Consider the following 324,200-nt stretch of genomic DNA (forward strand, 5'->3'; position numbering starts at 1 on the left):
CCCGCGAGATCCAGACCTTCTGGCCGTTGATCACGTACTTGTCGCCGTGCCTGACCGCGGTGGTCTTGATCTTGGTGGTGTCGGTGCCGGTGGTGGGCTCGGTGACGCCCATCGATTGCAGGCGCAACTCGCCACTGGCCAGCTTCGGCAGGTAGAAACTTTTCTGCGCCTCGCTGCCGTGGCGCAACAAGGTGAACATGTTGTACATCTGGCCGTGCACCGTGCCGGAGTTGCCGCCGCAGCGGTTCACTTCTTCAAGGATCACCGAGGCTTCGGCCAAGCCCAGGCCGGAGCCGCCGTACTCTTCGGGAATCATTGCCGACAGCCAGCCGGCGTCGGTCAGGGCTTTGACGAAAGCCTCGGGAAAACCCTTCTCTTCATCTATCTTGCGCCAGTAGGCGGCATCGAATTCAGCGCACAAGGCGCGCACGCCTTCGCGAATGGCCTTGAGTTCTTCGTTGTTATTCGGATTCATCGGGTGACGGCCTTTTTATTGTTAGTCGAAGTGCACTTCAGCCTGCTGGGCCAGGCCGGCGGCGTTGCCGGCCCAGAGCTGGGCGACCCCGGGACTGAGGATCCGTCCGCCGACTTCGAAGGGTTGTGGTGCGATCAGCGGGCGCACGCCGCGATAGGAAAAACGCCGCGGGGTCGCCTGGGGATTGGCCCGGCAGAACGCCCGCAGGTTCAGGGTGGCGATCATCGGACCGTGCACCACCAGGCCGGAATAGCCTTCGGTGCCAGTGACATAGGGGTAGTCGTAGTGGATGCGGTGGCCGTTGAAGGTCACGGCGCTGTAGCGAAACAGCAGGGTCGGCGTCGGCTCCACGGCTTCGCGCCAGCCGCCCTCGATCAGGGCTTCGCCGCTGCTCTGCTTCGGGGGGGTGGGCTCGCGGTAGACGATGTCCTGTTCTTCGCGAATCGCCAGCCGGCCGTCCTGGGAGTATTCATGCCGCACGGTGACAAACAGCAAGGCACCGCTACGCCCCTGTTTTTCCTCGATATGGCTGATGGTCGACAGCCGGGTGGCATCGTGACCGGCACGCAGGTGCTCGAAGAACTCCAGGCGCCCGCCGGCCCACATACGGTTGCGATTGTCCGCCGGCGGCAGGAAGCCGCCACGGGCCGGGTGACCGTCGCCGCCCAACAGGCTCTCGGCCAGCGGTTCCTGGAAGAAACACCATTGCCACAGCGGCGGCAACGCCTCGCCATGGGCCGGAGCCGGTTCGCCGAAGGTCGCGGCAATACGCTTGAGCAGGTTGCGGCTCAATTGGTCGTGGGCTTCTTCGGTCCGTCCTAGCCAGGCACTCAGATCCGTTGCACTCATGGAAGGTTTTCCCCTTGCCGGTTGTTGTCATGAACCGATGATGCAAGGTGCAGCCCGTTCCGAGAATTTGCATTTCTATAAGCCGGCGTTCAGTTATGCTGAACGCCAACGTCCTACCTGCACGCAGCCCCTGACCGGAGTCGCCCCATGCATTTCGACCTGGCGGATCTACGCCTCTTCATTCATATCGCCGAATCGCCGAGCCTGACCCAGGGCGCCCGGCGCGCCTTCCTCTCCCCGGCTGCCGCCAGCGCGCGGATCAAGGCCCTGGAAGCGCAACTCGACACCCGCCTGCTGTACCGCGACAGCCGTGGCGTGGAAGTCACCCCGGCCGGCCAGCGCTTGCTGCAACATGCGCGGCTGATCATGCGTCAGGTCGACTATCTGAAGAGCGAGTTCACCAGCTACGGCGGCGATTCGGCCGGGCATATCCGTATCTTTGCCAACACCACGGCGGTGACCGAGTTTCTCCCGGAGGTGCTGGCCGGTTTTCTCTCCCAGCGTCCCGGGGTCACGGTGGACCTGCAGGAACGGCTGTCGCGGGATATCGTTCGTGGCGTACTCGACGGCACCACCGACATGGGCATCATCGCCGGTCCCGTGGAAGCCAGCGGCCTGCAGGTGATGCACTTCAGCACCGACCGCCTGGTGCTGATCATGCCGGTGGACCATCCATTGGCGGCGCAGCCGTCGGTGACCCTCGGCCAGACCCTGGCGTTCCAGCATATCGGCCTGCATGAAGGCAGCACCTTGCTAAGCTTTCTGCGCGAGCATGTCGAACGGCTCGGCAAGACCCTGTCATTGCGTATCCAGGTCTCCAGCTTCGAAGCCATCTGCCGCATGGTCGAGGCCGGGGTGGGCATCGGTATCATTCCCGAGTCCGCCGCCATGCGGCACAGCCGGACCATGGAACTGGTGACCGTGGCGCTGGACGAGCCCTGGGCGATTCGCGAGCGCAGCATCCTGGTGCGCGAACTCGAAGCCCTGCCCGGGACCATCCGCGCCTTGATCGCCACGCTGATGCCCAGTGCACAAACCTGAACCGCCCGACAGTTTGGGTTGCACAAACCCCTGCTTCGGCGGCATTCTTGATGACATTCGACTGACCGAACTTTTCACCGCAGCCGCACTCAATCAGTGCATGGATCCACGCCCTTCCCGACAGAGACGCTCATGACTTCGAAGCTTGCACAACTCAAGCAATTCACCACCGTGGTCGCGGACACCGGCGACCTCGACGCCATTACCCGCCTGAAGCCGGTCGACGCCACCACCAACCCTTCGCTGCTGCTCAAGGCTGCCGCGCTGCCAGGCTACGCCGACCTGCTCAAGGCCGCCGTGTCCCACGCCAAGGGCGATGTGGGCCTGGCCTGCGACCATTTCGCGGTGTCCGTGGGCAGTGGCATTCTCAAAGTGATTCCAGGGCGGATTTCCACCGAAGTCGACGCACGCCTGTCCTTCGATGAAAGTGCCCTGCTGAGCAAGGCCCACCAATTGGTCGAGCTGTACGACAAGGTCGGCGTAGGCCGTGACCGCGTGCTGATCAAGCTGGCTTCGACCTGGGAAGGCATCCGCGCCGCCGAAAAGCTGGAAAAAGAGGGTATCCAGACCAACCTGACCCTGCTGTTCTCCTTCGCCCAGGCCGCGGCCTGCGCCGATGCCGGGGTGTTCCTGATCTCGCCGTTCGTGGGCCGGATCTACGACTGGTACAAGAAGTCCACCGGCAACGAGTACAGCGGTGCCGACGATCCGGGCGTGCAGTCGGTCACCCGTATCTACAACTACTACAAGTCCAACGACTACAAGACCGTGGTCATGGGTGCCAGCTTCCGCAACCTCAACCAGATCGAACAACTGGCCGGTTGCGACCGCCTGACCATCAGCCCCGACCTGCTGGAAAAACTGGGCCAGGACGAAGGCCAGCTGGAACGTCGACTGGTGCCGGGGGCCGCCGGTGAACCACGCTTGAACCTGAACGAAGCGCAGTTCCGCTGGGCCTCCAACGAAGACGCCATGGCCACCGAGAAACTGGCCGAGGGTATTCGTCAGTTCGCCCGTGACCAGGAAAAGCTCGAAGCCCTGCTGGCTCACTGATACGCCAATGACAACCCGGGCAGTCGGTTACTCCTCTGCCCGGGACAACGCTCTTTTCGAGTCCTCCTGCCACACGGCTAGTCAGCGACTCGCTTGATGCCTTTTCTCTCCTGACCCGGCCCGCCTCACCAGGCGTCAAACGCCTGTGGGGCGAACCGCTGGGCTGCTCGACCCGCACCGTCAGTTGGTGCGTTCGACGCTATCGGACGCCTGCTTGCCGGCCGCCACGGCCTGGGCCTTTTCAGCCTGCTGGTAATAGGCCATGGATGTATCACGGGCCGCGTCCATGCGGGCCATGACTTTATCACCGCCGCCTTCGGCCATCGCCGCGACGGAGGCGGTCATCAGGGTTACGATCAACAACGCTTTAAGGGATTTCATCAGTCACTCTCCAATAGTTTGAGTTCGTCAGCACGGGTTCCGGCTGACTTGGGCTCATCCTATCGATCGGTGCATTTCAGCCTGTTCCCCGCAGGATGAAATTTTTTACAGGAACATCAATTCGAGACGCGCCATCCCCGGAGCTGGATAAGCTCAAGTCAACGCCCTAGAATCGGCAAAGCATTGATTCTGGAAAAGAGACAATATGGATCGTATCGACTGCATGCGCGCCTTCGTCGCCACCGTCGGCGCCAATGGCTTTGCCGCGGCGGCCCGGGCCATGGATGTGCCGCGCTCGAAAGTCAGCAAGCAGATCCAGGCGCTGGAAGAGGCCATTGGCGTGCAACTGCTGCAACGCACCACCCGCAGCCTGCACCTGACCGAAGCCGGCGCGGAATACTACGAGGCGGCTCGCGAGCTGCTGGCGTCCCTGGATGAAACCGAACAACGGGCCCGCGACGGCGTCGGCGAACTGCGCGGCGTGCTGCGGGTCAACGCGCCCATGTCCTTCGGCCTGCGGCGGTTGGGGCCGTTGATCCCACTGTTTCACCAACAGCATCCGAACGTGGAACTGCAACTGGTGCTCAGCGACCAGCAAGTCGACCCGGTGCGCGGCGGCTTCGATGTCACCATCCGCATCGCCAGCCTGCCAGACTCGTCCCTGGTCGCCCGTTTGCTCGCTCCAGCGCCGCGCATCATGGTGGCCTCGCCGGCCTATCTGGCCCGAGCAGGCACACCGCAAACACCCAAGGACCTGACGGCCCACCAATGCCTGAACTACGGCTATCTGCAAAGCGGTGTCAGCCTGCAACTGAGCAATGGCAAGGAAACCCAGCGGGTCAATGTCACCGGCCCCCTGCATGCCAACAATGGCGACCTGCTGGCCCAGGCGGCACAAGCCGGCATGGGCATCGCCCTGCTGCCGGACTTTATCGTCGAGGACGCCCTGGCCGCCGGTACCCTGGTGCCGGTGCTGTGCGAGTGGCAAGCCCCGGCGATCAGCATCAACGCGGTCTATCCCTCGGCGCGCCGGGTGCCGCAGAAGACCCGGGCGTTTATCGAATTCCTGGTCAAGGCACTGGCGGTGGAAGTCACCGCCTGACCCCTAGGCGGTACTGAAGATCGATTGCTTGCCGATGGAAATACCCGACCACAGTTCGTCCAGGTGCTTGAATCCCCACTTCTTGACCGACTCCAGGCTGACAATCGAGTCCTGTTCGCTGACAACGGCAAGATCGATAACACTCTGGGCAATGGGCATTCGCAGCTTCGCGGAGTAGAACACCTTCACCCGGGGCGTCAGCAATGAATGCTCGTGTTGCTCCAGGACGATCCCCAGGCGACCGCTGTGCAACAGCACCAGGGCTCCCACCGGATAGATGCCGATGCAGCGGACGAAGGCATGGAAGATCTGCTCATCGAACTGGCCTTTCCAATCGGCCATTTTTCGAATGGCCTCGGCCGCCGTCCAGGCCTGCTTGCCATGTCGCTCGGAGGTCACCGAGTCGTAGCTGTCACACACCGCGGCCATCCGCGAAAACAGGCTGATCTGCGTGCCGCAGAGTTTGTGCGGATAGCCGCTGCCATCGATTCGCTCGTGATGATGCAGGCAGACATCCACCACCCTCGGGCTGAAATGGTGGGTGTCGAGAATCATCTTCGCGCCGATCTCCGGATGGTGGCGCAGGATATCGAACTCGGCCTCAGTGAGTGGCGAGGTTTTACCGAGCAACTCGGCAGGCACCATCATCTTGCCCACTTCGTGCAGGATGCCCGCCATGCCGGCCTCCTTCACCAGGCCCTCGGGCAGGTTCAGGCGGTAGGCCAGACTCATCATCAGCGCGCACACCGCCACCGAATGCATGTAGGTGTATTCATCGCTGGTCTTGAGCCGGGCCAGGCTGATCAAGGCGTCGGGATGGCGCATCAATGAATCGGAGATTTCCGCGATCAGGTGGGAGATCTGCTCGGGATGAACCGCCCGGCCCATGCGCAGGTCGCCGAACAGGCTCAGTACCGCGGCCTTGGTCCGGGCGCACAGATTCAGCGCATGGACCACCTCGTCGCTCATGGCAATCCGTGGGCGATTGCGTGGCCGCTCCTGCGCCGGAATCGCCAGTGCCTCGAGCTCCGGCGCAGCGGGTTCCCCGACCTCGACATCCAGACCCTTGTCGGTATCTATCCAGAGCGCGGCGAGGCCGGAAGCACGAATCTTTTGCAGATCCGTTTCATCATCCAGCAGAAAGTGACTGCGCCAGAACGGGTGGTCCATCCAGGAGCCACAGAAGGATTGCACATACATGCCGACACGAAGCTCGCTCACCTGTATCTGTCTTAGCATGATGGACATCCTGGTTTCTTGTCACACTCAAGCGCCTCCCCCCAGGGGCCTGGCTACAGTGAAAACCGCGCAATCAGGTGATTCAGGCCCCCGGCCAGTTTGGACAGTTCGCTGCTGGCAATCGACGTCTGGCTGGCGGCCGATGAACTCTGGATGGACAGATCGCGAATGCTCACCAGGTTGCGATCAACCGACCTGGCCACCTGCGCCTGTTGCTCGGACGCCGTGGCGATCAGCAGGTTCTTGTCATTGATATGGGAAATGGACAAGGTCACTTCCTTGATTGCCAGGCCCGTCTCATGGGCCAGCGAGCGGGTCACCCGGGTTTCTTCGCTGCTGTGGTTCATCGATTCAACAGCCTTCTTCGAGTCGACCTGGATGCCCTTGACCATCTGCTCGATTTCCTGGGTCGACTGCTGGGTCCGATGGGCCAGCGCGCGCACCTCATCCGCCACTACCGCAAAGCCACGGCCCTGCTCGCCGGCCCGTGCGGCCTCGATGGCGGCGTTCAACGCCAGCAGGTTGGTCTGTTCGGCGATGGAGCCGATCACGTCAAGCACCTTGGCAATGTGCAGGGCTTGCCCGGCCAGGCCTTCTATATCGCTCTTGGTCTGTTCGACGCGGCTGCTCAAACGCTCGATGGAGTCGATGGTCTCGCCCACACGGTCCTGGACGACCCGCGCCGAGCGCTCCGAAGCCTGGGTCGACTCTGAGGCCGAAACGGCATTCCTGGCCACTTCTTCCACGGCCGCGGTCATCTGGTTGACGGCAGTGGCAGCCTGATCGGTTTCGATGCTCTGCTGTTGAATACCCGCCGTCGACTCGTGGGTAATCGCGCTCATCTGCTCCGCCGCGGAAGCCAGTTGCCGGGATGAGTCGGCGATATGCTCGATGGTGTTCTTCAGACTCGAGCGCATGGCGGCGGCGACGGTCTGCAAGTCGGTGATTTCATCCCGTCCGCTGATCTCCACCTTGCTCTTCAGGTCGCCGTCGGCGATCTTCTGCATCGACAGGCGCAAGGCATTGATCGGCTGCGCGATGCTGCGGGTAAACAGCAGCGCCACGACGCAGGTGACCACCAGGGCCAGGACAATGAATATCAGGGTCAGCAGGAATGCGCTGTCATAGCTGGCATTCGCCACCTGCCCCGAGCGCCCGGCGCCCTCCTCGTTGATGCTCATCAGCGCTTCAATCGACGTCTGCAGTTTTTTCGCCGCTTCGCTGCTGGTGTCACGAATGAAATGGGTCATGGCCTCGAAGGACGCGGTCTGGCTCATGCCCACCAGTTGATCGAGCAGGTCCTGGTAAGTGCGCACATTCACGATCACCTGGTCATAACGCTGTTTTTCCTCGGGGCTGGAAACCATCGATGCGTATTTCTCGGTTTCCTGGCTCAGGGTGGTTTTCAGCGCGGCCAGTTTGTCGAGGGAGCTTTTGCTCTGGCGGTCGTCATCCATGACGAAACGGCGGCCATCGAGTCGATAGAGCAACGCGGCATTCTGAATACGAGCGGCCTGGCGCACACTCGGCAACCAGTTCGCTTGCAACTCCAGGGAGGCATCGTGGATTTCTTTCATACGGTACAGCGAGGTCAGCCCGAGGCTGATCAGCAGCAGACAGATCAGCCCGAAACCGAGCAGGGATCTGGAAGTCAACCTGATGTTCCTTGTTTTCATGAAACTACTCCGAGGCCAGGCTGCTTGAGCGTTCAAATGCGGCGGACGCCATCACTGCACCAGTGTAGTACGTCCCCCGCAAAAGATCGGTCTCAGCGCTCGCGCGGCATCAGGTCCCGATCAACAAGTTTACGAAACTCTATGGACAGGCCTTTGTGCCCATTGCCATCCAGGCTAATCCCCATACTTCCGACATGAGTGATCTGATCTTTCTGGTAAGTCTCACCTGACAATTGATAGACATGCCCTGGCCGAACTTGACAGTGGGCGTATTTTATTTCGAACTGACTTCCTGTTTTTCGACTCATGTCCATAATGATCGGCTGTGCGGGATCAGTGACATCCATCAGTTTGACCACCGTCACCCGATCTGGATCACGAGCTTCCCGGGTTGTCCAATCGCCAGTGCCCTCAAGAACCACCAGCCGGGTAACCGCCGCGGGAGGCGGACTGGTCCTGGGATCCACGCGAATGACGATACCCCTTTGATCCTGATCACCCAGTGTCACCGGGTGGTGTCCCTCATGGGTAAGCGTGTCGCCGAAATACACTCGGCTGAACAGTTCATAGCGGCCCCTGGCCTGTCTTTGGCACAACGCGTATTTGACACTGAACAGCACGCCCTTTTGCCGGCTCGTATCCAGCGTCACCGGTTGATCGGGGTGAGTCAGATCGCGCAAGGTCACTACCGTAACAAGATCAGGGCCGGGTACTTTATGAGTGGCCAGGTCGCTGACGTTGGGGATATCGTTCCTGCCCTCAAGCAGGATAAGCGCGGTGTTGCTGACGGGGGCGTCGGTATTCATAAAACGACTCTCGATAAATAGAAAAACCGGTTGATGACCTCACGGCAAGTCACATCACTTGCGTTCGAGAAATCACTGTAACAACGGTCAATCGAGGAAAAGTCGTAGAGGGATAGTGCACGTTGAACGGAATGTTGAAGAGTGCGCAACAACTGACTTGCGACCCTGGACGGCGCCCGGATCAACAACCCAGATAACCGCGCGACTCGCGGGCGACCTTGCGCCACCCGCGAGCCGACGGACTCAGGCCAGCAGCTTGCGCTCGGTCTTGCCGTACTTGATCGATTTCTCGTCCGGGATCATCAGGCCGGTCTGCTCGTCGCGGCCCTGCAGGATGAACCGCGCATCGGCCTTGCCCAACTGCTCGGCGGCCTTCTGGCTGTCGGCACCGATCTCGCCCTTTTTCATGCGGTTGACGATCACGCCCACGGCGGTGTCCTTGAAGTCACGCAGCATCCAGGCATCGCCGTCGCTGTCACCGGCCACCAGCACCGGGCCATAACCCTTCTTCGCCACCAGGATATTCTTGATGCCGATGGTCTTGCCCGGGCCGTAGTTGAAGTGCCAGTTCGGCAGGTAACTGCTGTCGTACTTGCCGTCGGTCATGGACAGGCGCAGGCCGATCACGTTTTCCGGCGGCACGCCGTAGCCGTAGTTGGGGTTGCCGGCGAACACCCGGACCACATCGTCGATGGACGCGGTGCTGACATACACGTCAATGCCGTTGGCCCGCAGCGTGTGCATCAAACCACGGATTTCCTCGTGGATACGGATACCGTGGAAGTGCGTATCGGCGACCACCCCGGCCTTGCCCGGCAGGCTGCTCGGGCTCTCGTACTTGACCTTGCGCAGGCCATCACCCAGGTCGTGGTTATTGGACGCCTCGGCCATCGCCTGCAACTCGGCGGTGCTCATGTTCTTGTAGAAGTAGATGATCCATTTGTAGCCGATCTCCACCGGATAGCTGTCGCAGATCGCGTCATACATGAAGTAGAGCTTGGTGAAAAAGTCCTTGAACTGGTCGGTGGCGTGGATTTCTTCCAGGCTCTTGCTGCCGGCCAGGCCCTTGTAGTTGGCGTGCAGCCAGCGGTAGTCGGCTTCGACGTCGGCGGCGATGTCTTCCATGTTCACCGGCTTGCCGTCGACCGTGAGGTAATCCTTCATGAACGGACCGTTGGGTACGTCCTGGCGCAGCACGGCGGCAAACTCGTCGGGGCTGAGTTTGTACTGCAAGTTGTTCATCTGGTAGACCAGCAGCGCCTCTTCGCAGTCGTTCATGATGCAGGTGTTGTCCCAGTCGAACACCGCATACGGACGCTTGTCCGGGTGATAGGACGCACTCTTCACGCCATGCTGGTCAATCACCGCCTGCAGGCGCTTCTGGTTCAACGGCGACCAGCGCGCCGGGTCCAACTCGCTGGGCACGGCCTTGGTCGTCGCGGCCTCGGCAAGGCGGCCGCTCAACAACAAGGGACTGACAACGGAAACGGCGGCAAGGGTGTTCAGAAACTGGCGACGCTGCATGGCATAACTCCTGGAATTAGAAGAATGGTCGCAAACGGAGGCGACGGCGAGTGCGTGTTTCAAGGCAAGGGCGCAGGGGAACCGGCCGCCCGGCAATGAGGCTAACGCCAAATACACATAAATACAACAATGCCACAATATTACACATTTATGGCACATCGACACTTTCTCACCGGTGGTGATGGGCCGCCGACTTGACAGCGCTGTCCCGTCTCCCACAATGCGTGCTCGGATACTGATCCCAACAGCAAGGACATGAGGTATGTGGCAAGAAGAGCGTTACCAGCGGATTCGTGCACTGCTGGCAACCTTGCAGCGCGTGACCACCGACCGCATCGTCACGGAACTGAATGTTTCCCGCGAAACAGTGCGGCGTGATCTGGTGGCGCTGGAAGCCCTGGGCGAGCTGAAACGCATCCACGGTGGCGCGATCATGGTCGAGGACGAGGCGCCGATAGCCGAGCGCGCGCATATCAACGTCAAGTTCAAGCGTGACCTGGCCCGTGCCGCGGTGGGTTTGCTCAGCCATGGGCAGACGATCTTTATCGACGCTGGCACCACCACTGAAATTCTTGCCCAGGAACTGGCCAAGCTGGGTGGGCTGACGGTGATTACCAACGCGTTCAACGTCGCGCTGCACCTGCGCGGCAGCGCACCGGGCAGCCTGCACAACGAAGTGATCATCCTCGGCGGTTCCCTCGGTGACCGTTCACCGGCCACGGTGGGCGCAACCACGGTGGCGGAAATCGGTCGCTATCGCGCCGACCTCGCGCTGCTCTCGCCGGTAGGCGTGGACGCCCACCACGGCGCCAGCAACTACGATCACCGCGAAAGCGAGGTGGCGCGGGCCATGGCCGAGCACGCCGAACGGGTGGTGATCCTTGCCGACTACAGCAAGCTCGGCGTACAGAGCCGTATCAGCTTCTGCCCGCCGGAACGCATCGATGTGCTGGTGACCAATCAGCGGGCCAGCGAAGAAGTGGCGTTCGAGGCACTGAAGGCCCGGTTCAAGGAAATCATCCTGGCCTGATGGCCTAGGTTTCGCGCACGTTTGAAAGCGCCAGGCTGCCCAACCAGCGGCCGGCGAGCTTGCCAGCGATGGTGCCCAAACAGGCACCACCGGCCTCGCTGGCAACCTTCTGCTTATCTGGGTCGACGGACTGCCCGGATCTTGCCGCTGTTTCCGCCACCGCAAAAAAATCGATCCTGGCCATCGGACTCAAGCCCCGACACCCCCATGCCAGCCGGCATATCGATCCGCTCCAGCAGCGCGCCCGTCTGCGGATTCACCCGCCGAACATCGCTCTTGTCGTCTTCCCAGGTACCGTGCCAAAGCTCGCCATCAACCCAGGTCACCCCCGTGACGAAACGCTTCGATTCGATAATGCGCAGAACCGCCCCGGTTTCGGGATCGACCTGATGAATCCGACGCCCCCGATGCTGCCCGACCCAGAGCGTTCCCTCGGCCCATGCCAACCCGGAGTCACCGCCATCGCCGGGGGCCGGTATGCTCGAAAGCACCTCGCCGGTCTTCGGATCGATCTTGCGGATGCGCCCCTCGGCAATCTGGAACAGGTACCGGCCATCAAACGCGGTGCCGGCCTGCGCGGCAACATCGATCGAGCGCACCACCGCCCCGGTTTCCGGGTCAAGGGCATTGAGCCTGTCACCCGAGGCAAACCAGACGTGCTGGCCGTCATAGGTCACGCCCGCAACCGAGTCGGCCCCTGGAAAAGGCCCGTATTCACGAAGAATTTCAGCTTGAGAGTTTTTCATGACCTCAGTCTAGTCGCTGCCCAGCGGCCCCGGGAGTAACAAAGTTGACGGGAACCCCGGCACGGACGGGAGCGTCCAGCGGCAGGCCGGCCCACGACCGAAAGCCTGCACCTTGCCTGTCGTCGCCAGGGCTTCGAGCGCCCGCTGCACCGTGCGCGGGCTGCTCCCCAACGCAATCGCCAGGGCCGAACTCGACCACGCTTCACCATCGGCCAAAAGGGCGAGCAGCGAACCGTGCCGCTCCTCGACAGGCGGCGCCAGGATAACCACCTCATGGGCCTGTCGCGGCATAAGCACAAAGCCCTCGCCGGTCGCCCTCACCTGCGCGAACGCGCGAATCTCACCCCGCAGCCGCCCTATTTCGACCCGCAGCCGGACCCGGTGCGATTCATCGGCCTCCTTGCCGCGAAATGCCCGGGCGATCAGCACCTGCCGCGAGACCGCACCCGGCCAGCTCTCGGCGAGGGCACGGAGCAACACGAACAGGACCGGTCGCGTCGTCAGCGATACCTGGGTGTGACCTTCAACCACAGCGTAGCGGCAGGCATCCACCACCAACGCCGCGGAGGCAAACAGCTGCTCTACTTCCTCCAACAGCAGCAAACGCGCCTCACCCCCCGTGATCAGACGTGCCGCAGGTATCTTCAAGACCTGCGAGGCGCTTTCGACTTCAGCCGCCAATGCGCCGATACCCGCCTCATGGGCGGCATTTTCCGCCCGCTGCAACGCAGCGCGTGCCGCCGCCGTGTGCAGGCGCCGGATGGCGATCCCGGCGCAGGCCAACTCGTAAGCGGCCCTCAAGGGCGGCGCCAGCAATCTCGGCTCAAGCGCGTCCAGCAGACGTTCGGCCTGACCAAGATGACCGGTCAACAGCAGGCGCCGGGCTTCGAGATGACGCGCATGCGCGGCATTCAAGCGATCGCCATGCCCCTCGAGGACCGCCCGCGCGTCGGCGAGTGCCTTGACCGGCCAGGCCAGGTCACGGGAGACCAGTGCAATCTCGGCTTCGGCGACAATGCAGCGTGCCCTCGCCACCGCCTCTTGCGACCCGAAGGCACGGACTGCCAGCTTGAGCAGCGCCCTGGCACGCACCAGCTCACCCAACTGCGCCATGGCAATGCCACGCAGCGCAAGCCCGGGCCCGTCGTCGCGCAGGGCCACCCGCTTCAAGGCGCCGAGGACATCCCCGCTGGCAAGCAGCCGCGCCGCCGCCGTGATCATCGCGTCCATGGGCATCCCGTCAAACTTGTCACTCCCACCCTCTTCCGGCCCCGTCCTAGTCTGTTAACGACCAACCACCAACCGCTCGCACGACCGATGGTACGACGAGCACTGGCAAATGGAGAACCATGATGAGCACACAGAAGATTGGCACACGCGAAGAATGGCTGGCGGCGCGACTCGACCTGCTGGCCGATGAAAAAGAACTGACCCGGCGCGGCGACGCCCTGGCCCGGCGACGCCAGGCACTGCCCTGGGTACGGATCGACAAGGCCTACCGCTTCGATACCCCGGCGGGCAACGTCTCACTGCTGGAGCTGTTCAAGGGTCGCTCGCAGCTCCTTGTCTATCACTTCATGTTCGGGCCTGACTACAGCGCCGGCTGCCCATCCTGCTCGTCGATCGCCGATGGTTTCAATGGCATCGTTGTCCATCTCGAACACCATGACGTCGCCTTTACCGCCATCTCGCGGGCACCGCTGGCCAAGCTGCAGGCGTTCAAGCAGCGCATGGGCTGGAGCTTCGACTGGGCCAGCTCGTTCGGCAGCGATTTCAACAGTGACTTCAATGTCTGGTTCAGCGAGGAGCAGCAGCGCGAAGGCGGCATCGTCTACAACTACCTGCGCGAGGCGCCTTTGGCGGGGCCACAGAGAGGCCAGACCGTCAAGGAGTGGCAACTGCAAGGTAGTGAAAGTCCGATTGCCCGGACCGCCGCCGCCACCGGCACCGACATAGCCACCTTCATTCGCGAACGGCCCGGTCTCAGCGCCTTCGTGCTTGAAGAGGGCGAGATCTACCACACCTACTCCAGCTATGCCCGTGGGTTGGACGGTATCTGGGGCATGTACCAGTGGCTCGACCGCGCGCCCAAGGGCCGCAACGAGCAGGGTATCTGGTGGCGCCGCCACGACGAATACGATCAGGAGTAAGCAACATGCTCTTGTCCAGTCGAACAAATGAAGATCGATCGAACGGAGCGCCAGCCGGCAATGCGCTGAGCATTGCCGACTGGATGTGCCTGGCCGCGGCCCCAACCTTCGCCGGCATGGCACTGCTCACGGCCCTCAGCCCGGGCACGCAGATGGCCTGCTCGTCGATGCAGGGAACCTTTGCCCTCGACGGCATGGTGACGATGTACCTGATCATGGGCGCCTTGCATCTACCGCCCTGGCTACGGCTGCTTTCCGGACGCTCCCGTTGATTCAACGACGGCGGACAGAAAGGATTCCGGCATCGGCTGGGACTACAGAATCCTATTGCTGCTTTATTATCATCATATGTTAATGTTATGCACATGACCCCCGTGGAGCAAGCGTCATGATCGCGATACGAGAAGCGTGGAAATCCGGATTGCTGGGGCGCAAGCACTGGCCGCGTAATCTGGTCGCGGGGGTCATCGTGGGAATCGTCGCGCTGCCGCTGTCCATGGCCTTTGCCATCGCCTCGGGGGTCAAGCCCGAACAAGGCATCTATACCGCCATTGTCGGCGGCCTGCTGGTGTCCTTGTTCGGTGGCAGCCGGGTACAGATCGCCGGCCCCACCGGTGCCTTTATCGTGATCCTGGCCAGTATCAGCGCCCGCTACGGCATTGACGGCCTGCAGATAGCGACGCTCATGGCCGGGGCGATCCTGCTGCTGCTCGGGATCACCCGGCTCGGCGCCATTATCAAGTTCATCCCCGACCCGGTGATCGTAGGCTTCACCGCCGGTATCGGCGTGATTATCTGGGTCGGACAATGGAAAGACTTCTTCGGCCTGCCGAAAGTCGCCGCCGGTCATTTTCATGAACAGCTCTGGCACCTGCTTCAAGCGCTGCCGCAGCTTCACCCGGCAACAACCCTGCTGGCATGCCTGAGCCTGCTGCTGGTATTGCTCACGCCCAGGCTCCCCGGTATGAAACGCGTGCCCGGGCCATTGGTCGCGATGGTGGTCGCCACCGTCATGCAGTCGTTTTTCCAGTTTCCCGGGGTGGCCACGATCGGCAGCGCCTTCGGCGGGATCCCCCAGGGGTTGCCGACCTTGAGCCTGCCGGAAGTGACCCTGCCGCGAATCATCGAATTGATCGGCCCGGCGTTCGCCATCGCCATGCTGGGCGCCATCGAGTCGTTACTCTCGGCGGTGGTCGCCGACGGCATGGCCGGCACCCGGCATGACTCCAACCAGGAATTGATCGGCCAGGGCATCGCCAACCTGTTCAGCCCCTTGTTCGGCGGCTTTGCCGCGACCGGCGCCATCGCCCGAACGGCGACCAATATCCGCAACGGCGGCAACAGCCCCCTCGCCGGCCTGGCCCATGCACTGACCCTGGTGTTGCTGATTTCCTTCCTGGCGCCATTGGCTTCGAATATCCCGCTGTGTGCCCTCGCGGCCATCCTGTTTGTCGTGGCCTACAACATGAGCGAGCTGAAGCACTTCAAGCGCATGCTCCAGCGGGCGCCACGGGCCGATATCGCGATATTGCTGATCACCTTCCTGCTGACGGTCTTCAGCGACCTGACCATCGCCGTGAATATCGGCGTCATTCTCGCCATGCTGCAATTCATGCGGCGAATGGCGTCTTCGGTGGAAGTGCAGAAAATGGTCGGCAAGGACCTGGAGGTCGAGCTGCGCCTCAACGGCCAGGTCGAGTTACCGCCCAATGTCCTGGTGTATGGCATCGAGGGGCCGCTGTTCTTCGGGGCGGCGGAGACCTTCGAACGGGTGCTGGCACAAACCCACACCGATCCCGGGACCCTGATCATTCGCCTGAATCACGTGCCCTTCATGGACATCACGGGTTTGCAGACCCTGCTCGAAGTCATCGAGCAGCTACATGGCCGAGACATTGTCGTGAAATTGTGCGAAGCCAACGAGAAAGTCCTCGGCAAGCTGCGCAAGGCCGGGATACTCCAGGCGCTGGGGCCTGGGCACTATCATGCCGACTTCAATTCGGCACTGACCGCAACCCGTGAACCCGGGCAGTAAAGCCTGTCTGCCCGGCGTCGAACGGCCGTGTCATTGCACCTTGCCGGCGGTCTTGCTCTGGGTCGAATAGGAAACACCGTGGGTTTCCAGGTAGTCGCGAATCAACTGGCGGACCACCTGGGACGGCGTCAGGTCCTGGGCAGCGCAAAGCTCCTCAAGGGCCTTTTTCTTGACCGGATCAATGAGTACGGTCAAGCGTGCAGTCTTGCTTTCCATGGAGATACCGACACTCTGAAGCGGCTTATGATAATCAAATTATAATAAGCACGCTCCAGCTTGTCACGTCCTCACCCGGGCGGCCAGCGCACGCCACCTCATCATCTTGCTTAGACGCCGCTATCGACAGGGTTACTCGCTCGCAACAGCCAGCTTGTCCTGGGTGCGGGTAGCGAAATCGCTGGCATCGTGGCGCTCGCGCAACTGCCCGGAGAGCTCCCCGGACACCCGGTTGACCATGCGCCCACGTTGCACGGCGGGACGTGCGTCGATAGCATCGGCCCAACGCTGGACATGCCGGTAATCCTGTACCGAAAGAAATTCCGCCGCCTCGTAGAGCCGACCTTTCACCAGACCACCGTACCAGGGCCAGATCGCCATGTCGGCGATGCTGTACTCGCTGCCCGCGATGTATTCGCTGACCGCCAGTTGCCGGTCGAGCACATCGAGCTGACGCTTGGTTTCCATGGCAAAACGGTCGATCGCATATTCGATCTTGGTCGGCGCATAAGCATAGAAATGCCCAAAACCACCGCCCAGGTACGGCGCGCTGCCCATCTGCCAGAACAGCCAGGACAGGCATTCGGCCCGGGCCGCGGGTTCGGTCGGGAAGAACGCGCCGAACTTCTCGGCGAGGTACTGCAAGATGGCCCCCGACTCGAAGATGCGGATCGGTTTTGCACCGCTGTAATCCATCAGCGCCGGAATCTTCGAGTTCGGATTCACCCTGACAAAACCACTGCCGAACTGCTGGCCTTCACCAATATGGATCAACCAGGCATCGTATTCCGCCCCTGAGTGACCGAGGGCCAGCAGCTCTTCGAGCAGGATGGTGACCTTCTGGCCATTGGGCGTGGCCAGGGAATACAACTGCAGCGGGTGACGTCCGACCGGCAGGTCCTGGTCGTGGGTCGCACCGGCAATCGGCCGGTTGATATTGGCGAATTTCCCGCCATTCTCGGTGTGCCAGGTCCAGACCTTGGGTGGCAGATACTCCGATGGGTTCGTCATGCTCGATAGACTCCTTGGGTTCAATGGGGTGCCGTGGTGCTGCCTGCTGCTGCCTGATTGACTGCAACCTCGGGCTTGCCGTTCAACTGCGCTATATTCCAACCGCCGCCCAGCGCCTTGATCAGGCCGACATTGGCGCTCAACTGCTGGGTCTGCAGTTCCAGCACCGAACGCCGCGCTTCCAGCGAGGCGACCTGCGCCGTCACCACATCCAGGTAAGCCACGGCGCCCTGACGGTAGCGGGCCAGGGACAGGTCTTCGGAATACTGTGCGGCCGCCGCTGCGTCTCGCTGGTCGACCAGGGCGTTGTCGAGCCCGGCGATGGTCGAAAGGTTGTTTTCGACCTGCTCGAAGGCACCGAGCACCACGCTGCGGTACTTGGCCGCCGCTTCATCGGTGGCGGCCTTGGCGATATCCACCTGGGCCTGGCGCGCACCACCGTCGAACAGGGTCGCCACCAGCGAAGGGCCAATCGCCCAGAACAGGTTCGGGGCCGTCAGCAGGTTGGCGAACTCGTCACTCTGATAGCCCCCTTGGGCACTCAGGGTAATCGCCGGGAACCAGGCGGCCTTGGCCACGCCGATACGGGCGTTGGCCGCGGCGATCCGACGTTCGGCGGCAGCGATGTCAGGACGCCGTTGCAAGAGCGTCGAAGGCAGGCCCGTGGGCACACTGGGCAAGGCAATCGGCGCGGTGTTCGAGGCAATGGCATAGGTCGACGCCGACTCCCCCAGCATCGCGGCAATTGCATGCTCGATCAGCGCCCGCTGGACCCGGTTCTGGCTCAACTGCGACTTGACCGAGGACAACTGCGTACGGGCCCGCGCCACATCCAGGCCGGAGACGATCCCAGCACCGTGCAGCCCCTCGGTCAGGCTCAGCGCCTTGGTATAGGCATCGCGGGTTTCGCTCAGCAACTGGTTCTGCCAGTCGAGGCCACGCAGGTGGATGTAGTTGTCCGTCAACTGGGCCTGCAGACTCAAGCGTACCGAGGCCAGGTCGGCCTGTGACGCCTGGGCTTCGCTGACACCGGCCGCGACCGTGTCGCGCACGCGGCCCCAGAGGTCGACTTCATAGTCGACCTCGATACCCAGCGTTGCCGAGTCGTAGACATTCGGCGACGTGGCCGAGCGCAACGGGCGCGTATCCGACTGGCGTATACGCTGGCCATTGCCGATCGCCTCGACCTTGGGAAACAACCCGGAGCGGGTCTGGTCGACGAACGCCCTGGCCTGGACATAATGCGCCAAGGCAGCACTCAGGTCCGGGTTGTTGACCAGCAACTGCTGCTGCATCGCATCCAGTTGCGGGTCCTTGTAGATCCGCCACCAGCCTTCCCGGCTGGCCTGATCGTCGGGCGTGGCCAGCGTCCACGGGCCCTGGGTATGGAACTGCCCGGGCTCCGGGGTCTTCGGCACTTTCAGCTCCGGCGCCAGCGAGCAGGCGCCCAGGCCAAGGCTGGCGATCAGGTACAGGCCCAATGGCCACAGCAGGCTGCGCTTAGCCATGGGGCTTGGCCTCCACCCGCACCGCATCGTTGTCGCCCAGGCCATCGGGCGGCGTGTCGATCACCCGGTCGCCGGCGTCCAGGCCGCTGCCGATTTCCACCGTATCGCCGAAGTCGCGGGCGATGCTGATGGTCTTGAACAGCACATGATCGTTCTTGTCGAGGGTCGCGACCCGCATGCCGTGCTCATCGAACACCAGGGCACTGGCCGGCAGGCGCAGCACATCGGCCTGGACCGGCAGGTCGAACTGCACGCTGGTGTAGCCACCCGGCAACAGGCGACCGCCGGGGTTGTCCACCAGCAGTTGCACCAGGGTGCTGCCGGAAGCCGCCGTCACCGCGTCGGCGGTGGCGATCACCCGGGCGTTGAACGACTCCTTGCGGTACTCGGGCACCGTGAGCCGGGCCGTGGTGCCGATGCGGATCTGCGGCGAGAAGGTCTGCGGCACTTGCACATAGACCCGCAGGCGGCTGACATCCGAAACGGCAAACAACTCCCGCCCGGCGCTGCCACCGGCGCTGATCAGGGCGCCGACATCGGTGGAGCGCGCGGTGACCACGCCGTCGAAGGGTGCCGTCAGGCGCTGGAAGCCCTTGGTCGCGACCAACTGCTCGACACTGGCCTGGGCCGATTTGACGTTGGCCAGTTTCGCCGCCAGGTCGCCGGTGCGCTCATCGACATCCTGGCGCGACACCGAATCGGACGCCAGCATCGCCTGCCAGCGCTTGGCCGTGGTTTGCGCCAGCGTGGCATTGGCCTGGGCCGAGGCCAGGTTGGCACGGGCCTGTAGCAGTTGCTGGTCGAGCTCGGGGGTATCGATCTCGGCGAGCAGTTGCCCGGCCTTGACGTGGGCCCCGATATCGACCTTCCAGGACTTGAGGTAACCGTTGACCCGGGCAAAGATCGAGGCCCGCGAATACGCCTCCATCCGCCCGGGCAGATTGAGGACCGGCCCCTGGGGCTGGACGCCCGGGGTGATCAGGTTGACGCTGGGCAGCGCCTGGGCGTTGGTCCAGGTTTTCAGCTCCCGCGACTCGTTGGCCCGCACGCTGATGCCCAGCACCACGACGGCGACCAGCAACGCCAGTCCCAACACAAGAGCGATCAAACCACGGCGTGAGCGTGCGCGGGGGGTCGGATTGGGTACGGTGGTATCGGTGGACATGTCAGACCCCTTGAGCAGCAATGGCAGGTGATGCGGCGCGCGCATCGCGCCCATGGACAAGACTGAAAATCAGTGGAACCAGGAACAGCGTGGCGATGGTGGCGAAGCCCAGGCCGCCGATCACGGCGCGGCCCAACGGTGCGTTCTGCTCACCGCCCTCCCCCAGGCCCAGGGCCATCGGCGCCATGCCGATAATCATCGCGATGGCGGTCATCAGCACCGGGCGCAGGCGGGTAAAACCGGCTTCCAGGGCGGCCTTGAGCGGATCGCCGTGTTCGGCCAGGCGTTCGCGGCAGAAACTCACCACCAGGATGGCGTTGGCCGTGGCCACGCCCATGCACATGATCGCCCCCGTCAGGGCCGGCACCGACAGCGGCGTGTGGGTCACGAAGAGCATCCAGACAATCCCGGCCAGGGCCGCCGGCAAGGCAGTGATGATCACGAACGGATCGCTCCAGGACTGGAAGTTGACCACGATCAGCAGATAGATCAGCACCACCGCGCCGAGCAAGCCGAACAGCAGGCCGTTGAAGGCCGAGTTCATGGTCTGCACCTGGCCCTGCAACTGTACTTTCGAACCGGTGGGGATGTCGCTGGCATGGGCCGCGATGATCTTCTGGATATCCGCGGACACCCCGCCCAGGTCACGGCCCTGGATCGAGGTCAGGATCTCCACCACCGACTGGATATCCGACTGGGTCACCACCGAGTTGCTATGGCTGCGCTCGATCGACGCCAGGGCGCCGAGGGTCTGGTCCGCGGCGGCGCTGGCATTACCCGTCAACGGCAGGTTATGCAGGGCTGCCAGGCTGTCGAGGCTGTATTGCGGTGTCTGCAGGACGATCGGGTAGGACACGCCGTTGGCCGTGTTGAGCCAGAACGTCGGCGCCACCTGGCTGGAACCGGCGAGGTTGACCACCAGGCTATTGGTGACGTCACGCTCGGTCAGGCCGACCAGTTGCGCCCGGGTCCGGTCGACATCGATCTTGAAGGTCGGCAGTTGCTGCGACTGTTGAAGACGCGCATCCACCACGCCGGGGACCCGGCGGATATCACGCAGCAGGCTACTGGCGTAGGTGAAGTTGGCCGCCAGGTTGTTACCGCTGATCTGCAGGTCGATCGGCGCCGAAGAGCCGAAGTTGAGGATCTGCCCGACAATGTCCGAGGCCGGGAACGAGAACACCGCATTTGGGAACTCACGGGGCAGGGTCTCGCGCAGTTCCTTTATGTACTCGGCGGTTGGTCGATGTCCCTCTTTCAGGCTGATCTGGATATCGCTGTCCTGGGAGCCCACGGTCCCGGTGTTGTTGTAGGCGGTGTTGATACCGCTGATGGGCAAGCCGATATTGTCCACCAGCGCGGCCAGTTGCTCGGGCTCGATTATCGTGCGGACCGACTTCTCGATCTCGGCAATCAGCTGCGCGGAGCTCTCCACCCGTGTGCCCACCGGAGCGCGCACGTGCAGCAGGATCTGCCCGGAGTCGACCTCGGGGAAAAAGTTGCGCCCCAGGAACGGCACCAGGGCGAACGAGGCCACAACAAAGGCCAGCATCGCCACCACGACCGTACGCCGATGCTGCAAGGCACCTTCCAGGGCCCCGTGGTAATACCCGCGAAAGGTCTCGAAAGCCGCCTCGAAGCCGCGCTGGAACTTCACCAGCGGATTGTTCGACGGCGCTACATGGGGCTTCCCGTCATCCCCATGTACATGGGGTTTGAGCAGGTAGTTGGCGAGGGTCGGAACCAGGGTCCGCGAGAGAATGAACGAGGCGATCATGGCGAAGATCACCGCTTCGGCCATCGGCACGAACAGGAAACGCGCAACCCCGTCGAGGAAGAACATCGGTACGAACACGATACAGATACACAGTAGCGAGACAAACGCCGGCGTGACGATCTGCGCGGCGCCATCGAGTATCGCCGTCTCCACCGGCTTGCCGTGCTCCAGGTGCCAGTTGATGTTCTCGATGGTCACCGTGGCATCGTCCACCAGGATCCCCACCGCCAGCGCGAGCCCGCCCAAGGTCATGATGTTGAGGGTCTCGCCGAGCATCGACAGGGTGGCAATCGAGGACAGGATCGCCAGCGGAATCGACACGGCGATAATCACCGTCGAACGCCAGCTGCCGAGGAACAGCAGGATCATCAGGCTGGTCAGTGCCGCGGCAATGATCCCTTCGCGAGCTACACCGCTGATCGCCGCACGGACGAACAGCGACTGGTCGCCGATCAGGTCGATATTCAGGTTCGGCGGCAAGGCCGCCTTGGACTCGGCCAGCTTGTCCTTGATCCCGGCGATCACCCCCAGGGTCGAGGCCGAACCGGTCTTGAGCACCGGGATCAACACCGAGCGGTTGCCGTTTACGTGGACGATATTGGTCTGCGGCGGGTTGCCGTCGCGCACCGTCGCCACGTCACGAATCAATACCGTGGTACCGTCTGCGGTCTTGATCGGCAGGTTTTCCAGGTCGCGGAAGTCCGAAGGCGCGTTGTTCAGTTGCAGCATATATTCGTAGCTGCCGATCTTTTGCGTGCCCACCGGAGTGATCACGTTCTGCGTCGCCAGGGCGGTGGCGACGTCCTGGGCCGAAAGCCCGCGGGCCTGCATCCGCGCTGAATCGAGGTCGATCTGCACCTGGCGGGTCTTGCCGCCGAACGGATAAGGCACGGCGGCACCGGCCACCGAAGTGAGCAACAGGCGCACGGTATTGAGCCCCAGGTCGCCGAGCTTCTGTTCGCTGAGCCCGTTACCCGATAACGCCAGTTGCACGATAGGGACCGTCGAGGCGCTGTAATTGAGAATCAAGGGCGGCACGGTGCCGGGTGGCAGGTTGCGCAGGATCGCCTGGGACACCGAGGTCAGTTGCGCGTTCGCGGTGCTGATATTGACCCCCGGCTGGAAGTACACCTTGACGATGCCGAAACCGTTCAGCGACTGCGCCTCGATATGGCGGATGTCGTTGACCGTGGTGGTCAGGACCCGCTCGAAGGGCGAGGTGATACGGCCGGCCATCTGATCCGGTGGCAACCCGGTGTACTGCCAGATCACGGCAATCACGGGGATGCGGATTTCCGGAAAGATATCGGTCGGCGTACGCCAGGCGGCCAGCGGCCCGACGATCAGGATGAAGATAGCCAACACCAGGAAGGTGTAGGGGCGCCGTAATGCAATGCGCACAAGGCTCAGCATAGGTGTGATCCAGACAGGGGATTGAACACGGAAGAAGGTACGTGATGCAGGCGAGAGGGACGCTGGCCGTAGCGCCCTGCTTCTGCCCTGTCGCCTTTTCCACCCGGGCAAATTGCCCTGACATCCAGGTCATAAAGAGGTATATGCCACGATATAGATCTTAGAGGCATACGCAAGTATATTTCTTGTCAGATAGGCCGTTTTCGACCATGACCTGAAAAAACCTTGTTCTCGAGGCGGTCACAGGCATAATTACTGGCTCGACCTTTGCATTAGAGAGTGATCAGTCCTTGAAATGTGCGCCACCCAGTCTTGACAGCCCCCAGACCAGCAGTTGCGCGAACGGTGCTGTGCGCCGTGCGTCCCGGCGCCTGGGACAAATCTATGACGAAGCGTTCGCAGCCTGCGGCCTGAAAGCTACCCAGTATTCCCTGCTGTCGCATATCGCCCGCGCCGACCGGCCGAAAATGCGTGACCTGGCCCAGTCCCTGGTGATGGACCTTTCTGCACTCGGCCATACCCTCAAGCCGCTGGTGCGCGACGGGTTGGTGGTGTTGCAGGTGGACGAGCTCGACCGGCGCAGCCGGCGCGTGCTGCTGACCGAGGAAGGCCTGCGCAAATACGAAGAAGCCCGGCAGATCTCCCAGCGGATGTCGTGCCGTTTCGAGCAGGCGTTCGGTGCGGAGGAATCCCTGCAACTGCGCAAGACCCTGGACTTTATCGCCTCGGATGACTTCGCCCGCTCATTGCTCGGCAATGACTGAGGTACGGGATCAGCGCTCAGCTCCATCGCGAGCCAGCGGACTCTCGCTCCTGCGGGCATAGAGACACTCCTGCGCGAGAGTCGCGCGCAGTTGCACCGCCTCCTGCTCCAGCCGCTCGCACATGAAATCCACGAACACGCGAATCTTGCGCGACAGCTGACGGCTCGAAGGCCAGACGATGCTCATGCTGTCCGGAGGGATCAGATAGCCATGCAGCAGGCAGCGCAGCGAGCCGTCGGCCAGGGCCTCGCGGGCCAGGAAATCCGGGATGACGCCCAGACCAAAGCCCTTGAGCAGTGCCGCAAGCACCATTTCCATATTGTTGCTGATCATCACCGTGCGGGTCCGTGGCTCCCGCGCGCCCTCCTCGCGCAATAACGGAAAGTCCAGCAGCTTGCCATTCTTGAAGTAGCGAAAACGCACCGCCAGGTGATCGTCCAGTTCAGCCGGGGTCTGCGGCGTGCCATGGCGTTCCAGATAAGCCGGCGCGGCGCACAGCACTGGTTGCACGCCCGGCAACGGTCGGCTCATCAGCCGCGAGTCCGGCAGTTCGCCGCTGCGAATAGCGATGTCCACGCCTTCCTCGATCACATCCACCAGTTTGTCGCTGAAGTCGAGGTCCAGTTCGATATCGGGATATAGCGCCATGAACGCCGTCAGTACCGACTGGAACAGATGATAGCTGGCCGCCGGCATGCTGATGCGCAAGCGCCCACGGGGGATTTCCGTGGACTGCGACAAGGTCGCCTGGGCATCGTCGAGGTCATCGAGGATGCGCCGGCAACGCTCCTGGAACACCCGGCCCTCGTCGGTCAGGCTGAGGCTGCGGGTCGAGCGTTGAAACAGCCGCACGCCCAACTGCTGTTCAAGCCGGGTCACGCCCTTGCCGACGGCCGAAGCCGACAGCCCCAACGCCCTGCCCGCCGCGACGAAACTGCCCAGTTCGGCCGTGCGGATAAAGGCCATCAAGCCACTCAGTCGATCCACCTGCCGCCTCCTATTCGATCCTTTTATTCCGATATGAGCGGAATTTTTACCGCTTTTTGCCAGATTACCCGCTCATTAAAATCCTTGCATGTTCCGACAGCCCGGACAAACCAGCAAATCGCGGCCGTCGTCTCGCTTACCCAGGGCAGATACACCCGCCCGCTACAAGGATCTCTCAAGATGCCCACTCCACTCTTGCTTCAACAGAGGCTGATACTGCTGGCCGTCTGCATCACGGCCATCACCATGCCCTTCAACTTCACCGCGGCGGCCGTGGCCCTGCCCGCCATCAGCCGCACCTTCGGCGGCTCGCCGATGGAACTGAACTGGGTCACCAACGCCTTTATGCTGACCTTCGGCAGTTGCCTGATGCTGGCCGGCGCGCTGGCTGACAACTATGGCCGCAAGAAAGTCTTTATCGGCGGCGTCAGCGCTTTTGCCCTGCTCGCCGCGGCCTTACCCTTCGCCCCTGACCTGGCACTGTTCGACGTCCTGCGCGCAGCCCAGGGACTGGCCGCCGCGGCCGCCTTCTCCAGTGGCATGGCCGCCCTGGCCCAAGTCTTCGAAGGCCCGGGACGCATCCGGGCGTTCAGTTTCGTCGGAACCAGCTTCGGTATCGGCCTGGCCTTCGGTCCCGTGGCCGCCGGCGTGATGATCGAGGCGTTCGGCTGGCAGGTGATCTTCCTGCTGATCACCGTGCTGGCGGCGATTTCACTGATCCTGGCCACGCGCTATATGAACGAGTCGCGCAACCCCGAGGCGGCCGGCATCGATTGGCCCGGTGCGATCACCTTCACCTGGGCGCTGGGGATCTTCACCTTTGCCATCCTCAAGGCGCCGGAAAGCGGTTGGGCCGATCCGCTGGTGCTCGGGTTGTTCGCCGTCGCGCTGCTGTCCTTCGCCGCCTTCGTCATCATCGAACAGCGGGTCGCCCAGCCGATGCTCGACCTGACACTGTTCCGCTTCCCGCGCTTCGTCGGCGTGCAGTTGCTGGCGGCCGCACCGGCCTATTCCTTTGTGGTGCTGCTGATCCTGCTGCCGATCCGTTTCGTCGGCATCGAAGGCATGAGCGAGATCGCCGCCGGCTGGTTGCTGGTGGCGTTGTCGGCACCACTGTTGGTATTGCCGATTGTCGCCGGCTACCTGACCCGCTGGTTGTCGCCCTCGACCTTGTGCGGCAGTGGCTTGCTGGTGTGTGCCGCCGGGCTGTTCTGGCTGGGCCATGTACCGGTGGGCAGCAGTACCACCGCGCTGGCCTGGCCCATGTTCGTCATCGGTGTCGGCATCAGCCTGCCCTGGGGCTTGATGGATGGCATGGCGGTCAGCGTGGTGCCCAAGGAGCGCGCCGGCATGGCCACCGGTATTTTCAGCACCACCCGGGTGGCCGGTGAAGGGGTGGCCATTGCCGTCGTCATGGCGCTGCTGTCGGCCTTCACCGCCAGCCACCTCGGCGGCACGGCGACACCCGATATCGTTGGCGCCGCACAGCATCTGGCCACCGGCGATCTTGCCGGCGCCATGCAATTGCTGCCCGCCGCCGGACGCGCGGCATTGGCCGAGGGCTACAGTGCCGCGTTCAGCACCTTGCTGTGGGTACTGACGGCTATCACCGTGCTGACGGCCGCCGTGGTGTTTCTGTTTCTCGACCGGAGCTCGGTCGAGAATAACAGCGATACCGAACGGGATGACCAGGTGCTGGATCAGGCGGCCTGATCCGACGAGGGCTGTCAACAGTGTCCGAGGCCCCGCAGGTAGGCGCAAAACATGTCGGCCATGGCATCCGCATAGGTTTCGATCTGCGCCGGAGTCCGTGGGCTTTCCGAAAACTGCTTGCCCACCGAACTGAGTGTCACTTTGATCAGATCGCCGGCCACGGCCCGGGTCGCGTCCGAGGCCTCGGGCAGTACCTCGCGCATGAACACTTCGACAGCCTGTTTGCCCGCCGCCCTTACCTCCTGCGCCTCGGGTGCATCGCGATAAAACGGCGCGGCGTCATCCAGTGCCACGCGCACCTCGGCCTCATCGCATTCGGAGCGGATAAAGACGTGAACCAGCAGACGCAACCGTTCCAGCGGCGGATTACGGGTGTCTTCAAGGATGCCGCGCAGCATCTCGCTGGTCTCGCGCCACTCATCGCTTTGCAGGCGGAAGAGGATCGCGGCTTTGTTCGGGAAGTATTGATACACCGAACCGACACTGACCCCGGCCCGCTCAGCCACCCGCGTAGTGGTAAAGCGGCGCATGCCCTCCTTCGCCAAAACCTGAATAGCCGCTTGCAGAATCGAATCGACCAGATCATTGGATCGAGCCTGCTTGGGCTGTTTACGTGAGGAAATCCGCGTACTTGGGCGATCGGTCATGGGCAAGGCTCGCAATGCGAATAGAAAACATGAAGGTTTATTCGCATTATAAACCCTCACCGACCCCACTTGGAAAATCCCATGAAAACCCTGACCCAAGCCCCCCTCGCGCCCCTGCTCGACCGCCTGTTCGCCGAGGCCGATGAAACCTGGCCAACCCTCGTCGCCGCCGGCAATATCTCGGAAGAAGAGCGCGTGCGCCTGATGCGCAGCAAGACCGACTACCTCGAGTTCTATACCCGCCTGAAGGATTTTCCCCTGGCGGTCTCGCGAGAGACCGGGACACTCCTGTATATGCTGGCGCGCAGTTGCACGGCACGGACCATTGTCGAATTCGGCACCTCGTTCGGCCTCTCGACCCTGCACCTCGCCGCCGCCCTGCGGGACAATGGCGGCGGCCGCTTGATCACCAGCGAATTCGAGCCATCCAAGGTGCTACGGGCACGGAACAACCTGGCGCTCGGCGGGCTGCTCGACCTGGTGGATATCCGCGAGGGCGATGCCTTGCAAACCCTCAGTGTCGACCTTCCGGAAAGCATCGACCTGGTCCTGCTCGACGGTGCCAAGGCGCTCTACCCCGAGATCCTCGGCCTGCTGCAGAGCCGCCTGCGGCCTGGCGCGCTTATCATCGCCGACAATGCCGACCATAGCCCCGAGTACCTGGCACGGGTGCGCAATCCTGCCGAGGGTTACCTGTCCACGCCGTTCGCCGAAGACGTCGAACTGTCCATGTGGCAGGGCTGAGCCAATCGGGGGGGGGCTTGCGGAAACGGATAGACCGGCTTGTCTTCCTGTCTCAGGATCGTCATCCGCCTGAACGATTCAGTGGCTATGCTGGTCAAGTTATTTCCTGCCCCATGAAACCCAAGGTGACGACGCCATGACCAAGACGTATAGCTACGCGGCCCAAAATCCCAAGGATTCACTCAAGCCTTTCACCTTCGAACGTCGCGCTCCCGGCGCCGATGATGTGCAGATCGAGATCCTCTACTGCGGCGTCTGCCACTCCGACCTGCACACCGCGCGCAATGAATGGCACAACACCTTGTACCCGTCGGTACCGGGGCATGAAATTGTCGGCCGGGTTACCGCGATCGGTGCCAATGTCAGCAAATTCAAGGTCGGCGACCTGGCCGGTGTCGGCTGCATGGTCGACAGCTGCCAGCACTGTGCATCCTGCGTCGAAGGTGAAGAGCAATATTGCGAGAGCGGCTTCACCGGCACCTACAACGGCCCGGTGTTCGGCGGTGAAAACACCTATGGCGGTTATTCGGACAATATCGTCGTCAAGGAAAAGTTCGTCCTGCGCATTTCCCACGGTGAAGCCAATCTGGCAGCCGTCGCGCCGCTGCTGTGTGCCGGCATCACCACCTATTCGCCGCTGCACCATTGGAAAGTCGGTCCTGGCAAAAAAGTCGGGGTGGTCGGTCTCGGCGGCCTGGGGCACATGGCGGTGAAAATCGCCCATGCCATGGGCGCGCATGTGGTGCTGTTCACCACCTCGCCGAACAAGCGCGAAGACGGCCTGCGCCTGGGCGCCGATGAAGTCGTGGTGTCGAAGAACCCGGATGAAATGGCCGCGTTCGCCAACACCCTGGACTTCATCCTCAACACCGTGGCCGCGCCCCACGACCTGGACGCCTTCCTCGCCCTGCTCAGGCGCGACGGCACCATGACCCTGGTCGGCGCCCCCGACAGTCCGCACCCTTCGCCTTCGGTGTTCAACCTGATCTTCAAGCGCCGCAGCCTCGCCGGTTCCCTGATCGGCGGCATCCAGGAAACCCAGGACATGCTGGACTTCTGCGCCAGGCACGGGCTGGTCTCGGATATCGAGATGATCGATATCCAGGACATCAACGAAGCCTATGGCCGCATGCTCAAGGGCGACGTCAAATACCGTTTCGTGATTGACATCAAGAGCCTGAAGAAAGAAGCCAACGCGGCCTGATCGAGCCCTTCCTCCCGGCACCGCGATGACAGCGCCGGGCGCGCTGTCATCGCCGGCTTCCGAAGCCGACTATCCACTCCTGAACCTGGTGAGGTACTGTAGGACCACGACGCGTGATCCATCGGTGGCTGCAAGAGCGAAAGCGAATGCCGGTGGCTAAGCAAGACAGGGTTGAACCGAAAGGCAAATCCCTAAATTCAAGATGAGATCAGAATGTTCAAGAAAGCTGTTTTTTGCCTGTCCCTCCTGGCAACTGCAAGTTCCGCCTACGCCAACGACGCCATTGCCTACAAAGACGAGTTCGAGAACCAATACAGTCAGTGCATTGAAAACAAGTTGGCCTCGGATTGCTGGAGCAAGGCTTTTTCCGGACACTTTGACAAGTGGCAAACCAAGGAGAAGGATCTCATCTCCAAAAGCCAGAACACACTTTCCGCCTGGCTCGGGAAACATGAAATATACAAAATACACTTGACCCCCAAAGAGACCAAAGGTGAAGTGTTTGAAAACAGAGCCTATCTGATCGAACGCGATGACGGGCAATTAATCGGTATTCATATCGGTTTCAGGCAGGTGCAAGGCCAGTGGTACGTGTCTGAACTCCTGGTCAATGCCGACGACGCCTTTATCAGATCCATACTGGATATGCCCAAGATAAAATAAGGCGGAAAAACAGGCCCCGTATGACGTGCAGCATGGGCAATCCGCACTGCACCTTCTTTCGCCGTGGCCTTCTGGACGATACCGTCGAGGTGGAATGTGACGGTGGAACGGTGCATGGTCCTGACCGGATCGGTTGAACCGATTTGCTCCGGAACCATTGCGAGCCATTTTCTGCAGGCCCAGGTCCCTCTACTGATCATAGGGGCAAACACAATACCTGTGGGAGCAACTGTCTTGAGCGTTTTTTTGAAAGTCATTTCAACGGACGGTCAAGCTCCCCCAGTTCCAGGCCATGCAATTTCTTAAGGAAATAACCGCAGCCATATTAGACGACGTGCTCAGTCCACAATAAACAACTTGGCCCCGTTGGTAGTGGATGAACGATGCCCCTCGTTATTGTTGCCGACCTGATAGCTCATCCCCGCAGCCAGTGTAAACCGACGGCCATCTTCCAGCTCCGTGTCCAACTCACCCTCCAGGCACAGCAGGATATGCCCTCTCCAGCACCAGTGGTCGGCCAGGTATCCGGGACTGTACTCGACCATCCGCACACGGGTAGCGCCAAACTGACAGGTCCGCCAATAGGCGGTGCCTGTCTGGCCCGGATGGGCGACGGGCTCGATAGTCGACCAATCAGTCGTACCGAAGGGGATAGCAGTCAGGTCCATGGAGCCGTTCCTTGCCGAGAAGAGCCTCAAACTCTATCAAGCCACCAGGGCGCCAGATAGATACAGATGAACAGGATCGCAGGCATACGCACCTCGAATACTGACGAGACACGAAACCTGTAAAGGCTCATTCATCATCCCTTCTGGCGACTTTCCGTCCGCGCCCTTTTAGCCGCCACAAAAGCGACGATCTCTTCAACCTCCCGGGGTGTCAGGGTTCTCTTCAAGTACAACTGCGCAACCTCGCACATCCGCTGGACCTCCAGGGCTTCATCGTTATCCGGTGTATTGGCCATCATCCGCTCCTGAGTCCAGCATCCTCGCGATGCCCAAACAGATACCCTGTTTCAACCCAAGGCGCCAGCCCTGGATGGTTGGCGCCCTGCGCTTCCTGGCCGGCCTACACCGTCAAAAACAACGCCGAAGTCCAGACCCTCGACTGATCCCGCTGCCGCGCACAGATAAACAACGGATGCTCACGCCCCGCCTCCAACCGCAACGCCGCCAGCTCGATCCGCCCTTGCACCTCTCGCGGCAACAACGCGTCGGTTGTCCGCTCCAGGGACACCTTCAACTCCGCCCCCGGCAGTTCCTCGATTACCTGCCCCTGGGCCAGCAGTTGCTCACCGGACAACTCCATCAGCACCGTCGGCGCATGCACATAAGGTTGTGGCTCGGAGGGGTCGCCGACCTTGATGTAATTATCGATACGGCTGTGAATCTGCAAGGTCGCCCCCGCCAGTTGCGACAGATCGATCTCGATGCTGTCGGTATCACCATTGGTATCGGTGCGAAACGCCAGTGTCGTTGCATCCTTGCGCCACACGGTCTGTTCGGGATGATCGAGACCCAATGCGCGGAAGCCCTTGATCACCGCGCCAGTGACCCGGATCTCACCCGTCCAGTAGGCACCGCGATAACGGTCCTTGATCCGTGCACCACCCAACCGCAGGCGAATGCCGTGCCCCGAGAAACCCAGTTCCTCATGCAGGTTGCGCGACCAGACCCGCTGCTCGCCGTCGAACAACTCGACCTGCTCCCAACCCGCCTCCCCCAGCAAGCGATAATCCAGGCTCGCATCCGCCCGTGCAGTGAACACCTCACCCATAAAGTGCGCACCCTGGCGCAGGCTGGCGAACGAGCGCTCGCCGGTGGTGGCAAAGGTACGACGGGCACGCAATGCCTTGCCGACGCTGTCACGGTCAAAACTGTCGGCGACCACCCCGGTCAGCCCGCCACGGGAACCGAACACCGCCGTGGCCGGCACACCGCCGCCGCAACGGCCCTGGTGTTCATCGCTGTTGGCGGCAGCCCCCACCCGATATCCACGTTGCAAGGCTTCGGCGTAGACCCAATGGAACTGCCCCCACGCCGAGCCCACTTCAATCAGACGTTCCAGCTCCGGATGATGCCAATCCAGGTTGCAACGACGCCCACCCACGTGCGGCATCATCAGATGGCCTTCGGGGTCCTTGGCATAGGCGGCATACAGCTCGTCCACCGGCCAGGCACCGGGCTTGATGGTCCCGGCAGTAAACTCGTTCCATTCGAAGGAACGAACCAATCGCCCCTGGTTGTCGAAAGGAAACTCCGGCTTTCGACCGTGCAGGAACACCACATTGCGGTCACCGCCGGCGCAGGAATTGCCGCACCATTCGGTCCCGGGATAGCAGACAAAGCGACCCGGCTCATTGAGCTCGTGGATCAACTTGACCGCCTGGTCCCAGCGCTGCTCGGTGATATTGAAGTCGTTGGCGGTATAACCGAGCACATCGAGCCCGGCGACGTCACGGCCATAACTGAGATTGTACAAGGTGTCATTGGTGCCCACGGTGTCGTCGGAATGCACATGCAGGTCCGCATAGAGCGGACGCAATGCCGTACCCGCCGGGTCGACCGTCACAAAGGCCCGGGCCCCGCGCACAAACGCCCCCTGCACCTCCGCTGACAAGCGCCACTCGCCTACCGCGCCGAACTTCAACCCCTCAAGCCGGGCAATCGCCCAACCCTCGGCCGCCAGGCGGAACGGCTGTTGCCGCTGTTCGCCTTCAGGACCGGTCAGGGTCAATAGCCCTTCCAGTGGCAGCTGGCGACAGGTATTGCCCCAGGCATCGTCGACCCGCAGCAGCACGTCGAACGCTTCACCCGCGCTGACCAGCCGCGGCACGATCAGTTGCACGCTTTGCGCCGGTCCCGGGACGATATCCAGCAACGGATCACCCGGCACTTCGGCAAACTTCGAGCTGCCCAGCGGGTCGATAAACAAGCGGAAACGGAAGTCCTTCTCGACGAAACTCTGCACCCGCGTACCCGCGCCGCCCTGGCGTCGGTCACCAAGGCGGATGACGATACGGTCGCCAGGATTGAGGTATCCGTCGACGATATCGATGATCACGGCTTTCTGGAACGGCCGCTCATGGCCCTTCTGGTCAAAGCGCACCTTGAGGTGCTGCACCGTGGCCTGGCTCTGCCCCGGCACCAATTCACCGGCCTGATATTCGGCACTGACGTAGTTGGGACCGGCCGGGTTCGAGGTCTGGAACAACGCCCAGTCGGAGTAGAACTTGAACGCCAGCTTCAACCAGGCACCGTCCGCCAAGCCGCTGCCACCGACCTCGTAGACCAGGGTGATCTCGTCCCATTGGCCGGCCACCAGGGTCTGCCGATCACAGCTGATCGCCCCCAGGAAGGGGCGTTGCTTGTTGCGTTCATACAGGCCTTGCGGGGCAATGTAGTGCCCGGCTTCGCGGGGATCGAACTGGTTACTCACATGACACCTCGTATGGGTTCAGCGAAGGTTTGAAAGGGGCACCGGCGACTTATTGCTCGCGCCATTGCTGGTAATGACGCTCGATGCGCCGGAACACAAAACTCTCCATCAGCCAGGCGGTCAGCCCGATCAGGACAATGCCCAGCAGCACCTGGCTGCTGTTGCCGATCTGGCCACCGGTGGAGACCATCCAGCCGATGCCCCGGGAGGCGCCGATCATTTCCGCCGCCACCAGCGCCCGCCAACCCTGGCTGAAGCCGATGCGCAGGGCCGCCGTGACAAACGGCAGCGAGGCCGGCAGGTAGACATGGGCCAGCAACTGCCAGGGGCTGGCCCCCAGCGTGCGGGCCGCGCGAACTTCCCCGCCGCGAATGCCCTGCACGCCCTCCTGGATCGTCACCGCCATGGGGAACACCGCGGCGATAAAGATCACCAGCACGATGGACACATAACCCAGGCCGAAGATGATCATGATCAGCGGCGCCCAGGCGATCGGCGGGATGGCCATGAACAGGCTGTTGAGTGGTGCGATAAAGTCACGCAAGCGCGAAGACAACCCACCCGCCGCCCCCAGCAGTACGGCGACAATCACCGCCGCGCAGAACCCGCCGAGCTCTTCCAGGACACTGGCTTGCAGGTGCTGCCAGAGCGAGCCGTCGCCCAACCAACGCAGGGCCTCGCGGGCGACGTCCCAGGGTTGCGGCAAAATGTAGGTGGGAAAACGACTGGCCAGGGCCACCCAGATCAACAGCAGGAACGGCAGCGAGGCCCATCCCCAATTCGGTTTTGGCAAGGACATGGGCAGACTCAGCGCGAAGCTTTTTCCAGGTAGGAGGTGTCGACGATCTGCTCGGTCTTGAGCGTGGTGTCGATAAAACCCAGGTCATGGGAGTAGTTCATCAGGCGCTGGATAAACTGGATGTCCGTGGCCTCCAGGTCCGCCGACCACCCCAGCCGGGTACGGGCCTGGGCAACGATGGTTTCCGGGGCGATGGTCTTGCCGTCCGGCCCTTGCACCGCTTCAAGCTTGAATGCCTCGGCGATGATCCGGTTCGACTCGTCAGGATGTTCGTTGAGAAAGGCAATGGCCTTGCGATGCGCGCGCAGCAGTTTGACCACGTCGTCCGGGCGTTCCTGCAAGGTTTTCGGCAGCGCGATCACCACGTACCAGGGGTACTGGGGCAAGGCCTGGTTGACATCGAACAGGACCCGGCTCGAACCCCGCAGCAAGGATTGGCTGACAAAGGGTTCCCAGGAGAACGCCGCATCGACAATGCCACGCTCCAGGGCCGCGTTCATATTGCCGGGGGGCATGTCGATAATATCGAGATCATGGTCAGGGTTGAGCCCGGCTTTTTCCTTGAGCACATAGCCGCGCAGCAGCACGTCCATGCCGCTGCCCTTCTTCACCCCGGCAAGTTTTTTACCCTTGAGCTCGGCCAGGGCGTTGATCGGGCTTTTGCTGTCGACGATCACCGCCGCCTGGCCGTAATTGACCTTGGCCAGGATCCGGCTCTGCAAGCCTCGGGAAAACCACTGGTACACCGGTGGCGTACCGACATAGGCCACGTCCAGCTCACCGGCCGCCAGCGCTTGCTGGATCACCGGACCATCACCCAGCGCCCGGAGATCCACGTTCAGGCCTTCGTCACGGTAGTACCCCTCCTTGTCCGCGATCAATGCCGGGGCGTTGGCCATGGCGAAGACATACCCCACCCGTAGCGGCTTGGCTTCCCCAGCGACGGCCAATGAACTGCCGGCCATGGCGGCAACCGACAATGAAAGGGCAAGCAGCGTACGTTTGATCATTGGATCGACTCGAGTTCAAGGCAGGGAGAGGGAGAGGAAACACGGGCCTCGGACAGCGCCATGACCTGGGAAATACGCTCCATCAGTTCATTGCGGTAATCGAGGAAAGCCGGCAGGCGGCGGGTTTTCAGATTGGAGCGTGGCCGTGGCAGCTGGATCTTCAGTTCGCTGTGAATACCGCCCGGGGCAATATTGAGGACGATGACCCGGTCCGCCAGGAACACCGCTTCGTCGATGTCATGGGTAATGAACAATACGGTCTGGCCCAGTTCGGCCCAGATGCGCAGGGTTTCTTCATTCATGTGGTTACGGCTGATGGCATCCAGTGCGGCGAACGGCTCATCCATCAGCAAGACCTCCGGCTCCAGCGCCAGGGTACGAGCCAGCGAGACCCGTTGCTGCATCCCGCCGGAAAGCTGATGGGGCAAACGTTGCGCGGCCTGCTCCAAGCCGACGAGGCGCAGGTACTGCATGGCCTGTTCGCGCTGCTGCGACTCGCTGCTATCAGCGGCCATGCGCAAGCCGAAACGGACATTTTCCAGGGCTGTCAGCCAGGGAAACAACTGCGGCGACTGAAACACATAACCCAACTCCGAACGCTCCGGACTCACCGTGGCCTGGTTCAAACGGATCTGCCCCGCCTGCGGTCGGACAAACCCCGACAACAGGTTCAGCAAGGTGGTCTTGCCACAGCCGGACGGCCCGAGAATTGCGACAAACTCACCGGGGGCGGCACTGAGACTGAAGGAGGAAAACACCCGATGACCATTGGGGTAGCTGAAGCTGATCTGCTCGACGCTCAATGCATCGGCTGGCTGCGGCGCACGAAGGAGGTTTTCTGGCATGGCAAGTGTCGTCAGGTCGTCTACAATGGGAATACCTGACATAATACGTATTAATACAAGTCATCCCAATAACCGATTTTTATAACCTTAGAAGTGAAGGCTCCGCCGGGCGCCAGGCTTCTCAGATCACGGAACCCCGCAGTGTCCACGCCCATTCTTCGTGACAGCACCACCTCGCTCTACGAACAGATAGCCCATCAGTTGCTGGAGGAGATTCAGCGCGGCGCCTACGAACCCAGTGGCAAGCTGCCCTCGGAGGCCGAGTTGGGCCAGCGCTTTGCGGTGAGCCGGGTGACCATCCGCCTGGCCGTGGGCAAGCTCAGCGACGACGGCGTGGTGGAACGCAAGCAAGGCAAAGGCACCTTCGTCGCGGCCAAGCAGGTTCGCCATGGTCTCGATGCCTTGCGCAGTTTTCATGAGGCGCTGTTGTTGCAAGGCCTCAAGCCGAGCATGCGGGTCCTCGATCATCAGTTGCAGCCGGTGCCCGAGGCGCTGCACGCCCTGTTTGCGGAGACCGACCAGTGCCTGCTGCTGGAGCGCCTGCACTTTGTCGACGACGACCCCATCGCCCTGGGCCGCAGCCATCTGCCGGCCGAACTGGCGAATGTAGTGTGGACGGCTGTCGAGAACCGCCCGATCTATTCGATCCTGGAATCGATCACCGGCGCCCCGGTCACCCGCGCCGATATGGCGATTCGCGCCCAGGAAGCCGACAAGCACCTGGCCAATACCCTGAATGTGAAACGTGGCGCGGCGCTGCTGGTGATGGAGCGCACCTCGTATTTTGCCGATGGCCGCTGCTGTGACCGGACCACCTTTTTTATCCGTCCGGAGCGCTATGCGTTTGTCCTCAGCGGTGTATTCAAATCCAGCCCCGCTTCTTGAAAGCAGAGCCTGGCAATCGACTTCGGTCTCCCCACTCTGCCCTCTCGGACCACCAGGATGCAGTCGCCGATCTCAAGGAATCAGGACTGAGCAAGCGGCTCAGCGCCGATGCGCCAGGGAACGTACCAATCGGTCACCCAGGCTTTGCACGCCCTGCACCAGAATCACCAACACGATCACCGTGGCGACCATCACCTGGTTGTTGAAGCGCTGATAACCATAACGAATCGCCAGATCCCCCAAACCGCCACCGCCGATGACCCCGGCCATGGATGAAAAGCCGATCAGCATCACCAGCGTCAGGGTGATCCCCGCCAGCAAGGCCGGCAGGGCTTCGGGCAACAGTACTTTGAAAATCACATGGCGAATGTCACCGCCCATGGACAGGATCGCTTCGATCCGTCCCTTGTCGACGTCATCCATGGCGTTCTCGACGATACGGGCAAAAAACGGAAAGGCACCGATGGTAATCGGCACCACGGCGGCGGTGCTGCCCAGGGTGGTGCCGACAATCAGCCGGGTCAGTGGAATCAAGGCGATCAACATCACCACGAACGGCAGCGAGCGGCCGAGGTTGACCAGCGCGCTGAGGCTGCTGTTCAAGCGAGGCATGGGGTACAGGCCACGGCGGCGGCTGACAAACAGCAGGACGCCGAGCGGCAAGCCGATCAGCAAGGTGAACAATCCCGCCAACAGCACCATATAAAGCGTTTCGCCCGTGGCATTGAGCAGCAGTTGGAAAATCTCGTTCCAGTCGACGGTTCGATTCATGACGGCTCAGCCCTGCCCCCGCGCTGCTTGAGAAAATCCACCACCTTGGCCAGTTTCAGCGCTGGGACGGCCCTCTTGAACGGCAGGTTGTAGCTCGACAGCAAGGAGCGATCGCGAGACGAATCCCGCTCGGCCGGTAATCTTTCCAGCGGCCCGGACTCCAGCAGCCGCCCCTGATCCAGCACAGCCGCGTGATCGCAGATCGACTTGATCACGTCCAGCTCATGGGTGATCAGCACAATGGTCAGCCCCAACCGGCGATTGATATCGCGCAACAGCTCAAGAATCGATGCCGTGGTTTCCGGGTCGAGGGCGCTGGTGGCTTCATCCGAGAGCAGATAGGCCGGCCGCGCAGCCAGGGCCCGGGCGATGCCTACCCGCTGTTTCTGCCCGCCGGACAGTTGCGAAGGAAACGCCTCGGCCTTGCCCCCCAGGCCGACCAGATCCAGCAGCTCGCGCACCCGCGCCTGGCGAGCGGCCTTGGGGAGACCGGCGATCTCCAGCGGCACGGCGATATTGTCGAAGACATTGCGCGAATGCAGCAGGTTGAATCCCTGGAAGATCATGCCGATGCGCTGGCGCTGTTGGCGCAATGCCTGGTCGGACAGCAGCGTCAGGTCCTGGCCGTCGATCACCACGCGTCCACTGCTGGGACGCTCGAGCAGATTGAGACAACGCAGCAAGGTCGACTTGCCGGCACCGCTACGCCCGACAATCCCGTAGATCGCACCGTCCGGAATGCTCAGGGACACCTGGTCGAGGACCGGCGCCTGTCCTTCGCCGTAGCTTTTGCTCAACTGCTCGACGCTGATCATGGCTGGCGGTCCGCGACCGTCACCGGAATCACAGAGCCCGAGTAAGTGTCGGTGATGAACTCCGCCACCTGGGCTGAGTTGAGGTCCTTGGCCAGCTGTTTGATCCGAGGGTCAGCCTGCAGTTTCGGAGTGGTCACCAGGATATTCGCGTAGGGATTGTTCGCCGCCTTTTCCAGGCCCAGGGCATCCTTGGCCGGGGACAGTCCGGCCTCCAGCGCGTAGTTGCCGTTGATCACCACCAGGTCGACATCATCCAGGGCGCGGGGCAACTGCGGCGACTCGATCTCGAGGATCTTCAACTGTTTCGGGTTCTCGGCAATGTCCTTGGGCGTTGCCTGGTCAATGGCCGGATCATTGAAGCCGGGCTTGAGCTTGATCAGGCCATTGTCTTGCAGCAGGTACAGCGCGCGGCTGAGGTTGGTGACATTGTTGGGCAGCGCGACGGTACCTTTTTGCGGCACCTGGTCAAAACTTTTGTGCCGGTGCGAATAGATCCCCAGCGGCTCGATATGCACGGTCGCCGCCACCACGAACTTCTGCCCCAGGGCCTGCTCCTGGGACTTGAGGTACGGCAGGTGCTGGAAGTAGTTGGCGTCGACATCGCCATGGGCCAGCAGCTCATTGGAGTTCACACCGCTGGGAATCTCGATGATCTTGAGGTTCAACTGCGGGTCGATTTTCTGCACATACGCGAGGATCTGTGCGTGGGGCACCGGGTCCGCCGCCACCCGCAGCGGCTCGGCCGCCAGGGCGCCGAACGAAGAGAACAGGCCCGCCCAGACCGCCAGGGTCAATCCGGTTTTTTTCAACATGCTGATAGTCCTTGATCAAATGATGGGGGTCAGGCGCTCAGCGCCTTGGGGAGCAGTGCATCGGCGTAGAAGCGTTGGGCAACATCGGGGTGGGAACGCAGGCGGCCCTTGAGGTAGTTCCAGCCGACATCGCGTAACAGTGGATTGGCTGGATCGCTGGCCGGCCCCCGCGCTTCGCGCAACAGCGCCGTCGGCAAGGGATACAGCGGCACCACCGCATCCAGTTGCGCGCCGAGGAAAAAGGCAATCGACAGGCGCTCGCTGCCCAGTGGCGGAGACTGCACCCGGTGTACCGTGGCCCGCAGATAACCGTTGGTGGCCAGTTCGAGCAATTCGCCGATATTCACCACCAGGGTATTGTCCCGGGGCAACGCATCAATCCAGCGGCCCTCCTCGACCTCCACTTGCAGACCCGCCTGCTGGTCCTGCAAGAGGAAACTGAGGAAGCCGGAATCCTTGTGGGCACCCACGCCCTGGCGGCTTTCGCCTGGTGCGCGGCCGGGGTAGCGGATCAGCTTGATATGTTCATTGGGCCTGTCGCCATACAGCGGGTCGAAAGCCTGTTCGTGCAATGACAGGGCCTGGGCGAAAGCCCGCAGCAGGCGCAGCGACATGGCGGTCATCGCCTGCTGCCATTCCAGCAGCAACGGCTTGAGTCGCGGCAACTCGACAGGCCACAGGTTCGGGCCTTGCAGGCGTGCCCAACGGGGGGTGTTTTCATCCAGCGCCAGGGCTTCACGCTCGGCACCGACATCGAACTGTTCGCGCAGGTCCGGCTGGCCCCGGGTGATCTCCGAAGCCGCGCGGTTGTACCCGCGAAAGTGTGGCGAATGGATCATGCCGACCGCGTTTTTCGCCGCCTCGGGCAAGGCGAAGAGCTCCCGGGCGTGGACCTGGACCTGCTGCAACAGCGCGCTGTCGATGCCATGTCCGGTCAGGTAAAAGAAGCCCACGTCCCGCGCGGCATGGCGCAGTGCATCGAGAAAGCCCTGACGCTGCTCGCAACTGCCCTCGAGCAAGGACAGGTCCAGCAAAGGCAGCGCGGTGATGTCCAGCGAGTTCGGCATGGTTCACTCCCCTGTGATTTGAAAAGGTATTCATCCCGCAATCAGTCGAACTGACACGCCGATAAACAGCTGCTCAAGGCAGGGGAAAGACAAGGAACCCAGCGATTGATCAGCACTGGGTTAAAGCTATACGATCTTAAAAACCATCAATAAATATCTTTTTTGCATTAGCTTATTGCACGCTAGCCTCGCACCTCCCGCCAAAAAATCTTGTGCATGGCTGTCGCGCCCTTGCCGAGCAAGCCGAGACTGATCACGCTGTTATCGGAGCCGTGGCTAAAACTGATCACTGTCCCGTTGGAAAGAACAGCGACCACCGGACGGGATGAGAGATTGCTTCCCAGACTCCGACCTGCCCAAGGTGTGATACCCGTGGCGAAGTACGAGTTATCCAGCTGCCCGCCGGTCCCCTCATCGACTTGATACTGATAGCTATTCGAACTGCAGGCTGCGCTGGACGGGGCGTTGGAGTTCAGAATCAACGTACCGAAAGCCAACTGCATGTCCGACGTCACCCCCTCCCCGGCGGGTAAATCAAAATACCAGCCCTTTTGCGTTGAGTAGTTAACGGTGTTCTGAGTAATGGTCCGGACCCCACCCGCCGCCACGGTGACCGTCTGCGGAACAAGCACGCTACGGGGCGAACTGCCACCCGTGTAAATCGTCCCATCATCCAGAAAGGCGTAAACGCTTTGAATTTGCGTGGAGCTGAAGTCCGACGTGGCCAGAGACCGACCGGTGCCGACAAAGATCGCCGTCTTGCTGTTCACTTGCCCCACTTCAACACTCTGAGTAATGGGTTGGGTGGCGCCACTGCTGTCCTGCAAAACCGCAATGCGGGCAACGGACCAGTTCGCCGGATTGGCATCCGAGATATTGAACTTGAAGACATTTCCATTCAGATCGCCCGCATAGACAGCCGATGCGGTGATCCCATCCGAGGAATACGCTGAAAGGTGGGCCAGCCCTGCAGGAGCCAGTGAGGTTCCGTAGCCAGTAGAAATGTCACGAATCACGGCACCGGTATCAGGGTTCAGAACGAACATATGGCCCGCATAATCCCCGCTGTTGTTGTAGCCCGATGAAGCCATGACGACATATCCGGCGGCCGTATTGGTAATCAAGGGCTGGCCATAAGAAAGCCCTACGTTATTGGTCACGCTCGACGAAGTGCTGGCGTTGGGAAACTCCCATTTCACCTTCGAGGCCAGGTCCGCCGAACTGGTGGCTGCCGGGTTCGTGACATCAAGAGCGTAATAACCATTCCCTCCCGCGCGAAGCCCTGCCACCAATAAAGTCTTCCATGTCCCTGAAGAATTGACATCACGAACGGTCGGCGTGCCGTCCACAGTGAACATGTGGTTGTAGGTTTTCTGGGACAACTGGTTAAGCTTTGAAAGCACCAGGTTTGGAATATAGGCCCACAGCTCGCTACCGTTGCTGGCATCAATCGCATGCAGCATACCGTCATTACCGCCCTGATAGACGACACTCTTGCGCCCGGCAATCGTCTGACCGAAAGTCGTATAGGTACTGTCAGTCGTTATGCTCCAGGAGCGTTTGTCATTCACCATCACCGGTTCCGCATCCACCAGATCGCCCAGGACATGGGTACGAGTACGGTACAGTGTACCTTCGTTGGAACGATCCCCCTCCAACCAGTTGGCAACCGTGAGATTGTCCGTGGCGTTCGGGGAATTAAGAAGCGCTGTTTGTGTGGAACTCAGTCCCCCGGGAAACACCGCACCACTGCTACCCGTATAAGAAGCAAACTTTCTGCTCGTCCATCCCTGGGCATCCAGTGTTGACTGAAAACTCCACAGTGAGTTGGTAGCCGATGTGTTCCCCGTGGTGAGATCAATCGGTGCAGCCACCAAGTCGCCATACCAAGTGGACGCATTGAAACTGGCGATGTAGGCCGTATTGTCACCTGGCTGGATATTGATGTTGGACACGCTGATCGCGCCCCCCGCTCCCGATTTGTTCAGCAGATCGGCAATGATGCTCTTGATTGAAGCGGTGGCGCTCACACTGTCGGTGGCCAACAGCATCTTGCCACGACCGTTTATCGTTGCATGGTACAGGTCATCAACGGCAGTCGGACTGTGCGACACGTTGGGGTTGGGCCAGGTGGGGGCATAGGTGTATGGACTTTTATCTTGATTGGAGCCCGTCCCGAAAATCGTCCCCTGCGCCCCCAGGGTCATCCCATACATATTCATGTGCAGGTTAGGGTTCTTGTCCGCACTTGGGGATGTCGCATTCGGATCGTAAGGCACCCGGCCCGCTGTAAAGCTGGAACTACCAGCGGTCGTGCTGAAGTAATAAGCCGCCAAATCCGCCAGCGTGCCCGGATAGATAGTGGTATAGGGCGCGGAAGTGAACCACGGACTGGACGAATAAGTGGGAGGCGTCGTGGTCGTGGCGTCAGCAAACCCGTCAGTCACGATCATGACGCTATTGCGCTGGCAAGCGTATTGAATGTAAGTCTTGGTGGTGTCGTTCACATAAAGGCCACCAATCGTTTGCAAGAGTGTACGGGTAGGCGTACCACCAGCACCAAACACGCGATAGATCAACCCAAGCAGGTACTGGTAATTGGTCGCCGGTGTCGTTGAGTTAAGATCAACCATATTGGCCACGTTGCTGGAATCCATCCAGCGGGCGCCCATGCGAAGATTGGTCAATTGAGGCAGTACAGCAGCCATGGCAGAGGACAACATCAGTCGACGCTTGCGGTAATAGGTAAACCAATTGGCAAAGTTTTGCATTTCCGCCGTATAGCTGCGGCCCGACGGGAATATGTTGCCTGACTTGATTTCGTATCGGTGCAGCAGGCTCCCATCTGGAGCAGTTGCACACGTAGGCGTCCCGGTCGTGCACGTCGCATCCTTAACCCAATAGGTGGCCGGATAATAAGGGATCGTAATATCGTAGTACGTCGAGCCCGTATAACCCGAGCTCGTGCCCACCGTCACATTGGTGGTGATGCTGGCACTGCCGTTCTTGATTCCTGAAATCACGGCTCCCGGAATCACCATCCCGGTATAAAACCTGAACGTCCATCCGCTAGTACCGCTGGTTAGCGTATTGGTCAGGTCATAGGTCACAGTGGGCGTTTCCGTAGGGTGGATTCGAGCCGCAGTGGGAGTTGAATTGCTGTAGGTGGTCGTGGTGCCATTATAAAAATCAGGTGCCCACGGGACATAAGTTGTATTGGGATTGTAGTACAGGGGATTGTACTCATAATCTCGCAAGTAGGCGTAACTCGGAATGAAGGGTGCCGCGTAGCCCTCCCCGGCCGCCGCGGTGTCTACGTATTTCCGGGAACTATTGGGAAACAGATACTCATACTTCAGCCAGGTCGTGCTTGTCGCTCCGACAGAGTTATAGTTCGGAGCATAGTAACCACTACTATAAACATCGGAGCTATTCCATCCGGTAAAGCCGGCTTTCCCGGAAGTCGAGTTATACCATAGAGCACCGTCATTACTCGTCAGCAACACTTCGGTGTCCATCGACCCGGAATCGTCAATCCCCAGTATCATATTGGGCTCAACCACATTCAGCATGCCCAATGGAAGTTGAGCAATGTCCGTAGCCGCTGCAAAAGCCGGAGAAACAACCTCGGCCAGAAAAATCATTACAAACAGTCTCGCCAGCTTATGCATGCGCCCCCCATCCTCGATCTCTTTAACAAGACTGACTGCGTTGGTTATCTTGAAATGGTTGTCTGGGTCGTGACCATAGTGCCCTTGGGGCCAGAAGTCTTCACCGTTACCTGGTACAAAACAGGGTACGTCACCAGCGATTTACCATCTTGATTGCCGCCCCGCAGGCTGTAGCTACCGCCATTAGCCGTTGTCGGTTTTTCGACCTGGCACTGCGTTCCCGTGCTGGTGACTACAGTGACCGTACAAAGCCGCTCAATGTAGTAGGTGGAAGAATAATTACTGGACAGCGCCACTGGGGTCAGGCAACTCCAGCCATCTCCACTGGAGCAAGGGAGGGGTAAACCGTTGGCATCTCTATTGGTCAGAATGGTTGGGGAGTAGACATTGGGATCAGCCACTGTCAAATCTGCCTTACCGGCGATATAGGTCTTGACCCTTGTCAATATGCTATCGGAGGCGCTCAAGGCCCCTTCCCGGTAGGAGTAGTTCCCGACACTGGTGACATTCATCGTTACGGAGCGGATCAACCCAACCGAGGCAATCAAAAATATCGTCAGCAACACAAGGGTGAGAATAAGCACCGCACCTTTCTGGTTATTTTTCATCACCACCTCCTTATTGAGCCGTGGCCCAAGCCAAGCTACGCAGTGGTGTTACCGTCGTGTAGGTCTTGTAAAAATAGCACCGCCAATCAGGAATCAGGACTGTGCTGTCTGTGTTGGTCAGGGCCGACACATCTACCGAACCTGAACCATTCGCCGCATTCTGCCAACTATCAAAATTGATGGTCGCATTCGTTGTGCTTGTGCAATTAGCTGCGTTGGCTTGTTTTTCTCGATTCCCTGAACGAACCACTATGCCCGTTCGTATGGCCTTCAAGCTATTGAGCTGACTGGGAAGCTGGTCTTGCCATGTCAGTCCAAGACCACTGTTCACACCGTATTGCGCTCTCAAGAAAACCACCCCGTCGGCGACGATGCTAACCTTACCGGTAATTTTGTTCTTGAATTTCAACATTGCACTTTCCGAGTACCATTCCTGATAGTTGAAAACCTGCTCAGGTACGATATAAAAATCCGCGGCATAAGTGGGCACCCCGGCAATGGCCTGGTTATATTCCGCCGTCGCTGACAAACCTATATTCACCATTCCGGCACTGCCGTTTACAGCATTGGGGGCCGTCGCGCGCCGCAAGGTGCAATCAGCGCCACTCCCCGCGGAACTATAAGCCAGCAGAATATCGTCTCCGGTCGCCACCGAGCCGACAAGAGGCACACCGATATCGTCGTTGGGGTTGGCCAATGACACTGAAACCTTAAGCAGTGAAGCCGCGCTGCCACCGCTGCCATAGGCAAAGATGACATGATTGGAGTTGGGGTCTGTCGTCACATCGAGCTTTATCATATCCAGCTCGATGCCTGAATTCGTATTCGTTGCCGTAGTTGAATAAAGATGGGTGCAGATTTGACCGTAATTGCTGATCAGTCCGGCCCCGGCCATTTCAAGCGCCGTGTTGATGGTCTCGGCAGCCGTAGTCCCGTTACTGTTAGCGGTGTTAGAGGCGATGTTGCTCATTCTCCCCGCGTCATAGGAGATGGCCAGCGAGGTGGCGGCGAGCGACATGATCAAGCCGATCACCATTGCCAGCATTGCTTCAATAAGAGAGAAGCCCTTTTGCCTCATAACGTCTTATCTACCTGGAAAGGAACGCTGTAGGTATTCACAACATTATCCTGGGGCATTTGCCATTGAATCGTAATCAAACAAGTTCCGTCAGCCGCCACGCTCACCGTGGGATCGATGGCCCCCGGCAATTTTTTGACTTCCACAGCCCAAGCGGCAGCCGAACTGGTAGTGCCCGCCCCCGGATAAGCGTAGTTTGCAAGGTTCGAGGCGTCCGACACCATCTGACCGTACAGCACTTTAGCCAGATTGGTGGCCTTTACCCGATCATCCGATTTGGCAGACTCGTTTGACAGTTTCGCTTGCAGGGCGGCATTGCCCAACAAACCAACCGTCATGATCAAGAGTGCGATCAAACACTCAATCAGCGAGAATCCGTGCTGCTTACGAGCAAAAGTTCGAGGCATTTCTGTCACCTTGCGAAGGGTTGCAAACCTTGATAAAACCGCCGCCATATGCCTCAACTTTCAGGCAAGCATTACTTGCCGGGCAGGAAGCGTTTGTAATCGAGATGACATAGGATGCCGAGGCCGCAATCTGCCCAGTAGAAGTGAACGTAATCGCGCCGGCGGGATTTTGGCTGATCGTTGTCCCAGTGCCCGCCCCCGCCAAACTTATGGTTTTAGCATAGTTACTGCCTGCGAGCGTGACTGCTGTAGCAGTGAGGGTGGCGGAAACTGACGTATTACGCTTCAGCGCCTCGGATCGGGCTTCCTGGAGGGCCGAAAAAATCACGTCCGCGGTGGACTTTATGGTGTTGTTGGAAATGACATCGCTCAATGACGGAAGCCCCCAGGCCATCACGATACCCATGATTGCAATGGCAACCATGGTTTCCAACAGCGTCACCCCCGCTTGGCGGTGCATGATCAGCACTCCGACCCGGTAATGATCCAACAGGCACTGTTAGAAGATCCGGTGGTCGCCTTGTTGCCTTGCTCGTCAATGGTGTAATTCGTGCCCGCCACCGACCCTGTTCCGCTGGCCGTATAGGTATAACCCTGCCCACCATTATTGGTGGCACAGGTAATCGTAAAATTAGTCGTATTGACGGGAGGCACGCCACAGACACTACCATTCTGGTAGGTTTGGGTATTTTGATAATAGGATTCCATCTTGACCTGCAAGGCAGCCAAAGCGTTAGCCCCTTCAGATAATTTGCTGCGATTAACATAACTCGAATACGACGGATAGGCGATGGCAGCCAAAATTGCAACAACTGCCACAGTAACCATTAGTTCAACCAATGTAAAACCGCGCTGTTTTTTCATAACCTGGCACCAAATTGTTGTGAATAGCATTTTATCTTATTTACCTCACCCCCTTGACCTCACAGAGGTTAAGCCTTTGTAGGTTCGGCCGCTATGGCCTTTTGACATTTCAGGCTATACCTTTGATAAAAGAGCACTCAAGCGCCTGCACACAAACCCAACGAGCCTACAATGCCTCGATTACTGTTCAGTGATGAGCGCGGGTTAAATCCGGAGAAAATGCGGCAACTCACACACGGTCTATGCCTCACAGCAAAAAACCGGTCATCATGTATCGGCCGGCCTTGGCGAAACTTGCCCAACACTTTCGGAGGCAGGAACCCCCTGCAAAAATTCAATGACCGTCTGACGCCGCCAGCGGCCACCACAACGAAACCCACAACCCTCGCTGCGCCACCTCATCGCAGTACGCCAGGCGGATACGCGCTCCGGTACGCTCGGCAATGGCCTTGACAATGGACAGCCCCAGTCCGGAACCGACTGCTTGGCTGCCCAGGCTGCGATAGAAGGGATCGAACACCCGCTCGCGTTCTTCAACGCCGATACCGGGGCCGCTGTCCTTGACCTGCAATAGCACCCCACCCTGCTCCCGGCTGACCCACAGGTCGACCCGGCCACCGGCGGGCGTATAACGAATGGCGTTGTCCACCAGATTCCTGACCAGCGCCAGCAGGTCGATCTCGCTGAGCGCCAGGTGCACGTCCTCTGCCCCTTCGACACCGATATCGATCTGCTTGAGTTCGGCCAGCGGCAATAAGTCCTCCAGTACCCGACGATAGACCGCGTGCACCGAGACCGGCGCACTGGACGGCATCGCGTTCGACTGGGCGGTGGCCAGCGCCAACAGTTGCTCGATCAGGCTCTTGCCCCGCTCGATGCCCCGCCGCAAGACAAACAGGCGCTCCCGGGCCAGCCCCGACATCTCGGTGGCAGCCAGCCGCTCGGCTTGCAGGGACAGTGCAGTCAGCGGCGAACGCAATTCGTGGGCGGCGTCAGCAACAAAACGCTGTTGGCTTTCCATCGACTGGGCGACCCGGCCGAGCAGGCGATTGATCGCCAGCACAAAGGGCCGGACTTCTGCCGGAACATGATTTTCGTCAATCGCGTGGAGCTCCTGCTCGCCACGCCGATCGATCTCCGCCGCCAGCACCGTGATAGGCCGGAACAACTTGCGCAACAGGTCAGCCACCACCAGCAGCAGCACGGGAAACAGGATCAGAAACGGCAACAGGCCGCGCCAGGCACTTTCACGGGCATCCCTGTCACGGATACCGGTTTCCTGGGCCACCGCGATGCGCTGACCGTTGCCCAAGGTCCTGACCAGCACCCGGAACGGTTCGCCAGCAACCGTCAGCGTCGACAGGCCATCGGCCAGGGTCGCCGGTAGCGGCAGCGGTCCACCGGTCTCGACATTGGCCGGGGCTCGCTTGTCATCGCCCAGATACTGCACGGTCACCCGGGACTCTTCATCGTCGCCGGCAACCACGCCCTCCGGCCGTGGATAGGCCAGCGTCATCTGCTGGCGCTCGAACAGCACGGCCACCTGATGCAGGGTGTTGTCCTGCATTTCGAGGGCCTCGTCGAAAGCCGAGACAAAGGCAAAGACTCCGGCCAGCAGGGCGACGATCAGAATCGCCAGCGACAGCGAGACCGACAGCCTGAGCTGGACCGACTCACTCAGGCGTTTTTTGAAACCATCCATCCCATGCCCCTGACGTTCTTGATCACGTGGCTGCCCAGCTTGCGTCGCAAGCCGTGGATCAGAAACTCCACCGCGTTGCTTTCCACCTCGTTGCCCCAACCATAGATCCGGTCTTCCAGATCGCTGCGCGAGAGAATCGCCCCCGGTCGGATCAGCAGGGCCTGCAACAAGGCAAACTCGCGACTGGAGAGCTGGACCTCGGGGATTGCCACGGTACTGGCTTGTTTCGAGATCAGGTCGAGGGAGACCACGCCGTTGCTCAGTTGCGACAGCGCGGTACCGCCCTTGCGGCGCAGGACGGCGCGCATGCGCGCGAGCAATTCAGCCATGTCGAAAGGTTTGAGCAGATAGTCGTCGGCACCGCCATCCAGGCCCTCCAGGCGATCATCGAGGCTGTCGCGGGCGGTGATGATCAACAGCGGCACGCCGTTACCGCGGGCGCGAATACAACCCAGCACTTCGAGCCCGTCCTTGCCCGGCAGGCCGAGATCGAGCAGCACCAGGTCATAGTGCTGGGTGTCCAGCGCCGTGAGGGCGGTCGTGCCGTTGTTGACCCAGTCGGCGGCGTAACTGGCATCCATCAATGCGCCCTGGATCGCCTCACCGATCATGGGATCGTCTTCGACCAGTAATACCCGCATATCCCTCTCCGCTAAAAAAAGACTCGGCGCTCATCCTGCGTGATGATTGCCGAGCCTGCATTGAAGCACCTGTTCACCCGTGCACGAAGCGATTTATCCGGCCAACAAAATTCGAACCGGGTGACTCAAGATCATTTTTTACCTTGCATGGCGTTGAAGGTTTTCAGCAACTCATCCATCGTCGCCTTGCAGTCGGCCTGTTTCGGGCTGCCGGCACGCAGGGCATCCAGCGAGTTGTCGATGGCCTTGTCGAGCACGTGCCAATCGCTCGCGGCACGCGGCTTGAGGCCGGCTTCGGCGGAGTCCCAGGCCAGCTCCAGGTCCTTGATCCGCGTCTTGGCGCCCGCCAGATCGTTCTTCTCGACCAGGGCGGCGACATCGACGGCAATGTTCTGGAAGGCCGACAGGTCGCCGAGTTTCGAGGCCGGTGCCTGGCTTGCTGCCACAGGTGCGCTGGCCGTGCCCGGTGCCGCGGCAACCTTGGCCGCGTCAGTGGGTTTGGAGCAGCCGGCGGCCAGGCCGAGGACGGCAATCACGGAAAGAACAGCGGCTTTGCGCATAACGGTTTGAACGTTGAACATGACAATTCCTTAGGTGTATTTGAATGGGTTATCGAGTGACGAGCTTGCGGCTGCCGACGCTGAACTGCGCGACGACCACCAGGATCAGGATGACGCTGAGGAAGATCGCGCTGGTCCAGGCGGCGCCCATGCCCAGGCCGCCGTAGGTCTTGGCCTGGGTCAGCAGGTCGCCCAGGGACGCACCGAACGGACGGGTCAGGATGTAGGCGATCCAGAAAGTCAGCACGGCGTTGCCGCCCAGGCGCCAGGCGATCAGGGTCAAGGCGATCAACCCGGCGAAAATCAGCGAACCGAGGGTGAAGCCAAGCCCCAGGGCCTCGGTGGCCAGGTCGCCCGCCGCCGTACCGAGAGCAAAGGTGCAGAGCACTGTCGTCCAGTAGAACCACTCCCGGCGCGGCGTGACGATTTCATTGATCGAAAGGTTGCGTTCGCGGGCATACCAGATGCCGAAATTGATCGCCAGCAACACCGAGAAGATCGCCGTGCTGACATACAGGCTGATGCCCAGCTTGTCCGTGAGCAGGTCGGTGATCTGCGTCCCGACCACACTCACCAGCACCACGCTGAGCCAATAGATCCAAGGGGTGTAGGCACGGGTTCGCAACTGGCCGAACAAGGCGATGGCCAGCAGTACGGCCATGCCGATGCTGGTCAGGCCCTGCCCCAGGCCGGCGTCGACAGCGAGGAAATCGGCCGCGGTTTCGCCTACGGTGGTGGACATGATCTTGATCACCCAGAAGGACAGTGTCACTTCCGGAACCTTGTTCAGCCAGTCGGCTGTGGTCAGCGCTTTCATCTGCGGACGTCTCCTTAACGGCGCCACAATCGGCGCAGGGAGGAGACTACCCAGGTAAACTTAGCTGAGACTGAGGGGGCGGCGCTATCGAACGGTTCCGTCAGGCCTGAGGGAGGAATGAAGAGAGCGGCGCTCTGATCCCATTACATCCCCCTGCGATTATCCCGAAACTCTTAATACGCCCTTAATCATCGAGAAAACTTGACCACTTGGCCGAGCCGACGAAAGCACGAAGCGTCAAAAATAAGTGATTTAATCACCCTTGCGTCAAATTATGTTTTCTATTTGACACATATTGAAATGGTTTTCGGGCGATGCTATAAGTCAGACATACCCCATTTGGATCCATATAACAGAGCACATCCAGCCAACCGGAGCCCGCTTGTCATGCCTAAACTCCGCACAATCAAACATACGTTTGACTTGGTTAGAGAAGTTGAGAACAACATCCCTGGGGCCAGCACAAAAACCTATGTAGATGTCTTGACCTGGGTATTCTATAAACTGGAAATAACACGATTTGCCTATGTCTACCTCGATTCGCACTTAGTTGATAACGGTGATATCTCGATCCATAGCAGCTACCCCGCCGAATGGGTTGAGACCTACCGCAAGCAGGCGCTCTACAAGTCCGACCCGGTGATGGCCAACGCGGCCATCACTTCGCGGCCGTTCTTCTGGACGACGGTAAACGATTGCACTCATGCGCCCAGCAAAGTCTTCGAACAATCCGCGCGCTATGGCATTGATCAAGGCTTCAGCATTCCCCTTCATGAGCCCGGCAGCGCCTTTGGTTCCCTGCACCTGCCCTGTGTTGAGGGCGACCCTGACTTTGATCGTATCGTCCAGTCGAACATGTTCCTGATCAAGGCCATCGGAACCATTGCCCATCAATATCGACCGATTGAGGTGAGCCAGGAAGAGCTTCTCTCGCTGAGTCCCAGGGAAATTGAATTCCTCCACTGGCTGGCCCTCGGCAAGAATTACCAGGAAATCGGCCTGATCATGAATATCACTGAAAGGACGGTGAAATTCTACGCCAAGAAAATCACCGAAAAAATGGGCTGTACCAATGTCAAGCAGGCCATGGTCAAGGCCATTCGGCACAATATCTTTTAACTGTCCACGCTCGAGTCGCCCCCCCTTCATCGCCGCACAGGTCTCGCACTTGCGGGGCCGACTCACGTGTTCTCGTCACGCCAATATTACTTTCGAGGCCAAGTTATACAATGCCATACTGGCAAACAAACCAATGACCAATGAAACAAATCTATTGACCCGATTACCAGATATTATCGATGGCAGATTGCGCCCAAAGACCGCTCCCAGTCCCACCCAAACAATCCCCACGGGAAGAATAACCAGGGAGAAGATCGCCATGAATGAAAGATAACTTTCCAGGTGCATGAAGGTTCCGGCGGGGGCAACGAACGAAGCAAAAAACAGCCCTTTCGGATTGGTCAGTGTCGCCAGGAACAGCGCCGAAACCGAGATGGCAGCGGGCTTGCCTGACGTATCCAGATGCACCGAAAACCACAGCTTCAGCGAAATGTAGAACAGGAAAACCACCGCGAGGATCTTCGTCGCCACCACCACCCAGCCGTAATTGGCGGTCAGCGCATCGATGGATATACCCCAGGCGGAAATCTGGATCAGGTAGGCCATCCATTCGGCAAGAATCAACTTCAGTGAATAACCGCCCAGACCGCGACTGACCCCAGACTGCAGCAGCAGCGAATTGGTCGGCCCTGGCACCAGTAATACCGTGAGCATTGCAATTGCAATGTAATACATGCCCCCCCCGAAAATCCAAAATAGATTTATTTTCCAGTCGACTTATTTTCCAGAGTGGAAAATCCGTTTTCCTATTAACAGCAAAAACACCCTTGCCTTTGTTGCAGCTTGATGAATTCGCGTCCAGACTCTTCAAATAGAAGGCCAACTCGTGAGCATTGTCACAGCGACGGGGACCACCTTCTTATAATCCCCCCACCCATCACAGTTATCGTACAACCTGCCAAACACCGATAAACAGCCGGATCAGCGAAAGTCTCACGACGACAATTAAACAGTACTTTGCCCTCGCCAGCCACCTGCACTTAAGTACAGTTGCCGCGCTTATACAGGATCACTATAAATAAGCACCTCCTCCCTATCCGCGACGTACTTATGATCGGCTATTTCCCTCACTCGTACATTTTCTCCGAGCACTCGTACATTTTCTCCGACGTGCATATCGCTATCGCCAGCTACAGCGAACTGCCGACCCAGGCATTAGAGCAAATACTCAGTATCCGCAAAGCCGCTTTTATCGATCGCCGGAAATGGGATATTGAAAGCTACTCCGGCAGCGATTATGAATTCGATGAATATGACAATGATGATGCGATCTATATTTACTCCCACAAAGGGCCACTGGTGACCGGTTGTGTCAGACTTCGCCCCTCCTGTAAACCGACCCTGATGTGTGGCGCCTTGAGCTTCATGCTCAGTGACGATCTGTCCAGGCCCGACCCGTTTGACTGCTGGGAGGCCACCCGCTTTGCGCTGTTGAGCACCGACACATCGAGCAACGACTTCAGCAAGACCAAAGTTGATTTTCGTACCGCCGCACTGTTCATGGCAATGTTACAGTTTGCCCGTAGCCAAGAGGTCAGCACTTATGAGGTTATTGTAGATGCCATGATGGAAAAAATTCTAAGGCGCTCTGGCTGGGCCCTCCATCGACACAATGTGGCACAAGGCAGCAAGGGTGAGAAAGTCATCTATGGCACCTTGGAGTGTACGCCCAGAATCTATGACAATATGCTCAAGATAAATCATATGCAGTGCCTGACAGGCGATCAGCCGCCGTTGATTGCATTGCCTGCCGTCGATTACGGCGCGACTCATTTAAGCAACGAAACTCGTTATATGACCCAAATAAACTAATACGTACCAATAATCCTCATGGACCGTGGGCGGCGCTTGCCGATGTGCCCAGAATAAAAAAATGGAGAACGGATGAACTTGCAAAGACTTTTCCCGTCAGTCGGCAAAGTGATTGCCAACACCGGCAACCGTAATTTTCCGCGCGTGCTGCATGACCTGATTGCTGCCCAACTGCCCGTCGACGCCACGCACATCACCGAGTTGCGGATCGACACCGCGAATGCCGCACAGTCGATCACCTCGAGTATCGGTGGCGTGGGCATCAGCCCGATCTGCACCGACACCCTGATGAATGCCTCGTCGGTCAAGCAGCCCGCCCAGCCAGGTGACGACACCTGGCCGGCACCTCAAACCGAGCTGGCCTGCTGCCAGCGAGCGTCCACGCAGCACGCTTCCCCCAACCACCTGCACCTGATATGCCGCACGAAAAATCGCTGCTACGCACTGTCGGTCTATCGATCCAATCCGTCCCTGGGGTTTTCCACGCAGGAACGCGCGCTCCTCCAGGATTTCTCCTGCCTGTTGCTGCCCATGATAGGCGAGCATATCGAGGCCCTGTTGCCGACGCCGGTCCGTCAGGAAGCCCTCTCGATCACCCAGGAGCTGGAAAACGGCGGCATGGATGCCTTGCGTCTGCGCTTTATCGAACGCCTGGAGATGTCCGGGTTGAATCTGTCCTCACGGGAAACCGAAGTCTGCGTCGGCCTGCTGGCCGGGCGTACGGCACCGGAACTGGCCGACCAGCTGGCGCTACGGGTCAATACAGTGGAAAGCTATCTCAAGCGTGCCTCCATCAAGATGGGCATCGGCGGTCGTCGTTCGCTGATCCGCTGGATGCATTCGGCGGACGCCAGGACGGGCCTGGAAAACACCCTCGCCCTGCAAAACGCCCTCTGACGTTTTGCTCTCATTCGTGAAAACACCTCGATAGCAGCCTGTTGCATCTATCGAGGTGTGCGAAAGAACCGCTTGACCCCTTCAAGCCCATCATCGACATACGTAAAGATCACCGGCACCACCAACAGGCTGAGCACCGTCGAGGCCAACAGGCCGCCGATCACCACCACCGCCATCGGCTGGCGGAAACTCGACTCCCCTCCCCATCCCAGCGCCGTCGGCAGCATGCCCGCGCCCATTGCGATGGTGGTCATCAGAATCGGCTGTGCCCGTTTGTGGCAGGCATCGATCAACGCCTCATAGCGGCTCATGCCCTGATCACGACGGGCCATGATCGCGTACTCCACCAATAGAATAGAGTTCTTGGTCACGATCCCCATCAGCATCAGCAAGCCGATGACCGAGGCCAGGGAAAAGCTCATCCCACCGATCAACAGCGCCAACAAGGCTCCGCCCAACGACAGGGGCAAGGCCGAGAGGATGGTCAGCGGCTGCATGAAGTCATGGAACAGCAGCACCAGCACCGAATAGACACAGAACACGCCGACGGCCATGGCCAGGCTGAAGTTGCCGAACAACTCGCTCATCAACTGCAACTCGCCCTGCTCCACCAGTTTCACTTGGGCCGGCAGGTGCTGCATCACCGGCAACTGCCTGGCCTGCTCCATCACCTCGCCCAGATTGCGCCCATTGAGTTCAATGGACAGGGTGATATTGCGCAGGCGATCGAGCCGATCGATCTGCGCCGGGCCGCTGCCCATGCTGATCTGCCCCAGGGAAGCCAGCGCGACCTGGCCGTCACGGCCCTTGACCCGTAACTGGGCGATGGTCTCCAGGTCACTGCGCACCTGCGGTTGCATGCGCACCCGGACATCCACCTGGCGCTGGGACAGATTGATCTTGCCCAGGGACGATGAAAAATCGCCGTAGGTGGCCATGCGCAAGGTGTCGGCAATGTCCTGGCTACTGATGCCTTGTTCGGCTGCGCGGACAAAATCCGGACGCATCTGGATTTCCGGGCGCTGCACCGCCGTGCTCGACGTCACGTTGCCGATGCCCTTGAGTTGCCGCAACTGCGGCTCAAGGGCCGTGGCGGTACGTTCGAGCAAGTCGCCGTCATCGCTGGCCAGGACGATTTGCAGGCGTTCGCCACTGCTGTCGCCGCCGACATTGACCCTCACCCCGGGCAACCCCCGCAGGGCGTCGCGCATCTTCGCTTCGACCGCCGACTGTTTGAGCTCGCGCTGGTTGCGCGGTAGCAGGTCGACGGTCAGGACCGACTTGCGATTACCACCGCCGGCGATATCGCCACTGCCCACTGCGGCGAAAACGTGGGCCACTTCGGCGATGGCGCGCAGGCGCGCATCGGCCTGCAGGGTGATCGCCGCCGTCTGCGCCAGGCTGCTGCCCGGCGGCAATTCCAGGCTGATGGTGCTGCGGGCATTGTCCTGGGCCGGCAGAAAGCTGGTGGGCAGCAGCGGAATCAGCGCCAGGGAGCCGAGCAACAGCACGCCGACCAGGGCCATGGTGGCCTTGCGCCGGGTCAGGCTGGCGTGGATCCAGCCCAGGTAACGAGTCATCAAGCGGCTGTCATGCTCGACATGCGGCCCGGCCTTGAGCACATACGCCGCCATCATCGGCGTCAACAAGCGCGCCACCAACAGGGAAAAGATCAACGCCGTGCTGGCGGTCACGCCGAACTGCCGGAACAGCTTGCCGGAAATCCCGCCCATAAAGGCCGTGGGCAGGAACACCGCCACCAGGGTCACGGTGGTTGCCAGCACCGCCAGGCCGATTTCGTCGGAAGCCTCGATCGCCGCCTGCCGTGGACTTTTGCCCATACGCAGGTGCCGCGCGATGTTCTCCACCTCGACGATGGCATCGTCCACCAGGATGCCGATCACCAGGGCCAGGGCCAACAGGGAAATGGTGTTGAGGGTGAAGCCAGCGAAATACATCACGCCGAAGGTCGGGATGATCGACAGCGGCAGTGCCGTGGCAACGACAATGGTGGCCCGCCAGTCCCGCAGAAACCACCAGACCACCAGGACGGCCAGCAACATGCCCTCGTACAACAGCGCCATGGAACCGCGATAGTTGTCCAGCACCGGTGCAACGGTGTTACTCGCCTCTTCGACGTGAATATCCTCGTGTTGCCCGGCAAACCGGCTCATCGCCTGGCGGACATCGGCGGTCACCCCGACGTCGGAAAAGCCCAGGGAGCGGATCACCTGGAAGCCGATCAGCGGCTGGCCGTCGCGATAAGCCCGGGTGCTGCGCTCGGCATGGGTATCACGCACCGTGGCCAACTGCTGCAAGGCGAGCATGCGCCCGTCACTGATGGGAATGCGGATGGCCCCGAGCGCCGCCGGATCGTCGATAGCGCCGAGGATGCGCAAGGCCTGCTGGCCGCTGCCGAGGTCACCCTGGCCGCCGGAATTGTCTTTCTGCATGGCCCGCAGGCGGCCGGCCACGTCGTTCACGCTCAGGCCCAGGCCGGCCATCATCGCCGGGTCGAGGTCGACCTGGACTTCGCGGTCCACGCCACCGACCCGGACGATCTTGGCCACCCCGCGTACCGCCAGCAGTTGCTTGCTCAGTTCATTGTCGACAAACCACGACAAGGCCTCTTCGTCCATCCGCGGTGCGCCGATGACATAGGTCAGCAGCGCCGAGGTATTGGTGGTCAGGCGCGATACCGACGGCGTATCGAGGTTCGCCGGCAACTCCGGCGTGGCGCTGTCCACCGCATTGCGCACCTCATTGAGGGCTTCGTTGCCGTCCTTGTCGATGGCAAAGGTCACGTTGATGCTCACGCTGCCGTCGGCAATCAGCGTGGTGACATGTTGCAACAGCCGTAGCGAGGTCAGTTTGTCCTCGATCTTGCGTGCCACCTCGGTTTCCAGCTGCTCGGGCGCCGCGCCTTCCAGCGAGGCACTGATGACGACTGTGGGCAGATCGGTGTCCGGGAAGTCCTGGATGCCGAGGCGTTCCAGGCCGAACACACCGAACAGGGTAAGCAGCACGAACAGCATGACCGCCGGGACCGGGTAACGAATCGACAACGCGGAAATATTCATCGGGCCAGGGCCTCGCTGCCGACCAGGGTCACACTCGCCCCGTCACTGAGGAATGCGCCGCCACTGCGCACGATCCGCGCCTGTTCCGCCAGGCCGCCGACGATCTCCAGCGCCTGCCCGCGACGGCGCCCGACCTCTACGCCCTGTTGGTTGACATGCATGTCCTGGCCCAGCACAAACACGTAGGAACGCCCATCGCGCAGGACCACGGCGGTGTCCGGAACGGTCAGCGCCGCACGGGTCGGCAGTTCGATACGGCCGCTGGCGTACATGCCGGCCCGCGCCATGGAGCCCCTCGGCAAGGACACATAGACCAGCGCCCGGCTGGTCTTGCTGTCGAGTACCGGCGAGACCAGCCGCACCCGCCCTTCGACCTGCGTGCCACCTGGCAGCGTCACGCGGGCGGGCTGGCCGGCCCGCACTCCCGACAACTGTTGCGCGTCCAGTTCAGCCTGCCATTCAATACGGCCATCACGAATCATCCGGAACAGTTCGGCGCCAGCCGCCACCACGTCGCCGAGCAAGGCCTTGCGGGCGGAGATGATCCCGTCGTCCACCGCGACGATGCGGGTCTGTGTCAGCTTGATGCGGGTGGTGCGCAGGTCGGCGTTCGCCGCCGCCAGATTGGCCTCGGCGGTCTGCACCTTGACCCGATATTCTTCCAGTTGCTGCTCCGACAAGGCCCCGCTCTGCCCGACCAATGCCGCACGCCGCGCATTGGAACGGGCCTCCTGCAACTGCGCAACGGCCTGGGCGACCGCGGCTTTCTGCTTGTTTTCCTCGGCCAGCACGCTGTCATCGGCCAAGGTCGCGAGCACCTGGCCCTGCTTCACCCGGTCACCGATATCGGCGTTCAAGCTGGCGATGCGCAGGCTGCCGGTTTCGGCACTGATCACGGCTTCCTGCCAGGGCGCGAGCGCACCGCTGGCCAGCAACTCCTGCGGCCAGTCTTCGCGGCGCGGCTGAACCGTCTCGACACTCAGGCTGGTGGCCGGCACGACCGCGGCAGCCGGTGCCGAGGCGGCGCGACCAAACAGCAGCCACCCCGAAAGTGCCAGGGCGGCAACCGCCAGCAGCCCATAACCCAGGCTCGACTTCATGCCCCGCCTCGCGTCGGTGCGGCGCCGGCAAGTCCCGCGCGATTATCCTGCCAGCCACCGCCCAGGGCCTTGTACAGCGCGATCCAGTAGCGCACCTGATTCTGCTGCAAGGTGATCAGCTCGATCTGCGCCGACAACGCCGAACGACGGGCCAACTCACGATCCAGCAGGCTGGCGTTGCCGGCGTGCCAGTTACGATCGATGGCCTGGAAATATTCCTGGTAACCGTCGGTGGCGCGCTGCGCATCGACTTCCGAATGCCGCGTGGCATCCAGGCGTACCAGCGATTGCTCGACCTCCATGACCGCCGTGCGCAGGGTCTGTCGATAGGTCGCCAGGGCCGCGTCGTACCCGGCCCGGGCCGAGTCCACCGCAGCCCGGCGCTTGCCACCATCGAACAGGGGCACGCTGAGTTGCGGGCCGAGGCTCCAGTTCCGGCTGTAGGCGCCGCTGGTGTTGCCCACGGCAAACGAGCCGACCAGGCTCAGGCTCGGTAGTCGGTCGGCCTGGGCAGCGCCGATCTGTGCATTCGCCGCGGCCAGCTCGCGTTCGCTGGAGGCCAGGTCCGGGCGCTGGCGCAACAGGTTGGCGGGAATTTCCCGCACGTCCAGCAACGCCGGCTCGGGCAGCCGCGCCGGCGTCTGGGCGAGCACTTCGCGCACCTGTTCTTCGGCGCCGCCGGTCAGGGCCACCAGGCTCTTGAGCAACACATCACACTCGCTTTGCTGATTGGTCAGGGTCGCGCTGCTGGCGGCGGCGCTGGCATCGGTCAGCGCGGCGTCGGCGGCGGAGGTGAAGCCGGCCTGGAACGACAGCCGGGTCAGGCGTGCGGTCTGGTCCTGGGATTGCGCCTGGTCTCGGTAAGCGTTCACCAGCATCTGGCAGCCGCGGTATTGCACGAAGTCATCACCGACCTCGGCGGCCAGCGACACCCGGGCGTCATGCCAGTCATCGACACGGGCCTCAAGCAAGTTGCGCGACGCTTCGTCGGTGCGCCGCAGCTTGCCGAACAGGTCCAGTTCCCAGGCCGCATCAAGGGTGGCACCGGAGGTGGTGCCGCGCTGCTTCAACCCGCTCTGGCGCAGGCCGGCCCGGGCCTTGGTCAGCCCGCCGTTGAGCTGCGGCTGGGCGTCGGCGATGCTGCCGGCCAGGGTTGCGCGGGCCTGGGCGATACGCGCCAGGGCCCGATCAAGGGAAGGGCTGTCCACCTCGGCCAGCTGCAGCAGGGTCGCCAGCGCCGGGTCATTGAACTGCTGCCACCAATCGTGCAACCCCACCACCGTTGCCCCATGGGGCAACGGCGCATGCCACTGGCGAGCCACGGCCACTGCCGGCAAGTGGTAATCCGGCCCCAAGGTACAACCGCCCAACAGCGTCGCGAACAACATCGACAGCAGGCGGTGGGCGGCAGGTTTGGCGATAGGCATAACGCTCTCGAAGACACCTAGGCACAGGCGTCCTGGGAAATAGGAAAACGGGTGATGGCGCAGACGGCTACGAGGGCCGGCGCGGTGTTTTCTTCCCGCGCCATAAAGTCCTTTCGTGGCACGCATTTAACCCCAGCAGCCACGGCCTGTCTGGCGTGGAAAACGGGGACATCCCGGACGCAATAAAGTGGCGATCACCGCAGGGCTCTTACAGAATCGGGCTCAGCTCGAAATGAGCCGCCAATGAATTCGCACCTGTGCCAATGAGTGATCGACTATGGAAGAGTTAAGTAATCTCAAGAAACTGGAGTCGAACGCGCGCACCTATGCAGCGACGTTCCAACGCCTGTTTGTCAGCGGCAGGGGCATGCGGGTCAAGGATGCCAACGGTCAGGAGTACCTCGACTGCCTGTCGAATGCCGGCACCCTCGCGTTGGGTCACAACCCACCGGTGGTGCGTGATGCGGTGATCGAGTTCCTCAACAGCGATCACCTGCAGCAGGCCCTGGACCTGGCCACCCCGGCCAAGCACGCCTTCGTCCAGGAGCTGTTCGCGACCCTGCCGGCCGGCCTGCGTGACCACAGCAAGATCCTCTTCTGCGGCCCCAGCGGCTCGGACGCGGTCGAAGCGGCGATCAAGCTGGCCCGCCATTACACTCAACGCTCCCCACTGATGGCCTTCCATGGCGGCTACCACGGCATGACCGCCGGGGCACTATCGGCCATGGGCAACCTCAATCCCAAGGCGGGCCTGATAGCCCAGGGCACCCACTTCCTGCCGTTCCCCTACCGCTTCCGCTGCCCGTTCGGCACCGATGGCGAACACACCGACCGTCTCTCCATCGACTACATCCGCACCGTGCTCTGTGACCCGGAAAGCGGTGTGTCGAAGCCCGCGGCGGTGGTGGTCGAAGTGGTCCAGGGCGAAGGTGGCTGCATCGCGGCCTCGGCCGAGTGGCTGCGGGCCCTGCGCGAGATCACCCGCGAGCAGGGCATCCTGCTGATCATCGACGAAGTGCAGACCGGACTGGGGCGTACTGGCAGCCTGTTCGCCATCGAACATTCCGGGATCACGCCGGATATCCTGGTGCTGTCCAAGGCCATCGGTGGCGGCTACCCGATGTCGGTGATCGTCTATGCCGAGCACCTGGACACCTGGGGCCCGGGCATGCACGCCGGGACCTTCCGTGGCAACCAGGTGGCCATGGTCGCCGGGGCGACGACCATGCGCTACATCAGGGAGCACGACCTGGTGGGCAATGCCGCGCGGCGCGGCGAGCAGTTGCAAAGCGGGTTGGAGGATATTGCCCGGCACTTCCCCTTTATCGGCGATGTGCGCGGCCGTGGCCTGATGCTCGGGGTGGAAATCGTCAAGCCGGGCACCGGCTCGCGTCCAGGGCTGGGTGATGGCGCACGGGCGCGGGCGATCAAGCTGGAGTGCTTCGACAACGGCATGATGATCGAGACCGGCGGACGCCATAGCGCAGTCCTGCGCTTCCTGCCCCCCCTGAACATTACCGAGTCGGAAGTGGGCCAGGTCCTCGATCGCTTCGAACAGGCTCTCAAGAGCAGCAGCGCGGCACGGGTTACCAGCGTCAGCGCGGTAGGCTGAGCCCATCGGTGCTTGCCCGCGACGCTGAAAGCTTCGCGGGCAGGCACCGCTCCCACACGATCAGCGTCACCCCGAGAGATCAAAAAGGGCCCGTCGTACAAACGACGGGCCCTTCTTCTTAATCCCGCGCCAACGCCTCGATCGGATCAAGCCGCGCGGCATTGCGTGCCGGCACGAAGCCGAAGACGATACCGATCAGCGTCGAACAGATGAACGCGGTGACAATCGAGCTCACCGAGAACACCATCTGCCATTCCTTGACCAGCAGTGAAAACACATAACCGATGCCGAACGACAGGCTGATGCCGATCACCCCGCCGATCAGGCAGACCATCACCGCCTCCACCAGGAACTGCTGGCGGATATCCGACTGACGTGCCCCCACGGCCATGCGAATGCCGATCTCACGGGTCCGTTCGGTCACCGATACCAGCATGATATTCATCACCCCGATGCCCCCTACCGCCAACGAGATCACCGCGATCAACGACAACAGCAAGGCCAGCGACTGGCTGGTCTTCTGTACCGTCTGCATCACGCTGTCGAGGTTGTAGGTGAAGAAGTCCTTGGTCCCGTGACGTTTCTCCATCAGCTTGCTGACGTTGTCCTCGACCACCTTGCTCGGCTGGCCATCCTTCATCCGCACCGTGATGCTGTCCAGGAAGCTCTGGCCCAGCACCCGACCCGCCGCGGTTTCGTAGGGCATCCAGATATTCAGGTTCTTGCTGGTGTTGAAGATGTTCTTCTTGTCCTCGGTCACGCCAATCACCGTACACGGCAGGTTATCCACCAGGATCACCTGGCCCAGCGGGTCCACCGTCGGGCCAAACAGGCGGATACGGGTGTTGTAGTCGATCACCACCACCTGCGCCTGGCGCCTGGCGTCGTCCTTGGTGAACGACACCCCCGAGCCTATCTTGGTGCCGCGCACCTGGAAGTAACTCGGGCTGACCCCACTGACCGTCGCCGTCACATCGAGGTTGCGGTAGCGCACCAACAGGTTGCGGCCGATATTCGGCGAGGCACTGTCGATATAGTACAAGCCGCTCAAGGCCGCGACATCGGACAGCGCCAGGGTCTCGATGGACCCCGCCTTGTTGTCGCCGAAGTCGCTGCCGGGGAAGATCTCGATGGTGTTGCTGCCGATGGCCTGGATGTCCTTGAGCACATAGCGCTTGGCCCCTTCGCCAATGGCCACGATCGACACCACCGAAGTGATGCCGATAATGATCCCGAGCATGGTCAGCAAGGTCCGCATACGGTGCGAGATCAGCGCCACCCAGGCCATCACGAAGGCCTCCTGGAACAGCGCCAGACTGGCCATCAGCCGGTTGCCCTGCTTGGGTTTGGCCGGCAGGCGCTCGGTGGCTTTTTCGTTGACCACCGGGCGATTGGCGTTGACCCGGTCGGCGATGATCTCGCCGTCACGCATCTCGATGATGCGCTCGGCATGGGCCGCGACCTTTTCATCGTGGGTCACCAGGATCACCGTGTGCCCGGCGCTGTTGAGCTCCAGCAGGATCTTCATCACCTCCTTGCCGCTGACGCTGTCCAGGGCCCCGGTGGGTTCGTCGGCGAGGATGATTTCGCCGCCGTTCATCAACGCCCGGGCGATACTGACCCGCTGCTGCTGACCGCCCGACAACTGGCTCGGCCGATGTTCCAGGTGCCCCGCCAGGCCCAGGCGCACCAGCAGTTCCTGGGCGCGGCTGTAGCGCTTGGTCTCGCCGGTGCCGGCATAGACCGCCGGCATTTCGACGTTGTGGGTCGCCCCCAGGTGCGGCAACAGGTGATAGCGCTGGAAAATGAAGCCGAAGTGATCCCGGCGCAACTCCGCCAGCTCATCGTCACTGAGGGTGCTGGTTTCACGCCCGTCGACCTTGTAGCTGCCGCTGTTGGCGTGATCCAGGCAACCGAGCACGTTCATCAGGGTCGACTTGCCGGAGCCCGAGGCGCCGGTAATCGCCACCAGCTCGCCGGCATTGATCGTCAGGTTGATGTCATTGAGCGCGATGAAATCCTTCTCACCGGCGACGAAACGGCGGGTAATGCCCTTGAGTTCCAACAGGGGTCGGCTCATGGTCAGGCTCCCGCTACCACAGGTGTTGCCGACGGCTCGCCGATCACGACTTTGTCACCCTCGGCCAGGCCGCTCTTGATCTCGACCCGCACATTGTTGTTGATGCCGGTCTGCACATTGCGGATCTGCGCCTGGCCCTGATCATCCACCACCCGTACCGGGAAGGTGCCGTCCTGGTTCTTGTCACCCAGTGCCGCCACCGGCACCGTCAATACGGTCTTGGCCTGGTCACGGACGATATGCACCTGGGCGGTCATGGAAATGCGCAGGCGATGATCCGGGTTCGGCACATCGAACAAGGCGTTGTAGAAGACCGCGGTGTTCTGCTTGCTGGCGCCGGTGGCCTGGGCATCGAGGAAGTTCTGCGGCGCCGGCTCAGTGCCGCGCAACTTGGCGTAATAACGCTTGTCGGCGTCACCGAGGATAGTGAAATACACCTCCTGGCCCGGGACGATATGAATCACGTCGGCCTCGGAGACCTGGGCCTTGATGGTCATGGTGTCCAGGTCAGCGAGCTTGAGGATCACCGGCGTCAGCTGGCTGGCGATCACGGTCTGGCCTTCCTGGGTCACGATGCCCACCACATCACCGTTGATCGGCGCGACGATGCGGGTGTAGCCCAGATTGATCCGGGCGGTCTCGACCTGGATCCGTGCGTCCCTGACCTGCGCTTCCAGCGACAGCAGGTTGGCGCCCTTGACCTCGAAGTTCGATTGCGCGGTCTCGAAGTCCTGCTTGGAAATCGCGTCGTCCTCACGCAGCAGCTTGTAGCGCTCGTAGGTCGCCTTGGCATCCTTGAGTTGCGAGGCCGCCGCCTGTTTCTGCGCGATCAGGTTCTCTTCATTGACCTGCGTCTGGCGCAGGGCGTTCTGCAGCACCACCGGATCAATTTCCGCCAGCCACTGGCCCTGGGTGACCTTATCGCCCAGCTTGACCTTCAGCGACTTGAGCTGGCCCGAGACCTGCGCACCGACATCGACCTGCTTGATACCTTGCAGTACCCCGCTGGCCAGCACGGAGTTCTCGATATCCGCGCGTTCGACCTTGGCGGTCAGGTACTCCGGCGGTTTTGCCGGGGCCTGCACGCTGTAGAAAATAATCGCCGCCAGAACCAGCAGCACTACCACGATTACCACTTTGCGAAACTTCAACTTTTTCATAGAAAGCCACGAATGTGTTGAGGGTTGACCCGGCGGCCCCGCCGCCGGGCTTGAAGAGACTGTGTTATTGATGGGTTCGCCACCAGCTCGCCAGATGTTGCACATGCGGCGCCTTGAGGATGGTGAAATGGTTGCCCGGCCCACGCCAGACGGTGAGATCCGGTGCACAACGGCGCCAGCCGGCGACCATCGACTGCTGCTCGCGCTGGTTGCCCGCCGCGTCCAGCACCGGGTCGTCGGCCAGCACCAGGCGAACCGGCCCGGTGTAGATCGACGACGGTTGATAACGGGTACGCAAGGCCGTGCCGAAAGCCCGTGCCGGCCCACGCATCGAGTCCGGCGCCGAACGCTGCGGCAACAACCCGGCCCGCACCATCCCGGCATGCAGCAAGCGCATCTGGCCGGCATCGTCCTGCGCCGCGAAGGCGGCCCGGTCGACCTCCATCGACTTGCCCGCGGCCAGTTGCATGGTCTCGATCAGGCGCTCCAGCACGCCCATCGCCGTATAAGGTTTACCCACCACACCGTTGCCCCCCGGCGACTCGCTGTCGATCAAGGTCAGCGAAGCCACCTCGCGACCCCGCGCCGTCAGGCGCTGGGCCATTTCGAAGACCACCCAGCCACCGAAGGAGTGACCGAGCAGATGCACCGGCCCGGTCGGATGCACGCTGTCGATGGCCAGCAGATAAGCCTCGGCGGCCGTCTCCACCAGGCTGTAGGGCACCGTGCGACCATCCAGCCCGCGCGGTTGCAGGCCATGGATCGGCCAGTGCGGACCAAACGCATCGGTCAGGCAGATAAAGCCCGTGACACTGTCGCCGGCCCCCGGCACGCAGAACACCGGCGTGTGATCGCGGCTCCCGCCCTGGATCGTCAGCAACGGTTGGTGAACACCGCGGGTCGGCGACGGACGACCGGCCAGACCGGCCAGCGCCGTGTTGATCGCCTGCGCCAGACCTTCGATATGCGGCGCCTGCATCAGGCTCTGGTGATCACCCGGCACCTTGATGCTGTGCAACTGGCTCAGCGGCAGCACATCATCCCAACCCAGGTAGCCGCTGTGGGCCGGTGCGTCATGGGCCCGCTCGCTGGCGGTAAACAGATGCACCGGCACGCTGTTGGCGTACACCGTGTAGTGAGCTTGGGCATGACCGTGGGCGACTTCGCGATCCAGGTACTGCCAAAGATCGCTGGCCCCATAGACATCGAGTTCCGGTGGCAGCACGCCCTGCTCACGGCAGCGTTGCAGCAGGCCGTCGAAATCGAAGGACTGCAGTTGCGCACGCAACGCCTCCAACCGCGCCAGGACATCCGCAGACTCCGCGCGCCCCGTCCAGAACCGCTCGCAGTGTTCCAGCAGATGCTGTCGGTGGGCGCTGTCCGGATTCCAGCGGGCCCGGCCCTGATCCACCAGGCGCGGCAGATAAGTGTCGATCAAGCCGACGAACTCCACTTCCTCGTCGAGGCCAACCAACTGGATGGCGATCTCATAGGCCAACACCCCGCCGAACGACCAGCCGGCCAGGCGATAAGGCCCTTGCGGCTGGACCGTGCGCATCAGGTGCAACAGACGGGTCGCCAGGCATTCCATGGTCTGCAACTGCGTCTGCCCGAGGGCCACGCCAGGCAGGCCGTAGACCGGGATATCGCTGTCGATATGCTGACCCAGGGTCGGGAAGTACAGGTCCAGGCCGGTGAACTCGTGAACCAAGAACAACGGCCGTTGGCTACCGGTGGTGCGTACCGGCACCAGTTGCTCATTCGAACGCACTTCACCTGTGCGACTTTCCAGCAACCCGGCCAGCGCCGCGACACTGGCGTGCTGGAACAGCTCGGCCAGCGACACCGGCAACCCGGCCAGTGTCAGCTGGCTGACCAGGCGCACCGCCAGCAGCGAATGACCGCCCAGGGCGAAGAAACTGTCATGCCGCCCGATCCGCTCCAGGTCGAGCACCTCGGCCCAGACCTGCGCCAGACGATGTTCCAGATCGCCGTGCGGCGCCTCGAAGGCGTGGGTGGCGAACTGCTCCGCCTCCGGTGCCGGCAGTGCCCGCACATCGACCTTGCCGTTGAGCGTCAGGGGCAAGGCATCCAGGCGAATGCAGACACCCGGGACCATATATTCCGGCAAGTCGGCGGCCAGTTGCGCACGCAGAGCTTCGGACTCCGGGACTTCGCCGTCGGGTTGCACGGTGTAATAAGCCACCAGGTACTTGTCGCCCGGGCTGTCCTCGCGCGCCACCACCACGGCGTTGCGCACACCGGCACAGTGATGCAGGCAGGTCTCGATTTCCCCCAGCTCCACGCGGAAACCACGGATCTTCACCTGACCATCGTTGCGCGCCAGGTACTCGAGGTTGCCGTCCGACAGCCAGCGCGCCAGGTCACCGGTGCGATAGAGCCGGCCACCGAGATGCTCGGCGAACAGGTCGTCGCTGAAGCGTTCGGCGGTCATTTCCGGGCGATTCAGGTAACCCAGCGCGACCCCGGCACCGCCGATATACATCTCGCCGACCACACCCACCGGCACCGGCTCGCGCCGGGCATTGAGCACATAGATGCGCACGTTGGCGTTGGGCTGGCCGATCGGCAGGCCGAGGGTGCCCGGCAGTATGTCGAACACCTCGTAACGGCTGGCGCAGGTGGTGGCTTCGGTCGGACCGTAACCGTTGAACAGGCGGACCGTGGACGAGTGCTCGCGCACCCGCTGGAACGACGCCGGATCAGCCCGCTCGCCACCGCACATGACCATGCGCAGTCCCGCCAGGGCTTCGGGGATCAACCCGGCATACAGGTTGAACAAGGCCGTGGAAGTGATCAACACCGTCACTTCGCTGCGCTGCAGCAACTGGGCAAAGGCCGTCGGTTCAAGCAGCACCTGATGCTCGACAATCACCGACTGCCCGCCATTGAGCAAGGCACCCCAGATTTCCGGGCTGCTGGCGTCGAACGCCGGGTTGGAGGAGAAGGCCACGCGATCCTCGGGAGAGAAATCGTAGTAGCCATTGTCCTGGACCAGACGCGCCAGGCCGTTGTGACTGACGATCACACCCTTGGGCTGACCGGTGGAACCGGAGGTGTAGATGATGCAGGCCGGGGTGTCTCCCGCCGTGTTGCCCTCAAGTGCCGGTGGCGCCTGGTTGACCGCCAGGGTCAGCGACTCCAGGGTATCCAGGTTCAGGCGTGGCGTGCCTTCGGGGGCCGACAGGTCGCTGCGGGTCAGCAGCACCGTTGCCTCGCTGTCCTCGAGCATGAAGCGCACGCGCTCCTCGGGGGCCAGGCGATCCAGCGCCAGGTAAGCGGCGCCGCACTTGAGGGTCGCCAACAGGCTCGCCAGCAAGTCAATCGAACGATCCAGCAGGATCGCCACCCGGGTACCCGGCACCACGCCCTGCTCGCGCAGGCTGTGGGCCAAGGCATTGGCGCGGGTATCAAGTTCACCGTAGCTCACAGTCAACTCACCCTGACGAGCCGCGATTGCCTGTGGCCGTGCCGCCGCATGGGCCTCGAACAGCTGATGGATCAACTGGCCGTGGGGATAGGCACGTTCGGTCCGGTTGAAGTCGAGCAACAGTTGCCGACGTTCCGCCAGCGGCAGGATCGACAGATCGTGCAACGGCATTTCCGGCGTGCGTTCCAGCGCTTCCACTAGGTTGTCCAGCGCAGCATGCATGTAGCCGCAGATGCGCTGGGCACCGATTTCGGCCACCACTTGCGCGGTCAGCACAAAGGCTTCGCCGAGGTCATCGATACTCAGGGACAGCGGGTAGTTGGTCCACTCATCGCCCCCCAGGCTCTCGATCCCGTTCCACGCCGCCTGGGCTTGGTTGTCGAGCTGCCCGCCACTGTGCCGGTAGTTGAGCAAGGCACTGAACAGCGGTGCCGGAGCGACGACGCCGCTGCAACGTTGGGCCAGGGCCAGGGAAGCGTGCTCGTGACCGAGCAAGGCGCTCAGGCGGGCATGGGTCGCCCGGACACCGGCCCGGGCACCCTGCGCTCCGACCTCGATGCGCAAAGGCAAGGTGTTGATAAACATCCCCAACGCCCGATCCGCCCCCTCGCCGCCTTGCATCCGGCCCATCAGCACGGTGCCGAACACCACGTCCTCGCGACCGCTGAGGCCGCCGACCACCTGGGCCCAGGCCTGGTGATGCAAGCTGGCGGCGCTGACGCCGAGCTGGCGTGCACATTGACGCAAGCGCAGGCTCAAGGTTTCGTCGACCATCAGGTGGGCCTGCTCGATGGCGCTGCCGTCACCCTGCACATCGGCCAGGCCGAACGGCAGGGTCGACTCGTCGACATCGCCGAGCATGTCGCGGAAGAAGGCTTCGTGAGCCGCCTGGCTGACACCCAGACGGGCCTGGGCCACGTAGTTGCGATACGGCACCGCCGCCCCCAGTTGCGCCTGCTGCCCCAGCAGATAGGCCTGCATCTCGTGGCGCACCACGTCCAGCGCGGTGTGGTCGAGGGCCATGTGGTGGAACAGCAGCAAGGCGACCCAACGCTGCTGAGCGGCGTCGTAGGTGCACGCCAGGCGCAGTAATGGCGCCTGACGCACATCGAGCCGGTAGTGCAACGGATCGAAATGCCCACGCAGCTGGCTGGCGATATCACCGGACTCAGGCGCAAAGGTCATTTCTTCCAGCACCATCGGTGCCCGACGCAGCACCACTTGCAACGGCTCGTCCAGGCCTTCCCACAACACGGCGGTGCGCAGGATATCGTGGCGACCGATCACACCCTCGAAGGCGTCGATAAACGCCAACAGCCGCGCGCGGTCTTCCAGGTAGAACAGCGCCTGCTGCACATAGGGATCGCCCTGCTCCGCCGCCAGGTGGTGATAGAGAATCCCCTCCTGCAACGGTGCCAGCGGGTAGATGTCCTGAATATTCACCGCGCCACCCGGTACGCTCGCCACTACCCGGTCGATCTGCACCTGGGTCAGATTGACCAATGGCAGCAGATCCGGAGTGATATGCGTGCAGCCTTCAACGATCAGGTTGGCCGGCACTACGATTTCCGTGCTGCCGCCCACCGCTGCCGCCAGTGCCGACAAGCTCGGCTGGCCGAACAACACCCGTACATCGGCGCTCAGGCCGACCTGGCGCATGCGTTCGATCAACGTCACGGCCAATAGCGAGTGACCGCCGAGTTCGAAGAAGTTGTCGTGCCGCCCTACGCGCCCGACCTTGAGCAATTCCGCCCAGAGTTGCGCCAGTACGCTTTCCACTTCGCCTTGCGGCGCTTCATATTCGCGGCTGATCAGTGCCGTGCCATCCGGGGCCGGCAGGGCCTTGCGGTCCAATTTGCCGTTGGGCGTCAGTGGTAGAGCATCAAGCTGCACATAGGCCGCCGGGACCATGTATTCCGGCAGTGCGCCTTGCAGATGGCCACGCAGGCTTTCGATCTCCAACACGGTTTCAGGCTGCTGCGCGGTGACGTAGGCCACGAGGCGTTTTTCGCCCGGGTTGTCCTCCCGAGCCAGGACTACGCTTTCCTTAACGCCAGGGTAAGCAGCCAGGCGCGCTTCGATCTCGCCCAGTTCGATCCGGAAACCACGGATCTTCACCTGGTCGTCGTTACGGCCCAGGTATTCCACCGTGCCGTCCGGCAGATAGCGACCCAGGTCGCCGGTGCGGTACATACGACCGACATTGAACGGGTCGTCGAGGAAACGCTCGGCGCTCAGTTCGGGGCGGTTCAGGTAACCGCGAGCCACCTGCACACCACCGATATACAACTCGCCTGCCACACCCAGCGGTACTGGCTGACGACTGGCGTCCAGCAGGTAGATCTTCGTATTCGCCACCGGTTTGCCAATAGGTGTGTTGTCCGGGGTTTCGTCCAAAGGACCGGCACAATCCCAAGCCGTGACGTCTACCGCCGCTTCGGTTGGACCGTAGAGGTTGAACAGGCCGACTTCCGGCAACTGCTGCTTGAAGCGTCGCACCAGATGCCCCGGAAGCGCTTCACCGCTGCACATGACTCGCAGCAAACCGCTACCCCCGGCCTCGCCATGAGCGAGGAACAGATCCAGCATCGACGGCACAAAGTGCAAGGTGGTGATCTTCTGCTCACGAATCACTTCACGCAGATAGCCCGGGTCACGATGACCGCCCGGACGCGCCATCACCAGCCGTGCGCCGTTGAACAGCGGCCAGAAGAACTCCCAGACCGACACGTCGAAGCTGAATGGCGTCTTCTGCAACACGCTGTCCGAGGCATCCAGACCGTATTCGTCCTGCATCCACAACAAGCGGTTGACCACGCCACGGTGTTCGTTCATTACGCCTTTCGGCTGGCCGGTCGAACCGGAGGTGTAGATCACATAGGCCAAATGCTCGGGATAAACCTCGGTCCGAAGCGGATTGCTATCTGGTTGTGCGAGGAAACCTTCACGTTCGGCATACTCAGGATCGAGCAACAGCACCGGTACGTTGCTGGCTGGAAGCACTGCACGCAAAGCCTCTTGGGTGAGGACCACCGCCGGAGCACAGTTCTCCAGCATGTAAGTCAGACGATCAATCGGGTAATCCGGGTCCAGCGGCACATACGCAGCGCCGGCTTTGAGAATACCCATCAACCCCGCGACCATTTCCAGGCTACGATCGACACAGATCGCCACCCGATCATCCGGGCCGATGCCCAGGCCGATCAAACGGTGAGCAATGCGGTTGGCCTGACGGTTAAGCGCGTCATAAGTCAGGCTGCCCTTCTCGTCCACAACCGCTACTGCGTCACCACAAGTGGCAACCCGAGCTTCGAACAGGCCATGCAAGGTCAGATCCTGCGGATAGTCGACCGCAGTGGCATTGAAGGCTTCCAGCAACTGCCCACGCTGTTCCTGATCCAGCAACGGAATCTCCGCGACCAGCGCCCGCTCATCGGCCGCCATCCCACGCAACATGGCTTCCAGGTAACCCAGGCAACGCTGCATGGTCGACTCGTCGAACAACGCCGTGGCGTATTCCAAAGTGCCGAACAGACGGTCGCCCACCTCGGTCATATCCAGCAGCACGTCAAACTTGGCCGTGCGACTGGTCACCCCGACACCATGCAGGGTCATATCGCCGAGCGCCAGATCGACGTCCTCGGTGTTCTGCCAGGACAACATCGCCTGGAAAATCGGGCTGTGGGACAGACTGCGCTGCGGACGAACCACTTCCACCACCTGCTCGAACGGCAAGTCCTGGTTGGCCTGGGCGGCCAGGGTCTGGCGCTTGACCTGTTGCAGCAAGGTTTCGACGCTCAGAGCCGCCGAGACCTCGACCCGTACCGCCAGGGTGTTGACGAAGAACCCGATCAGGTCCTCCACCTCGGCGCGCAGACGGTTGGCCGCCGGCGTACCGATCACCACATCATCCTGGCCGGACAGGCGGCTCAACACCGCAGCCCAGGCCGCCATGACCGTCATAAACAAGGTGGTGCCCTGCCGCTGGCTCAACGCCTTGAGACCACGGGTCAAGTCGGCATCGAGGGCCAGGCCCAACAGATGCCCGCTGTAGTCCTGCTGCGCCGGACGCGGCCGGTCGCTTGGCAGTGCCAGCAGGACCGGGGCACCGGTCAGGGCCTGTTGCCAGTATTGTCCTTGCTGTTGCAGCACTTCACCGCTCAGCCAGTTGCGCTGCCAAACCGCATAGTCGGCGTACTGCACCGGCAAGGCCGGCAACGGATCCTCCGCCCCCTGGCGGAAGGCCTCATAGAGCACGCCCAGTTCGCGGGTCAGTACGCCGGCGGACCAGCCGTCGGAGATGATGTGGTGCAAGGTCACCAGCAGCACATGGTCATCATCGGCCATGCGCACCAGACGCCCGCGCACCAGCGGTCCACGCAGCAGGTCGAAGCTCTCGCGAGCCTCTTCGGCGGCGATGGACAGCAGCTCTTCTTCCGCCTCTGCCTGGCCAGCCAGTACGTGCAATTGCAGGTTGAAGCCGATGTCGGCCGGGGCGATACGTTGTTCCGCGTCATGCCCCTGCAGTTGCACAAAGGTGGTACGCAGTGATTCGTGACGGGCAACGATACGATCCAGCGCCCGTTTGAGGGCGATTCGATCCAGGGCACCACGCAAACGCAGCCCGGCTGGAATGTGGTAAGCCGAACTACCGCCATCCAGTTGCGCCAGGAACCACAGGCGCTGCTGGGCAAACGACAATGGCAAGGCCTGGTCACGGGATACTGGCACGATCGGCGGCTGGCTGCTGCCGGCGGCTTGCGCCAGCACCTGGGCCAATGCCGCCAGTTCCGGTTGGGCAAAGATATCCGCCAGGCTCAGCTCGACGCCCAGGCGCTGGCGCACCTGGGAAATCAAGCGCATGGCCAGCAGCGAGTGCCCACCCAGATCAAAGAAGTGGTCATGACGCCCCACCTGTTGCAGATTCAGCAGGCTCTGCCAGATCTGCGCCAGGGCCGTCTCGGTGGCGCCTTGCGGGGCGACATGCTCGCGGCTGGCAAAGGCATCGTCCGCTGGGGCCGGCAAGGCCTTGCGGTCGAGCTTGCGGTTCGGTGTCAACGGCAAGGCGTCGAGGATCACGAAGGCACTTGGCAGCATGTATTCGGCAAGCTGCGGTGCCAGTTCCGCACGCAAACCGGCAACATTCAGGTTCGCTTCAGGCTGGGCGACCACATAGGCCACCAGACGCTTTTCTCCCGGACGGTCTTCGCGAGCAATCACCGCCGCCTCCTTGACCCCGGTGCAACCACCGAGGCGTGCCTCGATTTCCCCCAGTTCGATCCGGAAGCCACGGACCTTGACCTGGAAGTCATTGCGGCCCAGGTACTCGATACGAGCGTCGGCCATATAGCGGGCCAAGTCGCCCGTTTTGTACATCCGGGCATCAGGGCTGGTGCTGAACGGATCAACGAGGAATCGCTCGGCGTTGACCTGTTCGAGGTTCAGGTAACCCCGGGCCACGCCGTCGCCACCGATAAAGATTTCACCGGCCACGCCGTAGGGCACCGGTTGTTGATGGGCATCGAGCAGATAGATACGGGTGTTGGCCATCGGCTTGCCGATGGTCGCGTTGCCACTGCCTTCGCTACCGGCCACCGCATCGTGGGTGACATAAGCGGCGGTGCAGGACACCGTTGCCTCGGTCGGACCGTAGGTATTGATCAAGCGGGTATGTGCCGGGCGGACTTCATCCCAGAGCTTGAGCTTTTGTGCCGACAGGGCGTCGCCGGTGACGTTGATCAAGCGCACGCCTTCCAGACGTTGCGCGGCAACTTGCGGCTGGCTGTGCCATTCGGCGGCCAGGGTGTGCCAGTGAGCGGCGGTCATATGCAGGAAGGTCGGGCGAATACCGTGATTCTCCGAGCCCTCGCTGCCGAAGATCTCGCGGCTTGGCGCCAGGGTGGCCCCGGCCAGCAGTGCCGGGAAGATTTCCTCCACCGACAGGTCGAAGTTCAGGGTGTTCTGTTGCAGCACGGTGTCTGTCGCAGTCAGGCCGAACAGGCGGGCGGCGTCGACGCTGTAGTTGACCAGGCCACGGTGTTCGATCATCACCCCTTTCGGATTACCGGTGGAACCGGAGGTGTAGATCACGTAAGCCAGGTTGCGCGAGCCAAGGGCCGGCACCACGGGGTTGTCGTCACGCTCGCTGAAGCCCTGGCGCTGATCGTCGTCGAGCAGCACCAGCGGCACGGCCAGTGCGGGTAAATGGCTCTGCAATGCACGCTGGGTCAGCAAGGCCGACGGCGTACTGTCCTCGATCATATAGGCCAGGCGCTCGGCCGGATAAGCCGGATCCAGCGGTACATAGGCCGCACCCGCTTTGAGCACACCCAACAAGCCGACCATCATCTCCACACCGCGCTCGACACAGATCGCCACCCGATCGTCCGGGCCGATGCCCAGGCCAATCAGATGATGAGCCAGTCGGTTGGCCTGGCGGTTCAGTTCGCCATAGCTCAGGCGCTGCGCCTGGAACGCCACCGCGATGGCCTCCGGTTGCGCCCGGACCTGATCTTCGAACAGCTGATGAATCGTACTGTCCTGCGGATAAGGTACTTCAGTCGCATTGAGGCCCAGCAGCAAATGCTCACGTTCGCTGGCATCGAGCAACGGCACGCGTTCCAGCACCTGGCTGTCGTCGGCAACCATGGCTTCCAGCAGGCGCTGGAAGTAGCCGAGGTAACGAACCATGGTGCCTTCGTCGAACAGCGCCGTGGCGTATTCCAGCGAACCGAGCAGACGGCCTTGGGCCTCGCCCAGGTCCAGCGAGATATCGAACTTGGCCAGGGTCTGGGTCGAGCCCAGGCCTTCGAGTTGCAGATCGCCCAGGGCGAAGTCGCCACCGCCCATGTCCTGCCAGGTCAACATCGCCTGGAAAACCGGACTGTGAGACAGGCTGCGCACCGGCTTGATCACTTCCACCACTTGTTCGAACGGCAAGTCCTGATGCGCCTGGGCGCCGAGGGTAGCGGTCTTGACCCGCGCCAACAGGGACTCGGTCGTCGGCTGCTCGCTGAGGTCGACACGGATCGCCAGGGTATTGACGAACAGGCCGATCAGCCCTTCGACTTCACTGCGCATGCGGTTGGCCACCGGCGAACCGATCACCACGTCGTCCTGCCCGGCCAGACGGCCCAACAGCGCCGCCCAGGCGCTCATGACGGTCATGTACAAGGTGGTGCCGTGACGCTGGCCGAGGGCCTTGAGGCCACGGGTCAGGTTTTCGTCGAAGGCCACCGGCAGCGCGGCACCGGCATAGTCCTGCTGTGCCGGACGGACCCGATCGGTAGGCAACATCAACAACGCAGGGGCCTCTGCCAGGGCTTGCTGCCAATAACCGCACTGCTTTTGCAACAGCTCGCCACTGAGCCAGCGACGCTGCCAGACGGCGTAGTCGAGGTAATGCAGTGCCAACGGCGCCAACGGATCGTCCCGGCCCTGGCTGAACGCTTCGTAGAGCGCGGCCAGCTCGCGGGTCAGCACGGCAATCGACCAGCCATCGGAGACGATATGGTGCATGGTCAGCAACAGGACATGGTGGTCCTCGGCCATACGGATCAGACGGCCACGAATCAACGGCCCCTGTTCCAGATCGAAGGCTTGCACGGCCTCCTCGCTGGCCAGGACCTGGAGTTTCTCCTCGGCCGCCGCCAGCCCCTGCAAATCGTGCAACTGTAGGCTGAAGCCGGCATCCGCCGAGGCGATCCGTTGCAACGGTTGTTCGTCATCGCCCAGGATAAAGGTGGTGCGCAAGCCTTCGTGGCGCGCAACGATGCGCTCCAGTGCCCGTTGCAGGGCCACGCGGTCGAGGGTGCCACGCAGGCTGAGGCCGGCGGGCATATGGTAGGCCGCGCTGGCGCCTTCCATCTGCGCGAGGAACCACAGGCGCTGCTGGGCGAAGGACAACGGCCAGGCCTGGTCACGGGCCACCGGCACGATCTCCGGCAGCGTGCTGCGCCCGGCCTGGGCGATCACCTGGGCCAGGGCCATCAGTTCGGGATGGGCAAAGAGTTGCGCCAGGCCCACCTCAACCCCCAGTCGCTGGCGGATCTGCGAAATCAGACGCATCGCCAGCAATGAGTGGCCACCCAGTTCAAAGAACTGGTCATGCCGGCCGACCTGGGGCAGGCCCAGCAGTTCTTGCCAGAGTTGCGCCAGGGCGATTTCGATATCGCCTTCGGGTGCTTCGTAGCCACGGCTGATCACCGCTTGCAGATCCGGTGCCGGCAGGGCCTTGCGGTCCAGCTTGCCATTCGGGGTCAGCGGCAGTGCTTCGAGCTGCACGTAGGCCGCCGGGACCATGTACTCCGGCAACTGCTCCTGCAGGTGCAGGCGCAGGCTGTCGATATCCACCGAAGTGTGCTCGGCGGCCAGGGTGTAATAGGCCACCAGGCGCTTGTCGCCCGGGATATCTTCGCGGGCCATGACCACGGCTTCATGGACGGCCGGGTGTCTGGCCAGACGGGCGTCGATCTCGCCCAGTTCAATACGGAAGCCACGGATTTTCACCTGGTCGTCGTTACGGCCCAGGTATTCGATATTGCCGTCCGCCAGATAACGACCGAGGTCGCCGGTGCGGTACATCCGTGCCGCCGGGGCCAGGCTGAACGGGTCCTGGAGGAAACGTTCGGCAGTCAGGTCATCGCGGTTCAGGTAGCCTCGGGCTACGCCAGCGCCACCGATATAGATTTCACCCGGAACACCCAGTGGGACGGGTTGCTGATGTTCATCCAGCAGGTAGAACTGGGTGTTGCCGACCGGTTTGCCGATATGCGGGGCGAAGCCGTCCTGGCGATCCATCGCTACCCAGCTTGAGTAGGTGGTGGTTTCCGACGGGCCGTAGAGGTTGCACAGGCGTTGGACGCCGGTCTGCTCGAAGAGGTTTTCCACCAGGCTGCGTTTAAGGGCTTCACCCGCCACGTTGACCGTGTGCACCGACTCAGGCAATCCGTTGACTTCCAGCAGCGCCTTGAGTGCCGATGGAACGGTGTTGATCAGGCCGATATCGTGTTCGCCCTGTTGCAGCTCCAGGACGTTTTTCACCACCTCGATGCTGCCGCCCGAAGTCAGCGGTGCAAAGCACTCGTAGACCGCCAGGTCGAAGTTCAGCGAGGTCGAGAACAACGTCTTTTCCAACGCCGAACCCGGTCCCTGTAGGAGCCGGCTTGCTGGCGATGAGGCCCGTGAGTCTTGCATCGCCTGATCGGACGTCATCGCCGGCAAGCCAGCTCCCACAGGTTTGGTGTGATTCAGCAGTACCGCGTTATCGTTGACGTCAATCGCCAGCAAGCCGGCTCCCACAGGGTTTGTGTGACTCAGGAGGGTTGTGTGAGTCTGAAGGGCCTCGTGATCGAAAGCCTTGTGAGCCCAGGTCAGGAAGTTCACGGTGTTGCGATGTTCGATCATCACGCCTTTAGGCAGGCCGGTCGAACCCGAGGTGTAGATCAGGTAAGCCAGGTGCGCCGAAGTCAGCCCCGGCACTTGCGGATTCTGGACGGATTCGTCCTGCCAGGTGCCCTGGTCGAGATTGATGACCGGCACCGAAATACCCGCCAACAGCTCATGGGTAGCCGAGTGGGCCAGCACCGCCGCCGGAGCACTGTCCTGCAACATATAGGCAATCCGTTCCGCCGGATAAGCCGGGTCCAGCGGTACATAACCGCCACCCGCCTTGAGGATCGCCAGCAAGCCGACGACCATCTCGACCCCACGTTCAACGCAGATCCCGACCCGCGAATCCGGCTGCACACCCTGCTTGCGCAACGCATGGGCCAAACGGTTGGCCTGTTCGTTAAGCTCGCGATAGCTCAGGCGCTTCCCGCCATGCACCACCGCCAGGGCCTGCGGCGTACGCTCGACCTGTGCTTCGAACAACCCGTGAATGGTCTGTTCAAGCGGATAATCCAGCGCCGTATCGTTGAACCCCACCAGCAACTGCTCGCGCTCGTCATCCGGAAGGATCGACAGGCTGTTCAATACCGCCTGCGGCTTGTGTTCCAGTGCTTCCACCAGGCTCGCCAGGGCAGCCTGCATATAACCGCCGACCCGCTTGGCACCGATCTGCCCCACCGCCTGGGTGGTGAGCATAAAGTCATCGCCCAGGTCATCGACGTTCAGGCACAACGGATAGTTGGTGCGCTCTTCCATGCTCAGGGTCTGGATACCCTGCCAGGCCGACAGCGCTTCGGACGAAGCCACACCGCTGGCACTGTGACGGTAGTTCAGCAGCGTGCTGAACAGCGGCAACGAACTAGGCACGCCACTGCAACGCTGGGCCAGGGACAACGAGGCATGCTCGTGGCCGAGCAGGGTCGACAGCCGCCCGTGGGTCGCCTTGACCCCGGCCAATGCACCCTGGGCGCCGACGCTCAGGCGCAGCGGCAGGGTATTGATAAACATCCCCAGGGCCCGGTCGGTGCCCTCGCCGCCTTGCATGCGGCCCATCAGTACGGTGCCGAAGACCACTTCCTCACGACCCGAGACCCGGCCCACCACCTGGGCCCAGGCCAGGTGCACCAGGCTCGCGGCACTGACCCCCAGTTGCCGCGCGCTGCTGCGCAGGCGCTGGCTCAAACCGCTGTCAAGCACCTGGCGGATTTCGTCGACACCACTGCCGTCGCCTTGTACATCCTGAATGCCATAAGGCAGCGTCGGCTCGTCGATATCGCCGAGCATCTCGCGGAAAAAGGCTTCGTGCTCCTGCTGGCTGACGCCCAGGCGGGCCTGGGCCACATGGTTGCGATACGGCACCGGCACCGGCAATTGCCCGTCCAGACCTTGCAGGTTGGCCTGCATTTCCTGCACCACCACTTCCAGCGCGGTGTGATCCAGGGCCATGTGATGGAACAACAGCATCCCGACCCAGCGCTGGTTGGCCATGTCCGGTGCGTAGGCGATGCGCATCAGCGGCGCCTGGCCAATGTCCAGACGGTAATGGCGCGGGTCGAAACGTTCATGCAGTTGCTCCAGCACGTCACCCGCCGCCGGATCGACCGCCACCTCTTCCACACCCAGTTGCGCGGTGCGCCAGACCACCTGCACCGGCTGGTCCAATCCCTCCCAGACCACGCTGGTACGCAGGATGTCATGGCGATCGACCACGCTCTGCAAGGCCTGGGCGAAACCGCCCAGGCGCTCGCGATTGTCGAAGGCGAACAGCACCTGCAGGACATAGGGGTCACCCTCGTGGGCCGCCAGGTGGTGATAAAGAATCCCTTCCTGCAACGGCGCCAGGGCGTAGATATCCTGCACATTGGCCACACCGCCCGGAACGCTGGCGACAATGCGATCGATGGCCGCCTGGTCCAGATCGGCCAGGGGCAGCATGTCCGGGGTAATACGCTCACAGCCCGGAGCAATCAGGTTGTCCGGTATCCGCACCTCCTGATGCCCGCCCACCGCCGCGGCCAGGGCCGCCAGGGTCGGCTGGCTGAACAGCACCCGCACATCGGCGGCCAAGCCGACCTGGCGCATGCGCTCGATCAGTTTCACCGCCAGCAGCGAATGCCCGCCCAGTTCAAAGAAGTGGTCATGGCGACCGACCTGCTCCAGTTGCAGCAAGGATTGCCAGATCTGCGCGATGGCGATTTCCACTGCACCTTCAGGCGCCGCGTAGTCACGGCGCACCAGGGCTTGCGCATCCGGTGCCGGCAAGGCCTTGCGATTCAGCTTGCCGTTGGTGGTCAGCGGGAAGGCTTCCAGGGCTACGAAGGCACTTGGCACCATATAGTCCGCCAGGGACAGCAACAGCTGCCCACGCAACTCGGCGGCAACCACCTCCTGGCCCGGCGCGGCGATCACATAGGCCACCAGGCGTTTATCCCCCGGCTCGTCTTCACGGGCCAGCACCACCGCCTCGCGGACGCCTTCGCAAGCAGCCAGCGCCGCTTCGATTTCACCCAGTTCGATACGGAAACCACGGATCTTCACCTGGTCGTCATTGCGGCCCAGGTAATCGAGGCTACCATCGGCCATCCAGCGACCCAGGTCGCCGGTCTTGTACAAGCGCGCCAGGGGCTCCTTGCTGAACGGGTTCGCCAGGAAACGCTCGGCGGTCAGTTCGGCACGGTTCAGATAACCCCGGGCCACCCCGGCACCGCCGACATACAGCTCGCCGACCACGCCTACCGGCACCGGCTCGCGGCGGCTGTCGAGCACATACAACTGCAAGTCGGGAATCCGTACGCCGATAGGGCTGACGCCCGCCCGCTGCGCATCCGCCGCCACCAATGGGCAGTAGGTCACATGCACCGTGGTTTCAGTGATGCCGTACATGTTCACCAATTGCGTGCCAGCGTTGGCCACCCGGGCGTACCACGGCTTGAGCATCCCGGTTTCCAGGGCTTCGCCACCGAAAATCACCTGGCGCAGGGAATGGCGCAGATCGCTCTCGCCCTGGGCGTTGAGCAACTGGCGGAAGGCGCTCGGGGTCTGGTTGAGCACCGTTACCCCGGCGTTGCACAGCAGTGCGTAGCAGTCTTCTGGTGAACGGCTGACCAGTTGTGGCACCACCAGCAAACGCCCGCCGTGCAGCAGCGCGCCCCAGATTTCCCAGACCGAGAAGTCGAAGGCGAACGAGTGGAACAAGGCCCAGACATCCTGTTCATTGAACTCGAACCAACTCTGGGTCGCCGAGAACAGCCGCGCGACGTTGCGGTGCTCGACCATCACGCCCTTGGGCAGGCCGGTGGAACCGGAGGTGTAGATCACATAGGCCAGGTGATGCGGGCTGAGCCCGCTGACCCGTGGATTGCTGCTCGACTGGGCCTGCAGCGCCGGGCTGCGCAGATCGACCCGTGGGCCGTCGAAGGTGCCCAGCAGCGCCAGGCCGGCGGCATCGACCAATACCGCCACGGGAGCACTGTCCTGCAACTGGTAGGCGATACGCTCGGCCGGATAGGCCGGGTCGATCGGCACGTAGCCGGCACCCGCCTTGAGGATACCCAACAGCCCGACAATCATCTCCAGGCCGCGTTCGACACAGATCGCCACCCGGTCATCCGGACGCACGCCCAGGGTCAGCAAATGATGGGCGACCTGGTTGGCGCGGGCGTTCAGCTCAGCGTAGGTCAGTGTGCGCCCTTCATACTGCAGGGCCACGGCTTCCGGTTGCGCCACCACCCAGGCTTCGAAGGTGCGGTGGATCAAGGCGTCATCGGAATACAGCGCATGAGGAGTGTTCCAGCTTTCCAGCAATTGCTGGCGTTCGCCCGGCGGCAGGATATTGATCGCGCCCAGGGCCGTGTCCGGCGTCTGCTCCAGGGCCTGCACCAGGTTTTCCAGGGCGCAGTGCATATAGCCGCAGACCCGCTCGGCACCGATCTGCCCTTCGGCCATGACGGTCAGGTTGAAACCTTCACCCAGATCGTCCACCGACAAGGTCAGCGGGTAGTTGGTGCGTTCTTCGCCGTCCAGCGCCTGGATACCTTCCCAGGCGGCCAACGCCTGGTCGGTCACGTTGGTATCGCCGATCTGCCGATAGTTGAGCAAGGAACTGAACAGCGGCGTCGAAGCGGACACGCCGCTGCAGCGTTGCGCCAGTACCAGCGACGCGTGTTCATGGGCCAGCAGCCCGCTGAGTCGGGCATGGGTGGCCTTCAGACCACTGCGCACGCCCTGCTCTCCCAGGGCCACCCGCAGCGGCAAGGTATTGATGAACATGCCCAGGGCCCGATCGGCCCCGGCGCCGCCTTGCAGGCGACCGAGCAAGACGGTGCCGAAGACCACATCGTCCTTGTCCGACACCACGCCCAGTACACGACCCCAGGCCAGGTGATAGAGGCTCGCGGCACTGACCCCGAGCTGACGGGCCTGCAAGCGCAGGCGACGGCTCAGGTCGTCGTCCACACGTTGCCGCACTTCCTCGATCGCATGACCGTCACCCTGCACATCCTGCAGGCCGAACGGCAGCGTCGGTTCCTCGATATCGCCGAGCATGTCGCGGAAGAACGCTTCGTGTTCCTCGCGGCTGACACCCAGCCAGGCCTGGGCCACGTAGTTGCGATACGGCACGGACGGCGGCAGCTCGGCCTGGCGGTCGAGCATATGCGCCTCGATTTCGCCGCAGAGAATGCGCAGCGAGGTGGCGTCGTCCACCAGGTGATGGAACAGCAGCATGCCGACCCAGCGCTTATTCGCCGGGTCCTGGGCATAACCGATGCGCATCATCGGCGCCTGGCGAATATCCAGGCGGGTATGACGTGGATCGAGGCGTTCACGCAGTTGTTCGACCACTTCACCGTTCGCCGGGTCCAGCTCAAGCTGTTCAAGACCCAGGGTCGCTTCGCGCCAGACCACTTGCACCGGCGCATCGAGGCTTTCCCAGAATACCGAGGTACGCAGGATATCGTGTCGCGCCACCACGCCTTGCAGGGCCTGGGCGAAACTGTGCAGGCGTTCGAGACTGTCAAAGGCAAACATCGCATATTGCAGGTACGGGTCACCTTGGGCCGCGGCCAGGTGGTGATACAGAATCCCCTCCTGCAACGGCGCCAGGGCGTAGATATCCTGCACATTGGCCAGGCCACCGGGCACGCCGGCGACCACGCGGTCGATATCGTCCTGGCTCAGGGACACCAGCGGCAGCATGTCCGGGGTGATGTGTTCACAACCTTCGGGGATGAGGTTGGCCGGGACTTCGACCTCGTGCTTGCCACCCACCGCGGCCGCCAGGGCGGACAGGGTCGGCTGGCCGAACAGTACGCGGACATCGGCACTGAGGTTGACCTGGCGCATGCGCTCGATCAGTTTCACCGCCAGCAGCGAGTGGCCGCCCAGTTCGAAGAAGTGGTCATGGCGACCGACCTGATCCAGTTGCAACAGCTCCTGCCAGATCCGCGCAATGGCGATCTCGGTGTCACCTTCAGGGGCCTCGTAGCCACGGCTGGCCACCGCCGAGCGATCCGGGGCCGGCAGGGCCTTGCGGTCGAGTTTGCCGTTGGCGGTCAGCGGGAAGCTTTCCAGGCTGACAAAGGCGCTTGGCAGCATGTATTCGGCCAGGGACTGGCGCAGTTGCTCACGCAGTTGCGCGGCGTCCAGCTCACCCCCCGCAGCGCCGATGACATAAGCCACCAGGCGTTTGTCGCCGGGTTCGTCTTCGCGCACCAGCACCAGCGCATCCCGCACGCCCTCGCAGGCACCAAGCTGCGCTTCGATCTCGCCCAGTTCGATGCGGAAACCGCGAATCTTCACCTGCTCGTCGTTACGACCGAGGTATTCCAGGCTGCCGTCGGCCAGCCAGCGACCCAGGTCACCGGTGCGGTACATGCGGGCATTCGCCTCGCGGCTGAACGGGTTGTCGAGGAAACGCTCGGCACTCAGTTCGGCACGGTTCAGGTAGCCCCGGGCAACCCCGGCGCCACCGACATACAGCTCGCCGACCACGCCCACCGGTACTGGCTCGCGACGGTCATCGAGGACATACAGCTGCAAGTCGGGAATGCGCTTGCCGATCGGGCTGGCGCCCAGGCGCTGGGCGTCTTCGGCCTGCAACGGGTAATAGGTCACGTGCACCGTGGTTTCGGTGATGCCGTACATGTTCACCAGCTGTGTAGCGGCGTTCAGGTCCCGGGCGTACCAGGGCTTGAGCAGTGCCGTATCCAGCGCCTCGCCGCCGAAAATCACCTGGCGCAACGAGTGTGGCCGGCCGTTTTCACCCTGGGCAGCGATCAGTTGGCGGAAGGCGCTCGGGGTCTGGTTGAGTACCGTGACTCCAGCGCTGCACAGTAGCGCGTAGCAATCTTCAGGCGAACGACTGACCAGTTGCGGCACGATCAGCAAACGGCCGCCATGCAGCAGCGCGCCCCAGATCTCCCAGACCGAGAAGTCGAAGGCGAACGAGTGGAACAGTGCCCAGACATCCTGCTCATTGAAGCCGAACCATTCTTCGGTGGCCGAGAACAGCCGCGCAACGTTGCGATGTTCAACCATCACGCCCTTGGGCAGGCCCGTGGAACCGGAGGTGTAGATCACATAGGCCAGATGCGCGGCCGTCAGCCCTGGCACCTGCGGATTACGGACGGATTCGTCCTGCAGATCCGCATCGTCAAGATTGATAACAGGCACCTGGACCGCCGGCAAGGCTTCCTGCACCGAATGCTGACTCAGCAAAGCCACCGGGGCACTGTCGCCGAGGGTATAGGCCAGGCGCTCACGAGGGTAAGCCGGGTCCAGCGGGACATAACCGGCGCCGGCCTTGAGGATACCCAGCAGGCCGACGATCATCGCCGGGCCGCGCTCGACACAGATCGCCACCCGATCATCAGGGCGCACGCCCAAGGCCAGCAGACGATGAGCAACCTGGTTGGCACGGGCGTTGAGTTCGCCGTAGCTCAGGCTTTCATCCTGGTACACCAGCGCCACGGCCTCCGGCCGTTCTTCGGCACGGGCTTCGAACTGCTGATGGATCAATGCCTCGGCGGCATAGTCCTGGCCGGACTGATTCCAGTCTTCGAGCAACTGCTCACGCTCGGCCGGCGGCAATATCGACACTGCGTGCAACGGCGTCTGTGGCGCCTGTTCCAGGGCCTGGACCAACCCGTCCAGGGCCGTCTGCAAGTAACCGCAAACACGTTGCGCGCCAATGGTCGCGGCCACCAGCGTGGTGAAGTAGAAGCCGTCGCCCAGATCATCGACGTTGACGGTCAACGGATAGTTGGTCCGCTCTTCGCCCGCCAGGGCCTGCATGCCTTGCCAGGCGCTCTGGCCTTGCTCGGTCACCACCGTGCTGCTGTGGCGATAGTTGAGCAACGCGCTGAACAGCGGCGCCGGCGCAACCACGCCGCTGCAACGCTGGGCCAGGGCCAGGGAGGCGTGCTCATGTCCGAGCAAGGCGGTCAGCCGCGCATGGGTCGCCTTGACCCCTTCACGGACTTCCCGCTCACCCAGGTCAACCCGCAGCGGCAAGGTATTGATAAACATCCCCAGGGCCCGTTCGGCGCCCTCGCCGGCCTGCATCCGGCCGAACAGCACGGTGCCGAACACCACCTGCTCACGCCCGCTGACCCGACCCAGGACCTGGGCAAACGCCAGGTGTACCAGGCTCGCGGCACTGACCCCGAACTGACGGGCCTGGACCCGCAGGCGCTGGCTCAAACCGGCGTCCAGGGCCAGATGGGCCTGTTCGATGGCATGGCCATCGCCCTGCACATCCTGCAGGCCGAACGGCAGCGTCGGCTCGTCGATATCGCCGAGCATGTCCTTGAAGAACGCCTCGTGGGCCTGCTCGCTGACCCCCAGGCGAGCCTGGGCGACATAGTTGCGATAGGGCACGGAGACGCCCAGTTGATTGGTCTGGCCCAGCAGCCAGGCCTGCATTTCCTGCTTCACCTGGTCCAGCGCGGTGTGGTCGAGGACCATATGGTGGAACAGCAAGGTCGCCAGCCAGCGCTGGTTGGCCGTATCCAGGGCGAAGACCAGGCGCAGCATCGGTGCCTGGCGGACATCCAGGCGTACCTGGCGTGGGTCGAAAAGCCCCTGCAACTGCTCGGCGATATCGCCGACACGGGGATCCAGATGGACCTCCTCGATGCTCAACTCGGCATGGCGCCAGACCACCTGCAACGGCTCGTCGAGGCTTTCCCAGTGCATGGAGGTGCGCAGGATGTCATGCCGGTCGATAACCGCTTGCAGCGCCTGGGCGAAATCGTTCAGGCGGGCGCGGCTGTCAAAGGCGAACTGCGATTGCAGCACATAGGGGTCGCCCTGCTCGGCGCTCAGGTGGTGGTAGAGAATGCCTTCCTGCAACGGTGCCAGCGGGTAGATATCCTGCACGTTCGCCGCACCACCGGGCACCGTGGCCACGACGCGGTCGAGGGTGGCCTGGTCCAGGCTGATCAGCGGCAGCATGTCGGGGGTGATGCGCCGGCAGTCCGCGGCAATCCCGTTGGCCGGAACCGCCAGGTCGCTGACCGCGCCCACCGACGCCGCCAGGGAGGCCAGGGTCGGTTGACCGAACAGCACGCGGACATCCGCCGCCAGGCCGACCTGGCGCATGCGCCCGATCAGGTTGACCGCCAGCAGCGAGTGGCCGCCGAGCTCGAAGAAATGGTCATGCCGACCGACGCGCTCGACCTTGAGCACATCGGCCCAGAGCCGCGCCAGGGTGATTTCGATATCGCCCTGGGGCGCTTCGTAGCCACGGCTGACCAGGGCCGTCAGATCCGGTGCCGGCAGTGCCCGACGCTCGATCTTGCCGTTGGCGGTCAGCGGAAAACTGTCCAGGGCGACATAGGCCGACGGCACCATGTAGTCCGGCAGTTGCGTTTGCAGGTAGGCGCGCAGGGTTTCGATTTCCAGCGTGGCGTCAGCCGAGCTGTAATAGGCCACCAGACGCTTGTCGCCGGGGTGGTCTTCGCGGGCCAGGACCACAGCCTCCTGGATCTCAGGGTGGCTGGCCAGGCGGGTTTCGATTTCCCCCAGTTCGATACGCAGGCCACGGATCTTCACCTGGTCGTCGTTACGCCCCAGGTAGTCGAGATTGCCGTCGACCAGCCAGCGCGCCAGGTCGCCGGTCTTGTACATCCGCGCCTCGGGTTCGCTGCTGAACGGGTCCTTGAGGAAGCGTTCGGCGGTCAGTGCCGCGCGGTTCAGGTAACCACGGGCCACGCTCGCGCCACCGATATAGAGTTCACCGGGCACGCCCAGCGGTACCGGACGCAGTTGTTCGTCGAGCAGATAGACCCGGGTATTGACCACCGGTTTGCCGATATGCAGCGTCGCGGCGTGTTCGTCGATCAGCCCGGAAGTCGCCACCACCGTGGTTTCGGTCGGGCCATAGTTGTTGATCAGGGCGAAGCGCTGGCCCTGGGGGAACTGCCGCAGGCGGTCGCCGCCGATCAGCAGGGTGCGCAGGGTCGGGTGCTGCAACGACTGGCTGAAGGCATATTCGGCAATCGGCGTCGGCAGGAAGCTGACGTCCAGGGGCTGCGCCAGCCACCAGGCCAGCAGGCCGTCGACATCTTCACTGCCGGCAGAAGCCGGCGGCAGGTGCAAGGTAGCGCCGACACACAGTGCCGGCCAGACTTCCCAGGCCATCGCGTCGAAGCCGAAGCCGGCGACACTGGAGGTCTGGCTGCCCGCTTCCAGGGCGAACGCCTGGCAGTGCCAGCTCACCAGATTGGACAGTTGACGGTGCTCGACCATCACGCCCTTCGGCTCACCGGTGGAGCCCGAGGTGTAGATCACATAAGCCAGGCTGGACGGTGTGGCGATATCCGGGTTGCTCCGCGGTTGCGCGTCGACACCCGCGGCGTGGCGGGATTCGGCGTCGAGCAGCAGCACTGGCACGTCCTGCACCGGCAGGCGTTCAAGCAGCTCGGCCTGGGTCAGCAGCACCCGTGGGGCGCTGTCGCGCAGCAGGTAGGCCAGGCGTTCCGCCGGGTGCGACGGATCGATCGGCACATAACCGGCGCCGGACTTGAGGATCGCCACCAGGCCGACCAGCATGTCGAGGCTGCGCCGCGTGCTGATAGCGACGCGGTCATCAGGCTGTACGCCAAGGCCGCGCAGATGATGGGCCAGCTGGTTGGCCTGGCGATTCAGCTCGACATAGCTCAGGCCCTGGCCTTCATGGACCACCGCGAGCGCGTCGGGAGTCGCGAGAACCTGGGCTTCGAACTGCCGGGCAATGGTCAGGCCGGCGGGATAAGGCGCGGTGCTGCGGTTGAAGTCTTCCAGCAGCAGTTGGCGTTCGGCGGCCGGGACGACCGACAGCGCGGACAGCGGCGTCAGCGGCGCCTGCTCCAGGGCGTCGGCCAGATTGACCAGGGCCGTGTGCATATAGTCGCAGATCCGTTGCGCGCCGATCGCCTCCGGAGCCAGGACACTCAGGGCGAAGTCTTCACCCAGGTCATCCACCGACAGGGTCAGCGGGTAGTTGCTGCGCTCCTCGCTGCCGAGGATCTCGATGCCTTGCCAGGCCTGCACGGCCTGTTCGGTAACCTGCTCCGAGGCACTGTGCCGGTAGTTGAGCAGGCCGCTGAACAGTGGTGTCGGTGCGGCCACGCCGCTGCAACGCTGGGCCAGGGCCAGTGACGCATATTCATGGCCGAGCAGCGCGGTCAGCCGCGCGTGGGTCGCCTTGACCCCGGCGCGTACGCCCTCCTCACCCACGGCAACCCGCAACGGCAAGGTGTTGATAAACATCCCCAGCGCCCGCTCGGAACCTTCGCCGCCCTGCATCCGGCCCATCAACACGGTGCCGAAGACCACGTCCGACTTGCCCGACAGCGCCCCCATCACCCGCGCCCAGGCCAGGTGGTGCAGGCTGGCGGCACTCACCCCCAACTGCCGGGCACGGGTCCTCAGGCGCAGGCTCAAGCTCGACGCCAGGACCTGCGAGGCTTCCTCGATCTGCTGGCCTTCGCCCTGCACTTCGCGCAGGCCGAACGGTAGCGTCGGTTCGTCGACATCCCCCAGCATGTCGCGGAAGAACACCTCGTGTTCCTCGCGGCTCAGGCCCAGGCGCGCCTGGGCCACATAGTTGCGATACGGCACCGGGCTGCCGAGCTGCTCGGCCTGCCCCAGCAGATACGCCTGGATTTCATGGCGGACCACTTCCAGGGTCGTATGGTCCAGGGCCATATGATGGAAGCGCAACATCGCCACCCAGCGCTGCCGGGCTTCATCCCGGGCAAACACCAGTTGCATCAGCGGCGCAAGGGTGACGTCCAGGCGCGAATGACGGCTGTCGAAACGCTCCTTGAGCTGGCCGGCGGCGTCACCGGCCCCAGAGTCCAGCTCCACGGCTTCGCATTGCAACCGAGCCTGGCGCCAGACCACCTGGACCGGCTCGTCCAGGCCTTCCCAGAGCACAGAGGTGCGCAGGGTGTCATGGCGGTCGATGACCTGTTGCAGCGCCTGGGCAAAATCGTCCAGCCGCTGACGCTCCTGCACCGTGAACATCATGTGCAGGACATAGGGGTCGCCGTCCACGGCTGACAGATGGTGGTAGAGAATGCCTTCCTGCAACGGCGCCAGCGGATAGATATCCTGCACGTTCGCCACGCCACCCGGCACGCTGGCGACAATACGGTCGATAGCGGCCTGGTCGAGATTGGCCAGCGGCAGCATATCCGGGGTGATACGCTCGCACCCTTCGCCAATCAGGTTGGCCGGCACGCTGATTTCACGGCCCCCGCCCACGGCGGCGGCCAGCGCGGCCAGGGTCGGCTGGCCGAACAGCACCTGGACATCGGCGCTCAGACCCGCTTGGCGCATGCGCCCGATCAGGCTGACCGCCAGCAACGAGTGGCCGCCCAGTTCGAAGAAGTGATCGTGACGCCCCACCTGCTCGACCTTGAGCAAGTCGGCCCAGATCTGCGCCAAGGCGATTTCGGTTTCGCCTTGAGGGGCTTCGTAGCCACGACGGACCAACGCATCGCTGTCCGGGGCCGGCAAGGCCTTGCGGTCGAGCTTGCCGTTGGGGGTCAAAGGCAGCTTCTCCAGAACAACGTAGATACCCGGGACCATGTACTCCGGCAGCTTCTCCCGCAGATGCTGACGCAGGCTGTCGATCTCCACCGAGGTGTACCCGGTGGCCAGGGTGTAATAAGCCACCAGGCGTTTATCGCCCGGGATGTCTTCACGAGCGGTGACCACCGCTTCATGGACCGCCGGGTGTTTGGCCAGACGGGCGTCGATCTCGCCCAGTTCAATACGGAAGCCGCGGATTTTCACCTGGTCGTCGTTACGGCCGAGGTATTCGATATTGCCGTCCGCCAGGTAGCGACCCAGGTCGCCGGTGCGGTACATGCGGGCATTCGGCGTGCTTGCGAACGGGTCCTGGAGGAAGCGTTCGGCGGTGAGGTCGTCGCGGTTCAGGTAACCCCGCGCCACACCGGCGCCACCGATGTAGATTTCACCCGGTACGCCCAATGGGACCGGTTGTTGCTGTTCATCCAGCAAGTAGAACTGGGTGTTGCCGACCGGTTTGCCGATATGCGGGGCGAAACCGTCTTCGCGGTCCATCGACACCCAGCTTGAGTAGGTGGTGGTTTCCGACGGGCCGTAGAGGTTGCAAAGACGTTGGACGCCAGTTTTTTCGAACAGGGATTCAACCAGGCTGCGCTTCAGCGCCTCACCGGCAACGTTGACCGTGTGCACCGACTCCGGCAAGCCATCGACTTCCAGCAACGCCTTGAGCGCCGATGGCACGGTGTTGATCAGGCCGATATCGTGTTCGCCGTGTTGCAGCTCCAGGACGTTTTTCACCACCTCGATGCTGCCGCCGGAGGTCAAGGGCGCGAAGCACTCATAGACCGCCAGGTCGAAGTTCAGCGAGGTCGAGAACAACGTCTTATCCAACGCCGAACCCGATCCCTGTAGGAGCGAGCTTGCTCGCGATGGCGATGTTGGATTCACCGCCGTCATCGCCGGCAAGCCGGCTCCCACAGAGGTTGCGCCCGCATTGAAAGCGGCGTGGGCCCAGGTCAGGAAGTTCACGGTATTGCGGTGTTCGATCATCACGCCTTTAGGCAGACCGGTCGAACCCGAGGTGTAGATCAGGTACGCCAGGTGCGCCGAGGTCAACCCCGGCACCTCTGGATTCTGGACGGATTCGTCCTGCCAGGTGCCCTGATCGAGATTGATCACCGGCACCGAAACGCCTGCCAGCAAGTCACAGGTAGCCGTCTGCGCCAGCACCGCCGCCGGTGCACTGTCCTGCAACATATAGGCAATCCGCTCTACCGGATAAGCCGGGTCCAACGGCACATAACCGCCACCCGCCTTGAGAATCGCCAGCAAGCCGACGACCATCTCGGCCCCGCGATCGACACAGATCCCGACCCGCGAATCCGGCTGCACGCCCTGTTTACGCAGGGCGTGTGCCAAGCGGTTGGCTTGCTCGTTCAGTTCGCGGTAAGTCAGGCGGCGCCCGCCATGCACCACTGCCAGGGCATCCGGCGTACGTTGCACCTGCGCTTCAAACAACCCATGAACGGTCTGCGCCTGCGGATACTCCAGTGCCGTGTCGTTGAATCCCACCAGCAACTGCTCACGCTCGCTGGCCGGCAGGATCGACAGGCCTTGCAACGACGCTTGCGGCGTCTGCTCCAGAGCCTCCACCAAATGCTCCAGCGTCGTGTGCATATAGCCGCAAACCCGCTGCGCACCGATCGACGAGGCCACCAGGGCGGTCAGGTTGAAACCGTCGCCCAGGTCGTCGACGTTCAAGGTCAGCGGGTAGTTGGTGCGCTCTTCGCCACTGAGGGCATGGATACCGTGCCAGGCCTGTACGGCCCGCTCGGAAACACTGCCGACGGCGCTATGCCGGTAGTTGAGCAAGGCGCTGAACAATGGCGTCGGCGCAGCCACACCGCTGCAACGTTGGGCCAAAGCCAGGGACGCATGTTCGTGGCCCAGCAACGCGGTCAACCGCGCGTGGGTCGCCTTGACCCCGGCGCGTACACCCTGCCCGCCCACGGCAACCCGCAGCGGCAAGGTATTGATAAACATCCCCAGTGCCCGGTCGGCACCCTCGCCGCCCTGCATCCGGCCCATCAACACAGTGCCGAACACCACATCCCGGCGCCCCGACACCTTGCCCAGCACCTGGGCCCAGGCCAGGTGCACCAGGCTGGCGACACTCACCCCCAACTGCCGGGCCTGAGCCCGCAGGCGCTGGTCCAACTGCGCATCCAACGCCTGGACCGCTTCCTCGATATCGCTGCCATCGCCCTGTACATCCTGCAGACCGAACGGCAGGGTCGGTTCCTCCACCTCACCGAGCATGTCGCGGAAAAACGCTTCATGATCGGCCGGGCTGACACCCAGGCGCGCCTGGGCCACATAGTTGCGATATGGCACCGGCGCCGACAAGGCCTCGGTCTCACCGAGCAGCCAGGCCTGCATTTCATGCTGCACCACTTCCATCGCCATATGGTCCAGGGCCATATGGTGGAACAGCAGCATCGCGGTGATCCGCTGGTTGAGCGGATCTTCGGCATAGGCCAGACGCATCAGCGGTGCCTCGCTCACGTCCAGGCGGTAGTGACGCGGATCGAAGCGGCTGTGCAGTTGCGCACCGATATCGCCGGCGGCAGGGTCGAGTTCAAGCGCGTCAAGGTGCAGGCGCGCCTGACGCCAGACCACTTGCACAGGTGAATCCAGGCCCTCCCAGACCACCCCGGTACGCAGGATGTCATGGCGGTCGATCACCATCTGCAAGGCCTGGACAAAGGCGCCCAGACGCTCGTGGTTGTCAAAGGCAAACTGGGTCTGCAACACGTAGGGGTCGCCGGCCCGGGCCGCCAGGTGGTGATAGAGAATCCCCTCCTGCAACGGCGCCAGCGGGTAGATATCCTGCACATTGGCAGTCCCGCCCGGCACCGTCGCCACCACCTGGTCGATCTGGGCCTGGGTCAGGTTGGCCAGCGGCAGCAGGTCCGGGGTGATCCGCTGGCAACCGTCGACAATCAGGTTGGCCGGTACGCTGATTTCACGACCGCCACCGACGGCAGCGGCCAGCGCCGCCAGGGTCGGCTGGCTGAACAGCACGCGCACGTCGGCACTCAGGCCCAATTGACGCATGCGCTCGATCAGGCTCACCGCCAGCAGCGAGTGCCCACCGAGTTCGAAGAAGTGGTCATGGCGTCCGACCCGTTCGACTTTCAGCAACTCGGACCAAAGCCGCGCCAGGGTGATTTCCAGCTCGCCCTCGGGGGCCTGGAACTCGCGACTGGCATAGGCGTCGGCGTCCGGTGCCGGCAAGGCCCGGCGATCCAGCTTGCCGTTGGCGGTCAGCGGGAACGACTCGAGGACGACAAAGGCACTGGGTACCGTATATTCGGCCAGGGACGCCGCCAGCTCGCGACGCAGCTCCGGCACCGACAAGCTGCTGTCGGCCTCGGCAATCAGGTAGGCCACCAGACGTTTATGTCCGGGCTCATCCTGACGGGCCAGCACCACGGCTTCCTTGACGCCCGGGCAATCGGCCAGGCGTGCTTCGATCTCGCCCAGCTCGATACGGAAACCACGAATTTTCACCTGGTCGTCGTTACGCCCCAGGTACTCGACAACCCCGTCCGCGGTCCAGCGCGCCAGGTCGCCGGTGCGGTACAGCAGTGCTCCGGCCTCGGCGTTGAACGGGTCGGCGATGAATTGCGTGGCGGTCAGCTCCGGGCGGTTCAAATAGCCCTTGGCCACGCCCTGTCCACCGATATACAGCTCGCCGGCCACGCCCACGGCCACCGGTTGGCGCAAGGCATCGAGGACGTACACCTGGCTGTTGCCGATCGGCCGGCCGATGGGGATACCACCGTTGCCCACCGAAGTAATTTCATAAGTCGTGGAAAAGGTGGTGGCCTCGGTCGGACCGTAGCCGTTGAGCAGATGTCGCGGCGCGCCCTCTTCCAATACCCGGACGATCACCGCCGGGTCCAGCACGTCGCCGCCGACGATCAGGTAGCGCAAGCGGCCAAAGGCTTCCATCAGGCCGTCGGCATATTGATGGAACAGGCCGGCGGTCATCCACAGCACGCTGACCGACCGTGCCAGCAACAGCGCGCGGAACTCGTCCAGGGACAGCAACACCGACTGCTCCACCACAACCACGCAACCGCCATTGAGCAGTGGTGCCCAGACGTCCAGGGTGCTGGCGTCAAAGGACGGGTTGGAAGCGAAGGCTACGCGGTCATCGGCGTTGAAATCGGCATAACCGTTGTTGATCACCAGGCGGCTGACGGCCCGGTGCGGCACCAGTACCCCTTTGGGCGTGCCGGTGGAGCCGGAGGTGTACATGATATAGGCCACCGACTCGGAGGACCCGGCCAGTGTCGGGTTCGGTACATCGGCGTCCAGTTCCAGGGTGTCCAGATCGACCCGCTGGATACCTTCGGGCACCGCGCTGCCGCTCAGGGTCAGGACCTGCCGCGCCGCGCTGTCGTTCAGCATGAAGGCCTGGCGTTCCGCCGGCGCGTTGATATCCAGCGGCACATAGGCCGCGCCACATTTGATAATCGCCAGTTGGCCGACCAGCAGGTCGAAGGAGCGCGCCAGCAGCAACGCCACCCGTTCGCCCGGCTGTACGCCGAGGCCGATCAGGTGACGGGCCAGGCCATTGGCCCGGCTGTTGAGTTGCTGGTAGGTCAGGCTCTGGCCATCCTGGACGGCAGCCACTGCGTCGGGCCGCACCGCCACTTGCAGTTCGAACAGGGCCTGCAGGCTGCTGTGCCGGGGATAGTCGCGCGCCGTGGCATTGAAGTCGTGCAGCACTTGCTGACGCTCGGCCGGCGGAAGGATTTCCAGGTGCTGCAAGGGTGTCTGTGGCTGTTGCTCCAAAGCCTCGACCAACCCACCGAGGGCCGCCAGCATATAGTCGCCGACGCGCTGCGCACCGATCTCCGCCAGGGCCTGGACCGCCAGGCTGAAGCCTTCACCCAGGTCGTCCACCGACAGGGTGATCGGATAGGTGCTCTGTTCTTCACCGCCGAGGCTGTGCAGACCGGCCCAGGCCTGCAGGGTCTCGGCCGAAGCCAGCGACTCGGCGGCACTGTGGCGGTAGTTGAGCAGCGAACTGAACAAGGGCGCCGGCGCGGCCACGCCGCTGCAACGTTGGGCCAGGGCCAGGGAGGCGTGCTCGTGGCCGAGCAAGGCGGTCAGGCGCGCGTGGGTGGTCTTGACCCCTTCACGGACCCCGTGCCCCTCGAGTTTCACCCGCAACGGCAAGGTGTTGATAAACATGCCCAGGGCCCGATCGGCGCCCTCGCCGCCCTGCATCCGGCCCATCAGCACGGTGCCGAAGACCACATCGGACTTGCCCGAAACGGCGCCCACCACCCGCGCCCACGCCAGGTGATGCAGGCTCGCGGCGCTGACCCCCAACTGCCGGGCCTGGGCCCGCAGGCGCAGGCTCAAGGCAGCATCGACCGGCATACGAACTTCTTCGATCAGCGGATCGCTGCCCGGGTTCTCGACCACGCCAAACGGCAGGGTCGGTTCATCGACGTCCGCCAGCATGTCGCGGAAAAAGCCTTCATGGGCATCGGCCCCGGCCCCCAGCCGGACCTGCGCCACATAATTGCGATACGGCACCGCCTCGGGCAAGGCATGGCCTTCGCCGAGCAGGTAGGCCTGCATCTCGTACTGCACCAGCTCCAGCGCGGCATGGTCGATGGCGATGTGATGGAACAGCAGGATCGCCACCCAGCGCGCATTGGCCCGGTCCTCGGCGCAGACCAGGCGCATCAGCGGGGCCTGGCGCAGGTCGAGGCGGTAATGCCGGGAATCGTAGCGTTCGCGCAACTGGGTTTCGATATCCCCGTCGGCGGCTGCCAGTTCAAGCTCATCCACCGCCAGGGTGGCGTCGCGCAGCACCACCTGCACCGGCTCGTCGAGACCCTCCCAGACCATGGCGGTGCGCAGGATATCGTGACGCTCGATCACCGCTTGCAGGGCCTGGGCGAAATCGTCGAGGCGTTCGCGGTTATCGGCGCCGAACAGCGCCCGCAGCACATAGGGGTCACCCTGCCCGGCGGCCAGGTGATGATAGAGAATGCCTTCCTGCAGGGGCGCCAGCGGGTAGATATCCTGGACATTGCCGGCACCACCGGGCACCGCGTCGACGATACGGTCGATCGCCTCCTGGCTGAGGCCGGCCAGCGGCAGCATGTCCGCGGTAATCCGGAAGGCCGGGCTCAACCAGTCCCCACCGTTTCGAGCCACCAGCTTGAGCAGTTCCGCCTTATGCACGCCGAGACTGTCGAGCACGGCGCTGTCAAGGCCCTCATCGTCACCGAGAATCACCAGATCGTCTTCTTCCTGTTGAAGACGGATCGCGTGCGTGGAAAGAACTGCCATCAATTCGCTGAAGTGCATCGAATAACCTGCTGTTTATCATTTCGGAGAGGGTGACAGCCCAAAGGCTCGGTGTCGGAGACAGCGTTTCGCGCGATAAAAGATCGGAGGGGCTTCGAAGCTCGAAGACAACACGGGAGTCCGGGCGCAGGCGTGATCGGGTCCGCAGCAACAAAGGGCTGCGGTCCACTGACACCAGCGAAACATCCCATTCGCCATGCTCCCCACAGGCCTCAAAAATTAGAGCATCCACGGGCGACTGTCTGTCATGGGAAGCCGGGACAAGGCGTGCTGAAAGCACGCCCTGCCGGGGGTTGCACAGGAGGGAGAAAAGAAAGGGGCGACGGCCCGACCGATTGCGAATCGGGCGGGCCGTGCCGGGGCTTCAGATACGGCGTTTGCGATTGAGCATCGGAATCTTCGTCTGCGGTACCTCCAGCCGTTGGGTGGTGCCCACCGAGGCGGCCACCTGGATCAGCGTCGGCTGGCCGAACAACACCCGCACATCGGCTTCCAGATTGGCCTGGCGCATCCGCTCGATCAGGCTCACCGCCAGTAACGAATGGCCGCCCAGCTCGAAGAAGTGGTCGTGGCGCCCCACCCGTTCGACCTTGAGCAAATCGGCCCAGAGTGCCGCCAACCGGACTTCCACGTCACCCACCGGGGCTTCGTAGACACGCGAGGCGTAGGCGCTGCTGTCCGGCACCGGCAGGGCCTTGCGGTCGAGCTTGCCGTTGGGAGTCAGCGGCAAGGCGTCGAGCTGCATATAGGCCGCCGGCAGCATATAGTCCGGCAGCAGTCCTTGCAGATAAGCCCGCAGGGTGCCGCTGTCCGGCACCACACCGACGTTGGCCAGGGTGAAATACGCCACCAGGCGGGTTTCACCCGGCACATCTTCACGGGCCATCACCACCGACTCCTGAACCTCGGGCTGTTTGGCCAGGCGCGCTTCGATCTCGCCCAGTTCGATACGGAAACCACGGATCTTCACCTGGTCGTCGTTACGGCCCAGGTATTCGATATTGCCGTCCGCCAGGTAACGACCCAGGTCGCCGGTGCGGTACATCCGGGCATTTGGCGTGATGGCGAACGGGTCCTGGAGAAAGCGTTCGGCAGTCAGGTCATCACGGTTCAGGTAACCCCGGGCCACGCCGGCGCCGCCGATATAGATTTCACCCGGAACACCCAGCGGAACGGGCTGTTGCTGCTCGTCCAGTAGGTAGAACCGGGTGTTGCCCACCGGTTTGCCGATATGCGGGGCAAAGCCGTCTTCGCGATCCATCGCCACCCAGCTTGAGTAGGTGGTGGTTTCCGAAGGGCCATAGAGGTTGCACAGGCGTTGGACGCCGGTCTTCTCGAACAGCGATTCCACCAGGCTGCGTTTAAGGGCTTCGCCCGCCACGTTGACCGTGTGCACCGATTTCGGCACGCCGCCCACTTCCAGCAGGGCCTTGAGCGCGGATGGAACGGTGTTGATCAAACCAATATCATGTTCGCCGTGTTGCAGTTCCAGGACGTTTTTCACTACGTCGATGCTGCCGCCCGAGGTCAGAGGGGCGAAGCACTCATAGACCGCCAGGTCGAAGTTCAGCGAGGTGGAGAACAATGTCTTGTTCAACGCCGAACCGTCGAAAGCCTTGTGGGCCCAGGTCAGGAAGTTGACGGTATTGCGGTGTTCGATCATCACGCCCTTGGGCAGACCGGTCGAACCCGAGGTGTAGATCAGATAGGCCAGATGCGCCGAAGTCAGCCCCGGCACCTGCGGATTCTGGGCGGACTCATCCTGCCAGGTGTCCTGGTCGAGATTGATCACGGGCGCCGTAACGCCCGCCAGCAAATCACGGGTAGCCGCTTGTGCCAGGATCGCCGCCGGGGCGCTGTCCTGCAACATATAGGCAATCCGCTCCGCCGGATAAGCCGGGTCCAATGGTACATAACCGCCGCCTGCCTTGAGAATCGCCAGCAGCCCGACAACCATCTCAGCCCCACGCTCAACACAGATCCCCACCCGAGAATCCGGCCGCACACCCTGCTTACGTAGGGTATGCGCCAGGCGGTTGGCCTGCTCATTGAGTTCGCGATAGCTCAGACGACGCTCGCCATGCACCACCGCCAGGGTCTCCGGCGTACGCTGCACCTGCGCCTCGAACAACCCATGAATGGTCTGCGCCTGCGGGTAATCCAGCGCGGTGGCGTTGAGCCCGAACAACAACTGCTCACGCTCAGTCGCCGGCAACACCGACAGCCGTCCCAGCGGCACCTCGGCGTTCAGCTCCAGGGCATCCACCACACTCGCCAGCGCGACCTGCATATAACCGCAGACCCGTTGCGCATCGACGCCGGCAGTCGCCTGTACCGTCAGACTGAAGCCCACGTCGTTATCGTCCACCGACAGCGTCAGCGGATAGTTGGTGCGCTCGCCGCCCCCCAGGCTTTCGATACCCTGCCAGGCATCCAGCGCCTGCTGGCTGACCTCACCGGCACCGTGCCGATAGTTGAGCAAGGCGCTGAACAGCGGCGTCGGCGCCGGCACCCCGCTGCAACGCTGGGCCAGGGCCAGGGACGCATGCTCATGGCCCAGCAGCGCCGTCAGCCGGCCATGGGCCGCCTTGAGCGCGGCCCGCGTGCCCAAGGCGCCAAGGTCCAGACGTAGCGGCAAGGTGTTGATAAACATCCCCAGCGCCCGATCCGCGCCCGCGCCGCCCTGCATCCGGCCCAGCAGCACGGTACCGAACACGACTTTCTCGCGTCGGCAGAGGCGGCCCAGCACCAAGCCCCAGGCCAGGTGCACCAGGCTTGCCGCGCTGACACCCGATTGCCGGGCACGGCCACGCAGGCGCTGGGACAGCCCAAGGTCCAGCGTCAGGTGGGCTTCGGCGATCGCCTGTTGGTCACCCCGCACTTCCTGCTGTTCGAACGGCAGGGTCGGCTCGTCGATATCGCCGAGCATCTCGCGGAAGAAGGTTTCGTGGGCCTCCTGGCTGACACCCAGGCGGGCCTGGGCCACATAGTTGCGATACGGCATGGCCGGCGCCAATGGCGTCGCCTGCCCACGCAGGCTGGCCTGCATTTCCTGTTGCACCACGGCTATCGTGGTGTGGTCGATGGCAATGTGATGGAACAGCAGCACGCCCACCCAGCGCTGGTTGAGCGTATCTTCGCTGACCGCCAGGTGCAGCAGCGGCGCCTGTTGCAGATTCAGGCGCAAGTGCGCCGGATCGAAGCGCTGCAGCAGTTGTGCCAGCGGTCCGGCGTCTCCCGGGGTCGACTCAAGGAACTCGACCATCAGCCGGGTCTGGCGCCAGACCACTTGCACCGGTGTCTCCAGCCCTTCCCAGACGATCGAGGTGCGCAACACATCGTGACGATCGATCACGCTTTGCAGCGCCCGGATAAAGTCATCCAGGCGTTGGCGGCTGTCGAAGCTGAACTGCGATTGCAGCACATAGGGATCACCTTCGCCGGCCGACAGGTGATGGAACAGGATGCCCTCCTGCAATGGCGCCAGCGGGTAGATATCCTGCACATTGGCGGCACCGCCAGGCACCGTTTCCACCACCCGGTCGATCTGTGCCTGGGTCAGGCTGACCAGTGGCAACAGGTCCGGGGTGATGTGTTCACAGCGTTCGGGGATCAGGTTGGCCGGCACCACGATTTCCGTGCTGCCGCCCGCCGCCGCGGCCAATGCCGACAGGGTCGGCTGGCCGAACAGTACCCGCACATCGGCGCTCAGGCCGACCTGGCGCATGCGTTCGATCAGCGTCACGGCCAATAGCGAGTGACCGCCGAGTTCGAAGAAGTTGTCGTGCCGCCCTACGCGCTCGACCTTGAGCAGTTCCGCCCAGAGTTGCGCCAGTACGGTTTCGGCTTCCCCTTGTGGAGCCTCGTATTCACGGCTGATCAATGCGCCACCATCTGGCGCCGGCAACGCCTTGCGATTCAGCTTGCCGTTAGGCGTCAGTGGCAGTGCATCGAGCTGCACGTAGGCGGCTGGGACCATGTACTCCGGCAATGCGCCTTGCAGATGGCCACGCAGGCTTTCGATCTCCAACACGGTTTCAGGCTGCTGCGCGGTGACGTAGGCCACGAGGCGTTTTTCGCCCGGGTTGTCCTCCCGAGCCAGGACTACGCTTTCCTTGACCCCAGGATAAGCAGCCAGGCGCGCTTCGATTTCGCCCAGTTCGATCCGGAAACCACGGATCTTCACCTGGTCGTCGTTACGGCCCAGGTATTCCACCGTGCCGTCCGGCAGATAGCGACCGAGGTCGCCGGTGCGGTACATACGACCGACATTGAACGGGTCGTCGAGGAAACGCTCGGCGCTCAGTTCGGGGCGATTCAGGTAACCGCGAGCCACCTGCACACCACCGATATACAACTCGCCTGCCACACCCAGCGGTACTGGCTGACGACTGGCGTCCAGCAGGTAGATCTTCGTATTCGCCACCGGTTTGCCAATAGGCGTGTTGTCCGGGGTTTCGTCCAAAGGACCGGCACAATCCCAAGCCGTCACGTCTACCGCCGCTTCGGTTGGACCGTAGAGGTTGAACAGGCCGACTTCCGGCAACTGCTGCTTGAAGCGCCGCACCAGATGGCCCGGCAAGGCTTCACCGCTGCACATTACCCGCAGCAGGCCACTGTCCCCGGCCTCGCCATGGGCGAGGAACAGATCCAGCATCGACGGCACGAAGTGCAAGGTGGTGATCTTCTGCTCGCGAATCACTTCGCGCAGATAGCCCGGGTCACGATGACCACCCGGACGCGCCATCACCAGCCGTGCGCCGTTGAACAGCGGCCAGAAGAATTCCCAGACCGACACGTCGAAGCTGAATGGCGTCTTCTGCAACACGCTGTCCGAAGCATTCAGGCCGTATTCGTCCTGCATCCACAGCAAGCGGTTGACCACGCCACGGTGTTCGTTCATCACGCCTTTCGGCTGGCCGGTCGAGCCGGAGGTGTAGATCACGTAAGCCAGATGCTCGGGACGGACTTCAGCGCGCAACGGGTTGCTATCTGGTTGTGCGAGGAAACCTTCACGTTCGGCATACTCAGGATCGAGCAACAGCACCGGTACGTTGCTGGCTGGAAGCAGCGCACGCAAAGCCTCTTGGCTGAGGACCACCGCCGGGGCGCAGTTCTCCAGCATGTAAGTCAAACGATCAATCGGGTAATCCGGGTCCAGCGGCACATAAGCGGCGCCAGCTTTGAGAATACCCATCAACCCCGCGACCATTTCCAGGCTACGGTCGACACAGATCGCCACCCGATCATCAGGGCCGATGCCCAGACCGATCAGACGATGAGCGATACGGTTGGCCTGACGGTTGAGTGCGTCATAAGTCAGACTGCCCTTCTCGTCCACAACCGCTACTGCGTCACCACAAGTGGCAACCCGAGCTTCGAACAGGCCATGCAAGGTCAGATCCTGCGGATAGTCGACCGCAGTGGCATTGAAGGCTTCCAACAACTGCCGACGTTCAGCCTCCGGCAGCACCGACAAGTCCTGCAATGGCGCCTGGGGCGTCTGCTCCAGGGCATCGACCAGGCTGTGCAAGGCCCGCTGCATATAGGCGCAGATTCGCTCAGCCGCAATCAGCGGAACAGTCTGGGCGGTCAACAGGAAGTCTTCGCCCTGGTCATCGACGTTGAGGGTCAGCGGATAGTTGGTGCGCTCCTCACCGCCCAGGGCCTGCATGCCGTGCCAGGCCGTCAGCGCCTCGTCCGTCACGACAACGCTGCTGTGACGGTAGTTGAGCAAGGCGCTGAACAACGGCAGCGGCGCGCTGACAGCGCTGCAACGCTGGGCCAGCGCCAGGGACGCATGCTCATGGCCAAGCAACGCGGTCAGTTCGTCGTGGGTGGTCTTGACCCCTTCCCGTGCGCTACGAGCGCCGAGGACCACCCGCAGAGGCAAGGTATTGATAAACATGCCCAAGGCGCGGTCGGCCCCTTCGCCGCCCTGCATCCGGCCCATCAGCACCGTACCGAAGACCACGTCGTCGCGGGCCGAAACCCGGCCCAGTACCTGGGCCCAGGCCAGATGCACCAGGCTGGCGGCACTTACCCCCAGTTGACGGGCCTGGACTCGCAAACGGCGACCCAGCGCAACCCCAACAGGCAGACGGGCTTCATCGATGCCTTGAACATCAGCCAGCTGCAAGCCAAACGGCAGGGTCGGTTCGTCGACAGTACCGAGCCGTTCGCGGAAGAAGCGCTCGTGCTCCTCCTGGCTCACGCCCAGGCGGGCCTGGGCCACATAGTTGCGATACGGAACCGGCGCGCCCAGTTGCGCCTGCTGCCCCAGCAGATAGGCCTGCATCTCGTGCTGCACCACATCCATCGCGGTATGGTCCATCGCCAGGTGATGAAACAGCAGCAAGGCCAGCCAACGCTGGTTTTGCGTATCCCAGGCCTGGATCAGCCGCAGCATCGGTGCCTGGCGAATATCCAGGCGGTAGTCCCGCGAGTCGAAACGCTGATGCAGCTGGCTCGCCACATCAACGCCCTGCGGGTCCGGTTCCAGGCTCTCGCGCACCAGCTGCGCCTGACGCCAGACCACCTGCACCGGCTCGTCGAGGCTTTCCCAGACCAGCGCGGTGCGCAGGATGTCATGGCGCTGGATCACGAACTGCAAGGCGCTGGCGAATTCTTCCAGGCGCTCCAGGTTGTCGAAGGCGAACTGCGATTGCAGCACGTAGGGATCGCCCTGTTCCGCGCTGAGGTGGTGATAGAGGATGCCGGCCTGCAACGGCGCCAGGGCATAGATATCCTGGACGTTGGCAACGCCCCCCGGCACCGTGGCGACGATCCGGTCGATGGCGGCCTGGTCCAGGTTCGCCAGCGGCAACAGTTCGGGGGTGATACGCGAGCAATCGAGGGTAATGCCATTGGCCGGCACGCGAATTTCACGACCACTGCCCACCGCCGCGGCCAGCGCCGCCAGGGTCGGCTGGCTGAACAGCACCCGGACATCGGCGCTCAGGCCGGCCTGGCGCATACGCTCGATCAGCGTCACCGCCAGCAATGAATGCCCGCCCAGTTCGAAGAAGTGGTCATGTCGACCGACCTGCTCGACCTTGAGCAGCTCGGACCATAACTGCGCCAGCAAGGTCTCGGTTGCTCCCTCGGGCGCCTCGTAGCCACGGCTGATCAACGCCCGTTCATCCGGCGCCGGCAGGGCCTTGCGATCCAGCTTGCCGTTGGCCGTCAGCGGCAGGCGCTCAAGGCGCACATAGGCCATGGGCACCATATATTCCGGCAACTGCCCGTGCAAATGCCCGCGCAACGCGTCGATCCGCTCCACCGCCCCGACAAAGGCCGGGGTGAAATAGGCCACCAGGCGCTTGTCGCCCGGGGTCTCTTCGCGGCACAGCACCACGGCTTCCTTGACCTCGGGATGTTCGGCCAGGCGCGCTTCGATCTCGCCCAGTTCGACCCGGAAGCCACGGATCTTCACCTGGTCGTCATTACGCCCCAGGTATTCCAGGTTGCCGTCGGCACGCCAGCGCGCCAGGTCGCCGGTGCGATACAAGCGCGCCTGCGGGTCGCTGTCGAACGGGTCGGCGACAAATTTTTCCCGGGTCAACTCATCCCGGTTCAGGTACCCCTTGGCCACGCCCAGGCCACCGATATACAGCTCACCGATCACCCCCAGCGGCACGGGCTGGGCCTGGGCATCGAGCACATAAAGACGGCCGTTGCCCACCGGCCGGCCAATCGGCAGGCTGCCGCGGTCCGCCCGGGTGATTTCATAGGTTGCGGAAAAGGTCGTGGCTTCGGTCGGGCCGTAGCCATTGAGCAGGTGCTCGGGAGCGGCGTTCTCCAGGACCCGTGCGATAACCGCCGGGTCCAGCACATCGCCGCCGACAATCAGGTAACGCAGGCGCGAGAAGGCGTCGCCCAGGCCCGCGGCGTATTGATGGAACAGGCCGGCGGTCATCCACAGCACCGTGACCGACTGTTCCAGCAGCAGGCGCTGGAAGTTTTCCGGGGAGAGCAAGTCGGCCTGGCCGATCACCACCACGCAACCGCCATTGAGCAGCGGCGCCCAGACGTCGAGGGTGCTGGCGTCGAATGCCGGGTTGGAGGCAAAGGCCACCCGATCCCGGGCATTGAAGTCGGCATAACCGTTGTTGATCACCAGGCGGCTGATGGCCCGATGCGGCACCAGAACACCCTTGGGGGTGCCGGTGGAGCCGGAGGTGTACATGATGTAGGCCACGCTTTCGCTGGACTGCGGCATCGCCAGGTCATCGCCGTCCAGGCGTTCCAGACTCAGATGATCGAGGTCCACACATTGTACCTTGGTGACCAGCGGCACCTCGCGGCGAGTCAGCAGGACCCGGGCCTGGCTGTCCTCGATCATGAAACCCTGGCGCTCGACCGGGGCGTTGATATCCAGCGGCACATAGACCGCGCCGCACTTGAGCACCGCCAGTTGGCTGACCAGCAGCTCATGGGAGCGTTCCAGCAGGATCGCCACGCTGTCGCCCGGTTGTACACCGAGACCGCGCAGATGGCGGGCCAGGCGGTTGGCCCGGGTGTTGAGTTCGGCGTAGGTCAGCGACACGCCATCGTGGATCGCCGCGCAAGCCTCGGGACGCGCCCGCACCTGGGCTTCGAACAGGCCATGGACGGTTTGCGTCCGTGGATAGTCGCGAGCGCTGGCATTGAACCCTACCAGCAGTTGCTCGCGCTCATCGGCGGGCAGGATCGACAGCCGCTCCAGCGGCAAGGCCGGCGTTTCCTCCAGCGCCTCTACCAGACTTTCCAGGGCGCTGAGCATATAGCCGCAGACCCGTTGTGCCCCGGTACCGGCCAAGGTACCGACGTGCAGGGCGAAGTCTTCGCCCAGATCGTCCACCGACAGGGTCAGCGGGTAGTTGGTGCGTTCTTCGCCACCGAGCATCTCGATGCCGTTCCAGGCCGGCAGGTCGCTGCTGCCACTCGCCAGGTGTCGATAGTTCAGCAGCGCGCTGAACAACGGGGTCGGCGCCGCCACGCCGCTGCAACGTTGCGCCAGGGTCAGCGGCGCATGTTCGTGACCGAGCAGAGCGGTAAGGCGTGAGTGGGTGGCCTTGACCCCTTCACGTACACCCAGCCCACCCAGTGCCACCCGCAGCGGCAGGGTATTGATAAACATACCGAGTGCACGGTCGGCGCCCTCGCCGCCTTGCAGGCGACCGAGCAGGACGGTGCCGAACACCACTTCGTCCTTGCTCGAGACCGCACCGAGCACACGGGCCCAGGCCAGGTGGCAAAGGCTCGCGGCACTGACGCCCAATTGCCGGGCCTGGGTCCGCAGGCGGCGGCTGAGGCCGCTGTCCACGGCACAGCGGGCTTCTTCGATATCCTGGCCGTCGCCCTGCACATCCTGCAGGCCGAAGGGCAAGGTCGGTTCGTCGATATCGCCGAGCATTTCACGGAAGAACTGCTCGTGCTCGGCCTGGCTCACACCGAGGCGCGATTGGGCCACATAGTTGCGGTACGGGATCGAGGCCGGCAGTTGCGCCTGGCGATCCTGCATATGGGCTTCGATTTCGCCCACCAACGCCCCCAGGGAGGTGGCGTCGTTGACCAGGTGGTGGTACTGCAACAGGCCGATCCAGCGTTGGTTGGACGGGTCCTGTGCATAGTCGAGCTGCAGCATCGGCGCCCGACGGATATCCAGGCGGGTCTGCGGAGAATCGAGGCGCCCGCGCAGTTGTCCGGCGGTATCACCGGCGAGCGGGTCCGGCGACACTTCGTGCAGCGCCAGGGTCGCCTGGCGCCAGACCACTTGCAGCGGCGTATCGAGGCCTTCCCAGACCACCGCGGTGCGCAGGATATCGTGGCGTGCAATCACTCCTTGCAGGGCCCGGGCGAAGGCGTCGAGCCGGTCGCGGCTGTCGAAGGCGAACAGCGCGTGTTGCAGATACGGGTCGACATGGTCCACGGCCAGGTGATGGTGATAGAGGATGCCTTCCTGCAGCGGCGCCAACGGGTAGATATCCTGCACGTTCGCCGCGCCGCCCGGCACCTTAGCCACAACCCGGTCGATAGCGGCCTGGTCGAGAGTGACCAGCGGCAGCATGTCCGGGGTGAGGTGCGCGCAAGGGGTCGGGATGGCATTGGCCGGGACGACGATTTCACGCCCACCGCCCACGGCAGCAGCCAGGGCCGCAAGAGTCGGCTGGCTGAACAGCACGCGGACATCAGCGCTCAGGCCGGCCTGACGCATGCGTTCGATCAGGCTGACGGCCAGCAACGAATGGCCGCCCAGGTCGAAGAAGTGATCGTGGCGCCCGACCTGCTCGACATTGAGCAGCTGCATCCAGATCCGTGCCAGGATGGTTTCGGTTTCGCCCTGGGGCGCTTCATAACCACGGCGGATCAGCGCATCGCCGTCCGGGGTCGGCAGGGCCTTGCGGTCGAGTTTGCCGTTGGGGGTCAGCGGCATGGCCTCAAGCAGCACGTAGATGGCGGGAACCATGTACTCCGGCAACTGCTCTTGCAGATGGCTGCGCAGAGATTCGATATCGACTGAAGTCTGCCCGGCCGCCAGGGTGTAATAGGCCACCAGGCGCTTGTCGCCCGGAATATCCTCGCGGGCCGTGACCACGGCTTCGTGGACGGTCGGGTGTTTGGCCAGGCGGGCGTCGATCTCGCCCAGTTCGATACGGAAACCGCGGATCTTCACCTGGTCGTCGTTACGACCAAGGTATTCGATATTGCCGTCCGGCAGGTAACGGCCGAGGTCGCCGGTGCGATACATCCGCGCCGAGGCTTCCCGGCTGAACGGGTCGTTGAGGAAACGTTCGGCGGTCAGGTCTTCACGGTTCAGATAACCCCGTGCCACACCGGCGCCGCCGATGTAGATTTCACCCGGAACACCCAGCGGAACGGGCTGTTGCTGTTCATCCAGCAGGTAGAACTGGGTGTTGCCGACGGGTTTGCCGATATGGGGGGCGAAACCGTCCTCGCGATCCATCGACACCCAACTTGAGTAGGTGGTGGTTTCCGACGGGCCGTAAAGGTTGCACAGGCGTTGGACGCCGGTCTTCTCGAACAGCGATTCCACCAGACTGCGTTTCAGCGCTTCGCCGGCGACGTTGACCGTGTGCACCGATTCCGGCAAGCCATCGACTTCCAGCAACGCCTTGAGCGCCGATGGCACTGTGTTGATCAGGCCGATATCGTGCTCGCCCTGTTGCAACTCCAGAACGTTTTTCACCACCTCGATGCTGCCGCCTGAGGTCAAGGGGGCGAAGCATTCGTACACCGCCAGGTCGAAGTTCAGCGAAGTCGAGAACAACGTTTTTTCCAACGCCGGACCGCCGAAAGCGGCATGGGCCCAGGTCAGGAAGTTCACGGTGTTGCGGTGTTCGATCATCACGCCCTTGGGCAGACCAGTCGAACCCGAGGTGTAGATCAAGTACGCCAGATGCGCCGACGTCAGCCCCGGCACCTCAGGATTCTGGACGGATTCTTCCTGCCAAGTGCCCTGATCGAGATTGATGACCGGCACCGAAACACCCGCCAGCAAATCACGGGTTGCGGTCTGCGCCAGTACGGCCGCCGGAGCACTGTCCTGCAACATATAGGCAATCCGCTCCGCCGGGTAAGCCGGGTCCAACGGCACATAACCGCCACCCGCCTTGAGAATCGCCAGCAAGCCGACGACCATCTCCGCCCCGCGCTCGACACAGATCCCGACCCGTGAGTCCGGCTGCACACCCTGTTTACGCAAGGTATGCGCCAGACGGTTGGCTTGCTCGTTAAGCACGCGATAAGTCAGGCGGCGCCCGCCATGCACCACGGCCAAGGCGTCCGGCGTACGCTGCACCTGCGCTTCGAACAAACCATGGACGGTCTGCGCCTGCGGATAATCCAGCAGCGTGTCGTTGAACGACACCAGCAGTTGTTCACGCTCGTCAGCCGGCAGGATCGACAGGCCACTCAGTGGCGCCTCGGGGTTCTGCTCCAGCGCCTGGAGCAGATGCTCCAGTGCCGCCTCCATATAGGCGCAGACCCGCATGGCGCCGACTTCGGCGTTGACCTGCACATTCAGGCTGAAGCCCTCGCCCAGGTCATCGACGTTCAAGGTCAACGGATAGTTGGTACGTTCCTCACCACCAAGGGTCTCGATACCCTGCCAGGCCAGAGCGGCTTCTTCGGAAACACTGCCGACGGCACTGTGACGGTAGTTGAGCAAGGCGCTGAACAATGGTGTCGGCGCGGCCACGCCGCTGCAACGCTGGGCCAGGGCCAGGGACGCATGTTCGTGCCCCAGCAGCGCGGTCAGTCGCGCATGGGTCGCCTTGACCCCGGCACGCGCGCCCTGCCCGCCCACGGCCACCCGCAGCGGCAAGGTATTGATAAACATCCCCAGCGCGCGGTCGGCCCCCTCGCCGCCCTGCATCCGGCCCATCAACACGGTGCCGAAGACCACGTCCTGCTTGCCCGAAACCTTGCCCAATACCTGGGCCCAGGCCAGGTGATGCAAGCTGGCCGCGCTCACGCCCAACTGCCGGGCACGAGCCCGCAGGCGCAGGCTCAGCGCCGGCGACAGCACGCGGGTGGCTTCCTCGATGGAATGACCGTCGCCCTGCACATCCTGCAAACCGAACGGCAGTGTCGGCTCGTCGATATCGCCCAGCATCTCGCGGAAGAACGCTTCGTGTTCCTCCCGACGCCCACCCAGGCGCGCCTGGGCCACATAGTTGCGATACGGCACCGGGCAGCCCAACTGCGCGGCCTGCCCCAGCAGGTGTGCCTGGATTTCATGACGGACCACTTCCAGGGCGGTGTGGTCCAGGGCCATATGATGGAAGCGCAGCATCGCCACCCAGCGCTGCTCGGCTTCATCTTCGGCAAACACCAGTTGCATCAGTGGCGCTCGGGTCACGTCCAGGCGCGAGTGACGGGTGTCGAAACGCTCCTTGAGCTGGCTGGCTACATCACCGGCACGCGGGTCAAGCTCCAGGGCCTCGCGGTGCAGGCGGGCCTGGCGCCAGACCACCTGGACCGGCTCTTCCAGGCCCTGCCAGAGCACGGCGGTGCGCAGGATGTCATGGCGATCGATAACCTGTTGCAACGCCAGGGCGAAAGCGTCCAGGCGCTGGCGGTCCGGCACCGTGAACAGTGCATGGAGGACGTAGGGATCGCCGCTGCCGGCAGACAGATGGTGATAGAGAATGCCTTCCTGCAACGGCGCCAGCGGATAGATATCCTGCACATTCGCCGCGCCACCGGGCACGTTCGCGACAATCTGTTCGATGGCGGCCTGGTCGAGGTTGACCAGGGGCAGCATCTCCGGGGTGATACGCTCGCAGCCTGCCGGAATGGCATTGGCCGGAACGACGATTTCCCGCCCGCCGCCCACGACAGTGGCCAGAGCGGCCAGGGTCGGCTGACTGAAAAGCGCCTGCACATCGACACTGAGCCCGGCCTGGCGCATATGGCCGATCAGGCTGACGGCCAGCAGCGAATGGCCGCCCAGTTCGAAGAAGTGATCATGACGTCCGACCTGCTCGACCTTGAGCAGGTCGCTCCAGATCCGTGCCAGGGTGATTTCGGTTTCGCCTTGGGGCGCTTCGTAGCCACGACGGACCAGCGCATCGCTGTCCGGGGCTGGCAGGGCCTTGCGGTCGAGCTTGCCGTTGGGGGTCAGCGGCAGCTTGTCCAACACAACGTAGATGGCCGGGACCATGTACTCCGGCAGCTTTTCCTGCAGATGACGGCGCAGGCTGTCGATATCGACCGAGGTATGTCCATCGGCCAGGGTGTAATAGGCCACCAGACGCTTGTCGCCCGGAATATCTTCGCGGGCCGTGACCACGGCTTCGTGGACCGCCGGATGTTTGGCCAGGCGGGCATCGATCTCGCCCAGTTCGATACGGAAACCACGGATTTTCACCTGGTCGTCGTTACGGCCGAGGTACTCGATATTGCCGTCCGGCAGATAGCGGCCGAGGTCGCCGGTGCGGTACATCCGGGCATTCGGCGTGGTTGCGAACGGATCCTGGAGGAAGCGTTCGGCGGTCAGGTCGTCGCGGTTCAGGTAACCCCGTGCCACACCGGCGCCGCCAATGTAGATTTCACCCGGAACACCTAACGGGACGGGCTGTTGCTGCTCGTCCAGCAGGTAGAACTGGGTGTTGCCCACCGGTTTGCCGATATGCGGGGCGAAGCCGTCCTGGCGATCCATCGCTACCCAGCTTGAATAGGTGGTGGTTTCCGAAGGGCCATAGAGGTTGCACAGGCGTTGGACGCCGGTCTTCTCGAACAGTGACTCCACCAGGCTGCGTTTAAGGGCCTCGCCGGCGACGTTGACCGTGTGCACCGATTTCGGCAGACCATCGACTTCCAGCAGCGCCTTCAAGGCTGAGGGTACGGTGTTGACCAGACCGATATCGTGTTCGCCCTGTTGCAGCTCCAGAACGTTTTTCACCACCTCGATGCTGCCGCCCGAAGTCAGCGGTGCAAAGCACTCGTAGACCGCCAGGTCGAAGTTCAGCGAGGTGGAGAACAAGGTCTTGTTCAACGCCTCATCACCGAAAGCGGCGTGAGCCCAGGTCAGGAAGTTCACGGTATTGCGGTGTTCGATCATCACGCCTTTGGGCAGACCGGTCGAACCCGAGGTGTAGATCAGGTAAGCCAGATGCGCTGAGGTCAGCCCTGGCACCTGCGGATTCTGGACGGATTCGTCCTGCCAGGTGTCCTGGTCGAGATTGATCACGGGCACCGTAACGCCCGCCAACAATGCCTGGGTAGCCGACTGAGCCAGCACCGCCGCCGGAGCGCTGTCCTGCAACATATAGGCAATCCGCTCCGCCGGATAAGCCGGGTCCAGCGGCACATAACCGCCGCCCGCCTTGAGAATCGCCAGCAACCCGACAACCATCTCGGCCCCACGCCCGACACAGATCCCGACCCGAGAATCCGGCTGCACACCCTGCTTGCGCAACGCATGGGCCAAACGGTTGGCCTGCTCGTTAAGCTCGCGATAGCTCAGGCGCTGTTCGCCATGCACCACCGCCAAAGCATCCGGCGTACGCTCAACCTGCGCCTCGAACAACCCGTGAATGGTCTGTTCCCGCGGATAATCCAGTGCCGTATCGTTGAACCCCACCAGCAACTGTTCGCGCTCATCGGCCGGCAGGATCGAGAGGCTGTTGAGCGCCGAAGTCGAAGCCCGCTCCAGGGCCTGGACCAACTGCTCCAACGCCGTCTGCATATACCCGCAGACCCGCTGCGCACCGATACCGGCAAGCGCCTGCACATTCAGGCTGAAACCTTCGCCCAGGTCATCCAGGGACAGGATCAGCGGATAGTTGGTGCGTTCTTCGCCCCCCAACACCTCGATCCCTTCCCACAGCTGCACCGCCTCCCCCGTCACCGCCTCAGCAGAACTGTGCCGGTAGTTGAGCAAGGTGCTGAACAACGGCGTCGGCGCGGCCACGCCGCTGCAACGCTGGGCCAGGGACAACGAGGCGTGCTCGTGACCGAGCAACGCGGTCAGCCGCGCATGGGTCGCCTTGACCCCGGCCCGCACATCCTGCTCGCCCACGGCAACCCGCAGCGGCAAGGTATTGATAAACATCCCCAGGGCCCGGCGAACCCCTTCGCTGCCGCGCATCCGCCCCAGCAGCACGGTGCCGAACACCACATCGTTGCGCCCGCACAGGCGCCCGAGCACCTGGGCCCAGGCCAGGTGATGCAGGCTCGCCGCACTCACACCCTGCTGCCGGGCCTGGGCCCGCAGGCGCCGGCTCAGCTCGGCGGGCAAGGTCTGGGTCGCTTCTTCGACACCATGACCGTCGCCGCGCACATCCTGAATGCCGAACGGCAGGGTCGGCTCGTCGATATCACCGAGCATCTCGCGGAAAAACGCTTCGTGCTGCTGGCTGCTGACCCCGAGTCGGGCCTGGGCCACATAGTTGCGATACGGCACCGGCTCGCCCAGGGCCTGGGCCTGGCCGTACAGGTGCGCATGGATTTCCTGCTGCACCACTTCCAGGGCCGCGTGGTCGATGGCGATGTGATGGAACAGCAGCATTGCCACCCAGCGCTGGTTGGCCGCATCGTGGGCGAAGGCCAGGCGCAGCAAAGGCGCCTGGCTGATATCGAGACGGTAGTGGCGCGGGTCGAAGCGTTGTCGTAGTTGCTCGCCAGCCGCGCCGGCAGCGGGGTCGATCTCGATTTCAGTGAGGACCAGCCGCGCCTGGCGCCAGACCACCTGCACCGGTTCGTCCAGGCCTTCCCAGACCACGCTGGTGCGCAGGATGTCGTGACGGTCGATCACCTGCTGCAAGGCCGTGGTGAACTCGTCGAAACGAGCCCGGCTGGCAATCGCGAACTGCGCCTGCAGGACGTAGGGATCACCCTGCCCGGCGGCGATATGGTGATAGAGGATGCCTTCCTGCAACGGTGCCAGCGGGTAGATGTCCTGCACATTGCCGACACCACCGGGGACGCTGGCGACGATATGCTCGATGGCCGCCTGGTCGAGCCGGACCAGGGGCAGCATGTCCGGGGTGATGCGCGCGCAGCCGGCAGGGATCGCCTGGGCCGGAATCTCCACTTCCCCGGCCTTGCCGCTGGAATACTCGCCGGCATTGATCAGTTCGATCAACGCCGCCTTGTTCTCGCGCAACATCGCCAGCACGGCGGGCTCGGTGAGGGACTGTCGCCTGCCGCTGACGACCAGTTGGTCGCCCTTGACGGCAAGTTGCACATCTTTCTCTTTCAGTATTGCCAACAGTTCGATCACGCTCACAGAACAATCTCCATTCTTTCCGTCGTTGCCGCGTATTCCGAGAGGGTGGGGTGTTCGAACAGGGTCCTGACATCGGCTTCCAGGCCTTCCTGGCGCATGCGTTCCATCAGGCTCACGGCGAGCAGCGAATGGCCGCCCAGTTCGAAGAAGTGGTCATGCCGACCGACCTGGGCGATACCCAGCAAGGTTTGCCAGATCTCGGCGATCAGGATTTCGGTCTCGCCTTGCGGGGCTTCGTAGCCGCGACTGATCAGCGCGCCGCCGTCCGGAGCCGGCAGGGCCTTGCGGTCGAGCTTGCCGTTGGGGGTCAGCGGTAGTGCGTCGAGTCGTACGTAGGCCACCGGGACCATATAGGCCGGCAGTTGCCCCAGCAGCCAGCCGCGCAGGCTGTCGATGGCCGGCTCGCTATCCGTGGACTGGACGGTGTAATAGGCCACCAGGCGTTTGTCGCCCGGCACGTCCTCGCGGGCCATGACCACGGCTTCCTGCACCGCCGGATGTTTGGCTAGGCGCGCTTCGATCTCGCCCAGTTCGATACGGAAACCACGGATCTTCACCTGGTCGTCGTTACGGCCCAGGTATTCGATATTGCCATCCGCCAGATAACGACCCAGGTCGCCGGTGCGGTACATCCGTGCCGAGGCGTCCTGGCTGAACGGGTCCTGGAGGAAACGTTCGGCGGTGAGGTCGTCGCGATTGAGGTAACCCCGGGCCACACCGGCGCCACCGATGTAGATTTCACCCGGTACACCCAGCGGAACGGGTTGTTGCTGTTCATCCAGCAGGTAGAACCGGGTGTTGCCCACCGGTTTGCCGATATGCGGGGCAAAACCGTCTTCGCGATCCATCGCTACCCAACTTGAATAGGTGGTGGTTTCCGAAGGGCCATAGAGGTTGCACAGGCGTTGGACGCCGGTCTTCTCGAACAGCGATTCCACCAGACTGCGTTTCAGCGCCTCACCTGCAACGTTGACCGTGTGCACCGACTCCGGCAGGCCGTCGACTTCCAGCAAGGCCTTCAGGGCGGACGGCACAGTGTTGATCAGACCGATATCGTGTTCGCCGTGTTGCAGCTCCAGGACGTTTTTCACCACGTTGATACTGCCGCCCGAGGTCAGAGGGGCAAAGCACTCGTAGACCGCCAGGTCGAAGTTCAGCGAAGTCGAGAACAACGTCTTGTTCAACGCCGAACCACCGTCGAAAGCGGCATGGGCCCAGGTCAGGAAGCTCACCGTGTTGCGGTGTTCGATCATCACTCCTTTAGGCAGGCCGGTCGAACCCGAGGTGTAGATCAGGTACGCCAGATGCGCCGAGGTCAGCCCCGACACCTCTGGATTCTGGACGGACTCGTCCTGCCAGGTGCCCTGATCGAGATTGATCACGGGCACCGAAACCCCTGCCAGCAAGTCACGGGTTGCGGCCTGCGCGAGTACGGCTGCCGGAGCACTGTCCTGCAACATATAGGCAATCCGCTCTACCGGATAAGCCGGATCCAGCGGCACATAACCACCGCCCGCCTTGAGGATCGCCAGCAGGCCGACGACCATCTCGACCCCACGTTCAACGCAGATCCCGACCCGCGAATCCGGCTGCACACCCTGCTTGCGCAACGCATGGGCCAAACGGTTGGCCTGTTCGTTAAGCTCGCGATAGCTCAGGCGCTTCCCGCCATGCACCACCGCCAGGGCCTGCGGCGTACGCTCGACCTGTGCTTCGAACAACCCGTGAATGGTCTGTTCCCGCGGATAATCCAGCGCCGTATCGTTGAACCCCACCAGCAACTGCTCGCGCTCGGCGGCCGGCAGAATCGACAGACTGTCGAGCGCCGTGGCCGGTGACTGTTCCAACGCCCCCACCAGACTTTCCAACGCTGTCTGCATATAGCTGCAAACGCGCCCGGCTCCGACGCTGCCGGTGACCAGCACCGTCAGCTTGAAACCGTCGCCCAGATCGTCGACGTTCAAGGTCAACGGATAGTTGGTGCGCTCCTCGCCACTGAGCACCTCGATACCACGCCAGGCCTCAAGGGCCTCGCCCGATTGTTCCGCCGCGGCACTGTGCCGGTAGTTGAGCAGTGCACTGAACAACGGCAACGGCGCGGCCACCCCGCTGCAACGCTGGGCCAGCACCAACGGCGCATGTTCGTGGCCGAGCAGCGCGGTGAGCCGGGCATGGGTCGCCCGGACCCCGTCCCGCGCGCCCTGCCCGCCCAGGTCCACCCGCAGCGGCAAGGTATTGATAAACATCCCCAGCGCCCGGTCGGCACCCTCGCCGCCCTGCATCCGGCCCATCAGCACGGTACCGAACACCACCGTGCGCTTGCTCGACACCTTGCCCAGTACCTGGGCCCAGGCCAGGTGCACCAGGCTGGCGGCGCTCACCCCCAGTTGACGGGCCTGGGCCCGCAGGCGCAGGTCCAGCCGGCTGTCCAGCGCCAGGCTGCTTTCCTCGATATCGCGACCGTCGCCCTGCACATCCAGCAGGCCGAACGGCAGGGTCGGCTCATCGATATCGCCCAACATCTCGCGGAAGAACCCTTCATGGGCCTCGCGGCTCACACCCAGGCGGGCCTGGGCCACATAGTTGCGATACGGCACGGCGGCACCGAGCTGTCCGGCCAGGCCGAGCAGGTGCGCCTGCATATCCTGGCGCACCACATCCATCGCGGTGTGGTCCAGGGCCATATGGTGGAACAACAGCATCGCCACCCAGCGCTGGTTCGGCGCGTCCTCGGCAAAGACCAGGCGCATCAGCGGCGCCTGGGTCAGGTCCAACCGCGAATGACGTGCGTCGAAGCGTTCATGCAACTGCTCGGCGATATCGCCCTCGGCCGGATCGAGTTCGACCTGCTCCAGATACAACCGTGCCTGGCGCCAGACCACCTGCATCGGTGTCTCCAGCCCTTGCCAGAGCACGGCGGTACGCAGGATGTCATGGCGTTCGATAACGCTTTGCAAGGCGTCGATAAAGGCACTCAGGCGCTCGCGACCGGCCATCTCGAACAGGGTCTGCAAGACGTACGGATCGCCCTGCTCGGCCGCCAGGTGGTGATAAAGAATCCCCTCCTGCAAGGGTGCCAGCGGGTAGATATCCTGCACATTGGTCACCCCGCCCGGCACGCTGGCGACAATACGGTCAATGGCGGCCTGGTCGAGATCGGCCAGGGGCAGCAGGTCCGGCGTGATCCGGGTGCAACCGGCCGGGATGGCATTGGCCGGGACCTTGATTTCAGAGCCCCCACCGACGGCCGCCGCCAATGCGGCCAGGGTCGGCTGGCCGAACAGCACGCGCACATCGGCGCTCAAGCCGGCCTGGCGCATCCGTTCGATCAGGCTGACGGCCAGCAGCGAATGCCCGCCCAGTTCGAAGAAGTGATCGTGACGCCCTACCCGCTCGACCTTGAGCACCTCGGCCCAGATCGCCGCCAGGGTGGTTTCGACCACGCCTTCGGGCGCCTCGTAGCCACGGCTGACCAGTGCCTGGGCATCCGGTGCCGGCAGGGCCTTGCGGTCCAGCTTGCCGTTGGGGGTCAGCGGCAGCGCGTCGAGACGCACGTAGGCCGCGGGCACCATATAGTCCGGCAGACAGGCCTGCAGATGACTGCGCAGGCTTTCGATATCCAGCGTCTGCTGCGACTCGCCCAGGGTGAAATAGGCCACCAGGCGTTTCTCACCGTCGTCCTGCCGTGCCAGCAACACCGCTTCCTGTACCGCCGGGTGCGTGACCAGAGCGGCCTCGATTTCACCCAGTTCGATACGGAAACCACGGATCTTCACCTGACCGTCATTGCGGCCGAGGTACTCCAGGTTACCGTCCGCGTTCCAGCGACCGAGGTCACCGGTGCGGTACAGCAGTGCCCCCGCCTGGGCGCTGAACGGATCGGCGACAAACTGCGTGGCGCTCAATTCCGCCCGGTTCAAATACCCCTTGGCCACGCCCTGCCCGCCGATATACAGCTCGCCGGGCACGCCTACCGCCACCGGTTGGCGACGTGCATCAAGCACGTAGACCTGGCTGTTGCCGATCGGTCGACCGATGGGAATACCGCCGCTGCCCACCGAGGTGATCTCGTAGGTCGCGGAAAAGGTCGTGGCTTCGGTCGGGCCATAGCCGTTGAGCAGATGTTGCGGCGCGCCTTGCGCCAGTACCCGGGCGATGACCGCCGGGTCCAGCACATCACCACCGACAATCAGGTAGCGCAAGCGGGCGAGGACCTCCATCAGGCCGTCGGCATATTGATGGAACAGCCCGGCGGTCAGCCACAGCACGCTGACCGATTGCGCCAGCAGCAGCGCCCGGAACTCATCCTGGGACAGCAATACCGAGTGTTCGACCACCACCACGCAACCGCCATTGAGCAGCGGCGCCCAGACATCCAGGGTGCTGGCGTCGAAAGCCGGGTTGGAGGCGAAGGCCACGCGATCCCGTGCATTGAAGTCGGCGTAGCCGTTGTCGATTACCAGGCGGCCGATGGCCCGGTGCGGGACCAGCACACCCTTGGGCGTGCCGGTGGAGCCGGAGGTGTACATGATGTAGGCGACCGACTCGGCGGTTGCCGCTCGGTCCGGGTTGACCGCCGGCTCTGCGTTGACAGACCGGGTGTCGAGGTCAAGACGCCGTACACCCTGGTCCAGGGTTTCAGCGCTGTAGGTCAGCACCAGCACGGCCTGGCTGTCCTGCACCATAAAGGCCTGGCGTTCGCGTGGGGCATTGATATCCAGCGGCACATAGACCGCCGCGCACTTGAGCACCGCCAGTTGGCTGACCACCAGATCGATGGAGCGCGGCAACAACAGCGCCACGCTCTCCCCAGGCTGCACGCCGAGTTCCAGCAGTTCCGCCGCCAGGCGATTGGCCTGCCGGTTCAACTCGCGGTAACTCAGGCTCGTCGCGTCATGCACCACCGCCGCGGCTTCAGGCGTGCGCTGTACCTGGGCCTCGAACAGAGCGTGCACCGTCGTATGCCGTGGCGAATCGGTGGCGGTGGCGTTGAAACCGACCAGCACCTGCTCACGCTCCGCCGGCGGCAGGATCGACAGGCTGTCCAGCGTCGCCGCCGGGGTCTGTTCCAGCGCCTGGACCAGTTGCGCCACCGCCGCCTGCATATAACCGCACAGGCGTTGCGCACCCACCTCGGCCGTCACCAGTACCGACAGCTTGAAGCCATCGCCCAAGTCATCGACGTTCAGGGTCAGCGGATAGTTGGTGCGCTCCTCGGCGCCAAAAGCTTCAATACCACTCCAGGCCGCTTCATGCTCGGCCGTGGGGGCGGCCACCACACTGTGGCGGTAGTTGAGCAACGCGCTGAACAACGGTGCCGGCGCGGCCACGCCGCTGCAACGCTGGGCCAGCACCAACGGCGCATGTTCGTGCCCGAGCAACGCGGTCAGTTGGCCGTGGGTGGCCTTGAGTCCGGCGAGCACCGTCTGCGTACCGATATCGACCCGCAGCGGCAAGGTATTGATAAACATCCCCAACGCCCGGTCAGCACCCTCGCCCGCCTGAAGGCGGCCCAGCAGTACCGTGCCGAACACCACTTGCTCGCGGCCAGAGACACTGCCCAGCACCCGCGCCCAGGCCAGGTGCATCAGGCTCGCGGCACTGACCCCGGCCTGGCGGGCCTGGGCCCGCAGACGCAGGCTCAACTCCGGCGCCAGGGCCAGGCTGGCCTCTTCGATTTCACGTCCGCCGTCCTGCACATCCTGCAGGCCGAACGGCAGAGTCGGCTCGTCGATATCGCCCAGCACACCACGGAAAAACGCCTCGTGCTGCGCCTGGCTGACACCCAGGCGCGCCTGGGCCACATAGTTGCGATACGGCATCGCTTCGCCCAGGGTATGGGCCTCGCCGAGCAAGTGCGCCTGGATCTCATGCTGGACCACGTCCAGCGCGGTGTGGTCGAGGGCCATATGATGGAACAGCAGCATCGCCAGCCAACGGTCAGCGGCCGCATCGTGGGTAAAGACAATGCGGATCAACGGCGCCTGGCGCACATCGAGGCGGTAGTGGCGCGGATTGAAACGCTGGTGCAGTTGCTCAGCCAGCGGACCGGCCGCCGGATCGAGGAACAGCTCGGTGACTTCCAGCGTGGCCCGCCGCAGGACCACCTGCAACGGTTCGTCGAGCCCTTCCCAGAGCACGGCGGTACGGAGGATGTCGTGACGGTCGATCACCCCTTGCAGGGCGTTGCTGAAATCCTCCAGCCGCGCGCGGTCCCGCAGGCCGAACAGCGCTTGCAGAACATAGGGGTCGCCCTGTTCGGCGCTGATATGGTGATAAAGGATGCCCGCCTGCAACGGTGCCAGCGGGTAGATATCCTGCACATTCCGTGCGCCGCCCGGCACGCTCGCCAGCACCTGGTCGATCTGCGCCTGGGTCAGCTTGATCAGCGGCAGCAGGTCCGGGGTGAGGTGTGCGCAGTCATCGGCAATCAGGTTGGCCGGCACCACGATTTCCGTGCCGCCGCCCACCGCCGCCGCCAGCGCGGCCAGGGTCGGCTGGCCGAACAGTACGCGCACATCGGCGCTCAGGCCGACCTGGCGCATGCGCTCGATCAGGCTGACCGCCAGCAACGAATGGCCGCCCAGTTCAAAGAAGTGGTCATGACGCCCGACCCGCTCGACCTTGAGCACATCGGCCCAGATCGATGCCAGCAGGATTTCCACTTCGCCTTGCGGCGCCTGGTAATCGCCACGGGCCAGGGCATCCGACTCCGGCACCGGCAGCGCCTTGCGGTCGACCTTGCCATTCAGGGTCAGCGGCAATGCGTCCAGTTGCACATAGGCGCTGGGCACCATGTACTCCGGCAACAGGCCTTGCAGGTAGCCGCGCAGTGTTTCCACCGTGGCCGGCTCGCCGGTCGTGGTGATATAGGCCGCCAGGCGCTTGTCGCCGGGAACGTCCTCGCGGGCCAGCACGATGCATTCGCGCACCTGCGGATGGGTGCTCAGGCGCGCCTCGATTTCCCCGAGTTCGATCCGGAAACCGCGAATCTTTACCTGGTCGTCGTTACGCCCCAGGCATTCCAGCTGGCCATCGACCAACCAGCGGCCAAGGTCGCCGGTGCGATAGAGCAAGGCGCCGGGCTCGTTGCTGAACGGGTCGGCGATAAATTTCTCGGCGGTCAGGTCGGCGCGGTTGAGGTAACCCTGCGCCACACCCTTGCCACCGATGCAGATTTCACCGCTGACGCCCAGGGGCAGCAATTGCTGGCGGGCATCGAGGACATAGACCTGGGTATTGCCGATAGGACGGCCGATCGGCACGCTCTCGGCATCTTCGGCCACCGCGGTCACGTGATAGGTGGTGGCATAGGTGGTGGTTTCGGTCGGCCCGTAGCAATGCACCAGGCGCAGTTGCGGCGCCAGCACCAACAGGCGGCGGAACGACGCCGGGTCGCTGCGTTCACCACCGCACAGAAGGATCCGCAAACCCTTGATGGCTTCCGGGATCAGTTGCACGTACTGGTTGAACACCGCCGTGGTGACAAACAGCACCGTGGCCCCGGAGCTGATCAGCAGCTCGCCGAAACGCGCCGGTTCGAGCAGCGTGTCATGGTCCACCACCAGCACCTGGCCGCCATTGAGCAAGGCGCCCCAGACATCCATGGTGCTGGCGTCGAACGCCGGGTTGGAGCTGAAGGCGATCCGATCCTGCTCGTTGAAGTCGGCATAACCGTTGTTGATCACCAGCCGCGTGATGGCCCGGTGCGGCACCACCACACCCTTGGGCACCCCGGTGGAGCCGGAGGTGTACATGATGTAGGCCGGGGTTTCGCTCGATTGCGCCAATTGCCGGTCATCCGTCGGCAAGGCGTCCAGCACCATGGTGTCGAGATCGACCCGCGTCGCCGTACCGCTGGCCAGCGCAAAACCGCCCCGGGTCAGCAGGACCGCGGCCTGGCTGTCTTCAAGCATGAACTGCTGGCGCTCCAGCGGCGCCTTGGTGTCCAGCGGCACATAGACCGCCGCGCACTTGAGAATCGCCAACTGGCTGACCAGCAGGTCCAGGGAACGCTCCAGCAGGATCGCCACCCGCGCCCCCGGTTGCACGCCGAGACCGAGCAGATAGGCGGCAAGCTGGTTGGCCCGTCGGTTCAACTGCGCGTAGCTCAGGGCCTGGCCATGGTGCACGGCCGCCGTCGCTTGTGGCCGCAGGCGTACCTGGTCCTCGAACAGGCTGTGCACGGTGCGACTCATCGGGTAATCGGTTGTCGTGGCATTGAAGTCCTGCAGCAATTGCCGACGCTCATCCTCCGGCAGCACCGCCAGGTCGCGCACCGCTGAATCCGGCGCGGATTCCAGGGCCTCGACCAGCTGGGTCAAGGCGGTCTGCATATAACCGCAGACCCGCTGACCGTCGACTCCGGCCGCCACCTGCACGCTCAGCAGGAAGCCTTCGCCCTGGTCGTCCACCGACAAGGCACAGGGGTAATTGGTCCGCTCGCGGACGCCGAGGACCTGGGTGTCTGCCCAATAATCCCCACCACTGGCTTCGAGCGCCGGGCTGTGCCGGTAGTTGAGCAACGCGCTGAACAGCGGCGACGAGGCCGCCACCGCGCTGCAACGCTGGGCCAGCACCAAGGGCGCATGCTCGTGGCCGAGCAGTGCGGTGAGTCGGGCGTGGGTCTGGCGCACCGCCTGGCGTACCGCGCAGGCACCGACGTCGACCCGCAACGGCAAGGTATTGATAAACATCCCGAGTGCACGATCGGCACCCAGGCCGCTTTGCATACGGCCCAACAGCACGGTACCGAAGACCACGTCCTCACGGCCGCTGACGCTGCCCAGCACCCGGGCCCAGGCCAGGTGATGCAGACTGGCGGCACTCACCCCCAGTTGCCGGGCCTGGGTGCGCAGGCGTTGACACAGTTCAGCCGGAAGATCGCGGCGGACCTCCTTGACGCCCTGCCCGTCGCCCTGCACCTGCTGCAGGCCGAACGGCAAGGTCGGCTCGTCGACATCGCCGAGCATTTCGCGGAAGAACGCTTCATGTTGCTCGCGGCTCACCCCCAGGCGGGCCTGGCCCACATAGTTGCGGTACGGCATCGCCGCCGGCAGTTGCCCGGGCGCGCCATGCAGATGGGCGAGCATCTCTTCGCTCATCACATCCAGGGCGGTGTGATCGAGGGCGATATGGTGGAACAGCAGGATCGCCACCCAGCGCTGGTTGGCCGAATCCTGGGCAAAAGCCAGGTGCATCAGCGGCGCCTGGCCAAGGTCCAGGCGGCACTCGCGGGGATCGAAGCGACGCTGCAACTGGCCGAGGATATCGCCCGCGGCCGGGTCCAGCGCGATCTGCTCCAGCGGCAGTTCGACGTGGCGCAGGACCACTTGCTGCGGTTCTTCCAGACCTTGCCAGACCAGCGCCGTGCGCAGGATGTCATGGCGATCGATCACCGCCTGCAAGGCTTCGGCGAAACCGCGCAGCTGTGCCAGGTCCTGCAGGGCGAAAGTTGCTTGCAACAGGTACGGATCGCCCGTTTCAGCAGCGATATGGTGATAAAGAATGCCTTCCTGCAACGGCGCCAGCGGGTAGATATCCTGCACGTTGCCGGTGCCACCGGGCACGCCGGCGACAATGCGGTCGATACTGGCCTGGTCCAGGCTGGTCAGGGTCAGCATGTCCGGGGTGATGCGTTCGCAGCCGGCGGGAATACCGTTGGCCGGCACCACGATCTCGATCCCGCCGCCCACGGCCGCCGCCAGCGCCGCCAGGGTCGGCTGGCCGAACAGCACGCGGACGTCGGCACTCAGGCCGGCCTGGCGCATGCGCTCGATCAACTTGACCGCCAGCAGCGAATGGCCGCCGAGTTCGAAGAAATGGTCCTGGCGACCGACCCGCTCCACACCCAGCACTTCGCACCAGAGCGCGGCCAGGGTGGTTTCGGTGTCGCCGAGCGGCGCCTGGTAGTCGCGGCTGACGAAGGCATCGGCCGAAGGCTCCGGCAGCGCACGACGGTCCAGCTTGCCGTTAGGTGAAACCGGGAGTTTTTCCAGGTGCACATAGGCCGCCGGAATCATGTAGTCCGGCAGCAGCGCCTGCAAATGCAGACGCATCTGGTCGGCTTCGGGCGCCACCTGTCCGGCCTGCACGCTGAAATACGCCACCAGGCGTTTTTCCCCGGGACGGTCTTCACGGGCCAGCACCGCCGTGTCCCGCAGGCCCGGGTATTGGCCGAGGCGCGCTTCGATTTCACCCAGTTCGATACGGAAGCCACGGATCTTGATCTGGTCGTCGTTACGGCCCAGGTAGTCGATCTGGCCGTTGGCCTGCCAGCAACCCAGGTCGCCGGTCTTGTACAGCCGTGCCCCTTCGGCAGTGGCGAACGGATCGCGGATAAAGCGTTCGGCGGTCAGTTCGTCGCGGTTCAGGTAGCCGCGGGCGACACAGGCACCACCGATGTAGAGCTCCCCCGCCACACCCACCGGCACCGGCCGGAATTGCTCGTCGAGCAGGTAGATACGGGTATTGGCCACCGGCCGGCCGATACTCGGCAAGGTCGGCCAGGCCTGCGGATCTCCCGTCAGAGTCAGCGCCGTGACCACGTGGGATTCGGTCGGGCCATAGTGATTGTGCAGGCGCGCGTCATCCAGGCGTTCGAAGAAGCGCCGCATCGGTTCGGTGATTCGCAGTTGTTCACCGGCGGTGATCACGTCCTGCAACGCACACTCGGGTTGCTCGACTTCGGCGACCATGGCTTCGGCCAGGGCTTGCAGGGCGATGCACGGCATATACAGGCGTTCGATGCGCTGCTCGCGGATATGCTGGAACAGGCGACGGAAATCCAGGCGGATATCGCCATGGATCAGCGACAGTTCGCCGCCGGCACACAAGGTACTGAAGACTTCCTGGAAGGCCACGTCGAAGCCCAGGGCGGCAAACTGCAAGGTCCGTTGTCCGGGCCGACCGTGCTCGACGGTCTGGGCGATCTGCCAGTGCATCAGGTTGACCAGCGGCCCGTGGGGCATGGCCACGCCCTTTGGCTGGCCGGTGGAACCCGAGGTGTAGATCAGGTACGCCAGGTGTTGCGCATTCAGCCCCTCGATCTGCGGATTGTGCCGGGGCGCGGTGTCGATACCACTCTCGATCCGCGCTTCGCTTTCCAGCAACAACACCGGCATCAGCGCCTGGGGGAAGCGTTCGCGCAGGCCGCGCTGGGTCAGCAGCACCTTCGGCGCGCTGTCCTCCAGCATATAGGCCAGGCGCTCGGCCGGGTACGACGGATCCAGCGGCACATAACCGGCACCGGCCTTGAGAATGCCCACCAGGCCGGCGATCATTTCCAGGCTGCGTTCCACACAGATCGCCACCCGATCGTCGGCGCCGATGCCCTCGGCGATCAGCCGATGGGCAATCTGGTTGGCCCACTGGTTCAGTTCGCCGTAGCTCAGGCGCTGGCCTTCATAGGTGACGGCCACCGCGTCAGGCCGGGCCGCCGCGTGGGCCTCGAACATCTGGTGCAGCAACAGGTCCGTCGGATAGATGCAATCGAAGGCGTTGAAGTCTTCCTGCAACTGGCGGCGCTCGCTGGCCGGTAACCAGTCGAGGCTGTGCAACGGCGCATCCGGCTGTTGCTCCAGGGCCTCGGTCAGGTGCTCCAGCACGGTATGCATATAACCGGCGATCCGTTCGGCACCGACCCCGGCCACGGCCTGGACGGTCAGGCCAAAGGACTCGCCGAGGTCGTCCACCGACAACGACAACGGATAGTTGGTCCGTTCCTCGCCGCCAAGCACCTCGACCCCGGCCCAGGTCCGGGCCTGGCCGGCGTCCTGCGGTCCCTGGGCACCCACGGCGACATGCCGGTAGTTCATCAGGGCGCTGAACAACGGCGTCGGTGCCGCCACGCCACTGCATCCCTGGGCCAATGACAACGGCGCGTGTTCATGGCCGAGCAAGGCCGCCAGCCGCGCGTGGGTGGTCCGCACCGCCGCCTGGACCCCCTGCTCGCCCGCGGCCACCCGCAGCGGCAAGGTATTGATAAACATGCCCAGGGCCCGTTCGGCGCCCTGGCCACTGTGCAGGCGGCCCATCAGCACGGTGCCGAAGACCACGTCGCGACGCCCGGACAAGCGCGCCACCACCTGGCCCCAGGCCAGATGGTGCAGGCTGGCGTTGCTCACGCCGAGGCGCCGGGCCTGGGCACGCAGGCGCTGGGCCAGATCCGGGTCTACCGACAGCAGCGCTTCCTCGACACCGCTGCCGTCGCCCTGCACATCCTGCAGGCCGAAGGGCAAAGTGGGCTCGTCGACATCACCGAGCATTTCGCGGAAGAACGCCTCGTGCTGCTCGCGACTCACTCCCAGGCGGGCCTGGGCCACATGGTTGCGGTACGGGACCGAAGCTTCCAGTTCGGCGCCGCGGCCCCGGCTGAACGCCTCGATCTCCTTGCCCAGCAGGGCCAGGGAGGTGGCGTCATCGATCAGGTGATGGAACAGCAACACCGCGACCCAGCCGCCGTTGTCGGCGTCTTCGGCATAATGCAGGCGCATCATCGGTGCCTGACGCAAATCCAGGCGAATCCGTCGCGGATCGAAATGTTCTTGTAACTGAGCGGCCACATCACCCTGGTCCGGATGCGGCAGAAAGGCTTCGACCCGCAGCCGCGCCTCGCGCCAGACCACCTGGACCGGCTCATCGAGCTCTTCCCAGGCCACTGCGGTGCGCAGGATATCGTGACGGTCGATCACCGCCTGCAAGGACTCGGCAAAACCCAGCAACTGTTCAAAGGTGTCGACCCGCAGCAGGGCGTGCAACAGGTACGGATCGCCCTCGTCGCTCGAAAGATGGTGATAGAGGATGCCTTCCTGCAGAGGCACCAGCGCGTAGATGTCCTGCACATTGCCGACACCGCCCGGGACACCGGCCACCACGCGGTCGATCTGGGCCTGGGTAAGTTGAGCCAGGGGCAACATGTCCGGCGTGATGTGCTGGCAGCCGGAGGGGATCGCATTGGCCGGCACGACAATCTCGCCGCCCTTGCCGCTGGCGGCCGCCAATGCGGCCAGGGTCGGCTGGCCGAACAGCACACGGACATCGGCGCTCAGGCCGACCTGGCGCATGCGCTCGATGAGTTTCACCGCCAGCAACGAATGCCCGCCCAGTTCGAAGAACTGATCATGCCGACCGATCTGCTCGACACCAAGCAACTCGGCCCACAGCCCGGCCAGGGTGGTTTCCACCGGACCTTCGGGGGCCTGGTATTCGCGTCGGGCATAGGCCTCGGCCGCCGGCACCGGGAGTGCCTTGCGGTCCAGCTTGCCATTGGCGGTCAGCGGGAAGGCTTCAAGGCTGATAAAGGCACTTGGCAGCATGTACTCGGCCAGCACCAGACGCAGTTGATCACGCAGTTGCGCGGCGTCCAGTTCGACGCCGGCCTTGCCGATGACATAGGCCACCAGGCGCTTGTCGCCTGGTTCGTCCTCGCGCACCAGCACCACCGCGTCACGCACGCCCTCACAAGCGCCGAGTTGCGCCTCGATCTCGCCCAGTTCGATACGGAAACCGCGAATCTTCACCTGTTCGTCGTTACGACCCAGGTATTCCAGGCTGCCATCGGCCAGCCAGCGCCCCAGGTCGCCGGAGCGGTACATGCGGGCACCCGGGGTCGCGTCAAACGGATCGTCGAGGAAGCGGGAAGCGTTCAGCTCGTCGCGATTGAGATAACCCCGGGCCACGCCCGCGCCACCGACGTACAGCTCCCCCACCACGCCGGGCGGCAACGGATAGCCGTAGCCGTCGAGCAGATACAGGCGCAGGTCGGGAATACGCTTGCCGATCGGGCTTACGCCCACCCGTTGGGCATCTTCGGCCTGCAGCGGGTAGTAGGTCACATGCACCGTGGTCTCGGTGATGCCATACATGTTTACCAGTTGCGTGGCGCTGTTCAGTTCCCGGGCGTACCAGGGCTTGAGCATCGCCGTGTCCAGAGCTTCACCGCCGAAAATCACCTGGCGCAACACATGCGCCTGCGGGTTCTCGTCCTGGGCAGCGATCAACTGGCGAAAGGCGCTTGGGGTCTGGTTGAGGACTGTTACACCGGCGCTGCAGAGCAGCTTGTAGCAGTCTTCGGGGGAGCGGCTGACCAGTTGCGGCACGATCAGCAAACGACCGCCATGCAGCAGCGCGCCCCAGATTTCCCAGACCGAGAAGTCGAAGGCAAACGAGTGGAACAGCGCCCAGACGTCCGTTTCATTGAAGCCGAACCAGGCGTCGGTGGCCGAGAACAGCCGCGCGACGTTGCGATGTTCAACCATCACGCCCTTGGGCAGGCCGGTGGAGCCGGAGGTGTAGATCACGTAGGCCAGGTGCGTGGGGTTCACCACCACCTGCGGATTACGCATGGACTCGTCCCGCAGATCCGCATCGTCGAGATTGATGACCGGCACCTGCACTGCCGGCAAGGCTTCCTGCACCGCGTGCTGGCTGAGCAAGGCCACCGGGGCGCTGTCACCGAGGGTGTAGGCCAGGCGCTCGCGAGGGTAAGCCGGGTCCAGCGGCACATAACCGGCGCCGGATTTGAGGATCCCCAGCAAGCCGATGATCATCGCCGGACCGCGTTCGACGCAGATCGCCACCCGATCGTCCGGGCGCACACCCAGGGCCAACAGACGATGGGCAACCTGGTTGGCGCGAGCGTTGAGCTCGCCATAGCTCAGGCTTTCACCCTGGTACACCAGCGCCACGGCATCCGGCCGCTCGGCGGCGCGGGCTTCGAACTGCTGGTGAATGGTGCGGTCTTCGGCGAAGTGTTGTGGCTCGGCATTCCAAGCCTGCAACTGCGCGGTTTCGCTGGCATTGAGCAGGGAGAACCCGCAAACCGGTAACTGTGCATCCGCCAGCCCCTGGTCCAGCACATGCTGCAAGCGCTCGGCCATGGACTCGATCTCGCCCGCCTGGAAATACGCCTCGTTGTAGATGTAGTGCAGCCGGGATTCACTATCGTAAGCATTGGTCCGCAGATGGATCGCCAGCGGTGTCTGTTCGTGATTGTTCGAACACTTCACCGCACGGGCGCTCGCCGGTCCGAAGCGCAGCAGGGAGTTGTGTTGCTCGTAGGAGAAGGTCAGGTCGAACAGCTGCGTACGCTCGGTACGGCGCAACTCCAGCAGGCGGTTGAGATCGCTGACCGGGAAACGCTGGTTGCGGTAATCCTGCTTGAGCGCCCGACCGATGCCCTGGACCAGTTCGGCGAACGGCAGATCGGCGCTGAACTGCAAACGCACCGGGCTGAGCTGGGCAAACAGCCCCAGGGTCTTCTTGAAGCTGGCGTTGGAGCGGTTGAGGATCGGCAAGCCGATCACCAGCTCATCGCGCTGCTGGGTCCGAGTGAAGTAGACGTACAGTGCGGTCAGAAGGACGTGGAAACGCGAGGCCTGCAGCTTGCCGGCCAGGTCGTCGATACGATTCTCTAGGCCCCGGGCAAAACCGCGGGCGAAATGGCTGCTGCGGCTCGGGCCTTCAGCCTGGGCCTGGCGATAGCGCGGGAGCAGCAAGCGCTCGGGGATATCGCGGTATTTTTCCAACCAATAGGCCTGGTCGCGAACGAAACGCGGCGACTGGCGATAGTCGCGATCGTCGTCAATGAAATCGACATAGGACGGCGCCGACAGATCAGGCGTGCGCTGATCGTGCAGGGCGTTGTAGATCTGGCAGAGGGAAGCAAAAAGCTCGTCGATGCCCCAACCGTCGAGCACGATATGGTGGGCGTGGATGACAAGGTAGAAGCGCTGCGCTTCGAGCTTGAGCAAATGCAGTCGGAACAGCGGGCCGCCATCGAGCTTGAAGGCCCGTTCGAACTGACGCTGCATCCAGCTCGCGGCAGCCTGGCGCGGGTCCGCCTGTGCTTGCAGGTCCAGCGGTGCCACCCATACCGGCAGTGTCGCGGCGAAGGCCTGCAACGGCACGCCCTGCTCGTCACGCTGCTCGAGCAGGACCATGCGCAGGGCATCGTGTTTATCGATCAACAGGTTCACGGCCTGCTGGAACACCTCGGGGTCGAGGTGCCCGTCAATCTCCAGGTAGCCGCCAATGTTGTACAACGGCGAGTCGCCCTGGGTCATCTGGTCCAGCCAGATATTGCGTTGGGCAGCGGTCAGGGCAAGAGCCATACATTTCTTCTCGCAAAGGGTCAGCCTCGCCACGCGCAAAAGGCGGCGACAACTGGAAATTGAGTCAGGTCCAGGGGCCGGCCGACCTCGCTCAGCTTCGCGAAGGGCCGGTCCTGGAAAAGTTAAACAGCGCTGGAAATCAGGCGCGCTTGCCCTGCACCGAACAATTCACGTCGGAGACGATCTTCCCGTCCACCAACTTGATGATGCGGTCGGCCAACTGGAAGTACTGGTCATCGTGGGTGATGATCAACACCGTCTTGCCGCGACGCTTGAGGTCCGGCAGCAGTTCCTCGTAGAAGAAGCGCTTGAACGGCGGGTCCTGGTCGGCGGCCCATTCGTCGAGCAGGTAGATCGGCCGGTCTTCCATGTAGGCGCAGACCAGCGCCAGGCGTTTCTGCTGACCGTAGGACAGGGCCTTGGTGGTGGAATAACCGAGCCCTTCGATCTTGATCTTGTCTTCCAGGCCGAGGGTCGCCAGGTACTTCTGCGCCAGTTCGGTGCTGGCGTCCTCTTCTTCGTCGGGACCGATCAGCCGGTTGAACAGATGGAAGTCGGAGAACACCGCGGAGAACAGGTCACGGTAGTCGCTGCGTGACGCTTCGTTGATCAGCTTGTCGTCGAGCAGCACCTGCCCGCCCTGTGGGATGTACAGGCCGCAGACAACCTTGGCCAGGGTGCTCTTGCCGCAGCCGTTGCCACCAACGATGTAGATCAGTTCGCCGGCACGCACCGTCAGGTCGATGGGCCCCAGGCCGAACCCGGTGCCGGTGAGCGGGTCCTGATAGTTCATGTGCACGTCGCGCAACTGGATGCTGTCCCAGGACTTCTTGTGATCCAGGCGCAGCACATTGGCGGATTCGCTGGCGAGGGCTTCCGGCTCCGGGTGCGGGTCGTTGATCGAGAAACCGAAATCCGCCAGGCGGCTGCCGGCGATACGGCCCTGGGCCAGCAACGGCATGGCGCCGATCAGCAGCGACAGCGGGCCCATGATGTACAGCACCACCAGCACGCTGGCGGTCATGGTATTGGTATCGATCACCCCGAGCATGGGCGCGACGAACAGCAGGCAACCGATCAGCAGCGACAAGGTCAGCTGGCCGACGTTGTCGGCGGCGGTGTACCAGAGCCGTTCGATAAAGTTGTAACGCGCCACCTGGGTCGAGGACTCCTGGATCGCCGAGCGGCTGAACCAGCGGCGCCGGATGCCGTTGAGCTTGAGTTCCTTGAGACCGAACACCAGGGCGTGGGTGTATTCGTTGAACGAGGTGAACTCGTCACGCACTTTGTGCGAGAAGGAGATACCGCCCAGGAAAAAGAACAGGTACAGCGCCACCCCGACCACCATCAGGCCGACGGTTACCGCGAACACCACCCAGGACAGGTAGGCCAGGTAGGCGATGCCGAACAGCAGCACCGCCAACTCCACCAGCACCGACGGCATGATCACCAGGGTACTGTTGAGTTGCGGAATATCGCTGGTCAGCATCGTCAGAACGTTGGGTGCCCCGCGGCGGTCGATCTCTTCCAGGGGCGTGGCGAGGATCTTGCGGCACAGGGCAATCCGCAGGCGGGTCATGATGCGCATGCTGGCGTAGGCCGGAAACAATGCGGCACCGTTGCGGAACAAGAGCGACACCGCACTCAGGCCGACGAACCAGTACAACGACTGCAACTGGAAGCTTTCCTCATGAATCGCCTCGTTGATCACCTTGATCACCGCGATGGACGCCACCCCGCTGATGATCCCGGTCAACAGGGTCATCAGCGTCAGCCAGGGATGATTGCGCCACAGCAGACGCATGACCGAGCCAGGTTTGGCCTTCTTCTCTTGCTCGTTTTTCATTGGTTGCTGTCCTTGAATGCATTAGCCCGCGCAATGGCCGGTCGTTGAAAGTCCAGGGTCACTCGATTGCGATCACTCAGGTCGGTTGCCAGACGTCATCCCGGGCAGTCATTTCGCCCATGGCGACGACGATCAGACGGGGTTCTTCGTAGGGGTCCCGGGCATGGGCGGCGAGCATGTTGTCGAGCATCACCACATCGCCCTTGCGCCAGTCGAAGCGCACCGCACAGGCCTCGTAGGCTTCGCCGATCAAGGCCATGACCGAGTCCTCGATGTCCGAGCCGTCGCCATAGCTGACCAGTCGTGGCAGGCGGTCGGCGCCGAACATGTCGAGCAGGTCCTCGCGCATTTCCTCGCCCAGGCAGAACGGGTGGTGCAGCTGCACCTGGTTGAAGAAGCAGCGCTCACCGGTGAACGGATGGCTGATCACCGCCGGGCACTGGGTGCGAATCTGCAGGGTGTCGCTGTCGAGCCATTCGAAGTCGGTGCCCTGCTCGCGGCAACGCTGTTCGACGACGCTGCGTTCAGGGGTGCCGAAGAACGATTCCCAGCTCGGCTCGACGCCGGCGGTAAAGGTACGGCTGTACATCAGGCCCTTGCTTTCGAAACGCGCGACCACCTCGGCCGGCAGACGCTGGAGCACCTGGCGAATGTCCGCCAGCGGCGTCGCGCCACCGACCCGTGACGGCTGCTCGCAGAAGAACCATTGCTTGCGCGGCCAGCTTTCCAGGTGCGAACTCTCGTTGTGATAGAGGATCATCTCGCGCTCGGGATAAGGCGTGGAGCGATAGACATTGCGCCCGCCTTCTTTCTTCGGCAGGTCGCCATAAGTGCCGTGCAACCCGGGCGACAGCGCCTCGGCAAAGGCCTCGAAAGCCGCCACCGAGCCCAGCTCGAAACCACGGAACAGCACCGCGCCGTGACGGCACAGCAACGCCTCGATCGCCTCGCGTTGCGCACTCGCCCACAACACCGGATCCAGGCCAGGCGCGGCCGGTTCGATCACCACGGGCAAACTGCTGTCGGCTGCCAGCAGGGACAAACGTACCGATGGATCCCCCGCCCGGTCGGGCCAGGCCGGCGCATCCGCCAGCGGTTCTTCGGTGAAAACAGGCGAAACGTTAGCTTGAAGACTCATGAACAAACTCCTGGACCACAGCCCCTCACATCCACGTTGTACGGGGCAAGATCAACAGGCTCCGCCGCCGCGCAAGGATAAAAACACCGATGGCGGGGGGCTGTCTGTCACCGCAAACCGGGACAGCGGTGACCCGGGCGGCGGATGCGTCGCGATCACCGTCGGCACGCGTTTGTCCCCATTTCCCGCGACAGACGCAGGCCCGCGGTCGGTGCTGAAATGCGGCAACTGCGGATCGTGCCGGCTCTTCGAATGGAGCCTCCAGGCCGCAGGGATGTCTCGAGTGCAACGTCTTTCGCCACGGCGAAAAGACGTTGCACCTGTTATTACACAGGAGCGTTAGTCATGCCGATCAAGAACACTGGCGAATCGGTTAACACCCCGCCAGCCCCTCTCACGCCCGGTGCCTTCCTGCATGAGATATTCAGTGCCCGGGCCCGTGAATTTCCCGAGCGAACGGCGGTGTCCGACGCCACTCGGACATTGAGTTATGCCCAGCTCGAGGCGCTGTCGTCGAAGCTGGCCGCACGTTTGCGTCACGAAGGCGTCAAGGATGGCCTGCGTGTGGGCATGTACCTGCCGCGCAGCGCCGACCTGATCATCAGCCTGCTCGGCATCCTCAAGGCCGGCGGCACCTATGTCCCGGTCGACCCGCAATACCCGGGCAAACGCGTTGAGCACATCGTCCGTGACAGCGGCCTGGGCCTGGTGATCGGCGATGCCGCGAACCTGCCGAAAAGCCCGTCCCTGCGTGTGCTGTCCCTCGAGCAATTGCTGTCCGCGCCCGCGCTGGAACTGAGCGTTGACGGCAGCCGCCGCGACCCGGACCAGGCCAGCGCCTACGTCATCTACACCTCCGGTTCCACCGGTGAGCCCAAGGGCGTACTGGTTTCCCACGGCAACGTCAGCCGCCTGCTGGAAAGCACACAACGGACCTACGGCTTCAACGCCCAGGACGTCTGGTCGATGTTCCACTCCATCGGCTTCGATTTCTCGGTCTGGGAAATCTGGGGCGCCCTGGCCCACGGCGGCCAGGTCAGCGTGGTACCGTATGACGTCTCGCGCTCGCCTGCCGCCCTGCGCCAATGGCTGTCCGACCAGCGCGTGACCGTGCTCAGCCAGACCCCGTCGGCCTTCCGTGGCCTCGACGAGGCCGATCGCGGCGCCACCGCGCCCCTGGCCCTGCGTTATGTGGTCTTCGGTGGCGAAGCGCTGCCGGCCACCGTGCTGCGTCCCTGGGTTGAACGCCATGGCGACCAGAAACCGGCCCTGATCAACATGTACGGGATTACCGAAGCGACGGTGCACAGCACCTTCAAGCGCGTACTCGGCCAGGATCTGGAAAGCAGCGCGATGGTCTCCATCGGCAAACCCCTGGACGGCTGGCAGTTGCATCTGCTCGACGCCAACCAGGTCGCGGTGCCCCAAGGCACGGCCGGCGAGCTGTACATCGAAGGCGCCGGCGTAGCCCAGGGTTACCTGAATCGCAGCGAGCTCAACGCCGAGCGTTTCATCCAGTTGCCCGGCACCTCGATCCGCGCCTACCGCACCGGCGACCTGCTGATCCTCGACAATGACGGTGAGTACCGTTATGCCGGCCGTTGCGACGAACAGCTGAAGATCAGCGGTTTCCGTATCGAGCCGGGCGAGATCGAAGCCTGCCTGCAAACCAGCCCGAGCGTCTCTGCCGCCCATGTCGGCGCCCATGACTACGGCGATGGCGACCTGCGCCTGGTGGCCTATGTGGTCCCGACCCAGGGCCTCGGCGCCTGGACCGAGCAGACCCGCAGCGAAGTGGCCGCCCTGGTGGCAGCCAGCCTGCCGGACTACATGCGTCCCTCGGCCTACCTGGCGCTGACCCAACTGCCAGTGACCGCTCACGGCAAGATCGACAAGAAACAGCTGCCCTCGCCGACCGCCGGCGTCACCCCGTCGCACTCGGTGGACGCCCAGGGTCTCAGCGAACCGGAGCAGCTCGTACTCAAGGTCTGGAGCGAAGACCTGGGCCTGAAGAACATCGGCCTGAATGACGACTTCTTCGATTTCGGCGGCACCTCCCTGGCCTTGATCCGCTCCCTGAGCAAACTCAAAAGCCATTACCAGATCAACATCGATCCCGGTGTCCTGGCCGACGGCGCAACCGCCAAGGTCCTCGCCGACTACATCTCGCGCATCGTTGCACCCGGGCAGTTCGTGCTCAAGGTGTGGGGTGAAGACCTGGGCCTGAAGAACATCGGCCTGAACGATGACTTCTTCGATTTCGGCGGCACCTCCCTGGCCCTGATCCGCTCCCTGAGCAAGCTCAAAAGCCATTACCAGATCAACATCGACCCGGCTGTCCTGGCCGACGGCGCCACCGCCAAAGCGCTGGCCGATTACATCTCCCGCACTCTTGTTCAAGCCCATTGACCGAAAAGGAAAAGCCCGTGAGCAAAAAATTCGCCTTGACCCCGGAAGAGCGTGCCTCGTTCGAAAAGAACGGTTTTATCGGTCCGTTCGACGCCTACTCGCCGGAAGAAATGAAAGAAACCTGGAGACGCACCCGTCTGCGCCTGCTCGACCGTAGCGCCGCGGCCTACCAGGACCTGGACGCCATCTCCGCCGGTACCAACATCGCCAACTACGACCGTCACCTGGATGACGAATTCCTCGCCAACCACATCTGCCGCGCGCAGATCTGCGACCGCGTCGAAAGCATCCTCGGCCCGGATGTGCTGTGCTGGCGCACCGAGTTCTTCCCTAAATACCCGGGTGATGAAGGTACCGACTGGCACCAGGCCGACACCTTTGCCAACGCTTCCGGCAAACCGCAGATCCTCTGGCCGGACGCCGAAGAGTTCGGTGGCACCATCACCGTCTGGACCGCGTTCACCGACGCCAACATCGCCAATGGTTGCCTGCAGTTCATTCCTGGCACCCAGAACAGCATGAACTACGACGAAACCAAGCGCATGAGCTACGACCCCGAAGCCAACAACAGCGAGGTGGTCAAGGACGGCGTACGTCGTGGTTTCTTTGGTTACGACTATCGCCAGTTGCAGATCGACAAGGACTGGAAGCCCGACGAGGCAGCGGCCGTACCGATGCAGATGAAAGCCGGCCAGTTCATTATTTTCTGGTCGACCCTGATGCACGCCTCCTACCCCCACAGCGGCGAAACAGAAGAAATGCGCATGGGCTTCGCCTCGCGTTATGTGCCGTCGCACGTACAGATCTACCCGGACTCGGACCATATCGAAGAGTACGGCGGTCGCATCAGCCTGGAGAAATACGGCGCGGTACAGGTGATCGGTGAAAAGACACCGGAATACAACCGTCTCGTGACCCATACCACCCGCGGCAAGAAATTCGAAGCGGTCTGACCCACAGCAGCCAGGCGACAGTTGGCCTGGCAATGTGCCTACAGGAGTTGAAATCCATGACTATTTCCACCGACGCAGCGATGCGCCTGTGCGAGACCGTGAGGATGCTTAGGCACCTTGCCATCCATTTGCCCGATCCCATGTGCCTGAGTTTTCTCGCCCCGGACAACGGCCTGCTCCCCGAGCAGGCTTCCCCCAGCGTGAGAGCCACGGAACGGGCGATCAACGCCGCCTTTGCGCGGATCGGCGTGCGCACCGTGCAATACCTGCACGGTGGCGAGGCACAGCTGTCGTCCTTCGAGTTTTTTATCAGCCGGAAAATCTGCCAGGCGCTCGACTACCGCTACGACCACTTCGACGATACCGAAGAGGCCAAGGCGTTCGGGCGACTGCTCAAGCATTTCGAATTCAGCGGTGCCGTGCCGGAAGTCGAGACACTGCACCTGACCACCCGCGACAACGTTTCCCTGTCGGTGCATGCGAGCACCAACCGGGAACGTCCGGCGATTGTCCTGGCCCTGCCCTGCGGCATGCCCTTCGATCTTTGCCGCGACTGGTTCAACGTCCTCAGCGAGCGCTTCTTCGTGGTCACCTGGGAGACCCGCGGCCTGTTCGGCTCCTGCGCGTCCTTCGACCAGGTCGCGGTGGACACCGAAGCCCAGGTCGCCGACCTGATCAGCGTGATGAATCACTACCAACTGCCGACGGCGCACCTGATGGGCATCTGTGGCGGTGCGGTGATCGCCCTCAGTGCGGCCGCCGCCCACGACAACCGGGTCACCTCCCTGAGCCTGTGGCACGGCGACTACAACCTGGGCGACAACAACCTGCGCACCACCCATCAGCAGAACTTCGAATGGCTGATGGAAGCGGCGGCCTTTGACCGCCAGGAAGCCACCGACCTGCAGGCGATGTTCCTCGACCAGGCGACGCTGGCCACCACGCCGGAGCCGATCGCCCATGTGGTGCTCTACCCCTACGTCAACCCGGAACTGTTCTATCGTTATGCGCGCCTGAACGATGCCTTGAACAAGACCGAGCTGGCGTCGCGGCTGGCCCGCATCAACGTGCCGACCCTGGTGGTGGCCGGCGACGCGGATGAAACCACGCATATTGGCGGCTCACGCTATATCGCCGCGTCGATCGACGATGCCACCCTGCATGTCGAGCACAACGGCAGCCACCTGGCGTTCTTTGCCTCCACCCAGTACTCGAAACAGACCGCTTTCCACTTCCTCGAAGAAACCCTCCAGCCTGTGGTCGCCTGACCGTCCAGAAGAGTGTCCCAGGACAGCCGGTAGAGACCGCCTTGACCCGCATCGCGCAGAAGCGATGCCTGGGTCAAATGGCCCGCCATGTGGAATTTGTCGATTGAGGTTTCTACCGAGGCGCAATGAGTACGGCCCGCAAGCCGGGCCTCTACAGTTTGTGGTTTTACAACAACCGTACTCTACCTGCGGAGCGGCCCGATCACTCGGCCCGCTCCTGTCGACCTCAGGTATCCATGTGTTTTTCACGATGGAACTCAAGATAGAGCACGGTACGGTGTGCCCGCGAAGCATTGACCGCGAAGTGGTCGAGGGAGCCGTCGAAGATCACCAGGTTGCCATTGGTGCTCTGGTTGAAGCTGCCGTTGACGTTGAGGTAGGCATAGTTCTGGGTGGCCGGCGCGTCGATGGTCAACTGCATGTGCAGCAGGCCTTCTTCCCAGGTGCCGGTGTGTGAGTGCGTACCGAGGAACACATTGGGCTCCATGCGCAGCAAGGCGCACAGCTTGATCCCGGGAATCTGTTTCAACAGCTCGATGGTCCCCGGCATGGCGGCCTGGGCATAGGGGATCGGTGTGTCGTAGGCCACCAGGCCGTACTGGGTCCACTCGGGCATGACGTCCATGTCGTCGCCCCAACCCCAGAGCCAGCCATACTCGCCGCCAGCCTCCATATGGGCGGCCACTTCATCGACGATCTCGGTGATCGACTTGCCAACGCGGTTGATGGTCAGGGTCGGGGCATCGAGGGCGAGAAACTCTTCACGGATCACTTCCCAGTTGTCGGCAAGGTGCTTGAGCTTGGGAAAGCGCTTGGGTTCATAAAACGACGGACGCATAGGTCCTCCTTTATCGATTGTGGTCGGCTCGGATGGCAGTGCGGCGCAGTCCTGTCGAATCCGGGACGTTGCGCGGGAGCTTGCAAAGGTTGACCCAGGGGACCTGGCCTGTCTGTCACGGGAATCCGGTACAACCCACAAGGGCACCCCATCGCACAGGGGTGCCCTACCCGGTTGTCACAGAGCGTCGGCCTGGGCCGTATCGCCGCTGCGCAGGGGCACCGCTTCAGCCGGCGCACCCTCCAGGCGACGCATCGGCCCGTAGATCAGGACCGTCAGGGACAGCAACGCAAAGAATGCCCCTGCCACCACAAACAACATGCCCACGCCACGTCCCGCACCCACCCCGATCCAGTGGCCGATCGACTCGGCATAGGCACCGCCAGGCAGCAACGCCGGCTGGAACCAGTGATCCACCAGCAGACCGCCGACGAAGATCACCAGGCTCGTGGTGGCAATGGTCAACATGCTGATCAGGGCAAACACGCTGGCGCGATTGCCGGTGGGGATCTTGCGCATCCACAACGAGTTCACGCTGGCATCGGCGACACTCGCCGCGGTGATCGCGACAAAGGCCAGGGCACAATAGGCAACGGCATGGGAGACCGCGCCCATGGCAATGACGCAGATCGACAACAGCAGGTCGGCCACCGCCACCAGCACCATCAAGCGCCGCGGGTTGCCCATGGAAATCAGCAACCCGGCGCCCGACAATCCGCCCAGCGCCGCCCAGGTGTAGGCCAGGCCCAGGGTCTGGCTGCCCAGGGTGGACAACAGCAACGGCGTCATCATCAGCGTTGCCAATGACAACAGCGCGTTGCGCAGCATGGTGTAGAACAGCAAGCCGGCCATCACGTGGCTGGCGGCAAAAAACTTCAGCGCCGCGGTGATATTGTTCAGCGAGCCGCGCAAGACCGAGCTCTTGCCGACAGCATCGGCGCGCTCCGGTGCCGGCCGCACATGGGAAAACGCCTTGATCACCAGCAAGGTCCCCGAACAGAAGGTGATCAGGTCCACCGCCAGAATCGGCACAAACCCGGCCCTGGCCATGATCGCCCCGGCCAGCAACGGCGCCACCAGCGCCGAAGCGTTCTTGCTGATGCCCATCAGGCCCGAGGCCCGGGTGAACTTGTCCGGGGAGACGATCGAATTGACCGCCGCCTGATAGGCCGGCTTGCGGAACGCCGAGACGATCGAGGCCATGCAGTTGAAGATATACAGGTGCAGCGGCTCCAGCCGGTCGAACCAGAGCAGGCCCATGACGCCGAACAGCAGCAGCGCCAGGCTGACGTCGCAACAGACAATGATCAGCCGGTGGCTGACCCGGTCGGCCAGCCCGCCGGCCAAGGGCAGGAACACCACCGCCGGCAAGGTCGCCGCCAGCACCACATTGGCAAACGCCACCGCCGAGCCGGTATGGGAGTAGACCCAGACGCCGAGGGCGAACTCCATCAGCGCCGTGCCGACGATCGCCAGGGACTCACCGCACCACAGAAAATAGAAACTTCGCCCCAGGTCGAAGGCCGGCAGACGGCGCTTGCGGCTCATGGGCGCACATCGCGCAGCGTGAACACCGACTTCACCCGCTGCCCCAGTCGCCAGGCCAGGGAGTAGGCCACCGCTCCCAGCACCAGCGGCGCCAGGCGGGAAAATAGATAGGTACGCAGTACCCGCCTGGCGATCGGCGAGCGGATATCGCCACTGACATGCAAGGGCGTCGGAAAGGTCGCGGCCACCGTCGCGCCAAATGCGTCATCCATCGATTGCACCGCATGCCACCAGTACACCGGGATATACAGCGCATCGCCCGGCTCCACCACCGTGCGCAACGCCTGCAGGCCACGGGTGCCGGGGAAACGCCGGGTATCGATGTCGTACAGGTAGCCGGCTTCTTCGACGACCGGCTGCAGCGCCCGCCAACTGGTCTCGTCCGGCGGCAGCAGAAGGACCTCCTTGGCCCCGACGACTTGAGCCATGAAGGTCTCGTCGACGACATGGAAATGCCAGTCGGTGTAGGAATTGCGGTACAGGAAACTGCGATGGGAGGGGTAGTGCCGGGACTTGGACAGCTGCGGCATGAACGGCAGGCCGCCGACATCATTCTTCATCTGCTCGATGGCCGAGCCTTCGGAAAAACGACAACTGTCGGCCACCAGGGGGTCACTCCCCTGGCCCAACTCATCGAGAAACTCGTGAAACGGCATTTCCCGGTAAACCGTGCCCGCATACTCGGTCAACGTCGCCTTGACCTCGGGGTTCGACCAGCCAATGACCTCCGAGACGATCTTTGAGCGCACCACCACCGGGTTGTTGCGCGAATGCGTCTTGAAGTAATCCAGGCGTTGCCATTTCTCGAACGCCGGCCAGTGGCGCACGGCATTTTTCACCAGGCAGGGACGGTTGTGGTTGACGTAGCGACGGGTGAATTCCTCCCGGGAAATCGTCAACGCATCGATCACCTCGACAGGTCCCGCCTGGGGGTGATTGGGAAACCGCGACAGACTCCAGAACTTCGACTCAGGGCGATCCACTTCGGCGATCAATGACATTGTGCGACCCTCGCAAGAACACTCAGGGCCGTTGATATAACAGACTCGCGCGCGCGGTCCCAAACGCGCCGATGGCCCCCGCACGGGGTTGTCCCTGCTTCCCATGACAGACATCGCCCAGTGGATGCTCTAGTTTTTTCCCACGCTTTTCCTTCGTCCCGCCGACAGGCAGTTGTCCTGACTCCTACGCACCACTGCGCTTCGAGCGGAGACGAACCCACTGATTCTGCAAACAGGTGCTCCGAAATGGATTCGTCGACCGACAAGCTGTCCGCGCAAGCCTGCGCGTCCCACGAACTGGCCTCGGTCCAGCAGGGCATCTGGCTCGATCAGATCGCACACCCGGATCTGCCCTACTACAACATCGGCATGTCCCTGGAGATCAAGGGCGAAGTCAACATCCCGTTGTTCGAGAAGGCCATTGAAATGGTCGCCAACCGCAATGACACCCTGCGCCTGAGCTTCAGCCACGAGGGTGGCACCGGCCGCCAGCGGGTCCTGCCCGAGGTCAAGGTCAAGCTGGAAGTCGTGGAGTTCTCCGAGGCCGACGACGATGCCGGACTGGCCATGGCCTACCTGCGCGATGCCTTCCGTCAACCCTTCGAATCGCTGACCGGACAACTCTGGGAAGCGCGCCTGGTGCGTTGCGGGCCGCAGCGCCATTACTGGCTCAACCGCTACCACCACCTGGTGACCGACGGTATCGGCGTGGCCTTGATCGGCCATGCCGTGGGCGCCGCCTACAACGGTCTGCTGGCCGGCAACGAAGAGGTTGCCGAAGGCCATTCCTACCTGTCGTTCCTTGAAGAGGACCGGGCTTACCTGCAGTCCTCGCGCTACGAGCGCGACCGCCAGTTCTGGCAGGACACCTACGCGCAATTGCCACCGTCGCTGCTGCAACGCCGGGCCGACTTCAAGGCCGGCAAAGCCAATGAACTGGCCCCCAGCGAGCAGGTCCAGGCCATGCTGCCGCGTGCCCTGTACAACGCCCTGACGCAGTTCGCCAGCGAACGCAGCCTGTCGGTGGCCCATGTGCTGATCAGCGTCGTCAGCACCTATTTCTGCCGCACCGTGGGCGTCGATGAAATCGTCATCGGCATGCCCGTGCACAACCGCACCACCGCTCGCCAGAAAGCCACCGCCGGGATGTTCTCCTCGGTCAGCCCGATTCGCCTGGCGGTGGATCCCCAGGGCTCGTTGCTGGACCTGATGAACGCCGCCGGCGGGCAACTGCGCCGCTGCTACCGCCACCAGCGCTTCCCCATCGCCGAGCTCAACCGCACCCTGCGCCTGGCGCAGAGCGGACGCCGGCAACTGTTCGACGTTTCGCTGTCGTTCGAAAGCCTGGACGGCGACGATCAGTTCGGTGGCACCTCATCGCGGGTGATCACCATGGACAACGGCTACGAGCAGACGCCGATGGCGATCTTTGTCCGCGACTACCACCCGTTCGAAGACGTCCACCTCGACTTCAACTTCAACACCGCCTACTACAGCCTCGAAGAAGCCCAGCGCTTGCAACAGCGCATGTTCGCGATGCTCGAAGCGGTGCTGGAACAGCATGACACGCCGGTGGCGCACTTCCCCCTGATGGGCGAGGACGAACGTCAGCGCCTGTTGCTCGAATTCAACGCCACCGCCCATGAATATCCCCGCGATGTGCTGATCCACCAGTTGATCGAACAGCAGGCCGCCCAACGTCCGGACGCCTGCGCCGTACGCGGCGATGGCGGACCGTTGCTCAGCTACGCGCAACTCAACCGCCGGGCCAACCAGCTCGCCCATCGCTTGATCGAGCTGGGCGTGGAGCCGGACAGCCGGGTGGCCGTCAGCCTGCGCCGTGGCCCGGAAATGGTCGTCGCGCTGCTGGGGATTCTCAAGGCCGGCGGCGCCTATGTGCCGATCGATCCGGACCTGCCGAGCGCCCGCCAGGCCTACATGCTGGGCGACAGCACCCCGCGCGCGGTGCTCACCACCCATGAATGGCTCGACGGCCTGGCATCCTTGAACGTGCCGGTGCTGGTGCTCGACGATACCAACGACAGCGCGCAACTGGCCGCGCAACCCGCCTACAACCCGGACACCCAGGCCCTCGGCCTGCTGCCGACGCACCTGGCCTACGTGCTCTACACCTCGGGTTCCACCGGCACGCCGAAAGGGGTGATGAACGAACACCTGGGCGTGGTCAACCGCCTGCTCTGGGCCCGCGACGAATATGCCGTCGACGCCAATGACCGGGTACTGCAAAAAACCCCGTTCGGTTTCGACGTGTCGGTCTGGGAGTTCTTCCTGCCGCTGCTCGCCGGTGCCGAACTGGTCATGGCCCGCCCGGGCGGCCACCAGGAGCCGGACTACCTGGCCCAGGTGATGCGCGACAACCGCATCACCTTGCTGCACTTCGTGCCGTCGATGCTCGACCTGTTCCTCGAACACCGCGCGGCCCGTGATTTCCCTACCCTGCGTCGGGTGCTGTGCAGCGGCGAAGCCCTGCCCCGTGGCCTGCAACGGCGCTTCGAACAACAACTGCCGGGGGTCGAGCTGCATAACCTGTATGGCCCGACCGAAGCGGCCATCGACGTTACCGCCTGGCAGTGCCGTCCCACCGATCCGGGCGAAAGCGTGCCGATCGGCCGGCCGATTGCCAATATCCAGATGCATGTGCTGGATGCCTTGGGCCAGGTGCAGCCCCTGGGCGTGGCCGGGGAACTGCATATCGGCGGCATCGGTGTCGCCCGCGGTTACCTGAACCAGCCGGAACTGAGCGCCGAACGTTTTGCTGCCGACCCGTTTTCCAACGATCCCCAGGCACGCCTGTACAAGACCGGCGACCTCGGTCGCTGGCTGGCCAACGGTGCCCTGGAGTACCTGGGCCGCAATGACTTCCAGGTGAAAATTCGCGGCCTGCGTATCGAGATCGGCGAAGTCGAAGCCGCCCTGGCCCTGTGTGCCGGTGTTCGTGAAGTGGTGGTGATTGCCCGCGAGGACGATCCGAGCCAACCGGACAGCAAACGCCTGGTCGCCTATCTGTGCGGCGAACCGGCACCGGCCGAACAACTGCGGGTCGAATTGCTCAAGCACCTGCCCGAGTACATGGTGCCCAGCGCCTTTGTGCACCTGGACAACCTGCCACTCACCTCCAACGGCAAGCTCGACCGCCGCGCCCTGCCCGCCCCTGGCGTGGAATCCCTGGCCAGCAAGGCCTATGAAGCACCGCAAGGCAATACCGAAGTCGCCATCGCCGAACTCTGGAAAAGCCTGCTCGGCCTGGATCAGGTCGGTCGTCACGACGGCTTCCTCGAACTGGGCGGCCACTCGCTGCTCACCGTGCAACTGCAAGCCCGCCTGCACCAGGACCTTGGCGTCGAGATCGACTTGCGCACCCTGTTCGGCCTGACGTCCCTGCGCAGCCTGGCCGAGTGCGTGGACCAGGCGGCCCGGTCGTCGGTCCAGACCATTGAAGCGGTCTCCCGCGACCAGGATCTGCCATTGTCCCTGCCCCAGCAACGGCTGTGGTTCCTCGACCAGCTGGACCATGCCGCCAGTGTCGCCTATCACATGCCGGCGGCCCTGCGCCTGCGTGGCCAGCTCGACCGCAATGCCTTGCAGCGTGCCCTGGACCGCATTGTCGCCCGTCACGAAAGCCTGCGTACCACCTTCGAACGCCACGAAGGTGAAGTCCGCCAGCGCTTCGCCGCCCCTGATATCGGCTTTGCCCTGGGTGAGCACGACCTGCGTCTGCTGCCCGACGCAAGCCGCGAACAGGAGGTCGAGCAACTGACCCGGACCGAGGCCCTCAAGCCTTTCGACCTGAGCCAGGGCCCACTGATTCGCGGGCAGCTGCTGCAACTGGCCGAAGACGAGCATATCCTGCTGGTCACCCAGCACCACATCGTCTCCGATGGCTGGTCGGTGGCCGTACTGATCGGCGAGTTCAACCGCCTGTATGCCGCCTTCAGCCAGGGCCTCGATGACCCATTGCCGCCGCTGGCCCTGCAATACGCCGACTACGCGGTCTGGCAACAACAGCATCTGCAAGGCGAACGCCTGCAAACCCAGACCCGTTTCTGGAGCGAGCACCTCGGCGGCGCACCAGGCCTGCTGGAGCTGCCCACCGATCACCCACGGCCACAGGTGCAAAGTTACCTCGGCGCCACCCTGGCACTGGAACTGCCGACGGGGCTGAGTGCCAGGCTGCGCCTGTTCAGCCAGCAGCAGGGCCTGACCCCGTTCATGACCCTGCTGGCGGCCTGGTCGATCCTGCTGTCACGCCTGAGCAACCAGGCGCAAGTGGTCGTCGGTACCCCGGTGGCCAACCGTCCGCGCCAGGAAACCGAGGCGCTGATCGGCTTCTTCGTCAACACCCTGGCCCTGCGCGTCGACGTCCAGGCCGACAGTCGCGTCGACCAGTTGCTGGCGCAGATCAAGGCCACCACCCTCGACGCCTACAGCCATCAGGACCTGCCGTTCGAACAGGTGGTCGAAGCCCTGCAACCGGAGCGTAGCCTTGGCCACAGTCCATTGTTCCAGGCCATGCTGGTGCTCGGCAACACCCCCCGTGACCAGGCCCTGGCCCTGCCCGGCCTGGCACTGACCCCACTGCCCCAGGTCACCGGCACCACCCAGTTCGACCTGAGTCTGTCGCTCAACGACGACGGTGAAAGCATTCACGGCCAGTTCGAATACGCCACCGATCTGTTCGACGCAAGCACCATCGCCCGCTGGAGCCGTCATCTGCTGCACCTGCTTGACGCCCTGCTCGAGGATGCCTCGCAACCGCTGGCAAGCCTGCCATTGCTGGATCACCAACAGCGCCGCGAACTGCTCGGCAATTTCAACCCGGCCCTGGTGCCGTTCCCTGAAGGCCTGCTGTTGCAGGAAGTTTTCGAACAGCAGGTCAAGGCACGTCCCGAGGCGATTGCCGTGCAGGCCGAAGGTATCGCCCTCAGCTATGCCGAACTCAACGCCCGGGCCAACCGTATCGCCCATCGCCTGATCGCCGCCGGCCTGAACCCGGATGAGCGCGTGGCCCTGCTGGTGGAACGCAGCCCGGAAATGATCGTCGGCATCCTCGCCATCCTCAAGGCCGGCGGCGCCTACGTGCCGCTCGACCCGAACTACCCGCAGGACCGCCTGCAACACATGCTCGACGACAGTTCTCCACGGGTACTGTTGAGCCAGGGCAACCTGGCCGAACAGTTGCCGCCGCTGTCGATCCCCCATCTGCGGCTGGAAGACACCCCGGGCAACGACGCCAACCCGCGGATCAGCGGCCTGACCTCACGGCACCTGGCCTATGTGATGTACACCTCCGGTTCCACCGGCAAGCCGAAAGGGGTCATGCTCGAACACCGTTCGGTGTGCAACCAGATCGGTGCCCTGCAAGAGCGCTACGGCCTCAATCCGCAGGACCGCGTCCTGCAATTCGCCACCATGACCTTCGACATGTCGGTGGAAGAGATCTTCGGCGCGCTGCTGTCCGGCGCCACCCTGGTGCTGCGCAGCGATGCCTGGATCGCCGGCACCGCGGCCTTTGCCGCCCTGTGCGAGCAGTACGCGATCACCGTGGCCAACCTGCCGACGGTGTTCTGGCAACAGGTCAGCCGCGACGCCGATGTGGCGCTGCCGACCTCCCTGCGCCAATTCATGATCGGCGGCGAAGCGGTGGGCAAGCAGGCCGTGGCCCAGTGGTTCGAACGTGAGGGCCATCGCCCGGCACTGTTCAACGCCTATGGTCCGACCGAAGCCACGGTCAACGCCTCGATCCGCCTGATGGAGCGTGACAACGAGGATTTCCGCTCCATCGGCAAGCCGGTGCGCAATACCCAATTGCATGTACTGGATGCCGCCGGCCACCTGGCGCCGCTGGGTGTGGCCGGGGAACTGCATATCGGTGGCGTGGGCGTGGCCCGTGGCTATCTCAACCGTGCCGAACTGAGTGCCGAGCGCTTTATCGCCGACCCGTTCACCACCGACCCCGACGCCCGCCTGTACAAGACCGGCGACCTTGGTCGCTGGCGCGCCGATGGCACCCTGGAATACCTGGGCCGTAACGACGACCAGGTGAAGATTCGTGGTTTCCGTGTCGAACTGGGCGAGATCGAAGCCGTGCTCGCCGCCTGCGCCGGTGTCCGCGAAGCCGTGGTGGTGGCCCGGGAAAGCAAACCCGGCCAGTCCGACAGCAAACGCCTGATCGCCTACCTGTGCGGTGAACCGCTACCGGTTGAACAACTGCGTGCCGCCTTGCTCGAAGCCCTGCCGGATTACATGGTGCCGAGTGCCTATGTGCATCTGGAAGCCATGCCCTTGACGCCCAACGGCAAGCTGGACCGTCTGTCCCTGCCCGCTCCGGGACAGGACGCCTTCGCCAGCCGTGCCTACGAGGCACCGCGCGGCGAGATCGAACAGATTGTCGCGACTGTCTGGCAGGACCTGCTGGGCATCGAGCAGGTCGGCCGTCATGACCGTTTCTTCGAGCTCGGCGGCCACTCGCTGTTGGCCGTCAGCCTGATCGACCGCCTGCGCCAGCACGGTCTCAACGCCAGCGTGCGCACCGTGTTCACCGCCCCCAGCGTGCGGGAAATGGCCCAGGCCATCAGCCGCGACGGCCAGGCCCTGTTCCAGGCCCCGGCCAACCGTATCCCGGCCGATTGCACCCGGTTGACCCCGGAGATGTTGCCGCTGGTGGCACTGAGCGCCGCCCAGTTGGAGCGGATCGTCGCCGCCGTTCCCGGGGGTGCCGCCAATATCCAGGACATCTACCCGCTGGCGCCACTGCAGCAAGGCATCCTCTTCCATCACTTGCTGGGCCACGAGGGCGACGCCTACCTGGTGCGCTCGCTGATCGAGTTTGATGATCGCCAGCGCCTCGATACCTTTATCGAAGCCTTGCAAACAGTGATCGACCGTCATGACATCCTGCGTAGCGCGGTGCACTGGGTCGGCCAGCCCCAAGCGGTGCAAGTGGTCCATCGCCGGGCCCAACTGCCAATCCAGACCCTCACCCTGACACCGGACGAAGACCCGCGCCGCCAGCTGGAGCGCCTGAGCGATCCACGCCACTTGCGCCTGGACCTGCAACAGGCACCGCTGATGCGAGCCTGCATCGCCCGCGATCCGCACTCCGAGCGCTGGCTGCTGGCCCTGCTCGACCACCATATGATCAGCGACCACGTGTCCCTCGGGATCGTGCTCGAGGAAATCCGCGCCCTGATGCTGGGTCAGGCAACCGAGCTGCCGGCCCCGCAACCCTATCGCGAGTTTGTCGCACAGATCCTCGCCACGCCGGCCGAGGTCCACGAAGCCTACTTCAGCCGCCGCCTGGCCACTGTCGATGAGCCGACCGCGCCATTTGGCGTGCTGGATATCCAGGGCGACGGTGCCCGGGTAACGGAAACCAGCGTGCGCCTCGATCCGGCCCTGAGCCGCAAGGTCCGCGCCCGTGCGCAAGCCGCCGGGGTTACGCCGGCAGTGTTGTTCCATATTGCCTGGGCCCAGGTGCTCGGACGCTGCACCGACCGCGACGATGTGGTGTTCGGCACCGTGGTTGCCGGGCGCCTGCAAGGCTCGGCCGGGGCTGATCGCGCCCTCGGGGTGTTTATCAATACCCTGCCGGTGCGGGTGCAACTGGCCCAGCTCGGTGTCGCCGCGCTGGTGGACGAGACTTATCGCGACCTCAGTGAAATGCTGGTCCACGAACAGGCCTCCCTGGCCCTGGCCCAACGTTGCAGCGGGGTGGCCGCAGGCCTGCCGCTGTTCACCAGCCTGTTCAACTATCGTCATTCGAGCGATGGCGGCTCCCTGGCCAACCAGGATCAGGTACTGGCCTGGGAGGGCGTGCGCTTCCTGAGCAACGAAGCGCGCACCAACTACCCGATTGAAGTGGCGGTTGCGGATGAGGGTGTCGATTTCTCCCTGACCGCCCAGGCCATCGAAGGCATCGACCCGCACCGTATCGCCGCCTATCTTGGTCAGGCCGTTGCCGAGCTGGTCGAGGCGCTTGAGCAAGACCCGGCGCGTCTGGCCAGCAGCCTGGACGTCGTGCCCGAAGCCGAGCGGCAACTGCTGCTCAACAGCTTCAACAACACCGCTACCGAGTTCGCGCCGGCAGAGCCGATCCATGCCCTGTTCGAAAGCCAGGTCCGTGCCAATCCCGACGCCGTGGCCCTGGTCTGCGAAGACCGGCAACTGAGCTATCGCCAGCTCAACCGCCGCGCCAACCATCTGGCCCGGCAACTGCTGGCCCTTGGTGTACAACCCGACGAACGCGTGGCCATCTGCGCCGAACGCAGCCTGGACATGATTGTCGGTCTGCTGGGTGTGCTCAAGGCCGGCGGTGCCTATGTACCCATCGACCCGGCGCATCCTGCCGACCGCATGGCCTTCATGTTGCAGGACAGCCAACCACGCGCTCTGCTAACTCAAACAGCCCTCACCCTGCCGGCTGGCGATACGACGCTGTTGCTGCTCGATACCGCCGAGTCGCTACGTGCCGCTGACGATGAGGCTTTCGATGCCAACCCAACGGTCGCGGGCCTGACGCCGGAAAACCTGGCCTATGTCATCTACACCTCCGGCTCCACCGGCCAGTCCAAAGGCGTGATGGTCGAGCACCGCTCGGTGTTCAACTTCTGGAACGTGCTGACCCGCACCACCCACCAGCATTGCCCGACACCAGCTACCGTGGCGCTTAACGCCGGGTTCTTCTTCGACATGTCGATCAAGGGCATCTCGCAGCTGTTCTCCGGCCACAAGCTGGTGATCATCCCGCAACTGATCCGCGCCAGCGGCGGCGAGCTGCTGGACTTCCTTGAACAGCACCGGGTTCATGCCTTCGACTCGACCCCATCGCAGCTCGATACCCTGCTCTCCGCCGGCCTGCTGGAACGCAGCAGCTACCAGCCGATCAGCGTGCTGCTGGGTGGCGAAGCGATCAACGCCAGCACCTGGGAAAAGCTGCGCAACTGCCCGACCATCCGCTTCTACAACATGTACGGCCCGACCGAGTGCACGGTGGACGCCACCATCGACCTGATCCGTGACCTCGGTGAAAAACCGAGCATCGGCCGGCCGATTGCCAACGTCCAGGTGCATGTCCTCGATACCCGTGGCGAACCTGCACCACTGGGCGTGGCCGGGGAAATCCATATCGGCGGTGCCGGTGTGGCCCGCGGATACCTCAACCGCGACGAACTGAGTGCCGAGCGTTTTATCGTCGACCGGTTCTCTCAAGTCGCAAACGCCCGCCTCTACAAAACCGGCGACCTTGGCCGCTGGCTGGCCGACGGCACCCTGGAGTACCTGGGCCGCAACGACTTCCAGGTGAAGATCCGCGGTTTCCGTATCGAACTGGGTGAAATCGAAAATGTGCTGCTGAACTGTGCCGGCGTCACCGAGGCCGTGGTCATCGCCCGGGAAGACCAGCGCCTGGTGGCCTACCTGTGCGGCGAGCCGGCGTCCGCCGAACAGCTGCGCAGCGAGCTGCTCAAACACCTGCCCGAGTACATGGTGCCCAGCGCCTTTGTGCACCTGGACAGACTGCCACTCACCTCCAACGGCAAGCTCGACCGCCGCGCCCTGCCCGCTCCTGGCCTGGAATCCCTGGCCAGCAAGGCCTATGAAGCACCGCAAGGCAATACCGAAGTCGCCATCGCCGAACTCTGGAAAAGCCTGCTCGGCCTGGATCAGGTCGGTCGTCACGACGGTTTCCTCGAACTGGGCGGCCACTCGCTGCTCACCGTGCAACTGCAAGCCCGCCTGCACCAGGACCTTGGCGTCGAGATCGACTTGCGCACCCTGTTCGGCCTGACGTCCCTGCGTAGCCTGGCCGAGTGCGTGGACCAGGCGGCCCGGTCGTCGGTCCAGACCATTGAAGCGGTCTCCCGCGACCAGGATCTGCCATTGTCCCTGGCCCAGCAACGGCTGTGGTTCCTCGACCAGCTGGACCATGCCGCCAGTGTCGCCTATCACATGCCGGCGGCCCTGCGCCTGCGTGGCCAGCTCGACCGCAATGCCTTGCAGCGTGCCCTGGACCGCATCGTCGCCCGGCATGAAAGCCTGCGCACGACCTTCGAACGGCAGGACGGCAAAGTCAGTCAGCGCTTCGCCACTGAAGACATCGGCTTTACCCTGGCCGAGCACGACCTCCGCGCCCTGGCAGGCGAAGCCCGTGAACTGGCGGTCGAACAACTGGGCCAGGCCGAAGTCCACGCTGCCTTCGACCTGAGCCAGGGTCCGCTGGTCCGCGGACGCCTGCTGCAACTGGCCGAAGACGAGCATATCCTGCTGGTCACCCAGCACCATATCGTCTCCGATGGCTGGTCCGTGGCGGTGCTGATCGGCGAGTTCAACCGCCTGTATAGCGCCTTCAGCCAGGGTCTCGACGATCCGCTGCCACCGCTGGCCCTGCAATACGCCGACTATGCCAACTGGCAACAACAGCACCTGCAAGGCGAACGCCTGCAGGCCCAGACCCGTTTCTGGAGCGAAAACCTGAGCGGTGCGCCCGGCCTGCTGGAACTGCCGAGCGATCATCCACGGCCACACGTGCAGAGTTATATCGGTGCGACCTTGCCGCTGGAACTCCCCGTTGCACTGAGTGCCAAGCTGCGCCAGTTCAGCCAGCAACAGGGCCTGACCCCGTTCATGACCCTGCTGGGGGCCTGGTCGATCCTGCTGTCGCGCCTGAGCAACCAGGCGCAAGTCGTGGTCGGTACTCCGGTGGCCAACCGCCCACGCCAGGAAACCGAAGCGCTGATCGGCTTCTTCGTCAACACCCTGGCCCTGCGGGTCGATGTCCAGGCCCACCACCGCGTCGACCAGTTGCTGGCGCAGATCAAGGCCACCACCCTCGACGCCTACAGCCATCAGGACCTGCCGTTCGAGCAGGTGGTCGAAGCCCTGCAACCGGAGCGTAGCCTTGGCCACAGTCCGTTGTTCCAGGCCATGCTGGTGCTCGGCAACACCCCCCGTGACCAGGCCCTGGCCCTGCCCGGCCTGGAACTGACCCCACTACCTCAAGTCACCGGCACCACCCAGTTCGACCTGAGCCTGTCGCTCAACGACGACGGTGAAAGCATCCGTGGCCAGTTCGAATACGCCACCGATCTGTTCGACGAAAGCACCATCGCCCGCTGGAGCCGCCATCTGCTGCACCTGCTCGACGCCCTGCTCGGCGATGCCGGACAACCGCTGGCGAGCCTGCCATGGCTCGACGCAGAACAACGCGAGCAACTGCTGACGACCTTCAATCCAGCGCAAACGCCCCTGGACGAACAACCGCAGCGTCTGCCCCAGCGTGTCTTCGAGGCCCAGGCGGCACTCACCCCGCACGCGGTGGCACTGGTCTGCGCCGGACAAACCCTCGATTACGCCGTGCTCAATGCCCGGGCCAACCGTATCGCCCACCGTCTGATCGCTCTCGGCGTGCGCCCTGACGACACCGTCGGCCTTTGCGCCCGCCGCAGTCCGGAGATGGTTATCGGCCTGCTCGGTATCCTCAAGGCCGGTGCTGCCTACGTGCCACTGGACCCGCAATACCCGGCGCAACGCCTGGCCCATATGCTCGCCGACAGCGCGCCACGGGCCCTGGTGTTCCAGCAAGGGCTGGACGAACTGCCGCTGCCCGCGGGCCTGGCGACCCTTGAACTGAACGACCCGACGCTGCTCGACGTAGCGGATCACAACCCGCAGGTGTCGGCGCTGAACTTCAGCCATCTGGCCTATGTGATCTACACCTCGGGCTCCACCGGCTTGCCCAAGGGCGTGATGGTCGAACATCGCGGCCTGCGCAACCTGCTCGACTGGTACCTCGAGGACCTGGCGCTGCATGCCGGGGACGCAGTGCTGCTGGCCTCCTCCTACAACTTCGACCTGACCCAGAAGAATATCCTTGCGCCGCTGATGGTCGGCGCCGCGCTGCACCTGGCCGAAGAACCGTTCAACCCTGCGGCCATCGTCGCGCAGATCGCCAAGGCCGGCGTCACCCACATCAACCTGTCACCGAGTGCCTTCCACGCCCTGGTGGACGCTGACCCACAACAGGCCCTGGCCTGCCTGAAACGCGTGGTCCTGGGGGGCGAGCCGATCCAGATCGCCATGCTGGAAAAACTCGCCCTGCCACGCCCGGCGGTGATCAACAGCTACGGCCCCACCGAGTGCAGCGACGTGGTCGCCTGGCACACGGCGGACACAGACCTGGCGACCTACCAGGAGCGGTCGATCCCGATTGGCCGGCCGATCCGCAATATGCAACTGCATGTGCTCGACAACCACGGTCAATTGCTGCCCGTGGGGGTCCGCGGCGAGATCCATATCGGCGGCGTCGGCGTTGCCCGCGGCTACCTCAACTTGCCGCAACTGAGCGCCGAGCGTTTTATCAGCGACCCGTTCTCCGCACTGGCCAACGCCCGCCTGTACAAGACCGGCGACGTCGGCCGCTGGCTGCCCGACGGCACCCTGGAATACCTCGGGCGCAATGACGACCAGGTGAAGATCCGTGGCCTGCGGGTCGAACTGGGGGAAATCGAGGCGGCCCTCGCCGCCCTGCCAGGTGTTCGCGAGGCGGCAGTCATTGCCCGCGAGCAGCAGGCCGGACAAGCCGACAGCAAGCGCCTGATCGCCTACCTCTGTGGCGAACCGGCCAGCGCCGAGCAATTGCGCGCCGAATTGCTGACCCGCCTGCCCAGCCATATGGTGCCGAGCGCCTTTGTGGTGCTGGATGTCCTGCCCTTGACCGCCAACGGCAAGCTCGACCGTCGGGCCCTGCCGGAGCCGGGCCAGGACGCCTACGCCAGCCGTACCTACGAGGCCCCTCAGGGCCCCGTGGAACAAGTTATCGCCACGATCTGGGAGCAATTGCTCGGTCTGCAACGTGTCGGTCGCCATGACGGTTTCTTCGAGCTCGGCGGCCACTCGCTGATGGCCGTCAGCCTGATCGAACGCCTGCGCGAACAAGGCCTGAACGCCGATGTGCGGCGGGTCTTCAGCGCCCCGAGCCTGCGCGAGCTGGCCCTGGCCGTGGGCCAGGCCAGTGAAGCGCTGTTCCAGGCACCGGCCAACCGGATCCCGGACGATTGCACACAGCTGACAGCGGATATGTTGCCGCTGGTGACGCTGAACGCCACGCAGCTGGAGCGAATCGTCGCCGCCGTGCCCGGCGGGGCCGCCAATATCCAGGACATCTACCCCCTGGCGCCGCTGCAGGAAGGCATTCTTTTCCATCACTTGCTCGGCCATGAAGGCGATGCCTACCTGGTGCGCTCGATGATCGAGTTCGACGACCGCCAGCACCTGGACGCCTTTATCGGTGCCCTGCAGCAGGTGATCGAGCGGCATGACATCCTGCGCACGGCCGTGCATTGGGACGGCCTGCCCCAGGCGGTGCAAGTGGTGCAACGTCACGCTCGCCTGCCGGTGCACAGTGTCACCCTCGACAGCGACAAGGACCCGCTGGAGCAGTTGCGCAACCTCAACGATCCACGGCAACTGCGCCTGGACCTGCGCCAGGCGCCGCTGATGCGCGCCTGTATCGCCCGCGATCCGCACTCCGAGCGCTGGTTGCTGGCGTTGCTCAACCACCATATGGCCAGCGACCATGTGACCCTGGAAATCGTCCTGGAAGAAATCCACGCGATCCTCCACGGCCAGGGCGACAGCCTGCCGGTGCCACAACCCTATCGCGACTTTATCGCCCAGACCCAGGCCACTCCGGCTGAAGTCCATGAAGCCTACTTCCGCCGCCGCCTGGCCGATGTCGATACACCGACCGCGCCGTTCGACCTGCTGGAAGTCCAGGGCGACGGCAACCACATCGAAGAAGCCGAGGTGCACCTGAGCAGCGAGCTCAGCCGGCGTATCCGGGCCCAGGCCCGCGAACGCGGAATGACCCCGGCGGTGCTGTTCCATGTGGCCTGGGCCCAGGTCCTGGCCCGCTGCACCGGCCGCGACGACGTGGTCTTCGGCACCGTGGTCGCCGGTCGCCTGCAAGGTTCGGCGGGTGCCGAACGGGCCCTCGGAGTCTTTATCAATACCCTGCCGGTGCGGGTGCAACTGGCCACGCAAGGGGCCCATGAGCTGGTCCTGGCGACTCACCGCGACCTCGGCGAGCTGCTTGCCCACGAACAGGCATCCCTGGCCCTGGCCCAACGTTGCAGTGGCGTGGCCAAGGCCCTGCCGCTGTTCACCAGCCTGCTCAACTACCGCCACCAGAGCGATGACAGCCAGTTGCAATGGCCGGGCATGCGCATGCTCGACAGCGCCGAGCGGACCAACTACCCGCTGACCCTGTCGGTCAACGACTACGGCGACGATCTCGGCCTGTTGGTGCAAAGCGTGCGGCCGGTGGACCCGCAACGCCTCTGCGCCCTGATGCAGCGTGCCCTGGAGCAACTGACCCAGGCGCTGATGTACACGCCGAAAATCCCCCTCACGCAACTCGATGTGCTGCCGCCCGCGGAGCGCACCCTGTTGCTCGAAACCTTCAACCAGAATCGCCTGGACTACCCGACGGACGCCTGCATCCAGCAACTGTTCGAAGAGCAGGTGTGCTGGACGCCGGAAGCCATCGCCCTGGTCGATGCCCAGGGCAGCCTCGACTATGCCGGACTCAACGCCCGCGCCAACCACCTGGCCCAACAGCTGATCGCGGCCGGCACCCAGCCAGGTGACCTGATCGCCATCTGTGTCGAACGCGGCGCGGCGATGATCGTCAGCATCCTCGCCATTCTCAAGGCCGGTGCCGCCTATGTGCCGCTGGACCCGACCTACCCGGCCGAACGCCTCGTCGCGATTGTCGAGGATGCCCAACCGCGCTTGCTGCTGGCCGATCCGCTCGGACGCGCGGCGGTGGGCGAACTGACTGGCACGACCCGCTACCTGGCGCTCGAACAGGCCGATACGCCGACGCCGGCAGCCAACCTGGAAAATCCACAGTTCGCCGCCGGCGCCCTGACCTCGGCACACCTGGCCTATGTGATCTACACCTCCGGTTCCACCGGCAAGCCCAAGGGCGTGATGATCGAGCACCGCAACCTGGTGGCCTCGACCCTGGCCCGCTGTGCCGTCTACGCACCGAACGAAGACCGGCGCTTCCTGTTGCTCTCCTCGATTGCCTTCGACAGCTCGGTGGCGGGGATTTTCGGTACCCTGGTCAGCGGCGGCACCTTGTGCATCCCGGATGCCGAAACCGCCCGCGATCCCGAAGCCGTTGCCCGCTTCATCGAGGCAAAGGCGATTACCACCCTGCTCTGCGTGCCGTCCCTGGGCCGCCTGGTGCTGGGCAGCCTGGCCAGCGGCAAGGGTCACGCCAGCCTGCGCGAGATGATTGTCGCCGGCGAAGCCTGCCCGCCGCTGCTGGTGCAGGAGTGCGCCAGCTTCGAACCGGCCATCACCCTGTACAACGAATACGGTCCCACCGAAGGCACGGTCTGGGCCACGGTGCACCGCTGCTCCGGTGATGAACAGGGCACGGTGCCGATCGGCCAGGCCATTCCCAACACCCGCCTGTACCTGCTCGATCCGCAAGGCCAGCCGGTGCCCCTGGGGGTTTCGGGTGAGCTGTATATCGGTGGCGAAGGGATTGCCCGTGGCTACCTGAACCGGCCGCAATTGAACGCCGAACACTTCCTCGCCGACCCGTTCGGCCTCAGCGACGACGCACGGATGTACCGCACCGGCGACCTGGTGCGGATGCGTCCCGACGGGGTGCTCGAGTTCCTCGGCCGTAACGACCAGCAGGTGAAGATCCGCGGCTTCCGTATCGAACCCGGTGAAATCGAAGCGCTGATGCTGACCCTGCCGGGCGTACGCGAGGCGGCGGTGATCGCTCGCGAGGATGTTCCGGGCAGCACCCGTCTGGTGGCCTATCTGAGCGTCGAGCCGCACCTGGCCGGACGCAATGCCAGCCATACGCTGCGGCCTTACCTCAGCTCGCAACTGCCGGACTACATGGTGCCGTCAGCCTTCGTGCTGGTCGAGCAACTGCCGCTAAGTCCCAACGGCAAGCTCGACCGTCGCGCCCTGCCGGTCCCTGCCGCCGAAGACTTCGCCCACCGCGAGTACGAAGCGCCCAACGATGAGACCGAAACCCTGCTGGCGGCGATCTGGGCCGACTTGCTGGGCCTCGAACGCATCGGCCGGCATGACGACTTCTTCGAACTCGGCGGTCATTCGTTGCTGGCCGTGCAGGTCACTCTCCGGGCCCGCGAGACCTTCGGTGTCGAAGTGCCCCTGAGGGGCCTGTTCGAACATCCGTCGCTGCAGGCCCTGGCCGACCTGGTCACCACCCTGCAACTGGCGCAGTACGAGTCGGACGAACTGCTGGACCTGCAACAAGAAATGGCTTCGCTGTCTGAAAGCGAACTGCTCGCTATCGTCTCCAAGGATGCTTGATAAATTGAACTCACATAACGATAGTCTCGACCAGTTGAAACGTGCCGCCATGCTGCGCCTGCTCAAGCAGCGCGGCGCCACGCGGACCGTCGATACCACCTCGGACGACATGGTTGCCGTGGACCGCGACGGTCCGTTGGCGCTATCGTTCGCCCAGCAACGCCTGTGGTTCCTCGATCAGCTGGACCCGACGGCCAGCGCCGCCTACCACATGCCGGCGGCACTGGTGCTGCGCGGCAGCCTTGACCACAACGCACTGAAGGCCGCCCTCGATCAACTGGTGGCCCGCCATGAAAGCCTGCGTACCACCTTCCGCCGTGACGGCGAGCAGCCGGTGCAAATCATCGCGCCGGCCAACTGCGGCTTCAGCCTGGCGGAGCACGATCTGCGCCACCTCTCCGTCGAGCTGGCGGCAGAACAGGCCGCCCGGTTGAGCGAACGCGAAGCCACGACGCCCTTCGACCTGCTGAACGGGCCGCTGATCCGTGGCAGCCTGCTGCGCCTGGCCGACGATGAACACCGCCTGCTGATCACCCAGCACCACATCATCTCCGACGGCTGGTCCATCGGGGTGCTGGTCAAGGAGTTCGCCGCGCTGTACCAGGCCTTCAGCACCGGCCAGGCCGATCCCCTGCCGGCCCTGGCCCTGCAATACGCCGACTACGCGGCCTGGCAACGCCGGCACCTGGAAGGCGAACGCCTGAGCCGGCACGTCGAGTTCTGGCGCAGTCACCTGGCCGGCGCCCCGGCCTTGCTTGCGTTGCCCACCGACCGGCCACGTCCGGCGGTGCAGAGCTACCGTGGCGAGACCCTGAGCTTCGATTTGCCCGTGGCCCTGTCCGCGGCCATCACCCGCTTCGCCCAGTCCCGTGCCGCGACCCCGTTCATGACCCTGATGGCCGCCTGGGCGGTCCTGCTGGGCCGGATCAGTGGCCAGCAGGACGTGGTGATCGGCACCGTGACCGCCAACCGCGACCGCCAGGACGTGCAGGCGTTGATCGGTTTCTTCGTCAACACCCTGGCCCTGCGGGTGCGCCTGGACGCCAACCCGACCCTCGACCAGGTGCTGCAACAGGTCAAGGAACTGCTGCTGGAGTCCGCCAGCCGCCAGGACACCCCGTTCGAGCAAGTGGTCGAGGCCCTCAAGCCACCTCGCAGCGCCAGCTACAGTCCGGTGTTCCAGACCATGCTCTACACCAACGCCGGCGGTGCCGGCGGGCAGTTGCAACTGCCGGGATTGAACCTGGAGTTCCTGCCGTCGCACAAGGACAACACCCAGCACGACCTGTCGTTGCACATCGACGAAGGCGGTTCGAGCCTGTCCTGCAGCCTGTCGTATTCCACCGCCCTGTTCGACGCCAGTACCGTCGAACGCCTGGCGGCGCGCTTCGAACGCCTGCTGCGGTGCTTCACCGAAGCCCCGCAAACCCGACTCGGCGCCCTGGAACTGGACGCGGCCCTGGCGCTGCCCGAGGTCAGCGCGCTGGTGCCGGTCCCGGCACGGCTGCCGCTGTCCTATCACCAGGAACGGGTCTGGTTCGTCGACACCTTCGAAACCGGCTACCTGTACGCGGCCAACCCGGTCTATCACAACGTCGCGCTGCTGCTGGAGATCTTCGGCGAACTGCAGGTCCAGGCCCTGCAAACCGCCCTCGACGGGCTGCTGGCCCGCCACGCCATCCTGCGCTGCCGGGTGCATTCCGACGGTGCCAGCGCCTGGCAGAGCTTTGACGGCCCGGCGAGCCTGGTGCTGGAACAGCTCCAGGGTACTCCGGGCAACCTGACGGCCCTGGCCCTGGCCGAAACCCGCCGTCCCCTGGACATGAACGGCGGCAGCCTGGTGCGTGCCAGCCTGATTCGCGCGGACGAGAAAAACGCCGTGCTGGCCCTGGCCGTGCATCACCTGCTGGCCGATCGCACGTCGATGCAACTGATCAAGCGTGACCTGCTGTCACTCTATGAAGCCGCCTGCGCCGAGCGCGAGGCCAACCTGCCGGCGCTGTCCCTGGGTTACAGCGACTTCGCCGCCTGGCAGCGCCAACTGCCGGCCGCCGTGCGCGAGAACCTGCGGGCCTACTGGGCCTATCAACTGCGTGGCAAGCTGCAAGCCCTGGAGCTGCCACTCAACCGCCCACGGGCGGCGGTCCATGTCTTCAGCGAAGCCACCCATGAGTTCGTTATCGAGGCGGCACTGGTCAAGCGCCTCAGCGAGCTGGCCCGGGACGTCGGCGTCAGCGCCGACAGCCTGGCCCTGAGTGCCTTCACCGCCCTGCTGCGGCGCTATGCCGGGCACGATGAATTGGTGATCGGCACCACCGCATCCTGCCGTGAACCGGCCCTGCAAGACGTGGTCGGCCCGCTCGACAACCTGCTGGTGATCCGCGGCACCTGCGATAGCGATACCACCCTGCAAACCCTGCTGGAACAGACTGCCGGCACCCTGGCCGACGCCCGTCGTCATCGCCACATGCAGTTCGACCAGTTGGTGCTGGCCCTCAATCCAGCCAAGGACATGAGCCGCACCGCGCTGTTCGACGTGCTGTTCAACTTCCAGTCCGTCAGCGACAGTCGCACCCTGATCGCCGGGCTTGCGGTCAACAGCCTGGAAACCAACCTGGGCTACGGCAAGAACGACCTGCACCTGTTGATCAGTGCCGGCGAACAACACTGGAATGGTCACCTGGCCTACAACGCCGACTTCTTCGACCCTGAATTTATCCAGCAACTGATGCGTCACTACGTGCGCCTGTTGCAGGCCTTTGTCGACACCCCGCAACAGCGTGTCGACGACGTCGCCCTGCTGGATGCGGCCGAGCGTCAGCGGCAGGTCCTCGACTTCAACAATACCGAAGCCGCCTGGCCCGACAGCCTGACCCTGCACCAGATCTTCGAGGAACAGGCACGCCTGACCCCGGACAATATCGCCGTCAACCTCGGCGAAGAACGCCTGAGCTATCGCCAACTCAACGAACAGGCCAACCGCCTGGCCCACAGTCTGCGCGACGCGGGCGTGCAACCGCAGGAACTGGTGGCCATTGCCCTGGAGCGCTCGCTGGCGATGATCATCGCCACCCTGGCGGTGCTCAAGGCCGGCGCCGCCTATGTGCCGATCGATCCCGCTTCGCCGGCTGAACGTATCGCCTATGTGTTGCGCGACAGCGGTGCCAGCAAGGCCATCGCCGGCCAGGACATCAGCCCCGCGCTGCTGGCGCTCGGCATTGAAGTCTTCGCGCCCGAATCGATCCATGCGGCGCCCCACAACGCCCGGTATTCGGCCAACCTGCCCAACCTCAACGCCCCGGATCATCTCTGCTATGTGATCTACACCTCGGGATCCACCGGCGAACCCAAGGGTGCGCTGCTGGAACACCGCAACGTCGTGCGGCTGATGCACAACAATCGCTCGGAATTCGCCTTCAATGCCGAGGATGTCTGGTCGCTGTTCCACTCCAACGCCTTCGACTTCTCGGTCTGGGAGATGTACGGCGCCCTGCTCCATGGTGGCCGCCTGACCCTGGTCCCCGAAGCCCTGCGCCGCGATCCGGCGGAGCTGCTGGGTTTCCTCGAACGCGAACAGGTGACGGTGCTCAACCAGACCCCGTCGGCCTTCCTGCAGCTCAGCGGCGCCGCCCTGGCCCGCAGCGATGTGCGCCTGGAACACCTGCGTTATGTGATCTTCGGCGGTGAAAGCCTGGAGCTGGGCAAGCTCGACGCCTTCCATCAAGCCTTCGCCCATGTGGCGCTGGTAAACATGTACGGCATCACCGAAACCTGCGTGCACGTGACCTACAAGGCCATCGCGACGGCAGATATCGCTGCCGGTATCTCCAATGTCGGCCGGCCGATCCCGACCACCGTGGCCTATGTCCTCGACGCCCAGCAGCGCCTGCTGCCCATCGGCGTGGCCGGGGAAATCTGTGTCGGCGGCCTGGGGGTCGGTCGCGGTTACCTGAACCGTGAGCAGCTGACCGCCGAACGTTTTATCGCCGACCCTCTGCGTCCCGGTGAGCGCCTGTATCGCTCCGGGGACCTGGGCAAGTTGCTGGACAACGGCGAGATCATTCACCTGGGTCGGATGGACGCCCAGGTGAAGATTCGCGGTTTCCGTATCGAGCTGGGGGAAATCGAGGCCAAGCTGCTGGCCTGTGACGGCGTGCGCGAAGCCCGGGTCCTGGCTCGCGATGACGTGGGCCAGGGCAAACGCCTGATCGCCTACCTGATCGCCAAGCCGTCGGTCCGCCTGGAAATCGCGGCCTTGCGCAAACAACTGGGCGCCACCCTGCCCGACTATATGATCCCCAGCGCCTTTGTCAGCCTGGCGGCCTACCCGCTGACCGGCAACGGCAAGCTGGACCAGGACGCGCTGCCGGCGCCGGACCTGGATGCCATGTCCGAGCGCGGCTACACCGCACCGCAAGGCGCCACCGAACTGGCCCTGGCGCAGATATTCCAGGAACTGCTGGGCCTGGAACGCGTGGGCCGGCATGACGGCTTCTTCGAACTCGGCGGCCACTCCCTGCTGGCCGCGCAACTGGTTTCCCGGGTACGTCAGCAACTGGGCGGCGAGATGATGCTGCGCCAGCTGTTCAGCCACCCGACCGTGGCCGAACTGGCGCGGGTGGTCGGCGGCCTGCAAGCGACCGGGACCGACAGCATCGAGCCGGTCGAGCGCAGCGCGCCCTTGGCGCTGTCGTTCTCCCAGCAACGCCTGTGGTTCCTCGACCAGCTCGATCCCGGCGCCAGCAGTGCCTATCACATGCCGATGTCGCTGCTGTTGCGCGGCAATCTCGACCACGTCGCACTCAAGGCCGCCCTCGACCGCCTGGTGGCGCGTCACGAAAGCCTGCGCACCACCTTCGAACGCCACGGCGAACAGCCGGTGCAGATTATCGCCCCGGCGGACTGCGGTTTCGCCCTGGCCGAGCAGGACTTGCGCACGCTGTCCTACGAGCAGGCCAGCCTCAGCGCCTCGCGCATTGGCAACAGCGAAGCCACGGCGCCCTTCGACCTGCGCCAGGGTCCGCTGATTCGCGGGCGCCTGCTGCGCCTGGCGGATGACGAACACATCCTGCTGATCACCCAGCACCACATCATCTCCGACGGTTGGTCGGTGGGGGTGCTGGTCAAGGAGTTCGCCGCCCTTTACCAAGCCTTCAACCAGCAGCAGGAAGACCCGCTACCGGCCCTGTCGATCCAGTATGCCGACTACGCCGCGTGGCAGCGCCGCACCTTCACCGGCGAGCGCCTGGCCGAACAGGCCGAGTTCTGGCGTGGACACCTGGGCGGCGCCCCGGCGCTGCTGTCCCTGCCCACCGACCGGCCACGCCCCGCAGTGCAGAGCTACCGTGGCGGCGACGTACCGGTACAGATCGATGCGGCGCTGTACCAACGCCTGGAGCGCTTCTGCCAGGCCCACAACATCACCCTGTTCATGGGCCTGCTCAGTGCCTGGTCGGTGCTGATGGCGCGCCTGGGTAACGAGCGCGACGTGGTGATCGGCGTACCGACCGCCAACCGCGGCCGGACCGAAACCGAAAACCTGATCGGTTTCTTCGTCAACACCCTGGCCCTGCGCGTCGACCTCGGGCAGGACCCGAGCGTGGCGCAACTGCTGGAGCAGGTCCGCCAGACCACCCTGGCGGCCCACGAACACCAGGACATTCCGTTCGAGCAAGTGATCGAGGCCTTGCAGCCGCCACGCTCCCTGAGCCACAACCCGTTGTGCCAGGTCGCCCTGTCGCTGGACAATACCCCGGCTGGCGTCGAACTGAGCCTGCCGGGCCTGAGCCTGGTGCCCGTGGCCCAGGCCCATGAAACCGCGCAATTCGACCTGATGCTGACTCTCGGCAGCAGCAACGGTACCCTGGCCGGGGTGATCGAGTACGCCAGCGACCTGTTCGACCGCGCCACCGTCGAACGCTTCGCCCAGCACTTCCAGATCCTGCTGGAAGCGATGATCGAAGATGTTGCGCAACCGGTACTCGGCCTGCCATTGCTCACCCCCGCGCAACGCCAGGCCTCGCCGGCGCTGCTACCGCCGAAAGCGACATTCGCTGTCGAGCAACTGATTCACCAGCGTTTCGAAACCCAGGCGGCCAATCACCCGCAGCGCACCGCCCTGGTCTTCGGCGAACAGAGCCTGAGCTACCAGGCCCTCAACCGCCGCGCCAACGGCATTGCCCGCGCCCTGCTCGCCCAGGGGGTGCGCCCGGATGATCGGGTGGCGATCCTCTCCCTGCGCGGCGTCGACATGCTCTGCGCAGTGCTGGCCGTGCTCAAGGCCGGTGCCGCCTACGTGCCGCTGGACCCGGCCTACCCGGCCGAACGCCTCGCCTACCTGCTGGACGACAGCGCACCGGTGGCGTTGCTCGCACAGACGGCCTGCCTCGATGCCCTGCTGGCGCATAACGTGCCAGTGCTGAAACTCGACGAGTTGAACCGCGAAGACGCCGCCGCTGACAGCAACCTGGACCTCAACCCGCGGGCCGACGAACTGGGCCTGGCGCCGCAGCACCTGGCCTATGTCATCTACACCTCGGGTTCCACCGGTTTGCCCAAGGGCGTGCTGGTGGAGCACGGCAACGTCGCGCGGCTGTTCGACACCACCGCCGAGTTGTTCGACTTCGACCACAGCGACACCTGGACGCTGTTCCACTCCTTCGCCTTTGACTTCTCGGTCTGGGAAATCTGGGGCGCCCTGAGTTACGGCGGCAAGCTGGTGATCGTGCCGAGTGACGTGGCCCGTTCGCCGGATGACTTCTATGCCCTGGTCTGCCAGCAGCAGGTCAGCGTGCTGAACCAGACCCCGAGTGCCTTCCGCCAGTTTATCGAGGCGCGCGGTCGCAGCGAGGCAGAACACAGCCTGCGCGAAGTCATCTTCGGCGGCGAGGCCCTGGACTTTCGCAGCCTGCGGCCGTGGACCGCGAGTACCCCGCTGTCGCGCACCCGCCTGGTGAACATGTACGGCATCACCGAGATCACCGTGCACGCCACCTACTACCCGGTCAGCCAGGCCGAGATCGACACCGCCGCACCGAGCCTGATCGGCCCGGCGCTGCCGGACCTGTGCCTGCGCATCCTCGATGACTACCAGCAACCGGTGCCGGTGGGCGTCAATGGCGAGATCTATATCGGTGGCGCCGGGGTCGCCCGGCATTACCTGAACCGTGACGCGCTGAACGCCGAACGCTTTATCGCCGACCCTTACTCCGATGTGCCGGGTGCCCGCCTGTATCGCACCGGCGACGTCGCCCGTTACCGCACCGATGGCGGCGTGGTCTACGTCGGCCGCAACGACTCGCAGATCAAGATCCGCGGTTTCCGTATCGAACTGGGTGAAATCGAGGCGCAACTGCTGGCCTGTGCCGAAGTCCGCGAAGCCCTGGTGATCGTCCGTGAGGACCAACCCGGCGACAAACGCCTGGTGGCCTACCTGATCGCCGAAGACGGCAGCGCTCCCGAGTCCTCGGCCCTGCGCAGCCAACTGGCCGGCGTGCTGGCCGAACATATGCTGCCGAGCGCCTTCGTGACCCTCGCGGCCTGGCCGTTGACCACCAACGGCAAGCTCGACCGTACGGCCCTGCCGGCACCGGACCTGTCCGCCGCCGTCAGCCGCCGCTACGAAGCACCGCTGGGGGCGATCGAAACCACCCTGGCCTCTGCCTGGCAGGAATTGCTCGGCGTTGAGCGGGTCGGTCGCCAGGATCACTTCTTCGAACTCGGCGGTCACTCCTTCCTGGTCATCAGCCTGATCGAACGCCTGCGCCAGGCCGGTCTGCAACTGGATGTGCGCACCGTGTTCTCGGCGCCAACCCTGCAGGCCATGGCCACCGTCCTCGCCGGCGGCAGCCGTGCCGAACGGGTGGTCCCGGCCAACCTGATCCCGACCGATTGCACCGCGCTGACCCCGCAGATGCTGCCACTGGTGACGCTGAGCCCGCAGGAGATCGAACAAATCGTCGCCGATGTTCCGGGCGGCGCCGCCAACGTGCAGGACATCTACCCGCTGTCGTCCTTGCAGGAAGGCATCCTCTTCCACCACCTGTTGCAGTCCGAAGGCGACGCCTACCTGATGCGCACCGTGGTGACCTTTACCACTCGCACGCTGCTGGACAACTTCCTCGCCGCCGTGCAGGTGGTGATCAACCGCCATGACATCCTGCGCACCGCCCTGCGCTGGCACGGCCTGCCGCAACCGGTGCAGGTGGTTCATCGCCGGGCCCAACTGCCGGTGATCAACCTGGAGACAGCACCCGGTGAAGACGCCCTGGAGACGTTACGCCAGCGTACCGACACCCATCATCTGCGCCTGGATCTGCAACAGGCACCGCTGATCGCCGCGCATATCACCTACGATGCCCGGCGCGAACAGTGGCTGCTGGCATTGCTCGACCACCACCTGGTCAGCGACAACGTCACCTTGCGCCTGATCATGCTGGAGATCCAGGCGGTGCTGGCCGGCCAGGCCGACAGCCTGCCGCCGTCGCAGCCCTACCGCAATTTCATCGCCCAGGCCGCCAGCGTTTCCCAAGCCGAGCATGAGGCCTACTTCCGCCGCCTGCTGGCCGATGTCGATGCCACCACCGCGCCTTATGGCGTGCTCGATGTTCGCGGCAACGGCGCCGGGATCCAGCGTGCGGTGCAGCACTTGAGCGAAGATCTCAGTGCCCGGGTCTATCGCACCGCGCGCGCCCAGGGCGTACCGACCTCGGTGCTGTTCCATGCGGCCTGGGGCCTGGTGGTCGCGGCCACCAGCGGGCGCGACGACGGGATCTTCGGTACCGTGTTGTCCGGGCGCTCCCAGGGCACCACCGGTGCCGACCATGCGCTGGGAATGTTCATCAACACCCTGCCGATGCGTATTCGCCTGCAACACCACAGCGTGGGCGATATCGTCCAGGACGCCTACCAGCAGCTCAGTGAACTCCTGACCCACGAGCAGGCGCCGTTGGCCCTGGCCCAGCGTTGCAGTGCGGTGGATGCGTCGTTGCCGTTGTTCACGGTGATCCTCAACTGCCGTCACGGCGACCTGGTGAATGCCTCCGGGGAGAACGTCGAGGACATGGGCGAGCATGAAGGTATCCACTTCATCGCCTCTGAAACCCGCACCAACTACCCGATCGAGATTGCCGTAGCGAACGTGGCCAGCGGTTTCTCCCTGACCGCGCAATCCATCAGTGGTATCGACCCGCACCGTATCGCCGCCTATCTTGGCCAGGCCGTTGCCGAGCTGGTCGAGGCGCTTGAGCAAGACCCGGCACGTCTGGCCAGCAGCCTGGACGTCGTGCCCGAAGCCGAGCGGCAACTGCTGCTCAACAGCTTCAACAACACCGCTACCGAGTTCGCGCCGGCAGAGCCGATCCATGCCCTGTTCGAAAGCCAGGTCCGTGCCAATCCCGACGCCGTGGCCCTGGTCTGCGAAGACCGCCAACTGAGCTATCGCCAGCTCAACCGCCGCGCCAACCATCTGGCCCGGCAACTGCTGGCCCTCGGTGTACGGCCGGACGAACGCGTGGCGATCTGCGCCGAACGCAGCCTGGACATGATTGTCGGCCTGCTGGGTGTGCTCAAGGCCGGCGGCGCCTATGTACCCATCGACCCGGCCCACCCTGCCGACCGCATGGCCTTCATGCTGCAGGACAGCCAGCCGCGGGCGCTGTTGACTCAGACAGCGCTCACGCTACCGGCTGGCGATACGCCGCTGTTGCTGCTCGATACCGCCGAGTCGCTACGTGCCACTGACGATGAGGCTTTCGACGCCAACCCGACGGTTCCAGGCCTGACGCCGGAAAACCTGGCCTATGTCATCTACACCTCCGGTTCCACCGGCCAGTCCAAGGGCGTGATGGTCGAGCACCGTTCGGTGTTCAACTTCTGGAACGTGCTGACCCGCACCACCCACCAGCATTGCCCGACGCCAGCTACCGTGGCGCTTAACGCCGGGTTCTTCTTCGACATGTCGATCAAGAGCATCTCGCAGCTGTTCTCCGGCCACAAGCTGGTGATCATCCCGCAACTGATCCGCGCCAGTGGCGGCGAGCTGCTGGACTTCCTTGAACAGCACCGGGTGCATGCCTTCGACTCGACCCCGTCGCAGCTCGATACCCTGCTCTCCGCCGGCCTGCTGGAACGCAGCAGCTACCAGCCGATCAGCGTGCTGCTGGGTGGCGAAGCGATCAATGCCAGCACCTGGGAAAAACTGCGCAACTGCCCGACCATCCACTTCTACAACATGTACGGCCCGACCGAGTGCACGGTGGACGCCACCATCGACCTGATCCGTGATCTCGGTGAAAAACCGAGCATCGGCCGGCCGATTGCCAATGTCCAGGTGCATGTCCTCGATGCCCGTGGCGAACCCGCACCACTGGGCGTGGCCGGGGAAATCCATATCGGCGGTGCCGGTGTGGCCCGCGGATACCTCAACCGCGACGAACTGAGCGCGGAACGTTTTATCGCCGACCGGTTCTCCGACGTCCCGAATGCTCGCCTCTACAAAACCGGCGACCTCGGCCGCTGGCTGGCCGACGGCACCCTGGAGTACCTGGGCCGTAACGACTTCCAGGTGAAGATCCGCGGTTTCCGTATCGAGCTGGGTGAAATCGAAAACGCCCTGCTGGCCGTCCCGGGTCTGCGCGAAGCGATCGTCATCTCCCGCGACGACAGCCAGGGTGATTCGGAGAACCAGCGCCTGGTCGCCTATGTCTGTGGCGAGCCGGTTCCGGCCGAACACCTGCGCAGCGAGCTGCTCAAGCACCTGCCCGAGTACATGGTGCCGAGCGCCTTCGTCCATCTGGACGCCCTGCCGCTGACCGCCAACGGCAAGCTCGACCGCCGCGCCCTGCCCGCCCCCGGCCAGGACGCCCTGGCCAGCAAGGCCTACGAGGCGCCGCAAGGCGATACCGAACTGGCCATCGCCGAGATCTGGAAAGGCTTGCTGCACCTGGATCAGGTCGGGCGCAACGACGGTTTCCTCGAACTGGGCGGCCATTCGCTGCTGGCCGTGCAGTTGCTCTCGCGGCTGCGGCGCAAGCTCGGCGCGCGAATCACCCTGCGCGAGCTGTTCGACGCACCGACCGTGCGGGGCCTGGCCTCACTGGTCAACGCCTCGGCACCGAGCGAAGCGCAATCGATTCCCCTGGCCAACCGCTCGGGCCGCCTGCCGTTGTCGTTCTCCCAGCAACGCCTGTGGTTCCTCGATCACCTGGATCACGCCGCCGGCGCCGCCTACCACTTGCCGACGGCATTGCGCCTGACCGGCACGCTGGACAAGGCCGCCTTGCACGCCACCCTGGATCGCCTGGTGGCACGCCACGAAACCCTGCGCACGCGCTTTGAACTGGTGGACGGCGAACCGCTGCAGAAAATCGCTCCGGCCGATACCCGCTTCCCGCTGGCACAAGAGGACCTGCGCGAATTGCCGAGTGATGAACGCGCGGCGACCCTGGCCCGCCTCGGTCAGGACAGTGCGACACAGTTGTTCGACCTGAGCCAGGGGCCATTGCTGCGTGGTTTGCTGCTGCAAATGGCCGACGAAGAGCACGTGCTGTTGATCACCCTGCATCACATCGTCTCCGACGGCTGGTCCAACAGTGTCCTGGCCCATGAGGTGAGCGTGCTGTACACCGCGTTCAGCCAAGGCCAAAAGGACCCGTTGCCGGCCCTGGCCCTGCAATACGTGGACTACGCCGCCTGGCAGCGCCAGTCCCTCGACGGCCCGGCGCTGCAAGCCCAGGTCGACTTCTGGCGCCAGCATCTGGAAGGTGCGCCGAGCCTGCTGAACCTGCCCCTGGATCGTCCGCGTCCGGCCATCCAGAGTTATGCCGGCGGGATCGTCAACTGCGCCTTCTCGCCGGCCTTGAGCGCCGACCTGCGCGCCTTCAGCCAGGCCCAGGGCAGCACGCTGTTCATGGTCCTGCTGGCCGGCTGGTCGGTGCTGATGAGTCATCTGAGTGGCCAGAACGATGTGGTGGTCGGTACCCCGGTGGCCAACCGTCAACGTCCGGAACTGGAGCCGTTGATCGGTTTCTTCGCCAACACCCTGGCGCTGCGCGTTGCCGGCGGAGCCGACACCCGTGTCGCCGAGCTGCTCGTGCGGATCAAGGACCTGACACTGGCGGCCTATAGCCATCAGGACCTGCCGTTCGAGCAGGTGGTCAGTGCCTTGCAGCCGACCCGCAGCATGAGCCACAGCCCGTTGTTCCAGGTGATGCTGAGCCTGGACAATACGCCGCCGGCACCGCTGCAACTGCCCGGCCTGCAGGTCGAGTCCCTGGACAGCGCGCACCGCACCACTCAGTTCGACCTGTCGTTGTCGCTGGTGGACACCGCCGATCACATCGGCGGCAGCCTGCAATACGCCAGCGACCTGTTCGACACCGCGACGGTGGAGGCCATCGCCGGGCTGTTTGCCAAGGTCCTGGAAAACCTGGTGGCCGGCGCGCAGCAGACGATCGGCCAGGTGCTGGAGAACACCCCGACACTACCGCGTGCGGCCCATGCCGAGGCAGTCCCCGCCGCCGTTGAAGCACAGCCGTCCGAGGCTCTGCCTTACGAAGCGCCCCAGGGCGATACCGAAATCGCCATCGCCAACCTCTGGAAGGACCTGTTCAAGCTGGAGAACGTCAGCCGGCATGACGACTTCTTCAGCCTCGGCGGTATTTCGCTGATGGCGGTGCAAATGGCCTCGCGCTTGCGCAAGGTGCTCGGCAAGCCGATTGCCGTGCGCGATCTGTTCGTCGAACCGACCATCGCCGGTTTCGCCCGGACCCTGGACGGCCAGACGCGCCCCGGTCAGCACAGCAATCTGGTGCCGGTACGCCGTACCGGCTCGCAACGGCCGCTGTTCCTGGTCCACCCCCTGGGCGGCGAAGTGCAATATGTCCGCGACCTGGCCCCGGTGCTTGACCCACAGGTGCCGCTCTACGGCCTGGCCGCCAGTGGCCTGGTCGCCGGCGAAACACCCTTGTTCGAAGTGCCGGCCATGGCCGCGCGTTACCTGGCGGCGATTCGCCAGGTCCAGCCACAAGGGCCTTACCGCCTCGCCGGCTGGTCGGCCGGCGGCCTGATCGCCTATGAAATGGCCCGTCAGCTGCAAGCCGGCGGCGAGCAGTTGGAGTTCCTCGGCATCATCGACGCCTCGGCCCGCCCGGCGCCGGCCGCGCCGGAGTCCTTGAGCGAAGGGCAATTCCTGATGGCCTGGCTGCCCGGGCAGGTCGATCCGGATGTGCGCCGACAACTGACCGAGCTGGCCCAAGAAGAAGCCATCGAGGCGATGCTGGCCCTGTGCATGAGCCACCGGCTGCTGCCGGAGGAGCTGCCCCAGGACGTCGATGCCGGCTTGTTGCGCAGCCACCTCGCGGTGGCCTATGCGACGCGCCTGGCCGTCGGCGCCTATGTCAGCCCGGCCACCCCGCTCAAGGTCACGCTGTTTACCGCCAGCGGGCAGGAACGCAGCGACCCGCTGCTGGGCTGGGGGGCGTTGCTCGGGACCCCGCCAAGCGTCACAGCGCTGCCCGGAACCCACAACACACTGGTCAAGGCCCCTTATGTCAGTGCGCTGGGCCAGGCGATTTCCCAGGCGCTGAAGGCAGGTGAAGTGTCATGAATCTCAGACAGGAGCGCTTTTCATTCTCAAAATGTCAGCGTCAACTAAACAGCGCCGGCTCCGCGGCGTAGGATGTCCCTGTTTTCCACTACAGACTTTTCCTACTTAACTGAGCTTAATTATCACTACTGACTGAATCGTTTTTGTGAAGGGATTCACGGGTGATACCTGAACTTCCAGGTATCAAGGCTAGAAATGGTTTGAGCGTCCCGGGGAGGCGGACGGACTTCGTACTCCCCGACGACAGGATTGCAAGCTACTTCTGATATGCAGGATCAGCATATGAACCAACAGACGAATGCCAAAGATGTAGAGAAAAGCCACATTTACCTGGAGCTGGGGAAACTGGTTTCCAGCGTCGGCAATGAAACATTCCTGACGAACATGCACCAACTGATCAACGCTTCGGTGGCGGTCAGCCGGGTTGAACTGAGCGAATGGACCGTCGACGACGCCCAATCGGCGGTTGTCGATGTCCAGTTGCTGGGCTACGCCGGTCTTGAGTTGAGCCCGCAGATGCAAGCGGTCTGCCCAACCAATGCCAAGCACCGCAACGACCATCCCTTGGTCAAGCGCGTGCTGGAAGTGGAAGACGCCCTGCTGATCCACCTCAATGCCCGGATGAAAAACGAGAAGGACAATAACTGCCTCGGCACATCCCATCAGTGCAGCCTGATTTCGCGCAAGGCCAATCGTTGCTGTGTGATTTCGCTGCACCGCCCACGGGTGGATCGCGACTTCACCCTGCAAGAGCTGTCCTTTCTGAAATACCTCTCCGAGACCTTGTTGCCCCTGACGGAGCGACATGCCCGTGCCCATCGCCAATCCAGCGCAAAAAGCCCGAGTGGGTCCAGCCCACGCAACCTGGTTGCCCTGGAACAGACGCAGTTGCAGCGCGAGTTCAACGAGCGTCTGAGTGCTTGCGAGGTCACGCTCTCGGTGCGGGAAAAAGAGGTCTGCCTGGGGCTGCTGGCCGGCGGCACCGTACCTGAGATCGCAGAAAAACTCTGCGTCAAGAACAGTTCCATCGAAACCTACCTCAAGCGTTCCGCGGCCAAGCTGGGTGTCAGCGGGCGACATGGGTTGGCCAAGTGGATGATAGGAGCATAATGAACAAATCCCTGAGCCCCTGGGTGGCCATGGCCTTTGCCCTGAGCGGCTGCTCGCTGATCCCGGACTACCAGCGCCCCGCCGCGCCAGTCGCCGCACAATACCCGCAGACACCCGCCTACGCCCCGGCTCTCTCCGGGACGATGGCCGCGGACGTGGGCTGGCGTGAGCTGTTCCGCGATCCGACGCTGCAACAACTGATCGAAAGCGCGCTGCTGAACAATCGCGACCTGCGTGTGGCGGCCCTCAATGTCCAGGCCTACCAGGCGCAATACCAGATCCAGCGCGCCGACCTGTTCCCGGCGATCAGCGCCAACGGCAGCGGCACCCGCCAGCGCCTGCCGGCCAGTCTCACGCAAACCGGCAGCGCGGTGACCAGTGGCACCTACTCGGCGACCCTGGGAATCAGCTCCTATGAACTGGACCTGTTCGGACGTATCCGCGCCCTCAGTGACCAGGCCTCGTTGACCTATCTGTCCAGCGAAGAAGCCCGGCGCAGCACCCAGTTGAGCCTGGTGGCCAGTGTCGCCAACGCCTACCTGACCTGGCGCGCCGACCAGGAACTGCTGGCCTTGACCCAGGACACCCTCAGCTCCTACGAGAAGAGCCTGCGCCTGACCGAACGCAGCCAGCAAGTCGGCACCACCTCGTCCCTGGCCCTGGCCCAGTCGCGCACCTCGGTGGAAAGCGCCAGGACCAGCCTGGCGACCTTTCAGCGCCAGGTCGCCCAGGACCTCAACAGCCTGACCTTGCTGGTGGGCACAGCGGTCGCGGACACCCCGTCCAGCCGCCCACTGGCCTCCGACTGGCTCGCCGAAGTACCGGCCGGCCTGCCTTCGGACCTGCTGCAACGGCGTCCGGACATCCTCCAGGCCGAATATCAGTTGCAGTCGGCCAATGCCAGCATCGGGGCCGCCCGCGCGGCGTTTTTCCCGAGCATCACCCTGACCGCCAACGCCGGGACTTCCAGCAATGAACTGTCCGGGCTGTTCAAGGGCGGCTCGGGAGGCTGGCTGTTTCAACCGCAGATCAATATCCCGATTTTCAACGCCGGCAGCCTGCAGGCGAGCCTGGATTACTCGAAGATCCAGAAGGACATCCGCGTCTCGCAGTACGAGAAATCGATCCAGACCGCCTTCCAGGAAGTTTCCGACGGCCTGGCGGCACGCCAGACCTACAAGAACCAATTGAAAGCGCAGAACGATCTGGTGCAGGCCAACCAGGAGTATTACCGCCTGGCGGAACGCCGCTATCGTATCGGCGTCGACAACAGCCTGACCTTTCTCGATGCCCAGCGCTCACTGTTCAGCGCCCAGCAGAGCCTGATCACCGATCGGCTGTCGCAACTGACCGCCGAGGTCAATCTCTACAAGGCCCTCGGTGGGGGTTGGACGCAGCGGACACAAAAAACCTTGTAACCTTGTGAGGTCACTGATGATGGGCACATTCGAACCTGGTTCACATGTACGCCTGCGCTCGGGCGGCAAGATAATGGTGGTCAAGCACGGCTCAACGGCCGCCCATCTCCCGGAGACCCTGCTGGTGTTGTGCGAGTACCGGGCCAAGAATCGGTTGGTGCAGGGTTTCTATTCTGCGCGGGACCTGATTCTGGCGCCCAGGGAAGCGGTGCCCAATCAAGGCTGAACACGGTCCTGTAGGAACAGGGCTTGCCCGCGAAGCTTTTGGCGGCCTCAAGTACGCCTTCGCGGGCAAGCCCTGCTCCTACAAGGTTGTGGCGTTCTCAAGATCTCATTAACTGGCCGGCATCGGTGCAGCGGCGCTCGGCACCACTTTGCGGGTCTGGGCCGCACCGGTGCTGGCAACAAAATCCCCCTGACGCAACAACACCAGCGCAATCAGCGACACCACCCCCGTGCCGACATAGAAGTACCAGGGCGAAGTAATGTCCCCGGTCAACTTGATCAGCCAGGTGGAAATCAGCGGCGCGCTGCCACCGAATACCGCCACCGGAATGTTGTACGCCACCGCGATACCGGTGGAACGGATGCGCGTGGGCAGCAGTTCGCTCATCAGTGCGTAGGTCGACGAGGCATACAGCCCGAACAGGATCGCCACCGCCATCAGCGGCCAGAAAAACGAGGCCGCCGTGGCCGTCGGCGCCGACTTGAACAGCCAGAACATCGCCAGGGTCGCCAGGCTCCCCACCACCAGCAGAAACGGCTTGCGCCCGTAGCGGTCGGTGAACGCCCCGCCGAACGGCATGACAAAGGCCGCCGAGAAGCTGGCGGTAAAGACGTAGAGCAGGGTCGTGCCGCTGTCGAACTTGAGAATGCTCGACATGTAGGTCGAGGCAAAGGTCAGTACCAGGTAGAAGATCGAGCTGTGCAGGGTGATGATAAAGAACACCAGGGCAATCGCCCGTTTCCACTGCCAGACTTCCCGCAGTGGCGCCTTCGAGGTCTGCCCGGCCTGCAGCAAGGCGATAAACTCGGGGCTGTCTTCCAGTTTCAGGCGAATGTACATCGAGATCAGGCCCAGGGGCGCCGCCATCAAAAAGGGAATGCGCCAACCCCAGTCCTGCATCAGCTCTGCGCCCAGGGTCCAGGTCATGCCGTTGGCCACCGCGCCACCGAGCAACAGGCCAAGCACCGCCGTGACCATCAGCCAGCAAGTGGCAAAGCCTCGCCGTCCTGGCCCCGCGTACTCGGAAATAAAACTGGTGATGGTGCCGATCTCGCCGCCGGCGGAAAAACCCTGCACACAACGAATCAGCACCAGCAGGATCGGCGCGGCAATCCCCAAGGTTGCATAGGTCGGCAACAACCCCAGCAGGCAGGTGGAACCGGCCATCATCACCAGCACCGTGATCAGGGTCTTGCGTCGACCGATCTTGTCCGCCAGCGGGCCGAAGAACAGTCCGCCCAACGGGCGGATGAAAAAGCTCAGGGCAAAGGCGGCGAAACTGGCGAGCAGACTGGTGGTGGGGTCGTCGGAGACGAAGAACGACCGGCCGATATAGACGGCGAGAAAGCCGTAGACGCCGTAGTCGTACCATTCGATCAGGTGGCCGGAAGTGGCACCGATAAACGCCCGGCGTCGTTGCCGGGCCGGGTCTGTGTGTTGCATTCCCATGGAAGGGACTCCTGTCTGATGGCTATCCGTAAAAGGGTTGTTCAGGGAACGAGGGTGTCATTGGCGCTGTGCTTCAACCACAGGCGCAGTTCGGTCTTGAGGACCTTGCCATAGCTGTTTCTCGGCAGATCGCTGCGAAAGACATACTTCTTCGGCTTCTTGAACGAGGCCATGCGCTCGACGAACCAGGCATTGAGCGACGACTCGTCAAGCGTCCCGGCGATGCGCGCGACGACGAACGCTACCACCGATTCACCCCAGTGTGCATCCGTTTCGCCGACCACACAGACTTCAAAGACCCCCGGGTGCTGTGCCAGCACTTCCTCGACTTCCCGGGGATAGATGTTGCTGCCGCCGGAAATGATCACATCCTTGGAGCGGTCGGTGAGCGTCAGGTAACCGGCCTCGTCGACAAAGCCCACGTCACCGGTCAGCAGCCAGCCTTCCACCAGGGTCTGGCGCGTTGCGGCCTCGTTGCGCCAGTAACCTTGCATGACGGTGGGCCCGCGCACGGCGATTTCGCCCATCTGACCAACCGGCAGCGGCCGGTGCCCGGGATCGAGGATGCGGATTTCCACGCAGGACTGGGCGCGGCCCACGGACGCGGTCAGCCTCGCCCATTCGGGGTGTTTGCGATCGGCGATCACCTGGCGGGACAAGGCACTGATGGTCATCGGGCTCTCGCCCTGGCCATAGATCTGCACCAGTCGTGGCCCGAAAGTAACGAGGGCCTCCTTCAGGTCCGCCTGGTACATGGGAGCGCCACCATAGACAATCGTCTTGATGCCCTCCCCGCTATAGCCTTGACGGCGGGCCTGCTCGACCATGCGCTTGAGCATGGTGGGCGCCGTGAACAAACTGACATTGCCCAGCCAGTTCGCCAGGCCGAACAGCTCGTCGGCCCTGAAGCCACGGGACTCAGGGACCACATGGCGCGCGCCACGGCGCACGTGGATAAAGTTGTAGAGACCGGCACCGTGGGACATCGGCGCCGCATAGACCACGGCATCCTCGGCACTGACCGGGTCCACATCCAGCGGATAGCACAGCGACATGGCCATAAGGTTGCCATGGCTCAGCATCACGCCCTTGGATCGACCGGTGGTGCCGGAGGTGTAGAACAACCAGGCCAGGTCATCGGCATGACGCAGACAAGGGGTATCCAGCGCCGTCGAAGCCACCGGCTCGAACTCGCCCATGTCTTCCCGATCCAGCTCTCGGCAACCCGGCAGCGGGATATCGGGCGCGAACACCTCGCCACCGTCAGTGAAAATCAGCCGGGCCTGGGCGTTCTCGACGATCCAGCTGACCTCGACAGGGTGCAGCTTGCAGTTGATCGGCACCGCCACGGCGCCGACCCACCAGATGGCGTAGAGCAGCTCGAGGTATTCACAGCAGTTCAGCATGAACAGGGCGACACGATCACCAGGGACGATCCCGTGCTCGTTGACCAGATACGCGGCCCGGTGCCGAACCAGGGCCACAAAGGCCCCATAGTTGGCGACCTGCCTCAGCCCCTCGAACAAGGCGGGTTGCTCCGGACAACGCAAGGCGGTGTCTTCCAGCCAGTTGGCGATATTCATGCTCAGCTCCTGCGTGCCTGAAGAACCGAAGCGTAGTTGGCGACCGCCATGCCACCCATATTGAATACCAGACCGAACTCGGGATTCTGGGCCGCGAGGCCAATCGGTTCGCCGGTCAGTTGCCGAAATGCCAGGGCATGCATCGAGACCCCGGTCGCGCCCACCGGGTGTCCCTTGGCCTTGAGTCCGCCGGACAGGTTCACCGGCAGCCGCCCACCCGGGCGCACGGTGCCGTCATCCAGGGCCCGATGCCCTTCGCCCCGGGGCGCCAGGCCCATGGCTTCGTAGATCAGCAGCTCGGCGATGGTGAAGCAGTCATGGACTTCGGCAAAGCCGAGGTCGCCGAGGGTCACACTGGCGCTGCGCAGGGCCGAGTGGATCGCCCGCTGCGGCCCTTCGAAGGCGAGGATGTCACGGCGGGCGATCGGCAGAAGATCATTGACCTGGGCGGTAGAGCGGATCCGCACCTCGCGGCGGAACTGCTGCGCGCGCCGGGACGAGGCCAGCACAATGGCCGCCGCGCCGTCGCTGATCAGCGAACAATCGGTCAGGCGCAGCGACGGCGCGACATAGGGATTGCTCCGGGAAACGTTGTTGCAGTGTTCGAAATCCATCACCCGATGCATCTGGGCCAGGGGATTGGCCATGGCATTGGCGTGGTTCTTGGACGCGATGGCGGCCATGGACGCCATGGGGCAGTGGTAACGCTGGCGGTACTGCTGCGCGGCAAGGCCGAACAGTTGCGGAAAACTCAAGCCCGCCTCCTCGCTATTGTTCTGGTACCCGGCACCGGCCAGGGCCTTGGTGACCTCGGCCGTGGAGTTGCCGGTCATCTTCTCGGCGCCCACCACCAGCACCAGCTCGGCGGAGCCCGAGAGAATCGCGTTGATCCCCGCCTGGATCGCCGCCGAGCCCGAAGCACAGGCGTTTTCACAGCGGGTGGCGGGTTTGAAGCGCAGCCCCGGGTCGGCTTGCAGCAGCAACGAGCTGGCAAAACCGTCCGGGACCAGGCCCGAATTGAAATGCCCGAGGAATAACGCATCGATCTCCGAAGCCGAGATCGCGGCATCCGTCAGCGCCTGACGGGTCACTTGAACGATCAGATCTTCCAGGGTGGAACCTTCAAGCCGGCCAAAGCGCGAGTGGCCGGCCGCAACAATGGAGACACAATCATGAATCATGGTGATTTTCTTCTTGGCATGGATCAGGCATTGCTTACAATGGCGCATCGCCGGTATCGCTCGCCAGTTAGTACAACTACCTACCTGGGTACGTAGCGATTCCGGGCCGGAAATCGCCAGTATCGGACTTACCTTGAGGCAGGATGCCAATGACCGTCTTCACACAACAACTGAAAGACCTTCAGCGCCTGGCCTTCATGGTCTCGCCCGCAGCGCAATTGATCACCGGCAATCGCCTGATGCTCGATTGCAACGAGGCCTTCCTGGAGTTGTTCGGTTACCCGCGCGAAGAGCTGCTGGGGCAGCTGACCCTGCTGATCTACCCGTCCCAGGCCGACTACAAGACCATCGGCAATCGCAGTCGCAGTTGGCTGCGCCGCAGCAAGAGCGGCTCCTACGCCGACGAACGTTTTATGCAGCACAAGAACGGCGAGGTGTTCTGGGCCAGGTCCCAGGGCTATACCCTGACTCCGGACGATCCGTTCAAGCTGATGGTCTGGCACTTCGAACGCCTGGATCGGGCACACCACGCCACGGTGGACCTCACGCCGCGGGAACGGGAAATATCGATGCATATCGTCAACGGCCTGACCTGCAAGGAAGTAGCCCGCAAGCTGGCGATTTCCCATCGGACCGTGGAAGTCCACCGTGCCCGCCTGATGAAAAAGATGCAGGCCAAGAACAGCGCGGACCTGGTGTCGAAGATCATCTTTGTCGATTGAGGCAAAAGTCCTTCGGATTTTTTTCGAAAGCGGCTCAACCAGTGGTATCAGCCCGGACCAGGCAAAGCGTATCCGGCGTATTGCTCGCGCTAAACCGGGCAGAGACTCCAGATGATGTGAACCTTCCTGGTTGGAGGCTACACGCGCTAGAAGGTGAAATGTCAGGATTCTGGCCAATCACCGTGACCGCCAACTGGCGTGTAATCTTCCGTTTCGTAGGAACGGACGTCGAATTGGTCAACTACTTGGACTACCACTGAACGGAGCTCCTTCATGGGCATGCCCCCATCAGCCCAGATCTTGCTGTAAGACTGGAGCGCGCTGGCATCAGTACTGCACGTCTCTGGCTGAGTATTCAGGCAGACGGTGGAGCATCGAGAACAGCCCACTATCGAACGTTATACCCAGGCGGGCTGATGCAAAGTTGGGGGCAACCTGCGCTCAGATCGTTCCCGGCGTTGCGGGAACGATCTGACAAAACCAGGCCCTAGCGCTTGGCCAGGTCCATGATCATGCGGCTCAGCAGATAGATCCGGGGAGACACGCTTTCCACCTCGGCGTATTCCTCGGGGGTATGGATATTACCGCCGACAATCCCGAAGCCATCCAGCGTCGGCGTGCCCACGCCCGCCGACAGGCTGGCATCCGCCGCCCCGCCGCTGCCCTCGATAGTCAGCTTGCGGCCCAGTTCACCGTAGATCCCCTGGGCGATGGTCACCAGCGCATCCGACTCGGCGGTTTCCGGCATCGGCGGCAAACCGCGCAACAGGCTGGTCTTGACCTCGGTTTCCGGAATCAGCTTGTTGGCCGAAACCCGTGCCAGGTCCTTCTCGATCCGATCGAACTCCTCCGGCAATGCCGCCCGCACATCGGCCTTGGCGGTGGCCTGGTCAGGGATCACATTGATCCGGTCCCCGGCCTTGAGCACGGTGAAGTTGATGGTGGTCTTCTTCTCTTCATCGCCCAGCTTGCTCAGTTGCAGGATCTGGTGGGCTGCTTCCATGGCCGCGTTGCGTCCCAACTCCGGTGCCACGCCGGCGTGCGCGGCCTTGCCCTTGATCTCGACTACCGCGGTGGCGCTGCCCTTGCGCCAGACCACCAGGCCATCGGCCGGACGACCGGGTTCCAGGTTCAGGGTGACGTCGTGGGCCTTGGCGGTGTTCCGGATCAGTTCGGAGGCGATCTCCGAGCCGGTTTCCTCGCTGGCGTCGAGCAGGAAGGTGATTTGCGCGTAGTCCTGGAAGTTCTGGTTCTTCAGCACTTTGAGGGCATAGATCCCGGCGACGATGCCACCCTTGTCATCCATTACGCCAGGGCCGTAGGCGCGACCGTCCTTGATCTGGAATGGACGCTCGCTTGCCGAGCCTTCCTTGAACACCGTGTCCATATGCGCCATCAACAGGATTTTGGCCTTGCCGGAGCCCTTGAAGGTAGCGAGTACGTGGCTGTTACGGGCGTGTGCGTCGGGCACCAGTTCAATGGTCGCGCCGAGTTTTTTCAGCTCATCGACAGCGATATCGCGCACCTGGGTCAGGCCCGGCTCGTAGCCCGAACCCGAATCGATATTTACCAGACGTTCCAGCAACTTCAGGGCTTCGGCCTTGTACTGTTCGGCGTCGGCCTGGATTTGTTTATGGGGTTCGGCGCTCCAGGCCGGTGCGCTGAAACCGCAGGCGAGCGCCAGGCCGAGGGTGGTCGCCAGCAAGGTGCGGGGGAGATTGAACGTCATGAACGGGTCCTTGTTTTTTATTGGAGTGTTGCGTGTTGCTTGTCTACCGGTTGCTTCATCCTCGCTACATCTTGATGCCCGTCAGGGTGTAGCACATTGGCACAGCCCAATAGCCGTCTTCATAGATGTCATAGATCTCTTCCCGGTTGGAGTGCGGGTACTCCGAGAAATGACTGATGCGCAAACCGGCACTGATCGCGCCGGTGATGATTTCAGTCAAGGTATGAGGATGCCAGTAGCTACTGATGCCGTTGGCCTCGGCTTGGCCTTCGTAGACGATGGTTTTGTCTTCAACGATTGGGCCGGTCTGGAAGTAGGAGCTGGAGATTCTCCACGGGTCGGTAGACTCGGGGTCCAGCATCTCCAGAAAGGGATGGGTTTCGTAGATCACCAGCGTGCCGCCCGGCCTGAGCGTCTTCGCTGCGTGGACGAAGAACGCCTTGATGTCTGGCATCCAGTTCAGGACGCCGATGGTGATCAGGGCGATATCGAAACTTTCGTGAAGATCGGCTGGTAACTCATGCACATCGGACTCGACGAATGTCGGTGTATGGGGAGAGCGAGCGGTCAGCTCGCGTGCCTGGTCCAGAAAGGCAGAGGCCTGGTCCAGCCCCACGACGGTTCGGGCGCCCAGGGCAAATAACGAAAGTGATTCGCGGCCATTGTTGCAGCCCAGTTGGATAACATCCTTGCCGGCGATACCGACCTCACGCAAGCGCTCGGTCAGGGTTGCATCCAGGCATGAAAAGTCCGGCATGCCGACTGATTCGAGGAGAGTCGTCCAGGCGCGGCTGGTTCTGTGGTGGTCGGCGGAGGCGTTCCAGGCGTCTCGATTGCTGCTGATGACGCTCTTGGCGGATGACATGTTCTAGTTCCCTTAGAATGATTCTTCGTCTGCAATAAATCTCGACCGGGCTGTCTTGCCTGAGTCTTACGCAATGCTCATTGCGTCTAATACAGAGTTGAACGATCTTCAAAGCGTACGTGAATTGGCGGGTACAAGGAAGGCAGCAAGATTTGCGTTGGCCTTAAACGAAAAAGAGATCAAGCAGCCAAATACTTGATCTCTCTGAGTGGGGAAACGGGAGCAGATTTATTTGCTCACAGCCTCAATCAATCGACAGTTTGTCCACTGCGTGAGGACAGCTGATTGGACGGGGCCGCACCCTCAAGCAAGGCGTCCACCACTGCACGCGCCACCTCCACCGAATGCAGCATGCCCCAGAACAACGCCCGCTCGACGGGGTTGGTATGCAGGCTGATTTCGTCGCCATTGAGCTCCGCCGTTTCGAGCAGATTGGAAACGTAGGTCAGTGCGTCCTGGGCGTTGATGCCTGGTTGGATGGCGAACAGCGTAGGCTTGTACGGGGCTTCGGGGGTGACGGGTTTGGAGCAGGTGAACGCGAGGGTATCGAGCAACCGGGGTGTGCTTGCCGGGGCCGGCTCGGGTTCGTTGGAAAGTTTGCGCAGGTACATCGCCCTGTCGGCGGTACTGAGGGTTTTGCGAACACCCGGCGGATCTGGAGTGATTTTCTTGGTCACGGTAAAGCTCCTCTGTTAAGAAAAGGAACTCGTCACCCCACGCTGCAAAACGAAAGGTGGCAAGCTGTACACAGGTTTGCAGACCGGAACAGAGGACCGGCAGGCCGAAGCCTCCTGCGCACAGCTCGCCATAACGCGAGCACAAAAACCGCTTTCGCGGCGCTGTGCGCCTCTGTAGTTCCGGGCTGCAAAACCCGAGTCGCTGAATTTGCAGCGACAGCCGAACTGTAGCCCTGGGGTTTGGCGCACGCAATATTCTCCCATGCCTGTAGCGCGTGGGAAATATGAGTTTTTTCGGCAGTCCATTTCGCGTATTGATTGAGCGCTACTGAGCCGCGCGCTAAAGCGAAGACCCAAGCCTTACCCCATACTGATGAAAACACGTCGATCAGCAACGGAGGATGTCAGGAAAGCAGGCATCCGAAGAGAGTTAAGTGCCAATCAAATGCGTCCCCTTTTCCGAGGTACATCTGCGAGGCGGGATAAGCGCTTGATTGAATCGCTCCCGCACTGCACGCGGGAGCGACCGGAACCTTACTGAGCCTGGATCAACTTGCTTTCGCTGACACCGGCACGGCCGGTTTTGTCGTCGACAACTTGCAGGTTGTTGCGGGCCTTGATGAAACCTACTTTCACTTCCTGCCAGACAAAATAGTTCTTGCCGGCTTCAGCCGTAAGTTTCAACTCGGAATCGTTTTCTGCCGAAGACACCAACGTCTGCTGGCCCGCCGGGACAGAGAGCATCAGGTAAGACTTGGCAACGGTCTGCCCTACTGGCTTGCCGTTGAGCGCGACGGGCATTTTCACGCCGGCGCCCATGCTTTCGTTGCGATAAACGTAGATGTTGGCTTTGTCGGGGCTGACCTGAAACGTCTTGGCTTGAGCGTCCTGGTTGTCGTCAGCCATTTTTACCGAAGCGCAGCCAGCGGTAAGGGCGGTCAGTGCCAGCAAAGCGGTGAAGGTGAACTGCTTGAACATTGTGTATCTCCATTTTTTGATGAGTCCAACGAACCGTTATCGGCAGCGCTCGACAAAAGGCAATGAGCCATCATTGAAAAAACGGAAATAATTTCATCAGCGTGTGATGCCAGTGCCGCTAAGGAAACTCCGAACAAGCCCCCAAACGTGCTGAAATACAGTCTCATCAGCAGAGTCTGCTCATCGCCTCCTTTACCGCGAAAACGTCCCAACGAGGCATCCAAAACAGCACCGCTGGCGAGACAAACGATTCCCACCAACCGGCAGATGGGAAAGCCCAGCCCGGCTTTTTGCCCACGAGAGCACTGCGACTCAGTTGGGGAAGGCACTCATGAAGATGCCCCAGCATATCGTCCAAAGGCAGCATTGTCCGCCGACGGAACTCAACCACCATCTGTTCTTCACTCGGTGTCAGCTTTGCGCTACGCGGCCGGGCAGGCCCCATTCGCGAGTCCTTGGTTGTTGACCGTGAGCGCCATTTGGCTACGGTCTTTACGTTCAATCTGTAACGGGCTGCAAGCTTGCGATTCGACTCTTGCGACGCTTGGAGCTCGGCTCGAATTCGCGGCGTTGTCCGGGCTGAACCATGAAGACGTCCTTCCATAATGCATCCTCTTGCTCGGTGGTTAAGGATGCACCATGACTCTCCGAGACTGAACACCTAGTTATTGACACCCTTCAAAAATAAATTTGCCGCTTTTAGTTTTCTAGATTACCAGTCAGATACTGAGAAGCTTGGCGTCATACCAGACATCCTCGTACTGTTCCGTGATGAGAAATCTTGATCCAGGTGGGAGGCCCAAGTACGGAAGCAATAGTGGCTCCCAGCTTTCAACATGCGAAACATGTAAAGGAACAAAAAAATCTGAAGCTTCAGAAAATACTTCTCCAGCCCATATATACCAGCCGCACGTTCCTGATTCAGGCTTTATACGCATACCATTCAAAGGACGCAACCTATCCTTAACATTAAGGGATATCCCAATTTTATGATTCGGATCACACTCAAAAAAGTCCATATCCAGTCTCAAGCAAACTGCCTGCTGGCTTTCTTGCATGTTATCCTCACTCCATCATTATGGACTACTTGACCGTACTCAATAGCTCAGCCTGGAGTTTCCCCACTAACTCATCCGTATAATCGTAAGGGCTTTTCTGGGTTATGACAACTCGCCAAAAATCAGAGCCAGACTGAACAATCTCAACTTTAAGCCGAATACGGCCATCTTTAACCATTCGACCATAACCTTGCCAGTATTGACGCCCCGCTCTCTCAAAAAAGCGTCCCCTGTCCGAGAAGCGCATATTGGCAGCCGTATTTTCCTGAAAGGCATGTACATATTCATCCAGGGCATCACCTGTCTGCTGCATAGCAAAAACAATTTGAGCACCGCCGACCCTCTCGGAGAATACATATACTTGCTGACCGTCGCTATTTACTTTTACTGAAAATTCCCACCAAGGCTCAATACTTGCGTTAAGATGGGTCAGTGGATTCTCCCAAGCGTAGTTATTTTTTTGCATGAGGTACTGTACCCACTCACGCTGAGTCGTCGGACTCAGGGAACTTAATACTGAGAAACCTCCTAAAACCCCCATGAAGACGATACCAGAAGCGATTTTACGCACACGACTTAAAGGCCTTGAACGCACCCAAAAATTCAAGGATTCGTCATAACTCGCGCGCCGCCCACTTCCCAGTAGGAACGCCTGATTCGCCATTGTTAATAAATTGAAAATAGGCAGTCCGAAAGCGAGCCCGCTCGCCCACACCAGAGAGTTCCGATGGAGGTATTGAAAAAAACCCAATGGCTTCGCATCTGACGTTTCAATTTTCAGCCTGAACAACGCCTTACAGGGTGTATTCCCGGCGATCCGATACAACAAGGCATCTAATATAAGTGCAACCGGGAGACATAAGACGTAGTGCACCTCAGCGGCCCCTGGTTTATGAGCCCAGTCAAAGATACCAGGAAAATATTTACCGACTAAAAAACCCGACACTACGGCGACGAGCACCAATTCCCAGCACATATCAAAAATACGAGCGAAAAACCGAGGCCAGCGACTCGCGGAAGTATCACTGGTCCTGCCGGGGTCGCTGCTACCTAGTGGAGATGGAGAGACGCCGCACGGCTCCGCCACTTTATCCAGAGGCCGCCAAGGATCCATGCTTTCGTTCCACAGAATGGTTCTGCAACCCCCTTCCATGGTGTGCGACAGCCCCGGGGTATTCGGCGCGACGATATTGAGCATGGGCATGCCATTACCCGCTTGGCCCAGGAAGACAAACTGACGAACATCCATGTCGAGATCTCGATACATCGCAGGCGACAAGGCGCCCTTCAGATAGCGCTATGCCATCACCCGGCGGCGATACTAGGACGCCAATCCAATGGCGTCAATTTGTCCAATATTAAATATCTTCAAAACATTTCAAAGCGTTGCGCTGGCCGGCAAGGCCATTTCGCCAGAATGTAGGGTAATTCATTGATAAGTATCGATTTCAATACCAAACTAGGCCGACCTCTCGCCCACCGCCTGGTCAAGCCGCCGCCATTGCCTGCGTCAAGGAATCCGCGCATGTCCACACTTGAAATCATCGCCGTCCTGGTTAATGTCCTCGGCGTCTGGCTGACCGCCCGGCGTATTCGCTGGTGCTGGCCGGTCGGTGTCGTTGCCGTGCTGCTCTACGCCTGGATCTTCTACGACGCCAAACTGTATTCCGATACATTGCTGCAAGGCATCTTCGCCGTGTTGCAGGGTTATGGCTGGTGGCGCTGGAGCCAGGGTGGGCTGAGCGAGGGCAAGGTCCATGTGGCCCGGTTGTCCTTGCGCGAAGGCTTGCTCGGCCTGCTCTGTGGAGCCGTGGGCGCGGTGCTGCTGGGGGGACTGATGGTCCGCTTTACCGATGCGGCGGTGCCGTGGGTCGACGCCTCGCTCACCGCCTTCAGCCTGGTGGCCAGTGTCTGGGCGGCGCGCAAGTATGTCGCCAGCTGGTGGCTGTGGATCGTGCTGGACGTGATCTACGTCGGCCTGTTCCTGTTCAAGGACCTGCAACTGACGGCCGCGCTGTACGCCGGCTTCGTGGTGCTGGCGATCTATGGCCTGCGGGCCTGGCAGCAGGACCTGAAGTCCCAGGAACAGCCAGGGCCGGTGGACTCGACGAGCGGCGAGCTGATTCGTTAGTGTAGAGCCCCAGCGCCGCACGCCGAGAACCGAATGCCTCCAGGGCCGCCTGCTGCGCGAGCGTTTTTCGCGGGTGCAGTCGCGTTGCGAGCTGGAGATGCATATCGGCACGGTCAACGAGGAACAGGCGCAGTTGCTGCAACTGTCGGTGGGTTCCACCAGCGTCTACCTGGAGCGGCTGAACTTCGGCGAAGCGAACCAGCCGGTGGAGTTCGACCAGGAATTCTGGCGACCCGATGCGTTGTCGATCGTGATGGAGACACGGTATCCGGGGACAGGCGCTTGAATCCCTCTATTACAAAGGCTCAGTGCACTGGACAACAGTTCTCCGGCCTGCCGCTGACGCCCTAAAGTTATTTGTGTCGTCGTCGATACACTCCTGTACATAGAATAATTCTCTTGCCCCAGGAGGTTCCATGACAGGGATATCGTCGATCAATGTTTTGACGCTGAACCCTTCCCAGCTTGTCGGTAATACGCCGGCTGGCGCCCAGCCTGTCGAAACAACCGCGGCTGTTTCCGCACCGGCGTCCACCGTGCTTCTCGGCCAGAACAACGTGGTCGAAATCAATACCTACAATGCCCGTGGAACCTTGCCTAACGCCGCGCAGGCACCTACCTGGGAAAGCAGCCCGCTGGACAAGGTGTCGTTCACGATGGGCGGCAACCTCAGCAATAGCTCCAACTCCAACGCCGCCCGCTTTGCCGGCTTGGGTGCCGCGCTGATGTCACAGTTGGCCGACGGCAAAAAGAACATCTCGCAATCGGTTGTCCAGCAGTCCGACATCAGACCGCTCAACGCCGCCGGGATCGCCGCTGCACAGTCCAAGCTGCACAGCAGCAATGCCGACAGCACGATCAGCCTGACCCTCAAGACCGCCAGCGGTAAAACCGTGACCTTGAGCCTGGCGAACCAGGACGATGGAATGGCCGTGCAGGCCCAGGTGGAAGGCGGCGACCTCACGGCTGAAGAGAGTGCGGCCCTGGCCAAGATGGCCAAAGGTTTCCAGGCGGCAATCGACGGTTTGACCGCCGAGCCGCCTCAATTGAAGCTGGATGCCCTGACCCAGTTCGACTCGAAGGTATTTTCCTCGGTCGACCTGAGCACCAAGCTCAAGATTGACGACAAAAACAACCAGACCCTCGAGTTCCATGCCGACAGCCAGAAACGCTCGGTCAGCATGAGCGGCCCTTCAGGTGATCTGCAACTGTCCGTGGACCTGAAGAGCCAGGCGATTCTCGGCAATCCCATCCAACAGGCCAAGGCCCTGCAGAGCTACCTCAAGCAGATTGATGCCGCAGCCGCCCGAGGTCACGCGGATCGCGACATGATGTCGATGTTCAAGGATGCGTTCTCCTCCCTGAACAGCAACTATCCCGTCACCAGTGCGACCTCCACGCCGGCAGCCGTCGATCCACTCGCCCCCACCAATCTGGATCGCAAGCTGTTGACCGGCCTGGCGGATTTCTCCGCGTCGATGACGCAGGCAAGCCAGGCGAGCAACCCGATGCGTCCCAGCGAGCGGGATACCTTTGCTTATAACCTGTCCCAGACCACTCAACTCAAGGGCAATGATTCGCAGAATCGCTCCATTGAGCAGGACCAGCAATCGAACCTGACCGCCAGCTATCACCAGGCGCTGTCCGCGGGCCAGAAGCTGAAGCTGAGCAGCAACGCGGACTCGCAGAACTACCTGTTCTACCAGATCAGCGACAACGCCAGCAGCCAGACCAATATCGCTTACAAAGACGGTAAGTTGACCAATGCGGCGGTGACCCAGTCGGCCAGCCAATCCACAAATATCTTCAAATACGTGATGGGGCACCTGGTGGATCACACCTCAACCCCCGTCAACACATCGAAAACCCAGAGTTTCATGGCCGTGCTGGAACGGGCGTTGCACCCGGACAAGACGGACAAGACGCCAGAGGGCGCCGCGCGCTTGAAGGAACTCCTGGACGGTCTCCAGGACAAGGTACTGCTGGATTCGTACCCGAAAAAACTCAACAGCTGATCCAGGGGGTCAGCTTGACCCCTGTCACCTGGGCAAGAGGGCGGGTATTTACCCGCCCTCTTGCCGTGGATTTACCCGCGATACTCCTGACCCGTCCTCGGTGGTAAGGTTGGGGCATATAGATGCCGCCCCCCTCAATCCGGATATCCGAATATGAAAAACTTCGCGTTCAAAGCAGCCATGCCCGCTGTGTTGATGCTGGCCGTCCTCAGCGCTTCCTTCTCGGCACCGACGATGGCAGCGAGAAGCTCTGACGCTGTCTCCCAAACGGCCGCCCGTCACGCCAAAAAATACGAAGACCTGGTAGAGAAGCGGATCAACGAACTGCGCGCCAAACTGAAGATCACCGACAAGCAGTCCGCCCAGTGGGACGCCTATGCGAAAACCATGCGTGACAATGCACACGGTACCGACAAGGCCTACCTGGATCAGGCGCAGAAGCTGCCCTCATTAAATGCCGATGAGGCGATGCAGTCCTATGCCAGGCTGGCACAGATGCACGCGGACAATCTGCACAAGCTTGCCACTTCGTTCAGCGCGCTGTACGGCACGCTGTCCGCCGACCAGAAAAAAACCGCCGATAAACTGTTTCGCAGCGAGCGCGGGGAGCGGCACGAAGTCGCGGATAGATTTCATTGATGCGCAAAGAGTCCCAGTGGACACCGAGCATGTTGGCGATCAACCACTCATGTGTGCCGAGCGCTTTGAGCGAGGGTAACGTCGCAATCCAGCCGTTCACGCAAGAACTCGATCAGCGCCCGCACCGGTCGAGAGCCCTGGCGATGCTGCGGATAAACTGCCGATAACGCCAACGGTTCAGGACAGAAGTCAGCCAGTACCGGCACCAGCCGCCCATCCTTCAAGGCCGAATCGACAATGAAGGTCGGCAAATAGGTAATACCCATGCCGGCGATGGCGGCGTCCTTGAGCAACTCACCATTGTTGACCCGCATCCGTCCCGTGACATTGACGATCAATGGCTTGCCCTGCCCTTCGAAACGCCATTGCACCTGGCGGCCATGGCCGTAAGGCAGGCAGTCATGGGCCTGCACATCCTCGGGTTTGACCGGGGTGCCGCGCTCGGCCAGGTAAGCGGGACTGGCGCAATACACCCGCTGGATGGACCCGATACGCCGGGCAATCAGCGTCGAGTCTTCCAGCACCCCGATGCGCAATGCCAGGTCGTAGCCCTCACCGAGTAAATCTACCGGTCGGTCGCTGAGATCCACTTCAACCGTGACGTCGCAATAGCGCTGCAAGAAAGCCGGCAACACCTCGCTCAAATGCGCCATCGCAAACGACAGTGGAGCGCTCAGGCGAACAGTGCCACGGGGCTCTACCGTCTGACCGGCGATGCCCTGCTCCACTTGCTCGACCTCACTGAGCAGGCGCAAAGCCGACTCGTAATAACTCTGCCCCAGGGGCGTCATGTCCAGCCGCCGGGTCGAGCGATTGATCAGTCGCACGCCCAGACGTTCCTCCAGTTGCATCAGACGCCGGCTGACAAACTGCTTGGACAGGCCCAACTGATCCGCCGCTGCGGTGAAGCTGCCGGAGTCCATGACCTGGCAAAAAATACGCATATCTTCGAACGGGTTCATTGTCACTCTCTGGTTGACAGCCAAACACGTTATAGCGACTTTTTCCTTTTCTGACAGCCCATTAATCGGTGATGAGGCCTTGATTGAAAGGCCCGCTGGGTGACTGCAGAAACGTTGATCAAAAAAATGCCCGCACAGTGGCGGGCATTCATTCGAACCAGCAGTGCACCAGAACTTATCTGGAGGTCAGGGCCGAATAGCTGTTCATCAAGTTGCGATAATTCGGAATGCGCGGCGACAACAGGTTCGCCAGGCCTTCCATGTCGTTGCGCCAGTCGCCTTGCAGCTCGCAGGCTACCGAGAACCAGTTCACCAGTTGCGCACCCGCCGCCGTCATCCGTGCCCATGCCGCCTGCTGCACGGTTTCGTTGAAGGTGCCCGACGCGTCGGTGACCACAAACACTTCAAAGCCTTCCGCCAGGGCAGACAAGGTCGGGAACGCCACGCACACGTCGGTCACCACGCCGGCAATGATCAGTTGCTTGCGACCGGTCGCCTTTACCGCCTTGACGAAATCGGCGTTGTCCCAGGCATTGATCTGGCCAGGGCGTGGAATGTACGGCGCATCCGGGAAGAGCTCCTTGAGCTCCGGCACCATCGGGCCGTTCGGGCCGTTTTCAAAGCTGGTGGTCAGGATGGTCGGCAATTTGAAGAACTTGGCCAGGTCTGCCAGCGCCAGTACGTTGTTCTTGAATTCGTTGGGTGAGAAATCCTGCACCAGCGAGATCAGCCCGGTCTGGTGATCGACCAACAGCACAACGGCATCATCTTTGTTCAGACGTTTGTACGGAACGTTGCTCATGTAAAACTCCTTGGTGGATGGATATTGCACAGGGATGCCGACGGCTTTGGCCGGCATTTTTTTTGATCGTCAGAAAGCAAAACACGAGCAGCCGAACGCGCCCCAGAACCCCTGGAAGTCACTGACCGGTGCGTTCGACAGACGCGCCCGCTCATGGCTGTGGGAGTGAACGGCACAGGGTCCGCTGCAATGGTGAACCTGAGCCTGCATCGGCGACGTCGGGCGCCAATGACCAGGAACCTTGGCTACCGGCGACCAGTCCGGCAGCACTGGCACGCTGGCTGGCCCGAGTTTTTCGAAGTCCCCGGCGGCATACACCACCTTGCCGCCGACCACGGTCAGCAGCGACTCGATCCACTTGATGGCCTCTTCTTCGACCTGGAAGAAATCCGCGGTCAGGGCGACAACGTCTGCCAGTTGCCCGACCTTGATCTGGCCTTTCTTGCCCTGCTCGGAAGAGAACCAGGCGCTGCCATGGGTGAAGAGCTCCAGTGCGGTCTGCCGGGAAAGCCCTTCGCGGTGCAATTCCATGCCGCCCACGGTACGCCCGCTGACCATCCAGTACAGTGAGGTCCACGGGTTGTAGCTGGAAACCCGCGTGGCATCGGTGCCCGCGCCGACAGGGACACCCTCGGCCAGCATCCGTTTGATCGGCGGCGTGGCTTCGGCAGCCTTGGCGCCATAACGCTCGACGAAGTATTCGCCCTGGAACGCCATGCGGTCCTGAATCGCAATACCGCCGCCCAACGCCCTCACCCGTTCGATGTTCTGCGGGGTAATGGTTTCAGCGTGATCGAAGAACCAGGGCAAGCCATTGAATGGAATGTCGCGATTGACCTTCTCGAACACATCGAGCATGCGGCTGATGGATTCGTTGTACGTCGCATGCAAACGGAACGGCCAACGTTGCTCCACCAGATGGCGCACAACCGGTTCCAGCTCTTCTTCCATGGTCTGCGGCAGGTCCGGACGCGGTTCGAGGAAGTCTTCGAAGTCGGCGGCGGAGAACACCAGCATCTCCCCGGCACCGTTGTGCCGCAAGTAGTCGTCGCCCTGGTGCAAGGTGACGCTGCCGGTCCAGTTCTTGAAATCGCTCAGTTCTTCCTTGGGCTTTTGGGTGAACAGGTTGTAGGCGATGCGAATGGTCAGTTGCTGGTCCTTGGCCAACTGCTCGATCACCGCGTAGTCATCCGGGTAATTCTGGAAACCACCACCGGCATCGATAGCGCTGGTCAGGCCGAGACGGTTGAGTTCACGCATGAACTGGCGAGTCGAGTTGACCTGATACTCCAGGGGCAGCTTCGGTCCCTTGGCCAGGGTCGAGTAAAGAATCATCGCATTGGGTCGCGCCACCAACATGCCCGTCGGGTCGCCTTTGGCATCGCGGACAATCTCGCCGCCCGGCGGGTTCGGCGTATCACGGGTGTAGCCGGCGACCCGCAGCGCAGCGCGATTGAGCAAGGCGCGGTCGTACAAGTGCAAGACGAATACCGGTGTGTCCGGTGCGGCCTGGTTGAGTTCTTCCAGGGTCGGCATACGCTTTTCGGCAAACTGGAATTCGTTCCAGCCGCCCACCACCCTCACCCATTGCGGCGTCGGCGTACGGTCGGCCTGCTCCTTGAGCATGCGCAGGGCATCGGCCAGGGAAGGCACACCCTCCCAGCGCAGCTCCAGGTTGTAGTTCAAGCCACCACGGATCAGGTGCAGGTGCGAGTCGTTGAGGCCAGGGATGACGCAACGGCCCTTGAGGTCGATGACCTGGGTACTCGAACCGCGCAAGGCCATGGCTTCGGCATCCGTGCCCACCACCACAAAGCGGCCATCGTGGATCGCCACCGCACTGGCGAGGGGCTTGGCACGGTCAACCGTGTGGAATTGACCATTGAACAAAATCAGATCGGCGTTCATCGCGTTTCCTCGGACAAAGTGGAATGAGACGGGGCGGCAGTCAACCAGGGGGCAAACAGTCGGGTCGCCAGGGGCATGAACAGGTACACCACCGAGAGCACGATGGTCAGGGTGATCAGGAAGGTGGAGATCAGGTAATTGGAGAGGAACGCGTCGAGCCGCAGTACCGGTCCCCAGATCAGCGGCACCAGCAGGGTGTGCGGCAGGATCACCATCAATGTCAGCACCGCCTGCTTCCAACGCGGGGGTGGCGAGGTGGCATCCGCCGGCGGTGAAAACCAGAACGCATTGACTGGATGGACCTCGGTCCGATCACCGTCGGCGAGCATCGGGGCGGCTTCGTTGACCAGCTCCAGCCGCTGAGGCGAATCAAGCCAGCGCTGCATCGCCTCGGTGGAGCAGAAGCGCAGCACGCAGGTGAACAGGTCGAGACCGGCACTTCTGCCACGAATCACGTCCACGCCCAAATGCCCCTCGCGCTGCCCGGCAATGCCGACAATACGCCGTAGCCAAGCTTCATAGGGGGCCTCAAAGCCGACCTTGACCCGGTGTTTGACGATCAGTGTCACGACTTCATCAGCCCCCCGCGCCGGGCGACCGACGGGATCGAGGCGATTGGAATCAGGCATGATACGAAGCTCCGGTGAGAGGATCAGGGATGTTCAACGGTTCAGACATGTACTGGCTGATCCGCGAACGTAACCAGCGCTCCGCCGGATCGTTGTCGTGCACGCCACTCCAGGCCATCGACAGTTGCGCCGCCTCGATGGGGAACGGCGGTTCTTCCGCTCTCAAGGCACCGCCTTCAACCAACGCGCAAGCCGCGTAGTCGGGCACCGTGGCGATCATTTCGGTACCGGCGAGCATCGCCCGCAAGCCACTGAACTGCGGAACCCCCAGCACCACGCGCCGGGTACGGCCGACCTTGGCCAGGTCGAGATCGATGTTGCCGCTCAGGTCGCCGGAAAACGACACCATGGCGTGGGGTCGCTGACAGTATTCATCGAGCGTCAGCTGACCGGGGCGATTGTCACCGCGCAACACTTTGCAGGCGATATCACGCAGCCTCTTGCGCTTGGCGTTGGCCGGCAACTCGGTGGTGTAACTGACCCCGACGGAGATTTCCCCGGATGCCAGCAAAGCCGGCATCAACAGATAATTGGCCCGACGCACCACCACAACGACCGCCGGCGCCTCCTCCTGCAACTGCCGGAGCAATGGCGGAAACAAACCGAACTCGGCATCGTCCGAAAGGCCGATGCGAAACACCTCGCAGCTGGTTGCCGGGTCAAACGCCTTGGCCCGGCTGACCGCCCCCGAAATGGTGTCCATCGCCGGTTGCAGCTCTTTGAGGATCGCCAACGCCCGCGCCGTCGGCTCCATCCCACGACCGTTGCGCAGCAGCAGCGGGTCGTCGAACAGATCCCGCAGGCGTCCCAGCGCGGCGCTCACGGCCGGCTGCCCCATGAACAGTTTTTCAGCCACTCGGGTCAGGTTCTTTTCGAACATCAGGGCCTCGAAAATCACCAACAGGTTCATGTCGACGCGACGCAGATCGTTACGGTTCATCAGTACGCGCTCACAAGCAATCAACCCTTGAGGAACGCCAGCAGATCGGCGTTGAGTTGATCCTTGTGGGTGTCGGTCAGACCATGGGGGGCACCGGGATAGACCAACAGCTTCGAGCCTTTGATCAGTTTGGCCGAGGCGATGCCGGCGGCCTCGATCGGCACGATCTGATCAGCGTCGCCATGCACCACCAGGGTCGGCACGTCGAACTTCTTCAGGTCTTCGGTGAAATCGGTCTCCGAGAACGCCTTGATGCAGTCATAGGCATTTTTGTGGCCGGCCATCATGCCTTGCATCCAGAACCAGTCGATCATGCCCTGCGAAGGTTGGGCACCCGGCTTGTTGAAACCAAAGAACGGCCCGCTGGCGACATCCTTGTACAACTGCGAACGGTCGGCCAGGGAGCCCTGGCGCAGGCCGTCGAACACCTCGATCGGCAAACCGCCCGGGTTGGCTTCGGTCTTGAGCATCAGCGGTGGCACCGAAGAAATCAGTCCCGCTTTGGCGACCCGTCCGGTACCGTGACGACCGATGTAGCGCGCCACTTCGCCACCGCCGGTGGAGAAACCGAACAGCACCACGTTATTCAGGTCCAGCAACTCGATCAATTGGGCCAGGTCGTCGGCGTAGGTGTCCATTTCATTGCCAAACCAGGGTTGGCTGGAGCGGCCATGGCCACGACGGTCATGAGCGATAACCCGATACCCCCTGGAGGCCAGGAAGATCATCTGCGCCTCCCAGCTGTCGGCATTCAGCGGCCAGCCGTGGCTGAAGACGATGGGCTGACCGGTACCCCAGTCCTTGTAGTAGATCTCGGTACCGTCACGGGTGGTAAATGTGCTCATGGCGATTGCTCCTCGGGGTTGTCGTTGCAAGAAGGCTGAGCTTTGCGTTGAACTTGAAGGATTGGATTTTTGAACGTAGAACGGGCACAGGACGAGTTAAACGTTGTTAATTTTCCAGAGGAGTAATCTGTTGGCCCTTCCCCCCGCGCAGGCCGTGCTTTTCGGCCCCTACCGGATCTACCCCGGACAACGCCTGGTCATGGAGGGCGATCAGCGCCTGCGCCTGGGGCGGCTCGCCCTGGACATTCTGTTGATCCTGCTGGAGCACGCCGGGAATGTGGTCAGCAAGCAGCAATTGATCGCCCGAGTCTGGCCCAGAAGCGTTGTCGAAGACACCAATCTGCGCGTGCACATCGCCGCACTGCGCAAAGCCCTCGGCGACGGCCAGGCTGGCCAGCGCTACATCATCACGGTCGCTCAGCGTGGCTACAGCTTTGTCGCGCCCGTCTCTCTCGAGACTATCGAGCAAAGCCCCGGGAGCGCCTCGGACGAGCCGAAGGGTCATAACCTGCCGATACGTCGCACCCGCATGATCGGGCGTCACGCCTTGCTGGACAGCCTCGTGACACAACTGCCCGACCTGCGCTTCATCACCCTGGTCGGCCCCGGTGGCATCGGCAAGACCACCGTGGCGCTGCGCGTTGCCGAACAGCTGATCGGTCACTACCGCGACGGCATTCGACTGTTGGACCTGGCCCCTATCCACGACCCGCGGATGATCAGCGCTCATCTGGCAACGCTGCTGGACCTGGCGCTGCATGACGGCGAGCCGATGAACTGCCTGGCGACGTGCCTGCGCGAGCGGCAGATGTTGCTGGTCATCGACAACTGCGAACACCTGGTCGATGCCATCGCGTTGCTTTGCGAAAGCATCCTGCGCGCGGCGCCACAGGTGCATATCCTGGCCACCAGCCGCGAGAGCCTGCGGGCCGAAGGCGAATTCGTGCAACGCCTGGAGTCGCTGGACTGCCCGCCACCCATCGCCACGCTCAACCGCACTCAGGCCTTGGGCTTTTCGGCTTTGCAATTGTTCGTCGAGCGGGCGATGGCCAGCCACGACAGTTTTGAATTGGCCGACCACGAGTTGCCGATGGCGATCGAAGTCTGCCGGCGCCTGGACGGTATTCCCTTGGCGATCGAGCTGGCGGCGGCGCAAGTGGCCAACCTGGGGATCGAGGGATTGCTGACGCAACTGCAAGGCAGTTTTCGCCTGCTGACCCAGGGCTCCCATACGACACTGGGCCGTCATCAGACCTTGCGTGCCACACTGGATTGGAGCTTCGAACTGCTCAATGCCTGCGAGCAGGCCTGTCTGCGCCGGCTGGGCATCTTCAGGGGAGGATTCACCCTGGCATCGGCGGCGGCGGTGATCGTCGGCGAACATATCGCTCCCGACCGGGTTTTTGCCTCGATCACCCAACTGGTGGCCAAGTCCCTGCTGAACGTGGAAGTCGGTGACGAGGAGGTGTTTTATCGCCTGCTGGACACCACCCGCAGCTACGCCCTGGAAAAACTCGACCAGGCCGCCGAGCTGGCGGAGGTCCGCGAGCGTCACGCCGAACGTTGCCTGGCCTTGATGCACCAGGCTCAAGAGGACTGGGAACTGACCCTGTCCGAGCTATGGATCGAACGTTACGCCCGAGGCCTGGAAGACATCCGCGCGACACTCGACTGGGGCTTGAAGGGCGATGGTCCGTCTTTGTTGGCAATCCGTTTGACAGCCGCCTCGACGCCGCTGTGGCAGGAACTGTCGCTACTCAAGGAACACGGAGGGTATGTACGCAAGGCTCTGGCACGGCTGGAGGCGGCCGCGCAACCCTGCCCTCGCTTGACCATGGCCCTCAAGCTCGCCCTCGGCAGCTCCTGCTACCACGCCCAGGGCGGGACCGCCGAAACGGTCGACGCCTTCGTGAGCGCCCACGCCCTGGCCGAAAGCTGCGCCGATGTGGCCGGCCAGCTCCGGGCGGTATCCGGGCATATGGCGGTCAACCTCAGTTGCGGCCACTACCAACAGGCCCTGGAGCAAAGCCGGCAGTTCGACCGCTTGGGTCTGCTCGGCAACGGGACCGCCGCGATGTCCCTCAGCACCCATCGCTTGCGGGTGCTGGCCCTGCACTTTGCCGGGGACCAGCCACAAGCGCGGGAGAATGCCGAGCAAGTCATCCAGCGCATGACCCAGAGCGGCCACCTCAATCGCTTTACCCGCGGCTTTGGCGTGCAATACGACCAGAGCGTCGCCGCCCTGACGATCCTGGCGCGGATCCTCTGGCTGCAAGGCCATCCGGAAAAAGCCTGGCACACGGCTCGCCAGGCCCTGGATATCGCGATCCAGATCAACCACGGCACCTCCATCTGCTACACCCTGGCGCTGTCCGGCTGCCTGATCGCCCACTACAACGGCGACACCGGGACGGCCCGTGAACTGTTGCGCCAGTTGCTGGAGCAGGCACAGAAGCACTCGGTGCTGCTGTTCTACACCTGGGCCCGGCGCTATGCCCAGGTGATCGATAGCGGCGCTGAGTACTCGTCGCCGCCACCCGGCACCGGGCTGATCAAGGACATCATGGTGACCCTGGACACCGGCTTTCTCGATGACGCCTTGCTGGAACGCGCCGAAACCGGCATGGCCGGCTGGAGTACGGCGGAAATCCTTCGAGCCAGGGCCAATACGCTGCTGACAGCCAACCGCACGAACGCGGCCGAGACGGTTCTGCTCAAGGCGCTGGCCGTAGCAAAAGCCCAGGGTGCACTGGCCTGGGAGCTACGTAGCGCCACCTCACTGGCACAGCTTTGGCAGCGCCAGGGTCACTTCCAGCAAGCTCATGAGCTGCTCGCCCCACTCTACGCCCGATTCACCGAAGGCTTTGCCACACCGGACCTAACCAAAGCTCGTCAGTTGCTCGACGAATTGCAACGGCACCGTGCCCCGTGATGCCCAATGTGCCGGGCTGAAGTAGCGGGCGTAGCGCATTTCAAACGCCCGCAGCAGTCCGCCGCGCTCAAGCTTTTCCAGAGCGAAGGCGCGGGTGGTGTTGAGCAACCGGTAACGTGTCACGCCGTTGCGCTGTTCGACCGACAACAGCGATTTGCGCGCCAGGCGTTCCACCACGTCCACCAGACTGGTGGGGCGCAGTACCGCACAGCTGATGGCGCCGACGGCAGCCTCCAGGGTAAAGGCCATTTTGAACACCGCCAGACCCTGCAACACGGTTTGCTCCAGCGGGCTGAGGCGCTGATAACTCCAGTCCAATGCGGACTTGAGGGTCTGATGCCGTGGAACGGCGGTACGCCGGCCTTGGGTCAGCAGTTGCAGGCAGTTGCCCAATTGGGCTTGCAGTCCCACCAGTGCCAGCGCATCGATCTGCGCCGCCGCCAACTCGATGGCCAACGGCAAGCCATCGAGTCGACGGCAGATTTCGCGCACGGCCCGGAGGTCCCGCTCGCGCAAGCAAAAGGCTGGCTGACGGGCTCGGGCCCGACTGACAAACAGCTGCACTGCCGAATAGCCCATGACATCGGCCACACTGTGCAACGCCGATGTGGGCGGAACGACCAGGGGCGGCACGTGCAGCACTGTTTCAGCCAGTGCCCGCAGCGGTTCGCGGCTGGTGACCAGGATCGACAGCCGTGGCGCCGAAACCCGCAATCTCTCGACGACTGCTCGACAGCCTTCGAGCAGATGCTCGCAATTATCGAACACCAGCAAGGCGTGCCATGACCTCAGGGCGTCCACACCGCCGTCCAATTCAAGGGTGTGCGCCAGATACCCGATGATCCGCGCGGGATCATCGATTGCCGCAAGATCAATCATCCAGACACCGTCGCGGTAGTGCTGCAGCAGCAATTCAGCCACACGCAACGCCACGCTGGTCTTGCCGATGCCGGCAGGGCCGGCCAGGGTCATGAAACGGTGGACGGGCAACTGCCGGACCACACTGCCGAGCATCGCGTCTCGACCGATGACGGGGGTCAGCCGCGCAGGCAGGTTGTGCTGGCGCTTGGGAGAAATGTCGATCGCGACCGCCGTACCATGCGCCATCCGCTGCACCGGGGCGATAAAGACGTAACCACGCTGGGGAACGTTGACGATGTAGCGTTGCCCCTCCCGGCCGTCACCGAGGGCCCGACGCAGGGCGGCGATGTGCACCCGCAGATTGATTTCCTCGACCACCGAGGTCGGCCAGACCCGCGCAATAAGCTCCTCCTTGCCGACCACATTGCCGGCGCGCTCGACCAGCACCTGGAGAATGTCCAGCGCCCGCCCGCCCATGCGCAGGGGCCTGTCACCGTCGAGAATCAACCTTTGCCAGGGGTGGAACATATAGGGACCGAAGCGCAGCGGCCCATCGCGGTTTAAGTCTCTGAGGTCGTTCATGCACGCTCACGTGCTGAAAACCTGGTCCGGCCCAAAGGTACTGCATGCTCCGTTGCGCGCGTTGCCCCAGGTTCCCGCACCTCCATGGCTAAAATTCATGGGTATCTTGGCAGGCATGGGTGACGGTACAACCACCACGGGAGGAGCGCTACGGCCATCCCAGTGCGCGGGACGGACAAGAGCGCTCTAGCTGAACTGTTCGCGGTACTGGCTGGGGGTCAGGCCGAGTTTCTCACTGAACAGAAAGCGCATGTGCCGTACGCTGCCGAAGCCGCTTTTGTAGGCCACGGTCTTAAGTGGCAAGTCGCTGGTTTCCAGCAGACGCCTGGCGCAATCGATGCGTGCATTTTGCACAAACGCCATCGGCGTCATGTTCACTTCCCGGGTAAAGATCCGGGCAAAATGCCGCGCACTCATATTCGCCAGCCCGGCCATGCGTTCGACGCTGAAGCTTTCATCGAGGTGTTCGAGCACATGATGCTGAACCCGGGTGACCGGGGTTTCATGGGGTGACACCGCCGCCATCAACGGACTGTACTGCGCCTGTCCGCCCTGGCGCGTCATCGCCACCAGCAATACCTTGGCCACGTCCTGGGCGACTTTCTTGCCGTGGTCCCGGGCGACCACCGCCAAGGCCAGGTCAATGCCGGCAGTGACGCCGCCAGAGGTGATCAGGTTGCGGTCCTGGACGTAAATCTGATCGGTCTCCACCGTCGCCTTGGGGAAAGCCTTGATCAACCGTTCCGTATAGTGCCAATGAGTCGTCACGCGATAGCCATCCAGTAAACCGGCATGCCCCAGCACGAAGGCCCCCGTGCAGATCGAGCCATAACAGATCACCCGCCGGACAGCGTCCTGGAGCCAGGCGAGCAGCGACGGATTTTTTTCGTTATAGGCGCCGGGGCCGCCAGGCACCAGCAACAGGTCATAGCCCCCATCCGCCTGATCGATGTGCGTGTCAGCCTGTACCCGGACACCATTGGAAGCCCGCACCGCCTCGTGCTCAGTGCCAATCAGCGACAGCTGATAGTGGTCGTCCGGCCCCAGATAACGATTGGCGATGGAAAACACCTCCATGGGCCCGGCCATGTCGAGCAGGAGAAAGTCCGGGAACAGCACCATCGCCACTGTTTTCATGGGTTTTAACTCATTGATATAAAAAGAATAGAAGCTTCACGCCGACATAGGACAGTATGACCGGATATGGCAAGAACGGCGGCCGAGAATACGTGATTTCCCGCACAAAACTGTCAACCTGAAAGAGACAATGTTTCAACTTCCATCTACTTATTGCTCCCATCGGTAAACATTAACCTTCTCCTCACTCGGACGAATTCTCGTCCCTACGGGAGATCTCATCATGCTGACCCTTCGCAAAGCCTCTGAGCGTGGCGCCGCCAATCACGGCTGGTTGAAGTCGTTCCATACCTTTTCCTTCGCCAATTACCGCAACCCGCGGGAGCAGGGTTTTTCCGACCTGCTGGTGATCAACGACGACCGGGTGGCCGCCGGCAAGGGTTTCGGTCAACACCCGCACCGGGACATGGAGATTTTCTCCTATGTGCTCGAAGGCGCCCTGGAACACAAGGACACCCTGGGCACCGGTTCGGTGATCCGCCCCGGCGACGTGCAACTGATGAGCGCCGGCAGTGGCGTGGCCCATAGCGAGTACAACCACTCGGCCAACCGGCCGGTGCACTTCCTGCAAATCTGGATCGTGCCGGACGTCGTCGGCGCCAAACCGCGTTATCAGCAAGAGCACTTCAGTACTCAGAAAAAACGCGGTCGGCTGCAATTGATCATCTCGCCTGACGGGGCCAACGGCTCACTGAGCGTGCGTCAGGATGCGCGGGTTTATGCCGCGCTGATTGACGGCAAGGAAAGCGCCACCCTGGAGTTGGCCGCCGATCGCTATGCCTACGTGCATGTGGCCCGGGGCAATGTCGAACTCAACGGCGTGCAACTGCAGGAGGGCGATGGCGTGCGGGTTCGGGATGAACAGGTGCTGACCTTGAGCAATGGCGCGGATGCCGAAGTGCTGGTGTTCGACCTGCGCCCTCAAGAACTGCCGCAAATGCCATGAGTGCAGTGGGCCCGGGCCTGTGCCCGGGCTTCACCCATGTTGCCCATCATTCACAATCCTTGGCTTGCCCACTCCCTCACGGCCTGGGCAAACAATCTGAGCGCCATGGGCGGATGTCGATTGGCCGGGTAATACAGGCAGAGCCCAGGGTAGTAAGGGCTCCATTCCGGCAACAGCTGAATCAGGCGCCCGGCCTCCACGTGCTCCGTCACTTGCGCCTCGGGCACCCAGGCCACACCGATACCCGCCAGGGCCGCCTCGACCATCAGGTTGAGGTTGTCCATGGTCATCGGACCGTCCACGTCGATGTTCGCGCTCCTGCCCAGATGCTCCAGGTCCCAGCGAAATAACGCTCCACTGGCAAAACGGAAACGGATGCAACGGTGTTGCTTGAGGTCATGGGGCGCCTTGGGCGCCTCGTGGTGCTCAAGGTAGTCGGGCGATGCGACGGCCACAAAACGAATATCCGGGCCAAATCGCACCGCGATCATGTCCCGGGGCACGTCGTCGTGAAGACGGATACCCGCATCAAAACCATCGGCGACAATGTCCACTAGACGGCCGTCGGCAATGCACTCGATATGGATCTGAGGGTTGGCGGCGAGAAAGCCCGGGATGACGTGGCGGATCAGTGGCCGAAAAGAGGATTCCGACGCACTGAGACGAATCGAGCCTGACGGTGTATTACGCGCCGAGGTGACTTCGTTCACCGCACTTTCCAGATCCCCTAGCAACGGCCTGACTCTCTGGAACAACTGATCCCCCGCTTCGGTCAGGGCGACGGATCGTGTTGTGCGGTTGAACAGGCGCAGCTCCAGGCGCGCCTCCAGGCCACGCATCGAATGACTGAGCGCCGACGGCGAAACCCCCAATAGTCGCGCCGCACCACTGAAACTGCGTTGCTCGGCAATGGCAACGAACGCCGTCAACTCCGGTAATCCTGCACGAATCATTGATGAATCCCCCTCAATAGCACATGAAACCTCAGCCTAATTGTTGATATTTATACAGCAATTTAAGCTGCCTTCATTCATCCCATCGTTATGAAGGAGATAGAGCATGCGCAAACGTCAATTAGGTAACAGCGGCCTGGAAGTCTCGGCCATGGGCCTGGGCTGCATGAGCTTGAGCTACGGCTATGGGCCGGCGCAGGAAACGGCGGCGGCGATCAAGCTGATTCGCCACGCATTCGACCAGGGCGTGAACTTCTTCGACAGTGCCGAAGCCTATGGCCCCTATGCCAATGAGACCTTGCTGGGTGAGGCGCTGGCGCCCATTCGCGACCAGGTGGTGATTGCCACCAAATTCGGCTTCAAGGACGGCCTGGTCTCGGAAGGCCTGGACAGCCGCCCGCAGACGATTCGCGCGGTAACGGAAGCCGCGCTCAAGCGCCTGCGTACTGACCGCATCGACCTGCTCTATCAACACCGGGTCGATCCGAACGTTCCGATTGAAGAGGTGGCCGGGACCGTCAAGCAGTTGATCGAAGAAGGCAAGGTCAAGCACTTCGGCCTGTCCGAAGCGGGCGTGCAAGCAATTCGCCGGGCCCATGCGGTTCAACCGGTCACCGCGTTACAGAGCGAGTACTCTCTGTGGTGGCGCGAGCAGGAAGCGGAAATCTTGCCGACCCTCGAAGAGCTGGGCATCGGCTTCGTGCCTTTCAGCCCCTTGGGCAAGGGTTTCCTGACGGGTGCGATCGACGAGCGAACCACCTTCGCCGCCGGTGATTTCCGCAACCTGGTCCCGCGGTTCTCTGAAGAAAATCGCAAGGCAAACGCTCATCTGGTCGAAGTGCTCGGCCAGATCGCCGATGGCAAAGGCGCCAGCCGCGCTCAGATCGCCATCGCCTGGCTGCTGGCGCAAAAGCCCTGGATCGTACCGATACCCGGCACCACCAAACTGCATCGCCTGGAGGAAAACATCGGCGCGGCCGAGATCATCCTGACGCCTACGGACCTGAGTGCCATCGAATCGGCCATGGCGCAGATTACCGTCGTGGGCGAGCGCTATCCCGCGCACTTGCAACAACGCGTCAATCGCTGAGTCCGCGCCCACAAGAAAATTCACTTGACTTAACGGTCATTAAATCAGCAATTAGTCTTCTGCCGGGTACTAGCGCCTTGGGCCCGGCGCTACCCTCCTCTCGCAGTTTGCGCATAAATCGTCGCTCAAGGAGGCAAAGGGCGCAGGCTTGATCTATTCATAAACTGACTAATGGATTAACTAGAGAGCCCATGAAAGAGCAACCCCGGCGGCAGGCGATTTCTCACACCTGGCAGATGCTTGCTCCTGCCGGTGTACTTTGCATCGCCCTGCTCACGGGCTGCGCCGTGGGCCCGGACTTTACCCGGCCCAGTGTCGCTAAAAATGCCGGTTATTCGCAGGAGAAACTGGCGACGACCACCGCCTCGGCGGACGTGGCAGACGGAGGTGCCGCGCAAAAGCTGGTCGAGGGCATGGATATTCCCGGCCAATGGTGGACGCTTTTTCGCTCGCCGACATTGAACGCGCTGGTGGAAGAGGCGCTGAAGGCCAATTCGGACGTGGCCGCCGCTCAAGCAGCCCTCCGCCAGGCCAATGAACTGGCTTATGCCGAGCAGTCTTCACTGTTTCCCTCCCTGAGTGGCAGTGCATCCAAGACACGGCAGCTGCCATCGACCGCCAATACCTTTGGTTCGCCCGCGCGGATTCTCACCGTCAATTCAGCATCGCTGAGCGTCTCTTACGACCCGGACGTATTCGGGGGCGGCCGACGCCAGATAGAATCCTCCACGGCGCAGGCCGAGTATGAGCGCTACCAACTGGAGGCGACTTACCTCACGCTGACCTCCAATGTCGTCAACACCGCCGTGACCCTGGCTTCCCTGCGCGATCAGGTGACGGCCACCCAGGCAATCATTCGCCTGCAGAGCGATCAGCTCGATCTCCTGCAGTCGCAGCGGCGGCTGGGGGCGATCGCCAATACCGATGTGCTCACGCAGCAGGCGGCACTGGCCCAAACCCGCGCGACCTTGCCGCCCTTGCAAAAGCAGCTCGCCCAGACCCGTAATCAGTTGATGGCCTATCTCGGCCGCTTTCCCAATCAGGATCAGGGGGAGAGTTTCGACCTGGCCTCCCTCCATCTGCCCGAGCAGTTGCCGCTCAGCCTGCCCTCGACCATCGTCGAGCAGCGACCCGATGTGCGCTCCGCCGAAGCGCAACTGCACCAAGCCAGCGCCAATATCGGCGTGGCCGTTGCCAATCAACTGCCGCAATTCAGCATCAGCGGAACACTGGGCTCCAGTGCGCTGGGTGGCACCCGGCTGTTTTCGTCGGGCACGGGATTCTGGAGTCTCGCAGGCTCAGTCAGCCAAACGATCTTTGACGCGGGCACACTGGAGCATCGCAAGCAGGCCGCTGTGGCCGCCTACGATGAATCGGCGGCACGTTATCGCAGCACCGTGATCGCCGCCTTCCAGGATGTCGCCAACGCACTCCGGGCACTGCAAGCGGACGCCGATACGCTCAACCAGCAGGTGCAAGCCGAACAGGCTGCCCACCAAAGCCTGGATCTGGCACAGGCGCAGTTCCGCCTTGGCGCCGTGGGTTACCTGAATCTGCTGACGGCGCAACAGAACTATCAGAACGCGGTACTCACCCGCGTCAAGGTGCAGAGCACCCGCTACAGCGACACCACCGCCCTCTTCCAGGCACTGGGCGGCGGATGGTGGAACCGAACCGATGTGGCCCCTGCCTCCCTGGGCAGCCCCGACCGTTTTTGAAACAGCGAGAAAAAACCATGGCTGACGCCAACACTGCCGCTGCTCCATCGCCCCAGCCGACTGAACCTGGCGGTGCACGCAAACGCCGGCTACTCAAGCCCATGCTCATCATGATCGCGGTGGTGCTGGTCATTGTCGCCATCATCGCGGGGGTGAAATTCACCCAGATCTCGAAGCTGATCGCCCAATCCAAGATCCCGCTACCCCCTGCCGTGGTGACGGTCATGCGCGCCGAGTTCGCCGATTGGCAGCCGAGCGTTTCCAGCGTGGGGTCGATCAAGGCGGTACGGGGTGTCGATGTCACCACCGAGGTCGGCGGTATCGTGCGCACCCTCGGCTTCAAACCGGGCCAGGAGGTGGCGGCCGGCGACCTGCTCGTCCAGTTGAATGCGGATTCGGACATCGCCCAGCTTCACTCCCTCGAAGCCACCGCCAGCCTGGCCGGCACGGTCCTCAAACGCGACAAGGCACAACTGGCGGTGAGCGCCGTGTCCCAGGCGCAGGTCGAGGCGGACGAGGCTGACTTGAAAGCCAAGATGGCGGCTGCAGAACAGCAGCGGGCGTTGGTGGCGAAGAAAACCATCCGTGCGCCCTTTGCCGGCAAGATCGGGATCACCAGTGTCAATCCCGGTCAATTTCTCAACCCCGGCGACAAGATCGCCACCCTGCAAACCTTCAACCCCATCTATATCGACTTCAACGTACCGCAAGCCCAAGTGGGGGCGATTGCCCTCGGCCTGCCCGTCGCGGTCACGGCGGGCGGCCTGCCCAAGCAGACCTTCGCCGGCAAGGTCACGGCCATCGACACCAGGTTCGATCCGACCACACGCAATGTCGTCGTTGAAGCCACCGTCGATAATCCGAAGCAAAGCCTGGTGCCCGGCATGTTTGCCCAAGCCGTCGTGCAGTCCGGAGAGAAGCAGCGCTACCTCACCGTGCCACAGACCGCCGTCACTTATAACCCTTACGGTACGACGGTGTTCACCGCGGTGCAGAAGAACGACCAGGGCAACGATGTGCTCACGGCGCAGCAGACGTTTATCCAGACAGGGCCGACCCGCGGTGACCAGGTGGCCATTCTGTCCGGCGTGAAGGAAGGCGACCAGGTGATCACCAGTGGCCAGATGAAGCTCAAGAATGGCTCACCGGTGAAGGTCGATACCCAAGGCGCGCCCTTGAACGACGCGGCCCCCAAGCCGCAAGAACAATAGGTCGCGCGCCCCATGAAGCTTACCGATATCTTCATCAAGCGACCGGTCTGGGCCGTTGTCATCTCGCTGTTCATCCTGATACTGGGGTTGCGCTCGATCTTCGGGCTGCCGGTCAACCAGTGGCCACGCACTGAAAACACCGTGGTCACCATCACCACCAGCTACTACGGTGCGGATGCCGCCACCGTGGCCGGCTTTATCACCCAACCCCTGGAGTCGGCCATCGCCCAGGCCCAGGGCATCGATTACCTGGCCTCCTCGAGCATTACCGGGATCTCGACCATTACCGCGACCCTGCGGCTCAACTACGAGGCCAGCAAGGCACTCACGGAGATCAACACCCAGGTCAACTCGGTGAAGAACCAGCTACCGGCCCAGGCCCAGGAGCCGGTGCTCACGGTGGCGGTCGGACAGACCACGGACGCCATGTACCTGGGTTTCTACAGCGATGTACTGCCCACCAACAACATCACCGACTACCTGTTGCGGGTCGTCAAGCCGAAGCTCGACTCCCTCGAAGGCGTGCAGACGGCCGAGATCCTGGGCGGGCGCCAATTCGCCATGCGCGCCTGGCTCGACCCGGGCAAGCTGGCCGCCCACAACGTGTCGGCGCAGGACGTTTCCGTCGCCCTGGCCAACAACAACTACCTGTCGGCCCTGGGTTCGACAAAAGGCCAGATGATCACGGTCGACCTGACCGCCGGCACCGACCTGCATACCGTGGATGAATTCAAACAGCTGGTCATCAAGCAGAACGGCGATGCGCTCGTGCACCTGGAAGATGTAGCCACGGTGACCCTGGGGGCGGAGAGCTACGACACCAGCGTCGCGTTCTCCGGCAAGCGCTCGGTGTTCATCGGGATCAAAGTGGCACCGAATGCCAACATCCTGACGGTCGCCGCCAGCGTCAGGAAGGCTTTCCCCGACCTGCAATCGCAACTGCCGAGCGGCGTCCGGGGCGAGATCGTCTACGACTCCACCGAGTTCATCAATACCTCGATCTATGAGGTGGTGAAGACCCTCGTCGAGGCGATGATCATCGTCTCGATCGTCATCTATCTGTTCCTCGGTTCGTTTCGCGCGGTGATTGTTCCGCTGGTGGCAATACCGCTGTCGCTGATCGGGACCTTCTTCATCATGTTCCTGCTGGGGTACTCGATCAATCTGCTGACCCTGCTCGCCCTGGTATTGGCCATCGGCCTTGTGGTCGATGATGCGATCATTGTGGTGGAGAACGTCGACCGGCATATCAAGGAAGAAGGCAAAGGCGTAATGGAAGCGGCCATGATCGCGGCCGGGGAACTCGGCGGTCCGATTGTCGCCATGACGGTGGTGTTGATTGCCGCGTACGTCCCCATCGGGCTGCGCACGGGGCTCACCGGCGCGCTGTTCAAGGAGTTCTGTTTCTCCCTGGCGGGCGCCGTGACCGTGTCGGCCGTGGTGGCGCTGACCCTCTCGCCGATGATGACTTCACGGTTATTCAAACCGGGACAGGAAGAGGGTCGCTTTGCCCGCCTGCTGGATCGCTATTTCGACCGGCTACGCCACCGCTATCACCGGGTCCTGTCGGCCGGGCTGGACAGCTGGCCGGTGCTGGTCACCTTTGGCTTTATCCTGTTCCTGCTGGTGGCCGCCAGCGGCATGACCGCCAAGAGCGAGCTGTCGCCGACCGAGGACCAGGGGCTGGTGTTCATGCAGATCAAAGGGGCACCGACGGCCTCTCCCCAGCAGATGGAGCGGCTGGCTGACCAGGTCTTCCAGATCGCGAAAACCGAACCCGAGTACGCGCAGATGTTCCAGCTCACCGGGGTGCCCGCGCTCAATCAGGGGCTCGGCGGCGTGCTGCTCAAGCCCTGGGGAGAGCGTGGTCGCTCGCAAGCGGAATTGGTGCTGGACCTGCAACAGAAGTGGAACCAGGTGGCCGGCGCCAAGATGGCGGCCTTTCCGCTGCCGTCGTTACCGGGTGCCCAGGGTTTGCCGGTGCAGTTTGTGATCACCACCACGGAGTCCGTCGAGAACTTGAATGAAGTCGCCCAGGCGGTCATGGCAGAGGCCCAGAAGCAGCAGCTGTTCTGGTTCTCGGACCTGGACCTGAAGATCGACAAGCCACAAGCCAAGCTGATCGTCGACCGTGACAAGATCGCCGCCCTGGGGATGACCCAGGCCGATGTCGGCGCGGCACTCTCGGCGGCGCTGGGTGGGAATTACGTGAACTATTTCTCCACCGCCGGGCGCTCGTACAAAGTCATTCCACAGGTCCTGCAGGTCGACCGTCTCAACCCCGATCAGATCCTCGATTACTACATTCGCACGCCCTCCGGCGCCATGATCCAGGCGCGCACGGTGGCGCATATCGAGACCACCACGGAAGCGGAGTCCATCAACCACTTCCAGCAGCTCAACTCGGCCACCCTTTCAGGCGTGAGTGGTGTGGCCCAGGGTGAACTGCTGGCGAAACTGGACAGCATCCTGCACAACGTCGCGCCATCGGGCTACACCTCCGATGCGTCGGGTGAGTCGCGTCAGTTCATGCAGGAATCGGGCGGATTCGTCGGCCTCCTGCTGTTCTCCATTCTGATCGTCTACCTGGCGCTGGCCTTCCAGTTCGAGAGCTACCGCGACCCCGTGGTGATCCTGTTTTCGGTGCCACCGGCGCTCTTCGGCGCGCTGGCCTTTATCACCATGGGCTTCGCCTCGATCAACGTGTACACACAGGTGGGCCTGGTGACCCTGCTCGGGCTGATCACCAAGCATGGGATTCTGATCGTGCAGTTTGCCAACGAACTGCAGCGCGCCGGTCGCAGCAAGCGCGAGGCCATCGAAGAAGCCGCGGCGGTGCGCTTGCGACCGATCCTGATGACCACCGCGGCCATGGTGCTGGGCGTGGTGCCGCTGGTCTGGGCCTCCGGGGCCGGTGCGGCCGGGCGCCACGATATGGGCCTGGTGATCTTCGCCGGCCTCTCGATCGGTACCCTGCTGACGCTGTTCATGGTGCCGGCGATGTACATGTTCATTGGCACCACCCACCATCAGGAGGCACCCGAACAACCGCTGTCTACACCGCTGGCCTAGCGGTCGCCACGCTCACGCCAGGCGTGCGCGAAGAAACTCGATGAAACGCTGGGTCTTGGCCGGCAGCAAGCGGGTCTCGGTGACGGCATAAACCGTCACCGGCTTGCCCTGCCACTCAGGCATGACACGACGCAGTTGGCCGTTACGCAGTTCATCGGCAATGATTTCCTCGTTCATCAGCACGATGCCCTGGTCGAGCGTAGCCAGCCGCCGCAGCATCCCGACGCTGTTGACCATGAAGCGCCCTCCTACCCCTACCGAGAGGGTTTGTACGCCATCAGTCAGCGTCCAGGCCCCGGCCTTCTGAATATTCAGGCACTGATGCCGTTCGAGATCATTGGGTGTGCCGGGCACGCCCGACACTTCGAGATAACGCGGCGAGGCGTACAGATAGGACACCAGGGAGGCCAGGGGTCGTGCGATCAGCTGCGAGTCTTGCGATTCGCCAATCCGAATGGCGACATCGAAGGGCTCGCTCACCAGGTCGACGCGCCGGGAGGTCAGATCCAGATCGAAGGTGATCCCCGGATAGAGGCCGGCAAACTCGGCGATCAGGGGCGCCAGGTAAGTGACCGCAAAGTCCACGGGGAATGAGACCCGCAGCACCCCGCTGGGTTGCGCAAGCATCTCGCCAAGCTGTTCATGGGCCAACCGGGCCTCATCGACAATGCGCTTGCAGCGCTCGAAGTAGATCTGCCCGGCTTCAGTCACCTCGACCTTGCGCGTGGTCCGATGCAGGAGCCGCAAGCCGATCGCCTTCTCCAGGGCACTGATACGCCGGGACAGGGTCGAGTTCGGCATGCCCAGCACCTCGGCCGCCCCGCGAAATCCTTTGGCTTTGACGACCTCGACAAACAACGCCATATCGTTCAGAAGTTCCACGCCAATTGCTCCATATATGGATCAATCAAATCCAGAATGCCGTATTTATCCCAAAAATAATAAAGCTGATGATGCGTCTCCAGCAACACACACTTTCGAGGATCGCACCATGAGCTCACTCTTCAGCCCCATACACGTCGCCAACGCCACCTTTTCAAACCGCCTGGTCATGGCGCCCATGACCCGCAGCCGCGCGGAGTTCGATGGCACCCCGGGGGAACTGGCGGCCGAATATTATGCCCAGCGCGCCAGCGTCGGCCTGATCGTTACCGAGGGTACACAGCCGTCCGACGATGGTCAGGGTTACCTCACCACACCGGGTATCTATAGCGATGCCCATGTGGCCGGCTGGAAGAAAGTCACCGACGCGGTACACACCCACGGTGGGCATATTTTTATCCAGTTGATGCATGCCGGTCGCATGTCCCACCCCGATAACACGCCCCATCATCGCCAGGGCGTGGCACCGTCCGCCATCGCACCCAATACGCCCATGTTCACTGTCAAAGGCATGCAGGACATCCCGGTGCCACGGGCATTGAGCACCGAGGAGGTACGTCAGACCGTCGCTGATTTCCGCTTCGCCGCGCGCCGGGCCATTGAAGCCGGGGCCGACGGTGTCGAAATTCACGGCGCCAACGCCTACCTGGTCCAACAGTTCCTGGCCCCCAGCGCCAACACCCGAACCGATGAATACGGTGGCTCAATCGAGAACCGCGCGCGTTTTGCCATTGAGGTCGTGACCGCCATCGCCGAGGAAATCGGTGCCGATAAAACCGCCCTCCGCCTCTCGCCCGGCATCACGATGTGGGGTATCGATGAAGGTGAGGAAGGTCCGAACCTCTACCGCTACCTGGTGACCGAACTGAACAAGCTCGGCCTTGCTTACCTCCATATCCTGCATAAAGGCGACGACTCGCTTCTGGCGGACATCCGCAAGGCCTGGGACAACACCCTGATCGTCAACCGCCCTGGCCGCCCGCGGGAACAGATTGGCGCCGACCTGGCTGCCGGACTTGCGGACATGGAGGCCTACGGTCAGATGGTTCTGGCCAACCCGGACTTTGTCGAGCGCTTGAAGGCTGATGCGCCGCTGAATAACGCGGACAACACCACCTTCTTCGGCGGCAGCCAGAAGGGATACACCGACTACCTGGCCTTGAGTGTTTGAAGGCAATGAGAGGAAACAGCCAGGGCATTCTGCTGCCCTGGCTAACCCCACTAGGCTGGAGATTGCGAACGCACCGCCGGTTTTTTCAGCATCACCGGGATCGACAGGGCAATCAACGCGGCGATCACGCAGAGCAACCCGGCGATAAAAAACGCCGGCGTGTAGGTGGCCAGCAAGGTCCGCGTCAGCCCGGCGCCATAGGCGGCAAAGGCCGCACCCAGTTGATGGCCGGCAAACACCCAGCCGAAGACGATATTGGCCCGCTCGCCGCCGAACTTCTGCGCCACCAGCTTGACCGTGGGCGGTACGGTGGCGATCCAGTCCAGGCCATAAAGCACGGCGAAAAACGACAGGCCGAACACGGTGAAGTCGGTAAACGGCAGGAGCATCAGCGAAATGCCGCGCAAGCCGTAATACCAGAACAACAGCCAGCGGTTATCGAAACGATCCGACAACCAGCCCGAGCCCACGGTGCCGAAAAAGTCGAAGATCCCCATCATCGCCAGGATACCCGCCGCAGTGGTGGCAACCAGGCCGAAGTCGCCGCACATGCTGATGAAGTGGGTCTGGATCAGCCCGTTGGTGCTGGCCCCGCAGACGAAGAACGTCAGGAACAGCACCCAGAATGTCCAACTGCCCGACACGTCGCGCAGCACCTTCAGCGGGCTGATCAGCATCTGCAGCAAGCTGCCCCGGTGGGCGGGTGCCGGCAGGACCTCTTTCTCCCCATACAGCGGCAAATCCAGGTCCACCGGACGATCACGCAGCAGGGCCAGCACTGCCAGCACGACCACCGCCATGGCGCAGCAAATGAAGCTCAGCGCCAAGCGCCAGCCATAGTGTTCCGTCAAGGACGCCATCAGTGGCATGAACAGCAGTTGGCCGGTAGCGGAGCTGGCCGACAGCAACCCGACCACCAGGCCGCGACGATGGGAAAACCAGCGGGTCGCCACCGTGGCCCCAAGCACCATGGCGGTGAGTCCCGTGCCGACGCCGACCACCACGCCCCATAACAGCACCAGTTGCCAGAAGCTGTTCATGAACATCGACCCGATCATGCCGCCCAGCACGATCACCAGCGCCACCAGCACCACCCGGCGCAGGCCGAAGTAGTTCATGAACGCTGCCGCGAAAGGCCCCATCAGCCCGTACAGCATGAAACGAATCGCCAGGGCCCCGGAGATCTGCGCACTGCTCCAACCAAATTCATGCTCCAGGGGCACGATAAACACCCCCGGCGCCCCCATGGCGCCGGCCATCACCAGCATGGTCAGGAAAGTGACGGCGGCCACCACCCAGCCATAGTGAACCTGACGCCGCGCCAGGCGGTTTGCGACCAATGTAGACAGCATGGAGTGTTCCTTAGGCTTGCGGGACGTGCCGCATCTCGTCGGGGGAAGGACAGAATAGATTGGTTACAACCTTTATTTAATAGATGTTTTACATCATGTATTTTGAACTGACAAGGCCCTCGCCTCAATGACAGGGAGGATCGGCATTCTGTTTTTCTGATCTTACGCGAGGCGAACACGCCCCGGCGCTGCAGGAAACAGCGCCGGCTCGATGTCCCGCACAAAGTCATGGGTCACTACAATTGGACTTTATGAGCACGCAGCTGACTGGCCCTCTCGACCATGCTCACTATCGTCTTGAAGAGCTCGTCGGTAGCCTGCCAGGCTTCGATTTCTCCGGTCGCCGCCGCATGCGACAGCGCCTCGGCCGCCCCCAGCATCGCTCGAAGACTGGCATGGGAAATTTCACCGCCGCCGGCGTAAGGAAGCAGAACACTTCGGCACTTTGCCAAGAAAATCGCTTCGTATTGCCTTTTGATTTTTTCGAGCTCTGGTGACCCCACCAGCGCGGCAATAACACCAGGGATTTCGTTGCCCTGGGTCAGGACACAATCGACGTACGACGTTGCAATAACGCGCGCGGCATCGGAAAGCTCGGGCTTGAGCTGCTGAAGAGCCGCGTCCATCAGTGATGTTTGTTTCGCATCAAAATCCTGGTAGAGCGCCGCCAACAGCCCCGCCCGGGTTTGGAAATGGTCGTACACAACCGGTTTGGTCACCCCTGCGCGCTCGGCCAGCCGTCCCAGCGACAGTTCCTCGGTGCCTTCATTGCGCACCAACTGCCAAGCCACCTCCAGCAACTGACGCAGCCGATCCTCCCGCAGCATACGTACCCGGGGCGACGAGCGCCCCTGTGCTTCCCCTTCAGCGCTTGACATCACTATATACCAATAGTAGGTTTAAAAACTTACCAAAAGTATATAAGCCCCTACTCCGAACCTCAACCTCCAGGAGGTAGATTCAAATGCATGCACTCATCGTCGTCGCCCACCATGACCGGGACTCCCTCACCCATGGGATAGCAGCTAGAGTTGGGGAAGGTCTGTCAACGACCAATCAAGGCAGCACCTATGCCATCGCCGACCTCCACGCTGAAGGCTTTGATCCGCGTTTCACTGCGGGGGACTTGGCGGTTCACCATAACGAGGCACTACCGCCCTCTGATATTCGCGTTGAACAGCAACGGATTGACCGGGCGGATGCGCTGGTCCTTGTCTACCCCGTTTACTGGTGGTCGATGCCAGCCCTGCTCAAGGGGTGGATTGATCGGGTGTTCTCGAATGGCTGGGCGTTTGAGTTTCGCCCCAACGCCCCGCTGATCAAGAAACTCGGTCACCTTTCCATTCACCTGCTGGGGGTTGGCGGAGCAGACCCGGACACCTATGACAGGCATGGCTATGCGACCGCGATGAAGACGCAAATTGATCATGGCATCTTCAACTACTGCGGTGCCAAGGTCATGACCTCGGAGCTGATGCTTGAGTCCGAGACAGAAAATCCCATGGTGCATCTGGCCTCTGCGTTCAGCATCGGCCGCCAGCTATTTGATGTGAAAACCTGAATCACACGCCTGCGAACCCCGTATCCGATGATGGGACACTCCGTTCAAGAACGAACCACCGAGCCCGAAACCGGCAGCTGATCCAGCAGCTTGAGCCCGGTGGTTTTCACGAACGTCTCATAGTCCATCGGCTTTTCGATACGGGTTTCCGCGTTCGGCAGTACATAGGCCCAGGCGCGCCTGGACGATACGTCGTAGACCAGCTTGAACAAGCGGGTGGGCACCCAGACCTGGTCATCGCCAATGGTCCCATGGCCCTCGTCGAAGATCGGACCGGTAAAGACAAACACATTGCCCTCGGCACGCGCCGCGAACTTTCTGACATCGGCCTCGACCTTGCTCCAGATCTTGCGGTTATTGGTCGGGTCCTGCGGGACCATGTTCGACAGCGCAAAGGACTGCGCCATGGCATTCGCATTCGGCGCATCGGCCGCCGGCGCCTGATGGCCACGGTCCACGGCCGGATGTTGGGCCCGGTAGTCGCTCAGTTCCGCTCGCGCGCCCTTGGGGATGCGCGGGTCCGGGTAGAACTGGTTGGTACGCTCCTCCCCCTTTGCATCCTGTAGCTGGGCAGCGCTCAGGCGTTCCACCACCACAAGCGGGGTCTTGCTGGTTTGCGAGTAGAGCACCGCAAAGCTGTCGGAACACAGGGCCATGGGTTTCATGGTGGCCGGCACACTGGCGGTGCTGATCGGCTTGGCACCCGGGAACAAGTCGGCACAGCCGTCAAATGAAGCCTGTTGCTGTTGGCTCGAATACAGGTCGATCGCCGCGCCCTGGCTGATGGAACCCGAACGGTGCCCTTGTTTCTCGTGTTGGTTGGGTGGATCGATAAGATCCAGCAGGTTGCGCGCTTGTGCGGCGCTGGCAGAAAACAACACAAGGGCGGACAGCCCCACTGCGATACGGCGTAGGTTCATGCTTGGATTCTTTGGATTGGAGTGCGGGGATACAGATGACAAAGCCCTCTGGACGAGGGCTTGGAGAGGCGTTTTACGCGTTATGAGCGGAAATTGCCAGCCGCCCAAGCCTAAGGCACCGAGCTATCGGAAGGGTGGGAGGCACCCGACGTAATGTATCAATGCGCTCCTGACACGATCCGCAGCCTTTGATCCTCCAGATCGAACAGGTTCCATCGCGCCCCTTCGTCCGATTCGACCAGCAGACGGTTCAATGGCCCGAGAAACTTCGTGAACTCCTCATCGGTGCAGGTGGGCGGGAAGACCGATAAAACCCGTGGATCGTAATACCGAAACATCAGCAGCTTTTTGTCTTCGGTTCGCACGCGAAGAAATTTCTTCAGATGTAAACGTATGGCGGACATCGGCAATCCTGCCGGGGCAAAGATGAATATCCCCCAAGCGCGGCCCCAACCTCGATCCAGCAGTTCCCGGGAGGCAGGCGACGTGGACGTCAGTTGGGATTCGGGTTGAGCGGGAGGTGGCAAGACAGGTGCTAGCGTATCCGTTTCCACACTGGGCTTTTTTGCCGGACGGCGAACCGCGGGCCTTGCGGCCGGCGCATCAATCCGACCCGCGGCCTCCGACGCCGGTACCCGGGTGCGCGCCATGGGGACGTAGGGATAAACGTAGGCACACAAATGCCCATTCTGGAGGTTGCGAGAGAATTGTCTCAGCACCTCCGCGTCGGGTAAGCGATGGCTATGCGCCAACTGGCTGGAGAGCAAGGAGCGCAGACGATGCATCTCTCCGGCACCCTGGAAATATCGGCGAACAAAACGCTCCACCTGCCACGTCTCACCCAGGTCCATTCTGACCGCTCGCTGGTCGTAGGTTCGGTTACCCGTCCTCGTATCGAACGGGTCATGAGCAAACCCGGCCCTGTCGGCAATCTCGATGCGATCCAGTCCGTCAAAAAAACATAACCGCATAGGCTGAAGGCCCTTAAACGGGATAAGGCGTCATTTGTAGCATAAGTGGCCAGGCAGGCGGTCCCGAAAATCCCTGTGTGCTCGACGATTCCCGGGCAGCTTCCTGACATCCGGGAAGGAGGCCAGACCGCACAAAACCGATAGCAGAACAGTCCTGCTTTTGTGTAGGACGTCACTGCATGCCTCCCGGCGAGTGGATCCGACAGGCCTCGAGAAAATCTTCGAAGCCCTTATAAGACGCGGGATAGAGCGGTTTTATAGAAACAAAAATGACCGCCCATCCTGGGACAATGCAAACTTAAAGATACTAATAACAATGATTATCATTGGTTTTCGTGTTTTAACTCGCTATCCTTCGCGTGCTTTCACTCAAGACCGTGCACAAGGAGTCAGACTTGAAAAATGGATACAGCAAGAAACCGCAAGCCCTGCTGAGTCGCTGGAGCGAAGCGCTCGGCACCCCTCTTTTCCAAGCCAACCACATCACTCTCGACGCGCTGGTCAACACCCTTGCACCTGCCGCCGAGCGCAGTTTCCAGCGCTTGATCCAGGCGCTGTTCCGCGAAGGTCTGCTGGACGCCGGCGCGCTCGAATACGACGAGCCCCCTCGATGCTGGTTGACCCTCGCCGACCGCACCCGCCTGTGCTTCGACCATCTGCGCCCTGGACGCATGAGCAGTTGGGACCTGCGGGGCGACATCACGGCGTACGGCGATGATCATCCCCCGCACAAGATCCAGTTTCCCTCGGAGCTGCTGAGCCTGCTCAACCATGGCCTCGAGTCGCCTGCCGACGCCGAGGTGCTGCGCCGCCTCAACGAAGAACTCGACGACAGTTTCGCCAACGACACCCTGTGCCTGGCCTTCCACGAGCGCTGGACACTCCAGTTGCATGAATCCATGGACCCGGCGCACAGCGACAATCTGCTGGGCTGGCTCAAGGATGAGCCGAGCATCGCCAACCCCACTTCCCTGCTGGAACAGTGGGGCACGCTGGGCCATCCCTGGCACCCCAACTACAAGACCAAACTGGGCTTGAGCACAGACCAGGTCATCGACTTCTCACCGGAATTCGAAGCCCGTTTCCCGGTGATGCTCTGCGCATTGCACCACCAGTTTGCCCATGTCGAATCACTGGCTGGCACCATGGATTACTGGCAGTGGTGGCAAGCCCACTTCCCCCAGGCCGCGCAACAGTTGACCGCTGAATTGACCCGCCAGGGCCTTGAAGCCGGCGACTACCTGCCGCTACCGGCCCATCCCTGGCAGGCACGCCAGGAGTTGCCGCAGACCTTCGCCAACGAAATCGGTGACCGCCTGCTGGTCCTGACCGATATCGTCGCGTTCACCGCCCACCCGACCATGTCGTTCCGCACCGTATTGCCTGAAGGCCGCCGTGACGCGCCGATGGTCAAGCTGCCGGTGTCACTGCGACTGACCAGCGTGCAGCGCACCGTTTCACCACGCTCGGCGCGCATGGGCCCGCGCATCAGCCACCTGATGCAAAGCATCCTGGCGCGCGAGCCCGGGATCCGGAACATTCTCGGTATCGTTCCCGAACGCATCGGTGTGCATTTCAAGCCACAACCGGTTGACGACGAACGTTCCCGCCACCTGGCCGTACTGTACCGGGACAACCCGCTGAGCCAGTTGCAACCAGGCGAAATGGCCATTCCGGTCGGCAGTCTGTTTGCCATCGACCAGCACGGCCAACCGCTGTTGAGGCAGTGGGTGCGCCTGGCCAAGGGCACGGACGATAGCGCCGCCATGCAATCGTTCTTCCACGACTACGCGTCGATTGCGGTCCCTGCCCTGCTCGGCATGTACCTGCGCTACGGCGTGGCGTTCGAGGCCCACCAGCAAAACAGCTTCATGATCATGGCCGCGGACGGACAGTTGAGCCGCCTGTTGCTGCGTGACTTCGGCGATATCCGGATCGACCGCAAGACCTTGCACGCACAGGGCCTGGACATCGAACTGCATGATCCGAAGATGACCCTGTATGACGATGCCGGCTTCGTGCGCGACAAGCTGCTGCATACGGTCTTCATGTGTCATCTGGGCGAACTGGTGCTGCTCAGCGCCCGCCACTTCGACATCCCCCAGGCCCTGCTCTGGAGTGAACTGGCAACCCAGGTCCGCCAGTGCTTCGACGACTTGCGCGAGCAGGTCGAACCGCAGCGCTGGGCGACCGAGCGCCAGGCCCTGCTGGAACAGGACTGGCCCGCCAAGTCGTTTATGCGCATGCGCCTGCTCGAGAGTCACGCCGATATCGTCGGGCGCCTGCGCAACCCGCTGAGCGTCAACGCCGATGGCAGCTAACGACACGGCGCTGCGGTTGCTGGTCGGGATTCAACTGGTGTCCATGGGGGCCATGGAAATGAGCGGCCCCTTCTGGCCCCTGCAGATCCAGAAGCTGCTCGGTGCCGCCGGTGCCCAGTACACCGGCCTGCTGTCTTCGCTGGTGTACGCCGGGCCGATGATGGCGGCGATGATCCTGACCCCGATGTGGGGGCGACTGGGCGACCGCACCGGGCACAAGCCGATGATCATTCGGGCGCTGCTGGCGTTGGCGGTGTGCCAGGCGCTGGCCGCGATCACCTTCGATCCCTGGCTGCTGGTGGGCATCCGGGTGGTTCAAGGTGCCCTGGCCGGGTTTATCGCGGCGGCCCAGGCCTACGCATTGGCCTGCTGCGGCGCCGGCGGGCGGGGGCAGATTCTCGCCCGCCTGCAATCGGCCACGGCGGTCGGCTCGCTGGCCGGGCCGGTGCTGGGCGGCTGGTTGATGGATATCTCGGGGTTCGCCTTGCTGTGCTACAGCGCTACCGCGATTTGCCTGTTGTGTGCGGCGATCAGTCTGTTTTTACCCAGTGACACACAGCGTGCGCCGGCCAAGCAAAAACCGGCGCACGCAGCGCTGCCCAAGGGTTGGCTGGGGGCCATGCTCGGGGTCATCGTGCTGATCCAGGCCGCCAAGATGATGCCGCAACCGTTCTATGCCTTGTACGTGGCGGACGTCCTGCACGCGCCTGGATGGTTGATCGGCGCCAGCTATGCCGCCAGTGCCGCCACCCTGGCCTTGTCCGCGCCGCTGTGGGGACGACTGTTCGACCGCCATCAGCCCGCGCACACCTTGCGGGTCATCGAATGGGTTGCCTGGGCCTGTGCCCTGACCCTGGCCTTTACCGCCGTGGCCAGCGAATGGATGGGCTTTCTCGCCAGCCGGCTGCTGTGGGGCGTGTGGCAAGGCGCGCTGCTGCCCGTCGCCTACACCTTGATCGCCAACACCGTTGCCCCCAGCCAGCAAGGCTTTGCCCTGGGCCTGGGCAACAGCGCCGCCAAAGCCGGCGCGTTGTGCGGGGTTTTGCTGGGGGGCATCGGCATGGGAATCGTCGGCGTGGCCCACAGCTTCTGGCTCGTCGCCCTCACCTACGCCATTGCCGCCCTGGGTATCCGCGCCATCCGATCATTTTCACGAACGCCGGAAACCGGCGTTTTATCGACCCACACTTCTGCGAATCAAACAAAGAAAGAGCCATGAAAAAAATACAACTTTCCATCCTCCTGCCCTTTATCGGCTCGCTGAGCACACCGGCCTGGGCCGATCAGAGCGAACCCGCCCAGGCGGCACCCGGTACCCTGCAACTGCAGGAAATGGTGGTGTCCGCCACCCGCAGCGAAACCAGCATTGCCTCGATTCCAGGCTCCGTGCAGGTGATCAACGAAGAGCAGATCCGCCAGCAGACCGGTGCCGGTCGGCGGGTCGCGGATATCCTCGGGCAACTGGTGCCGGGCATCTCCCCTTCCACCGGTGGCATGAGCAACTTTGGCCAGACCCTGCGCGGACGCAACACGCTGATCCTGATCGACGGGGTCTCCCAGAACGCGACACGGGACAACTACCGCCAGCTCAACAGCATCGCCCCGGAAAGCATCGAGCGCATCGAAGTGGTGTCCGGCGCCAGCAGCGTCTACGGCGCGGGCGCGTCGGGCGGCATCATCAACATCATCACCAAGCGCAACAAGGGTGAGGAACTGGCGTTCAGCAGCAAGATCGGCATGACCACCGGCAACAACCTCAACAACAAGGGCTTCTCCTACGAAGCCTTCCAGAGCGCCACGGGGCACAAGGACGCGCTGGACTGGTACGTGTCGGCCAACACCGTGCAACGCAACGACCAGTTCGACGGCAACGGCAACCGCATTCCCCAGGACACGTCCCAGGGCAGCAACATGGACACCAGCACCTACGACCTGCAAGGTCGTTTCGGCTACGCGCTGGATGCCGACAAGAAGATCAGCCTGTCGCTGCAGGACTACAAGGACCAACAGGACACCGACTACACCAAGGACCCGCGCATCACCAACAATGCCGTCGCGGTAAAAGGCCTGAAGCTGGATGACCAGCCCTACACCCATAACCAGGCGGTCAACCTCAACTACACCGACAAGGATTTCCACGGTCAGGGCCTGCAGGTCGAAAGCTACTGGCGGCGTGCCGATGCGCTGTTTTTCCCGGACCTGTCACGGGGCCTGGCCGGAGTCTCCGACAACAACAGCATCCAGGATGTCTACGGCCTGCGGGCGGCGATCGAAAGCAAGATGCCGGACATCGGCCCGGCCACCGGCACACTGGTCTGGGGCGCCGACTATGATCACGAAACCTCGCGCCAACGCGGCGATCAGTACCGGGTCAATGGGCTGACCTACACCAAGACCGGTACCACCTTTGAAATGGGCCCGGACACCGTGACCGCCACCAAGGCCATTTTCGGCCAGCTGTCCTACGACGTCGGCGACTGGACCTTGCGTGGCGGGGTGCGTCGCGAATGGATCGAAAGCGAGATCGCCGACAGCATCGCCTATGGCGAAATCGTCCAGACCGGCAATCGCGCAACGCTGCCCGGCGGCACCCTGAATTACAACGACACGCTGTACAACCTCGGGGCGGTCTATCACCTCAACGAAAACCAGGACCTGTTCGCCAACTTCAGCCAGGGCTTTTCCCTACCGGATATCCAGCGCTTCCTGCGTGACGTCAGCAGTACCTACAACATCCATGACCTCAACGCCCAGGCCATCAAGGTCAACAGCTATGAACTGGGCTGGCGTGGCAACTGGGACAAGTGGCAGGCCAGCGTCACCGCGTACGAAAACACCTCGGACGTCACCCAGTTCTATGATGCCAACAACCGCGTGCTGCGTCTGATCAACCAGAAGGAACGCGTGCGCGGCGTGGAAACCAGCCTGAGCTACAACGTGACGGATCAATGGTCGGTGGGCGGCACTTACGCTTACGCCAAGGGCGAGACCGATCAGAACGGCAAATGGATCGACCTGCCGGCCACACGCATTTCCCCGGCCAAGACCACCGCCTTCGTCGGTTATGAGCACGGCGACTACAACCTGCGCCTGCAAGGCATGCGCCTGTCGGACTACGACGCGGCCTTCAAGGACAACAACGGTCGCGATATCAAGGGCTACACGTTGTTCGACCTGCTGGGTTCGGTAGCGTTGCCGGTGGGTCGCCTGGAAGGTGGTGTCTACAACCTGGCGAACCGCAACTACCAGAACATGTTCGCCCAGGCCAATGCCCGCGCGCCTTATCCGAATGCTGAAGGCCGGACCTTGAGCGTGAGTTACGCGGTCGATTGGTAAAACCCGCCCGTGAAGGCGTCAGTCCTCAACCTTTGCAGGGGGCTGACGCCTCGCCTGCCCATAAGTCATTCTTCATATTCAGGGGGGAGCATTCCCCGCCCTGGAACTGCCCTCTAGTGACGGCTGGCGCCGTAGCGGATGATCACCCGGGTAATCGCCTCGATAATCAGCGGGTCCGCCTCCGGCGCACTGAATAAACGGAACTCGGCATCGGGCAGCGGCGGCAAGCCATGCTCGGCGCCGAGGACTGCCAATCCCTGGGACACTTGGCTGAGGGTCATCGGCGCGATGGCAAAGCCTGCCAGGGCCGCAGCCTGCAACGCGGCATAGCTGGTGCAGAGCATGGCCGTGCGCTGGGTGATGCCGGCCTGGGCCAGGCGCGTCAACGCGGCCTCCCGGTAAGGACAGGGCTCCGGGAACAGGGCCAGGGGCAAGGGTGTCGGCAAGGTGCCTAAAGGTTGTGCGGACCAGGCCCAGACCAGGGGTTCCTGCCATAACGCCAGGCCGGGCTCGCTGGACTCACACAACGAACCGACCACCAGATCCAGTTCGCCCTGCTTCATCAGGGTCAGCAACGAGCCGGGAATACTGACCTGCACCTTGAGCTGCATGCCCGGATAGTCGGCGGCGAAGGCCTGCAACTCCCGCAACAGACGGGCATCGGCGAACTCTTCCGAAACACCGATGCGCAAACTCCCTTGAAACGCCGAACGGGTCAGCTCGGCCCAGGCATCCCGATTGAGCGCCAGAATACCCCGGGCATAGGCCATCAACCGTTCGCCATCGGCCGTCAGTTGTTGGGAGCGGGTGGTGCGGGTGAGCAGCGGCTTGCCCACCTGCTCTTCCAGGCGCCGCAAATGACCGCTGACGGCCGACTGGGTCAGGTGCAGGCGGGCCGCGGCGCGACTGAAGCCGCCTTCATCCACCACCGCGACGAAGGTCTTGAGCAACAAGGCATCGAACATATGCTGATACGTGATCAATAAGTCTGTAAAACACGATTTATATTTCAAGTAGCGCTATGTTGCAATGCTCGGGTCTTCTCTCCCCTTCCCTGAGGCCCGCCATGACCGTCCTTCTGCATATCGAATGCTCCCCGCGCAAACAGCGCTCCGCCTCCCTGGAAATCGCCCGCCAGTTCATTGCTCGCTATCAGCGCAACGCGCCGGATACCCAAGTCGTCACCCTGGACCTGTGGAACCTGGACCTACCGGAGTTTGACGGGCCGGTGATGGATGCCAAATATGCCGGCCTGAGCGGCACCCCATTGACCGAGGAACAGGACGCCGCCTGGACGACCCTGAAAGATCTAGCGGCTCACTTGCATCAGGCTGACGTACTGGTGTTCTCCGTTCCGCTGTGGAATTTCGCAGTACCCTACAAGCTCAAGCACTTTATCGACGTGGTTTCGCAGAAAGACGTACTGTTTGAATTCAGCCCGGAACACGGCCTGCGGGGTTTGCTGCATAACAAGACGGCCGTGAACGTGTATGCGCGCGGCATGGACTTTTCCGAACCTGCCACGCAACCGATGGACTTCCAGAAACCTTATATGGAAGCCTGGTTGGGCTTTATTGGTGTGACCGACGTGCATTCGCTCTATGTAGAGAAAACCATTCTCGGGCCTGACGTCGACCTGGCCTCTCGCCAGAACACCACCGAACAGGCCCTGGCGCTGGCCGATCGCCTGGCCTGATCGAGCTCTACGGATGAGCGAAAAGCCTGTCTTCCCGCTCATTTCTTTTATCAGGCCAACCGCAATCGGCGTTGATGGGACAAACCCGCCTGCAAGGCAAACGCAACTATTACCGTAGAGGGTGCGGAAAAACTGCTCAGGGCACTGCCGGAAAACATTAATGCAAGCCCCAGGGCAGTCGAGCCAAACCAGGCCGTCAAGCCCACTGGATTGAATGTCGCAACGCGTTCCAGCGCCGCGATATCACTGCGGCCGTAGAGAATCTGCGCCAATGCCACGCCGACCCAGGCCACCACGAAAATGCCCTGATAGGCCAATGCCTTGAGCAAGTAGGCAAATACGTCGGCAAGCATCAAGCCATAAACGATCACCCCGACCGCCAGCGCCCACATCAGGTACGAACCGCGGATGCCAAAACGCCCAAAGAATGCCTGCATGTTCAGTGTCGCCAAGTAGTAATTGGCCGTGTTGATCCGGGTTTGCGTGGCCCAGACAAACAACAGCCCCCACAGGCCCATCAACTGCAGGATCGCCATCACCACCGAGACTTCGTTCAGTGCCCCTTCATGGGGAATGCTGCTGACCAGGTAAATGCCCGCCGCGCCGTTGAGCAGAAAGGTCACCCCATAGAACGGCATGCCGAAGTTCCAGCGACCGTGATACTGCGCATCCTCAGGCTTGCCGAAACGGGCGTAATCGAAGGTGAACAGCATCAAGACCCAGACGCCCATATAGGCGCCGAAGCAATCCCACCAGCCGAACGCATTGGGCGTTGCCGGGCCGAAATCCAGCCATTGCGGCTGATAGCCATAACGACCGATCGACAAGCCCACCGCCACCAGCAAGCCGCCCAGATACACCGGCAGCAACACACCGTTGAGCTTGTCCAACCAGTGCTGCACGCTGCCCAGAATCATCGGCACGCTGTACAACACCACCAACAATGCGGCCAGCGGATAGACCAGTTCCGGGTACAGATGATGGAGGGCCACGGCAATAACCGAACCTTCAAACACTGCGTAATAGATGGCGGTTGAAAAGAAGATCAACGTTGCCAGACAGGCCCCCGTACTGCCGAACAGTAACCGTGAAAACAACGCCACCGACAGACCGCTGCGGATCGCGAAGCGACTGAGCACGCTGTTGACCAGTCCATAGCTGATCACCGACAGGACCATGCCAATCAGCGCGTTGCGAGCGCCGTAAGACAACGCCAGCGAAGCGCCCACCACTATGTAGAACATCGCACTGCACACGGCCCACCAGGCCATGGTCAGGGACAGTCGCCCCATGCGCGCTGTCGGCGGAACAGGGTGATTGGCCGGGTCTTGCCCGGTTTGACTCGATTGCGATAAAGCAGCCATCTGCGTGAACTCCAGGACCAGTCAAGGATTGAAGCGCGGGCAGCCGCCACCACACCCACGTGTGGTATTGGCTTACCGTTTGGCATTACCCGCGCGATGCGGCGGGCAGAATCAGGAAGGGAACAGCTTGCTCAGGCAACTGAGCTTTTTCTTATAGGATCGTCGCGCTTCCAGCGCCTCCTCCAGGGTGACCGCTGTGAAGCGGGCCTTCTGGTTCGGTTGCATCTGGCCAATCAAATCGAGGTCGGCACTGATCACCGTGCCGATCATCGCGTAGCCACCACCGGACACCGCGTCGCGGTGCAGGACGATGGGTTCTAGCCCGGCAGGCACCTGGATCGAGCCGATCGGATAGCAACTGTCGACGATGTTCGACGGGTCGGAGCCGGCCCCGAACGGTTGCTCACGGGGTTGAAAACCCAGGGCGCTGCCGCCCTTGAAGCGATAACCGATGCGGTCGGCTTCCGAGCCTACCGTCCACGGCTCGGCGAAAAAGCTCTTCGCCGCGGAGTCGGTCAGGCGTTCGTAGTACAGACCCGGCACGACGCGCAGGGTGATTTCGCCCCCCAACGACTGCCGTAACGCCATGGGCAAACTGGTTCCGGCGCGGCCCTTGCCACCGGCCATGCCGACGGGCAGCTCATCGCCGGCCACCAGCCTGCGCCCTTCAAAACCACCGAGCGCGCCCAGCGCATAGGTAGATCGACTGCCGAGGACCAGCGGTACGTCAATGCCGCCGGCCACGGCCAGATAAGTGCGAGCGCCAACCCTGGGGAAGTCAAAGCGCAGTACCTGGCCGGCCTTCACCGTGAACGCGGTGTCTTGATGCCTCTCCACGCCGTCGACCCGCGGCGTCATGTGCGCACCGCACACCGCCACCAGGGCGTCTTGCTGAAACTCCAGTTCCGGACCCAGCAGCGTGCATTCCAGCGCGGCGGCACCTGCCGGGTTACCGACCAATTGGTTGGCGGCACTCAGGGCGTATTGATCCAGCGCACCGGAAGGCGGAATGCCCAGGTGGTAATAACCTTCACGGCCCAGATCCTGGACGGACGTGGCAAGACCGGGTTTGAGTACCTTGATCATGCCAGCACCTCCTGCAACGACTTGGCATAGCCCACGGGATCGGCCAGAAAGGCGTCCAACGAGAACTCCAGCGGACGAATTCGCAGATCGAAACGCCCGGCCTCCACTTCGTCCACCGCCTGGTCATACGCCTCGCGGCTCATCGGTTTGAACTGCACGATGTCACCGGGGCGGAAAAACACCATGTGCTCTTTCAGGTAGGCCAGCTTCTGCTGAGGGTCATAGATCGGTGCCGGCGTGACCCCAAACATTTGATAACCACCGGCGCCGCGTACCGAGTAAATGCAGCCAAAGCAACCGCCGTGCCCCAGGGTCAATTTCGGGGTGTCGGTGCGTGGGCGCAGGTATTTGGGCACCTGCAACTGACGCTCACGCTCAACCATCTGGAACATGAACGGCAGCCCCGCGACGAAACCGACCATCGAGACAAACCAGGGTGCACCGCTGTGGGCCGCGATGAACGCGTCGACGTCCGCCAGGCCGTTGATCCGCGCGGCGTACTCCAGGTCGGTGACACTCGGGTCCTGATGACGGTCGCGAAAGCGCATCAACGTTTCGTGTGTCCAGGGGTCGTTGTAGAGCACCGGAATCTCGATGATGCGTGTGTGCAGGGTGCGCTCGGCGACCGCGCCCGCCTCGGCCCTCTTTACGGCTTCGAGCAAGGTATGAGGGGCAATGCGGTCCGGGTCAAACCGGATCTGGAATGAGGCATTGGCCAGGCACACATCGAGCACACCCTCGAGCGCCAGACGCTCCACCGCACGAGTGACCGCCATGCCCTTGAAGAATGCTTCAAGAGACATGCTGTCGCTGACTTCGGCAAACAGATGCTCGTCAGCGCCAAAGCTGTAGCGGATCGGATGACTCATGCTTCACCTCCACTGCGGCGCTCGGCCAGCCAGGCTTCCAGGGTGCCGGTGTGAAAGTCGGCACGGTGCAACCACGGTTGCTCCAACAGCTCGCCGTGCAGCGACAAGGTGCTGGCCATACCGGCGAGTGTGGTCTGCTGCACCGCTGTTCGGGCCCGGGCCAACGCCTCGGCGCGATCAGCGCCATGCACGATCAGCTTGGCCAGCAGCGAGTCATAGTACGGTGGAACGCGATACCCCTGATACAGATGAGTGTCGACACGAACGCCTTCACCGTGCGGCCAGACGAGTGCCTCGACCAGACCCGGGCTGGGAAAGAAATCCCGCGCGGGGTCTTCAGCGTTCAAGCGCATTTGCAGCGCGGCACCGTTGAGCCGGATATCGCTCTGCTTGAAGCCCAAGGGCTCACCGCCGGCAATGCGCAACATGGCCTGCACCAGATCGATACCGGTGATCAGTTCGCTGACCGGGTGCTCAACCTGGATTCGCGTGTTCATCTCGATAAAGAAGAACTCACCCGTCGCGTCGTCATACAGGTACTCCAACGTCCCGGCGCCCTTGTAGCCCAGGGACTCCGTCAGGCGCACGGCACTGGCGCAGAGCGTCTCGCGTTGTTGCTGGCTGAGTACCGGCGATGGCGCTTCTTCAAAGATCTTCTGGCGCCGACGTTGCAGCGAGCACTCACGTTCAAACAAGTGCACGGCGTGCTGACCGTCGCCCAACACCTGCACCTCGATGTGCCGGGCCTTGCTGATGAAGCGCTCCAGATACACCGCGCCATTGCCAAACGCCGCCTGGGCTTCGCGCTGGGAACGGGGAAATTCCTCGCTCAGTTGCCGGGGGTTTTCCGCCAGGCGAATACCCCGTCCGCCGCCACCGGCCGAGGCTTTGATCAGCAGCGGGAAACCGACTGATTCTGCCGCCTCCAGTGCCGATTCGACATCGAACAGCTCGCCGGGCGAGCCTGGGACCACCGGTACCCCGGCTTCTTGAGCCGTGCGCCGCGCCTCAGCCTTGTCGCCCATGCGCCGGATGGTGTCCGGGCTGGGTCCAACGAAAATAGCGCCGGCTCCAAGGACGGCCTCGGCAAAGTCCGCGTTCTCCGAGAGAAAGCCGTAGCCTGGATGTACCGCGTTGGCACCCGTGGCGTGCAAGGCGCCCAGCAATGACGCGACATTCAGGTAACTTTTATCAGCGCGGGCCGGGCCGAGAACGTGCACCTCGTCGGCCATGCGCGCCGCCTGGGAATCGATGTCCGCTTCGCTGCAGGCGGCAACGGTGGGGATGCCCAACGCCTGGGCGGCACGGATAATCCGCACGGCAATCTCGCCACGGTTGGCGATCAGCAGTTTACGAATGCCTTTAGTCATGATCGCCCCCTCACTCGCCGTCGAGTGTTGCGATGACCTGACCCGGCTCCACCGGATCGCCGTCTTCCACCAGAAATGCGCCAAGGCGACCCGCCGTCCCGGCGGTCAGTTCGGAAAACTGCTTCATGACCTCGATCAAGCCAATCACCGTATCGGCGCTGACCTGCGCGCCCTCCTCGACGAAATTCGCCGACTCCGGGGTGGCTTTGCGATAGAAGGTCCCGGGCAATGGGGTAATTACAGAGTGTTCGGCCATGTCTGTTCCTCTTGGAATAGTTGTAGAAAGGCAGGCAAAAATGAAAGGCTGTTCAAACCCTGGCGTCTCGGCGCCGGGTGTTTCGTAAAAGGTCAGCGCGGTGCGCGAACGTTGATCCCGACGCTATCGAGCGCCTTGCGAGTGGTTTCAACCAATGCCAGTGCACCCGGCGTATCGCTGTGCAAACAGATGGAATCGAACTCGATCGCCAGGTCCTCTCCCTCGACCGTGCGCACCACGCCTTCCTGGCAGGCACGCACCACCCGGGCGGCGACCTGGGCCGGATCGTAGGCACGCACGTTGCGGGTAAAGACGATGGAACCGCTGAGGTCGTACTCCCGGTCGGCGTAGAACTCGCGAATCACCGGTTGACCCAATTCGTTGGCGACGCGCCAGATCACCGAGCCGGGCATGCAATACAGCAGCAACTCAGGCTCCAGGCGCTGGAGGTTTTCCACCAGCAGACGAGCCGCCTCCTCGTCCCGGGCCAGGTGCATGTAAAGCGCGCCGTGGGGTTTGATGTGTTGCAGCGCTACGCCTTGAACCCAAGCCAGTTCACGCAGGGCACCCAACTGATAAAGCATGTCGTCGACCAGTTCCTGGGCCGGGGCGTTGATGTGCCGACGGCCGAAACCCACCAGGTCGCGGAACCCCGGATGTGCGCCGATGCCCACGCCCAGGCGCTTGGCCTGCTCGACGGTACGGCGCATGGTGCTGGGGTCGCCGGCATGAAAACCGGTCGCGATGTTGGCCGAGCTGATAAAGCCCATCAGTTCATGGTCGACGCCATCGCCGATGGTCCATGGGCCAAAACCTTCGCCCATGTCCGAGTTGAAATCTACTGCCTGCATGCCGCTTGCTCCTGACACTTGTGACTTCATGCAGGCCACGTTAGATTCCAGGCACCCCCTTGGGAAGATCTATTAACAGATAGGGTATCTTCTGAAAAACAGATACGCCATCGTTCGGAGTGCTCATGTCACTGACCCTGCGCCAGATCCGCTATTTCGTCGCCACCGCCGAGATCGGGCAAATATCCCAAGCAGCGATTCATTTGAATATTTCCCAGTCGGCCGTCACGACGGCGATCAAGGAACTGGAAGCCATGCTCGGCACGCTGTTGTTCCAGCGTTCGGCCCAGGGCATGAGCCTGACCGATGCCGGGCGGCACTTTCTCAACCGGGCCTACGTGATTTTGCGCAGCGTCGACGACGCCCTCAACAGTCCGCTGCCCGACATTCGCGCCAGTGGGTTGTTACGGGTGGCCGCCAGCTATACCGTGATCGGCTACTTCCTGCCGCACCATCTGCAACGGCTTGAACACTGGCATCCGGACGTGGCCATCGAGGTCCACGAACAAGAACGGCAAGCCATCGAACAGGGCCTGCTGGAAGGTCGATTCGACATGGCCGTGGTGCTCACTGCAAACCTCACTCACCCGGATATCGTTTCGGAAATTCTCTTCAACTCGGAACGTCGACTTTGGCTGCCCAGCCATCACCCACTGTGCGAACGCGCGGCCGTCAGCCTCGCCGATGTCGCGAAAGAGCCCTATATCCTGTTGACCGTCGATGAAGCCGAGCAAAGCGCCATGCGCTATTGGGAACACGCGCACCAACAACCCAACGTGCGGGTGCGTACCAGCTCGGTGGAAGCCGTACGCAGCATGGTTGCCAATGGCAGCGGCGTGGCAATCCTCTCGGACCTGGTCCACCGGCCCTGGTCCCTGGAAGGCAAACGCATCGAAACCCTGACGGTCACCGACAAGGTCACCCCGATGAGCGTCGGCCTGGCGTGGCATCGCGAACGTGATTTCAGCCCGGCGATGCACGCATTCCGTAATTATTTCCACGATGCGTTTCTGGCGCCGCAACAACTTTCTGCACGACGTTGAACATAACGAAAACCGTGGCGCGTAGAGTCGACTCGGGATACGGGCTCGGGAGTACGTAAGGCGTCAACACCTGAGGGTGTCGATCACTATTACCTGCCACGTAATTGAGCAGCATGAATGCGACCTATAGATTCATTCAACGCGACTCAACCATGACTCGCGTCATGAAACTTGGAGAAACAAACATGCTCAATTTCAAGATTTATACAGTCGAGTCTGCTCCACAACAATCGAAACCCGCTCTGGAGACCTTGCAACAAGCCTTTGGTTTTATCCCGAATATTGCAGGCGCAATGGCCGGTTCTCCGACGCTGATCAACAGTTTCATTAGCGTTTTTCAAAACGCACACCGTGGAGGTTTCACGGAAGATCAACTCCAAACGTTGCTGCTGACGAATGCCGTGACAAACGCCTCATCGTGGCCCGTTGCTTTTCACACTTTCCTTGCCTTGAAGGAAGGCCTGGACCCTGCCGACGTGGAAGCGATACGTGCTGGGCGTCCTCCCAGGAATACGAAACATGCCGCACTGTCCAACTTAGCGAAGAGCCTTATCGAAGCGCGCGGTCATGTCAGCGAACAAACGTTACACGCTTTTCTTGACGCGGGGTTCAACAACGAACAGGTTCTGGAAGTGATCAATGTGGTTGCTGCATCGGCCATCACCAATTACGTCGCAAGCGTAACCCATCCACCGTTGGAGGAATCGTTCCAGGCCCATGCCTGGAACCAGTGAATATCGACGCTTGCCTGGGTGGATGAGCTTATAATTCAGCGACGCCGTTGATAGTCCCCATGGGTATTTTTATAGTTAGGCACACCCCAGATGACCCCATCGAACCGAAAAGAAAAATCACCGCCCAGCCAACTCGGAGAGTTGCTACGTCAATGGCGGGGAGCCCGGGGTAAAAGCCAGCTTGATCTATCGTTGGATACTGGGGTGTCACAACGTCATATCAGCTTTATTGAAAGTGGTCGCAGCGTTCCCGGGCGAAAAACCTTGATGGACCTTGCGCAGGTATTGGATGTTCCGTTACGCGAGCGAAACGGACTGCTCCTGGCAGCGGGCTATGCGCCGATCTACTCCGAAGCCGCCTGGGATTCGGGGGAAATGCAACACGTCAACAAAGCACTGGAACGTATATTGAGGCATCACAATCCCTACCCTGCGATAGTGATGGATCGATACTGGAATGTCTTTATGGCAAACGAGTCGTCTCTGCGTTTTTTCAATAATTTTATTGATATGAATGCTCGCAGAGGCCCTCGCAACATCTTGCATCTTATGTTTGATCCGGAGGGTATGCGCCCCTTCATCATCGGATGGGAGCGCGTGGCGAAAAGCCTGCTTCAACGGGTTTTACGCGAATCGGTCGGTCGTGTGATAGATGATAATACGAAAGAACTGCTTGCCTCATTACTCGCTTACCCGAAGGTTGAGACCGAATGGCAAAAGCCTTTGCTCGGTACGGACGCAAACGATATTTTACCAGTCATACCATTGAGCTTTGTGAAAGACGGTGTGATTTTCAACTACTTCTCGATGGTGTCCACCGTGGGCACCCCTCAAACCGTCGCGGCTCAGGAGTTGCGGGTCGAGTGCCTGTTTCCGGCCGATGACATAACAGAGCGTCATCATGATTCACTCATGGCTCTGGCCCCTAGCCCTCCCGCAAGCGTGTGAGGTCACGGATACCGGTCCTGCACGCCTTTGCTCGGTAATATTCGGCATCACTTCTTGCTTGATAAAGCAGATAACACCCGCTAAGGCACCTCCATCCAAGTACAACTTTCCGATACTTATCTCTTAAATCAACCACTTATACAGTGAAAACGCCTGTAGTCCGCTTTTTATACTTCCCATCCCGCTGATCTCGCAGGTGTTGCCCTGCAAGACCGGTCGCCCAAAAAGTCGACCCGGTTGAGCGAGTACGGGCTATCCGTCGGTACTTCCAACGCTCGGTGGTTTATATCCAATAACAAGATGAGGTTGTATTTCTATGCGCGCAGACAACCATCTGCCCAACGGGGGGACTGCTCAAGGCGGTCCGCTCAAACGTGAACTGGGTGAACGACATATTCGTTTGATGGCCCTCGGCGCCTGTATCGGTGTCGGGCTATTCCTCGGTTCGGCCAAGGCCATTCAAATGGCCGGTCCGGCCATCATGCTGTCCTATATCATCGGCGGCCTGGCGATCCTGGTGATCATGCGCGCCCTGGGCGAAATGGCGGTACATAACCCCGTCGCCGGCTCGTTCAGCCGTTACGCACAAGATTACCTGGGCCCGTTGGCGGGATTTCTCACCGGCTGGAACTACTGGTTCCTGTGGCTGGTGACCTGCGTGGCGGAAATCACCGCGGTGGCGGTGTACATGGGCGTCTGGTTCCCCGATGTGCCGCGCTGGACCTGGGCCCTCGCCGCCCTGGTCAGCATGGGCACGGTCAACCTGATCGCAGTGAAAGCCTTCGGTGAGTTCGAGTTCTGGTTCGCCCTGATCAAGATCGTCACCATCATTGCAATGGTGGTGGGCGGGATCGGTGTGATCGCTTTCGGTTTCGGTAACGATGGCGTGGCACTGGGGATTTCCAATCTGTGGAACCATGGCGGCTTTATGCCGAACGGCGTCACCGGCGTGCTGATGTCGTTGCAAATGGTGATGTTCGCCTACCTGGGCGTGGAAATGATCGGCCTGACCGCCGGAGAAGCGCGCAACCCGGAGAAAACCATTCCCCAGGCGATCGGCTCGGTGTTCTGGCGCATCCTGCTGTTCTACGTGGGGGCCTTGTTCGTCATCCTGTCGATCTACCCCTGGGGCGAAATCGGTACCCAGGGCAGCCCCTTTGTCATGACCTTCGAGCGGCTGGGCATCAAGACCGCTGCCGGCATCATCAACTTCGTGGTGATCACCGCGGCGCTCTCCTCCTGCAACGGCGGGATCTTCAGCACCGGGCGCATGCTCTACAGCCTGGCACAGAACGGCCAGGCGCCAAAAACCTTCGGCAAAACCGCCGGCAACGGTGTGCCGCGCAATGCGCTGCTGTTGTCCATCGCGGCGTTGTTGCTGGGTGTACTGCTGAACTACCTGGTGCCGGAAAAGGTCTTCGTCTGGGTCACCTCGATTGCCACCTTTGGTGCGATCTGGACCTGGGCGATGATCCTGCTGGCCCAGCTCAGGTTTCGCAAAGGCCTGAGCGCAGCAGAACGTGCGGGCCTGAAATACCGCATGTGGCTGTACCCGATCAGCTCCTACCTGGCGTTGGCGTTCCTGGTGCTGGTGGTGGGCCTGATGGCCTATTTCCCGGACACCCGCGTGGCACTCTACATAGGACCGGCGTTCCTGGTGCTGCTGACGGTGCTGTTCCATGTATTCAGGTTGCAACCAGCCAATTCCCCCCGAGGTGCGGTGCGCTTGGCCCCTTGATGGTGTAACGCGCTTGGCCAAAGGATCGCACTGCTGCAGCCCCAAGAGCAGCAGTGCGCGCTGGCGGCTCCCCATTGAATGCTGACGCATACCTCGTTTTTTTCGGCTTCCTGGCCCACCTGTACTAGCCTCTTGGACAGCTCAAGCATTTTCCTGGAAACGAGGAAGCCCGTATGCGCCTTAGAAATCTCAATGTAGCCCCGCGCTCAGCGCTGTTTTTCGCCTTGATCATTGCCTTGGTTTTTATCCTCGGCGCAGTCGCGGTAGTGCAGATGGGCGGCCTGCGGGACTCGGAAAAAGATGTCGAAATCAATTGGATGCCCAGCGTCCGACAAACGGCATTGATGAGCCTTGGGGTGATGCGCCTGAGACTCGAAGTCCAGCGCAGCATTGCTGACCCCGAAGGTATTCAAAAGACGGCTGAAGCCTTCCCGGGCTTCCGAAAGGCTTTCATGGAGGCGGTGGCCAATTATGAGCCTCTGGTTGCGAGCGACCAGGAGCGCGCGCTTTATCTGAAGGTAAAGGCATCCGCCGAGGCGTACTCCAGGCAGTTGGACAGTCTCGAACCACTGATGAAACGCGCTGACTTGCCTGCGATAGCCAGCCTGAATGCGACAAGCATCCGGCCTATCACCACCTTGATGGAGGGGCAGATCAAAGACCTGACCGACATCAATAACGAGGGCGCGGCACTGGCGGGTCGAAATGCAGCCCATCTCTACTCCACGGGACTTTGGCTGGTTGTCGGTCTGATTGCAGGTGTAGTGATTCTGACTGTCGGGTTGGCAATAGTTCTGACCAGGAGCATCACCTCCCCCATCAGCGATGCCTTGTCCGTCGCCGAGCGTATCGCCAGTAGCGACCTGTCAAAGGAAGTACGGGTGAGCGGGACCGATGAAGCCGGACGACTGTTGAAGGCACTGGCGCAGATGCAGAAAAACCTTCGCAATACCATTGTGCAGATCTCCGAGTCCTCCACCCAACTGGCCTCCGCGGCCGAGGAAATGACAGCGGTCACCGAGGAGTCCAGCCGAGGCCTTGTTTCACAGAACGACGAAGTCAATCAAGCCGCTACGGCCGTCACCGAGATGAGTGCTGCGGTTGATGAGGTCGCGCGTAACGCGGAGTCAGCCTCCGAAGAGTCCAGGCGCACCCAGGGCTTTACCGAGGTTGGCCTGAAGCGGGTGGCTCAGACATTGAAATCCATTCAAAAGCTGAGCGGTAATGTTGAAAACACCAGCGAGCAGATTCAAGGTCTGTCAAATCAGGCCCAGGGTATCAATAAAGTCGTCGAGGTGATTCGGGCGATCGCGGAGCAGACCAACCTTCTGGCGTTGAACGCCGCCATTGAAGCCGCACGAGCCGGTGAACAAGGCCGTGGTTTTGCGGTGGTTGCCGACGAGGTCAGGGCTTTGGCCCACCGAACCCAGCAATCGACCCAAGAGATCGAGCAGATGATTGCGGCGATTCAGAACGATTCGGAGCACGCCGTGGAAGCCATGAATACCAGCAAAGCATTGGCAACCGAATCCCTTGGCGTGGCTCAAGAAGCCAGTAGCTCCCTGGATCAGATTGCCAGCGCCATGATTCAGATCAATGAACGTAATCTTCTGATCGCGACCGCTTCTGAAGAGCAGGCCCACGTGGCCCGTGAGGTCGATCGCAACCTGGTCAGTATCCGCGAGCTTGCCGCACAGAGCTCCGCAGGCGCCAGCCAAACGGCCAGTGCCTGCAATGAGATGTCAAAACTGGCGGTCAATCTCAATCAGTTGGTGAATCGCTTCGTGGTGTGAAAGGCGGACCACTCAGGATTTGGCACCCAGTTCCGCGGAAATCCGTGCGGCGGCGCTTTTGATCTGCGGGATCAACTCGGCCATTTTCTCCAGTGGCATATAGGGCACCGTACTGGCGATACTGATACCGGCAACGATTTTCCGGCTGGCATCCCGTATAGGCGCGGCCACACAACGGATCGACGGTTCGTTGTCTTCCAGGTCGAAGGCATAGCCCCCCGCCACATACTCCTGCATGCGCGCACGGAACTGCTCCCAGGTCTGTTCCACATGCTGGGGCCACAGGGCGTTCTTGCCGCCCACCGGCAGGCTGATCTGATACAGGCGCTGCCATTCTTCCGGCGAGCAATCGAGCATCAGCGCCTTGCCGATCCCGGTCCGCGCCAGCGGCATGCGATGGCCGACCCGCGAACGCATTTCCGGGCCATTGCGCCCCGGATTCTTGTGCAGATACAGCACGTCATCGTCTTCACGAATGGCCAGGTGGATGGTGTCGCCGGTCAGCGCCGACAATTCATCCAGGAATGGCGTAGCCAGGGTCACCAGCGGCAGGGCTTCGCGGGCCTGGAAACCCAGCTCGATCAGCTTCGGGCCCAACAGATAGCCGACTTGCGGCACCACCCGCAGATAGCGCTCGTCCACCAGGCAACTGGCCAGGCGATGGGTGGTGCTGCGCGTGGTCCCAATCAGCCGGGCAATCTCCTTGAGATCCCGGGCGCCGTTGGCCACCGCCTGCACCACGCCCAAGCCCCGGAGCAGCGTCTGGGTGCCGGTGGGTGCAGAGTCCTTGGCGTTTTTCAGGGTGTCGTCCAGCATATGCAGCCTTATAAAAGGGTCTACGAAAACGAAGGCCATTATGGCCGCTCACTGGCCCGCCTGCATGTCACTTTTCAGGCCTTCCGCTCACTGCGCCGAGAAGCGGATCACGGTGGTCTGGCGATAGACCTCCCCCGCCTCGATCCAGGCCCGGGGAAAACCGGGTTGGTTGATGCCATCGGGACAGTTCTGGGTCTCCAGGGCAAAACCGGCCCAACGCGGATAAGGCTTGCCCGCCTTGCCCTGGGCGCTGCCGTCGAAGGCATTGCAGGTATAGAACTGCACCCCGGGCTCGGTGGTGTGCAACTGCAACCTGCGACCGCTTTGGGGATCGTGGATATCGACAGCCAATCGGCTCAGATCACCCTCGGCATCCAGCCTCCAGTGATGATTGAAACCCTGCTGCGCCGCACCGCTGATGCGCAATTGCGGATGGTCATCGGTGATGTGCCGGCCAATCGGCGTGGCCTGGCGAAAGTCCATCGGCGTACCGGCCACAGGCGCCATCTCACCGCGGGGTATCAGTTGCTCCGTTACCGGCAGGTAATGGCTGGCATGGAGCGTCGCCACCTGCGAGAGGATATCGCCGTTACCCGCGCCGGCCAGGTTGAAGTAGGCATGCTGGGTCAGGTTGACCGCCGTCGGTGCATCGCTGACCGCCTGATACTCGATGCGCAGCTGGTTGTCATCGTCGAGGCTGTAGGTGACCTGGGTCCGCAGGTTGCCGGGAAAACCCATTTCGCCGTCGACGGACAGGTAACTGAGCTTCACACCCACCCAATCGCTGCCCTGGACGGGCTGCGCCTCCCAGACCTTCTTGTCGAAACCTTCGGGGCCGCCATGCAAGGCATTGGCGCCGTCATTGAGCGGTACCTGATAAATCCGCCCCGACAACTCGAACCGACCTCCCGCCAGCCGATTGGCGTAACGCCCGATCAGCGCGCCCAGGTACAAACGATGATGCCGCTGATAGCCCGCGATATCGTCGAAGCCCAGCACCACATCCTCGTAGCGGCCGTTTCTGTCCGCCACCAGCAGCGCCTGGAGAATGCCGCCGTAGGTCAGCACACTGGCCTGCATGCCGTGACGGTTGCCCAGCTGGTACTTGTGCACCGGCGTACCGTCCTCCAGATGACCGAAGAGACTTTCCCGGCAGCTCAATTCCGGCACTGGCGTACTGTTCATCCCCGCGCCCTCAGCGTTGCTTGAGGCGGTCGATGATCACCGCCCCGAGAAGAATCGAACCGCGAATGACGTACTGGTAGAAGGTGTCGATATTCTTCAGGTTCATCGCGTTCTCGATGATCGCCAGAATCAGCACGCCGGCAATCACATGGCGGATCAGCCCGATCCCGCCGCTCAGGGAAACCCCGCCGAGCACACAGGCGGATATCACCGTCAGCTCGAAACCCTGGCCGATCATCGGCTGGCCCGAGGTCATGCGCGAGGCCAGGATCACCCCGGCCAGCGCGCCGATCAGCCCATGCACGGCGAAGATGATGATCTTGGTCCGGTCCACGTTCACGCCGGCCAGCAGCGCGGCTTCCGGGTTACCGCCGATGGCCATGGTGTTGCGACCATAGGTGGTGTAGTTGAGCAACCAGCCGAAAAAGATGAAGCACAGCACGGTGATCAAAATCGGCACCGGCACACCGAACAGCTGGCCGTTGCCGAAGACGAAGAAGCCTTCGTCCATCACCCCGACGGCCTTGCCATTGGAGAAGATATAGGCCAGCCCGCGCACGATCTGCATGGTTGCCAGGGTGGTGATCAGTGCGTTGACCCGCAGCTTGGCGATCACGATCCCGTTGATCAGGCCCACGCACAGCCCCATGGCCAGCGCCGCCGAGACCCCGAAAAACACGCTGTCGGTATCACGAATGACAATCCCGGCCACCACCCCCGCACAGGCGATCACCGAACCGACCGACAGGTCGAAGTGCCCCGAGGCCAGGCAGAACAACATGGTGCAGGCGGCAATCCCCGTGGTGGAAATCGCCAGGCCCAGGCCGCGCATGTTCAGGGAGGACATGAAGTTATCGATAAACAGCGCGCAGAGCACAAAGATCCCGATGGCTGCGAGCAGCATCACCCAATCATCGAAGAACTTGCGCTGATTGAAGCCGAGCCAGAATGCGTGTGTATTTTTGACCTGTGACATAGACACCTCAATAGGTTTTCAGTCCCGCGAACGCGGGAGGGCCAGTTGCAACAGACTGGCTTCGTCGGCTTCGCTGCGTAACCGTTCACCGGTAATCGCGCCTTCGCTCATGACCAGGATGCGGTCGGAAATGCCCATGACCTCCATCAGGTCGCTGGACACCACGATCACCGCAATACCCTGCTCGGCGAGGTTGTAGATGATCTTGTAGATCTCGGCCTTGGCACCGATATCGATGCCGCGAGTCGGCTCATCGAGCAGCAGCACTTTCATCGGCATCGACAGCCAGCGCCCCAGGATCGCCTTCTGCTGGTTGCCACCGGACAGGTAGAGGATCGGTTGGCTGGCCGAAGGCGTACGGATATTCAGCGCGGCGATTTGCTGTTGGGCATTGTCCCGCTCCCAAGCGCCGCGGATCAGCCAGCCGAAGCCGGCGTGATGAGTCCGGGCGCTGATATTGATGTTCTCCGCCACACTGGCACGGGGCACGATGCCTTCCTTCTTGCGATCCTCCGGACACAGCAGCACCCCCGCCGCAATGGCATCACGCGGCGATTTGAACGCCACCGTCTGCTCATCCAGCACCAGTCGTCCAGCCTTGCTGCGGGACAGGCCGGCCAACAGCCGCAAGAGTTCGGTGCGCCCGGCGCCGACCAGGCCGAACAGCCCGAGTATCTCGCCCTTGTTCACGCTGAAACTCGCCGGTTCCAATACGCCCGGCCCGAGCAGGCCTTCGACCCGCAAGGCCTGGCCACCTTGCGGGCGAGGACGGTAGTCGTAGATGTCCTTGATATCGCGCCCGACCATGCTGCTGACCAGCCGGTCGATGCTCAGCTGTTGCATATCCTCGAAGGTGCAGACAAAACGGCCGTCCTTGAACACCGTCACCGCATCGCAGATGCGGAACACCTCTTCCATGCGATGGGAGACATACAGAATCACCCGCCCCTCATCCCGCAGCCGGGCAATAATCAGCATCAGCCGCTCGATCTCCCGCGCCGACAGGCTGCTGGTGGGTTCATCGAAGGCAATCACATGGGCATTACGCGACATGGCCTTGGCAATCTCGATCATTTGCCGCTGGCCCAGGGACAGGCTGCCCAACCGCGCATTGGGATCGATCTCGTCGGCCAGGCCCTTGAGCAGCTGGCGGGCGCTGCGCACCATTTCCCGGCGATTGACCATGCCCAGGCGCGAGGGCATGTGTCCCAGCAACAGGTTTTCGGCCACGGTCATTTCCGGCACCAGATGCAGTTCCTGGTGGATCACCGCGACGCCATGGGCAATGCTGTCGGCCGCCGACCTGAAACTCATGACCTGCTCGCCGATCTGCAGGTTGCCATTGTTGGGCGAATAGAACCCGCCGAGGATCTTCAACAGGGTCGACTTGCCCGCGCCGTTCTCGCCCATCAGCGCATGCACGCTGCCGGGCCGCGCCTCGAAACTGATCTGCGCCAGCGCCCGTACCCCGGGAAACTCCTTGCCGATGCCGTTGAAGCGCAGGCTCGCGGCCGCCTTCGAGTGTTCCAACATAACCTATCTCCCGCACCGGGCCGCGCACTGCGCAACCCACAGGGTGGACGTCAGGTGCAAGGTCCAGCCCTTGCGCCGAAGGCGTGTCATTTCCACAGCCCGATCTTGGTCAGCTCTTGCTGGAAGTTGGCGCGGGTAATCAAGGTCACGGTATCCAGGGCGGTGTACTTGGCCGGTTCCTTACCGGTGCTGACCCAGGTAAACATCTGGCTGGCGGTTTCATAACCCGAGGTATCGGGACTCAACAGCATCGAACCGTAGAAGCCGCTGTCGGCCTTCTTCAGCTCGCCGATGGCATCGGTGCCGTTGATGCCGACACCGATCACATTGGCCGCCTTGAAACCGGCGCTTTCGGTGGCCCGCACGCCGCCCAGCACGGCACTGTCGTTCATGCCGCCGACGATCAGGTTCTTCGCCGTGCCCGGCAGCTTGACCAGGGCCGAGTTGGTGGAGTCCATGCTGCCAGGGACATCGAGGGTTTTCTGCGCCGTGAAGAGGATATGGTCCGCCGGCAGGCCCGCGGCCTTGAGTGCGTCGACCGAACCGTCGGTGCGCTTCTTGCCGGTATCCAGTTCGTCGAAGGTGTTGATCACCGCGTAAGTGGCGCTCCAGTCCCAGCCGCGTTTTTTCGCTTCATCGGCCATCGCCGTGCCTTGCTTCTGGCCGATCTTGAACGCCGCCAGGCCGACATAAGGAACGTCTTCCATGGGCTTGCCGTGGGCATCGACAAAGCGGTCATCTACGGCCAGGACCTTGAGGTCGTTAATCTTGGCCTTGGCCATGATCGCCGGGCCCAGCGAGGTGTCCGGCGGGCAGATGACAAACCCCTTGGCGCCGCTGGCGGCCAGGGTGTCGATGGCCGCCAGGGTCTTCTCGCCATCGGGCACGGCGATCTTGATCACCGTGAAACCCTTGTCCTTGCCAGCCTTTTCGGCAAAGGCCCATTCGGTCTGGAACCAGGGCTCCTCGGCCTGTTTGACCAGAAAGCCGATCTTCACCTCTTCGGCCGAGACCCAACCGCTGAAACTGCTGGCGGCGACCAGCGCCGCGGCGCAGGTCAGAGAGCGGATGTTGCGCTGAATAAACATAAGTAACCCTCTTGTTGTTATTGGTTCGTTACGTACGGAAAGACTGCCCGGCCCAACGGCCGGCTGGGCGTTACTCGTGGTACAGCACTGAACGGCCGCCATCGATCATCAGGCAGGTGGCGTTGATAAACGGTGCCTCGTCGGTCGCCAGGAACAGCGCCGTCATGGCCACCTCGACCGGCTGGCCGATACGTCGTGGCGGGTGCAGGTCGAAGGCCCGTTGCCGTTCGGCGTGGGGGTCGTCGAAGCCGTTCCAGTAGTCGACATTGAGCTGGGTCTCGATATAGCCCGGGGCAATGGCGTTGACCCGAATGCCCTTGGGCGCGTACTCGATACCCAGCGCCCGTGTCAGCCCGAGCAGGCCATGCTTGGCCACCGGGTAGGGAAAGCAGCCCGGAATGATGTGGCTGGAATGGGTCGAGGCGATATTGATGATGTTGCCGATACCCTGCTCGATCATGTGCGGCAATACCGTGCGGCAACCGAACCAGGCGCCGTCCAGGTCGATGGCGAAGCAGCGGCGCCAATCCTCGTCGCTCATCTCCAGCGGGTCGCGAAACACATTCACGCCGGCACAGTTGACCAGTACATCAACGCGCCCGAACTTTTCAATGGCCAGGTCCACCAGGGAACGCCATTGTTCCTTGGAGGTAATGTCCACGGCCTGGGCATGGACCTGGGCGCCACGTTCACGCCAGCGGGCCGCCACACGCTCGACTTTCTCACCCTGGATATCGCCGATCACCAGCCGCGCCTGTTGTGCCTGGAAGCAGGCGACAATCGCCTCGCCGATCCCTTGGGCCGCCCCGGTCACCACCACCACTTTGTCTTTCAATCGGTCGCCGTAGGTGGGCTCCGGAACCTCGGGTAAAGACAGCGCTTCAGCCATTTCAAATACTCCTGTCAGTCAGATGTTCAGCCGGAAAAACGCTGGCAGGCCAAGCCTTTCACGCCAACGTCGGCCATCAATAACGCGCCGTCCAGAGCCCCATCTTTCCCTTCCCTGCTGCTCGCCGGCCGGGCGCTGGTGACGTAAAGCGTGGACAGATCGGGCCCGCCGAAAACACAGCTGGTGGGGTACTCGACGGGTAACTCAATGACCCGGTCGAGCGTGCCGTCGGGGGCATAGCGAATCAGGCAATGACCGCCCCAGCGGGCATTCCAGACATAGCCCTGGCTGTCCATGGCCGAACCGTCCGGCACACCACGGCTGGATGGTTGGCCCCAGGGGCTGCGCGCGCCCAGCAAACCATCGACCTCGATGGCATAACGATAGAGTTGGCCATCAAGGCTATCGGCGCAGTAGAGCTGCGTGCCCGTGGCGTCCCAGAGCAAGGTGTTGACGATGCCCTGCCCCTCCAGCAAAGGAGTGACGCGAGCATCCGGATCGACCCGGAACAAGCCGCCTGAACGCCGAGTGATCGGCAAGTCGCTGCCATCGGCGGCCAGGTTGTTTTGCATGCTGCCCAGCCACAGTCTTCCCTGCGCATCGCAACGGGCCTCGTTCGCACGGTTGCCGCTCACCGGGTCGGCCACGCAGAACAGGCTCAGGACCGGCTGCTGCGACGGCGAGTCGAGATCAAGGCGATAAACGCCACTGGCCAGGGTCACCAAGGCATCACCGCGCTCGCACGGGATGAATGCCGACACGGCTTCGGGCAACTGCCACTGCTGGTAGTGCCCGCCACTCAGGCGGCAGGCCAGCCGAGCGGCGATATCCACCCAGTACAGGGCCTGGGTCGGACCGTCCCAGAACGGGCCTTCCGACAACATGAAGCGCTGTTCGCTCACCGCTTGCCATTGCATGACTAATCCTCCTGTCTGATCCATGGCCTTACCACTCGGCAAAGCTGCCGTCGGCATGGCGCCAGATCGGGTTGCGCCAGCGGTGGCCGATGGCCGCACGTTCGATGACGTACTCCTCGTTGATCTCGATACCCAGGCCCGGGCCGTTGGGGATCTTTACGAAGCCCTTGTCGTAATCGAACACCCGCGGATCCTTGACGTAGTCCAGCAGGTCGTTGCTTTCGTTGTAATGGATGCCCAGGCTCTGTTCCTGGATAAACGCGTTGTAGCAAACCGCGTCCAGCTGCAGGCACGCCGCCAGCGCGATCGGACCCAGCGGGCAATGCAGCGCCAGGGCCACGTCATAGGCTTCGGCCATATTGGCGATCTTGCGGGTTTCGGTGATGCCGCCGGCATGGGAAGCATCCGGCTGGATGATGTCGACATAACCTTCGCTGAGCACCCGCTTGAAATCCCAACGGGAAAACAGGCGCTCACCCAGGGCAATTGGCGTGCTGGTCAGCGGCGCCAGTTCTTTGAGGGCTTCGTAGTTTTCGCTGAGCACCGGCTCTTCGATAAACATCAGCTTGTAGGCGTCGAGCTCCTTCATCAGCACCTTGGCCATGGGTTTGTGGACCCGGCCATGGAAGTCCACGCCGATACCGACATTCGGCCCCACCGCATCGCGCACGGCGGCGACGTTGGCCAGCGCCAGGTCGACTTTTTCGAAACTGTCGACGAACTGCAGTTCTTCAGTACCGTTCATTTTGACGGCGGTGAAACCCCGCTCGACGGCCTCCCGGGCAGCCCGGGCGGTGTCGGCCGGACGGTCGCCACCGATCCACGAATACACCCGGATCTTGTCGCGAACCTGCCCGCCCAGCAGATCGCTGACCGAGACCCCGAGCGCCTTGCCCTTGATGTCCCAGAGCGCCTGGTCGATCCCGGCCAGGGCGCTCATATGCACCGCGCCACCCCGGTAGAAACCGCCGCGATAGAGCACGGTCCAGATATCTTCGATATTGCGCGGGTCCTTGCCGATCAGATAGTCCGACAGCTCATCCACGGCCGCCGCGACGGTATGGGCGCGGCCTTCGACCACGGGCTCGCCCCAGCCGGTCACGCCCTCGTCGGTTTCGACCTTGAGGAACAGCCAGCGTGGTGGAACGATAAAGGTGGTCAGTCTGGTGATTTTCATCGTGTTGTCTCTCTTGTTCAGAGGCAGCGCCCACGGCGCCGGAAAGTCTTAACGCAATGCGTTCCAGGCCTGCACATAAGCCTTGGCGCGGACAGCCACTTCGTCAGGTGTCAGGCCCGGCTTGAACAGCCCGGAACCGAGGCCGAAACCGCTGACGCCCGCCTCGACAAACACCCGCATATTGTCCGGTGTGATCCCGCCGACCGGGATCAGCAAGGTTCCTGCCGGCAACACCGCCAGCCAGGCCTTGACCACCGCCGGGCCCATTTGCTCGGACGGGAACATCTTCAGGACATCGGCGCCTTCGGCCAGCGCGGCAAAGGCTTCGGTCGGCGTGGCGACACCCGGCGACAGGTACAGGCCCGCCGCCTTGGCCGCGCGCAAGACCTTGGGGTCACTGTGGGGCATGACGATCACCTGGCCGCCGGCCGCCTTCACTTGCCCGACCTGTTCCGGGGTCAGCACCGTACCGGCGCCGATCAGGCAATCGGCAGGCAACAGGCTGCGCAGGATGCGAATACTTTCGTAGGGTTCAGGCGAATTGAGGGGCACTTCAATAACGCGAAAACCGGCCTGGTAAAGCACCTCGCCGATGGCCGCCGCCTCTTGCGGACGCAGGCCGCGAAGGATCGCGATCAGCCCGTTTTTCGCCAGTGCTTGCTTGAGCATGTCAGACCTCCTGGTAGTTGAACGCGGACGCTCAGCCGAGCAGCCCGGCTGCTTCGGCCAGGTGCCATAAACCGCGCTCGGTGGCCTGTTTGGCCAGGCTCACCGGGGCAAAGCCGCAGGCATCGAGCGCCCGGCTGTAGCGGGCACAAAGTTGGGAATTGCCGATAAGAATGATCGCGGGCAAGTGGCTGCTGTCGCGTCGGCGACGCTGTACGTCGGCGAGGGCCACGAGTTCATGACCGATCAACAAACCCGACAGGTAGTCGACTTGCTCGGTGGCACTCAGCTCGCCGGTCAGGCCAAGGCTGCGGGCACTGAACAAGGTCGAAAGCGGGCCGATCTCGCCGTCAGTGGACAATGCCACCTGTACGCCGCGATCAAACGCCAGGCCATCAAAGGTCGCACCGCGTTGTTGAGTACGACCCAGAATGCTGTGTTCGCCGAGGATGGCGAACAGTTCGCCGGTCATGAAGGTGTCGAAATGCACGATGCAACCCTCGGCCACTTCGACCCATTTCGAATGGCTGCCGGGCAAGCCGATCAGCAGATTGTCGCCAGCACCCGTCGGCAGGCTTTGCAGGACACCGAGGACCTGGGTCTCTTCGCCGCGCATCACATTCGGCAGCGGTGAGCGCTGGATGACGCCGGGCACGATATGCACCTCGACGCCGCGCAGGCTGCGCAGGGTTTGCAAGGACGTACCGAGGTTGGCGACATTCGCCGGGGTGTCGCAGTAAGCGGCTTCGCGCCAGCCCTGGGCGCTGCCGACCATGCCACAGGCGATCACTGGCAGCTCGGGCTGCGCCTCCAGCCAGTCACCGCAGGCATCGTCGAACGCCAATTCGAAACCATCGGTGCACATCTGGCCGGCGATCATCCGCGGCCCACTGGGCAACTGCATGATCCCCGACGACAGCGAGCGCTGTTCGAGCACCTGGCCGTCAGCAGCGAGTTTGTAAGCCCGAAGGGAGGTGGTCCCCCAATCGAGCGCGATCAATTGCGCCTGCATCGCTTCACCTGAATTTATTTTTGGACAGTGAGTGCGTAGAGCTGATGCGGCGACTATAGACCCTGGCTTAAACAAATCTCAATATATATTTATTCATCCCATATATAGGGATATTTGTTTTTAATTGAACGAACTTGACCAACCACTGCTTGGTGCCGTGGCTGGTCAGCTTTCCGAGGGTTTATGAGTGATCGCAGGATTGCGCGCTGGGCTGGAAATATGGCGTTTCGTAGATGAGCGTCGTCACCAGGACTCACGCTCGACGAGCGGGCATGCAACCCTGTGAGTCGAAGGGTCGTCCCGGCCTTGAATCACATGCTCGGCGGCACGGCGCCCCATCTCGTAGTACGGTAGTTGCACGGTACTCAGCGGCGGATAGAACAACTCGGCCACCCCGATCATGTTGTCGTAGCCAAGGACCGCCACATCCTCTGGAATACGCAGGCCACGGCTGAGCAGGTATTGATAGGCGACCAGCGCAATCCGGTCGTTACCACAGATAAGCAGGTCAAACGCCGGCTTGCTATCCGGGCCGCGCAATTGCAGCTCCAGCGCGACCATTGTTTCCTGATAGGCATCATCGGTCGACAGGTTGTATTGGGGAATATCGTCGACCGACAGGCGGACCTCGGCGAGGGCGCGAACCAACCCGCGCTGACGCCACTCCCAGGCCAGGCTGCTTTGCGGCAGGCTGATGCACAGCGGACGCCGGTAGCCTCGCTTCAATGCGTTTTTTACCGCCAGATACTGACCCTCTTCATCGTCCGGTATGTAGCACGCAACGCCAGCTTGCGAACTGATGCAGTTGCTCAGTACCAGAGGCAGGCTGCGCAATACCTGGGGGATTTCGACCGTGCGTAACTGCATGGCGCTGAAGATGATTCCGTCGGGCTGATGCGACAGCATCAGATCGATGGTTTGCTGGTTCGGCGGCGCTTCGAACACGTTGAGGATGAAAACGTTCCAGCCGTTTTCCCGTGCCGTGCGCTCCATTGAAAGGAGCATTTCCACGGCGAAGGGCGTTGTCGCGGTATCAAGCGCGAAGACGCCAATGGTCTTGCCACTGGAGTGACCACCACGGATCTTGCGAGCTGAAAGGCTGGGCACATAACCCAGGGTCTCAATCGCTTGACGAACCTTCGCCAGGGTTTCCTGGTTCAGTTTTTCCGGGGTGTTGAGTGCCCTGGAAACGGTCATGAAGGAAACCCCCGCCAGCCGTGCGACATCTTTAACTGAAGCCATTCGCGGGTGCCATTGCTTGTCTGGCCGGGCATCATGTCATGCTTGGTAAATGCATAACAACACCATGACCGGCGGCCGGCGGCACCCATGGCACATCCGCTGTCATCAGAGCCGCAGATCGGCGAGATCCCAGACAGCAGTTTCCCCGAACCGCCCTGCCCCATTGACCGCGAATGCACTGACGGCGAGGCTGTCGGGCCGTGGGTAAATCCGACTGGTCAGGCTATAGGTGCCATCGTCGACGAACACCTCGATGGACGAGCGATCAAGAAAGACCCGCAGGGCGATCTGCTGCTGCCCTGGCGCCACCGGTACGCTACGAACACCGCTTACGCCGGCGCCCGAGCATTGCCTGTCGAGCACCAAACGTCGGGCCATGGCATCGAAGTACAGCAATGTGCGTTCTTGCTGGTCTTCACTGCAGCGCAGCGCCAGGCCAAAGCGCTCGGCGGTGCTACCCGCGAGGTCCAGTTCGAGTTCAAACTCCAGCAGTGCACCGCGAACATCCAGTGAGCAATAGCGTGATTCGATCACGCCGATCTGCAGCGTTCGCCTGGCTTGCCGTAGCGCTTTCAGTTCTCGGGCCGGGCGCATGCGCAACCGTTCACCGTCGCGACTCAACTCGCGCGGCAACGAAAGCGCGCCGCACCAGTGTTGCGCCTGGCTCGGCATCGGGCTGTCCCACATATCCATCCACGCCCAAAGCAAACGTCGCCCGTCTGGCGCCAGCAGTGTCTGTGCGGCATAAAAATCGTGACCGTGGTCAAGCTCGTACAGCTTGCCGCACTCGCTCAAATGCCCGCGGTCATCCAATTGGCCCAGCCGATAGCTGTTCTGGAACTTGTTCCAGTTATCGTAGCCGTCGGGTTTCAAACCTTGCGGCGAATAGAGAAAGACGTCGCACCCGCCGAGCTCGAACAGATCCGGACACTCCCACATGTAGCCGTCCGACTCGCAAACACCTTTCAGGGCGCAGCCCAGGTATTGCCAGTGGTGCAGGTCTTCGGAGCGATAAAGCAGCAACTGCGGGTCGTCTCCCTGGCGCGCCCCCAGGGCCATCCACCATTGCTCGCCTTGCCGCCAGACCTTGGGGTCACGGAAATGCATGATGTCCGGATCCGGTGCCGTCTCGATCACCGGCCCGTGTTTCGTGAACGAGAGGCCATCTGTGCTGCTGGCCAGGCATTGGACCTGGCGGATGTTCCGGTCATCCCCCGAAACACCCAACCAGGTGTGCCCGGTGTAGACCAGATAAAGCCTGTCATCCATGACCACCGCCGATCCTGAAAAACACCCGTCCCGATCGTAGCTATCACTGGGCGCCAAGGCGATGGGCAAATGCTCCCAATGCACCAGGTCGCGGCTCTTGGCATGCCCCCAGTACATCGGGCCCCAGTGCGCAGAGTATGGGTGGTGCTGGTAGAACACATGGTATTCACCGCGAAAATGGACCAGCCCGTTCGGATCATTCATCCATCCCGCCGGAGGCGACAGGTGATAGCCGAGGCGATAGTCATCGCCGCGTTCGGGTATTGTTCTTTCGATGGCGCGATGCGCTTCATCCAGCAGTGCAGCGTGCATGGTGTGATCCTTACTAGGGTTCGTAACGAGTGGCGGATTGAACAATGGCCGGAAGCTCCAGCGGTTCGGTAACCTTGGCGGGAGAAGAGGTGCCGGCTGGATCGGTGCGCAACAAGGTCCATGACAGCAGCAGGCACCCGCCGACCAGGCCAGCCATCAGCACGTAAACACTCGAGAAACCGACATGGTCGTAGCCGTAGCCCACCAGAGGCGAAAGCAGCATCGCGGTCAATTGCTGGGCGAACTGGAAGCCCACCAGATAGATCGAGGCGGACAGGCGCGAATCGAAGTTGAGCGATATGTACTTGAATACCGAAACCAGGAGGATGGGCACTTCCAACGCATGCAACATCTTGCAGGCGGCGACGGTCCAAGCCTGCATGGCCAGCCCGGAGCCCAGAATCCGGACGAACATGATGCTGCCCGCCAGAATCAGTCCGTACTTGGCGCCTGTACGGCTGACCACCCATGGCGCGAACAACATCAATACGGCCTCAAGCAGCACCTGCGATGAATTCAGGTAGCCATAAGCACGGGTGCCCTCCTCCGGGGTCGGGAAGAAAGAGGAGAAATACACCGGAAACTGTTGTTCGTAGATCATGTAGATCCCGCACACACCGGTCAGGTACAAGCTGAATGCCCAAAAACGCGGTAGCCTCAGCAACTTCCAGAGATCGTGCACGCGCACGGGCATCGCTGCCCCCTTTCCGGCTACGCCGGGTTGACTGAAGCGGCTCAAATCCAGCCTGGAGAGGATCAACAAGAACGCAACGCCGGCAGCGCTGCTCAGGTAAAACGCGATATCCGGGTCAATGTTGAAGACCACGCCAACCACACCCGTCGCGCTGGCCCAGCCCAGCGAACCCCACATTCTGGTGGTCCCGAACTCAAGGCCCGCGTGACGCGACAATCGCTCCGTGTAGGACTCGATCACGCCCACGCCCGCGAGCATGGCCAAGGCCAGAAAAGCCGCTCCGACCAAAGCCCCCAACACCACGTTCTGAGCCAGCAGGTGGGCATATACGTAAATCGCAAACGGGGCCGCCGCGCAGAGCAGGATGCCAATCCACACCAGCAGTTTTTTCGACAGGCCAAGCCGATCCTGCAGCGCGCCATAGAACGGCTGAATCAGCAGCGCCGCAATGGCGTTGGCCGCGAAAACAAAGCCGATTTCCGTGCCATTCAGGCCGATGACTCGATGCAGCCAGATCGAGAACAGCGAGTAGCTGGATGACCACGAGAAGAAGAAGAAATACAGCAAACCACTGATGAGCCAGTACTCACGTTTCATTGAGATCGACATGGAACAGTCCTCTTGTTTTTATTTTAGTTAACGTTAACATCGCAACACATTACGCGTCCTGGACGGGCTCGTTGTCAAGTGGGTTGAGTGCAACTGCCGGTGATATCGCGATACGCAAACTGGGTAAAAGCCGCGCTGCCGGCGACTCCAGGAACACTTGCGATCTCTCGCAAATGCCTACTCGACCAGGGACAAGGACTCGTTTGAAAGGTGTGTAGTGCCCCAATACAAAAACAAGAGGGTCAGCATGCGTAATACGCCGCTTCTGGGTATCTTTGCCCTGCTTTTTTCAACCACCAACCTGCTTGCCGAACCAGCCTTGACCGTTGAGGAGCGTCTCGCTCAGTTGGAAGCCAGGACCGCCACCGCCGAGAAGCGGGCAGCGACGGCTGAAACCGACGTTGCCCAATTGCACAGGGAGGTCGAGCGCCTCAAGAGTCAGCTCGCCGTCAATGCCGCGTCACCCACGACAACGCAATTACCTCCAGGCGAGAGAGTCGCCGGGATTGAAACACGCCAGCAGTCCATGGAGCAGCGCACCTCGCCCCTCGCCTCTTCGGTTGATTCGATCCAGGACGTCGCGCAAGGTTTCTCCTTTAGCGCGTATGCCCGTTCCGGGATGATGACCGATGGCGGTGGCGCCGGTCGGGGCGGCCCCAACATCACCCCCGCCGGATCGATTGGTGGGTCGGTTGGGCGCCTTGGCAATGAGGTGGACACCTACGCAGAGGCGAAATTCTCGAAGCAAAGCCAAGCCGATAACGGCACGCGCTCCAAGTACCTGTTTGAGATCGCGGACGGTGTGGAAACCCCCAACGATTGGACCGCGGCGCAAAGCTCGCTCAATGTGCGCCAGTCCTATGCCGAGCTCAGCCATCTGGCGTCATTCCAGAACACCCCCATGCTGCGCGACGCGACCTTATGGGCCGGCAAGCGCTTTGATCGAGACAATTACGACATCCATTGGCTTGACCGGGGCATTGTGTTCCTGGCCGGGACCGGTGGCGGGATCTACGACGTCCGCCTTGCCGATAACTGGCGCATCAATGCCTCCCTGATGAGCCGTTCCTACGGTGATTTCGGTACAGAGGAAAACAAGGACATCCGGAGCTATGTCGCGACCCTCAACCAATTTTTCGATGATGGTCGCTGGCAGCTCATGCTCAATGGTATTACTTCAAGCCAGAACGACGCCAGGCTGATGGACGGCGGCACCCGGCTGAATGCGGCGGGGTTCAGCCCTGCCGAAAGCGGCTCCCATGGCCTGTTCGCCTACCATCGACCAGACTTTTTCGGTCGTGAAGGCTATTTCAAAGCCGCGTTGCTGTACGGCAAAGGACTGGGAGCGGAGGTCAACAACATTGGCGCCGATGGCGACTTGCTTGAGCAGGCCCAGACGTTGCGGCTGGCACTCTATGGTCATACTCGCCTGAATGACGATTGGCGCATCGCACCGACCCTGATTGCCGAACATAGCCAGGATCGCTATGTCCCCGGCGACGACTATCGCTACTTGACGCTCAACGTGCGATTGGCCAATGAACTGAGCCGCAACTTCGAAATGCAATATGAGCTGAGCTGGCAGACCATGGACCTGGATGCGCGGGGCTATGCCGGCCGCCATACAGCCGACGGCGACTATTGGAAACTCACCTTGGCGCCCACCTTCAAGCTGCAAACCGGCGACTTCTTCACCCGCCCTGAATTGCGCCTGTTCGCCACCTATATGAACTGGTCGAGGAACCTCGATAACTTCAGCTCAACCGATGATTTCGGCCAGAAGGGCTTCAGGTCTGGAGGCGTCTGGCAACTGGGGGTGCAAATGGAAACCTGGTTCTAGCGGACGAGCTTCGGCTACATGATGGCGCCTGAACTGATCGAACTGTTGCAGGCCAGGGTGAGCCGCTTTCTACCCGTCTGATGGTCAGCTGGCTGAACCAGCTGCTACGATCTGCGACAGACGGCCCAGCCACCGGAGAATGAAAAGTCTATCGGCCGGGAGCTTGATGACAGCGTGTCGGCTGGATGCAGCCTGTTCTCTGATCGATTTTATTGGCCGTACGTAAACGCCGGGGTCCCCACACGCAGGATCCGCAACGCTTTGCCGAGGACTGCACGGCTCATCCTGTACTTGCCGGCTGCAAGGTTTATCAAGATATTCAGGCCGGGGCCACCGCCGAATCCCGGCAGCGCTTGTCGAGTAATTTAAGCGACCCGCGCGTGGCCGCCATCGTTTCATTGGACCTCGGCCTGTCCCGAGGCTTCACCGATAAAAGCCTTGCAGACCTGCACCGACCAGTACTGGTGATTGCCGCTGGTTGGCCCTCGGAAGAACTGCCGGCAAGGTTGGAGTCAGCGGACTTGGCCAGGCGCCTGCCTCAAGCGTCAGTGCGCTACCTGGAAATCAGCGACGCCACCCACTTCAGCTTCATGGCCCCCTGCAAACCGGACGCTGTGCAACTGATTGAGCAAAACGACCCCGGTGACGGGATCATCTGCCGGGATGGTGATGGGGGCCGCCCGCGGGCGCTGATCCAGCAGCAAGTGCTTGGTGTGATCAGCGAGTTCCTGGCGCAATCGCTCTAGGTGTCTGGTCCCAGGGTGAGAGGGTGCGGATTGAGTGACTTGGGCTGGTTATGCGACTCGTATTCTCTATGATGAGTCACCCGCCATAGCGAGAGTGTTAGTTATGCCAGTTTCTTCAAATCGAAAATCCCCTGTCATTTTATGCCCTGCGTCCAGCAGCGACCTGGAAGATCTGGTAGCTATCCGGATTGAAGCCATGCGCGAAAGCCTTGAGCGGGTTGGACGATTTGATCCTGAGCGTGCGCGAGAACGGTTTCTCGATGGTTTCGACGCGAACAGTACACGCCGTGTGGAGGTGTGTGGTGATCTGGTCGGTTTTGTAGTCATCAAAGACCATCAGCGCGAGCTTCTGCTTGACCACTTGTACGTGATACCTGGCGCTCAAGGGACGGGAATAGGCTCTGAAGTGCTCACCCAAATTTTCAGAGAAGCTGATGAGAACGGGCGTTCAATTAAGGTGGGGGCCCTCAAAGAAAGCGCCTCAAATCGCTTTTACATTCGTCATGGCTTTGAGTTCGTCGAAAGTGGTGAGTTTGATAATTATTATGTCCGCGCCAGCAGGCATGCTGTCAGCTAGAGCGGCTAGACGGATCTCGGTAAGCCAATGGCAAACACACCTAAGTGAGCGATCCGTCTTCAACCTCTAAAAATCATCGACTTTTTGAAATTACACCCTTCATATATTGATTTAAATCGCGAAAATCCTGAACCTTCCAAGCGAATGGCGATAGTTTTACACCATTCTCTCGCAACGTTTTTGGAATCAAGTCTCCATTTGGACGAAGTATTATCGATGACACAATAACGCCCGGATAATCATTTAGTCGTTTTTTGAAAACGGATGTTGTGAGGTCAGGTGCAGGAGGATTGCTTTTATTAGCCAATGGTCCTGTTCCCTTGAGATCTGCTCCGTGGCACATGGCACATCTCTGTGAATAGAGATTTTTTCCATTGGCGTTATCCGCAAAAGACAGTGATGCTTGAATGAGCGATAAAATGCCCAGCGACGCGATGAATAATATTTTCACTTTCATTTTCCATATAGCCCTGTTGTATCAATCAGATCACAACCCGCCACTCACAAACTGGTTACGTCCGAACGCCTTGGCGTTATAGAGAGCCTGATCTGCCACCTCAATCAACCCTTGCAAATGGTCCAGTTGAGACCCCGTGGCTGTGGCAATCCCAATGCTCACACTCAGCCGTCCGAATGGGCTGGTGTTGTGCGCAATGTTTTCTTGCTTCAAACGGTCGAGGATAAGTTGCGCCACCACCGCGGCACCGTCACTGTCGGTGTCAGGCATGATGATGCCCATCTCCTCTCCGCCATAACGTGCCACCAGATCTGACGGTCGCCTTACGCACGCCTCGAAGATTCTGCCAACCGTCTGCAGGCATGCGTCTCCTGCCACATGCCCGAACGAGTCGTTAAAGCGCTTGAAGTAGTCGATATCGATCATCATCAATGCCAGCGTCGTACCCTCACGCTGTGCTCGCCGAGCCTCCATGGCGAGGCTCTCATCAAAGCAGCGCCGATTTGCCAAACCGGTCAGGGCATCCTTCATCGCGAGCAACTCAAGCTGCCGATTCGATGAGAGCAACTGTTGCTGAGCTCCACGCAACTGATCTTCCGCCTGGGTTCGCCGACGGATATCCAGGATCAAGAACCAGCCGATAACACCGGTGAGCCCCAACAACCCCGTCACCACCACCGCCGACAGCAGTGCCTCCGTTCGCCACGCGGCGAGGGCTTCGCGCTTGCCTAGTGCCACAGTCGTTATCAGCGGCAGCCGGTCACTCTTTCGGAAAGCGTAGAGCCGCTCCACGCCGTCCAGACTGGAGGTAAACGACGCAGTGCCGACTGATCGATCGACAAGATACTTTGCATAGATGGGCGACTTGGAAAAGTTGCGTCCCATGTCCTGCTCACGGAAAGGATAGCGAACCAGCAACGTACCGTCGGTATAGGACAAGCCGATAGCGCCCTCCTGCCCTAGGTCGATCGTTCCAAACAACCGCAGGAAGTTTTCGATCCCCAAGGTGACCGCCACTACCCCGGCAAAGGCACCGTGAGGATTATTGAAACGGCGGCTGACGGTGATCACCCATTCCTGATTAGATCGGCTCTGGATTGGCGGACCGATAAAGATCTCACGGGATGGATCGTCACGGTGATGAATGAAATAGGCACGATCAGTACTGTTCGCCCCGACTGGAATCGGCCGGTTGGAGGACATCAACCAGCGCCCCTGATTATCGTAGATCGCAATACTACTGAGCTGTGGCATCAGCGGCTCCTGGCGGCTGACCAATGCACTCAGCCGTTGAATCTGCGCAGGCCCGCTACCTTCGGTTTCCAGCCGTTCGACCAGCCCGAGCAAAAGCAGCGAGCTTTGGCGGACGATGCCTTCGGAATAAGTAGCAAGCGCCTGGGTAAGGTTCAAGCCATGGACGTTCACTTCTTCCAGCGCTCGATCTCGAGAGGCCAACACCTTCCAGACCGTCAGTGATGCCAGGGAGCAACCGATAACCAACAGCAAAAGCACAACCAGATGGGTATCACGCTTCACATTACAACCTTATGGAAAGTCCGGTTTTCCGTTTCAGCGACTATTGGACCAAGGCAATAGCGGCAGCCATTCGTCCTTTTCTTGAACAAGGATACAAGTAGTCGTGGATCGCTGCAGCAACAGAGTGATGAGGGAGGAAGATGCAGACTGCCGAGCTGATCAGCAGGAAAAGCAAACCGATCAGTTGCATCCCCCTGGCGAGCGCATCCTCGCTTCAAGGTGAGTCTTCCCACTCGAAAAGCATTCAAGAACTTAAAGAGGTCGCCGACACAGGAAGTTGCTACTTGCGCCTCGAAAAAGGCGAATCCAATGAACGGCTTCCCATGGACGCCTTCTCATGGAATCGATGACCCTCCTTACAAAGAGATGAACACCATATGGAAGGGTTAAAAGCCTTTTTCATCGACACGTCAATCGATATGCCCTATGTGCACGGTTCCCACAATTCGGGCCTGGTGCTGCTCTCGATTCTGGTGTCGATCTTTTCGGCGACGATGTCGTTGCAAACCGCACAGATCGCGCGCAAAGCTGAAAACGCCTGGTATCGGCACGTCGCCATCAGCACTGGCGCAATCGCCTTGGGTGGCGGCATCTGGACCATGCACTTCATCGGCATGCTGTCATTCGACCTCCACACCCACGTCAACTACGCCACCGCCCTGACCCTGCTCTCCCTGCTACCCGCCTGCGTGGCGTCCTGGTTCGCCTTGCTGATGCTGACAAGGCGTGAAGTGACGCTGCCGCACCTGGTCATGAGCGGCACCCTGGTGGGTTTGGGCATTGGCACGATGCATTACATCGGGATGGCCGCGATGCAAACATCGTTGCAGATGCGCTATGACCCCCTCACCTTTGCCCTCTCTATCTTGCTGGCCATCAGCCTCGCGGTGTTTGCGCTGTGGGTGAGTTACGGGCTGCAACACACCGCGCTCAACTCAATCAGGCGGTTACTGATCAGTGGCACCTTCATGGGCTCGGCGATCGCCGGCATGCACTACACCGGCATGGCCGCCGTACGCTTCATCGGCACCCCGGACAACGCCACCGCCAGCGTACTGATCAACGCGACCTTCGCCTCGTTTGCGCTTTCCACCTTCACCGTCACGGTGACTGTGCTGGTATTTGCGCTCAATGGACTGATGCACTCACGCAAGCTGTACCAGACGATGGAGGAAAACAATCTCAAGATCGAGGACAGCAAGTCACGCATGCGTGCCATCCTCGACACCGCCGTCGACGGCATCATCACCATCGACAGCCATGGATTGATCCAGAGCTTCAACCACTCGGCGGAACGGCTGTTCGGCTGGACGGCCGAGGAAGTCTTCGGCCGTAACATCAAGATGCTGATGCCCGAACCCGACCAGTCTCGGCATGACAGTTACCTCCACAATTACCAGACATCCGGCACACCGAAGATCATCGGAATAGGTCGAGAAGTCATGGGCTTGCGCAAAGACGGTAGCCTGATGCCGATGCGTCTGGCCGTCGGCCGTGTTGATCTGCCCAACGAGTTGCTGTTCGTCGGTTTCGTGACCGACATCACCGAACGCCATACACTGGAGGCATCGCTGCGCGAGACCGCTGAACGGGCCGAACGCGCGGCCACGGCCAAAAGTACCTTTCTGGCCAATATGAGCCACGAAATCCGCACGCCGATGAACTCCATCATCGGCTTCACCGAGCTCCTGTTGCAGGGGGATCTGACATCGATCCAACGCAACCATCTGAACACCGTACGGCAATCATCAAGATCCCTGCTCGGGTTGATCAACGACATCCTCGACACCTCGAAGATGGAACATGGCAGCTTGGCACTTGAGGCCATAGATTTCTCGCTCAAAGGTCTGGCACTGCAGATCGAGTCCTCCCTGCGACTGGGGGCACACGCCAAGCACCTGACCCTCTCCACGCACTACCCGAGCGACATGAATGAATATTTCCGCGGCGATCCGCTGCGCATCCTGCAGATACTGACCAACCTGGTCGGCAATGCCATCAAGTTCACTGAACACGGTCGCGTCGATATCTCGTTCAGCCATGAGCCCGACGGTGTGCATGTGAAGGTCAAGGACACGGGCATCGGTATGACGCCCCAGCAGGCCGAGTCGATATTTGCACCGTTTACGCAGGCCGATGCTTCCATCAGCCGTCGTTTCGGTGGCACGGGGTTAGGCACCACGATCGCGCGCCAGTTGGTCGAGCAGATGAGCGGCCGCATCGAGGTCGAAAGCGCGCTCGGATGCGGTAGCACCTTCCACGTGCTGCTGCCCCTGCCCATCGGACAAAAACCGGCGGCCCTTAAACCCACGACCTACCATCAGGCACTGCCGCCCCTGAAGATCCTGATCGCCGACGACGTCGCCCAAAACCTGGAGCTCCTGACACTGACACTGGGCGCCGGCGGACACACCATCGTGATGGCTCATGATGGGGATGAGGCGGTAGAGAAATTCAGGACTGAACACTTCGACCTGGTGCTGATGGATGTCCATATGCCTCGCACCGACGGCCTGCAAGCCACTCGGCTGATCCGCCAGTACGAACGCACCCACTCTCGCCCTCACACCCCCGTCATTGCGCTTACCGCCAGCGTGATGGCCGAGGACCGGAAAACCGCACGCCAGGCCGGAATGGACGGCTTTGCCGTAAAGCCACTGGACGCGCCACGGTTATTCGATGAGATCGCGCAGGTGCTGAACCTCGAACGTCGCCCCTCGTCCTCCCGCGAGCAGGGTCGAACCGCACCGCCATCCCTGCTGATCGATTGGATAGCCGGCACCTCGCTATGGGGCAGTAAAACGAGATTGGCCAAAGCGCTTGAGCAGTTCCTGAGCGCAACGGCGGTCAACCATCCACTCCCGGATGAAGCAGAGCGCTCAGTTGATTGGGAGGCGACACTGCTCAGTCTCCATAGCATTCACGGCGCAGCGGGTAATCTTGCCCTACCGGCCGTGACTGAGTTGGCCAGCACACTGGAGGACATGGTCAGGACAGGATGGCGCGAGGAAGCACGACCGCAAATCACCCAACTGCGCCTCTTGCTGCAGTCAGCCGCCAAGGAGCTACAGGCCAGTGAGGCACTCGTCGTCGATAACAAAGTACCTCAACCGCCCATGCTGGAGCCCGAACTCCTCGCCCACATGCAGACTCTGCTGACATGCTTTGAGCACAGTGAATTGAACGATGCGGTACTGGAGAAGGTGTGCACGGGCCTGGAAAGTCTCGGCGAACGTGCGCAAGTCCAAGCTTTGCGGACTGCGGTTGATACCTTTGAGTTAGACCACGCTCACACGCTGCTGCTGCAGCTCGTCACCACCCATGCCACGGAACCCCAAGCGTGAGCCGGCTATGAAGCGAATGACAGACCAACGCCCGACCTTGCTGCTGGTCGATGATGAGGCAATCAATCTTCAGGTCCTGCGCCACACGCTGCAGGATGACTACCGACTACTCTTCGCCAAAGACGGGTACAAGGCCCTGGAACTTGTGCGCACTGATCGCCCGGACCTGATTTTACTCGACATCATGATGCCAGGCCTTTCAGGCTACGACGTCTGCACAGCGCTCAAGCAAGATCCCTGCACGAGCGCCATCCCCGTGATCTTCGTCACCGCGCTGAGCGAGGTCGACAACGAGACACGCGGCCTGGAACTGGGCGCGGTCGATTACATAGGCAAGCCCTACCATCCCGGTATCGTCAAAGCCCGCGTGCGCACCCACTTGTCGCTCGTGCAGGCACAGGAGCTGCGCGATACACGCTTGCAGATCATCCAGCGCCTGGGCACGGCGGCCGAGTTCAAGGACAACGAGACCGGCCTGCACGTCATACGCATGAGCCACTTTGCGCAGACGCTGGCCCTGGCCGCGGGCTATAGCCGCTACGCAGCGGATGATTTACTGCATGCCGCGCCGATGCACGACGTCGGCAAGATCGGTATCCCCGACGCCATCCTGCAAAAGCCTGGCAAGCTCACGGACGATGAATGGCAGATCATGCGCCAGCACACCGTGATCGGCGCCAAAATTATCGGTGACCACCCTTCAGGGCTGCTGCATACGGCGCAAATCATCGCGCTGAGCCATCACGAAAAATGGGACGGCAGCGGCTACCCCAATGGACTCGCCGGTGAAGACATCCCCCATGTCGCCCGTGTGGTCGCCATAGCCGATGTGTTCGATGCCCTCACGAGTGAGCGGCCCTATAAACGCGCCTGGTCTGTCGAGGACGCCGTAGGACTGATACGCCAGCAATGCAACCAGCATTTCGACCCTGAATTGGTAGGGATATTTCTGGACTGCCTGCCTGAAATCCTCAAGATACGCGAACGCTGGGCCGATGCTGAATCCTGAGCGCTTGCGCCTGGCTTCCCGCTCAGTTGAATCCGAGTGTCACGAAGGGCTGCCTGGTCCATAACGTCATGAGCAAGGATGATAGGGAAATATTAATGAGCACCTCATCACGAGTATCCCTCACCCCACAAGGGGCGGAGTTTTCACGGATCATCTTTGGCATGTGGCGTTTGAGCGAGTGGTCGCTGTCCGTCCATGAGCGCCGGCAACTGATTGAAGCCGCGCTCGAACTCGGAGTGACAAGCTTCGATCACGCGGACATCTACGGCAACTATCAGTCTGAAGCCTTGTTTGGCGAAGTGCTCGCCGCCGCCCCGCATTTGCGCGAACAGATGCAACTGGTCAGCAAGTGCGGAATCAAGTTGCTCTCGTCTCGGCGGCCGGAGCATCGACTCAAGACCTATGACACCGGTTTCGAGCACATTGTCGCCTCGGCCGAGCACTCACTGCGCGCCCTGCATACCGAGTACCTGGATGTGCTGCTGATCCACCGTCCCGATCCGTTGATGGATGCGGATGAGGTTGCACGGGCCTTCAACGCGTTGCATCAGGAAGGAAAAGTACGGGATTTCGGTGTCTCGAACTTTACCCCCTCCCAGTTCGCCCTGCTCCAGGACAGAATGGTCGCCAACGGTCTGTCACTGGTGACCAACCAGGTCGAATGTTCGCTGCTGCAACTGGCCCCTCTCTATGATGGGACCTTCGACCAGGCTCAACAGCTCAGGTGCGCGCCCATGCTCTGGTCGCCGCTCGGTGGCGGGCGTATTTTTACCGATTCGGACCCCGTGGCCAGCCGAGTCAGGGAGACCCTGACACACCTGGGAGAGCAACTGGGTGCGCCTGCTACAACGGTCCTGATGGCTTGGCTGCTTGCACTGCCCAGCCGGCCACTGCTCATCTCGGGCTCGAGACGCATCGAGGTGCTACGTGAGTCGGTAGATGCCTGCCAGCTAACGCTGACGAAAGATCACTGGTTCGAGCTTCTGAGCTCGGCACAGGGCCATGAGGTGCCGTAGATGGGCGATAACCGCACAGGTTTTCTCTGACTCAAACGGCTCTCCCAAACCCGGCACCAGAGCCGAACCTCCCTGCCCATCACGCTTTGCGGCCGACGTGTGCCCTCTCGTCGGCTTTTCGGCCTTCGCTCAGGCTCAACATCGATGCGCCACCCCGTTGACGAAATTAACCATTTGGTACATTTTCACGACGCCTGCTTGGCTGCCTCTGCCGATGCGTGAAAAAAACAATGGAGGTCATTGCAATGACTCATGTAATCCTGGTGCTCAATGGCCCGAACCTGAACATGCTGGGCACTCGTGAGCCGGCCACTTACGGCTACGAAACACTGGCTGATGTCGCCGATCTGTGTGAACGCACGGCCGCCTCTCACGGTCTGCAAATCGAATTTCGCCAAACCAATCATGAAGGTGAACTCATCGACTGGATTCATCAGTCCCGAGGTCGCTGTGGAGGCATCGTGATCAACCCGGCAGCCTGGACCCATACCTCCGTGGCGATCCGCGACGCCTTGATCGCCGCAGAGTTACCGGTGATCGAAGTGCACCTGTCCAACGTGCACAAACGTGAAGAGTTCCGCCATCACTCATTTGTCTCGGCCATTGCTGTCGGCGTGATTTGCGGAATGGGAACCCACGGCTACCGTCTCGCCCTTGAACATTTCGCCCACCTATTGAAAGTCTGATCGCCATGAACCTGAACAAGAAATCCGTACTGGCCGGCCTGATTGGTGCTGGTATCCAAGCCTCGCGTACACCGGCCATGCACGAACAGGAAGGTGATGCCCAGGGCATTCGCTATGTGTATCGGCTGATCGATCTGGATGCCTTGAAACTCGACGTCAACGGGCTGCCCGAACTGCTCAAGAGCGCTGAACGGATGGGTTACACCGGGCTCAATATCACCTATCCCTGCAAGCAGGCCATCCTCCCCTTGCTCGATGAGCTTTCTGACGAGGCTCGCGGTATTGGCGCGGTCAACACGGTGGTGTTCAGGGAGGGCAAGCGCATCGGCCACAACACCGATTGCCTTGGGTTTGCCGAAGGGTTTCGCCGTGGTCTTGCCCAGGCCGCGCGTCACCGCGTGATACAGATGGGGGCCGGCGGCGCCGGTGCGGCGGTGGCACATGCGTTGCTGTCCGAAGGGGTCGGGCAACTGGCGATATTTGAAGTTGATCCGAGTCGCGCCCAGGCTCTGGTTGATAACCTGAACGCACACTTCGGAGCTGGACGGGCAATTGTCGGGCGGGATCTAGCAGCAGCCCTTGCGGCGGCCGATGGCGTGGTCAATACCACCCCGGTGGGCATGGCAAAACTGCCTGGCACGCCACTGCCGGTGACACTTCTGCACGCCGGGTTATGGGTGGCCGAGATCGTCTACTTCCCACTCGAAACCGAGCTGCTCAAACAGGCTCGCGCCTTGGGTTGCCGCACGCTGGATGGCGGCAGCATGGCCGTGTTCCAGGCAGTCAAGGCCTTCGAGCTGTTCACTGAGTGCCCGGCCGACGCCGAGCGCATGCAGGCGCACTTTAACAGCATGAACAGCTGAGCCCGAAAAACCGAGGCGGTGCGTCTATCAATCGCGCCGCCGCGGGTCTTCGCGCGGGAGCGTGAATATCAGATGCCGGCCTGCAAGTAGTGCAGCACCGACTCGCAAATCATCGCCTTGTGCCGATGCTTGATCTGTTCCTCGGAGAGATCGATCTGGAATATCTCACTGAAGGTATGCCGGTTGGAGACTCGATAAAAACAGAAGGAACTGATCAGCATATGCAAATCGATGGCCTCTACGCCCCGACGAAAAACCCCTTGGGCTTCACCGCGCAGTAACGTTTCCTTGATTGTCTCCAGGACGTGATGGCTCATCGAGCGAATCGCCGGGGACTGCTTGACGTTGGCACCGTTGTGGATGTTTTCGATGCCGACGATGCGTACGAAATCGACATTGCGGTCATGGTGATCGAACGTGAACTCCACAAGGCGCTGGATGGCTTGCAGTGGTTCCAGCTCGGCCAGTTGCAGCTGACTTTCTGTTCGCCTGATGTCGCCGTAGAGCTTCTCGAGGACTTCAACGTAGAGCTGTTCCTTGCTACCGAAGTAGTAATAGATCATGCGCTTCGATGTTTTCGTGCGCTCGGCGATGGCGTCGACCCGCGCACCGGACAAACCCAGGCTGACAAACTCGACAATGGCTGCCTGGAGGATGTCCTTGCGGGTTTGTTCCGGGTTGTTTTTTCGGCCTTTGTGCCGTGCTTCGAGGGGTTGAGGTGCACCGGCATCGGCGAAATTCGTCATTCTGGGCTCACGACCGCGTTGGAGTCGCCCGATTATGGGCTGAGCGTCTCCCGGAAGGAAGTCTCATTCAGAGCCTGGCCTGGCGCACGGCACCTCTACGGGACTTGGCCATCGCGGCCAGTCGCACCGCTACGTTGGCCGCGCCATAGCCGACATAACCATTCTTGCGTTGCAGGATCTCAAAGAAAAAGCGGTCGCCGAACGGCTCCGTGTAGACGTGGAACAACTCGCCACCCTGGGCATCGCGGTCATAGAGCACGTTGAAATAGGCCAGCTCGCTGAGGAACTCATCGTCGAAGTCGAAGCGCGCCGCCAAGTCGTCATAGTAATTGAGCGGGATATCCAACAGCGGCACCTGAGCCGCCTTGGCGCGGCTGACTTCAGCAAAGATATCCTCGCAGGAAAATGCGATGTGGTGCACCCCTGAGCCCTGATAACTGGACAGTGCATGGGAGATCGCCGTGTTACGATTTTCCGAGATGTTCAGCGGCAAGCGCACGGTGCTGCATTGGCTGCGCAACGCCCGGCTTTTGACCAGGCCGTAGGGATCGGGCAACACCACTTCGTCGTCGGCCTCGAAGTCCAGCAAGCTTTTATAGAACAGTACCCAACTGTCGAGACTGTCCGCAGGCAACGCCATCGCCATGTGATCGATGCGCTGCAAGCCTCCTCCCGGCATCGCTTGTGGCTCCAACTTGAAATCGCTGTCGTAGATCGACTTGCCCGCCTCGGTCGGTTCAACCAGATAGATCAGGCTGCCATCCGGCGCACGTACGGAAGGAATCTCGCGTTCGTTGGGACCGACCAGGCCACGGTATGGCTGCCCCTTGTACATCTGCGCGCGTTCCAATGCCGCACTGCCGTTCTCGACCCGTAGCGCCATGGCACATAGCGAAGGACCGTGCGCCTCGAAAAAGTTATGGGCGAACGAATAGGGTTCGGCGTTGAGCACGATCTTGATATCGCCTTGACCCAGCAGGCTGACCGCTTTCGAGCGATGCTGACCGAGACGGGCAAAGCCGAGGTTCTCCAGCCAAGTGGACAGCCGTGCACCCTGGGCTTCATCTACCGCGAACTCGAGGAACTCAACGCCGTCATAGCGGCTTGCCGAAGGTGGGTTGAAGAGTATGTCGGTGTTGATCGGCGCGACGTCTTTTTCCAACAGCCTGCGGGTTTTTTCTTCCAGGTACAGCAGCGAGCGCAGGCCATCCGCCGCGTTGGCTCGAGGCGGCGCGGCACGGAAGCCATCGTTGAAGATTTCCAGCGACAACGGCCCGGTGTAACCGCTACGCAGGATTGGCGCGAGGAATCCGGCCAGATCAAACTCCCCCTGGCCGGGGAAGCAGCGGAAATGTCGGCTCCACTCCAGCACATCCATGGCCAACAGCGGCGCATCAGCCATCTGCACGAAGAAAATCTTGTCGCCGGGAATCTGCGCAATGGCGCTGGGGTCGCCCTTGAGTGACAAGGTGTGGAAGCTGTCGAGCAGCACGCCAAGCGCCGGATGATCGACCTGGCGTACCAGGTTCCACACCTGCTGCCAGGTGTTGACATGACGCCCCCACGCCAGCGCTTCGTAGCCAATCCGCAGGTTTCGAGCGCCGGCGCGCTCGGCGAGCAGGCTCAGGTCATCCAGAAGAATACGTTCATCGCCCAGCGAATCCGTAGCGGTGTTACTGCACACCAGAACCAGGTCGGTGCCCAGCTCCTGCATCAAGTCGAACTTTCGCTCGACGCGGTCGATATTGCGCTGCAAGCGATCACGACGGCAGCCTTCGAAGTCGCGAAACGGTTGAAACAAGGTGATAGCGATACCCAGATCAGCACACATCTGCCGGATGTTGCGCGGACTGCCATCATCGTAAAGGAGATCATTTTCGAAGATTTCCACACCGTCAAAACCCGCGGCCGCAATGGCTTCGAGTTTCTCCGGCAAGGTACCGCTCAAGGAAACGGTGGCAATCGAACGCTGCATGCTGCGGGCTCCTGGATGAATGCGGCTGCTACGGGCCGCCCTGTTAAAGCACCGGATTGATCAGCCTGTTCGGGGCCATGCTGGGTGCTGCAGCGAATTATTCGCTTGAGAAATTAGCACGACAATCACAAATGTACTAACCAGTTAGTTTTGTGTTCGATTATCGAACAGAAGCCGCCTTTGCCAATTGACGCTGTTTCGCTCGCTGCTCAAAACTAGCTGCACATTCATAGGACGAGCCCGCAACACCGTTAGCCAATGCCTTGGGAATTTAATCGTCCCCGGTCGTGTCACCCGCCAGCTCATAACAATTTCAAGAATAGGGCCTTAGCCATGTTTCAAACCGAAGTAACTTCCCGCACAACTGCGGCGCCCCCGGGTATCGGTGAAAAAATCCGCGATGCCATGGCCGTTGGCAAAACCCGCTGGGGCATGCTCGCCCTGGTATTTTTCGCCACCACACTGAACTACATAGACCGCGCCGCCCTTGGCATTATGCAGCCGCTCCTCGCCAAGGAAATGAGCTGGACGGCGATGGATTACGCCAACATCAACTTCTGGTTCCAGGTCGGTTATGCCATCGGCTTTGTGCTGCAAGGCCGCTTCATCGATCGGGTCGGGGTCAAGCGTGCGTTCTTCCTGGCCGTGTTGCTGTGGAGCTTCACCACGGGCGCCCATGGCCTGGCGACCTCTGCCGTCGGCTTCATGGTCTGCCGTTTCGTTCTCGGCCTGACCGAAGCCGCCAACTACCCGTCCTGCATGAAGACCACGCGACTGTGGTTCCCAGCCGGTGAGCGCGCTGTCGCGACCGGCATATTCAATGCCGGGACCAACGTTGGCGCGATGATGACCCCTGCCCTGCTGCCCTTGATCCTGTCCGTATGGGGCTGGCAAGCGGCGTTCATCTGCATGGGCCTGCTGGGCTTGATCTGGGTGGTGTGGTGGAGCTTGAAGTACCACAACCCCGAAGATCACCCCACCGTGCGCCAAAGCGAGCTGGATTACATCAATAAGGACGTCGAGCCGGCGTCGGCCAAAGTCCCCTTCTCACGCATCCTGCGTATGCGCGGCACCTGGGCGTTTGCCTTGGCCTATGCGCTCACGGCACCGGTGTTCTGGTTCTACCTGTACTGGCTGCCGCCGTTCCTCAATCAGCAATACAACCTGGGTATCAGCGTTACCCAGATGGGTATTCCGCTCATGCTGATCTGGTTGACGGCCGACTTCGGCAGTATCGGCGGCGGGATCCTTTCTTCCTGGCTGATCGGTCGCGGCATGCGTGCGACCACATCGCGACTGCTATCGATGTTGATATTCGCGATCACCATCATCGGCGTGATTTTCGCCGCCAATGCCAGCGGCTTGTGGATTGCGGTACTGGCCATTGCCCTGGCCGTCGGCGCACACCAGGCCTGGACTGCGAATATCTGGAGCCTGGTGATGGATTACACGCCCAAGGACCTGATCAGTACCGTGTTCGGTTTCGGCGGCATGTGCGCTGCGATTGGCGGCATGTTCATGACCCAGATCGTCGGCGCGGTACTGACCGCGACAAACAACAACTACAGCGTGCTGCTCATGATGATCCCGGCGATGTACTTCATCGCCCTGATCTGGATGTACTTCATGTCCCCGCGCGATGTTGAAGTCATCAAGGACTGATCACCCTTGATTGTTGGTAAAAGAGGCCGCCCTCCAGGCCTCTTTTCTTGAAGCATTCCCCGCAAGAAATGTTCAAAAGCACTAACCAGCCCCGAATTCGATGCCCTCATATAACTATAAGAAGGTCCCTTGCCATGCCCGAAATTCGTCATCTCATCAGCGCACTTCCAGCCGCTGTCGCCGCCAGCGTCCTTGTTCCAGTCACCACCCAGGCAGCCGGATTTATCGACGATGCCAACGTCAATCTGAATATTCGGAACTTCTTCATCAATCGTGATTTCGTCAACCCCGCCAACGCGCAACGCACTGCCCAGGAGTGGACCCAGAGCTTCATCCTCGACGCCCGCTCCGGCTTCACCCAAGGCACGGTCGGCTTTGGTGTCGATGTGCTGGGGCTGTATTCAATGAAGCTCGATGGCAGCAAGGGCACGGGGGGCACGCAGTTGCTGCCCATCCACAGTGACGGCTCTCCGGCAGATGATTTCGGACGTACTGGAGTGGCCGTCAAGGCGCGCTTTTCCAAGACGGAGTTGAAGGTCGGTGAATGGATGCCCGTACTGCCCATCCTGCGCTCCGATGACGGCCGCTCGCTGCCGCAAACCTTTCGCGGGGGACAGATCACGTCCAGGGAAATCGACGGCCTGACGCTTTATGGCGGCCAGTTCCGTGGCAACAGCCCACGCAACGATGGCCTCATGGAGGACATGTCGCTATTCAACGTGCCGAAGGTGACGTCCGACCGCTTCAACTTTGGTGGTGCCGAATACACCTTCAACGACAATCGCACCCAAGTCGGCGTGTGGCATGCCCAATTGGAAGATATCTACCAGCAACAGTATTTCAACCTGACTCACCGTCAGCCGATGGGCGACTGGATACTGGGCGCCAACCTCGGTTTCTTCACCGGAAAGGACGATGGCAGCCATCTGACAGGTCATCTTGATAACAAAACCTGGTCAGGGATGTTTTCGGCAAGGTACGCAGCCAACACCTTTTACCTCGGTCTGCAAAAGGTCAACGGCGACAACTGGATGCGGGTCAATGGCACCAGCGGCGGCACACTGGCCAACGACAGCTATAACTCCAGCTTCGACAACGCCGGCGAGCACTCCTGGCAACTGCGCCATGACTACGACTTCGCCGCCCTCGGCATCCCCGGCCTGACGATAATGAACCGCTACATCCGTGGCGACAACGTGCACACCACCAGTACCAGCAACGGCCGGGAGTGGGTGCGGGAGTCGGAGCTGGCTTACGTCATTCAGTCAGGCACCCTCAAAAACCTGTCGCTGAGGCTACGTAACTCAAACATGCGTCGAGACTACAGCACCAACGAGTTCGACGAGAATCGGTTGATTATCAGCTACCCGCTGTCGCTGCTGTAACAAGACGAAAAAAGCAGGGCGCCGGTCAACTGCGCGCCCTGCCGAGTTGCAGCCTGTGGCGCAGTTCCCTGATATCACCTCACGCAATATTGCCCCTCTATCCAAATGGTTACGGATAACGTCCATCTCGATACTCCTGCCCGACCTCCCGCAGCACATCCACACACCACTGGGCCGCCAATGGCATCGGCAGCGCCGGATTGCTGCACAGCCCCACCGAACCACCGGGCTCGCGAATCCCCAGCTCCAGCTCCACCAACTCACCTCGACTCAGGTCTTGCCGTACAGCGTCGAATGGCGCCACCCAGATCGCCTGGCTGCACTGCACGTAACGTCGGCTCAAGGTTAATGACAGGGTTTCCAGTCTCTGGCTTGGCGGGCTGATGCCATGCTGCACAAACAGACTGTCGGCAAACTTGCGAATCGTCGTCCCCGCCAATGGCAATACCAATGGGTAGTCTTCAAGATTTTTAGGCGCCCGCGAATCGGCCAATAGCGGATGGCCGTTACGCACCACCAAGGTCATGGACTCGCTGTACAGATGTTCGAATGCCAGCCCAAGAATCTGCGGACTCTCGGTCATGCGGCCGACCACCAGGTCCAACTCACCGACCCGCAGTTGGGACAGCAGGTACGCACTCGGCCCAGTGACCACACTGACGACCAGCGCAGGATGTCGAGCGTGCAAACGGCAGACGACTTCCGGTACCAGCAAGCTTTCCACGGTGGAGAGTACGCCGAGCCTCGCGGTGACAGGTTCATGCTCGCCGGAACGCAAGCTGTTCACCCCCTCGCGTAGCGCTTGTACACTCGGCCCCGCATAACGCAGAAAAGCCACCCCGGCTTCAGTCAACACCGCACCGCTTTTACTGCGCGCGAACAGAGTTGTGGCCAGCAGGGTTTCCAGCTCTTTGAGGGTTTTGGAAAGCGCCGGCTGGCTGATCGCCAGTTTGTCCGAGGCGCGCGTCAGACTGCCTTGGCGGGCCACTTCGAGAAAACACAGCAGATGGCGGAATTTGATGCGGGTATCGATGTTCACTATGGACCTTGCCTGTCGGGTGAATGGATGAAACTGTTCGACCTGGAGGTGGATGACCGTCGCCAGTACTATCTGTGCCGATGCTCAGGTAGCTAACTGTCGAGGGATGGCGCCAACCTTTATGACTGGATCAAACGTTTGAAACAATAGCCCTGTATTCATATAGAGATGGGCAACCTTGACCTCTATACTTGTCATCGGTGTAAACCGTTGCCCCTCAACAGCATCGCTCACTCCCCCCTTCCCGGCGCAGCACTCTTGAGGTGTATCGATGGACGTTGAACGCGCTCCCCGTACCAATATTTTCCGGGTTCTGTGGGGGCGCCTGAAAGAGCACCCGCTGTCGAAGCTGGGCCCCGGGCTCATCACCGGCGTGGCCGACGACGATCCCAGCGGTATCGCCACCTACTCACAGGCGGGCGCCCAATTCGGCTTGAACATGCTGTGGACGATGCCGCTGACCTTTCCCCTGATGGCCGCCGTTCAATCGATGTGCGCCAACCTCGGCCGAGTCACCGGCAAGGGACTCGCGGCCAACATCAAGACGGCCTTTCCACCCATTGTGCTACAGAGTGTCGTTCTGCTCCTGCTCATCGCCAATACCCTGAACATTGCTGCCGACGTGGCCGCCATGGGAGAGGTGGCGGAACTGGTCAGTGGCATCAACCGACACCTCATGACCGCGCTCTTCGTCTTCGGGACACTGGCACTGCAGATGTTCGTCCCTTACCACCGCTACGTGTTTTTCCTGAAGTGGCTGACGCTTTCGCTGCTGGCTTACGCCGCCGTACTGTTTACCGTGCATATCCCGTGGGAGCAGGTCGCCCTGCGTACCGTCTGGCCCCACTTCACCCCGGACGCGACCGCTGCCGCGGTGGTCGTCGCGATGTTCGGCACGACCATCAGCCCTTATCTGTTTTTCTGGCAGACCTCTGAAGAAGTCGAGGACATGCAGAACCCACCCCTGAATGCACCGCTCAATCAAGACCCGCGCGAAGCGCGCAAGGAGTTGCAACGTATCCGCTGGGACACCTGGAGTGGCATGCTCTACTCCAACATCACCGCCTACTTCATCATTCTCGCGACGGCCGTAACCCTGAACGTGGCTGGCGTGACCGACATCAACACCGCGGCACAAGCCGCCAGCGCCCTGCGGCCACTGGCCGGTGACTTCGCCTACCTGCTCTTCGCCCTCGGCATACTCGGCGTTGGCATGATCGGCGTACCGGTGCTCGCGGGCTCTGGCGCCTACGCCCTTTCCGAAGCGTTGGGCTGGAATGAAGGCCTCGAACGTAAAGTACGCGACGCCCGGGGGTTCTACGGCATCATCGCCATCAGCGTACTTGCCGCGCTGGCCATCCAGTACTCGCCCATCAGCCCCATGAAAGCGCTGTTCTGGAGTGCCGTGATCAACGGGGTCGTGGCGGTGCCGCTGATGGTGGTCATCATCATGCTGGTGTCGAAGAAATCGGTGATGGGAGACTTCACGGCAAGCCGGCCGTTGATTGTCCTGGGCTGGGTGGCGACGGCCGTGATGGGGGTGGCGGCGGTGGCGATGTTTGTTCTGGGGTAGGACTCAAGGGGTCAGGGCCTTTATTGATTGTGTGCTTCAGGTGCTCCGACGGGATGTTGCCGAGACGGAGCACCTAGGCACTACCCACCGTTTGTCATCGCGGGCAAGTCGCGTACCCACGGGTTATCCATCCCCTGTGGGAGCGTGGCTTGCCCGCGATGACGTTTTGATCGCCCCACAACAACATCAGAGTTACGCATCTAAATTATAAATTTAATGCCTATTTTTTATAATTAACTTATAACTAATCAGACTTTTACAGCCGCTTAATATACAAATATTGTTACAACCATCACCGACCCCTGACCAGGTGGAGGCCCACGGAACTGCGCGTTTTTTCCGGCCGACATCACTCCACGGTCAACCGCCGCACCCAAACCTGAAACCGACTCAAACCGCCGCTGCCATGGCTTTCGGATCATGGCCCCGGCAACGCTTTGCCCAAAAAACATAACGACACCAACGTCACTTCTACACACCAGGGGTTCACCATGCACGACATCTTCACTTCAAACCGTCTGACGCTGGCCATATCGTTGGCTCTGTTCGGATTGTCGGCCCACGCCGACGAAGACACCAAGGAGGGAGCCCTCCCCGTTGTCACGGTCACGGCCGAACACCACGCCGAGGACTTGCAAAAGACCCCGCTGGCGATCTCCGCATTCGACGAAAAAGCCCTTGAGGACAAGCAGATCAAAAGCATCCGCGACCTTTCCGGGCAAGTACCGAACCTGAGCCTGAGCCGTCAGTCGATTTCCTACAGTGCGCAGACCTACGGCATTCGCGGCATCGGCGAGACCGATCCGATCCAGGAGTCCGCCGTCGCGGTCTACGCCGATGACCTGTATATCCCACGGGCGATTTCCTCGATGCTCGACTTCAACGACGTCGAACGCGTCGAAGTCTTGCGCGGCCCCCAGGGCACGCTCTATGGACGTAACAGCAGCGCGGGAGCGATCCGGGTGATCACCCGCGACCCGACCCAGGAAACCCGGGGTTTCTTCGAACTCGGCGCCGGCAACTACGACGCGCAGAACACCCGCCTGCTGATCAGCGGCCCGTTGGTGGACAACGCCTTGTTCGGGAGTTTTTCGGCGATTCGCCTGAGCCGGGACGGCACCGTTTCCGACCCGACCCGCGGCAAGGACGTGAACAACATCGATATCCAGTCCTACCGCGGCAAGCTGCGCTTCAATCCCATCGATTCGCCGTGGGACGTGCAACTGACCCTGGCCGGCACCTTCGACCGTGGCGACACCACCAGCTACACCCCCTTTGATGCCAACGGCCACTTCGACAAATTCACCAGCTACAGCAGCCTCGATCCGAAGAACCGTCTCGATCAGGGCAGTTCGGTACTGCGCGCCATCTATACGATCGATGACCACTTGAACTTCAAGTCGGTGACCGCCTACTCCGCGTTCAACCAACCCGTGGACTATGACAACTCGGGACAGGCCGCGCTGATTCAGCAGAACCTGATCACCTATAACCAGAACTATGGCACCCAGGAATTCCAGCTCAACGGCGACTACGACGATTTCAGCTTCAGCACCGGCCTGTACCTGTACCGTGAAAAATTCGAAGCCGACCGTGACAGCCTGACCTACTCGATTGCGCGCAACCAGGTGATCGGCCAGGGCCAATACAGCACCACAGACACCGAAAGCTACGCCTTGTACGGCCAGGGCAGTTACAAGATCACGCCCCGGCTGTCGCTGATCGCCGGGCTACGCTCTACCCATGAGCACAAGAACTTCGACTACACCAACTACGCCATCAATACCAACCGGCAGATCACCGGCACCAACTTCACCGCCAATGTGAGCCAGTCCTGGCAATCCACCAGCCCGAAACTCGGCTTCGAATACGCCTGGACCGCGCATCTGAACCAGTACGCCTACGTCGCCAAAGGTTTCAAGGCCGGTGGCTATGACAACCGCGCACCGACCCTGGCCGCCGCCGAACAGGCCTTCTCCCCGGAAGACGTCACCACCTGGGAAACCGGCTTCAAGGGTGACTTCTTCGACCAACGCCTGCGGGCCAACGTCGCCCTGTTCTACAACGACTACAAGGACCTGCAGACCAACGCCTACGACCCGGCGCTGGGCGTGAGCCTGCGGACCAACGTCGGTCGGGCCCACACCTACGGCGTCGAGCTGGAAACCCTGACCGCACTGAGCAGCGACCTGCAACTGACCGCCAACCTCGGCTACCTGCAAAGCAAGTACGACGACTTCGCAAATGCCAGCGGCGCCGGCGTCAATGCCGACGGCAAGCAGTTGGTGTACTCGCCACGCTGGAACGCCAGCGTCGGCCTCAACTACACCATCCCGATCGGGCTGCCCGGCACCTTGCAGGCCGGCACCGACGCGCAATTCCAGACCAAGTCCTACGCCAATGCGCTGAACGATGATATCCAGGAAATCCCGACACAAACCTTCTGGAACGCCCACACCAGCTATGTCAGCGGCGACGGTCACTGGACCACCACGCTGTCAGTGAAGAACCTGCTCGACCGGGCCTACCCGCAAGCGGTCGGTTATGTGCCCTCCAGCGGTGCTCGCTACTACTCGATCAACGACCCGCGAACCCTGTTGTTGTCGGTGCGCTACGATCTCTGAGCGCTGATCACACCCTGGTGATCAGCGCTTTCCACTGAATGACAGGACGAGCAATCAGGCCGTCCTGGCCGCTATCGCCTCGACTTCCACCAGGGCGCCGGGCAATGGCAAGGCCACCACTTGCAAGGCCGTACGTGCCGGTTTGTTGGGCTGCTCGCGGGTGCCGAAAAACTGCGTATACCCGGCTTGCAGTCCGGCAAAATCGAGCTTGCCGCCCGCCTCCTCGGCGCCTACCAGGAACACTCGCAACTGCACGATATCCCCCAGGTCCAGATCTTGTTGCTGGAGGATCTTGCGCAGCTTGTTGAACACTGAAACGGTCTGCACCTCGGTATTGCCATAGGCCGCCGGAGTACCCGCCGAGGCTTGCGGGTCAGCGAGGTCCGGCAAGGTGCCACTGACGAACACCAGGCCGGCGGAGGCCGGCACGGTCACGGTTTGCGAGATAGGGAAATCGCCGACGCTGGTACGTTGAATGCTGCTGCTCATCTTGTTTCTCCTTCAATGAATGCTTATGACGCGGCCAGGGCCGCTGCCTGTCGCTGCTGGATGATTCGCTCGGCCAACTGCCCGACCACATGGCGCGCCGAATTGGCGGCCGACTCCTGCCAGATGCCAACACCGCTTTGCACCAGGCCGTCGCCGGCGAAATACACCCGGCCATGGGGTTCTTCCAGCAGGGCACTGGCCTCGGCGGGAAAGTGTTCGCGTTGCAGCCATGGGCCTTCGCTGTAGGGGATCTGCTCCCAGGACACCGCCAGAGGGTGACGCAGTTGCCGGGAGTACCCCGGGTGCAGCAGCTCGACCGCCTCCCGGGAGGTCGCGTATTGCGCCTCAAGGGGCTGCTCGCCGAAGGCATCGGCACCAGGACCTGTGACATAGCCGGCCACCAACAGTCCCTCGCGGGTATTCAGGTCGTTGCTGGGGTACCACAGCACCCGCGCCGGGTGTTCGATCCAGGACAACCCGCCGTAGGTGCGGTAATCGGTTTCCCAGAAGCGCGGGGATTGCCAGGCCACCTTGGTTGCCTGATCACTGCGGGTGCTGAGCAGCGCCGCCTTCACCGGATCGCTGAAGTCGGTGTCCAGTCTGGCCAGCAGCGGCAGCGGCAAGGTCGACACCAGATAGTCGGCACGCACCACCTGTTCGCGGCCACTGTGCTGATCGTGATAGGTCACCGCCACACCGTCCTCGAGCTGACGAATACGGCGCACCTGGGCACCCAGTTGCACCTGTTCGGTCAGGCGCTGATAGAAGGCATCGGTGATGCGATCCATCCCGCCCACCGGCTGGAACATGGTGGCCGAGAACTCGGGAAACTCAGTGTGCAGCAACGCGCCCCAGAGCTCCGGATGCAGCAGTCGCTCCAGGGCCACCGGGGTCGGGCGAGCGGGCAATGCCCCGGGATGCCGGGGCGATTCGAGGTGGCCGGAGCGAATGCTGCCTTCGAAAGCCAGCGCCTGTGACAAGTCACCATAGACCTGCAGGAACGCCAGCAGGCGGCTACGTTCCTCGGCGCTCAACACATCGTCCAGGGCATCACGGCGCACCGCTGTGGCCAATAACCCCGACAGATGCCCACGGGCATCGTTGACCGCCTGGCCGACGGTGAACGCCGGCTGTTGCAGGTCCGGGCGCACCTGAGCGCCATGGCTGCTGTTGACCAATACTTCCAGCGGCACGCCCAGTTCACTGCAGTAATCGAGCAAGGTCCGATGTTGACTGGGGATCCGCGCCGGGCCTGCGTTGAAATACAGGCCCGGGTCAAAGGCCACGGTCTGCGTGCGCCCATCCTTGTAGTCGACCCGATCACCGTTGCGCAGGCTCCAGGTACGGCCCCCCACACGGTCACGGGCTTCCAGCACTTGCACCTTGAACCCGGCCCGGGTCAGTTCCAGGGCAGTCACCAGCCCGGCAATCCCGGCGCCGAGCACCAGCACACGGGTGCCCTGCCCCAGGTCCTTTTGCAGCTTCAAGGGTTGCGGCCGCCGGTGCGACGAAGGCCCCAATCCCAATACGGCAAGCGCATCCTTGAGCGCTTTCTCGCCCCCCACGGCAGCGATGCTGGAAAGCGCTTCACGTCGAGTCAGTCCCATATTCATTACTCCCCCTGAAGGCTTCAATCCGGCAAGCCGGGTGGGTTGATCAGTGACTTGTCGATGCGCTCCACATCCAGGCCCCAACGCTGGAGCACCTGTTCGTATTGACCGCCGGCAATCGCGCCTTCCAGGGCGGTGTGGATCGGCTGGACCAGTCCATTGTCCTTGCGGGTGGTCACGGCGATATCGGCCCGCAGTGGCCAGCCACCGTTGACGATGCCCACCAGCTTGATGCCGCCGGTGATCGCCGCCGAATAGGCAAACACCGAATTGGGGCCAAAAAGGGCGTCGCTGCGTCCCGACTGCACCGCCAGCTGCGCCGCGGCTTGATCATCGAAGTACTGCAACAGCGCCGGTGCGATACCGGCCTTTTCGTTGGCCTCGTTCCAGGCCAGCAGGACTTTTTCCTGATTGGTGCCGGAGCCGACGATGATCTTCAGCCCGGCGATGTCCCGGGCCTCCTTGAGGGAGGTGATCTTGCTGGTGGTCTTGACGTAGAAACCCAGGACGTCCTGGCGATAGGTCGCGAAGTCGAAGCGCTTCTTGCGGGCCTCGGTCACGGTCACGTTGCTGATCACCGCGTCGTATTTACCCGAGCTGACGCCCAGGGGCCAATCCTCCCAACTGGTCTGCACTACGTTCAATTGCAGACCCAGGCTGTCGGCCACCAACTGTGCGGTGTCGGCCTCGCTGCCGATCGTGGTTTTATCGTCATTGGCCAGCAGCGCCAGGGGCGGCCCGGCCACCCCCGACACGGCCACGGTAAACTTGCCGGGCTGGGCGAACTTGAAGCCCGGGGGGATTTGCGCGATGGCCGCCTCGTTGCGCGGGGCATGGATGCGCTGGCGGTCGGGACTCAGATCAACCTTTTGCACAGTCGGCACACTGGCGCTTTCAGCGGCCAATACCGGCAGGGCGAGGCTGACGGCAAGCGCCAATAAGGTCACACGGGCAGTCTTTACCAACATGGGCAGTTACTCCTTTAACACGGGAAAATTCACAGCACCTTGCCGAGGAAGGCGACGGTGCGTGGATGACGGGGCTGGCGAAAGATCTGTTCCGGCGGCCCTTGTTCGATCAATTGGCCATCGCAGAGAAACACCACGTGATCCGCCACTTCCCGGGCAAATCCAATCTCGTGGGTGACGATGACCAGGGTGACGCCCAACCGGGTCAGCCCCTTGATCACGTCCAGCACCTCACCCACCAATTCCGGGTCGAGGGCTGAGGTCGGTTCATCGAACAGCAGGACCTTGGGATCCAGGGCCAGGGCCCGGGCGATGGCGACCCGCTGTTGCTGACCGCCGGAAAGCTGGCGCGGATAAGCATCGGCTTTATCCGCCAGGCCAACCCGGGCCAGCAGTTCCCCGGCCTTGGCCCGGGCCTGGGCCTTGCTCCAGCGTTTGTGGGCCAGCGGTGCTTCGGCGATGTTTTCCCAGGCCGTGAGATGCGGGAACAGGTTGAAGTTCTGGAACACGAAGCCGACCTCGACCCGACGCTTGAGAACCTCCCGCTCCTTGAGTTCGTAGAGCAGGTCGCCCTTGCGTCGATAGCCGACGTATTCACCGTCGATGGTGATGTGGCCGCTGTCGATTTTCTCCAAGTGGTTGATGGTGCGCAGCAGCGTTGATTTGCCGGAGCCGGAAGGCCCCAGGATCACCGTGACCTGGCCCGGCTCGATGCTCAGGTCGATGTCCTTGAGCACCTGCTGATTGCCGAAGCGCTTGCCTACGCCCTGGATCTGGATGCGCCCGGCGGGCACCTGGATGGCGGCCTCAGCCATGGGATTGCTCCTTGAGCCAGTGGCGCACCCGCTGCAATGGCGTCGGCGGCAAGACCCGCGCCGTGCCGCGGGCAAAGTACCGCTCGACGTAGTACTGGGCACTGGTGAGTACGGTAGTGATGATCAGGTACCAGACCGTGGCGACGATCAACAACGGGATCACCGCCTGGGTGCGGTTGTAGATCACCTGCACGGTGTAGAACAGCTCCGGCAGGGCCAGCACGTAAACGATGGAAGTGCCCTTGACCAGGCCGATGATTTCGTTGAAACCCGAAGGCAGGATCGAACGCAGCGCCTGGGGCAGGATGATCCGGAAAACCCGCCGCGACGCCGGCAATCCCAGCGCCGCCGCGGCTTCATGCTGGCCGGCGTCCACACCGATCAGGCCGCCGCGAATGATCTCCGCCGCATAGGCGCCCTGCATCAGGCTCAAGCCCAGTACCGCTACGGTGAATTGGCTGAGCACATCGACCGTCGACCACTGGGCAAACACCAGGTCGGTAAATGGCACGCCCAGCACAATGTGGTCGTACAGATAGGCGAAGTTGTACAGGATGATCAGCACCAGCAACGCCGGCATCGAGCGGAAAAACCAGATATACCCCCAGGCCAGCGCCGCCAGCAACGGCGAGCCGGACAGGCGTGCCAGCGCCAGCGCGGTGCCGAGGAGGATGCTGAACACCGTGCTCAACAGGGTCAGCAACAGCGTCTGCGCCAGGCCTCGCAGCACCGATGCCGAGAAGAACCATTGGCCAAACACCCCCCATTCCCAGCGAGGATTGGTGGCCAGGGAATGCCCGATGGCAAACAGCACCAGCACGGCGAACACCGATCCGGCCCAGCGCCAGGGATGACGGGACGGCACCACCCGCAAGGCCTTGATTGCAGTCGGTGCACGGCTCCTGCGAACCGGGTAGGCATTCACCTCATCGATGAGGTCAAAGGGTTTGGCAACAATGGGCATGATCTATTCCTCGCACGCAATAACACATCAGGGTGTTTTTCCAGGGGGACCGAACAGCGTCGGCGGCGGTAGCCTTAAAAGGCGTAGGTCAGGCGGGTGTAGTAGTAGCCGCCGGTAAAACCGAAGGGTGAGTAAGTGCCGTAGCTGCTGACCATGGTGCTGCTGGGCACCCCCTGTTTCTTGGGGTAGGTGTCAAACAGGTTCTTGGCCCCGATGGCGATGTTCAGCGCTTTGCTGAGGTTGTAGCCCAGGTCCAGATCGGCAATCCATTTGGCGCCATACACCCGATCCAGGGAGCGGTCGTTGGCGTCATTGACCTCCTTGTAGGAGCCGTAACGGGTCAAAGCCAGGTTGAGGTTGAAGCGGTCGACGCTCCAGTCGCCCCCCAGAATGAGTTTGGTCTTGGGTTGGATGTCGGTGATCAGGTTGCGCGCCTGGCGATCCATCAGTTCATAGGGCGTGCCGAGGATCGAGGTGGAGGCCTTGTAGTCGAGGATCCGGGTCTGGTTCCAGTTGAACGCCGCGGTCCACTTCAGGGAACCGAACCGACCCAGGTCCTGGCTGTAATTGCCGACCAGGTCCACGCCCTTGGTGCGGGTGTCGGCACCATTGATGAAGTACTGCCCGCCGGAGGTCGAGTTGATGCCGTTGTTGAGCAGCACCTGGGTGACTTCACTCCCGAGCAAGGTATTGGTCAGGGTGATGCGGTCGCGCAGGTTGATCACATAGGCATCGGCCGTCAGGCTCAGGCGATCGCTGGGTGTCAGGGTGAACCCGAGGCTGAAGTTGGTGGATCGCTCGGGCTTGAGGTTTTCGGCACCCAAGGCCCTGGCGGCGGCCGAGCCCACCGGCAGCACGCCATAATTGATCGACTGATAGACACCATCCACCACACCGTAGGTGGTCGAGCGGGCACTGAACAAACTGTTGGCCAGGGACGGCGCACGGAAGCCATTGCTCACGGTCGCGCGCACGGCGAACTGCGGGGTGAAATCATAACGTGTGGTCAGCTTGCCGCTGCGGGTCGCGCCTACCCCTTCGTTGTAATGCTCATAGCGCAGCGCCGTGCCCACGTACCAATCCGGAACCGGGTTGAAGCCCACATCGACGTAGCCGGCGAGGCTGTTGCGCGACGCACTGCCGGCTTCGTCCGGGGAGATGCCGTTGGTGACCTGGGCTCCGGAAGAGGCGCAGTTGCCAGGTGCAACGCAGTAACCACCGTCGGCATAGGAAGCCCAGTCCCCGGCCTTCACCTCGTAGCCGTCGCGTCGATGCTCAAAGCCGTAGGACAGGTCCAGTGGCTTTTGCAGGCCGATATCGAAGCCGCGCTTGAAATCCAGGTTGGTGGTCAGTTCGGTGGAAATCCAGGTGCCGGACTTGAAGCTGTTGGGTGTCGCCTCACCCAGGGAGGGGTTCTGGTTGTCCCAGGTCCCCTGCTCCGCCGCGTTGCGCCCATAGGTGGTGGACAGGTCCCAGTCCCACTGGCCGACTTTGCCCTTGCCACCGAACGCCGCCTGGAAATCGTCTTCATCGATGTACCAGGTCGGCACATACCCCGCCGGATAACCATTGGGGCCGGTGGTAATCGTGTTGGTGATGGTCGGCAAGCGGAAGTTCTGCCCCTGCTCGGCCTTGCGGTGCGAATAGGTGGTGAAGGAATACAGACTGAACCGGTCGTCAATCGGCAACTCGGCGTTGTAACCCAGGGTCTGCAGATTGATCTTGGGTGTGCCGTACCCACCATAGGTGGACTTGCCCGCCAGACCATAGGCCTGCTCGTAGCTATAGCCATTGGCGCTGGCCTTGTTGTCATCGTTCTGGCTGCGTACATCCAGGGCCAACTGCACGATGCCGCCGTCACCTATCTCGAAGCCCTTGTTGAGGCTTTGCTGGACGGTCTGCTTCTTGCCGTCATAGCCGATGCCGGCATTGGTCACCGAGGTGCCGCTGGTGTCGGCCTTGAGGATGACGTTGATGACCCCGGCAATGGCGTCGGAGCCGTACTGGGCGGCGGCGCCATCGCGCAGCACTTCGACATGATCGATGGCACTGATGGGGATGAAATCCAGGTCCGCCGGCGCCGCACCGGTGTTGATACCGTTGATGTTCAAGGTCGCGCTGGTGTGGCGGCGCTTGCCGTTGACCAGTACCAACACTTCAGCGGCGCTCAAGCCCCGCAGGTTGGGCGCGCGAGCCATGCCACTGGCGTCCCAGCCGGTTTTTTCCGGCAGGGTCAAGGATGGAATCAGCGCACTCAAGGCTTCCATCAAGCCGGGCTTGCCGGTGCTCTGCAATTGCTTGGCGCTGACCACATCGATCGGCACCGGACTGCTGGTCACCGTGCGCTGTTCGCCCCCCCGGTTACCGGTGACCACCACGGTGGACAAGGTCCGATCATCCTGATTCGAGGCCTCCTGGGCCTGGATTCCTCCTGACAGCAACATGCTCCCCATGGCCACGACTGCCGGACTGAGCCGCAAGGCTGAAGTCGACTCCCGGGCATGTTGTATGACTCGTTTCATATCCACTCCAACGGGTCGCCATCATTGGCGATGCATCCAAATCGCGAAGTCGGGTATTCACGCTGTCGTCAGGACAGCGCGGCATACGCGTTTTTCCGATGGGTGCCGAGCGCCCATTACAAGCGCTGGAAAACCTGCGCGATGGGGCGTGGCACTCGGGAGACCAAGCTATGCGCCGGGAGGAAAACCAGGAGGGGGCCGCAGTATTGCGTAGCGTCTGTCAGGGACAAGACGGGAGGAAAAAATCACATCACAGGATTGAATGAGCAACATACGTCGAACTCCCTTCCAACGACTCTGCTCCAGGGATCAGCGGCAGATCACCCTGTCATGCCACGCAGGTTCGGAGGTGGGTCCGAGCTGCGCTCTGCGGCATGGTACGCAGAATCTCGATCACGATTGGTACCATCCGAGGTTAGGGGTAGGTTGTAGGGGCCAAACATAACGGAATCAATATCAAAAATATAATTCTATTTAGCTATAAACTAATATTATTAATATTAATATAAAATAAACATCTTAATTCTAAAAAATGATATTTTAAGGGTCAGAAGACCGGCCAGGAAGACGCCGATCATTGGCTGATGAACGAACGCTAGTTACCGTTGGACGTGGTCGTACACCGTAAATGCCGAGCACACTGAATTCACCGTTCCGCCCCCGACGATAGCTTCCCTTCGGCGCAGTAGGACACCTATCATTTTCACGGGCAACGAACTCCACCGACGCTAGCTATCCGGTGAGCCGAATCACAGCCGCTAGATGGGCTTGATCGACACCAACTCGAAATACCGGAACTTCTTCTTTTTGGCCTCGGCCTTGGCCTCCTGCTCAGCGATGAAGGTGCTCAGGGTATTGGCATCATAGGTCAGCACCTCGACGTCACCACCGAACTGCTTGGTCGCACGCAGCGTGACTCGCAGCTTTGGCGAGAGTGCTTTCGCAACACCTCGAGGCTTGGGGGTTGGCGCAGAAGCGGGTACGAACACGGGTTCAGGTTCAGGCGTTGGTAAAGGATCGCTGCTTGGGCTGGAGGGGCCAAATAGCGCCAGGCGCATCTCCTCCTCGCTCAGCTCATTACTCATTATGGGCGTCTCATGGTCATTTACTTAGGAAGCTAATGGATTTTATCAGTCTTGGCCGCGATGCGCTGCAATCGGTGTAAAACAGAACTCACTGACTTCATGACAGTACCATTGTCCGCATGGGGCTATGGTCATCAATGGTACTCAAGTCAAAGTCTATGCCTGGTACGACAACGAATGGGGCTATGCCAATCGTACCGTCGAACTGGCCAGGATGGTTGGGCTGGCTTAAACCCATCCCCCATCCACGATAAAGTTCTGCGCGGAACACATCGCCGACACATCCGACGCCAAGAACAACGCCATATTGGCGATATGCTCAGGCTCGACACTGCCCGGCAGGCACTGGCTGCGGGCGATCAGCTCCCTGGCCGCGTCATCCACCCACATCGTCAGTTGTTTTTCGGTCATCACCCAGCCCGGCACGAGGGTATTCACACGGATACGACTGGGCCCCAGTTCACGGGCCAGGGCTCGGGTCATGCCATGGGCGGCAGCCTTGCTGGCGGCGTACACCGGGTATCCACTGGAAGCCATCATCCAGCCCACGGAGCCCAGGTTGATAATCGAACCGCTCCCGATTTCCTTCATCATCGGTACCACGGCCTTGGCGGCAAAAAAGGCGTGCTTGAGGTTGACGGAGATCAGCCTGTCGAAGGTGTTCGAATCAACTTCATCCAGGGTGTGGCGAACGTCATTGGCGGCATTGCTCACCAGCACATTGATCGGCCCCAGGGTCTGGGCGAAACGGCCTATGGCGGCTTTGTAGGCGATCTCGTCGGTGATATCGCAATGACCGAACTCGACGCTGTGACCCTCGGCACGCAACAGCGCCTCCAGGCGTTCGCCCTGAGCTTGTGCCCGGTCGACGAAAGCGACGTTGGCACCCTGGCGCGCAAAGGCACGGACCATGGATTCACCAATGCCCGAAGCGCCACCGGAAATCAGCACGGTTTTATCTTGCAGATCCGGGTATGACGCTGGGCGGCCAGGTGGGTGTTGGGTATTCATGTGACGGTCACTCCGATCTTATTTAGTCTTATTTTATATTGCAAATATCGAGGTATTGTCTATAAATAAACCGTCTTTTCCGCTTTAAAAAGACAATAGTCTAACTATTTAATCAAAAACAATAAAAGGTAGCTCAGTCATGCGGCAATCCAGACACCTGCTTTCCGGCATCGGCCTCTCGCTGGTGATGACCAGCCTCTGTGCCCAGGCGAACGGCCTCTCCAGCGAACATAACCCCTTCGGCAAAACCAACGACGGCACCGCCGTCGAGCAATACGTGTTGCGCAACAGCCATGGCGTGCAAGCCACGGTCATCACCTACGGCGGCGTGCTGCAGTCATTGAAGGTGCCGGACAAGCACGGCAAGTTCGACGACGTGGTGTTGGGCTTTGACACTGTCCAGGGCTATCAGGGCGGCACGGCGTTCTTCGGCGCCACCATCGGCCGCTTTGGCAATCGCCTGGCGGGCGGCACCTTCGAATTGGACGGCAAGCGCTACCAGGTGCCGCTCAACGACGGCCCGAACTCGCTGCATGGCGGCGCCCAAGGCTTCGACAAACACGTGTGGAAAGCCAAGCCCGTCAAGAACAAGGATTCGGTCGGTGTCACCCTGACCTACCTGTCCAAAGACGGTGAAATGGGCTTTCCCGGCAACCTGACCACCGAGGTCACTTACAGTCTCAACGACAAGAACGAGCTGCACATCGACTACAAAGCCAGCACCGACAAACCCACGGTGCTGAACCTCACCAACCACAGCTACTTCAACCTTGCCGGTGCAGGTAACGGCGATGTGCTCAAACAGCTCGCCACCCTGCACGCCAGCCACTACACGCCGGTCAACAGCACCTTGATTCCCACCGGCGAACTGGCCCCTGTCGCGGGCACGCCCATGGACTTCCTGAAACCCACCGCCATTGGCGAACACATCAAGGACGATCACGCCCAGCTCAAATTCGCCGAACCGAAACAGGGTGGCTTCGACTTCAACTGGGTACTGGACACCCAGGGTGACGTCGGCAAACTGGCCGCCGACGTGCACGACCCGGCGTCCGGACGCCGTTTGCAGCTCTACACCAGCGAGCCCGGTGTGCAGTTCTACACCAGCAATTTCCTCGATGGTTCGGTCAAGGGCAAGGCGGGCAAGACCTACAACCATTGGGGTGCGTTTACCCTGGAAACCCAGCACTTTCCCGATGCGCCCAACCAGCCGAACTTCGCTTCAGCACGCTTGGACCCGGGTCAGACTTATACCCAGAAGACGGTGCTGAAGTTCTCCGCCGACTGAGCCTGTACCCGCACCTGCACCTGAACCTGAACCTGTAGGAGCTGTCGAGCTTTAGCGAGGCTGCGAAAGTGGTGGGTCAGCCAAATCCATGTTGACTGTACTGCCGCTTTCGCAGCCTCGCTGAAGCTCGACAGCTCCTACATTGGAGATTGGAGCGTTACCAACCGCTAAGCATCATCGCTCTCAACGTTGTTTCATACGGTCGATCACCACGGCCATCAGCAGGATCGAACCACGGATCACATATTGGTAGAAGGTGTCGATGTTCTTCAGGTTCATCGCATTCTCGATGATCGCCAGAATCAGCACCCCGGCAATCACGTGACGGATCATGCCGATACCGCCGCTCAACGACACCCCACCCAGCACACAGGCAGAGATCACCGTCAGTTCAAAACCCTGGCCGATCATCGGCTGGCCGGAAGTCATGCGCGAGGCCAGGACCACCCCCGCCAGGGCGCCGATCAGACCATGCACGGCAAAGATGATGATCTTGGTGCGATCGACATTGACCCCGGCCAGCAACGCAGCTTCCGGGTTGCCGCCGATAGCCATGGTGTTGCGGCCATAGGTGGTGTAGTTGAGCAACCAGCCGAAGAACAGGAAGCAGACCAGGGTGATCAGGATCGGCACCGGTACGCCCAGCAGTTGGCCGTTGCCGAAGATAAAGAACTGATCCTGGGACACCCCGACCGCCTTGCCATCGGCAAAGATATAAGCCAGGCCGCGCACGATCTGCATGGTCGCCAAGGTGGTGATCAGGGCGTTGACCCGTAGCTTGGCGATCACGATGCCATTGATCAGTCCGACGATCAGGCCCATCAGCAGCGCCGCGCCGACGCCGAGCAGCACGCTGTCGGTGTCGCGCATCACGATGGCCGCCACCACGCCGGCGCAGGCAATCACCGAGCCCACGGACAAATCGAAATGCCCGGACGCCAGGCAATACAGCATGGTGCAGGCGGCAATCCCGGTGGTGGAAATCGCCAGCCCCAAGCCGCGCATGTTCAGCGGCGAGAGGAAGTTGTCGATAAGCAAGGCGCAGAGCAGGAAGATCCCCACCGCCGCCAGCAACATCGCCCAATTGTCGAGCAGGCTGCGCAGGTCCAGGGGTTTGCGCGCCATCGGCAGCGCTTGGTCTTGGCTGGTCATAGTTACCTCTCAGTTCGCCTGGCCGTCGGCGCGTTGGCGCGGCAAAGCCAGTTGCAGCAGGTTGGATTCAGTGGCGTGTTCGCGGCGTTGCTCGCCACGCAGCGCGCCTTCGCACAGCACCAGGATGCGGTCGGAAATGCCCATGACTTCCATCAGGTCGCTGGACACCACGATCACCGCGATACCGCTGGCGGCCAGGTTATGGATGATCTGGTAGATCTCGGCCTTGGCCCCGATATCGATGCCCCGGGTCGGCTCATCGAGCAGCAGTACTTTCATCGGCATCGACAGCCAGCGGCCCAAAATGGCCTTCTGCTGGTTGCCACCGGACAGGTACATGATCTTCTGCTCAGCGTTGGGGGTTTTGACTTTCAGCGCCTTGATCTGCTTGTCGGCGTTGCTCTTCTCCCAGTTGTCGCGCAACAACCAGCCGAAGCCCGAATGCGCGCCACGGGCACTGATATTGATGTTTTCAGCCACGCTCGACAGCGCAATGATGCCCTCCTTCTTGCGATCTTCAGGGCACAGCAGCACGCCACCGGCAATGGCATTGCGCGGTGAACGCAACAGCAGCTTTTGCCCATACAGTTCCAGATGCCCGGCGCTACTGCGCGCCAACCCGCTGAGCAAACGCAGCAGCTCGGTACGTCCCGCGCCGACCAGCCCGAACAGGCCGAGAATCTCGCCTTTGTGCACCTGGAAGCTGACCGGCTCGCGCAAGCCCGGTCCCAGCAGGCCGTCGACCTTGAGGGCCACCGCGCCGTGCTCCCGTGGACGGTAGTCGTAGATGTCCTCGATATCGCGACCGACCATGCAGGTGACAAGTTGATCGTGGGTCAGCGTGCCCATGTCCTCGAACGTGCGCACGTAGCGCCCGTCCTTGAACACCGTCACCGCATCGCAGATGCGGAACACCTCTTCCATGCGATGGGACACGTACAGCACCACTTTGCCCTCGTCCCGCAGGCGCCCGATGATCGCCATCAAACGATCGATTTCCCGTGCGGACAGGCTGCTGGTGGGCTCGTCGAACGCAATCACGTGGGCGCCACGGGACAGTGCCTTGGCGATTTCCACCAATTGGCGCTGGCCCAGGGACAGACGACCGAGCTTCTCCTGGGGGTCGATCTCATCGGCCAGGCCCTTGAGACAGACAAGCGCCTGCTGACGCAGCAGACGGCGGTTGACCACACCGAAACGCGCAGGCAGATGCCCGAGGAACAGGTTTTCCGCGACGGTCATTTCCGGCACCAGGTGCAATTCCTGGTGGATCACCGCGACGCCGCTGGCAATGCTGTCGGCGGCGCATTTGAACGCCATGGTCCGCTCGCCGATGCGCAGGGTGCCGCTGTTGGGGATGTAGGCGCCGCCGAGGATCTTGAGCAGCGTCGACTTGCCCGCGCCGTTCTCGCCCATCAGGGCATGTACCTGACCCGGATGGGCGGTAAAGCTGATGTCATCGAGCGCCTTGACCCCGGGAAAGGTCTTGCCGATGCCGCTGAAGCACAGGCTGGCACCAACAGTGTGTCGTTCGTTCAGTTGCGCGTGCATAACCACCTCATCACAGCCATCAGACGGCCCGGCTACCAGGGCCGCCAAGGAAAGCGAACCGCCTTATTTCCACAGGCCGATCTTTTCCAGTTCCGGCTTGAAGTTGTCACGGGTGATCAGCGTCACTTCATCCATCGCGGTGTATTTCGGCGGTTCCTTGCCGGCAGTGACCCACTCGTACATCATCTGCGCGGTTTTATAGCCCTCGATGTGCGGGCTAGGCAGCATCGATCCGAAGAAACCGCTGTTGGCTTTCTTCAATTCGCCGATGGCGTCGGTGCCGTTGATGCCGATACCGATCACGTTGGCCGCGGCAAACCCGGCACTTTCAGTGGCGCGTACGCCGCCGAGCACGGTGTTGTCGTTCATGCCGCCGATGATCAGGTTTTTCGCGCCACGGGGCAGCTTGACCAGGGCCGAGTTGGTGGCGTCCATGCTGCCGGGGACGTCCAGGGTCTTGAGGGCCGCAGTCAGGACATGGTCTTTGGGAATGCCGGCTTCTTCCAGGGATTTCATCGAGCCGTCGGTGCGCTTCTTACCGGTGTCGAGTTCGTTATAGGTGGTGATCACCGCGTAGGTGTCTTTCCAGTCCCAGCCGCGTTTTTTCGCTTCGGCGGCCATGGCGGCGCCCTGCTTCTGTCCCACTTCGAACGCGGCCATGCCCAGGTACGGCACGTCCTCCATGAAACCGCCCTTGGCGTCGACGAAGCGATCATCCACGGCGATCACTTTCATACCGTTGGCCTTGGCCTTGGCCACGATGGCCGGGCCGAGGGACACGTCCGGTGGGCAGATGACAAAACCCTTGGCGCCGTTGGCGGCCAGGCTGTCGATGGCCGACAGGGTTTTCTCGCCATCCGGCACGGCGATTTTGATCACCGTGAAGCCCAGGTCCTTGCCGGCTTTTTCGGCGAACGCCCACTCGGTCTGGAACCAGGGTTCTTCGGGCTGTTTGACCAGGAAGCCGATCTTCACTTCTTCAGCGGCCAGCAACAGCCCGCTCAAGCTCATGGCCGAGACCGCCACGGCGGCGCAGCACAGGGAACGGATACCACGACGACTATTCATACGATGACTCCTTGTTGTTTTTTTGAGAGTACGTAGTACAGCGGTGAAGCCGGACCTTATCCGGAAAATCGGTGCGCGCGTTACAGCGGGTCGCGCGATGGCATGCCGTCCACCAGCCGCTGAATGCGCAACGGGTTGGCGTTTTTCAACGCGTCGGGCAGCAGGTCATCGGGGTAATTCTGGAAACACACCGGGCGCAGGAAACGGTCGATGGCCAGGGTCCCGACCGAGGTGCCCCGCGCATCGGACGTCGCCGGATATGGACCGCCGTGGACCATCGAATCGCAGACCTCGACACCGGTCGGGTAGCCGTTGAGCAAGATCCGGCCGACTTTCTGTTCCAGCAAGGGCGTCAGCTCGGCGAACTGTTCAAGGTCAGCCGCCTCGCCAATGATCGTCGCCGTGAGTTGGCCGTGCAGGCCGCCCAGGGCAGCGCTGAGTTGCGCCTGGTCGGCGACTTCGACGAACACGGTGGTCGGGCCGAAGACTTCTTCCTGCAGCACCTCATCACCGTCGATCAGTAACTGGACATCAGCCTTGAACAGCTGTGGCCGCGCCTGATTACCCGCTTGAGCGCTACCGGCCAAGTGTTGGATGCCCGGGTGCGCCAGCAGTTTTTCCAAGCCCTTGCCATAACTGCTCAAGGTGCCGGCATTGAGCATGGTTTGCGCCGGTTGATCGGCCATCAGCCGTGCGACCTGCTGGGTGAACGCGGCGAACGCCGGCGAGGCAATACCGATCAACAGGCCGGGGTTGGTACAGAACTGACCGCAGCCCTGCACCACCGAAGCGGTCAGGTCGCGGGCGACCGTTTCCGCTCGCACATGCAGCGCCTGGGGCAAAACGATGACCGGGTTGATACTCGACATCTCGGCAAACACCGGGATCGGTTGTGGACGTGCCGCCGCCATGTCGCACAAGGCGCGTCCGCCCTTGAGCGAGCCGGTGAAGCCCACCGCCTGGATCGCCGGGTGCTTGACCAGCGCTTCACCGACCCAGTCACCGAAGATCATATTGAACACACCCTCCGGCATACCGGTGGCCTGTGCCGCACGAATGATTGCATCGGCGACCTGCTCGGCCGTCGCCATATGACCGCCATGGGCCTTGAACACCACCGGACATCCCGCCGCCAGTGCCGCAGCGGTGTCACCGCCCGCCGTGGAAAACGCCAGGGGGAAGTTGCTGGCGCCAAACACCGCCACCGGCCCCAGACCGATGCGATATTGGCGCAGGTCCGGACGCGGCAAAGGTTGGCGATCAGGCAATGCACTGTCGATGCGCGCAGCGTAGAAATCACCGCGACGCAGCACCGTGGCAAACAGGCGCATCTGCCCGCTGGTACGACCGCGCTCGCCTTTGATACGGGCGGCGGGCAACGCGGTTTCGCGGCAGACCAGCTCGACGAAATCATCCCCCAGCGCGTCCAGCTCGTCGGCCACCGCCTCCAGGAATTTCGCGCGACGCTGCGCACTCAAGGCGCGGTAAGCCGGGTAAGCCGCCGCGGCAGCCTTGGCGGCGGCATCGACTTCTTGCGCGGTTGCCTGGTAGAAATCATGGGGCAAGACCGCACCGCTGCTGGCATCGACACTGTGCAACTTGATGGTGCCGTTGGCGCTGCGCTGGCCGCCGATATAGTTGTGGCCTGAAAACCGGGTCATGGTGATTTCCTTAAAGAGTGACGACGTTACCGGGCTCGAACACCGCGTCGACGTTGCCGACAGCATTGATCAACGGCGCGCCGAATTCGGCCTGGCTGATCTCGAACACATCGCCTGGCTGGGTACGTATACCGTCGGCGAATGACAGGGTCGCGGTGCCGAAGAAGTGGATATGCACATCGCCGGGCGTGAGGAACTGGCTGTACTTGAAATGGTGGTATTCGAGGTTTTCCAGGCTATGGCACATGTTGGCCTCGCCACTGAGGAATTCGTTTTCCCAGATCACCACACCGTTGCGCAGGATACGGCTGCTGCCGGCCAGGTGCCGGGGCAACTCCCCCACCCGCAGCTCCGGACCATAGCTGCAACTGCGCAACTTGGAGTGGGCCAGGTACAGGTAATTCTTGCGCTCCATTACGTGATCGGAGAATTCGTTGCCCACCGCAAACCCCAGGCGATAAGGCTTGCGATCAGGGCCGATAACATACAGGCCGCTGATCTCCGGCTCCTCGCCGGCGTCTTCGGCAAACGGCGGCACCGGGAACGACTGGCCGGGACGCACCACGATGCTGCCATCGCCCTTGTAGAACCATTCCGGTTGTACGCCCGCCTGTCCGGACGCCGGCTTACCGCCCTCCACGCCCCATTTGAAAATGCGCATGGTGTCGGTCATCGCACTGTCATCACCGGCCTGCTGATGCATCTTGTCCCGCGCCGAGGCACTGCCCAGGTGAGTCAATCCGGTGCCACTGACCAACATATGGGCCGGGTCCGGGTGATCCAACGGAGGCAGGACTTTCAGGTCAGCCAACAGCGCGGCGTAGTCATGGCTGTCACCCAAGCCGAGGCTTTGCACCTGCTGCTGCAAATTGACGCCCGCCTCGATGGCGGCCAGCGCCAGCTCGCGCACGCTGTGCGCGCTTCGTACTTCGCGCAAGGTGCTGCCTTCAACCACGCCTACCCGACGCTCACCGTTACGCAATTCGAACTGAACCAAACGCATGTGTCTTCTCCTGATAGTCGATTAAGTACGCGTGGCGCTGCGGGCGCTGGCAGCGAACGAGTCGGCCGGCAGCAGGTGCTTGCGCTCCAGCGCGCGGTAGACCACGCCGGTCAGCAGCAGCCCGAACACCATCACCCCGGAAAGGAAATACAACCCGGAGGCCAGGTTGCCGGTGTACTCCTTGAGCGCACCGATCACGAATGGGCCGATATAGCCGCCCAGGTTGCCCACCGAGTTGATCAACGCAATGCCCGCCGCCGCGCTGGCACCGGCGAAAAACCGCCCCGGTAGCGTCCAGAACACCGCCGTGCAGGAAAACAGCGCGAACGCCACCAGGCACAGCGCCGCCAGTTGCAGCACCGGCACATTCAGCCAGGCGCTGAGGAACAGGCCGGCCGCACCCAACACGTAAAGCACCGCCAGGTGACCGTAACGATCATTCAAGCGATCGGAACTGCGGGGAATGATCAACAGCCCGATGATGCCGAAGATATAGGGCACCGCTGAAACGAAACCAGTGGTCAGGTCACTGCCGCCAAACTGCTTGATCAAGGTCGGCAGCCACAGGCCCAGGCCGTAAATGCTCAGCGTCACCGGCAGGTAAAACAACGCCAGCAGCAACAGGCGGTGGTCTTTCAGGGCGTGCAGCGGGTTGCCGTGGCGGGTCTGGCCATAGGCCTGCAAGTCCTTGTTCAGCTCGCCGGCCAACCAGGTCTTTTCGTCCTCGCTCATCCATTTGACCTGCTTCGGGCCGTCCGGCAGATAGCGCAACACCGGCCAGGTCAGCAGAAGCGCCGGTGTGCCGATGACGATGAACAGCCACTGCCAGCCGTGCAGGCCAAGAAGGCCGTCCATCCCCAACAGGCCGCCTGAGACAGGCCCGGTGATCATCATTGCGATGGGTTGGGACAGGATAAACAGCCCGAGGATCTTGCCGCGATGGCGTACCGGGAACCACTGGGTGATGTAGTAGAGCACCCCCGGGAAAAACCCGGCTTCCGCCGCGCCGAGCAAAAAGCGCATCAGATGGAAACTGTACGGCCCTTGGACGAACGCCGTGCCGAGGGTGATGGCGCCCCAGGTCACCATGATCCGCGCGAACCAGCGCCGTGCGCCGAAGCGGTCAAGCATCAGGTTGCTCGGAATTTCAAACAGAAAGTAGCCAATAAAGAACAGACCGGCCCCCAGGCCATACGCCGCGTCACCGATGCCAACGTCGGCGCCCATGTGCAACTTGGCGAAACCCACGGCCGAGCGATCCACATAGGCGATCAGGTACAGCAGGATCAGGAAGGGGATCAGTTTCAGCGTGATACGACGTATAAGCCGCGGTTCCTGGCTCATGGATCGATCTCCGATTGTTATTTTTATAGAAGCTCGGGGAACGCCTCTCGCGGAAATCCGCCAGGGTCGCACCTCATCTGAAAACGACTATATAGTAGTACTATTTACTAAACAATGCTTCCAAACAGAAGATTTTGCGCCTATTGTTAACTACATAAAGAACATATAGTCATACAATAAGAGAAGTCGTCATGTCTGATAAAAAGCCCGCCCTACGCTCCGCCCAGTGGTTTGGTACCGCCGATAAAAACGGCTTCATGTACCGCAGTTGGATGAAGAATCAGGGCATTGCCGACCATCAGTTCCACGGCAAGCCGATCATCGGGATCTGCAACACCTGGTCGGAACTGACCCCTTGCAACGCGCATTTCCGTCAGATTGCCGAGCACGTCAAACGTGGGGTGATCGAGGCCGGCGGCTTTCCCGTGGAGTTCCCGGTGTTCTCCAACGGAGAATCGAACCTGCGCCCCACCGCCATGCTCACCCGCAACCTGGCGAGCATGGATGTGGAGGAAGCCATTCGCGGCAACCCCATCGACGGCGTGGTGCTGCTGACCGGCTGTGACAAGACCACTCCGGCGCTGCTGATGGGCGCGGCCAGTTGCGACGTCCCCGCCATCGTGGTCACCGGCGGGCCGATGCTGAACGGCAAGCACAAGGGCCAGGACATCGGCTCGGGCACCGTGGTCTGGCAGCTCAGCGAACAGGTCAAGGCCGGCACCATTACCCTGGATGACTTCCTCGCGGCCGAAGGCGGCATGTCGCGCTCGGCGGGCACCTGCAACACCATGGGCACCGCGTCGACCATGGCCTGCATGGCTGAAGCACTGGGCACTTCCCTGCCCCACAACGCGGCGATTCCGGCGGTGGATGCGCGCCGTTATGTGCTGGCGCATATGTCCGGCATGCGCGCGGTGGAGATGGTGCGCGAGGACTTGAAGCTGTCGAAAATCCTCACCAGGGAAGCCTTTGAAAACGCGATCCGCGTGAATGCGGCCATCGGCGGCTCGACCAACGCCGTGATTCACTTGAAAGCCATCGCCGGACGCATCGGCGTCGAGCTCGACCTGGACGACTGGACCCGCATGGGTCGCGGCATACCGACCATCGTCGACCTGCAACCGTCGGGGCGTTTCCTGATGGAGGAGTTCTACTATGCCGGCGGCCTGCCGGCGGTGCTGCGCCGCCTCGGTGAAGCCAACCTGATCCCGCACCCCAACGCCCTGACCGTCAACGGCAGGTCCCTTGGCGACAACACCAAAGACGCGCCGATCTACGGCCGGGACGAAGTGATCCGCACCCTCGCCAACCCGATCCGCGCAGACGGCGGCATCTGCGTACTGCGCGGCAATCTGGCGCCGCTAGGTGCCGTGCTCAAGCCTTCGGCGGCCAGCCCGGAACTGATGCAGCATCGTGGCCGCGCGGTGGTGTTCGAGAACTTCGACATGTACAAGGCGCGGATCAACGACCCGGAACTGGACGTCGATGCCCACTCGATCCTGGTGATGAAGAACTGCGGGCCCAAGGGTTATCCGGGCATGGCGGAAGTCGGCAACATGGGCTTGCCGGCCAAGCTGCTGGCCCAAGGGGTGACCGACATGGTGCGTATTTCCGATGCGCGCATGAGCGGCACGGCCTATGGCACGGTGGTCTTGCACGTGGCACCGGAAGCCGCGGCCGGCGGGCCCTTGGCCACGGTACGCGAAGGCGACTGGATCGAGCTCGACTGTGCCAACGGCCGTCTGCACCTGGATATCCCGGACGCCGAGCTGGCCGCGCGCATGGCGGACCTGAAGCCGCCACAGCCGTTGCTCGTCGGCGGCTATCGCCAGCTGTATATCGATCATGTGCTGCAGGCGGACCAGGGTTGCGACTTCGATTTCCTGGTGGGTTGCCGTGGGGCGGAAGTCCCGCGTCATTCCCACTAATTGCAATGGTATGATGCAGGGTATTTAGCCAGAGCAACCTCCTCGTTATGGATCAGCAGTCGCCCAAGCCGCGTAAGAGCATGCACGCCCAAATCGTTCAGGATTTGGGCATGCACATCGTTTCCGGACGCTTCAAGCCGGAAGAAAGACTGCCCATGGAAGCCACGCTCTGCGAAGAGTACAAAGTCAGCCGCTCGGTGTTGCGTGAGGCGACCCGCGTACTCAGCGCCAAGGGCCTGGTGTATTCCAAGCCACGGGTGGGGGCGGTGGTACGGCCTCGCGTGAAATGGCACTTGCTCGACCCCGACGTGCTGTCCTGGCTGATGCAGTCCACGCCCCATAGCGAGTTTTTCAACACCCTGGCGGGTGTACGCCGCATTCTCGAACCGGAAATTGCCGCCATGGCCGCGTCCACCGCGACCGACGAAGACATCACCACCATCGAAAATGCCTACCGGGGCATGGAGACGGCGCAGACCCACGACGCGCTGCTGCAGGCCGACCTGGACTTCCACCGGGCCATTGCCGACGCCACGCGCAACGACTTGCTCGCCTATATGTGCAACATGCTGTCGTTGCCGCTGCGCGAGTCCATCAGCATCACCAACCGCCGCCCCGATATCCAGCGCCTCAGCCTGCCCCGGCACAAGGCGATCCTCACCGCGATCAAGAACCGTGACGCCCTCGGCGCCCGGCATGCGTCGCTGGTGCAACTGGACGATACGCGCGTGGCACTGGATACGGTGATGAATGTGCTGACGCCGCTATAGTCCTGCTTGTGTGAGGCACATCTCCCTGCGGCTCCCCACCGATGCGGGGCAAGCTTGGCTGCAACTCCCTGGGGCTGCCGGTACCAGCCTCGGCACCACGAAAGAAGCACAGACTAAAATCAAAACGCGAAGGGTACGAGTGGGCGAAAAATCCCAACTATAACTATAACAACGCACGTGCCAGCGCCCTCCGTCATCAACGGCCAAGTTACTGACGCCCAATGAAAAGCCGCCGCTTTGCGCGTGACGATACTGACTGGCCCATCGAAATCGGTCAGTCAATCGAAAAACCACTTGCGCATGACATCGGATGCCTCTCCTCCCTAACGGGGTATGCAGGGTGCCATCAGATGCATCTCAGTAAAAACAACAAGGAGAGAGCCGCATGAAGTTCAGTCCTGTCAATAACAGCAACCCGAGCCGCCGACGCGTTCTACGCGATGCCTTCGCCCTGGCTTTGGCGGCTTCGCCATTGGCAAACCTCGCCAAGGCAGCCGACGAAACACCGGAAGAAGTGACCTTTGCCGCCGGCCCACGGCCGCTGGTGCAATACCCGCAAAAACGGCTGTTGACCCTGGTGACCACCCGCCCGCCACACCTTGAGACGCCATTCCCCATCTTCAATGACGGGCCCATCACACCCAATGACGCTTTTTTCGTGCGCTACCACCTGGCCAATATCCCTACCAGCATTGATCCGCAGACTTACCGTTTGACGATCAAGGGCTCGGTCGACACACCGCTCTCACTTTCCCTTGCAGAACTCAAGACCCTGGTGGAACCGGTGGAAGTAGTGGCCGTCAATCAGTGTTCGGGGAACAGTCGTGGCTTCTCGATGCCGCGTGTGTTTGGGGCTCAGTTGGGTAATCAATGGGTAATGCCCGCTGGGTGGGCGTACCGCTCAAGGCAGTATTGGAAAAGGCCGGTGTCAAAGCAGACGCCAGGCAAGTGACATTCCGTGGACTTGATAAGCCTGTGCTGACGAGCACACCGGAATTCATCAAGGCACTGGATATCAGCCATGCCATGGACGGCGAACCCATGATCGCCTGGTCGATGAACGGTACCGACCTGCCATTTCTCAACGGTTACCCGATACGTCTGGTGGTGCCGGGCTATTTCGGCACGTACTGGGTCAAGCACCTGAGTGAGATCGAAGTCGTCGACCACACCTACGACGGTTTTTTCATGGCCAAGGGTTACCGCGTTCCGGACAACGATTGTTTCTGCATCGCCCCCGGCACCACCGCGGCGCAAACAGTGCCGATTTCCAAGTTACCGGTACGTAGCTTCATCACCAGTCTCAAACACGGCGATGTGCTGCCGCTGAAAAAGACTGTGGAAATCAAGGGCATTGCGTTCGACAGCGGTGTTGGGATCAACAAGGTCGAAGTGTCGATCGACGGCGGAAAAAAATGGCGCGAGGCCAAACTTGGGAAGGATCTTGGCCGTTACTCCTTCCGTGAGTGGACGCTGCCGATCACCTTTAGCAGCAAGGGCGCCACACAGTTGATGGTGCGAGCCAGCAATCGGGCGGGTGAAACGCAGCCACTGCGAGCCGACTGGAACCCGGGGGGCTATCGTCGCCACGTCGCAGAAACCAGCCATGTGACCGTTGCCTGAGGAGCCCCGCATGAAACCCATGACCACCTTACTGTGTGCCGCTCAGGTTTGTTTGGCCGCCATGGCTAGCGCAGCGCCACTCGCGATCACCTTGCCGCCCGAAACGGCCGTGCTCAAACCCAGCGCCCTGCCCGGCTACCCGTTGGCTCAGCAGAAGTGCTCCACCTGCCATTCCGCTGATTACATCAACTTCCAGCCTCCTGGCCTCAGCCTGGCACAGTGGACTGGCGAAGCCAGCAAGATGCAGCACGTGTACGGTGCTCCGATCAGCGATCTGGACGTGAATATGATCGGCGCCTATCTTGCGGTCACCTATGGTAGTGCCGATGCGAACGACGCCGATGTGCAGGCCGCTTCAACGCCATCGGCGAGCCAGACCCCAGCCGCGCCTGCAGCCAAAGTCGACGCCATGGCCCTGCTCCAGAGCAACTCCTGCCTGTCTTGTCACGCGGTTGATCACAAGGTCGTGGGCCCGGCGTATCAGGATGTGGCGGCCAAGTATGCCAATGACCCACAGGCACTGGCCAAGGTAATCTCCAGCATTGAGCACGGCGGCACCGGTAAATGGGGGAATATCCCGATGCCACCTTTCGCACAGTTGAGCCCGAGCGACCTGCAAACCCTGGCGACTTTCATATTGCATCAGTGAGTTCATTCCCGGCTCGACCAGGCCCCTCACGTACACTACTTCGCCCTCTTCGAGGCTATAAGCCCCCCTCTTATGAAGTACGACGTCGACGGCGGATCAGCCAGAAAACCAGTGCGAGAAAGACAACAACACCCACCGCGATGGCCCCCTGTGCCAAAGCCGCCAAATGGGACTTCGCCCCCCCGGCACGTTGTTGCGCGACCTGCCCCATGCTCACACTGACATCAGGGTTGCCGTAGTGTTTGCTCAGGTAATTGGCCAGCGTCGCGATCTGCGGGTCAGTCAACACCCTGGCGAAACCAGGCATCCTGACATCCGACCCATCGCCTTTACGATGAACCCCGTCGAGGATGACCATCACCAGGTTTTGCGTATTGCTGCGCCCGACCGTCGTGTTATGCGACAAGGAAGGCAAGCCGCCGTCGAAACTGCCCTGGGCCTGGGCCTGGTGGCAAGTAGCGCAATAACCATCGTAAATTTGTGCACCCGTCATCTTGTTCGGGTCTGCAGGCAAGGCAACGCCACGCAGGCTGCTCAATTCATCGGTTTTCTGACCCAGGGCATAGACCGGCTTACTGTCCGCAGCCTCACGCTGCCCAGGCACACTCTTGATATAGACCGCGATAGCTTTCAGATCGGAGTCGGTGAGGTGCTGCAGGCTATTGTCGACCGCTTCGGCCATCGGCCCAGCCGCTTGCCCCTTACCCAGGCTCTCGCCAGTCTTCAGGTATTTGACCAGCTCATCGGTATCCCACCCCCCCACGCCGCTATTGGGATCAGATGTAATGTTGGGCGCGTGCCACGTCCCGACTTCACCGCCGGCCAGCGGCTTAGAGGTAACCTCGGCCATCATCAGGTTGCGTGGCGAATGGCAGGCGCTGCAGTGGGTCAGGCCTTGAGTCAGGTAGGCGCCTCTATTCCATTCAGTACTTTGCGCAGGGTCGGTCTTGTAGGGCTGGCTATCGAGGAACAGTAGATTCCAGCCAGCCATCGATAAGCGAATGTTGAACGGAAATGGCAACTGGGTCGGCTTGACGGGCGTGTCAACGGCAACGATATCGCTCATGAAATAGGCGTACATCGCCTTGATATCGTCATCGCTGATCTTGGCGTAGGAGGTATAAGGCATGGCCGGGTACAGATGCTTGCCATCGGCGCGAATGCCCTTGCGCAACGCATCACTGAATTGCTCCAGTGTGTAGTTGCCGATCCCGGCGGCTTTTGATGGGGTGATGTTGGTGGCGATGATCTCACCGATGGGTGTTGGCAACTTCAACCCACCGGCAAACGGCTTGCCTCCAGGCGCGCTGTGGCAGGCTACACAATCGCCAGCAGTCGAAAGGTACTTGCCGCGCTGTATCAGCTCGTTATCAGGTGTCGAAGCGCCGGCTTGCAGGGTGACCATGCTGGTGGCCATGATAACCAGGTGGCTAATGAGGCATTTTTTCCAATTCATTGAAGGTCAGCCTCGCACTTGTTCGATCGATGAACCCAAGGGCGAAACGCGAGCGATGATGCGATCGGGCAGTATGTGATGTGCGGTACGTAGTGCCAGGGCGACACCCGTCAATGTCGAGTTCATGGTCGCTGCTGTCGGCATGACGCCGGTGCTGCAAATAAACAGGTTTTCATGATCGTGGGTCCGGCCGAAGCTATCGCACACGGACGTTTTCGGGTCTTCCCCCATGCGCATGGTGCCGGTGATGTGCTGGTTATTGGCGAAATTGCCCTCAGCGCTGTAGCGCACATTGGTACCGCCCATGAGTTCGACGATGCGCGCGAAATCCCTGTGCGAGGCCTGCGCGCCACGCCGGGTATAATCATCGATGGCGTAATGCGCCTGTGGTTTTGGAATGCCCAATGCATCTTTCTGCGAGCTGAGGGTGATGCGATTTTCCGGGTTGGGCAACACTTCCAGAACGTCCTTGAGGCTCATTTCGAACGCGGCACGGTGACGCAGTTGCTTCTCGAATTCCGGACCGTAGACACCGCTGGCGAGCAATGAATCGGTTGCGCCGTTGACTCGCGAAATATTGGTGAAGTCCAGGCGGTAAGGCGCGTGCTCTTTGCGAAAGGCTCCGTCGCGCATCGTGTTGATCGAGCTGGGGCTTTGTGGCCCGCGGCCCAACCACAACGCCTCATCGGCATCAAAGGTGACCGAGGTGCTGGGATGGTCCATCAGATTGCGCCCAACCATGCCAGAACTATTGGCCAGACCATTGGGGTATTTGTCGCTGGCAGACAGCAGCAAAAGCTTGGGACTCTCGATGCCATTGGCGGCGAGGATGAAGGTCTTTCCAGTGACCCGATGGGACTTTTTATCCGGGTCGAAATAGTGGGCCGCGACAATGCGCCCCTTATCGTCGTGCTCGATACGGTAGACCACTGCATTGATCTGCAATCTGACACCTGCATCCACCGCTGATTGAATCGCGATACCACCGTGGTATTGCGCATCAATCGGGCAAATCGGCTGGCAACTGTTATTGCCACAACAGGCGGGTCGCCCGGCGTAGCTGCGACTGTTACGCGCGGTTGTATTCCCTACCACTGCGTAAGTCGGGGCAAGCCGCTCACGGATGCGGCGCATGGCGTAAGGCTCGGTGACGGGGTCCATTGGAAATGGCTTGCTGCGCGGCGAGCCGGTATTTTCCGCGCCCGAAACGCCCCAGATTTCTTCCGCTTCCTGATAGAAAGGATCAAGCTCCTCATACGTCAGCGGCCAGTCGACACCCACGCCATACAAGCTGTGGATGCGCATATCGCCCGGTACCAAACGCCAGGCCTGAGCAGCCCAGTGCCAAGTGGTGCCCCCGACGCCACGAATGTATTCCGCCGGATACGGATAGGGCCCGGCCTGCACCAGATAGCCGTTATCGACGGGTTTATAGACTGGGTGTGGTGCCCATTCCGAGCAGGTATAAGGTGACATCCAATCACTCTTGCGCGTGGAATTGCGGAACGCCGCGACAATCCGTCCGCGCTCGATCGGCCCACCTGCTTCGAGAATCAGAACAGATACGCCCTGTTTCACCAGTTTCAACGCCGCCAGCGATCCACAGATTCCCGAGCCGATAACAACAATATCAGCCGATAGCTGGTCAGACATTTTGCACCTCTTCATTGGGGTTTTTTGCCCAGCTGCCATAAGGACCATAGGCATAGGTCGGCGGCTTGAGCACATCGGCGACAATTATGGCGTTCAGGGCATTTTCGTAGGCAAGACAGCGCGCATGCTCACCACTGCCCACGACGCCCATAAACCAGGCAGTGGCGATTTTTCGCGGAACAGGTGCCAATGGCGACCTTTCGTCATCAAGCATTTTTTGCAATGCCAGCGGGTCGCTCTTGCGTTCGTTGACCAGCGCCAGCAGGTCCATGACAGCGCTGGCGAAGTTTGGATCGTCGGCAAGCAGTGCCCGGTACAGGTTTTTCGCCAGCTCACTGTCGAGGGTCTGGCGCCCGGCAATGATCGCCGACATGGCGACAAACGCACCTTGGTCGGCGCTGTCTACAGGTTCGGCCAACGCCCACGGAATCAACGAGGCGGTGTAGGCAGTCACCAGGCTCTTGAGCAATGTCCGCCGAGTGGGCCTCATCGCGTTGGAGCGTTTAGTCGTGTTCAGGCTACTCATGTCTTTATCCTGCGATAACAGGTCATTGACGGGGCATAAGCGCCCCAATTCGGTTGGGGATGCGACCTTTTAGAAAACGGTGTTGACGGTCAACCCGGCAACGAAGGCATTGTCCACCTCGTACACGCCGCCTGGGTTGGCCAGGTATTGCAGATTAGGCCGCACCATGAGCCAGTTCGTCAGTTTGAAGTCGTAGTGAATTTCGGCCGCATATTCCGCATGCTGGATTGGCCGATAGGCCGGGTTAGCATAGTCGATGAGATTGTTGGCCTGATCATACAAACGTTGGTTCTTTGTCAGTGCCGGATTGACATGCAGCTCACTGAGGCCAAAAGCGAGAGAATCCTGAGGGCGTGCATCAAACGGCCCCGCATAAATAGCCCCCACCTGAGCCTGCCAGTCAAGCGTGCTAGTGTCCTTGTCGTACCCCGAGTAGTGCGCGAACAGACTCAAACCACGTTTGGCATCACCGTCGACCGTCGTGACTTGCTGGCGTGCGTAGGCGTACCAGCCATAACGACCATCATGTACATCAGCAGGATAACCAGAGAGTTGCTTGTCGACACCGTTGTCATCCTTGAGCACATCGTTTGCATCGGCTGAGTTCCAATACCCACCAACCATATACTTGCCTGCCATCCCTTCCGCGCCCAGCGAAGGTGTCCAGCCCAGTTCCCCGACATAGGTCGTGCCTTGCCGACCCGAGGTGTTCAACTTAAAGCCATTGTTGCTATCCAGCAGCGTTGGGTTGTACTCGTACGCACCCACTTGGGCATACACCTGAGGCGTTACATTGACCTTGATCCGTCCACCCCACTGACCGACCGGCGAGTTGAACCACACAGTAGATGCGTGACCGACCAACCCACCACACATCGAGTTGTTTTGGAACACACAGCCAGTCGAGTCAAAATCACTGCCTATCGGCAAGCGACCGGCCTTGATATCGAGCACATCGTCGAAGAACTTCTGCTGATAGGCCAAAACCGTGATCCGCCATGTCTGGCCGCGTCCGTAGTTTTCTTGCACGGAGGAGCCAATCGTGCCGGTACGTGAGTCTGCCAAACGATCATTGGTCAGGTCCCGACCACTGCGTTCAGTGACCTGCAGTTGCAGATTCGCGGCGGGCAAACCCAGGATTTTCTGTAGATCAAGGGCGCCTCCGATATTGAACTGGTCGGTATAACGTGCCGTATGATCGTGATCGTAGCCACCACTGAGGTTGGCGGCGCTTTCTGACTGATAACTGAGTTGGACGTCGTAGCCCTTATCAAGTAGCGCGGTGCGAAGACCACCCCAGTCGCCGGTCATCCATTGGGAGGCTGAAGAAAACATTTCTTCATCGGCATAAGCGCTAGCACTGAAGCAGCCAATCAAAAAGCAACTACCAACAATAATTTTATGGTGCATTTATCAGCTTTCCTGAAGGTGGGGAGTCGCTAAAACAGTTAGACGCACCAGCACGCCCCACGATATTCGCAAGCTATGTTCGAAGATGTTCGACGACAATTTATTAGATCTCTATCTAAGCCGTTATCAAATTAAACGTTGATAGCAGAGCCTTCCGCTCTGAATGGCACGCACTGAAACCTGACTGACGCAGCAAAAGTAATCCACAGACAGCAATAGATCAAATAAATGACAGTTATTTGACGTATAATCCTGACAAATAAATTGAAGCAGCCATTGCGCAAAGCCGCCGGTGACAGTTGCTTCTTTGATGCTGCGTAGGAGTGTGTATGGATTTGTCCCAGGTCGATTTGAATCTGCTGGTCTCTCTGGAGATACTGCTGCAGGAACGCAACGTGACCCGCGCAGCCCAACGACTGGACGTCAGCCAACCCGCCATGTCCGCGCAATTGGGGCGACTGCGGACGTTGTTCAACGATCCCTTGCTGTTACCCGCTGAAAGTGGTCGAGGCATGACCCCCACCGCCTTGGCATTAACCTTGGCTATCCCCTTGAGCGCGGCACTCAAGGGACTGGAGAAAGTCATCAATTTTCAACCGGACTTCAACCCCTGCAAGGACAGCCGCGAATTCAACATCGCCATGAGTGACGATGCAATATTGGCAGTGGGCATAAAGCTTGTCGCGCGCCTGCAAGCGCTCGGTCCGCACAAATTACGACTGAACATCCATAGACCACAGCCTGACCATATCGCAACCGAGCTTGAACGCGGAGAAGTGGATTTGCTTATAGACCTGGATCGGATGATCCCCAGCAGCATGAAGGCCCGTACCCTGTATGAAGGAGGCTTTGTCATGGCCCAGCGTCCGGGCCATCCACGTGGTACCGCTGTTCTGGATCTGGATACCTATTGCAATCTCGACCACTTGCTGGTTTCCAGCGCATCAGGCAACGCCCAAGGCTATATGGATGAATACCTGGCCAATCAGGCGCGCCAGCGCAGGGTAGTCATGAAGCTACCGCAACTCTCACTGATCCCTAATCTGCTACGCAGCAGTGACTATGTCTGTACATTGCCGGCCATTCACTTCATTCAATTCGGCGGTGATTTAGAGCTCTACGATCTGCCTTTCGTCGGCCCCGGTTTTAGCCTGCAATTGGCTTGGCATCCGCGCAATCATTTTGATCCCGCGGTGATATGGATGCGTGACTTTATCCAGCAGGTTGCAGAGCGGCTCCAAGCTTAGGTTGATCTCCATCGAGTGTCTTATTTAATTTTCTGGCGACTTGCTCTGCGCCCTGCACTCGCTTATTGATGGGTACACTTCGCAGACCAGGCGCGGGAGTCTTCCTTACTGAAGTCATGTACTCGGTGCACGGATATCCATTCCCCGATGCGTTGCGGTAATCCCCCTGCCTGAGCCTACGCGCAGACAGGAGGAGACCTCCAGGATTAAAAGTCGGGGCTGAGATCAATCCCTTGACCGCTCCTGGCTACTTTTCGATAACCCTCTCTCAGAACGGCACCCCCAGTTTCAACCAGTAGGCATCGCCTTGCGCACGATTTCGCACGTCGGATTCCTGCTCCCATTTTGCGGTCAGGAACCAGCCTTTTTTGCTGGCGTATTTAATTGAAGGTCCAATGGCAAGTGCGTGCCCTTTGTTGCCTTCGATGGTTTCACCGTATTGCCGGTCATCCGTGGTCTGCTGATAGACGTAGCCGCCCAAACCGACTACCCAACCGTTGCCCAGACCCCAACCCACCGAGTAGTCCACATGAAACTCTTGACCTGATGTGTAATCGGTCGCGTTATTTTTCATATTGAAGTCATACATGATTTTCGCATCAGCATTCAAACCCACAGGGTCGATATACGAAAAGGCCAAGACCGGTTGGAAGTCCCAGTAGTTACGACCGATATTGGCCAGGTCACGGCGATCATATTCACCGGTCGGGGCAATCACATCGAGGGCGACGATGGCGTGCAGTTTATCGGTCAGCCGATAGCCCAGCCCCGACCCAAACGTCATATCGCCCAACCCTTGCTTGCGTTGCGACTGCCCATTGAAGTCAACCTTGAGGTCAACCAACGGCATGACGGCATGGAACGCCAGGGAGCCGCCCAGTATTTGCCGGTCGGTCACCCAGATAAAACGCGGATCAATCGAACTGGCCTGTACTCGGAAATCCACTGGCAGTTCTTCCCCGTTGTTGCCGCGCAGTGAGTCCGCATCGTAGTGGCTGGCATAAGCCATTCCGTAAAACCCTGGCGGCGGCAGGGCCCCGGTCAGGTAGTTTTCAGCCCCCATGGGGTAGCTGGACCCTCCCCCTTCAGTCGCCTGCACGTTGCACGCAAGTCCCGCCGCCAGCAGGCTCAGGCTTGCGCAGTAAAAAAGACCCCGTGTGTTGATACGTGTTGTTCTCTTCATGACTTACGACCTTTCTCTTTTTTATAATTGAATCCGGCACTGCTATCCCCCCCGGAAAACGGGCACGGCAAAGCAGTAACCAGTAGGGTTGACCAGGTTAAAAAAGGCGAACGGGGGCTCTGCCGCGTGCCGTAGGCTGCGCAGTAGAAGCGTTCAACGCTTCAGTCAGACAGTAGTTTTTTGCGTCGCACGGACAGCCAGAACGTTGCTAGTGCAGCAATCACGATGCCTGGCGCAGAGGCCAACATCACGCCGGCGGTACCGGTGCCCAGTGCGAGCATCTGGCCCGCGACCAAGGGGCCGCTCATTGCCCCCAAACGCCCCACCGCCACGGCACTGCCCACGCCGGTGGCACGTACTTCAGTGCGATAGAATTGAGGTGCAAGGGCATAAAGCACGCCCTGCCCGCCCGTGGCGAAAAAGCCGGCGACAAAACCTGCCATCAGCATGCTTTCAATCTGGCTAGACACGCCCAGAGCGGTCAGCGAAGCGAGGATCCCAAGGTAAATCAGCGCTGCTAATGCCCAGGCTGGCAGACGATCCATCAAGACGCCGAGTAGCAAGGTGCCGACCGCAGCCCCCATCTGCAGGGAAAACATCACCCAACTGGCCTGCTTGCCGGTGAAGCCTTGACCGACCAGCAAACTCGGCAGCCAGTTAATCAGGATGTAGACCACCATGAGGGTGAAGAAGTAGCTGACCCACAGCAGCAATGTCACCGTCACCGAACCGTCGCCAAACAGTCCCTGCAAGACGCTCACCCGCGCGGCGTTCCCCGGTTGCTCGGCCTGGCTTTGACGTAGGCGGAACACTGCTGATTCAGGCAAATACAGCCCGAGCAATGGCACGATTACCAGTGGCACCAGACCGCCGACATAGAACACCACCTGCCAGCCGCCCGAGAACCCGGCGATGCCAATGGTCGCAGCGAGCGCCGCGCCCAGCGGTACACCACAGTACATCATGCTGACCGCGCGGCCACGCAAGCGTGGACCGGCGACCTCGGAGGTCAGTGCAATCAGGTTCGGTAGCGCGGCGCCCAGGCCTACACCGGTCAGGCAACGGGCAGCCAACAGACTGCTGAAGTCCCAGGCGCAAACCGTCGCCAGAGAGAACAGTCCGAACAGGGCGACAGACCCCATCAGCACGCGCTTGCGGCCGACGCGATCGGCCAGCCAGCCGCCGACAAAGGCCCCCGGTAGCAACCCAAGGATGCCAGCGCTGAAGACCCAGCCCATGTGCATCTTTTCCAGGCTGAAAGCCGCCGCCATGCCCTGGGCGGCGATGCCAGAGGCTTGCAGGTCCAAACCTTCCATCAACGCCACCAGAAAGCACAAGGCAATGGTCAATACCAGTTCAAGCTGGCGCTTCGTGAGAACCTTATTCATGGCAGGGAACCCTCTGCACGTTACACCGCAGAGAGGGAGTGGAAACGCTGTAAAAGCACGGTGTCAGAAAACGTCTCATACATTTATTACCCGTTTTATTGTTATAGAGGGTATGGGTTGGCTGACCCACCACGTGGGCGGGCCAGCCAGTTTTTCTCAGCGGTTAAGCAAGTCCAACGCCACATCAACGATCATGTCTTCCTGACCACCAACCATCCGCCGTTTCCCCAGTTCGACCAGTATGTCGAGGGTCTTCAGGCCGTATCTGGCAGCAGCGATTTCCGCGTGGCGCAGGAAGCTTGAGTAGACCCCGGCATAACCCAGCGCCAGGGTCTCGCGGTCGACGCGCACTGGACGGTCCTGCAACGGGCGGACGATGTCGTCGGCGGCGTCCATTAGGGTGTAGAGGTCGGTGCCGTGGTTCCAGCCCAGACGTTCGGCGGCGGCGATGAACACTTCCAGCGGCGCGTTACCGGCACCGGCGCCCATGCCGGCAAGGCTGGCGTCAATCCGGTCGCAACCTTCCTCGACCGCGGTAATGGAGTTGGCCACGCCCAGCGACAGGTTGTGATGCGCGTGCATACCGGTTTCGGTTTCGGGCTTGAGCACTGCCTTGAACGCACGGAAGCGGTCGCGAATGTCCTGCATGTTCATGGCACCGCCAGAGTCGGCCATGTACACGCAGGTCGCGCCGTAGCTCTCCATCAACTGGGCCTGCACGGCCAACTGCGCGGCCGGGATCATATGGCTCATCATCAGGAAGCCGACGGTGTCCATGCCCAGTTCACGGGCATATTCGATGTGCTGTTTGGACACGTCCGCTTCGGTGCAATGGGTGGCGATGCGCACCACACGGGCACCGGCGTTGTAGGCGGCTTTCAGGTCATGCACGGTGCCGATGCCAGGCAGTAACAGAGTGGTGATCTTTGCGTGGCTGATGACATCGGCGGCGGCTTCGATCCACTCCAGGTCGGTGTGGGCAGCAAAGCCGTAGTTGAAGCTGGAGCCTTGCAGGCCGTCGCCATGGGCCACTTCGATGCTGTCGACCTTGGCCTTGTCCAGAGCCCGCGCGATGTCCTGGACGTTCTGGATCGAGTACTGATGACGAACCGCATGGCTACCATCGCGCAGGGTGACATCGGAGATGTACAGTTTTTTACCGGGATAGAAACTCATGGTGATTCTCCTTAGGCGTTCAACATCGACTGCGCCATGCGCTCGGCGGTGACCAAGGCAGCGGAGGTCATGATGTCGAGGTTGCCTGCATAGGCTGGCAGGTAGTGGGCGGCGCCTTCGACTTCGAGAAAGATTGAGGTCTTCAGCCCGGAGAACGTGCCCAGGCCAGGAATTTTCAGCGCTGCCGACTCAGGGATGACGTCGAACTGCACCTTCTGTTTAAGGCGATAGCCCGGCACATAAGCGTGCACCGCGGCCGCCATCTCTTCGATGGAGGCCTCGATCTCAGCCTGGTCGGCGGCTTCGGACAGCACAAACACCGTGTCGCGCATCATCAATGGTGGTTCGGCCGGGTTCATCACGATGATCGCCTTACCCTTGCTCGCGTCGCCGATCACTTCGATGGCTTTCGAGGTGGTTTCGGTGAACTCATCGATGTTGGCGCGGGTGCCAGGACCCGCCGATTTGCTGGCGATGGAAGCGACGATCTCAGCGTAATGCACCTTGGCCACCCGCGACACGGCGGCGACCATCGGAATGGTCGCCTGGCCACCGCAGGTGACCATGTTGACGTTCAACGAGTGGAGGTTTTGCTCCAAGTTGACCACCGGTACGCAGTACGGACCGATGGCCGCCGGGGTCAGATCGATCAGGCGGATCCCCGGTTTGATCGAACGCAGGAACGCGTCGTTCTTCACATGGGCGCCGGCCGAGGTGGCATCGAAAACGAAATCGATGTCCTTGAACACGTCCATGCGAGTCAGCCCTTGCACCCCTTCATGGGTTATGGCCACGCCCATGCGCTGGGCGCGGGCCAAGCCATCGGAGGTCGGGTCGATGCCGACCATGACCGCCATTTCCAGGTGCTTGGCGTTGCGCAGGATTTTGATCATCAAATCGGTGCCGATATTGCCGGAACCGATGATGGCGACTTTCAGTTTTTTCATAATGTGTACCTCATATGCACGTAAGTCGCCGATCACGCGGCACTGAACTCGACAGCGACCTGACCGATGCCTTCAATCACCGCCTCGAAACGGTCGCCGGCACCGACAGATACCATGGGGCCAAGGGCGCCAGTCAGGATGATGTCGCCTGCCTTGAGCGGCTCCCCCAGACGCGCCATGGTGCGGGCCAACCAGACCGCCGCATTGAGTGGATGACCCAAGCATTCGGCACCACTGCCACTGGATACTTCTTCACCGTTGCGGGTCATGCGCATGCTCGCCAAACGCAGGTCGAGCCCCTCCAGGCGCCGAGACGGACCACCCAGCACGAAACACCCACTGGAGGCGTTGTCGGCGACGGTATCGACGAAGCGAATGTTCCAGCCCTGCACTCGGCTGCCAACAATTTCCAGCGCTGGAAGTACCCACCCTGTGGCCGCCAGTACATCGGCAAAGCTGGTGTCTATACGGGGCAGATCATGTTCGAGGATCAAGGCAATTTCGGCCTCGATCTTCGGCTGCAATACGCTGTTCACCGGCACAACCTGGTTGTCGCCGTAGCACATGTCGGCAAACAAGGTGCCAAAGTCCGGCTGATCCACGCCCAACTGCCGCTGGACCTTCGGGTTGGTCAGGCCGATCTTGCGGCCAACCACACGACGCCCGTTGGCAACGGCATGGGCGACGTTGAGGCGTTGGATGGTGTAAGCAGCGTCGCCGTTGCCTTCACCAATCTGTTCACGCAGCGGCTCAATCGCTTCACCGCATGCCTCGGCCTGGCGCAAGGCGCGGGCCATTTGTTCAAGAGACTCTTGGGTCACACTCATCACTCACCTGGGGGGTTGCACACGGCTCCCGCATAGACCTGCGCCCTGTCAGCAAGGCGTGGAAAATCATTGCGCAACGGGTTCAGTGGCTCAGGAAATCCAGCACCATGCGGTTGAACGCGTCGGCGTGCTCCCACTGCGCCCAATGCCCGCAGCGGCTGAACACATGCAGTTGCGCGTTCGGCAATCCGGCAATCAGACGCAGCCCCGTGTCCATAGGTACGAAGCGGTCGTCACGGCCCCAAATGACCAGAGTCTGCGCAGAGATTTCGCCGAGGCGCGGACTGAAGTCGGGGAATTGCTTGGGATTGGCTTTCAAGCTCGCGACGAAGTTCTCCAGGTGATCGCGCCTCGACAACATGTTGTCGAGGCGGGTCTGGAAAAGCTCCTCGGTCAAGCTACCGGCGTCATAGATAAAGACATTCATCATCTTTTTCAGGTTTTCAATGGTCGGTTCGCGATACAGACCTTGCAGCAGCTTGATGCCCTCTGTCGGCATGGGTGTGAACGCACTTGGGCCGCCCGTGCCACCGCCCATCAGCACCAGCTTGCCGACGCGCTGCGGATTGGTCAGGGCAAAGGCGACCGCGCTGTGCCCTCCCATCGAGTTGCCAAGGATATGGACGCGCTCCAGGCCGAGCACGTCGAGCAACCCCTTCAGGGCGCGGGCGTTAAGATCAGAACGTGAGCCTGAGCAGACAATCGGGTCGCTCTTGCTCCAGCCTGGGCAGTCCATCAGGATCACGCGATAACCGGCTTCAGTCAGCGATTCGATGTTGCGATTGAAGTTTGCCCAGCCGCTAGCGCCTGGTCCGGAACCGTGCAGCATCACGACCGTCTCGGTGCCCTGTCCGGCATCGTTGTAATGCAGCTGAAGGTCAAGTTCGCCTTCTGTGATGCGGGCGAACTTGCTCGTGGCGGCCTCGGTCAGTAGGTGAGTCGTTGCGGTCATCTCATGCTTCCTTTAATCCAGGTTATAGAGCACTGCGGTCAGGCTTTGGACATACGCAGCGAGCCGTTGTGTGTACTCAAGACTCAGCTCGACGGCTGGGCACTGAGCGCACCAAAGCCGGCGATCCACTCGGGTATCGGGCGGTAATAGCGGTCGCTGGCCTGGTACGGGCCATACGCCGAGAGCGCGGCGAAAGCTGCCACCCAGGTTTTCACTTCATGGGCGGATTTGCCGGCAAGTGCCGATAGCTCGGCATTACCCAGGACATCGAGCTCGCTCAGGCGACCGTCGGCCAGAATGTCGAGAAACCACTGATCCCACTCCGGATTGAGTGGATGCAGCGAGCTCTGGTCCTCAGTGAAGCGCTGGGCCGCGAGGACGACCCGCTGCTGACGTGCTTCACGTTCATCGGCAGGCAGGTTGCGACCGCTGCCCATCATCCGGTCGGCCATGCGCGCGTCCACCTTGGCCAGTTCCGGTACGGGCGGCTGGTGCGACAAACCACCGGAGCCGAGAAACAGGACCCGTTTGTTCAGCGTTCTGGCAAAGCCGCCGATGGCCTCGCCGAGCATACGGGCGCGCTGGAAGGTCGGCAGCGGGACGGCCACGGAGTTGATGAACACAGGAATCACCGGGCATTGATCGAGACCACCCAGCAGCAATTCAAGCGGCTGGGCAAAGCCGTGGTCGACCTGCATGCAATAAGAAATGGCAACATCGACGCCCGCCTCGAGCACTGCTGCAGCACAGCTCTCAGCCAGCTTTTTCGGCACTGCGAGCCTACCGGCCGCTGTGCCGAAGTCACCGATGGCCTGCGCCGCCATGCCAATGCAGAACGACGGCATCACGTCATAGAAAAATCCGTTGTAATGGTCTGGCGCGAACAAAATGACCAACTCAGGATCGAATGTGGCGATTCGTGCACGGGCGTCATCGACATTACAACCGACCTCGGCCAATACCGCAGGCGCCGGGTCGACAAAGCCCACTAGCGGGCTGTGAGACATGCAGTGAAGGTAGGCACTCATCTCAAGCCACCTTGTTCGCGGAGCAGACTTCGGGCACTTGCGGCGTGGCCGACAGTGCGTTGGCCAGTGCGTCACAAACACTGCCCAGCGTTTGCGGGATAGCCAACCCAGCCAGGAAACGATCCGGGCGGACTACCGCGATAGATGCCGGGTAACGGCCGAACCATTCCTTGAGACGTCCGCTGCTGTCGCCGATGCGGATCACGTCTTCGCTGACTTCGCGCTTGGCTTGCAGTTGGACGCTTGGCAATACCTGAATGAAATGGGTACCCAGATTGCGCCAGAAGATGATCTGCGCAGGGCTCAAGCCCCATGTGGGATTGCTGCCCCAGGCGATGATCGCAAAGTTGCTGCCAATGACTTCATCCAGCAGTACGTCTTGACCGGCATCGGTCAGCACTTTTGGCTGAATGAACATGCGCCCCACCGGCGAGTTTTTTATGTCTGGACCGGCGGCCACCAGGACGCCAGCGGAGTACTGCGGCATTGGTTTAAAACGCATTTCCAGGAAGTAGCGCTTGACCGGCGGCAAGTAGTTCATTAACCAGGAAATGCCATCACGCAGCGTGCCCTGCCAACGCTTGGGCGGTGCGAGCACCTGTCCGGCCAACACCGACAGGTCGATCATCGCTTTGGCATGGTCGCGACGTTCCTGCTCATAGGTATCAAGCAATGCGGCACTGGCCAGGCCTTTGATCACCAGGGCCATTTTCCAGGCCAGGTTGCAGGCATCACGCATGCCGCTGTTGTAACCCTGCCCTTGCCACACCGGCATGATGTGTGCGGCGTCTCCGGCCAACATGACACGCTCGACGCGGAACTTGCCGGCCAGGCGCGCGTTATGGGTGTATACCCGACTGCGGATCAGCTCAACTCGATCCGGGTCCGGCAGGACTTTAGCCAGCAGGCGGCGCATGTTCTGCGGCTTACTCAATTCGGCTTCAGTCTCTCCGGGCATGACCATGAACTCGAAGCGACGCACGCCATGGGGCAACGCAGCGGAAACATAGGGACGAACCGGGTCGCAGCAGAGGTAGACATTCGGCGTGCCTAACGGGTCGTTGGCGATGTCGACAACAATCCATTGGTTCGGTGCGGTCTTGCCGTCGAAAGACACGCCCAGAGCACGGCGTATATAGCTGTTTCCCCCGTCACAGGCGATCAGGTAATCAGCACGGACTGTTTCTTTGACGCCACTGGGCGCGTCAATGCGCAAAGTCACGCCGGTGGCATCCTGACTGAGGTCGTCCACATCACGGGAGAACAAGGTCCGCACGTTATCAAAGCGCTTGAGCCCGTCGAACAGCACGGCATCGACCTGCGGCTGAATAAACGCATTGCGCCGCGACCAGCCGAACTCATCGGTCATCGGTTGAATATCGGCAAAGCAACGCCCCTTGGAGGTCAGAAACCGCATGGCGTGCCAAGGCGTGGTGTGTGGCAATACCTGGTCGACCAGCCCGATCGCCTGAATCGTGCGCAAGGATTCATCATCGATACCAATGGCACGCGGGTAGTCGATTAACTTGTCGAGCTTCTCAATGACCAGTACATCGATGCCGACCTGGCCGAGATAGTTGGCAATTGCCAAACCTACCGGGCCGGAACCGATCACGACAACCTGGGCAGAATGGTCGGTTGACGAGGCATTTTTTGAAGCGTTTGAATCCAATATTTTCATTATTCTCACCGCTTGAAACAGTGCTGCAACTGCCGACCTGAGCGTTTTTCAGGCAAGCAGAGCCTCACCCCTTGGCACGTAATGCACAGGGGAATTGTTTGGTTTTTTAGAGGGTTAGGTCGACCCGCCTAGCGGCGCCAGAGGTTGTAATGCCGTTTGGCCAACAGGCTTTTGACCGCGGTAGAGGTGTAAGCTTGGCTCATGGTTAATCTCCCGATTTAAGGGCATTTGTAATTATTGGGGCCAGTATAGGGATGCCCATTATCGTCCTACAATGAAAAACAGCCTGCATGAGCACTAAGTGCACATCATTGATTTATATAGGTTTATTTAATAATTATGGCATCTGCATCCGATACTGAATATAAGACCGTGCGTGGCCTGACCCGAGGTCTGCAGTTGCTCAACACGCTGAATCGCCTCGATGGCGGTGCCAGTACAGCACGGCTGGCCGAGCTCACCGGTCTGCATCGAACGACCGTTCGGCGCCTGCTCGAAACACTGCAGGATGAGGGGTACGTGCGCCGTAGCGAATCGGACGATAGCTATCGCCTGAGCCTGAAAGTGCGCGAGCTGAGCGAAGGTTTTCGCGACGAACAATGGATCTGCGGGTTGGCCGCTCCGCTGCTTGCCGAGCTGATGCAGGAAGTGGTTTGGCCGACTGACTTGTGCACCCTGGACGTGGACGCCATGGTGGTACGCGAAACCACTCACCGCTTCAGTCGTTTGTCCTTTCACCGCTCCATGGTTGGGCGCCGCCTGCCGGTATTGCTGACCGCCACGGGGCTTGCTTACCTGGCGTTCTGCCCCGACGTGGAGCGTGAGCGAATCATTGAATTACTCGCCAGCCGCAATGACGAAGAAAGCCGCTTGGCACACGACGCAGAAGCGCTCGACAACCTGCTGCGCAAAACCCGCCATCGCGGCTATGGCGAAAACTTCATGGGATGGAACAAGGAGGAAAGAATCGCCTCGATTGCTGTCCCCATTCACGGAGAACAACGGATACTCGGCTGTCTCAATTTGGTGTATGTAGCGAAGGCGATGACCATCGAGCAGGCGGTCGCGCGCTATTTGCCGGCATTGCGCCGGGCAGCTGAAAAAATTGAGCATGGCGTTCTGGAACGACGTTCTGATGAGGCCAGCACTGACCATTCAGAGCCTTTGGTGTAGCCGGTGATGCCGCCCATGGGGATAACAAGGGCGGCGGCTGGCGATATCGCTAACGGTCTGCGGGCTGCCACAAATACGTGCTTATCTAAGGGTAATTTACGGATAAGGGCCGAGGGGCATGCGCTTTTGCTTGCCCAGTCAGTAGTAGCGGCCCGTGGCGCGAGCCTGCCGAACAGCCGTATCTGAAAGTGCCATAGTGAGCTCCTGAACAGAGTCAGGCCTGGATGCTCACCTCGCTACCGATACCGCTCCCAGCGACAAACCGACCGAGTTCGAGTCCGCTTTTTGGACTCGAATGTACAACCCAGAGTACCGGCTCAATTCAAGACTTAAATCGGTTGGCTGCTACTGGATTCCGGTGGTTTTCGCTGGAATGAAAAAAGGACCCGAAGGTCCTTTTTTCAATCGCTTGCAGAATTCAGTGGAAGTCTACAGCGCTATATTTGGAGCGGGAAACGAGACTCGCATCTGGCGTCCTACCCATTGAAATCTAAGGATTTTCTTTTATTGCCGAAGTAGGAAAAGACTCAATTTTGGACTTGTTTTTTGGGGGGGTTCAAGAGCAAAAAATGGGTAATTCTAAGCAAGGCTATTGGATTCTCCCCATAGCCAATGGACGGACGATCATCAAGCTGGCGGTGTCTGCGCAGGATCAACAGGAGATGAGTCCCCACCTAAAAAACGTCCCAACCTCCCCCACACACCAGTCAACTCACAAGAATGGCAGTCACCTTCTCCCCCGCACAGATTCGTAAAGAATAGAACTGAACTTAATCAAGCCTGCATCGCGGGAACGAGTGGTCGACGGCCTCAGGCTAGCAAAATAATCCGCGAACCAAGGCAGGACCTTGAATGAGTTCGAGTCTCCATGTGGGTCATAACTGAATATCAACCATGGTGAGCAGTTGTGACACTCATCTGAGGGATGATTAATTTTTCCGACCACTCGCTCTGTTTACCCCATGGCTCAGGCCTCGAAATTGTCGGATACTGCCATTGCGCCAGCACCCATCTTTCAAGGTTGAAATGACTCATGGCAAGGAAGAAGGCAAAAAACTCCAGTGGCACCGGCATCCTGATTCTTTTTGCACTGGCCTTCGGTGCAGTCGCTACGATCCCAAAGAATGCCTGGATCGCCATTGGTGTCATAGCTTGCATCGGCGCGACTCTATGGTTGCTGGCACATCGCGCAAAGCGACAGCGCGATCAAATCACAACATCAGTTTCAGAGACAACTCGCCTGCAGCAGCCACAAGGCACAGGACTGACGTTCTCTATGCGTGAGGTTTCAACGAGCAACATGGATGCTGAGGAAACCTCCGAATTCTATACCGTCCAACTCGGCTCGCTCCCCACCACCTCCTTTAAAATTCCAGGTGCAGGTTCACAGAAGTCTGATGCTCGCTGGGTCCCAGCAGGCGAAGCTGTCATTGTTTCTGGTTTTTCTCTTCCCGGCGGTATGTTCTATGTCGGAAGTACGCTAGGTGGCCGACACGACGCGCAAGAGCCCTCGCTGATCAACCCAAAGCTCCGGATAGCCAGGACATACGTCGATATTGAAGAACGGCTGATGTCTTACTGGCCAAGTTTTCACTCCATCACACCAGAGGCTCGACGCGGGTATCTACAATGGCTGGAGAGTGGGCGCAGTAATCCGATGGCGGACACGGGTTACGTCTTTTTGTTTTTCTATGGATTGGAACGTCGGGTATTTGTTGATGCCGTAAACGATCCCAAGGCGAATTCAGAGCGTCCATTGATAGTCGAAGAAATCCAACGCCTACTGAATATCTATGGGGACAATCGGTCGTTCAGGGGCTATGCAGAGGGCTTTCTGGATTATCTGAGCAACACTATTGTTGACCCAAACCTCTACCTCAGCCCACCTCCCATAGTTGCTGCTTGCAACGACGAAATGCCGCTGCCGCTACGCATAGGCTTGGGCCAACACGCCTCCAACAAACGTCCACTGAATGCCGATTGGGCGTTGGCATGGGCGCTAGCCGACCCCAACATCGGTAAACGCACCCCCGTGACGCGCTGCAAGGAAGTCTTCTCAACACTGTTCAAGCTCAAATACGCAAGCCTCCATCCTAAGGGGCTGATCCTGGCGCAGAACAAGACCAAGCTTAAGACCAGCTACCGCCCGGCATCTGCGGTGTTAAAGGCACCCATGCTTAATCTGGGTGATCTTCCTGACGTCACGGCAACCTCAGGAACACGTAAAAACTTGCAACTGCTTGTCGAGCTATGCACCAGCGAGCTTGAGCCCTACAGCCGTTATTTGGGACGAAACCCTGAAAGCGCAGAAGCCCTTGAAGGCCTTCTACAACTGCCGGTCACCCTATGGCCCGCGACGGCCCGTACAGAGTTGGACGAGCTGCAATCCAAGATCGGCGACGATTTGATTGTCATGAGCTTTGGTGAACTCGCGGGCCGGTTCAAGAGTGCCGGTACTGTGTCTCGCGACAAGGTACTCGCGCTTGCACGCGCTCTGGAGTCGCTTCATATCGGTATGGAGCCCGACGTGCTAACCGGCAGCAGGACACCCAAAGCTGAAGACCGAATAGCATTGTTCGTGACCCAGCCCGAAGACGGCTCACTCCGGGCTTCTGCGGCATATAACGCAGCATCAGTAACTCTTGATCTGGCCAGTGCAGTAGCATCTGCCGATGGTGACACCTCCAATGAGGAGGTCACGCTGCTTGCTCAGTACATCGACTCATGGAGTCACCTGAGCGTTGCCCATCGCAAGCGTCTCAAGGCGCATTTGCAAATCCAGCTCCAGCAACCACCAACACTCGCAAGCTTGAAGAAAAAGCTCGATCCGCTGAGCGTCGAAGCAAAGCGTACAATCGCTAGCTTCCTGGCTCACCTGGCACAAGCCGATGGCACCGTCAGTCCGTCAGAGGTGAAGCTTCTTGAGCGAGTTTATAAGGCGTTGCAACTGGATAGTCAGCTGCTTTATAGCGACCTTCACGGAGCTGCATCCGGAGCGAGCATGGCGCACGTTAAGCCAGCAACCAGTTCTCCCCAATCCGAACCTGGCGCACAGGTCTCTGCAACTGCGAAGCAAGGCTTCGTGCTCGATCATGAGCGGATTGCACAACTGCAACGAGAGACGGCCGAGGTCTCCGCCCTTCTTGCCCAGGTATTCACAGATGATCAGATCGAGGAGGCCGAGCAACCCGTTGAAAATACAGAATCGGCTCCGGAGTCAAGGGCAGACGTTGCGGGCCTCGACTTGGAGCATTCTGCATTCCTTCGTTTGTTGATCTCACGTCCTGAGTGGAGCCGTTCCGAACTTGAAGCCGCCGCCAGCGACATGGATCTGATGCTCGATGGTGCCTTGGAACAAATCAACGACATGGCCTTTGAACGTTTCGACATGCCAGTCACTGAGGGTGATGACCCCGTCGAGATCAATACAAACATTCTGGAAGAGTTAGCCCTATGAGCACTATCAGAGCCAAGGATCGCGACGCGGTCATTCAATCGCTACGCGCTGGCGTTGTTCCTCGCGTCGGCCAACACTTGATTCAGGTGGGCCGAGTGGGCGAACTCGACGCACTGATCAAGGACGTCAGTCGTTTAGTCGAAAGTGGCTCAGCCTTCCGGGTTGTTATTGGTGAGTACGGTGCAGGAAAGACGTTCTTTCTGAATTTGGTTCGAGCCATCGCTATGGAGCGAAAACTCGTGACCATGCATGCAGATTTGAACCCTGATCGCAGACTGCATGCCACGGGGGGACAGGCACGCTCGCTTTACTCCGAGCTGGCCAAAAACATGTCGACACGCACAAAGCCTGACGGTGGGGCCATGCAAGGCATTGTTGAGAAATTCATCTCCCAAGCCAAAACTGAAGCAAAAGCAGCAGGCACTGACAGCGAGACTGTCATCCGTACTCACTTGGCCGAGTTGACCGAGATGGTCAACGGGTATGATTTTGCGGAGGTGATTGCAGCCTATTGCCGAGGTTTCGACGAGGGCAACGAGCAACTCAAGGCCGACGCCATTCGTTGGTTGCGTGGCGAGTTCACCACCAAGACTGATGCCAGAGCGGCCTTGGGAGTGCGAACCATCATCGATGATGCTTCTGTCTACGATCAGCTTAAGCTGCTTTCCAGATTCGTCAGACTCGCTGGGTTCGGAGGTCTGATGATCTGCCTTGACGAACTGGTTAACCTCTACAAGCTGGCGAATACGCAGGCTCGTAATGCCAACTACGAGCAGATTCTCCGTATCCTCAATGACTCCTTGCAGGGGTCGTCCGAGGGGCTTGGTTTCGTATTGGGCGGCACGCCCGAGTTTTTGATGGACACTCGTCGAGGTCTGTTCAGCTACCCTGCCCTGCAATCGCGACTGGCCGAGAACTCGTTTGCCAAATCCGGGCTCGTGGATCTTTCGGGCCCTGTCATCCGCCTCACCAGCCTGACCCCAGAAGACTTCTATGTGCTGCTTCAGAAGCTTCGTCATGTATACGCTGGCGGTGATGCTGAAAAGTACTTACTGCCTGACGAGGCGCTCCCACTGTTCATGGCGCATTGTAATCAGCGCTTGGGGGAAGCCTACTTCCGTACGCCGCGTACCACGATCACAGCATTCATCAATCTGTTGGCCATCCTGGAGCAAAACCCGGGTGCCGATTGGCGGACGATGCTTGGAGCTGTCGAGGTCGCCAAGGACTCGGGCGGCGAAGAAGATACGAAAGTCGATGCGGACGATGAACTTGCCACCTTCACACTCTGAGTCATCGGGTTTCGACCAGCTAGAGTCCCGAATCCAGCGATGGATTTGGGCTGAAGGCTGGACTTCCTTGCGCGACGCCCAGGAATGGGCTGTGCCTGTTCTGGTGGATGCCGATCAGGATGTCATCATCGCCGCAGCTACAGCAGCGGGGAAAACCGAGGCCGCCTTCCTTCCCATACTGACGAATTTGCTTAACGACGATGACCCGCCTGGCGCTGTATTGTATATCAGCCCCCTCAAGGCCTTAATCAACGATCAATGGGACAGGTTAAGCCGCCTCTGTGAGCAGCTTGAGATTCCCGTAGTAGCTTGGCACGGGGACATTTCATCAAGCAAAAAACACCGTTTCCTAAAGTCGTCTGAGGGGGTGCTGTTGATCACCCCTGAGTCCCTTGAAGCACTATTCGTCAACCGAGGTTCAAGTCTCGGCGGGGTATTCAAGCACCTGCGCTATATCGTCGTGGACGAACTGCATGCGTTCATCGGTAGCGAACGAGGCAAACAACTTCAGTCACTGATGCATCGGGTAGAACTTGTCGCCGGGCACCGTCTCCCTAGGGTCGGGCTGTCAGCGACACTCGGTGATATGAAGATGGCGTCGGAATTTTTGCGTCCTGGAAATGCCGATGGGGTTACCATCATTGAGTCAAAAAACTCCAACCAGACACTTCAGGTGCAAGTTCGCGGTTACATCCAGCCGCCAATGAGCGGGCTCAAAAAAAAGCCCGCCGAGCGCTCTGATCAGGAGGAAAATGAAGACGAGACGGAAAACGAGGCAAGCCCTGACTTCGCGATTGCTGATCATCTATACAAGGTGTTACGCGGCAGTAATAACCTGATTTTCCCGAACAGTCGGGCTCAGGTTGAATGGTACGCAGACCAACTGCGTCGCCGCTGTGAGAAAGATGGCGTGCCCAACGAATTCTGGCCTCATCACGGCAGCCTTTCAAAGGATCTACGGGAGCAAGCTGAGCGTGCGCTCAAGGCGGGCAACCAGGCAGCATCGGCGATTTGCACCACGACGCTTGAGCTCGGAATAGACATCGGCAATATCAAGACGGTAGTTCAGATTGGTGCCCCTCCATCGGTAGCGAGTCTGCGACAGCGTTTAGGGCGTTCGGGCAGACGCCCAGGAGAAAATGCGACACTCCGCGTTTACTGCAAAGAATCACCACTCACAGATGGGTCTAGCCTATCGGATCAGTTGCGCCAAGGGCTGGTCCAGACCATTGCCATGGTTCGACTGCTGGCCAGGGGGTGGTTTGAGCCTCCCAGGGCTCAGGGCATTCACGCGTCCACCCTTGTTCAACAATGCCTTTCCGTCATCGCCCAGTGCGGCGGCGCATCTGCTGCAGATCTCTGGAAAAGCTTGATTGCTGAGGGAGCATTTCCAAAGGTTGAGAAGCCAGACTTTGTGAAGCTGCTCAAGTATCTGGGGGAGCATGAACTCATTGTTCAGGACAGCTCAGGGTTGCTACTTCCTGGGACGGTTGGAGAGCGACTGATCAACCACTATGAGTTCTACAGCGCATTCACCAGCGATGAAGAATTCCGCTTGGTGTGTGATGGAAAAGCACTCGGTTCAGTCCCCGTAAGCCGCCCGTTGACCAAGGATCAACGCATCATCTTTGGAGGCCGGAGATGGCAGGTGCGTGATGTTGATCTCCAGGCCAAGGTCATTATTGTTTCAGCCGCACGCGGTGGTGCCCCTCCTCAGTTCGATGGTTTGGGCGCTATGGTGCATGACACTGTGCGCGAAGAGATGCGCGCAGTCCTGGCAGACACGGCCGCTTGCCCGTTTATCGATCGCGGCGCTCAAGCGTTACTCGATGAAGCTCGAAAGACATTTGTCTCATTGGGTCTTGGCGAGCGTTACCTCATCGAGTCGAGCGGAAAATGTTATTTGATCAGTTGGCTAGGTGATTACGCCAATGATGCGCTACGCCTGCTGCTCAATCATGTGGGCCTTTCTTGTGATAACTCGGGCCTTGCTATAGAGATCGACGCGAACATCGATCAGGCAAAAGCCGCACTCAAGGCCGTGGGCAGTTTGGACCCAAGCGATCTCGATTCGACTCTCGCAGATGTGGAGAACATGCTGCGCGAAAAATGGGATTGGGCGTTGCCAGAGCCGTTGCTTATGAAGTCTTTCGCCTCAATCTCACTCGATATTTCTACCGCAGTATTTTTTGCCCAGAGACAGTCGGCGAGCTGAATTTAAGCTAGTTGAGGCCTATTGGATTGGCGGACCAGCACAATACAAGCGCTTGATCATTACGTATCACTCTGAAGGAGCAGCGATGTCTTTTGCGAAACGTTCGACCGTTGTAGTGCAGGACCGCCTAGCCATGCGCCATCAACGTGTGGCCTTGGCCCGAGAAGGCCGCCATGGCGTCCAAGTGATGACTTTTGAGCAGTTGGCGGTTCGACTGGCAGGTGGATTCACCTGCCCGATAGACGACGAAAGCCTGCGAGCTGCCATTCAAATGGCCCTATGCCGTTGCACACTGGATCCAAACCCTATGTTCAGGTAGGTTTACGCGATCACCTTGTCTTCAGCGCCCCGCAACCACCTTCCCTTAAGGAGCTACACGATGGCAAGAAATGTGTTTTTCAGCTTCCATTTCAAAAATGATTTTTGGCGCACTCAGCAGGTCAGAAATATCGGCACCCTTGAACCCACCCTTGTCGGCCGCGTCTTCGAAACCGTCGACCTAGAGACCGCGGGCGACACCTTTCACACCGGCAGTGGTGACGAGGAGATAGCACGTGTCGGGGTCGTCTAGATGCTGAAGCGCCTTGCGGCGGCCGCCGGGCTTGTCGGAACCGTGCTTTAGTAGCTTTACGAAATCGTCGATCGACCAGGGCTCACCTGTGTTGCGCTTGACCTGCACCACGAGCTTGTATGCGCCGGAGATCATCGGGCTGCATCCGCCCCGGAACGTCGGGCGCAAGATCGGCCTCGAGATCCTCCTCGTTGGCATGCTCAAGCACCAGGCGCGTGGCGGCCTTGGAGATGAGCAGCAATTGGAAGGCGGCGAGAATCGAAACATTGAGCTGATAGTCAAAACCAAGCTGCGCAGCGGCCGCGCCGCGTATCGAACCAGTCGAACTCATTTGCCGTGTGACCCCATTCCGTTTCGTCCAACCAGAGTCGCTTCGAATGCTCAATACGTGGCAGTCGAGATCAAGGTCAAGCAAAACGCCCGGCAAGGAAGGCCGCGTACAACCAGGAACTGGGCGTCGATGAATTCAGTTTCTGGTGCGACAACAGCCTGCCCCACGCAGAGAAGAAAAAATCTCTGGAGCTGTTTATCAAACAGGTAGTGCCGGCGTCTCGCTGAGACGCTGCAAAACTGCGTTCGTCCTCATGGCGAACGCAAGCTCCGTAGCTTCAGAAAGCCCTTCGGGGTAGCAGTTTTTCTCGTCGACTCGTTCTATGATGTCTGCCGGTTGATCAACCTTGCGCCACCTCTCGGACCTGATACGGAGATCTCATGTCCTTCGTTCCCGCCTTTACCGATTTTCTACTGACTCATCTGCAACAAGAAGAACGCAAACGCATCCTCAAATCAATCGTCGTCACCGTAGCGCCGGAGCTGTGGCTGAGCCTGGAGTCGGCAGCACTGCTGGACATCCATCGTGATCGGTTCGGTCTCGGTGGCCAGTTGGATGATTGTGAAGAGTTCAAGCCGGACAGTGCCCTGCCTGACCGCATCAACGTTCCCCGTTGGCTGATCGCCGCCGAACGGCGCAAGGTGGATATCTGGGTCGAAGACAGCTATGGCGAAACACCGTCGAAAGCTATCGAGTTCAAGATCGTTCACAACAACAAAAACGCTTACGACAAAATCAAGGGCATTCGTAAGGACCTGATCAAGCCCATTCCCTCGACTAAGCCCAACGAAATCATCGAGCGCTGGGGCATCGTACTGCTGGTCTACTCACGCTTTTACCAGGACCAGCAGGGTGGCTACAGCTATGGGAAATTCGCGACCTGTGAAGAGTTCCTAAACACTTTCAGCGAAAGCCTGAGCGATAGCGCATTCCGATACGCAACGGCTATCCAGCTTGAACTGGCCATGGCACCAACCCTGGTGACCGATCTGTGCGACGCCAACTACATCGTTCCTGGGAAAGGTGCGGGGGTGTATCTGGCACTGGTCAAACCCAAACAGCCCACACTCGCTTCGCTGTAACCATGCTGGCGGCACCAAATTCAGCGCCGCTCTTACCCCCTATCGATTGCTTCTCGACACTCAAAGTGAGATCACATGCCAGGCATTGCCATGGATACCATTGCCGAACTCAAGCAAAGAATCGCTCGGTTCAACCCTGTCTACGTGCAGCACTGGAGCGACTGGCTGAACACCCCGAATCAGCGCCGCCCTCATGAACTGAAACTGACACTAGGCCGTTGGCAAGCCTGCCGGGGCAATCCCATGAGGCAGCTTGCAACCACAGGTGCGACGGTTCACCCCGCCCCTTATATAGATGATCTTTTTGCTCAGGCACTGCCCTATGCTCAGATCCTGAGTGGGTTCGACATGGCCAACCCGGGCTCCTTCAACCCGCAATCCATTTATGCCCTGCATGAGCTGTGGAATAACTTCGAAAGATTGTCCTATGAGCGCAACAACCCGGCTCGCAAGAGAAAGGCTCCACGCCACGGGCTAGCCGGAGTAGTCGGAATTTCCAAGGCAATCATGCTGGTCACCAATGGCCGCGTCGGCCCCGCTTTTGACTCAAAAGTCCGCAATGGTTTGCAACTCAAAGGCAAGATTGAAAGTGCTGGAGACTGGATCAGCGCCTTGCGCGCAGCCTCGAAAGACATCAACACCTTTGAAAAAAATAATAAAACCACCTTACAAATTGCCTCCGGGCTCGACCTTCCTGCCGGACGTATCCACGACATGGCTTTGGGACCGAAGAAATTCTGATGAGCGCTACTTTTTTCAACCATTTTTCGCAAGAGAGCAGTGCAGCATGGATGAATTTTTCAACTCTTTAACTGGCCTGATCAGTAGCGGCGTCACCATTGCCGGTTTGTCCGCATGGCTGGGCAATTTTTGGAGGGACCGGATCAATTCGAAAGAGAAGGCCCGCAACGAGATTTTTATAGAGCAGCTCAAAACCGAACACGCTCGTCAGACACAAAGCCTTGAGCATGAATTACAAATCGAACGTCACGCGGTGCAACTGGGCCATGCCAAGCTGATCGAGAAAAGAGCTATGTTCATCGACGAATGCTACAAGCTGCTCGTCGATCTTCACGAAGCGATATACGACACTATCCGCCCGGATTATTTCGGAAGGAAACGACCGTCAATCCAACAGGCCTATGAAATTGCATTGCCCAAATTCGATGCCTTTGTTGAAAGCTACGAAAAAAACAAAATCTATTTCTCAAGGAAGACCTCAGAAAAGGTCTCCAGCTTTTATGTCGCAGCGGCAAAGACATTGGATCAGTCCAGAGTAGCCATGCGTTCAGGCGAGTCACTGGGACAAGGAGAAACGCCTAACTTGCAAAAACTGTTCGAGAAAGTGGAATACGAAATGCATGAGGCCAGAAAGGCTGTCGAACAGGATTTCAGACAGCTCATGTACGTTCAGGAAAACTGATGCAGGTCGGATCTGACGAGCCGCTGAAACGCTAGGTCAGGCTAATCCCAGCAGGAACCGTCGGCTGAGCTCGGATCCAGGGCATCCAGTTGGAATTTCAGCATTGGTTGTCTCCCAGAGATGTAGGTGCAGATCTTGCCTGGGGTAGTGAATTTGGAGCGGGGGTTATGGCTGGACTTTAATTCCGAGGGAGATAAGCTCGATGGACTTCAAACCCCATAAGGAAAGCGAAATGCCCGTGACGCCTAACAACACGATTGTCGTGCTGTGCTTTGTTGCTTTTGCGCCCTACTGCGTCGCCATGATCCGACGGCATCAGAAACCAACAGCGATGATGTTGCTGTGCGTTATGTCAATCGGAGCCCTGATCGGTCTTGGCTCCTTGCCGATTGCAGCAACGGTCTGGGCTCTGGCTCTGTACTGGGCATTCACGTCAAAGCTTGTTCATAGTCCTGCTCGCTGAAAGGCCAGCGGCTCAAGAGCTTTCATTTGCGCCAGGGTCAGAGGCGAGAGGTTGCGATCAAGCTGTAGCTGGGAGAAGCGCTCTATGCTTAGGCCGCCCTCGCGGAACAACTTGGCGCGCTTAGAACCAATAGCCTTGTCTTGGAACGCCGCAGGCTGCTGCTTGAGCCAGTCGTAATAGCTGAGGTCCGCTCTCACCTGCTGCGGGCCATCGTCACCAATGGAGGCGCGCGTGGCACCCTCGGCAAACAGCTTGCTGAAGCGGGTAACTGCTACCACCATTGAGCAGCAGTTGATATGGATCGGCGGCCTTGGCCCCTCGGTCAGCTTGAACCGTTGCTTGTCGAGTGTCCTACCTCGACGATGGCATACCGGAAAGTTGATTTAACCAGGTTCGGCGCTTCTCCCCCGCCGCCAGCGCCCCCCCTTTAGCGCATCCTCAGACTCAACGCTTCGAATCACGTCAATACTGAAAGACCACTTCCGAGGTATTTTCCGAGGCCTGGCGTAGGGCATTGCGCTCCTGTCGTCGATGGGCCCGCGGATCAATGCCCCTGGAGATCAGACCCCTGGCAACATCACGCAGAACGCGAGCATATCGCAAGCTAATTTCAGGATAGGTGCCGAGAGAAATACGAGGTTGCTTATCCGCCCAGGAAAAGCGGAAGTGCCAGCACTTGGCGTCTCTCGTATTCACGAAAAGAGCTAGGCCGTCTAGTCAGGAAGGGTGTAGTCCTTGGCACGAGGTGTGGTGTGTCGGACCGCGATATCGGTGAGAGCCATCGTACAATCTCCGTCTCGTTTGGATGGAGAAGATTTGTACCGTTCCCGATGAGTTAAGTACCGCAAAAAAGTGATCCACCAAGCGCCAGATTAATTTACTAAAAAATCGTGGTTGCTAGTACCTTGAGAGTAAGCGTCCGGCCAATTCACCTTTCGAACTCCAGCATTGAGGGCGATAGTGGGCCAGTGACCACCCTGAGCGCTGAACTGCAACATACTAGGCTCTGTACGAAAACCTT

The 324,200-nt window shown here is 61.5% G+C and carries 199 protein-coding genes and 7 pseudogenes; 79 read left to right on the top strand and 127 right to left on the bottom strand.

The features are described 5' to 3' along the window. Both HX830_RS12430 and HX830_RS12435 read right to left on the bottom strand, forming a co-directional pair. Positions 1 to 475: acyl-CoA dehydrogenase family protein (locus tag HX830_RS12430; protein WP_177100430.1), on the bottom strand; the 475-nt coding region annotated here is incomplete at its 3' end. Positions 476 to 496: 21 nt separating this feature from the next. Next, a complete protein-coding gene (locus tag HX830_RS12435; protein WP_103496112.1) occupies positions 497 to 1,324 on the bottom strand; it encodes an FAS1-like dehydratase domain-containing protein in 828 nt (275 codons plus the stop codon). Positions 1,325 to 1,471: 147 nt separating this feature from the next. Here HX830_RS12435 and HX830_RS12440 point away from each other — a divergent pair, with 147 nt between their 5' ends. Next, on the top strand, positions 1,472 to 2,365 hold the full coding sequence (locus tag HX830_RS12440; RefSeq protein ID WP_103496113.1) for a LysR family transcriptional regulator: 894 nt from the start codon (positions 1,472 to 1,474) through the stop codon (positions 2,363 to 2,365). 132 nt (positions 2,366 to 2,497) lie between these two features. Beyond that, positions 2,498 to 3,418, top strand: coding sequence for a transaldolase (gene tal / locus HX830_RS12445; RefSeq protein ID WP_103496114.1), 921 nt, complete (start codon positions 2,498 to 2,500; stop codon positions 3,416 to 3,418). 180 nt (positions 3,419 to 3,598) lie between these two features. On the opposite strand, the gene HX830_RS12450 is transcribed toward tal, so the two are convergent. Then, entirely contained in the window at positions 3,599 to 3,799 is a 201-nt protein-coding gene (locus tag HX830_RS12450) for a co-regulatory protein PtrA N-terminal domain-containing protein (protein ID WP_103496115.1), read from the bottom strand. Positions 3,800 to 4,004: 205 nt separating this feature from the next. Between HX830_RS12450 and HX830_RS12455 the strand changes: the two genes are divergently transcribed. Then, the gene (locus HX830_RS12455) at positions 4,005 to 4,901 is read left to right on the top strand and encodes a LysR family transcriptional regulator (protein WP_103496116.1); all 897 of its coding nucleotides are present in this window, start codon (positions 4,005 to 4,007) and stop codon (positions 4,899 to 4,901) included. A 3-nt stretch (positions 4,902 to 4,904) separates the two neighbouring features. On the opposite strand, the gene HX830_RS12460 is transcribed toward HX830_RS12455, so the two are convergent. The 4 genes from HX830_RS12460 to HX830_RS12475 all read right to left on the bottom strand — a co-directional run bounded on the left by HX830_RS12460 (position 4,905) and on the right by HX830_RS12475 (position 10,146). Further along, entirely contained in the window at positions 4,905 to 6,140 is a 1,236-nt protein-coding gene (locus HX830_RS12460; protein ID WP_177100432.1) for an HD-GYP domain-containing protein, read from the bottom strand. Between the two features lie 53 nt (positions 6,141 to 6,193). After that, complete coding sequence (locus HX830_RS12465) at positions 6,194 to 7,816, bottom strand: methyl-accepting chemotaxis protein (RefSeq protein ID WP_177100434.1); 1,623 nt, start codon at positions 7,814 to 7,816, stop codon at positions 6,194 to 6,196. 92 nt (positions 7,817 to 7,908) lie between these two features. Next, positions 7,909 to 8,622 (bottom strand): hypothetical protein, encoded by a 714-nt coding sequence (locus tag HX830_RS12470; protein WP_177100436.1) that lies wholly within the window; start codon positions 8,620 to 8,622, stop codon positions 7,909 to 7,911. A 243-nt stretch (positions 8,623 to 8,865) separates the two neighbouring features. Continuing rightward, positions 8,866 to 10,146 (bottom strand): HAD family hydrolase, encoded by a 1,281-nt coding sequence (locus HX830_RS12475; RefSeq protein WP_103496119.1) that lies wholly within the window; start codon positions 10,144 to 10,146, stop codon positions 8,866 to 8,868. Between the two features lie 262 nt (positions 10,147 to 10,408). On the opposite strand from HX830_RS12475, the gene HX830_RS12480 reads away from it, so the two are divergent. After that, positions 10,409 to 11,176 carry a DeoR/GlpR family DNA-binding transcription regulator gene (locus HX830_RS12480; protein ID WP_103496120.1) on the top strand — a complete coding sequence of 256 codons (768 nt, stop codon included), beginning with the start codon at positions 10,409 to 10,411 and terminating at the stop codon, positions 11,174 to 11,176. A gap of 113 nt (positions 11,177 to 11,289) precedes the next feature. Here the strand turns inward: HX830_RS12480 and HX830_RS12485 are convergent, their stop codons facing one another. After that, positions 11,290 to 11,922 (bottom strand): Vgb family protein, encoded by a 633-nt coding sequence (locus tag HX830_RS12485; RefSeq protein WP_152738709.1) that lies wholly within the window; start codon positions 11,920 to 11,922, stop codon positions 11,290 to 11,292. Positions 11,923 to 11,931: 9 nt separating this feature from the next. After that, complete coding sequence (locus HX830_RS12490; RefSeq protein ID WP_177100438.1) at positions 11,932 to 13,152, bottom strand: helix-turn-helix domain-containing protein; 1,221 nt, start codon at positions 13,150 to 13,152, stop codon at positions 11,932 to 11,934. Between the two features lie 122 nt (positions 13,153 to 13,274). Between HX830_RS12490 and HX830_RS12495 the strand changes: the two genes are divergently transcribed. The 3 genes from HX830_RS12495 to HX830_RS12505 all read left to right on the top strand — a co-directional run bounded on the left by HX830_RS12495 (position 13,275) and on the right by HX830_RS12505 (position 16,107). Next, positions 13,275 to 14,072, top strand: a complete 798-nt coding sequence (locus tag HX830_RS12495; RefSeq protein ID WP_152738702.1) for a DUF899 domain-containing protein — start codon at positions 13,275 to 13,277, stop codon at positions 14,070 to 14,072. Positions 14,073 to 14,077: 5 nt separating this feature from the next. Continuing rightward, the gene (locus HX830_RS12500; RefSeq protein ID WP_103496124.1) at positions 14,078 to 14,344 is read left to right on the top strand and encodes a hypothetical protein; all 267 of its coding nucleotides are present in this window, start codon (positions 14,078 to 14,080) and stop codon (positions 14,342 to 14,344) included. Between the two features lie 116 nt (positions 14,345 to 14,460). Then, on the top strand, positions 14,461 to 16,107 hold the full coding sequence (locus tag HX830_RS12505; protein WP_177100440.1) for a SulP family inorganic anion transporter: 1,647 nt from the start codon (positions 14,461 to 14,463) through the stop codon (positions 16,105 to 16,107). Between the two features lie 30 nt (positions 16,108 to 16,137). Here HX830_RS12505 and HX830_RS12510 read toward each other — a convergent pair whose 3' ends face one another. The 5 genes from HX830_RS12510 to HX830_RS12530 all read right to left on the bottom strand — a co-directional run bounded on the left by HX830_RS12510 (position 16,138) and on the right by HX830_RS12530 (position 23,197). After that, positions 16,138 to 16,323, bottom strand: coding sequence for a ribbon-helix-helix protein, CopG family (locus HX830_RS12510; RefSeq protein WP_103496126.1), 186 nt, complete (start codon positions 16,321 to 16,323; stop codon positions 16,138 to 16,140). A gap of 132 nt (positions 16,324 to 16,455) precedes the next feature. Then, complete coding sequence (gene yghU / locus HX830_RS12515; RefSeq protein ID WP_177100442.1) at positions 16,456 to 17,334, bottom strand: glutathione-dependent disulfide-bond oxidoreductase; 879 nt, start codon at positions 17,332 to 17,334, stop codon at positions 16,456 to 16,458. Between the two features lie 20 nt (positions 17,335 to 17,354). Continuing rightward, positions 17,355 to 18,842, bottom strand: coding sequence for an efflux transporter outer membrane subunit (locus HX830_RS12520; protein ID WP_177100445.1), 1,488 nt, complete (start codon positions 18,840 to 18,842; stop codon positions 17,355 to 17,357). Beyond that, a complete protein-coding gene (locus HX830_RS12525) occupies positions 18,835 to 20,007 on the bottom strand; it encodes an efflux RND transporter periplasmic adaptor subunit (protein WP_177100447.1) in 1,173 nt (390 codons plus the stop codon). Before HX830_RS12525 ends, HX830_RS12520 begins: the two co-directional genes overlap by 8 nt. 1 nt (position 20,008) lies before the next feature. Continuing rightward, positions 20,009 to 23,197, bottom strand: coding sequence for an efflux RND transporter permease subunit (locus HX830_RS12530; protein ID WP_177100449.1), 3,189 nt, complete (start codon positions 23,195 to 23,197; stop codon positions 20,009 to 20,011). Between the two features lie 350 nt (positions 23,198 to 23,547). Here HX830_RS12530 and HX830_RS12535 point away from each other — a divergent pair, with 350 nt between their 5' ends. Further along, the gene (locus tag HX830_RS12535; protein WP_371317491.1) at positions 23,548 to 23,961 is read left to right on the top strand and encodes a MarR family winged helix-turn-helix transcriptional regulator; all 414 of its coding nucleotides are present in this window, start codon (positions 23,548 to 23,550) and stop codon (positions 23,959 to 23,961) included. A gap of 9 nt (positions 23,962 to 23,970) precedes the next feature. On the opposite strand, the gene HX830_RS12540 is transcribed toward HX830_RS12535, so the two are convergent. Then, entirely contained in the window at positions 23,971 to 24,948 is a 978-nt protein-coding gene (locus tag HX830_RS12540; protein ID WP_177100451.1) for a LysR substrate-binding domain-containing protein, read from the bottom strand. A gap of 180 nt (positions 24,949 to 25,128) precedes the next feature. Between HX830_RS12540 and HX830_RS12545 the strand changes: the two genes are divergently transcribed. Continuing rightward, positions 25,129 to 26,661: an MFS transporter gene (locus HX830_RS12545; RefSeq protein ID WP_177100453.1), complete on the top strand. Its 1,533-nt coding sequence runs from the start codon at positions 25,129 to 25,131 to the stop codon at positions 26,659 to 26,661. Between the two features lie 14 nt (positions 26,662 to 26,675). On the opposite strand, the gene HX830_RS12550 is transcribed toward HX830_RS12545, so the two are convergent. Next, positions 26,676 to 27,308 carry a TetR family transcriptional regulator gene (locus HX830_RS12550; protein WP_177100455.1) on the bottom strand — a complete coding sequence of 211 codons (633 nt, stop codon included), beginning with the start codon at positions 27,306 to 27,308 and terminating at the stop codon, positions 26,676 to 26,678. 81 nt (positions 27,309 to 27,389) lie between these two features. Between HX830_RS12550 and HX830_RS12555 the strand changes: the two genes are divergently transcribed. From HX830_RS12555 to HX830_RS12565, 3 genes are all read left to right on the top strand, one after another. Beyond that, the gene (locus HX830_RS12555; RefSeq protein ID WP_177100457.1) at positions 27,390 to 28,052 is read left to right on the top strand and encodes an O-methyltransferase; all 663 of its coding nucleotides are present in this window, start codon (positions 27,390 to 27,392) and stop codon (positions 28,050 to 28,052) included. Between the two features lie 136 nt (positions 28,053 to 28,188). Beyond that, a complete protein-coding gene (locus HX830_RS12560; RefSeq protein WP_177100459.1) occupies positions 28,189 to 29,256 on the top strand; it encodes an NAD(P)-dependent alcohol dehydrogenase in 1,068 nt (355 codons plus the stop codon). A gap of 213 nt (positions 29,257 to 29,469) precedes the next feature. Further along, on the top strand, positions 29,470 to 29,919 hold the full coding sequence (locus tag HX830_RS12565) for a hypothetical protein (RefSeq protein ID WP_152738669.1): 450 nt from the start codon (positions 29,470 to 29,472) through the stop codon (positions 29,917 to 29,919). A gap of 338 nt (positions 29,920 to 30,257) precedes the next feature. On the opposite strand, the gene HX830_RS12570 is transcribed toward HX830_RS12565, so the two are convergent. The 6 genes from HX830_RS12570 to HX830_RS12590 form a co-directional block, all read right to left on the bottom strand. Next, on the bottom strand, positions 30,258 to 30,587 hold the full coding sequence (locus tag HX830_RS12570; RefSeq protein ID WP_177100461.1) for a DHCW motif cupin fold protein: 330 nt from the start codon (positions 30,585 to 30,587) through the stop codon (positions 30,258 to 30,260). A 134-nt stretch (positions 30,588 to 30,721) separates the two neighbouring features. Then, positions 30,722 to 30,883, bottom strand: coding sequence for a hypothetical protein (locus HX830_RS31890; protein ID WP_218171277.1), 162 nt, complete (start codon positions 30,881 to 30,883; stop codon positions 30,722 to 30,724). A 104-nt stretch (positions 30,884 to 30,987) separates the two neighbouring features. Beyond that, entirely contained in the window at positions 30,988 to 33,357 is a 2,370-nt protein-coding gene (locus HX830_RS12575; protein ID WP_177100463.1) for a hypothetical protein, read from the bottom strand. Positions 33,358 to 33,406: 49 nt separating this feature from the next. After that, positions 33,407 to 34,156 carry an ABC transporter permease gene (locus HX830_RS12580; RefSeq protein ID WP_152738662.1) on the bottom strand — a complete coding sequence of 250 codons (750 nt, stop codon included), beginning with the start codon at positions 34,154 to 34,156 and terminating at the stop codon, positions 33,407 to 33,409. Between the two features lie 8 nt (positions 34,157 to 34,164). Next, positions 34,165 to 35,166 carry an ABC transporter substrate-binding protein gene (locus tag HX830_RS12585; protein WP_152738659.1) on the bottom strand — a complete coding sequence of 334 codons (1,002 nt, stop codon included), beginning with the start codon at positions 35,164 to 35,166 and terminating at the stop codon, positions 34,165 to 34,167. Then, entirely contained in the window at positions 35,163 to 36,011 is an 849-nt protein-coding gene (locus HX830_RS12590) for an ABC transporter ATP-binding protein (protein ID WP_152738656.1), read from the bottom strand. The genes HX830_RS12585 and HX830_RS12590 overlap by 4 nt, the downstream gene beginning before the upstream one ends. 141 nt (positions 36,012 to 36,152) lie before the next feature. Here HX830_RS12590 and HX830_RS12595 point away from each other — a divergent pair, with 141 nt between their 5' ends. Next, entirely contained in the window at positions 36,153 to 36,896 is a 744-nt protein-coding gene (locus tag HX830_RS12595; protein WP_103498111.1) for a GntR family transcriptional regulator, read from the top strand. Between the two features lie 99 nt (positions 36,897 to 36,995). Here the strand turns inward: HX830_RS12595 and HX830_RS12600 are convergent, their stop codons facing one another. The 14 genes from HX830_RS12600 to HX830_RS12665 form a co-directional block, all read right to left on the bottom strand. Beyond that, positions 36,996 to 37,667 carry a methionine ABC transporter permease gene (locus tag HX830_RS12600; protein ID WP_103498112.1) on the bottom strand — a complete coding sequence of 224 codons (672 nt, stop codon included), beginning with the start codon at positions 37,665 to 37,667 and terminating at the stop codon, positions 36,996 to 36,998. Continuing rightward, positions 37,664 to 38,482 (bottom strand): methionine ABC transporter ATP-binding protein, encoded by an 819-nt coding sequence (locus tag HX830_RS12605; protein ID WP_103498113.1) that lies wholly within the window; start codon positions 38,480 to 38,482, stop codon positions 37,664 to 37,666. The genes HX830_RS12600 and HX830_RS12605 overlap by 4 nt, the downstream gene beginning before the upstream one ends. Next, a complete protein-coding gene (locus tag HX830_RS12610) occupies positions 38,479 to 39,294 on the bottom strand; it encodes a MetQ/NlpA family ABC transporter substrate-binding protein (RefSeq protein ID WP_177100466.1) in 816 nt (271 codons plus the stop codon). Before HX830_RS12610 ends, HX830_RS12605 begins: the two co-directional genes overlap by 4 nt. 29 nt (positions 39,295 to 39,323) lie before the next feature. Next, the gene (locus HX830_RS12615; protein WP_177100468.1) at positions 39,324 to 40,361 is read right to left on the bottom strand and encodes an isopenicillin N synthase family dioxygenase; all 1,038 of its coding nucleotides are present in this window, start codon (positions 40,359 to 40,361) and stop codon (positions 39,324 to 39,326) included. A 182-nt stretch (positions 40,362 to 40,543) separates the two neighbouring features. Further along, positions 40,544 to 44,032, bottom strand: a complete 3,489-nt coding sequence (locus tag HX830_RS12620) for a pilus assembly protein (RefSeq protein ID WP_177100470.1) — start codon at positions 44,030 to 44,032, stop codon at positions 40,544 to 40,546. Positions 44,033 to 44,076: 44 nt separating this feature from the next. Continuing rightward, positions 44,077 to 44,640 carry a hypothetical protein gene (locus HX830_RS12625; protein ID WP_177100472.1) on the bottom strand — a complete coding sequence of 188 codons (564 nt, stop codon included), beginning with the start codon at positions 44,638 to 44,640 and terminating at the stop codon, positions 44,077 to 44,079. A gap of 10 nt (positions 44,641 to 44,650) precedes the next feature. Continuing rightward, positions 44,651 to 45,718 (bottom strand): PilW family protein, encoded by a 1,068-nt coding sequence (locus HX830_RS12630; RefSeq protein ID WP_177100474.1) that lies wholly within the window; start codon positions 45,716 to 45,718, stop codon positions 44,651 to 44,653. Then, entirely contained in the window at positions 45,715 to 46,125 is a 411-nt protein-coding gene (locus HX830_RS12635) for a type IV pilus modification PilV family protein (protein ID WP_177100476.1), read from the bottom strand. The genes HX830_RS12630 and HX830_RS12635 overlap by 4 nt, the downstream gene beginning before the upstream one ends. Beyond that, a complete protein-coding gene (locus tag HX830_RS12640; protein WP_177100478.1) occupies positions 46,103 to 46,585 on the bottom strand; it encodes a GspH/FimT family pseudopilin in 483 nt (160 codons plus the stop codon). The genes HX830_RS12635 and HX830_RS12640 overlap by 23 nt, the downstream gene beginning before the upstream one ends. Before the next feature lie 2 nt (positions 46,586 to 46,587). Beyond that, positions 46,588 to 46,989 carry a type IV pilin protein gene (locus tag HX830_RS12645; RefSeq protein ID WP_177100480.1) on the bottom strand — a complete coding sequence of 134 codons (402 nt, stop codon included), beginning with the start codon at positions 46,987 to 46,989 and terminating at the stop codon, positions 46,588 to 46,590. A gap of 334 nt (positions 46,990 to 47,323) precedes the next feature. Next, a complete protein-coding gene (locus HX830_RS12650) occupies positions 47,324 to 48,691 on the bottom strand; it encodes a sensor histidine kinase (RefSeq protein WP_177100482.1) in 1,368 nt (455 codons plus the stop codon). Beyond that, the gene (locus tag HX830_RS12655; RefSeq protein WP_177100484.1) at positions 48,667 to 49,332 is read right to left on the bottom strand and encodes a response regulator; all 666 of its coding nucleotides are present in this window, start codon (positions 49,330 to 49,332) and stop codon (positions 48,667 to 48,669) included. The genes HX830_RS12650 and HX830_RS12655 overlap by 25 nt, the downstream gene beginning before the upstream one ends. A 131-nt stretch (positions 49,333 to 49,463) precedes the next feature. Further along, positions 49,464 to 49,913 carry a hypothetical protein gene (locus HX830_RS12660; protein WP_177100486.1) on the bottom strand — a complete coding sequence of 150 codons (450 nt, stop codon included), beginning with the start codon at positions 49,911 to 49,913 and terminating at the stop codon, positions 49,464 to 49,466. A gap of 28 nt (positions 49,914 to 49,941) precedes the next feature. After that, positions 49,942 to 50,709: a COG4705 family protein gene (locus tag HX830_RS12665; protein ID WP_177100488.1), complete on the bottom strand. Its 768-nt coding sequence runs from the start codon at positions 50,707 to 50,709 to the stop codon at positions 49,942 to 49,944. A gap of 387 nt (positions 50,710 to 51,096) precedes the next feature. Here HX830_RS12665 and HX830_RS12670 point away from each other — a divergent pair, with 387 nt between their 5' ends. Beyond that, on the top strand, positions 51,097 to 51,828 hold the full coding sequence (locus tag HX830_RS12670) for a helix-turn-helix transcriptional regulator (RefSeq protein WP_177100490.1): 732 nt from the start codon (positions 51,097 to 51,099) through the stop codon (positions 51,826 to 51,828). Between the two features lie 75 nt (positions 51,829 to 51,903). Here the strand turns inward: HX830_RS12670 and HX830_RS12675 are convergent, their stop codons facing one another. Continuing rightward, positions 51,904 to 52,503, bottom strand: a complete 600-nt coding sequence (locus HX830_RS12675; RefSeq protein WP_177100492.1) for a LysE family translocator — start codon at positions 52,501 to 52,503, stop codon at positions 51,904 to 51,906. 375 nt (positions 52,504 to 52,878) lie between these two features. Between HX830_RS12675 and HX830_RS12680 the strand changes: the two genes are divergently transcribed. Both HX830_RS12680 and HX830_RS12685 read left to right on the top strand, forming a co-directional pair. After that, positions 52,879 to 53,640 (top strand): acyl-homoserine-lactone synthase, encoded by a 762-nt coding sequence (locus tag HX830_RS12680; protein ID WP_177100494.1) that lies wholly within the window; start codon positions 52,879 to 52,881, stop codon positions 53,638 to 53,640. A gap of 72 nt (positions 53,641 to 53,712) precedes the next feature. Beyond that, entirely contained in the window at positions 53,713 to 54,537 is an 825-nt protein-coding gene (locus tag HX830_RS12685) for a helix-turn-helix transcriptional regulator (RefSeq protein WP_177100496.1), read from the top strand. A gap of 47 nt (positions 54,538 to 54,584) precedes the next feature. Here the strand turns inward: HX830_RS12685 and HX830_RS12690 are convergent, their stop codons facing one another. The 3 genes from HX830_RS12690 to HX830_RS12700 are packed head-to-tail and all read right to left on the bottom strand — an operon-like array spanning position 54,585 to position 60,144. Further along, the gene (locus HX830_RS12690) at positions 54,585 to 57,617 is read right to left on the bottom strand and encodes an efflux RND transporter permease subunit (protein WP_177100498.1); all 3,033 of its coding nucleotides are present in this window, start codon (positions 57,615 to 57,617) and stop codon (positions 54,585 to 54,587) included. Continuing rightward, positions 57,614 to 58,717 carry an efflux RND transporter periplasmic adaptor subunit gene (locus HX830_RS12695; protein ID WP_177100500.1) on the bottom strand — a complete coding sequence of 368 codons (1,104 nt, stop codon included), beginning with the start codon at positions 58,715 to 58,717 and terminating at the stop codon, positions 57,614 to 57,616. Before HX830_RS12695 ends, HX830_RS12690 begins: the two co-directional genes overlap by 4 nt. After that, positions 58,714 to 60,144, bottom strand: a complete 1,431-nt coding sequence (locus HX830_RS12700; RefSeq protein ID WP_177100502.1) for an efflux transporter outer membrane subunit — start codon at positions 60,142 to 60,144, stop codon at positions 58,714 to 58,716. Before HX830_RS12700 ends, HX830_RS12695 begins: the two co-directional genes overlap by 4 nt. Positions 60,145 to 60,421: 277 nt before the next feature. Here HX830_RS12700 and HX830_RS12705 point away from each other — a divergent pair, with 277 nt between their 5' ends. Continuing rightward, the gene (locus HX830_RS12705; RefSeq protein WP_103498127.1) at positions 60,422 to 61,756 is read left to right on the top strand and encodes a diaminobutyrate--2-oxoglutarate transaminase family protein; all 1,335 of its coding nucleotides are present in this window, start codon (positions 60,422 to 60,424) and stop codon (positions 61,754 to 61,756) included. 118 nt (positions 61,757 to 61,874) lie between these two features. Here HX830_RS12705 and HX830_RS12710 read toward each other — a convergent pair whose 3' ends face one another. The 7 genes from HX830_RS12710 to HX830_RS12745 form a co-directional block, all read right to left on the bottom strand. Then, complete coding sequence (locus HX830_RS12710; protein WP_177100504.1) at positions 61,875 to 63,836, bottom strand: MacB family efflux pump subunit; 1,962 nt, start codon at positions 63,834 to 63,836, stop codon at positions 61,875 to 61,877. Positions 63,837 to 63,838: 2 nt separating this feature from the next. After that, complete coding sequence (gene macA / locus HX830_RS12715; protein ID WP_177100506.1) at positions 63,839 to 64,996, bottom strand: macrolide transporter subunit MacA; 1,158 nt, start codon at positions 64,994 to 64,996, stop codon at positions 63,839 to 63,841. Positions 64,997 to 65,060: 64 nt separating this feature from the next. Then, complete coding sequence (locus HX830_RS32095) at positions 65,061 to 96,260, bottom strand: non-ribosomal peptide synthase/polyketide synthase (protein ID WP_256350493.1); 31,200 nt, start codon at positions 96,258 to 96,260, stop codon at positions 65,061 to 65,063. Between the two features lie 364 nt (positions 96,261 to 96,624). Beyond that, positions 96,625 to 112,998, bottom strand: a complete 16,374-nt coding sequence (locus tag HX830_RS12730; protein ID WP_371317493.1) for an amino acid adenylation domain-containing protein — start codon at positions 112,996 to 112,998, stop codon at positions 96,625 to 96,627. After that, entirely contained in the window at positions 112,995 to 129,110 is a 16,116-nt protein-coding gene (gene sypA, locus HX830_RS12735; RefSeq protein WP_177100508.1) for a syringopeptin non-ribosomal peptide synthetase SypA, read from the bottom strand. The genes HX830_RS12730 and sypA overlap by 4 nt, the downstream gene beginning before the upstream one ends. 139 nt (positions 129,111 to 129,249) lie before the next feature. Then, positions 129,250 to 130,956: a cyclic peptide export ABC transporter gene (locus HX830_RS12740; protein WP_177100510.1), complete on the bottom strand. Its 1,707-nt coding sequence runs from the start codon at positions 130,954 to 130,956 to the stop codon at positions 129,250 to 129,252. 76 nt (positions 130,957 to 131,032) lie between these two features. Further along, positions 131,033 to 132,094: a TauD/TfdA family dioxygenase gene (locus HX830_RS12745; RefSeq protein ID WP_103499708.1), complete on the bottom strand. Its 1,062-nt coding sequence runs from the start codon at positions 132,092 to 132,094 to the stop codon at positions 131,033 to 131,035. 345 nt (positions 132,095 to 132,439) lie between these two features. Here HX830_RS12745 and HX830_RS12750 point away from each other — a divergent pair, with 345 nt between their 5' ends. Genes HX830_RS12750 through syrC form a run of 3 tightly spaced genes read left to right on the top strand, consistent with a single transcriptional unit; the run spans position 132,440 to position 136,724 of the window. Beyond that, complete coding sequence (locus HX830_RS12750; RefSeq protein ID WP_177100512.1) at positions 132,440 to 134,503, top strand: amino acid adenylation domain-containing protein; 2,064 nt, start codon at positions 132,440 to 132,442, stop codon at positions 134,501 to 134,503. 17 nt (positions 134,504 to 134,520) lie between these two features. Then, positions 134,521 to 135,456 carry a syringomycin E biosynthesis L-threonyl-[L-threonyl-carrier protein] 4-chlorinase SyrB2 gene (gene syrB2 / locus HX830_RS12755; RefSeq protein ID WP_103498869.1) on the top strand — a complete coding sequence of 312 codons (936 nt, stop codon included), beginning with the start codon at positions 134,521 to 134,523 and terminating at the stop codon, positions 135,454 to 135,456. A gap of 56 nt (positions 135,457 to 135,512) precedes the next feature. Further along, a complete protein-coding gene (gene syrC, locus HX830_RS12760) occupies positions 135,513 to 136,724 on the top strand; it encodes a syringomycin E biosynthesis aminoacyltransferase SyrC (RefSeq protein ID WP_152742294.1) in 1,212 nt (403 codons plus the stop codon). 226 nt (positions 136,725 to 136,950) lie between these two features. Here the strand turns inward: syrC and HX830_RS12765 are convergent, their stop codons facing one another. From HX830_RS12765 to HX830_RS12775, 3 genes are all read right to left on the bottom strand, one after another. Beyond that, entirely contained in the window at positions 136,951 to 137,562 is a 612-nt protein-coding gene (locus HX830_RS12765) for an aspartyl/asparaginyl beta-hydroxylase domain-containing protein (protein WP_103498871.1), read from the bottom strand. 177 nt (positions 137,563 to 137,739) lie between these two features. After that, positions 137,740 to 139,110, bottom strand: a complete 1,371-nt coding sequence (locus HX830_RS12770) for an MFS transporter (protein ID WP_177100514.1) — start codon at positions 139,108 to 139,110, stop codon at positions 137,740 to 137,742. Continuing rightward, complete coding sequence (locus HX830_RS12775) at positions 139,107 to 140,111, bottom strand: cupin-like domain-containing protein (protein ID WP_177100516.1); 1,005 nt, start codon at positions 140,109 to 140,111, stop codon at positions 139,107 to 139,109. The genes HX830_RS12770 and HX830_RS12775 overlap by 4 nt, the downstream gene beginning before the upstream one ends. Before the next feature lie 246 nt (positions 140,112 to 140,357). Between HX830_RS12775 and HX830_RS12780 the strand changes: the two genes are divergently transcribed. The 5 genes from HX830_RS12780 to HX830_RS12800 all read left to right on the top strand — a co-directional run bounded on the left by HX830_RS12780 (position 140,358) and on the right by HX830_RS12800 (position 172,857). Further along, positions 140,358 to 156,497: a non-ribosomal peptide synthetase gene (locus HX830_RS12780; protein ID WP_177100518.1), complete on the top strand. Its 16,140-nt coding sequence runs from the start codon at positions 140,358 to 140,360 to the stop codon at positions 156,495 to 156,497. A 4-nt stretch (positions 156,498 to 156,501) separates the two neighbouring features. Then, on the top strand, positions 156,502 to 170,103 hold the full coding sequence (locus tag HX830_RS12785) for a non-ribosomal peptide synthetase (RefSeq protein WP_177100520.1): 13,602 nt from the start codon (positions 156,502 to 156,504) through the stop codon (positions 170,101 to 170,103). 282 nt (positions 170,104 to 170,385) lie between these two features. Beyond that, complete coding sequence (locus HX830_RS12790; RefSeq protein ID WP_103499344.1) at positions 170,386 to 171,213, top strand: helix-turn-helix transcriptional regulator; 828 nt, start codon at positions 170,386 to 170,388, stop codon at positions 171,211 to 171,213. After that, positions 171,213 to 172,631 (top strand): AdeC/AdeK/OprM family multidrug efflux complex outer membrane factor, encoded by a 1,419-nt coding sequence (gene adeC / locus HX830_RS12795; RefSeq protein ID WP_177100522.1) that lies wholly within the window; start codon positions 171,213 to 171,215, stop codon positions 172,629 to 172,631. Before HX830_RS12790 ends, adeC begins: the two co-directional genes overlap by 1 nt. A 19-nt stretch (positions 172,632 to 172,650) precedes the next feature. Beyond that, on the top strand, positions 172,651 to 172,857 hold the full coding sequence (locus HX830_RS12800) for a hypothetical protein (protein WP_103499346.1): 207 nt from the start codon (positions 172,651 to 172,653) through the stop codon (positions 172,855 to 172,857). Positions 172,858 to 172,965: 108 nt separating this feature from the next. Here HX830_RS12800 and HX830_RS12805 read toward each other — a convergent pair whose 3' ends face one another. Genes HX830_RS12805 through HX830_RS12815 form a run of 3 tightly spaced genes read right to left on the bottom strand, consistent with a single transcriptional unit; the run spans position 172,966 to position 177,070 of the window. After that, on the bottom strand, positions 172,966 to 174,306 hold the full coding sequence (locus HX830_RS12805; RefSeq protein WP_256350494.1) for an MFS transporter: 1,341 nt from the start codon (positions 174,304 to 174,306) through the stop codon (positions 172,966 to 172,968). Between the two features lie 41 nt (positions 174,307 to 174,347). Continuing rightward, positions 174,348 to 175,889 (bottom strand): class I adenylate-forming enzyme family protein, encoded by a 1,542-nt coding sequence (locus HX830_RS12810; RefSeq protein WP_177100524.1) that lies wholly within the window; start codon positions 175,887 to 175,889, stop codon positions 174,348 to 174,350. 2 nt (positions 175,890 to 175,891) lie between these two features. Further along, positions 175,892 to 177,070 (bottom strand): acetyl-CoA acetyltransferase, encoded by a 1,179-nt coding sequence (locus HX830_RS12815; RefSeq protein ID WP_177100526.1) that lies wholly within the window; start codon positions 177,068 to 177,070, stop codon positions 175,892 to 175,894. A 149-nt stretch (positions 177,071 to 177,219) separates the two neighbouring features. Between HX830_RS12815 and HX830_RS12820 the strand changes: the two genes are divergently transcribed. From HX830_RS12820 to HX830_RS12830, 3 genes and pseudogenes are all read left to right on the top strand, one after another. Then, positions 177,220 to 177,792 (top strand): LuxR C-terminal-related transcriptional regulator, encoded by a 573-nt coding sequence (locus HX830_RS12820; protein ID WP_103499341.1) that lies wholly within the window; start codon positions 177,220 to 177,222, stop codon positions 177,790 to 177,792. Continuing rightward, positions 177,782 to 178,052: pseudogene (locus HX830_RS12825) on the top strand (type II toxin-antitoxin system RelE/ParE family toxin). The gene HX830_RS12820 and the pseudogene HX830_RS12825 overlap by 11 nt, the downstream one beginning before the upstream one ends. Then, positions 178,053 to 178,209 (top strand): annotated as a pseudogene (locus tag HX830_RS12830) (helix-turn-helix transcriptional regulator); the annotation flags it as partial. It abuts the pseudogene before it with no gap. 70 nt (positions 178,210 to 178,279) lie between these two features. Here HX830_RS12830 and HX830_RS12835 read toward each other — a convergent pair. From HX830_RS12835 to HX830_RS12870, 6 genes are all read right to left on the bottom strand, one after another. After that, complete coding sequence (locus HX830_RS12835; RefSeq protein ID WP_177100528.1) at positions 178,280 to 179,521, bottom strand: M20/M25/M40 family metallo-hydrolase; 1,242 nt, start codon at positions 179,519 to 179,521, stop codon at positions 178,280 to 178,282. A 64-nt stretch (positions 179,522 to 179,585) separates the two neighbouring features. Then, positions 179,586 to 180,386: a class I SAM-dependent methyltransferase gene (locus tag HX830_RS12840; protein ID WP_177100530.1), complete on the bottom strand. Its 801-nt coding sequence runs from the start codon at positions 180,384 to 180,386 to the stop codon at positions 179,586 to 179,588. A 248-nt stretch (positions 180,387 to 180,634) separates the two neighbouring features. Beyond that, a complete protein-coding gene (locus HX830_RS12845; protein ID WP_218171284.1) occupies positions 180,635 to 180,997 on the bottom strand; it encodes a hypothetical protein in 363 nt (120 codons plus the stop codon). A 600-nt stretch (positions 180,998 to 181,597) separates the two neighbouring features. Continuing rightward, entirely contained in the window at positions 181,598 to 182,041 is a 444-nt protein-coding gene (locus tag HX830_RS12850; protein ID WP_103496604.1) for a DUF2846 domain-containing protein, read from the bottom strand. 719 nt (positions 182,042 to 182,760) lie between these two features. Continuing rightward, positions 182,761 to 183,099, bottom strand: a complete 339-nt coding sequence (locus HX830_RS32100) for an immunity protein Imm33 domain-containing protein (RefSeq protein ID WP_177100534.1) — start codon at positions 183,097 to 183,099, stop codon at positions 182,761 to 182,763. A 25-nt stretch (positions 183,100 to 183,124) separates the two neighbouring features. Further along, the gene (locus HX830_RS12870; RefSeq protein ID WP_177100535.1) at positions 183,125 to 184,348 is read right to left on the bottom strand and encodes an RDD family protein; all 1,224 of its coding nucleotides are present in this window, start codon (positions 184,346 to 184,348) and stop codon (positions 183,125 to 183,127) included. Positions 184,349 to 184,624: 276 nt separating this feature from the next. Here HX830_RS12870 and pnuC point away from each other — a divergent pair, with 276 nt between their 5' ends. The 4 genes from pnuC to HX830_RS12890 all read left to right on the top strand — a co-directional run bounded on the left by pnuC (position 184,625) and on the right by HX830_RS12890 (position 187,884). Then, positions 184,625 to 185,230 carry a nicotinamide riboside transporter PnuC gene (gene pnuC / locus HX830_RS12875; protein WP_177100537.1) on the top strand — a complete coding sequence of 202 codons (606 nt, stop codon included), beginning with the start codon at positions 184,625 to 184,627 and terminating at the stop codon, positions 185,228 to 185,230. Between the two features lie 52 nt (positions 185,231 to 185,282). Next, positions 185,283 to 185,516, top strand: a complete 234-nt coding sequence (locus tag HX830_RS12880; protein ID WP_256350499.1) for a UTRA domain-containing protein — start codon at positions 185,283 to 185,285, stop codon at positions 185,514 to 185,516. 130 nt (positions 185,517 to 185,646) lie between these two features. Further along, positions 185,647 to 187,245, top strand: coding sequence for a lactate dehydrogenase (locus HX830_RS12885; RefSeq protein WP_256350495.1), 1,599 nt, complete (start codon positions 185,647 to 185,649; stop codon positions 187,243 to 187,245). 153 nt (positions 187,246 to 187,398) lie between these two features. After that, positions 187,399 to 187,884: a Spy/CpxP family protein refolding chaperone gene (locus HX830_RS12890; protein WP_152740396.1), complete on the top strand. Its 486-nt coding sequence runs from the start codon at positions 187,399 to 187,401 to the stop codon at positions 187,882 to 187,884. A gap of 47 nt (positions 187,885 to 187,931) precedes the next feature. On the opposite strand, the gene HX830_RS12895 is transcribed toward HX830_RS12890, so the two are convergent. The 6 genes from HX830_RS12895 to HX830_RS12920 all read right to left on the bottom strand — a co-directional run bounded on the left by HX830_RS12895 (position 187,932) and on the right by HX830_RS12920 (position 193,970). Continuing rightward, positions 187,932 to 188,846 carry a LysR family transcriptional regulator gene (locus tag HX830_RS12895; protein WP_177100539.1) on the bottom strand — a complete coding sequence of 305 codons (915 nt, stop codon included), beginning with the start codon at positions 188,844 to 188,846 and terminating at the stop codon, positions 187,932 to 187,934. A 175-nt stretch (positions 188,847 to 189,021) separates the two neighbouring features. After that, on the bottom strand, positions 189,022 to 189,648 hold the full coding sequence (gene ycaC / locus HX830_RS12900; protein ID WP_103496609.1) for an isochorismate family cysteine hydrolase YcaC: 627 nt from the start codon (positions 189,646 to 189,648) through the stop codon (positions 189,022 to 189,024). Between the two features lie 69 nt (positions 189,649 to 189,717). Continuing rightward, positions 189,718 to 191,556: an amidohydrolase gene (locus tag HX830_RS12905; protein ID WP_103496610.1), complete on the bottom strand. Its 1,839-nt coding sequence runs from the start codon at positions 191,554 to 191,556 to the stop codon at positions 189,718 to 189,720. Next, positions 191,553 to 192,185, bottom strand: coding sequence for an antibiotic biosynthesis monooxygenase (locus tag HX830_RS12910; protein WP_103496611.1), 633 nt, complete (start codon positions 192,183 to 192,185; stop codon positions 191,553 to 191,555). Before HX830_RS12910 ends, HX830_RS12905 begins: the two co-directional genes overlap by 4 nt. After that, a complete protein-coding gene (locus tag HX830_RS12915) occupies positions 192,178 to 193,125 on the bottom strand; it encodes a LysR substrate-binding domain-containing protein (RefSeq protein WP_103496612.1) in 948 nt (315 codons plus the stop codon). Before HX830_RS12915 ends, HX830_RS12910 begins: the two co-directional genes overlap by 8 nt. 20 nt (positions 193,126 to 193,145) lie before the next feature. Then, positions 193,146 to 193,970, bottom strand: coding sequence for an alpha/beta fold hydrolase (locus HX830_RS12920; protein WP_177100541.1), 825 nt, complete (start codon positions 193,968 to 193,970; stop codon positions 193,146 to 193,148). 130 nt (positions 193,971 to 194,100) lie between these two features. Between HX830_RS12920 and HX830_RS12925 the strand changes: the two genes are divergently transcribed. Then, positions 194,101 to 196,902, top strand: coding sequence for an ATP-binding protein (locus HX830_RS12925; RefSeq protein WP_177100543.1), 2,802 nt, complete (start codon positions 194,101 to 194,103; stop codon positions 196,900 to 196,902). Here HX830_RS12925 and HX830_RS12930 read toward each other — a convergent pair. After that, a complete protein-coding gene (locus tag HX830_RS12930) occupies positions 196,849 to 198,345 on the bottom strand; it encodes an ATP-binding protein (RefSeq protein WP_177100545.1) in 1,497 nt (498 codons plus the stop codon). The genes HX830_RS12925 and HX830_RS12930 overlap by 54 nt on opposite strands. A 186-nt stretch (positions 198,346 to 198,531) precedes the next feature. After that, positions 198,532 to 199,482: a GlxA family transcriptional regulator gene (locus HX830_RS12935; RefSeq protein WP_177100547.1), complete on the bottom strand. Its 951-nt coding sequence runs from the start codon at positions 199,480 to 199,482 to the stop codon at positions 198,532 to 198,534. Positions 199,483 to 199,705: 223 nt separating this feature from the next. Here HX830_RS12935 and HX830_RS12940 point away from each other — a divergent pair, with 223 nt between their 5' ends. Further along, the gene (locus tag HX830_RS12940; RefSeq protein WP_177100549.1) at positions 199,706 to 200,428 is read left to right on the top strand and encodes a pirin family protein; all 723 of its coding nucleotides are present in this window, start codon (positions 199,706 to 199,708) and stop codon (positions 200,426 to 200,428) included. A gap of 50 nt (positions 200,429 to 200,478) precedes the next feature. Here the strand turns inward: HX830_RS12940 and HX830_RS12945 are convergent, their stop codons facing one another. Then, positions 200,479 to 201,381, bottom strand: a complete 903-nt coding sequence (locus tag HX830_RS12945; RefSeq protein WP_152740390.1) for a LysR family transcriptional regulator — start codon at positions 201,379 to 201,381, stop codon at positions 200,479 to 200,481. Positions 201,382 to 201,487: 106 nt separating this feature from the next. Between HX830_RS12945 and HX830_RS12950 the strand changes: the two genes are divergently transcribed. The 4 genes from HX830_RS12950 (at position 201,488) to HX830_RS12965 (ending at position 208,472) form a co-directional block, all read left to right on the top strand. Further along, positions 201,488 to 202,471: an aldo/keto reductase gene (locus HX830_RS12950; RefSeq protein WP_177100551.1), complete on the top strand. Its 984-nt coding sequence runs from the start codon at positions 201,488 to 201,490 to the stop codon at positions 202,469 to 202,471. A gap of 191 nt (positions 202,472 to 202,662) precedes the next feature. Continuing rightward, positions 202,663 to 204,189 (top strand): efflux transporter outer membrane subunit, encoded by a 1,527-nt coding sequence (locus HX830_RS12955; RefSeq protein ID WP_177100553.1) that lies wholly within the window; start codon positions 202,663 to 202,665, stop codon positions 204,187 to 204,189. Positions 204,190 to 204,290: 101 nt separating this feature from the next. Further along, positions 204,291 to 205,400 carry an efflux RND transporter periplasmic adaptor subunit gene (locus HX830_RS12960; protein ID WP_256350500.1) on the top strand — a complete coding sequence of 370 codons (1,110 nt, stop codon included), beginning with the start codon at positions 204,291 to 204,293 and terminating at the stop codon, positions 205,398 to 205,400. Positions 205,401 to 205,412: 12 nt separating this feature from the next. After that, complete coding sequence (locus HX830_RS12965; protein ID WP_177100557.1) at positions 205,413 to 208,472, top strand: efflux RND transporter permease subunit; 3,060 nt, start codon at positions 205,413 to 205,415, stop codon at positions 208,470 to 208,472. Positions 208,473 to 208,484: 12 nt separating this feature from the next. Here HX830_RS12965 and HX830_RS12970 read toward each other — a convergent pair whose 3' ends face one another. Then, the gene (locus HX830_RS12970; protein WP_177100559.1) at positions 208,485 to 209,354 is read right to left on the bottom strand and encodes a LysR family transcriptional regulator; all 870 of its coding nucleotides are present in this window, start codon (positions 209,352 to 209,354) and stop codon (positions 208,485 to 208,487) included. Positions 209,355 to 209,463: 109 nt separating this feature from the next. Between HX830_RS12970 and HX830_RS12975 the strand changes: the two genes are divergently transcribed. Then, positions 209,464 to 210,525, top strand: coding sequence for an alkene reductase (locus HX830_RS12975; protein ID WP_177100562.1), 1,062 nt, complete (start codon positions 209,464 to 209,466; stop codon positions 210,523 to 210,525). 50 nt (positions 210,526 to 210,575) lie between these two features. Here HX830_RS12975 and HX830_RS12980 read toward each other — a convergent pair whose 3' ends face one another. Both HX830_RS12980 and HX830_RS12985 read right to left on the bottom strand, forming a co-directional pair. After that, on the bottom strand, positions 210,576 to 211,877 hold the full coding sequence (locus HX830_RS12980; protein WP_177100564.1) for an MFS transporter: 1,302 nt from the start codon (positions 211,875 to 211,877) through the stop codon (positions 210,576 to 210,578). A gap of 236 nt (positions 211,878 to 212,113) precedes the next feature. Then, positions 212,114 to 212,755: a TetR/AcrR family transcriptional regulator gene (locus HX830_RS12985; protein WP_248764352.1), complete on the bottom strand. Its 642-nt coding sequence runs from the start codon at positions 212,753 to 212,755 to the stop codon at positions 212,114 to 212,116. An 86-nt stretch (positions 212,756 to 212,841) separates the two neighbouring features. Between HX830_RS12985 and HX830_RS12990 the strand changes: the two genes are divergently transcribed. Continuing rightward, positions 212,842 to 213,438: an NAD(P)H-dependent oxidoreductase gene (locus tag HX830_RS12990; protein ID WP_177100566.1), complete on the top strand. Its 597-nt coding sequence runs from the start codon at positions 212,842 to 212,844 to the stop codon at positions 213,436 to 213,438. A gap of 44 nt (positions 213,439 to 213,482) precedes the next feature. On the opposite strand, the gene HX830_RS12995 is transcribed toward HX830_RS12990, so the two are convergent. Continuing rightward, positions 213,483 to 214,358 (bottom strand): DNA/RNA non-specific endonuclease, encoded by an 876-nt coding sequence (locus HX830_RS12995; RefSeq protein WP_152740383.1) that lies wholly within the window; start codon positions 214,356 to 214,358, stop codon positions 213,483 to 213,485. Positions 214,359 to 214,516: 158 nt separating this feature from the next. Continuing rightward, a complete protein-coding gene (locus HX830_RS13000; protein ID WP_177100568.1) occupies positions 214,517 to 215,143 on the bottom strand; it encodes a DUF4123 domain-containing protein in 627 nt (208 codons plus the stop codon). On the opposite strand from HX830_RS13000, the gene HX830_RS13005 reads away from it, so the two are divergent. From HX830_RS13005 to HX830_RS13020, 4 genes are all read left to right on the top strand, one after another. Then, positions 215,138 to 215,323 (top strand): hypothetical protein, encoded by a 186-nt coding sequence (locus tag HX830_RS13005; RefSeq protein ID WP_177100570.1) that lies wholly within the window; start codon positions 215,138 to 215,140, stop codon positions 215,321 to 215,323. The two genes, HX830_RS13000 and HX830_RS13005, sit on opposite strands and share 6 nt — an antisense overlap. A 401-nt stretch (positions 215,324 to 215,724) precedes the next feature. Next, positions 215,725 to 217,650: an IucA/IucC family protein gene (locus HX830_RS13010; RefSeq protein WP_177100572.1), complete on the top strand. Its 1,926-nt coding sequence runs from the start codon at positions 215,725 to 215,727 to the stop codon at positions 217,648 to 217,650. Beyond that, positions 217,640 to 218,869: an MFS transporter gene (locus tag HX830_RS13015; RefSeq protein WP_177100574.1), complete on the top strand. Its 1,230-nt coding sequence runs from the start codon at positions 217,640 to 217,642 to the stop codon at positions 218,867 to 218,869. Before HX830_RS13010 ends, HX830_RS13015 begins: the two co-directional genes overlap by 11 nt. Next, positions 218,866 to 220,986 carry a TonB-dependent receptor gene (locus tag HX830_RS13020; RefSeq protein ID WP_177100576.1) on the top strand — a complete coding sequence of 707 codons (2,121 nt, stop codon included), beginning with the start codon at positions 218,866 to 218,868 and terminating at the stop codon, positions 220,984 to 220,986. The genes HX830_RS13015 and HX830_RS13020 overlap by 4 nt, the downstream gene beginning before the upstream one ends. A 113-nt stretch (positions 220,987 to 221,099) precedes the next feature. On the opposite strand, the gene HX830_RS13025 is transcribed toward HX830_RS13020, so the two are convergent. Further along, positions 221,100 to 221,951: a LysR family transcriptional regulator gene (locus HX830_RS13025; protein WP_177100577.1), complete on the bottom strand. Its 852-nt coding sequence runs from the start codon at positions 221,949 to 221,951 to the stop codon at positions 221,100 to 221,102. A 101-nt stretch (positions 221,952 to 222,052) separates the two neighbouring features. Between HX830_RS13025 and HX830_RS13030 the strand changes: the two genes are divergently transcribed. Next, positions 222,053 to 222,682 (top strand): FMN-dependent NADH-azoreductase, encoded by a 630-nt coding sequence (locus tag HX830_RS13030; protein ID WP_177100578.1) that lies wholly within the window; start codon positions 222,053 to 222,055, stop codon positions 222,680 to 222,682. 50 nt (positions 222,683 to 222,732) lie between these two features. Here HX830_RS13030 and HX830_RS13035 read toward each other — a convergent pair whose 3' ends face one another. The 6 genes from HX830_RS13035 to HX830_RS13060 all read right to left on the bottom strand — a co-directional run bounded on the left by HX830_RS13035 (position 222,733) and on the right by HX830_RS13060 (position 228,478). Continuing rightward, a complete protein-coding gene (locus HX830_RS13035) occupies positions 222,733 to 224,046 on the bottom strand; it encodes a purine-cytosine permease family protein (protein WP_152740374.1) in 1,314 nt (437 codons plus the stop codon). Positions 224,047 to 224,157: 111 nt separating this feature from the next. Continuing rightward, a complete protein-coding gene (locus HX830_RS13040; RefSeq protein ID WP_177100579.1) occupies positions 224,158 to 225,132 on the bottom strand; it encodes a biotin-dependent carboxyltransferase family protein in 975 nt (324 codons plus the stop codon). After that, entirely contained in the window at positions 225,129 to 226,001 is an 873-nt protein-coding gene (locus HX830_RS13045) for a 5-oxoprolinase subunit B family protein (RefSeq protein ID WP_177100581.1), read from the bottom strand. The genes HX830_RS13040 and HX830_RS13045 overlap by 4 nt, the downstream gene beginning before the upstream one ends. Beyond that, complete coding sequence (locus HX830_RS13050; protein ID WP_177100583.1) at positions 225,998 to 227,371, bottom strand: acetyl-CoA carboxylase biotin carboxylase subunit; 1,374 nt, start codon at positions 227,369 to 227,371, stop codon at positions 225,998 to 226,000. The genes HX830_RS13045 and HX830_RS13050 overlap by 4 nt, the downstream gene beginning before the upstream one ends. 10 nt (positions 227,372 to 227,381) lie before the next feature. Continuing rightward, complete coding sequence (locus HX830_RS13055) at positions 227,382 to 227,627, bottom strand: acetyl-CoA carboxylase (protein ID WP_177100585.1); 246 nt, start codon at positions 227,625 to 227,627, stop codon at positions 227,382 to 227,384. Positions 227,628 to 227,719: 92 nt separating this feature from the next. After that, on the bottom strand, positions 227,720 to 228,478 hold the full coding sequence (locus tag HX830_RS13060) for a 5-oxoprolinase subunit PxpA (RefSeq protein ID WP_177100587.1): 759 nt from the start codon (positions 228,476 to 228,478) through the stop codon (positions 227,720 to 227,722). A gap of 125 nt (positions 228,479 to 228,603) precedes the next feature. On the opposite strand from HX830_RS13060, the gene HX830_RS13065 reads away from it, so the two are divergent. The 5 genes from HX830_RS13065 (at position 228,604) to HX830_RS13085 (ending at position 234,734) form a co-directional block, all read left to right on the top strand. Further along, complete coding sequence (locus HX830_RS13065) at positions 228,604 to 229,521, top strand: LysR family transcriptional regulator (RefSeq protein WP_152740368.1); 918 nt, start codon at positions 228,604 to 228,606, stop codon at positions 229,519 to 229,521. A 185-nt stretch (positions 229,522 to 229,706) separates the two neighbouring features. After that, a complete protein-coding gene (locus tag HX830_RS13070; RefSeq protein ID WP_177100589.1) occupies positions 229,707 to 230,255 on the top strand; it encodes a carboxymuconolactone decarboxylase family protein in 549 nt (182 codons plus the stop codon). A gap of 90 nt (positions 230,256 to 230,345) precedes the next feature. After that, positions 230,346 to 231,203: a helix-turn-helix domain-containing protein gene (locus HX830_RS13075; protein ID WP_177100591.1), complete on the top strand. Its 858-nt coding sequence runs from the start codon at positions 230,346 to 230,348 to the stop codon at positions 231,201 to 231,203. Positions 231,204 to 231,519: 316 nt separating this feature from the next. Then, positions 231,520 to 232,941 carry an amino acid permease gene (locus HX830_RS13080; RefSeq protein ID WP_177100593.1) on the top strand — a complete coding sequence of 474 codons (1,422 nt, stop codon included), beginning with the start codon at positions 231,520 to 231,522 and terminating at the stop codon, positions 232,939 to 232,941. A 173-nt stretch (positions 232,942 to 233,114) separates the two neighbouring features. After that, on the top strand, positions 233,115 to 234,734 hold the full coding sequence (locus HX830_RS13085; protein ID WP_177100595.1) for a methyl-accepting chemotaxis protein: 1,620 nt from the start codon (positions 233,115 to 233,117) through the stop codon (positions 234,732 to 234,734). A gap of 12 nt (positions 234,735 to 234,746) precedes the next feature. On the opposite strand, the gene HX830_RS13090 is transcribed toward HX830_RS13085, so the two are convergent. The 13 genes from HX830_RS13090 to HX830_RS13150 form a co-directional block, all read right to left on the bottom strand. Continuing rightward, positions 234,747 to 235,550 (bottom strand): IclR family transcriptional regulator, encoded by an 804-nt coding sequence (locus tag HX830_RS13090; protein ID WP_103496636.1) that lies wholly within the window; start codon positions 235,548 to 235,550, stop codon positions 234,747 to 234,749. 87 nt (positions 235,551 to 235,637) lie between these two features. Next, on the bottom strand, positions 235,638 to 236,735 hold the full coding sequence (locus HX830_RS13095) for an aldose epimerase family protein (RefSeq protein WP_177100597.1): 1,098 nt from the start codon (positions 236,733 to 236,735) through the stop codon (positions 235,638 to 235,640). A 10-nt stretch (positions 236,736 to 236,745) separates the two neighbouring features. After that, positions 236,746 to 237,711 (bottom strand): L-arabinose ABC transporter permease AraH, encoded by a 966-nt coding sequence (gene araH / locus HX830_RS13100; RefSeq protein WP_103496638.1) that lies wholly within the window; start codon positions 237,709 to 237,711, stop codon positions 236,746 to 236,748. An 18-nt stretch (positions 237,712 to 237,729) separates the two neighbouring features. Next, positions 237,730 to 239,244 (bottom strand): L-arabinose ABC transporter ATP-binding protein AraG, encoded by a 1,515-nt coding sequence (gene araG / locus HX830_RS13105; RefSeq protein WP_177100599.1) that lies wholly within the window; start codon positions 239,242 to 239,244, stop codon positions 237,730 to 237,732. Positions 239,245 to 239,330: 86 nt separating this feature from the next. After that, a complete protein-coding gene (locus HX830_RS13110; protein WP_177100601.1) occupies positions 239,331 to 240,332 on the bottom strand; it encodes a substrate-binding domain-containing protein in 1,002 nt (333 codons plus the stop codon). A gap of 70 nt (positions 240,333 to 240,402) precedes the next feature. Further along, on the bottom strand, positions 240,403 to 241,221 hold the full coding sequence (locus HX830_RS13115; RefSeq protein WP_177100603.1) for an SDR family oxidoreductase: 819 nt from the start codon (positions 241,219 to 241,221) through the stop codon (positions 240,403 to 240,405). Between the two features lie 26 nt (positions 241,222 to 241,247). Continuing rightward, positions 241,248 to 242,138: an SMP-30/gluconolactonase/LRE family protein gene (locus HX830_RS13120; RefSeq protein ID WP_177100605.1), complete on the bottom strand. Its 891-nt coding sequence runs from the start codon at positions 242,136 to 242,138 to the stop codon at positions 241,248 to 241,250. A gap of 28 nt (positions 242,139 to 242,166) precedes the next feature. Then, positions 242,167 to 243,315: a galactonate dehydratase gene (dgoD, locus tag HX830_RS13125; protein ID WP_103494860.1), complete on the bottom strand. Its 1,149-nt coding sequence runs from the start codon at positions 243,313 to 243,315 to the stop codon at positions 242,167 to 242,169. Between the two features lie 48 nt (positions 243,316 to 243,363). After that, on the bottom strand, positions 243,364 to 243,984 hold the full coding sequence (locus tag HX830_RS13130; RefSeq protein WP_177100607.1) for a 2-dehydro-3-deoxy-6-phosphogalactonate aldolase: 621 nt from the start codon (positions 243,982 to 243,984) through the stop codon (positions 243,364 to 243,366). A 31-nt stretch (positions 243,985 to 244,015) separates the two neighbouring features. Continuing rightward, on the bottom strand, positions 244,016 to 244,993 hold the full coding sequence (locus tag HX830_RS13135) for a 2-dehydro-3-deoxygalactonokinase (protein ID WP_177100609.1): 978 nt from the start codon (positions 244,991 to 244,993) through the stop codon (positions 244,016 to 244,018). Between the two features lie 243 nt (positions 244,994 to 245,236). Continuing rightward, on the bottom strand, positions 245,237 to 246,235 hold the full coding sequence (locus HX830_RS13140) for a LacI family DNA-binding transcriptional regulator (RefSeq protein WP_152740358.1): 999 nt from the start codon (positions 246,233 to 246,235) through the stop codon (positions 245,237 to 245,239). Between the two features lie 105 nt (positions 246,236 to 246,340). Continuing rightward, positions 246,341 to 247,816 (bottom strand): glycoside hydrolase family 32 protein, encoded by a 1,476-nt coding sequence (locus HX830_RS13145; protein WP_177100611.1) that lies wholly within the window; start codon positions 247,814 to 247,816, stop codon positions 246,341 to 246,343. Positions 247,817 to 247,829: 13 nt separating this feature from the next. Further along, positions 247,830 to 249,119, bottom strand: coding sequence for an MFS transporter (locus HX830_RS13150; protein ID WP_177100612.1), 1,290 nt, complete (start codon positions 249,117 to 249,119; stop codon positions 247,830 to 247,832). Between the two features lie 247 nt (positions 249,120 to 249,366). On the opposite strand from HX830_RS13150, the gene HX830_RS13155 reads away from it, so the two are divergent. From HX830_RS13155 to HX830_RS13165, 3 genes and pseudogenes are all read left to right on the top strand, one after another. Further along, the gene (locus HX830_RS13155) at positions 249,367 to 250,959 is read left to right on the top strand and encodes a carbohydrate porin (RefSeq protein ID WP_177100614.1); all 1,593 of its coding nucleotides are present in this window, start codon (positions 249,367 to 249,369) and stop codon (positions 250,957 to 250,959) included. A gap of 248 nt (positions 250,960 to 251,207) precedes the next feature. Then, positions 251,208 to 251,705 (top strand): annotated as a pseudogene (locus HX830_RS13160) (alpha/beta hydrolase family protein); the annotation flags it as partial. Between the two features lie 103 nt (positions 251,706 to 251,808). Beyond that, complete coding sequence (locus HX830_RS13165; protein ID WP_177100616.1) at positions 251,809 to 252,282, top strand: GNAT family N-acetyltransferase; 474 nt, start codon at positions 251,809 to 251,811, stop codon at positions 252,280 to 252,282. 73 nt (positions 252,283 to 252,355) lie between these two features. Here HX830_RS13165 and HX830_RS13170 read toward each other — a convergent pair whose 3' ends face one another. Both HX830_RS13170 and HX830_RS13175 read right to left on the bottom strand, forming a co-directional pair. Then, positions 252,356 to 252,739, bottom strand: coding sequence for a c-type cytochrome (locus HX830_RS13170; protein WP_152740353.1), 384 nt, complete (start codon positions 252,737 to 252,739; stop codon positions 252,356 to 252,358). Positions 252,740 to 252,769: 30 nt separating this feature from the next. After that, on the bottom strand, positions 252,770 to 254,275 hold the full coding sequence (locus HX830_RS13175; protein ID WP_177100618.1) for a diguanylate cyclase: 1,506 nt from the start codon (positions 254,273 to 254,275) through the stop codon (positions 252,770 to 252,772). Positions 254,276 to 254,652: 377 nt separating this feature from the next. On the opposite strand from HX830_RS13175, the gene HX830_RS13180 reads away from it, so the two are divergent. The 5 genes from HX830_RS13180 (at position 254,653) to HX830_RS13200 (ending at position 261,193) form a co-directional block, all read left to right on the top strand. Continuing rightward, positions 254,653 to 257,619 (top strand): MHYT domain-containing protein, encoded by a 2,967-nt coding sequence (locus HX830_RS13180; protein ID WP_177100620.1) that lies wholly within the window; start codon positions 254,653 to 254,655, stop codon positions 257,617 to 257,619. A 7-nt stretch (positions 257,620 to 257,626) separates the two neighbouring features. After that, the gene (locus HX830_RS13185; protein ID WP_177100622.1) at positions 257,627 to 258,628 is read left to right on the top strand and encodes a response regulator; all 1,002 of its coding nucleotides are present in this window, start codon (positions 257,627 to 257,629) and stop codon (positions 258,626 to 258,628) included. 95 nt (positions 258,629 to 258,723) lie between these two features. Then, positions 258,724 to 259,644: an aldo/keto reductase gene (locus HX830_RS13190; RefSeq protein WP_248746050.1), complete on the top strand. Its 921-nt coding sequence runs from the start codon at positions 258,724 to 258,726 to the stop codon at positions 259,642 to 259,644. A 245-nt stretch (positions 259,645 to 259,889) separates the two neighbouring features. Then, entirely contained in the window at positions 259,890 to 260,330 is a 441-nt protein-coding gene (aroQ, locus tag HX830_RS13195) for a type II 3-dehydroquinate dehydratase (protein WP_103494873.1), read from the top strand. 5 nt (positions 260,331 to 260,335) lie between these two features. Further along, positions 260,336 to 261,193 carry a shikimate dehydrogenase gene (locus HX830_RS13200; protein WP_152740350.1) on the top strand — a complete coding sequence of 286 codons (858 nt, stop codon included), beginning with the start codon at positions 260,336 to 260,338 and terminating at the stop codon, positions 261,191 to 261,193. Positions 261,194 to 261,261: 68 nt separating this feature from the next. Here HX830_RS13200 and HX830_RS13205 read toward each other — a convergent pair whose 3' ends face one another. Both HX830_RS13205 and quiC read right to left on the bottom strand, forming a co-directional pair. Continuing rightward, positions 261,262 to 261,939: a TetR family transcriptional regulator gene (locus HX830_RS13205; protein WP_103494875.1), complete on the bottom strand. Its 678-nt coding sequence runs from the start codon at positions 261,937 to 261,939 to the stop codon at positions 261,262 to 261,264. A gap of 67 nt (positions 261,940 to 262,006) precedes the next feature. Further along, entirely contained in the window at positions 262,007 to 263,914 is a 1,908-nt protein-coding gene (gene quiC, locus HX830_RS13210; RefSeq protein WP_177100624.1) for a 3-dehydroshikimate dehydratase QuiC, read from the bottom strand. A gap of 333 nt (positions 263,915 to 264,247) precedes the next feature. Between quiC and HX830_RS13215 the strand changes: the two genes are divergently transcribed. Further along, positions 264,248 to 265,576: an MFS transporter gene (locus tag HX830_RS13215; RefSeq protein ID WP_103494877.1), complete on the top strand. Its 1,329-nt coding sequence runs from the start codon at positions 264,248 to 264,250 to the stop codon at positions 265,574 to 265,576. A 134-nt stretch (positions 265,577 to 265,710) separates the two neighbouring features. Then, positions 265,711 to 266,961, top strand: coding sequence for an OprD family porin (locus tag HX830_RS13220; RefSeq protein WP_177100626.1), 1,251 nt, complete (start codon positions 265,711 to 265,713; stop codon positions 266,959 to 266,961). A 109-nt stretch (positions 266,962 to 267,070) separates the two neighbouring features. Here the strand turns inward: HX830_RS13220 and pcaQ are convergent, their stop codons facing one another. Beyond that, a complete protein-coding gene (gene pcaQ, locus HX830_RS13225) occupies positions 267,071 to 268,000 on the bottom strand; it encodes a pca operon transcription factor PcaQ (RefSeq protein ID WP_103494879.1) in 930 nt (309 codons plus the stop codon). A gap of 271 nt (positions 268,001 to 268,271) precedes the next feature. Here pcaQ and HX830_RS13230 point away from each other — a divergent pair, with 271 nt between their 5' ends. Both HX830_RS13230 and HX830_RS13235 read left to right on the top strand, forming a co-directional pair. Beyond that, positions 268,272 to 269,573, top strand: coding sequence for an NRAMP family divalent metal transporter (locus tag HX830_RS13230; protein WP_177100628.1), 1,302 nt, complete (start codon positions 268,272 to 268,274; stop codon positions 269,571 to 269,573). A 491-nt stretch (positions 269,574 to 270,064) separates the two neighbouring features. Continuing rightward, on the top strand, positions 270,065 to 272,197 hold the full coding sequence (locus tag HX830_RS13235; RefSeq protein ID WP_177100630.1) for a TonB-dependent receptor: 2,133 nt from the start codon (positions 270,065 to 270,067) through the stop codon (positions 272,195 to 272,197). Positions 272,198 to 272,251: 54 nt separating this feature from the next. Here HX830_RS13235 and HX830_RS13240 read toward each other — a convergent pair whose 3' ends face one another. The 7 genes from HX830_RS13240 to HX830_RS13270 all read right to left on the bottom strand — a co-directional run bounded on the left by HX830_RS13240 (position 272,252) and on the right by HX830_RS13270 (position 280,650). After that, positions 272,252 to 272,686, bottom strand: a complete 435-nt coding sequence (locus HX830_RS13240) for a RidA family protein (protein ID WP_177100632.1) — start codon at positions 272,684 to 272,686, stop codon at positions 272,252 to 272,254. A gap of 23 nt (positions 272,687 to 272,709) precedes the next feature. Next, a complete protein-coding gene (locus HX830_RS13245; RefSeq protein ID WP_177100634.1) occupies positions 272,710 to 274,293 on the bottom strand; it encodes a flavin monoamine oxidase family protein in 1,584 nt (527 codons plus the stop codon). Positions 274,294 to 274,316: 23 nt separating this feature from the next. Beyond that, a complete protein-coding gene (locus HX830_RS13250) occupies positions 274,317 to 275,264 on the bottom strand; it encodes an ABC transporter substrate-binding protein (RefSeq protein ID WP_103494883.1) in 948 nt (315 codons plus the stop codon). Between the two features lie 29 nt (positions 275,265 to 275,293). Further along, positions 275,294 to 276,079: an amino acid ABC transporter ATP-binding protein gene (locus HX830_RS13255; RefSeq protein ID WP_103494884.1), complete on the bottom strand. Its 786-nt coding sequence runs from the start codon at positions 276,077 to 276,079 to the stop codon at positions 275,294 to 275,296. Next, entirely contained in the window at positions 276,072 to 277,043 is a 972-nt protein-coding gene (locus tag HX830_RS13260) for an amino acid ABC transporter permease (RefSeq protein ID WP_177100636.1), read from the bottom strand. Before HX830_RS13260 ends, HX830_RS13255 begins: the two co-directional genes overlap by 8 nt. Positions 277,044 to 277,117: 74 nt before the next feature. Further along, positions 277,118 to 279,496 carry a TonB-dependent receptor plug domain-containing protein gene (locus HX830_RS13265; protein WP_371317495.1) on the bottom strand — a complete coding sequence of 793 codons (2,379 nt, stop codon included), beginning with the start codon at positions 279,494 to 279,496 and terminating at the stop codon, positions 277,118 to 277,120. Between the two features lie 827 nt (positions 279,497 to 280,323). Next, the gene (locus tag HX830_RS13270) at positions 280,324 to 280,650 is read right to left on the bottom strand and encodes a hypothetical protein (protein WP_177100641.1); all 327 of its coding nucleotides are present in this window, start codon (positions 280,648 to 280,650) and stop codon (positions 280,324 to 280,326) included. Positions 280,651 to 280,777: 127 nt separating this feature from the next. Between HX830_RS13270 and HX830_RS13275 the strand changes: the two are divergent. After that, positions 280,778 to 280,882 (top strand): annotated as a pseudogene (locus HX830_RS13275) (type I glyceraldehyde-3-phosphate dehydrogenase); the annotation flags it as partial. Here the strand turns inward: HX830_RS13275 and HX830_RS13280 are convergent. Further along, positions 280,879 to 281,661: an SDR family NAD(P)-dependent oxidoreductase gene (locus HX830_RS13280; protein ID WP_177100642.1), complete on the bottom strand. Its 783-nt coding sequence runs from the start codon at positions 281,659 to 281,661 to the stop codon at positions 280,879 to 280,881. The pseudogene HX830_RS13275 and the gene HX830_RS13280 overlap by 4 nt on opposite strands. A 139-nt stretch (positions 281,662 to 281,800) precedes the next feature. Here HX830_RS13280 and HX830_RS13285 point away from each other — a divergent pair, with 139 nt between their 5' ends. Further along, positions 281,801 to 282,949, top strand: coding sequence for an aldose epimerase family protein (locus HX830_RS13285; RefSeq protein ID WP_177100644.1), 1,149 nt, complete (start codon positions 281,801 to 281,803; stop codon positions 282,947 to 282,949). Between the two features lie 183 nt (positions 282,950 to 283,132). On the opposite strand, the gene araH (HX830_RS13290) is transcribed toward HX830_RS13285, so the two are convergent. The 6 genes from araH (HX830_RS13290) to HX830_RS13315 form a co-directional block, all read right to left on the bottom strand. Next, positions 283,133 to 284,101 (bottom strand): L-arabinose ABC transporter permease AraH, encoded by a 969-nt coding sequence (gene araH / locus HX830_RS13290; protein WP_152740335.1) that lies wholly within the window; start codon positions 284,099 to 284,101, stop codon positions 283,133 to 283,135. 9 nt (positions 284,102 to 284,110) lie between these two features. After that, positions 284,111 to 285,652: an L-arabinose ABC transporter ATP-binding protein AraG gene (gene araG, locus HX830_RS13295; protein ID WP_177100645.1), complete on the bottom strand. Its 1,542-nt coding sequence runs from the start codon at positions 285,650 to 285,652 to the stop codon at positions 284,111 to 284,113. A 63-nt stretch (positions 285,653 to 285,715) separates the two neighbouring features. Continuing rightward, positions 285,716 to 286,720 (bottom strand): substrate-binding domain-containing protein, encoded by a 1,005-nt coding sequence (locus HX830_RS13300; protein WP_103499732.1) that lies wholly within the window; start codon positions 286,718 to 286,720, stop codon positions 285,716 to 285,718. An 80-nt stretch (positions 286,721 to 286,800) separates the two neighbouring features. Beyond that, positions 286,801 to 288,381 carry an aldehyde dehydrogenase (NADP(+)) gene (locus HX830_RS13305; protein WP_177100647.1) on the bottom strand — a complete coding sequence of 527 codons (1,581 nt, stop codon included), beginning with the start codon at positions 288,379 to 288,381 and terminating at the stop codon, positions 286,801 to 286,803. A 10-nt stretch (positions 288,382 to 288,391) separates the two neighbouring features. Then, positions 288,392 to 289,384, bottom strand: a complete 993-nt coding sequence (gene araD1, locus HX830_RS13310) for an AraD1 family protein (protein ID WP_177100649.1) — start codon at positions 289,382 to 289,384, stop codon at positions 288,392 to 288,394. A gap of 21 nt (positions 289,385 to 289,405) precedes the next feature. Next, entirely contained in the window at positions 289,406 to 290,728 is a 1,323-nt protein-coding gene (locus HX830_RS13315) for an MFS transporter (RefSeq protein ID WP_152740330.1), read from the bottom strand. 191 nt (positions 290,729 to 290,919) lie between these two features. On the opposite strand from HX830_RS13315, the gene HX830_RS13320 reads away from it, so the two are divergent. The 4 genes and pseudogenes from HX830_RS13320 to sorB all read left to right on the top strand — a co-directional run bounded on the left by HX830_RS13320 (position 290,920) and on the right by sorB (position 295,698). Next, positions 290,920 to 292,656, top strand: a complete 1,737-nt coding sequence (locus HX830_RS13320) for an IlvD/Edd family dehydratase (RefSeq protein ID WP_177100651.1) — start codon at positions 290,920 to 290,922, stop codon at positions 292,654 to 292,656. A 47-nt stretch (positions 292,657 to 292,703) separates the two neighbouring features. Beyond that, positions 292,704 to 293,426, top strand: a complete 723-nt coding sequence (locus HX830_RS13325) for a FadR/GntR family transcriptional regulator (RefSeq protein ID WP_103499737.1) — start codon at positions 292,704 to 292,706, stop codon at positions 293,424 to 293,426. A 385-nt stretch (positions 293,427 to 293,811) separates the two neighbouring features. Continuing rightward, positions 293,812 to 295,049, top strand: a pseudogene (gene sorA / locus HX830_RS32490) (SorA family sulfite dehydrogenase catalytic subunit). Positions 295,050 to 295,059: 10 nt separating this feature from the next. After that, entirely contained in the window at positions 295,060 to 295,698 is a 639-nt protein-coding gene (gene sorB / locus HX830_RS13335; protein ID WP_177100653.1) for a SorB family sulfite dehydrogenase c-type cytochrome subunit, read from the top strand. A gap of 70 nt (positions 295,699 to 295,768) precedes the next feature. On the opposite strand, the gene HX830_RS13340 is transcribed toward sorB, so the two are convergent. The 4 genes from HX830_RS13340 to HX830_RS13355 all read right to left on the bottom strand — a co-directional run bounded on the left by HX830_RS13340 (position 295,769) and on the right by HX830_RS13355 (position 300,743). Beyond that, positions 295,769 to 297,154: a cytochrome c gene (locus tag HX830_RS13340; RefSeq protein WP_177100655.1), complete on the bottom strand. Its 1,386-nt coding sequence runs from the start codon at positions 297,152 to 297,154 to the stop codon at positions 295,769 to 295,771. Positions 297,155 to 297,160: 6 nt separating this feature from the next. Further along, entirely contained in the window at positions 297,161 to 298,807 is a 1,647-nt protein-coding gene (locus HX830_RS13345; protein ID WP_177100657.1) for a GMC family oxidoreductase, read from the bottom strand. Continuing rightward, the gene (locus tag HX830_RS13350; protein WP_256350497.1) at positions 298,800 to 299,333 is read right to left on the bottom strand and encodes a sorbitol dehydrogenase family protein; all 534 of its coding nucleotides are present in this window, start codon (positions 299,331 to 299,333) and stop codon (positions 298,800 to 298,802) included. Before HX830_RS13350 ends, HX830_RS13345 begins: the two co-directional genes overlap by 8 nt. Before the next feature lie 69 nt (positions 299,334 to 299,402). Beyond that, on the bottom strand, positions 299,403 to 300,743 hold the full coding sequence (locus tag HX830_RS13355) for a carbohydrate porin (protein WP_177100659.1): 1,341 nt from the start codon (positions 300,741 to 300,743) through the stop codon (positions 299,403 to 299,405). A gap of 329 nt (positions 300,744 to 301,072) precedes the next feature. Here HX830_RS13355 and HX830_RS13360 point away from each other — a divergent pair, with 329 nt between their 5' ends. Further along, positions 301,073 to 301,990, top strand: a complete 918-nt coding sequence (locus HX830_RS13360; RefSeq protein ID WP_177100661.1) for a LysR family transcriptional regulator — start codon at positions 301,073 to 301,075, stop codon at positions 301,988 to 301,990. Between the two features lie 268 nt (positions 301,991 to 302,258). Here the strand turns inward: HX830_RS13360 and HX830_RS13365 are convergent, their stop codons facing one another. The 8 genes from HX830_RS13365 to HX830_RS13400 all read right to left on the bottom strand — a co-directional run bounded on the left by HX830_RS13365 (position 302,259) and on the right by HX830_RS13400 (position 311,172). Next, positions 302,259 to 303,173 carry a SphA family protein gene (locus HX830_RS13365; RefSeq protein WP_177100663.1) on the bottom strand — a complete coding sequence of 305 codons (915 nt, stop codon included), beginning with the start codon at positions 303,171 to 303,173 and terminating at the stop codon, positions 302,259 to 302,261. A gap of 161 nt (positions 303,174 to 303,334) precedes the next feature. Beyond that, complete coding sequence (gene mhpT, locus HX830_RS13370; RefSeq protein WP_177100665.1) at positions 303,335 to 304,561, bottom strand: 3-(3-hydroxy-phenyl)propionate transporter MhpT; 1,227 nt, start codon at positions 304,559 to 304,561, stop codon at positions 303,335 to 303,337. Positions 304,562 to 304,717: 156 nt separating this feature from the next. Further along, the gene (gene dmpG, locus HX830_RS13375) at positions 304,718 to 305,737 is read right to left on the bottom strand and encodes a 4-hydroxy-2-oxovalerate aldolase (protein ID WP_177100667.1); all 1,020 of its coding nucleotides are present in this window, start codon (positions 305,735 to 305,737) and stop codon (positions 304,718 to 304,720) included. An 11-nt stretch (positions 305,738 to 305,748) separates the two neighbouring features. Then, positions 305,749 to 306,684 (bottom strand): acetaldehyde dehydrogenase (acetylating), encoded by a 936-nt coding sequence (locus HX830_RS13380; protein ID WP_177100669.1) that lies wholly within the window; start codon positions 306,682 to 306,684, stop codon positions 305,749 to 305,751. A 32-nt stretch (positions 306,685 to 306,716) separates the two neighbouring features. Then, positions 306,717 to 307,511, bottom strand: a complete 795-nt coding sequence (gene mhpD / locus HX830_RS13385; protein ID WP_177100671.1) for a 2-keto-4-pentenoate hydratase — start codon at positions 307,509 to 307,511, stop codon at positions 306,717 to 306,719. A gap of 82 nt (positions 307,512 to 307,593) precedes the next feature. Beyond that, positions 307,594 to 308,463 (bottom strand): alpha/beta fold hydrolase, encoded by an 870-nt coding sequence (locus tag HX830_RS13390; protein WP_177100673.1) that lies wholly within the window; start codon positions 308,461 to 308,463, stop codon positions 307,594 to 307,596. Between the two features lie 83 nt (positions 308,464 to 308,546). Further along, on the bottom strand, positions 308,547 to 309,491 hold the full coding sequence (gene mhpB / locus HX830_RS13395; RefSeq protein WP_177100675.1) for a 3-carboxyethylcatechol 2,3-dioxygenase: 945 nt from the start codon (positions 309,489 to 309,491) through the stop codon (positions 308,547 to 308,549). Between the two features lies 1 nt (position 309,492). Then, a complete protein-coding gene (locus HX830_RS13400; RefSeq protein WP_177100677.1) occupies positions 309,493 to 311,172 on the bottom strand; it encodes a bifunctional 3-(3-hydroxy-phenyl)propionate/3-hydroxycinnamic acid hydroxylase in 1,680 nt (559 codons plus the stop codon). Positions 311,173 to 311,511: 339 nt separating this feature from the next. Between HX830_RS13400 and HX830_RS13405 the strand changes: the two genes are divergently transcribed. The 5 genes from HX830_RS13405 (at position 311,512) to HX830_RS32115 (ending at position 319,880) form a co-directional block, all read left to right on the top strand. Next, positions 311,512 to 312,345 carry a DNA-binding transcriptional regulator gene (locus tag HX830_RS13405; protein WP_177100678.1) on the top strand — a complete coding sequence of 278 codons (834 nt, stop codon included), beginning with the start codon at positions 311,512 to 311,514 and terminating at the stop codon, positions 312,343 to 312,345. Positions 312,346 to 313,378: 1,033 nt separating this feature from the next. After that, positions 313,379 to 315,802 (top strand): TerB N-terminal domain-containing protein, encoded by a 2,424-nt coding sequence (locus HX830_RS13410; protein WP_177100680.1) that lies wholly within the window; start codon positions 313,379 to 313,381, stop codon positions 315,800 to 315,802. Then, positions 315,799 to 317,094 carry an ATP-binding protein gene (locus tag HX830_RS13415; RefSeq protein WP_177100682.1) on the top strand — a complete coding sequence of 432 codons (1,296 nt, stop codon included), beginning with the start codon at positions 315,799 to 315,801 and terminating at the stop codon, positions 317,092 to 317,094. The genes HX830_RS13410 and HX830_RS13415 overlap by 4 nt, the downstream gene beginning before the upstream one ends. A gap of 43 nt (positions 317,095 to 317,137) precedes the next feature. After that, complete coding sequence (locus HX830_RS13420; protein ID WP_177100701.1) at positions 317,138 to 319,309, top strand: DEAD/DEAH box helicase; 2,172 nt, start codon at positions 317,138 to 317,140, stop codon at positions 319,307 to 319,309. A gap of 379 nt (positions 319,310 to 319,688) precedes the next feature. Further along, the gene (locus tag HX830_RS32115; protein WP_256350498.1) at positions 319,689 to 319,880 is read left to right on the top strand and encodes a TIR domain-containing protein; all 192 of its coding nucleotides are present in this window, start codon (positions 319,689 to 319,691) and stop codon (positions 319,878 to 319,880) included. Between the two features lie 82 nt (positions 319,881 to 319,962). Here HX830_RS32115 and HX830_RS31900 read toward each other — a convergent pair whose 3' ends face one another. Then, positions 319,963 to 320,211 (bottom strand): hypothetical protein, encoded by a 249-nt coding sequence (locus HX830_RS31900; protein ID WP_218171280.1) that lies wholly within the window; start codon positions 320,209 to 320,211, stop codon positions 319,963 to 319,965. Between the two features lie 107 nt (positions 320,212 to 320,318). Here HX830_RS31900 and HX830_RS13435 point away from each other — a divergent pair. From HX830_RS13435 to HX830_RS13455, 5 genes and pseudogenes are all read left to right on the top strand, one after another. Continuing rightward, positions 320,319 to 320,438 (top strand): annotated as a pseudogene (locus HX830_RS13435) (LLM class flavin-dependent oxidoreductase); the annotation flags it as partial. 153 nt (positions 320,439 to 320,591) lie between these two features. Continuing rightward, positions 320,592 to 321,293: a hypothetical protein gene (locus HX830_RS13440; RefSeq protein WP_177100685.1), complete on the top strand. Its 702-nt coding sequence runs from the start codon at positions 320,592 to 320,594 to the stop codon at positions 321,291 to 321,293. A gap of 90 nt (positions 321,294 to 321,383) precedes the next feature. Then, positions 321,384 to 322,034 (top strand): hypothetical protein, encoded by a 651-nt coding sequence (locus HX830_RS13445; protein ID WP_177100687.1) that lies wholly within the window; start codon positions 321,384 to 321,386, stop codon positions 322,032 to 322,034. 46 nt (positions 322,035 to 322,080) lie between these two features. Next, a complete protein-coding gene (locus tag HX830_RS13450; RefSeq protein ID WP_177100689.1) occupies positions 322,081 to 322,716 on the top strand; it encodes a hypothetical protein in 636 nt (211 codons plus the stop codon). Between the two features lie 202 nt (positions 322,717 to 322,918). Beyond that, the gene (locus tag HX830_RS13455; RefSeq protein WP_177100691.1) at positions 322,919 to 323,179 is read left to right on the top strand and encodes a hypothetical protein; all 261 of its coding nucleotides are present in this window, start codon (positions 322,919 to 322,921) and stop codon (positions 323,177 to 323,179) included. On the opposite strand, the pseudogene HX830_RS13460 reads toward HX830_RS13455, so the two are convergent. Continuing rightward, positions 323,161 to 323,532, bottom strand: a pseudogene (locus HX830_RS13460) (phage head morphogenesis protein); the annotation flags it as partial. The gene HX830_RS13455 and the pseudogene HX830_RS13460 sit on opposite strands and share 19 nt — an antisense overlap. A 109-nt stretch (positions 323,533 to 323,641) precedes the next feature. Then, positions 323,642 to 323,875 carry an Arm DNA-binding domain-containing protein gene (locus HX830_RS32120; RefSeq protein WP_371317494.1) on the bottom strand — a complete coding sequence of 78 codons (234 nt, stop codon included), beginning with the start codon at positions 323,873 to 323,875 and terminating at the stop codon, positions 323,642 to 323,644. Positions 323,876 to 324,200: the final 325 nt, after the last annotated feature.

The sequence above is a fragment of the Pseudomonas gingeri genome (assembly GCF_013385425.1).
GTDB lineage: Bacteria > Pseudomonadota > Gammaproteobacteria > Pseudomonadales > Pseudomonadaceae > Aquipseudomonas > Aquipseudomonas gingeri_D.

Excerpts from the sequence above, each read along its gene's own strand:
- HX830_RS12435 (WP_103496112.1), bottom strand. The coding sequence starts at position 1,324 with ATGAGTGCAACGGATCTGAGTGCCTGGCTAGGACGGACCGAAGAAGCC.
- HX830_RS12440 (WP_103496113.1), top strand. The coding sequence starts at position 1,472 with ATGCATTTCGACCTGGCGGATCTACGCCTCTTCATTCATATCGCCGAA.
- tal (WP_103496114.1), top strand. The coding sequence starts at position 2,498 with ATGACTTCGAAGCTTGCACAACTCAAGCAATTCACCACCGTGGTCGCG.
- HX830_RS12450 (WP_103496115.1), bottom strand. The coding sequence starts at position 3,799 with ATGAAATCCCTTAAAGCGTTGTTGATCGTAACCCTGATGACCGCCTCC.
- HX830_RS12455 (WP_103496116.1), top strand. The coding sequence starts at position 4,005 with ATGGATCGTATCGACTGCATGCGCGCCTTCGTCGCCACCGTCGGCGCC.
- HX830_RS12460 (WP_177100432.1), bottom strand. The coding sequence starts at position 6,140 with ATGCTAAGACAGATACAGGTGAGCGAGCTTCGTGTCGGCATGTATGTG.
- HX830_RS12465 (WP_177100434.1), bottom strand. The coding sequence starts at position 7,816 with ATGAAAACAAGGAACATCAGGTTGACTTCCAGATCCCTGCTCGGTTTC.
- HX830_RS12470 (WP_177100436.1), bottom strand. The coding sequence starts at position 8,622 with ATGAATACCGACGCCCCCGTCAGCAACACCGCGCTTATCCTGCTTGAG.
- HX830_RS12475 (WP_103496119.1), bottom strand. The coding sequence starts at position 10,146 with ATGCAGCGTCGCCAGTTTCTGAACACCCTTGCCGCCGTTTCCGTTGTC.
- HX830_RS12480 (WP_103496120.1), top strand. The coding sequence starts at position 10,409 with ATGTGGCAAGAAGAGCGTTACCAGCGGATTCGTGCACTGCTGGCAACC.
- HX830_RS12485 (WP_152738709.1), bottom strand. The coding sequence starts at position 11,922 with ATGAAAAACTCTCAAGCTGAAATTCTTCGTGAATACGGGCCTTTTCCA.
- HX830_RS12490 (WP_177100438.1), bottom strand. The coding sequence starts at position 13,152 with ATGGACGCGATGATCACGGCGGCGGCGCGGCTGCTTGCCAGCGGGGAT.
- HX830_RS12495 (WP_152738702.1), top strand. The coding sequence starts at position 13,275 with ATGAGCACACAGAAGATTGGCACACGCGAAGAATGGCTGGCGGCGCGA.
- HX830_RS12500 (WP_103496124.1), top strand. The coding sequence starts at position 14,078 with ATGCTCTTGTCCAGTCGAACAAATGAAGATCGATCGAACGGAGCGCCA.
- HX830_RS12505 (WP_177100440.1), top strand. The coding sequence starts at position 14,461 with ATGATCGCGATACGAGAAGCGTGGAAATCCGGATTGCTGGGGCGCAAG.
- HX830_RS12510 (WP_103496126.1), bottom strand. The coding sequence starts at position 16,323 with ATGGAAAGCAAGACTGCACGCTTGACCGTACTCATTGATCCGGTCAAG.
- yghU (WP_177100442.1), bottom strand. The coding sequence starts at position 17,334 with ATGACGAACCCATCGGAGTATCTGCCACCCAAGGTCTGGACCTGGCAC.
- HX830_RS12520 (WP_177100445.1), bottom strand. The coding sequence starts at position 18,842 with ATGGCTAAGCGCAGCCTGCTGTGGCCATTGGGCCTGTACCTGATCGCC.
- HX830_RS12525 (WP_177100447.1), bottom strand. The coding sequence starts at position 20,007 with ATGTCCACCGATACCACCGTACCCAATCCGACCCCCCGCGCACGCTCA.
- HX830_RS12530 (WP_177100449.1), bottom strand. The coding sequence starts at position 23,197 with ATGCTGAGCCTTGTGCGCATTGCATTACGGCGCCCCTACACCTTCCTG.
- HX830_RS12545 (WP_177100453.1), top strand. The coding sequence starts at position 25,129 with ATGCCCACTCCACTCTTGCTTCAACAGAGGCTGATACTGCTGGCCGTC.
- HX830_RS12550 (WP_177100455.1), bottom strand. The coding sequence starts at position 27,308 with ATGACCGATCGCCCAAGTACGCGGATTTCCTCACGTAAACAGCCCAAG.
- HX830_RS12555 (WP_177100457.1), top strand. The coding sequence starts at position 27,390 with ATGAAAACCCTGACCCAAGCCCCCCTCGCGCCCCTGCTCGACCGCCTG.
- HX830_RS12560 (WP_177100459.1), top strand. The coding sequence starts at position 28,189 with ATGACCAAGACGTATAGCTACGCGGCCCAAAATCCCAAGGATTCACTC.
- HX830_RS12565 (WP_152738669.1), top strand. The coding sequence starts at position 29,470 with ATGTTCAAGAAAGCTGTTTTTTGCCTGTCCCTCCTGGCAACTGCAAGT.
- HX830_RS12570 (WP_177100461.1), bottom strand. The coding sequence starts at position 30,587 with ATGGACCTGACTGCTATCCCCTTCGGTACGACTGATTGGTCGACTATC.
- HX830_RS31890 (WP_218171277.1), bottom strand. The coding sequence starts at position 30,883 with ATGGCCAATACACCGGATAACGATGAAGCCCTGGAGGTCCAGCGGATG.
- HX830_RS12580 (WP_152738662.1), bottom strand. The coding sequence starts at position 34,156 with ATGTCCTTGCCAAAACCGAATTGGGGATGGGCCTCGCTGCCGTTCCTG.
- HX830_RS12585 (WP_152738659.1), bottom strand. The coding sequence starts at position 35,166 with ATGATCAAACGTACGCTGCTTGCCCTTTCATTGTCGGTTGCCGCCATG.
- HX830_RS12590 (WP_152738656.1), bottom strand. The coding sequence starts at position 36,011 with ATGCCAGAAAACCTCCTTCGTGCGCCGCAGCCAGCCGATGCATTGAGC.
- HX830_RS12600 (WP_103498112.1), bottom strand. The coding sequence starts at position 37,667 with ATGAATCGAACCGTCGACTGGAACGAGATTTTCCAACTGCTGCTCAAT.
- HX830_RS12605 (WP_103498113.1), bottom strand. The coding sequence starts at position 38,482 with ATGATCAGCGTCGAGCAGTTGAGCAAAAGCTACGGCGAAGGACAGGCG.
- HX830_RS12610 (WP_177100466.1), bottom strand. The coding sequence starts at position 39,294 with ATGTTGAAAAAAACCGGATTGACCCTGGCGGTCTGGGCGGGCCTGTTC.
- HX830_RS12615 (WP_177100468.1), bottom strand. The coding sequence starts at position 40,361 with ATGCCGAACTCGCTGGACATCACCGCGCTGCCTTTGCTGGACCTGTCC.
- HX830_RS12620 (WP_177100470.1), bottom strand. The coding sequence starts at position 44,032 with ATGCATAAGCTGGCGAGACTGTTTGTAATGATTTTTCTGGCCGAGGTT.
- HX830_RS12625 (WP_177100472.1), bottom strand. The coding sequence starts at position 44,640 with ATGAAAAATAACCAGAAAGGTGCGGTGCTTATTCTCACCCTTGTGTTG.
- HX830_RS12630 (WP_177100474.1), bottom strand. The coding sequence starts at position 45,718 with ATGAGGCAAAAGGGCTTCTCTCTTATTGAAGCAATGCTGGCAATGGTG.
- HX830_RS12635 (WP_177100476.1), bottom strand. The coding sequence starts at position 46,125 with ATGCCTCGAACTTTTGCTCGTAAGCAGCACGGATTCTCGCTGATTGAG.
- HX830_RS12640 (WP_177100478.1), bottom strand. The coding sequence starts at position 46,585 with ATGCACCGCCAAGCGGGGGTGACGCTGTTGGAAACCATGGTTGCCATT.
- HX830_RS12645 (WP_177100480.1), bottom strand. The coding sequence starts at position 46,989 with ATGAAAAAACAGCGCGGTTTTACATTGGTTGAACTAATGGTTACTGTG.
- HX830_RS12650 (WP_177100482.1), bottom strand. The coding sequence starts at position 48,691 with ATGGATGGTTTCAAAAAACGCCTGAGTGAGTCGGTCCAGCTCAGGCTG.
- HX830_RS12655 (WP_177100484.1), bottom strand. The coding sequence starts at position 49,332 with ATGCGGGTATTACTGGTCGAAGACGATCCCATGATCGGTGAGGCGATC.
- HX830_RS12660 (WP_177100486.1), bottom strand. The coding sequence starts at position 49,913 with ATGTTCAACGTTCAAACCGTTATGCGCAAAGCCGCTGTTCTTTCCGTG.
- HX830_RS12665 (WP_177100488.1), bottom strand. The coding sequence starts at position 50,709 with ATGAAAGCGCTGACCACAGCCGACTGGCTGAACAAGGTTCCGGAAGTG.
- HX830_RS12670 (WP_177100490.1), top strand. The coding sequence starts at position 51,097 with ATGCCTAAACTCCGCACAATCAAACATACGTTTGACTTGGTTAGAGAA.
- HX830_RS12675 (WP_177100492.1), bottom strand. The coding sequence starts at position 52,503 with ATGTATTACATTGCAATTGCAATGCTCACGGTATTACTGGTGCCAGGG.
- HX830_RS12680 (WP_177100494.1), top strand. The coding sequence starts at position 52,879 with ATGATCGGCTATTTCCCTCACTCGTACATTTTCTCCGAGCACTCGTAC.
- HX830_RS12685 (WP_177100496.1), top strand. The coding sequence starts at position 53,713 with ATGAACTTGCAAAGACTTTTCCCGTCAGTCGGCAAAGTGATTGCCAAC.
- HX830_RS12690 (WP_177100498.1), bottom strand. The coding sequence starts at position 57,617 with ATGAATATTTCCGCGTTGTCGATTCGTTACCCGGTCCCGGCGGTCATG.
- HX830_RS12695 (WP_177100500.1), bottom strand. The coding sequence starts at position 58,717 with ATGAAGTCGAGCCTGGGTTATGGGCTGCTGGCGGTTGCCGCCCTGGCA.
- HX830_RS12700 (WP_177100502.1), bottom strand. The coding sequence starts at position 60,144 with ATGCCTATCGCCAAACCTGCCGCCCACCGCCTGCTGTCGATGTTGTTC.
- HX830_RS12705 (WP_103498127.1), top strand. The coding sequence starts at position 60,422 with ATGGAAGAGTTAAGTAATCTCAAGAAACTGGAGTCGAACGCGCGCACC.
- HX830_RS12710 (WP_177100504.1), bottom strand. The coding sequence starts at position 63,836 with ATGAGCCGACCCCTGTTGGAACTCAAGGGCATTACCCGCCGTTTCGTC.
- macA (WP_177100506.1), bottom strand. The coding sequence starts at position 64,996 with ATGAAAAAGTTGAAGTTTCGCAAAGTGGTAATCGTGGTAGTGCTGCTG.
- HX830_RS32095 (WP_256350493.1), bottom strand. The coding sequence starts at position 96,260 with ATGCACTTCAGCGAATTGATGGCAGTTCTTTCCACGCACGCGATCCGT.
- sypA (WP_177100508.1), bottom strand. The coding sequence starts at position 129,110 with ATGGCTCTTGCCCTGACCGCTGCCCAACGCAATATCTGGCTGGACCAG.
- HX830_RS12740 (WP_177100510.1), bottom strand. The coding sequence starts at position 130,956 with ATGAAAAACGAGCAAGAGAAGAAGGCCAAACCTGGCTCGGTCATGCGT.
- HX830_RS12745 (WP_103499708.1), bottom strand. The coding sequence starts at position 132,094 with ATGAGTCTTCAAGCTAACGTTTCGCCTGTTTTCACCGAAGAACCGCTG.
- HX830_RS12750 (WP_177100512.1), top strand. The coding sequence starts at position 132,440 with ATGCCGATCAAGAACACTGGCGAATCGGTTAACACCCCGCCAGCCCCT.
- syrC (WP_152742294.1), top strand. The coding sequence starts at position 135,513 with ATGACTATTTCCACCGACGCAGCGATGCGCCTGTGCGAGACCGTGAGG.
- HX830_RS12765 (WP_103498871.1), bottom strand. The coding sequence starts at position 137,562 with ATGCGTCCGTCGTTTTATGAACCCAAGCGCTTTCCCAAGCTCAAGCAC.
- HX830_RS12770 (WP_177100514.1), bottom strand. The coding sequence starts at position 139,110 with ATGAGCCGCAAGCGCCGTCTGCCGGCCTTCGACCTGGGGCGAAGTTTC.
- HX830_RS12775 (WP_177100516.1), bottom strand. The coding sequence starts at position 140,111 with ATGTCATTGATCGCCGAAGTGGATCGCCCTGAGTCGAAGTTCTGGAGT.
- HX830_RS12780 (WP_177100518.1), top strand. The coding sequence starts at position 140,358 with ATGGATTCGTCGACCGACAAGCTGTCCGCGCAAGCCTGCGCGTCCCAC.
- HX830_RS12790 (WP_103499344.1), top strand. The coding sequence starts at position 170,386 with ATGAACCAACAGACGAATGCCAAAGATGTAGAGAAAAGCCACATTTAC.
- adeC (WP_177100522.1), top strand. The coding sequence starts at position 171,213 with ATGAACAAATCCCTGAGCCCCTGGGTGGCCATGGCCTTTGCCCTGAGC.
- HX830_RS12800 (WP_103499346.1), top strand. The coding sequence starts at position 172,651 with ATGGGCACATTCGAACCTGGTTCACATGTACGCCTGCGCTCGGGCGGC.
- HX830_RS12805 (WP_256350494.1), bottom strand. The coding sequence starts at position 174,306 with ATGGGAATGCAACACACAGACCCGGCCCGGCAACGACGCCGGGCGTTT.
- HX830_RS12810 (WP_177100524.1), bottom strand. The coding sequence starts at position 175,889 with ATGAATATCGCCAACTGGCTGGAAGACACCGCCTTGCGTTGTCCGGAG.
- HX830_RS12815 (WP_177100526.1), bottom strand. The coding sequence starts at position 177,070 with ATGATTCATGATTGTGTCTCCATTGTTGCGGCCGGCCACTCGCGCTTT.
- HX830_RS12820 (WP_103499341.1), top strand. The coding sequence starts at position 177,220 with ATGACCGTCTTCACACAACAACTGAAAGACCTTCAGCGCCTGGCCTTC.
- HX830_RS12835 (WP_177100528.1), bottom strand. The coding sequence starts at position 179,521 with ATGACGTTCAATCTCCCCCGCACCTTGCTGGCGACCACCCTCGGCCTG.
- HX830_RS12840 (WP_177100530.1), bottom strand. The coding sequence starts at position 180,386 with ATGTCATCCGCCAAGAGCGTCATCAGCAGCAATCGAGACGCCTGGAAC.
- HX830_RS12845 (WP_218171284.1), bottom strand. The coding sequence starts at position 180,997 with ATGTACCTGCGCAAACTTTCCAACGAACCCGAGCCGGCCCCGGCAAGC.
- HX830_RS12850 (WP_103496604.1), bottom strand. The coding sequence starts at position 182,041 with ATGTTCAAGCAGTTCACCTTCACCGCTTTGCTGGCACTGACCGCCCTT.
- HX830_RS32100 (WP_177100534.1), bottom strand. The coding sequence starts at position 183,099 with ATGCAAGAAAGCCAGCAGGCAGTTTGCTTGAGACTGGATATGGACTTT.
- HX830_RS12870 (WP_177100535.1), bottom strand. The coding sequence starts at position 184,348 with ATGGATGTTCGTCAGTTTGTCTTCCTGGGCCAAGCGGGTAATGGCATG.
- pnuC (WP_177100537.1), top strand. The coding sequence starts at position 184,625 with ATGTCCACACTTGAAATCATCGCCGTCCTGGTTAATGTCCTCGGCGTC.
- HX830_RS12885 (WP_256350495.1), top strand. The coding sequence starts at position 185,647 with ATGACAGGGATATCGTCGATCAATGTTTTGACGCTGAACCCTTCCCAG.
- HX830_RS12890 (WP_152740396.1), top strand. The coding sequence starts at position 187,399 with ATGAAAAACTTCGCGTTCAAAGCAGCCATGCCCGCTGTGTTGATGCTG.
- HX830_RS12895 (WP_177100539.1), bottom strand. The coding sequence starts at position 188,846 with ATGAACCCGTTCGAAGATATGCGTATTTTTTGCCAGGTCATGGACTCC.
- ycaC (WP_103496609.1), bottom strand. The coding sequence starts at position 189,648 with ATGAGCAACGTTCCGTACAAACGTCTGAACAAAGATGATGCCGTTGTG.
- HX830_RS12905 (WP_103496610.1), bottom strand. The coding sequence starts at position 191,556 with ATGAACGCCGATCTGATTTTGTTCAATGGTCAATTCCACACGGTTGAC.
- HX830_RS12910 (WP_103496611.1), bottom strand. The coding sequence starts at position 192,185 with ATGCCTGATTCCAATCGCCTCGATCCCGTCGGTCGCCCGGCGCGGGGG.
- HX830_RS12915 (WP_103496612.1), bottom strand. The coding sequence starts at position 193,125 with ATGAACCGTAACGATCTGCGTCGCGTCGACATGAACCTGTTGGTGATT.
- HX830_RS12920 (WP_177100541.1), bottom strand. The coding sequence starts at position 193,970 with ATGAGCACATTTACCACCCGTGACGGTACCGAGATCTACTACAAGGAC.
- HX830_RS12930 (WP_177100545.1), bottom strand. The coding sequence starts at position 198,345 with ATGAACGACCTCAGAGACTTAAACCGCGATGGGCCGCTGCGCTTCGGT.
- HX830_RS12935 (WP_177100547.1), bottom strand. The coding sequence starts at position 199,482 with ATGAAAACAGTGGCGATGGTGCTGTTCCCGGACTTTCTCCTGCTCGAC.
- HX830_RS12940 (WP_177100549.1), top strand. The coding sequence starts at position 199,706 with ATGCTGACCCTTCGCAAAGCCTCTGAGCGTGGCGCCGCCAATCACGGC.
- HX830_RS12945 (WP_152740390.1), bottom strand. The coding sequence starts at position 201,381 with ATGATTCGTGCAGGATTACCGGAGTTGACGGCGTTCGTTGCCATTGCC.
- HX830_RS12950 (WP_177100551.1), top strand. The coding sequence starts at position 201,488 with ATGCGCAAACGTCAATTAGGTAACAGCGGCCTGGAAGTCTCGGCCATG.
- HX830_RS12955 (WP_177100553.1), top strand. The coding sequence starts at position 202,663 with ATGAAAGAGCAACCCCGGCGGCAGGCGATTTCTCACACCTGGCAGATG.
- HX830_RS12960 (WP_256350500.1), top strand. The coding sequence starts at position 204,291 with ATGCTCATCATGATCGCGGTGGTGCTGGTCATTGTCGCCATCATCGCG.
- HX830_RS12965 (WP_177100557.1), top strand. The coding sequence starts at position 205,413 with ATGAAGCTTACCGATATCTTCATCAAGCGACCGGTCTGGGCCGTTGTC.
- HX830_RS12975 (WP_177100562.1), top strand. The coding sequence starts at position 209,464 with ATGAGCTCACTCTTCAGCCCCATACACGTCGCCAACGCCACCTTTTCA.
- HX830_RS12980 (WP_177100564.1), bottom strand. The coding sequence starts at position 211,877 with ATGCTGTCTACATTGGTCGCAAACCGCCTGGCGCGGCGTCAGGTTCAC.
- HX830_RS12985 (WP_248764352.1), bottom strand. The coding sequence starts at position 212,755 with ATGTCAAGCGCTGAAGGGGAAGCACAGGGGCGCTCGTCGCCCCGGGTA.
- HX830_RS12990 (WP_177100566.1), top strand. The coding sequence starts at position 212,842 with ATGCATGCACTCATCGTCGTCGCCCACCATGACCGGGACTCCCTCACC.
- HX830_RS12995 (WP_152740383.1), bottom strand. The coding sequence starts at position 214,358 with ATGAACCTACGCCGTATCGCAGTGGGGCTGTCCGCCCTTGTGTTGTTT.
- HX830_RS13005 (WP_177100570.1), top strand. The coding sequence starts at position 215,138 with ATGCATCTCTCCGGCACCCTGGAAATATCGGCGAACAAAACGCTCCAC.
- HX830_RS13000 (WP_177100568.1), bottom strand. The coding sequence starts at position 215,143 with ATGCATCGTCTGCGCTCCTTGCTCTCCAGCCAGTTGGCGCATAGCCAT.
- HX830_RS13015 (WP_177100574.1), top strand. The coding sequence starts at position 217,640 with ATGGCAGCTAACGACACGGCGCTGCGGTTGCTGGTCGGGATTCAACTG.
- HX830_RS13020 (WP_177100576.1), top strand. The coding sequence starts at position 218,866 with ATGAAAAAAATACAACTTTCCATCCTCCTGCCCTTTATCGGCTCGCTG.
- HX830_RS13025 (WP_177100577.1), bottom strand. The coding sequence starts at position 221,951 with ATGTTCGATGCCTTGTTGCTCAAGACCTTCGTCGCGGTGGTGGATGAA.
- HX830_RS13030 (WP_177100578.1), top strand. The coding sequence starts at position 222,053 with ATGACCGTCCTTCTGCATATCGAATGCTCCCCGCGCAAACAGCGCTCC.
- HX830_RS13035 (WP_152740374.1), bottom strand. The coding sequence starts at position 224,046 with ATGGCTGCTTTATCGCAATCGAGTCAAACCGGGCAAGACCCGGCCAAT.
- HX830_RS13040 (WP_177100579.1), bottom strand. The coding sequence starts at position 225,132 with ATGATCAAGGTACTCAAACCCGGTCTTGCCACGTCCGTCCAGGATCTG.
- HX830_RS13045 (WP_177100581.1), bottom strand. The coding sequence starts at position 226,001 with ATGAGTCATCCGATCCGCTACAGCTTTGGCGCTGACGAGCATCTGTTT.
- HX830_RS13050 (WP_177100583.1), bottom strand. The coding sequence starts at position 227,371 with ATGACTAAAGGCATTCGTAAACTGCTGATCGCCAACCGTGGCGAGATT.
- HX830_RS13055 (WP_177100585.1), bottom strand. The coding sequence starts at position 227,627 with ATGGCCGAACACTCTGTAATTACCCCATTGCCCGGGACCTTCTATCGC.
- HX830_RS13060 (WP_177100587.1), bottom strand. The coding sequence starts at position 228,478 with ATGCAGGCAGTAGATTTCAACTCGGACATGGGCGAAGGTTTTGGCCCA.
- HX830_RS13065 (WP_152740368.1), top strand. The coding sequence starts at position 228,604 with ATGTCACTGACCCTGCGCCAGATCCGCTATTTCGTCGCCACCGCCGAG.
- HX830_RS13070 (WP_177100589.1), top strand. The coding sequence starts at position 229,707 with ATGCTCAATTTCAAGATTTATACAGTCGAGTCTGCTCCACAACAATCG.
- HX830_RS13075 (WP_177100591.1), top strand. The coding sequence starts at position 230,346 with ATGACCCCATCGAACCGAAAAGAAAAATCACCGCCCAGCCAACTCGGA.
- HX830_RS13080 (WP_177100593.1), top strand. The coding sequence starts at position 231,520 with ATGCGCGCAGACAACCATCTGCCCAACGGGGGGACTGCTCAAGGCGGT.
- HX830_RS13085 (WP_177100595.1), top strand. The coding sequence starts at position 233,115 with ATGCGCCTTAGAAATCTCAATGTAGCCCCGCGCTCAGCGCTGTTTTTC.
- HX830_RS13090 (WP_103496636.1), bottom strand. The coding sequence starts at position 235,550 with ATGCTGGACGACACCCTGAAAAACGCCAAGGACTCTGCACCCACCGGC.
- HX830_RS13095 (WP_177100597.1), bottom strand. The coding sequence starts at position 236,735 with ATGAACAGTACGCCAGTGCCGGAATTGAGCTGCCGGGAAAGTCTCTTC.
- araH (WP_103496638.1), bottom strand. The coding sequence starts at position 237,711 with ATGTCACAGGTCAAAAATACACACGCATTCTGGCTCGGCTTCAATCAG.
- araG (WP_177100599.1), bottom strand. The coding sequence starts at position 239,244 with ATGTTGGAACACTCGAAGGCGGCCGCGAGCCTGCGCTTCAACGGCATC.
- HX830_RS13110 (WP_177100601.1), bottom strand. The coding sequence starts at position 240,332 with ATGTTTATTCAGCGCAACATCCGCTCTCTGACCTGCGCCGCGGCGCTG.
- HX830_RS13115 (WP_177100603.1), bottom strand. The coding sequence starts at position 241,221 with ATGGCTGAAGCGCTGTCTTTACCCGAGGTTCCGGAGCCCACCTACGGC.
- HX830_RS13120 (WP_177100605.1), bottom strand. The coding sequence starts at position 242,138 with ATGCAATGGCAAGCGGTGAGCGAACAGCGCTTCATGTTGTCGGAAGGC.
- dgoD (WP_103494860.1), bottom strand. The coding sequence starts at position 243,315 with ATGAAAATCACCAGACTGACCACCTTTATCGTTCCACCACGCTGGCTG.
- HX830_RS13130 (WP_177100607.1), bottom strand. The coding sequence starts at position 243,984 with ATGCTCAAGCAAGCACTGGCGAAAAACGGGCTGATCGCGATCCTTCGC.
- HX830_RS13135 (WP_177100609.1), bottom strand. The coding sequence starts at position 244,993 with ATGCAGGCGCAATTGATCGCGCTCGATTGGGGGACCACCTCCCTTCGG.
- HX830_RS13140 (WP_152740358.1), bottom strand. The coding sequence starts at position 246,235 with ATGGCTTCAGTTAAAGATGTCGCACGGCTGGCGGGGGTTTCCTTCATG.
- HX830_RS13145 (WP_177100611.1), bottom strand. The coding sequence starts at position 247,816 with ATGCACGCTGCACTGCTGGATGAAGCGCATCGCGCCATCGAAAGAACA.
- HX830_RS13150 (WP_177100612.1), bottom strand. The coding sequence starts at position 249,119 with ATGTCGATCTCAATGAAACGTGAGTACTGGCTCATCAGTGGTTTGCTG.
- HX830_RS13155 (WP_177100614.1), top strand. The coding sequence starts at position 249,367 with ATGCGTAATACGCCGCTTCTGGGTATCTTTGCCCTGCTTTTTTCAACC.
- HX830_RS13165 (WP_177100616.1), top strand. The coding sequence starts at position 251,809 with ATGCCAGTTTCTTCAAATCGAAAATCCCCTGTCATTTTATGCCCTGCG.
- HX830_RS13170 (WP_152740353.1), bottom strand. The coding sequence starts at position 252,739 with ATGAAAGTGAAAATATTATTCATCGCGTCGCTGGGCATTTTATCGCTC.
- HX830_RS13180 (WP_177100620.1), top strand. The coding sequence starts at position 254,653 with ATGGAAGGGTTAAAAGCCTTTTTCATCGACACGTCAATCGATATGCCC.
- HX830_RS13185 (WP_177100622.1), top strand. The coding sequence starts at position 257,627 with ATGAAGCGAATGACAGACCAACGCCCGACCTTGCTGCTGGTCGATGAT.
- HX830_RS13190 (WP_248746050.1), top strand. The coding sequence starts at position 258,724 with ATGAGCACCTCATCACGAGTATCCCTCACCCCACAAGGGGCGGAGTTT.
- aroQ (WP_103494873.1), top strand. The coding sequence starts at position 259,890 with ATGACTCATGTAATCCTGGTGCTCAATGGCCCGAACCTGAACATGCTG.
- HX830_RS13200 (WP_152740350.1), top strand. The coding sequence starts at position 260,336 with ATGAACCTGAACAAGAAATCCGTACTGGCCGGCCTGATTGGTGCTGGT.
- HX830_RS13205 (WP_103494875.1), bottom strand. The coding sequence starts at position 261,939 with ATGACGAATTTCGCCGATGCCGGTGCACCTCAACCCCTCGAAGCACGG.
- quiC (WP_177100624.1), bottom strand. The coding sequence starts at position 263,914 with ATGCAGCGTTCGATTGCCACCGTTTCCTTGAGCGGTACCTTGCCGGAG.
- HX830_RS13215 (WP_103494877.1), top strand. The coding sequence starts at position 264,248 with ATGTTTCAAACCGAAGTAACTTCCCGCACAACTGCGGCGCCCCCGGGT.
- HX830_RS13220 (WP_177100626.1), top strand. The coding sequence starts at position 265,711 with ATGCCCGAAATTCGTCATCTCATCAGCGCACTTCCAGCCGCTGTCGCC.
- HX830_RS13230 (WP_177100628.1), top strand. The coding sequence starts at position 268,272 with ATGGACGTTGAACGCGCTCCCCGTACCAATATTTTCCGGGTTCTGTGG.
- HX830_RS13235 (WP_177100630.1), top strand. The coding sequence starts at position 270,065 with ATGCACGACATCTTCACTTCAAACCGTCTGACGCTGGCCATATCGTTG.
- HX830_RS13240 (WP_177100632.1), bottom strand. The coding sequence starts at position 272,686 with ATGAGCAGCAGCATTCAACGTACCAGCGTCGGCGATTTCCCTATCTCG.
- HX830_RS13245 (WP_177100634.1), bottom strand. The coding sequence starts at position 274,293 with ATGGGACTGACTCGACGTGAAGCGCTTTCCAGCATCGCTGCCGTGGGG.
- HX830_RS13250 (WP_103494883.1), bottom strand. The coding sequence starts at position 275,264 with ATGTTGGTAAAGACTGCCCGTGTGACCTTATTGGCGCTTGCCGTCAGC.
- HX830_RS13255 (WP_103494884.1), bottom strand. The coding sequence starts at position 276,079 with ATGGCTGAGGCCGCCATCCAGGTGCCCGCCGGGCGCATCCAGATCCAG.
- HX830_RS13260 (WP_177100636.1), bottom strand. The coding sequence starts at position 277,043 with ATGCCCATTGTTGCCAAACCCTTTGACCTCATCGATGAGGTGAATGCC.
- HX830_RS13265 (WP_371317495.1), bottom strand. The coding sequence starts at position 279,496 with ATGGGGAGCATGTTGCTGTCAGGAGGAATCCAGGCCCAGGAGGCCTCG.
- HX830_RS13270 (WP_177100641.1), bottom strand. The coding sequence starts at position 280,650 with ATGAGTAATGAGCTGAGCGAGGAGGAGATGCGCCTGGCGCTATTTGGC.
- HX830_RS13280 (WP_177100642.1), bottom strand. The coding sequence starts at position 281,661 with ATGAATACCCAACACCCACCTGGCCGCCCAGCGTCATACCCGGATCTG.
- HX830_RS13285 (WP_177100644.1), top strand. The coding sequence starts at position 281,801 with ATGCGGCAATCCAGACACCTGCTTTCCGGCATCGGCCTCTCGCTGGTG.
- araH (WP_152740335.1), bottom strand. The coding sequence starts at position 284,101 with ATGACCAGCCAAGACCAAGCGCTGCCGATGGCGCGCAAACCCCTGGAC.
- araG (WP_177100645.1), bottom strand. The coding sequence starts at position 285,652 with ATGCACGCGCAACTGAACGAACGACACACTGTTGGTGCCAGCCTGTGC.
- HX830_RS13300 (WP_103499732.1), bottom strand. The coding sequence starts at position 286,720 with ATGAATAGTCGTCGTGGTATCCGTTCCCTGTGCTGCGCCGCCGTGGCG.
- HX830_RS13305 (WP_177100647.1), bottom strand. The coding sequence starts at position 288,381 with ATGACCCGGTTTTCAGGCCACAACTATATCGGCGGCCAGCGCAGCGCC.
- araD1 (WP_177100649.1), bottom strand. The coding sequence starts at position 289,384 with ATGCGTTTGGTTCAGTTCGAATTGCGTAACGGTGAGCGTCGGGTAGGC.
- HX830_RS13315 (WP_152740330.1), bottom strand. The coding sequence starts at position 290,728 with ATGAGCCAGGAACCGCGGCTTATACGTCGTATCACGCTGAAACTGATC.
- HX830_RS13320 (WP_177100651.1), top strand. The coding sequence starts at position 290,920 with ATGTCTGATAAAAAGCCCGCCCTACGCTCCGCCCAGTGGTTTGGTACC.
- HX830_RS13325 (WP_103499737.1), top strand. The coding sequence starts at position 292,704 with ATGGATCAGCAGTCGCCCAAGCCGCGTAAGAGCATGCACGCCCAAATC.
- sorB (WP_177100653.1), top strand. The coding sequence starts at position 295,060 with ATGAAACCCATGACCACCTTACTGTGTGCCGCTCAGGTTTGTTTGGCC.
- HX830_RS13340 (WP_177100655.1), bottom strand. The coding sequence starts at position 297,154 with ATGAATTGGAAAAAATGCCTCATTAGCCACCTGGTTATCATGGCCACC.
- HX830_RS13345 (WP_177100657.1), bottom strand. The coding sequence starts at position 298,807 with ATGTCTGACCAGCTATCGGCTGATATTGTTGTTATCGGCTCGGGAATC.
- HX830_RS13350 (WP_256350497.1), bottom strand. The coding sequence starts at position 299,333 with ATGAGTAGCCTGAACACGACTAAACGCTCCAACGCGATGAGGCCCACT.
- HX830_RS13355 (WP_177100659.1), bottom strand. The coding sequence starts at position 300,743 with ATGCACCATAAAATTATTGTTGGTAGTTGCTTTTTGATTGGCTGCTTC.
- HX830_RS13360 (WP_177100661.1), top strand. The coding sequence starts at position 301,073 with ATGGATTTGTCCCAGGTCGATTTGAATCTGCTGGTCTCTCTGGAGATA.
- HX830_RS13365 (WP_177100663.1), bottom strand. The coding sequence starts at position 303,173 with ATGAAGAGAACAACACGTATCAACACACGGGGTCTTTTTTACTGCGCA.
- mhpT (WP_177100665.1), bottom strand. The coding sequence starts at position 304,561 with ATGAATAAGGTTCTCACGAAGCGCCAGCTTGAACTGGTATTGACCATT.
- dmpG (WP_177100667.1), bottom strand. The coding sequence starts at position 305,737 with ATGAGTTTCTATCCCGGTAAAAAACTGTACATCTCCGATGTCACCCTG.
- HX830_RS13380 (WP_177100669.1), bottom strand. The coding sequence starts at position 306,684 with ATGAAAAAACTGAAAGTCGCCATCATCGGTTCCGGCAATATCGGCACC.
- mhpD (WP_177100671.1), bottom strand. The coding sequence starts at position 307,511 with ATGAGTGTGACCCAAGAGTCTCTTGAACAAATGGCCCGCGCCTTGCGC.
- HX830_RS13390 (WP_177100673.1), bottom strand. The coding sequence starts at position 308,463 with ATGACCGCAACGACTCACCTACTGACCGAGGCCGCCACGAGCAAGTTC.
- mhpB (WP_177100675.1), bottom strand. The coding sequence starts at position 309,491 with ATGAGTGCCTACCTTCACTGCATGTCTCACAGCCCGCTAGTGGGCTTT.
- HX830_RS13400 (WP_177100677.1), bottom strand. The coding sequence starts at position 311,172 with ATGAAAATATTGGATTCAAACGCTTCAAAAAATGCCTCGTCAACCGAC.
- HX830_RS13405 (WP_177100678.1), top strand. The coding sequence starts at position 311,512 with ATGGCATCTGCATCCGATACTGAATATAAGACCGTGCGTGGCCTGACC.
- HX830_RS13410 (WP_177100680.1), top strand. The coding sequence starts at position 313,379 with ATGGCAAGGAAGAAGGCAAAAAACTCCAGTGGCACCGGCATCCTGATT.
- HX830_RS13415 (WP_177100682.1), top strand. The coding sequence starts at position 315,799 with ATGAGCACTATCAGAGCCAAGGATCGCGACGCGGTCATTCAATCGCTA.
- HX830_RS32115 (WP_256350498.1), top strand. The coding sequence starts at position 319,689 with ATGGCAAGAAATGTGTTTTTCAGCTTCCATTTCAAAAATGATTTTTGG.
- HX830_RS31900 (WP_218171280.1), bottom strand. The coding sequence starts at position 320,211 with ATGAGTTCGACTGGTTCGATACGCGGCGCGGCCGCTGCGCAGCTTGGT.
- HX830_RS13440 (WP_177100685.1), top strand. The coding sequence starts at position 320,592 with ATGTCCTTCGTTCCCGCCTTTACCGATTTTCTACTGACTCATCTGCAA.
- HX830_RS13445 (WP_177100687.1), top strand. The coding sequence starts at position 321,384 with ATGGATACCATTGCCGAACTCAAGCAAAGAATCGCTCGGTTCAACCCT.
- HX830_RS13450 (WP_177100689.1), top strand. The coding sequence starts at position 322,081 with ATGGATGAATTTTTCAACTCTTTAACTGGCCTGATCAGTAGCGGCGTC.
- HX830_RS13455 (WP_177100691.1), top strand. The coding sequence starts at position 322,919 with ATGGACTTCAAACCCCATAAGGAAAGCGAAATGCCCGTGACGCCTAAC.